The 461,373-nt window shown below is 49.7% G+C and carries 432 protein-coding genes, 5 tRNA genes and 14 pseudogenes (2 of these 451 cut by a window edge); 264 read left to right on the forward strand and 187 right to left on the reverse strand.

The window, feature by feature from the left end; all coding sequences use genetic code 11:
* A protein-coding gene (locus JVX88_RS06815; protein ID WP_211626580.1) for a serine/threonine-protein kinase crosses the window boundary here: on the forward strand, positions 1 to 1,618 show its 3' portion. It extends 713 nt beyond the left edge of the window; only the last 1,618 of its 2,331 coding nucleotides appear in the window; its start codon lies beyond the left edge, outside the window; it ends in the stop codon at positions 1,616 to 1,618.
* Positions 1,619 to 1,633: 15 nt separating this feature from the next.
* Here JVX88_RS06815 and JVX88_RS06820 read toward each other — a convergent pair whose 3' ends face one another.
* Complete coding sequence (locus tag JVX88_RS06820) at positions 1,634 to 2,785, reverse strand: hypothetical protein (protein ID WP_211626581.1); 1,152 nt, start codon at positions 2,783 to 2,785, stop codon at positions 1,634 to 1,636.
* A 441-nt stretch (positions 2,786 to 3,226) separates the two neighbouring features.
* On the opposite strand from JVX88_RS06820, the gene JVX88_RS06825 reads away from it, so the two are divergent.
* Positions 3,227 to 3,529 (forward strand): anti-sigma factor family protein, encoded by a 303-nt coding sequence (locus JVX88_RS06825; protein ID WP_211626582.1) that lies wholly within the window; start codon positions 3,227 to 3,229, stop codon positions 3,527 to 3,529.
* Positions 3,530 to 3,531: 2 nt separating this feature from the next.
* Here JVX88_RS06825 and JVX88_RS06830 read toward each other — a convergent pair whose 3' ends face one another.
* Positions 3,532 to 5,355 (reverse strand): AMP-dependent synthetase/ligase, encoded by a 1,824-nt coding sequence (locus JVX88_RS06830; protein WP_211626583.1) that lies wholly within the window; start codon positions 5,353 to 5,355, stop codon positions 3,532 to 3,534.
* 157 nt (positions 5,356 to 5,512) lie between these two features.
* Between JVX88_RS06830 and JVX88_RS06835 the strand changes: the two genes are divergently transcribed.
* Genes JVX88_RS06835 through rfbD form a run of 3 tightly spaced genes read left to right on the forward strand, consistent with a single transcriptional unit; the run spans position 5,513 to position 7,832 of the window.
* Positions 5,513 to 6,106, forward strand: a complete 594-nt coding sequence (locus JVX88_RS06835; RefSeq protein WP_211626584.1) for a PH domain-containing protein — start codon at positions 5,513 to 5,515, stop codon at positions 6,104 to 6,106.
* Complete coding sequence (rfbB, locus tag JVX88_RS06840) at positions 6,103 to 7,131, forward strand: dTDP-glucose 4,6-dehydratase (protein WP_211626585.1); 1,029 nt, start codon at positions 6,103 to 6,105, stop codon at positions 7,129 to 7,131. The genes JVX88_RS06835 and rfbB overlap by 4 nt, the downstream gene beginning before the upstream one ends.
* An 11-nt stretch (positions 7,132 to 7,142) precedes the next feature.
* The gene (gene rfbD / locus JVX88_RS06845; RefSeq protein ID WP_211626586.1) at positions 7,143 to 7,832 is read left to right on the forward strand and encodes a dTDP-4-dehydrorhamnose reductase; all 690 of its coding nucleotides are present in this window, start codon (positions 7,143 to 7,145) and stop codon (positions 7,830 to 7,832) included.
* Here rfbD and JVX88_RS06850 read toward each other — a convergent pair.
* From JVX88_RS06850 to JVX88_RS06860, 3 genes are read right to left on the reverse strand one after another with little or no spacing between them, the layout of a single operon-like run.
* Positions 7,729 to 8,226, reverse strand: coding sequence for an NAD-dependent epimerase/dehydratase family protein (locus JVX88_RS06850; protein WP_211626587.1), 498 nt, complete (start codon positions 8,224 to 8,226; stop codon positions 7,729 to 7,731). The two genes, rfbD and JVX88_RS06850, sit on opposite strands and share 104 nt — an antisense overlap.
* Before the next feature lie 14 nt (positions 8,227 to 8,240).
* A complete protein-coding gene (locus JVX88_RS06855) occupies positions 8,241 to 10,727 on the reverse strand; it encodes a GumC family protein (protein ID WP_211626588.1) in 2,487 nt (828 codons plus the stop codon).
* A 24-nt stretch (positions 10,728 to 10,751) separates the two neighbouring features.
* Positions 10,752 to 11,735 carry a polysaccharide biosynthesis/export family protein gene (locus JVX88_RS06860; protein WP_211626589.1) on the reverse strand — a complete coding sequence of 328 codons (984 nt, stop codon included), beginning with the start codon at positions 11,733 to 11,735 and terminating at the stop codon, positions 10,752 to 10,754.
* Between the two features lie 217 nt (positions 11,736 to 11,952).
* On the opposite strand from JVX88_RS06860, the gene mutS reads away from it, so the two are divergent.
* From mutS to JVX88_RS06875, 3 genes are all read left to right on the forward strand, one after another.
* On the forward strand, positions 11,953 to 14,616 hold the full coding sequence (gene mutS, locus JVX88_RS06865; protein WP_211626590.1) for a DNA mismatch repair protein MutS: 2,664 nt from the start codon (positions 11,953 to 11,955) through the stop codon (positions 14,614 to 14,616).
* Between the two features lie 86 nt (positions 14,617 to 14,702).
* Complete coding sequence (locus tag JVX88_RS06870; protein ID WP_211626591.1) at positions 14,703 to 15,812, forward strand: glycoside hydrolase family 3 protein; 1,110 nt, start codon at positions 14,703 to 14,705, stop codon at positions 15,810 to 15,812.
* 19 nt (positions 15,813 to 15,831) lie between these two features.
* Positions 15,832 to 16,194 (forward strand): ABC transporter substrate-binding protein, encoded by a 363-nt coding sequence (locus JVX88_RS06875; RefSeq protein ID WP_211626592.1) that lies wholly within the window; start codon positions 15,832 to 15,834, stop codon positions 16,192 to 16,194.
* A gap of 217 nt (positions 16,195 to 16,411) precedes the next feature.
* On the opposite strand, the gene JVX88_RS06880 is transcribed toward JVX88_RS06875, so the two are convergent.
* Together JVX88_RS06880 and JVX88_RS06885 are read right to left on the reverse strand one after the other, a co-directional pair.
* A complete protein-coding gene (locus tag JVX88_RS06880) occupies positions 16,412 to 16,759 on the reverse strand; it encodes an STAS domain-containing protein (protein ID WP_211626593.1) in 348 nt (115 codons plus the stop codon).
* 89 nt (positions 16,760 to 16,848) lie between these two features.
* Positions 16,849 to 17,259: an ATP-binding protein gene (locus tag JVX88_RS06885; RefSeq protein WP_211626594.1), complete on the reverse strand. Its 411-nt coding sequence runs from the start codon at positions 17,257 to 17,259 to the stop codon at positions 16,849 to 16,851.
* Between the two features lie 78 nt (positions 17,260 to 17,337).
* On the opposite strand from JVX88_RS06885, the gene aroA reads away from it, so the two are divergent.
* The 5 genes from aroA to JVX88_RS06910 all read left to right on the forward strand — a co-directional run bounded on the left by aroA (position 17,338) and on the right by JVX88_RS06910 (position 21,399).
* Positions 17,338 to 18,639 carry a 3-phosphoshikimate 1-carboxyvinyltransferase gene (aroA, locus tag JVX88_RS06890; RefSeq protein WP_211626595.1) on the forward strand — a complete coding sequence of 434 codons (1,302 nt, stop codon included), beginning with the start codon at positions 17,338 to 17,340 and terminating at the stop codon, positions 18,637 to 18,639.
* Between the two features lie 4 nt (positions 18,640 to 18,643).
* On the forward strand, positions 18,644 to 19,159 hold the full coding sequence (locus JVX88_RS06895) for a shikimate kinase (protein ID WP_211626596.1): 516 nt from the start codon (positions 18,644 to 18,646) through the stop codon (positions 19,157 to 19,159).
* A gap of 174 nt (positions 19,160 to 19,333) precedes the next feature.
* Entirely contained in the window at positions 19,334 to 19,816 is a 483-nt protein-coding gene (locus tag JVX88_RS06900) for a BON domain-containing protein (RefSeq protein WP_211626597.1), read from the forward strand.
* Positions 19,817 to 19,833: 17 nt separating this feature from the next.
* Entirely contained in the window at positions 19,834 to 20,214 is a 381-nt protein-coding gene (locus JVX88_RS06905) for a LysM peptidoglycan-binding domain-containing protein (RefSeq protein WP_211626598.1), read from the forward strand.
* A gap of 87 nt (positions 20,215 to 20,301) precedes the next feature.
* Positions 20,302 to 21,399 (forward strand): Gfo/Idh/MocA family protein, encoded by a 1,098-nt coding sequence (locus JVX88_RS06910; RefSeq protein WP_211626599.1) that lies wholly within the window; start codon positions 20,302 to 20,304, stop codon positions 21,397 to 21,399.
* A gap of 66 nt (positions 21,400 to 21,465) precedes the next feature.
* Here JVX88_RS06910 and JVX88_RS06915 read toward each other — a convergent pair whose 3' ends face one another.
* Together JVX88_RS06915 and JVX88_RS06920 are read right to left on the reverse strand one after the other, a co-directional pair.
* The gene (locus JVX88_RS06915) at positions 21,466 to 23,430 is read right to left on the reverse strand and encodes an alpha/beta hydrolase family protein (protein ID WP_211626600.1); all 1,965 of its coding nucleotides are present in this window, start codon (positions 23,428 to 23,430) and stop codon (positions 21,466 to 21,468) included.
* A gap of 114 nt (positions 23,431 to 23,544) precedes the next feature.
* On the reverse strand, positions 23,545 to 24,297 hold the full coding sequence (locus JVX88_RS06920; RefSeq protein WP_211626601.1) for a hypothetical protein: 753 nt from the start codon (positions 24,295 to 24,297) through the stop codon (positions 23,545 to 23,547).
* Positions 24,298 to 24,641: 344 nt separating this feature from the next.
* Here JVX88_RS06920 and JVX88_RS06925 point away from each other — a divergent pair, with 344 nt between their 5' ends.
* The 8 genes from JVX88_RS06925 to JVX88_RS06960 all read left to right on the forward strand — a co-directional run bounded on the left by JVX88_RS06925 (position 24,642) and on the right by JVX88_RS06960 (position 29,120).
* On the forward strand, positions 24,642 to 25,049 hold the full coding sequence (locus tag JVX88_RS06925) for a DUF1801 domain-containing protein (RefSeq protein ID WP_211626602.1): 408 nt from the start codon (positions 24,642 to 24,644) through the stop codon (positions 25,047 to 25,049).
* Positions 25,050 to 25,448, forward strand: a complete 399-nt coding sequence (locus JVX88_RS06930; protein WP_211626603.1) for a hypothetical protein — start codon at positions 25,050 to 25,052, stop codon at positions 25,446 to 25,448.
* A complete protein-coding gene (locus JVX88_RS06935) occupies positions 25,445 to 25,963 on the forward strand; it encodes an SRPBCC domain-containing protein (RefSeq protein WP_211626604.1) in 519 nt (172 codons plus the stop codon). Before JVX88_RS06930 ends, JVX88_RS06935 begins: the two co-directional genes overlap by 4 nt.
* Positions 25,956 to 26,348, forward strand: coding sequence for a DoxX family protein (locus tag JVX88_RS06940; protein WP_211626605.1), 393 nt, complete (start codon positions 25,956 to 25,958; stop codon positions 26,346 to 26,348). Before JVX88_RS06935 ends, JVX88_RS06940 begins: the two co-directional genes overlap by 8 nt.
* A 9-nt stretch (positions 26,349 to 26,357) precedes the next feature.
* Positions 26,358 to 26,822: an SRPBCC domain-containing protein gene (locus JVX88_RS06945; RefSeq protein WP_211626606.1), complete on the forward strand. Its 465-nt coding sequence runs from the start codon at positions 26,358 to 26,360 to the stop codon at positions 26,820 to 26,822.
* A gap of 19 nt (positions 26,823 to 26,841) precedes the next feature.
* On the forward strand, positions 26,842 to 27,234 hold the full coding sequence (locus JVX88_RS06950; protein WP_211626607.1) for a DoxX family protein: 393 nt from the start codon (positions 26,842 to 26,844) through the stop codon (positions 27,232 to 27,234).
* Between the two features lie 11 nt (positions 27,235 to 27,245).
* Positions 27,246 to 27,599 carry a DUF1428 domain-containing protein gene (locus JVX88_RS06955; protein ID WP_211626608.1) on the forward strand — a complete coding sequence of 118 codons (354 nt, stop codon included), beginning with the start codon at positions 27,246 to 27,248 and terminating at the stop codon, positions 27,597 to 27,599.
* 63 nt (positions 27,600 to 27,662) lie between these two features.
* A complete protein-coding gene (locus JVX88_RS06960) occupies positions 27,663 to 29,120 on the forward strand; it encodes an MATE family efflux transporter (RefSeq protein ID WP_211626609.1) in 1,458 nt (485 codons plus the stop codon).
* Here the strand turns inward: JVX88_RS06960 and JVX88_RS06965 are convergent.
* Positions 29,117 to 29,293: a hypothetical protein gene (locus tag JVX88_RS06965; RefSeq protein ID WP_211626610.1), complete on the reverse strand. Its 177-nt coding sequence runs from the start codon at positions 29,291 to 29,293 to the stop codon at positions 29,117 to 29,119. The two genes, JVX88_RS06960 and JVX88_RS06965, sit on opposite strands and share 4 nt — an antisense overlap.
* A gap of 69 nt (positions 29,294 to 29,362) precedes the next feature.
* Between JVX88_RS06965 and JVX88_RS06970 the strand changes: the two genes are divergently transcribed.
* Positions 29,363 to 31,684, forward strand: a complete 2,322-nt coding sequence (locus JVX88_RS06970) for an alpha/beta fold hydrolase (protein WP_211626611.1) — start codon at positions 29,363 to 29,365, stop codon at positions 31,682 to 31,684.
* 193 nt (positions 31,685 to 31,877) lie between these two features.
* Here the strand turns inward: JVX88_RS06970 and JVX88_RS06975 are convergent, their stop codons facing one another.
* Both JVX88_RS06975 and JVX88_RS06980 read right to left on the reverse strand, forming a co-directional pair.
* Positions 31,878 to 32,906, reverse strand: a complete 1,029-nt coding sequence (locus JVX88_RS06975) for a hypothetical protein (RefSeq protein WP_211626612.1) — start codon at positions 32,904 to 32,906, stop codon at positions 31,878 to 31,880.
* A complete protein-coding gene (locus JVX88_RS06980) occupies positions 32,903 to 33,334 on the reverse strand; it encodes an ABC transporter transmembrane domain-containing protein (RefSeq protein WP_211626613.1) in 432 nt (143 codons plus the stop codon). The genes JVX88_RS06975 and JVX88_RS06980 overlap by 4 nt, the downstream gene beginning before the upstream one ends.
* A gap of 127 nt (positions 33,335 to 33,461) precedes the next feature.
* Here JVX88_RS06980 and JVX88_RS06985 point away from each other — a divergent pair, with 127 nt between their 5' ends.
* A complete protein-coding gene (locus JVX88_RS06985; protein WP_211626614.1) occupies positions 33,462 to 35,012 on the forward strand; it encodes an OmpA family protein in 1,551 nt (516 codons plus the stop codon).
* A gap of 150 nt (positions 35,013 to 35,162) precedes the next feature.
* Positions 35,163 to 38,354: a S8 family serine peptidase gene (locus JVX88_RS06990; RefSeq protein ID WP_211626615.1), complete on the forward strand. Its 3,192-nt coding sequence runs from the start codon at positions 35,163 to 35,165 to the stop codon at positions 38,352 to 38,354.
* Between the two features lie 55 nt (positions 38,355 to 38,409).
* On the opposite strand, the gene JVX88_RS06995 is transcribed toward JVX88_RS06990, so the two are convergent.
* The gene (locus JVX88_RS06995; RefSeq protein WP_211626616.1) at positions 38,410 to 39,348 is read right to left on the reverse strand and encodes a TOBE domain-containing protein; all 939 of its coding nucleotides are present in this window, start codon (positions 39,346 to 39,348) and stop codon (positions 38,410 to 38,412) included.
* A gap of 95 nt (positions 39,349 to 39,443) precedes the next feature.
* On the opposite strand from JVX88_RS06995, the gene JVX88_RS07000 reads away from it, so the two are divergent.
* Together JVX88_RS07000 and JVX88_RS07005 are read left to right on the forward strand one after the other, a co-directional pair.
* Positions 39,444 to 39,722, forward strand: coding sequence for a hypothetical protein (locus tag JVX88_RS07000; protein WP_211626617.1), 279 nt, complete (start codon positions 39,444 to 39,446; stop codon positions 39,720 to 39,722).
* The gene (locus JVX88_RS07005; protein WP_211626618.1) at positions 39,719 to 40,453 is read left to right on the forward strand and encodes a hypothetical protein; all 735 of its coding nucleotides are present in this window, start codon (positions 39,719 to 39,721) and stop codon (positions 40,451 to 40,453) included. Before JVX88_RS07000 ends, JVX88_RS07005 begins: the two co-directional genes overlap by 4 nt.
* Here the strand turns inward: JVX88_RS07005 and JVX88_RS07010 are convergent.
* Positions 40,450 to 41,247, reverse strand: coding sequence for a hypothetical protein (locus tag JVX88_RS07010; RefSeq protein ID WP_211626619.1), 798 nt, complete (start codon positions 41,245 to 41,247; stop codon positions 40,450 to 40,452). The two genes, JVX88_RS07005 and JVX88_RS07010, sit on opposite strands and share 4 nt — an antisense overlap.
* Before the next feature lie 125 nt (positions 41,248 to 41,372).
* Entirely contained in the window at positions 41,373 to 42,146 is a 774-nt protein-coding gene (locus tag JVX88_RS07015) for a glucose 1-dehydrogenase (protein WP_211626620.1), read from the reverse strand.
* Positions 42,147 to 42,235: 89 nt separating this feature from the next.
* Between JVX88_RS07015 and JVX88_RS07020 the strand changes: the two genes are divergently transcribed.
* On the forward strand, positions 42,236 to 43,039 hold the full coding sequence (locus JVX88_RS07020; RefSeq protein ID WP_211626621.1) for a class I SAM-dependent methyltransferase: 804 nt from the start codon (positions 42,236 to 42,238) through the stop codon (positions 43,037 to 43,039).
* Positions 43,040 to 43,084: 45 nt separating this feature from the next.
* Here the strand turns inward: JVX88_RS07020 and JVX88_RS40485 are convergent, their stop codons facing one another.
* The 3 genes from JVX88_RS40485 to JVX88_RS07035 are packed head-to-tail and all read right to left on the reverse strand — an operon-like array spanning position 43,085 to position 46,166.
* Positions 43,085 to 43,321: a twin-arginine translocase TatA/TatE family subunit gene (locus JVX88_RS40485; protein ID WP_211626622.1), complete on the reverse strand. Its 237-nt coding sequence runs from the start codon at positions 43,319 to 43,321 to the stop codon at positions 43,085 to 43,087.
* Between the two features lie 32 nt (positions 43,322 to 43,353).
* The gene (pip, locus tag JVX88_RS07030; RefSeq protein WP_211626623.1) at positions 43,354 to 44,307 is read right to left on the reverse strand and encodes a prolyl aminopeptidase; all 954 of its coding nucleotides are present in this window, start codon (positions 44,305 to 44,307) and stop codon (positions 43,354 to 43,356) included.
* 29 nt (positions 44,308 to 44,336) lie between these two features.
* A complete protein-coding gene (locus tag JVX88_RS07035) occupies positions 44,337 to 46,166 on the reverse strand; it encodes an FAD-binding protein (protein ID WP_211626624.1) in 1,830 nt (609 codons plus the stop codon).
* Between the two features lie 542 nt (positions 46,167 to 46,708).
* Here JVX88_RS07035 and JVX88_RS07040 point away from each other — a divergent pair.
* A complete protein-coding gene (locus JVX88_RS07040; protein ID WP_211626625.1) occupies positions 46,709 to 48,118 on the forward strand; it encodes an NAD(P)/FAD-dependent oxidoreductase in 1,410 nt (469 codons plus the stop codon).
* Between the two features lie 10 nt (positions 48,119 to 48,128).
* Here the strand turns inward: JVX88_RS07040 and JVX88_RS07045 are convergent, their stop codons facing one another.
* Both JVX88_RS07045 and JVX88_RS07050 read right to left on the reverse strand, forming a co-directional pair.
* The gene (locus JVX88_RS07045; protein WP_211626626.1) at positions 48,129 to 48,884 is read right to left on the reverse strand and encodes a tetratricopeptide repeat protein; all 756 of its coding nucleotides are present in this window, start codon (positions 48,882 to 48,884) and stop codon (positions 48,129 to 48,131) included.
* On the reverse strand, positions 48,842 to 49,753 hold the full coding sequence (locus tag JVX88_RS07050; RefSeq protein WP_211626627.1) for a 4-alpha-glucanotransferase: 912 nt from the start codon (positions 49,751 to 49,753) through the stop codon (positions 48,842 to 48,844). Before JVX88_RS07050 ends, JVX88_RS07045 begins: the two co-directional genes overlap by 43 nt.
* A gap of 124 nt (positions 49,754 to 49,877) precedes the next feature.
* On the opposite strand from JVX88_RS07050, the gene JVX88_RS07055 reads away from it, so the two are divergent.
* From JVX88_RS07055 to asnB (JVX88_RS07090), 8 genes are all read left to right on the forward strand, one after another.
* Entirely contained in the window at positions 49,878 to 50,819 is a 942-nt protein-coding gene (locus tag JVX88_RS07055) for a hypothetical protein (protein WP_211626628.1), read from the forward strand.
* A 20-nt stretch (positions 50,820 to 50,839) separates the two neighbouring features.
* Complete coding sequence (locus JVX88_RS07060) at positions 50,840 to 52,651, forward strand: fumarate reductase/succinate dehydrogenase flavoprotein subunit (protein ID WP_211626629.1); 1,812 nt, start codon at positions 50,840 to 50,842, stop codon at positions 52,649 to 52,651.
* A 99-nt stretch (positions 52,652 to 52,750) separates the two neighbouring features.
* Entirely contained in the window at positions 52,751 to 53,494 is a 744-nt protein-coding gene (locus JVX88_RS07065) for a succinate dehydrogenase/fumarate reductase iron-sulfur subunit (protein ID WP_211626630.1), read from the forward strand.
* Entirely contained in the window at positions 53,494 to 53,982 is a 489-nt protein-coding gene (locus tag JVX88_RS07070) for a hypothetical protein (RefSeq protein ID WP_211626631.1), read from the forward strand. The genes JVX88_RS07065 and JVX88_RS07070 overlap by 1 nt, the downstream gene beginning before the upstream one ends.
* 100 nt (positions 53,983 to 54,082) lie before the next feature.
* A complete protein-coding gene (locus tag JVX88_RS07075) occupies positions 54,083 to 54,412 on the forward strand; it encodes a YegP family protein (protein ID WP_211626632.1) in 330 nt (109 codons plus the stop codon).
* Positions 54,413 to 54,489: 77 nt separating this feature from the next.
* Entirely contained in the window at positions 54,490 to 55,668 is a 1,179-nt protein-coding gene (locus JVX88_RS07080; RefSeq protein ID WP_211626633.1) for an exo-beta-N-acetylmuramidase NamZ domain-containing protein, read from the forward strand.
* 103 nt (positions 55,669 to 55,771) lie between these two features.
* Positions 55,772 to 56,773 carry a glycosyltransferase family 2 protein gene (locus JVX88_RS07085; protein WP_225931354.1) on the forward strand — a complete coding sequence of 334 codons (1,002 nt, stop codon included), beginning with the start codon at positions 55,772 to 55,774 and terminating at the stop codon, positions 56,771 to 56,773.
* Between the two features lie 68 nt (positions 56,774 to 56,841).
* A complete protein-coding gene (gene asnB / locus JVX88_RS07090) occupies positions 56,842 to 57,942 on the forward strand; it encodes an asparagine synthase (glutamine-hydrolyzing) (protein WP_211626635.1) in 1,101 nt (366 codons plus the stop codon).
* Here the strand turns inward: asnB (JVX88_RS07090) and JVX88_RS43900 are convergent.
* A pseudogene (locus JVX88_RS43900) lies at positions 57,924 to 58,244 on the reverse strand (redox-sensing transcriptional repressor Rex); the annotation flags it as partial. The gene asnB (JVX88_RS07090) and the pseudogene JVX88_RS43900 sit on opposite strands and share 19 nt — an antisense overlap.
* Before the next feature lie 150 nt (positions 58,245 to 58,394).
* Between JVX88_RS43900 and ruvA the strand changes: the two are divergent.
* The 3 genes from ruvA to ruvB all read left to right on the forward strand — a co-directional run bounded on the left by ruvA (position 58,395) and on the right by ruvB (position 61,244).
* Entirely contained in the window at positions 58,395 to 59,006 is a 612-nt protein-coding gene (gene ruvA / locus JVX88_RS07100; RefSeq protein ID WP_211626636.1) for a Holliday junction branch migration protein RuvA, read from the forward strand.
* Positions 59,003 to 59,788: a CPBP family intramembrane glutamic endopeptidase gene (locus JVX88_RS07105; RefSeq protein WP_211626637.1), complete on the forward strand. Its 786-nt coding sequence runs from the start codon at positions 59,003 to 59,005 to the stop codon at positions 59,786 to 59,788. Before ruvA ends, JVX88_RS07105 begins: the two co-directional genes overlap by 4 nt.
* Positions 59,789 to 60,200: 412 nt before the next feature.
* A complete protein-coding gene (gene ruvB, locus JVX88_RS07110; RefSeq protein WP_211626638.1) occupies positions 60,201 to 61,244 on the forward strand; it encodes a Holliday junction branch migration DNA helicase RuvB in 1,044 nt (347 codons plus the stop codon).
* Between the two features lie 9 nt (positions 61,245 to 61,253).
* On the opposite strand, the gene JVX88_RS07115 is transcribed toward ruvB, so the two are convergent.
* Together JVX88_RS07115 and JVX88_RS07120 are read right to left on the reverse strand one after the other, a co-directional pair.
* On the reverse strand, positions 61,254 to 62,081 hold the full coding sequence (locus tag JVX88_RS07115) for a hypothetical protein (protein ID WP_211626639.1): 828 nt from the start codon (positions 62,079 to 62,081) through the stop codon (positions 61,254 to 61,256).
* Positions 62,082 to 62,303: 222 nt separating this feature from the next.
* Positions 62,304 to 63,065 carry a biosynthetic peptidoglycan transglycosylase gene (locus JVX88_RS07120; protein WP_211626640.1) on the reverse strand — a complete coding sequence of 254 codons (762 nt, stop codon included), beginning with the start codon at positions 63,063 to 63,065 and terminating at the stop codon, positions 62,304 to 62,306.
* A 92-nt stretch (positions 63,066 to 63,157) separates the two neighbouring features.
* Between JVX88_RS07120 and JVX88_RS07125 the strand changes: the two genes are divergently transcribed.
* Positions 63,158 to 64,453, forward strand: a complete 1,296-nt coding sequence (locus JVX88_RS07125) for a glucose-1-phosphate adenylyltransferase (protein WP_211626641.1) — start codon at positions 63,158 to 63,160, stop codon at positions 64,451 to 64,453.
* An 8-nt stretch (positions 64,454 to 64,461) separates the two neighbouring features.
* Here JVX88_RS07125 and JVX88_RS07130 read toward each other — a convergent pair whose 3' ends face one another.
* Entirely contained in the window at positions 64,462 to 65,622 is a 1,161-nt protein-coding gene (locus tag JVX88_RS07130) for a VWA domain-containing protein (RefSeq protein WP_211626642.1), read from the reverse strand.
* A 92-nt stretch (positions 65,623 to 65,714) separates the two neighbouring features.
* Positions 65,715 to 66,044, reverse strand: a complete 330-nt coding sequence (locus tag JVX88_RS07135) for a hypothetical protein (protein ID WP_211626643.1) — start codon at positions 66,042 to 66,044, stop codon at positions 65,715 to 65,717.
* Positions 66,045 to 66,065: 21 nt separating this feature from the next.
* On the opposite strand from JVX88_RS07135, the gene JVX88_RS07140 reads away from it, so the two are divergent.
* The gene (locus tag JVX88_RS07140; RefSeq protein ID WP_211626644.1) at positions 66,066 to 66,869 is read left to right on the forward strand and encodes an anti-sigma factor family protein; all 804 of its coding nucleotides are present in this window, start codon (positions 66,066 to 66,068) and stop codon (positions 66,867 to 66,869) included.
* Positions 66,870 to 66,893: 24 nt separating this feature from the next.
* Here JVX88_RS07140 and JVX88_RS07145 read toward each other — a convergent pair whose 3' ends face one another.
* Both JVX88_RS07145 and JVX88_RS07150 read right to left on the reverse strand, forming a co-directional pair.
* Positions 66,894 to 68,288 carry a tetratricopeptide repeat protein gene (locus JVX88_RS07145; protein ID WP_211626645.1) on the reverse strand — a complete coding sequence of 465 codons (1,395 nt, stop codon included), beginning with the start codon at positions 68,286 to 68,288 and terminating at the stop codon, positions 66,894 to 66,896.
* A 17-nt stretch (positions 68,289 to 68,305) separates the two neighbouring features.
* On the reverse strand, positions 68,306 to 70,150 hold the full coding sequence (locus JVX88_RS07150) for a serine/threonine protein kinase (RefSeq protein WP_211626646.1): 1,845 nt from the start codon (positions 70,148 to 70,150) through the stop codon (positions 68,306 to 68,308).
* 814 nt (positions 70,151 to 70,964) lie between these two features.
* Between JVX88_RS07150 and JVX88_RS07155 the strand changes: the two genes are divergently transcribed.
* The 4 genes from JVX88_RS07155 to JVX88_RS07170 all read left to right on the forward strand — a co-directional run bounded on the left by JVX88_RS07155 (position 70,965) and on the right by JVX88_RS07170 (position 75,404).
* Positions 70,965 to 71,954, forward strand: coding sequence for a VWA domain-containing protein (locus tag JVX88_RS07155; RefSeq protein ID WP_211626647.1), 990 nt, complete (start codon positions 70,965 to 70,967; stop codon positions 71,952 to 71,954).
* Between the two features lie 114 nt (positions 71,955 to 72,068).
* Positions 72,069 to 72,145, forward strand: a tRNA-Arg gene (locus JVX88_RS07160).
* Positions 72,146 to 72,240: 95 nt separating this feature from the next.
* Positions 72,241 to 74,124: a M3 family metallopeptidase gene (locus tag JVX88_RS07165; RefSeq protein WP_211626648.1), complete on the forward strand. Its 1,884-nt coding sequence runs from the start codon at positions 72,241 to 72,243 to the stop codon at positions 74,122 to 74,124.
* Between the two features lie 164 nt (positions 74,125 to 74,288).
* Entirely contained in the window at positions 74,289 to 75,404 is a 1,116-nt protein-coding gene (locus tag JVX88_RS07170; protein ID WP_211626649.1) for a tetratricopeptide repeat protein, read from the forward strand.
* Positions 75,405 to 75,413: 9 nt separating this feature from the next.
* Here JVX88_RS07170 and JVX88_RS07175 read toward each other — a convergent pair whose 3' ends face one another.
* Positions 75,414 to 76,661 (reverse strand): magnesium transporter MgtE N-terminal domain-containing protein, encoded by a 1,248-nt coding sequence (locus tag JVX88_RS07175; protein WP_211626650.1) that lies wholly within the window; start codon positions 76,659 to 76,661, stop codon positions 75,414 to 75,416.
* A gap of 231 nt (positions 76,662 to 76,892) precedes the next feature.
* Here JVX88_RS07175 and JVX88_RS07180 point away from each other — a divergent pair, with 231 nt between their 5' ends.
* Positions 76,893 to 77,765, forward strand: a complete 873-nt coding sequence (locus JVX88_RS07180; RefSeq protein WP_211626651.1) for a lytic transglycosylase domain-containing protein — start codon at positions 76,893 to 76,895, stop codon at positions 77,763 to 77,765.
* Between the two features lie 16 nt (positions 77,766 to 77,781).
* Here JVX88_RS07180 and JVX88_RS07185 read toward each other — a convergent pair whose 3' ends face one another.
* Positions 77,782 to 79,347, reverse strand: a complete 1,566-nt coding sequence (locus JVX88_RS07185; RefSeq protein WP_211626652.1) for a YifB family Mg chelatase-like AAA ATPase — start codon at positions 79,345 to 79,347, stop codon at positions 77,782 to 77,784.
* Between the two features lie 197 nt (positions 79,348 to 79,544).
* Between JVX88_RS07185 and JVX88_RS07190 the strand changes: the two genes are divergently transcribed.
* From JVX88_RS07190 to JVX88_RS07200, 3 genes are all read left to right on the forward strand, one after another.
* Positions 79,545 to 82,103: a M16 family metallopeptidase gene (locus JVX88_RS07190; RefSeq protein ID WP_211626653.1), complete on the forward strand. Its 2,559-nt coding sequence runs from the start codon at positions 79,545 to 79,547 to the stop codon at positions 82,101 to 82,103.
* On the forward strand, positions 82,100 to 83,599 hold the full coding sequence (locus tag JVX88_RS07195) for a transketolase C-terminal domain-containing protein (protein WP_211626654.1): 1,500 nt from the start codon (positions 82,100 to 82,102) through the stop codon (positions 83,597 to 83,599). The genes JVX88_RS07190 and JVX88_RS07195 overlap by 4 nt, the downstream gene beginning before the upstream one ends.
* Before the next feature lie 195 nt (positions 83,600 to 83,794).
* A complete protein-coding gene (locus tag JVX88_RS07200) occupies positions 83,795 to 84,001 on the forward strand; it encodes a hypothetical protein (RefSeq protein WP_211626655.1) in 207 nt (68 codons plus the stop codon).
* Positions 84,002 to 84,345: 344 nt separating this feature from the next.
* On the opposite strand, the gene JVX88_RS07205 is transcribed toward JVX88_RS07200, so the two are convergent.
* Both JVX88_RS07205 and JVX88_RS07210 read right to left on the reverse strand, forming a co-directional pair.
* Complete coding sequence (locus JVX88_RS07205) at positions 84,346 to 85,149, reverse strand: hypothetical protein (protein ID WP_211626656.1); 804 nt, start codon at positions 85,147 to 85,149, stop codon at positions 84,346 to 84,348.
* Positions 85,150 to 85,249: 100 nt separating this feature from the next.
* Entirely contained in the window at positions 85,250 to 86,857 is a 1,608-nt protein-coding gene (locus JVX88_RS07210) for a hypothetical protein (RefSeq protein ID WP_211626657.1), read from the reverse strand.
* Between the two features lie 159 nt (positions 86,858 to 87,016).
* On the opposite strand from JVX88_RS07210, the gene JVX88_RS07215 reads away from it, so the two are divergent.
* The 3 genes from JVX88_RS07215 to JVX88_RS07225 all read left to right on the forward strand — a co-directional run bounded on the left by JVX88_RS07215 (position 87,017) and on the right by JVX88_RS07225 (position 89,700).
* A complete protein-coding gene (locus tag JVX88_RS07215; RefSeq protein ID WP_211626658.1) occupies positions 87,017 to 87,442 on the forward strand; it encodes an OsmC family protein in 426 nt (141 codons plus the stop codon).
* Positions 87,443 to 87,975: 533 nt separating this feature from the next.
* Complete coding sequence (gene nhaA / locus JVX88_RS07220) at positions 87,976 to 89,238, forward strand: Na+/H+ antiporter NhaA (protein WP_211626659.1); 1,263 nt, start codon at positions 87,976 to 87,978, stop codon at positions 89,236 to 89,238.
* 6 nt (positions 89,239 to 89,244) lie between these two features.
* Entirely contained in the window at positions 89,245 to 89,700 is a 456-nt protein-coding gene (locus tag JVX88_RS07225) for a hypothetical protein (RefSeq protein ID WP_211626660.1), read from the forward strand.
* Between the two features lie 53 nt (positions 89,701 to 89,753).
* Here the strand turns inward: JVX88_RS07225 and JVX88_RS07230 are convergent.
* Positions 89,754 to 90,047, reverse strand: a pseudogene (locus JVX88_RS07230) (alpha/beta hydrolase family protein); the annotation flags it as partial.
* Between the two features lie 125 nt (positions 90,048 to 90,172).
* Here JVX88_RS07230 and ctaD point away from each other — a divergent pair.
* From ctaD to JVX88_RS07270, 8 genes are all read left to right on the forward strand, one after another.
* Positions 90,173 to 91,849: a cytochrome c oxidase subunit I gene (ctaD, locus tag JVX88_RS07235; protein WP_211626662.1), complete on the forward strand. Its 1,677-nt coding sequence runs from the start codon at positions 90,173 to 90,175 to the stop codon at positions 91,847 to 91,849.
* A 70-nt stretch (positions 91,850 to 91,919) separates the two neighbouring features.
* Positions 91,920 to 92,855, forward strand: a complete 936-nt coding sequence (locus JVX88_RS07240; protein WP_211626663.1) for a cytochrome c oxidase subunit 3 — start codon at positions 91,920 to 91,922, stop codon at positions 92,853 to 92,855.
* 11 nt (positions 92,856 to 92,866) lie between these two features.
* Entirely contained in the window at positions 92,867 to 93,190 is a 324-nt protein-coding gene (locus JVX88_RS07245) for a cytochrome C oxidase subunit IV family protein (protein WP_211626664.1), read from the forward strand.
* 200 nt (positions 93,191 to 93,390) lie between these two features.
* Positions 93,391 to 94,464 (forward strand): hypothetical protein, encoded by a 1,074-nt coding sequence (locus JVX88_RS07250; protein WP_211626665.1) that lies wholly within the window; start codon positions 93,391 to 93,393, stop codon positions 94,462 to 94,464.
* 2 nt (positions 94,465 to 94,466) lie between these two features.
* Complete coding sequence (locus JVX88_RS07255) at positions 94,467 to 95,141, forward strand: ABC transporter ATP-binding protein (protein WP_211626666.1); 675 nt, start codon at positions 94,467 to 94,469, stop codon at positions 95,139 to 95,141.
* 1 nt (position 95,142) lies between these two features.
* Positions 95,143 to 95,310, forward strand: a complete 168-nt coding sequence (locus JVX88_RS07260; RefSeq protein ID WP_211626667.1) for a hypothetical protein — start codon at positions 95,143 to 95,145, stop codon at positions 95,308 to 95,310.
* Positions 95,311 to 95,413: 103 nt separating this feature from the next.
* On the forward strand, positions 95,414 to 96,100 hold the full coding sequence (locus JVX88_RS07265) for a LolA family protein (RefSeq protein ID WP_211626668.1): 687 nt from the start codon (positions 95,414 to 95,416) through the stop codon (positions 96,098 to 96,100).
* A 163-nt stretch (positions 96,101 to 96,263) separates the two neighbouring features.
* Positions 96,264 to 97,289: a radical SAM protein gene (locus tag JVX88_RS07270; protein ID WP_211626669.1), complete on the forward strand. Its 1,026-nt coding sequence runs from the start codon at positions 96,264 to 96,266 to the stop codon at positions 97,287 to 97,289.
* A gap of 457 nt (positions 97,290 to 97,746) precedes the next feature.
* Here the strand turns inward: JVX88_RS07270 and JVX88_RS43905 are convergent, their stop codons facing one another.
* A complete protein-coding gene (locus JVX88_RS43905; protein ID WP_211626670.1) occupies positions 97,747 to 97,926 on the reverse strand; it encodes a hypothetical protein in 180 nt (59 codons plus the stop codon).
* 7 nt (positions 97,927 to 97,933) lie between these two features.
* A complete protein-coding gene (locus tag JVX88_RS43910; RefSeq protein WP_211626671.1) occupies positions 97,934 to 98,392 on the reverse strand; it encodes a phosphotransferase family protein in 459 nt (152 codons plus the stop codon).
* 54 nt (positions 98,393 to 98,446) lie between these two features.
* Here JVX88_RS43910 and JVX88_RS07285 point away from each other — a divergent pair, with 54 nt between their 5' ends.
* The 6 genes from JVX88_RS07285 to pilQ all read left to right on the forward strand — a co-directional run bounded on the left by JVX88_RS07285 (position 98,447) and on the right by pilQ (position 105,070).
* Complete coding sequence (locus JVX88_RS07285; RefSeq protein WP_211626672.1) at positions 98,447 to 99,631, forward strand: acyl-CoA dehydrogenase family protein; 1,185 nt, start codon at positions 98,447 to 98,449, stop codon at positions 99,629 to 99,631.
* Between the two features lie 409 nt (positions 99,632 to 100,040).
* On the forward strand, positions 100,041 to 101,093 hold the full coding sequence (pilM, locus tag JVX88_RS07290; RefSeq protein ID WP_211626673.1) for a type IV pilus assembly protein PilM: 1,053 nt from the start codon (positions 100,041 to 100,043) through the stop codon (positions 101,091 to 101,093).
* A gap of 2 nt (positions 101,094 to 101,095) precedes the next feature.
* Positions 101,096 to 101,803 carry a PilN domain-containing protein gene (locus tag JVX88_RS07295; RefSeq protein WP_211626674.1) on the forward strand — a complete coding sequence of 236 codons (708 nt, stop codon included), beginning with the start codon at positions 101,096 to 101,098 and terminating at the stop codon, positions 101,801 to 101,803.
* 57 nt (positions 101,804 to 101,860) lie between these two features.
* Positions 101,861 to 102,502, forward strand: a complete 642-nt coding sequence (locus tag JVX88_RS07300; RefSeq protein ID WP_211626675.1) for a type 4a pilus biogenesis protein PilO — start codon at positions 101,861 to 101,863, stop codon at positions 102,500 to 102,502.
* A gap of 42 nt (positions 102,503 to 102,544) precedes the next feature.
* Complete coding sequence (locus JVX88_RS07305; protein WP_211626676.1) at positions 102,545 to 103,282, forward strand: hypothetical protein; 738 nt, start codon at positions 102,545 to 102,547, stop codon at positions 103,280 to 103,282.
* 96 nt (positions 103,283 to 103,378) lie between these two features.
* Positions 103,379 to 105,070 carry a type IV pilus secretin PilQ gene (gene pilQ / locus JVX88_RS07310; RefSeq protein WP_211626677.1) on the forward strand — a complete coding sequence of 564 codons (1,692 nt, stop codon included), beginning with the start codon at positions 103,379 to 103,381 and terminating at the stop codon, positions 105,068 to 105,070.
* Positions 105,071 to 105,168: 98 nt separating this feature from the next.
* Here the strand turns inward: pilQ and JVX88_RS07315 are convergent, their stop codons facing one another.
* The gene (locus tag JVX88_RS07315) at positions 105,169 to 105,900 is read right to left on the reverse strand and encodes an FG-GAP repeat domain-containing protein (RefSeq protein ID WP_211626678.1); all 732 of its coding nucleotides are present in this window, start codon (positions 105,898 to 105,900) and stop codon (positions 105,169 to 105,171) included.
* A 117-nt stretch (positions 105,901 to 106,017) separates the two neighbouring features.
* Here JVX88_RS07315 and JVX88_RS07320 point away from each other — a divergent pair, with 117 nt between their 5' ends.
* Together JVX88_RS07320 and JVX88_RS07325 are read left to right on the forward strand one after the other, a co-directional pair.
* Positions 106,018 to 106,878, forward strand: coding sequence for an AAA family ATPase (locus tag JVX88_RS07320; protein ID WP_211626679.1), 861 nt, complete (start codon positions 106,018 to 106,020; stop codon positions 106,876 to 106,878).
* Between the two features lie 111 nt (positions 106,879 to 106,989).
* Complete coding sequence (locus JVX88_RS07325) at positions 106,990 to 107,802, forward strand: hypothetical protein (RefSeq protein ID WP_211626680.1); 813 nt, start codon at positions 106,990 to 106,992, stop codon at positions 107,800 to 107,802.
* Positions 107,803 to 107,804: 2 nt separating this feature from the next.
* On the opposite strand, the gene JVX88_RS07330 is transcribed toward JVX88_RS07325, so the two are convergent.
* Positions 107,805 to 108,950, reverse strand: coding sequence for a CapA family protein (locus tag JVX88_RS07330; RefSeq protein ID WP_211626681.1), 1,146 nt, complete (start codon positions 108,948 to 108,950; stop codon positions 107,805 to 107,807).
* A 196-nt stretch (positions 108,951 to 109,146) separates the two neighbouring features.
* Here JVX88_RS07330 and JVX88_RS07335 point away from each other — a divergent pair, with 196 nt between their 5' ends.
* Positions 109,147 to 110,928, forward strand: coding sequence for a DNA polymerase (locus tag JVX88_RS07335; RefSeq protein WP_211626682.1), 1,782 nt, complete (start codon positions 109,147 to 109,149; stop codon positions 110,926 to 110,928).
* Between the two features lie 27 nt (positions 110,929 to 110,955).
* Here JVX88_RS07335 and JVX88_RS07340 read toward each other — a convergent pair whose 3' ends face one another.
* Together JVX88_RS07340 and JVX88_RS07345 are read right to left on the reverse strand one after the other, a co-directional pair.
* The gene (locus tag JVX88_RS07340) at positions 110,956 to 111,699 is read right to left on the reverse strand and encodes a zinc ribbon domain-containing protein (RefSeq protein ID WP_211626683.1); all 744 of its coding nucleotides are present in this window, start codon (positions 111,697 to 111,699) and stop codon (positions 110,956 to 110,958) included.
* A 59-nt stretch (positions 111,700 to 111,758) separates the two neighbouring features.
* Positions 111,759 to 112,286 (reverse strand): hypothetical protein, encoded by a 528-nt coding sequence (locus JVX88_RS07345; RefSeq protein ID WP_211626684.1) that lies wholly within the window; start codon positions 112,284 to 112,286, stop codon positions 111,759 to 111,761.
* Positions 112,287 to 112,399: 113 nt separating this feature from the next.
* On the opposite strand from JVX88_RS07345, the gene JVX88_RS07350 reads away from it, so the two are divergent.
* The 4 genes from JVX88_RS07350 to JVX88_RS07365 are packed head-to-tail and all read left to right on the forward strand — an operon-like array spanning position 112,400 to position 118,088.
* Positions 112,400 to 113,929 (forward strand): tetratricopeptide repeat protein, encoded by a 1,530-nt coding sequence (locus JVX88_RS07350; RefSeq protein ID WP_211626685.1) that lies wholly within the window; start codon positions 112,400 to 112,402, stop codon positions 113,927 to 113,929.
* Positions 113,930 to 113,937: 8 nt separating this feature from the next.
* Positions 113,938 to 115,017, forward strand: a complete 1,080-nt coding sequence (locus JVX88_RS07355) for a DNA translocase FtsK (RefSeq protein ID WP_211626686.1) — start codon at positions 113,938 to 113,940, stop codon at positions 115,015 to 115,017.
* A 39-nt stretch (positions 115,018 to 115,056) separates the two neighbouring features.
* Positions 115,057 to 115,377, forward strand: coding sequence for a ComEA family DNA-binding protein (locus JVX88_RS07360; protein WP_211626687.1), 321 nt, complete (start codon positions 115,057 to 115,059; stop codon positions 115,375 to 115,377).
* A complete protein-coding gene (locus JVX88_RS07365; RefSeq protein WP_211626688.1) occupies positions 115,374 to 118,088 on the forward strand; it encodes a ComEC/Rec2 family competence protein in 2,715 nt (904 codons plus the stop codon). The genes JVX88_RS07360 and JVX88_RS07365 overlap by 4 nt, the downstream gene beginning before the upstream one ends.
* 102 nt (positions 118,089 to 118,190) lie before the next feature.
* On the opposite strand, the gene JVX88_RS07370 is transcribed toward JVX88_RS07365, so the two are convergent.
* From JVX88_RS07370 to JVX88_RS07400, 7 genes are all read right to left on the reverse strand, one after another.
* Complete coding sequence (locus tag JVX88_RS07370; RefSeq protein WP_211626689.1) at positions 118,191 to 119,207, reverse strand: nuclear transport factor 2 family protein; 1,017 nt, start codon at positions 119,205 to 119,207, stop codon at positions 118,191 to 118,193.
* A 343-nt stretch (positions 119,208 to 119,550) separates the two neighbouring features.
* On the reverse strand, positions 119,551 to 121,224 hold the full coding sequence (gene purH / locus JVX88_RS07375) for a bifunctional phosphoribosylaminoimidazolecarboxamide formyltransferase/IMP cyclohydrolase (RefSeq protein WP_211626690.1): 1,674 nt from the start codon (positions 121,222 to 121,224) through the stop codon (positions 119,551 to 119,553).
* Between the two features lie 393 nt (positions 121,225 to 121,617).
* Positions 121,618 to 122,100, reverse strand: a complete 483-nt coding sequence (locus tag JVX88_RS07380; protein ID WP_211626691.1) for a hypothetical protein — start codon at positions 122,098 to 122,100, stop codon at positions 121,618 to 121,620.
* A 243-nt stretch (positions 122,101 to 122,343) separates the two neighbouring features.
* Positions 122,344 to 123,738, reverse strand: coding sequence for an Asp-tRNA(Asn)/Glu-tRNA(Gln) amidotransferase subunit GatA (gatA, locus tag JVX88_RS07385; protein WP_211626692.1), 1,395 nt, complete (start codon positions 123,736 to 123,738; stop codon positions 122,344 to 122,346).
* A 7-nt stretch (positions 123,739 to 123,745) separates the two neighbouring features.
* Positions 123,746 to 124,198, reverse strand: coding sequence for a hypothetical protein (locus JVX88_RS07390; protein WP_211626693.1), 453 nt, complete (start codon positions 124,196 to 124,198; stop codon positions 123,746 to 123,748).
* Complete coding sequence (gene gatC, locus JVX88_RS07395; protein WP_211626694.1) at positions 124,195 to 124,479, reverse strand: Asp-tRNA(Asn)/Glu-tRNA(Gln) amidotransferase subunit GatC; 285 nt, start codon at positions 124,477 to 124,479, stop codon at positions 124,195 to 124,197. The genes JVX88_RS07390 and gatC overlap by 4 nt, the downstream gene beginning before the upstream one ends.
* Positions 124,457 to 124,933 (reverse strand): DciA family protein, encoded by a 477-nt coding sequence (locus JVX88_RS07400; RefSeq protein WP_211626695.1) that lies wholly within the window; start codon positions 124,931 to 124,933, stop codon positions 124,457 to 124,459. The genes gatC and JVX88_RS07400 overlap by 23 nt, the downstream gene beginning before the upstream one ends.
* Between JVX88_RS07400 and JVX88_RS07405 the strand changes: the two genes are divergently transcribed.
* On the forward strand, positions 124,912 to 125,592 hold the full coding sequence (locus JVX88_RS07405; protein ID WP_211626696.1) for a Maf family protein: 681 nt from the start codon (positions 124,912 to 124,914) through the stop codon (positions 125,590 to 125,592). The genes JVX88_RS07400 and JVX88_RS07405 overlap by 22 nt on opposite strands.
* An 81-nt stretch (positions 125,593 to 125,673) precedes the next feature.
* Here JVX88_RS07405 and JVX88_RS07410 read toward each other — a convergent pair whose 3' ends face one another.
* The 5 genes from JVX88_RS07410 to JVX88_RS07430 all read right to left on the reverse strand — a co-directional run bounded on the left by JVX88_RS07410 (position 125,674) and on the right by JVX88_RS07430 (position 129,719).
* Positions 125,674 to 126,174 carry a TlpA disulfide reductase family protein gene (locus tag JVX88_RS07410; RefSeq protein WP_211626697.1) on the reverse strand — a complete coding sequence of 167 codons (501 nt, stop codon included), beginning with the start codon at positions 126,172 to 126,174 and terminating at the stop codon, positions 125,674 to 125,676.
* A 68-nt stretch (positions 126,175 to 126,242) separates the two neighbouring features.
* Positions 126,243 to 127,097 (reverse strand): pantoate--beta-alanine ligase, encoded by an 855-nt coding sequence (panC, locus tag JVX88_RS07415; protein ID WP_211626698.1) that lies wholly within the window; start codon positions 127,095 to 127,097, stop codon positions 126,243 to 126,245.
* A gap of 4 nt (positions 127,098 to 127,101) precedes the next feature.
* A complete protein-coding gene (panB, locus tag JVX88_RS07420) occupies positions 127,102 to 127,974 on the reverse strand; it encodes a 3-methyl-2-oxobutanoate hydroxymethyltransferase (protein ID WP_211626699.1) in 873 nt (290 codons plus the stop codon).
* A 38-nt stretch (positions 127,975 to 128,012) separates the two neighbouring features.
* Positions 128,013 to 128,558 carry a 2-amino-4-hydroxy-6-hydroxymethyldihydropteridine diphosphokinase gene (folK, locus tag JVX88_RS07425; protein WP_211626700.1) on the reverse strand — a complete coding sequence of 182 codons (546 nt, stop codon included), beginning with the start codon at positions 128,556 to 128,558 and terminating at the stop codon, positions 128,013 to 128,015.
* Between the two features lie 168 nt (positions 128,559 to 128,726).
* Complete coding sequence (locus JVX88_RS07430; protein WP_211626701.1) at positions 128,727 to 129,719, reverse strand: UDP-N-acetylmuramate--L-alanine ligase; 993 nt, start codon at positions 129,717 to 129,719, stop codon at positions 128,727 to 128,729.
* 26 nt (positions 129,720 to 129,745) lie between these two features.
* Here JVX88_RS07430 and JVX88_RS07435 point away from each other — a divergent pair.
* Positions 129,746 to 131,437: pseudogene (locus JVX88_RS07435) on the forward strand (PP2C family protein-serine/threonine phosphatase); the annotation flags it as partial.
* A gap of 4 nt (positions 131,438 to 131,441) precedes the next feature.
* Here JVX88_RS07435 and JVX88_RS07440 read toward each other — a convergent pair.
* Positions 131,442 to 132,245: a TrmH family RNA methyltransferase gene (locus tag JVX88_RS07440; protein WP_211626703.1), complete on the reverse strand. Its 804-nt coding sequence runs from the start codon at positions 132,243 to 132,245 to the stop codon at positions 131,442 to 131,444.
* 133 nt (positions 132,246 to 132,378) lie between these two features.
* On the opposite strand from JVX88_RS07440, the gene JVX88_RS07445 reads away from it, so the two are divergent.
* The 4 genes from JVX88_RS07445 (at position 132,379) to JVX88_RS07460 (ending at position 137,186) form a co-directional block, all read left to right on the forward strand.
* Positions 132,379 to 133,920 carry an acyl-CoA carboxylase subunit beta gene (locus tag JVX88_RS07445; RefSeq protein ID WP_211626704.1) on the forward strand — a complete coding sequence of 514 codons (1,542 nt, stop codon included), beginning with the start codon at positions 132,379 to 132,381 and terminating at the stop codon, positions 133,918 to 133,920.
* 138 nt (positions 133,921 to 134,058) lie between these two features.
* Positions 134,059 to 135,204: an alanine racemase gene (gene alr, locus JVX88_RS07450; RefSeq protein WP_211626705.1), complete on the forward strand. Its 1,146-nt coding sequence runs from the start codon at positions 134,059 to 134,061 to the stop codon at positions 135,202 to 135,204.
* A gap of 30 nt (positions 135,205 to 135,234) precedes the next feature.
* A complete protein-coding gene (locus tag JVX88_RS07455; RefSeq protein WP_211626706.1) occupies positions 135,235 to 136,119 on the forward strand; it encodes a YihY/virulence factor BrkB family protein in 885 nt (294 codons plus the stop codon).
* 47 nt (positions 136,120 to 136,166) lie between these two features.
* Entirely contained in the window at positions 136,167 to 137,186 is a 1,020-nt protein-coding gene (locus JVX88_RS07460; RefSeq protein ID WP_211626707.1) for an SIS domain-containing protein, read from the forward strand.
* Positions 137,187 to 137,560: 374 nt separating this feature from the next.
* Here the strand turns inward: JVX88_RS07460 and JVX88_RS07465 are convergent, their stop codons facing one another.
* A complete protein-coding gene (locus tag JVX88_RS07465) occupies positions 137,561 to 138,004 on the reverse strand; it encodes a TolB family protein (protein ID WP_211626708.1) in 444 nt (147 codons plus the stop codon).
* A gap of 72 nt (positions 138,005 to 138,076) precedes the next feature.
* The gene (locus JVX88_RS07470) at positions 138,077 to 138,478 is read right to left on the reverse strand and encodes a hypothetical protein (protein ID WP_211626709.1); all 402 of its coding nucleotides are present in this window, start codon (positions 138,476 to 138,478) and stop codon (positions 138,077 to 138,079) included.
* A 51-nt stretch (positions 138,479 to 138,529) separates the two neighbouring features.
* Between JVX88_RS07470 and JVX88_RS07475 the strand changes: the two genes are divergently transcribed.
* Both JVX88_RS07475 and JVX88_RS07480 read left to right on the forward strand, forming a co-directional pair.
* Positions 138,530 to 139,003, forward strand: coding sequence for an NUDIX hydrolase (locus tag JVX88_RS07475; protein WP_211626710.1), 474 nt, complete (start codon positions 138,530 to 138,532; stop codon positions 139,001 to 139,003).
* A gap of 72 nt (positions 139,004 to 139,075) precedes the next feature.
* Complete coding sequence (locus JVX88_RS07480) at positions 139,076 to 139,690, forward strand: phosphoribosyltransferase family protein (RefSeq protein WP_211626711.1); 615 nt, start codon at positions 139,076 to 139,078, stop codon at positions 139,688 to 139,690.
* 48 nt (positions 139,691 to 139,738) lie between these two features.
* Here JVX88_RS07480 and JVX88_RS07485 read toward each other — a convergent pair whose 3' ends face one another.
* From JVX88_RS07485 to JVX88_RS07495, 3 genes are all read right to left on the reverse strand, one after another.
* The gene (locus JVX88_RS07485; RefSeq protein WP_211626712.1) at positions 139,739 to 141,115 is read right to left on the reverse strand and encodes a lysophospholipid acyltransferase family protein; all 1,377 of its coding nucleotides are present in this window, start codon (positions 141,113 to 141,115) and stop codon (positions 139,739 to 139,741) included.
* Positions 141,116 to 141,127: 12 nt separating this feature from the next.
* Positions 141,128 to 141,739, reverse strand: coding sequence for a recombination mediator RecR (gene recR / locus JVX88_RS07490; RefSeq protein ID WP_211628627.1), 612 nt, complete (start codon positions 141,737 to 141,739; stop codon positions 141,128 to 141,130).
* A gap of 106 nt (positions 141,740 to 141,845) precedes the next feature.
* Positions 141,846 to 142,151: a YbaB/EbfC family nucleoid-associated protein gene (locus JVX88_RS07495; RefSeq protein WP_211626713.1), complete on the reverse strand. Its 306-nt coding sequence runs from the start codon at positions 142,149 to 142,151 to the stop codon at positions 141,846 to 141,848.
* 61 nt (positions 142,152 to 142,212) lie between these two features.
* On the opposite strand from JVX88_RS07495, the gene JVX88_RS07500 reads away from it, so the two are divergent.
* Entirely contained in the window at positions 142,213 to 142,908 is a 696-nt protein-coding gene (locus JVX88_RS07500) for a hypothetical protein (RefSeq protein WP_211626714.1), read from the forward strand.
* Between the two features lie 380 nt (positions 142,909 to 143,288).
* On the opposite strand, the gene queC is transcribed toward JVX88_RS07500, so the two are convergent.
* Genes queC through JVX88_RS07515 form a run of 3 tightly spaced genes read right to left on the reverse strand, consistent with a single transcriptional unit; the run spans position 143,289 to position 145,237 of the window.
* On the reverse strand, positions 143,289 to 143,957 hold the full coding sequence (gene queC / locus JVX88_RS07505) for a 7-cyano-7-deazaguanine synthase QueC (protein WP_211626715.1): 669 nt from the start codon (positions 143,955 to 143,957) through the stop codon (positions 143,289 to 143,291).
* Positions 143,954 to 144,853, reverse strand: coding sequence for a serine hydrolase (locus JVX88_RS07510; protein ID WP_211626716.1), 900 nt, complete (start codon positions 144,851 to 144,853; stop codon positions 143,954 to 143,956). The genes queC and JVX88_RS07510 overlap by 4 nt, the downstream gene beginning before the upstream one ends.
* Before the next feature lie 18 nt (positions 144,854 to 144,871).
* Positions 144,872 to 145,237, reverse strand: a complete 366-nt coding sequence (locus tag JVX88_RS07515; protein ID WP_211626717.1) for a hypothetical protein — start codon at positions 145,235 to 145,237, stop codon at positions 144,872 to 144,874.
* A 50-nt stretch (positions 145,238 to 145,287) separates the two neighbouring features.
* Here JVX88_RS07515 and JVX88_RS07520 point away from each other — a divergent pair, with 50 nt between their 5' ends.
* A complete protein-coding gene (locus JVX88_RS07520) occupies positions 145,288 to 146,934 on the forward strand; it encodes a glycosyltransferase family 2 protein (protein WP_211626718.1) in 1,647 nt (548 codons plus the stop codon).
* A gap of 12 nt (positions 146,935 to 146,946) precedes the next feature.
* On the opposite strand, the gene JVX88_RS07525 is transcribed toward JVX88_RS07520, so the two are convergent.
* The 3 genes from JVX88_RS07525 to JVX88_RS07535 all read right to left on the reverse strand — a co-directional run bounded on the left by JVX88_RS07525 (position 146,947) and on the right by JVX88_RS07535 (position 150,257).
* Positions 146,947 to 147,936 carry a methyltransferase domain-containing protein gene (locus JVX88_RS07525; protein WP_410503775.1) on the reverse strand — a complete coding sequence of 330 codons (990 nt, stop codon included), beginning with the start codon at positions 147,934 to 147,936 and terminating at the stop codon, positions 146,947 to 146,949.
* A 12-nt stretch (positions 147,937 to 147,948) separates the two neighbouring features.
* Positions 147,949 to 148,656, reverse strand: a complete 708-nt coding sequence (locus JVX88_RS07530) for a rhomboid family intramembrane serine protease (RefSeq protein WP_211626720.1) — start codon at positions 148,654 to 148,656, stop codon at positions 147,949 to 147,951.
* Positions 148,657 to 148,844: 188 nt separating this feature from the next.
* Positions 148,845 to 150,257: a dicarboxylate/amino acid:cation symporter gene (locus JVX88_RS07535; protein WP_211626721.1), complete on the reverse strand. Its 1,413-nt coding sequence runs from the start codon at positions 150,255 to 150,257 to the stop codon at positions 148,845 to 148,847.
* A 176-nt stretch (positions 150,258 to 150,433) separates the two neighbouring features.
* Here JVX88_RS07535 and JVX88_RS07540 point away from each other — a divergent pair, with 176 nt between their 5' ends.
* The 6 genes from JVX88_RS07540 (at position 150,434) to nadC (ending at position 160,037) form a co-directional block, all read left to right on the forward strand.
* Entirely contained in the window at positions 150,434 to 151,756 is a 1,323-nt protein-coding gene (locus JVX88_RS07540; protein WP_211626722.1) for a dicarboxylate/amino acid:cation symporter, read from the forward strand.
* A 25-nt stretch (positions 151,757 to 151,781) separates the two neighbouring features.
* Entirely contained in the window at positions 151,782 to 153,851 is a 2,070-nt protein-coding gene (ftsZ, locus tag JVX88_RS07545; protein WP_211626723.1) for a cell division protein FtsZ, read from the forward strand.
* Positions 153,852 to 153,978: 127 nt separating this feature from the next.
* A complete protein-coding gene (pdxA, locus tag JVX88_RS07550) occupies positions 153,979 to 154,998 on the forward strand; it encodes a 4-hydroxythreonine-4-phosphate dehydrogenase PdxA (protein ID WP_211626724.1) in 1,020 nt (339 codons plus the stop codon).
* A gap of 222 nt (positions 154,999 to 155,220) precedes the next feature.
* Complete coding sequence (locus JVX88_RS07555) at positions 155,221 to 156,339, forward strand: PleD family two-component system response regulator (protein WP_211626725.1); 1,119 nt, start codon at positions 155,221 to 155,223, stop codon at positions 156,337 to 156,339.
* Between the two features lie 85 nt (positions 156,340 to 156,424).
* Positions 156,425 to 159,178, forward strand: coding sequence for a valine--tRNA ligase (locus JVX88_RS07560; RefSeq protein WP_211626726.1), 2,754 nt, complete (start codon positions 156,425 to 156,427; stop codon positions 159,176 to 159,178).
* Position 159,179: 1 nt separating this feature from the next.
* Complete coding sequence (nadC, locus tag JVX88_RS07565) at positions 159,180 to 160,037, forward strand: carboxylating nicotinate-nucleotide diphosphorylase (RefSeq protein ID WP_211626727.1); 858 nt, start codon at positions 159,180 to 159,182, stop codon at positions 160,035 to 160,037.
* A 471-nt stretch (positions 160,038 to 160,508) separates the two neighbouring features.
* Here nadC and JVX88_RS07570 read toward each other — a convergent pair.
* Positions 160,509 to 160,868, reverse strand: a pseudogene (locus tag JVX88_RS07570) (ATPase domain-containing protein); the annotation flags it as partial.
* A 537-nt stretch (positions 160,869 to 161,405) separates the two neighbouring features.
* On the opposite strand from JVX88_RS07570, the gene JVX88_RS07575 reads away from it, so the two are divergent.
* From JVX88_RS07575 to JVX88_RS07585, 3 genes are all read left to right on the forward strand, one after another.
* Entirely contained in the window at positions 161,406 to 163,670 is a 2,265-nt protein-coding gene (locus JVX88_RS07575) for a serine/threonine protein kinase (RefSeq protein ID WP_211626729.1), read from the forward strand.
* 78 nt (positions 163,671 to 163,748) lie between these two features.
* On the forward strand, positions 163,749 to 165,437 hold the full coding sequence (locus JVX88_RS07580; RefSeq protein ID WP_211626730.1) for a VWA domain-containing protein: 1,689 nt from the start codon (positions 163,749 to 163,751) through the stop codon (positions 165,435 to 165,437).
* Between the two features lie 279 nt (positions 165,438 to 165,716).
* The gene (locus JVX88_RS07585; protein ID WP_211626731.1) at positions 165,717 to 167,606 is read left to right on the forward strand and encodes a phosphoenolpyruvate carboxykinase (GTP); all 1,890 of its coding nucleotides are present in this window, start codon (positions 165,717 to 165,719) and stop codon (positions 167,604 to 167,606) included.
* 59 nt (positions 167,607 to 167,665) lie between these two features.
* Here the strand turns inward: JVX88_RS07585 and JVX88_RS07590 are convergent, their stop codons facing one another.
* Complete coding sequence (locus tag JVX88_RS07590) at positions 167,666 to 168,043, reverse strand: isoaspartyl peptidase/L-asparaginase (protein ID WP_263975476.1); 378 nt, start codon at positions 168,041 to 168,043, stop codon at positions 167,666 to 167,668.
* On the opposite strand from JVX88_RS07590, the gene coaBC reads away from it, so the two are divergent.
* The 4 genes from coaBC to JVX88_RS07610 all read left to right on the forward strand — a co-directional run bounded on the left by coaBC (position 168,016) and on the right by JVX88_RS07610 (position 172,649).
* Positions 168,016 to 169,179 (forward strand): bifunctional phosphopantothenoylcysteine decarboxylase/phosphopantothenate--cysteine ligase CoaBC, encoded by a 1,164-nt coding sequence (gene coaBC / locus JVX88_RS07595; RefSeq protein ID WP_211626732.1) that lies wholly within the window; start codon positions 168,016 to 168,018, stop codon positions 169,177 to 169,179. The genes JVX88_RS07590 and coaBC overlap by 28 nt on opposite strands.
* Complete coding sequence (locus tag JVX88_RS07600; RefSeq protein WP_211626733.1) at positions 169,179 to 170,147, forward strand: uracil-DNA glycosylase family protein; 969 nt, start codon at positions 169,179 to 169,181, stop codon at positions 170,145 to 170,147. Before coaBC ends, JVX88_RS07600 begins: the two co-directional genes overlap by 1 nt.
* A 101-nt stretch (positions 170,148 to 170,248) precedes the next feature.
* Positions 170,249 to 171,154: a phytoene/squalene synthase family protein gene (locus JVX88_RS07605; RefSeq protein WP_211626734.1), complete on the forward strand. Its 906-nt coding sequence runs from the start codon at positions 170,249 to 170,251 to the stop codon at positions 171,152 to 171,154.
* Positions 171,147 to 172,649: a phytoene desaturase family protein gene (locus tag JVX88_RS07610; RefSeq protein ID WP_211626735.1), complete on the forward strand. Its 1,503-nt coding sequence runs from the start codon at positions 171,147 to 171,149 to the stop codon at positions 172,647 to 172,649. The genes JVX88_RS07605 and JVX88_RS07610 overlap by 8 nt, the downstream gene beginning before the upstream one ends.
* Here JVX88_RS07610 and JVX88_RS07615 read toward each other — a convergent pair.
* Complete coding sequence (locus tag JVX88_RS07615) at positions 172,646 to 173,491, reverse strand: prenyltransferase (protein ID WP_211626736.1); 846 nt, start codon at positions 173,489 to 173,491, stop codon at positions 172,646 to 172,648. The two genes, JVX88_RS07610 and JVX88_RS07615, sit on opposite strands and share 4 nt — an antisense overlap.
* A gap of 38 nt (positions 173,492 to 173,529) precedes the next feature.
* Here JVX88_RS07615 and idi point away from each other — a divergent pair, with 38 nt between their 5' ends.
* The 12 genes from idi to rpsR all read left to right on the forward strand — a co-directional run bounded on the left by idi (position 173,530) and on the right by rpsR (position 183,158).
* Positions 173,530 to 174,837 carry an isopentenyl-diphosphate Delta-isomerase gene (gene idi / locus JVX88_RS07620; RefSeq protein WP_211626737.1) on the forward strand — a complete coding sequence of 436 codons (1,308 nt, stop codon included), beginning with the start codon at positions 173,530 to 173,532 and terminating at the stop codon, positions 174,835 to 174,837.
* Between the two features lie 56 nt (positions 174,838 to 174,893).
* Positions 174,894 to 176,120, forward strand: a complete 1,227-nt coding sequence (locus tag JVX88_RS07625) for an isoaspartyl peptidase/L-asparaginase family protein (RefSeq protein WP_211626738.1) — start codon at positions 174,894 to 174,896, stop codon at positions 176,118 to 176,120.
* On the forward strand, positions 176,121 to 177,308 hold the full coding sequence (locus tag JVX88_RS07630; protein ID WP_211626739.1) for an MGDG synthase family glycosyltransferase: 1,188 nt from the start codon (positions 176,121 to 176,123) through the stop codon (positions 177,306 to 177,308).
* Positions 177,309 to 177,411: 103 nt separating this feature from the next.
* On the forward strand, positions 177,412 to 178,161 hold the full coding sequence (locus JVX88_RS07635) for a 3-oxoacyl-ACP reductase family protein (protein WP_211626740.1): 750 nt from the start codon (positions 177,412 to 177,414) through the stop codon (positions 178,159 to 178,161).
* Positions 178,162 to 178,358: 197 nt separating this feature from the next.
* Complete coding sequence (locus tag JVX88_RS07640; protein WP_211626741.1) at positions 178,359 to 178,820, forward strand: bacterioferritin; 462 nt, start codon at positions 178,359 to 178,361, stop codon at positions 178,818 to 178,820.
* 203 nt (positions 178,821 to 179,023) lie between these two features.
* Entirely contained in the window at positions 179,024 to 179,917 is an 894-nt protein-coding gene (ispE, locus tag JVX88_RS07645; protein WP_211626742.1) for a 4-(cytidine 5'-diphospho)-2-C-methyl-D-erythritol kinase, read from the forward strand.
* Positions 179,918 to 179,959: 42 nt separating this feature from the next.
* Positions 179,960 to 180,034: transfer RNA gene (locus JVX88_RS07650), tRNA-Gln, on the forward strand.
* Positions 180,035 to 180,147: 113 nt separating this feature from the next.
* A complete protein-coding gene (locus JVX88_RS07655) occupies positions 180,148 to 181,104 on the forward strand; it encodes a ribose-phosphate diphosphokinase (RefSeq protein ID WP_211626743.1) in 957 nt (318 codons plus the stop codon).
* 37 nt (positions 181,105 to 181,141) lie between these two features.
* Positions 181,142 to 181,807, forward strand: a complete 666-nt coding sequence (locus tag JVX88_RS07660; protein WP_211626744.1) for a 50S ribosomal protein L25 — start codon at positions 181,142 to 181,144, stop codon at positions 181,805 to 181,807.
* 39 nt (positions 181,808 to 181,846) lie between these two features.
* A complete protein-coding gene (gene pth, locus JVX88_RS07665) occupies positions 181,847 to 182,446 on the forward strand; it encodes an aminoacyl-tRNA hydrolase (RefSeq protein ID WP_211626745.1) in 600 nt (199 codons plus the stop codon).
* 56 nt (positions 182,447 to 182,502) lie between these two features.
* Positions 182,503 to 182,910: a 30S ribosomal protein S6 gene (gene rpsF, locus JVX88_RS07670; RefSeq protein ID WP_211626746.1), complete on the forward strand. Its 408-nt coding sequence runs from the start codon at positions 182,503 to 182,505 to the stop codon at positions 182,908 to 182,910.
* A gap of 8 nt (positions 182,911 to 182,918) precedes the next feature.
* Complete coding sequence (gene rpsR, locus JVX88_RS43915; RefSeq protein WP_410503754.1) at positions 182,919 to 183,158, forward strand: 30S ribosomal protein S18; 240 nt, start codon at positions 182,919 to 182,921, stop codon at positions 183,156 to 183,158.
* A 96-nt stretch (positions 183,159 to 183,254) separates the two neighbouring features.
* Here the strand turns inward: rpsR and JVX88_RS07680 are convergent, their stop codons facing one another.
* Complete coding sequence (locus JVX88_RS07680) at positions 183,255 to 186,029, reverse strand: response regulator (RefSeq protein WP_211626747.1); 2,775 nt, start codon at positions 186,027 to 186,029, stop codon at positions 183,255 to 183,257.
* 289 nt (positions 186,030 to 186,318) lie between these two features.
* Here JVX88_RS07680 and JVX88_RS07685 point away from each other — a divergent pair, with 289 nt between their 5' ends.
* Positions 186,319 to 187,248, forward strand: coding sequence for an NAD(P)/FAD-dependent oxidoreductase (locus JVX88_RS07685; RefSeq protein WP_211626748.1), 930 nt, complete (start codon positions 186,319 to 186,321; stop codon positions 187,246 to 187,248).
* 244 nt (positions 187,249 to 187,492) lie between these two features.
* Positions 187,493 to 190,666 (forward strand): TonB-dependent receptor, encoded by a 3,174-nt coding sequence (locus tag JVX88_RS07690; RefSeq protein ID WP_211626749.1) that lies wholly within the window; start codon positions 187,493 to 187,495, stop codon positions 190,664 to 190,666.
* A gap of 69 nt (positions 190,667 to 190,735) precedes the next feature.
* On the opposite strand, the gene JVX88_RS07695 is transcribed toward JVX88_RS07690, so the two are convergent.
* Positions 190,736 to 193,246 carry a polysaccharide biosynthesis tyrosine autokinase gene (locus JVX88_RS07695; protein WP_211626750.1) on the reverse strand — a complete coding sequence of 837 codons (2,511 nt, stop codon included), beginning with the start codon at positions 193,244 to 193,246 and terminating at the stop codon, positions 190,736 to 190,738.
* 222 nt (positions 193,247 to 193,468) lie between these two features.
* On the opposite strand from JVX88_RS07695, the gene JVX88_RS07700 reads away from it, so the two are divergent.
* From JVX88_RS07700 to JVX88_RS07715, 4 genes are all read left to right on the forward strand, one after another.
* On the forward strand, positions 193,469 to 197,212 hold the full coding sequence (locus JVX88_RS07700; protein ID WP_211626751.1) for an FAD-dependent oxidoreductase: 3,744 nt from the start codon (positions 193,469 to 193,471) through the stop codon (positions 197,210 to 197,212).
* A gap of 74 nt (positions 197,213 to 197,286) precedes the next feature.
* Positions 197,287 to 197,535 (forward strand): hypothetical protein, encoded by a 249-nt coding sequence (locus tag JVX88_RS07705; protein ID WP_211626752.1) that lies wholly within the window; start codon positions 197,287 to 197,289, stop codon positions 197,533 to 197,535.
* Positions 197,536 to 197,705: 170 nt separating this feature from the next.
* The gene (locus tag JVX88_RS07710; protein ID WP_211626753.1) at positions 197,706 to 197,960 is read left to right on the forward strand and encodes a hypothetical protein; all 255 of its coding nucleotides are present in this window, start codon (positions 197,706 to 197,708) and stop codon (positions 197,958 to 197,960) included.
* 97 nt (positions 197,961 to 198,057) lie between these two features.
* A complete protein-coding gene (locus JVX88_RS07715) occupies positions 198,058 to 199,380 on the forward strand; it encodes a WD40 repeat domain-containing protein (protein WP_225931505.1) in 1,323 nt (440 codons plus the stop codon).
* 11 nt (positions 199,381 to 199,391) lie between these two features.
* Here JVX88_RS07715 and JVX88_RS07720 read toward each other — a convergent pair whose 3' ends face one another.
* Both JVX88_RS07720 and JVX88_RS07725 read right to left on the reverse strand, forming a co-directional pair.
* Positions 199,392 to 199,874, reverse strand: a complete 483-nt coding sequence (locus tag JVX88_RS07720) for a cupin domain-containing protein (RefSeq protein WP_211626755.1) — start codon at positions 199,872 to 199,874, stop codon at positions 199,392 to 199,394.
* Between the two features lie 199 nt (positions 199,875 to 200,073).
* Complete coding sequence (locus JVX88_RS07725) at positions 200,074 to 200,271, reverse strand: hypothetical protein (RefSeq protein WP_211626756.1); 198 nt, start codon at positions 200,269 to 200,271, stop codon at positions 200,074 to 200,076.
* A gap of 635 nt (positions 200,272 to 200,906) precedes the next feature.
* Between JVX88_RS07725 and JVX88_RS07730 the strand changes: the two genes are divergently transcribed.
* The 9 genes from JVX88_RS07730 to JVX88_RS07770 all read left to right on the forward strand — a co-directional run bounded on the left by JVX88_RS07730 (position 200,907) and on the right by JVX88_RS07770 (position 205,406).
* Complete coding sequence (locus JVX88_RS07730; protein ID WP_211626757.1) at positions 200,907 to 201,479, forward strand: dihydrofolate reductase family protein; 573 nt, start codon at positions 200,907 to 200,909, stop codon at positions 201,477 to 201,479.
* A gap of 329 nt (positions 201,480 to 201,808) precedes the next feature.
* Positions 201,809 to 202,780: a hypothetical protein gene (locus JVX88_RS07735; RefSeq protein ID WP_211626758.1), complete on the forward strand. Its 972-nt coding sequence runs from the start codon at positions 201,809 to 201,811 to the stop codon at positions 202,778 to 202,780.
* 108 nt (positions 202,781 to 202,888) lie between these two features.
* Complete coding sequence (locus JVX88_RS07740; RefSeq protein WP_211626759.1) at positions 202,889 to 203,182, forward strand: DUF433 domain-containing protein; 294 nt, start codon at positions 202,889 to 202,891, stop codon at positions 203,180 to 203,182.
* Positions 203,179 to 203,523 carry a DUF5615 family PIN-like protein gene (locus JVX88_RS07745; RefSeq protein WP_211626760.1) on the forward strand — a complete coding sequence of 115 codons (345 nt, stop codon included), beginning with the start codon at positions 203,179 to 203,181 and terminating at the stop codon, positions 203,521 to 203,523. The genes JVX88_RS07740 and JVX88_RS07745 overlap by 4 nt, the downstream gene beginning before the upstream one ends.
* 290 nt (positions 203,524 to 203,813) lie before the next feature.
* Positions 203,814 to 204,080, forward strand: a complete 267-nt coding sequence (locus tag JVX88_RS07750) for a BrnT family toxin (protein WP_211626761.1) — start codon at positions 203,814 to 203,816, stop codon at positions 204,078 to 204,080.
* Between the two features lie 2 nt (positions 204,081 to 204,082).
* Entirely contained in the window at positions 204,083 to 204,340 is a 258-nt protein-coding gene (locus JVX88_RS07755; protein ID WP_211626762.1) for a BrnA antitoxin family protein, read from the forward strand.
* A 161-nt stretch (positions 204,341 to 204,501) separates the two neighbouring features.
* Complete coding sequence (locus tag JVX88_RS07760) at positions 204,502 to 204,783, forward strand: hypothetical protein (protein ID WP_211626763.1); 282 nt, start codon at positions 204,502 to 204,504, stop codon at positions 204,781 to 204,783.
* A 163-nt stretch (positions 204,784 to 204,946) separates the two neighbouring features.
* Positions 204,947 to 205,171 carry a hypothetical protein gene (locus JVX88_RS07765; RefSeq protein WP_211626764.1) on the forward strand — a complete coding sequence of 75 codons (225 nt, stop codon included), beginning with the start codon at positions 204,947 to 204,949 and terminating at the stop codon, positions 205,169 to 205,171.
* A complete protein-coding gene (locus tag JVX88_RS07770) occupies positions 205,149 to 205,406 on the forward strand; it encodes a hypothetical protein (protein ID WP_211626765.1) in 258 nt (85 codons plus the stop codon). Before JVX88_RS07765 ends, JVX88_RS07770 begins: the two co-directional genes overlap by 23 nt.
* 57 nt (positions 205,407 to 205,463) lie before the next feature.
* On the opposite strand, the gene JVX88_RS07775 is transcribed toward JVX88_RS07770, so the two are convergent.
* Positions 205,464 to 205,943 (reverse strand): ECF-type sigma factor, encoded by a 480-nt coding sequence (locus tag JVX88_RS07775; protein ID WP_211626766.1) that lies wholly within the window; start codon positions 205,941 to 205,943, stop codon positions 205,464 to 205,466.
* A 295-nt stretch (positions 205,944 to 206,238) separates the two neighbouring features.
* Here JVX88_RS07775 and JVX88_RS07780 point away from each other — a divergent pair, with 295 nt between their 5' ends.
* The 9 genes from JVX88_RS07780 to JVX88_RS07820 all read left to right on the forward strand — a co-directional run bounded on the left by JVX88_RS07780 (position 206,239) and on the right by JVX88_RS07820 (position 212,809).
* Positions 206,239 to 207,045 carry a tetratricopeptide repeat protein gene (locus JVX88_RS07780; protein WP_211626767.1) on the forward strand — a complete coding sequence of 269 codons (807 nt, stop codon included), beginning with the start codon at positions 206,239 to 206,241 and terminating at the stop codon, positions 207,043 to 207,045.
* 216 nt (positions 207,046 to 207,261) lie between these two features.
* Positions 207,262 to 207,645: a hypothetical protein gene (locus JVX88_RS07785; RefSeq protein WP_211626768.1), complete on the forward strand. Its 384-nt coding sequence runs from the start codon at positions 207,262 to 207,264 to the stop codon at positions 207,643 to 207,645.
* Between the two features lie 62 nt (positions 207,646 to 207,707).
* Entirely contained in the window at positions 207,708 to 208,235 is a 528-nt protein-coding gene (locus JVX88_RS07790; RefSeq protein ID WP_211626769.1) for a hypothetical protein, read from the forward strand.
* A gap of 74 nt (positions 208,236 to 208,309) precedes the next feature.
* Entirely contained in the window at positions 208,310 to 208,762 is a 453-nt protein-coding gene (locus tag JVX88_RS07795; protein ID WP_211626770.1) for a hypothetical protein, read from the forward strand.
* A gap of 70 nt (positions 208,763 to 208,832) precedes the next feature.
* On the forward strand, positions 208,833 to 209,483 hold the full coding sequence (locus JVX88_RS07800) for a hypothetical protein (protein ID WP_211626771.1): 651 nt from the start codon (positions 208,833 to 208,835) through the stop codon (positions 209,481 to 209,483).
* Positions 209,480 to 209,845, forward strand: coding sequence for a hypothetical protein (locus JVX88_RS07805; protein WP_211626772.1), 366 nt, complete (start codon positions 209,480 to 209,482; stop codon positions 209,843 to 209,845). The genes JVX88_RS07800 and JVX88_RS07805 overlap by 4 nt, the downstream gene beginning before the upstream one ends.
* A 167-nt stretch (positions 209,846 to 210,012) precedes the next feature.
* The gene (locus tag JVX88_RS07810; protein ID WP_211626773.1) at positions 210,013 to 210,954 is read left to right on the forward strand and encodes a WG repeat-containing protein; all 942 of its coding nucleotides are present in this window, start codon (positions 210,013 to 210,015) and stop codon (positions 210,952 to 210,954) included.
* A 354-nt stretch (positions 210,955 to 211,308) separates the two neighbouring features.
* Complete coding sequence (locus JVX88_RS07815) at positions 211,309 to 212,535, forward strand: acyl-CoA dehydrogenase family protein (RefSeq protein WP_211626774.1); 1,227 nt, start codon at positions 211,309 to 211,311, stop codon at positions 212,533 to 212,535.
* Between the two features lie 67 nt (positions 212,536 to 212,602).
* On the forward strand, positions 212,603 to 212,809 hold the full coding sequence (locus JVX88_RS07820; protein WP_211626775.1) for a hypothetical protein: 207 nt from the start codon (positions 212,603 to 212,605) through the stop codon (positions 212,807 to 212,809).
* Here the strand turns inward: JVX88_RS07820 and JVX88_RS07825 are convergent.
* The 3 genes from JVX88_RS07825 to JVX88_RS07835 all read right to left on the reverse strand — a co-directional run bounded on the left by JVX88_RS07825 (position 212,806) and on the right by JVX88_RS07835 (position 217,422).
* The gene (locus JVX88_RS07825; protein ID WP_211626776.1) at positions 212,806 to 214,236 is read right to left on the reverse strand and encodes a hypothetical protein; all 1,431 of its coding nucleotides are present in this window, start codon (positions 214,234 to 214,236) and stop codon (positions 212,806 to 212,808) included. The two genes, JVX88_RS07820 and JVX88_RS07825, sit on opposite strands and share 4 nt — an antisense overlap.
* An 88-nt stretch (positions 214,237 to 214,324) precedes the next feature.
* Complete coding sequence (gene mobL / locus JVX88_RS07830; RefSeq protein ID WP_211626777.1) at positions 214,325 to 216,757, reverse strand: relaxase MobL; 2,433 nt, start codon at positions 216,755 to 216,757, stop codon at positions 214,325 to 214,327.
* The gene (locus tag JVX88_RS07835; protein ID WP_211626778.1) at positions 216,754 to 217,422 is read right to left on the reverse strand and encodes a hypothetical protein; all 669 of its coding nucleotides are present in this window, start codon (positions 217,420 to 217,422) and stop codon (positions 216,754 to 216,756) included. Before JVX88_RS07835 ends, mobL begins: the two co-directional genes overlap by 4 nt.
* A gap of 374 nt (positions 217,423 to 217,796) precedes the next feature.
* On the opposite strand from JVX88_RS07835, the gene JVX88_RS07840 reads away from it, so the two are divergent.
* Positions 217,797 to 218,054 carry a hypothetical protein gene (locus JVX88_RS07840; RefSeq protein ID WP_211626779.1) on the forward strand — a complete coding sequence of 86 codons (258 nt, stop codon included), beginning with the start codon at positions 217,797 to 217,799 and terminating at the stop codon, positions 218,052 to 218,054.
* A gap of 9 nt (positions 218,055 to 218,063) precedes the next feature.
* On the opposite strand, the gene JVX88_RS07845 is transcribed toward JVX88_RS07840, so the two are convergent.
* From JVX88_RS07845 to JVX88_RS07855, 3 genes are all read right to left on the reverse strand, one after another.
* Complete coding sequence (locus tag JVX88_RS07845; RefSeq protein ID WP_211626780.1) at positions 218,064 to 218,717, reverse strand: RNase H family protein; 654 nt, start codon at positions 218,715 to 218,717, stop codon at positions 218,064 to 218,066.
* 92 nt (positions 218,718 to 218,809) lie between these two features.
* A complete protein-coding gene (locus tag JVX88_RS07850; RefSeq protein WP_211626781.1) occupies positions 218,810 to 219,277 on the reverse strand; it encodes a single-stranded DNA-binding protein in 468 nt (155 codons plus the stop codon).
* A 124-nt stretch (positions 219,278 to 219,401) separates the two neighbouring features.
* Positions 219,402 to 220,202 carry a hypothetical protein gene (locus tag JVX88_RS07855; protein WP_211626782.1) on the reverse strand — a complete coding sequence of 267 codons (801 nt, stop codon included), beginning with the start codon at positions 220,200 to 220,202 and terminating at the stop codon, positions 219,402 to 219,404.
* A 37-nt stretch (positions 220,203 to 220,239) separates the two neighbouring features.
* On the opposite strand from JVX88_RS07855, the gene JVX88_RS07860 reads away from it, so the two are divergent.
* The 4 genes from JVX88_RS07860 (at position 220,240) to dps (ending at position 223,523) form a co-directional block, all read left to right on the forward strand.
* The gene (locus JVX88_RS07860; protein ID WP_211626783.1) at positions 220,240 to 221,133 is read left to right on the forward strand and encodes a hypothetical protein; all 894 of its coding nucleotides are present in this window, start codon (positions 220,240 to 220,242) and stop codon (positions 221,131 to 221,133) included.
* A 21-nt stretch (positions 221,134 to 221,154) separates the two neighbouring features.
* Positions 221,155 to 222,276, forward strand: a complete 1,122-nt coding sequence (locus tag JVX88_RS07865; protein ID WP_211626784.1) for a hypothetical protein — start codon at positions 221,155 to 221,157, stop codon at positions 222,274 to 222,276.
* Positions 222,248 to 222,937, forward strand: coding sequence for a type II secretion system protein (locus JVX88_RS07870; RefSeq protein ID WP_211626785.1), 690 nt, complete (start codon positions 222,248 to 222,250; stop codon positions 222,935 to 222,937). The genes JVX88_RS07865 and JVX88_RS07870 overlap by 29 nt, the downstream gene beginning before the upstream one ends.
* Before the next feature lie 103 nt (positions 222,938 to 223,040).
* Positions 223,041 to 223,523 carry a DNA starvation/stationary phase protection protein Dps gene (dps, locus tag JVX88_RS07875; RefSeq protein WP_211626786.1) on the forward strand — a complete coding sequence of 161 codons (483 nt, stop codon included), beginning with the start codon at positions 223,041 to 223,043 and terminating at the stop codon, positions 223,521 to 223,523.
* Between the two features lie 84 nt (positions 223,524 to 223,607).
* Here the strand turns inward: dps and JVX88_RS07880 are convergent, their stop codons facing one another.
* The 3 genes from JVX88_RS07880 to JVX88_RS07890 form a co-directional block, all read right to left on the reverse strand.
* Complete coding sequence (locus JVX88_RS07880) at positions 223,608 to 224,894, reverse strand: amidohydrolase (protein ID WP_211626787.1); 1,287 nt, start codon at positions 224,892 to 224,894, stop codon at positions 223,608 to 223,610.
* A 220-nt stretch (positions 224,895 to 225,114) separates the two neighbouring features.
* Complete coding sequence (locus JVX88_RS07885; protein ID WP_211626788.1) at positions 225,115 to 225,645, reverse strand: hypothetical protein; 531 nt, start codon at positions 225,643 to 225,645, stop codon at positions 225,115 to 225,117.
* Positions 225,646 to 226,070: 425 nt separating this feature from the next.
* Positions 226,071 to 227,069 (reverse strand): YncE family protein, encoded by a 999-nt coding sequence (locus JVX88_RS07890; RefSeq protein ID WP_211626789.1) that lies wholly within the window; start codon positions 227,067 to 227,069, stop codon positions 226,071 to 226,073.
* Positions 227,070 to 227,223: 154 nt separating this feature from the next.
* Between JVX88_RS07890 and JVX88_RS07895 the strand changes: the two genes are divergently transcribed.
* Positions 227,224 to 227,505: a hypothetical protein gene (locus tag JVX88_RS07895; RefSeq protein ID WP_211626790.1), complete on the forward strand. Its 282-nt coding sequence runs from the start codon at positions 227,224 to 227,226 to the stop codon at positions 227,503 to 227,505.
* On the opposite strand, the gene JVX88_RS07900 is transcribed toward JVX88_RS07895, so the two are convergent.
* Genes JVX88_RS07900 through JVX88_RS07925 form a run of 6 tightly spaced genes read right to left on the reverse strand, consistent with a single transcriptional unit; the run spans position 227,462 to position 234,605 of the window.
* The gene (locus JVX88_RS07900) at positions 227,462 to 229,255 is read right to left on the reverse strand and encodes a hypothetical protein (protein ID WP_211626791.1); all 1,794 of its coding nucleotides are present in this window, start codon (positions 229,253 to 229,255) and stop codon (positions 227,462 to 227,464) included. The two genes, JVX88_RS07895 and JVX88_RS07900, sit on opposite strands and share 44 nt — an antisense overlap.
* Before the next feature lie 29 nt (positions 229,256 to 229,284).
* On the reverse strand, positions 229,285 to 230,517 hold the full coding sequence (locus tag JVX88_RS07905) for a glycosyltransferase (protein WP_211626792.1): 1,233 nt from the start codon (positions 230,515 to 230,517) through the stop codon (positions 229,285 to 229,287).
* A 29-nt stretch (positions 230,518 to 230,546) separates the two neighbouring features.
* Entirely contained in the window at positions 230,547 to 231,023 is a 477-nt protein-coding gene (locus tag JVX88_RS07910) for a dTDP-4-dehydrorhamnose 3,5-epimerase family protein (RefSeq protein WP_211626793.1), read from the reverse strand.
* A gap of 59 nt (positions 231,024 to 231,082) precedes the next feature.
* Entirely contained in the window at positions 231,083 to 231,811 is a 729-nt protein-coding gene (locus JVX88_RS07915; RefSeq protein ID WP_211626794.1) for a sugar phosphate nucleotidyltransferase, read from the reverse strand.
* Between the two features lie 33 nt (positions 231,812 to 231,844).
* A complete protein-coding gene (gene asnB / locus JVX88_RS07920) occupies positions 231,845 to 233,728 on the reverse strand; it encodes an asparagine synthase (glutamine-hydrolyzing) (RefSeq protein ID WP_211626795.1) in 1,884 nt (627 codons plus the stop codon).
* Positions 233,729 to 233,738: 10 nt separating this feature from the next.
* Positions 233,739 to 234,605 carry a hypothetical protein gene (locus JVX88_RS07925; protein WP_211626796.1) on the reverse strand — a complete coding sequence of 289 codons (867 nt, stop codon included), beginning with the start codon at positions 234,603 to 234,605 and terminating at the stop codon, positions 233,739 to 233,741.
* A gap of 41 nt (positions 234,606 to 234,646) precedes the next feature.
* Here JVX88_RS07925 and JVX88_RS07930 point away from each other — a divergent pair, with 41 nt between their 5' ends.
* From JVX88_RS07930 to JVX88_RS07955, 6 genes are all read left to right on the forward strand, one after another.
* Positions 234,647 to 234,949 carry a hypothetical protein gene (locus JVX88_RS07930; RefSeq protein WP_211626797.1) on the forward strand — a complete coding sequence of 101 codons (303 nt, stop codon included), beginning with the start codon at positions 234,647 to 234,649 and terminating at the stop codon, positions 234,947 to 234,949.
* 200 nt (positions 234,950 to 235,149) lie between these two features.
* Entirely contained in the window at positions 235,150 to 236,898 is a 1,749-nt protein-coding gene (murJ, locus tag JVX88_RS07935) for a murein biosynthesis integral membrane protein MurJ (RefSeq protein ID WP_211626798.1), read from the forward strand.
* Positions 236,895 to 237,401 carry a gamma carbonic anhydrase family protein gene (locus tag JVX88_RS07940; protein ID WP_211626799.1) on the forward strand — a complete coding sequence of 169 codons (507 nt, stop codon included), beginning with the start codon at positions 236,895 to 236,897 and terminating at the stop codon, positions 237,399 to 237,401. Before murJ ends, JVX88_RS07940 begins: the two co-directional genes overlap by 4 nt.
* A gap of 125 nt (positions 237,402 to 237,526) precedes the next feature.
* Complete coding sequence (gene hisS / locus JVX88_RS07945; RefSeq protein ID WP_211626800.1) at positions 237,527 to 238,798, forward strand: histidine--tRNA ligase; 1,272 nt, start codon at positions 237,527 to 237,529, stop codon at positions 238,796 to 238,798.
* 29 nt (positions 238,799 to 238,827) lie between these two features.
* Positions 238,828 to 238,974: a four helix bundle protein gene (locus JVX88_RS07950; protein WP_211626801.1), complete on the forward strand. Its 147-nt coding sequence runs from the start codon at positions 238,828 to 238,830 to the stop codon at positions 238,972 to 238,974.
* Between the two features lie 89 nt (positions 238,975 to 239,063).
* Positions 239,064 to 239,705 carry a DUF1572 family protein gene (locus JVX88_RS07955; protein WP_211626802.1) on the forward strand — a complete coding sequence of 214 codons (642 nt, stop codon included), beginning with the start codon at positions 239,064 to 239,066 and terminating at the stop codon, positions 239,703 to 239,705.
* Between the two features lie 14 nt (positions 239,706 to 239,719).
* Here the strand turns inward: JVX88_RS07955 and JVX88_RS07960 are convergent, their stop codons facing one another.
* Positions 239,720 to 240,022, reverse strand: a complete 303-nt coding sequence (locus JVX88_RS07960) for a hypothetical protein (RefSeq protein ID WP_211626803.1) — start codon at positions 240,020 to 240,022, stop codon at positions 239,720 to 239,722.
* Between the two features lie 210 nt (positions 240,023 to 240,232).
* On the opposite strand from JVX88_RS07960, the gene JVX88_RS07965 reads away from it, so the two are divergent.
* Together JVX88_RS07965 and JVX88_RS07970 are read left to right on the forward strand one after the other, a co-directional pair.
* Entirely contained in the window at positions 240,233 to 241,405 is a 1,173-nt protein-coding gene (locus JVX88_RS07965) for a 1-deoxy-D-xylulose-5-phosphate reductoisomerase (protein ID WP_211626804.1), read from the forward strand.
* 60 nt (positions 241,406 to 241,465) lie between these two features.
* Positions 241,466 to 241,819: a site-2 protease family protein gene (locus JVX88_RS07970; RefSeq protein WP_211626805.1), complete on the forward strand. Its 354-nt coding sequence runs from the start codon at positions 241,466 to 241,468 to the stop codon at positions 241,817 to 241,819.
* Here JVX88_RS07970 and JVX88_RS07975 read toward each other — a convergent pair.
* Positions 241,753 to 242,283: an MFS transporter gene (locus JVX88_RS07975; protein WP_211626806.1), complete on the reverse strand. Its 531-nt coding sequence runs from the start codon at positions 242,281 to 242,283 to the stop codon at positions 241,753 to 241,755. The genes JVX88_RS07970 and JVX88_RS07975 overlap by 67 nt on opposite strands.
* A 409-nt stretch (positions 242,284 to 242,692) precedes the next feature.
* Between JVX88_RS07975 and JVX88_RS07980 the strand changes: the two genes are divergently transcribed.
* From JVX88_RS07980 to JVX88_RS07990, 3 genes are all read left to right on the forward strand, one after another.
* Positions 242,693 to 244,465 carry an FG-GAP repeat domain-containing protein gene (locus JVX88_RS07980; protein WP_211626807.1) on the forward strand — a complete coding sequence of 591 codons (1,773 nt, stop codon included), beginning with the start codon at positions 242,693 to 242,695 and terminating at the stop codon, positions 244,463 to 244,465.
* 119 nt (positions 244,466 to 244,584) lie between these two features.
* On the forward strand, positions 244,585 to 245,583 hold the full coding sequence (locus tag JVX88_RS07985; protein ID WP_211626808.1) for a sugar phosphate nucleotidyltransferase: 999 nt from the start codon (positions 244,585 to 244,587) through the stop codon (positions 245,581 to 245,583).
* Positions 245,584 to 245,596: 13 nt separating this feature from the next.
* Positions 245,597 to 246,595 carry an aminoglycoside phosphotransferase family protein gene (locus JVX88_RS07990; RefSeq protein ID WP_211626809.1) on the forward strand — a complete coding sequence of 333 codons (999 nt, stop codon included), beginning with the start codon at positions 245,597 to 245,599 and terminating at the stop codon, positions 246,593 to 246,595.
* 43 nt (positions 246,596 to 246,638) lie between these two features.
* On the opposite strand, the gene JVX88_RS07995 is transcribed toward JVX88_RS07990, so the two are convergent.
* A complete protein-coding gene (locus JVX88_RS07995; RefSeq protein WP_211626810.1) occupies positions 246,639 to 247,085 on the reverse strand; it encodes a single-stranded DNA-binding protein in 447 nt (148 codons plus the stop codon).
* 50 nt (positions 247,086 to 247,135) lie between these two features.
* On the opposite strand from JVX88_RS07995, the gene JVX88_RS08000 reads away from it, so the two are divergent.
* Positions 247,136 to 248,359 (forward strand): PQQ-binding-like beta-propeller repeat protein, encoded by a 1,224-nt coding sequence (locus tag JVX88_RS08000; RefSeq protein ID WP_211626811.1) that lies wholly within the window; start codon positions 247,136 to 247,138, stop codon positions 248,357 to 248,359.
* A gap of 52 nt (positions 248,360 to 248,411) precedes the next feature.
* On the opposite strand, the gene JVX88_RS08005 is transcribed toward JVX88_RS08000, so the two are convergent.
* The 6 genes from JVX88_RS08005 to JVX88_RS08025 all read right to left on the reverse strand — a co-directional run bounded on the left by JVX88_RS08005 (position 248,412) and on the right by JVX88_RS08025 (position 251,784).
* Positions 248,412 to 248,642 carry a YdcH family protein gene (locus tag JVX88_RS08005; protein WP_211626812.1) on the reverse strand — a complete coding sequence of 77 codons (231 nt, stop codon included), beginning with the start codon at positions 248,640 to 248,642 and terminating at the stop codon, positions 248,412 to 248,414.
* A gap of 99 nt (positions 248,643 to 248,741) precedes the next feature.
* Positions 248,742 to 248,948, reverse strand: coding sequence for a GNAT family N-acetyltransferase (locus tag JVX88_RS43920; protein WP_410503755.1), 207 nt, complete (start codon positions 248,946 to 248,948; stop codon positions 248,742 to 248,744).
* A complete protein-coding gene (locus JVX88_RS08010) occupies positions 248,906 to 249,613 on the reverse strand; it encodes a histone deacetylase family protein (protein ID WP_211626813.1) in 708 nt (235 codons plus the stop codon). The genes JVX88_RS43920 and JVX88_RS08010 overlap by 43 nt, the downstream gene beginning before the upstream one ends.
* 64 nt (positions 249,614 to 249,677) lie before the next feature.
* Positions 249,678 to 250,850, reverse strand: coding sequence for an NAD(P)/FAD-dependent oxidoreductase (locus JVX88_RS08015; RefSeq protein WP_211626814.1), 1,173 nt, complete (start codon positions 250,848 to 250,850; stop codon positions 249,678 to 249,680).
* Complete coding sequence (locus tag JVX88_RS08020) at positions 250,847 to 251,269, reverse strand: VOC family protein (RefSeq protein WP_211626815.1); 423 nt, start codon at positions 251,267 to 251,269, stop codon at positions 250,847 to 250,849. Before JVX88_RS08020 ends, JVX88_RS08015 begins: the two co-directional genes overlap by 4 nt.
* A 278-nt stretch (positions 251,270 to 251,547) precedes the next feature.
* Positions 251,548 to 251,784, reverse strand: coding sequence for a thioredoxin family protein (locus JVX88_RS08025; RefSeq protein WP_211626816.1), 237 nt, complete (start codon positions 251,782 to 251,784; stop codon positions 251,548 to 251,550).
* 149 nt (positions 251,785 to 251,933) lie between these two features.
* Here JVX88_RS08025 and JVX88_RS08030 point away from each other — a divergent pair, with 149 nt between their 5' ends.
* Positions 251,934 to 252,257, forward strand: coding sequence for a winged helix-turn-helix transcriptional regulator (locus tag JVX88_RS08030; RefSeq protein WP_211626817.1), 324 nt, complete (start codon positions 251,934 to 251,936; stop codon positions 252,255 to 252,257).
* A 103-nt stretch (positions 252,258 to 252,360) separates the two neighbouring features.
* On the opposite strand, the gene JVX88_RS08035 is transcribed toward JVX88_RS08030, so the two are convergent.
* Complete coding sequence (locus tag JVX88_RS08035) at positions 252,361 to 252,714, reverse strand: YqjD family protein (protein WP_211626818.1); 354 nt, start codon at positions 252,712 to 252,714, stop codon at positions 252,361 to 252,363.
* A gap of 285 nt (positions 252,715 to 252,999) precedes the next feature.
* Between JVX88_RS08035 and JVX88_RS08040 the strand changes: the two genes are divergently transcribed.
* The 7 genes from JVX88_RS08040 (at position 253,000) to JVX88_RS08070 (ending at position 259,594) form a co-directional block, all read left to right on the forward strand.
* Entirely contained in the window at positions 253,000 to 253,662 is a 663-nt protein-coding gene (locus JVX88_RS08040; RefSeq protein ID WP_211626819.1) for a TetR/AcrR family transcriptional regulator, read from the forward strand.
* A gap of 34 nt (positions 253,663 to 253,696) precedes the next feature.
* Positions 253,697 to 255,025, forward strand: a complete 1,329-nt coding sequence (locus tag JVX88_RS08045; RefSeq protein ID WP_211626820.1) for an efflux RND transporter periplasmic adaptor subunit — start codon at positions 253,697 to 253,699, stop codon at positions 255,023 to 255,025.
* 73 nt (positions 255,026 to 255,098) lie between these two features.
* Entirely contained in the window at positions 255,099 to 256,022 is a 924-nt protein-coding gene (locus JVX88_RS08050; RefSeq protein ID WP_211626821.1) for an efflux RND transporter permease subunit, read from the forward strand.
* Positions 256,019 to 256,426, forward strand: a complete 408-nt coding sequence (locus JVX88_RS08055) for a kelch repeat-containing protein (protein ID WP_211626822.1) — start codon at positions 256,019 to 256,021, stop codon at positions 256,424 to 256,426. The genes JVX88_RS08050 and JVX88_RS08055 overlap by 4 nt, the downstream gene beginning before the upstream one ends.
* 330 nt (positions 256,427 to 256,756) lie before the next feature.
* Positions 256,757 to 258,481, forward strand: a complete 1,725-nt coding sequence (locus JVX88_RS08060) for a DUF885 family protein (protein ID WP_211626823.1) — start codon at positions 256,757 to 256,759, stop codon at positions 258,479 to 258,481.
* A gap of 20 nt (positions 258,482 to 258,501) precedes the next feature.
* Positions 258,502 to 259,155 (forward strand): DUF305 domain-containing protein, encoded by a 654-nt coding sequence (locus tag JVX88_RS08065; RefSeq protein ID WP_211626824.1) that lies wholly within the window; start codon positions 258,502 to 258,504, stop codon positions 259,153 to 259,155.
* A gap of 226 nt (positions 259,156 to 259,381) precedes the next feature.
* Positions 259,382 to 259,594, forward strand: a complete 213-nt coding sequence (locus JVX88_RS08070; RefSeq protein ID WP_211626825.1) for a hypothetical protein — start codon at positions 259,382 to 259,384, stop codon at positions 259,592 to 259,594.
* 183 nt (positions 259,595 to 259,777) lie between these two features.
* Here JVX88_RS08070 and JVX88_RS08075 read toward each other — a convergent pair whose 3' ends face one another.
* The 7 genes from JVX88_RS08075 to era form a co-directional block, all read right to left on the reverse strand.
* Positions 259,778 to 260,791 carry a zinc-dependent alcohol dehydrogenase family protein gene (locus JVX88_RS08075; RefSeq protein WP_211626826.1) on the reverse strand — a complete coding sequence of 338 codons (1,014 nt, stop codon included), beginning with the start codon at positions 260,789 to 260,791 and terminating at the stop codon, positions 259,778 to 259,780.
* Between the two features lie 87 nt (positions 260,792 to 260,878).
* Complete coding sequence (locus JVX88_RS08080; protein WP_211626827.1) at positions 260,879 to 261,541, reverse strand: YceI family protein; 663 nt, start codon at positions 261,539 to 261,541, stop codon at positions 260,879 to 260,881.
* Between the two features lie 37 nt (positions 261,542 to 261,578).
* Complete coding sequence (locus JVX88_RS08085; RefSeq protein ID WP_211626828.1) at positions 261,579 to 261,716, reverse strand: hypothetical protein; 138 nt, start codon at positions 261,714 to 261,716, stop codon at positions 261,579 to 261,581.
* An 84-nt stretch (positions 261,717 to 261,800) separates the two neighbouring features.
* Complete coding sequence (locus JVX88_RS08090; RefSeq protein ID WP_211626829.1) at positions 261,801 to 262,226, reverse strand: Rrf2 family transcriptional regulator; 426 nt, start codon at positions 262,224 to 262,226, stop codon at positions 261,801 to 261,803.
* 84 nt (positions 262,227 to 262,310) lie between these two features.
* On the reverse strand, positions 262,311 to 263,006 hold the full coding sequence (locus JVX88_RS08095; RefSeq protein WP_225931358.1) for an FAD-dependent oxidoreductase: 696 nt from the start codon (positions 263,004 to 263,006) through the stop codon (positions 262,311 to 262,313).
* Positions 262,979 to 263,929, reverse strand: a complete 951-nt coding sequence (locus JVX88_RS08100; RefSeq protein ID WP_211626831.1) for a 50S ribosomal protein L11 methyltransferase — start codon at positions 263,927 to 263,929, stop codon at positions 262,979 to 262,981. Before JVX88_RS08100 ends, JVX88_RS08095 begins: the two co-directional genes overlap by 28 nt.
* Entirely contained in the window at positions 263,926 to 264,837 is a 912-nt protein-coding gene (era, locus tag JVX88_RS08105) for a GTPase Era (RefSeq protein WP_211626832.1), read from the reverse strand. Before era ends, JVX88_RS08100 begins: the two co-directional genes overlap by 4 nt.
* 97 nt (positions 264,838 to 264,934) lie before the next feature.
* Between era and JVX88_RS08110 the strand changes: the two genes are divergently transcribed.
* Positions 264,935 to 265,858 (forward strand): hypothetical protein, encoded by a 924-nt coding sequence (locus JVX88_RS08110; RefSeq protein WP_211626833.1) that lies wholly within the window; start codon positions 264,935 to 264,937, stop codon positions 265,856 to 265,858.
* Between the two features lie 92 nt (positions 265,859 to 265,950).
* Here JVX88_RS08110 and JVX88_RS08115 read toward each other — a convergent pair whose 3' ends face one another.
* On the reverse strand, positions 265,951 to 267,795 hold the full coding sequence (locus tag JVX88_RS08115; protein ID WP_211626834.1) for a M20/M25/M40 family metallo-hydrolase: 1,845 nt from the start codon (positions 267,793 to 267,795) through the stop codon (positions 265,951 to 265,953).
* 233 nt (positions 267,796 to 268,028) lie between these two features.
* On the opposite strand from JVX88_RS08115, the gene JVX88_RS08120 reads away from it, so the two are divergent.
* Genes JVX88_RS08120 through JVX88_RS08130 form a run of 3 tightly spaced genes read left to right on the forward strand, consistent with a single transcriptional unit; the run spans position 268,029 to position 270,165 of the window.
* Positions 268,029 to 268,979, forward strand: a complete 951-nt coding sequence (locus tag JVX88_RS08120; RefSeq protein ID WP_211626835.1) for a UDP-glucuronic acid decarboxylase family protein — start codon at positions 268,029 to 268,031, stop codon at positions 268,977 to 268,979.
* Between the two features lie 9 nt (positions 268,980 to 268,988).
* Positions 268,989 to 269,882, forward strand: a complete 894-nt coding sequence (locus tag JVX88_RS08125; RefSeq protein ID WP_211626836.1) for an NAD-dependent epimerase/dehydratase family protein — start codon at positions 268,989 to 268,991, stop codon at positions 269,880 to 269,882.
* Entirely contained in the window at positions 269,860 to 270,165 is a 306-nt protein-coding gene (locus JVX88_RS08130; protein WP_211626837.1) for a hypothetical protein, read from the forward strand. Before JVX88_RS08125 ends, JVX88_RS08130 begins: the two co-directional genes overlap by 23 nt.
* 213 nt (positions 270,166 to 270,378) lie before the next feature.
* On the opposite strand, the gene JVX88_RS42960 is transcribed toward JVX88_RS08130, so the two are convergent.
* The 4 genes from JVX88_RS42960 to JVX88_RS08150 all read right to left on the reverse strand — a co-directional run bounded on the left by JVX88_RS42960 (position 270,379) and on the right by JVX88_RS08150 (position 272,934).
* Positions 270,379 to 270,831, reverse strand: a complete 453-nt coding sequence (locus JVX88_RS42960) for a hypothetical protein (protein ID WP_263975477.1) — start codon at positions 270,829 to 270,831, stop codon at positions 270,379 to 270,381.
* Positions 270,832 to 271,505: 674 nt separating this feature from the next.
* Complete coding sequence (locus JVX88_RS08140) at positions 271,506 to 271,769, reverse strand: hypothetical protein (protein WP_211626838.1); 264 nt, start codon at positions 271,767 to 271,769, stop codon at positions 271,506 to 271,508.
* A gap of 133 nt (positions 271,770 to 271,902) precedes the next feature.
* Positions 271,903 to 272,694 (reverse strand): Arm DNA-binding domain-containing protein, encoded by a 792-nt coding sequence (locus JVX88_RS08145; RefSeq protein ID WP_211626839.1) that lies wholly within the window; start codon positions 272,692 to 272,694, stop codon positions 271,903 to 271,905.
* A gap of 167 nt (positions 272,695 to 272,861) precedes the next feature.
* Positions 272,862 to 272,934 (reverse strand) — tRNA-Met (locus JVX88_RS08150).
* A 281-nt stretch (positions 272,935 to 273,215) separates the two neighbouring features.
* Here JVX88_RS08150 and JVX88_RS08155 point away from each other — a divergent pair.
* Complete coding sequence (locus JVX88_RS08155) at positions 273,216 to 274,352, forward strand: IS481 family transposase (RefSeq protein WP_225931359.1); 1,137 nt, start codon at positions 273,216 to 273,218, stop codon at positions 274,350 to 274,352.
* Positions 274,353 to 274,362: 10 nt separating this feature from the next.
* On the opposite strand, the gene JVX88_RS08160 is transcribed toward JVX88_RS08155, so the two are convergent.
* Positions 274,363 to 275,052: an IS256 family transposase gene (locus tag JVX88_RS08160; RefSeq protein WP_211626840.1), complete on the reverse strand. Its 690-nt coding sequence runs from the start codon at positions 275,050 to 275,052 to the stop codon at positions 274,363 to 274,365.
* Positions 275,053 to 275,246: 194 nt separating this feature from the next.
* Positions 275,247 to 276,419 (reverse strand): RNA-guided endonuclease InsQ/TnpB family protein, encoded by a 1,173-nt coding sequence (locus JVX88_RS08165; RefSeq protein WP_211626841.1) that lies wholly within the window; start codon positions 276,417 to 276,419, stop codon positions 275,247 to 275,249.
* 120 nt (positions 276,420 to 276,539) lie between these two features.
* Between JVX88_RS08165 and JVX88_RS08170 the strand changes: the two genes are divergently transcribed.
* Both JVX88_RS08170 and JVX88_RS08175 read left to right on the forward strand, forming a co-directional pair.
* The gene (locus JVX88_RS08170; protein WP_211626842.1) at positions 276,540 to 276,839 is read left to right on the forward strand and encodes a hypothetical protein; all 300 of its coding nucleotides are present in this window, start codon (positions 276,540 to 276,542) and stop codon (positions 276,837 to 276,839) included.
* Positions 276,840 to 276,844: 5 nt separating this feature from the next.
* Positions 276,845 to 277,309, forward strand: a complete 465-nt coding sequence (locus tag JVX88_RS08175; RefSeq protein ID WP_211626843.1) for a hypothetical protein — start codon at positions 276,845 to 276,847, stop codon at positions 277,307 to 277,309.
* A gap of 36 nt (positions 277,310 to 277,345) precedes the next feature.
* On the opposite strand, the gene JVX88_RS08180 is transcribed toward JVX88_RS08175, so the two are convergent.
* A complete protein-coding gene (locus JVX88_RS08180) occupies positions 277,346 to 278,605 on the reverse strand; it encodes an IS110 family transposase (RefSeq protein ID WP_225931360.1) in 1,260 nt (419 codons plus the stop codon).
* Here JVX88_RS08180 and JVX88_RS08185 point away from each other — a divergent pair.
* Complete coding sequence (locus tag JVX88_RS08185; protein WP_211626845.1) at positions 278,593 to 278,925, forward strand: hypothetical protein; 333 nt, start codon at positions 278,593 to 278,595, stop codon at positions 278,923 to 278,925. The genes JVX88_RS08180 and JVX88_RS08185 overlap by 13 nt on opposite strands.
* Before the next feature lie 103 nt (positions 278,926 to 279,028).
* Positions 279,029 to 279,772, forward strand: a complete 744-nt coding sequence (locus JVX88_RS08190; RefSeq protein WP_211626846.1) for a hypothetical protein — start codon at positions 279,029 to 279,031, stop codon at positions 279,770 to 279,772.
* A 225-nt stretch (positions 279,773 to 279,997) separates the two neighbouring features.
* Here JVX88_RS08190 and JVX88_RS08195 read toward each other — a convergent pair whose 3' ends face one another.
* Entirely contained in the window at positions 279,998 to 281,251 is a 1,254-nt protein-coding gene (locus tag JVX88_RS08195) for an IS110 family transposase (RefSeq protein ID WP_211626847.1), read from the reverse strand.
* Between the two features lie 410 nt (positions 281,252 to 281,661).
* Between JVX88_RS08195 and JVX88_RS08200 the strand changes: the two genes are divergently transcribed.
* Entirely contained in the window at positions 281,662 to 283,743 is a 2,082-nt protein-coding gene (locus tag JVX88_RS08200) for a hypothetical protein (protein WP_211626848.1), read from the forward strand.
* On the opposite strand, the gene JVX88_RS43925 is transcribed toward JVX88_RS08200, so the two are convergent.
* On the reverse strand, positions 283,655 to 283,918 hold the full coding sequence (locus tag JVX88_RS43925) for an Hsp33 family molecular chaperone HslO (protein ID WP_225931507.1): 264 nt from the start codon (positions 283,916 to 283,918) through the stop codon (positions 283,655 to 283,657). The genes JVX88_RS08200 and JVX88_RS43925 overlap by 89 nt on opposite strands.
* Between JVX88_RS43925 and JVX88_RS38120 the strand changes: the two genes are divergently transcribed.
* Both JVX88_RS38120 and JVX88_RS08210 read left to right on the forward strand, forming a co-directional pair.
* Positions 283,832 to 284,011, forward strand: a complete 180-nt coding sequence (locus JVX88_RS38120; protein WP_225931876.1) for a hypothetical protein — start codon at positions 283,832 to 283,834, stop codon at positions 284,009 to 284,011. The genes JVX88_RS43925 and JVX88_RS38120 overlap by 87 nt on opposite strands.
* 23 nt (positions 284,012 to 284,034) lie before the next feature.
* On the forward strand, positions 284,035 to 286,536 hold the full coding sequence (locus tag JVX88_RS08210) for an adenosylcobalamin-dependent ribonucleoside-diphosphate reductase (protein WP_211626850.1): 2,502 nt from the start codon (positions 284,035 to 284,037) through the stop codon (positions 286,534 to 286,536).
* Between the two features lie 106 nt (positions 286,537 to 286,642).
* Here JVX88_RS08210 and JVX88_RS08215 read toward each other — a convergent pair whose 3' ends face one another.
* From JVX88_RS08215 to JVX88_RS08255, 9 genes are all read right to left on the reverse strand, one after another.
* Positions 286,643 to 289,450 (reverse strand): cytochrome c peroxidase, encoded by a 2,808-nt coding sequence (locus tag JVX88_RS08215; protein ID WP_211626851.1) that lies wholly within the window; start codon positions 289,448 to 289,450, stop codon positions 286,643 to 286,645.
* 187 nt (positions 289,451 to 289,637) lie between these two features.
* A complete protein-coding gene (locus JVX88_RS08220; protein WP_211626852.1) occupies positions 289,638 to 290,471 on the reverse strand; it encodes a tetratricopeptide repeat protein in 834 nt (277 codons plus the stop codon).
* The gene (locus JVX88_RS41775; RefSeq protein ID WP_211626853.1) at positions 290,449 to 292,212 is read right to left on the reverse strand and encodes a sigma 54-interacting transcriptional regulator; all 1,764 of its coding nucleotides are present in this window, start codon (positions 292,210 to 292,212) and stop codon (positions 290,449 to 290,451) included. The genes JVX88_RS08220 and JVX88_RS41775 overlap by 23 nt, the downstream gene beginning before the upstream one ends.
* A gap of 100 nt (positions 292,213 to 292,312) precedes the next feature.
* Positions 292,313 to 293,176 (reverse strand): tetratricopeptide repeat protein, encoded by an 864-nt coding sequence (locus JVX88_RS08230; protein ID WP_211626854.1) that lies wholly within the window; start codon positions 293,174 to 293,176, stop codon positions 292,313 to 292,315.
* Between the two features lie 9 nt (positions 293,177 to 293,185).
* Positions 293,186 to 293,536: a histidine triad nucleotide-binding protein gene (locus JVX88_RS08235; protein ID WP_211626855.1), complete on the reverse strand. Its 351-nt coding sequence runs from the start codon at positions 293,534 to 293,536 to the stop codon at positions 293,186 to 293,188.
* Positions 293,537 to 293,574: 38 nt separating this feature from the next.
* Complete coding sequence (gene murA / locus JVX88_RS08240; RefSeq protein ID WP_211626856.1) at positions 293,575 to 294,867, reverse strand: UDP-N-acetylglucosamine 1-carboxyvinyltransferase; 1,293 nt, start codon at positions 294,865 to 294,867, stop codon at positions 293,575 to 293,577.
* Positions 294,868 to 295,166: 299 nt separating this feature from the next.
* The gene (locus tag JVX88_RS08245; protein ID WP_211626857.1) at positions 295,167 to 295,709 is read right to left on the reverse strand and encodes a DinB family protein; all 543 of its coding nucleotides are present in this window, start codon (positions 295,707 to 295,709) and stop codon (positions 295,167 to 295,169) included.
* Between the two features lie 6 nt (positions 295,710 to 295,715).
* On the reverse strand, positions 295,716 to 297,008 hold the full coding sequence (locus tag JVX88_RS08250) for a TolB family protein (RefSeq protein ID WP_211626858.1): 1,293 nt from the start codon (positions 297,006 to 297,008) through the stop codon (positions 295,716 to 295,718).
* A 32-nt stretch (positions 297,009 to 297,040) separates the two neighbouring features.
* A complete protein-coding gene (locus JVX88_RS08255) occupies positions 297,041 to 297,502 on the reverse strand; it encodes a PDZ domain-containing protein (protein WP_211626859.1) in 462 nt (153 codons plus the stop codon).
* A 30-nt stretch (positions 297,503 to 297,532) separates the two neighbouring features.
* On the opposite strand from JVX88_RS08255, the pseudogene rplK reads away from it, so the two are divergent.
* From rplK to JVX88_RS08300, 10 genes and pseudogenes are all read left to right on the forward strand, one after another.
* Positions 297,533 to 297,847, forward strand: a pseudogene (rplK, locus tag JVX88_RS08260) (50S ribosomal protein L11); the annotation flags it as partial.
* A 75-nt stretch (positions 297,848 to 297,922) separates the two neighbouring features.
* Positions 297,923 to 298,615: a 50S ribosomal protein L1 gene (gene rplA / locus JVX88_RS08265; protein ID WP_211626861.1), complete on the forward strand. Its 693-nt coding sequence runs from the start codon at positions 297,923 to 297,925 to the stop codon at positions 298,613 to 298,615.
* 18 nt (positions 298,616 to 298,633) lie between these two features.
* Entirely contained in the window at positions 298,634 to 299,392 is a 759-nt protein-coding gene (gene rplJ, locus JVX88_RS08270; RefSeq protein ID WP_211626862.1) for a 50S ribosomal protein L10, read from the forward strand.
* Between the two features lie 291 nt (positions 299,393 to 299,683).
* Positions 299,684 to 300,073, forward strand: coding sequence for a 50S ribosomal protein L7/L12 (gene rplL, locus JVX88_RS08275; RefSeq protein ID WP_410503776.1), 390 nt, complete (start codon positions 299,684 to 299,686; stop codon positions 300,071 to 300,073).
* 545 nt (positions 300,074 to 300,618) lie between these two features.
* Positions 300,619 to 302,502 (forward strand): annotated as a pseudogene (locus tag JVX88_RS43930) (hypothetical protein); the annotation flags it as partial.
* Positions 302,503 to 302,709: 207 nt separating this feature from the next.
* Positions 302,710 to 304,407 (forward strand): annotated as a pseudogene (rpoB, locus tag JVX88_RS43935) (DNA-directed RNA polymerase subunit beta); the annotation flags it as partial.
* Positions 304,408 to 304,442: 35 nt separating this feature from the next.
* Positions 304,443 to 305,399, forward strand: coding sequence for an imidazolonepropionase (gene hutI, locus JVX88_RS08285; protein ID WP_263975574.1), 957 nt, complete (start codon positions 304,443 to 304,445; stop codon positions 305,397 to 305,399).
* Positions 305,399 to 306,937, forward strand: coding sequence for a histidine ammonia-lyase (gene hutH, locus JVX88_RS08290; RefSeq protein ID WP_211626865.1), 1,539 nt, complete (start codon positions 305,399 to 305,401; stop codon positions 306,935 to 306,937). Before hutI ends, hutH begins: the two co-directional genes overlap by 1 nt.
* A 16-nt stretch (positions 306,938 to 306,953) precedes the next feature.
* Entirely contained in the window at positions 306,954 to 307,352 is a 399-nt protein-coding gene (locus JVX88_RS08295; protein ID WP_211626866.1) for a low affinity iron permease family protein, read from the forward strand.
* Positions 307,349 to 308,221, forward strand: coding sequence for a hypothetical protein (locus JVX88_RS08300; protein WP_211626867.1), 873 nt, complete (start codon positions 307,349 to 307,351; stop codon positions 308,219 to 308,221). The genes JVX88_RS08295 and JVX88_RS08300 overlap by 4 nt, the downstream gene beginning before the upstream one ends.
* Here JVX88_RS08300 and JVX88_RS08305 read toward each other — a convergent pair.
* On the reverse strand, positions 308,158 to 309,159 hold the full coding sequence (locus tag JVX88_RS08305; protein ID WP_211626868.1) for a tetratricopeptide repeat protein: 1,002 nt from the start codon (positions 309,157 to 309,159) through the stop codon (positions 308,158 to 308,160). The genes JVX88_RS08300 and JVX88_RS08305 overlap by 64 nt on opposite strands.
* Positions 309,160 to 309,760: 601 nt before the next feature.
* A tRNA-Arg gene (locus JVX88_RS08310) sits at positions 309,761 to 309,837 on the reverse strand.
* Positions 309,838 to 310,163: 326 nt separating this feature from the next.
* Here JVX88_RS08310 and JVX88_RS08315 point away from each other — a divergent pair.
* The gene (locus JVX88_RS08315) at positions 310,164 to 311,132 is read left to right on the forward strand and encodes an SIS domain-containing protein (protein WP_263975478.1); all 969 of its coding nucleotides are present in this window, start codon (positions 310,164 to 310,166) and stop codon (positions 311,130 to 311,132) included.
* A 92-nt stretch (positions 311,133 to 311,224) separates the two neighbouring features.
* Here JVX88_RS08315 and JVX88_RS08320 read toward each other — a convergent pair whose 3' ends face one another.
* On the reverse strand, positions 311,225 to 312,067 hold the full coding sequence (locus tag JVX88_RS08320) for a hypothetical protein (RefSeq protein WP_211626869.1): 843 nt from the start codon (positions 312,065 to 312,067) through the stop codon (positions 311,225 to 311,227).
* A 127-nt stretch (positions 312,068 to 312,194) separates the two neighbouring features.
* Here JVX88_RS08320 and JVX88_RS08325 point away from each other — a divergent pair, with 127 nt between their 5' ends.
* The 4 genes from JVX88_RS08325 (at position 312,195) to JVX88_RS08340 (ending at position 314,335) form a co-directional block, all read left to right on the forward strand.
* Positions 312,195 to 312,836 carry an alpha/beta hydrolase gene (locus JVX88_RS08325; RefSeq protein ID WP_211626870.1) on the forward strand — a complete coding sequence of 214 codons (642 nt, stop codon included), beginning with the start codon at positions 312,195 to 312,197 and terminating at the stop codon, positions 312,834 to 312,836.
* Positions 312,837 to 313,238 (forward strand): acyl-CoA thioesterase, encoded by a 402-nt coding sequence (locus JVX88_RS08330; RefSeq protein WP_211626871.1) that lies wholly within the window; start codon positions 312,837 to 312,839, stop codon positions 313,236 to 313,238.
* 74 nt (positions 313,239 to 313,312) lie between these two features.
* Positions 313,313 to 313,645, forward strand: coding sequence for a 2Fe-2S iron-sulfur cluster-binding protein (locus JVX88_RS08335; RefSeq protein ID WP_211626872.1), 333 nt, complete (start codon positions 313,313 to 313,315; stop codon positions 313,643 to 313,645).
* A gap of 60 nt (positions 313,646 to 313,705) precedes the next feature.
* Entirely contained in the window at positions 313,706 to 314,335 is a 630-nt protein-coding gene (locus tag JVX88_RS08340; protein ID WP_211626873.1) for a superoxide dismutase, read from the forward strand.
* 80 nt (positions 314,336 to 314,415) lie between these two features.
* Here the strand turns inward: JVX88_RS08340 and moeB are convergent, their stop codons facing one another.
* The 4 genes and pseudogenes from moeB to JVX88_RS08355 all read right to left on the reverse strand — a co-directional run bounded on the left by moeB (position 314,416) and on the right by JVX88_RS08355 (position 317,710).
* A complete protein-coding gene (moeB, locus tag JVX88_RS08345; protein ID WP_317134657.1) occupies positions 314,416 to 315,561 on the reverse strand; it encodes a molybdopterin-synthase adenylyltransferase MoeB in 1,146 nt (381 codons plus the stop codon).
* 45 nt (positions 315,562 to 315,606) lie between these two features.
* Positions 315,607 to 315,867 (reverse strand): annotated as a pseudogene (locus JVX88_RS42965) (MoaD/ThiS family protein); the annotation flags it as partial.
* Between the two features lie 74 nt (positions 315,868 to 315,941).
* On the reverse strand, positions 315,942 to 316,400 hold the full coding sequence (locus tag JVX88_RS08350; protein WP_211626875.1) for a Mov34/MPN/PAD-1 family protein: 459 nt from the start codon (positions 316,398 to 316,400) through the stop codon (positions 315,942 to 315,944).
* A 44-nt stretch (positions 316,401 to 316,444) separates the two neighbouring features.
* Positions 316,445 to 317,710, reverse strand: a complete 1,266-nt coding sequence (locus tag JVX88_RS08355; RefSeq protein ID WP_211626876.1) for a trans-sulfuration enzyme family protein — start codon at positions 317,708 to 317,710, stop codon at positions 316,445 to 316,447.
* A 286-nt stretch (positions 317,711 to 317,996) separates the two neighbouring features.
* Between JVX88_RS08355 and uvrA the strand changes: the two genes are divergently transcribed.
* The 8 genes from uvrA (at position 317,997) to JVX88_RS38135 (ending at position 324,996) form a co-directional block, all read left to right on the forward strand.
* The gene (uvrA, locus tag JVX88_RS08360; protein ID WP_317134615.1) at positions 317,997 to 320,153 is read left to right on the forward strand and encodes an excinuclease ABC subunit UvrA; all 2,157 of its coding nucleotides are present in this window, start codon (positions 317,997 to 317,999) and stop codon (positions 320,151 to 320,153) included.
* A gap of 125 nt (positions 320,154 to 320,278) precedes the next feature.
* Entirely contained in the window at positions 320,279 to 322,090 is a 1,812-nt protein-coding gene (typA, locus tag JVX88_RS08365; RefSeq protein WP_211626877.1) for a translational GTPase TypA, read from the forward strand.
* A gap of 142 nt (positions 322,091 to 322,232) precedes the next feature.
* Complete coding sequence (locus JVX88_RS08370) at positions 322,233 to 322,667, forward strand: VOC family protein (RefSeq protein WP_211626878.1); 435 nt, start codon at positions 322,233 to 322,235, stop codon at positions 322,665 to 322,667.
* 23 nt (positions 322,668 to 322,690) lie between these two features.
* Positions 322,691 to 323,077, forward strand: a complete 387-nt coding sequence (locus JVX88_RS08375; protein ID WP_211626879.1) for a nuclear transport factor 2 family protein — start codon at positions 322,691 to 322,693, stop codon at positions 323,075 to 323,077.
* Between the two features lie 35 nt (positions 323,078 to 323,112).
* A complete protein-coding gene (locus tag JVX88_RS08380; RefSeq protein WP_211626880.1) occupies positions 323,113 to 323,514 on the forward strand; it encodes an ArsR/SmtB family transcription factor in 402 nt (133 codons plus the stop codon).
* Entirely contained in the window at positions 323,486 to 323,956 is a 471-nt protein-coding gene (locus JVX88_RS08385; protein WP_211626881.1) for an SRPBCC family protein, read from the forward strand. The genes JVX88_RS08380 and JVX88_RS08385 overlap by 29 nt, the downstream gene beginning before the upstream one ends.
* Positions 323,957 to 324,022: 66 nt before the next feature.
* Entirely contained in the window at positions 324,023 to 324,526 is a 504-nt protein-coding gene (locus JVX88_RS08390) for an SRPBCC domain-containing protein (protein WP_211626882.1), read from the forward strand.
* 8 nt (positions 324,527 to 324,534) lie between these two features.
* On the forward strand, positions 324,535 to 324,996 hold the full coding sequence (locus JVX88_RS38135; protein WP_315875325.1) for a VOC family protein: 462 nt from the start codon (positions 324,535 to 324,537) through the stop codon (positions 324,994 to 324,996).
* Here JVX88_RS38135 and JVX88_RS41780 read toward each other — a convergent pair.
* Positions 324,907 to 325,137 (reverse strand): annotated as a pseudogene (locus JVX88_RS41780) (hypothetical protein); the annotation flags it as partial. The gene JVX88_RS38135 and the pseudogene JVX88_RS41780 overlap by 90 nt on opposite strands.
* A gap of 59 nt (positions 325,138 to 325,196) precedes the next feature.
* Here JVX88_RS41780 and JVX88_RS08400 point away from each other — a divergent pair.
* On the forward strand, positions 325,197 to 326,597 hold the full coding sequence (locus JVX88_RS08400; protein ID WP_211626884.1) for an NRAMP family divalent metal transporter: 1,401 nt from the start codon (positions 325,197 to 325,199) through the stop codon (positions 326,595 to 326,597).
* Between the two features lie 4 nt (positions 326,598 to 326,601).
* Positions 326,602 to 328,113, forward strand: coding sequence for a mechanosensitive ion channel family protein (locus tag JVX88_RS08405; protein WP_211626885.1), 1,512 nt, complete (start codon positions 326,602 to 326,604; stop codon positions 328,111 to 328,113).
* A gap of 9 nt (positions 328,114 to 328,122) precedes the next feature.
* Here the strand turns inward: JVX88_RS08405 and JVX88_RS08410 are convergent, their stop codons facing one another.
* The 7 genes from JVX88_RS08410 to atpD form a co-directional block, all read right to left on the reverse strand.
* Positions 328,123 to 328,977 (reverse strand): hypothetical protein, encoded by an 855-nt coding sequence (locus JVX88_RS08410; protein WP_211626886.1) that lies wholly within the window; start codon positions 328,975 to 328,977, stop codon positions 328,123 to 328,125.
* 21 nt (positions 328,978 to 328,998) lie between these two features.
* Positions 328,999 to 329,523: a hypothetical protein gene (locus JVX88_RS08415; protein WP_211626887.1), complete on the reverse strand. Its 525-nt coding sequence runs from the start codon at positions 329,521 to 329,523 to the stop codon at positions 328,999 to 329,001.
* A 134-nt stretch (positions 329,524 to 329,657) separates the two neighbouring features.
* Positions 329,658 to 330,179, reverse strand: coding sequence for a Fur family transcriptional regulator (locus JVX88_RS08420; RefSeq protein ID WP_211626888.1), 522 nt, complete (start codon positions 330,177 to 330,179; stop codon positions 329,658 to 329,660).
* A gap of 27 nt (positions 330,180 to 330,206) precedes the next feature.
* Positions 330,207 to 331,094 (reverse strand): Rossmann-like and DUF2520 domain-containing protein, encoded by an 888-nt coding sequence (locus JVX88_RS08425; RefSeq protein ID WP_211626889.1) that lies wholly within the window; start codon positions 331,092 to 331,094, stop codon positions 330,207 to 330,209.
* 81 nt (positions 331,095 to 331,175) lie between these two features.
* Positions 331,176 to 333,575 carry a fibronectin type III domain-containing protein gene (locus JVX88_RS08430; RefSeq protein WP_211626890.1) on the reverse strand — a complete coding sequence of 800 codons (2,400 nt, stop codon included), beginning with the start codon at positions 333,573 to 333,575 and terminating at the stop codon, positions 331,176 to 331,178.
* A gap of 261 nt (positions 333,576 to 333,836) precedes the next feature.
* A complete protein-coding gene (gene atpC / locus JVX88_RS08435) occupies positions 333,837 to 334,235 on the reverse strand; it encodes an ATP synthase F1 subunit epsilon (protein ID WP_211626891.1) in 399 nt (132 codons plus the stop codon).
* 63 nt (positions 334,236 to 334,298) lie between these two features.
* Positions 334,299 to 335,810, reverse strand: a complete 1,512-nt coding sequence (atpD, locus tag JVX88_RS08440) for a F0F1 ATP synthase subunit beta (RefSeq protein WP_211626892.1) — start codon at positions 335,808 to 335,810, stop codon at positions 334,299 to 334,301.
* A gap of 482 nt (positions 335,811 to 336,292) precedes the next feature.
* Between atpD and JVX88_RS08445 the strand changes: the two genes are divergently transcribed.
* On the forward strand, positions 336,293 to 336,646 hold the full coding sequence (locus tag JVX88_RS08445) for a hypothetical protein (protein WP_211626893.1): 354 nt from the start codon (positions 336,293 to 336,295) through the stop codon (positions 336,644 to 336,646).
* 40 nt (positions 336,647 to 336,686) lie between these two features.
* Here JVX88_RS08445 and JVX88_RS08450 read toward each other — a convergent pair whose 3' ends face one another.
* Complete coding sequence (locus JVX88_RS08450; protein WP_211626894.1) at positions 336,687 to 337,661, reverse strand: electron transfer flavoprotein subunit alpha/FixB family protein; 975 nt, start codon at positions 337,659 to 337,661, stop codon at positions 336,687 to 336,689.
* Between the two features lie 252 nt (positions 337,662 to 337,913).
* On the opposite strand from JVX88_RS08450, the gene JVX88_RS08455 reads away from it, so the two are divergent.
* Complete coding sequence (locus tag JVX88_RS08455) at positions 337,914 to 338,207, forward strand: hypothetical protein (RefSeq protein WP_211626895.1); 294 nt, start codon at positions 337,914 to 337,916, stop codon at positions 338,205 to 338,207.
* Here JVX88_RS08455 and JVX88_RS08460 read toward each other — a convergent pair.
* The 3 genes from JVX88_RS08460 to JVX88_RS08470 are packed head-to-tail and all read right to left on the reverse strand — an operon-like array spanning position 338,139 to position 341,544.
* Positions 338,139 to 339,440, reverse strand: a complete 1,302-nt coding sequence (locus JVX88_RS08460) for an E2/UBC family protein (protein ID WP_211626896.1) — start codon at positions 339,438 to 339,440, stop codon at positions 338,139 to 338,141. The genes JVX88_RS08455 and JVX88_RS08460 overlap by 69 nt on opposite strands.
* Positions 339,433 to 340,479 carry a cyclic GMP-AMP synthase DncV-like nucleotidyltransferase gene (locus tag JVX88_RS08465; protein ID WP_211626897.1) on the reverse strand — a complete coding sequence of 349 codons (1,047 nt, stop codon included), beginning with the start codon at positions 340,477 to 340,479 and terminating at the stop codon, positions 339,433 to 339,435. Before JVX88_RS08465 ends, JVX88_RS08460 begins: the two co-directional genes overlap by 8 nt.
* 15 nt (positions 340,480 to 340,494) lie before the next feature.
* Positions 340,495 to 341,544 carry a CBASS cGAMP-activated phospholipase gene (locus JVX88_RS08470; protein WP_211626898.1) on the reverse strand — a complete coding sequence of 350 codons (1,050 nt, stop codon included), beginning with the start codon at positions 341,542 to 341,544 and terminating at the stop codon, positions 340,495 to 340,497.
* A 106-nt stretch (positions 341,545 to 341,650) separates the two neighbouring features.
* On the opposite strand from JVX88_RS08470, the gene JVX88_RS08475 reads away from it, so the two are divergent.
* From JVX88_RS08475 to JVX88_RS08485, 3 genes are read left to right on the forward strand one after another with little or no spacing between them, the layout of a single operon-like run.
* The gene (locus JVX88_RS08475; protein ID WP_211626899.1) at positions 341,651 to 342,034 is read left to right on the forward strand and encodes a helix-turn-helix domain-containing protein; all 384 of its coding nucleotides are present in this window, start codon (positions 341,651 to 341,653) and stop codon (positions 342,032 to 342,034) included.
* Between the two features lie 21 nt (positions 342,035 to 342,055).
* The gene (locus JVX88_RS08480; protein WP_211626900.1) at positions 342,056 to 342,856 is read left to right on the forward strand and encodes an ImmA/IrrE family metallo-endopeptidase; all 801 of its coding nucleotides are present in this window, start codon (positions 342,056 to 342,058) and stop codon (positions 342,854 to 342,856) included.
* 48 nt (positions 342,857 to 342,904) lie between these two features.
* Positions 342,905 to 344,935, forward strand: coding sequence for a UvrD-helicase domain-containing protein (locus JVX88_RS08485; protein WP_211626901.1), 2,031 nt, complete (start codon positions 342,905 to 342,907; stop codon positions 344,933 to 344,935).
* Between the two features lie 469 nt (positions 344,936 to 345,404).
* Here JVX88_RS08485 and lipB read toward each other — a convergent pair whose 3' ends face one another.
* A complete protein-coding gene (gene lipB / locus JVX88_RS08490; RefSeq protein ID WP_211626902.1) occupies positions 345,405 to 346,085 on the reverse strand; it encodes a lipoyl(octanoyl) transferase LipB in 681 nt (226 codons plus the stop codon).
* Between the two features lie 49 nt (positions 346,086 to 346,134).
* Here lipB and JVX88_RS08495 point away from each other — a divergent pair, with 49 nt between their 5' ends.
* A complete protein-coding gene (locus tag JVX88_RS08495; protein WP_211626903.1) occupies positions 346,135 to 346,656 on the forward strand; it encodes a hypothetical protein in 522 nt (173 codons plus the stop codon).
* Here JVX88_RS08495 and JVX88_RS08500 read toward each other — a convergent pair.
* Together JVX88_RS08500 and JVX88_RS08505 are read right to left on the reverse strand one after the other, a co-directional pair.
* The gene (locus JVX88_RS08500; RefSeq protein WP_211626904.1) at positions 346,653 to 347,303 is read right to left on the reverse strand and encodes a redoxin family protein; all 651 of its coding nucleotides are present in this window, start codon (positions 347,301 to 347,303) and stop codon (positions 346,653 to 346,655) included. The two genes, JVX88_RS08495 and JVX88_RS08500, sit on opposite strands and share 4 nt — an antisense overlap.
* 212 nt (positions 347,304 to 347,515) lie before the next feature.
* Positions 347,516 to 349,552, reverse strand: coding sequence for a radical SAM protein (locus JVX88_RS08505; protein ID WP_211626905.1), 2,037 nt, complete (start codon positions 349,550 to 349,552; stop codon positions 347,516 to 347,518).
* Between the two features lie 578 nt (positions 349,553 to 350,130).
* Between JVX88_RS08505 and JVX88_RS08510 the strand changes: the two genes are divergently transcribed.
* From JVX88_RS08510 to JVX88_RS08535, 6 genes are all read left to right on the forward strand, one after another.
* A complete protein-coding gene (locus tag JVX88_RS08510) occupies positions 350,131 to 351,504 on the forward strand; it encodes a phosphoglucomutase/phosphomannomutase family protein (RefSeq protein ID WP_211626906.1) in 1,374 nt (457 codons plus the stop codon).
* Positions 351,405 to 354,458: a strawberry notch family protein gene (locus tag JVX88_RS08515; RefSeq protein ID WP_211626907.1), complete on the forward strand. Its 3,054-nt coding sequence runs from the start codon at positions 351,405 to 351,407 to the stop codon at positions 354,456 to 354,458. The genes JVX88_RS08510 and JVX88_RS08515 overlap by 100 nt, the downstream gene beginning before the upstream one ends.
* A gap of 224 nt (positions 354,459 to 354,682) precedes the next feature.
* Positions 354,683 to 355,795, forward strand: a complete 1,113-nt coding sequence (locus tag JVX88_RS08520) for a sigma 54-interacting transcriptional regulator (protein WP_211626908.1) — start codon at positions 354,683 to 354,685, stop codon at positions 355,793 to 355,795.
* A gap of 160 nt (positions 355,796 to 355,955) precedes the next feature.
* Positions 355,956 to 357,161 (forward strand): hypothetical protein, encoded by a 1,206-nt coding sequence (locus JVX88_RS08525; RefSeq protein ID WP_211626909.1) that lies wholly within the window; start codon positions 355,956 to 355,958, stop codon positions 357,159 to 357,161.
* 5 nt (positions 357,162 to 357,166) lie between these two features.
* Positions 357,167 to 357,481, forward strand: a complete 315-nt coding sequence (locus JVX88_RS08530; RefSeq protein ID WP_211626910.1) for a hypothetical protein — start codon at positions 357,167 to 357,169, stop codon at positions 357,479 to 357,481.
* Positions 357,478 to 357,720, forward strand: a complete 243-nt coding sequence (locus tag JVX88_RS08535) for a hypothetical protein (protein WP_211626911.1) — start codon at positions 357,478 to 357,480, stop codon at positions 357,718 to 357,720. Before JVX88_RS08530 ends, JVX88_RS08535 begins: the two co-directional genes overlap by 4 nt.
* Before the next feature lie 223 nt (positions 357,721 to 357,943).
* On the opposite strand, the gene JVX88_RS08540 is transcribed toward JVX88_RS08535, so the two are convergent.
* A complete protein-coding gene (locus JVX88_RS08540) occupies positions 357,944 to 359,008 on the reverse strand; it encodes a site-2 protease family protein (protein WP_211626912.1) in 1,065 nt (354 codons plus the stop codon).
* A gap of 211 nt (positions 359,009 to 359,219) precedes the next feature.
* On the opposite strand from JVX88_RS08540, the gene JVX88_RS08545 reads away from it, so the two are divergent.
* From JVX88_RS08545 to JVX88_RS08565, 5 genes are all read left to right on the forward strand, one after another.
* Positions 359,220 to 360,005, forward strand: a complete 786-nt coding sequence (locus JVX88_RS08545) for an MBL fold metallo-hydrolase (protein WP_225931361.1) — start codon at positions 359,220 to 359,222, stop codon at positions 360,003 to 360,005.
* Between the two features lie 563 nt (positions 360,006 to 360,568).
* On the forward strand, positions 360,569 to 360,847 hold the full coding sequence (locus JVX88_RS08550; RefSeq protein WP_211626913.1) for a hypothetical protein: 279 nt from the start codon (positions 360,569 to 360,571) through the stop codon (positions 360,845 to 360,847).
* A gap of 71 nt (positions 360,848 to 360,918) precedes the next feature.
* Positions 360,919 to 361,461, forward strand: coding sequence for a photosystem II reaction center PsbP (psbP, locus tag JVX88_RS08555; protein ID WP_211626914.1), 543 nt, complete (start codon positions 360,919 to 360,921; stop codon positions 361,459 to 361,461).
* 64 nt (positions 361,462 to 361,525) lie between these two features.
* The gene (locus JVX88_RS08560; protein ID WP_211626915.1) at positions 361,526 to 362,125 is read left to right on the forward strand and encodes a Maf family protein; all 600 of its coding nucleotides are present in this window, start codon (positions 361,526 to 361,528) and stop codon (positions 362,123 to 362,125) included.
* 569 nt (positions 362,126 to 362,694) lie between these two features.
* Positions 362,695 to 363,798, forward strand: coding sequence for a serine/threonine-protein kinase (locus JVX88_RS08565; protein ID WP_211626916.1), 1,104 nt, complete (start codon positions 362,695 to 362,697; stop codon positions 363,796 to 363,798).
* A 6-nt stretch (positions 363,799 to 363,804) separates the two neighbouring features.
* Here the strand turns inward: JVX88_RS08565 and fabG are convergent, their stop codons facing one another.
* Complete coding sequence (gene fabG / locus JVX88_RS42970) at positions 363,805 to 365,145, reverse strand: 3-oxoacyl-ACP reductase FabG (RefSeq protein ID WP_211626917.1); 1,341 nt, start codon at positions 365,143 to 365,145, stop codon at positions 363,805 to 363,807.
* A gap of 167 nt (positions 365,146 to 365,312) precedes the next feature.
* Here fabG and JVX88_RS08575 point away from each other — a divergent pair, with 167 nt between their 5' ends.
* Complete coding sequence (locus JVX88_RS08575) at positions 365,313 to 366,497, forward strand: cysteine desulfurase family protein (RefSeq protein WP_211626918.1); 1,185 nt, start codon at positions 365,313 to 365,315, stop codon at positions 366,495 to 366,497.
* A 94-nt stretch (positions 366,498 to 366,591) separates the two neighbouring features.
* Here the strand turns inward: JVX88_RS08575 and JVX88_RS08580 are convergent, their stop codons facing one another.
* Positions 366,592 to 366,870, reverse strand: coding sequence for a hypothetical protein (locus tag JVX88_RS08580; protein WP_211626919.1), 279 nt, complete (start codon positions 366,868 to 366,870; stop codon positions 366,592 to 366,594).
* 422 nt (positions 366,871 to 367,292) lie between these two features.
* Between JVX88_RS08580 and JVX88_RS08585 the strand changes: the two genes are divergently transcribed.
* Both JVX88_RS08585 and JVX88_RS08590 read left to right on the forward strand, forming a co-directional pair.
* On the forward strand, positions 367,293 to 369,527 hold the full coding sequence (locus JVX88_RS08585) for a putative bifunctional diguanylate cyclase/phosphodiesterase (RefSeq protein ID WP_211626920.1): 2,235 nt from the start codon (positions 367,293 to 367,295) through the stop codon (positions 369,525 to 369,527).
* A gap of 124 nt (positions 369,528 to 369,651) precedes the next feature.
* A pseudogene (locus JVX88_RS08590) lies at positions 369,652 to 370,932 on the forward strand (S9 family peptidase); the annotation flags it as partial.
* A gap of 149 nt (positions 370,933 to 371,081) precedes the next feature.
* Here JVX88_RS08590 and JVX88_RS43940 read toward each other — a convergent pair.
* The 5 genes from JVX88_RS43940 to der all read right to left on the reverse strand — a co-directional run bounded on the left by JVX88_RS43940 (position 371,082) and on the right by der (position 376,786).
* The gene (locus tag JVX88_RS43940; RefSeq protein WP_410503757.1) at positions 371,082 to 372,305 is read right to left on the reverse strand and encodes a SecDF P1 head subdomain-containing protein; all 1,224 of its coding nucleotides are present in this window, start codon (positions 372,303 to 372,305) and stop codon (positions 371,082 to 371,084) included.
* Between the two features lie 62 nt (positions 372,306 to 372,367).
* Entirely contained in the window at positions 372,368 to 372,673 is a 306-nt protein-coding gene (gene yajC, locus JVX88_RS08595) for a preprotein translocase subunit YajC (protein WP_211626922.1), read from the reverse strand.
* Positions 372,674 to 372,736: 63 nt separating this feature from the next.
* A complete protein-coding gene (tgt, locus tag JVX88_RS08600) occupies positions 372,737 to 373,915 on the reverse strand; it encodes a tRNA guanosine(34) transglycosylase Tgt (protein ID WP_211626923.1) in 1,179 nt (392 codons plus the stop codon).
* Positions 373,912 to 375,396, reverse strand: a complete 1,485-nt coding sequence (locus JVX88_RS08605) for a MauE/DoxX family redox-associated membrane protein (RefSeq protein ID WP_211626924.1) — start codon at positions 375,394 to 375,396, stop codon at positions 373,912 to 373,914. Before JVX88_RS08605 ends, tgt begins: the two co-directional genes overlap by 4 nt.
* A 37-nt stretch (positions 375,397 to 375,433) precedes the next feature.
* The gene (der, locus tag JVX88_RS08610) at positions 375,434 to 376,786 is read right to left on the reverse strand and encodes a ribosome biogenesis GTPase Der (protein WP_211626925.1); all 1,353 of its coding nucleotides are present in this window, start codon (positions 376,784 to 376,786) and stop codon (positions 375,434 to 375,436) included.
* A gap of 189 nt (positions 376,787 to 376,975) precedes the next feature.
* Between der and JVX88_RS08615 the strand changes: the two genes are divergently transcribed.
* The 4 genes from JVX88_RS08615 (at position 376,976) to JVX88_RS08630 (ending at position 380,387) form a co-directional block, all read left to right on the forward strand.
* A complete protein-coding gene (locus tag JVX88_RS08615) occupies positions 376,976 to 377,554 on the forward strand; it encodes a hypothetical protein (RefSeq protein WP_211626926.1) in 579 nt (192 codons plus the stop codon).
* A 34-nt stretch (positions 377,555 to 377,588) separates the two neighbouring features.
* Complete coding sequence (gene aroE / locus JVX88_RS08620) at positions 377,589 to 378,545, forward strand: shikimate dehydrogenase (RefSeq protein WP_211626927.1); 957 nt, start codon at positions 377,589 to 377,591, stop codon at positions 378,543 to 378,545.
* Positions 378,546 to 378,598: 53 nt separating this feature from the next.
* Positions 378,599 to 379,294 (forward strand): zf-TFIIB domain-containing protein, encoded by a 696-nt coding sequence (locus JVX88_RS08625; protein ID WP_211626928.1) that lies wholly within the window; start codon positions 378,599 to 378,601, stop codon positions 379,292 to 379,294.
* Between the two features lie 73 nt (positions 379,295 to 379,367).
* Positions 379,368 to 380,387 carry a ThiF family adenylyltransferase gene (locus tag JVX88_RS08630; protein WP_211626929.1) on the forward strand — a complete coding sequence of 340 codons (1,020 nt, stop codon included), beginning with the start codon at positions 379,368 to 379,370 and terminating at the stop codon, positions 380,385 to 380,387.
* On the opposite strand, the gene JVX88_RS08635 is transcribed toward JVX88_RS08630, so the two are convergent.
* Positions 380,372 to 380,545: a hypothetical protein gene (locus JVX88_RS08635; RefSeq protein WP_211626930.1), complete on the reverse strand. Its 174-nt coding sequence runs from the start codon at positions 380,543 to 380,545 to the stop codon at positions 380,372 to 380,374. The genes JVX88_RS08630 and JVX88_RS08635 overlap by 16 nt on opposite strands.
* Before the next feature lie 385 nt (positions 380,546 to 380,930).
* On the opposite strand from JVX88_RS08635, the gene JVX88_RS08640 reads away from it, so the two are divergent.
* Entirely contained in the window at positions 380,931 to 381,227 is a 297-nt protein-coding gene (locus tag JVX88_RS08640; RefSeq protein WP_211626931.1) for an RNA recognition motif domain-containing protein, read from the forward strand.
* A gap of 88 nt (positions 381,228 to 381,315) precedes the next feature.
* Here the strand turns inward: JVX88_RS08640 and dacB are convergent, their stop codons facing one another.
* Entirely contained in the window at positions 381,316 to 382,905 is a 1,590-nt protein-coding gene (dacB, locus tag JVX88_RS08645) for a D-alanyl-D-alanine carboxypeptidase/D-alanyl-D-alanine-endopeptidase (RefSeq protein WP_211626932.1), read from the reverse strand.
* Between the two features lie 53 nt (positions 382,906 to 382,958).
* Complete coding sequence (locus JVX88_RS40505; RefSeq protein WP_263975479.1) at positions 382,959 to 384,173, reverse strand: carboxypeptidase-like regulatory domain-containing protein; 1,215 nt, start codon at positions 384,171 to 384,173, stop codon at positions 382,959 to 382,961.
* A gap of 82 nt (positions 384,174 to 384,255) precedes the next feature.
* On the opposite strand from JVX88_RS40505, the gene JVX88_RS08655 reads away from it, so the two are divergent.
* Positions 384,256 to 384,672, forward strand: coding sequence for a hypothetical protein (locus tag JVX88_RS08655; RefSeq protein ID WP_263975480.1), 417 nt, complete (start codon positions 384,256 to 384,258; stop codon positions 384,670 to 384,672).
* Here JVX88_RS08655 and JVX88_RS08660 read toward each other — a convergent pair.
* On the reverse strand, positions 384,669 to 386,249 hold the full coding sequence (locus JVX88_RS08660) for an aldehyde dehydrogenase family protein (protein WP_211626935.1): 1,581 nt from the start codon (positions 386,247 to 386,249) through the stop codon (positions 384,669 to 384,671). The two genes, JVX88_RS08655 and JVX88_RS08660, sit on opposite strands and share 4 nt — an antisense overlap.
* Before the next feature lie 158 nt (positions 386,250 to 386,407).
* Here JVX88_RS08660 and JVX88_RS08665 point away from each other — a divergent pair, with 158 nt between their 5' ends.
* Together JVX88_RS08665 and JVX88_RS08670 are read left to right on the forward strand one after the other, a co-directional pair.
* Positions 386,408 to 386,887, forward strand: coding sequence for an Lrp/AsnC family transcriptional regulator (locus tag JVX88_RS08665; protein WP_211626936.1), 480 nt, complete (start codon positions 386,408 to 386,410; stop codon positions 386,885 to 386,887).
* Between the two features lie 22 nt (positions 386,888 to 386,909).
* Positions 386,910 to 387,911, forward strand: a complete 1,002-nt coding sequence (locus JVX88_RS08670) for an EamA family transporter (protein WP_211626937.1) — start codon at positions 386,910 to 386,912, stop codon at positions 387,909 to 387,911.
* Positions 387,912 to 387,925: 14 nt separating this feature from the next.
* Here JVX88_RS08670 and JVX88_RS08675 read toward each other — a convergent pair whose 3' ends face one another.
* The gene (locus JVX88_RS08675) at positions 387,926 to 390,997 is read right to left on the reverse strand and encodes a protein kinase domain-containing protein (protein WP_211626938.1); all 3,072 of its coding nucleotides are present in this window, start codon (positions 390,995 to 390,997) and stop codon (positions 387,926 to 387,928) included.
* Positions 390,998 to 391,266: 269 nt separating this feature from the next.
* Between JVX88_RS08675 and hfq the strand changes: the two genes are divergently transcribed.
* From hfq to JVX88_RS08700, 5 genes are all read left to right on the forward strand, one after another.
* Positions 391,267 to 391,494 (forward strand): RNA chaperone Hfq, encoded by a 228-nt coding sequence (gene hfq, locus JVX88_RS08680; RefSeq protein WP_211626939.1) that lies wholly within the window; start codon positions 391,267 to 391,269, stop codon positions 391,492 to 391,494.
* A 10-nt stretch (positions 391,495 to 391,504) separates the two neighbouring features.
* Positions 391,505 to 392,146, forward strand: coding sequence for a dTMP kinase (gene tmk / locus JVX88_RS08685; protein ID WP_211626940.1), 642 nt, complete (start codon positions 391,505 to 391,507; stop codon positions 392,144 to 392,146).
* A complete protein-coding gene (locus JVX88_RS08690; protein WP_211626941.1) occupies positions 392,139 to 393,173 on the forward strand; it encodes an ATP-binding protein in 1,035 nt (344 codons plus the stop codon). The genes tmk and JVX88_RS08690 overlap by 8 nt, the downstream gene beginning before the upstream one ends.
* Before the next feature lie 82 nt (positions 393,174 to 393,255).
* Positions 393,256 to 394,581, forward strand: a complete 1,326-nt coding sequence (locus JVX88_RS08695; protein WP_211626942.1) for an energy transducer TonB — start codon at positions 393,256 to 393,258, stop codon at positions 394,579 to 394,581.
* The gene (locus tag JVX88_RS08700) at positions 394,581 to 395,015 is read left to right on the forward strand and encodes a DUF2752 domain-containing protein (RefSeq protein WP_211626943.1); all 435 of its coding nucleotides are present in this window, start codon (positions 394,581 to 394,583) and stop codon (positions 395,013 to 395,015) included. The genes JVX88_RS08695 and JVX88_RS08700 overlap by 1 nt, the downstream gene beginning before the upstream one ends.
* 64 nt (positions 395,016 to 395,079) lie before the next feature.
* Here JVX88_RS08700 and ispG read toward each other — a convergent pair whose 3' ends face one another.
* From ispG to JVX88_RS08715, 3 genes are all read right to left on the reverse strand, one after another.
* Entirely contained in the window at positions 395,080 to 396,189 is a 1,110-nt protein-coding gene (gene ispG, locus JVX88_RS08705; RefSeq protein ID WP_211626944.1) for a flavodoxin-dependent (E)-4-hydroxy-3-methylbut-2-enyl-diphosphate synthase, read from the reverse strand.
* 15 nt (positions 396,190 to 396,204) lie between these two features.
* On the reverse strand, positions 396,205 to 397,776 hold the full coding sequence (locus JVX88_RS08710; RefSeq protein WP_211626945.1) for a site-2 protease family protein: 1,572 nt from the start codon (positions 397,774 to 397,776) through the stop codon (positions 396,205 to 396,207).
* A gap of 393 nt (positions 397,777 to 398,169) precedes the next feature.
* Positions 398,170 to 399,504: a response regulator transcription factor gene (locus JVX88_RS08715; RefSeq protein WP_211626946.1), complete on the reverse strand. Its 1,335-nt coding sequence runs from the start codon at positions 399,502 to 399,504 to the stop codon at positions 398,170 to 398,172.
* Between the two features lie 181 nt (positions 399,505 to 399,685).
* On the opposite strand from JVX88_RS08715, the gene JVX88_RS08720 reads away from it, so the two are divergent.
* The 5 genes and pseudogenes from JVX88_RS08720 to JVX88_RS08740 all read left to right on the forward strand — a co-directional run bounded on the left by JVX88_RS08720 (position 399,686) and on the right by JVX88_RS08740 (position 403,471).
* Entirely contained in the window at positions 399,686 to 400,657 is a 972-nt protein-coding gene (locus tag JVX88_RS08720) for a sulfurtransferase (protein ID WP_211626947.1), read from the forward strand.
* A gap of 27 nt (positions 400,658 to 400,684) precedes the next feature.
* A complete protein-coding gene (locus tag JVX88_RS08725) occupies positions 400,685 to 401,320 on the forward strand; it encodes a peroxiredoxin (RefSeq protein WP_211626948.1) in 636 nt (211 codons plus the stop codon).
* Positions 401,321 to 401,751: 431 nt separating this feature from the next.
* Positions 401,752 to 402,483 carry an MBL fold metallo-hydrolase gene (locus tag JVX88_RS08730; RefSeq protein ID WP_317134616.1) on the forward strand — a complete coding sequence of 244 codons (732 nt, stop codon included), beginning with the start codon at positions 401,752 to 401,754 and terminating at the stop codon, positions 402,481 to 402,483.
* A 167-nt stretch (positions 402,484 to 402,650) separates the two neighbouring features.
* Positions 402,651 to 403,061: pseudogene (locus tag JVX88_RS08735) on the forward strand (IS3 family transposase); the annotation flags it as partial.
* A gap of 143 nt (positions 403,062 to 403,204) precedes the next feature.
* Positions 403,205 to 403,471 (forward strand): DUF4351 domain-containing protein, encoded by a 267-nt coding sequence (locus JVX88_RS08740; protein ID WP_263975576.1) that lies wholly within the window; start codon positions 403,205 to 403,207, stop codon positions 403,469 to 403,471.
* A 16-nt stretch (positions 403,472 to 403,487) separates the two neighbouring features.
* On the opposite strand, the gene JVX88_RS08745 is transcribed toward JVX88_RS08740, so the two are convergent.
* A complete protein-coding gene (locus tag JVX88_RS08745) occupies positions 403,488 to 404,678 on the reverse strand; it encodes an alanine--tRNA ligase-related protein (RefSeq protein ID WP_211626951.1) in 1,191 nt (396 codons plus the stop codon).
* Positions 404,679 to 404,866: 188 nt separating this feature from the next.
* On the opposite strand from JVX88_RS08745, the gene JVX88_RS08750 reads away from it, so the two are divergent.
* The gene (locus tag JVX88_RS08750; RefSeq protein ID WP_211626952.1) at positions 404,867 to 406,033 is read left to right on the forward strand and encodes a serine hydrolase domain-containing protein; all 1,167 of its coding nucleotides are present in this window, start codon (positions 404,867 to 404,869) and stop codon (positions 406,031 to 406,033) included.
* A 39-nt stretch (positions 406,034 to 406,072) separates the two neighbouring features.
* On the opposite strand, the gene JVX88_RS08755 is transcribed toward JVX88_RS08750, so the two are convergent.
* From JVX88_RS08755 to JVX88_RS08775, 5 genes are all read right to left on the reverse strand, one after another.
* A complete protein-coding gene (locus tag JVX88_RS08755; protein ID WP_211626953.1) occupies positions 406,073 to 407,605 on the reverse strand; it encodes a tetratricopeptide repeat protein in 1,533 nt (510 codons plus the stop codon).
* A 46-nt stretch (positions 407,606 to 407,651) separates the two neighbouring features.
* The gene (gene tkt / locus JVX88_RS08760; RefSeq protein ID WP_211626954.1) at positions 407,652 to 409,685 is read right to left on the reverse strand and encodes a transketolase; all 2,034 of its coding nucleotides are present in this window, start codon (positions 409,683 to 409,685) and stop codon (positions 407,652 to 407,654) included.
* 229 nt (positions 409,686 to 409,914) lie between these two features.
* Positions 409,915 to 410,112, reverse strand: coding sequence for a cyclic nucleotide-binding domain-containing protein (locus JVX88_RS08765; RefSeq protein ID WP_211626955.1), 198 nt, complete (start codon positions 410,110 to 410,112; stop codon positions 409,915 to 409,917).
* Between the two features lie 60 nt (positions 410,113 to 410,172).
* Complete coding sequence (locus tag JVX88_RS08770; RefSeq protein ID WP_211626956.1) at positions 410,173 to 410,976, reverse strand: MinD/ParA family protein; 804 nt, start codon at positions 410,974 to 410,976, stop codon at positions 410,173 to 410,175.
* A 52-nt stretch (positions 410,977 to 411,028) separates the two neighbouring features.
* Complete coding sequence (locus JVX88_RS08775) at positions 411,029 to 412,096, reverse strand: DUF3365 domain-containing protein (protein WP_211626957.1); 1,068 nt, start codon at positions 412,094 to 412,096, stop codon at positions 411,029 to 411,031.
* A 540-nt stretch (positions 412,097 to 412,636) separates the two neighbouring features.
* On the opposite strand from JVX88_RS08775, the gene JVX88_RS08780 reads away from it, so the two are divergent.
* The 3 genes from JVX88_RS08780 (at position 412,637) to JVX88_RS08790 (ending at position 415,426) form a co-directional block, all read left to right on the forward strand.
* Complete coding sequence (locus JVX88_RS08780) at positions 412,637 to 412,984, forward strand: Nif11-like leader peptide family RiPP precursor (protein WP_211626958.1); 348 nt, start codon at positions 412,637 to 412,639, stop codon at positions 412,982 to 412,984.
* A 177-nt stretch (positions 412,985 to 413,161) separates the two neighbouring features.
* Positions 413,162 to 414,352 (forward strand): radical SAM protein, encoded by a 1,191-nt coding sequence (locus tag JVX88_RS08785; RefSeq protein WP_211626959.1) that lies wholly within the window; start codon positions 413,162 to 413,164, stop codon positions 414,350 to 414,352.
* 87 nt (positions 414,353 to 414,439) lie between these two features.
* Positions 414,440 to 415,426, forward strand: coding sequence for a hypothetical protein (locus JVX88_RS08790; RefSeq protein ID WP_211626960.1), 987 nt, complete (start codon positions 414,440 to 414,442; stop codon positions 415,424 to 415,426).
* Positions 415,427 to 415,672: 246 nt separating this feature from the next.
* Here JVX88_RS08790 and JVX88_RS08795 read toward each other — a convergent pair whose 3' ends face one another.
* Entirely contained in the window at positions 415,673 to 415,981 is a 309-nt protein-coding gene (locus tag JVX88_RS08795; protein ID WP_315875335.1) for a DUF4058 family protein, read from the reverse strand.
* A 279-nt stretch (positions 415,982 to 416,260) separates the two neighbouring features.
* Here JVX88_RS08795 and JVX88_RS08800 point away from each other — a divergent pair, with 279 nt between their 5' ends.
* The 4 genes and pseudogenes from JVX88_RS08800 to JVX88_RS43950 all read left to right on the forward strand — a co-directional run bounded on the left by JVX88_RS08800 (position 416,261) and on the right by JVX88_RS43950 (position 417,514).
* The gene (locus JVX88_RS08800) at positions 416,261 to 416,374 is read left to right on the forward strand and encodes a 23S rRNA (pseudouridine(1915)-N(3))-methyltransferase RlmH (protein ID WP_263975578.1); all 114 of its coding nucleotides are present in this window, start codon (positions 416,261 to 416,263) and stop codon (positions 416,372 to 416,374) included.
* Entirely contained in the window at positions 416,371 to 416,724 is a 354-nt protein-coding gene (locus tag JVX88_RS08805) for a TraR/DksA family transcriptional regulator (RefSeq protein ID WP_211626962.1), read from the forward strand. Before JVX88_RS08800 ends, JVX88_RS08805 begins: the two co-directional genes overlap by 4 nt.
* A 76-nt stretch (positions 416,725 to 416,800) precedes the next feature.
* A pseudogene (locus JVX88_RS43945) lies at positions 416,801 to 417,001 on the forward strand (double zinc ribbon domain-containing protein); the annotation flags it as partial.
* A gap of 171 nt (positions 417,002 to 417,172) precedes the next feature.
* Entirely contained in the window at positions 417,173 to 417,514 is a 342-nt protein-coding gene (locus JVX88_RS43950) for a phosphoribosyltransferase family protein (protein WP_211626963.1), read from the forward strand.
* On the opposite strand, the gene JVX88_RS08815 is transcribed toward JVX88_RS43950, so the two are convergent.
* Together JVX88_RS08815 and tsaD are read right to left on the reverse strand one after the other, a co-directional pair.
* On the reverse strand, positions 417,511 to 419,496 hold the full coding sequence (locus tag JVX88_RS08815) for a PQQ-dependent sugar dehydrogenase (protein ID WP_211626964.1): 1,986 nt from the start codon (positions 419,494 to 419,496) through the stop codon (positions 417,511 to 417,513). The genes JVX88_RS43950 and JVX88_RS08815 overlap by 4 nt on opposite strands.
* Positions 419,497 to 419,714: 218 nt before the next feature.
* Positions 419,715 to 420,788, reverse strand: a complete 1,074-nt coding sequence (tsaD, locus tag JVX88_RS08820; RefSeq protein WP_211626965.1) for a tRNA (adenosine(37)-N6)-threonylcarbamoyltransferase complex transferase subunit TsaD — start codon at positions 420,786 to 420,788, stop codon at positions 419,715 to 419,717.
* 198 nt (positions 420,789 to 420,986) lie between these two features.
* Here tsaD and trxA point away from each other — a divergent pair, with 198 nt between their 5' ends.
* On the forward strand, positions 420,987 to 421,313 hold the full coding sequence (trxA, locus tag JVX88_RS08825; protein WP_211626966.1) for a thioredoxin: 327 nt from the start codon (positions 420,987 to 420,989) through the stop codon (positions 421,311 to 421,313).
* 118 nt (positions 421,314 to 421,431) lie between these two features.
* On the opposite strand, the gene dapB is transcribed toward trxA, so the two are convergent.
* Positions 421,432 to 422,172, reverse strand: a complete 741-nt coding sequence (gene dapB, locus JVX88_RS08830) for a 4-hydroxy-tetrahydrodipicolinate reductase (protein ID WP_211626967.1) — start codon at positions 422,170 to 422,172, stop codon at positions 421,432 to 421,434.
* Positions 422,173 to 422,213: 41 nt separating this feature from the next.
* Entirely contained in the window at positions 422,214 to 422,621 is a 408-nt protein-coding gene (locus JVX88_RS08835; RefSeq protein ID WP_211626968.1) for a hypothetical protein, read from the reverse strand.
* Here JVX88_RS08835 and JVX88_RS08840 point away from each other — a divergent pair.
* The 4 genes from JVX88_RS08840 to JVX88_RS08855 all read left to right on the forward strand — a co-directional run bounded on the left by JVX88_RS08840 (position 422,591) and on the right by JVX88_RS08855 (position 426,433).
* Positions 422,591 to 423,277, forward strand: coding sequence for a hypothetical protein (locus JVX88_RS08840; protein WP_225931516.1), 687 nt, complete (start codon positions 422,591 to 422,593; stop codon positions 423,275 to 423,277). The genes JVX88_RS08835 and JVX88_RS08840 overlap by 31 nt on opposite strands.
* A gap of 24 nt (positions 423,278 to 423,301) precedes the next feature.
* A complete protein-coding gene (locus tag JVX88_RS08845; RefSeq protein WP_211626969.1) occupies positions 423,302 to 424,048 on the forward strand; it encodes a LamB/YcsF family protein in 747 nt (248 codons plus the stop codon).
* The gene (locus JVX88_RS08850; RefSeq protein WP_211626970.1) at positions 424,045 to 425,220 is read left to right on the forward strand and encodes an NRAMP family divalent metal transporter; all 1,176 of its coding nucleotides are present in this window, start codon (positions 424,045 to 424,047) and stop codon (positions 425,218 to 425,220) included. Before JVX88_RS08845 ends, JVX88_RS08850 begins: the two co-directional genes overlap by 4 nt.
* 70 nt (positions 425,221 to 425,290) lie before the next feature.
* Positions 425,291 to 426,433 (forward strand): VWA domain-containing protein, encoded by a 1,143-nt coding sequence (locus JVX88_RS08855; protein ID WP_211626971.1) that lies wholly within the window; start codon positions 425,291 to 425,293, stop codon positions 426,431 to 426,433.
* Between the two features lie 47 nt (positions 426,434 to 426,480).
* Here JVX88_RS08855 and ilvA read toward each other — a convergent pair whose 3' ends face one another.
* Entirely contained in the window at positions 426,481 to 427,707 is a 1,227-nt protein-coding gene (gene ilvA, locus JVX88_RS08860) for a threonine ammonia-lyase (protein WP_211626972.1), read from the reverse strand.
* A 491-nt stretch (positions 427,708 to 428,198) separates the two neighbouring features.
* Here ilvA and JVX88_RS43955 point away from each other — a divergent pair, with 491 nt between their 5' ends.
* Positions 428,199 to 428,789: a paraslipin gene (locus JVX88_RS43955; RefSeq protein WP_225931363.1), complete on the forward strand. Its 591-nt coding sequence runs from the start codon at positions 428,199 to 428,201 to the stop codon at positions 428,787 to 428,789.
* On the opposite strand, the pseudogene JVX88_RS08870 reads toward JVX88_RS43955, so the two are convergent.
* Together JVX88_RS08870 and JVX88_RS08875 are read right to left on the reverse strand one after the other, a co-directional pair.
* A pseudogene (locus JVX88_RS08870) lies at positions 428,786 to 429,541 on the reverse strand (VWA domain-containing protein); the annotation flags it as partial. The gene JVX88_RS43955 and the pseudogene JVX88_RS08870 sit on opposite strands and share 4 nt — an antisense overlap.
* A gap of 82 nt (positions 429,542 to 429,623) precedes the next feature.
* The gene (locus JVX88_RS08875; RefSeq protein ID WP_211626975.1) at positions 429,624 to 430,754 is read right to left on the reverse strand and encodes a serine hydrolase domain-containing protein; all 1,131 of its coding nucleotides are present in this window, start codon (positions 430,752 to 430,754) and stop codon (positions 429,624 to 429,626) included.
* A gap of 96 nt (positions 430,755 to 430,850) precedes the next feature.
* Between JVX88_RS08875 and JVX88_RS08880 the strand changes: the two genes are divergently transcribed.
* A complete protein-coding gene (locus tag JVX88_RS08880) occupies positions 430,851 to 431,306 on the forward strand; it encodes a hypothetical protein (protein WP_211626976.1) in 456 nt (151 codons plus the stop codon).
* A gap of 54 nt (positions 431,307 to 431,360) precedes the next feature.
* On the opposite strand, the gene JVX88_RS08885 is transcribed toward JVX88_RS08880, so the two are convergent.
* Positions 431,361 to 432,362 carry a Gfo/Idh/MocA family protein gene (locus JVX88_RS08885; protein WP_211626977.1) on the reverse strand — a complete coding sequence of 334 codons (1,002 nt, stop codon included), beginning with the start codon at positions 432,360 to 432,362 and terminating at the stop codon, positions 431,361 to 431,363.
* 66 nt (positions 432,363 to 432,428) lie between these two features.
* Here JVX88_RS08885 and JVX88_RS08890 point away from each other — a divergent pair, with 66 nt between their 5' ends.
* The gene (locus tag JVX88_RS08890) at positions 432,429 to 433,967 is read left to right on the forward strand and encodes an ArnT family glycosyltransferase (RefSeq protein ID WP_211626978.1); all 1,539 of its coding nucleotides are present in this window, start codon (positions 432,429 to 432,431) and stop codon (positions 433,965 to 433,967) included.
* Between the two features lie 3 nt (positions 433,968 to 433,970).
* On the opposite strand, the gene JVX88_RS08895 is transcribed toward JVX88_RS08890, so the two are convergent.
* The gene (locus tag JVX88_RS08895) at positions 433,971 to 434,909 is read right to left on the reverse strand and encodes an L-threonylcarbamoyladenylate synthase (protein ID WP_211626979.1); all 939 of its coding nucleotides are present in this window, start codon (positions 434,907 to 434,909) and stop codon (positions 433,971 to 433,973) included.
* Positions 434,910 to 435,071: 162 nt separating this feature from the next.
* Between JVX88_RS08895 and ybaK the strand changes: the two genes are divergently transcribed.
* The 7 genes from ybaK (at position 435,072) to JVX88_RS08930 (ending at position 442,633) form a co-directional block, all read left to right on the forward strand.
* Entirely contained in the window at positions 435,072 to 435,551 is a 480-nt protein-coding gene (ybaK, locus tag JVX88_RS08900; RefSeq protein ID WP_211626980.1) for a Cys-tRNA(Pro) deacylase, read from the forward strand.
* 7 nt (positions 435,552 to 435,558) lie between these two features.
* Entirely contained in the window at positions 435,559 to 436,737 is a 1,179-nt protein-coding gene (locus JVX88_RS08905) for a thiolase family protein (RefSeq protein WP_211626981.1), read from the forward strand.
* Positions 436,738 to 436,743: 6 nt separating this feature from the next.
* Positions 436,744 to 438,525 (forward strand): acyl-CoA dehydrogenase family protein, encoded by a 1,782-nt coding sequence (locus JVX88_RS08910; protein WP_225931364.1) that lies wholly within the window; start codon positions 436,744 to 436,746, stop codon positions 438,523 to 438,525.
* Positions 438,526 to 438,672: 147 nt separating this feature from the next.
* Positions 438,673 to 439,572 carry a DUF4537 domain-containing protein gene (locus tag JVX88_RS08915; RefSeq protein WP_211626982.1) on the forward strand — a complete coding sequence of 300 codons (900 nt, stop codon included), beginning with the start codon at positions 438,673 to 438,675 and terminating at the stop codon, positions 439,570 to 439,572.
* A gap of 164 nt (positions 439,573 to 439,736) precedes the next feature.
* Entirely contained in the window at positions 439,737 to 440,009 is a 273-nt protein-coding gene (locus JVX88_RS08920; protein WP_211626983.1) for a hypothetical protein, read from the forward strand.
* 67 nt (positions 440,010 to 440,076) lie between these two features.
* On the forward strand, positions 440,077 to 441,135 hold the full coding sequence (locus tag JVX88_RS08925; protein ID WP_211626984.1) for a hypothetical protein: 1,059 nt from the start codon (positions 440,077 to 440,079) through the stop codon (positions 441,133 to 441,135).
* A 118-nt stretch (positions 441,136 to 441,253) separates the two neighbouring features.
* Positions 441,254 to 442,633, forward strand: a complete 1,380-nt coding sequence (locus JVX88_RS08930; protein ID WP_211626985.1) for an O-antigen ligase family protein — start codon at positions 441,254 to 441,256, stop codon at positions 442,631 to 442,633.
* A 24-nt stretch (positions 442,634 to 442,657) separates the two neighbouring features.
* Here JVX88_RS08930 and JVX88_RS08935 read toward each other — a convergent pair whose 3' ends face one another.
* The 7 genes from JVX88_RS08935 to JVX88_RS08965 all read right to left on the reverse strand — a co-directional run bounded on the left by JVX88_RS08935 (position 442,658) and on the right by JVX88_RS08965 (position 449,448).
* A complete protein-coding gene (locus tag JVX88_RS08935; RefSeq protein ID WP_211626986.1) occupies positions 442,658 to 444,427 on the reverse strand; it encodes an ATP-binding protein in 1,770 nt (589 codons plus the stop codon).
* Positions 444,428 to 444,477: 50 nt separating this feature from the next.
* Positions 444,478 to 445,050, reverse strand: coding sequence for a DUF2490 domain-containing protein (locus JVX88_RS08940; RefSeq protein WP_211626987.1), 573 nt, complete (start codon positions 445,048 to 445,050; stop codon positions 444,478 to 444,480).
* Between the two features lie 243 nt (positions 445,051 to 445,293).
* The gene (locus tag JVX88_RS08945) at positions 445,294 to 445,926 is read right to left on the reverse strand and encodes a hypothetical protein (RefSeq protein WP_211626988.1); all 633 of its coding nucleotides are present in this window, start codon (positions 445,924 to 445,926) and stop codon (positions 445,294 to 445,296) included.
* A complete protein-coding gene (locus tag JVX88_RS08950; RefSeq protein ID WP_211626989.1) occupies positions 445,907 to 446,602 on the reverse strand; it encodes a hypothetical protein in 696 nt (231 codons plus the stop codon). Before JVX88_RS08950 ends, JVX88_RS08945 begins: the two co-directional genes overlap by 20 nt.
* A 468-nt stretch (positions 446,603 to 447,070) precedes the next feature.
* Positions 447,071 to 447,805, reverse strand: a complete 735-nt coding sequence (locus JVX88_RS08955) for a FecR domain-containing protein (RefSeq protein ID WP_211626990.1) — start codon at positions 447,803 to 447,805, stop codon at positions 447,071 to 447,073.
* A 16-nt stretch (positions 447,806 to 447,821) separates the two neighbouring features.
* Positions 447,822 to 448,871 carry a TerC family protein gene (locus JVX88_RS08960; RefSeq protein ID WP_211626991.1) on the reverse strand — a complete coding sequence of 350 codons (1,050 nt, stop codon included), beginning with the start codon at positions 448,869 to 448,871 and terminating at the stop codon, positions 447,822 to 447,824.
* A 97-nt stretch (positions 448,872 to 448,968) separates the two neighbouring features.
* Positions 448,969 to 449,448 carry a GAF domain-containing protein gene (locus JVX88_RS08965; protein WP_211626992.1) on the reverse strand — a complete coding sequence of 160 codons (480 nt, stop codon included), beginning with the start codon at positions 449,446 to 449,448 and terminating at the stop codon, positions 448,969 to 448,971.
* A 61-nt stretch (positions 449,449 to 449,509) separates the two neighbouring features.
* Between JVX88_RS08965 and crcB the strand changes: the two genes are divergently transcribed.
* The 5 genes from crcB (at position 449,510) to JVX88_RS08990 (ending at position 454,230) form a co-directional block, all read left to right on the forward strand.
* Positions 449,510 to 449,893: a fluoride efflux transporter CrcB gene (gene crcB, locus JVX88_RS08970; RefSeq protein WP_211626993.1), complete on the forward strand. Its 384-nt coding sequence runs from the start codon at positions 449,510 to 449,512 to the stop codon at positions 449,891 to 449,893.
* Between the two features lie 29 nt (positions 449,894 to 449,922).
* On the forward strand, positions 449,923 to 451,269 hold the full coding sequence (locus JVX88_RS08975; RefSeq protein ID WP_211626994.1) for a M20/M25/M40 family metallo-hydrolase: 1,347 nt from the start codon (positions 449,923 to 449,925) through the stop codon (positions 451,267 to 451,269).
* Positions 451,270 to 451,328: 59 nt separating this feature from the next.
* Positions 451,329 to 452,792 carry a tetratricopeptide repeat protein gene (locus tag JVX88_RS08980; RefSeq protein WP_211626995.1) on the forward strand — a complete coding sequence of 488 codons (1,464 nt, stop codon included), beginning with the start codon at positions 451,329 to 451,331 and terminating at the stop codon, positions 452,790 to 452,792.
* Positions 452,793 to 452,999: 207 nt separating this feature from the next.
* Positions 453,000 to 453,437, forward strand: a complete 438-nt coding sequence (locus tag JVX88_RS08985; protein WP_211626996.1) for a lamin tail domain-containing protein — start codon at positions 453,000 to 453,002, stop codon at positions 453,435 to 453,437.
* Complete coding sequence (locus JVX88_RS08990) at positions 453,379 to 454,230, forward strand: SLBB domain-containing protein (protein ID WP_211626997.1); 852 nt, start codon at positions 453,379 to 453,381, stop codon at positions 454,228 to 454,230. Before JVX88_RS08985 ends, JVX88_RS08990 begins: the two co-directional genes overlap by 59 nt.
* A 32-nt stretch (positions 454,231 to 454,262) precedes the next feature.
* On the opposite strand, the gene JVX88_RS08995 is transcribed toward JVX88_RS08990, so the two are convergent.
* The 4 genes from JVX88_RS08995 to JVX88_RS09010 form a co-directional block, all read right to left on the reverse strand.
* Positions 454,263 to 456,155, reverse strand: a complete 1,893-nt coding sequence (locus JVX88_RS08995; protein WP_211626998.1) for an AMP-dependent synthetase/ligase — start codon at positions 456,153 to 456,155, stop codon at positions 454,263 to 454,265.
* Positions 456,152 to 456,769, reverse strand: a complete 618-nt coding sequence (locus tag JVX88_RS09000; protein WP_211626999.1) for a TetR/AcrR family transcriptional regulator — start codon at positions 456,767 to 456,769, stop codon at positions 456,152 to 456,154. Before JVX88_RS09000 ends, JVX88_RS08995 begins: the two co-directional genes overlap by 4 nt.
* A gap of 178 nt (positions 456,770 to 456,947) precedes the next feature.
* Positions 456,948 to 457,033: transfer RNA gene (locus JVX88_RS09005), tRNA-Ser, on the reverse strand.
* 159 nt (positions 457,034 to 457,192) lie between these two features.
* Complete coding sequence (locus JVX88_RS09010; protein ID WP_211627000.1) at positions 457,193 to 457,702, reverse strand: TlpA family protein disulfide reductase; 510 nt, start codon at positions 457,700 to 457,702, stop codon at positions 457,193 to 457,195.
* 159 nt (positions 457,703 to 457,861) lie between these two features.
* On the opposite strand from JVX88_RS09010, the gene recF reads away from it, so the two are divergent.
* The 3 genes and pseudogenes from recF (at position 457,862) to JVX88_RS09025 (ending at position 461,048) form a co-directional block, all read left to right on the forward strand.
* Positions 457,862 to 458,998 (forward strand): DNA replication/repair protein RecF, encoded by a 1,137-nt coding sequence (gene recF / locus JVX88_RS09015; RefSeq protein ID WP_211627001.1) that lies wholly within the window; start codon positions 457,862 to 457,864, stop codon positions 458,996 to 458,998.
* 251 nt (positions 458,999 to 459,249) lie between these two features.
* A pseudogene (locus tag JVX88_RS09020) lies at positions 459,250 to 459,516 on the forward strand (ATP-binding protein); the annotation flags it as partial.
* 17 nt (positions 459,517 to 459,533) lie between these two features.
* Positions 459,534 to 461,048 (forward strand): tetratricopeptide repeat protein, encoded by a 1,515-nt coding sequence (locus JVX88_RS09025; protein WP_211627002.1) that lies wholly within the window; start codon positions 459,534 to 459,536, stop codon positions 461,046 to 461,048.
* A gap of 38 nt (positions 461,049 to 461,086) precedes the next feature.
* Here JVX88_RS09025 and JVX88_RS09030 read toward each other — a convergent pair whose 3' ends face one another.
* Positions 461,087 to 461,373: the end of a CHAT domain-containing protein gene (locus JVX88_RS09030; RefSeq protein WP_211627003.1), read on the reverse strand. The gene runs 1,345 nt beyond the window's last position; 287 of the gene's 1,632 nt are visible here — the last part of the coding sequence; the start codon falls outside the window, past its right edge; the stop codon is at positions 461,087 to 461,089.

Raw genomic sequence — 461,373 nt, forward strand, 5'->3', positions numbered from 1 at the left:
GATGCGCGATGAACTGCGTGCGGTTCTTCAAGGCATAAGCGGAGCCCAGCTAATGCCCGGAGATACTTTTGCTCCGAGCCATGTCGGTAGCGGCGTTTTCAAGCGGGCGCTAAATTGGTTCACCGGAAAATCGACGCCGGAATCGTCTTCATCGAATGCTCCTTCCAATCCGCCTTCGTTCATACCGGAACTTAGCCTGACCGCAACATCGACCGGAACCGAAAAGAAATCGGTGGCGATACTCCCGTTCAAGAATCTTAGCCAGGACGCCGGATCGAATTTCTATGAGTTCGCCTTGGCGGACGCCGTCATAACAGAGCTTGCCCAGCTTCGTTCGCTTGTGGTCCGGCCAAGCTCAGTGATCGCGAAATATCAGGGCACGGAGCTTGATCCGCGGGAGATAGGAAAAGAACTGCGCGTACATGCAGTGCTCTCAGCAAGTTTTATCCGAGGCGGAGATAAATTGCGCGTGACAGCTCAGTTGCTGGATGTGATAAGCGGCGAGATCTTGTGGAGCGACCGCATAGATGCTGAAGGGTCCGACATCTTATCGCTTCAGGACGGGATAGCCCAGCGTATCTTAGAGGGTTTACGATTGGAGCTTTCAGATAATGAGCAGGAAAAGCTGGGACGGCGGATGACCGATAATCACGAGGCTTGGGAAGAATATCTCCGCGGCCGCGACAATTTCGGCAGGTTCATTTTCAGAACGCTTCTCGCCGAGGATTGCGATGCGGCGATACAGAACTTCAAGAAAGCGATCGAGCTGGATCCACAGTTTGCCCTAGCGTATAGCGGACTCGGCGCATGCTACGCAAACCGGGTATTCAAGGGAATGGGTGAGCCGGACGATTACACGCTGGCCGAGACCGCGTTCACAAAAGCGTTTACATATGATCCTAATGTCGTGGAAGCCCGTGTGCTGATGGTAATGATCTATATGGCACGCGGCGAAAAGCGAAAAGCACGTGCCGAGATAGAACTTCTCCAGAAACAGTTCCCGAATGAAGCCCCGTTATTCTTTGTGAAGGGCGTCATCAATCGGCTGGATGGTGACTATGAGGGATCTCTGAGAGCGTTTGATAAACTTTCCAGGCTTGATCCCGCCGCACGCGCCGTTTCCGCGTACAATAGATCACGGATATTCATCTACAAAAGGGAATATGACACAGCGCTGGAAGAGATCGAGAAGGGTGAACGAGTAGAGCCGGATCACCCGATGCTTAAGATCTTTCGTTCTGCCGTCTATTATTATCGCGGTAATGCCGAGATGGCCATCGAAATGATGCAGAAGGTTCTTGAACAAAATCCCCGAATGGACGGCATACGTCCGCTTTACGCGATCTATTTGGCCGGAAGCGGGCGGTACGATGAGGCACGGCAGCAGCTGACTGATGAAGTGTTGGCGGTTTCGAAGACCGATCATGATTCAGCCTATTGGGTAACGTCAACCTACGCATTGCTTGGCGACAAGGAAAATGCGTTCAAGTGGTTCAATAAGGCAATAAAGCTCGGGAATGAGAACCGTCCGCACTTTGAAAAGGACCGCAGCCTGGATAGCCTCCGAGACGACCCGAGATTCGAGGAAGCAATGGCAAAGGTCGGAGCAGATCTTTAGAGTCCAAAGCCGTTATTATTGACTTACCACCGCTTCGACAGAGCCTATCAATTCCTTTACGTGATTCTTAAGAGCTTTTTCAAACTGGCGGGCTTCGTTCACGCCGGCGAATGCAAGCTGCTGCAGATTTGATTCGATCCTTTTCCTGTAATCCGATACAAGCGAATCGGAAACGCCAAGCATTTCCGCGACCTCAAGCTGGGTGCCACCGTCCGAGGTCAAATAGCAGTGCCATAAGATGCTCAGCATCCTGTCATATTGTTTCTGCTTTCCGCGAACGGATCTATGCAAGTTGGCAAGAAAATCTGAGACGTAGCCGATCGCGGCAGCTTCGCCTTCTACACGCAGAAGATCCTGTTCCGGTGTTTCACGATTGTCAGCGATCTCAAAGGGAACGCGTTCATCATCATCGCTTTCGCCTGATCCGCCGACCGGCACTAAATGAATGTCCATTATCGGCAAACGAGACATCACGAATGAACGCAGCGAACGGACATCAACCGGTGAATCTATTGCTTTGAAGACGCGGACGATCAGCTTTTCGAGTTCAAGATTGCTGATAACTATTTGAGCGTCTCCCGTACAGCCGACCATTCGCGTATCGCGGCCAAAGAATGCGACGGAGCGCACTCGTTCATCCATTTCCTGTCCGTCGCGTGTCGGTTTTTCATTCGGCCATGCCGAAAGGCCGTAGAGGCGATCGGCCAGACGGCGATGGGCTTCGGGGTTACCCTGATTATCAAAACGTTTGAAGCGATGACTTGTTTGGACAAGCGTCGATATGCGCCGGGCAAGACGATAGGATTCGGGATATCTCTTCCTGAGCTCAGACGTGAGCATATTTGTTAGCTCGATCTGGCTGATCTCAGCCTCGACCTCAACGTCCGTCATCCCTGTTTCTAGGTAATGCTGAAAGCGGTCCTTTGCCAAGAGAGCGACGAAAAGTTCCTGCGTAAGATCCGTATATGCGTTATATTTTCCTTCTTCAACCAGGAAACCGGCTCGCCGTGAGGCGCGGACCAGCGGATGTGAGGAGACTATTCGGTGCAGTTCGGTCCAGATCTGATTGACGTCAGAATTCTTTAGACTTTCAGTCCATTTACCAACCTTTATCGGCTTTCCACTGCTCGACCTTGGCTGGGCGTCTTTCTCTTTGGGTGAGTGCATAGATCGGTCTTTACTATCAGGATGGGGCCGCATCAGGCGGCTAGTACGTTCAGATCATCAAGAATACACTCCGTCCAAGTGCTTATGGGAGGTCATGGTCCAGGGAGAAAATTCTTTTTTCTCAATTGTTATGGAAGACTCGGGAATCTGAGCGTGTATCTTCGCCAAAGTTGACCTTCGAGAATTTCGAACGCCGAGTGGCAACTATGATAATAGCAAGAAAGATGCGAATCGGCAACAAGTTTTTCCATTGCAAAATCATATTTAACGCTAATTTTGCGATAGGATCTTTATTCTAGGTTTTAACTTCCGTCAACGCCGGCAAATTGGAAGTGGTGTAAAATTAACGGTTTATAGTGGATAACGGTTCTTGAGCCTTGTTTGAGTGCGGGAAAATGGTTCCCGGCGGGCAGCTCTGCAACAACAAGGACGAAAAGTGAGATGTCAGATTTTGTAAAAACTGAGAATTGTCCATCATCACATCTTCTAAACGCTTTCCAGCTTGGAGAATGTGAAGCGAAAGAAGGACTTGAGATTCGGCTTCACCTTCGTGGGTGCGAGTTCTGTCGTGCAGAATCGGAGTTTTACGCGCGCTTTCCGCAACAGCTCGAAAATTACGAGAGGTCAGATGAACCGGCAATGCCACCGCACCTTCGCGAACTTGCCGAAACACTTTTGAACAAGAATAGAGGAGCAAGCGCTTTGGCAGGGTTGATCAGTGAGGGTGGATCAGGCCGTGAGTGATATTAGGTTCCGCAGATCTCATCGATCGCTTCAGAGTATTTCTCGTCTATAACGCTTCTCTTTATCTTCAGTGTCGGCGTCATTTCCCCTTTATCTATTGAGAATTCCCTTGGCAAGAGATAGACCCGCTTGACCCTTTCGTATTCGTTCAGTTCGCGGGTAAGCTCAACAGCATCGCGCTGAACGCGTTTTACTACGAGCGGGTTGTCGCAAAGTTCCTCGCGGGAACCCTCCGTTGAAAGTCCTTCTTCCTGCAAAACTTCCTTCAGCGTGTCCCAATCAGGCACTACAAGTGCTCCGACCTGCTTTCGACCCGAACCGACGACCACGGTTTGCGAGATCAGAGGACTCTGTTTCAAAAGGCTTTCTACCTGCAGCGGAGCGACGTATTTACCATTGGAGAGCTTGAAAAGATCTTTGATACGGTCAGTAACGTAGAAATGACCATCCTCATCAACGTACCCAACATCACCTGTATGATAGAAGCCCTCATCGTCAATAACCTTTGCTGTTTCAGCAGGTTTATTAAAGTAGCCCTTCATCACGTTCCTACCGCGGATGAGTATCTCACCATTCGATCCGTCAATTTTCATTTCGATGCCTTCGAAAGGAGTTCCGATGGATCCGACCTTATTGTCATCCGGCCGGTTTGCGCTGACGATGCAGGCCTCGGTCATCCCATAGCCTTGCAGTATCGGGATGCCGGCTGCCCAAAAGGCGTAAGATAGTTTCTTTGAAAGCGGTGCTCCGCCCGAAACGAAGAAACGCAAATGTCCCCCGACGCCATCGCGCCATTTTGAAAAGACCAATTTGCTTGCAAGGGTGTGCTTTGCTTTTAAGATCGGCGAGACGGAAAGGTGCATATCCTTTGCGGTCCAATATTGCTGGCCAATCTCAAGCGACCAATCAAAAAGCTTTGTTTTGAACCCGCCGGCGGCTTTCCCTTTTTTAACGATCTTGTGATAGACCTGCTCAAAGAGGCGAGGAACCGCGGTCATTATCGTCGGCTTTACTTCCTGCAGATGCGATGCAATCTGATCAAACGCTGCACAATAATGTATGGCCACGCCGTTTGAGCAAAGCACGTAAAACACCGCTCGTTCGAAGATGTGTGATAGCGGCAGCACCGCAAGCGAACGGTCAGTGTTCTTGATTGGAAGCCCTTTTGAGATGGCGACGACGTTAGAAACAAAGTTTTCGTGATCGAGCATCACGCCCTTTGGCTCGCCTGTGGTGCCCGAAGTATAAATGATGGTGGCTAGATCGTCGGATCTGACCTCGGCTAGAAGTTCCTCAAAATTGTCTATCTCATTGCGGTCGGTACCAGCGGATTCGATATCATCGAGCGTGGCCATTCGGCCATTCGCCTCCGGAACTGCATCACGGTCGAAGAAGATAACCTTCTCCAAGCGCTCAACCGATCTGATCGCTTCTTCGGCGTGTTTCCAGAGCTTAGTGCCGGACACAAAGAGCATTCTTGCTCCGGAATCTTCGAGTATGTAACGTATCTGTTCAACGGCCTGCGTAGTATAGATAGGCACGTTTACCGCTCGAAGGCTGAGAATTGCAAGGTCCGTAAGAGACCATTCCGGGCGATTCTCTGAGATAATGGCTATACGGTCGCCCGCCTTCACGCCCATCCGGGAGAGGCCGAGCGCGATACGTTTGATGCGCTCGATGGCATCGCGTCCTGATAGCCTGTGCCAGACGTCATCGATCTTGAATGAAAGTGCGTCGGAGCGGTCATTTCGGCGAAATGATTCAATGCAAAAATGCGGTATCGTCTGCGGAATAGAGTCGAATCCAATGATGTTTTGTGCTGGCATCTGGTCGATAGGGTGTAAAGATTAACTTTTCTGTTACTTTTATAACCAAATATAGTCTCAAATAAGCTCGTGCAAGTCCAACAAAAGACATTAGATGCAGGGGCTCGGTTCACCGTAAAGAGCGTGTCTGGTAAGCTGTTTACAACTATCTAAGCATATGTTTTGCAACAAGTGCGGGCAGGTAAATCCCGATGACGCAATCTACTGTAAACGATGTGGGCAGGCGATGGAGCCGGAGGATGAGACGCGCGTAGCGATTCGGCAAGGTAATAATGTCGTGCCAGATATGTCTGCAGATAAGCCGGAACAGCGCATCTTTTCCGTAACTCCGACCGTCAAGTTCGTGATGCTGGGATATGTGTTGGCGGTCTTTGGCGCGTTTATTATAGTTGCTTTGATGAGCTTGTTCCTGCCGTTCATTGGACCTGTGCCGGCAGTCATCATCGGACTCGCATTATTGTTGGTTCCTGCCTTTTACCATTTAAGGAAGAAGCTGGTCAGATACACGCTTACCGATATGACCATCGAGATAGATCGCGGACTTATCTCAAGGACAACACAGAACATCCCGCTTCGTCGCATTCAGGATGTAACCGTAACGAGCTCGTTGCTTCAGAGACTGCTTGGCTATGGTGATATCGAGATAGATAACGCTTCGGAGACGAACAACCGCATTGTGCTCGATGATATCGATTCACCAAAGCGATATGCTGAGATGATATTGAAACAGATCAGACGTTTAGAAAGATGAGAACTATTTTTGTAACGGGCGGGGCCGGATTTATAGGTTCTGCATTTATTAGATATGTTCTGGCCGAGCGCACGGATGTTGAGATCGTTGATCTTGACGCCCTGACGTATGCAGGTAATTTGGAGAATCTTGCCGAACTCGATCCGGTGCGGCACAGGTTCATCAAAGGCGACATCTGCGATCGAGAGGCCGTTATGGCGGCAATGCCGGAGAGATGTGACGCCGTGTTCAATTTCGCGGCCGAATCACACGTAGATCGGAGTATAAATTCGGCGGACGAATTTTTGAGGACGAACGTGATCGGAACACAAGTTCTTCTGGATGTTGCCCGAATGAAAGGCGTTCGCCGTTTTGTACAGATATCGACTGATGAGGTGATGGGGAGTCTCCCAGAAGACAGCGATGAATTCTTTACGGAACGGTCAGAGCTCCGGCCAAATTCACCGTACGCTGCATCGAAGGCGGCAGCGGAATTCGTTGTCCGTGCGGCGCGGGAAACCCACGGCGTCGATACCGTGATAACGCGTTGCGGGAATAACTACGGGCCGCGGCAGTTCCCTGAAAAGCTGATACCTTTGATGATCGCAAATGCGATGAATGATGAGCCGCTGCCCGTTTACGGCGATGGCAAGAACGTTCGTGATTGGATCTATGTGGATGATCACGTCCGGGCGGTCTGTTTAGCCTACGAAAGAGGAAGAAGCGGTGAGGTCTATAATATCGGGGCGAGAAATGAGCGGCAGAATATAGATGTGGTCACGTCGCTTTTGGATGCGCTCGGCAAGCCTCACAGCCTGATCCGTTTTGTCGAGGATCGGCCCGGACACGACCGAAGATATGCCATCGACCCGACAAAAGCTGAGACTGAGCTTGGCTGGAACACCAGGACCTCATGGGAAGATGGGCTGCGAAAAACCATAGATTGGTATCGCGATAACCAGGATTGGGTCAGCCATATTAGAAACGGCCAGTATCGTGATTATTACAAAACTATGTATGCCGCCCGTTTGGAGAGTGCTCTTTGATCGATCGGAAAATGAAGATCTTGATAACGGGAGCTCGGGGAATGGTTGCCCGAGCTGCGGCGGCATATGCTTCGTCAATCGGTGATGAGGTCATCGCCCTAGACCGCGGCAGGCTTGATATTTCTGACCGCGAAAACGTTCGTGCTGTTATAAATTCGATGCGCCCGGACGCAGTAGTTAACTGCGCGGCTTTTACGAATGTTGACGGGGCGGAGTCCGATCGGGCGACGTGTTATGCCGCGAATGCGGAAGGCGCTGAGAATCTTGCGTTGGCGTGTCGTGAAATAGGTGCGAAGTTTTTGACCATATCGACCGATTACGTATTTGATGGTAAAAAGAAAGGCTTTTATGTTGAATCTGATACACCCAACCCTCTCAGTATTTACGCAAGCTCTAAATATGAGGGTGAACTTCGGACACGGGCAGCAGATCCGAATGCGATCGTTCTTCGCTCGGGTTGGATATACGGCCCGGGAGGGACGAATTTTTTAAGCGTAATGCCGGAGCTTCTTGCAAAGGACACGGCCATAAAAGTGGTCAGCGATTCGCGCGGTACCCCAACTTACGCGGGCGACCTGGTCCGGCGGATCCGCGAACTTATAGATAAGGACGCAAGCGGAATATTTCACGCGCAAGTTTTTCCCAACCATAAGCATCCTGCGGCATTGCGGGGTAAGCGTCTTCCTCTTTTAGCGGTGTAACATTTTCGTTTTCCTGAAGATATTCGGGATAAATACAGGCAGAACTTGTGTACAAATACCTCCCGACCCCATTCACCCTCGATGCTTCAAGAGTATGGAGATTGATCAGCGAGTTGTTATACAAAATCTGGGCATGATGTGCGGAGATAAATCCCATCCCTCCCATATCGGCTGCGAGGGCGTAAACCTCTTCGACGTTCCGCGTTGCCTGAAGGCACGAATCCCAGCGACGGAGGTCAAGTATCTCAAATTCATCAGCATATGTTTCTCCGAATTCGGGGTATTTGAGGTCAACTCCTCTGACCCAAAATCCAAGACCCTTCAAGTACGTCACCAAGTGACTTCCGATAAACCCGCCTGCACCGGTCACAAGGACCCGCTTATTCTCCGACATATGGTTATTCTTCTTTATCCCCGATCGTCTGAGTGAAAGTAATTATCTCTGTGGTAGTAGCTTTGGTAGTAGTAATAATTATCCTGCGAACGCAGGTTGACATTATTGAGAACGACCCCAACGATCCTCGCTCCAACATCAACCAACAATTGCCGAGCCCTTCGTACGACCTGACGCGAACTCTTACCGGAATGAACTACCAGCACCACTCCATCTACCATCGACGCAATGAGCACGCCGTCCGTAAACGAGGTTATCGGCGGCGAATCTATAACGACGTGCGTGAAGTGTTCCTGCAGCATACTCATCAGCTTGACCATTTGCTCCGAACCGATAAGCTCCGCCGGGTTCGGCGGGATCGGACCCGACGTCAACAGATTAAGCTTTGAGCCTTCGTCCTGCTTTATCAGCGAAAGGATCTCTTTGTCGGTCATCTCGCTAGAGAGAACAGTGCTGAGCCCGTCGCCATTCTCAATACCGAATACAGAATGAAGTCTTGGACGGCGCATGTCGCCATCGATGATCAGCACTTTGGCACCAGTTTGGGCCAAGCTGATAGCCGTATTCGTCGCAGTAGTAGTTTTTCCTTCAGACGGCAAACTGGATGTTACCAACAGCGATTTTGGTGCGTGACCGGCGGTGGACAACAATATCGAGGTTCGCAACTGTCTATAAGCTTCTGCCAACGACGACCGAGGATCGGCGTTGATGAGAAGCTCGGAACTAAGGTCATCAGCAGCCTCATCACCTTCATTCTTCCCAACCAGCAAGAGTTTCCGGCGCGGCATCGAATCGATAGTGGGAATTGCCGCAAGAGCTGGAAGCTGCAAATAGTTCTCTATCTCTTCGGTGGTTTTGATAGTGTCGTCAAGATATTCAAGGAACAACGCCAGCCCCATTCCAAAAAGAGTTGAAAGAAATAATACGCCAAGAACGGTAGTCAGCCGCTGCGGTCCGATCGGTTTCTCCGGAGGAATGGCAAAGGCAGCGACGCTAATGTTGTTATCCGAACCCTTTGAGGCAACGTCATTTGAACTTTGCTGTTTCCTAAGATTGTCGAGAAAGCCTTTGTTTGTCTCAATATTCTGCTCAAGAAGTCTTATCTGAACAGCACCGATATTCTGCCCTTGTGCTTCATTATACTTCTGATTATATGTTGCGCGGATCTTATCCTCTGCCTCACGGGCTCGAGCCAAGTTAGTCCTCAAAGTTTCAGTCAACACTGAAGATGAACGCTTCCTAAATTCTTCAAGTTCTGCCCGATTTTTCGCCAGCGCTTGAGCAAGGGAGCGTTCGAGGCTTTCGATCTGGCGGTCTATTTCCTTTATCTCAGGTGCAGACTCTTGAAAAACGACAAGTTTTTGGTCACGAAGTGCTCGAAGCTCTGCTGTTTTCTTCTCAACATCAGTACGGAGCTCTCGAACCGAATTTTCCTGCTCGGTGATATAGCGTGCAAGCTTATCTTCGACGAGAGAGCGACTGCTTTCCGGTGATCTTACTGCAGCATTATATTCGGCTTCGGCAAGCTTTCTTGCGTTCTCTGCTTCCAGAAGCTGACGATTCAAAAGCGAAAGTTGCGAAAGTACAAGAGTGTTCTCGCCTTCGGTCTTTAGGATACCTTCACTCTTTTTTAGTTCGACCAGCCTGATCTCATCATTCTTGATGTCCGTCTGGAGATCAGCGATGCGCTGCTGAAGAAAATCGCTGGTTTTCCTACTCGTCCCAGACCGCTTTTCCTGATTATAGGTTGTAAACGATTCGCCGATCCCGTTCACAACAAAGGCCGCAAGCTCCGGATCGGTGTGACGAAAGGAAACCTCGATCAAACGCGTATCCTTAAAAGTGGTGCGCGGGTCTCTGATTGGTTCAACGCCTAAATTTTGCTGAATAAGGGTTACATACGGAGCCAACCGAACAGCTTCAGCGATCTCGTCAGCAGAGGCAAGAGTAGATGCTCCAACGGCTGCAGAATTGGAATTTGCATCCTTCTTCTCTCCACTTGCCAAGCCAACAGCACGCAGGATCGAACGCCAAGCCGAGATGCCGCTTTCGTTCCGAGCTTCTAAAAACTCTTTATTTACATCAAGGTTATGATCCTTGATAACTCTGCGAAGAAGTGTATCGCTGCTCAGTAACTGAAGCTGTGTATTAAAATACGCCGGATCGGGAGCAGACATTGGACGCTGTCGGTCAGACGTTACGAGATCCGGGTTGGCTTGCTCCAGGTCAACCTGTATTACCGCTTTTGCCTGATATACATCCGGCTTTCGGGCAACGTAGATCGCAGCAGCAGTCGTCGCCAACACGGCAAGTCCGATCACCAACCATAGACGTTTTCGGATGGCCCGCCAGTAATCAAGAAATGTAATTCCTTCCTGCGCGTTGAGTTCGCGATAAGCAGGATATCTCTCCGAACCGGCCACTAGATGCGGCGTAAATGGCCGTTCGATCTCGACCGTCTCGCCGATGGGCCGCTGAATTATTTCACGACTTTCTTTCATCAGATACGAATATGGTCAAATCCGTCAGGGAGTGACTCGGTAAAAGATCGTACCAACACCCTGAGTAAGTGACCTCCCTATCGCGTTCAAAATACTTTTCGCTTTGTCTTCGCTTACGGCAACAATGTCGTTCGGTTCAAGGAATGGATCACGCACCTTACCCGAATCAATATCTTTTAAATTGAACGTCATCTCAATCCGTTCAGCCTCACCCGGTTTTTGCCTGAAAACTCGCACCTCGTCCTTCTTCGTTGCTGGCTTAAGTCCCTCTGCAGAAGCTAAGGCCTGTGTTAGGGTAATAGGCTCGCGCATGGTTACCTGGCCTTGTTTGTTAACGTTCCCGTAAACGAACACAACGTCTGCCGGAAGAACGGATACTGTATCACCAGCCCGCATTACCAGATCAACTCTGTTCTCCAAGATATCGCGGAGCTTGTAGCTCATCAGGGTTAGGCCTTCATCATCATCATCATCATTAGCATTTCTGGGATCACATACGGACGCGTTAGCTCTTCTTGCCACGAGAACACCCGAGCCAGCCTCTTTCGATGGCCCGCCGGCAATGGCCAACAATTCCAATAATCTAAGTCTTCTGGTGATAAAATATGCCGCCGGTTTTTCAACAGCTCCAATCACCGAATACGATTGAGAAAATTGTTCGACCGTCGTTACGTTGACCTCAGGATTTCGCAGATAATCCTTTCGGTAAGCATCGGCGATATCATTAGCTAATTCGCGTTCAGTCTTGCAGACAGCAATTAAAGGCTCCGGAAGTCTAAATAGATTGATCGTGCCATTGGCATTAACCCTAACCCGTTGTGAAAGCTGCGGCTGTCCAAACACCTGGACCTCAATCGTGTCCTGTAAGCCGATCCTATATCTGTCGCTTTCAAATGGAACCGGAGTGGGCACTGCAGAACCGTTTAATGTCCCGTCTTGACCGAGAGAACTAACAGTCAAGGTGATCAAAGAGAGCACCCCTAACAAGATCGATCTTAAGTAAAGCATTTAGACCTCCATGCGACATCAATATGACAAAGATATTAGTTACCAATCATTCTGATTGCTATCTTTCTCTGCCGGTTGTTCGCATTATTGTCGCGTCCGAAACCCTTAGTTTCAAAATAATTAGATTAACAGATGCAACAACCTTTGAAAACCGCGAAGTTTAAATCCGTTTATGATTTCGGTAAACTCACAATCGCCTGACAGGCAACTCTCTGTTATGGAAAAAGTCACTCCGATGCTCCGGCAGTACTTGGAGATCAAAAAAAGCTATCCGGGCACTTTGCTATTCTTTCGTCTAGGCGATTTTTACGAGATGTTCAACGAGGACGCGGTGATAGGTGCACGTGAACTCCAAATAACCTTGACTGCCCGCCAGAAAGACTCTCCTAACCCAATCCCAATGTGTGGAGTCCCTCACCACGCTGCTGCTAGTTACATCTCTAAACTTGTTCGAAAAGGTTATCGGGTTGCGATCTGCGAACAGGCCGAACCTGCCGGAAAAGGAACAAAGCTTGTAAGACGCGAAGTGGTGAGGGTCATTACGCCTGGCACTTCAATCGACGAACAACTAGTTGAACCAACCGAATCCATTTTCCTAGCTGCGATCGCATTTGTCGCAGATCGCATCGGAGCAGCGTTTCTTGATATTTCCAGCGGAGAGATATTAACAACGGAGACAGAAGAAAAGGACGGCTGGGAAGCGATAATCCAACATATAGAACGCTTTTCTCCCCGTGAGATTCTTGTTGAGACGCAACATAAGCATCTTATCTCTAACAAATTGGGGTATCTAGACTTAGCTGCCTCGTTTGTTAACGAGAATAGAGAAGTTACGCCATCACCTAACGGAACATCTGTCACCGAGATCGAAGGGTTCGCTGACCTAAAGGAATCGGCAGAAAACTTAAAGAGACACTTCAACGTCCGCGAGCTTTCGGGTTTCGGCCTTGACGAACATCCGGCCGCGGTCGTAGCCGCGTCAGAGTGTTTGAGGTACGCAAAGAATACGCAGAAAACGTCAGCAATCCATATATCTGAGCTTAGATTCATTGACAACTCAGATTTTCTGGTACTTGACGCGGTAACCTTAGCCAACCTTGAGATTTTGAAACCGCGGACGGATGGCCCCAGACGTACATTGATCTCAATAATTGATGAAACAATAACCGCAATGGGTGGACGTTTGCTCAGATCGTGGCTGCTACGTCCATTGGTCAAGCGCTCGGAAATAATGACCCGTCAGGAAGCTGTTGCTGAGCTTTTCCAACCGATCCTTCGAGAGGAGTTAAGGTTTTACCTTAAGAATGTCACCGATCTTGAACGTATTATTGGACGTTTACACGTGGGAACAATGCCGGCGCGCGACCTGCTTGCCCTTGAACGTTCGCTGGCACAAGTTCCTTCCATCATCGACCTACTTCAGGATACAAGGTCTCCCTTGCTGCAGGTATTAGTCGAGAACATGTTCGAGTTGCCGGAAATTAGGGAGATAATCTCTACAGCTATTGTCGATGAGCCCCCAGCCAATCTATCGGATGGAGGGATCATTAGAGATGGTTTCAATCCAGAGCTTGATGAACTACGCTCAATCTCCTTATCAGTAAAATCTGCGATCGCTAGCTTTGAACAAAATGAACGGGAAAGGTCTGGAATATCAACTCTCAAGGTGCGATACAACAATGTATTCGGTTACTACATCGAGGTTTCGAAGGCCCAACTTTCGCGTGCTCCCGATGACTACGAGCGAAGACAGACACTTGCCAATGCAGAGCGCTTCACGACGCCCCAACTGAAAGAATGGGAAGCAAAAGTTCTCGGAGCTGAGGAAAAGATAGCGGCCATCGAATCCCGTATCTATTCTGAAATACTTGAAACAGTCCGAAACGAGACGACCCGACTCAGATCTACTGCTCGGGCATTTGCAACGCTTGATGCTCTGGCTTCCCTTGCCGAGACCGCAGCTCGTAGAAACTTTGTGGCTCCCTCGATCCATGAAAGCGACGAGATCGAGATCGTGAAAGGAAGGCATCCAGTGGTTGAGGCCAATATTCGTGACGAATTCGTTCCAAACGATGTCTACTTGAATAATTCGACCTACCGCCTTCTTGTGATAACTGGGCCGAATATGGGCGGCAAATCTACTCTCCTGAGACAGGTCGCGCTGATACAGATACTTGCACAAATTGGTTCTTTTGTTCCTGCGGCTTCTGCCCGGCTTCCTATCGTTGATAGGATCTGGACACGCGTTGGAGCCTCCGACGACCTCGCCTCAGGACGTTCTACGTTTATGGTAGAAATGACCGAAACGGCAGCGATACTCCATAATGCGACCCCGCGTAGCTTGATCTTACTTGATGAGATCGGGCGCGGAACTTCTACGTTCGACGGGCTTTCGATCGCTTGGGCAGTTGCCGAATATCTCCATAATTCGGTTGATCGAGCTGCAAAGACTATCTTCGCAACACATTATCATGAGCTGACCGAACTTGCGGAGAATTTGCCGGGAGCCAAGAATTATCAGATGGCGGCGACAGAGGACAGAGGTGATGTCGTCTTTCTACATCGACTTGAAAAAGGAAAAGCGTCAAAATCATATGGGATCGCCGTAGCTAAACTCGCTGGACTCCCTCAGCCGGTAATTGATCGGGCTAGAAGTGTGCTCCAGAAGCTTGAAAAATATGAGCTTGCTATATTTGCCGATGAGCATGAGAAGGATCGCGGCATCGCGACTGCGGCGGGCCGATCAGCAACAATACAAAATTCATTGTTTGCCATCGCGAATGAGGCAGTTATTGAAGAGCTAAGACACGCGGAGATAGAAAATCTGTCCCCTAATGAGATCAAACAATTGGTCGAAGATATTAAGCGAAAAATTGTTTGACAGGCTCCGCCACGAAACTCGTTACTTATCCAAGCACTTTAACTGTTGGAGCGCCTACACCTAAACCGATACTTTAATTAAATTAGATGCGAATTAACGCTAAATATCCTCAGTCGCTGAGTATTGCCGAGAAAATTGGTCAGCTTTTCTTTATTGGCTTGCCGGGACCAGAACTTGATGATGTAACGTTTGAACTGATCAAGACTGTTAAACCGGGAGGGGTGTGTCTATTCGCTCGCAATATAAAGTCCGCTTCCCAGACTCGTGAATTGCTTGACGGCATACGATCAGCTTCGACTATTGAACCTTTTTTGAGCATCGACCAAGAGGGCGGCGCGGTTGACCGACTTCGCAGGATCATCGAACCTATGCCGGCCGCCTCACAGATAAGGACCGGAGACCAAGCAGCCAAACTTGGGCGAATAATCGGTGAAACACTTCGCAGGCTAGGATTCAACACAGACTTTGCTCCTGTTGTCGATGTTATCAATGAAGAGCGCTCTTCTTATGTTAACGGACTCCGATCGCGAAATTTTGGTGATTCAGTTCGGTCTGTGACTGAAATGTCCGGTGCCTTTCTTCGCGAGCTTCGCTCAGCTGGCATTCTTGGTTGTTTGAAACATTTTCCGGGACTTGGGGCCTCTCAGCTTGACTCTCATGAAGATCTACCGGTTATTGAAATAGAACGTTCTGAGCTAGACGATATTGACCTCGCTCCTTATCGGGAACTTTTGCCCAAATTCCATGAGGTTTTTGTTATGGTCGCACACGCCGCATACCCAAAGGCCGCATTCCAGTCTTCTGATCAGGCTGGCCGGGTTTTACCTTCCTCATTAGATCCAAAGGTAATTAACGTGTTACTTCGAAACGAATTGGGGTTCAATGGTGTCGTTTTAACAGACGACCTAGAGATGGGAGCGATCATTAAAAATTATGGCATCGACGAGGCAGCTAGAATGGCAATTTCCGCTGGAAACGATATGCTAGCCATATGTGCAGGACAAGATAACATCCGGCGAGCTCATGAATCCATTGCAGAAATGCTGAATAATGAAATCATATCTGAAAAGAGTATCGACCTATCTATCGGGCGCATACTTGATTTGAAGTCGCATATTATGCAACCCTTGCCATTTGATGTATCCCGCATTGAAGCCCTTTCGCAGGAGATCGTCGAGCTTAAAAACGCGTTGTAAAATTCGGAGGAGTTTATCTTTGAATAGAGTTATTATTATTTTAGTCACGCTTTCCCTATTGTTGTTCGCTTCATGCAGACGAAACAGTTCTGAACACGTTACGATCGCACTTCCGGAACCGTTTTCTACTTTTGATACCTTAACGTCCGCAACTTCTGATGCAGCGGCAGAACGGGTCCGGAACTTGATGTTCAACTCGTTGGTCAAGAAGAATGATAATTTCGAGTATGTTGGCGAGATGGCCGAACAGATAACTTCTTCAGAAGATGGAAAGACTATTACTTTCACACTTCGCGACAATGTTAAGTTCCACAATGGAAAGGTCCTCACTTCCGCCGATGTCAAATATACATTTGATACACTTTTCGCGAGTAAAGGATAAATCCGACCGGAAGCTGGCCAAACGAGTCGGTCGAAAAAATTGCCAATGCAATCAATGCAAGAACTGCTTTCATAAAACTATGAATAAATAGCAAATTATAGTTTACCATCAAAGGTTAATGAATATGGATGTGTCGCCGAAGTTTCAGGATGCCCTTCATACGAAAAAGGGCAAAGGCTTTCGCCTTTACCCAGATCCGGCTGAACAGGTTCGATCTTTAATTGAACGATGCGAGAGCGTCTTCTTCGCTGTCGTAAACATCGAATACGGTCAAAAGCTTTGTGATGGCGAGAAGGTCCTGTATCTTTTGGGTAAGTTTGAGCAGCTTCAGCGATCCTCCTTCTTTGTTCACAGCTGTGAAGCTAGAAACGAGCTCGCCGATACCGCTGGAGTCGATATAACCAACGCCGGCAAGGTTCAAAAGGATCTTGTTTTTCCCTTCGCCGAGCATACGGCGAATGGCATTCCTCAATGCGACGCTTCCTTCGCCGATCGTCACCTTTCCTTCTAGGTCAAGGATCGAAACATCGCCCGCTTGGCGTTCAGAAATTGTGATATCAGACATTTTCTTCTCCTAAGTTTGATTAATTGAAATGAAAGCGAAAGCCGATTGTAGAACATATATATCTTAAAAGTCCAAGAACAAGCTGACATTCAGACCTTTTTTAACATTCTAACCATCATTCCGCCGCCTACGGCCGAAGACCATTCAACCTCGTCCATGAAAGAACGCATGAACAATATGCCTCGGCCGTTGGCCTTCAAAAGGTTTTCCGGATCGGTCGGGTCCGGTATCTCGTCAACTTCAAAGCCTGCGCCAAAATCGCGGACACATATTTCAAGGCCCTCGGAGACACATGCAAAACGCAGTTCGACGACCTTCGTCTCATCGAATTTGTTCCCATGCTTTACCGCATTTGCCACCGATTCGCGTACCGCAAGGTCTATGGCCGAAAGAACTTCATCACCAAAGCCGTTCTCGCGCGCAAAACGCTCTGCACTTACCGCGGCTTCATCGACCGATTCTATGCGTGTCGGAAGTTTGTATTCCTGAGTATTGTTCACGTTATTTATTGTAAGTTATCGGCTTAAAGATGCCTGTGTCAAGACAAATCCCGCAGAAACAAAGTAAAATCTTTGTGTATGAGAATAAGTGGAGCCAGCTCTGTCGTTGGTAATGTAAAACTTCCGGGCGACAAATCCATTTCTCATCGTGCCGCCTTAATAGGTGCACTCGCGAATGGCGAAACGGTAATAGGCAACTTTGCCGATAGCGACGATTGTCACTCGACCTTGCGATGTCTAGAGGCATTGGGCATCGGGGTTCAGAGAAACGGCGGCGTGGTGATGATCGCCGGAAAGGGTAAATTTGGCTTTCGCCGGCCTCAAGCTCCTTTGGATTGCGGAAATAGCGGCACAACGATGCGTTTGCTCGCCGGCGTCTTGGCAGGACAGCCTTTCCAAACGGAATTGACCGGTGATGCATCGCTAGGTCGGCGTCCGATGGAGCGTGTCGCAGAGCCGCTCAGACAAATGGGGGCCGCTATTGAAACAAGTGAAGGACACGCACCTATTAGGATCAGCGGCCACAAGCCCTTGAAGGCTATTGAATACGAAGCGCCCGTAGCTTCCGCCCAGCTGAAATCTTGTGTTCTATTAGCGGGTCTTTATGCCGAGGGACGAACGATAGTTTCGGAGACCACGGAAACCCGGGATCATACCGAGCGTATGCTCGCAGCATTCGGAGCAGACCTTCGTGAGTTTGATGCCGAAGGAGCGACAGGCATTGCCGTCTCCGGCGGAAGTGAACTGAATGGTCAAAATATCCAGATCCCCGCAGATCCGTCGGGTGCCGCATTCTTTGCCGTAGCGGCCGCCTGTCTTCCGGGGTCAAGAATAACGTTCCAAAAAGTCGGTACGAATCCCTCCAGGGTCGCGTTCCTTGACCTTCTATCGGAACTTGGGGTAAAAGCGGATCACTCGAGTCCCGGAGTCTCCGCCGGTGAGCCTTTTGCAGATATTCATATCAGCAATTCGAAGAATGTCCTGTCCCTGCCTTCGATACTTGTTATAGACGGCGAGCGTATAGCTGGGTTAATCGATGAATTGCCGATCATTGCAGTTCTGGGAACCAAGGTTGCTCCGGGTATTGAGGTTCGCGATGCCTCAGAGCTGCGGGTAAAGGAATCTGACCGGATCGCAGGAATGGTTGAGAATCTCAGGAAAATGGGTGCGGACATCGAAGAATTTCCCGACGGTTTCCGTGTAAAACATTCGCGGCTTTTCGGAGCGCGCGTCGATTCATTTGGTGATCATCGTATCGCGATGGCGTGCTCCGTAGCGGCGCTTTTTGCGGAAGGTGAGACCAAGATCGGAGGAGCCGAATGTGCTTCAGTCTCCTTTCCGAATTTTTATCGAGAGCTGGAATCGGTTACAGTTCGTTAGTCCGATGAAAGCAAAAAACAGCATCGCATTAACAGGTTTTATGGGTGTTGGCAAATCCAGCGTTGCGCGCCACCTGTCTGCGATAACTGGGTTTAAACAGGTAGATCTTGACCGCTACATAGAAAAATGCAGCGGAAGAAAGATCGCCGAGATCTTTGATCACGATGGGGAAGCGGCCTATCGCGATCTTGAGACTGAGCATCTAAAGACTTTACTGGCTGATACAGACGCAGCGATCGTCTCGCTCGGCGGCGGTACATGGACCATTGAACGTAACCGAGCGATCATTCGATCACATGGACTTATCAGCGTCTGGCTCGAATCAACCTTTGAACACTGCTGGCAAAATATACGCAAATCCAGAAAGGAGCGGCCGCTTGCACGAAACAAGAAAGCCGCGCAGGAGCTTTTTGATTCGCGGCAGTCTGTGTATTGCCTCGCGGATTGGCATTTTATAGTCCGGCCTGAATTTAACTCCTATGAGATAGCCCAACAGATCGCCGAACAGGTGCTATCATGAATATCCAAAATTTTAGTTGAAATTTGACGTGCGATGAATCAAGATATTAGCCATTGATTCAGTTGGTTAGCTCGGTCGTTTTAGCCGAGCGTGTTTTCGGGATCGCTGCTGGCAAGTAGGGTTTGCGATCATGGGAATTTGATATTAGAAACGTCTCGAAAATCTGGAGGAACAATGAAAATAAAGTTTCTGACGATATTAAGTATAGCAGCGGTTGCTTTTTTGGCTGCATGTGGAAAAAGTGATGCCGACCTTCAAAAGGCGGTTCAGGACAAGCTGGCAGCGGATAAGGTTACCGGCGTCTCGGTGGCGGTCAGTAATGGCGTGGCGACACTTTCGGGGGAAGTCGCGGATATTACTGTCAAGAATAAAGCGGAAGCCTCGGCTCGTGCTGTTGAAGGCATCAAATCCGTTACGAACAATGTAACAACGCGTCCGCTTCCCGTAGCAACTCCGGCAGCATCTGATCAGGCACAGACCGGTAAGATAACCGAGGACCTAAAGAAGGCCGGATGTACCGGAGCGACGGTAGAGGCCAAAGACGGTGCAGTGACCGTTTCCGGCGAAGTCCCGGATGCCAAATATGCCGAATGTGTTCAGGTTGTGATGCAGTCCGGGATTACGGGGATAAAGAACGAACTTAAGAAGGGTAAATAAGCAGGGAGGAACCAGAAATGTCAGTACAGGAAAAATATCAGACACTTCTCGATCTTGCCAATCAGAATGGTACGACCTACGAGTTGACCGAAGGCGAGAATGGGACACTTATCATTACCGGCGTGGCGCCCTCAGCGGAAGCCAAACAGCAGCTTTGGGATGAATATGAACGGCTCGACCCTGAATTCAGGTCGGGCGACCTGATCCTTAACATCCAAACTGCTGAAGCTGCCGCCGGCGGCGGAATGCATACCTATACAGTAGTTTCGGGTGACAATCTGTCAAAGATCGCCAGCAAGTACGGCATCCAGTGGAAAGCCATTTGGGACCACAATCGTGATATCCTCAATCATCCGGATAAGATCTATCCGGGACAGGAACTGAAGATCCCGATGTAATCCGCGGATATCTTGGAATAACTGGCCGAGCGATTTTGTACAGCTCGGCCTTTTGCATTTTGCGGTAATATTTTTTGAAATTGAACCATGGGGAAAAAGGTTGGCATAGGCTTTATCGGAACCGGTTTTGCCCGGCGTGTTCAAATACCCGGTTTCTCTTTCTGCAGCGAAGCCAGATTGGTGTCAGTTGCGAGCGGCAGCAAGGAAAACGCTGAGGCAACGGCCAGGGAGTTTGGCATCGGGCATTTTACCGCAGATTGGCGTGAAACGGCTTCGCATCCGGAGGTTGATCTCGTTTGCATCACCACGCCGCCGGTGATGCACCGCGAGATGACGCTGTTCGCTCTAGAGCACAAGAAACATATCCTTGCCGAAAAGCCAATGGCGATGAACATTACTGAAGCATTGGAAATGGTAGCCGCAGCAGAAGGCTCGGGCACGCTTGCTCTTATCGATCACGAACTCCGTTTTCTGCCGGGGCGGCAAAAGGCGTATGCGATGCTGCGCGACGGAGCGATCGGGCGGATTCGGCACGCGAAGTACAATTTCCGGGCACCACATCGCGGCGACCCGAAGCAGCCGTGGGACTGGTGGTCTGATATCAATTCAGGTGGCGGTGCTCTCGGTGCGATCAGCTCTCACATAATCGATTCCTTCAATTGGTTTCTCGGCACCGAAGCATCAACTGTTTGTTGTCAGCTTCAATCCCACATAAAGGAAAGGCCTTACGGGTACGAGATGCGACGCGTTACTACTGATGATGAAGCACTGATGATATTTAGATTTCGCGAAAGTGAGCTAACCGAAGACGCTACCGGTATGGTTTCCATCTCGATGCTCGAAGGGCCGGGTTATACAAACAGGATCGAGTTTTTCGGGACAGAAGGTTCTATCAGGATAGAACACCGCGGCCACATTTATATCTCAAAGAATGGTGATGAAGATTGGTCACCCGTGGAGGTTGACATCCCGCCGGGCATTGAAGGCGTGCTGGATTCCGGATTCCCTAGCGGCTTCCGGGCATTTGCGCCAAAGATTATCGAGGCTATCGCCGAAGGAAGAACGGATATCGAAAACGCAGCAACATTCAGCGATGGCGTGAAAGTTCAAAGGGTGCTCGATGCCGCTCGGGAATCGGATGCCACCGGCCGGCGTGTTGATATCGCCGTTGCAAAGGCAGCTTGATCGGCATTCGCAGCTAGAAGGAATACTCCGCCTGATTCTCAGATGGAAGTAATACCTTCCATCTGACTACTTCAAATACCTATCCAAAAAATCTGCCACCAGCGGATACAGTTCCAGCCTGTTCTTCAGTTTTGAGATGCCATGGCCCTCGTCGTCATATAGCTTGTATTCAACGATGGCGTTACGTTCGCGAAGAGCCTTGACGACCTGTTCGGCCTCGGTGTAAGGCACCCGCGGGTCGTTCTTCCCGTGAATTACGAACAAAGGTGTCTTGATCCGGTCGATCTTTCGTATCGGCGAGATCCTTCGAAGGAATTCGATGTCTCGGTCAAGCCTCCCATATTCGACCTCGCGCTGGCGGCGCCGATAGCCAGAAGTGTTTTGCAAGAATGTTTCCCAGTTCACGATCCCGACGGTATTTACAGCTGCGGCCCAGAGATCAGGATAGAGCGTTATCGCCGCCATCGTCATATAACCGCCATAACTGCCGCCCATAACGGCAATGCGGCGCGGATCAGCTCCGCCTTTTGTCGTAAGCCATTGGTGAGCTGCGGCGATATCTTTTACTGAATCCTCACGTTTTTCAACGTCGTCCAAATGCGTATACGTCTTTCCATATCCGGTCGAGCCGCGAACATTCGGATCGAGCACTGCATATCCCCGCGAAAGATAGTACTGAAAAAGCGGATTGAATCCGGGACGCGATTGTCCTTCGGGCCCGCCGTGGATAGAAACGATCACCGAGTAGGCGGTTGCTGTGTTGCCCCTCTGACGCGGGCCGTCGTCCGATGGGTTTCGCGGCCGGTTTTCATTAAGTTTTGGCCGGTAGAACCACGCCGGGATCTCGCGCCCGTCAAAGGTCTTGAATTTTATGAGTTCCGGAACGATAAAGGTCGCTGGGTCAATTCCGGCCCGGTCGCTTTGCGTTACCTGTGTTAGCTTTTTCGACTCGATGTGATAGATCCAAATATCGCCGTTGTGTTTTGATGAACTGAAAGAAAAAGCAAGCTTGTCCTGATCCTTTGAAAAAGCAAGCCCGCCGATAATTCCTTGAGCCGGAAGCTCAACCTTTGTCTTGCGGTTTAGGAAGGTCGTTAGCAGCGGTTTCCCATCGGTTTCAATTTCTTTGATATACAGCTCCGAAAACCCCTCGCGGTTTATGACATATGCGAACCTGCTTGCGTAGTCGGGCAGCTCGATCCCGCTTATGTCCCATTGAGTATCGTCAAGAATTCGAACTTCGCGGTTTGCATCGCTCCAATCATCAGGACGTGCCGGATTGCGAAGCCGCATATGCGACAAGCTATAAAATTCCCGATTGTCGTTTTGCGCAAAAACCAGCGACTTGCCATCCGGCAAGAAGCCTGCATCGCCGAACTGAGCTGAGCCCGTATGCGGCGTGATCAAAGTCTCTTTCTTGCTTGCCACATCAACGAGGAAAAGGTTGTTGTCGAGAGACAATTCCCCACCAGACCGAGATACGACAAGCTTTTTACCGAATTGATCGACGGCCGCAACACTGTTATTGCTGTCGAACTGATAAATGAGTTCTTCTTTGCCCGAAGCGATATCCATCCTGTAAATATCAAAGTAATTCCGGTCACGCTTATTGGAGCCGTAATAGATCGTCTTGCCGTCAAACGAGATCTGGCCGAAATTGTGGCGGACCCGAGGATCGTCGGTGAGCGCACGGACACCGCTTCCATCCGGCTTCATATAGAAGAACTGAGTGTTCTCATCACCGCCGCGCGCCTTTCCGAAGATCAATCCGCTTCCGTCCGGAAGCCAGCGGACGAAGCTGACATTGTCTTCGTAGTTGGTCAACTGGCGCGGTTTGCCCTGCGGGAGGTCGATCAACCAAACCTGCGATGTGCCCGTCGTATTTGTCGTATAAGCGAGCTGTTTCCCGTCAGGCGAAAATGTTGGCCCGCCGGCGGACTTTATACTCAAATATTGCTGGATGGTGTAAGGCTGTGCGAATGCGGCCGCAGCAAAAAGTAAAAGCGCGGCCAGGACGTTTGTTCTTCTCATAGGTTTAATTCAGGCTAACAGGATCTGAGGGAATTATATATCCAAGCCGCCCGACTGCGAAGTCTTACATCGTCTGAGTGAACGATCGCGGATCGCGAGTTGCCGGCGAATTCGTTAATTGACGTTTTTGCCTAGTATGAAGAACTGAGGAAAACTTACCGGCTCCGCGGCCGCGGGAAGATACTTTATGATCTTCTCGGCGTTACCGTCCGCGACCTTTAACTCTACTTGTTTCGTAGGGTCCTTCAGGGCAACCGACAAACCACCGATAAGCTTTTGTCCGTTGCGTAATCCTGCCCGATATGCGGCGGTATCGGGCTTCACGCCGGAAAACTCTTTGGTCTTTGAAAGGTTTTCAAGATCAAATCCAAGTTCGAATGTCTTCAGGGATTCCATTCTGAGTCCTACATCGCTTCCCAAAGCGTCTGCTGCAGGGACAATTGTTTCGCCGCGCTCGATCTGCCGTTCGAAGTCTCCGGCCACATCCCTGCCTACTATTTGTGAGGCCCTTTCAGCGAACAACGACGGGGAAAGTTCACGTTTACCGCTATCTGATGTCTTCATCAGATCGAACATAAGATCGTCAAGAGATCTTTTCTCGCCGCTCGCCCTTTGGATGGCGGCGTTCCAGTTCAATGCGAGCATAAAGCCTCGAAGATACGGCAGCCGCTGCACTCTTGGATCTGACCAGAAATCTCGGATAATACGTTCATTGGACTCATTCCGAACCGGCGAAAGACAATATTCGCGGATGAGATCGTTATATTCCGCCACCAAGGTTTCCTGCGAGATCAGGCCGGCGCGAAACATCGTCAGATACGTGTAATACTCGGTGAACCAGTACATCGAACGATCGTCTTTCGGCATTCGGCCCAGCCTTCCGGGGACCCAGTTGTGAGCATATTCGTGTGCGATTATCGACCGAAGCCGAGCGATGCTGACGTTCTGCGTGGAAAACAGGGCGAATGAATCGTGAAGTCCCGTGCAGCCGAATGAAAGCGCGTTCGGTGCTTCAAGTATCGGGACTAGAGTGACTAGGAAATGCTCCTGCCAATCGTCTTTCCAAAAGGAACGCTGTGCCGCGATGATGCGTGCTATGGCTTCGGTAAGTTCTTCATCGCTGAATTTCCAGTCGCCGCGGATCGCAAGAAATACCGGTATGAAGAAAATAGACTTGAGGATAGTTCTCGAAGCAGCGCAAAGTTAATGATATGGCAAAGGCAACGACTACGATCAAAGAGAATGAGACCAATCTTGTTTCCGAACTCATTTCCGGTCTCGAACACCCGTTCAAGTCCGAGATCGATGAAATGAGACATTTGATACTAGGACTCGATACCTTGGTAACCGAAAAGATCAAGTGGAACGCGCCAAGTTTCTGTTGGAACGGAGAGGATCGCATCACATTCAAACTACAGCCTAGAAACTGTTTCCAGATAGTTTTTCATCGAGGAGCGAACCCCTCCGGGCAGGGGAGTGTTACCGTTTCCGATCCAAAAGGCCTTTTGAAGTGGGCGGCCGCAGACCGGGCAGTTGCGACCATTCCGGATGCCGCTTACTTCCAAGAACACAAGCAAGCTCTTTTGGACATTTCATTGAGTTGGATGAGGCCAGCGTAAATGATGCAGCAAGTGATCAAGAGTTTCGGAGCTGTCGTCGCGGGTTTGGCATTTATCGTCATATCACACAACGCGGCGGACAAGATCTTAGAGGCAATGGGCGTATTCCCACCACCAGAGGAGGGGTTGCACGTTACATGGATGCTTTTGCTTGCAACCGCATATCGGACCGTTCTCTCGATAGCGGGGTGCTACTTGACCGCATTTCTTGCGCCGGGCCGGCCAATGCTCCATGCTTTGATCCTTGGACTCATTGGCTTGGTCGGAGCCTCAGCAGCGGCGATAGTGGTGATTCCGATGGATCTTTCACCTGCTTGGTATCCGGTTGCGCTTGCGGCGTTGGCTCTGCCCTGCGCCTGGATCGGCGGAAAATTAAGACAAAAACAACTGCCACTATGAACATTTCACCTGAACAGAACGTCTCCGGAGAACTCAAGGGCGACCGCGAGATCGTCATTTCTCGAATATTCGACGCGCCCCGACAATTGGTCTGGAAGGCGTGGACCGATCCGAACCACATCTCCTCGTGGTGGGGGCCGCGTGGATTCGACGCACCTCCTTGCGAGGTCGATCTCCGGCCCGGAGGAACCTTTCTTATCAACCTGAATGGCCCCGACGGCAACATATATCCCTGCAAGGGCACATTTCGCGAGGTGGTTGAGCCCGAACGAATTGTTTACGACGGCCCGCCAAATGAACCGGCCGGCTGCGGTGCCGGCATCCCCCCGGACGCCACGGTTACGGTAATTTTTGCTGATATCGGTAAACAGACCAAGCTCACTATCCACACTCTTTTGGCGTCGGAAGATCATCGTATAGCCGCACGTAATGAAGGATTTATCGAAGGCTGGCAGCAGAGCCTGAACCGGCTGGCAGAGGAGATCGAAAAAGGAGCGATCAAACAAAATGACTGAATCAAACACCGATAAGCGGCCCTGGGCAGGATACATCATTACCGCGCTTCCGGCGCTGTTTCTCTTGATGGATGCGGTTATGAAGTTTGTTAAGCCTGAACCCGTCGTTGAGACGACAGTCGGGCTCGGTTATCCCGAACATCTCATCGGGCCTATCGGTGCGATCCTGTTGATAAGTCTGGTACTTTATCTGATCCCGAAGACCGCAGTGCTGGGGGCTATTTTGCTTGCCGGCTATCTCGGAGGTGCAGTCGCTACACATGTCCGCGTCGAAAGCCCTCTTTTCACACACACGCTTTTCCCGGTCTATATAGGCATACTTATCTGGCTGGGACTGTATCTTAGGGAGGCAAGGCTTCGGGCTCTTCTACCGCTTAGGAGCTAGAAAAGAAGTATGAATGAAGTTGCAGCAGCTATAAGGACTGAAGGGGCGAATCTATCACTGGAACGAATTTTTGACGCTCCAATAGACCTACTTTTCGAGGTCTGGACAGAGCCTAAGCATCTCGTTAACTGGTGGGGCCCGAACGATTTTACCTTGCCGCATTGCGATGTAGATTTCCGCGTTGGTGGAAAGTATCGTTTTTGTATGCGTTCGCCCGAGGGCGAAGATCATTGGGTGACCGGTGAATACAAGATCATTGATGAACCATCCTCGTTGGCATTCACGTGGATACGGGAGGACACAAGCGGAAACGCTTTGTGCGACACTTTAGTAAGCATTTCGCTTGAGCAGTATAATGGTGGAACGCGGCTTATACTCGAGCACACGGGATTTGATTCTGTGCCGTACCGAGATGAACATATTAGCGGCTGGGGCGCATGTCTTGATCGGCTTATTGAATACGTCACAGTTTGATCAATTAAAGGAGATTAACATGGAAAATGAAATGAGGCATACGGGCTCAAAACCACTTATTTATATTGGCTGGGCCATCAGTATTTTGGTCGGGCTTGCTCTTCTGGCGAGTAGCATCTTTAAGTTTATGCCCCCGAATGCCGAGGCGGAACAGGGGTTACAGCACATTGGCTGGCGTGCCGATCAAATGGCAACTCTGGGCGTGCTTGAGATCTTATCGGCGATATTGTTTCTGATACCACAAACGGCGGTCGTTGGAGCTATCCTCGTAACCGGATATATGGGCGGTGCGATCGCAACCCATCTGCGCGTTGGCGATCCGGTCATCGTCCAGATCATTATTCCGATGCTGGCATGGCTAGGTATTTGGTTGCGCGACTATCGGCTTCGCTCAATATTGCCATTAAGATAACGAGAATTATTATGTCAAAATACGCTGATCTTTACTTACTACCGATCGCCGAAGCTAACGTTCCTGATTATAAGAAGGTCGCGACCAAGGCCGGAAAAATATTTGTTAAGAATGGAGCAATACGCTATCGCGAATACGTTGCTTCGGATCTTGAAGCTGAAGGGGTCGCAAGGTTTGACAAACTTCTCAAACTCAAGCCCGGCGAAACCGTCATCTTCGCGACCATCGAATTCAAATCTGAAGCTCATCGAAAGGCAACAATGAAGAAAATAATGTCCGATCCCGAACTTACAGGACCGGATAAAGTGCTTTTCGATTATAAGCGAATGGTATATGCTGGCTTCAAAATTCTAGTTGACCTTTAGCCGGTCGGCCACGCGAGGCGTATAATTTTGTCCTATAGTTCGTGATGTCCGAATGACGAAATTATGGCCGAAGCCTCAGAAAAACAGTCGATGCCGGAAACGAATAATTCAAAGACCTCCGAACCGACTACCGTAAAATACGACCGTTCTATAATTGAGGGCTCATTGGCTCGTGCGGTATGGAAGATCGCATGGCCCACGATGCTGACGAATGCGTTCAGCGGACTTCAAGGAATCATAGACCATGTTCTGGTCGGAAATTTTGTCGGTGGTAAGGCAAATGCTGCAATAGGCGTCAGCGTTCAGCTATGGATCGTTGTTATCGTTTTTATTTCATCGATCTTTATTGGAATGAATGTGCTTGTTGCCAGGTTTGTGGGTGCCGGCGACGAAGAAAAGGTCAATCGCACGGTATATCAAGCCTTTCTAACAGCAGCCTTTCTTGCCTTTGTGGTCCTCGCACCTATAGGATATTTGGCCGCACCATACCTGCTTGATCTGGTAAATGCGGCACCTGAGGTGCAGTCTGAAGCCCTTCCATATCTCAGGATAATGTATGTTTTCAGCGGTGGGATGCTGATCTTCTTCATGCTTGGCGGAGCCCTTCGCTCGGCCGGAGATGCAAGGACACCGATGGTCCTCGGCATTGTTATGACCTTGTTGAACCTGGTTTTAAGCTTTGTTCTGATCATTGGAGTAGGTCCGGTACCGGCATTCGGAACGATAGGTTCGGCGATGGGGACGGTCATTGCTGCAGGACTTGTTGCTATTTACTCGATATGGAAACTTGTATCGGGTGGTTGGGTGGTATCGTTCCCTCAGCGCGGATACGCACCTGATTGGGATGTGATAAAAAAGCTTTTCAAATTTGGTCTGCCCGCTGGCTTCCAGGGTATTGCGATGAACATCGGCGGTGTCGCAATGCTTGCCTTTATCGGTTCGCTCGCACAAAGCGCTGCGGCTCAGGCGGCATATGCCGTAGCATATATGCAGGTCTTTTCGCTGATTACTTGGACATCGATGGGATTGATGGGAGCGGCAGCGACGGTCGCCGGACAGAATCTCGGGGCAAGACAGCCTGATCGAGCATTAAAGGCGGTACATACCGCTGCGAGGTTCGGATTGGCCGGAGCAACATTTTTAGGGATATTCTTTTTTTTCTTTCCAGAAAAGATATTGGGGCTGTTTGGTTTGACCGATCCAGTAATAACTTCGATCGGCACCCAACTTTTAAGAACGCTTAGTCTTTCCGGTCTATTCATTGCGATGGCTCTAACCTATACGGGCGGACTGCAGGGAACCGGCGACACTAAAAGCCCTATGTACATTTCGATAATTTCTCAGCTTGTTCTGCCGTTGACGATCTGTTTTGTTGTTCAGCAGACGGTGGGCCTTGAAGCCATTCATATCTGGCTTGCTATTTTGGCAGGTCATTTTACGAGGTTCTTACTTAGCTTTATACGATTCAACCAGGGGGGCTGGAGAAACATTGCGGTTGATATAACAGCAAGCCCGAATTAACAGGCCGATTCGTCGTTGCTATAGGCAATATCGTCATCAAGGTTCTCACCTTCGTAGTCGGCCTCATAATCTTCGTAACCGTGAGCATCATCGTAGTAATAGCTTCTTTCTTCTATAGGTAATTTCTCTGTACCCTTTTTGTTCGGTCGTTTTGGTTTCGGCAAATCACCCATATAATGTTTATAATCATTCCATTCCATTGTAAAAAAGTGCGCCCAACGGTTTTATCTTCGCATATAAGTATGAAAAAAACATCGTTTTCTTCACTACCGCTCGCATTACTCTTACTGATATTCGTCGTTTCAAGTGCTGTCGCCCAAAGTCTGACCGTTCGTCAGATAATGGCCGAGCCATCAATAGCTGGGCAGCGCGTTTCCGGCGAGAAATTATCTCCGGACGGAACCAAGGTGATCTTTTTGTGGAATGCCGAAGGCCAGCCAAAGCGAGATCTTTACCTAGTGTCCACAAGCGGCGGTGCACGGGAAAAGATACTTAGCTCTAGCCAGCTTCCGGAGCCTCAGCGTCCGCCGGAACGTCCGAACCCTTTGAATTATGGTGTGGATATGCGGGACCAGTTTGTCCGCGACCGTGAGAATCAGCTTGGCAACTTTGAATGGTCGCCCGATTCAAAACGGCTTGTTTTTACGCATTCCGGCGATATTTTCTTGATGACTCTTGCGGATCGATCAATCAAACGTTATACGCAGACGCAAGCCCCGGAATTCGGCGCCCGTTTTCTTGACAACGATCGAATAATATTTTCGCAGGGTGGAAATGCTTTTGTTCTGAATATCTCGGATGCAACTATCACACAGATTACACATGAGGCTAACCAGCAACAGTTCATTTCCATCGGTAATGTCGCAACAAGCAAGAACGGTAAAATGGCCGCTTATGTGGTTACGGATAGCTCGAAACAGCGGCAATTGATCGTTCCGAATTTTTTGCCGGAATATGTTACAGGTGGCGGGCCGCGAAGAGGCTGGTCTGAGCAGAGACTTATGTTCATGCCGACGGACGGCAGCCGTCAGGCACCACACGAAATAAAACTGCCAAAGCATGAGGGCGTTTCCAGCTTTCGCCGGATGGTGTGGGCATCGGACGACCGTTCGCTCATCGTAGATCGTCTGGATAAAGACACAAAACGCCGTCAGCTTTTCTATATTTACAACGTTGGGGCAAAGGACGAGAAGATAATCCTCATCACGGAAGAGACTGACGATAAGTGGCAGGCCCCGCTTTCTACTATTTTTGAACCGCATCCAAACAATCCCGCACAGCTCTTCTTTGGTTCCGAGCGCGATGGCTACAACCATCTTTATCTCGCAACCCTCCAGGCTGAGATACGATCGTCAGGAAGCGTGACTAACGAGAATGATCGGGTTGCCGAAGGCTCGCCTGGCTTCACTTCAAACGTAAAGATCGAGCAACTAACGAAAGGAAGCTGGCAGGTAGAATGGGCTAGATGGATGACTGACGGGCAGATCGTCTACATTTCTACGGAAAATTCTTATTTGGAACGCGAGTTCTATACTGTTGACCCAAGGAATGCTTCCAGAGTTAAACTTGCCACTCACGGCGTAGGAATGAAGGGAAGTCCGCAGCTCTCAGATAGCGGTGAACAGGTACTTATTTATGATTATTCAAGATGGAACCAGCCCTCGGATCTTTACGCTGTAAAGCTATGTAAAGGATGCGACTTTACTTCTAACACGAGCCAACTGACCGAAACTGTTCCAAAGACATTCTCAGAGCGAACGTGGACCGTTCCCCAGTTTATTGAGATAACTTCCCGAGACGGAAAAAGGATACCGGCAAAGATCTATCTTCCACCCGGACATAACAAAAATTCGCGAACAAAGTATCCGATGGCGATCTTCGTCCATGGAGCCGGCTATCTTCAGAACGTGATCAATGGCTGGAACAACTATTATCGCGAATTTATGTTCAATGACATGCTCGCGAAAAAAGGCTATGTGGTTCTGGACATCGATTATCGCGGTTCAGCGGGTTACGGCCGCGATTGGAGAACGGATGTTTACGATTTTCTGGGCGGAAAGGATTTTGACGACCACATTGATTCTATTGACCATATGGTCAAAAATTATGCCGTGGATCAAAAACGCATAGGGGTTTACGGCGGCAGTTATGGAGGATTTATGGCCGGCATGCTAGTAATGCGTGCCCCCGAACGCATAGCGGCCGCGGCTGCTCTCCGTTCTGTCTTCGATTGGAAGAATTACTACGCTGCGAATCCATTTTATACCGCTCAGCGTCTGGGTTTCCCAGATAAAAATCCTGAAGCCTACAAGCGGAGCTCGCCGATCGCGTACGCCGATAAACTTGAACGGCCTTTGCTGATACTGCACGGAATGGTTGACGACAACGTTCATGTTCAGGACAGCATTCAGCTAATCGAGAAGCTCATTCGATTACAAAAGACTCAATACTTTGAGGCGATGCTTTATCCATCGGAGAATCATGCATTTGTCCGGCCTGAGAGTTGGGCCGATGAATATGAGCGTATTCTCTGGTTTTTTGAGAAGCATCTTGCCGTGAAATAGAGACCAAGCAAATCATGTCGACGGACGGATCTGATCAAGGATCTTCTCTAGATCAACAGATCGTTAATCGCCAAAATAACGGGAGAACGCCCATAAAAGCATCACCACCAAGAAGGTCGTAGCTACAACGCTTGCATAAACGCAGTTCCAAAAGCGGGCAGGTTTTTCGTCGAGGGGTTCTTTTTCCATTACATTATGTTCGGTGAAATCCTCGTTCGATGTCTTTCATCGAAAGACGGAGTATTACGGGACGTCCGTGGGGGCAAGTTGTCGGCGACGAGGTCAAAAGCAGCCGATCGATCAACCATTGCATTTTCTCCGGTGTAAGCTTCATATTGATCTTTACCGCTGCCTTGCATGCAAGACTTGCGGCGATGTCATCACGAAATGACGATTTCGCCGAGCCGCGTTTTCCAGGATCTATGTTATCAAGTATTTCAGCGAAAAGGTTTCTTGCCTCCGCCGGAGGAAGGTCAGTAGGAATAGATCTTATTGCTACAGTGCGGCCTGAAAGCCTCATCAGGCCAAATCCAAGCATGGTGAGTTCATCTTCGATCAACGAGAAGGCCTCTGATTGGGCAGGCGTCAGATCAACGGTCTCAGGTATAAGCAGATTCTGCGATTCGATCGCTCTTTCGCTTTCGCGGCGTCGGTATTTATCGAAAAGGATGCGTTCGTGAGCAACATGCTGGTCGATCAGAAGAAGACCTTCGTCATCAGCAGCGATTATGAAACTATCGTGAAGCTGCGCGATCGGTTTTATTTTTTCCTTAACAACATCACTTATTTCGGTTTCCTTAACGAGTCGTACCGCGGAATCTACCGGAGGCATCTCGGCAAATGCGGCAACCTCAACTGAAACATTCTCTTCGCTGAAAACATAGCGTTCATTCGCAGCTTGTTCAAATGCTTCTGCAATGTTTTCTAATTGAGTATGATCGTTTGGCTGATCAGATACTGATAGGTATTCGCTCTCGATCTCAGAAGAATCAAGTGCAGCAGACCGGACAGGAAGTTCAGATCGAATTTCCGTCACGGCAGCTTCGGTCGCAAGGGAAAGCGTTGCTTGTTCAAGTATGGGTCCGAAAGGGTTTCCCGTCTGTGAAAGAGGCTCGCTCTTGTCGTTCAGATCCATTTCATCTGAGGTTGACTCATTCGATCGGAACTGGATTCCTGCTCCCGCGAGCGATGCACGGACCGCCTCTGCTATCACATCTTTCACCGCTTCGCTGCGCCGGAAGCGCACTTCAGTTTTTGCGGGATCCGGTGTTTCTCAAAGAACGAGGCGGGTTGCTTCAACAGATGATCATAAAGTTCGCGTCTGAGATCGAGAACCGCCGATTGTCCTATCTTTGCCATCAAAAAAGATGAGAAGTATTCTGACAGGCCTTTTCCGATCGTGATCGTGATAAGAATGGCGGCGATCGCCGTCCACGCAGCAAACCAATCATCCTGCGGTATCATTCGATGCAGGTTTAATAAAATGTCGGAATGGATCGACTTTTGCGGGACGAATTGATTGAAGATCGGTATAAGCAAAGCCCCTGTCGCCATTTCAAAAAAAGCGACAAGCCCCATCGCGATGAACGCAAAAAGAAAAGAGACCCAGTGCGGCCGAACATATCTCAACAGGAGTCTCAGGTCGTTCATCGCAATTATCAGGAATACAAGACTATACGTTATTCAGTTCTCGGTTGTCCAAATCGCCATTGTTTGCAACGAACAAAGAGGATATGGCATCTTTCAATCTAGGCCATTCTTTCGGAGTAAATAAGTTATGATCAATTCCAGGACCAAATTCGGCACTCTATTCACATTTTTTATCCTCATTGTGTCCGGAACGACATTTGCCCAATTGGACATCGGCCGCCGCACCACTGCGATCACTTATCCACTTGATGAACAGGTGACTGTAGCCTTCCGCGGCACTACCCGATTTCCAAGAATGAAGGGCGAGGCTCGCATCCGACGTACAAGTCGAAACGGCACACAAATAGATCTTTCGGTCTCGAAAATGCCGCGCCCATTCGAACTTGGGAAAGGTTACGCGACCTACGTTCTCTGGGCGATCTCGCCCGAAGGGCAGATCGATAATCTCGGCGAGATAAAACGTCGCGGGTTCTTCGAATTCGATTCCAAGATAAGCGTAACTACTCGCTTGCAAACCTTTGCGCTGATAATCACCGCCGAGCCGCATTTTCTGGTCAGGCGCCCAAGTCAGGAAATAATGCTGGAGAATTTGAATCCTGTAGCGCGAAGCGGACGGGTAATCGCCACGATCCCAGCGGTGCAGTATTTTGGTAATGCAAGTGATTATTTCCGCGATGCGCGGACGCCAGAGATAGCAGAGGTAGATTATTCGAAAACTCCGTCAACAATTCTACAGGCAAAGCAGGCAATTGCTCTTGCCCGCTTTGCCGGCGCGGATCGCGATGCAACCGAAGAGCTTGAGTCTGCCGAGGCCCTGCTTCAAACGGCGGAAGAGGCGTGGCGTGCAGGCCGTCCGGAAGAAACGGTTGATGTTACGGCCCGAAGCTCTATCGCAACCGCTGTGAAAGCGGAATCGGTGGCGATGACCCGTCGTGAAGCACGAGAGGCACGGAACGAAAAGACTAGAACAGATGCGGAGATGCGGGCACTCGAAGATAAGCTCACAGACGCGATGAATCAGATAGAGGACCTCCGTGCCGAACTCTCTGCTGAAACTCGTGATAAGGAACTTTCTCAGCGTGATGTGCAGAATTTTCAGAATCAGATCCGCGACCTCCGGGCCGAGAATGGGCGTTTGCGTGAAGAAGTTGGAAGGCTTCAGCTAGAATCGTCGAATTTGAAGGCACGGATATCAGCCTACGAGAACCGTGAACGCGAGGCGGAAACACAAAGACAGCGGGAGGAGCGGATTGCCGCCATCGAGGCCAATCAACCTGCTCTGATGACCGCCCTTCGCCGCTTTGGAGCGGTAACGAAAAACGAACGCGGAATCGTTTTGACGCTTCCCGAAAATTTCTGGTCCGCCATCCGTTCGACATCGTTTGCGGCCGGTTCGGATTCAAAACTTCTTGCGATCAGCGAACTGCTTGCCAATAATCCCGATTATCGGATCACGATCGAATCGCATACTGACAACAGCGGAGACTTAGTGGAGCTAGAAATATTGACTCAGCAACGGTCACAGGCACTTGCAAATCGAATGTCGGAATTCGGGGTTGCTGGAGACCGTATCCAACCGCGCGGAATGGGTTCACATACGCCGATAGCTCCGAACACCACAAATGCAAACCGAGCGAGGAACCGCCGTGTGCATATGATCCTTGTTCCAACGATCTGAGCTGACCTCTGTAAAACAGGCATTCCAAACCCGGCGTTTCTGTTGAGAGAGGCCGGGTTTTGCATTCGAAAACCATAGCACTTCGGGAAACAACGTGGTATCCTCAAATTACTTTATCGAAACAACACTCCGGAGGATTCCAGTAAGATCATGAGACCTGTTTCTTCGCGTATAGGAGCATTGGCCTTCTTTGCGCTTGCCGCATTTATTGCGTGGATAGTTTCCGGTTCAGAACAGCCGTTAGCCCAACATCGAACCGAGCCGCAATTCAAAGGAGCCTTCGCACGTTTTGCATCGGCAGATAGTCTGACCGAAGCGATACGAAACAAGGACTTCGAATTGGTGAGGGTAAATTTCAGATCATTGGAAGAACGCGACCGCCATGCGAAAGACTTAGTGTTTGTTCAGGACTTCGGGAATTCAGCCATCGTCGCAACAAAAGACCGGCGAAAGCTTGAGCAAGGCGGGGCCGACATAACGCGTCTGGAAACTACCGTCCATCTTCCGGGTAGCTCCTTCGATCCAGTGAAAACGCCGCCGGCCAGTTCGATCGCGGCGTCGGTTGGATCATCTGACACAGAAGGGTACTTCGTGGTTCAGTTCGGTGCGGCGACGGATGATCAGCTTCTAAATAGCCTTCGTGATATTGGGCTCGAGGTCATCCAGTATGTTCCGCACCAGGCATTCATAGTTTACGGTTCCTTTAATTCAGCGGGTCTCGCCGCGGAGCACTCCAGGGTTCGCTGGGTCGGTGAGTATTTGCCAGATCATAAGATGCCAGCAGAATTGAAGTCATTTGTGGATACTGTCAAAGATAATGTCGCCACATTCGACATAGCATATTTCTCAAGGGCAGATGTGGGTCTTGTCGCTAACGAATTTCGTTCATCGATCCGTGGGCGCGTGATCAGCGAGAATCGGCTGCCGAACAATTTCTTTAACGTAGTTCGGGTTGAAATGCCGGTTTCAGAGCTGGAAAGTGTGATCCGGCTTCCGCACGTTTTCCGCATCGATCCATACATCAGGCCTCAGATCGAGGACGAACGAGCTGCTCAGATAGTTGCCGGGAATTACGTTAACGTAACCACATTGAACCCGCCGGGATATGATCCGTTGGCACAGTTTGGAGCCGACGGCACGGGTGTTACCGTTATGGTCTCAGACGACGGCATAAGCATTCCCGGAAATGGCGGATTTTACGTAACTGCCTCTAATACAATTGATGGCCCGCTTCGCGGCGCTACGGCCGGTGCGGCGGGCGGCCATGGGCATATCAACGCAAGCATCATTGCCGGCTGGACGCCATTCGGTATCCTCGACCCTACCGGTTACAACTATGGTATCGGTGTCGCACCGAGAGCAAATATTATCAACATTCCATTCTTAAAGAGCGGGAATACAACGACCGATGCTCAGGCTGTTGACGATGCTTTGAACACGCTCGGCCCGAACGGCGTGCGCGGTACCATTTCAAACAATAGCTGGGGCTCAGGTACGAACGGAAACAGCTACGATTCATTTGCAGCGACGTATGACGGTCTTGTGCGCGATGGTTCGTTCGCAGCGAGCATTGATCCATTCTCGATCATCTTCTCGGCAGGTAACTCCGGAACGTCTGGGCTCACTCGTCCAAAGATGTCAAAGAACACGATCGCCGTTGCAAATTCGGAGAATATCCGAACAGAGCTTGGCGGTACTGGTGCGGACAATATGGACGATCTCAGAAGCACATCCAGCCGCGGCCCTGCAGCGGATGGCAGGATCAAGCCCGACATCACTGCTCCGGGAACTGTGATCACCGGCAGCCGGGCCGGTACTTGCGGATCAGTTACCTCCTGTTTTGATGCAAATCATGCTTACAGCTCTGGCACCTCACATGCCGCACCGCAGGTCGCGGGTGCGGCGGCCCTTTTCACCCAGTATTGGAGGGATAGAAATGCCGGAGCAATGCCGCGACCTTCTCTGATCAAGGCCGCGATCATAAGCACTGGCCAAGAAATGAACGGCAGCATCACAAATACGTCCACTATCCCGAACGGCAACGAGGGCTGGGGGCGAATGAATATGAAGTTTATGATGAACACCGGCGTTCCGATGAAATACGTGAACGAAACGCAGGAGTTCTTCAGTCCTGGCCAAAACGTCGTTTATTCAGGCACGGTCGGAGACCCCTCAAAACCTTTTAGGGTAACGTTGGTCTGGACCGATCCGCCAGGTGTTTCCAATCCGGCATTGGTAAATAATCTCGATCTTTCTGTACAGGTCGGGGCGAATCTATATCGTGGCAATGTGTTTTCAAACGGACATTCAGCTACGGGCGGAGCTTTTAGCACGGTCGATAATGTTGAGAACGTATTTCTTCCTGCCGGGATCGCTGCCGGAACGCCGATAACTATCACGGTCAATGCAACAGCTTTGAACGGCGACGGCATTCTGGGCAATGCAGATGCGACAGACCAGCATTTTTCGCTAGTTGCGTATAATTTTGCCGAAGCTCCAGAGACGCAGTCCGCGCCGTTCGACTTTACAGGTGATGGACGTTCCGATCTTTCGATTTACCGCAGCTCGCTCGGCGAATGGTGGTATAGCGCGCTCGCCGGCGGTGGGGGCGCTCTTCAGTTCGGAGCTACGACTGATGTGATCGTGCCCGGCGACAATACAGGTGATGGCAAGACCGACTTTACACTGTTTCGTCCGTCAACCGGTCAATGGTTCGTCCTAAGAAGCGAGGATTATTCCTACTTCTCTTTCCCGTTCGGATCGGCAGGCGATATCCCGGCAGCCGGTGACCTTAATGGTGACGGCCGCGATGATTTCGCTCTGTTCCGCCCGTCGGTTGGTATCTGGTACATCCAGTTTGCGGCTGGCGGCACTCAGGTAACCCAATTCGGACAATCCGGAGACCTTCCCGCAGTAGGTGATTATGACGGCGATGGCATCGCGGATCTTGCCATCTACAGGCCGAACGGGGGGGCCGGCGGTGAATGGTGGATCTCACGAAGCTCCGCCGGAGTTGTTGCATTCCCGTTTGGTACGGCGACCGATCGTGTGATCCCGGGCGATTTTACAGGAGACGGTAAGACCGATGCGGCAATTTGGCGTCCGTCTAACGGATTTTGGTACATCCTACGCAGTGAGGACAATTCGTTCTATGGATTCCCGTTCGGTTCGGCTGGAGATATTCCGGTCCCTGGCGATTACGATGGTGATGGACGGTTCGACCCCGCAATATTCCGAACGTCGAATTCAAATTGGTTCATCGACAGGACCACCGCGGGCATGTTGATAACGCAGTTCGGCTTGGCCGGAGATACACCTGTTCCGTCGGCATTCGTTCGCTAGTCGTTTAATACTTATGGTCAAAAGCCCCGATGGACTGTTCCGTCGGGGCTTTTAGTCAATTAGCAAGTACGGCAATGCGGTCAGGAGGCAAGCCGACCATACATTCATCTCCGATCTCAAGACCAACCACGCGGAGGACGAGAGCTTCAAGCACTAATCCAGAGCAATCAAGCAAAACCCGCGTCGTCGGACCCATAGGATGAATTGCAGTTACGCTTGCTTTCAATAGGTTATCTTCCGGGAATGAGGCGCCGAAGGAGATCGATATCTGCTCGGGCCGGATGGCAAGAGTAACGTTCTTGTTTATTGCTCCAAGTTTAGCTTTCTCGGTAGGCCTTGCGAACAAACGATGCTCACCTTCTATCGTAACGAATTCCGGCACATCGTTTTTTGATGAGGTCAGTCGCCTTGCCTCGATAAGATTATGTCGGCCAACTGCTTTCGCTACAGCGACGGTTGATGGCTCGTCATAGACTGTTTGCGGGAGGGCATCCTGTTCAAGCTCTCCATGCAAGATGACCAGAACACGGTCTGCGTATTCAAGTGCGTCTTTGAAATCTTCGGTGGAGAAGATCACGATGCTGCCAGATTCCGCAACCGACGTTATCTGATCGCCTATTCTGGATCTTTCGGTCTTAAATCTCGCAGCAAAAGGCGAGTCGATCAACAGAATTCCGGCGTCCTTTGCATTCTTAATGGCTTCGAGAGGTGAAAACGATCCCGAGCGTTTCGAACTCCTCCGTATCGTAAGGCCGAAAAAGTCGAATCCTGCGTCACTCTGCTTTGATATCAAAACAGGCGGACTGGTCTCAGGGTCAGCATTTCCCCCGTTCGCCCGTTCGCTTCCCGCGATGATCCTGAGCAGAGAATCTGAGCTTCGAGCATCATCAGAATAAACAGCAATAATTTCTCCTGAAACCGCTGAGAACGAGACATTCCGTAAGATCCAATCATTACCGAGCCGTTTTGAGATCGAATTGACACGAAGGGACATAATTGCAGGAAAAAGGGAACTTTCAGACCAACTGAGCGTGCAAACAAAATTATCCTGTTGTCATCGGAATAAAGCAAGTTTAGACTTTATCGCTGATGGAAAAGGAAAAAAGGACTATCGGGCGAAAGATTCTCCACGCGGGAGGCTGGCAATTGGTAAAACGCGGAGCAAAGATGCTCCCGTTCGGCGGCACGCTGGTGGTGGTGGCATTGGTCGGACACGATATTAGACGAAAAGGTGTTGTAAAGGGTGTGATAAACTCGGGACTGGACGCTTTGCCGATCATCGGATTAGCGAAGAACGGCATTGAGTTGGTCGCGGGCGATTTTTTCCCCGATAAAGAAGTTCCCGTAAACGGCAAGGAGAAGAAATGAATTTTGATCGAAGATCCTTGAATGGTGTTTTCTCGGTATTTCTTTTAACTATCTTGGTCGTTGGTGCAGGCGACGTATTTGGCCAGACCGCCCGTCGCCCGACGAATTCCACGCGGCCGGCCGCGTCGCCAACTCCCGACCGTCTCCCTGTTGAAGTGATCAGCCGGGCTGATCAATACATTGACCAAAATGGGCGTGTCGTAACTCCTGAAAGCAGTGATCTCGCGGCGGGAGCGGAAGGTTCGTCAGGTAACGACCCGAAGCTTGCTGAGCTTGAGCTTCGGATCCGTCAATTAGAGGCGGCCGGCAAAGATGCAAAGGATGAAAAGAAGGATGTCCGGCAAAGCCTTGCATTGAATCTGGATATTTTGACAAAGGCCGAACAACGCGTTGAGTCGCTCAGAAAACAGTACTTTGAAATGGTTGAAAAAGAGGGCGAGATCCAACGCCGACTTGACACGCTTGAGGTTGAACTGCGTCCCGAATCGATAGAAAAGAACGTAGCGTTTGCAGGGTCGCTTCGACCCGAGGCACTCCGCGAGGCTCGGCAAAAAAACCTTGCCGCCGAAAGAACAAAGCTGCAGAATCTGCTAACTGAGATCCAGCGTAATAAAGCGGCAATTGAAGCAAACATCATGCGTGCTGATCAGCTTGTTGAGCGTTTACGGGTGCGGCTCGAAAAAGAAATAGACTCAGCGCTGGGCGATGGGACTCAGAACTATCCTCTTTAGTTCTTTGGTGTTTCTGTTGCTTCTTTTCTTGCCTTTTCTCTACAATTCTTGGCTACCGCAAGCACGGCGATCGTTCTAAGGAAACGGTCGTCGAGTGCACGGGCATTCGAAAGCGCAAGTTCAAAATCGTTGCGGCTGATCTCAAGAAATGTCTTTTCAAGGTCGTAACCCGGCGTTCCGTAACTGGCTGTAAACCCAAAATTCTTGCCGATTATCTGCCGATAGGCGGCGGCAGACAACAGGTCCGGATCTTTCAAACGATTTATGACACGAACCGCTTCGGCCAGTTCTTCTAAAGCAAAACCGTGATCGAATTTCTCATATTGAAATGCCAGGCCTAGAAGGACCTTGGCCTTTGTTACCGAAGTTTCAGATGTACGGGCCAACTTTGCGATCTCGTTCAAGGTTTGATAAGCAAATGCCCGGTCATTTATATTCTGCAGCTGTTTTTCCGCTTGCTTGAAGGCGAGTATGGTACGATGTTCCAGTTCCGGGACCTTCTTTGCGTAACGCTCCGCGTCAGAAAATCGTTCCTCCTCGATCGCGAGTTCAGACCGGAGGAACCAAAAATAATTAGTTAGATCGGTGCGAACGCGATCTTCCTTTATCTTATCAAGCCACGACTCGGCGGTCTTGAATTGTTCCTCGGTTTTGCTCGCCCGAACAAGCCCAAGGATCATAAAGTCCGTTAAGGCCCCTTTTTCGTCCGCTTCCTCAAGTTCCTTGAGCCGGGCGTCGAAACCGCTTTCGACGGACGCGTTCGATCTTTCCCGTTCGCCTAGCCTGCGGTTCATATCCTCGCTAATGAGCGACGTTGCCCGAGCTTTCGCCTTTCCACGTCCCTGAGGCGTTCGGTGAATTTGTCTTCTGTTGAAGTTCAGAATTACACGTCAGGCATTGTCCTGTATAAAACATAACTCTAAACAGTCATGCCGCCGTCAACGGCGATCGTCTGGCCGGTGATGTAGCTGGATGCGTCAGAGGCGAGGAAAACGATAATACCTTTTAGCTCGCCTTCCTCCCCGATGCGTGGTATGACGTTGTTTTCTTGAATTGAACGCTCGTAGATGTCGATCACCGCGTCAGCAAGGCGTGAATGAAAAAAGCCGGGAGCGATTGCATTTACCCGAATTCCGCGCCGTCCCCAACTTGCGGCAAGTTCGCGAGTCAGTCCGATCAATCCTGCTTTGCTGGCGACGTATCCCGAGTAAAAAGGTCCGTTCGCCGATGAGGTCATTCCCGCGATCGACGCAATGTTGATGATCGAGCCGCTGTTGTTCTTGAGCATTTCGCGGCCCGCGGCCTGTGCCATCAGGAAACAGCCGGTCAGGTTAACATCGATCACTTTTTGCCACTGTTCGACAGTCATATCTTCCGGCATTGCGCCCCAGGATATACCCGCATTATTGACCAGAATATCTAGTCCACCAAACTTCTCGACCGTCGTATTCACTAGTCCCCCAACTTGGTCAGGTTGTGAAACATCGCAAATCATTCCGGCCACATTGAATCCGCGTTCGGAAAATTCAGCGATCGTTTCGTCCAGCCATTCCGGCCGACGAGCACATAGCATCAAACTTGCTCCGGCTTCTGCAAGAGCCTCGGCCATTTCCTTGCCGATGCCACGAGACCCGCCAGTTACGATAGCGACCTTTCCTGTCAGATCGAATAATTCAGAGATGTGTTTTGTCATTGGAAGAAAAAAAATCAGACTAGCATAAAGCGCTGCTTTTCTGTTATCTGCGGCTTTCATTTCATTCTTCGCTGGGATTTAATAAAGCTATGCCAAAGACCGAGAGGGAACTCGCTTTTCTGCGAGATCTTTACATCACCGAAGATTTTACGCGGCGCTTCACAGAGCTTGCTGATAAACATTTAAGTTTGGCTTCAGCAGAGAGTGTCCTTTATCTTAACGCAGGCACTGGAACGCATTGTATCGCATTGGCTGAGGCGGCGGGCAGTGAAACTGCGATATTTGCAAAATGCGAGAATCAGGAATTACTTAACATCGTTCGCGATAAGGCTGCTGCACTTCGCGCGGAGATCGATATTTCGACGGGCGATTTCAACGATGACTCGTTTGATATGGTGATCGCTGATGGAAGTCTTGTTCCGTCAGAGAATATAGCTGAATTTGTGAATGAAGCGGCTCGCGTAACCTCGCCGGGGGGGACGGTCTTCGTTATGCTTCCGACGGCGGGAAGCTACGGAGAGATCTTCTCACTGCTTTGGGAAGTGCTGCTTGATCAGTCGTCAGGCTCTACAGAGAATGCCGCGAATGAGTTGATAGGCGCGATACCGAGCAGGTCGAAGTTAGAGGAGATCGCAAAAGCCACTGGCTTGGAGAAGATAGAGATTCATATCGCCAACGAGATCTTCGAATATGAGGATGGGGCGGCGTTCGCGGCAGCTCCGCTGGTAACCGATCATCTTATGCCGGAGTGGTTCAAAGGCTCCTCGGACGAACGGCAGTCGGACATAATGTCGAAGCTTTCCGCACTGATTGATTCGGAAGATGGGGATCTGGCCTTTAGATTTTCAGTTAAGGCAACTCTATTAAAAGCGCGAAAGGCTTATGTTAATTGATCTGTTGAAGGAAGAAGCGAGCTATCGGGAAAATACAACAGGTCCCTATCTTTCATTGGGTGCATCAGCCGAACGAAGACGCTTTTCTTCGGCTTCCTCGAGTTCTGCCTCGCGCATTCCTTCTTTAAAGGCCTTGCGAGATTGACCGAGAGCTTTGGCAAGCTGTGGCAGTCGTGTCGCGCCGAATAAGAGAAAAAGAACCGCGACGATCAAAATTATTTCCGTTGTGCCTAATGCGATAGCAAACATAATTACCTCATAAAAGAGAACGCTTTCGGACATTTCTGAACGTTAGCCGATCCTATGCGAGTATATCATAAGCCTGCCGTGCGAAACCTATCCATCGCATCAACTAGAGCCGAAGTGATGCCTTTTTCAGAGACCGAATGTCCGGCATCCGCAACCACAATGAATTCGGCTTCGGGCAAAGCTCGGTGTAGTTCCCATGCAGAGGTCATAGGACAGACTACGTCATAGCGGCCTTGAACGATCACGGTAGGAATGTCCCGGATCTTGTCCACGTTATTCAAAAGATAGTTATCATCAGGAAAGAACGATCCGTTCATAAAATAATGACATTCGATACGGGCTAAACTGAGAGCTTCATGCTCGCCTTCCCAATGATCGACCAACTCTTGATCGGGGAAAAGTTTAGATGTTGCTCCTTCCCAGGTGCTCCACGCACGAGCGGCCGAAAGGCGAACTGCCTCATCGTCGCTGGTCAGGCGCTTATGATAAGCGGTCATAAAGTCATCGCGCTCTTCTTCCGGTATCTCATCACGATACCGTTCCCAAAAATCGGGAAAGATCTCCGACGCTCCGTATTGATAGAACCATTGAAGCTCCTTCTTGCGCGTCAGGAAAATACCACGGAGTATCAATCCTAAACAACGATCCGGGTGATTTATGCCGTATGCCAGGCTAAGTGTGCTGCCCCAGGATCCACCGAAAACATACCACTTATCTATACCAAATTTTTCCCGCAATGCTTCGATGTCATTGATCAGATCCCATGTAGTGTTCTCCCGTAGTTCTGCATGCGGGGTCGAGCGCCCAGAGCCGCGCTGATCGAAAAGCACAACGTGGAAGGCTTCAGGGTCAAAGAATTGCCGATACATTGGTATCAATCCTCCGCCGGGCCCACCGTGAAGAAAGACCACCGGAATGCCGTCAGGATTCCCGACGCGTTCCCAATAGATCTCGTGTATATCAGAGACCTTTAACATTCCCGAATCAAAGGGCTCGATCTCCGGATAGAGTGTTTTCATATGTGTTGATGATATCTGATGAACTGACCTCAAACCAAGCGGTGGGGATTCTTTGATCGCTCAAAGCCATCCGCACTCCAGTATTCGCTACCAACCCCGTGGTGTACAAAGAAAAGCCCTTCGGGATCATATTCTCTCTTGACGGCAGCTAGGCGCGGATAGTTAGCTCCCCAAAAAGAATCCTGCCAGTCATTCTCAAAGAAATCGCCTTCTGAAACATATGATCCGGAAGACGGAGCTAGTCTTAGGATCTCATTCATTGCTCGGTCCACCATTTGCCTCTTCTTACGAGAATCTTCAATGTTCGGCTTCTTGCCGGGGATCCCAGTAAACGCCGGCTCATCGTCGCTTGCACAGATCGCAAGAGCGAAGGCATCCAATACTTTCGGATTTGTTGCGGTATCGCGAGCGGCCGCTATATCTTCTTCGGAAGCACCAGCGAGTCCCTTGTTGAAATGCAGCGAGATGCTCCAATTTCGCGAGCTTTCGAACAGTGCGTTTACAAGCTTTTCCCGTTCGTCTCTTTTCAACAGAGATGCGGGCAGCCATGCGGACTTATAGGCATTGAGAACCTGGCCGACCTCGCCGCGGTCTCCCACCCAAAAGATATTACCGTCAGGCGCTCCGGGGCGGTCGTCCGACAGAACGAATTCCGGATGGTTCTTTTTCCAATATTGCGGGTCCCAAAAACTTCTTGCCGGAACGGCCTGCGTAATAACTGGTTGTTCAATTGTATAGTCATCGGGCGAGGAGTTCAGCCACTCAATGAGTGGCCGCCATACTTCACGGGCCTGATCTGCGTCCAGACCCGCAAATACCATACGGACACTGATACGGTTACCGTGTCCAAAAACAATTTGCTCGCCCCAGTGGCGGTTAAAAAGAACTTCCGCGTAATGATCGACCACCTTTGCCACCAATTGCTTGAATGCCTCATCAGACGAGGCCTTGACGGAAAGGAAGACGGCTCCGAAACGCTCGGGAAGTTCACGGGTACGGAGAGTAAGCCGAGTAATGATGCCAAGACTTCCGCCTCCGCCGCCTTTTAGCCCCCAGAACAGTTCCGGTTCGCTGCAGGCATTGGCTATTCTGATCTTACCGTCTGCGGTTACTACTTCCGCTTCGATCAGTCCTGCGGCCGCCATGCCGTAGTATTTCGAGAAGCTTCCGAAACCCCCGCTTTGTATCAATCCGGCAACGCCGACTGTTGCACAGCCACCACCTTGGACATACCGCCCGCCGTTTGTTACCACTTCATGATAGGTATGCATCCAGATCGCACCGGACCCAACTGAGACCGCCGGCTGGGGTGTTTGCTTTCCTTTGCAGCCTTTGCCGACAAATGAATCGTGTATTGTTATTTGATTCATTGCACGTGTCCAGACCAAAAGCGAATCAGGAGCGCATGAAGTGCCTTGATAACTATGACCTCCGCCTTTTACAACTAACCTAAGCTTATTCTTGCGCGCAAACTTAACTGCCGCAGCGATATCACGAGAGTTCTCTGCTGCAACCGCATAAACACTCGGTTTAGATTCCCAGGCCCCGACCCAACCTGAGGTTTGGGTCAGAGCCGGATCGTCACCAATGAAGTATGGATTCTTAAGTGATCGAAAGAGTTCTGAGCATTCCTTGCTGCCGGCATCGTTTTTGCAAACCAATAGTGGAGATTCAAGTTTAATCAACCGTCCTCGGAGCTGTTTGCGAAGGGTTTCCCACTTTGCTGCGGACGGCCATTCCCTGTCACTCGGCCTTACTCGCCGAAATGGTGAGGGTGTCGAGCCCGTTTTCTGCCCATCCGAAGCGATAGGAAATAATGGGATCGATGACAGATATTTTAGGAAATCTCTTCTAAACATCTTATGCCTCCAATGTTGATAGTTGTTTTAAGTTTTAACGTAGAATACATAACTTGGAAAGAGAGGAGGTATAAAATATCATTCATCAGATGGAGAAAGGTGCTTTTATCGGAATGATCATATCCGGGATCTTGGCTTTGGTCTTCAGTGTCTTTACCGGATTATTCGGATGGATGATATGGGGGGTTGCTCTTAATGGGTTCATGGGCCAATCAAGAGCAGTAAATGGCTCTATGTACACTTATGGGATCACATCTTTTCTTGTGATGGCTCTAGCAACAGCCTTTTGCATTGGTGCAATTTACTTTCTTGCCCGAGGCCGCAGATGGAATGCTTGGCTTGCCTCAGTGCTCTCCTTAACATTATCCGCTCTATTTTCGATCGTGGGTCATCTAGTTTGTCTGATAATTGCGATCCTGGTTGCAAATGCAATGCGGATCTGATCTAGCTGCAGATCATCTCTGCGAACGGCCCTGCCCTGATGGTGGGATGTATATCTCCACTGTTAGGAGTTATGAGTTATGATTTATCTTTAGGTCAAGATGAGTGGTCGACCAAAAGTTGTGATCATCGGCGGAGGCTTCGGTGGGCTTTGGGCTGCGAAGGCTTTAGCTAATAAGCCAGTACACGTAACACTTATCGATCGCAAGAATCATCACGTTTTCCAGCCGCTCTTATATCAGGTTGCGACCGCCGTGCTTTCGCCGGGCGAGATCGCAACACCGATCCGACGCATACTACATTATGCAAGGAATATCGAGGTAATACTGGGAGAGGCCGTCGATTTCGACACCAACGGCAACACCGTTACGCTCGATGACGGAACGATCGTCCCGTTTGACTACCTGATCGTCGCGGCCGGAGCCCGACATGCATATTTTGGCAATGATCATTGGGAAACTTCCGCTCCGGGATTAAAGACTATTGAAGACGCGGTCGAGATCCGCCGCCGCGTACTGCTTGCGTTCGAACTTGCTGAAAGAAAAGCGGCACTTTCAGGAAGTATTGAGCCTCTGAACTTCGTCGTGGTCGGTGGCGGCCCCACAGGAGTAGAGCTTGCCGGAGCGATAGCCGGCATCGCCAGACAGGCGCTAGCAAAAGATTTCAAAGCGATCGATACTCGCAAAGCGAACGTTATTCTTTTTGAAGGTTCTGACCGAGTGCTGGGCACGTTTGCGGCAGATCTCTCCGACAGCGCCAAGATACAGCTTGAAGAACTTGGCGTCGATGTACGTTTGAATAGTTTTGTGACTGACATAGAGCCGGGATGCGTAAAGGTTGGCGATGAATGGATCGAGTGCGACGTTGTTCTCTGGGCTACGGGGGTTGCAGCATCTCCGCTCGGCAAACGACTAGGAGCCGAAACCGATAAAGCCGGTCGTGTGTTGGTCGAGCCCGACCTTTCACTTCCCGGGCACAAAAAAATTCTTGTTATAGGCGATATGGCGTCCATTAAACAGAAGAATGGTGAGCCAGTTCCGGGAGTTTCGCCTGCCGCGATGCAAATGGGTGCCTTTGCGGCTAAGAGTATCCTTGCAGATCTGAAAGGTCGGGAAAGAACTGCTTTCGTTTATGTAGATAAAGGCTCAATGGCAACAATTGGCCGGAGCCGTGCGATCGCTCAAGTAGCCGGACTAAAGTTAAAAGGCTTCATCGCCTGGTTATTCTGGCTTTTCCTTCACGTTTTCTTTCTTATTGGTTTTCGCAATCGGGTCCTGGTGATGCTCGAATGGTTCTGGGCATATCTTACCCGTGAACGTTCTGCCCGTCTGATCACGGGCGATGCCGCGGAACTCCGGAATGCGCTCCTGTTCCTCGAGGGCGCATCGGCTGTGGAAGCACTGGAAAATTTGAAACAGAACGACTATAGGAGGCAAGCTGAAGATACGCTGGTGGGAGCCGCCGCCCGCAGCGGAAACAGAGAGAAGGTTGACCGGGACAGAGTTCGTTAATCGAGCAAGGTCAGAAATTCGCACTTCGCAGGATCTTAACGAATCGCGGATCGTCACGAACTACATCAAAGTTCAATCCTACGTTCATAACGATCACATTGTTATCGTGTTCGCTCACTGCTTTTTCAAGAAGTTCAAATGCCTTTTCTTTTTCTCCCAAGCCTATGTGCACAAGGGCGATATGATACGGCGATACGTGCTTTTGTTTGGCTGTTTCAGTAAGTTCGCTTAGGATCTGCCGTGCGGCCTCAACATTTCCAACCATTCCGTGAAAAAATCCGAGATCGGCTTTGAAGTGAATGATCCCGTTCGAATCTTCGACAACTCTTTGGGATTCAGCCAGCCCGGCTTTACGATCTCCTGAAAAGAAAAGCGCACGTGCACGGTAGTGGCGAGCGATCAGAAAATTCGCATCCATCTGCAATACCTTATCGGTGGTCTCAAGTGCCCTCGTAAATTGCCGAGAAGCGTTATAAGCCAATGCCGGCGCCGTGTGCGCCGAAAGCGAGGTCGGATCAAGTTCGATCGCTTTTTGCATTTGCACCAAACTCTCATCGTATCTGGCCTGGAAAACCAAAAATTCACCGTACCATTGGCGAGTATTGGCGTGATTCGGATTCAATTCGATGGCCCGAAGATACGAACTTTCCGCTGCTTTCCAGTCAAAATCGTATTGCGCTTGAACGTATGCCAAAACCGTGTGGGCCTCGGCAAGTTCACCGTCTATCTCAAGTGCACGCGTGGCGGCGATGCGGGCTTTAGGCAAAAATTCTTTATCCTGATCGACCGCATAAAAAGGTAGATAGCATAGGTTTCGGCAAGTCCGGCGTGGGCGAGTGCGAAACTTCCATCAAGTTCGATAGAACGGCTGAAATGTTCGATCGCGCGGTCAAGGTCTTTGGCAGTGCGTTTGTTCCAGAAATATCTACCGAGCAGGTATCCCTGATAAGCCTGGATATTTTCCGTCCCTTTTCGCCCAAATCTCTCGCGCTCCCTTTCGTCGATCTGTATTGCCAACGACCGTGCGATCTGTTGGCTGATAGAATCCTGAACCGCAAAGAAGTTGGTAAACTGGTCGTCAAAGTTGCCTGTCCATATCGTGATGTTATCAGCAACACGAATAAGCTGTACGCTTACACGGACACGTTCCCCTACTCGCTGTATCCTGCCATCGAGGATCGCTTCGACCTGCAATTCGCGGCCGATCCCTGCAGGGTCTTCCCGGCTGTCTGCATATTTCAGAACACTGCGGGTTGGTCGGACGGTGAGCTGTTTAAGTGAGCTGAACCTATTGGTCAAAGCATCTGCAAGACTAACTCCCAGGTATGTATCTTTTTGTTCAACGCTAAGGTCTTCGAATGGCAATATTGCTATGGTTCTGATCTCGGTCAATCCGGCGGGAGGAGCCTTTTGGGAAAACCAAAAGGCTCCAAGCACCATTATCGCGATCAAAGGCACGTACGGAGAATCACCATACCCGGTCGGCCCGAGCGGCAGAACCTGCCAATATGTTTGTCCCGCCGCGGCCAGATGATCGGCAAATGAACGCGCCGAAGATCCAAGATCCCCTATGCCGAATCGACCCGGAAGGGATGTTATGTGTAGCAAAATACCGGAACCTCTAGGAAATCTCATCTCATTGACGTAAGGCTTTTGTGTTGAACGACCTCGATTATCGGCGACCGAGCCCTATTGAACAAGTTAGCGGTAAGGACACCTTTACCGCATAACCTTGACTTGGAAACATACATCAATCAAAATGCCAAGTAATTTTCTGCCCATTTACGCCGGATCGGGCAATGCTCTTATCGAAAATTTTGTTTCGGTTCATTCCTCACTAAACGAGGGTTTAGTTCCGGCGATGTTCTCTCATCACTTAATTGCAGGGATCTGGGATTCTATGGCAGCCAACCTTGTTCAAATAACACGCCGCGGATTTGGTGAGACGATGCGACGGGATACGTGGTGGCTTCAGTCGCTGCTAACGTTCCTCGGTTTTTCTGCGTTCATTGTTTATTCTACCTGGGCCGCATTTCAGGGTGAGCATTATACATACGGGCCATACCTTTCACCATTTTACTCACCGTTGATCTGGGAGGCCGCAGGGCAGCCGCTTTCAACCCATTCATGGCTCGGTACATGGCCTTCGTGGATGCCAACGTGGCTGCCGATGACGCCGGCGCTCTTGATACTTTGGGCACCCGGCGGCTTCAGATTTACTTGTTACTATTATCGCGGCGCATATTACAAGGCGTTTTGGGCGGATCCGCCGGGCTGTGCCGTAGGTGAGCCTCGTTCAGGCTATCGCGGAGAGAATTGGCTTCCGCTGATCTTGCAGAACCTGCACCGATATTTTCTTTACTTAGCCCTGATCTTCATCGTAATCCTGACGTATGACGCGATCGCGGCCACACAGTTTTCCGACGGCTTTGGCATCGGTATCGGGACGATCGTGCTGACGATAAACGTTGTACTCCTTGCAGGTTATACCTTTGGCTGCCATTCGCTTCGCCACCTAGTAGGCGGCGGCTGCGACGTGCTTTCGAACAAGCCGGTCCGTCAGGGTTTGTGGGGTTGGGTAAGCAAGCTCAACCGCAAACATATGCTGTTCGCGTGGCTATCGTTATTCTGGGTGGGTTTTAGCGACCTTTATGTTCGTATGTGCTCGATGGGAGTGATAACAGATTGGCGTCTTTTGTAGATCGGTTCTGCGTAGAGTAAATGACTGAATACACAACATTCGAACATGACGTTCTCGTTATCGGTGCTGGCGGCGCGGGGCTTCGTGCCGCTATCGAGGCAAGCGCGGCCGGCGTCAACGTCGGGCTGATCTGTAAATCGCTGCTCGGCAAGGCTCATACGGTCATGGCCGAAGGCGGAATGGCTGCGGCGATGGGCAACGTAGATGACCGCGACAATTGGAAGGTGCATTTTTCCGACACGATGCGCGGCGGGCAGTATGTGAATAACTGGCGTATGGCCGAGCTACACGCCAAGGAAGCCCCTGACCGCGTCCGCGAACTCGAAGCATGGGGAGCCGTTTTCGACCGCACTAAGGACGGCCGCATCCTGCAGCGAAATTTTGGCGGGCATCGCTATCCGCGGCTTGCCCACGTCGGTGATCGGACCGGACTAGAACTTATAAGAACGCTTCAAGATCACGGTATCCATCAAGGGATCGACGTCCATATGGAAGTTACGGTAATCTCTCTGCTGAAAGACGGAGACCGGGTCGTCGGCGTATTTGCCTATGAACGCGAGCACGGGCGCTTTCGAGTGTTCAAGGCGAAGGCAGTCATCCTGGCAACAGGCGGCGTTGGCCGCGCATACAAGATCACCTCGAACAGCTGGGAAGGAACAGGCGACGGCCACGCCTTGGCATATCACGCGGGCGCAGAGCTGATCGATATGGAGTTCATACAATTCCATCCCACCGGAATGGTCTGGCCGCCATCCGTGCGCGGCATCTTAGTAACGGAAGGTGTTCGCGGAGAGGGCGGGATACTGAAGAACAGCGAAGGCCGCCGCTTTATGTTCGATGATATCCCCGATAACTATAGGAATCAGACCGCAAAGGATCCCGAAGAAGGTTGGCGATATACTCAGGGAGATAAGACCGCGAACCGGCCTCCGGAGCTGCTGACCCGCGACCACGTGGCACGGTGCATTAACCGTGAAGTAAAAGCCGGGCGCGGCTCTCCGCATGGCGGTGTTTATCTCGATATCGCGTGGATCAAAGAGAAGCTGCCGAACGCGGCTGAGCACATCAAGAAAAAGCTGCCGTCGATGTATCACCAGTTCATGCAGCTCGCGAATTTGGACATCACTACCACCCCGATGGAGGTCGGGCCGACAACCCATTACATAATGGGCGGTATTCGCGTCGATGCAGATACGCAGGCTTCGACGCTGCCCGGACTTTTTGCGGCAGGCGAATGCGCGAGCGGCATAAACGGCGCGAATCGGCTTGGCGGCAATTCCCTTTCTGACCTTATCGTTTTTGGCAAGCGTGCAGGTGAGTATGCCGCGAATTTCGCGAAAGAGAACGGCCATGGAAACATTGACAGAGCCCAGATAGAAGCGGAAGCGAAACGCGCACTCGAACCCTTTGAACGCGACGGCGGCGAGAATCCATTTTCCATTCAGCACGATCTTCAGGATATGATGCAGCGGCTGGTCGGGATCGTCCGCAATGAGGGCGAGATGGAAGAGGCACTTGAAGGACTTAGCTCCTTAAAGGAACGAGCGGCGAGATGTTCTGTTTCGGGCAATATAGATTTCAATCCCGGTTGGCACACTGCACTTGATCTAAGGAATCTGCTTACAGTCTCCGAAGCTATCACACGCTCGGCGATCGAAAGAAAAGAAAGCCGCGGCGGGCAGTTCCGTGAAGACTTTCCTGACAAGGATCCCGAATGGGGCAAAAAGAACATCGCGGTAAAGCGCGACTCGGACGGGCATATGCAGATCTCGCACATCCCGATCCCGGAAATGCCGGCCGAATTGAAACAGGTGATCGAAGAGATGGGATGACAAGAGCTTTGAACGCAAAGACGCGAAGCTACAGAGACGTAAGTGTTTTTAAATGAGTTTTGGTCTCTGCCAACTGGCCAATTTGCGTTGAAGAAACTTATGACGCAAGCAACATTCAGCATACGACGCGGAGGCCGCGAGGACGGCGAAATGGTCGATTACACAACTGATGTGACCGAGGGAATGGTCGTCCTTGATGCTGTGCATCAGATCCAAGCCGAATCTGCGCCGGACCTTGCATGCCGATGGAACTGTAAAGCCGGTAAGTGCGGATCGTGCTCGGCTGAGATAAATGGGATGCCGAAATTGATGTGTATGACACGGCTGGACACGATCGACACAACACAAAAAGTAACCATTGAACCGATGCGCGCGTTCCCTCCGATAAAAGACCTTATCAGCGACGTAAGCTGGAATTACGAGGTCAAAAAACGCATCAAGAAGTTCAAACCTCGCGAACCCGATGCCGAGGATGGCACTTGGCGAATGCAGCAATCGGACATTGATCGCGTGCAGGAATTCCGCAAATGCATAGAATGTTATCTTTGCCAAGACGTCTGCCATGTGCTTCGCGACCACAACAAGCATTCTGAGTTTATTGGCCCTCGGTTTCTTGTCTATACGGCCGCGCTTGAGATGCATCCGCTCGATACGGAGGACAGGGTTGACGAACTGAAGGATCTTTTCGGCGTCGGCTATTGCAACATCACAAAATGCTGCACCAAAGTCTGCCCTGAGCACATCACTATCACTGATAATGCGATCATTCCGCTAAAGGAGCGCGTCGTTGACCGGCATTATGATCCTGTAAAGAAACTAGTAAGATTGTTCAGGAAGAAGTGATGAAGATGTTTGAATTGAAGCCACTATCACCCGAAGCCATCCCTGCCGCGTTAGAGAAGGCAAACCGATATCGCCTGCTCAACGAACCCGGAGCGGCAGAAAGCATTTGTTTGGATATTCTGGCCGTTGAGCCGGCCAATCAGGAGGCCCTGAAGACGATCGTTCTCGCGATGAGTGATCGGTTCTCAAAAGATTATGCCGTCGGCGATACGCATTATAACGAATACCTTGCGCGTTTGACGGACGACTATGAGCGTGCATACTACACGGGTATCATTTATAAGCGGCGGGCAAAGGCAACGCTTGCAAAGGGTGGGCTTCAGGCATACGAGCTTTTTGCTCAGGCGATGGAGTGGTTCGAAAAGGCCGAGGCCATCCGCCCAGCGGGTAATGACGATGCAATATTGATGTGGAACGGCTGTGCGCGGATCGTTGACAGAAACCGCCTTCGTCCGCACGAAGTTTCAGCCACAGACACTTTGGAATAGTTCGCGAGATTCGATTTGCCCGCGGTTTGTGTTATCCTTTCGGCGAACGGTTTTCCAATTTCGTTATCAATTAACCTTTTCAGAAACAAGGAGCGATCAAATGGCAGGAAAATTTGAGATAAAGACCGGCAAGGATGGAAGGGCTCACTTCAATCTAAAAGCCTCGAATGGACAGGTCATTCTGACAAGCGAGAAGTATGAATCGCGAAAGGCGTGCGAGAACGGCATAGCCTCTGTTAGAAAAAATGCTGGCAATGACGCCCGATTTGAGCGGAAAACGGCGAAGGACGGATCGCCATATTTCGTCCTCAAAGCGGCTAATGGCGAACCGATCGGAAAAAGCGAGATGTATAAGACCAAGCGATCTATGGAGAATGGCATCGCCTCGGTAGCAAAGAATGCTCCTGACGCCGTGGTAACGGACGCCTAATAGTTTTTTGTAAGAAAATTTGGACATCAGCCCGAGCGGTATGCTTGGGCTTTTTGCTTGCCCTTCATATCAAAAGAATGTCAGAAAGAACAAGAATCGGACTTGAGCGGCTGATTACGGACCGCATCGAACTATTGAAAGGACAGCGCGTTGGACTTGTCTGCAATCAAGCCTCCGTGCTTCCCGACCTCAGCCATGCGGCCGACGTGTTCCACGAACATCCATCCATCCGGCTGACCGCACTTTTTGGACCGCAGCACGGCATTCGCGGCGATGTTCAGGATAATATGATCGAGACCGACCATACCATCGATGCCCGGACCGGGCTGCCGATCTATTCTCTTTACAGCGAAACACGTGAGCCTACCGAAGAGATGCTATCAGATCTTGATACTATCGTTTTTGATCTGCAGGATGTCGGATGCCGGATCTACACTTTTGTTTACACAATGGCGAATTGTATGCGAGCGGCAAAGCGTTTTGGTAAACGCGTGATCGTCTGCGACCGTCCTAATCCGATCAACGGCCGTGACATTGAGGGAAATATCACCGAGCACGAATTCAAATCATTCGTTGGACAGTTCGAACTGCCGACCCGGCACGGTATGACGATCGGCGAACTCGCCAGGATGTTCAATGAGCATTTCGGCATCGGGTGTGATCTCGAGGTAGTACCGATGACGGGTTGGCGCCGGGATATGTGGTTTGAGGAGACCGGCCTGCCGTTCGTAATGCCAAGCCCGAATATCCCGACCGTTGATACCTGCGTAGTGTTTCCGGCGACGGTACACATTGAAGGAACAGAGCTTTCCGAAGGCCGCGGGACAACAAAACCCTTTGAACTGAACGGAGCTCCTTACATCGATCCGTGGGAATGGGTGGCGGCTCTCGAAGACTATGAATTCGAAGGTGTCGCATTTCGCCAATGCTATTTTCAACCCACGTTTCAAAAACACGCGCGCATTACCTGCGGCGGACTTCAGATCCACGTCTTCAATCGCGATGTTTTCCGTCCGGTCGCGCTCGGTATCGCGATGATAAAAACGGCCTACGACCTCTACACTGAGAAATTCGAATGGAAGCGGGACGCGTACGAATACGAGTTCGATAAGAATCCGTTTGATGTTGTCTGCGGCACGGACAAAATAAGGCAGGCAATTGAATCGGGGAGGTCATTTGAAGAAATCGTAAGTTCGTGGTCGGAAGCATTACGACAATTTGCGAGCACACGGCGACCCTTTCTGCTTTATGGCTAGAACAAAATATATTACAAGCCGCTATACTTGGGGTGTTGAATTGTATTTTCTATTGTCAAAGTTCTACATTAGATAATTTGTCGTCTTGATCACAATGGGTCCGATGAACTCGAACGAAAATTACGACCGGCCGGAGCTTTCGCTGTTCCTTCCCGTTTTGAACGAGGAAGACAACCTAAGACCGATGCAGGCAAAGATCAGGGCTGCTCTTGAAGAACTAGGAAAGACGGCAGAGATCATATACGTGGATGATGGCTCGACAGATCGTTCATTAGAGATCCTTCGTGAGATCGCCGTCGAAGATAGACATGTTCGTGTTATCTCGCTCCGTCGCAACTATGGACAAACGGCTGCGATGTCTGCCGGGATCGACGCAGCACGCGGAGAGATCCTTATTCCGATGGATGCTGACCTGCAGAACGACCCGGCTGATATAAAGCGCCTGCTTGAAAAGCTTGACGAAGGTTACGACGTTGTCTCCGGCTGGCGAAAGAATCGGCAGGACAAGATGATCTCGCGGAAGATACCATCGATGATCGCGAACAAGATCATCTCCTGGATCGGCGATGTGCCCCTGCACGACTACGGCTGTTCGCTGAAGGCGTATCGTCGGGACGTCCTGAAAGACGTAAAGCTTTACGGCGAGATGCACCGCTTTATCCCGATCTATGCTTCTTGGGCCGGGGCACGCGTTGCTGAAATTCCCGTGGACCACCACGCCCGCACCGCAGGCAAATCTAAGTACGGGATCTCCCGGACGATCAAGGTGATCTTCGATCTGATGACGATCAAGTTCATGGCAGAGTATCACACAAAACCGATCTACGTTTTTGGGACGTTTGGGATGTTGGCTCTTGCAGCATCGGTCCTGTCGGGACTCTACGCAGTGTTTCTCAAATTTGCTGGCAAACTTGGTATGCCGCAATACCAGGCGGATTTCGTTGAAACGCCGCTGCCTATTCTTTGCATTGTGATGTTCGCCATATCGATACAGTTCTTCCTGATGGGCCTACTCGCTGAACTCCTTGTCCGCACCTACCACGAATCGCAGGACAAGGCGATCTATGCTGTGCGCGAAAGGATAGGATTTCAAACAATGGAATAGATCGTATCTGCAGGTAATGTTTTCATTTTGACCTGCGAGGGGCCTCGTGAATCCGTCGTTAGAAGTTTATGTGCGGTATCACCGGTTGGATAAACCTCGACACTACTAAAGCTGAACAAAACGCCGAGGCGGCGCTGCACTCGATGTGTGACCGGATCGTGCATCGCGGACCGGACAGCGAGGGGCTCTGGCTGGATGAGACCGTTGCTCTCGGCATGCGGCGGCTTTCGATCATCGACCTCAAGACCGGCGATCAGCCGGTTTTCAATTGCGACAAGTCCGTCATCGTGATGATGAACGGCGAGCTTTACAACTATCGGGAGATTCGTGCCGAACTTGAGAAGAAGGGACACAGATTTACAACCAATTCTGATACAGAAATACTCCCGCATCTTTATGAAGAATACGGCGATGGCCTGCTTGAATGCGTAAACGGAATGTTCGCCTTTTCGTTGTGGGATACGCGAAAGAAAAGACTCATCATCGCGCGCGACCGTTTCGGAGAAAAACCGCTTTATTACGGCGTTTTCGAAGGCAAGCTGATCTGGGGCTCTGAACCAAAGGCCATACTCGCCCATCCGGCAGTCAAGCCGGAACTCGATCTTAACGCGCTCCGCCACTACGTTTCGTTCGACTATGTTCCGGCACCGATGTCGATCTACAAAGGCATCCACAAACTTCCTGCCGCAAATGTTTTGACGGTCGAAAACGGCGAAGTTAAAACTAGACGATATTGGGACGTGAAGTGGTCAGAACCGTCTTCGTCAGTGGTCGGCGAGTTCGGTAATGGCTCATCTCACGAAAAGTCGCTAAACCGCAAAGCGGAGGAATTAAGAGAACTTTTGTCCGATGCCGTAAGGATGCGGCTTGTTTCGGACGTCCCGCTCGGCATCTTACTTTCAGGCGGGATCGATTCATCGACCGTCGCGGCCCTTGCCGTTCGGCATGCCACCGAGCGAGTAAAGACCTTTTCGATTGGCTTCGAAGAAGATAGCTTTGACGAATCGAGATACGCCCGACATGTAGCAAAGCATTTAGGCACAGAGCATTACGAGGACAAACTTTCCGCGACTACTGCCGGCTCACTGATCGTGATCTTTTTTCCGATCTTCGAAGGATCCGAATCGAAAAGGGCGACAACTTGGAAATTCGTTCGGTTTATCGCGTAGTAATCTGCTATGGCTGTTCCGATCCGTCCGGCTCCGATGATCCCGATACGATAATCGCGGCCAAGTCCAAGTATCTTTTTGAGATGTTCCCGGAGTTCATCGACAGAGTATCCAACCCCGCGCGTCCCGAATTCACCGAAACACGCCAGGTCTTTTCGAATTTGTGCGGAATTTAGATTGAATTTACGTGCAAGTGCCGCAGAGGAGATCGTACTTTGGCCCTTTTCAGCCAGTTCGTTCAAACAACGAAGGTAAACGCTAAGTCTATTCGTGGTGAGCTCTGAGACCTTTTCTACCTTCATCAAATTTCTACTTAATCAGAACAGACGGTGTTGTGCAAGGCAAAAAGTTAAGGTGGCCCTGGTTTATCTCGCCATCCGGCTGCACACCAAACCCTGCTAGCTCGATTGCGTTCTTCGCTGCTTTGCGTGAAACTTCTTTATTAAATCGAGATGATCGCATTTCTTTCAGGTACACTTATCGAAAAACACGCCAATTCAGTCATCATTGACGTAAACGGCGTCGGATATGAAGTAAATATACCGCTTTCGACCTTTTACGAACTAGGCGATGTTGGCGGCGAGGTTTCGCTTCGCATCTATACCTATGTTCGCGAAGATGCTATCCAGCTTTTCGGATTCATGACCATCCGCGAACGAGATCTGTATCTAAGGTTGATCTCTGTCCAGGGTGTGGGGGCAAAAAGCGGCATAGCCATGCTTTCGGGAATGAGCGCTGATGAGATGATCGCAGCTATCCGATCAGAGAATATTGCCAAACTCACGGCAATTCCCGGCGTTGGCCGAAAGACGGCTGAGCGCTTGGTGGTAGAGCTTCGCGATAAGGTCGGCGAGCTTGCCTCAAGCCTTAAAGCGGACGTCTCATCCTCAGCTGGCGCCGCAGCGGACGGGGAAGGTACGTTCGACGATGCGCTCTCAGCTCTTGTCAATCTTGGCTATAAGAAAGATGCCGCCGAGAAGGCTCTCCAGCAGGCGATCAAGGACGGGACCGAGATGAATGTGCAGAAACTCCTGCGGGCCGCCCTGCAAAGACTAGCAAGATGAAGGAGACCATTGTCCGTCTAAAAGCGGATATTTCAGCTTTAGACCGGCGCGCAGTTATAGCGCTTATCTATACAGCAGTCGGACTAACGTGCATTTACTATTTCAAAAATGTAGAAGCTGTCCGACTTTTCTTGGCAGGAAGTTCGCTAGAAGATTTCGGACATTTCATTGCGAATTCACACGATAACAACCTGCCGGCACTCGGTTGGTGGGTTCTGATCGTAACTATCTTTTACCTTCTATTGCCCGCATTGTTGATCAAGTTCGTATGGCAGGCAAAATTGAAAGACTTTGGATTAAGATCGGCGATCGAACCCGGATTCTGGAAGCTTTTGGCGATCTGCGTGATAGTAATGCTGCCGCTTGTTTACCTTATGTCGCTGACAGAAGGTTTCGCCGCCAAGTATCCCTTTCTTCAGATCTATAATGGCGATCCATACATTGGCAAAACATTGCTGATCTGGGAGTTGATATACTTCCTACAGTTTTTCGGACTGGAGTTCTTCTTTCGGGGATTTCTGGTACATAGCCTGAAGCCCGCTCTAGGACTTTATTCTATCGTTGTAATGACAGTCCCATATTGCATGATCCATTTCGGCAAGCCGATGCCGGAAACTCTTTCGGCTGTTTTAGCGGGGATATTTCTGGGTTGGTTAAGCTACAGAAACGGTAGTATCTGGCTCGGGCTTATTCTTCACTGTGTAGTTGCTTTTTCAATGGATATTTTCGCTCTGCTGCATAAGGGCATCCTATTTCCGATGAATGCTGGGCTTGCGAACTAAGCTCCCGTGAAGATATTACTACAAGAATGGGTATGACAAATGTCAGCAAAAGCTCGGGCGAGGCGGTCTGAGATATTTCGCAGAGCTTTTGTTATCAGGCCTAAGACAAAGATTCTGATCCCAGGTCTGAAGATGATTCAATAGATTTGGGATCAAGGCCGCCGACCCTGACTTCAGTTTGTTGGATGAGGAGGAGATGGCCGCTCTCCTCCGCGAAGCAATGCTGTTTAGAGAGCGGAAATTTGGACTGACAAAATCACTAATGGCGATGTACCCGGAGAATATGTCGGCACTCTGATTCGGATTTCAAAAGAGCTTTCGTATAATCGGCCTAGAGAATTATCAAAGCATTTGCTTAATTGGTGCCCGCTTTCGTTGTAGTTAGCGCAATTCTGATCATTAACGGTATCTAATGATAAATACGCCAGCCATAAATATTCGAGACGAAGTGCTTGCGTCGGAAGATGCCAGCTTCGAGGCAAGTTTAAGGCCTGCCAAGCTTGCCGATTACGTTGGTCAGCAAAAGGTCAAGGACAACCTTCGTGTGTTTATGAAGGCGGCTCTTAAGCGACGCGAGGCTCTCGATCACATCTTGCTCACAGGTCCGCCGGGGGTCGGAAAGACAACACTCTCTAATATTGTCGCCAATGAAATGGGCTCTGCTCTTAAATCGACCGCAGGCCCGATAATAGAAAAGGCAGGCGATCTGGCAGCGATCCTAACCAATCTTGAAGAAGGTGATGTTCTCTTCATCGATGAGATACATAGACTGAACCCGGCGATCGAAGAGATACTCTATCCCGCAATGGAAGATTATTCTCTTGATCTTATGATCGGCCAGGGAACAGCCGCAAGGTCTATAAAACTGGAACTTCCAAAATTCACGTTGGTCGGTGCTACAACGCGGCCCGGCCTGATAACGGCTCCGCTGCGTGGCAGATTCGGGATAATCTTTCACCTTGATTTTTATGGTGTTGATGAATTGAAAAAGATAGTGGATCGCTCGGCTGGAATACTCGATGTTGTCATTGAGAGTTCCGGATCGAATGAGATCGCAAGGCGTTCACGCGGAACACCGCGTATTGCTAATCGCCTCCTACGACGCGTTCGCGATTATGCTGAGGTAGATCACGACGGGAAAATAACCGATCACGTCGCAAATGACGCCCTTAACCGTATGGAAGTCGATACTTTCGGCCTGGATGAGATGGACCGCAAGCTTCTGCTGACGATCATCGAAAAATTTGACGGCGGCCCGGTAGGGCTTGGGACGATCTGTGCTTCGCTCCACGAAGAAAAGGATTCTATCGAAGAGATCATCGAACCATATCTGCTTCAGATCGGTTTTCTGAACCGAACCCCTCGCGGTCGAATGGCAACACGGCTGGCATATGAACACTTTGGTTTGAATATGCCAAGTGCAGCAGCCACCAACATACCGACCCTGTTTGAATAGGCTTAAGGATCAATTGTCCTGAAACTGAAAAACGTAGGTCGTGTCTCCGATATTTAGGGTCGCAAGTCTGAAACTTGAACCGGGTGCAGAGCGAAAATAAAAGCTCCCAGAAACGGTCTTTTTCCCATTAACATTCTTCGCCGAGAACTGTTTCGAATTAAAGATGGACTTAGTTGATCTGGTATTTTTTGCCGATACGGTCCCCACTCCGCCAGTTGGCCCGCCATCACTTGCAGATGTGGTCGTAGCCGTTGGGTCCGACTTAGACATTCCCGGAGCCTGAGGGATCACCGTATTTCTAGGATCGGGCTTCGGAGGAGGGTTTATACCTGGTATCGGCTCGGTCCTTGAGCTTTGCCGAACCAGGTCCGCATTGCGAAACTCACCCGGACGCCAAATATCGACCATTCCGATAGCTGCCGGCCCCTGATCGGTAGCTATAGGAGTATTTCGCTCGACAACAATGAAAGCATTCCCTGTTGCCAGCGGTTCAGCTCGGGCAAGAAATTCGTTCTCATTGGAATAGTGAACAAGTTTCCAGGCGTTTAAGTCCAACTCGATCTTCTCCGCTGAATTGTTGGCAATATGTATAGAAGCCACCCACCGCGTTCTCTCATCTATGAGCTTGAGTGAGACCGCTATCTGCCCATTTTCAATTACCTTTACGATACTTCCGTTCTCATCAAACTCTCTGCACACGACCGTTCGCTCAATAACAAGCTTCTTGCTTCCGCATTCCGCCTCGGATGTCCAGAAAATGATGTTCGGCTGATATTGGGCAAGAGCAGAGACCGCGGACAAGAACAACGCGATGATAAAAGTAAAGAAGATCTTCACTGTACGAGCCTCCTTGCGCCCGATGTTGGGGTTACGACTGAAGGATGACCTAGCTTACTCCTACTGAGGCATCACCGTCAATATTTTTATCATTTTTATCGCAAATACGGTGCTACTCTTGGCTGTATCAGGCAAATGGACACCGAATGCGTGCAAAAGCAGAGATCGAAGACGGCATTACCACGTGAAGAACTAGCATCAAGCGCCCGCCTTGCAGGGCGATCAATATTGAAGCTTTATCGAGTTCATATACTTTAGCAACACACGCTGTCGTCGCACCACACGCTTTCGATTCTTTTCCGGATTGAAGACATTTAGCGGACTCGGTATCATCGCCGCAAGAAAAGCTGCCTCTTCACGAGTGAGATTCGATGCGTTCTTGTTGAAGTAGTGTCGGGATGCAGCCTCGGCTCCGTAAATGCCGTCACCCCATTCGATCACATTCAAATAAACCTCAAGGATACGTTTTTTTGAAAGATTTCTCTCAAGAAAATAAGTATAAACGGCCTCGCGTCCCTTTCGTAGAAAGTTTCGGTCCTCGGAAAGATAAAGATTCTTGGCAAGCTGTTGCGTTACAGTGGAAGCTCCTCGCTTGAACTGAGGCATCGGCGGGATCCAGGCATTCGGATCGAAATCGCCTGATTCCTTTGCTTCACGCTCGCCTTCTTTGACCGCGTCGTCCCAGGCTTTTTGGATCGCTTCCCAGTCGAACCCGTTATGCTCAAAAAAACGTGCATCTTCGCCCGCGAGTACAGCTCTGTGGAGATGGGGTGAGATCTGGTCAATAGGCGTCCAGATCATATATTTGCGCGGTTCACGTCCTTCAGATACGGCTTCCGAAATGCGATATTCGATCATTGATGTGCTCGCAGGATTCTCCGTTCGCAGCTTCGCAATGCTTGGAAAGGTGATAAGTTCATACGTCAACCAGACGGCGATCGCACCGATCAGTGTCAGAAACAGAACTTTTGTCCAATACCACATGCCAGATCACAGTAGCTGAAACTATTGCAAATGTCGCAATAATAACATCATCTCAGCTTTCAATTTTACAATTTCCCAATACAATACTCGATATGGCATCGAACGAAAATGTCGTCGCGGTGATCCTAGGTGGTGGTGCTGGAACACGTCTTTTCCCTCTTACACGCGACCGCTCAAAACCGGCAGTGCCCCTTGGCGGAAAGTATCGTTTGATAGATGTCCCGGTCTCCAACTGCATAAATTCGAACGTAACGCAGATCTTTGTCGTAACGCAGTATAATTCCGCCTCGCTTAACAGGCATATATCTCAGACGTACCGTTTCTCGAATTTTTCGACCGGCTTCGTTGAGATACTTGCTGCAGAACAACGAAAAGATAGCCCTGGGTGGTTTCAGGGAACAGCTGATGCCGTCCGCCAGATAATGCCGCACCTTCGCGATTGGAGAGTGAAAACGCTTCTGATCTTATCAGGCGATCACCTTTATCGGATGGATTACCGAAGATTTCTCGCTCGCCACTATGACACCAATGCCGACGTTACCATCTCCGTCATCCCTGCGAAGCCAGAAGATGCAGAGGGATTCGGACTGCTGAAAACCACCCCCGAAGGCAAGATAACGGAATTCCGGGAAAAGCCAAAAGGCGACGAACTCCTTTCAATGAAGGTCGATACCACCAGCTTCGGCCTTTCTATTGAAGAAGCAGCTCGGCGCCCTTATCTTGCCTCGATGGGCATTTACGTATTTAACTACGAACGGCTTGTCGAACTCCTAAATGAGGACGAGTCGCGGGTTGATTTCGGCGGAGAAGTCATCCCAGCCGCCATACGCTCCTGCAATGTACAGGCTCATCTTTTCAACGATTACTGGGAAGACATTGGGACGATCCGAGCATTTTATGAGGCCAATCTTGATCTTGCGTCTCCGTTGCCTAAGTTCAATTTTTTCGACACATCAGCACCGATATACTCGAGGAGCCGTTACCTGCCACCTTCGAAGTTGCAGGATTCGGACATCGATCGGTCATTGGTCAGCGAAGGCTGCATCATTAATGGCATCTATGCCCGGAATTCTATAATAGGGCTGCGGAGCAGGATCGACACCGGTGTCAGGATAGAGAATTCCATTCTGATGGGTTCTGATTTCTATGAATCCATATCTGAATTGCAGTGGAATCTAGATGGTTCTGTTCCTAACATCGGCATCGGGCGAAATTCTCATATCCGCAAGGCGATCATCGATAAGAACGTACGTATCGGCAAGAACGTAAAGCTCTTGAATTCGCGCGGTGTTGAGAACGAAGATTGCCCGAACGGCTCATACTATGTCCGGGAAGGCATAATCATTATCCCGAAAAACTCCTTGATACCGGACGATACGGAGATCTAGCTTTTCATCTAGCGCTCCGGGATCGAATATGTCGTTCGTGCTTTTACCGCGACATTCTCACGATCCACGCGTATCCGGATCCTGCGTTGGGAGCCAGGACGGGCGTCTTCGCTAGGATAATATCCGATCCTATAGTATTCCCTTAATTCGCTTGCAATGGTCTTGAATGCGTTCGCCAAGTTCCCAAAGGTGTTCGCCACAAAGACTCGTCCGCCCGACCTTTCTGCCAATCGATCAAGGAATTCCTCAGCAAATCTATAATCCTCGGGCCGTGTCCCAGTCTCGCTCGGACGCGAAATAACCGGACCCGGTAATGGAAACGGAAGTCCGCTTCCTTCACTGGGAACTGTCGGCGGCGTTTTAGTATCGCGGATGTCTGGCCTATTGACGATAGGCTTGTTCCGCATTGATTGGACATCTGCAAAAGTGTCGTACCGTATCGGGTATATCAGGACATCTGACTCGGATACGTCGCGCAAATTTGAAAGATCATTGGATTCGCGACTTGTGGTATCCACGCCGTCCGTAAATAGAACGACCGCCTTCCTTCCATCAATTCCAACCAGCTGTCGATTTATGACCAGGTCGATCGCCTCGTAAAGGCTAGTGCCGGTGGATATCCTGGTTCGGCGGATCGCGGAATAAATGACGGAACGATCATTTGTCGCATCACACAAGAAGTGGACGTCGCCGTCAAAAGAAACTATTGCAACGCGGTCATCGGGCCGAAGCTGGTCGATAAAAGCGATCGCGGCTGATTGGATTTCCTCTATCTTGAAAACTGTCGAATAGCTGACATCAAGCATAAGAACCACCGTAAATGGTATAGCCTCTGATTGAAAATACTCGATCGTCTGTTCGACATTATCCTCGAACACCTTGAAATTTTCGCTGGTCAGTCCTCCGACAAAACGGCCACTTCGATCAACCACTCTCACCGGGAACGAAACAAGACGCGTCTCAACACGGATCACTTTGCCTGCTTCTTCAGCTCCCGGATCAGTCTTTTCGTCAATTGAGGGTGTAGGAGTAGGTTCAGGCGGTACTGGACGCTTATTAATACGCTCAGGAGTCGGGCTTGGTAAAGGGCGGCGAGACTGCCCGACGGAAACATCCGTAAGCAAAAATAGAGAAATCAGGCAAAGAAGAAATAAACGCTTATCCTGCATCGGTTATGACAGCATATTCGATGCCTTAGCTAACTACAACGGATGCCTCAGCACAAATTCGCCGAGACATCCGAGACGCGAGTTAGTTGAATTTATTTTGATGCGAACCGATTCTCACTCTGGCCCACTATATAGCTTGTTTTTGCTCTCACCACGACATTCGGCCGCATAACACGGATGCGTATCTGCCGTCGTTCGCCCGGCTGGCCGACAACCTCCGGATAATAGCCGACCGAATACTGTCGCCTTAGCTCTTCAGCTATTCCAGAGAATGCAGCATTCAGATTAGCGGTCGTGTCTGCCTCGAACTTTCGGCCTCCGCTCTTCTGGGCCAATTCTTCAAGGTACCGATTACCCGTTTCATACTCTTCTCGCGAAGAACCCGCAGGACCGCGACCCACGGTCGGGATTCGGTCCTCCAAAGATAAGTTAAGGAGCAGGCTATGAAATGTCAGGATATCCAACTCGATCTGGCGGTTTATTTCGATGATGTTCTGGCTCAGGATGCGACCGAAGCGATAGACGCACACCTTGCAGCCTGTCCATTATGCCGCGACCGGCTCGCCCATTATCAGGAAAATCGAAATGCACTTCGCCGTGCTCGGCCAATCGTGGCAAATGATAGGCTGATCGAAAATATTCGTGCTGCGGTTCGAAATGCCATTGCTCCGGAAACAGTTTCGCCGGCATTTAGGCTGATCGGGGACACGCGAAGCTGGTATCAGCGATGGATGATGCCCTCGCTTGTTGGCTCTTTTGCATCGGTAGTATTTGCCCTCTCGCTTATTTGGCTCGTACTTTCACCGGTAAATCGTCCGATGATCGCCTCTGAGCCGGTCTCCGGAACGTCCACCCTTTATCTTGCAAGCACGAATACTGACTTTGTCGATGGCATCGATCTTTCCCCGCTGGAATTCGCCAGCACCAGACTTTCGGTAGCCTATGAATCTCCTAGCGTTAATCCGCAGGGTGCTCTTGTCGCTCTTTCGCGCTCATTGGTGCGCGGAGAGATGAAGGATGAGGAAGTGGTAGTAGTCGCTGACGTATTTGGGAATGGACTTGCAAGAATAGCCGAAGTAGTTGAACCCAGGCGCGACGATAATGCGATATATGAGCTTCGCAAAGCTCTGCAGGCACCGGGATCAGCTCCTTTTGTTCCGGCGTCGATGGACAAGCGTTCGGAATCCGTTCGAGTTGTGCTGAAGTTCCAGAGTGTCGACGTCCCTGTGAACAGCTCGGGTTTATAATTCAACACCCCGAAACTTTGCAGACTACATCTTGTCTATCTCAGCCTTTAGCATATCTGCGTATTTAGTGCTGATAGCAGCCAAACGGCGATGCTGTTCGAGAGCTTCAGCTTTCCTGCCCGCAACGATGTGAATTATGCCAACATTGAACAGGGCCTTGACGAAATTCGGGCTCAACTCAAGTGTTCGCATATACGAGCTAAGAGCTTTATCGATCTTTCCGTCGTCGTAGTAGGCTCCGGCAAGAAGATAATGCATATCGGAATATGCCGGATTAAGCCGAACAAGTTCCTCTAATCCCGCAACAGCACGCTTCGTCAAGCGATTTGCCTCCGCCGTCCTTCCAAGTGCCCTGTTCGCCCTTGAAAGATAGAACAGAGCTTCGCCGTCATCAGGCTTTATCCGCAATGCATTGTTGCAGGCAGTAATGGCAAGGTCGTATCGACGAAGGTCATTGTATGCCCTACAAAGGTTTGTATACGGCATATGAGTGCCCGGGCTGAAACGGATCGCAGCCTGAGCCGCATCAACCGCGTCCTGATGCCGGTCGGCAAGACTGTAATACCAGCTAATGTCAGTATAAATATCGCCATTGGTCGGGAAGATCCTGAGAGCTCGCCGCGAAGCCTCGATAGCCTTTTCGAACTGGGCCATCGCACGATAACCTTCGGCAAGTTTCTGATAGGTTTGATAGACATCAGGTCTTGCGGTTACCGCTTTCTCATAAGCGGCTACGGCATCATTGAACTTCATCTGGGCGGTGTATCCATCGCCGATCAAAAGATAGGCATCGGCCACATTACGCGTACCTCGCCTTATCGCCTCTTCGGCTGAGGCAACCTGCGACGCTGCATCGCCCGTTCGAGCATAAAGCTGGGCCATTCGGAAGTGCACCTCAGCGTTTGCCTGATTTCTTTGAGCAAACCGCTGATATGCGGAGAGTGCTTCATCATAATCCTCCTGAGCGAACGCAATATCCGCAGATGCAAGGAGAAGGTCCTGATTGTTCGGATCAAGCTGCAGACCGCTGCGGACATCATTCAATGCCTTCGCGTAATCATTCTTGGCAAAATAGATCCGCCAACGCACAAGGTAAACATCGCCAGGCCGGTTGTATCCGCGCTGCAGCGCGGCGTCAAATTCCGGAAGGGCCATATCGAAATCATCAAGATAGTAATGGGCCATTCCCTTCCAGAAGCGAGGATGGGGGTTCTCCGGTCCCAGCACGATCGCCTGTGCATATTGGTCTATCGACCCACGATAATTCTTCTGGCGAAAAAGCTTATCGCCTTCGGTAATTAGCTGTTGGAAACGACGTTGGTTCTGGCGATTCTGTGCATCTACAGTCTCTGCCGACAGCATAAGCAGGCAGCCGATCCATAATATGCCGATCGGAGAAATTAACGTTTTTTTAATCATAATGGCCTCATCACATCTTATTGCAAAATTGTCGGCCGCGGGCGTGGAGTCGGCGCTCGCGTCGGGGCCGGGGTCGGACGCTGAGTTGTCGGCGTCGGTCTTGGGATCGCGGGCGTAGGTCGTGGACCTGATGGCGTCGGACGCGGATCCGTGCTTACCGGCGTTGATGTCGGCTCCGGACTCGGGGACGGCTCGGGTGAAGGCGAAGGTGACGGCGATGAGTCAGGCGTCGGCGTCTCCGTAGGCACGGCAATATCTTCATCCGGTGTCGGTGATGGCGTCTCGACAGGCGTAGGGGTTGGGGTCGGGTCTGCATCGACCGCTACATAATTGAAATAAGCCCAAATACCACCGGCAATTCCTCCGCCCAAAAGCAACAGGAGTAGTAACCCCCCAAGCAAAGCAATGATCTTCCCGGCTCCGCCTTTTTTCTTCGGTGCAGATGCAGCGGCAGCGTATTGCTGAGCCTGATCGCCCTGCGACGCTCCCCATTGCTGATCTCCGGTCTCTCCAACGGCAGCCGCAGTTTGAAAACCCTCCGTCCCTTGCCTCGCATCATAGTCGCTACGGGAAGAAGTGTCTCCTGCCCCTTCAAAGGCGATGATCGGCACCGTCGCATTCGGTTCAAAATCCGAACCGGTGTCTTCGGATGCTGAGTTTTCGAACCCGCTCAGCCCCGAATAAGCATTGGTCATCGCAAAGTCCGGAATATCCTCTTCGGCGGAGGCTAGAGGCACGTCAGACTCTGGCTGGTCCGAAGTTTCGGGTATAAAAGAAGCAGCTCCGGGAATAAAAACCTCGGTCTTTATCCCTGACTGTTGCGGCTCAGACGGAGCATCGACAGGAACGCCGTCATAAACAAGCGTTGCCCCGAAATCGGGCTCAGGTTCGTTCATCGGCGCTGGCACAAGCACATCTGCCGCATCTCCCGTAGGCGAAGCTCCTGCCTGATCAGAAATGTTTGTCCCTCCCGGAATGACAACAGTTTTTGCAGACATCGCATTCTGAACGTCGCTATATGCGCGGCGAAGCGTCTTCTGCATTTCCCGAGCGCTCTCAAAACGCTTCTCTTGGCTAACCGCCATTCCGCGTAGGATTACGTCAGATATCTCTCGAGCGACCTCCGGATTGACCTCATCGATCGGGCGAACGGGATCAGGCGACCCATTGAGCATATCGTCCGCACGTGTTAGCGCATCGACCGGGACTGTATTTGTAAGTAGTTGATAGAGCGTCGCAGAAAGCGAATAGATATCGCTTCGCGGGCTTGTTCCGATACCTCTGATCTGCTCCATCGGGGCGTAATGCGGCGTATATCCGACCACGCTTCCGGTGCTCCCGCCGCTGGTCGGGCCGAGATTCGTTTGCCCGGTCGAACTTTTTGACAATCCGAAGTCGAGGAGCACTATGTGATTCTCATCAGTAAGCTTAAGGTTCTGCGGTTTTATATCCCGATGGATTATTGGCGGCTCGTGCGAATGAAGATATGAGAGCGCATCCAAAAGCTGATCTGCCCAAAACATCACCCAACTGACCGGGAATGGTTTTCCGGCGATCTCGATCCTTTTAGCCAGATCATCACCCGAAATGTGTTCCATAACAAGGAATTGTTGGTCGCCCTCTGTGAAATGATCGCTAACTTTCGGCAAGACCGGATGACGAAGCCTTGCTAATACACGAGCTTCCCGCTCAAATGCATTGTCTAAGGCTTCATCTCCGTAATGAAGCGTTCGCTTTAACGCAACCGCGCTTCCCAACCGCTGATCGACCGCGAGATAGACTTCGCCCATGCCGCCTTTGCCGATGAGCTGAACTATAAGATAGCGGTTTTGGATAAGTGTGTTCTGTGCAAGGGACTTCATTTGGTGTTGTTAATCACAAAGCGAACGTGAGTAATTGAGTACTATTGAGTACTTCGGACAGACAAAGGGTTATTTTCCAACAATTCATCCTAAACTTCAATAGTAAGTGTGGAAAGGCCAACTAGATCTAAATAGTTAAATTGGAGCAAATACGGCGGTCAATGTCTCGAAGATCACTCCCTATGCTGCCAGCAGGGGCCGGGCGTTTTCACCCGTCTAGTGCAGGGTGTGCCCTTTTTGGTCGGAGCCCCGCATTTGAAGATCTTTTCATCATCGGCCAAATTAGGACGTTGTTTAGTATCCGACGCCCTAGAGGAATTGGTATCTTGTTCCTGCGCACGTTCGGTTCCCGAAACAGGCTCCCTAGTATCCGTTAAGCTCTTTTCTGCGATCGATCTAGTTTCAGGCACAGCAACTGATGTGCTTTTCAAGGTTCTCGGGGCATTCTGCACACCGGCGGGCGCAGGCTCCGCCCTTTGCGAGCGGAAAGATACGAATGCACTGCCTACTATCAGGATCGGTATCAATAAGACAGACCACTTATTCCAAAGTTCACTTATTTGATGGTCCGTACTGCAAAGGTCGCAATACTGCCGGCTGTGCCGAAACGACCATTCCTCACGGATTATCCGCTGGCCGCACTCAGAGCAGAACTTTGGCTTATAGAACATCAAACTGTGCAATTAATTAATGGGACGATCTAAAGGCCTAAATATTATAGCCGAGCATGCTCTCAGAGCGAAGCCTTATCGCGTAAGGGTAAACAAAGCAACGCTCTTTCTATGCTTTTCGTCTCATTGATATCATTTACCCTATGTTGTTTTATCGTTTCTTCATATCTACTGTTCTTATCTCTATTTGCTGTATTGGTGTTCTTGCACAGGATGACGATCCGATCCGTGTTGATACGGCAATTGTCAGGCTCAATGTTGGTGTGGTCGATCAGCGGGGACGTCCGGCACTTGATCTTATTCGCGGCAACTTTACCGTTTATGAAGATGGAAAAAAACAGGAGATAACAACCTTTGAGACCTCGACCGCACCGTTCAGCGTCGTAATGCTTTTGGATATGAGCGGCTCCACGAAGAGCTTTCGCCAGAACATAAAACTCTCTGCCGCTCGATTCCTGGACGCTTTGGGACCGGAAGACCGGATATCCGTTATCGAGTTTTATACAAAGTTACGGGTATTGAATGATTTTACGACTGATAGGCGCCGGGCTGCCCACTCTATTTCCGTTGCGAACGGCAGCGGTGATACCGATCTTTACAAAGCGATAGATTTCGCAATGGATACGCTTGCAAAAGAAAAAACCAGGCGAAAGGCGATCGTTGTTCTTACCGACGGAGTTGACACTGCGGCCCAGGCCCTAGACCGCGCACTTCTTTCAGAAACCCCAGATGATCAGGTGGAAACGATCATAAAGCCGGATGCTAACGCGACGCTTGACCGGCTTCTGAATCGTGCCCATTTACAAGGTGTTACTATTTATCCGCTCGCCTTGCCGACCGGTGATCCGGCACGGCTTGCGGACCCGACTCCGCGACAGGTAGCTATGTTCACGGCGGCCAGACAGCGGCTGCAACTGATCGCAGACCGTACCGGCGGCACTATGAACACAATACGGAGGCTCGAAGAAATGGGCGCGTTGTATGCACTGGTTGCCGCAGACCTCAGGACGCTTTATACGATTGAGTATCAACCGTTAAACGCTCAACGCGACGGAAAATGGCGCACTATCTCCGTCGAGGTCAACGATCCGTCGTTGATCGCAAGAACACGACAGGGTTATTTCGCTCGTTAACTCCACCGATACCGGAACGCGTCCGAAAGACCAACATTGCCAGATCGCGGCCGCCGCCGTGCGCAACTTGCTTGACATATTCACGGCACGGTTTGTATCCTTTAGGTTCGCTTTGCACCCGTAGCTCAGCTGGATAGAGTGCTTGACTACGAATCAAGAGGTCGCATGTTCGAATCATGCCGGGTGTACCACAATCTCTGCAACAAAAGCCCTTTATCCTACGAAATATCAAGATAATGGGCTTTTTTGCCATCCGCAGACAATTTATGTGAATCTAAGGAGTGTTATGAAGAACGCGATCTTTACACGACTCTTGCTGACGACCTCGGGCCTTGCCCTCGCCCTCGCTGCTTTTTTCTTTATGAAAGATACAAATGTTCAGGCCGCAACGGACATTGATACTGCGGCAAACCCGCTGCTTGCCGAATGGGTCGGCCCATACGGCGGCGTCCCGCCTTTCGATAAGGTAAAGGTCGCCGACTTCAAACCTGCGATCGAAGCCGGAATGGCAGAATCGCTTGCCGAGATAGACAAGATCGCTGGCAACACCGCCGCCCCGACGTTTGATAACACGATTGCCGCGTTGGAGCGGGCCGGGCATAAACTTGACCGTGTTCTGACCATTTATTACATCTGGGGTGCGAATATGGCAACGCCTGACTATCAGGTTGTCCAACGCGAAATGGCTCCAAAGCTTGCCGCCTTCAACGACAAGATCAATCAGAACGAAGCTCTCTTCAAACGCATTGAGGCAGTCTATAACTCTCCGGAAAAAGCAAAATTAAATGCTGAGCAGCAAAGGCTAGTCTGGGTTCATTACACAAACTTTGTGCGTTCGGGCGCGAAACTGAGCGCAGAGAAAAAGGCGCGGTTGGCTGAGATAAATCAACAGCTCGCCGGTTTATTCACAAAATTTGGCCAGAATCTCCTCGCCGAAGAGAATGGCCAGTGGGTGGTCCTAAAAGATGGATCCGATATGGCGGGGCTTTCACAATCTCTCAGAGACGCCGCAGCCGCAGCTGCTGTAGCAAAGAAGGTCGAGGGGGCCGCCGGAATAATCATCAACACGCGCTCTTCCGTCGATCCGTTCCTTACTTATTCTGACCGCCGTGACCTCCGCGAAAAGGTCTGGAAGATGTTCATCAATCGCGGCGATAATCCTAACGAATTTAATAACAATGCGACTATAACCGAGATCCTTCAGCTCCGCGCCGAACGCGCAAAATTGCTCGGTTATGAAACTCACGCGCATTGGCGGCTTGAGAACGCGATGGCGAAAACGCCCGAACGCACTATGGAACTGATGGAAACCGTCTGGCCTGCTGCTATCGCTCGCGTCAAAGAAGAGGTCGCCGATATGCAGGCTTTTGCGGACAAGGAGGGAGCAAATATCACCATAGAACCTTGGGATTATCGCTACTATATGGAAAAGGTTCGAAAGCAAAAATTTGATCTTGACCAAAACGAAGTAAAGCCATATCTACAGCTCGACAAGATCCGGGATGCGATGTTCTTTGTCGCAGGTGAATTATTCAACTTCACATTTTCACCTGTTACAAACGCCCCTGTCTTCCATCCGGACGTTACAGTTTGGGGGGTCAAGAATAAGATCACCGGAAAACACGTCGGCCTTTGGTATTTCGATCCTTACGCTCGCGATGGCAAGCGGTCCGGCGCCTGGATGAATGCCTATCGCAGCCAGCAGCGAATGGACGGAAAAGACATCACGACGATCGTTTCAAATAATTCGAACTTCGTTAAGGGCAAGCCCGGCGAACCGGTGCTTATCTCTTGGGACGACGCTTCTACTATGTTCCACGAATTCGGCCACGCGCTTCACGGACTTTCCTCGAATGTAACCTATCCTACGCTTTCCGGAACTGCGGTCGCACGCGATTATGTCGAGTTCCCATCGCAGCTTCTTGAGCATTGGCTTTCCACACCCGAAGTGCTTCAAAAATATGCTGTGCATTATCAGACCGGCAAGCCGATCCCGCAGGAACTGGTGGACAAAATCGAACGAGCCTCGACATTCAACCAGGGCTTTGCCACGACCGAATATCTATCGTCGGCTTTGATCGATATGAAGCTGCACCTTGCCGGCGATAAGAAGATCGACCCGGTCAAGTTTGAAAAAGAAACACTTGCAAGATCCTCTTTAGGCGTCTAGCTGTTTTTTCGGGAACATTTACAGTTGATCTCGCAGAAGCTATTTGCGGTGCGGCAATTTCAAATGCTGAAGCAGATCTGAATGTTCTTGATTCGGTCGCGGCACTTGCCGAACACAACCTTATTTCTGAACGATCGCAAAAAACACACGAGACACGATTTAGGATGCTTGGGGTCGTTCGCGACCATGCTATCTCTCTTCTTAGAGAGGCGGGTGAGTATGACATTTTGTTCGCCCGATTGGCGGAGCATTATGCGAACAATGTCGAAAAGGCTGAGCCGCTGATCCAAACAGCGAGTCCCGGTGAGATATTTAGGGTCTTTGAGATAGAGCACGACAATATTCGTGCCGCATTGAAGTGGTCATTCGATAAAGATAAAAAGAGCGCGTTGCGCATCGTGGTAGCTCTTCGCAACTTCTGGCTTCTCCATGGCCATTTGACCGAAGGATTCAATTGGCTTATCACAGCAGCGGACCACCTGGCAGATGCGACTCCAGAACATCGGTTAAAGATCTATAGCGGCCTTGGACTAACGGCTAGGTTTCGTGGACAACATGATGTATCCCGAAAAGCATATGAAAACGGTCTCGAAAGTTGTATCGAGGCAGGCGATAAACAAGGTATTGCAGCGATGAATCGGGGGTTAGGTCTTGTTGCCATGCAACAAAATGTCTTGGAATCAGCCCGTCAGCATTTTGAAACGGGCCTGAGATTGAGCCGTGAACTTGAGGACGATTACGGTATTGCGATGTCATTAAGTTTCCTAGGAGATCTTGCTCGCGTTGAAAAAGACCACACTCAGGCCCGCAAGTTGTTCGAAGAAGCATCCCAGCTTTTCCGCACCATGGACCGAAAGGTCGCTCTTGGCGATTCATTAAATAATCTTGGGACAAGCCGTTTTCTTACAAACGATCCGATAGCTGCAAACGAAAGTTTTGCAGAAGCCGCCCGGATCGCCATCGACATCGGCAACAAGATAACGCTTTCGCATTCGCTTGATGGATTCGGAGCTTTAAGAACTGCTGAATCGAATTTTCACGAAGCAGCAAAGTTGGCGGGTGCTGCTGAAAGCCTTCGCGAGTCACTTGGTTACAAGAATGAACCGGCTGAATTAGCATTTCGTGAAAGCTATCTTGAGAAGGTCAGGCATCGCCTGTCACGCGAAGACTTCGAATCCGCCTATGCCGAAGGTGTTTCTTCAGATCCTGTTCAACTTGCTCAGCATTCAGCGAATATTTCCGGGGAGGCTAAAGGAGCCGGCGAACTTCAGTATAGCTGATCCTGCCTACTAGCCGAATAGTCGCGGCAGACGCGATGTAAGGTCTCTAGCAAGCAATATCTCCATAGCATCATCTACGGTAACGATGCCGGCAATATCGCCTTCATCATCGACTACGGGCAGTGCAAGCAGATTATATTCTGAAATTGTTTGGGCCACTTTTTCTGCGGGATCTGAGGGGTGAGCAAACCTGAATTCGGTACGCATTACCTCTTCTATTTGTTTTTCCGGATCTGCGAGTATCAAACTTCTAAGACTTATAAGACCACAAAGCTTCCACGAACCCTCTTCCTCTACAATATAGAGGTAATAGATCATATTTGGCGTCTCTGCCATTTCGCGAAGTCGGGTTATCGTTTCTCCGACGCTCAGCTTTCTCGGGACGGTAACGAACTCGGTTGTCATCAGGCCGCCGGCTGTATCGTTGTCAAAAGCCATTAGCTCAGCAACGTCCGCACGTTCCTCATCTTCCATTAGATTGAAGAGTTCCTGGGCTTTGTCGTCATCCATTTCTTCCAGAACATCTACGGCGTCATCCGGAGACATCTCTTCCAAAATGTCCGCTGCCCGTTCTTCATCCATCTCCTGAAGGATCCTTGCTTGGGCCTCTGTTGACATCTCTTCGAGAGTGTCTGCCGCGATCTCGTTGTCAAGGCTTTCCACAACCTCCGTGCGATGGATCGGCGAAAGAGATTCCGCAAGCTGTGCTATCTCAACAGGGTGAAGACGAGAAAGCTTATCGCTTGATGATTTTAGCTGGACAGTAGCGGTTGCCGTATCTGTAGCCAGATAACCGACGTCCGCCCAGTCGATCACTTCTACCGGCTTGTCATAACCATAAAACCCCTTTGGTAAAAGCCGACGGAGGAAACCCTGAAAACTTATATCTGCTCCAGAAATACGCCACTCGTTGCCGGCTTCGATAAGTTGAACGTCGTTTACACGAACCACGCGCTTTCCGTCCACATCGATCAGCTGTTTATCCAAAACATCCCTGCCCAGCAGAACTTCGCCCTCACGTCGTTCAAAGGGGGTGAGGTTCAGCTTTGCAGAACTCATCCTTGCCCCAGACTCTCCAAAATCTGCAATATTGCGTTGCGGAATGAAAAAATTTCTACGCCGAAATCGCGCAACAAGCCCGATGACTGGCGGATGATCATCATCGCCGTACCGAACGAGCACGTCATTGACAGATGCTATCCGCTCACCGCGAGAATCAAATATCGGGCCGCCAAGCACCTGAGAAAGGTAGAGCATATCGCTAAAGATACTCCAAACAGGAGTTGGAAAAAAACTTCAAAACTCCAAAATAGTTTGCTTTTTCACCTGATTGTGCTATCCTACCAATCCGAATATGCCCAACATTGTTGGTCATTGTTTAGATTTTTAGCAAACGTTGACTTCGCGATATCCTTTTGTTTGGCTCCTGCCGAAACACCATACTTGGTCCACTTACACCTTTCACTTTTATCATTTTAATTTCAAGAAATGAGAATCATCGGAACTTCATTGACCCTACTATTTGTCTCTAGTCTCCAAATTTCAGGACAGGCTGTAAGGGTTTTCGATAATTTCGATCGTTCGCAAGGAGTTACTGTTTACAAGCCGCCTCCGCCGCCTGACCCCAATACTGGTAAGGTGGCAAAAAGGGTTAAGCGAAACGGAAAATGGGTAACCATCTATGAGGATCCGCTTGTTAAAAAAACGGCAAGCACGAAGCCGAGTGTCGTAGTAACGGACGGCCTGGCGACGCGCGAAGGTGGCTTTTCCCCAAATCCGGTTCGTCTCGTTATGGGATCGAACACCACGTTAAAGGGTTTCACGACCGGAAATCCGGTCTATGACCAGCACATTCTCGATTCAAGCCGCAAGTACCGCATCGATCCGCTGCTGATCTATGCTCAAATGCATCAGGAATCTGCATTCAAACTTCACGCTCGCTCGCACAAAGGAGCCAGCGGATTGATGCAGTTAATGCCCGCGACGGCACGCCGGTTCGGCGTAACCTCCATCTACGACCCAAAACAAAACATTGAAGCCGGCGTTCGGTATATGCGATGGCTACTAGATCATTTCAATCAAGATGTTGTACTTGCACTTGCCGGCTACAATGCCGGTGAAGGAGCAGTAATGAAACATGGATGGCGAATTCCGCCATATCGAGAGACCCAGGAATATGTTCGGAGGATAAGCGCTCGCTACAATTCCATTTCAGATCCGAGCTACATCAAGAACGTTCGCACGACTGATCAGCAACTTGCCAAGGTAGAGCAGAAAGAAGCCCCGCCGCTGACCGTTATCGAAGCAATGCCGATGACTATCCGAACCGCTGACGGCAAGATGATGTTGGTCAATCAATAAGACCTTTCTATCTTACTCAGACCCAATAATCTCTATCGAGCGAACGATAGTTTATCGCTTCGCTCAAATGTCCCGGGCCTATATCGTCGCTTTGATCTAGGTCGGCGATGGTGCGTGCAACTTTAAGTATCCGGTCGTGAGCCCGTGCGGAAAGACCCTGTCTGTTCATTGCCCTTTCAAGAAGCTGCTCGCTTTCCGCATCCAGAGAGCAATACTTTCTTATATGCGACGGAGACATCGCTGAGTTTGAGAAGATTCCGTCGGCGGCTAAACGCTCGATCTGCTTCTCTCTCGCATTTATCACGCGCCGGCGGATGACATCGGAGCTGTCCCCATCGGATGTTCCTTTTCCGCGGAGCTCGTTGAACTTCACCGCCGGTACATCGATATGTATATCGATCCGATCCATCAGCGGCCCGGATATCTTGCTTACATACCGTTGGATCATTGCGGGCGAGCAGTTGCACTCGCGTGACGAACCAAAATAGCCGCACGGACACGGATTCATTGAGGCTACTAGCGTAAAATTAGCCGGAAAGGTCAGCGACGAAGCGGCCCGTGAGATGGTTACCTGCTTGTCTTCCATCGGTTGACGCAGCACCTCAAGAACACTGCGATCGAATTCAGGAAGTTCGTCAAGAAATAGAACTCCAAGATGGGCAAGCGATACCTCACCCGGCCGCGGGACGGAACCGCCACCGATCAATCCCGCCTGCGAAACGGTATGATGCGGCGATTTGAAGGGTCGCTCGGTTATCAATCCGGAGCGGCCCGTCAAGCCAGCGACGGAATGGATCTTTGTGATCTCCAGAGCTTCTTCAAACTCAAGCGGAGGCAAGATCGTTGGCAAGCGTTTTGCAAGCATCGTCTTGCCGGATCCCGGTGGGCCGATGAAAAGAATGTTGTGCCCGCCGGCGGAGGCAACTTCCAGAGCGCGCTTTGCCGTCTGTTGGCCGCGCACCTCCGCCAGGTCGAACCGGTAGTGTTCTCGATCTCCGTTGAGTTCATCGGCACTAAGCTCCAGTGGTTTGATCCTTGGGGTAGTGGAAGCAATAAGATCCTCGGCAAGGCCGGCCGCCTCGCGAAGCGAAGAAACAGGGTAAACATCGATCCCAGTAACTACCGCGGCTTCTTTGGCGTTTTCTTCAGGGACGATAAGATTCTTTATACCGTTATCCCTTGCGGAAAGCGAGATCGATAGAGCTCCGCGCACAGGCCGGACACGACCATCGAGCGAGAGTTCGCCGACGCTTAATGTGCTTTCCAGCAATTCACCGTTGCCCAGATCACCGCTCGCACCTAGAATGCCCAAGGCTATGGGCAGATCGAAACTAGCACCTTCCTTCTTCACGTCGGCTGGTGCAAGGTTTACTGTTGCCCTCTGAACCGGGAAAAAGAAACCGCTGTTGCCGATCGCGGCGCGTATGCGTTCGCGGGATTCACGCACCGCGGTATCGGGAAGTCCGACGATCGTTACTGCAGGTGACATATCGTTCTGCAATGCGGGACGGAGATTTACCTCTATATCGACAATAAGCGCATCAATGCCATAAACGGCGGCTGAACGGGTTAGGAAGACCATAGATTTTCGGGAAGTCAGGACTCACGGCATTCTAGCCGAACTTCCGTGCGTTAACAAAGCGGGTGCGATCGGGAGCCATTACATGCGAGCGCGTCCGCAATGCGGAAACAAATTCGTTATCATTGACGTAGGTAAGAACAGAGATTTCCGTATAATCGAATCATACATATAAACTTACGTTTCCACAGGAGCAACATATGTCCAAGGTTTTTCGTGCCCAGATCGCGCTGTTCATAGTTCTTTCGCTGGTATTTGTGCCGCTTTCATCGGTTGCCGTCAATGCACAGACCGCCTCATCAGTTCCAAAGATCGAATTTGAAAAATTTACGCTTCCGAACGGTCTGCAAGTGATCCTCCACGTGGACCGGAAATTGCCGGTAGTGCATGTGAATCAGTGGTTCTTCGTCGGATCAGCAAATGAACGGCTTGGCCGGAGCGGCTTCGCCCATCTTTTTGAGCATATGATGTTCCAGGGATCGAAGAATGCAACAAAGGAATATTTTGACTATGTTGAGGCGGCGGGGGCTAACCTGCTTGAAGGCGGTGTGAACGGCACGACGAACCAGGACCGCACAAATTATTTTGCAACCGTCCCATCGGGAAATCTGGAAAATCTTCTATGGCTGGAAGCTGATCGTCTTGCAACGCTTCCTGAGGCCCTGACCAAGGAATCGCTTGATAACCAAATAATGGTCGTGCGAAATGAACGCCGCCAAGGCCTTGAGAATCAGCCCTACGGTCGCTCATTCAAGCTGCTCGGCGAGGCATTATTCCCCGCCGGGCATCCCTATCAATCTGATGTCATCGGGGTTCACGAAGACTTGGCGGCAGCCACGCTGGACGATGTCAAGGATTTCTTTCGTAGGTTTTACACGCCGAACAATCTTTCGCTGGTGATCTCGGGTGATTTCGACCCTGCCGAAGCAAAACGGCTTGTCGAGAAATATTTTGGCACCATCCCGCCCGGGCCGGCGCTTGAGCGGCCCGCAAAAGGAAAGGTATCTATTGGTTCTGAAAAGATCGTCGAGGTTCGCGACCGCGTGCCCCAGGAGCGGACATATTTCGGTTGGCACTCACCGGCATATTTCGATGCAGGCGATGCAGAAATGAATCTTGCCGCTTCTATTCTAACAACAGGACTCTCATCCAGGCTTCAGCGTTCATTGGTGTATGAAAAGCAGCTCGCGACAAACGTTGCCGCATTTCAGAGCGGCCAACCGCTCGCGGGCTGGTTCGGATTGTTGGCGACAGCCCGGCCCGGCGTAAAACTTGAGGATGTGGAAAAGGCAGTTATTGAAGAGATCGCAAAACTTGCGCAGCAAGGTCCAACCGAAGCCGAACTCGCGAGGGCGAAAACACGTTGGGAATATCAGTTCGTTTCGGGACTCGAGAGCATCGGTGGTTTTGGCGGAAAGTCTGACAGGCTCAACCAATACAATACCTTTTTGGGCGATCCCGGAATGTTTGATGAGGATGTTGCCCGACATCGAGCAGTAACGCGTGAAAGCCTTCAGAGGGCCGTCGCTGAGTATCTGAACACGAACAAAAGGGTGCTTGTAAGATTCCGTCCGGAGCCATCCAGCCGAGCGCTTGATATTGCTGTAGATCGTTCACAAATGCCTCCGCTCGGCGGTGACCGTCCGTTCACGGCTCCTTCGGTAAAGACGGCGAAGTTAGAGAATGGACTGGAGGTTTTTGTTGTTGAAAAGCCTGAGCTTCCGAAGGTATTGGTCGGGATGGCAACTCGTGCGGGGACCATCGCAGACGCGAGCGGAAAAGAAGGAATTGCCGCGATGACCGCGCGTATGCTCCGCCGCGGCACAAAAACCAAGCAGGCATTGCAGATAGACGAGGCTTTAGGTGATCTTGGCACCAATATTTCAGGTCAGGCAAACCGCGAATATGCAACGCTTGGCAGTGAGGTGTTGACCCGCGATCTTGATTCGCTATTGGCCGTGATGTCAGATGTTGTGCTGAACCCTTCGTTTCCGGCCGACGAATTCGAAAAGGAAAAGCAATTGACGCTTGATGGACTTAAGCAGGCGGCAAATAATCCGAATTCGGTCGCTAATCGGGTTGCTGCAATGATCGCATATGGTGCGGATCATCCATACGGAAGGCCGGCAGGCGGTTTGCCGGGGTCTGTCGCTACGATCACCCGCGATGATCTCGTCCGGTTTCATCAAGAGCGTTGGAAGCCGGGATCATCGGCAATGATATTTGTCGGTGATGTTACTTTGAACGATGCGGTTGCAGCGGCCAGGAAACATTTCGGCTCTTGGTCTGGCGGTTCTGCTCCGGCGATGAATATCCCGGCAAAACGGCCGATGTCTAGCGGGAAAGTTTATCTGGTTGACCGCCCCGGGGCAGCCCAGACGGTCGTTTCGCACATTCTTAACGCACCCGAACGTAAGTCGCAGGATTATTATGCTTTGTCGCTTGCCAACGCTGTTTACGGTGGCGGATTCGGAACCCGGCTGAATCTGAATCTTCGTGAGGAAAAGGGATATTCATATGGTGTTTTTGCATTCCCGCAGCATTACTCAACCGCAGGTGCATGGATAGCGAACGGTGGCGTGCAGACCGACAAGACGAAGGAATCTATCGTCGAGTTTATGAAGGAGCTTCGATACATCGCCGGTGAGAAGCCGATCACACAGGCCGAATTCGAAAAGGCAAAGCTCGCCCGGATCCGCGGTTACGCTCAGCAGTTCGAGGCCTATCAGCGTATCGGCCATCGGTCCCCGTCGAGGTGAACACGGCGGGCGGCGATATCTCTAAACTCGTTTCCGGCTTCCCGAACCTCTTCATTCAAAAATGCGACGGAACCGATCCGCTCGATTCTTACGCTGCGTTCAAACGCGCGGTCGAATACTGCCGCGAACGCAAAGGCCCCGCATTTGTCCATGGCAAGGTCATTCGTCCGTATTCGCACTCGCTGTCAGATGATGAAAAGCTCTATCGCCCCGACGAAGAGCGCGATGCCGACGCCGCGATCGACCCGATACGCACATTCGCCGAGTTTCTGATGACTGAGGGCATCATTACGTCGGAAAAGCTTGAAGAGCTTCGCAAAGAGGTCGATGCCGAGGTCAACAAGGCCGCAGACATCGCGGTCGAAACGCCGCAGCCGCCGCCCGAATCCGCGCTTCGCAACGTCTTTTCTCCCGATGTCGATCCGACCGACCGTAAGTTGTTTGATACAGAGAACGGAGCGGAATTATCAGGCAATCCGGGCACGATGGTTGATCTGATCAATCGCTGCATGCACGAGGAAATGGAACGCGATCCGCGCATTGTCGTTTTCGGTGAAGATGTTGCCGATTGCTCGCGCGAGGAATATCTCGACATCGTGAAAGGCAAAGGCGGCGTGTTCAAGGTAACGGCCAACCTGCAAAGAAAATTCGGCTCGGCACGCGTTTTCAATTCGCCGCTCGCCGAAGCGAACATCATCGGCCGTGCCGTCGGCATGGCAATCCGCGGCCTGAAGCCGGTCGTCGAGATACAGTTCTTTGACTACATCTTCCCGGCGATGATGCAGATCCGCAACGAGGTCGCGCTGACCAGATGGCGAAGCGACGGCGACACCAAATGCCCGATGGTAATTCGTGTACCCGTCGGCGGCTACCTGAAAGGCGGTGCAGTTTACCACTCGCAATCTGGCACCACGCTTTTTGCTCATACGCCCGGGCTTCGCATCGTTTATCCGGCTACGGCGCTCGATGCCAACGGCCTGCTACGCACGTCGATCCGCTGCGACGATCCGGTATTGTTCCTCGAACACAAGCACCTTTATCGTCAGGTTTACAACAAGTCGGCCTATCCCGGCAGCGAGTTCCTGATCCCGTTCGGCAAAGCAAAGACCGTCCGCGAAGGAACCGACGTTACCATTGTTACGTTCGGCGCACTGGTCGAACGTTCGAATCAGGCCGCGAAACGGCTCGAACAGCAAGGTATTTCTGTTGAGCTGATCGATCTTCGCACGCTTGTTCCTTACGATTGGGAAGCCATCGCTGAGTCCGTTAAAAAGACCAGCCGCGTACTCGTGGCACACGAAGACCCGATCTCGTACGGCTACGGGGCCGAGATCGCCGCACGCATCTCGAACGAGCTTTTCGAATACCTCGATGCTCCGGTGCGCCGCGTCGGGGCTACTGATACCTTTGTCGCATATGCCCCGCAGGTCGAGGATTTCATCCTGCCGCAAAGCGAGGACGTCGAGACCGCGGTGCAGGAACTGATGAAATATTAGATTTAGTAATCTGTTTGTTTAACATCAAAAGCACAGATGAGCACGTAAACATTATGCCGGCCGGCAAGAATTTATATTGATGTTTCTGTGTTGTCTATGTAAAATTCTTATTACCCTATGGTAGCGTCGCGGAAGGGGTGCCCGCGGCGCCGTTTTTCCGCTTTCGGCACCCGCACCAAAAGAGGAGTCAAGTTGATGAAAAAACGAATCGCATCATTGATGCTCCTTCTTTCGATTATCTCTGTTTCGGCCGGTGCGGCGTATGCGGTTATCTTTAACGAGAAATCGTATCAACGCTGTCATGACGACAAAGGTGTCCGGATCGATTCGAAAGAATGCGACCCGAATGCCTGTGGTTGTTTTTTCCACTGGCTGGAAGAGTACATCAAAGGAATGTTTTGATATCCGTTTGGCCCCTTTGTAGCAAGCAGTAAAAGGACTTCCCGAAAATCAGAGATCCTTGGCTGTTTTATTCAGCTAAGGATCTTTTTACGTCTCCAAATAAAGGGAAACCGCTTCCCGGCGGCTTCCCCTCCCTTTGTAGCTTAAAGGAATGGGCTGAATCGTATTCAAGCCCAGGGTACATTAGCGGAGAAGCGAGCCCCTGACCACAAGTTTTAAATAAAGTTGGTACTGTAAGGAATGAACGGGTATTGGTCGGCAATCGGCTACATTGGTTTTTATAAAGGCACCGTCTCATCTTCGATCTCTATCGCTGACGATGCGGTCGCTGCTAGCGTTCATATTTACAGTTTAGCAAGTTTATAAACCCCCTTCGCTATCCGTTCGGAGAAACCCTCGTCAACAAGTTGATGATTTGCCTTCCCTGACTCCCAGCGATAGAATCCGAACTTGCCGGAAAGTTCGCCCACGAGGGTCATCCCACACATTTGAAGATAACAACGTGCCAGCTCGCGAACCGCATCTTCCCTTGCCATTTTGATGCTCATTTCCTTCGGGAATCTGGCTTCGGCGAGTGTCCAGATGTATGTGAACTTAGGCACGTAAACCACTTCTTGCGGAATTACCTTCATCCGCTTTTGAAGCTCATCCAAGGCCTTTGTTAGATCTTTCTTGTCACTAAATCCACACGCTTCGCGCAGATCGGCAGTTGCCATCTCCCATTCTTTTCGCAGGATCTGCAGCACCTTCTGAGCATTTTTAGACAAAACTCCGCTCTCACCCTTTTTCGAACAGCCCCAGATAGCATTGAATACAGGTATCATTCGCGGAGCCAGGAACATCGAATGCCCCTTGTAGATCTTCCCGTAATACATCTTACCGTGCGCAATGACCTCATCTTTTAACACCCACGCTCGGCTTGCCTCCGGATCCTTCTGAACGTTCCTAGGCATATGTGCGTCGCGCCGTCCACAAACGGCAATATAAACAGATGGCATTCCTTTTCTATGATCGGTAAGTCCCAAACACATTCCCAGGTCATTGATCATATCTTCAACCTGTCCAACGGTCTCAATGCGGTATGCATCTTCTCTGCGCCATTTTCTGTCGCGGTATTGTTCTATATCTTCTGGAAGCTGCTGCGGCATAAGAAAATTAAACCATAGACTCTTTCTATCTTGGTATCTGGAAGCAAAAAGCGAGGCGTTTAAAACGCCTCGCCCATAAAGATACCGAAGATATACGTCTTTATCTGGGACCATCCTGTCGGATAGGTGATGATGATTGAATCGTTACGGTCGAACCCGGCATTAGACGTATGTCGTCCCGGCCGCCAATGATAACCGAGCCAGCACCGGCACCGCCTCCGATAACTGCACCAATAACCGCTCCTTTGGCTCCGCCCGCTATCGCGCCGATCAATGCTCCAAGGCCGGCACCAATACCACCGCGCTTCGCAGTCTCATTCGTCTGGCTATCACTCTTAGCCGTACCCTCGTTATCAACCTTTATCTCTTTGCCTTGTGTGTCTCTGACGGACTGCACAAAGCCTCCGAAATCGTACGCTTTACCGTCGCGCAAGGTTATGCGTTCGAAGTTGAACGTAACATTCGCCCGCCCGGAGATCTGGCCTGAGCGTCCGACACCAGAAATATAGCCTTCGATCACCGCACCTCGATACTCTATCGGCGATTGGACAGTCATCCGAAATCTATCATTGTTCTGTGAGACCTTCGTGTTTACCTCGTTCTCAAGCACACCTGTGATGATTGTTCCATTCGGAACCACAAACTCACCGATCCGTGGTTTGCTAAGCGTCGGATTGGGGCTGTTTGAACCTACGCGGTCATCTGGATCATTCGAAGAATAGCCGTCAGCACCGTCGTAATAGCCGTCGTCTGAATCATTATTCTCGATACCGAGTTTCGCGACCTGATCTGTCTTTAAATATATGCTGTCTGCAAATATCGTCTCATTAAGATATTCGGTCGTGATGCGGCGCGTTACCTTTAATCCGCGTCCACTATTTTCGGAAACAAAGGTAACTGTGTAATCCGTTTCCCCGCCAATGCTTGATATGGTCAATTCGTCACCGCGGAGCGTTGCGCGGACGCGGATAGTACGGCCATTTGACTGTTCCGTCATCTCGCGCCCATCGGCCGTTAACGTGATCGGCGAGCCTTTTGAGGATGCCAACGTAACGCGTTCACCGCGAACACTTATCGCGATCTGCTCAGGTGCTTCAAGTTTTGATTCAAGATCTCTTCGCTGCTCGCCCGATACGCGTATTGAACCGATCACATCTGCAATCCGTTCGCTTCGGGAACGGTCAAGATCGTACGTACCGTTCAAATTAGAATTTGATAAGAAACGGTCATCCCCATAATCTCCGGTTTGCGAAGCATTTGAGATCCTGCCTGACCAATCCGGCGTGATGCCGTAGTAAGAAGCGAGTCGCCCGATCGAGGCCTTTACTTCAGACCAAGAAACCTCGACCCTAGGCCCCTGAGGATTTCCGCGAAGAAAACCCTCGATATCGTTAGCTGCGGAAATTATGTCTTCCATATCGCTGCGGTTCTCGCGGCGTTGATCAAGATTAGAAGAAAATGTTCTGAGCGCTTCGCTCATCGCATCAAGCGATGACTGTGCATCCTGCTGCACTTGTCGCGAAGCAGAAGAGCTTCTAAGCCGAAACCGAAGGTTAACGGCCATATCGTCAAATTGAGCGTTAAGGCTGCGAAATGTGTCGCGTATCTGCCTCTCATTACGCCGCTGGGCATCAGCATTTGCCGCAAAGAATGTAAAAGTAAACCCTGCCACTACAAATGCCGAGATCAGGCTTCGAAAACGTTTCATGGTCATGTCTCCAAATTATAATTGCCGGCGGCACACGTCCGCATCTGCTTTGAAGCATTTTGCGTGCCTTGCGTTGTCGGGTGTATTCGTTAGCCCGATTGGCACACGGCCTATGTTAGAATCTCGGTAAGTTTCATAGAACGAATTCGGGAGGATCTAATGGCAGAAGGCGGCTACAAAGCGACGGTACGATTTGCGGGCGACGAGCTTTTCATCGGCACCACACCGAGCGGGAATTCGGTAGCCATTGATACCAAAGGAGATAGGCGATCCGCCCCATCACCGCTTGAGATGCTACTGGTGTCGGTAGCTGCCTGTACGGCTGCGGACGTTATCTCCATAATGCAGAAAAAACGCCAAGACGTCCGCGAATATCTGGTTGAGATCACAGGCACCCGTGTTGACGAACACCCCCGGAAATTCACAGCCTTTCACCTGAACCATATCGTGCGCGGACGCGGCATTTCGGAAAAGGCTTTAGCCGATGCGATTCAGCTATCGGACACCAAATACTGCTCAGTCGCCGCAACGGTCCGCCCGACCGCCATGATCACCACAAGCTACGAAATAAATGAACTGGAATAAATAACCACTTAACGATCATTCATAAAGTCAACCTGTAAAACAATTTGCAGGATATTTTCGTTTGCCTTGATATTTCTTAGCATCACGGAGGACAAATTCACATACTAGTTTTCCAGACCCATTAACTAAATGTGGGCCGATCTGTTCAGCTCTCTGACCTCAGTGAAATATCTAGGAGCTTCCCAAAATATTGCCTTTCAGTATGAGCCATGAGCTTAATAGCTCCGATCTAGGCTCTTAAGCTGCGTGAGATCACAACTGGCTGGGTTTGGAACACTGCCGTTATTTTTACTCTATCCCAGATAAGAAGGCATTATTAGCCATTATCGCGGATTGCTCCTGCTAGCCATCAACTTGCTTACCCGTTTACCATTTTCCAGTTTTCGGCACTTTAGAAATTGAAATTTCTGCCGATTCTATTAGTCTATTTAATAGGAACACATTAACCATTTTGGGAATAACCGGTCGGCAAGATCCGGCCTTCACATTATTTTGTTGTTTAGAGACTCTGTCCAAGACCACATCGACCACCAATGAAACCAATACTTAGGATAAGGAATGAAAAGCTCACTAAGGCCTTTAAGGAGTTTTTTGACAGTGAGAAGTCCGGTGCGATAATCCTTGTTGCTTGCACCGTCATTTCGCTTACGCTGGCAAATGTTATAGGCAAAGCATATCCGGACTTTTATTTGAAAACCTACTTAGGCATAGAAGGCTTCCTAAAGCTAAGCATTGAGCATTGGGTCAATGATGGCCTGATGGTTATTTTCTTTTTCCTGATCGGGCTTGAGCTGGAGCGCGAGCTTTACGCAGGTGAACTTTCAAATTTTAAGAATGCTCTCTTACCGATATTTGGAGCTATCGGCGGCCTTGCTCTCCCCGCGCTTATGCACTTTGGCTTCAATGCCGGCACGCCGACCCAAGCAGGCATCGGCATTCCGATGGCAACGGACATTGCATTTGCTATAGGTGTCCTTGCTCTACTTGGCAGCAAGGTTCCTGCATCGCTGAAGGTTTTCCTTGTCGCGCTGGCTGTAATGGATGACCTTGGAGCGATCATAATCATTGCCGTGTTCTATACGGCCGAACTTTCCTACATTTATCTGGCGTCTGCCCTCGCGGTTTTCGCTCTCCTCATCGCTCTTAACCGACTTGGAGTGATGAGCCTTGTTCCATACCTGATCGGCGGCGTATTCATGTGGTTCTTTATGCTGAAATCGGGTGTTCATGCGACCATTGCCGGTGTGCTGTTAGCTTTTGCGATACCATTCACACACAAGCGCGACGACGAAAAGTCTCCGTCTTACCGGCTTGAACATATGCTTCACAAGCCTGTAGCATTTGTTATCTTGCCGATCTTCGCCTTGGCCAACACGGGTATAGTTATCGGAGGCGATTGGGCTTCGGACCTCACGACAAGTAATAGTCTTGGGATCATATTAGGTCTTTTCCTTGGCAAGCCGATCGGCATAACGTTGCTCGCTTTCATTGCCGTAATGTTAGGAATCTCCAGGCTCCCGTTGGATCTTAAGTGGAAACACATCTTCGGTGCCGGGATGCTCGGCGGGATCGGTTTCACCATGTCGATCTTCATCTCGAACCTTGCATTTGTCGGAGCAGATGCCGACTTTGTGCTTAAAACGGTCAATTCGTCTAAAATGGCAATTCTGGTCGCCTCTCTCGCTGCCGGAACGGCCGGATTCCTATGGCTTAGTATTCTAAGTAAGCGGGCAGCGGCAGGCACAGATGAGGATCTTATCAATTATGCTGATGATGAGGACGAGGCTTTAGCCTAAGATAAAATGAACACGGGTTTCACAAGTGTACCGTTCAAAGCTGAAAAGCATCAGGGCTTTTCCACAGTAAACGGTGTCGCAAAATTTTCATCTGCCGGTATCGTCTTTGAATTTGAATCGAAGCTATTGGGTATGATCGGCAGCGGTGTTCAAGAGATCCGATTGCCGATCGCAGAATTGCTCGATGTGAAGTTCAAGAAAGGCGTCTTCAAACGGGGAGCTAAGATAGAGATCCGCACAAGATCATTTGCGGCTGTGGCCGAACTTCCCCACCAAGATGGAAAGGTCACATTAAAGATCTCTCGCGAAGATTTCGAACGCGGGCAAACTGCGGTAGAGCAGCTTAGAAAGGATATGCAGTCTTATAATGCTGAGCTTCCTCCTGTTCACACACCGGTCAGCCAACTTTTCACGGACGAAAGCGAAGCAGAGACCCAGTTATTGGAAAAAGATGGCGAATAGCGAGCCCTGTCAAAAAAGATATGGCGAAGGCTCGCTATTGTTCAGACTCGTCGTTATCTTTGCGGAGTTAGTCGCGGATCCTGTTTTGGCGTCAGTTTGTACTCCCTAGGCGGTTCAGCTCCCATTAAGTGTCTAACAAAGTAATCCCAACGCCGACGCATCATATACCAGTTGTCAGCAGCAAAACCATGCCGTGCGTTCGGATAAATGATCAAATCAAAATCCTTATTCGCTTTTATCAAGGCATCTACAACGAGCAATGTATTGTACGGAGGTACATTGTCATCCATTCCACCGTGTGCCAGCATCAATTTACCCTTTAGGTCCTTGGCAAAATTTTGATTGGCCTGATCTGTGTAATCATCAAGTCACTTAGCGGAGTAACTTCATCCACACCGGCTTCGCAAATGACTTCGGCTCCTGCTCAGGGCTCTAATGCCACCAATAGCAATACGGGAGGTGGTAATTGATTATGCAAAACGCTGATGCATTGAATGCAGGAATGACTGCCGAACCAAAACTGAATTATCTGACCAACGGTACGACGCTCAAATCCTGGCTGCTGACCAAGGACCATAAGCGGATCGCGATAATGTATTTGATCACGGTCTCGCTTTTCTTCCTGGCTGGCGGTATGTATGCCGCGGTAATTCGGCTTGAATTGCTGACACCGGCAACCGATCTTATCGAGTCGGCAACGTACAATAAAGTCTTCACTCAGCACGGGATCTTGATGATCTTCTTCTTCCTGATCCCGTCGATCCCGGCCATTTTGGGTAACTTTTTGCTTCCGATAATGATAGGAGCAAAAGATCTTGCACTTCCGCGGATCAACCTTTTAAGCCTTTATATCTACTGGGTGGGCGGACTGTTGACCATCTATGCTCTACTTCAGGGCGGTGTTGATACGGGTTGGACATTCTACACGCCTTACAGCACCACGTTTTCGAACAGCTATGTGATGGCGGTCGGACTCGGGATCTTTATCAATGGCTTTTCGTCGATATTGACCGGCCTGAACTTCATCGTAACCATACATACTATGCGGGCTCCGGGAATGACGTGGTTCCGAATGCCGCTATTTGTTTGGGCAAACTATGCAACTAGCCTGGTGATGATACTGGGAACACCGGTCGTTGCTATCACGATCCTTTTGCTCGCGATCGAACGTGCGGCGGGAGTTGGTATATTCGATCCGGCAATAGGCGGGGACCCGATCCTGTTTCAGCACCTTTTCTGGTTCTATTCGCATCCGGCTGTTTACATAATGATCTTGCCGGGAATGGGCGTCGTTTCCGAGCTCATATCGAACTTTTCGCGTAAAAAGATCTTCGGATATGAATTTATTGCATTTTCGTCGATCGCGATCGCGGTTTTTGGTTTCCTTGTCTGGGGACACCATATGTTCGTTTCGGGACAATCGATTTATGCCGGATTGGTATTTTCGTTCTTGACGATGGTGGTCGCAGTCCCTTCGGCGATCAAGATGTTCAATTGGACGGCCACAATGTACAAGGGGTCGATCTCCTATGACACGCCTATGCTGTATGCGATAGGTTTCCTTGGGTTGTTCCTTGTTGGCGGTTTGACCGGATTATTCTTGGGTTCCATCGGTCTAACAGTACATCTGACTGATACTTATTTTGTAGTTGCCCACTTCCACTACGTGATGGTTGGCGGACAGGTGATCGCATATCTCGGCGGCATCCACTATTGGTGGCCGAAGATGACCGGAAGGATGTACTCGGAATTCTGGGGAAAGATTTCGGCTATGTTGGTTTTTGTCGGGTTTAACCTTACATTCTTTCCGCAATTCATTCTTGGGTATCAGGGGATGCCGAGACGGTATGCATCTTATCCGCCTGAATTTCAGGTACTTAATATCTTTTCTACGGCCGGAGCTTCAGTGCTTGGCGTCGGACTCTTGATGCCGGTCGTATATCTGACTCATTCCCTGATCTACGGAAAGAAGGCAGGGGACAATCCATGGTTGCTTCCGGGGTTAGAATGGCGCACAAGTTCGCCGCCGCCGACCGAAAATTTTGAGAAGATGCCGGTAGTAACATGGGAAGCCTACGATTTCAGTGAAGAAAACGGGCTGGATATTGAAGAAGCCCGACGAAGACAAAGGGAAGTAGTAACAGCTTAGGATCGAGTAAATACCGGCAAAGGTTTATTTGTATTTGGAACAGCCGGGTTACGGTGAGTAAAAAAAGAAGATGGCGTCACACGCAGATACACATGACCACGCACCCGGGCTGCAGCACCAGTTCGAGGACATGAAGCAGCAAGAAGAGTCGGTATCCATTGGGATGTGGATGTTCCTTGTGCAGGAGATCATGTTCTTCGGCGGGCTGTTTACGGCCTATCTTGTTTTTCGGTCCAGATTCCCTTTAGCGTTTGCGGAAGCAAGTAATCATCTGGACGCGTTCTGGGGCGGATTGAATACACTTGTGCTGATCGTCAGCAGTCTTACGATGGCCCTTACGGTGTTTTACGCACAGCGGGGAAATCGCAATATGCAGGTGATAATGATCCTGCTGACAATGTTCTTCGGGTCAGTGTTCCTTGGTGTAAAGGTCATTGAATATACGGACAAGTACAATAGTGGCCTCGTGCCCGTTACGGGTTGGAACAAAAAGACCAAGGGAGGTGATGTTCAACACGCGGCCGAACCCGTTAAAAGGGATTCAGCTTTTGCAATTCCTCTGATCGAAACGAAGGTTGAGGCAGCAGCCGCAAGTGAAGGCAAGCCCAAACCGCCAAACCCTCGTGGGGAATTTCAGTGGAATTACGGTACGCATGTCGTTGACTATGGGCTCGCCAAGGAAAAGGAGACCGGAAAGCGATATCTTACTGACGCGGAACGCGTTGGGTACTTCACCAACGGAGTATTTGACCCGGACAAGTATCGCGACAAGATCCGTATCTTCTATTACATATATTTTGTAATGACGGGGCTTCATGCTCTTCATATGATCGTCGGCCTTGGGATAATGACTTGGCTGTTGGTCATGGCGTGGCGAAATACTTACAGCGCCGAATATTATGCTCCGGTCGAAATGTCTGGGCTTTATTGGCACTTTGTAGATATTGTTTGGATATTCTTGTTCCCGCTCCTTTATTTGCTGGGACGGCATTTCTTGCATAGTTAGGTGGAAGTCTTATGTCTGATGATCACAACGAGAGCCATATTGGCTTTCCAGGGTATTTAGGGGTTTTTGCCGTGCTGGTGATCGGCACCCTTTTCACGTATTGGTCGTCCTTTTGGGATCTGGACGGAACCCTTTTTCCGGGCGCGAACACATTGTTGGCTCTAGCGATCGCATTTACGAAGATGACCTTCGTTATGCTTTTCTTTATGCATGTTTACTGGAGCCCTAAGCTGATCTGGCTTTCGGCGGTGGCGAGCTTCTTTTGGCTAGCTATAATGTTCGCATACACGATGCAGGATTATTTGACCCGGGGACAGGGAGTTTTTGGGGGCTGATCTTAGTATCGGAGTCGTTTTCTTGCGCGAAAGGTGAGGCATTCCTGCTCTCCCTTTCGCGTATTTCATTGGTTGGGAAATACCAGTTTTGGGTGTTAGAATTTTAAGTTTAACGGGCGAGGGCCCAAGCTCGACCATTTATAGGGACAACAGCAGTTGAGGCAATCGCATCTTTTAGGAGAGGCTCGCCTAATAAAGTTTTGAGAAAGCTTTTATTCATTTTGATCGTAGCTTCAATGTTCGGGTCGGGTTGTATCTCGATCAAGAGTGAGCAGCGCACTCCGACATTGCTTGGCACAGTTCAGGCCTCTCAGGAACAACTGATGGCCGAGGTCAACCGCTATGCCCGAGTCGGTTCAATGAGTGCGAAGATGGACCTCAAATTTGAGGATAATTCATTCGCCCAGTTCGGCAGTAAAGAGGTCTATCGTTCGGCAGACGGCCAAGTAGTTGTTCAACGGCCGGCAAGCATTCTCTTAAAGGTGCAGGTTCCGTTCATTAAATCAGACGTCGCTCAGATGACTTCCGATGGCGAAAGGTTTCGCGTTGCGGTGCTGCAGGCCGGCAACTGCAGCAATTGTAAGAAGTTCGTGATGGGAACTAACAAGGCAGACTACACGGCCCTGCAGAAGAACTTGGATGCGGTGGATGGTGCGATCTCCGGCGACATCAAACAGAACGTCAATGCCTTTTCAAACCTTCGTCCGCAGCATTTCACGGATGCGATGCTTGTTCGTCCTACGAGTGATGAATATCTCTATGCGGTAAGCACCATATTTCAGGAAGAGGAAGACATTCGCGAACCAAAACGATCACAGCTCCGCAAGGTTACGCGTGGCTATTATCTTCTAGACGAATATGCTCGTGCTGCCGAGGGACAGTTGGTGATCGTAAGGCGCTTTTGGTTTGACCGGAATGTAAAGATCCGTCTTGCCCGCCAGCAGATCTTTGATGCACGCGGCGAACTCGAATCTGATATTACTTATGGAATTGAAGGAAAGCTTGGGCCGTCCTCAGACTATGATCGGTTACCTCTGCAGATCCTTGTTACACGTCCGCAGGAACGTTATTCTATGCGGTTGACCTATCAAACCCCGTCAGAGGTCAAGATAGGCAATACTTATCCGGAATCGGCCTTCGTCCTGGAGAATAGTTGGGGCTTGGAGGTTTTGGACCTTGACGCGAAGCTGGCAGAGGTATTGGCAAATCGGCCGCCGTCCGCCAAGCCGGCAGACCGCCCGAATGCAAATAGCTCGACACGATTTCAGCGTTAGATATGGCCGCGATACTTCAGACAGAGGACCTCACAAAGTCCTACAGGATCGGTAAGATCGATGTCCCCGCACTCCGCGGGGTTTCTCTTGCTGTTGAGCGTGGAGAATTTGTTGCGATCATGGGGCCGTCCGGCTGCGGCAAATCCACACTTCTTCATTTGCTGGGCGGGTTGTTGAGTCCTACGAGCGGCTCAATAGTGATCGATGGCGAAGACATTTCGAAGTTATCTGATGCAAAACGCACCGAGATACGCCGACGTAAGATAGGCTTTGTATTCCAACGCTTCAATCTGTTTCCAACGTTGACCGCAGAAGGCAATCTTAAGTTGGCCGAACGTATCCATAGCGGCAATGGTGGGGGCGATGCCGCGGGCAGGCGTGAGGTTTTGCGGCTCTTGAAACTTGAAGATAAAATGCACCACAAGCCGCTCGAAATGTCCGGAGGCGAACAGCAGCGGGTGGCTCTGGCGCGGGCCGTGATAAATAGTCCGGCGATAATATTAGCTGATGAGCCAACCGGCAATTTGGATACGGAGAATTCAGCTATTGTGTTGGATATGTTCAGAAAGCTGAACAAAGAATTCAGCCAGACAATAATAATGATCACGCATAATCCGGAGGCAGCGGCCGTCTGCTCACGAACGATCAGAATGCGGGACGGACGAGTGGACGAATAACGTGAATCTGATCAAGAAATTCATTCTCTGGGAATACAGCCGCGAAACTTCGGTTTACGTTATTTTTTGCCTTGTGATTGTCGCGTTCATCTTTCTGACCCCGAAATCGTGGTTTGAAAAACGAGATCGGCCTGCAACCCGGACAGACGCTATTGCCGTCAAAGAATAGGCGGCTGCTTTGATCTTATTATTAAGTTAAGTGGGGTCAATACCATCGGGACAATTGGGCCTGGCAAATGAAGGAAAGACATTAAAATTCTATTACGATAGATATGGGCATTTATAAATTCGCATACAAGTTCCTATTAATACTCTTAGTCACGACCGTCTTCGGGGCCATAAATGCCGAAGCACAAATAATCCGTGAGATCCTGAACAGGATGGACCGCCACTACAAGGCGCTCAGCTCGCTGCAATCTAACGTTACCCGAACGCAATACAATGCTCAACTGAGGGAGACGGATAACTGGAGCGGAAAGCTTGTAATGGTGCCGGGAAAAGGCAGGGACGTATCCTTTCGTTTGGACTGGACAAGACCGCGCGAAGAGATATTGTCGGTCGCAAAAGGCAAATATCAGCTTTATATTCCGGGGCGTAAGATGGCCTATCGTGGTTCTACGAATTCGCAACGGTCGCGCCAAAGCGGTGGCGGGGCATTGAATATGCTTACGATGTCAGAGGCCGACCTCCGTGCGAATTATGAGGTCAAGTATATTGGGCAGGTCACGCTTGCCGGGACCGAGGTCTGGCACTTACAACTTGATCCGAAAACAAAGCAAGATTTTAAGTTCGCGGAACTTTGGGTAAATTCCGACGGTATGCCGATCCAAGCCCGTATAACAGCACAGAATAATGATACGGATACATTCCAGTTCAGCGCGATACGACGCAACGAAAGGATCAATGCGTCAGTATTTAGCGTCAAGGTTGAAAAGGACACGCAGATCATAGCGCAGTAGGTTTTTTCGAGCTTTCCGGGTAGGCTCCGAGGTGCTGCCTCGGGGCCATTTTCTTGGGTTTGATTATGGCTGGTGCTGGAAATATAATTTTATATTTGTGCAGAAACCTAAAAGACCGGATCTAGCCGTCTGATGGGTTTCGATCGATATTGTAGGTTGTTAAATGCCAAAAGCTAGTTCATTCAGCAGGTTCACTCGCGGTGTTCGCCATACGGTAAGGGCGTTCGCCTCGACAAAACATCCCGTCTTGGTACATATCGTGCCAATGCGGCGGTGTAATTTGTCGTGTACGTACTGCAATGAATACGATAAAACGAGCGATCCGGTACCGATCGATACGATGCTGCAGCGTATTGACAAGCTTGCTGAATTTGGGACTTCGGTCGTTACGATCTCCGGCGGCGAACCGATGATGCACCCGGAGATATACGACGTCATCGCCCGCATTCGCCATCACGGAATGATCGCCGGACTAATATCGAATGGTTACTATTTCCAGGTGGATAAGATCAGGAAACTGAACGAAGCAGGACTTGATTATTTACAGATATCCATCGACAACGTAACTCCCGATGATGTTTCAAAGAAAAGCCTGAAAGTGCTTGACGCAAAGCTTGTAAACTTACGCGACCATGCAAAATTCAAGGTTAATATCAATTCGGTTGTTGGCGGCGGTGTGGCAAATCCGGAAGAGGCTTTGATCATTGCGAATCGCGCGCGAGAACTTGGTTTTTCCTCTACCGTAGGTGTGATACATGATGAGATGGGGCTGAATAAGGGCCTAACCGATCGCGAAAAGGAAGTTTACAGGGAGATCAAGGCAAAGGGAACCCGGTCGTACGCTCGTTGGAATTGGTTTCAGGATGCACTTGTTGATGGCAAGGAATACCAGTGGCGTTGTCGCGCCGGAGCAAGGTATTTGTATGTCGATGAGAATGGAATAGTCAGCTGGTGTTCACAGCAGCGAGGGACACCTGGCATTCCGCTGCTTGAGTACACCCGCGAGGATATGGAACGTGAGTACATCACCGAAAAATGGTGTGCGCCGACGTGTACAATTCAATGTGTTCACCAGGTTGGCCACCTTGACGCATGGCGTGATCCGCAGATATCAATCGGTGATTACAATGACCGTAAGGGAAAACGTCTCAAGAAGGAGACCGTGGCTCAGGTCTTGAGCGTTGATTAACCTTTCCGTCGCCGAATTCGGCCCTATCATCTTTTTCCTGTCTGCCCATCTTCGGTTATTCTTGAAATATGAAATTCAATAGGAACCAGGCTAAAGCCCTGACAAACGCGAAAGAACTGGAATTGTATGATGCTGCTCGTCCGCCGAAGCTTACAAAGCATTCTGCGAAAGACCTCCGTAACCTGGTCAAGCGCAGCCGGACGCTGCGGGATAAGCTAGTTGACGCAAAACGCAAACAAGTTAGATCGAGTGTGTCGAATACCAAAACACGAGGTGCGGCACCGGCAGATCGAAGCCGTGAGAAGGCAGAACTTTTTGCCGAGGTGCACAGTATTTTTGTTGAGAGGCTTGCAAAGGTCGAATCCGGTGAGGCTATGGGAAAAGCAAAGCCGGGAAAGAAGAAGCCTACAAAAACGGATAAGAATATAGAAACAAGGGCTGACCGGACAGGTGTTCGTCAGAAACTTAAAGCGGTAAAGAAGACGGTGAATAAAAATCCAGCATCGCAGAGTTCCGCTTCCGCAACAGCAACCAAACCTGCAAAGGCCAAAGAGAAGAGACCTCTTGCCTCAGCAGCCCGGGTAAGCAAAGCTGCGAAAGCAAATAAAAATACGGCTGGAAGGTCCGCAAAGGCCACATTTGCGTCAAAGGCAGCGACCGATCCGGAGCGAACGGTAATTGAATCGCCACAGGCGGCGGCCCGCAAACCAGATCCGATCGGAAAGGTAGAGCAGGCGCCCCCGGATGATCACGCCATTCTTCTTTTCCATCAAGTAAAATTCTGCGCCAATTACGGATTCATCGTCGCAGAACAGGACCGGCTCCGGAGCAGGCGGATAGGCGAAGGCAAGCCGTGACAACACTTCATACTCACGTTTCATATCGTGGGCAGTCTTTACCGTGTTGCCGAAGGGAGGTCGGCGGAGAACATACTGCGTTGAACCGAGCTGAATCAGATAAGTAAGATTCGAACTGCCGGCAGGGAATTGCAATATATCAAGTTTCGTGAAAGGCGTAGGGATCCTGCTGCGAAGGAATTCTTCCAACGAGCGTGCGTCAAGCTCTTCTCCCGGGCGGGGTATCGTCGCGCTGTCCTTATTCATGATTCATCAAATGTTCGTTCCAATATCCGCGGCCTGTGGTAATCTTTGGCAAATATGGACTTCAATTATTCTGCAAAGTCTGTCGGACTGCAAAAACGTATCGCCGAGTTCATGGATGAGTATGTTTATCCTAACGAACAGAACTTTCAGGGCGAGATAAGCTCTGGGGACCGTTGGCAGCCGGTCGAACTTATCGAGCAACTGAAAGTGAAGGCGAAAGCGGCGGATCTGTGGAATCTCTTCCTGCCAGAAATTTCCGGCTTGTCGAATGTAGATTACGCGCCGCTTGCGGAGATAATGGGTCGCGTAGTTTGGGCAAGTGAGGTCTTTAATTGTTCGGCTCCCGACACGGGAAACATGGAAGTCCTGCACCTCTACGGGACCGAAGAACAGAAGGCGCAATGGCTCGAGCCGCTACTTGCGGGTGAGATACGTTCGTGTTTTGCGATGACGGAGCCTAACGTAGCATCAAGCGATGCGACCAATATTCAGGCGTCTATCATCGCTGATGGCGACGACTATGTTCTAAATGGCCGAAAATGGTGGTCAACGGGCGCTGGCGACCGCCGATGCAAGCTTGTCATATTTATGGGAAAGACCGACCCGGAGGCGCCAAAGCACCAGCAGCAATCGATGGTGCTCGTGCCGATGGATTCCCCCGGCGTCAAGGTCGAACGGCTGTTGAACGTATTCGGTTTTGACGACGCACCAAATGGCCACGCCGAGATCTCATTCACCGATGTTCGCGTTCCGAAGAAGAACATCCTTCTTGGCGAAGGAAAAGGGTTCGAGATCGCGCAGGGACGGCTAGGCCCGGGCCGCGTCCATCACTGCATGCGGCTTATTGGTGCTGCTGAGCGTTCGCTCGAATTGATGAAAGGGCGTGCAAAGGCACGTACCGCATTCGGAAAGCCGATCTCCGAGCAAGGAATTATCCGACAATGGATAGCGCAAGCAAGATGTGAGATAGATCAGGCGCGTCTCCTCGTTTTACGAACCGCATGGCTGATGGATATCGCTGGGAATAAAGCTGCAAAGAAGGAGATCGCAATGATAAAGGCAATAGTTCCCCGAATGGCCCTAAATGTGATTGACCGCACAATTCAGGTATACGGAGGTGCTGGCGTTTCGCAGGAACTTCCGCTTGCTCAGTTTTGGATTTACTCTCGCAGCCTTCGAATCGCAGATGGACCTGACGAAGTCCACATTGAAAGCATCGCCAAGAGCGAACTAGCCTGAACCGCCTTTGTTTAGGGCCCGCAAAGGCTATTGATCAAATTGACAACATTTCTTTCACAAATCGTTCAACATTGTAAAAAAGTGTTGACAGATGTAAATCATTCCTGTAGTTTATTCACTTGACGGTAATAACCGTCTCCCTTCGCCACCCGATGCGAATAAGTTCACTTGAATACAAAAAATGCCGAAACCGATCTTAAGACCGGTTTGTTTTTCGAAACATAGCGGGTGCCTGGCACCTCATTCAGTTGACCTGTCCTGAAAACCCTTCTCGATGCTGTCGGTCAAAAGGTGGCAAGCGAACTTCAAAAGTCCCGGTATCCGCAAACGTTTCGAAAAATAAAAAGGCAGAGAGAATAAAGAGAAGATCATTTCTTGGCGATCCCGCCTCAAGGAGCAAAAAAAGACAATGCTGTTCGGTAAAAAGAAAAGCGTGGCTGGTTTGGATATCGGATCCAGTTCGATAAAGATGGTCGAGCTAAACGGTAAGGCCGACAATCTCAATTTGGTCAGTTTGGGCATTCAGAATCTACCTGCTGACACCATCATTGATGGTCAGATAATGGAGCTGAACACAGTTTCAGATGCGATCCAAAGCGTCTGTAATTCCAGTTCGGTCTCATCAAGCAGCGTCGTTACCGGTGTTAGCGGACATTCCGTGATTATTAAGAATATCGTGCTTCCTCCGATGAGTGCCGAAGAGCTTGAGGAATCGATCGATTGGCACGCAGAGGAGCATATCCCGTACGACCTTGCTGACGTCAGTCTGGATTACCAGATCACTGCGCAGTCTTCGGACGCCACCAACGTGCTTATCGCAGCGTGTAAGCGTGAGCGGATCGAGAATGTTCGCCAGGCCATCCAGTTGGCGGGAAAGGAGCCGGTCGTTATCGATGTCGATACCTTTGCCCTTCAGAATTGCTATGAGCTGAACTATCAGCCGGACGATTCTACGGTGGTCACACTGTTGAACATCGGTGCCTCCACGATGAATGTAAACATCGTAAAAGGCACGCGTTCGCTCTTTACCCGCGATATAACCGTCGGCGGCAGCCAGTTCACGGATGCCATACAGCGCAATCTTGGTTTGAGTTATCAAGATGCCGAGGCCATTAAGCGTGGTGTGCCGGTAGGATCGGACGCGGTCGATGAAAAGGCGATCGAACCGTTGATGAACAACGTTACGGAGATCGTCGCGATGGAAATACAGAAAACATTCGACTTCTATCGTGCCACATCGGAAGACAATCAGACGGTGGTCCAGAAGATCCTGATCTCCGGCGGCGGATCAAAGCTTCAGGGCTTTGCTCAAGACCTTTCAGCCCGATTGGAGCTTCCTGTCGAAGTCTTGAACCCGTTCCGGAACATCACGGTCGATAATCGTAAATTCGATTACGAATACATTAACGACATCATGCCCGAAATGGCCGTAGCCGTCGGTTTGGCAATGAGGGGAGTGTAAAGATGATTAAGGTAAATCTATTAAATTCTGTTACCGAGCGTCAGGGAAGCGCTGTAGCCGCTGTTGACCGAAAGGTTTCAAGCCCGGCGTCACGGCTGTTGTTGCTAACCTTGGCAGTTGGGTTCCTGTTGGCTGCCGTCGTCGGATGGGACGTTATAAGTTCTCATATGGCAAGGAATCGGGCCGAACAAGAAAAGGCTGAACAGCAACAAATACAGAAAGAGCTCGAGGTCGTAATGAAAGAACAGCAGGAGCTGGAACAAAAGATCAAGAACATCGATATGCGTATCGAGGCGATCAAAAAGCTCCGTGCAAATCAGGCCGGTCCGAGTGCTGTTCTCGAAGCAATGCGCGAACGTATCGCGATGGTCCCGGGTCTCTATCTTAAGAGCATTGAACAGTCGGGTGATGTAGTTACTATAACCGGCAACTCACCAGATGAGTCCGTTGTAACTCAATTCGGACGCAGTCTTGAATTTTCGAACGGCCTGTTCTCGAATCTGAATATCGAAACTCGGCGTGAGGAGATGACGAATCAGATGGCTTCCGCACCTGCCTCTGGCGGCGAAGCACCCAAGGTAAATGTCATTAACTTCACGATAAAGACAAACTACACGCCATCAAAGGCACCGAGCCCGGACGCAAATCCCACAACTGCATCTGCTGCACCTAACCAAGGCGGATCCGCGGTCCAGGTAGCAAAGAACTAATCAAGATGCCGCGCATCGCGGCGGACAACGAATTCCCGATACAAGAAGGACACCGAAATGTTAGAGAAACTGAAAAATCTTACGTGGTACTTCCAACTCCTGATCCTTGTCGGCATAGCCTCAGTGCTCTACTTTGCCGTTTGGTACTTCATAACCAGCGAAACGCGCGCGGAGGTAGCAAGGCTAGAGGAAGAGGTGGCTGCACTGAAAGCCAAGAACGAAGCAGCACGCATCGCCACCCAACGCATCAGTGAGTTTCGAGCGATCTATGCCAGCAAGGCCCTTGAATACGAGGAGCTGAAGGTTTTGCTGCCGGAGCAGCGTGAGATAACCAATGTCCTTCAGGGTCTGCAGGATAACGCTAAGGATTCGCGCCTGATCGTTATGAGGTTTTCGCCCCGTGATGATACCCAGCAGGAATCGATAATGGCAAAGCCAGTAGAGGTTGAGGTTGACAGCAATTTTACCAACCTCAGAGCCTTTTTCGACAAGATGGCGAAGCTGCCGCGTATAGTGTCAATATCGGACTTCAAGATCAATCAGCTGGACAAGCAGACAGCGGAAAAGACGCTTCACGCACAATTCCTTCTGACGGCTTATTACGCCGATCCTGAAGCCCTGAATCCTAAGCCGGCCCCTGGAGCACCGGGAGCACCGGGAGCAAAGCCTGCCCCCAATGCGCCGGCCCCTGCAAAGTAAATCTTCTTTTCCAGCGTTCAACTTGACCAAGAGAGAAAGACCATGATCAACATAGCCATGCTACTCAAGAAATCTTCGATCGCTTTCATGACCGCAGGTCTGCTTCTGATTCTCGGGGGCGTCGCGGAAACGGCCGCACAACGCGATCCGTTCATGAAACCCGGCTGGGCAAGGACCAAAGAACCCGGCAAAGTCGGTACTAGAACAGGACCGGCGGGTGAAAAGGCTCCGGAATTTGTTCCCGGCATCCCGTCGATCGAACAACGGATCGAATACTTCAAACGGATCCGCGAAGATGCTGCCGCTAACGGTCAGCCGCTACCGAAAGTAACTAGTGTACTCGCTCTGAATGAGATGCAGGTTACCGGAATCTTTCGAACACCGCGCGGCTATGCGGCAATGGTCGAAGCCACACCTATAAGGCTGACTTACACGATCTATCCGGGCGAACGTTTCTTTGACGGCCAATTGGTCGCCGTGGAGGAGAATCGATTGGTCTTTAGAAAGGTAACAAAGGTCGGGAAGGATAAATTCACGACCACTGTGGAAAACAAACCTCTCAGAAAGTATACGCAGCGTGAACAGATCCAAGGCACTGCACCCGCAGGTTCAGAAACGGCTACGAAGGGCAGCGAACAGCCCGCAGCACCAACCGCCGCTGCTCTTCTTCCTTCAATAGTATCTCCGCTTGATGAGATGAATCGTCAGGCAGGGTCTTCGCCGACGAAGGCCAGCGAGCCGGCAAAGCGTCCCACACGGGTCGCCCGCCGCAAGAACTAGTATCTTTAGCGCGGTGGCACATGCCGGCCGCAATAATGATGAAGCCCATACGTACGGCTAGATGATCAGAGCCGCACATTTTGTAACGGAGGAAACATGAATTCTCTTGAAATATTCAGCGTTAGCGTCCGCAGGACGATGATCGCAGTATTTTTTGTCGCAACATTGGCCGTGGCGGGTATCGGACAGCAGATACAGCCTCGTGACCAGGGCAAACGCTACGGCGACGCCGGGTTTGTCGGTGAACCGATCAACCTGAATGTGGTCGATGCAGATGTACGAGACATACTTAACTACATCACCGAGCAGTACGGGGTGAATTTTGTGATCGACAAGTCGGTCAAGGCAACACCGGTAACGGTGAATGTAAGTGATGTTCCGTGGAATATCGCACTTGATTCGATCCTTCAGGCACAAGAACTCGGCGTGCAAGTAAATGGCACCATCCTTCGCGTGGCAGATTCCAAGATCTTGGCGTCCGAAGGAGAGCTTTATAGGCTTCGCCGCGACAACCAGCTTGACACGGCTCCGCTATATACAGAGTTTGTAAGGCTGAATTACGCACGTGCTAAAGGAGCTTTAGCTCGGGGATTTGCCTCATCCGGAACTCCCTCCGATGCGGGTGCACGCAATGTTGATGCGTCTTTTTCGGCTCCGCGTGCAGGGTTGCCGAACTTTGGCGGAACCGGAGCTCAAGCATCCGGCGGGCAAACCGATGCCGGCATTCTCCCCATAATCCAGCGCAGACTTTCACGCCGTGGATCGGTCGAAGTAGATGAGCGAAGCAATTCGTTGATCATCACAGATGTACGAGAGAATGTTGCTGCTATAAAGGAACTCATCGCGATACTCGACCAGCCTGAACCGCAGGTCGAGATCGAGGCACGCATCGTAGTCGCGACCCGCAATTTTAGCCGCGATATCGGTGTTCAGTTGAACGGAATGGTATTTGGCCCCCGCGGTAGCGGTGCCCAGGGCGGCACCCTCGATAGCGCACCATCTGCCCAGCCTTTCCCACCAAGTCTCCCGACACAGGGCCCGGACGGCAGTCTTCTTTCAAGCATTCCGAATACCGTCATAGGCTTAACGACCGGCGTATTTGGTACAGCTCAGATAAATATGCTTATCTCTGCCGGTGAACAAAAAGGCCAGGCAAAGATAATCGCCACGCCGCGAGTAACTGCCCTGAACAATCAGAAGGCAAAGATCGAAAGCAAGACCCAGATACCGATCCAAACTATTCAGCCCAGCCAGGGCGGTGGTGATCCGATCGTAACAACTACATACGTTGACGTTCCGTTAAAGCTCGAGATAACACCGCAGATAACTGATGTTGGCACGGTCGTTCTTGAGGTTCTTGCAGAGAATGCGTCAACGGCGGCGATCGTTTCAGGTGCTCCGCCGGCGATCAATTCCCAGGTTATGGAATCGCAAGTTACGGTGCCCGATGGTGGAACGACGGTCGTAGGCGGCGTACTTTTTGACGATGAAAGGGAGAACCAAAACCGGACGCCAGGACTTTCAAAGATCCCGATCCTTGGTAATCTTTTCAAGAGGAAAGGAGTTCAGCGTAATACGAACGAGATCCTTTTCTTCATCACACCAAGGATATATCGTCCGGATTATGCGACTACAACGGGTTCTTCAGGGCGTCCCGCGTCAGGTACGGTGATACAACCGGTTCCGATGGGCAATCCGCCATCGAATTCAGTACCGAATCCGGCGCCGCCCCCAACACAGCCGATGCCTGTGGTTCAACCGAGCAGTGCTGCTCCGGTCAAACCGTAAGTCAATGGTGAAGTGTTAGATCAGATGTTTCCTTTGTTTTTAGTAACTGCCACAGATCTTTTCGGTCTGTGGCAGTTTTGTTCCTAGTGAAGAGATGATCAGGGCAAACTGGGAATATATCCGGACGCAACCGGCTTGTCTCCTGAAAGCCCGAAGTTAGCGATCGCTACGTTGCCATCGGAACTTCTCAGGATAAACCAAGTTCCATCACGAAATATCGCAACGTCAGTTCTGCCGTCACCGTCGTAGTCAGCAGGTGCTGGTGTGTCGGTCGCGATCCCGAAAGGTCCGCCCGTATATCCGTCGGTTGATCTAAGCAGATACCAAAAGCCTTCCGATGGACGATAAAGAGCGGGGTCTGCTTTTCCGTCACCGTCATAATCGCCCTGAACGGGCTTGTCTCCGGCGAGGCCGAACGGAAAGATCGTGAAGCCGCCGTCGGTGCTTCGCCAAATGAACCAAACACCTTCGGAAGGCCGATAGATCGCAACGTCCGTTTTTCCATCTGCATCATAATCAGCCTGGACTGGAATATCACCGGCGAGCCCGAAGCTCCGAATATCATATCCGCTGTCCGAGCTGCGATAGATATACCAAGTTCGGTCCGATGGCCGCCACACCGCAAAGTCGGCCTTCAGATCACCATCAAAATCGCCCGGAACCGGCACATCGCCGACAGATCCCCAAGGAGCAGCAATAAAACCGCCCGACGACCTTGCTACATACCAAAAGCCCACCGATGGCCGAAAAACCGCAAGATCGGTCTTGCCGTCGCCGTCATAATCACCCGGTACCATTATGTCGCCTGCCTGGCCGAATTGGTTCGACACAAAAACACCATCACTCGAATTCTGCGAGACCCAAACACCGTTTGATGGGCGAAATATAGCAAAATCGCTTTTGTCGTCGGTATCAAACAGGCGGAACTAGAGGCAGCGATCTCTGCGGTGGCCATAGCGCGCCAAACAGCTGACACGGCCGCGGCTGATTTGTCAGAGTTAAATCGCAAAGCTGCAGAGGCGATGAATGAACGGTCAAGCGTAGACGTGCAAAAGACCGAAGCCGTAACCGAATATAAGAATTTAGCTGAGAATTGTGAGCACGAGCTTGGAATTACTCTAAACGAGCTATCTGCAGACACGCAGTTAGCAGACGATTTTGTGCTGGATGAGGCTCGCGTCCGTGTAAATGAACTCAGGGAGCGTCTTGAGAACTTCGGTGCGATAAATATGCTCGCCGTAGAAGAGCTTGCCGAGGCTGAAGAACGCCTTCTTTTCCTTTCTTCACAGCGACAGGACATCATTGACAGCATCGCATCAGCGGAAGAGGCTCTGCGTGAGATCAAAGACCGCTCACGCGAACGATTTAGGACAGCGTTCGAGGCGATCAATGAAAACTTCCGGATGTTCTTTAGTGAGCTTTTCGGCGGCGGAAATGGTGAGATGTCACTACTGGAAGCTGACGATCTTCTTGAAGCAGGCATTGAAGTGATCGCTCAACCGCCCGGCAAACGGCTCCAGAATATTCAACTCTTATCAGGCGGTGAAAAGGCGATGACGGCCATTGCATTGGTACTCGCGATCTTTAAGTACCGTCCGTCGCCGTTTTGCTTGTTGGACGAAGTCGATGCTCCTCTTGACGATGCGAATGTAGGCCGGTTTGTTACAAAGATCGCCGATATGTCAGAAAAGACACAATTCATCGTCATTACCCACAATAAACGAACTATGGAAGCTGCGCGTGCCCTTTATGGGGTAACAATGCAGGAAGCAGGCGTATCGAAAGTTGTTTCGGTCCGCTTTGAGTAGCTCATATTTCTTTGGAACTCGTCGTCAAACCGAGGGCTCTACTAAAGCATCTGAGTTCTTCAGGGCTGTATGTTATATTTTGTATTTCGCCCTTTTTGTATTTCATACACAATGAGCAGGTCACTTTTAATTACATTTTTTCTCGCAACGGTAATAGCCACAAGCCCTAATTCGGTCGTGGCCCAGCGCAAAAACAGTAAGCCTGGTGTCGAGGCAAAAACGGTAGTACAAAACACCCCCGAGCCTACTCAATCCGAAAGTAAAGACAGAACTTCGGAGTCTCCAGTTAAGAAGAATGATCGGATCCAGAGTTCAACCAGCAATCCGCCGACCGTGGTTCAGCAGAGATTTACTCATATTTATGAATTCTCACAACCTGACTTTGTTGTTTCAAAGATCTATATTCGCCACGATGACAATGGAAAAGGGGAAATAGAGTTCAGAAGAAAAGGAAATGATGAATCGTTTACCGACCCGGTAGAGCTCACACCAGTTACGCTCTCAAAGATATCGGCCGCGCTTGCCGAACTAAACTTTCTTGATTCGAAAGAGGATTATCAATACAACAAGGACTTTTCTCATCTGGGAACGATGAAGTTCACCCTCAGCCGAGACGAGCGTACCCGCACGGTCGAATTCAATTGGACATCAAACAAGAATGCCAAAGCCCTGATGGACGAATACCGAAGGATCGGATTTCAGTACATCTGGATATTCGACGTTACCGTTGCCTGTGAGAATCAACCTCTTGATACGCCACGCCTAATGAATACCCTTGAAAGCTATTTACGCCGAGGAGAGATCTCCGATCCGCCCCAGATGGTCCCAGTCCTGACAAAACTCTCTGAAAACGAACGCCTTCCGCTGATCGCAAGAAATCACGCCGAAAGGCTGATCAAGCAGATAAACAAACAGGCAAAATAGTGCTATCGCTTTGTGATCTTCCCATCATCGGCGATCTTTGGAGCATTTGGACCAAAATCGGCGACAGAAAGCGAGCGTATTTTTTTGATCGCTTCTCCACTTGGGTCAAGAATAGGTATGCCGCGGCCTTCCTGACGGCCTGCATGGATCTTTCCACCAAGAAAACTACCGTCGCGGGCAAGTTCCACCTCAAGTATCGCAGTAAGAGCAGTTTCGGCCTCAAGCCTGAACCAGCCATAAGTTGCGAAATTACCGAGACTATATGCAATTAGGCGATCCTTGTAGATCTCCATTCCGCGAAGAACGTGGGGGCCGTGGCCCAGCACAAGATCGGCTCCGGCATCGATCACGGTTCGAGAGAATAAGGGAAGATTGCCGCGTAACTCTCCAAAATATGTCTCGACTCGATTTGGAACGTTCTGGCTATCGGTGCCTTCCGCACCGCCGTGAAACGACACAACAACTATATCGGCATTCTTATCGGCCTCCAATACCAACCGTCTTGCCCCGGCAAGATCGTTCACGTTCGGCACAACATTATTGTGTGCAAATCCTATAAAGGCAATCTTCAAACCATTTACTTCCAAATAAGCCGTAGAGAATCGAATTTTGTCACTTCCGGCATGTTTAATACCCAATTCATCCAGTGTGCGTCGCGTACTTTCTGCACCCGCTGCACCAAAATCCAGCGCATGATTGTTAGCAAGACTCAATATATCGAAACCTGCATCTTTGAGATATTTTCCATACCTCGTTGGCATCCTGAATGCGAAACATCTTATAGGCTGACCCGGCTTTGGCTCGCGGCATTTTGTAGAAGTTCCGCCATCTGTCATCGGGCCCTCGAGGTTGCCGAAGGCAATGTCCGCCGATCGCAGTATCGGAGCTACCTCTTTTAGGAGGTCAGCCCCGTCATTGGGAGGCATTCGGGAATCGTTCGGGAACGGCGAACCAAGCATTATGTCGCCAACAGCCGCGATGGTGATAGTTTCCTTATTTGACGGGGAGGGCATAGGCGAGGCTGCGGTTTCCACGAAATGAATTGGCTCGATCGGGCGTTTGCCGAGAGCCTGGCAGCCCGAGAACGACAAAAGCAAGGGCACGAAAAGAACAGATCCAAATGATATATATTGGGCAAAACGTTTCATGATCAGATTTCAATAGCCATCAGATATGATGCCTGATAAGGGGTTTTTGATGACCGATCCGCGTAACATCGGGAAATCGCTACGCGTTTTGATTATATCGCGAACACCAAATTACTGGAATGATCAATCTCCAGTGTGGCGACGTGACTTGGGCAATCGTAATACAACCCTTACAATCTAAATCCTGCGTTGAGATATGGAAGTCTATTACCAGCTTATTAGATCGGACCAGGAACTTTCCCGTGCATGTGAAGAACTGTCTCAATCAAATGTTCTAGGCCTCGACACGGAGACCTCGGAACTCGACCCCAGAGATGGCATTTTGAGGCTTTTGCAGCTAAGTAATGGCGAACAGACCTACGTATTCGACCTGTTAGCTTTTGCCGAAATGGGTGATCTTCGGTCAAACAAAGCACTAGCTCCGCTTCGTGACCTTCTAGCGAACGATAGGCAGATAAAGGTCTTACACAATGCAAAATTTGATGCTAAATGGATCTCCCATCATCTCGGATGCGAGCTGGGCAAATGTTTCGATACTTACCTTGCAAGTATTTTGATAGCCGCCGGCGGTTCGGACCGCCGACATTCGCTCGCTGACGTGGCCCAATTCTTCACCGGTATTGAACTTGATAAAACTGAACAGGTGAGCGATTGGACTCAGAGGGATTTGAGCGCCTCTCAGATAGAGTATGCGGCGCGCGATGCCAAGATCCTTTTGCCGCTTTATGAGCAGATGGCCGAACGGCTGAGGAACGATGGACTGGAAAAAGCGGCGGAGATCGAATTCAGTTGTGTCACTCCCATAGCAGAGATGGAACTTGCAGGCTTTTTCCTTGATCGCGAGCGCTGGCTGGGCCAATTGGAGCGCGTTCAATTATCCCGAAATGCCGTTTCAGAGGATCTACAGGAAATGCTCTCTGCAGGGGTTTCACAGAATAGCCTTTTCGGTAGGGCAGAGATCAATCTTGACTCTCAACCTCAGGTGGCAACAGCGTTAGCGAATATCGGTGTTCCGATCCAGGACACAACAAAAGCATGGCAGCTTCAGCCTTTAGCAGAGAAATACCCTGTTATTGATAAGCTGCTTCAATACCGAGCGATCCAGAAAGCGATCACAAGTTATGGGGAGAACATTCTTGAATATGTTAATGATGAGACGGGGCGGATCCACGCAGATTTTCGGCAGATCGGAGCTCCGACCGGAAGATTCTCCTGCTCCAATCCGAACTTGCAGCAGATCCCGCATGACGATGCGTATCGAAGATGTTTTCGTGCCGAGCCCGGAAACAAATTGATCGTTGCAGATTATTCGCAAATTGAACTGCGGATACTTGCGGAATTTTCTGGTGATCCTCAGTTCATCGATTCATTCGTTTCGGGGAAGGACCTTCACAGCATGACTGCTGCACAGGTTTTTGGCGTAGAACAAGACGCCGTAACTCCGGATCAGCGCTCCTTTGCAAAGCGCTTGAACTTCGGTATTGTTTATGGCGTCGGTGCTTCCCGCTTCGGTATGATGACCGGACTTTCCACTTCGGAAGCAGAGAACATGATGCGGCGCTACTTCGGAACATTCCGTATGCTCGACGCCTATCTCCGCGAATCAGGCTCGACAGTGATCAAAGATCGGATCGCCAGGACCGCCAGCGGCCGGATGTTGAAATTGACGTTTGATGAGAACGACAAGCAGCAGGTTGGAGCGGCCCGTCGATACGGAGTCAATATGCCGATTCAAGGCACGTCTGCAGATATCTTGAAGCGCGCTCTGAGGCTGTTCCACGACCAGATCGCCGGAACCTCGGCGAAAATAGTCAATACTGTTCATGATGAGATCGTTGCAGAATGCCGTGTAGATGAAGCAAAAACAGTAAGCGAAATACTGCGGAACACGATGGTGCAAGCAGGCACGGAATTCATAAAGAAAACCCCGATCGCTGTAGAGATCAGGGTTTCAGACGACTGGTCAAAATCAAATTAGCTTGCAGCATTCATCAGCAGGAGTTCTCTATGCCACGCTCTCATTGCTAGCAGCCATTGACCCCTCCACGGGAACGTAAAGTATTCGCGTACAGCTCTCGCAATTAACGATCGAATTCATTCGTCTAACTTCCAACATCATTTGCGGCCGCAGGGACATAAAGCATGCAGAACATGATTCGTTCACCACTGCAGCTACTGCGATACCGTCCCGACTTCGCTGAACAAGTCTGTTATAGACAGCCGCAAGTTGCGGCCCGATGGTAGCAAACATCTGCTCACGCTTTGCAGACTCGCTCTCAAACTCCCCGCGGGCTGATTCAACCTCGGAATCGAAACTCGAGAGAGCATCATCGCGGTTCAGATCGTGGCTGTTTATTTCATCGGCACGTTCTTCAAGTTCTTTTTCAACTGCCTCAATGGCCTCCATTTTATCGACCAGCTGGGTTTCGAGTTGAGAGATCTGTTTTTGAAGGGTGTCTATTTCCCGCATTGAGGTCTCATACTCTTTCTGATTCTGCGCGTGCTTTAGGTTACGTTCTGCCCTTTCACGATGGACGTTATGATCTGAGATTTGCCGTTCAAGCGAAACACGCTCGGCCTTCAACGATTCAAAACGGTCTTTGACCTCTCTAATTGAAGAAGCGTGCTGGTCAAACTCCCGTTCGATCTCAGCACGCCTGTCGGTTGCGGTATCAATTATTCGTTTTAGCCGCCGTAAATTGGAATCGGTAACTTGTAATTCGATTAGTTTCTCAAGATCCTCTCGCACTTTGATAACTCTCCTCGCAAATAAGGTCAAACTTTTATTGTATTACGCTTATACCTTGATTACAATCCTTCGGCCCTTCGCATTTGCGGATCGAGGATACGAAATTGTTCTTCAATGGCTACCTCATCGAATGGTTCGCTCGGTCTCTCATCCTCGAACACGAACCAGATCGGCTCCGCCTGTGCCTTTATCAGTCCCAACTCAACCCCTGCATTTGGGATCCCAAAGTGTCTAATTCGCCCAAATGCCAGGGCACCGCCACGCATAAAACCATCATTTGGTGTTCGCGTCCAACCGGCCTCCAGCGAGAGACATCTAACCCCTTGTCGAAAGTTGAAAAGAACACCGGTCAGTGACGCACGAAAGAGGTCAAATTTATGTGGATCCACGCGCTCTATATCCACACCCACGCAGCGAACAGAGATCGCGATCATTTTCTTTGCAAGGATATCGATCGCCAAATCACGGATACTGTCGTTGCGCATCCTGAGTTCAAGGTAATCTGCAACGTCGGTGCGCCCTTCGGCGATCGCCTGCAGACGGGCTTTTTCGATCTGCAGGGACCAAAATCTCTCCAAGTCTTTCATTCACTTCGAGGATAGACCTTGTGCCCACAGGAACGCAACAATATGCTAAGATTCACTGGATAACTAAACCAGAGGGATCATCGGCCGATAAGGTCAATTTCCGCAGTTTGTGTATGAGACCAATTTTGATCATATTGATCGTTATAATTTCGGCCGTGCCGACCATTTCTCAAAGAGCAACCAGTTCGCCAAGACCAAAACCGGTAGTAGCGAAACCACCCGCGACGCCAACTCCTGCGCCGACGCCTGACGAAAACACCGAGTTTGAAGCAGCCCGGAAAATTGAAGATGCTTCGGAACGAGCAGCGCGCTTGAAGCAGTTTCTTGAGAACTTTCCGGATACAAATAAAAGAACTGCCGCCCTCGAACTTCTCACCGTTGCCTTAGCTGATTCAGCAGATCTGGCATTGCGCGGAGGAAATGCTGCCCGTGCGGTGGAGTTGTTAGAAGAAGCCGTCGACAGGGCACCTGACCCGATCAGCAGCAGATTGTTCTCTGAAGTCCTAGTGAAGTTCCCTGACCTACTCTTCGTAAACAATGAGCGGACGGCAGCATTGAAGCTGGCAACATCGATCGAAAGGCGCGCGGCAGACAACCCTCGTTACCTCTTACAGATAACGTCGTTTTATGTTTCCATCGAGGATTCCGAAGGGGCGTTGCGAACAGCGAGAGCAGCGAGTGAGATGGACCCCGCTTCGCCTCTTGCCCACCAGATGCTGGGGCTGGCCCATCGTCTGAACTTTGATCTTGATTCGGCCGCGGCTTCGTATGCTAAAGCGCTTGAGCTTGCCCCGGACTCACGGTCCTCTTCTCAGAATCTTGCGGATATCAAACGGGCTCTCGGTAAGCCAATTGAAGCGTTGGAGATTTACGATAGGCTCATCGCTTCTGACAAAAACGACGCTGCGGCACGTGCGGGCCGAGTGCTCGCCCTATTCGATCTTGGCAGAAAGGGAGAGGCTGAGGCCGCATTTGATGAGACTCTAAAGCTTGCTCCAGGAAACATCGCCCTGATCGGAAATGTTGCCTATTGGTATGCCGCTAATGGTGATGCCGCAAATGCGATCCTCCACGCAGAGGAAGCGATAGATCTCGAACCCAGATACGTTTGGTCACATCTCGCACTCGGACGCGCGCTTATGATGCAAGGCAGGTTTGCCGATGCCGAAAAGGTATTGACCGCGACCAGAAGGTTTGGACGTTTCCCGACACTTGAGTACGAGATCGCAAAGGCTCGCATCGCACTAGGATTCTATCGCGATGCGTTGGAGGATGTCCGGAATGTTTTCGACATTGACAACGGTAATATCTCCGCCGCTCTAGGCGGTCGTGTGAGGCGAACCGACCGTAGCTTCGCACAGCTTCTTGCAGACGAACGCCGTGCAAGCATATTCGAACCTAAAAGCTCCACTGAAGATGACCTAGATGCCCAACTAGCACGTTTGCTTGCATTTGATAAAGCATTAAAAGTCGGCGACGCCAAGTCTGTCGAATCCACCGGACGCGAATTAGCCGCCGGTACCGACCCAATGCGTCTCTACCGAGTGCTTTTTACGGCAAATGTCTTATTGGATAAAAGGCTCCTCCCCGAAGTAGCCCTAGACATAGTGCAAACCGCGTCTTCGATTCTGAATCTAAATTAACGCTCGCATTGGGCAAGACCATTGATGGATTGAATTACGTTACCGATCTTGCAAAGATGCCGCATCTGCTTATTGCCGGTGCGACCGGTGCCGGAAAATCCGTGGGCGTAAATTCCCTTGTCGTTTCGATCCTGTACAAGGCAAAACCCGAAGAGGTCAAATTCATTATGGTCGATCCAAAACGGCTTGAACTTGGGCTCTATGCGGACATTCCTCATCTCGCAACACCGATAATAACCGATCCGAAGCGTGCTGCAATTTCCTTAAAGTGGGCTGTCAGCGAAATGGAGCGGCGTTATAGAGATCTTGCCGGATACGGTGTTAGAAATATCGACGGCTATAACCAGAAAGCTCGCCAGATGAACCGTGACGAAAGATGGGATGAGAACGGTGAACCCCACCGGATATTGCCATACATCGTTATCATTATCGATGAGCTTGCCGATCTAATGATGGTCAGCGGTAAAGAAGTTGAGGATTCGATCACGCGACTTGCTCAAATGGCTCGTGCGGTCGGCATTCATCTGGTACTGGCAACTCAGAGGCCCTCCGTTGATGTTATTACAGGATTGATAAAAGCCAATTTTCCGGCTCGCATTTCATTCAGAGTTTCCTCAAAGGTAGATTCGCGAACCATTATTGATTCCAACGGCGCAGAGAATCTTCTTGGCCGCGGTGATATGCTCTTCCTGCCTCCGGCGAGTTCTAAAGTTATTCGGGTCCATGGAGCCTTTGTGGATGAACAGGAGATCGGCCGGGTCGTCGAGCATGTAAAGTCACAGGGACGCCCGGAATACGATGTTTCGATAACCCAGAACGACGAAGAAACCGCCGGTGATGATGATCTGCCGGGACGCCGCGACCCGCTATTCTGGGACGCTTTGAAATGTGTGGTACACGCGAAGCGGGGCTCGACGTCGCTCCTGCAAAGACACCTCAGGATAGGTTATGGACGTGCCGCCGCGATACTGGATGCAATGGTCAAGGAAGGCTACATCGGTGAAATGGACGGATCTACGCGGGCCCGTCCGGTGCTTCAAAAGGCATACGAAGACCTCCAGGACATTTCAGAGATGGGCAGCCAATGATCCCATTCTTGGTGGTTGTTCTTAAATTATTGCAGGTTAATGAGAACTCTTTTTCCCACGATTCGGTTGTTCGTAATGTGTGCGGTCTGCGCTGTATTCGCCTGCAGCTCAGAACCTGGTCAGTTTGCGGATATCGAAGCTCTTGAGAAAGCTGAATCATCGCGCCCACTGATAAATATCAATGCGGCTGATGCCGATGAGCTGATGCGGCTGCCGAACGTCGGAACCGCGATGGCAAAAAGAATAATCGAACATCGCGAACAGTACGGGCCCTTTCGACGTCCCGAGGACCTGATGCAGGTACGCGGCATTAGCGACGAGCGTTTCCGCCGGATCCGTCATCTGATCCGCACTGAATGACCCAAATCCGCCAGCCATTTTTACAAACTTCGTATCCGGCCGCCTGGCTGGCATTGGCTTTTGCGGCGGGCATCGCCATCGCAGGGGCTTTCGCTCCGGAAAGATACTTTAGTTTTTTTGACGCCGGAGAAAAGATGATCCCGGTTTCTCTCTTTCCGGCGATCTTGACGGTTCTTGCGGCCTACTTCATTCACCGCAGATCTTGGCTATTGTTATTGTTCATGCCTATGTTCTTGTTCGTCGGGATGTGGTGTTTCTTTTACGGGGAAACATCCATCGCCGAACATCGAATAAAGCGTATATATGATGAGGGGCGTATAACTTCCGGCGACCCCGTAAAAATAGAAGGAAGGTTGATCGGAGGTGAGGAGCCGGCCCCGAACGGGTTTTTCTTCTTGATGAGCACGAGTGCTCTAACGTACAAGAATGAGGCGTTCCCAGTAACAGGAAACGTACGACTTTTTGTGCCGCTGAACAGTGCTGAGGCAGCTGCGGATCTCGATCAACTAAGATTAAGACACGGAACATCCATCCGCGTGGCTTCATCATTGGATCGTGAAGAACGCTATCTAAATCCCGGCATTATACGGCGCACCGAAATTCTCGATCGTCAAGGTATTGATGCCACGGGAGTTGTGAAAAGCCCTTTGTTGATCGAGGTGATCCGTGAATCTTCCGCATGGGAGCCGCTTCAGTATTTTTACAGTTTTCGCAGATACGCGATCGCAACCGCACAACAACATTTTTCTCCTCGTGTTACCGGCGTATTGATCGCGGTAATGCTCGGCGACAAGTATTTCCTTGACCGCGATACATCTGAGGCATTTCGTCGCGGCGGCACATTTCATATCTTGGTGATCTCTGGGCTACACATTACATTCATCGCCGGAATAGTGCTTCTTATCGTTACACGGTTTACGAGCAGTAGATGGCTTCAATTCATTTTGGCCACCGTCATCATTTGGAGCTACACGCTTGCGGTCGGAGCGGAACCGCCGGCCGTAAGAGCAAGCCTGATGTTCACATTGCTTCTTTTGGGATTTGCATTATATCGGACTGCGAATCCGGTGAATATTCTCGGTGCTTGTGTGTTGATCCTGCTCGCATGGAAGCCGGCAAGTCTCTTCGATCCTTCATTCCAATTAACAGTTGTCAGCATTTCGGCGATCATAGTTATGGGCCTTCCTCTTATCTATAAGCTTCGATCGATCGGGAGATGGATGCCGAGTCCAAGCCGGCCTTTTCCTCCGAACTTGCCAGTCTGGCTCAAAAGGCTTTGTGAAACGATCTACTGGCAGGACGCAGCTTGGGAGATCGAAAGCCGAAGAAATCTCTGGTCTGCAAACTTGTTCAAATCACCGTTGATAAGAATCAAAGGACTATTCATTCGTCGGATGATCTCGATCATATTCGATGGAATGATCGTCTCGGCGTCGGTGCAAATATGGATGCTTCCTTTACTTGCATATTATTTTCATCGTGTCCCGATCGGGTCGGTTCTCTTGAATCTGTTGGTCGGACCGCTGGTAGCGTTGATGTCACTGACCTCCTTGAGCTCGATGTTTATTACTCAACTAAGTCCCCATCTCGCATCACCTTTAGTCGGTTTTACAGAATTCACCGGTTGGGTGTTGTTCGGTTCGATGGATCTTGTTTCAAGTTGGGGCTCTGGCAGTACAAGGCTCTCACTTCTTTCTCCGGATCTTAGATGGATTTATCCACTTTACCTATTTTTGATAGTTCTGGGCTCAGTATTGATCTATAGATGGGAACCATTCAAGACCGGTCAACGGAACATCGTTTTTCGAAGCTCAACTTTCATCAGCCTGACGATATGTATGTTGGTGATAGGCTCTTTGATAATTTTGCATCCGTTCAGTGCACCTCGGCCAGATGGAAAACTGAGTATCGATATTCTTGATGTTGGCCAAGGCGATTCTGCATTCATAATTTTTCCGAACGGAGAAACGATGCTCATCGATGGCGGCGGTCGAATCAATTACTCCGATGAAGATAGCGGCGAGTTCGTTCCTGACCTGGCACGTGTGGGCGAGATGGTCGTCTCTGAATTTCTCTGGGAACGAGGGCTTTCGCGGATAGATCATATCGTTGCTTCGCATGCTGATGCGGACCACATCCAGGGACTGGCCGATGTTGCCCGCAACTTTAGACTCGGTAGGGCATACTTTGCGTCAGTTCAGGGCGAAAGCGCTGATTTTGCTGCACTGAGAAACACTCTTTCAGGTACTTCAGTTCCGATCGAGTATCTTCAGGCCGGAGATAGTTTTACGATCGGAGGTGTACGTATCGATGTGCTCTATCCAGGCTCGACCGACTCCGAACTCAGCGAAAATGATCGTTCTTTGGTATTACTTCTTAGCTATGGCGATCGGAAGATCCTGTTCACCGGCGACATTGAGGCTGAAGCAGAAAGAAGGCTTCTCAGCCGTAACATTCTAGGCAAGGCGGATATCGTAAAGGTCGCACATCACGGAAGCCGGACCTCCTCGCTCCAGAAATTCGTTGATGTAACAAACCCGGAATATGCGATCATCCCGGTCGGAAGGCGATCGCAATTTGGTCATCCTCATGAAGAGGTCATCTCACGCTGGCAGAACGCCGGAGCGCACGTGTTGACCACGGGGCGAAAAGGAACGGTCACCATTCAAACTGACGGTGAAACGATCGCCGTATCAACATTCATTGAATAGAAATGCCGCGGCAATCGAGGGTTTTGCGTCACATGACGCTAACCTTTTCCGATCAGCCGCAGCATACTTCCGGCATCGACTGCCTGACTAAGAATAACTTGACTACATCGCAGGCGATTCGAGCATGAACGCAAGTTTCCATGCGTCGCCTTGCTTGACATAGACGCTGGTCTGGTAAAGAGCTCCGTTCTTTTGACCGTCGCACGTTCCATCGGCCGATCCCTTCGAGGTCAGTATCTCAACCGTTGGAGAAATTGCAGTGGAGAATCCATCGGTAAGGCCGACCTTTGTAATGCCTTCGCATTTCATCGTTTCCGTCCATAGCCGAACGATGTTTGCTTTCCCGCTATGCCATTTACCCATAGGATCAACGAGTGCGACATTCTCGGTCAAATTATTGTTGAACCACGTCGCATCTTTTGATTTGAAGGCTTCCCATCCGCCGGTATGGAGCTTTACAAGGGCGTCAGTGTTAGAGCTCGGCTGCGGCTTAGCAGCCGGAGCTGCGGCAGTATTCGATGCTCCCTTGTCGTCGGATCTGGCTTCCTCTTTCTTTGGTTCCTCTTTCTTGCTGTCGTCTGCTTTGGCTGCCGCTGGAGGAGGTGCACTCGGATCAATGATCGGAGTTTCACCGTGATATGCGGCTTGCCAAAGGTCACCGGCCTTTGTCCATATTGTTGCCGCTCTTGCAGGGCTCGGGATCTTCATCTTCTTCCCGTCAACTTCGCATTCGCCGTCGTAAGTTCCCTTGTACGAAACAACGTAGGTGCTGTCATCGATCTTCGCCATTTGCGGGTCATCTAGATTCCATTCCTTGACCTCGCACTTTGCTGAGCCGATCATCTTGATCTCTTCGTTACGGTCAAAACGCTGTCCCTGATGATATGCGACGAACTTTGCAGAGAGGATGTTTTCAAAGTGTTTTGTATCACCCTTGGTCCAGGCCTCGACAGCTTTCTTCTCCATTTCGAGGAACGATTCGGCCGTCGGTACGGCAGGTGCGGGCTTTGCTGCGTTGCCTGCATTCGTAGAATTTGGCGCAGTATTTGTCGCACCGCCATCACATGAGGTCCCGAGCAACATCGCTGCGGCCAAAAAAAGTAACAATTTCAGTTTCATTGGAGTTCTCCCGGTTTTTTTTGATCTATATTCACCCATTGCCGGTTTTGGCCCACGTCCATTGAGGAGTGGATAAACACAAAACACCATTAGCAAGCTTGATCGTTCTTGAATTCGCACAAAATATCTCACAAAAGCGTCAGAACTCAAACTGGCCAGAGGAATATGATTGGGGTAAGCCTGTCTTTTTCTTAAGCCACCGATCTCAAATAAAATGCCCGGAGGTTTGCTTAAAACAAACCCTCCGGGCGCTTCTTCAGTTGTCCTGTATGCGGAAAGATTATCTCATTCGGCGCCTAATGTCAAGACATTTAATGTTTTACTTTAAGAAACAGTGTTTAACTTAATGTTTGAAATGGCGGATACCGGTAAATGCCATCACTATGCCGTGTTCGTTCGCTGCCGCTATCGAATCTTCGTCCTTTACGGAGCCGCCGGGCTGGATTATCGCTGAAACCCCCATTTTTGCTGCCTCATCCACATTATCACGAAATGGGAAGAACGCATCTGACGCAAGAGCAGAGCCTTCTAGCTTAAGTCCGAACCTTTCTGCACGGATACCAGCGATGCGGACAGAATCGACCCGATTCATTTGTCCCGATCCCACACCAAGCGTCTGGAAACGGTCTGCTAGCACGATCGCATTGGACTTAACGTGTTTACAAACACGCCAGGCCATCAACATAGCTGCTATTTGGTCCTCGTCAGGCCGCTTTTTACTGACGATCCTCAGATCGCCAGTTTTGACCAACATTGTGTCTTTATCCTGCACAAGAAATCCGCCCGATATTTGACGATATTCGCGGCCAGTTTCAATTCTGTCTTCGAACGGCAGCTTTAGCACTCTAAGATTCTTCTTGGACCTCAAGAGGCCGAGAGCTTCCTCGTCATAATCCGGTGCGATCACAACCTCAGTAAACACCTCATTTACGGACGCCGCGACGACAGGGTCAACCGTCGTGTTAAAAGCAACTATCCCACCAAATGCTGAGACCGGATCGGTGGATAGTGCTCGTCGGTAAGCTAATTCATTTGTTTCGCCGACCCCAACTCCTGAAGGATTGGTGTGCTTTATTATCGCAACGGCACGCTCCTCAAAATCTTGAACAAGGTTAAACGCAGCTTCAGCATCAAGATAGTTGTTGAATGACATCTCCTTGCCATGAAGTTGCTCGGCTGCGGCAATACCGCCATTATCACTGGTCCGATAGAGTGCGGCCCTTTGGTGGGGATTCTCTCCATAACGAAGATCGGCGACCTTTGCTAACTGGAGAAACAGCTCATTAGAGAGATCTGATCCGTGTACATTCCCACTCAGTTGATGGGAGCTCGAGATTTCAAGATCATCCTCCGCATCAATAAAATAGAGCCCGCCGAGCGGGTTGAAGGGCTCCAGCTTTTCTAACTCGTTCTCAGATAGCAGTCCTGCAAGGTAGGACGAGATCGCCAAGTCATAGCTTGCTGTTCGGGTATATGCAAGAGTGGCCAACATTCGTCGGGTTTGAACAGAAAGTGAACCGTCATTTTGGTCCAGCTCATCTATGACCGAGGCATAAAGTCCGGGGTCTGTAACGACAGCCACATCTCGCCAGTTTTTCGATGCAGAACGGATCATGGCCGGGCCGCCAATGTCGATGTTCTCTATTGCCTCTTCAAGAGAGACACCCTCTTGCGCGATCGTTTGCTCAAAGGGATATAGATTCACAACGACCAGATCGATAGGCTCGATCCCGTGTTCATTCATCGCCGCAAGATGATCTTTATTATCCCTAAGAGCAAGAAACGCTCCATGTATCTTTGGGTGAAGCGTCTTTACACGGCCATCCATCATTTCCGGAAATCCGGTTACGTCCGCGACGTCCGTTACCGCGATGCCAGCTTCACGAAGTGTTTTTGCCGTACCGCCTGTTGAAATTATCTCCACGCCGAGAGCGGCAAGCTTCCTCGCAAATTCAACCGCTCCGGTCTTATCTGAAAGGCTGAACAATGCCTTCTTTATCTTTCTAGCTCCATCCATACGAAACTTTCTGCTCTGCTACTCCATAAAAACAAAACGAGCGGCCCACAAGACCGCTCATCAAAATGTATGATATCTTAATTTTTCGGCGAAACAAACCGTTGGACAATTCCTTCGGACAGACGTGATGCTTTAATTACGCATCAAATAAAAAAACGTCCAAGGAAGAGTAGGCTTAGGAGCAAAGCCACTACATAAACCACGATCTTTATGAAACTCATAACGTGACCACCAAGATCAAAAGAACTTCGAACCGAAAGAACTACAGCTACAGTTGATAACTCAATTATACAAAATAATTCTAGTTTTATTCGCTGTTTTACAAAACTTTACAATAGCGTTTAGTTCTGACCTTATCGTTTCGGTCAAACTCGACCCGACGCTCTGTAAAGCTCAGGTTTCGGGCCGATTTTCTGACGATTCGCGAGTAGGAAATAGGAAGAATCTTGGGTTTTTGACACCAAGAACTGGACGGCCAAGAGAAGTTTCCCGGATCGAAGGGCTAATTGCACTTGATCGTAGCGGAAAACGCGTGGACTTACGCCAACTCATTGATAGTGAATATCTTGCCGAGTCTGAATTCCATTCATGGACATCGGGGTCACGCCTTCTGCGATCTGCCTCCTCCAAGGCTCTTCGCACTTCATCGTCATTCCTGCTTTTTGTCCGCGTCAAAGAACGCAGGCCGTCGGTCAAAACGAATTGTATGCCCCGTTCGCGTAAGGCTGTAACAAGTGCAGGTTTGGACGAAGGTTCTCGTTCGAGCGTGTAGAGAAGTGATACGAATTCCTGCTGCGTCAGAGCTGTAGGCTGTCCACTAACGATTCCCACCAACAGCAGGAAAAGAAAGCAAACCTTAATATTTAAAAGTTGCATAAAATTTTGATGATTCGCACTGACAAACAGTTTACCGATCACTAATTCATATGCTCTTCTCAAAAGACATATCTCAAATTAAGATCTTGAGTTACGACAATGAAATTAAAATGCTCTGCCATTTTAGAAACTTTATCTTAGAATTATCATAAACACACTGTAATCCACTTTCCTGCTGCTTTGCCTATATAAAATAGACCACGCTTAAGTAGTTTATAGGTGATTTTCTCACATAAGCTATTTTCACTCAGCACTGATCATTGGTTTTTGGGATAACGGATAATTGGTGCTATAGATGTTGGCTGCGTTAAGGAGGTCGCCTTCTGTCCAGTAGTTTCCAATAAGTTGAACGCCTATCGGCAGTCGCTCCGATGAAAGTCCGCAAGGAATGCTGATGGCCGGCAGACCGGCAAGATTTGCAGAGACCGTATATATATCGCTAAGGTACATCGCTAATGGGTCATCAGAGCGTTCACCAAGTCGGAAAGCGGTGGTCGGGGAGGTTGGCGTCAGGACAAAGTCGCAGCCCGCAAACGCCGCCCTATAATCGTCGCGGACAAGAGCCCTTACCTTCTGTGCTTTCGAATAATATGCGTCATAATATCCGCTAGAAAGAACATAGGTCCCGAGCATTATGCGTCGTTTTACCTCCGGTCCGAAGCCCTCTTCGCGGGTCTTCATATACATTTCACGCAAAGCGGTGGCGTTTTCAGCACGATACCCGTAGCGAACGCCATCGTAACGTGCAAGGTTAGATGAGGCCTCGGCCGTCGCGATTATATAATAGACCGCTATTCCGTATTTGGCATGCGGAAGTTCGATATCGATGATCTCACAACCTAACCCACGAAAACTTTCGATAGCCGTCTCGACGGAATCCCGCACCTCCTCATCGAGCCCCTCGCCAAAGAACGCCCGCGGAACTCCGATCCGTTTTCCCTTTAATTCATGTTCAAGCATTGAATGATAGTCAGGTACTGGAACATCTGCTGAGGTAGAATCCAATGGATCACGACCAGCGATCACACCGATAACATCTGCCACACTTCCTGCCGAACTTCCGAATATACCGATGGCGTCAAGAGATGATGCAAATGCCACAAGCCCATACCGCGAAATTCGCCCATAAGTTGGTTTCAGTCCGAAGATGCCGCAAAGCGACGCTGGTTGCCGAACAGATCCGCCAGTCTCCGAACCAAGAGCCACATCAACAACCCCAGAAGCAACAGCGACCGCCGAACCGCCCGAGGAACCACCCGGCACCCGTTCGATATCCCAAGGATTCCGTGCTGGACCAAATGCGGAATTTTCATTGGACGAACCCATCGCGAATTCGTCCATATTGGTTTTTCCTATAATTACGCCTCCGGCATCTTTCAATCGTTTGACCGCAGTCGCATCATATTGGGCCTTGTAATTGCCAAGAATACGCGAGCCGCAGGACGTCCGGAGCCCTTTCGTGCAGATATTATCCTTAATCGCGATCGGAATACCACCGAGAGGATGTTGTCGCGGAGACACTTCCAAAGCTCCTGCTGTCTCCAACGCGACATCCGAATCGATAGATAAAAAGCTATTCAGAGTAGGGTTTAGCCGTTCGGCGTTCGCTATTACTCGTTTGATCTCGTCTTTGATCATCTTTTTTCTAGTTATTTACCCTTTCGACGAACCATTGCCCGTCCTCTTTTATTAATTCAACTTTGATGGGCCGCTGTTCAGTGGTCGCCTCTTCCTTCCAAAAGAACAAGACGTCAAATTCCACCCGACTTTCCGACGTTTGCCGGCAACTCCCCACACGAAATGCCCTTGGCAATGATCCTGAACCGACCGTAAAAGGGTCCGAGCCTTCAGGCGCTTGAGCCGCCAAGGTCTTCATCTGAGGTGATAAAAACCGTTCACGCTGCCGGATCCCTTCCGGTGTTATTTCCATCTCATTGCCAAAATGAAAGGAGTAAAACTCCCGGATCAATGGCCGGGCATCATTACAAGCTGGTTGTTCAAGGCTTGGGATCGAACAGGACAAGATCGGCATTAATGCCGTCATAAAGACAACGATAGTGTTGAACGATCGATTCCGAATTTGTTCTTGTTCCCTCATCCGAGGACCTTTGGCACCTGAAAATGACCAGCAATTGAGGAGGGGGCTTCTGAAAGAGCATCTTCCTGAGCAAAAGAAGCGTTCGGAACGTCTTCTCGGACCGTCACCGTCGCCGCCCCCTCCGTAGTCAGTCCGCCGATCATCGGTTCGACGTTCGTGGTGTCCAATTCATTCAGTTGCTCTACGTAACTGACTATGCTGGCCATTTGCGGAGTGTAAACCGCGACCTCTTCATCGGTTATTTCGAGATGTGCCAGTTTAGCGATCTTTCTTACATCCATCTTTGATCTTCCCAAATCTTACTGAATAAGCGCGGGCGACCGAACTAATTTGCGCTCGCAGAACCGGATCCGCGATCTTTTCTAATTTTTCGGCTAATTCATCGGAAAGCTCGTTAGAGACGACTTTCGTTTCCTTGGTATTTCTGAGAATACGGTTGTTCGCGAAAAGATCAGGTTGTTCGACAAATTCAATGTCGTTGATGAGCTTCTCACCTAGAAGAGTGTTCATCTTGAAAAGAAGCTCTGTTCTGTGCTCAAGCAAATTTCGTTGCCAGACCTTGCTTTCAACGGCCACCCTGAGCATATCCCTTTCTAGGCCGACGACTTTGGTTCGGTCTGCCAGCAGATCGCCGGCAACCGAATGCCAAGCTGCTTTTGCCAAACTTAGGTCAGCGTCAGGCGAGCGTCCGATTATTGCTCGGATCGCCGGTAATGAATTCTCAAGTCCAAACATTTGCTATCCGTCGATCGATAAAGGAATATCTTAATCGAGAAATCAAGCAAATGCTAAATCTGGACAAAAGAGCTTTAGAGCTTCCTCAATTAATACTTGCCTCGGGCAGTCCGCGGCGTGCCGAGATACTTACTTCTGTTGGTTGGCCATTCCAGGTCCGCATCCCTGACGTAGATGAAACAGAAAATGCCGGTGAATCTCCGGATGAATACGTTATCCGTTTAGCGGAAGAGAAAGCGGCTACTATAGCTAATGCATTCCAAGAAAGCCTGATCCTAGCGGCAGACACTACAGTGGTCATTGAAGACCAGATACTGGGAAAACCGCGCGACCGTGAGGACGCAGTCCGTATGATAAGTACGCTTTCAGGAGCTACCCATCAAGTTCTTACAGGTATCGCGATCTTAAAAAATGGAACTTGCCGTACAGGCCTACAGAAGACCTCGGTCAGGTTTAGAAAGATGACAGATAATGAAGTAGATTTTTTGGTCGATAAAGGAGATCCATATGATAAGGCCGGTGGATATGCTGTACAGGCACAGGCGGCACTTTTTATCGAGGGTATCGAAGGTGATTATTGGAACGTGGTCGGCCTACCCATAAATCTTGTTTATACTTTAGTAAACGAACTTTGCCATCAATTTGGACGATCTGCTTAAGGTCCGCAAGCATCCCGACTGCATTAATCAAAAAAGCGAGACCTTATCCGGCCTCGCTTCTTTAGTAAGCAAAGAAAAAGATCAAAGAAGTGAATCGATCTTCTTTGAGATCGGGATCGTAATGTCGTAGTTAGGATCAACACCACCAAAAGGCTCACCTGAGCGGTTTCCATTCTTGTCTAAAACAACAAACGATGGAAGTTGGTCAACACCGAATTTTCGAAGCGTTGAGGCCCCGTCCGGATCACGTAAGACCTTCACGGTCAGCTTATTTCGACTCGCCCAGGAACGCAATTCCTCATCGGTTGCATGGTTCTTCGATCTCGGATTGGTCGAATCTGTTAGGACGAAATAGATAACAACATTCCTACCAGAATATTTGCGGGCAAGCGCGTTGGTATATTCAGCCTGCTTCGCGGAAAGAGGAAGCCAGCTTGCACCTATCGCCAAGACTACGACCTTACCGCTCTGGCCCTGAACGTCGACGTTATCACCGTCGAGTGAACGCAAAGAAGTCTGTGCGTACGAAAGGGTCGCTAAAAGACCTATGGTGATCGACGCGATAATTGATCTGGTGAACATTCTCATTTTAAGTTGAGTCTGAGAGTACACTCCCTCCTCGCCGATTTAGATGCAAACTATATGCCAACTTACTGTCCGGGGTGAAGTAAAACGTTATCTATCAATCTAACGGAACCGAACTTTACAGCAACGGCTATGATTGCCGGCATATCTCTAATCTTTTCAATGGGTTCCAGGGATTCCGCATCAACGACGGCAACATAGTCCAGGGAAGCTGCTGGTTCCTCAGAAATTGCGTTTTCAACTATTTGAGCCAGTTTCGCACCATTTCGCTCTCCCTTGCTGAATTCCGATTCGGCCAGCTGAAGAGCCCGGTAAATTACCGCCGCCTTTTCGCGGTCTTCAGGCGTCAAGAGTTCATTTCTTGATGACATGGCGAGACCTGAGGCCTCACGGACCGTCGGCACCGCGATCAGTTCCGTTTCAAAACCGAGATCCCGCGTGAGTCTTTTAATGACCGCAAACTGCTGAGCGTCTTTTCGCCCGAAAAATGCCAGATCAGGTCTGACAATGTTGAACAGAAGGGTAACGATGGTGGCAACGCCACGAAAGTGCCCGGGTCGGGAGGCACCCTCCAATGATTCAGAGAGTCCTTCGACATAGACGTAGGTCGAGAACCCATCCGGGTAGATTTCCGAAGCCTCAGGAGCAAAGATGTAATCAACGTCAAAGTCACGAAGCATCGCGGCATCGGACGTTAGATCACGAGGGTATCGCTCAAGATCATTTTTATCGTTGAACTGGGTCGGATTTACAAATATCGAAACGATGACGACGTCCGACATTTGCCTAGCCTCTTTTACCAAGGTCAGATGCCCCTCGTGAAGAGCTCCCATCGTGGGGACAAATCCTACAGTCTTGTTTTCGCGACGCAGCTTGCGCGCGATAGAGGCCATCCTGTGCCGGCGGTTTATGATCTCCATTTGGTCAGCTCGTGACTGCTTTTTTAGGTTCCGAGAGATGCTCCCCCTTCGGCATTCCGTAGGATTCGCTTTCGTTAGGATAGTCCCCTGACCTTACGTCTTCCATCCATTGGGTGATCGCATTTGTTATGACCTCGCTAACATTCGCATATTGGCGAACGAAGCGGGGCTGTCGGCCGAAGGTAAAACCGATAAGATCGTGAAGGACCAGAACCTGGACATCACAAGCACTGCCGGCTCCGATCCCGATGGTGGAGATACTGAGTTCATTGGTAACTATCTCCGCAACCTCACGCGGCACGAGCTCCAAAACGATTGCAAAGGCTCCGGCCTCTTCAAGCATCTGTGCATCTTCGATCAGAATTTTCGCTGCATCGGCGGTTTTTGCCTGAACTCTGTATCCGCCAAGCTTATGTACCGATTGTGGTGTAAGCCCAACGTGAGCCATTACCGGAATTTCTTCATCAACAAGGCGTTTGACCAGGTTTACACGATTGCGTCCGCCTTCGAGCTTGACGGCCTCTGCTCCACCGTCTTTCATTAAACGAAGCGCATTCCGAACGGCTTTGTTATCGCCTGTATGGAACGAGCCATACGGCATATCCGCAATGATAAGGGCCCTGCTGGCTCCACGCTTAACGGCTTTAGTCGCTGAGAGCATTTCCTCAAGCGTTACGGGAATCGTATTTCCATAGCCGTGGATAACATTCCCCATACTGTCACCGACCAGGATCATATCGACTCCGGCCTCGTCAACAATTCGTGCGGTCGGATAGTCGTAAGCCGTTAGGCAGACGAGCTTTTCACCTTTTTCCTTTGCTTCACGGAGTGCCGGCACGAAAACCTTTTCCGGTTTATCCGGTTTAAGATAGGCCATAAATTGCCCTTAGAATAGAACTTTTCCTTACTGTAAGTCTAGCTTGCCCGAATAAGTTCAGACCCCGTCAGAATAAGCGGATCCCAACGCTTTACATTCGCGGTATCCGTAGATTCGTCAAGCAGCTCGACCATATTCTTCTTGAGCACCGGATGGACGAAGCGGGGAGCGATCTCCACCATTGGAACGAGCACGAAATTACGAAGATGCATCCTGGGATGCGGGACGGTAAGAAATGGGCTGGTGATCCTATGATTCCCAAAAAAAACAAGGTCAAGATCGATGGTCCGAGGCCTTTTCAGATTCTTGTCCTTACGCCCTAGTACATACTCGATCCTAAGCATTCGGGCCATCATCTGGGTCGCGGTGATACTTGTGCATCTGAGCTCCACCGCCATATTCAGAAAATCATCTGCGTCGCCATCTATACCAACGGGCTCTGTCTCATATATCGCCGAAAGTTTTACGACATCAAAACTCGCCTCAAGCAGTCCGCGCACCGCGAGTAGAAGATTTCCTGCGCGGTCGCCAAGGTTCGATCCAAGACTGACATACGCAGTAGTATGGTTCGAATCGAAGAGCATAAATATAAATGGTTGTAAGGATTACTGATTATCTTGTCAAATCATCGGATAAAGGAACCTTATATTGTTTTACGGGCGGTGCCTGAGGCATCGGATCTGAAAACGATAGGCTTTTGCGGGGAACCAGCCAAGGGGCTGTTATTGACAAGGCCGCGAATCCGAATGAATTCAACCTGCACGCAAAACGCCAAGCAATTTTTCGTGGATACCACCGAATCCGCCGTTGGACATAATTGCAACAACGTCCCCTTCTTCCAATTCCGGCCTTAACCGATCTATTATCGCATCGGCATCGGGTAATGTTTCCGCCGGCTTGCCGGTCGCAGCGATATTTGCGACCAGTCTTTCGACATTCATTACATCGCCATAATTCTTCGCATCCTCCGGATTGAAAACGCCGGCAATGATCACCTGATCGGCGTGTACGAATGCGTCCTTATACCGATCTTCAAAAGTGGACAACCGAGATGTACGTGAACGCGGCTCAAAAATAGCGATAAGGCGATTATTTGCATATCTTTGCCGCAAGGCACGCAATGTCTCATCCACTGCAGTCGGATGGTGAGCAAAATCGTCAATAACGGTTACTCCGCGTTCGATGCCACGAACTTCCATTCGTCGTTTTACCGACTTGAAAGTGTCAAAGGCCTCCTGCATCTTCTCCCGTGAAATACCCCAAGCATCAGCAGCAATTATTACCGCAAGGCAGTTTCGAATATTAAAATCCCCTATCAGCTTTGTCTGGAATTCTCCCCATAGAGAATTTTCACGATAAACGCTAAACCTGGTAACATCGGTCTCTAGTGAGATATCCCTGGCCTGCCACTTAGCGTCCGGGCCTACTCCGAACGTTTCGATCGTCGTGAATAGCTTACCCTTCATTTGGTCTAGCACTTCGACGACCACCGGCGAATCAACACCGCAGATCAGGCGGCCATTGCCCGGAACTAGGTTCATCAACCGCGAAAATTGCCATTTGATCGCGTCGAGATCTTTGTAGATGTCCGCATGATCGAACTCTATGTTATTGACTATTGCGATCTCCGGCAGATAAGACATAAACTTCGGCTTTTTGTCGAAAAATGCCGTGTCGTATTCATCACCTTCTATAACGAAATGATCACTATTCGTTACGCGAAAACTTTGACCGAAATTCTGCACCAGGGCTCAGTGAAAAACGCCTCCAGAACGAAGATTCATATCTGTCATTGCCCCAATACGGGATATTCGCCGTTGCTGACGGCGTTGGCGGTGCGTTATCTGGTGATGTCGCATCCCAGATGGTTGTCGAAATGCTAGGCGAAGCATTTGCCAACTTCAGCGGCGAAGTGTCTCCAGAAGAAATGATCACCGTTGCCATCGATAGAGCAAACCTCGCGATCAATCAGATGGCAAGTGAGATGCCGCAAATGGCAGCTATGGCTACAACCGTAGTTGTACTTCATCTTACTGGATCGACTGCCACCATCGCTCATGTTGGTGACTCCCGCTTATATCGCCTAACTCCTGACGGCACCCTTTATCGTGAGACAGCCGATCACTCAGTTGTTGAGGAAGCTGTTCGGGCAGGTCAAATGACGCCAGAACAAGCTGCTATGCACCCGAGCAGGAATGTCATTAGTAGAGCCGTTGGGGCCGAGATGTCAGTTGATATCGACATCAAGAAGATTGACGTTCAGCCGGGAACGATCTTTTTGCTTTGCTCTGACGGTATAACCCGGCACATCGGAGATCAAGAACTTGAATCTCTTCTAACGACCGGAATGAGCCTTGAAATGCTTTGCGAGCAAATGAAAGAGATGTGCTATGACCGCGGAGCGGAGGATAATCTTACTGCCGTTCTCGTAAAAGTTCCTGGCTCTCCAGTTCGCGCGGATTCGGCAACTGACATTCATTCTGGTTCGATAGCGACAGAAGGTCTTTACCTAGATGAAGAAGAAACCATCGCCACTGCCCGTTCCCCTTTTGATAACGTAGCAGAACGATTTGGAGAGACACCTAACGTATCAGCAGATATCCTTGAGGGATCTGGTGAAATAGCTGCATCACCAAACTATGGTTCGATCGTCGATGAGATCGAACAGCCGCCGATCGCAATAACGAAAGATATTCCTAGCGATGATGAGTCCTATCTGATGGACATACCCCAACCGGAGCCGGTCTTCGATCCGGAGGACCAGCCTGAACTCGAAAAGATCGAACACGAAACTGTATCCAGCGATTATGCCTCATCTCGCGTAATAGTTCCTGCGGGGAGCCAGGCCACTACTTCAGAGACCGAAAAGGAGTTCTCAATATTCGGTCAGACTTCCTCGACAGTCGTAAAGCAAAATGTTGCCCCATCAAAGTTCGGAAGTTTTCTTAGGTCGCTAATTTACCTTCTGCTTGGTGCGGCACTTGGAGCCGCAGGACTTTATTTCTGGCAACAATCAAATCCCGAACCGCAGCCTGTTTCTATTCCTGTCAGTGAGCTTACACCCCGAACCAATAATGTTCCCGCATCATCATTCGAAGAACTCAGGTGGCGCGTAGATCAGGATCCGAATGCATATATCAAATCCAACGTCGCCGCGACAAAAGATGCCGAGGACCACTACATTCTCGGTCGCGCCTTGTTCTTGACAGGAGAACATTTTGCGGCTCGGCGTCAGTTTATTCTTGCACTGAGCAAGATATCTGAAGCCGAACCAGGTGTGGCAGCAACCATTCGCGCCGATATCGCAATGATGAATTCGATAATGGGGGATCCACAAGCGGCTGAGGCATTTAAGTCATCATTTGCTGAAGTCATGAAGCAGAATTCCAACACTGCTCCAGCATCAAATACAGTCGATGCCGCCAATAGTTCGAATTTGGGGAATATGAACGCAAGTCCTTGATAACTTACGTTACTCGACGCTTTGCTTCAAAAAGCGTTATACCTACGGAAACTGCCAAATTCAAACTTTCGACGGTGCTCTCCATTGGAATCACCAGTCCTTTCACCGCTTGTGAAAGTTCGTTTTCGGCAATTCCGTGAGCTTCGGATCCTACAACCAAGATCACAGGTTGCGTCCAGTCATACTCATAAATTGAAATATCACCTCGCGGATCTAGACCCACCATCTGCAATTGATATTCTGCCGCGAGATCAAACAATATCTTGGGATCCATATTTTCTACTATCGGTACTCGAAACACCGATCCCATCGAACCTCTGATCGATTTAGCAGAAAAGGGATCAGCTGACCCTGGAGAAGTAATGACTCCAGCTATGCCCGCAGCTTCCGCAGCTCGGATCGCCGCTCCTAGGTTCGATGGATTGTTGATCTGAGAAAGATAGAGGATGATCTTGACGACTATACCAGAGTCTTCAAGGCGTAGTTTAATTCGATCGAGCGACCACTTAGGACGTTCAGCAAGTGCAATGACTCCTTGAGGATTTTTTGTTTCGGCGATACCATCAAACAACTTTCGCGACACTGAATAGACCCCGTTACGGTCTTCTATTCTGCTTTCGATAAAAGGACGGATCTCTTCTGCGGGGAGCTCCTCAAAGAAAATTATTGAGCGAATGAGTATTCCGGATTGAATAGCATCCTTCACCAATCGCTTTCCTTCTAGAAAAACTAACTCGCGATGGTTTCCATCCCGTACCTTCCGAGCAAGTTTTAGTATCTGGTTATCACGACTACTGATGCGCTTCATAAAATAGGATAGCCTTACTTCCCTGTCTGCCTAAACCGGCCTGTCAATATTAAACTGATGTCCTATCTTCCAGAATTTGCTACAAATATCAAACAGGATAAACTTTATCTTAATGAGACCCGAATCAAAATCTTTGACCAAGTTAGACGATCTGCGTGAACGCGAACTAACTGCAGCCCTCGGCGGCGGCATTGAACGGCTCGAAAAACAACGTGCCGGTGGCAAAATGACAGCCCGCGAACGTATCGAGTTCTTCCTTGATGATGGCACTTTTGAGGAATTCGACAAGTTTGTAGTTCATCGTGCGACCGGTTTCGGACTTGAGCGGCAGAAATTCCCGGGCGATGGAGTTGTTACCGGCCATGGTCTTGTCAATGGACGTGAGGTTTTTGTCTTTGCACAGGATTTCACGGTTTTTGGCGGCTCGCTTTCTGAAACCCATGCCGAAAAGATATGTAAGGTTATGGATCTCGCGATGAAGGTTGGTGCGCCGATCATCGGACTGAACGATTCGGGTGGTGCGAGGATACAGGAAGGAGTTGTCAGTCTCGCGGGATATGCAGACATCTTCCTTCGAAATACTTTGGCAAGCGGAGTCATACCCCAGATCAGTTGTATAATGGGGCCTTGCGCAGGCGGTGCGGTGTATTCTCCCGCCATCACTGATTTCAACGTGATGGTCAAGAACACCTCCTATATGTTCATCACAGGTCCGGATGTCATTAAAACCGTTACTCATGAAGAAGTTACAAAGGAAGAACTCGGCGGAGCATTGACGCACAATTCAAAGTCCGGGGTCGCACACTTCGCCTCCGATTCTGACGAACACGCATTACAGCTGACGCGGGAACTCCTTTCATTCCTACCATCGAACAATATGGAAGATCCGCCGATCGAACCAAATGATGACCCGATAGATCGCGCGGATCTAACCCTCAACAGCCTTGTCCCGGAATCATCAGACCAACCTTATGACATCAGAGAGGTCATCTCACGGGTGGTGGACGAAGGATATTTTTTCGAGGTCCAAGAGCACTTCGCACAAAATATTGTTATTGGATTTGCACGGCTCGGTGGACGCTCCGTGGGCATCGTAGCAAACCAGCCTGCATTTCTCGCGGGCGTTCTTGACATAGATGCTTCTACAAAAGCAGCTAGATTTGTGCGATTCTGCGATTGCTTCAATATTCCTCTGGTTACTTTTGAAGATGTTCCTGGCTTTTTACCGGGAGTGAATCAGGAGCATTACGGCATAATTCGCCACGGAGCCAAACTCCTTTATGCCTTCGCTGAAGCGACCGTACCAAAGATCACTGTAATTACCCGAAAAGCCTACGGCGGAGCTTATTGTGTAATGGCCTCAAAACATATCCGAACTGACGTGAATTATGCATATCCAACAGCCGAAATAGCGGTTATGGGGGCGGAAGGCGCCGTGGGAATTCTCTATAGAAAAGAACTTATGGATACTACTAACCCGGAGATAACCCGAAGCCGAATAATCCGTGAGTACAATGAAAAATTTGCCAATCCTTACGTCGCGGCTGAACGAGGCTTTATCGATGAGGTGATCGAACCCGCTCAAACTCGGCAAAAACTGATCCGTTCTTTAGAACTTCTGAAAAACAAGAGGGACAGAAATCCACCGAAGAAACACGGAAATATCCCTCTTTAATTGTTATTATCGAATGGTTTAGATCTTATTAAATAATCTAACACATGAGGTATTTATTTTCTTGAGCTTCACCTCAACTGTTGAATAGTGACAGTTGAACTAGGCTCATAACTCCTGTTGATTCTTTCGCTATCGACCATGAATGAAAATTCAGCTGAAAGACCCACCAAAGCAATAGTTGATCTTGATCACCTACGCTTCAATTATACCTCAATAAAGCGATTTATTGGGCCTGAGCCTCAAGTGATGGCTATAGTAAAAGCCGATGCTTACGGGCACGGGGCAAACGAGTGTTCTAAAACCTTACAACAGGTGGGCGTCAAACATTTCGGGGTTGCTCTTCCTGAAGAAGGAGTTGAACTGAGGAAAGGCGGCATCGCCGGCAGGATCGTTTGTTTCGGCAATTGGCCCGGCCAGGAACAAATGATCATCGCGGATCGCCTCACCCCTGTATTTTTTCAGATCGACCGGCTAAAGGCCTTTGATGAATCGGCCGGAGCTCAAGGGATTGTCTATCCTGTGGTCATCAAAATAGACACTGGAATGGGAAGAGTGGGGGTTCCATTTGGTTCGGTTGGGGAGTTTGCCTCCGAAGCGGCTAAATTTAAGAACATCAAGATCGAGGGTTTAATGACGCATTTCTCTACCGCAGACCAACCGCAGAACAATCTAACCGATACTCAGATCAGACGTTTCAATAAAGCAGCTGAGATCTTTCAGGCTAAGGGGGTTCAACCCAAATATTTGGACATGGCCAATTCGCCCGGAGCCATTGTGTTTCCGAATTCACGTTCTTCGCTTGTACGGATTGGTGGCTTGCTTTATGGACTCGGCGGTGACGTTCTTCCCAAGGGATTCCCTGGGCCGGAATTGAAAGCAGTGATGTCTCTGTATTCAAAGGTATCATTTATCAAAAGGGTCCCCGCCGGAACAACTATTGGCTATGGAGCCAGTTTTGTTACCAAACGAGATTCGGTCATCGGCACTATTCCCATAGGTTATAACGACGGCTATAGACGAGGTCTTTCGAATAGTTCAAATGTTCTAATTAGAGGCAAATTTGCTCCGGTCATCGGTCGTGTGTCGATGGACTGGACAACCATAGACCTGACCGATATACCAGAAGTAAATGTCGGTGATCGAGTTACAGTGATCGGAAATGATCAGGGACACCGGATCTTGGCTGAAGACATTGCAGAATCATTAAACACGATCTCGTACGAGGTTACGTGCGGTATTAGCCGTAGAGTTCCGCGAGTATATGTTTCGGACCAAGATAGGTGACCTATTCGAGGTTAAGGGGAGGTTCAACTAATGGCTTCAATAAGGGATCTGCAATGGAAAGAATTCTTTCTAAAGCTCTATGAAGAATCCTTCGAAGTCGATATATTCAGCCGCGCTGCCCAAGTTGCTTTTTATTTCTCGTTCTCCTTATTTCCACTCCTTTTCTTTCTTGTTTCGCTATTTGGACTGATATTGGAATCTACAGGCGAGCTAAAGCAGGAGTTATTCGAATACCTGCGACAACTTCTTCCCTGGTCTGCTTTTGTGTTAGTTCGTGACACCGTAAACGAGATCACAGAAGGTAGTACTACCGGAAAACTCACGCTTGGTCTCGCAATAATGTTATGGTCAGCCTCCGCCGGAATAGACAGTGTAAGGAATGCGCTGAACTCGATATTTCATCTCACGGAAACACGAACGTGGTTTAGGACAAAGGGGGAATCACTTCTTCTGACGCTGGTATTGATAATTCTCATCGCGCTTATCCTTGGCATCGTTTTTTACGGGTGGCAACTCGTGAGGATCAGCTTGGGAGGCATCGGATTGGATGTTAATTCACCTTGGATCTTGGTAGCCATACAATGGATATCTGTTTTGCTTCTGCTTCTTCTTGCTTGTGAGATCTTTTACAATTTACTCCCAAACTTTAAGAAGCGGCGTTGGCTTTGGATCACGCCCGGAACAGTGGTCGCTATAATACTGTGGCTTTTGCTTACAAATGGCTTCAAACTGTATTTGCAGTATTTCAACACCTATAATCGAGCATACGGCTCGCTTGGAGCTGTTATTATCTTGATGCTTTGGCTCTATTTGACCGCAGTCGCTCTTCTGGTTGGCGGAACGATCAACTCGGTGCTTATTGCTATGAGAGAAGGATCACGATCAGATGAAGCTAAGCCTAACAAAATTGTTTAGAGTAGGCACTTAATACATCACTTCATACATTGCTTGCTATGTCATTGATGCTAAATGAGATATATGAACAGCCGGAAGTGCTTGAACGCACCATCTTGGCAGAATCTTCAAAGGTGCGCAGACTTGCCGACCATCTGAAACGTCGCGAAATAAACCTTATCATACTCGTTGCCCGAGGAAGTTCGGATAACGCTGCACAATTTGGACGCTATCTGATCGAAACCACGACCGGAATCCCAGTCTCTTTAGCCGCGCCGTCAGTTTTCACCATCTACAAAGCCGATCTAAAATTGGAGCGTGCTCTAGTAGTTGGGATCTCACAGTCTGGAGAGGGATCAGACATCAATATTGTGCTCGAACGAGCTAAAGAATGTGGTGCGTTCTCCATTGCAATCACAAATAACGCTAATTCCACGATGGCACAGATCGCGGATGAAAGTCTGTTGGTGCACGCAGGACCGGAACGCTCAGTAGCTGCGACGAAGACATATACAGGGCAAATGATGTGTTTTTATTTGCTCGCGTCAGCGCTAGCCCCAAACAACATTGCTATCAATAAGATACCAACGTTTGTTAATAACACACTTGAACTCCGCAGCAATATTCAAAACCTTGTCGACCGATACGTGTTTATGGAGAATTGTGTTGTGGTTGGTCGGGGTCTTAATTACGGAAATGCGTATGAGCTTGCGCTAAAACTAATGGAAACGTGTTATGTGGTGGCTGAGAGATTTTCTTCGGCAGATCTTTTTCATGGCCCGCTTGCCGTGATCGAGAGGCGCTTTCCTGTTATTTTCTTTGCTCCAAATGGCCCTACGTCAAAAAGTAATTTGTTGCTTTCGGAACGATTGAATGAGCTTCACGCAGATACCCTAGCGATAACTAATGACCCAAGGATAGGCTCCATTTCAACATGTTCAATACTCCTTTCTGATGAGATAGACGAAATTCTTTCGCCAATCCCATTCATCGTTCCGGGACAGATCCTGGCGGCACTACTATCTGAAGCAAAAGGACTTGACCCGGATAAACCGCGTTCGCTTACAAAGGTAACAAAAACGATCTGACCCGATCGGCGATTCAAGATGGAGGAATCTCATAAATCTTTCGCCTATCTAATTGACCGAACGGCATTTCTGTTCTTTTTGCTCTACATCATCTCGCTCGCATTCCCATTTATCCGATTTCAGGCAATGGGGGTGACGATTGAAATTTCAGACCTTATATTCATTGCTTTCGCCGCCACATTGTTTGTCAGACTGCTTTTCCTATGGAAGATAGTCTTATCCGGACGTGATTTTCTGCCCGTTGGTTTCTACTTCTTTGTCTTGTCTCTTGCCGTGCTGTTCTCAGCCGACCTTGCTGACAGTCTTAAAAAATTGGTCGGAGAGATCTATCTTTTCTGTGTATTCCTTTCAACAACGATAGTTGTCACTTCTTTTCAAAGAATCAACCACTCGAAATTACCGACCCCGGACTTTCCGTCCGTTATCTGTTCTGCCTCGCCCCCTTCTGCGTTCAAAACATATATCTGATTCCGGTTATCTTTCCTGTTCGAGGTGAACGCGATGAATTTACCGTCTGGCGACCATTTCGGATTTGCAGACGAGCGCTCGCCGAACGTTATCTGTCGGTTGTTTGTTCCATCGGTGTTCGCTATCCAGATCTGCGTTATAAATTCGCTTTTGTCCGCGGTCATTACGGCCTCGTTCACCGTGTAAACGACGCGGCGGCCATCCGGTGATATTTTCGGAGTCCCGGGAACCTTCAACTTAACTTGCGTCTCCGGTGTCCAGATCGATGGAATCGTTTGCCCGTCAATATCAGATACTGAAAAAAGAAAAAATATGATTGCGGCCGCAAGGCTAAGGGCGCGAGCTTTCATCTAATTCTCTCCTGCTAGTAGTTTTGAGTGTTTGGGTATTGTGCAACAACTCGAGGCATCTGGCAATGCGGATCATACTGATCTTTGCAATGTGAATTTCCAAACCATACGCTCCCTCACCTCATCGAGCACGTATGCACTATCGATCACGATCCACTCGCCCAGAAACTCCCATCTATTCACGCCGAGCTTATTGAATAGCGGGACCGAATGGCCGGACTTAATTGCATCAAGCAATGCCTGATTTGCTGCATCTAGTTTCTGATCACCGCGGCGTCCCGAACCGGTGTAATGAATTATGTGCTCTGTTTCACCATGGAAATCCGGATAGCAGGGATTGATGCGGCCGAAATCAGTAAGAAGAGATATGAGCCTTCCGTTCTTCTGATAGATCCCGTTTCGCGATCGATGGATCTGTGAAACCTCGCTCCAAGTGAGAGGTGCAGTTAAACTATCGGCGCGCTCTATGGACATCGATCGAAGGTTCTAGCGTATTATCATAGTTAGGTCAAACGGAACATCAAAATGCCGATCAAGGGGAGATCCTTAAAGAAGGTCGCACGAAAATTCTGGAGAGCTTTGCCTGCAGGAGCAAGGAAGAGATTGGTCCGGGTCTGGCAAGACCGCTTCACCGCGTCGGTAGCGGCGATAGTCAGGAACGGTGACGGAAAGATTTTACTCCTGAACCATGTGCTTCGGCCTTATTCGGGTTGGGGTTTCCCTGGTGGCTTTATCGATCACGGAGAACAGGCCGAAGATGCAATACGAAGGGAACTCGATGAGGAAACCGGGGTGATGCTTTATGATCTCGAGCTTTTCCGGGTACGAATTGTAGGTACACACGTTGAGATTCTCTACACGGCCAGGACAAAAGATACGGCGTATGTTAATAGCGGGGAGATAATCGAGCTCGGATGGTTCGCGGCAGATGAGCTTCCAAAAGACCTAAGCAAAGCACAAGCAGCATTGATCCGAGAAATTCTGGAAACGGACGGTTGAAAATGCCAGGTGCGGTCATTAAGATACTTTTTTATCCATTTTGCTGAAGTTTAATTTAATCAGGAGAAAATAATGATCGATCTTATCCCTTCGCCCGAAGAGGTAATGAAGATATTGCAGGAAACAGGAGCCTATAGGCGGGGACATTTTATTTATCCTAACGGTAAGCACGCATCCCACTACTTCCAGATGCCGCTCGCCTTCCGTTATTACGATAATGCCCGAATACTTTCGGTCGGGCTCAGCCGCCATTTCAGAATGGAAAAATCCATCGCCCGCAGCCTTCCTAAGGTCTCTGTTATTAGCCCCAGCCCGGGCGGGATCATGGTCGCCTTCGGTGTTCGCGAAGCGTTGAGCGCGGAGCAAATATATTGGGCCGAAACGGAAGATGGAAAGCGCCAATTTCGTCAGTACATGGCTGAAACCGATGTCCATCCGGCGATCATCGTCGATGACATTATCCGTTCCGGAAAGGCGATCAGGGAAACCATCGAATTGATACGTGAGATCGGGTCAGAAGTCATCGGAATAGGTGCTATCGCCCGCTTTGAAGACGGACCTGAGGAATTTGACGGGATCCCCGTAAAGAGTCTCCTTACATTTGATGTGAACTTCTATGAAACCGAGGAAGAATGGAGACGTTCACGGAGCGCGTCGGATGCCATAGAGGAAAAGGTTAGATTTTAGGTTGGCTTTTAATCTAGAGTTTGGGCAGGTGCGTAACGGCCTGCCTTTTTATTGTCGATCATAACCGATCAGCTTTCGCTGCATTTCCCGCCGCTCAACAAATAATCTTAAGAACACCTCTTTCTTTGTAAGAAATAGTGCGACTGCGTTGGCCCAGCCGCGCAGATCTTCAAACTGCTCGATCGTATAAAGTGCGACGAGACCAAAAAGAGCAGAAATAGGAATAGAGAAAATGCCGGATTCCCAACCGAGAAAATATCCAACCACCAAAGCCGTGATCAGCCATGTCGCCGGCATAAAAACAACGCCGGCGAGCACTTTTGCCGTTGAGGCAACGTCATCCGCTCCATGCCGCGAATACCATTCGGAGAAAAGACGACAAAGTTGATAAGCGGGAGAATGCAGGATAATTCCGATCACGGCGAAGGGAAGTAGCAGCAATAGCCACCAAGAGCGGGAGATCGCTTCCCTGACAACGAACGAACGGTCAAACTGAGCGAGTGACAGATGTTCCGGTCCGATACCATATCGATTTAGCTCTTGATCAAATCGATGGATCTCCGAGCGTAGCTTTTCATCTTCGGGATCGTCCTCGGTCTCAAGGTCGTCAATATATGCCTGAAGAAATTCCAGCTTTTCACCAAGGTTCTCGTTATCACCCGATGAAGAGAATATCGCTTCGGCTATCCGAGCCGTATTCATAGCGGCATCTGTTTCAGCATTTAGCGTAACCTTTCGAAGCTCTTCTTCGATCAGAGCTGTTAGCTCTTTTACTGCGTCCCGCGGCGGCTGGCCATCAGTGTCGAGTGCGGTCGGGTGTACACGGAACGGCTCACCAAAATGCAACAACGCCTCGCTCCGAAAAGCTTTCTTGCTTGTGTAAAAAAGCCCAACGGGAACTATCCGAAGATCGAAGTTGTCATCACCAACCGAGACCGCCCCAAGGGCAATGCGCGCCGCACCAGTCTTTGCAGGCAACAATTTTGGTGAATTATGCGAGACACCTTCAGGGAAAAGGGCGATCGAGCCTCCTCCCCGAAGCATTTGGCTTGCCAACCGAAACGTTTCTTGATTCTTCGCAATATCCTCTCCCGCATCTATGCGGCGGTAAACGGGAAGTGCTCCGACCGTGCGAAGCAGAAACGATATGACCGGCATTTTGAACAGTGTCGATTTGGCAAGAAAGGATATCCGCCGGGGCATCGCAACGAAGACGAGAGCTGGATCTATGAGCCCATTGGGATGATTCATTACAAAGATGACACCCGTTCCCGAAGGGACTGTATCGGCATTCACTGTTTCGATCCGGCGAAAAAAGAGTTTTAGGGCGATGCCAAATACAGCGAGAACAAGACGAAATGTCAATGTGCCTTTTCTGTTTCGAAAAAGATCGATGAGCCGAAGCTTTTTGATCGAGAGTCTCATCGAAGCAACCCCTTAGATCTCGTGACGATTTGCAAGGGCCCTGTCCATCGTAACTTCATCGACGTATTCAAGGTCGCTTCCAACGGGCATTCCCATCGCGATGCGGGTTACTTTTACGCCAAGTGGTTTCAGCAGACGAGCGATGTAATTGGCGGTAGCTTCACCTTCAGTAGTCGGGTTCGTGGCGACGATTATCTCTTTCACCTCTGTCCCCTCGTTATTCTCGGGCAACAGCCGCGGCAAAAGGTTGTTGAGCATAAGCTCGTCCGGACCGATGCCGCGTATCGGCGAAAGTGATCCATGAATGATGTGATATAAGCCCTTGAATGAACGCGTTTTTTCGATAGCTACAAGATTATACGGTTCTTCGACAATGCAGATAATCGATCGGTCGCGTTTAGGATTCGCACAATAAAGACAAGGATCTACGTCGGTCAGATTGTTACACACCGAACAGAAAACTATCTTTTCCTTTACCTCGCGAAGTGCATCGATGAACGCGTCAACTTCTGCACGTGGACGACGCAAAACGAAGAAGGCAAGCCGTTGAGCAGATTTTCCGCCTATCCCCGGCAGCCGTTTGAATTCATCGATCAGTTTAGCGACCGGTTCTGAATAATCCAGCATTGATAATATCTTCTAATGCAGGATCGCCAAGACAGAAAGTTGAAAGACAACAACTTGCGTCTTGGCAACCATGCGGATCTGAACTAGCTTGTTTTGAGCAGCTCTATATCAAGCCGGGCGGCAACATTCCGCCAAGCTTGCCCTTGAGCGATTCCTCGACCTTTCGGTGAGCCTCGTTCAGTGCAGCAACGGTTAGATCCTGGATCATTTCAACATCCCCATCCTTGACAAGGTCGGGTGAAATCTTAAGTTCGACCACCTCGAAATCGCCGCGCATCTTCACGGAAACGGCACCGCCGCCGGCTGAAGCCTCAACGACCGTTTCCTTCATCTCCTTGCCCATTTTTTCCTGCATCTGCTGGGCCTGCTGCATCATTTGGCTCAAGTCGAACCCGCCGGGTAGTTTCATAGATCTTGTACAAACCTCAAAATAGACTAAGTTTTACTGAGTATATCACCCAGCATAGGAATTGTCTCAAAACGCATTTACTGATGTAGAATGCGAAGCGATGTTGAACGGAGACCTGAGGAGCATCTTTTTAAAGCTTCTAATAACCTCGGTAGCGGTTAGTGCGGCATTTGGCATCATAGTCATCTTGCTTGGCAACTTTGGAAGTTTTGAGGTCCGGGTGCTGATGACGACCCTTACGGTCACGGTAACAAGCATTTTGGGACTGGCCTGCGGCGCAGCGATCGAGGCGGGTCGGGGAAATGTCCTCCCGAAGGCAGGTATCGTATTTACATTGATCTCAGCAGCACTTCTGATGCTGATAATCTGGGACGTTGCCGACGATTCGGAGCTTTATGTAAAAACGACGATGACGTTTGTTATTGGAGCGGTCGTCGCATCGCATCTTTCACTGATTTCGATCGCACGTCTTGATAAACGGTTTCAATGGTCTTTGGGTTTCGCTTGGGTTTGTGATCTGCTCCTTGCCGGAATAATTCTTTTTGTTATGTGGTCAGAGATCGAGCCTCAAGGAGATCTCGTTTCGCGGGTGATGGGTGTTCTCTCGATACTGATAGCAGCCGTTACGGTCGTTACGCCGGTTTTTCATAAGCTCAGTTCCGGAACGGCTATAACGATTCAAACAATTGATGAAGAGATCGCCAGATTGCGGGGAGAGATCACTCGCTTGGAAGCAGAAAAGGCAGAACTTCAGTAATGGATCAAAAAGCTTTACGATAAAACTCTTGACCTGATCAAATGCTATAAAGCCCAAACAGCTCTTGAACTCGGCCTAGAGAACATTGAACGAAGGATCTGCAGGCTTTACTGAAATTTATGATCAAGAAGCAGGAAATATAGGCCACCGACTAGATCGATAGTTTTATTAGCTATACTCAACGATTCGCCAACGGATCATTCAGTTTCAAGTCATAATAAAGTCAACCTCTTGTCAGTTTTAGTGGCCGGCATCGATGCTTTTCCTTTTCTCGAACATTGCTTTAAGACTCATCTTTAACACGTCGCCAACCGACTTGATGCCATTTTCACAATGGTCCAACTAAATGAGATAGACGTGATGATGTCTATCAAAAAGAATCAACTAGGTTGATATGTGATGGGGTCAAGTGTGCCTGCTTGTTCAAAGCCTCTTAGCCGGAGAGCGCATGAATCGCAAGTGCCGCAGGCAAAGTCGTTTGAACGATAACATGACCAGGTCAGATGTAGCGGAGCATCTAATTCCAGGCCTTTTTTGACGATCGCGGCCTTTGTAAGATGAATGATAGGCGTGCGGATCTCGATATATGTATTGGGCTTTGTACCGGTGTTAATTGTTTGTTGGAAAGCTTCGTAGAATTCGGGACGGCAATCCGGATAACCGCTTGAATCTTCGGCGACGGCGCCGATATAGATCACGTGTGCACCCAAAACCTCAGCCCAACTCGTCGCTATCGCAAGCATATTCGCATTGCGAAACGGGACGTAGCTGGTCGGTATCTTTTTTGACGAGAGGTCGGCTTTCGAAACTGCAATACTTTCATCCGTTAGTGAAGAGCCGCCTATTTTTGCGAGATATTCGATCGAAACATCAAGCCGTTGCTTTACTTTGTAATGATCGGCAATGTCATTGAATGCTTTCCGCTCGCGAGCTTCTGTTCGCTGTCCGTAAGATATATGCAGAAATGCGAGTTCTTCATTTTCACCTGAAGCTATGGCTGCTGTTACACAGCTGTCCATTCCGCCGGAGACGAGAACAACCGCTGTCATTTGGCCAAGCCTTCCTGCAATATTTGGGAGAGCCTCCAAATTAGCAAACTGCCGATGTCGTCTGTGGTGTAATGAACAACGTGCATATCGTCAACGGTTATTGCAATTGCGATGCGTCCGCGGCGAGTATAAACAATACCGACGTCGCTTCTTAGCCGATCAAGAGCTCCGGATTTGGAGGCAACCGGAATTGTGTCCAGCACGTTTCTGCCAATGCCGTCCTTGTACTGCTGGCGGCGGAGAATAGCGATCATCTCCGCAGATGCTTCCTTTGAAACGACTTGGCCATTTTCCAGCATTTCCAGCAGCCGCACCATATCTTTCGGCGACGAACGCCCAATACCAAAAAGCTTGTTTAATGGTTCATCCCAAGCCTTTGCGTCACCGCCTCCGCCGATCTTGCGTAGTGACAGCGTGTCGTTCAGCCCCAGCTTGGCCATAAATTCGTTGACGGAATTGCTGGAGACCTTGTCGAGTATGAGATTAGTGGCTGTATTGTCCGATAGTACTATCATCAAAACCGTCGCGGTTTTCAGGTCGATCTTGTGCCCCGGAGTGAATTCTTTCAGTATCCCCGATCCGCCTGCGATCTTTCCGGCCTCTATGGTAAATTCATCCGTCCACGCGATCTTTCCTTCGGCCACCTGACGAAACACTTCGGTCATTATCGGGAGTTTTATCGTGCTGGCGGTTCTCACCTGTTCATCCCCGCGAAGGCTATATTCTTTGCCGGTGTCCAAATTCTTCGCATAGATCCAGACCTTACCTTTGAAGTTACTGATCTCTGTCTTAATAAGTTGGTCTAACTTAGGATCAGCTGAAGCTACAGCGGGAATCTGGGCGGCGGCCGCGAACGTAAAACCAAGAACGATGAGAGTAAAGAGGGTGGATCTCATAATATTTCAGTCACTAAACTAAACACCCCGGACATCTGGTCCCCAGATGTATTTGTGCATCTGCAGATTCAATCTGACGCTCAACCCGCTCTGCGAAACCGCATCGGCGATCGGACGCATATCAATTCCGTGGACTGGCGAGATAAGCACTTCCTTTGCCCGTTCGGGGAGATGATACTTTGCAATGATCTCCTTCGCAAACTCCCAATCATCAAGGTCCGCAACAACAAACTTCACCTCATCTTTATCAGACCGCACGCGTTCAAGATTCGGCCAATGGTTGCGCTCAACTTCTCCCGACGCCGGGCATTTAACATCCAGAATGATAGCGGCACGCGAATCAACATTCTCCGTTGGGACATAACCGCCGGTCTCAATGAGCACTTCGTAGCCTCTATCGCAAAGTTCAGCAATGAAGGGGAAAACATTCTTTTATGCGTTTGGTGAATCGAGTATTCGAGATATACCAGAAATTCGGGGTGGCCGGATTATTTATGGCCTTAAGACTCCGTGTAGATAGGCTAGTAGAACAGTGGCGGTTTCAACGTATAGTTGAAAGAGAATATCTAAACTTGCCGACAAAGGCCGAAGCCGAGTTCAAAGGCCCGCTGATCTCCGTACTATTGCCTGTTTACAACCTTGATGCTGTTTGGTTAAGAAAATGTATCGATTCGGTGCGTTCACAGATCTACGAGAACTGGGAACTCTGCATTGCCGACGACGCATCTACAAAATCTCACATCAGGCCTTTGCTTGACGAGTATCGCCGCAAAGATGCACGAATAAGGGTTACCTATCGCGAGATCAACGGGCATATCTCCGCAGCGTCGAATTCGGCTCTCGAACTTGCCTCGGGTGAATTCTGCGTCTTGCTCGATCATGATGATGAGCTACGCAAAGACGCTCTCTTTTGGGTCGCGAAAACGCTGGTGGAAGCACCGGATACAGCAATGATATACAGCGACGATAATCTGATAGACGAAAAGGGCCGACGGTCGCGGCCGCTTTTCAAGCCTGACTTTAGCCGAGATCTGATGTACTCGCTAAATCTTGTAACGCATCTTTCAGCTTATCGAACATCGATCCTTCGCGAGATCGGCGGCTTCCGCACCGGCTTTGAAGGCAGCCAGGATTATGACCTTGCTCTTCGCGTTATCGAACGCATAAACGAAACTCAGATCCGCCACATTCCACGCATTCTCTATCATTGGCGAACCATTCCGGGATCTGTTGCCCATAGTTCTGAGGCAAAGCCTTACGCGCACGAGAACGCGCGTCGTGCGCTTAGAGAGCATCTGATTCGTGTTGGGGCCGAAGCCGAGGTCGAGCCAAGCGCCTATAATCTACATCGCGTTCGTTATCTATTGCCCGATCGAAAAGTGGCAACTGTGATCTTGTGGGGCGACGGCGCGCCCGCATTCGATCCAATGACCTCGGACAATAAAGTCTCTGAAGTGATCGAGTGCGCAACAGCCAGCCCGCTCGCTGTTCAGCTCAATGAAGCCGCTGAACGCGCCCGTGGAGAAATTCTTGTCTTCATTCGGCGGAATACTCACCCGAATACTGAAAACCCTGTAAGCGAACTTTGTAGGTTTGCATTACAAGAAGCGATCGGTGCGGCAGGCGGTCTTTTAACCGATCGCAGCGGCGCGGTGCGGTCAGGAGGCATTGTCCTCGGCGGACCTGCAGCCGCGGCCATCGCCCATTTCGGGCTGCCGAACCACCAGCCGGGCAACTTGATACGAAATCAGGTGATATCGAATTACTCCGCCGTCGCTCTAGATGCGTTCGCGATCAGAAGACAGCTTTTTTCAACATTTGGAGGTTTCAGCGATGCTTTCGATTCGCCTTTGTTTCTTGCCGCAGATCTGTGCGTGCGGCTTCGCGAGGCCGGTTATCGTATCGTCTCAACACCTCACGCTCAGTTTATCTTTCCAGATCGGAAAGCTGTGGGCGGCATGTCCGCCTCGATCAAAGAAATAAAGGCGTTCAAAGAACGTTGGCCTAAGTTCGCATTCTCCGATCCGTTCTGCAATCCGAACCTCACGAACAACGGAAAGTTCCGCATTAAAATCAGATAGGGTATCCTTCTGTTAGAATGTGCCGCGATAGTTTGAGATGATCTCGCGGCCCTCGACCGGCTCCGCCTGTTTGCGCCCAAGAAAGAAATAGCACGAGGCAGCATCATAACTGCCAGGCCTATCGCAAAGTATGTGGTCAAAATACTTCAGCCATGATCCTGTCATCATTCCTGCGGCAAAAGCCGCCTTTTGCATCGTTCGGTTGCGGAAAAAACTGCGAAGGAAATATGCCCAGCTCCAGGCCAATGCCATTCCGGGCCCGCCGATCGGACCGCTTGATGTCTCTTCAAAATTACGGAACAGGTAACGGTGTCCGAGATGTGTGAACCTAGTAAAATCATAACGCCCCATATGCACCTGCTGCATAAATGGAGTTTCGGCGTAAACTAAACCGTCACCTTTCAGCACGCGTTCAATTTCCGAGACGCAACGAAATGGATCGATAACATGCTCAAGCACTGCCTGGGCAATGACACCATCAAACACACCAGACCTGAACGGCAGATCGTGAGCGTCTGAGATCAGCTCGGTCCGTGCCCCAAATGCAACATCGGTCTCCACGATAAGAAGATCTTCTTTTAGATCATCAAGATGAAGCCCTTGTCCTTCTACCGCACCGCCGATAATCAGCACTTTCGGTTTTTCATCCCCGCCGCGAAGGTTTTTGAAAAAAAATTCGAAGTTCTTATCAGAACCTAGATTCAAATTGAACGACGGAATGATCGCGCCAACCGCCCGCTTCCAGCCCTTTTGTGGCGGCCCGTAGGTTGTCTCGCGTCCTGCGACAAGATCCGAGGTTTTGAAAACGCTTCGCTCGTCGGCAAGAAGTATCGGGATGCTGTTAACTACCGGATAGGTCGAACCACATTCGATACAAGCCAAACTCTCAAGCTCCTCGAGAAGTCCCTTGCACCGAGGGCAAGCAAGCAGTTTCAGTAGTTCTGCATTTGGCATATGTCCAAAAGGATGGCCAGGTGTATGCTCGGCCCCGGACAGACTGATCTTGGTAACGTCTCATATCCTGCGGCCTATTGCGAACACCTTGATCAATGCGAGACCCGCAATGAATCCGCCGATATGCGCCGCGTATGCCACGCCGCCTGTTCCCGCCGGCGTCATAAGCCCTAGCAATATCTGATAACCGATCCAGATGCCAAGTGCGACAAAAGCCGGCACCGTTGTCAGGAAATTAAAGATGATCGCACGAACCTTCCTTTGCGGGAAAAGAAGAAGGTAACCGCCCATCACGCCGGAAATGGCCCCGGAAGCCCCAAGCATAGGTATAACGGAAGTTGTGTCCATCACTATCTGCGATATTGCCGCAATAAGACCGCAGGCGATATAGAAGCCCGCGAACCGTATATGCCCAAGAAGATTTTCAAGGTTATCTCCGAAAATAAAAAGGAAAAGCATATTTCCGAAGATGTGTGCGATGCTGCCATGCATGAACATCGAACTCAGGAAATTAAAATAGACAGGCAATGGCGTTGAATAATGCTGCACCTGAGCGGTATTTCCGAACGAATCACGGACCACCTGTACACCGGTAATGTCAACGCCGGTAGTTATCTCCTTGGGCACAAGTGAGAATGCATATGAGAATGCATCGTTCCCGCCAAGCCCTTGCAGGAGAACGAACACCAACACATTGATGCCGATAAAAAGGTAATTTACGATCGGTGTGATCGTTACATCGGTATTATCATCGCCTATTGGGAACATAAGATCCTGTGAATTGAGCTGTCTTTTGTGTCAAAACCACCTCGATGTAGATCTAAAGCAGAATATATTACTTCGCTCGCTTTGATCGTCGGCTAAGAACGCCCCCGAAAGACACACAGGCCAAGACAGAAGTGCTGCCGAGGAGGTCGGTAATTCTTTATCATTATTAGAGCATCTTACATTTAATTCTAATTGACACCAACATTTTCCTGCGGTTTCAGCAGCTCGTAACCCTCGCTTCGGGCAACGAATGTCGCCGCAGTTATGTCACCAACAACGTTAAGCGTTGTCCGGCACATATCAAGTATGCGATCGACGCCGAGGATGATCGCGATCAATGCCGGATCGATCCCGATGTAGAAAAGTATCCCGATGATAAACGGTATCGAGCCCGAAGGCACACCGGCTGTGCCGATGCCTCCAAGGATCGCAAGGTAAACCACCATTAACTGCAGCGACAGCGTCAGCTCGACACCGGCCAATTGTGCCAGAAAAAGTACCGTAACGCCCTCATAAAGCGCCGTGCCGTTCTGGTTCGCGGTCGCTCCAACGGTCAGCACAAAGCTATTGATAGCTTTCGGAACACCTAGATTCTCGTGTGTTACGCGTAGCGCCGTCGGAAGCGTCGCATTCGAGGAAGATGTTGAGAATGCGGTGATAATAACGGTCCTTATCCGTTTGAAAAATTCGATCGGATTGATCCTTGAAAGAAAATAGATCGAAAGCGAATAGATCCCGAAGAAGTGTATAGAAAGACCCAGTAGGACGGCAACGACGAACCAGCCTAGCGACCTGAGCAGTTCAAACCCGAACTGGGCAATATTGCTGAACAAAAGGCAGGCGACAGCATAGGGAGCCAACTTCATCACGATATCTATTATCTTTGCCGTGATGCTGAACAAAGAACTCATTACATTGACGAATGGTTCCGACGCCGCGGCGGGCAAAAGCGTTACGGCGATCCCGATCATCAATGCAAAGAACATTATATGAAGCATATTCGCGCTTGTTCCTGAGATGGAATTGAATATGTTGCTCGGAACGATCGTCTTGACCACCTGCATCAAAGGTGTTTCTGCTTTTGCGGCCTCGGCAGCCCGTCTCTGGGCCTCCGTGGCCGCGCTACCCTGTGATGAGAATTCCTCCTTAAGCTCGGTCGCTATCTCTTCGCTTATCCGTTCACCTGGACGTATAGTGTTCGCAACGCCGAGCCCTATCGCAACCGAAATAGCTGAGATCACCAGCGTGTATGCGAACGACTTCAGCCCGATGCGTCCAAGCTTTCTAATATCTCCGATGCCCGCGACCCCCACCACTAGTGATGAAAACACCAATGGCACCACGATCATTAAGAGCAAATTAAGGAAAAGCTGGCCTATTGGTCGCGTAAAATTATCAATGAACCAATTCAGGTCTGCGTTCTTTCCGCCGAGGAACCAGTTTGCCGCAAGTCCACCAAGTACACCCACCAGCAACCCAAGAAAGATCTTTGTATGCAGGGGCATTCCCTTCGGCTTGTCCGGCGTCTTGTCGTCAAGATCGGTAGTTAGTTCATTCTCGTAAGAATTCTCTGATGTCTCGCTGAGTTCCTCTTTGCTCATCGCTTTTTCCTGCCTTTATCTGTGCTTTTGTTACCGGCATAAGTTCTGATATTAAAACGGTTACGCGGGTAAAATTCGGCAAGAGTATGAACCTCTTATCGTAAATTGGCAAGCCGGGAAGCACAGGAGAACAAAACACCTTTACGGGCCAGTATTTGATTTGAGAATAAAAAAAGGTGAAACTTCCGAGCATGACAAAACTGGCACTCCATTGGCGAATATTGCTTGGTATGGCGGCAGGTGTTGTGTTTGCGGCCCTGCTTATACAGTTTGAATGGGGAAAGGATTTTATTGTCAATTGGATAAAGCCTTTCGGGACGATATTTATCAATCTGCTCAAGCTGATAGCGATACCGCTGATCCTTGGATCGCTGATAACCGGCATCGCCGATCTTAATAACATAACTCAGCTTTCGAAGATGGGCTTGCGAACGATCCTGATCTATATCGGGACAACCGTTATCGCCGTCAGCGTCGGGCTTGCTATCGTCAACGTCATCCGGCCGGGCACCGCCGTCACCGAAGAAACACGGACCAAACTGATAACCAGCTATGAAAAACAGGCGGGCGATCGCATCGTCGCGGCTGAAAAGCAGCGACAGTCAGGGCCGTTGAAGCCTTTAGAAGACCTAGTTCCCGAAAACATTATCGGTGCTGCCAGTTCGAATGCGAATATGCTTCAGGTCATCGTATTCGCTATCTTTTTCGGCATCGGATTGATCCTGATCCCGCCCGAGAAGGCTGCACCTGTAAAGGGGTTCTTTTCGGGATTGAACGAGGTAGTACTAAAGATGATCGATCTGATAATGCTGGCGGCGCCGTTCGGCGTTTTTGCGCTTCTTGCCGCCATTATTGCCGAAGCTCCGGGAACGGATCTTTTTATTGCCTTGCTCTGGTATGCTCTTTCCGTAGTTTCGGGACTTGCGCTGATATATTTCTTTTACGTATTCCTCGTCTGGACCTTTACCGGGAAATCACCATCCTTTTTTCTGAAGGGTATCGCACCGGCGCAGCTTCTTGCGTTTTCCACAAGCTCCAGTGCAGCAACACTTCCGGTAACTATGGAGCGCGTTACCGAACATCTGGGTGTTGATGATGACGTAGCAAGCTTTGTCCTTCCCATCGGCGCGACCGTAAATATGGACGGCACAAGTCTTTATCAGGCAGTCGCTGCGGTCTTTATAGCTCAGACCTTCGGAATGGATCTGAGTTTTGGAGTCCAGCTCGGCATTATAGTTACGGCTACGCTAGCCTCGATCGGAAGCGCGGCCGTGCCCGGAGCCGGAATGGTAATGCTTGTTATCGTTCTTGCACAGGCCGGCATTCCGGAGGTTGGGCTTGCACTTATCTTTGCCATTGACCGTCCGCTTGATATGTGCCGAACGACCATTAACGTTACCGGCGATGCAACGGTTTCTATGATCATTGCCAAAATGCTCGGCCGGCTGGGTGAGCCTGTTGAACAAAAATGGGATGATCGTTTGGATGAGGTCATCTAGTATTTTCCAAGGAATTCGGTTGTTTATGAAATTTCGTTCTGGGCTTGCGCTCTTGTGTCTGGTCTTTATCGCATCTTTTTCGGATGTTTTCCCACAGCAGCGTTTTAACGCCGCGCTTTCCCGCTTGCAGGCAGTTCCGATAAGTTCGTCGTCCGGAACTGCTATTTGCACTGCGATACTGAATGCCCAGGAAACCGGATTTGCACTTGATTGCAGTTATACTGGCATCGCCGCTGACAGTTCATTCACGATCCATCGGAATGCTTTCGTGGGGCAAACCTCTCCGCCGCTTACAACGCTTCCGCTTGCAGGTACAAGCGGCTCTTTTGGTCTTGGCGTATCCGGCACGGGAGATGTTGTGGGCGAACTGCGATCAAACCGCTGGTACGTTCAAATAAGCTCCGCGGCATTTCCGCAGGGCGAGATACGCGGTCAACTTAAACTTGCCAACGGGACCTACAATGACTATGACGGCGACGGACGGACCGATCTTCAAGTCTATCGCAATTCGATCAACACATTCTTCGGACTCAGAAGCACTGACGGCAGCTTCATTCAGCAGCCGCTCGGCCAGCCGGGCGATTCCGTTTCGCTGACCGTTGATTGGGACGGCGACGGCAAATCAGATTTTTCAACGGCCCGCTACAATGCAGAGGTTCTGTGGCGGATTCTCCCATCTACGAGCGGCGTTTTGCAGGAAACACGCTGGGGAAGCTCGACGCTCGGCGACTTCTTCGCCGCTGCTGACTATGATGGCGACGGCAAATTTGATATAGCCGTTTTCCGAGGGGGCGTTTGGCATATCATCGAAAGCTCGACCGGCAATTTCCGCTATGAATTCTTCGGTCAGAGCGGTGATGTTCCCGCGGCGAATGATTTTGATGGCGACAGTAAAGCTGACATCGCCATAGCGCGGAGCGAAGGCGGGCTTAGATATTGGTGGATAAGAAATAGCTCGAATGGTGAGGTCAGCGTTATCCAGTGGGGACTTAGCAGCGACGCATTCTTCACAGGTCGCGCTGATATAGATGGCGATGGGCGAGCAGACCTTCTAGTAATTAGGAATCAGGGCGGGCAGCGATTCTTTTATTTCAGGCGCAGCTCTGATGGAGCGTTGCAGGTAATGCAATGGGGTCTTTCATCCGACCTTGTGAAACCAAAAGCCCCAATGAAGATACAGCTTGGAACGAAATCGACGCGTGGGCTCGGTGCAGGTTCGAATCCGGAGGTCGGACGAGAGGCGGCTCTTGAAGACCACCAAAAGCTGCTCGACGTCTTGGAAGGCTCGGACATGGTATTCGTTACTGCAGGAATGGGTGGCGGAACAGGGACAGGAGCGGCACCGGTGGTTGCGTCGCTTGCCATCGAGCTTGGAGCACTTACTGTTGCGGTCGTAACAAAACCCTTTGCTGTAGAAGGGCGAAAACGAATGGCTCAGGCGGAGATGGGACTCGCAGAACTCCGAGGCTGTGTCGATACGATGATAACAATTCCGAACTCAAAGCTCCGCGAGGTTGAAGAGAACATCACAGTGATGGAAGCCTTTCGCAAAGCCGACGAGATCCTGCTTCAGGCTGTCAAAGGGATAACTGACCTCATAACAACGCCGGGTATCATCAATCTTGATTTTGCTGATGTTACCACGGTGATGAAAGATGGCGGGGTTGCTTTGATGGGTATTGGTACGGCAAGCGGCGAGGATGCCGCGTCAAAAGCGATGCGCTCTGCACTTGATTACAAGCTACTTGAGGAAACCTCGATCGCCGGAGCCAAAGCGGCTCTGATCAATGTAACGGGAAGCGCTAATATGCCGCTCGGCGAGATCGAAGATGCGATCGGAATGATCGAGGCAGAGGCAGACGAGAATGCGGATATTATCTGGGGTAGCGTTATCCGTGAGAATTCCGATGACGAGATAATGGTTACAGTTATCGCGACCGGATTTGATTCGGCAGCCGCCGCTGCGACACCAAGGCCCAGAGCTCTTGAAGCACACGCCGCCAATGGGCACTCAGGTCCCGTTTCGCCGCAAATAGAGGCGTTTCACGAGGAAGATCTGAATGTCCCGACATTTATCAGACGTCAGGCAGACTGATACAAATCTTTTTAGTGGTCAAGAAAACTCCGTTCTCAAATGTGGGAACGGGGTTTTTTCTTTACTTTCTTTGATGGTGATTCGCTGACGCTGATGCGGTATTATTCTGATCGGTGGCAGACTTTAGATGAGTAATACCGAAAACAAAGAAAGGATCGGTATCACGATTGGCGATCCGGCGGGCATCGGGCCGGAGATAACGCTCCGCGCGTTAAGTGAGATCAAGGCTGGGCATCTTTCCCAGTATCTGGTTATCGGGGACCTAGACTTTCTTCGGAAGTTGAATGAAAACCTGGAAACTGGGCTTGAATTGGCTGAATTCTCAGATGATCTCGGGTCATCGGCAGTGCAAGTCGTCGATCTGAAGAATCTTCGTGAACCTTTTAGGATAGGTGAGAATAGCGTGATCGCAGGACAGGCGGCGGGACAATATATTCATAAAGCTGTTGAGCTGTGGCGGCTTGGGAGGATCGATGCGGTCGCGACCGCGCCGATAAGTAAAAGGTCGCTTGCTCTCGGAGGCTATGATTTTCCCGGTCACACGGAATTTTTGGCATCGCTTACCAACACTGAGCGTTTCGCAATGAGTTTTTTCGCTGATAATTTGCGAGTCGTACTAAATTCGACACACGTCTCATTGTCGGACGCGATAGGGTTGGTAACGAAAGAGCGGCTTGTTGACCTTATAAACTTCACTGATCACAGCTTGTCCAAGCTTCTTGGAGGTAATATGAAGATAGCTGTTGCCGGCTTGAATCCGCATGCTTCAGAGAATGGTATGTTCGGTTCTGAGGAATCGAAGATCATATTACCGGCTATCGACGAATGCAGGAAAAACGGCGTTAATGTTTCTGGGCCGTTTTCCCCTGATACAGTGTTTCTGAGAGGTTTTCGCGGAGAGTTTGATGCTGTCGTTGCACTTTATCACGACCAGGCGACGATCGCGGTCAAATCCCTATCATTCGGTTCGGGTGTAAATGTAACTCTTGGACTTCCGCTCATCCGCACATCGGTTGATCACGGCACGGCTTTTGACATTGCAGGAAAATATTGTGCAGATGCTTCGAGTATGGTGGCTGCGATCCGGCTTGCAAGGGAGTTATCTGCAAGAAAGCGTGCACGTGCTGTGAAAAAGCTCATTCGATAAGTCGAGATCTCAATTAGACATCAATGGGACTTATGTTAAGACTTTCAGGGAGTTTCTTTCATCATTAGTTTATGGCATTAAGTCGTGGGATGTGATCGTATATGCGAGATCGATTTGGTAACAAGCTAAGATATCGGAACATTTCTTGACCATCGCGCCGCAAGGTGTTAACTTTTTGGGGACATCCACTGTCCGAATTCTAGGTACTCAAGGAGCGTAAACGTGTCGAAACGCAGTCTCTTGCTCGCAGATGATTCCATAACAATACAAAAGGTCATCAGCCTTACTTTTACCGATGAGGGGTACGATGTTAGAACCTTTGGTGATGGTGACAGCGCGATGGAATCTATTCGCAGCGCTCCGCCGGACATCGTTCTGGCAGATGTAAATATGCCGGGTTCGGATGGTTACGAGATATGTCAATCGCTTCGATCGGATGATGCCACCAGACATATTCCGACGATCTTGCTTGTTGGATCATTCGAGCCGTTTGATAGAGATCGGGCGGAGAGTGTGGGGGCAAATTCATTTCTAACGAAGCCCTTCCAATCGATCAGACAGCTGGTGGACCAGGTCAACGAGTTGGTCATGAATTCACAATCTGCGGTCGCGATGTCAGAGAATTTTGAGGCGATTGCAGAACCCACACCCGCCAAGAATGACATCGAGTCACTTTATGACCAGAGTTTAGCTCATGATCAGGCCGGAACGGTATCGGGATTTCAAGCATTTGAAGAGCCGGCACTTGATGACGAAATGATCGAAACGAGCTACGTTGCCGGACTAGACACCACGGACACGCTCGATTTCGAACTTGTGAATACAGATGATGGCACCACGTCAGTCTCGTCTGAGGCCGCTCCGGCACCTGGTAGCCAGTATCCCGCAGAAGAGACCACATCGTTTGATGCATCGGGATTTGCCGAATCAGATCAGCGGCCGACAGAAAGCCTTGTGGATCCTTTCGGCACGCAGCCTCTAGGCGAGATCGCTGGTTTTTCCAGAGGCTCTGAGTTTGATGAGCGAACATTTGATATCTCGACAGACTTGACTCAGGATATCCCTAATTCTCAACCGTCCGACGCCTATCCCGAAACCGAACCATTACCTCAAATGGGGATTGAAACGGTAAGTTTTGATGCTCCAGAACCCGCTGTGAGGGACATTGAGGAGACCGATTTGCTCGAGCTCCCGCCTGTAGGACCTAATCAGACCATTGAGCTCACAACTGCCGAACGTGCCGAGCTTATGGGCAGCGGGAAACAGATAGTCAGCCTTTCACCGGAATTGATAGATACCATTGTTGAAAAGGTGGTCCAGCGTCTTTCGCACAAATATTGATATTAAAGTAGTTCAAATACTGCGGCTGGTTTCTTCTTAAGATGAAAACCGGCCCTTTTTGTTTTAGAATTGCAGTTTTACCAATATGGAGATCGCAAAAGCTTACGAGCCGAAGTCAGCCGAGACACACTATGAACGCTGGGAGAAGAATGGTTACTTCGCCCCAGAAATAAATCGGGACCCGAACGCTCCTAAATTCTCGATCGTTATTCCGCCGCCAAACGTAACGGGTTCGCTTCACATGGGCCATGCGCTTCAGCATACGATAATGGACGTGTTGACGCGATGGAAACGAATGCAGGGCTATCGGACGCTATGGCTCCCGGGAACGGATCACGCCGGTATATCGGTTCAACGAAAGGTTGTCGAACAGCTCAGAAATGAAGAGGGAAAGACGCCGCTTGATATAGGCCGTGAAGAGTTCGTACGTCGAGCTTGGGCTTGGAAGGAAAAATACGGGAACACGATCACAGAACAAATGCGTCGTGAAGGCGTTTCTGTTGATTGGTCGCGCGAGCGGTTTACGATGGATCCCGATATCTCCAAAGCTGTTCGAAATGTCTTCTGTGAGCTTTACGAGGAAGGCTGGATCTATCGTGGTTTACGTATAGTGAATTGGTGCCCGAAGGACAAGACCGTTCTATCTGATCTTGAGGTAAAAGAAGAGGCGAAGAAAGACGGAAAACTGGTTTATCTTCAATATCCGGTCATCACTACAGATAGGAAGATAACGGTTGCGACAACACGTCCTGAGACAATGTTCGGAGATACGGCGGTAGCGGTGAATCCAAAAGATGATCGGTACAAGGATCTGATCGGAAAGATTATCGCCTTGCCTCTTACGGACCGCAAAATTCCTATAATTGCCGATGAATATGTCGATGCCGAATTCGGGACCGGTGCCGTAAAGATAACGCCGGCACACGATCCAAACGACTATCTTGTCGGAGAACGACATAACCTTCCGCGGCTTCTGGTGATGAATGAAGACGGCACTATGAATGCGGCAGCAGGAGCGGATTTTGAAGGGATTGACCGGTTTGAAGCTCGAAAAAAAGTCGTCGAAAGATTTGAAGAGCTGGGGCTTCTCGAAAAGATCGAGGATTACGAAGTATCTTTGCCGATTTGCGAACGCTGTAAGACCGTCATCGAGCCGATACTTTCCGAACAGTGGTTTGTGAAGATGGAGGAGATGCGCGATATAGCGCTCGATCTTATGCAGACCGAGGGTGTGCCTCATTTTTCGCCGCAGATCCCGCACGAAAAGGTCTATACGAATTGGCTAGAGAATCTGAAAGATTGGACGGTATCCCGCCAGCTTTGGTGGGGACATCAGATACCGGCTTGGTATGACGGTGAAGGAAACGTATACGTTGCCCGCAACGAGGCAGAAGCAAAAGAGAAAGCCGGCGGCAAAGAACTTAGACAGGATCAGGACGTTTTGGATACGTGGTTCTCGGCCGGTCTTTGGGCGTTCTCTACCCTTGGTTGGACAGGTGAGGTTGACGAACAGCCATCAGATGACAGCTCAGAGCTAAAAACTAAAACATCTACTGACTTGGAGGTGTTCCTTCCGACAGATGTATTGGTAACGGGCCGCGACATTATCTTTCTGTGGGTTTCACGGATGATAATGCTCACGAAAAAATTCACTGGCAAGAAAGCCTTTGAGGATGTCGTTGTTACAGGAACTGTATTGGGCAAGGATGGCAAGCCGATGTCCAAGTCGCGGAACAACGGCGTTGATCCGCTTGAGATGTTCGATAAGTTTGGCGTCGACGCGACACGTATCTATCTTGCAAGTATCGCGACCGGTGCGGACATTAAATGGAATGACGTTGGCGTCGAAACCTATCGCAATTTTGCCAACAAGATATGGAACGCAACGCGGTTTTGTTTGATGAATTCGGATGGGGCGCGTGTCGGAAACATTGAACCACAGATAAACACAGATGAACATCGATCTTTGGCAGACAAATGGATACTTTCCCGATTGAACGCGACATCGATAAGCGTAAACAAAGCTCTTGCGAAGTATGAATTTCACACTGCTGTCTCTTTGCTTTACCACTTTTTCTGGGACGATTTTTGTGACTGGTATATCGAACTGAAAAAAGACGAGATAAACGCGGGCGACATTGCGGCGAGCTCGTTCATTCTTTCGATCCTCGAACAAGCCTTGCGGCTTTTGCATCCGTTTATGCCGTATTTAACCGAGGAACTCTGGCAAAAGCTTCCGGGCGTTTCCAACGATCTGCATAACGCTGCGTACCGAAACCCAGTCGCTATCGCTCCCGGTTCTGACACGGACGCGACGATAATGCTCGCAGATTTCCCAAAAGGTGATGAGGCGATGATCGACGAACGTGCTGAACTCGAAATGGGTACGGTGATCGACCTAATTCGTCGAGTTAGAAACATCCGCACGGAAATGAACATCAGGCCATCGGACAAGGTCGCGGTTCACGTCGCGGCCAAGGCTGCAATGCAGACGATCTTCGTGACTAACGAGGCTCAGATCCTAAAACTTGCACGGGCTGACAAGCTTGTTGTGAGTGAAGCTTTAGAGGTTCCTAAGGCTTCCGCGAAAGCTGTCATTACAAACGCGGAGATCGCCGTGCCTCTCGAAGGGCTGATCGATTTCGATAAGGAACGTGAAAGATTGGCGAACCAGATCAACAAACTTGATGTAGAATTACAGCGGTTGAACGGACAGCTCTCAAATGCCGAATTTGTCAACAAAGCCCCGGCCGAAAAGGTCGAGGCATTGAGAGCTCGAAGATCGGAGATAGAACAACAAAAAGGGACTCTAAGATCAAATTTGGATGCACTCCAATAATATGAATTGGCTTGAGAACGGAGAGGTCCTGTCTTCGATAGGGCAATTTTTGGCGGAAGACATTGGCCGTGGCGATATCACCACGTCGGCGACTGTGAATCCTGAGGTTCGCGGGCAGGGGCGGTTTCTGGCAAAGGAATATCTGGTGATCTGCGGACTTGAGATCGCTGAATCTGTTTTTGCACATCTAGATCCTGAAAGTTCCGAGATCGAGACCAGTTATGCGGACGGTGACGAGGTTGAAGAAGGTACGGTTTTTGGGACTTTGAAAGGCTACGCTGATGTACTTTTGACTGGCGAGCGTGTCGCCCTGAACCTGATACAGAGAATGAGCGGAGTGGCAACGCTTACGCGCCAATTTGTGCGGGCCATCGAAGGTACCGGAGCGGCTATCGTAGATACGCGAAAAACCACGCCTGGCCTGAGATTGCTTGAAAAATACGCGGTAACAGTCGGCGGCGGAAAGAATCACCGAATGGGCTTGGACGATGGCGTCCTCATCAAGGATAACCACATCTCACTGGCCGGCGGCGTCACAGAAGCGGTTCAAGCTGCAAAGAACAAGGTCGGGCATCTGCATAAGATCGAGGTCGAGGTTACGAATTGGGCACAGCTTCGCGAGGCGATCGACGCCGGAGCCGATATCGTTATGCTAGACAATCAAACGCCTGAAGAATGCGCGAAGCTTGTCCAAATGTCGCGTGACCTGAACCCCAACGTATTGATCGAAGCCTCCGGAGGAATGGACCTGAATCGAGTTCGTTCATTTGCAGAGGCAGGCGTCGATCTTATATCCGTAGGCCGGCTAACGCATTCAGCACGAGCGGTGGATATATCGTTCAAGATCCAGACGGCTTGATCTTTTTTATTTCACTTTGGCTTTAGTGTCAGACGTAAAGTTCACTCGAAAGTCTGCTATAATAAGGTTTCGGAGGCTTTTTTATTCGAAACGTAACGGGCCATACCCACGGGCTTAAACATAATCAGATCCGCAGAATAGAGCGACTCTATACTCGTCGCGTCCGGCCCGACCAGATAATCTCACAGGAATTAGCAAGGCAGATGGCTGAGCTCTCAAATGAGACCGGCCGCCAGATCGGTGTGCTCCTAGACCGCAAGGGCCATGTCGAGTACGTGATGGTTGGAACGGCAAAGGGAATTGAGATGCCGGATTTTGGCCGTACGCGTGCTGCAAGCGAACGCTTTCGCGGGCTCCGTTGCGTTCACACGAATCTTCTCGGAGAAAAACTGACGCAGGATGACCTAACTGACCTTGCCCTTCTTCGGCTCGACCTTATGTCCACGATCCAGGTCGAGCGGGACTCAGGGCTGAATCCGGCTGTGATATCAAAAGATCATCGATATTTACACCTAATTTTTCGGCATAGTCCGGATCCATTGCGTGCTCTGCATCGATGTAAGCACAAATACCGCCGTTACTCTGTGCCGATGCCACAACCTGCAAGGCAAGAGTTGTTTTTCCGGAACTTTCCGGTCCATAGATCTCGACGATCCTGCCGCGCGGCATCCCGCCTACGCCTATCGCAGCATCAAGGCTGAGGCAGTTTGTGGATATAGCCCCAATATCTTCGTGGGGACGCTCGCCAAGACGCATTATTGAACCTTTGCCAAATTTTTTCTCTATTTGTAGAAGGGCTGACTCTATTGCCTTGCTTTTTTCAACGCTCATAATTGATCATCTTGCTCCAGTGAGAGATAAAAGTGAAAAATCTTTAGAAAACTTTGTTATGTCAATTATACTCAACGAGGATTGTGTGTGCAATTGCGTTTTATCTATGCAACTGTTGATATAACAAATTGGGACTAAGCTAACCGATACAACACCTCAAATCAAATGCCCACATTTTTTGTGATCAATATTTTTACTGCAGTGCTTGAAAAGATTCTTGAAATTGCTAATATATAGCTCTCAACATCAAAGCCCCCGAATTGATTTTTAGATTTAGGTAGCATTTTGGACCATCAAGGTTCAATAGCTTTCGGTGTATGGGTCTCCACGGTTCATACTTCGAAAAAGGGAAAGGTTGGCTTTTGCGGTGTGGGAGACGTAACAGTCGCCTTTCCCCCTCCAGAGGGTTTATCTCTACCCACCCAGACGCGTCAGCTTTCCTGAATTCCTCTTTGCTGCATATTCTTATTGCCCTATACTTGTAAAACTGCGGGAATGTAGGCAGGAAGCTCCTGAGCGGGGCTTGCCGTACATTTTATGGAGAAGGTGACATTGATCGGGCAAGTGCTCGATGGAAAATACAAAATAGAGCGCCAGCTTGGAAAAGGCGGGATGGGAACCGTCTATCTTGCCACGCACCTTGGCACGGAACGTCCGGTCGCTGTAAAGGTCGTCGCTCCGCAGTTCATGGAACGGCCTGAGTTCGTAGAGCGTTTTCGCCGCGAGGCGAGGGCTGCCGGTCGACTGCGGCACCCCAACGTTGTTGATGTTACTGATTTCGGTTCTTGTGAGACGTGCATCGGGAAAGTCGCATATTTGGCGATGGAGTATCTTGATGGATGTACATTGGGAGAGATTCTTGACGAAGAGAAGAACCTTCCAGTTGGGTGGACGCTGGATATCATGGAACAGGTTTGTTCGGCCGTTCACGAAGCCCACCGTCAAGGGATAATTCATCGTGACCTTAAACCTGACAATATCTGGCTCGAACCAAATCAACGAGGAGGATATACAGTAAAGGTTCTCGACTTTGGCATCGCAAAGCTCGAAACCCCAAATCCAGATACTGGGGAATTCGTCGCCGATAATGAAATACCGAATGAGCTAGTAAATCGAACCTCTTCTGGCGCCGCTGTCGCTACTCTTATTCACGATAGTATTTCTCCTACGCTTATATCTGAACCAGTAACAGCTGTTCACGCTTCCGCAAGTGCGGTTTCAATAGTTTCGGACGAAAGAGAGACGGCGATAATGGAAACCGACATAGTCGGAGATCATATAGATGATAATAGCAGGGCTCGTTCTATCGAAAGCATTGGCACGTATAAAACCTCTCTGGATTCTAAAGGCTTAGGTTCGGGCAGTACGTTGGCCACACGAGACCTTACGCGAGTAGGGGCCGTATTGGGTACGCCGCTCTATATGTCACCCGAACAGTGTCGAGGTGAAAAACTTGACGCCAGATCTGATATTTACAGCCTAGGGGTCATAGCCTATCAGATGTTATCGGGTCGGACACCGTTCAGCGGGGACTTTACCTCCGTAATGGAGGCGCACAAGGAAAAGGAGGTTCCGCCGCTCACTGCACGGAAAGTAAGAAGGAAGCTGAAGGCCGTGATAATGGCTGCGCTTGCTAAGGACCCGGCAAATCGTCCGCAGAGTGCCGAAGCATTCGCTACTAAACTGCGCTCCCGATCGGAGGGTATTTTCGGCTTGCTTAGACGGGCTGGAATGATCTATACGGAGCATATTGCAAAGTTCTTGACCCTTTCGGCATTTTTTCACGTGCCGATGATCGTGCTTACGGCACTCATAGTTGCGTTGTCCATACTTCGTGTTACTGGGCAAATAACCGAAACGACGCAAAATATTCTTTCTGCTCCGTTGGGTGTCTTGTTGTTTTTTGTCACTGCACTCGGTGCGTATCTGATAATCGGGACGACGACGTGGATCGTATCGCAATCGCTCGCGGTTCCACTGCGTCCGATCCGGCTTCGAACGGCACTTCGTGCATCAGCTCGCAAATGGAAGCGTTTTCTCGGCACAGGTGTTTTGACAACTATCGCACAGTTCAGTGTAGGCGGAATTCTTGCGGTAGTTCTCGCAGGCATATTTATCTTGGTTGCGGTATTGATATTTGGTGGTACCACAGTCGCGATCTCTGTAGCAGGAGCTATAGGCGTATTACTTGGTCTTCTTGGTTTTCTACTGACAAACGTGCTTACAACACTTGTCGGACCAGTAGTTATGATGGAAAACCTTAAAGGTATCGCCGCCATCAAACGTTCGATCCAGCTTGTTCGTCGTTCACTAGTTACGTCGATCGCGGCCGTGCTGATAATGTTTTTGATCCCGGCAGTAGTGGCCGGTGTGCTTTCAGCGGCGATCAATTTATCAGTAAGGGCGATCGATAATTCAGCACAAAATGTTACCGTTCAGCAGAATGAGAATGGAACCAAGGTTTCAGTTGGCGACGGGGAGAGTGACAGGGCCGTCGAATTTAGCATTAGCAGCGGCCGAGGCGTAAGATTTACTGATATGGACCCAGATACGCGAAAGCGGGTGCGTAGTGTGGTTTCGGAGACGATCTTACAGGCGTTCCTGCTTCCGATGCAGATTCTTATGACATCATTTACATCGATAATCGTCGCTCTTTTATACCTAAAAACAAGGCAATCGGGCGGCGAACCACTTCAGGAACTTTTAAGCAATTTTGAAGATTCCGAACAGCCGCGTAAAAAGTGGCAAGAGCGAGTTAGGCAGCGATTGCTTGAATCAGGAAGGATCTCTGCAAATACCTGAGAGGTGATTTTTTGCTTGCGAACAATTTGTTTGGTTAATTTCACGCTACTTGTCTTTGTGGTTGGAGGCACTGCCGTTGTGGCGCAACCATATAGGACAGAAATAGCGATACAAAGCAATGTGCTGCTCGAGGTTATAAATACGAGCGGCAGGATAAGTGTTTCGGCCAGCGGGGAAGAAGGCCGAGCCGAACTTACAGCAGCTTCTTCGATCCCCGTAACCTCCGAGGAAATTGTTGTTGAGGACGCCAAAGGGAAGAAGCGAATTGTTGTCCGACCCGCAGCCCTCTCTAAACGGATAGATGTCGCGATCATTCTTCCTGCGCGTTCTAACGCTCGGTTAGTTGCGCGTGACGGAGAGATAACCATTGCTGGAAACTTTGGCGATATTTCCGCAGAGACCGAAACCGGTACGATCGCTACAAGTCTTCCAACAGATGACCTTAGGTACTATCTACTATGGACCGCTTCACGACCGAGGGTAGTTTCAGACTTTGATGTTGAAAAGCCCCGCGAGCGGTCTGCGGGGAGGTTTGAAATAAAGGGCGTTTACAAGGCTTCCGAGCCAGGTATTCGACGAGTCGTCAACAGTGAGGGCACAACGGAGAATGAAGGAAACGGCGTTTTCGTGCCGGAAAAAGAAACTCCACAGCCAATAAACATACGCTTTACGACAGCGCGCGGTATCATTCTTCTAAATGTGCCTCCGAACGAAGTAGCAAGTGATCTTCGTGAAAGGCCGCTTACGGAAGCCGCCAAGGCGATAGTGCGGAGTGGGGACTCTGTGCTTATGAACGCCATCCGGCGCGCCGCACCAAAATATTTCGGAGAATACGAGCGAACACTTCCCCCGGTGGACAGAATGCCGGAACTCTCGGTACGCGAACGGCCAAATGCATCAGGCCCGTCAACGGCGACAGCCTTAGTGCGCGTGACCGACAACAATAATCGAGCCATCTCCGGTTTGGATGCTGGCGACTTCGAATTTTTGGATAGTGGTCGCCCCGTCGATATTATTTCCGTTCAGCCGGTTACCTCACATGTGAATCTTGTTCTTTTGCTAGACGTCTCCGGAAGTGTGGAGAATTACATAAATTTCATCCGAAAAGCTGCGAGGAGTTTTGTTGATACGGTCGATCCCCGTGATCGTGTCTCCATCGTGCTTTTTGCCGATGATGTAAAGGTTCTTTCAGGTTTTACAAGGGACAAAACAAGCCTGTCTGACAGTCTTGACACGTTCGATGCAGGCGGGGCTACTGCATATTATGACGCTCTTGCCTATACGCTTGCTGATACACTTCGCCCGTTGCGGGGAGAACGTACCGCCATCGTTGTGTTAACCGATGGCGACGATAATCGTTCGTTTCTCTCCTTTGATTCACTTGCCGGAGCTATAGAGGAAAGTGGAGCCCTCATCTATCCTTTATACGTGCCCACAGGCTTGATCGCCGCCTCTGAGTCGCGAACTATGGCCGAAAATATTGATCCATTACGCAACCGTCATCTTACGCTTTCATCAAAGGCTGCCGAAGAGGGACCGAAACTAGCAAAAATGTCCGGCGGCGTTTATTATCCGATAACCCGACTTTCCCAGATCCAGGAGGCCTACGAGGATATCGCGATACAACTTCGCACCGCATATGAAATAAGATTTCGCTCTACACGTAACTTAGCTGACGGAACCGCGTCGCCGGGCATTCGAGTAAGAGTCAAACGCTCCGGCCTTTTTGCGACTATAGAATCGATATCGCCCAGCCCTGGCCCTTAGCCGGCCAATCTATGATCCTGATCAAATAGTAGAAAACTAGTATCTGAAATAACGAGTTTGTATCCACACGAGGATTCAAGCCTCTTTAGTTACCGGCCTACTCAACTCAGCATCTCAACGAATCACCAAACACCTCTAAACAGGTCAGAAAATGTAACCAATAATTAACTTTTTCACCATTCCTGTGATAATCTCTCTAAATACTTGCCAAAAATGGCGGCGATTGGAAATATAGTCAAATAAAGCAATTGACCGGAAAAATTATCAAATAAAAAGATCATGGCCAAATACACTATTCCCGAGAACATCAAGAACGAAGAACTGAAACGCTGGGTCACTGATATGGCCGAGCTTTGCGAACCGGATAACGTTTATCTGTGTGACGGCTCTCAAGAAGAATATGACAGGCTCTGCCAGGAAATGGTAGATGCCGGCACTTTTATTAAGCTTAATCCGGAGAAACGCCCAAACAGCTTCCTTGCCCGCTCGCACCCATCGGATGTCGCTCGCGTTGAAGACCGCACCTATATCTGTTCGCTTTCAAAAGGCGACGCCGGACCGACCAATAACTGGATGGCTCCCAAGGAAATGAAGGCCATTCTTACACCGAAGTTTCGGGGTTCGATGCGTGGCCGAACGATGTATGTCATTCCATTTTGTATGGGCCCGCTCGGTTCGCCGATATCGCAATTTGGTGTGCAGCTTTCTGATTCGCCATACGTGGTCGTGAATATGAGAATAATGACCCGAATGGGTCAAAAGGCTCTTGATGCTTTGGGTGACGGTGAATTTGTTCATTGCTTACATTCGGTCGGTATGCCTTTGACCCAAGGACAAGCCGATGTTCCATGGCCCTGTTCGCCTGATCCGAAAGATAAGTACATAGTCCATTTTCCGGAAGAACGTTCGATAATTTCATACGGTTCGGGCTATGGAGGAAACGCTTTGTTAGGCAAAAAATGCCTAGCTCTTCGGATCGCGTCAACTCTTGGGAGAGAGCAAGGTTGGCTGGCTGAACATATGCTGATCGTAGGTGTAAAGGCTCCGGATGGGCATAAAGACTATGTATGTGCAGCCTTTCCATCAGCCTGTGGAAAGACAAACTTTGCAATGCTTATCCCGCCAAAAGAATTCCGCGATGAGGGGTGGGAAGTTACAACAGTTGGTGACGACATTGCATGGATCAAACCCGATGAACACGGCAAACTTCACGCCATCAATCCGGAAGCCGGTTTCTTTGGTGTTGCTCCAGGAACGAATTATGCGACGAATCCCAATGCGATGGACTCCATCAAGGAGAACACAATCTTTACTAACGTTGCTTTGACTGATGACGGAGATGTTTGGTGGGAGGGCATGGATGGCGAACCACCCGCACACGCTATTGACTGGCAAGGTAATGATTGGACACCGTCAAGCGAAAAACCCGCCGCCCATCCAAATGCTCGGTTCACTGCACCGATAACCCAATGTCCGGTAGTTGACGAAAGGTTTGATGACCCGAACGGTGTACCTGTTTCGGCATTCATCTTTGGCGGACGGCGCAATTCGGTGGTTCCGCTTATTCAGCAATCTTTCAATTGGGCATTCGGAGTGTACATGGCAGCAACAATGGGCTCTGAGATGACCGCCGCTGCTTTTGGCAACATTGGTGAGGTTCGCCGTGATCCCTTTGCGATGCTTCCATTTGCGGGATACCATATGGGCGATTATTTCTCTCACTGGCTTGATCTTGGGCGCAACATACCGGAGCCGCCGCGTATTTTTTCCGTCAACTGGTTCCGCAAAGACGAAAACGGCAAGTTTCTTTGGCCCGGATTCGGGGAGAATATGCGTATCCTAAAATGGGTCGTGGAACGTGCGCGCGGCAAATCCAAGGGTTTTGAGACCCCGCTTGGCTGGATGCCTCGTTACGATGATATGGACTGGCGCGGGCTTGATTTCTCTCGCGAACAGTGGGACGCAGTAATGAAACTTGACCGCGATATGTGGATCAAGGAGATATCCACTCACGATGATCTTTTCTTCAAACTATATGACCGACTCCCCAAAGAGATGACATTCATCCGTGAATTGCTTGTCTCAAACTTATGGCGTTCTCCGGAGCTCGGGCTCGCAGCCCCACGTCCGGAAGAAGAAGACATTAAAGCAGTTGCTAAAGGTGAATAGGTTGAACTGAAACTTTTTGGAAATCAAAGGCGGGCGGAAGGCCCGCCTTTTTGCTAGGACTAACTATAGATCGCAGTATGTATCTTTCCTGTTTCGGGATCTATCCAGCCACGATACATCCCCTCGGAATTGAATTTTAATGTAATATTCCCTTCAGCATCGACGGCGATCAATCCTCCTTCGCCTCCGATATTGGACAGTCGTCGAACTGTTTCTTCTGTTGCTTTATCTAGCGAAAGAGCCTTATATCTCATGCGCGCCGCTACATCGAAAGCGGTCGCTCCGAGCATAAAATATTCTCCGTGGCCGGTACAAGAAACCGCGCAAAGATCATCGGAGTACGTACCTGAGCCGATGATCGGCGTATCGCCAACACGCCCAAAATGCTTGTTGGTCATTCCGCCCGTAGATGTCGCAGCTGCTAGTCCGCCGCTCACATCGCGTGCAACCGCACCGACCGTACCAAGTGTTTTCGCTTCCTGATGATCAAGAATACGATTACGATCCGGCGAATCCCGACCCGATCGCTCATATCAATTTCTCGCAAGATATCGACCTGCTGCTGATAGTTCCGGCGACGGCGAATATTATCGCCAAGTTCGCGAACGGAGTCGCGGACGATTTTCTTTCATCTACATATCTCGCTTCTACAGCGCCGGTGATGATCGCCCCGGCGATGAACACGACAATGTGGGAACAGCCCGCGACGCAGCGAAACATTCAACGGCTGAAGGCCGACGGCGTGCATTTTGTTGAACCGGTCGCTGGGGAACTAGCTTGCAAAACGGTCGGAACAGGGAAGCTTGAGGATGTTGAGAATATTGTTTCCCAAGCGTTGAAGGTGCTAAGCGAAAAGACGAAGAAGGTTATAAAAGAAAACATTGAAGCAGGGCGGAATGGTGACTTTGCGTTGAAGAATGATCTAAGCGGCGAGCGGTTGCTCATTACAGTTGGCGGGACGCGCGAAGCCATCGATCCGGTTCGGTTCATTTCAAATCATTCGTCCGGGAAAATGGGATTCGCTGTAGCGGAAGCGGCGCGGGACCGCGGTGCTGAGGTTACGGTAGTATGCGGCGTTACAGCGGTCGAACCCCCGAACGGTGTGGCCGTGATCAATGCAGTTTCGGCACGCGAGATGTTCGATGCGGTGATGAAGGAGTTGGCCAATGCCACGGTTTTTGTCGGTGCCGCAGCGGTCGCCGATTACGCGCCGACAAATGCGGCAGATGCCAAGATCAAGAAAGAAAACCAAGACAAACTAATACTTGAACTCAAGAAAACTCCCGATATTCTCTCCGAAGTTTCGAAGCGCCGAAAGAAAGGTCAGCTCGTTATTGGTTTTGCCGCAGAGACAAACGAAGTCGTTACCTACGCGAAGATCAAGATGGGCAAGAAGGATCTTGATATGGTGATCGCGAACGACATCACAAAAGAAGGAGCCGGATTCAATACCGATACGAATATCGCGACCATCCTTACGCGGGTCGGCAGCGAGATCGAGCTGCCGCTTATGTCAAAACGTGCATTGGCTGATAGAATACTTGATGAGATCCTAAAAATTCGTGCGGCATAATGCGTGAAGCTGAGTTTTCTGAACTGGTCAAGGATATTCGTGAACAGGTTCGTTATTTGAAGGAGCTTGGGGTTGACGCCATTTCGGTTGACCTCCCGGAAGAGGTTTTTAGTGTTAAAACACCAAGACCATCCGATCGCGATCTTGATCAAATTGTTAAGGCCCCAAACTATAGTGGATCAACCGAACCGGAAAGAACAATTGCATTTCCAAAGCTGATCCGTTCTGATTCCGCTCCAAAACGGCCAGGCTCACGACTTTCCGCGTTACCTTCCCTAAAGCGTCGCAATGTCGCAAATCCCGAAGTGACACTCCACCGGCTTGAGTCTGTTGGATCCGCGAGGGACGTTGAGATGAAAACAACATCAGCGACTATTGAAACATCATCGCGAGCGTTACCGATAATGGATGAAACGACCGACACCATCACGTCTATCCGTGAGGAGATCGGTGAGTGTAAACGTTGTCCACTTCACGCCCTAGGAAGGAAACAGATCGTGCACACTACCGGTAATTTTAATGCCGACCTAATGTTCATCGGTGAAGCTCCGGGGGCAGATGAGGACGAGCAGGGTTTTCCTTTTGTTGGCCGCGCCGGGCAGCTCTTGACGAAAATAATCGAAAGCATTGGCCTGAAAAGGGAAGAGGTTTGCATTGGAAACATCAACCGTTGCCGGCCGCCGGGAAATCGAAAGCCGGAACCTGTGGAAACTGCAGCCTGTCGGCCTTTTATTCTCCGTGAGATCGCCGTTGTGAAGCCGAGAGTGGTCGTAGTGCTTGGTGCTACCGCGGCGCACAATCTGTTACAGGTGAAAACGCCAATAACTAAGCTCCGCGGGGAGTTTCACGACTATTTCGGTGTTAAAGTAATGCCCACCTTTCATCCCGCATATCTGCTTCGGGATCCGCATAAAAAACGCGAAGTTTGGGAAGATATGAAAAAAGTACGCGAGCTGCTAAACAGTTGAGTAGGCATAATGATGAATCCGAAATATTGCCGATGTCGAATCGGTCAAAAGGAGACGATCTGCTGCATCGACCTCACCTTGATGCGCTTTAGTACTATTGAATGCTCGGACTTCATAATGATCTTCAACGGAATAGACCAGTTGACAAGCGTCTATTGGAGGGAATTGAACTCTGTCGCCAGATAACGCAGCGATACGGGACCAGTTTTTATTTTGCTACCCAGTTTTTTCCTCGTGAAGCGCGTGAGGGTATTTACGCGGTGTACGCATTTGCCCGGATCCCCGACGAAATAGTTGATGATCCAAATTGCAACGATCACCAAGAAGCAATAAGAAAATTGCAGCAATGGAGGGATTCCTGGAACAAAGCATTCGCAGCGGGTGAAAGCAGCGATCCCGTTCTTCACGCGATCGTCAAACAGTTCATCAAGTACGGTATACCTAGTGAAGAATGCGACGCTTTTCTGCGTTCGATGTTCATGGACGAAGAGAAGTTCGCGTATGCCAACTATGCTGAACTAGAAGAGTATATGTACGGGTCGGCGGGAGTTATCGGCTTAATGGTTACGCGGGTTGTTGGATATTCCAGCGATGACGCGTTCGAATATGCAAAGAAACTTGGCTATGCGTTCCAGCTAACTAATTTTCTGCGAGATATTCGGGAGGACCATGACGAACTCGGCCGCGTATATATGCCGCAGGACGAATTGAAACGATATGGACTTTCTAATTCAGACATAGCTTCAAAGAATCGCGACGAACGCTTTGTAAAATTTATGAAATTCCAGATCGAGCGAAACCGGCAGATCTATCGTGAAGCATTGCCCGGAATAAAGATGCTACATTGGCGCGGGAGGCTGGCCGTGCGGATATCATATGTTCTTTATAAGGCTATTTTAGGCGAGATCGAGCGGGCGAACTATAATGTCTTTGCAGGCCGAATACGTACTAACAAGCAACAAAAGATATATCTTTCATTGAAGGCTCTTGCTGGTGTTTATGAGTAAAAAGGTCGTTGTTATCGGTGCCGGTATCGGCGGTCTGGGCACGGCAGGGCTATTCGCAAAAAAAGGTTACGAGGTCACACTTCTTGAAAAAAATGCGAACCTAGGCGGACGTGCCAATATCTTTGAGGCCGAAGGGTTCAGGTTTGATATGGGGCCGTCCTGGTACTTAGCGCCCGATCTTTTTGAGCATTTCTTCGATCTAATGGGCGAACGTCTAGAAGATCACCTTGACCTTGTTCGTCTTTCGCCTTCTTACAGGATCTTCTTCACCGGTGATCCAACCCCGCTGGATATTCATTCAGATATTTCCATCGATTCTGCGACATTCGAGCGGATCGAGTCCGGCTCATCAGAAAAGCTTCAAGCCTATCTAAGACAATCTGAATATCAATATGAAGTAGCGACGCAGCACTTCATGTATAAGAACTACGATACGGTGTTTGATTTTTTTAATCGTCGTGTGATGACCGAAGGGCAAAAGCTTTCGGTGTTTTCGAAGATGCACTCGTTTGTTTCGAAATTCTTTAAGACTAAGAAGCTGCAGCAGGTGATGGAATACACGATGGTGTTCCTCGGTACTTCGCCTTATGAAGCTCCAGCATTGTACAACCTGATGTCGCATATGGATTTCAATCAGGGCGTATTCTATCCGCAGGGAGGATTTTATGAGCTGATAAGAGCTCTTGCTCGGGTTGCTGAGAAGAATGGTGCAAAGTTGCGAACGAATTCGCCGGTGGCTCAGATATTGGTAGAGAATGGGGTAACACGCGGCGTAAGGCTTGTTGGTGATGAGATAGTTCCTGCAGACATTGTCATCTCAAATGCAGACATTCAGTTCACGGAAACGCGATTGTTGGAACCTAAGTGGCAGACTTACAAGCAGAAATATTGGGACAAACGTGTAATGGCTCCCTCGGCATTCATAATGTATTTGGGCGTCAATAAAAAGATGCCATGCCTGATCCACCACAATCTGTTATTTAGCGAAGACTGGCGGAAAAATTTTGACAATATTTATAAGGATCCTCGGTTGCCGGATGAGCCTTCGCTTTATGTTTGTGCTCCGTCAGTGACCGATCCGAGTGTCGCTCCTGAAGGTAAAGAGAATCTTTTCGTGCTCGTGCCTATCGCATCTGATCTACGAATTACCGAAGAAGAAAAAGACGCGTATTCGGAAAAAGTGCTCGCGATAATGGAGGAGCAAATGAATTTGCCCGGACTTCGCGAAAAGATCGAATACAAACGAATTTATACGGTCGATGATTTTGCCGCGGATTACAATGCATTCAAGGGCACAGCTTTAGGCCTGGCCCATACGATTTGGCAAACTGCAATTTTCCGGCCGAATAACAAATCGAAGAAAGTGAAGAATTTGTTCTATGTCGGTGCCGGTACTAATCCCGGCATCGGAACTCAGATCTGCCTGATAAGTGCAGAACTCGTTTATAAACGCGTTCACGGGATCAAGAGTGCCGGACCGATGGAAAGTCTCTAAAAGATCTTAGGCCATGCGATGTACCAGAAAAGAGCGAAACCTATCAAGGAATTAAGCCAAGGAAATGATTTGTAGTAAATGAACTGATGTTTTTTGGACGAGAGTTCAGAGAAACGCATAATTAACAAATATAAGAACCCTAAGAGTGCCACTGGGCCAATATAGGTAATACTAAGTATCGTCGCACCCGTATAGCATAGTTGACAAAAGGTATGTGTCCAGCTAGAGCCCAAGAGAGTTGCGATCGTGCTAACGCCGGCTTCCCGATCTGCCTCTATGTCCGGTATCGCTGAATAGGCATGCATTGCCATGGTCCACATACTTGCTGCTGCAATAACAATGAGTGGTGGAAAATTTCCGGTAATGAGTTGGTACGCGAACGCTCCGGGGAAGACATACAGAATGTTGAAAGCAGAATCTATTATCGGGATCGCCTTTGCACGGATCGGTGGTGCGGAATAGAAAACTGAAAAGAATATAAAGCCGCCCATTGAAGGTATTGCTTGCGGAGCGATGAAATATGCGGCAATTATAAACGGTATATTGAGGAACGCGATCCAGCGCAAGAGAGGACGATGAGATTCGGGCCGAACGAGCAATTCATACTCAGATTTTTTCGGATTCCGGCGGTCGGTCTCAAAATCGAAAATGTCGTTGATCCCATAGATAAGAAGATTCGCGGGAAACAGAAAATAGAGCGCAAAGATGAGCATGTCCCAGCGAACAAGGTCTTCTGCCGTGTCCGCCCCGGCAGCTATTCCTACCAGATAAGGTCCAAGGACATAGAGCCAGAACCGTGGTCTGCTAACATTTAGTAGAAATTTCAGGTAAGAGTCTTGCACTAGTCGTAAGCCGCAGTTCCGAGTTTCAGTTTAGCTTAATGGCAGCGAACCAAAATAAACAAGCGGTGATCGTCGCGGCAGTATTGATCTTTTTGGCGATCGGGGCGTTCTTCATGGTGAACGTAGAACTCCCTACTTGGTCGCATTATGTTTCGGCTATAAATATTGCATTGTTCGCTTTACCGTCGTTCTGGGCCGTTCGGCGATGGCTTGGATGGCGCGACGGTTCTGTCTTGGTCCTGGTGCTGGGCGTTTACGCACTTGCAATTGAAACCTCAGCCATCGTTACTGGATTTCCATACGGACATTTCGGATATTCAGATCTTTTGGGTTATCGGATCTTTGGACTCGTTCCCTGGAACGTTGCATTCGCTTGGACACCGCTGATGCTTGGTGCTTATGCGATCGCGGCAAATCTTTTCGGCGGAGGCGTTCTTCGGGTGATCACGGCTACGTTGATCATCACATTGTTCGACATCGTTCTTGATCCGGGAGCCGTCTATTTGGGCTTTTGGCAGTACGAAGGCGGCGGTTGGTTCTATAATGTTCCGATCTCGAATTTCGCGGGCTGGTTGGTTTCTGGTGCGGTCGGTGCGGTGATAATTGAGATAATAGTTTGGATATTTCAACCGTTATTGCCGACACCGATGCAGCTTGCGTCAAGCGTTATCTTTATTGTTTTCTTCTGGTCGATGATCGCGGCTTTTGGCGGGCTTGTATGGCCGGCACTGATAGGGCTAGTTGTGTGCGCGGTTATGATCTTGCTTTACCGAAGATACAGCTATGCCTTCGATGACAAGATAGTTTTCGTGGACGAAGAGAACAAGCCGATCGCGACTGGAGATAAATTTCCATCACACAATGAGGATACAAAGCTACATCGGGCATTTTCTGTTTTCCTGTTCAATGGGAAAGGAGAGTTCTTAATGCAGAAGCGGGCGCTTTCCAAGAGAACATGGCCTGGGATTTGGTCAAATTCATGCTGTGGACATGTGATGCTGCATGAATCGGTCGTAAATGCTGCACGGCGACGATTGAAATTCGAACTCGGGATCAGCGGCGTGGATCTGAAAGTTGCTTTGCCGGATTTTCGTTATCGAGCCGAAAAAGACGGTGTTGTAGAAAACGAGATCTGTCCTGTACTGATCGGAAAGATATCGGGTGGACCTATTCCGAACCCTGATGAGGTTGCAGCGGTTAAATGGGTGAATTGGAAGAAGTTCGTAGCTTCGCTTGATGAATCGGAAACAGAAATTTCTCCGTGGGCGGTCCTAGAGGTTCGCGAACTAATCCGATCGCGGGAATTTGAGCACTTCATTTCGCAATTCGATCAAAAGCGAAGTTGAGAACCTCCCTAGGTCGTATGCAATAATTCGATAGAAACATTTTCTGGAGCTTTGAAATGAAAAAACATATTTCCATTCTGCTTTTGTCTTCATTGGTTTTTGTATCCATTCCCGGATTTGGCCAAAAATCTGCTGGGGCGGAAGTCAAACAGCTTCATGGTCCGCAGGATCCGCGGCTCGGATTCATAATTCACGGTGGGGCCGGAGTGATTCGTCGCGGTTCGCTTACACCGGAACGGGAAAAAGAATATCGAGCAAAGCTGGAAGAAGCTGTCCTCGCCGGATATAAAGCGCTTCAAGCTGGCAGGTCGGGTCTTGATGCGATCGAGATCGCGATCCGAATAATGGAGGATTCTCCTCTATTTAATGCCGGCAAAGGTGCGGTATTCACGAACGACGGTAAGAATGAGCTTGATGCTTCGATAATGGATGGAAAGACATTGAATGCTGGGGCAGTTGCCGGACTTCATCGTGTAAAGAACCCGATAACGCTTGCACGTGCCGTAATGGAAAAAAGCGAACACGTGATGATGATCGGCGCCGGGGCTGAAAAGTTTGCAGAACTAAATAAGATAGAGCTGGTCGATCCTAAGTATTTTTGGACTCAGTCGCGCTGGGACGCACTTCAAAGGATCCTGAAAGAGGAGAAGGAGAAAAAGGACGGCAGTAAAGATCATGGAATGCTTTCGGAAGACGAGAGAAAAGCCAGTAGATACGGGACAGTAGGTGCGGTAGCTCTTGATAAAGACGGCAATCTTGCTGCCGGAACCTCGACCGGTGGAATGACAAACATCGAGTTTGACCACAATCGCTATGCCCAGTTGTCGCAGATGATCTTGGACGATACCCGTAACGCCGCGCTCAAAAATAACTATGGCGGATCTTCCGGGTTCTTTAAGGCGGCGGTCGATATCTATATGCACGATGTCATCGCAAAAACGAAAGAGGAGAACCGGGCTCAGCTAAAATGTTTTGCGGGAAGCGCCGGAGCTGTCATTTATGACAACGGCGTGCTTTCATCCTGTGAGAACAAGCCGGATGTGCTAAATCTTCGAGATTATGATTGGGATTTCCAGGCTGCGTGGAACACGGACCTTATGAAGGCCCGCCGGAAAGAAGCCGGCAATGGTTGCTTTTGCACGCACGAATCTAATTGCTATTACCCGTCGTTGCCTTTTAATCCGAGCCATTTGGTAAAGATCAAAAAGCTCGAAAGGGATATGAAAAAAGCTGCAAAGGAAATGAGTTTCGCAGCAGGGCGGGAAGTTGCACTAAAAGCTTAAATGCACCGGAATACACCAAAAATACTGATCATCTCTTCCGACACTGGCGGAGGACACCGCTCTGCCGCTAAGGCGATCGCGGATGGTGTGCAGCGTTTTTGGCATGGTGAGAGTGCGGCGGTCCGCGTTATCAGGGCCGTAGAAGAATCGCACCATATTACGGAGAAACTAGTACGGCTTTATAATTGGCTTCTGCGCCATAAACAAGGCTGGATGAAGTACCTTTACTGGGCCGTAAATCACATTCGGCCAGAAACAAGGGAATTTTTTCATCGCAGATGCATAGTGTTTTTGCGTGATGTGTTTGAGAAATGGTGTCCGCATATAGTTGTTAGTGTTCATCCGCTCACCCAGCACATATTTGCACGGATACTTAAAGAACTCGACCTGTTGGGCAAGATACCGCTTGTTACGGTGGTTACAGATCCATGCTATGGGTTTTGGAAGGGCTGGGCCTGTGATGATGTCTCGCTCTATCTTGTCGCCAACGAAGAAGCTCGGCAGCAACTCATCGATTACGGCATTTCTGAAGAAAAGATCAAAATCTCCGGATTGCCGCTTCATCCCAAGTTTAGAGAAGTTAGCGAGAGTGATGCACAGTCCGCGAGAATGGCTTACGGTCTGGATGCTGATAAGTTCACGGTATTTGTAAATGCAGGTTGGATCGGCGGCGGAAATATACCGAAGATATTCAAAGAGCTAGTACGAGGCGAACTGGATATTCAGGCGATCTTCCTTGCCGGTAAGAATGAAGAATTAAGGCTTGAAGCAGAGCGGATCGCGAGTACCGCAAAATTCCCGGTTAAGGTCATCGGTTATTCTGACGAGATCGAAAAACTTATGCAGTCAGCCAATGTAATGATTTCTAAGCTAGGCGGACTGACCACTTTCGAAGCACTTGCCTGCCGATTACCGATCATTGCTGACATAACTACGCCACCGATGCCGCAGGAAGCCGGCACAGTAAAGCTTATAGAAAGCCGCGGCGCAGGAATAATGCTTGAACGTACCGCCGACATCGTTCCGACTATAAGGGCTTTGGCGAACGATCCTGCTCGGTACTCCGCATTAAAGGCTGCAACGGCGGATCTGGCCGTCCCCAATTCAACTGAATTGATAGTTCGTGAGATCGCTGCCCTTCTTCAGGCACCTACACGGGAAACCGAACTTACAGCGATTGCGGCATAGGACAAAGACACTGAATTATCATTCGCTAACTTGTCAGTTATAACCTATTTCATTAACCTTTTCTTTTGATTTTTCATACCGCAATAATTCGGGGAAGACTATTTTGAATCTATTGTTAGAAGGGAAGCGTGCGTTCGTGTCCGGCGGGACACGGGGTATCGGTGCGGCAATTTGCGAAGTGTTCGCTCGCGAAGGCGCAGACGTTGCGTTCAACTACAATACCAGTGACGATCTTGCCGCGAAGATCAAAGCGACAATTGAAGGTTATGGCCGAAAAGCACTTGCTTTCAAGGTTTCCGTAACCGATAGATACGGAATGAAGCATATTGCCCGCGAAATACGAGATGCTTGGGGAGCGGTGGATATCCTTGTAAATAATGCTGCAGTCAATAAGGCTGATAATTTTGCCACAACGACAGACAAAAGCTGGGATTGGGTCGTGGATACAAACGTGAACAGCCTGTTTGCAGTAACAAAACCATTCTATAAGCAGATGATCCGTGAGCGTGCCGGAACCATTCTCAATATAACCAGTATCGGAGCGATCAGGGCGCTGCCGACATCTGTCCACTACGCCACATCAAAAGCAGCGATGATAGGCTTTACGAAATGTCTCTCGCGCGAGGCCGCAAATTTTGGGATCACTGTTAATGCGATCGCGGCCGGGATTTTCGATACAGATCTTGGTAATACGCTTCCCGAACATCTCCACGCCGCTCACGAGAACTGGGTTTCTCTCCGCAGACTTGGCCAGCCAAAGGAACTCGCCGAATTTGCCGCCTTTATCGTCAGCCCGCGCAATTCGTATATGAATGGCGAGGTTATTACCGTTGATGGCGGCACGATAACATAACCAAAACGGCCAGTTTCGTTCAAGATTCCCTTGGATCCAGGTCCAATTCTACCGTACGGTTTTGGTTTTTGAATAGAAACTGAAATTGGAATTCAATATTAACTAGTTGAAAACAAAGGACTTAACTTGACATATCTAGTTCGTGGAGCTATTCTCATAAAAGAAGAACCATCTCAGGGATGGATTTTGGGGGAATTATGGGAAGAGCAGAATTAGTCGAAAATCTGAACAAGGCGCTTTCGTATGAGCTAGCCGGTATTATTCAGTATTCGCAGCACAGCTATTTGGTAACGGGTAAGGACCGTGAGGTATTCAAGGATTTCTTTCGCGACATGGCGGAGGAAGCGCAGAAGCACGCTGAGGTTGTTGGCGACAAGGTCGTCGCTCTTGGAGGGATCCCAACTGTAGAGCCTGCGATGATCCGTCAGTCTGTGAACATCGATGAGATGCTGAAACAAGGCCTCGAACTTGAAAGAGAAGCCATTACCGCTTACATGGCTGCGTGGGCGGCTTGTGATGACAATGACCTGCCTCAAAAATTCTGGCTTGAAGGCCAGATCGCTGACGAGCAGATGCACATCGAAGAACTCGAAAAGCTAACATCAGAACGAACGGCAAAAGCCGGCGCGGAGAAGATCGTCCTTCGGGAGATCAGTTAGCATATCTTTGTTTAGGATCAAACTTAATAGAGACCGGTTACCTGCTCCAACCGGTCTCTTGCTGTTTATGGAAGTGTACGGTTATATGACCTTAATATGGTCTGTCCGTTTGAGCTAGAGGCAGGGGTCATCAAATACTTTTTGATTTATAGTCGGATCGATCTCTCCAGCTTCGATTATTATGGGTGTATTATGCGTATGTTATGAATTCGCTTGCCGTTTCGTCGTTTGCGAAGATAAATTTCGGGTTGCGCGTTCTAGGCAGGCGGAACGATGGATTTCACGACATTGTTACCGTGTTTCAGACCGTCTCGTTAGCCGATCAGCTTATATTTACTCTGGATGATGATCTGCGGCTTGAATGTTCAGACAAATCGCTTCCGACGGATCGTGGAAATCTGATCATTAAAGCAGCCGAGAGTTTGCAAAAAATGGCAGGCCTTAAGGTCGGGGCGTCCATCCGGCTTCAGAAGAACATTCCATCGCCGGGGGGCTTGGGCGGCGGTTCGTCAAATGCTGCCGTTACACTGTTGGCCCTTAACAAGATTTGGAAGCTAGGTTGCGTTTATGAAGACCTGTACAAGGTCGCTGCATCGCTAGGCTCGGATGTTCCATTCTTTCTGATCGGTGGGACGGCGATAGGCACGGGCCGAGGAACTGAAATAGAGCCTTTGCCGGATATACGATCCACACCAATGGTATTGGTCACTCCTAATATTTCAGTTTCGACCGCTGCAGCGTTCAGAGCTTTGAATCATATTGGCTTGACAACTGATTCAGCGGAAAGTATTCTTCTCAATTGTCGTTTTGAGGCAGCTAATGCTGATCTTGAACGGATCAGCTTAGAAAACGACTTTGAAAAACCGGTGTTCAAGGCACATCCGGAGATAGAGCGGGTAAAGCAAAGGTTGCTTGAACTCGGAGCCTCCGAGGCCGCCCTTAGCGGCAGCGGTGCGACGGTTTACGGTTCTTTTGAAAACGAAGAGACACGGCAAACAGCGATGAAAGCCCTCGGAAATGAATCCGACTGGCGAAGTTTTGCCGTAGCGGCTATCTCGCGAAGAGAATATCGCGAGGCACTTAAAGAAGTGTTCTAGCCTGCTTCCGATCAGTTTCTTTATAGATACGTCTGTATTTGTTGGGGCGTAGCCAAGTGGTAAGGCACCGGTCTTTGGATCCGGCATTCGTAGGTTCGAATCCTCCCGCCCCAGCCACTTGATCGTGATCGAAGCGGGTGATCTGTAGCCGGATCGCCCGCTTTTACTTTGTCCGGAACCTTTTACAGGGAATGTTCGATCGTGGCTTTTTTGACGATCAAGACAGATAGATGAGCGTAACTGGGAACATAAAGATCTTTTCTGGCAACGCACACCGAGCATTGGCCGAAGAGATCGCAGGGCATCTTTCACTGGATCTCGGAAAGGCCTCTACCGACAGGTTCTCCGATGGCGAATTCAATTTCCAGATCGGAGAGAATGTCCGCGGTAGCGATGTTTTTATAGTTCAACCGACATGCCCGCCGACGGATCGCAACCTGATGGAGCTGTTGATAATGATCGACACATTCGTCAGGGCATCGGCGGAGCGTGTTACGGCCGTGATCCCGTACTTCGGTTATGCGCGTTCGGATAAGAAGGATCGTCCGCGTGTTCCGATAGCCGCTAAGCTGGTCGCAAATCTAATTACTAAGGCCGGTGCGGGGCGGATCCTGACGATGGATCTGCATGCGGCGCAAATTCAAGGTTTCTTTGATATTCCGGTCGATCATTTGTATGCGGCGCCGATAGTTGTCGAATACTTTCGCAACAATCCGATCGATAATCTTATTGTCGTTGCACCCGATACCGGCGGTGCCGAACGGGCTCGGGCTTATGCGAAACGCTTGGATGCCGGGTTGGCATTATGCGACAAGCGTCGCGAGCGGGCGAATGAGGCTGACGTGATGAATATAGTCGGTGACGTTGATGGTAAGAATTGCCTGATCGTTGACGATATGTGTGATACCGGCGGCACTATATGTAAGGTCGCGGAAGCACTTCACGAAGCCGGAGCGAATGAGGTTTATGCCTGTTTTACCCATGCAGTTCTGTCAGGAAATGCGGTGGATAACATTACGAACTCTTACTTGAAGAAGGTGATCGTTACGAATACGATACCGGTCGAACAGAATGGAAGGCCGCTGGTTGAAGGCGGGAAGATAGAGATACTAAGCGTAGGTAAGCTGCTTGCGTCTGCTATCAAGTCTATTCACGATGAAACCAGCGTCTCGTCATTGTTCATATGATTAATGGCCGTTCGTTTGCGGCTGAAAAAGAAAAGTTATGGCTGAAAAATTTGTTGTAAAGGCACAGAAAAAAGAGCACGGCGGAAAAGGCGTGAATCGCCGGCTTCGCGCCGAGGGCCGCATACCGGTCGTTGTTTATGGCGGAGGGACCGAAAGCGTCGCTGTCTCTGCCCAGCTCAGCGATCTGGCCGCGATCATCCGGTCTGATACAGGCGTGAACACAGTATTTTCGATAGACATCGAAGGCGATGGCATTCACGACGTGATCTTTCAGGACCGCCAGGTGGATCCGATCAAAGGGCGATTGATCCATGCGGATCTTCGCCGCTTCGCAAAAGGGGAAAAGATCGAGATGACCGTCCCGCTGCACTTTATAGGTGAGCCGGAATCAGAATTACCCGAAGGAGCGGTAGTGTCGCATGCGATGCGTGAAGTAAAGGTTCTATGTGAGCCGACCAAGACGCCAGAGTTTATCGAGGTAGACGTTGTCGGTCTTACGCCCGAACACGCAGTGCATGTATCGGATCTAAAAGTTGGCGATGGGATCGAGGTCGTAGATGCTCCGGAAACGGTTGTCGCGTCGATCGTGATCGTCAAGGAGGCCGAACTTGAACCGCAGATCGAAGAAGGAGCTGAGCCTGAGGTGGTCGGTGAAACACCTGCTGAGTCTGAAGCCCCTGCTTCAGAGGAAGGCGGAGAGTAGTTCTTTGAATCCCGTTCTGCCGCGAGCCATTGATGGTATATGCCTGAGGTAACCGCTGGTTTCAGTAATTGGCTTGTTGTAGGGCTTGGCAATCCGGGAACGGAGTATGCGAGAACGCGGCACAATCTCGGGTTCATGGTCCTTGACCTAATGGCTCTCGAGATGGGCACGACAATAAAGCGTGAGGAGTGCCGATCGCTTGTCGGACGGGGAAATATTTCGGGTTTGACCGTGGAGTTCGCGAAACCGCAAACGTTCATGAACCTTAGCGGTGAAGCGGTTAAATGTTTATTGCGGAAGTCTGAACGTTCGCTCGAAAAGTTGATCGTGATCTCGGACGACCTGGCACTTCCGTTCGGAAAGATAAGGCTGCGGCCAAAAGGTTCGCACGGCGGACACAACGGTCTTCGATCGATCATCGATCAGGCCGGCACAAGCGATTTTGTCAGGCTCAGGATAGGCATAATGCCCGATCATCCGGTAGCGAACGCAAGGGAGTTTGTTCTTCAGGGGTTTTCCAATAGTGAATCTGGAGAACTTGAGGAGATCTTGAAAAGAAGTGCCAGCGCGATCCGAGCCGTGATCACTTTAGGTATCGAAACTGCGATGGCGGAGTTTAATAGACAGGAAAAGGAGTAACCTTCTTGCTTCGGTAGAGAATTCCGAGGCTCGAAAGCCAAAAGGAGGAGATTAAATTGGCTAACAGAACTTACGAAGTAATGTACATAGTTGATCCTGATACGCCCACAGAGAGGATCGGAAAACTGAATGAAGCGGTGGGCAAGCTCGTCGAAAAAGAAGGCGGCACCGTGATAAGAATGGACGATATGGGTATCCGTACCTTGGCGTATCCGATAAACAAGAAGTCCGAAGGATATTATGTTCTCTATGAGATCGAGGGGACCGGACAGGAGATCGCCGAGCTTGAGCGGAGAATGCGTGTGAACGACATGATCATTCGCTACATTACCGTTCGGGTCGATGAAGACCGGAAGACCGCAGAAAAACTGCGCTCTCGGCGTGAGAAACGTGCTGAGAATAGAGCACGATTTAGACCCACGGAAGAACAGGTCGCTGCGTCAGAAGAGGCGGTAGCTCAGTAGGAGGATCTATGGCAGAGAAAGAATTTGACACAACACCAAACGCAGATTTTGGCGATGAGACATTCGGCGACAAGATGCCGCGTCGATACCACAGACGCCGTCCGCGTCAGATCGTTCCGGATTATGTGGACTGGAAGGATGTGGACTTTTTGAAACAGTTCATCCCGGAGCGCGGAAAGATAATGCCACGCCGTATCTCCGGCATCACCGCAAAGGTTTGGAGAGGCCGTGAGGAAATCACTTACTAATAGACTGGTGGGAGAAATTGGGCGGAAATAAGAATGAAAGACAATGTCTCATTAAGCTGCGGCGCCTCAGGTAGGCGTCTTTCTTAAGGAACACTGTTAGCGATCAAGATCCGGATCCATGCTCGGCCCATCTTGATCGTCTTCAAAACTGACAGCTTTTCCGGCGAGGTGTTCTTCTACGATCCGCATAAGTGTCTCAGGGCCGAAGGGCTTGCTGATGTATCCCGAGCACCCCGCCATCTTACCCCGGATCTTATCAAAGAAGCCATCCTTCCCGGAGATCATTACGATCGGAACATTAGCCGTTGCAGGAGTGTTTCGCATAGACTTACACGCCTGATATCCGTCCATTCTAGGCATATTTATATCAAGCAACACGAGATCCGGATTCGAGTCTTTAGCCAAGGCGATCGCTTCAACACCGTCGGATGCGCAACTCACGATGTGTCCGCATTTCTCGAGCTTTCCAGCGATCAGCTTGCGAACGGTAGGACTATCATCAACTACGAGTATCCGTTTACTCTTCGGCATCGCCCCGTGTGCCTCATCTTGTTTTTTGAGGTCCTCGATGCGGATCAGCAATGCATTGGCTTGAGATTCCAGGATGACGTTATCTGGATTAAGTCTTGCGGCAGCGTGCAAATAGTTGTAGGCGGCATCAAGATTTTGCAGATTCAAATGCCCGATGGCCAACATTGTCAGCTCGGTCTCGTTGAACGGCCGCATCTTTGATTCAAGTTCCATTTTTTCTACCGCATTCCGGATGACCCATCTGTCAGCATTTCGATTGTTGATCACTAGATCGAGGTCAGATACGGTCAAGACCGCGAGACATGAGCGACAGGATATCGAGCTGGCGTCATTTGTCGATCGGCAAAAAGCACACGACCGTTCAGAGTTTTCAACAGGTAGCGGGATAGCGTGATCGAACTCTTCAGTTGCGTCTTTTGCCAATTCTTCTTTTTCCGGCACGAGCAAAGTCGATTCCTTTTCGTTGCTCTCAAACGACACAGCAACTTCTTCACCATCAAGATTTGCAATGGTTTTAAAGGGGTCGGTCGCGTCTGATTCAGCTGCCTTTATCACGATCTGCTCTGATAGTTGGCTACTATTGAACTCTTCAGCTATGGGCTCAAAGGTGCTTTCAGGCTTGCTATCAGGATCATCCTGGTAAGCTGAAGGGAATTCCAAAGTTACAGGATCGAGAGAAAGTTCTTCATTCGACTCTTGATACCTGGGTACATCCACATCTGCAGCGATATGTTCCGATCCCTCGGATCCATGGCCGTGTGCGTCGGCTTCATCGTTTCCGTTGAATACATACGCGCCAGATTGTTGATCTTCATATGTTTCATCTGCTGCCTGAGCAAAAGGGTCGTCTATCGATTCGACATACTCCTCAGCGTTGAACTCAACCGTTTCCGATGTGGGGGAAGCATAATGTTCGGCACCTACGACCCGGATCACATCATCGTCAGTGAGGGCTTCAACTTCCTCGTTAAGTTCGGTCGTCGAATCTTGCGGCGGGCTGAACAGATCGGCTTTCTGGCTAGGTAAGATCTCATCGCTGAGATAAAAGATGGCCGGTTCTGTGGAAGGTACTTCCGTCGAATCTCCCGATTCTGCTACGGCATCCGCGACCAAATCCGCATCGACGACATACTCCGTATCATCAACAATGTCTGCGACAACATCGGGCTCCATATCCGCGGTGTCCATCGCAAGCATTTCCGCTTGATAAACTCTCAGTTCCTCATTGATCGCTTCGGCCGATCCTGGTTCTGCCACGAGCTCGCTAGTATTTTCGTCGGCAAGAGCGGCAATCTCCGAAACATCTTCGGTTACGAGCGAATCAGATAGATCGGAACAGTCCTCGACCTGTTCCTCTTTCTCGGTATTTGCTCCAGATCTCAGCTCTAGATCTGCCACTTCCTCACGGATAGCTTCAGGTATCTCTAGCTCCTGGGTCGGAGCACGGTCATTGTCCGGTTCGTAGGAGAAGAACGACCCCGAACTCTCGCTACCGGCGTTATCGCTTGTTGTCTCAGATTCATGCGGCCTGGACAGTCCCAACAGACTGTAAATTGAACGAAGCGTAATGAGTGCGGCCTCGTTTCCCGGATTGATCTCGACGACACGCTCAAGTGCTGCCGTTTTTTCTGTAAAAGAATCAACAAGATGTGATCGCAGGAACCAAGCGTCTTCACAATCGTCGTTCTCTTTGATGATCTCGTCTATGATCGCCAATGCGTCTTGATTATTTCCGGCGGCCGCAGCGGATCTTGCATTTTGCAGTCTTGAACCAGTTAATTCATCCTTTGTCCTGGACATTATCTTAAGAGCCGAGGCGTTTGATGGATTGATCTCAAGGACCATCTCAAGAAAATTGATTCGCGATTCCGAAGTTTCGGCAAGTGATGCCATCCAAAGCCAGGCCGTCTCATTCTCACTGTCAAATTCAAGCGCGCGATTGAAGCATTCGATCGCTACATCTCTTTTTTCAGCTTCAGCAGCTTCGATACCACGTTGCACAAATGTCTTTGAAAGCAGAGCATTCGTCGCCGATTTCCATTCGATCGCCCGCTGATTCTCCGGATTGATCTCGAGGACGTTGTTAAGAAAGATCAAGAGCTCCTCGGGATACTCGCTTATCGACGCGAGCCAAAGCCAAGCGTTCTCATTCTTCGGATCAGCTTCCGTAACTCGAAAAAGAGCGGCGCGAGCTTCCGGGCGTTCGCCTGACTGTGCTTTCCTTATGGCAAAAGAGAGCAATTCATCTATACTTTGGTCAGTTGCTTTGTGCTCATTTATTGCGTTTACTGCGACAGGTGAGGCGAAAGAGGGCGACAACGTTTCTACTTCGATCTTCATAGGTTTATGTTTGAAGTGCTCGGGCGAGCAGTTTGGTCTCCGAACGGCATGCGTAACGGGCAAAAGTTACACTTCGCCCGGGGCAGATCTCCAGAACAGCAATTCAAGTGCCAACGAATTCTTATGAGCAGATGTTAAATGAATGGCGGTAAGTGTAGTAGATACAATAAATCGAGGATTTTTGCGCAAAGCAATCCACTCCTTATCTGTGACAGAAAAAGGTAACTGTGTGCCAATTTTTGGCAGAAATGGTGATCATCGGTCAATCTGAGAGACCGTCAATCGGATCATGGGGAAGACACAAAAGATCATAGTTGTTGGTGGAGGTGTCGCAGGACTTTCAGCAGCGATCTGGCTCCGTGATCTGGGTCTTGAATGCATTGTGGTTGAGCGTGCATCGGAAACAGGCGGGCAATTGCATCGTATCTATAATGACATAACAAACTATCCCGGAATCAAAGGCATCTCCGGAGCTGAATTCGCTAAGATTCTTCATGAACAGGCCAGTTCTTTTGGAGTTTCATTCGAGAAAGATGAGGTCAGATCGATCTCAATCGAAAGATCACAAGTAGATCTAAGGTCAGGAAATGTCGTTGAGTATGATGCACTTGTGATCGCAACCGGCGTTAGGCGACGGAAACTTGGAGTTGAGGGGGAGATAGAGTTTGAAGGCAAGGGTATTCTCGAGTCGGGTGCAAAGGATCCGGCGGCGGTTGTAGGCAAAACCGTCGTAATAGTAGGGGGAGGCGATGCAGCGGTAGAAAATGCAGCAATTCTGGCTGGTTTTGCTCAGAAGGTCGTTATTATCCATCGCGGCTCTGAGCTTCGTGCGCGTAGTCCGATCATCAAAACCGCTTTGAATTGCGAGAACGTTGAAGTGCGCATAAACACTACCGTCACAAGGTTTGTTGGCGATGAATCTTTGAGAGGCGTTCTAATACGAGATGTCGAAGATGGATCAGAAGCTTTGATCGGAGCCCAAAATGCGTTGATTCGCATAGGTGTTGCACCTAATACCGAACCCTTTTCCGAATTTGTCAAACTTGATATGGATGGTTACGTTGAGGTCGATCGCGAGTGCAAAACAAGTACTGAAGGAATATATGCTGTTGGGGATGTTGCATTCAAAGTTTCGCCGACGATCGCGACGGCTGTAGGAACAGGCTCGACTGCGGCAAAATCGATCCATGCTTGGATTCAAAGCAAAAAAAGTCTATAATGCCTTCACTATTTCCACAGAATTTTGAATTTTTTCCAAAAATTGCATATTTACACAATCCCACGCTTACGTGGTCAGCGTGTTTATTGCGTAAAATCAGCCTTTTTGCCAGTGTTCCGGTATGGAACGGAAAATGCCTAGCTTCAGGCTGAGGCGCAACGTCCTGCAATTTTTCTACACTCAGTTAGGAGGAACTATGAGGTTTAGGAATCTACGAACAAATGTCGTATCCGGTCTCTCAGCAATGTTTGCGGTAATTCTTTTTGCTTCCACAACATTTGCTCAGTCCGGCACCACCTCCGTAAGCGGAACCGTTACAGACCAGAATGGTGCGGTTGTTGCAGGTGCAACGGTGGTGATGACAAATGCCGCAACCGGGCTTTCTCGTACGGTCGTAACGAATGAGGTCGGGCGATACAGTTTTGCGTCCGTGCAGCCGGCGACATACCGTATCGAGGTGACTGCGAGTGGCTTTAAGAAAGCACAGAATAATAATGTTCAGGCCCTGGTTGACACCCCAAACACGGCAAATTTTTCGCTTGAACCAGGCGATGTTTCAGTTACTGTTGATGTTACTACCAGCACCATTGAATCACTTGTAAACACGCAAGATGCTTCGATCGGAAATACATTCGTTCCGGAACAGATCACTCAGTTGCCGACCGACCTTCGGCGTGTTAACGACCTGCTTAATCTTCAGCCGGGCGTGACCCGGGACGGATACGTTGCTGGTGGTAGAAGCGATCAGGCGAACATCACTCTCGACGGCGTGGATATTAATGACCAGCAGACGGGTGGTCGTTCCGGCTCATTTGATCTTACCCTAGATTCGGCTCTTCGAGCGACCTCAGAGTCGGTCCAGGAATTTAGGATTACCACCGTGGGTGCGAACGCAAATCAGGGACGTTCATCAGGTGCCCAGATATCGCTGATCACCAGAAGTGGTACGAATGATTTCCGCGGAGCTGTTTTTTACTTTTATCGACCGACCGCATTTTCGGCGAATACTTTCTTCAATAACCTTGCGGGCGTAGAACGGCCCAGCATCGCTCGTTCAGTTTATGGTGGAAGAATAGGCGGACCCATCGTTCGTAACAAATTCTTTTTCTTTTACTCCTATGAGGGGCAGTATCAGAAACAGGATGCCTCTGTGAACCGAACAGTGCCGCTGGCTCATTTGGGGCAAGGGGTCATCCGTTTCAATGGCTCAGGTCCAAGCTGTTCAGGCCCTCAAAGGCCTGGTGGGAACTGTGCGATCGGCTTGGCTGAGTTGAATTCGATATATTCAGCAGCTGGCATCAACCCGATTGCCGTCGCCACGTTAAATGCGGCAGCAACGCGTTATGCGTCAAACAATACGATCGTTGGTGACGGATTCAACACAGGGGGGTTTCTTTTCAATTCGCCAACCACCGACAAGGAAAACACCCACATTGCCCGCCTCGATTACAATGTGAACAGTAAGCACCAGTTGTTTTTCCGGGGGAACTATCAATGGGATACTACCGCTGGTATCTCGGCATTTCCAGACACCCCGGCTACGAGCCTGTGGAGCCATCCTTATGGATTTGTTGTAGGCCACAACTGGACCATCAGTACAAATCGTTTCAACAATTTGCGCTATGGTCTGACCAGACAGGCGTTTAGTAGCCAGGGTGATTCATCGGCGAACAACATTAGTTTTCGATTTATTTTTTCCCCGCTTCTTTTTGCGAGGACTCTTGACCGGATAACGCCGGTGCAGAATATTACCAATGATTTTACCTGGATAAAGGGAAATCATACGGTTCAGATCGGCGGTAATGTCCGTATTATTAGGAATCAGCGACGAAGTTTTGCTTTGGCATATGATGCCGCTGTGACCAATCCTTCGTTCTATGCATCTTCGGGCGCCGTTGTTAACCAGCAGATCACGAATGCAGGTTATACGATCGCCTCAGGCAGCGTGCCGACCGTTCAAGCGGCTGCGACCGCCCTGATAGGACGTTACTCGCAGTATTCGGGCAACTTCACGTTTGACATTGACGGCAGTGTTTTGCCATCCGGCACTCCTTCAGCAAGGACCTTTGCGACCGAAGAATATGATGGTTATATACAGGATGCCTGGAAGGTCCATCGTACTCTAACACTAACCATGGGGCTTCGTTACGGTGTTAGCCGTCCGGTTTATGAGCAGAACGGCTTCCAGGTGGTTCCGACAACTCGACTGGGTGAGATCTTCGAAAGAAGAAAAGCCAGTGCTGCGGTCGGCATACCGCTAAACGAACTTGTTTTCTTCCAGCTCGGCGGACCTAAGAATAGTGCCCGCGGGTTCTACAGTATGGATTGGAACAATCTTCAGCCGAGCATCGCTGCTGCCTGGACGCCAAACATCGGCGGAAAAGTCGGTAGGTTCTTCTTCGGTAACGAAGGAGATTCTGTTCTCCGCGGTGGATTCCGTATGCTCAACGATTACTTTGGCGGCCAGCTGGCGGTTAGCTTTGATGGACTGTCAGCGATCGGATTTACGAGTAGCACAACAATCTCGGCTAACACTTACAATGTAACGACCAATTTGGCTCCATTATTCACAGGCTTTAACCAAGATATTCGGGCCCTTCCGGGTATTCCTGCTCCTCTGCAACGTTTTTCACAGCCCGCCGATGAGCAGCAGAGAATAGAGTCTTCGCTTGATGGCACCATCGTTTCGCCGACCCATTACACCTGGAATGCCTCATTCGGACGCAGCCTTCCGAAAGGAATGTATATCGAGGCCTCATATCTTGGCCGCTCGGGACGAAAATTGTTTGGTGCTCGGGACATCTTTGCATTGAACAATCTAGTCGATCCAGTCTCAGGGATGGACTATTACACCGCGATGGGACTACTTGTTGATGCTCGCAGATCAGATCGTCCAATCAACAGTCTTGCCCCAATTCCATTCTGGGAAAATCTGTTCCCAGGGGCTAGAACGGCATTCAATATCTTTGGCATCGGCGCACAGAACAACACACAAGCCATCTATGCGCTGATTGCGAGGACTGGATTTGACATTGATGACTACACATTTGTGCAGTTGCTGATCGATGATATCGAGGGCTTCCGCTCACAAACAGGTATCACTTTGCCGAACAATCCAGGCATACTTCCGAATATGTTCTACCACCCACAATATGCGGCATTGTCTGCATTCGGCACGTTTGCTAATTCCGATTATCACGGTGGTACGGTGTCATTCCGTCAGAGACTTGGTGAAACACTCACCTATGACTTCAACTACACTTTCTCGAAGTCAATGGACGATGTTTCGGGTCTTCAGACGGATGGATCGTATGGCGGACAATTCTTGTTGAATCCTCTACGCCAACGCGATAGCTACGGGTTGTCGGATTTCTGCCCGTCCTGCCAGAAGGCCTCCGCATTCAATGCTCGGTTCTGAGCGGGAGAATGAATTCGGCCTTACCCCGTTGCCAGAGTGGACCGTATCTCTAAGAAAATATATTGATGGTTAACCGTTCGGTCTGTTGAAGGTTCCGGCATCTTCCATAACGGGAGTCGTCGGATCATCTTCGGCCTTACGATAATAATCGTAATATCCCGAGCCGTAGTATTCGTATTCCATAGAGCCAGCCTTGATACCGTTCAGTACAACGCCGTAGATACGTGCTCCCATGTTTGCCAGCCGCTGTTTGAACCGGCGGATAAGATGCATTGAACTCTTGCCCGCCATCGCGACCAAGACAACACCATCAACGACGGTTGCAAGAATTGCGGCATCCGTGAATGAGATGGCGGGCGGCGAATCGATGATTATGTGCTTGTACTTGCCGCGGAGGAATTGCAGCAAATTCTTCATCTCATTGGAGCTCAGGAGTTCCGCAGGGTTTGGCGGGATCGGTCCACTGGTGATCACCTTAAGCCGCGGAAGGCCGGGATAAGCCTTTATCAGATTTTCAGTCTTTCGTTCTCCGGAAAGATAATTAGTCAGTCCTTGAGTATTATCAAGCCCGAAATGCGAATGGATTCGCGGCCGGCGAAGGTCGCAATCAACGATTATTACGTCTGCGTCCGATTGGGCAAGCGTAATGGCGGTATTTATTGCGGTCGTCGTTTTGCCCTCACTTGGCTGTGATGACGTGATAAGTATGGTTTGCGGCGGTTTGCCGGCAGACGAGAAAAGAAGCGATGTTCTTAAGTGTCTATAGGCTTCGGCCATGGGAGAATGGCGCTCTTCTAGCGTAACCAGACCCGTTCCTGCTCCATTTCCGTTACCATTTCCGGACGAAAGCCGCAGCCGTCGTTTTTCATTCCCAAAGTAATGTGGGATAAGAGCGAGCGTCGGCAGGCCGAGATGGCGGCCGACATCTTCAGACGTCTTCACAGAGTCATCAAGGTAATCAAGTAAAAACGCCAGTCCTATGCCCGCAGCAAAAGCCACTATCATTGCAACAATGATATTGCGTCCACGGGCCGGACCGATCGCGCCGGCTCCCTCGGCCTCTCTTACTGTCTTGATGTTGTTCGGGGCCTCGGTATTGATCGCGAGAAGACCTTCCTGAAGCCGTTGTGAAAGTGTTCCGAGAAGATTTCGGTTCGTTTCGATGCGCTGTCGCAGCGAGGTCAATTGGGTTTGATTCTGGCCCTGAATGTTTGCGAGAGCTGCCTCGCGATCATAGGCCGCCTGAGCCTGAGCCTCTTCGCGGCGCTTGGCTTCAAGCTGCGAACGGAGCGCAACGAGGGCACCCGAGACCGCATCTTTCTTTATCTTTGCCTCATCACGTGCAATGGTTTCGGAGACCTCTTTCTCGGTTCTTGCCCGCGTTTCGCGGATGGATTCGATCTGGGCGATCAGGGCCTTCATTACTGGATGCTCGTCCGTGTATTTGGTCGAATCAGCCTGCCGTTTGGCTTCAAGTTCTTGTAACTGTTTATCAAGATTTCTTATGTCGTCCTGCAGCTTTGCCCTTCGTTCCGTGTTCAGCCGGACAGTATCCTGATATATCTTGTTTTCATAAAGGTCCGGCATATTAGCGCCTTCCCCACGAGCGTTTGCGGCAACAGCAGCGTTGTAACGGCTTTCAAGCTGGCGTCGGGACTCCATCGCCTTTAGCCAGGTCTCACTTAAGCTGCCCAGCCTGCTTGCAGCAAGGTCCTGCCCCTTTTCCGCTAACGGAAGGTTGAATTCCTTCTGTTTCTGTATGAGTTCGGCCTCGTCATTGTTTATAGCGGCCTGAAGTTCTTCGATAGATGCCTGAAGATCAGCAACCGCGCGGCGTGCGCCTTCCTGTTCGCGGTCTGCATCTTTGCGTTGGAAAAGCTCTGCAGCTTTGTTCGCAACTATAGGATTCAGATCACGATGTATTGACCTAACGTTGACTATAACCAGATTTGTGCGGTCTTTCTGACTTGCGGCCAGCGAGAATTGTGAGGCGTAATTTGAAGCGCGCGCTTCTTCCTCCGGCGTAAGAGGTTTGTGTTTCTCGTCTTTAGCGGTTATCGGCTGCTCGGAAATTATCGGTAATGTAGCCGCCGATGCCTCCGATTCATTAGAGGAACCGAAGAGCGAGCCGAAAAGGGAACCGACACGTCCGCTCCGATTTCCAAAGAGATCAGGCTGACGATGGAGACCGAGTTCGACTATCACGTCGCGCATCAGGCCCGGATTAGAGAGTAGCTGTATCTGCGTATTGTAATAGTTGAGGTCGTTGCCGAAATTGATGTTTATCGAATCCTTCGAAGTTACACGCGGCTTTCGGGGTTCTATAAGTAGTTCCAGCGTGGACTGGTACTGTGTCGGCTGGCGATACATATAGAATGCGGTCGCGGCCGTTGCCAGCACCACGATCGCAAGAATGATCGGCAGCCGCTTATAAACTACGCTGATGTATTGCTGCAGCGTCCGCTTGCCTTCCGACCCATCTTCGTCGAAATACGATGAATAAGCCGGCGGATACTCAGCAGGTGTAGCTCTTATCTCACCGGATCTCGGTAATGCGGTCAGGCGTTGATCTTGCTCCATACTCCAATTCGTGAACAGCCGGGTCGTGCCGGAAAATACTGCGTAAACTTGATTTATAGCACAACTGGCGGCAAATCGCCTATAAATATCTTTGAATTGGCTGAGGTTAGCCGGATGCCGCGGCGTTTGCGGGCCGCGCGCTCCATTGTTCGCCGCTGTGTTCGGGTGCTATATTGAAAGTTTGGTCATAACGCAGTTTTTTAAGCAATTATAAAGTTAGATATGCCAGCAAATTCCGAAATAAGTGCCCTAGCGAACGGTTTTGATATGGAACTGGGCATAGCAGGTTTCAAATATTCAGACCTTTTTGATCCATTGCGGCTAAAAGAGCTTGCAGATGTCTTCTATGCCGAAGTTAGTGAAAAAGAGCCGCTTCTCGGCGATGCTCTCAGTAAATATATAGCGTCAAAGGGGCAGGGATATGAGCGCAAGGTCGAATCGAAGATATTGACCGACGCCGCTCCCTTTCTTTCGGATTTTGTTGCCCGTCTTTTTAAGATAAGTCGTGAGCGTGAAGAGCTTGAACGCACGATCCTTGAACAGGATCCGATCTGGCGATACAAATTTTTTGTCCAGCGCAGGGCCATCAAGAAATACCGATCGGTCGAAGATCTTTCAACGGTCGAGAATTTTAACGAGGCGGAACTAGAAGAGGCGGTACGGGAGTTTAGAAATAAGGTCTTTGACGACACGCTTGTTTTTGATGAAGAGCTCGCGATGGCAACGATAGCGATGTCGCTGATCGACGCCGAAGAGAATCTCTCTAAGACCGAGGATGTTTCAGACAAGACCGCTAAGACTTTGGAGCTTATAACGAGGGGCTACGAAAAGCTCAAAGACCGACCGTTTGAGAAACTTTTCAACGAAGCCGTTCTCAAGCTTGAGGACACAGGCGATCTGCTGCAGATAAGGGCCGCTCTCGACATAATAGAAAGGTGGTCGGCACTGCATTTTCACAAGAAAGATAAAAAGTTTGTAGCATTTCGAACTCCGCATCCGCTCGATTACCAGAATCTGGTCCATCTCATACACCCTGAACCAAAGCTTCATAACATAATGCGCGGGCGCGATGAGGATCTTCGCCGACGCGTCGGATTTAAGCTGACCGATGACCGCGGAACGATGCGCGACGCCCTTTATGAGATCGATTACTGCATGATCTGTCACGAGCGCGAAAAGGATGCGTGCTCAACGGGGCTCCGTGAGCCGGACGGTACGGCGAAACGCAATCCGCTTGGGATCAAGACGGAGGGCTGCCCGCTGGATGAGCGCATCTCAGAGATGCATCTGCTCAAAAAACAGGGCGACCCGATCGGCTCGTTAGCGATCGTAACCATCGACAATCCGATGTGTGCCGGGACCGGGCACCGTATCTGCAACGACTGCATGAAGGGATGCATTTTCCAAAAGCAGGAGCCTGTAAACATTCCGCTTGCGGAGACAGCATCGCTGACGGATGTATTGAACCTGCCATACGGTTTTGAGATCTACAGCCTGTTAACGCGTTGGAATCCTTTGAACGCGAAGCGGCCTTACTCACTTCCGTATAACGGAAAGAATGTCCTTGTGGTGGGGCTGGGCCCGGCAGGCTATACGCTTTCACAGTATCTATTGAACGAAGGTTTTGGCGTTGTCGGCATCGATGGTCTGAAGATAGAGCCGCTGCCATCAGAATGGACAGGAAGTCTTGCCCGCATGTGTCCAAAACCGATCCGCAATATTTCTGAGATCACCGAAGAGCTTGACGAGCGGATACTTTCCGGATTCGGCGGGGTTTCGGAATACGGCATCACGGTCCGTTGGGACAAGAATTTTCTGACAATGGTTCAGTTGATGCTGCAGCGGAGAAAACGTTTCCGTGCTTACGGCGGCGTTCGCTTTGGCGGAACGCTGACGATCGAGGACGCGTGGGACTTCGGCTTTGATCATATAGCGATCGCGACCGGTGCCGGCCGGCCAACGATCGTGCCGATGAAGAACAATCTGATCCGTGGTATTCGTCAGGCGTCGGACTTTTTGATGGCCCTGCAGCTAACTGGAGCATTCAAGAAAGACACTCTTTCAAATCTTCAGGTCCGGCTTCCGGCCGTGGTGATCGGCGGCGGACTGACGGGCATCGATACCGCAACGGAGCTGTTCGCATATTATCCGATCCAGGTCGAGAAGATGCTTCAAAAGTATGAGGACGTGGTTGCAGAATTCGGTGAGACGCACGTGATGAAGCAGTTCGATCCGGAAGAACTTATGACCATTCGTGAATTCCTTGAACACGGACGCGCGATCCGCGCCGAACGAGCACGTGCCGAGGCAGCAGGTGAGGAGCCGAATTTCATCCCGCTTGTGCGGTCGTGGGGAGGCGTTTCACTGGTTTACAGGAAACGGCTTCAGGACTCGCCGGCCTATCGGCTGAATCATGAAGAGGTTCAAAAGGCTCTCGAAGAGGGCATCGATTTCGTCGAATGTATGTCGCCGACAGAGGCCGTGCCGGATGAGTTCAATGCGGTAAAAGCACTGAAATTTGAACGTCTAGAATATGTCGCAGAAACGGGCAAATTTGAAAAGACCGGTGAGATACATGAATTTCCCGCACGCACGGTCTGCGTTGCCGCGGGCACTTCGCCGAACGTGATCTACGAAAAGGAAAAACCGGGCACATTCAAGCTGGATGAATGGCGGCAATTCTTTCAGCCGTTCAAGATAGAACGGAATGGCGACGGCAAGCTGCACGTTGCCGAAGCCGCAAAAGGTGAAGCGGCGTTCTTCACGTCGTATGAACACGACGGCAAGTTCATCTCATACTATGGAGACAATCATCCAAAATATGCTGGCAATGTCGTAAAGGCAATGGCTTCGGCGAAGCATGGGTATTCAAAAGTGGTGGAGCTTTTTGCCGATGAAATGGCAGAACGCGGAGCACTGCCGCAGGCCGAGAAAGATGCGATCTTTGACATACTTGTTGCCGCTTTGGATGACCAGCTTCGGGCATATGTTGTAAAGGTAGAGAGATTGACGCCGACGATAGTGGACGTTGTAGTAAAGGCTCCGCTTCAGGCTCGGAAATTCGAGCCCGGACAGTTCTATCGCTTGCAGAATTTTGAGACGCAGGCGCCAGTGGTTGACGGCACGCGGCTGATGATGGAAGGCCTCGCCCTGACAGGGGCATGGGTGGATGAGGAAAAAGGCCTGCTTTCGATGATAGTCCTGGAAATGGGAACCTCGTCCCGCCTTTGTTCGCTTTTGAAGGAAGGTGAAGAAGTTCTTGTAATGGGTCCGACCGGAACGCCAACCGAGATACCGAAGAATGAGACGATAATGCTCGCCGGCGGCGGACTTGGCAATGCCGTGCTTTTCTCGATCGCCAAAGCGCTTCGGGAGAACAATAACCGCGTTATATATTTTGCCGGTTATAAGAATGGTGCTGATCTGTTCAAACGCGAAGAGATCGAGAAAGCAACGGACCAAGTGATCTGGGCGACCGATTTCGGCGATGAGATCCTGCCGCAGCGTCCGCAAGACGCGCATTTCCGCGGGAACATCGTGCAGGCGATGGTCGCTTATGCCGAGGGAAAGCTCGGTGAGCAGAGCGTTCATTTCCACGATATCGACCGCATCATCGCCATAGGCTCCGACCGTATGATGAACGGTGTTAGGGAGGCACGGCATGGCGTATTGAAGCCGTTTTTAAGGCACGATCACGTTGCGATCGGGTCAATAAATTCGCCGATGCAATGCATGATGAAAGAGGTCTGTGCACAGTGTCTTCAGCGGCACGTTAACCCGCATACCGGCGAGGAATTTTTTGTGTTCTCGTGCTTTAACCAGGACCAGCATCTCGACTTCGTTGATTTCAAAAACCTGAACGATCGCCTAAAAGCCAACAGCGTCCAGGAAAAACTAACGAACCTTTGGCTGGACCGTGTCTTCGGAAAAGAAGATTTTCAAACCCGATATAGGCAAGCAAATTAGAGACATCAAGGCATCACTTTAATGATGTCTTGATGTTGGCGTTCTCCCCAATTTCGGGAATCGTACTCGCAATTATGAGAACGACTCTGACAATCGATGATGATATTGCATACGGTCTTAAGAAGGAGCTAGAGAAAGACCCGAGTAAGACTTTCAAGCAGTTAGTGAATGAACACCTCCGCCGCAGTTTGAAAACTGCTTCTTTAACCCCGAAGAAGAAACGATTCAAGGTAAAAGCCTATTCGCTGGGACTGCGCGAAGGGCTTGATCTCGATAACATTGAAGAACTCCTCGATCAGATCGAAGTTCCTTTTCGCAGATGATCAAACCCGACATCAACATACTTGTTTATGCCCATGATGACTCCAGCCGATTCTTTTAGGATGCATCGGCGAGGCTTGAGAATGTTTTGTCAGATGAAGTGGTATTTTTTTGGCAAACAATCTCTGGTTTCTTGCGAATTGTAACTAATCCCAGGATCTAGAAACATCCCATGAATCTGATCGATGCGGTTAACATTGTCGAATCATGGTTGGATTTGGAAAACGCACATCTGGTCTCACTTGGGAAAAATAACTGGCCCCTTTTCAAGGAAATGCTGATTGACGGACAAGCAAAAGGCGATCTTGTTATGGATGCTCACCTCGCCGCAATGGCAGCATCTTGTGGTGCAAGGGTTGCGAGCACGGATAGGGACTTCACACGTTTTCCTGGCTTGCGTTATGAAAATCCGATAGCAGAGCTTTGAGGAAAGCTCTGCTCATTAATTTCGCCCATTCAGTGAGACTACTCCTATTGGTTCTAGAGCTCTGAGATACGCTCGGACAACATCGATCGGCACAGGGCTGGCCTTTAGCCCCGATGGGCAGATCTTGGCCAGTGGAGGAGCCGACGGCGATCTGAAGCTGTGGAATCCCAAAACAGGTCGGTGTCTACGTTCATTAGAGGGCCACAATCAACCAATCCGCACGATTGCCTTTAGCCGCGATGGTCGCACTTTAGCCAGCGGCAGCGAAGATCGCACGGTTCGCCTCTGGAACTACCGCACCGGAGACAGTCTGCGCATTCTATCCGGGCATAGCAGTTGGGTGGCGGCGGTGGCCTTTAGCCCAGAAAACGATTGGCTCGCTAGCGGCAGTGAGGATCAGTCAGTGCGGCTATGGGACAGCCAGACGGGCCTTTGTTTGCGCACACTTCAGGGCTACAGCAATGGCGTTTGGTCAGTGGCCTTTAGCCCGGACGGTACCAGCCTCGCCAGCGGCAGCCAGGATCGGCAAATTCGCTTGTGGAATGCCCAGACCGGAACGCTGTTGGGCAGTCTAGCAGGCCATACAAGCTGGATCTGGTCGGTGACCTTTTGTCCGACCCAAACGCGACTCGCCAGTGGCAGTGAAGATCAAACCATCTGCATCTGGGATCGGCGTACTCAGCAGTTGCTGCGCAGGTTAATCGGCCATCAGGATGCGATTCTTGCGGTGCTCTATAGTCCCGACGGCACTACGCTCTGGAGCGCCAGCTTGGACGGCAGCCTCAAACAATGGGACAGTCAGACCGGTGAATGTTATCAAACTCTACAGGGTCATGCCGGCGGCGTCTGGTGTGCAGCCCTCAGCCTGGACGGAACCCTGTTGGTCAGCGGCAGTCAGGATCAGACCCTGAAGCTCTGGGATGCGGCCAGCGGTCAGTTGCGGCAAACGTTAGTCGGCCATCAGGGCTGGATCCGCAGCGTTGCTCTCAGTCCAGATGGCACTACTCTAGTCAGCGGCAGTGCGGATGGGGTGATCAAACTCTGGAACCTGAAACAGGCTGTTTGTGAACAAACAATTGCAGCTCATCAAGGCCCGGTGCTCTCCTTGGCGTTTCACCCCGATGGCCAAACTGTTGCCAGCAGCAGTACCGATACTACAATCAAACTCTGGAATTTAGACGGCACCTGCCGCCACAGTATTCCAGCTCACGACCGCTGGGTGAAATGCCTCATCTACAGCCCAGACGGCACCAAGCTGGCGAGCTGTAGCCAGGATGAAACGATTAAACTATGGCAGCAAGACCAGTTCAGCGCTACCTTCCGCATTCCCCGCCCCTATGAGGGCATGAATATTAGCAACGCAACTGGCCTCACCGTGGCGCAACAGCTTAACCTGAAATTGCTGGGAGCGGTTGAGTAGGGTTGACCCTGTTATGCATCCAGCGGACCAAACGGTTTGGCATCAGCAATATCGTAAATTTCCACGCTATCTTTCTGTCGCAGCATTCGCTTGCCTAAGTGTGGAAAGTCGGCAATTTCGACGTCTAAATTCTCTCCTCCCATCAGATACACTAGGTCTTCATCACCCGTATTCCTGAGATGGTGAGCAACTGAAGGCGTCGGAAATCCGATAAAATCTCCTGCACCCACTACAAATTCCTCTCCGTTAATTTCTGCCGTACCATAACCAGACAGAATGTAAATCCATTCTTCTTCGCAGTAATGCGAATGGTAAATAAACGATTCCTTACCGGGAGCGAGCTTCGCAAAGTTGACGCCAGTACGCTTCAGCCCTACAGTTCGTCCCAAATAGGTGCCCGAAATCTCTGATTGGGGATTCCAGGGATGCGAGAAGGTTTGCATACTGTTAGCAATTTGCTCAGCTCGCAGAATCAACGATGGTTTGTCGTTCATAATTGCATTCGGGTTGTTAACGATTAGTTCTCTCTTGATGCTAAGCGGCAACCCCCGACTCGACAACTGAACTCGACAACTGAACTCGACAACTAAAAAGGTGAGGACCATCTTGAGCGAATTGGCCGTTCAGCAACAGGTGAATGGACCCGTCGCTAGATCGATTGCTGCAACGGGTCGGTTTTCTGTTTTGTGAGTTTTACCTCACCAATACAGTCATGTACTTGCCTTCAAACGGAGCCGGAATCAGAGGCGTGAACCGGGCACGGTCGGTGGCAATCCGCTTGACGGTGAAGTCGTTCATTTGGTGGATCACCTGGTCTCGCGTGCCAATAATCCAGATTTGCACTCGGTCGTCACATGGTGTATTCAACAATTCGTTGAACTCGGTGGTCATAGTCATGTAGCCTCGCTGATGAATTTGAGAGGAAAGGCTTAAGGCAGATTGCCCTAACTACTGGGGACATCAGCAAGGCTGCTAATTGATCTTGTACAATCAACACAGCCTTACCTCCTGCCTACTACAGGAAGTTAGGTTAGCTGGTCCACGGGTGCGGTAACACTCTGGATCAGCGCCCTGAGCCTTAAGCCAGGGTTCTGATTCTCTAGGGCTGAGAAACCAGTATCGGACAGAATAGACCAAAAGCTAGCCAAATACAAGCGTATGGCAGCAAGTTGTCATCAATTGTTGAACTTGGCTGAAGATATGTTTGCTTAGTACAAAAGGAGGTTGGAGTCGAAGGATTTCACGCATTTGCTCCAGCCATTTTCTTGGCTTTCATAGCGCTTTGCATTACTTATAGCAAATGGTACAAGACCTACCTAAAAGGGAAAGGGAAAATATGCTAAAAATTTCCGGATAATCACCTGAATCAGGAGTAATATGCGGAAAAGTTTCAGTCTAATCTGCTGATATAGGCAGATATACTGAAACTTTTCTGTATATCTAGCTTATCAGGGTGATTAGGCAGAAAAATTCAGTCTAATTAGTAGTTAGGCGCTTGAAGTCACGCTTAGGAGTTGCATACAAGAATGAAAACTCAGTACTTCACAGCGACAAGTCTTGATGGCTTCATTGCTACTGAGAATGACTCACTAGATTGGCTGTTTCCACTTGGCGACCTGAATGACTCCAGCTATCCAGAGTTCATTTCAGATGTGGGTGCGTTGGCAATGGGATCAGCAACTTACGAATGGATGGTACGCAACACAGAAAAGGTTGCCGCTGAGACTGGCTCAGCGTGGCCATACACTCAGCCAAGCTGGATATTCTCTAGTCGCAAACTTCCAATAATCGAAGGTGCGAACATCCAATTCGTCAATGGAGATGTGCATCATGTCCACGCTGAAATGCGAGCTGCTGCTGGCACCAAAAATATCTGGATAGTTGGAGGCGGAGATCTGGCTGGTCAGTTCTACGATGCTGGTTTACTGGATGAGCTTATCATTCAGGTTGGCTCGGCTCCCCTCGGCAAGGGTAAGCCGCTATTCCCTCGCAGAGTGCTACACCCAGTTCTGCGCCTAGTGTCTGTTCATCAGATGGGTGCTGGCATGGTTGAGTTGCGCTATGAAGTACACAAAGGCGGTGTGGGTGGAGCAGCCTAACAATTCAAATGCAGCGGACAGCCAAAAGCCGCTGGTGCTGAGTTCGAGATTGCTTGCCGTCGCTGATTTGAGCCGTTAGCCTGCAAGTTCCTTTGAGAGGCTATCGTTTCACGGACAGTTCGTTGCAACTAAATCTATATAAATCAATGAGGCGAAGAAGAGAGGCAAGTCGGCCAAATTCTGCTGGAAGAAGTCTAGGAGGGAAAGGGTGGAGATATCTAATTCTGTTAGGTTGTCTAATAGCCGCCTTGAGCATAGGCTCTTGTCGTTCTGAAGATTTAACCAGTCTGCTGGGAAAATCACAATTAACACCACAACAGCAGCAGGATTTGACAACACGTATTGAGCGATTGATTCGTGATTACATGCCTGGGACAAAATTTACAACGAGCGATGAGGAAAAAATTCTTCTTCCAGGAGAGACAATGCCTGAACCACCTGGAGAACCTTCTATTCCATCTCCGAGAGACAATAATAAAGAACCTAGACTTATGTCTGTTCAGCCAATAGGCTTCCAATTTCCAGACTTTCTTTCACAGGGGAGGAGTGGAGCGACTAGGGCATACAAACTTTTCCCAAACTACCAGATCTTTTCTCCTTATGATTTGGAAAGGTTAGATGCTTATCTATTCCCAATTGAACAATATGTTACTCCTCTTCTACATGAGAAGTTAGAAAAAGCTGACAGAATTTGTAATAAGGTTCGTACATATAGTAATGCAGTGATGAAGAAGAGATACAACTATGATGTATGGTCTAATCTCCTAGGTGACATTGAGATTGAACTCAGCGCTTTTAAGAAGCTTCCAGTAGGAATCTCAATACCAATAAGAACGAGTCTTCTGGATGATATGGTTGCCTCTTTTGTCATACTTAATTTGATTCCCAAGGAAACCAAGTTTTTTGTCCAGGGATTTGCAGATGCTTGTAAAAGAGGAGGGAAAAATTGTTGGATAGGAAGATTAGACGACCAATATTCTAAACGCTATAAATATCAACAAGTATCAATCTATCCCTATATAGGCGCAGATCCAAACAACAACTATGAAGTAAACGGAGTTAATCGACCTGGCAATTGGGAATCTACCCCCGTCATTAGAAACACTGCAATGAATGGATGGTATAACAACTTACACTTACCTGAATTACGGGCAAGATTTTTCAAAGAAGATGTTTTAGACGAGCGTATGAAGTATTGTATTCCCAATGTTCAAGTAGATATTCTACAGGGTTGGGCATATGGATATGACGACCCCAACATGAGAAGGGTGGAAATTCGCGTAGGAGTTTATTCACCCTGACAATCTATAGAAGAGCATGATGTAGTACCGCTCTAACCTTCTGTCCCTGGTTATCCTCACTTCTTGGTAAACTAGAGGTAAAGCTGGTTCTGCTGAGTGATTGAGCTTATGTTTGCTGAAACCCTCTCACGCTATGTTACGCGCAATTCTGAGATTTTAGGTGGAGAGCCTATCATTGTAGGCTCTCGTACATCTGTTCGTGCCATTGTTAGCCTATGGCGACTGGGTGTTATGCCAGAGGAGATCTTGAGTCATTTGCCGCACTTGACTTTGGCGCAAGTATTCGATGCTTTGAGTTTCTATCTTGATCATCAAGCAGAGATTAATGACTATATTGAGCGCAACCAAGTACCCGATGAATTGGTGCATCCATCTGTAAAGGCTGTACTGGGCACGTTATGACAGTTTTTGCTGCCCTTTACACTGACGAAGATATGTCAGCTTTAGTCGCTACGCTGTTGCGATCGCGTGGTCTTGATGTCACAACTGTCCCTGAACAAGCAAGCCTTGGCAAAACCGATCGTGAACAGCTTGAATTAGCAGCTTCTTTGGGTAGATGTATTCTGACACACAATCGCGTTGATTTTGAGCGGTTGCATCTTCAGTACATAGAGGAGGGCAAACAGCACTCTGGGATTATCGTTGTACCTCAGAAAAATGCCTATGAAGTCGCACGGCGGATTGGCATTTTAGTGAGTGCATTGATGGCTGATGAAATAATGAATCAACTGCTATATGCTTAGATTCTCGTACAGTAAGGTTGTCTACAATCTGCTGTTGCCAGCAGGCTAACGCTGCGCTGCAACGGACGGAGCTAAGACATTGGTGGTGACGCCAAGATTGCCTGCCACCGTTGAGCTTTGCCGTTAGCCCTCTAGTCCTCGGTTGGGACTGTACATGAAGCTTACCTGTTAGCAGCAAAGCAAATTGCGCTCAAAGCTTTAAGGATAGCTGTTTTGGGTAATTGCAGAGCAAATAGAGGTAACAGGGCTTGCTCCTGGTAGTATGTACAGGTGTGCATACTATAATTGAGATGGCTTACCAATGGAATAGGGACAAAGCAATAGCCAATCTTCGCAAGCATGGTATTGACTTCGCTGATGCAGTATCCGTTTTCTCCGATGATCTGGCAATTACGATTCCAGACGAGCGGTTTGATGAGGAACGATTTATCACGATTGGGGTCGATGCATTTGGCAGAGTTTTGGTGGTTGTCTACACATTGCGGGACGAAGATATCCGGATTATCTCCGCTCGCAAAGCGACTCGGCAGGAACGACAGCAGTACGAAGAGGAATAGTCATGGAAGCAGAATATGATTTTAGCCAAGGGAAACGAGGAGCGATCGACCCTACACCAGCAGGCAAAACTCGGATCACGATTCGATTAGATGACGAGATTTTGGAATGGTTTCGTGAACAAGCTCATCGTACAGGTGGAGGTAATTATCAAACGATGATTAACGAAGCTTTGCGTCAGCATATTCGGCAGAGCCACGAACCTTTAGAGGAGACGTTACGCAGAGTTGTTCGTGAGGAACTTGAACGTATTGAGCGATGAGGTGCTTGCTGAGGGCTAACACTTCAAGGCAGCGGACGGTCGAAAGCTGATTGTGCTGAGTTCAAGGTTGTCTGCCGCCGCTGCTTTTTGCCGTTAGCTGGCTCCGCAACCATCCGTAACGACAGCACACAAGATATACTCTGTTGATAAGGAGAAAATAAGTGGCTAATTCTGACCAGAATTCAACCGAGGCAGCTATGAATGCATATATGAGACAGGTCGAGCAATTTAAGGAGGGTGGAGGAGAACGGTCTAATCGTGTGTTAGAAGGATTGAGAAATCAGTCTGGGTTATCTGAAGAGAGAGCAAAATTAATCGAAAATCATGTGTTTTCTAGAGAACGTAACCCATTCACCACTGATGGCAGAAGCCCTTCTTCGCAAGATGGCGGCTTCGACGCGCCTCTCGGTATTGACTGGAATGAAGGTCCTGATGGTTTTTAAGTATTCCAGCTTTCCAAATACGTTTTAGCGAGTCACGATGGTTTGATTTAATCGATTCGATGTCGAGCAAAACTGATTCAAAAAACAGCGAAGTTAGCACCGCTGACCTCTAAGCTATAATTGGCGTGCATACAAGTCTGCTCTTACTCATGTGGAGTGCCCTATGAACACCACCCGCCTAGAAGTTGAATCAGCAATCAAGCAATTGCCAGAGAGGGAGGTTCGCGATCTGGCAAAGTGGCTTCAAGCATATCTCGATGAGAGGTGGGATCGGCAAATTGAAGCAGATTTGGCATCGGGCAAATTAGATCGCCTCATCGCTCAGGCAGAAGAAGATATTGCAGCAGGCAACGTGAGGGATCTGGATGAAGTCCTTCGCGACGGCTGAATTCTGGAAAGCGTATGCTGAGCTGTCACCTGAGATGCAAGAGCAGGCGCGGAAAGCTTATCAACTTTGGCAGGAAAACTCACTTCATCCATCGTTGCATTTCAAAAAAGTTGGTAAGAACCTTTGGTCTGCCCGTATCAGTGGTGGGTATCGAGCATTAGCCCTGAAGAAGGGAGACGATTATTACTGGATCTGGATCGGTGATCACGATGAATATGAGAGTTTTTTGAATTAGCTCGTTGTGATCAGCCAGCTACATGTAATAGATGAAACTTAATCTGACAGAAGGGAGTTAGCGGACACTGACAAAGGGTGTCAGATTCAATATCTCCGCTATCTCGTCGAAGGTAAATCCGCCGAAATAGTGATATTCGACTATCTTCATCTGTCGCGGGTCATACTTTGCAAGCCGAATAAGGGCTTCGTCAAGAGCGATCAGATCGGTATTCGTATCGCCGAACTTCACCTGAAGATTTTCCGAGGTCTCGTCGAACGCGATGTGGTCGATACCATCGCCGCGTTTCTGCCGTTTGCGGCGGACCGCGTAATTTACAAGAATTCGCCGCATCATCGTCGAGGCAAGGGCGATGATCTGCTTTCGGTCGAGCCCGTCAAACGAACGCTGTTCCTGCAGCCGCAAATAGACCTCATGTACCAGATCCGTCGGCCGCAGCGTATGATGCGCCCTCTCAAACCGCAGATGATACGCCGCCAAGCGACGCAGATCTGCATAAATAGATCCGATGCCGTCACCTTGCTCGTTCAGTTGCATACAGAAAAACAAATTAATTATGACACCTATCAGTAAATCAGTAAAGTTTGTTGCGATATGTTGTAGGCACCGAGTTCAAAGCATCAGTTGGGAACGGTGTCATCTAGTAGTAGCGAATGTTTTGGCAAATATTAACCGTATAACTATCTAATTTCAAGGATTATTTTTGATCAAGATAAGTTTGGCTGGCTGCGTTCGGCGACTTTAGCCGAAGGCTTGCCTCAGATCCGGGAGCGGTTTTTCTGATTGCCCATCGGACTGTTTCCCGGGTCTTTTTTAGTACAGGAAAGATCATATGCCCACACATCGAATCACCCTAAGGATAACTTTTATTGTGATGCTTGCTGTATGCGTCAACGGTCAGCACTTAAGCGGGTCTTGCCCTCCCGTTTCGGTCCAAAGCAGTGAAGAAAAGGCTGACGCGGATCTATTCAATACCCCGGGGGTGGAATTAACAAAGAAAGGCGATGTGGAGGGAGCACTTGAAATATTTCGGGAGGCGACTGCACGTTTTCCAAATGACGCGGTCAGCTGGAATAATGTTGGCGTAATATTGAGCGCAAAGCTTGGTAAACACAAAGAATCGCTGCATTATTTCGAACGTGCTATATGTCTCGATCCAAAATTTGCATTTGCTTTTTACTCACTAGGCACCGCGTATCTAAAGCTCAGTGAATACGGCTTGTCCGAATCACATTTGGCTCAGGCAATTGAACTGCAACCCGGATATGTTGAAGCCCTAAATAACCTAGGCAGCGTATATTTGAGGACCGGAAGGTTCAAACAGGCAGAAAAGCTTTTCGAACAAATGCACAAAGAACGCCCCGATGACTTTTTTGCGGCGAATAATTTGGCTGCTGCCTTCTTCTACAACAAGAAATTCAAACAGGCCGAAAATATTTATCGAAGGTTGATCGGCGCAGAACCGGACCGGCAGGTGCTCCATTTCAACCTGGCCGCCGCATTGCTAAGACGCGGAGAGCGCAGCGAGGCGATCAGGATATATTCGTTTTTAAATAACCAATCTTCACCATTTGCCCAAGAACTTTACAACGGCCTCTTTGCGGGCAAGATCATAAACCTCAACCCGATCGACAAGTGAATAGATGAGAAGGTTCATGATGATAAGCACTTTTGGGATAGTGCCGCCGCTCGAGGTAGACACTGGGAAATTCAGTTCTCATACAAAAGATCGAGCGATATGACGAACGGACTTTGAAAAAAATCTCAAAAAGTTTGACACAAATTAGTAACCTATGTTGCGTATCTAGTCAAACCTTCTACTTTCATTCTAAATACTAAATTCGAGGAGTGCATTATGAAGCTCAAACTAATTTTCCTGACGTTTTCGGCCCTCTGCTTTTTTGCCGTTCCCTTTTCAGTTTTAGCTCAGAACAGCCAAATTTGGACACCGCCACCTAGAAAGGGAACTGTATATGTGATAGTTCAGTTTACGAAAGGCATGGGGATCACGCCGATTGACACAAATGTGAGCATTGAATGGGGAAACTGGCGAAAAAGCGGGCGCTTCAACCCTTCTGGTGGAAGAACACCGAAATCCGGTGTGGTTATTAAACTCCAGCATACCAAAGATGATTCTGTACCTATGACGGTTCGAACCGATGGTCGGATTCTGAGGATTTTTCAGGGCGATCCACCATCTGAATGGTCGAACGGGAACTGGCATACGGCGAGTTGGTAGCCGAGCGTTAAAAATGAGTGATGTCAAATGGCCTCGGGCCCCGGCCGCTTTCGAATCGAAGTATGAAACCATGCCCCGACTGCTGGATGCGCGAAACGGTTCTACCTTGGCCGGAGCCAAACGGCAATGGCAAGTGTTCTGACTGTTATGGCGAAGGATATACCGGCCCGTTTGGCAAAGACCTAGATCACAGATGCTTGAATTGTGAGGGTAGCGGGCTTTGTCCGACGTGTGACGGAGAGGGTGAGATTGAGGGCGAGCGGCCAGGCTTGTTCGACAATAGCGATGATCCCGTACATTCGACTTCGCCATTTAATTTGGGCGATGGATTGCTTGGGACAAGCAGAGGTTACGAAACAAGTGGTGAGCGAACCACTTCATCGAGCAACGGACCGGGCTGTATATCGATATTTGGACCGCCTCTAGGGATAGGGCTAATGGCCTACTCTTTCTGGTTCGCAGCTACCGGAAAGATGGGGCCGAAGTTTGACGAAGCAGCGGTATGTGCACTGGCAATTTGGAATATCCTTTGCTTCGTTTTTCTTGTTCTGCCGGGGATTCTTGCAATCTCCAAAGCTTTCCAAAGATAGATCGTTCAGGGCGTTTGGCCTGATGTCAGTTGTAGTAATTTGGCAGGCAGTCGATTAAAAATACAGGAGAATTTATGAGAATAAGCCTCATCTACTTGTTTGCGATTTTTTCAATGCTAGTTTCTTCGGGCTGTGGCTCCAAACCGCAGGTTATCACGACATCGCAACCGACGAGTTCTCAGTCGGCTCAATCATCGAGCGTCGTTTTGTCAAAAGAGAGTGTGCAGCGTGTCGTAGATAGGTTCATTTCGAATAATAAGGGAAGTGGTTGTTCGAATGAGCCTTGCAAAGCCGAAGTAACTAATGTTCGCGAGATTCCGTCTCAGAATCAGGCAGTAGCAACGGTCAATTTTACAAGCTTTGTGTTTAAGCCGGGCGATAAGCCACAAGAATATATCTATTCTGGCGAAGGGCGGGCAACATTCGACAAAGGTACTGATGGAGTTTGGTCGATGTCGCGTATGTCATTTACCAAGTACGGTTACGAACGGAGTTGGACGGAAATGAGGGGTTATGACGTTAGATAGATACAAAAGTTCTCGATTTCTCTTCTGGAAACGAGAAATTCGGATAGGAGATGGGAAACAACTTCGCTTGATGAAGGCAGGTCTTTTGGTTCTTTCAATTCCATTTGTTATTTTTGCGTCGAGCTGTGCGTCTTCAGATTCTTTTTCTAGCAAGACAATGTCACCCATCGCAAACCGATCTATTGATCTTCCTGCAAGAACCGCAAACATCAACAACGAGCCGGCAATTGAGAATTCGCATGAAGAGTCTGACCACGAATATGAACCGTCGTGGGAAGATAGGGCTTATGATTTCGTTGTAAACGAATACATGAAGCCAAGAATGGCTGAATGTGGTGATAGCTATTTCGTTTTAAGGGGAAAAACGGCTCTTTATGCTAGCAAAAAACCAATTCAGATTACGGTAAGGGGAAATATTATCCCAGCAGACGAACTGTCCGAGGCTGACAAATTGAATAATAAAATTGCTTTGCCTGAGCGATGGAAAGGACATTTTTCTGTAAAGGTTTTGGGGCCTTGGAGCAAGTATGACAATGGGTCGTGGTGGCCATGGAGGGATCATTCGGCAGACACTCAATCCGCAGGTCTAGAGTTCAAACCCGGGAAAGGTTGGCAAGTGTACGAAGGCTATTATGGGAATGAGCCTATTTATTCAATACTTGTTCCGTATAAATGTGTTGGGAATGACATAAACGTAGCTTCGATTCCAGGCGGACCGTGACATATCGCCGAGAATGGGCAGCGACGATCAACAATGTTAAGGAGTCTGAGGTTGCTAGTTTTGTTCGAATCGAGCATTTATGGGCGATAGTTGATATGGAGTGTGAGAGCGATGAGTGGTGTTCTCAACTTTTTTATGCTCTGAGGAAGAATTCGGCCGGGTTCAACGGATCTGGATACTTTTTGTCGATTCGCGAAATTGAAGAATCATTCTATGTGCTTCTAAATCGGACAAACATAATCCTTAACACTTGGCCCGATAACGATGTTCAGGGTGTTCTTGAGTTATGTTTTTCGGACTTGGCTAATTGCCTCGCGCTAGTTGATCGAGACCTTACAATCTTTAAGCGTATCGCAAACTGAGCCAAAGAAATCTATCAGTAGGGAGTTCAAAAATGAATTATCTATTCGCGCGATTATCTATACTGTTGACAATAATCACTTTTACCCTCTCATCTTGCGGATCTGGCCAAATCGAAAATGACTCAAGGTCGCTTTTCCCGGTCTATCAAAACAATAAATGTGGCTATATGGATAGAACTGGAAAATTAGTTATTCAACCCCAATTTGAAATCTGCCGAGATTTTGAAGAAGGTATAGCAAGTGTTGGCACTGGCAGCGTTGATGGTTACTTGAAGGAAGGTTTCATTGATTCGAAAGGCCAATACGTCGTTAACCCAATTTACTTTTCTACTGGACCCTTCGCAGAGGGGCTTGCTCGCGTCTGTACGGGTGACGGCAGTTCTCAGGGAATCACGATTCAAGGATGTGGTTTCGTGGATAGGAATGGAAAGCTAACCATCGAGACAAAATTTCAGGCATCTTACGATTTTTCAGATGGACTTGCAAAGGTTGATATTCGAGGTCGAGGCGAATATTGCGAATATATTGACAAGGCCGGGAGTATTGTTCTGAGCAAAAATATTGGCGGCACATGCCAAAGTTTTAAGGACGGTCTCGCACCAATAGAAGTCAATGGTAAGTGGGGTTATATGGATAAAACTGGAAATGTTGCAATAGCTCCTCAATTTGAGGGAGCGTTTCAGTTTGAAGAAGGGCTTGCCGCGGTTCGAAAAGACGCTCGCTTTGGATTTATCGACAAAACCGGGAACGTTGTGATTCCTTTTAAGTTTACCGGCGCCCGTTCTTTCTCGGATGGAATGGCCCTCGTGTATCTAGATAATGTGCCGAAGGCTGGTTTTATAGACCGGGCAGGTAACACGGTTATCGTGCCCCAATTCGACGCTGCTGAAAGCTTTAGCGAGGGATTGGCTGTGGTTAGGCTGGGAAGTAAATATGGATTCATCGACAAATCGGGGAAGGTCGTTGTGAGTCCGCAGTTTTCTAAAGCTATGTCTTTCAATGGGGGGCTAGCAGAAGTCGAGGTCGACGGAGATGGTTCATTTAAAAAGGGTAATAAGAAAGGGTATATTGATAGAATCGGTAAAATCGTGTGGCAGCCATCGAGTTAGGTGGGTATTGTGTCAGCTAAACGTACGTCATTGCAGGGAGGGTACAAATGAAGCAAAAAGAAAAACAACCAACCTCACAACCAGCATCTGCGGAGAAGTCTTGGAAATGTTGTAAGTGTCGTGTTGAGAATTATAACGATCCAGTTCAATGTAGTTATTGCGGCCATGATAGATGTGGTAGCTGCCGAGATTTGTTGGGTGCTAAATAGTAGCCGACTATCTTGTTCTAATGGCCTTCGGGACAATACGGCTTTAAGGGCCTCTTTTTGTTTGGTGAAATGGAATCTGCGGTGGCTGGGTGATACGATAAATCCGGTAAGATAAAGCTATTTATTTGAACTTGGAGAATCACCTGTGATCGATCTTGAATTAACAGAAGAACATATTGCACTGCGTAAGACCGTCAAGGAATTTTGCGACGGGGAAGTGGCGCCGTACATCAAGGAGTGGGATGAGAAGGCCCATTTTGAACGCAGCGTTTTTGACAAGATGGCCGAGATTGGTTTGCTCGGTGTTTGTATTCCGGAGCAATACGGCGGTGCAGGATTTGATTACATCTCGCTTGGGCTTGTCTGCGAAGAGCTTGAAGCTTGCGACACGTTCCTGCGTGTGGCGATGTCGGTCCACGTAGGTCTGAACAGCATGAGCCTTCTAACGTGGGGAACCGAAGAGCAAAAGCAAAAGTATCTTGTGCCGCAGGCGAAAGGCGAGAAGCTGGCGACGTTTGGTCTGACCGAGCCGAATGCAGGATCGGACGTCGTCGGAATGCGAAGTTACGCAAAGCGCGACGGCGATGACTGGATCCTCAATGGCGAAAAGATGTGGATCTCGCTCGGTGATGTTGCCGATCATTTCTTGTTCTTCTGTTGGACCGATCAGGAAAAGCAAAAGGTTCGCGACCATAGCGGCATCTCGTGCTTTATCGTTGAACGATCGATGCCCGGTTTTTCCAGCGGCACACTTCACGGAAAGCTGGGAATCAAAGCAGGGAACACAGGTTACTTCTCGCTCCAGGACGTTCGCGTACCGGCGGCGAATATGCTCGGTGAAGAAGGCGAAGGCTTTAAGATCGCGATGTTCTCGCTTGAGAATGGGCGATACACTGTTGCCGCCGGTGCGACCGGTGTGATCCGTGCTTGCCGTGATGCCTCAGTGGCTTATGCAAACACGCGAGAGGTGCAGGGCCAGACGATCGCGAATTTCCAGCTTGTAAAGCAAAAGATCGCAACGATGGAAGCCGATTATGAAATGTCGCACCTGCTTTGGCTGAAATGCGGATATCTCAAGAATATCGGGAAGCCGTCCGCAAAGGCCGCCTCAATGGCGAAATGGCAGGCGACGACACGATCCGAAAAGGCCGCTTCGATGGCGATCGAGGTTCACGGCGCGAACGGCTATACGAATGACTATCCGGTCGAGCGTTACCTGAGAAACTGTAAGGCGGCGGTCATTTACGAAGGCACCCGGGACATACATACCCTGATGCAGGCCGACTGGGCTTTGGGACTCAAGAAAGAAAAGCCAGCGAGGAGAATATTACCGCCGTATCAGCCGGCTGAAGCTAAGAGCACTTCGAACTAATGCAAAAGGCGGCCGTCAAGCCGCCTTTTTAGCGTTTACTTTCTGTTTTTTATTTTCCGTCAACCTTTTGTATATCTTTGCTTTCGCCGGAAAGTTTCCATTTGCCGTTCTCTTTGCGGAGTCCGAACGACGTCCAGTTGACCCAGACACCGCCTTTTACTTCAACAAATGCACGGTCGCCACTTATTTCCTCATTGCGGACATCAATGGTCGCGTCAAGGTTTTCAGTCTCAGCGAGAAATGCTGCGAGGTCGGTGCGGTTCCGTTCTTTTAGGTCCTGACGTATCTGGCGAACGTGTTCTTCCGTAAGTAGATCAACCGCCGCAGCCTCGATTCAGGCTGTTTTAGTTGGTGCTCAATGTAGCGGGACGCAAATCTGAGATCGTCGATCGCAGCCTGTTTATTGGCCGGGTCTTCTTTTGCTGTTTGATAGATATCATTTTGAAACGGATTCAGGATCGCATCGACCGGAGTTCCGCTCTCCAGCAACTCGTCAAGAACTGGTAGCCGGACATTGATCCATCTGTCGATCTCTTCCTCTGACATCTCGGCCGCGAGCCGTGAAAGGGTCAAGGCCTCTAGTTCGATCCGCTCGAAGTCCTGAATCCCAGCGAAGGTATGTTCGGATTCTATCTGCGGTGCATGTTCGTCGCGGACAATTGCATCCTCATAGACGTTTTCGAGCGACAGATCGTCATTAGTTCTTTCGACAGCGACATCCTGGTGCTCATTGAGAGGCTCCATCGGAATAAGCTTGTCCGAGGGTTCCAGCCTGTCCATTTCCTCGGCAAGCCCGGCGATCACGTTCAATGTTCTATCGAATCGCTGCTCCTTTGTCTCGCTTGCGCCAACTCGCTCATCCGTTGTCAAAAGGTCGTTCCTTCCTTCCAGTGCCCCATAGATCCAGTTGAAGACCTTTATCTTTGTGTCCCGGTCGGTTGTGCTTCCGGCGATACTTTTCCCGTATTCGACTATTTGAGGTGCGATATCCCTCGCTCTGGATTCGTTTGTGATCGGTTCGAGTCTCTTTACGGCATACTCAACAGACGCGATCGCGAGCGGTGCGGAAAGCGTAGCATTGTCTTTTGGCGAGATCAGAACACCGTCACGTACAACCGCCCCACGCTCGTAGAGGTCTCTGACGAACTGCGAATGTCGGTTGAGGTGCGAAGCGTGTTCGCTCCTGTTTCTTCCTTCCGTGTCTTCAAGCTTCGAAAGAATGAGGTCCGATCTGCTGACCGAGAGTATTTCGTTTATTGCACGCACGGTTCGAGGATTTGATCGGACGGAACTGGTGGTCTGCTCGGTTAGTTCCCGGGCCTTCTGACGCTCTGCTTCTCGAACGAGCGAGTTCCCGACCTTCTCGATCGCCAGTTTTACAACGTCAGCGTGACAGACCTGACCGGCACGGCAGAAACAGGAAACGGCTATCGTCTGGCCGTCGCGGTATGCTTCGCCGAGTTTGAGCATTCCGTCGCGGATTCCGGCTTCATTCGTTTTGTAGCTCTGGCGGAGCCGCTCGGAGTAGGCGATCAGTGCGGCGTCACGTCCGCGGCCGCGTGGTGCGATTTCGCTCCGCTGGGGCGAAAGCAAACCAAGTTCCGGTGTGAAAATATTTTCGAGGTCGAGCGTACGACGCGGTAGCGGTCGCTCGTCATTGTCGATTCGTACAATTACCTCGTTACTGAGATCTGTTTGCATCCGCCAGCGTGTCGGTGAACCACTTGGACACCACCTCCATCCATGCCCTGGTGCAAGCGGCATGCCCTTTGCGGATGCGTTCGCCGGGTTATCGCGAATGACCTTGATTCCCCGGGCCCCGCCTTTCCTGCGGCTCGCGCGTCGGATCGTTAAACGCTGGAGTCTCAGCCGGAGATGCTTTTTCCAGTGTAGCCGGGATGTGTTCCTTTTCTCTTGCAGGGATCATCTCGGGATTCTCAAAATCTCGAAGGATCTGTTTGAGCGAACGGGCGGGTTGATCGGATGCAGATTCAAGAACAGCTCGGAGCCGGGCCGCTTCTTTAAGATCGCGTGTATTCGCGGCCCGCGACTCCAGTAACCTGATCTCCGAGGATGTGAATATGGGTTGATACGAAGTCTCGCTCGCGAGGCCAAAGAACGAAAACTGCTTGAACTCAGAAGCGTTTTGAGAAGCGGAAGCCATTATATCTTTTGCCGCAGCTACCTCCTGTTTTAGTCCCTGTTCTTTATCCTTCACAAGCGAGGTAACAGTTCGGCGAAGCGAACGGTGCTGTTTGCCCTCGAATATTTCGTCCAGCGCACGGTCGAGCAGGGAACCGCGTGACGGAAGATCAACATCGTGCAGGCACACAAATTCGACAGATCCTGTGTCTTTGTCGGCAATCGCAAACTTGTGAAATCTCTTTGATTCGGTGAATGTCTTCAGACCATCTTTGGCCCTTTTGAACTCCGCTTTAGCGACGATCTCCCGTGCGAGTGCTCGTCCGGCGATAATGTTTGTTTTGTGATCACTTAAACTTGCTTCTGCGCTCGATCTTAGAAGCTTCCGGGCCGCCGGTGAATTGCTTGTTGCCGACTCGATGAGTGTTCGCTGTTTATCCCAGTTCTTTTCGTAAACGGGACTCTGCTTTAGCCGGAGCGAGAGAGCATCGATATCCGCCAGCTGCTCTGTGGAATAGAGTGGTTCCTCAGCTGTTTTTTCGGGATCAGCCTTCAGTATCTTCTCAATGACCTTTGTCTTGTTCCGTTCCGCTTTCAACTCCTTTTCGATGCCAGTTTTCTGCTCGTCCAACGCTCTTACGATGCTATTCCGCAACCGGTCCGAGTCGGTTATTTGCGTCGAATCTCGTTCCTTTTCGGACGATCGCGAAGCCATATTTTTAAGATTCTCAAAAAGAGATCGAATCGGATTTCGGGGATCTCTTTCCTCACGGTCAAGCTGTGCAAGTGATACATGCCTATCGCCGGCATCGACGGGCCTATAGTATCGCCGGTCGTCGAACTCGTATCGATCCTTTTCGAGACGCTTGATCGTCAGATCCGAGATCGTTTTCTGTGCCGCTATCCGGCGAAGATCATCCCTGCTTCTCGGTTCGATCTCGCGTGATCTTTCAAGCTCAGATCTGACACCCTCAAGATACGAGGATCTCCGGATGTCGGCGGCATCCATACAGTATTCCTGAAGCTTGTCGAGTTCATCCTTTGTAAATGAGGGAACCGGCAGTTTCCGGCCCATCTTTCGATACCGGCTTCGAACACGGTCCGCTTCGCGGATCGTGTCGCGCGCATTGCTTTGAATCCGCTCCTTTTCGGCCTCTTCTTTACCGAGCATTTTGAGCAGGATCGTTCTTATCTGGCGTTCGGGTGACGTCATTGCATCTGGCTCGGCACCGGTCCCGCCCTGCTCCAGATCCCGCAGCGAAAACCGCCCCTTTCGGCCGCTCACAGAATCGGAGACGAGGAACCGCATCTTGTCGCCATGATCGGTCAATGCGGTGATCCTTGACTCAATTCGGCGAAGCTCGTACTCCGCGATTATCCCGCGCCGCAAAGTGTCGCGTTCATCCGTCAATTTTTGGCGGGCTTTGTTATCTCTTTCCCGTTCGCTAACAATTTGTAAGGCCGATATGGATTCGCGCGATATTGGGTCTTTTTCACGGGCCTGTGTCTGCTGAAGATTGCGATCGATCAGATGATCCATCTTTTCGGTCGCGGCCTCGATCAGAATGCCCGGAATAAGTACCTTTTCGCGGCCGCGAACCTCAAAGTGAGGCAGTGCTTCACGCGGGATCTTTGTCAGGGTTTCCCTTTCGAGATCCGTGGTGAAATATTGCTTCTGCAGTGCAATGTGGACGTGTGGATTATTGGTGTTGAGATGCAAGGCTGCCGCCCAGGAAAGCCGATCGGCGGAAAGAGCGGTTTTGAGGCGCTTCATAGCTTCTCGCGTAACTTCCTTAAGGCAGTGACCCCTCTGCTTTTCGCCCTTTCCTAACTTGCGATAGTCATCGGGACGAAACGAGAGTACCAGATGGTGCAGTTCGTCGTTCGAGGGCCGCCCTTTCGCAATACCGATCCTCATCGAGTTGTTTGAGCTCGTCACCGACATGCTGTCCGCAAAGGCATTGAAAAGCTCACGTACATTTTCCGGTTCACGCTCAGCATCCAGTTTGCTGTGGGCAATATAATGAACCAGGCCGCGTGAACTGCCGCGTTTTGCCTGAACGCTTGCGACGACCCTCATTTCGATCTTTGCCCGGATTCTGAAGTTGACGGCTGAGAGTTTGCAAGATTTGCTTGAAGAGCCTTTATCCTCTTTGCGAAATACAGATTGTCCGCAACCTCGTCGTCAGATCCGATACCGTGAAACACCGCACATCTCTCAAGATCGCGAATGGCGTAAGCGATCAGTTCCACCATCGTGCCGTCCGCGATAAGAACACTTTGTTTCTTGTCTCCGCCCGGCGTTGAGAGTTGGATCACTCTCGACAGGAGAATATTCATTGTCGAGACCGAGACACTCGACATCGTGTAGAGTTCCCGCAGGAATATCGAGGTTTCCTGCGTGACGATCTTCAGATCGCCCTCTAGTATTGCAAAGCGTTCAAAGAGTTCCTCGAAGCGTTTATCTATAGCGTCTGATTCGCTGACATTTTGACGCTCATTTTCGATCAGCCAATCCAGTCTTTCACGGCATCGATTCGCTCCGAAACGCTCCTGCTTGTCCGACAAAGCAAAGCGGATCATCCGCCGCACTATCGCGGCCTTTCCTTCGCCGGTCTCCTGTGCTATTTCCTCAAGCTCTTTTTCGTCCGTTTTGTAGGGCCTTACAGAAAGCGGTCCGCCGTGCTTTGTGTCCTGGACCTTAGCTATTCTACCGACTACGTGATCTCTTTCGCGTTTTCTCATTCTTGCTCCGTATTGCTGCTCTTGAGGCCCCAACTCGCTCTCGTCGTAATCGACCGCCTGGGAGCAAACAATGGCAAAACACGTGCCGAGACTCAGTGATTACAGTTTGTAATCGGTTTGTAATTTTGATTACAGATATATAAATCCTTTATTTTCTTTGCATTGTGAAGATTACATGGGCCAGATCCCGGTTTATCCTGTCATACACCTTTTGAAGCGATCGTTCGATTTTTTAGCCGCCTTCTTCCAGCGGCTTATTTATTCACCAAAACGGCTTGTTTTTGCACCTCCTACTAACAAAAATAACGCTGGCACGGCGATTGAATTACTCCTTAAGGCACAAACCAAATCCATAAGGAGTCGATCAAAGAACTATGACAACGATCCCGGAAAATAACCCCACAGCGAGACGATCTTCGGAACGTCCGATGCTCCAGATAAACCGTCTCAACCATGTCAGGATCAACGCAAAGATCCTCGACGGAACAGACCACAAGCTAAAGAAATATCTACAGTTCGCCAGCCAGAAAATGGACACCGAGATCACGAGCGATGATGTGGTCGAGTATGCTCTGAACCTGCTTTTTGACCGGGACCCGGCCTTTAAATCCTGGCTTAGGCAAAAGGTGTAGTCCTACTATTCATGACGAAAACGCCGATGGAAATGCAGTCATACCGTCAAGCTTCGCGACCGTATGTTCGGAATAATCGAATACCTCGTACCGACTGACGATCTTGTCAAGCTCGATCTCAAACGAGCGGATATTCAGCTGGTTGTTTTCTTGTGAAAGATGCTTGGCCAGAAAGTCCAGATCATCGGACAGCAGATCACGTCTGGCCGTCGATGCCGCACGTGCGAGCCTGTCGGCGGCGTCCTGAAAGGTCACTCCATCGTGGCCTTTCACCCATCGCCAGGTGATATGGTGGCCTAGACTTGCTTCGACCAGAATGCCCCAAAAAGGCCTGTTGGTTTTTATCCGATTGCGGCCGGTCATCGTGTCGATCACGTACATCGAATCCGAGAAGATCTCAACACGGCACGGACGGCGAAGGCCTTCAAGAGCCTTTACGCACGCGAGGATTTCGGCCTGCTGATTCGTTATCGGGCCGAGATACTTCGCGACAAGTTTTATCTCCATCCTGTTGCGGTCGATGATCACCGCTCCGCAGCCGGCTGATGCGTTTGGATCTCCGTTTCGCAGGCAAGAAGCATCGGCATAGATCGTCACAAGCGGAGAATAGTTTTCGGCTGTCTTAAAACAGCTCTTCTCCGTTTCACGCTTTGGTGCGTGCATATATCTTGCCCTCCAAAACCACTCCGAAAATAGCCAGGGCACCGATATTCTCGATGCCCTGACATCCTCTCAAATCCGTTTCGGACCCACGATCAAAACTGGTCTACATACGGCTCTTCGGCAGCCACGCTTGTACTCACCGGCGTCACGCCATTCGCAGCCGGTTGTGCATTAACGGGATCTGTATAGTTCGGCTCCTGGGCTACCGCCTCGACAGTCGCGTTCGACTCGCCGTTTCGATTGCCGCCCGCGAATTCAAAAGACTGAAGAATGACCTCCGCTCCGGCGCGTGGCTCTCCGTTGTTAGCAATCCACGGGTTGAAGGTCAGCCTCCCGAGCACAAAGAGGTGCGTGCCTTTTTTTACGTGGGCTGCGATGGTCTCGGCGACCTTACCGAAAGCTGTAACATTGAACCACTCAGTGATCTGTGCCTTCCCATCCGGTGTGTTCTTAAATGAGTTGGACGCGATTGAAAACGAAGCGATGGGCGACCCCTGGTTTGAGTATCGAAGCTCCGGATCGCTTCCCGCATTTCCAAGAATAGAAATTGATGCTGCCATGATATTTTAAGTCTCCTTTTTTTATTTGCTCGCTCTGAACCGACAGCCGGACCCGTGTGTTTCTGACATAAGGTCAGTACCGTCACTGGATCCGGCCGCCGCCTAATTATTCTTTCACTTGTGCTCAAGCTGCGTGGACAACCCGGACGTGTCTTCGCTCCACTGCGTTCTGCTGAACCCGCTCGCCGGGCGTTCTCGCCTCGATCTTTAGTTCCGCTTCGCGGCTGCGAACCGCGTCCCAAAGACACTGTTTTTCCTGCCGCTTCATTGCCTTTGCATCCGCGTCGTTATAGAGCGAGAACTTCAGAAATCGCAGCCTTCCCGACGACGCATTTGCGATCATCCGGAGCCATTTTCGGGTTAGGGGAGAGATACGATCCCGCAGCCGGATCTCCTGGGACTTTGCCACTGTGTTGAGGGCGGTGAACTCCTTCAACGAGAGCTTTTGATGCTCCTTGAACGCCGCATATGCCTGCTTCTTTAGATCAGCTACGTCCGCTGTATCGATCGTATCTCTAAGTGCAACATAAAGCTCCTGATACGCCTGATGACGCAAGCTTCTCAAATGAAAGTCCTCGTACTGGCGATTCCAGATGATCCGGCAAACGGCTGCGACATACTGCATCTCTTCATGATCGGGATTCACTTCCTGCCCGACCATGTATTCAAATGTTTGTCCCTGCCCGTAAGAGCAGATCCGCCGAACCGAACGGGTCACCCGCTGTCCGTAAAGCTGGTCTAGTTTGACCCCAAGCCAATTTTCAAACTCATGGTCGGAAAACGGACGCTGCGAATGTTTTTCTATGCGCGTTCCCGCCGTCGTCATTTGTATTTGGCCTGCATGAAACGCCGCCCACTCGTTCCGCTCAGCTTCCGCAGCAGCGATCAGATCTCGTGCTTCCCGTACTGCCGTACCACCGAGCAAAATAAATGATTACGGACCGACAAAAGACGGGGCCGTTGTGGTCGAAGAAACGGATCGGACGGTGGTGGTTACTCCTGAAGAGACTATAGTTATAGAAAAAGACCCGCAATTCGATATTCCACCAGCGAACCGGCCACGCAAGGTATACAAAGGAATGTGGGGACCCGCAGAACTTGCTGCGTTTGCGGTGGCGTTGCTCGCAATGCTTTCTGTTTTGGCTCTTTACCTTTTTTATGTGATCCCATCCAATCGTGAACTCGAATTTGCAAAGGCGGAACGTGACCGTCTTGAAAGAGAACGAAGTGACGCGCAATCAAAATACGGGAACATTACCAGCACACAGCAGCGCGTCGCAGAATTGATACAAAGTGTCGATCAGTTTGAGACAAATTATCTGCCGCTTGCGGTTACCGGACGGACATCACTTTACCAGCGCCTCAACAGCCTTATTGTCGGCTACGGCCTAACCAATACAAGTGGACCCGATTACTCTCCACTGGAGATAGGCTCCGAACAGGAACGCTCGACTAATTCTGAGGAACAGAGAGGGCGCGACCGATTCCTGAGTATTTTTCCCGGCGTTTATGTAACAATGACAGTTGAAGGGCCGTATGCGAACATCCGGCGTTTCATCCGAGAGATCGAAACTGGCCGGGAGTTCGTATTGATAAGCTCGGTTGAGCTGGAACCTTCGGAAACAAGGCGTAGGCCGAATGCTGAGCAACAACCACAGGAAGAAACACCAGTAGCGCCGCAAGATCCGACGCGTGGGGGATTTCCCGGAATGGGCCGTTTTCCCCAGCCCCAGCAGGCACCGGCTGCCCGGCCGCCACAGGGCAGAACCATGGGTGACGTGGTAAGTTTGCGGCTCGAAATGGCGGCATATTTCCGAAGGAATAATGCGGCCCCGGTTTTGGCCGGGTCGGAGTGATGAATTTAAGCAAAGCTAAATATGGCAGCAGTTGACGTCAAAAATGATTCTGAGCGAATGAAGATGATCTTGGCGATCGTGCTTGGCGTCTTGGCATTGCTCTCCTTGCTCTACGCATTTGGCGGAAGTTTCTTTAGCAGCAGCACCCGCGTTGCAGTAACGACCGCGACACCGACTCCCTCGCCATCGCCGGGCCGAAGACAGCAAGAAAATTTCAGATTACCCGAACAAAATGAGGTTGATCTCGTCTATCAATCAACGCCGATAAATTATTATCCTGGCGTTTTCTCAGCTCCAGATCCGGGCCGCAACGTGTTTGCCTTTTACGAGCCGCCGCCGCCATGCACGCCGGGACTGAATTGCCCGACGCCAATGCCTTATGTGCCTACGCCGGCACCGCCGCCGCCGACACCTCCGGTGTTCGTCGCTTACGTAACACCGCAATCGGTATATGCCGGTTCAAAGTCGTTCCGGCTTGACGTTTACGGCGACCGCTTTGATCCCGCGACACGGATCTACTTCAACGGAATGGAAATGCCCACAAGCTTTGTAAACGCTCAACGGCTTTCTACCGATATTCCGGCAAATCTAGTTTCAAATGCGGGCCCGGGAATGATCCTTGTTCGTACTCCGGACGGACGGCTTTTCTCTAATCAGGTGAATTTGAATATCCAGCCGCCACCGACGCCTAATTTCCAATACATTGGAATGATCGCTCGACAGCACGCGAACAATGATACGGCCTATTTCACCGAACCGGGTAAACAGACACCGACGACCGCGCGGTTAAACGACGTTCTCGGTGGTCGATTTAGATTGGTAAGCATCTCTGCAGAACGCACGATCTTTGAGGACACTCAGCTTGGATTCAGACATACTGTAAACATCCAACAGCCGCAGCGTGGAGCTCCACAATTCGGCTCCGGGCCGATAGGTCCTGGCGGACGTGGGGAGTTGCCTGCAGGATTCCCTGCCAATCCGACATTGCCTGATCAGGATAATTTCAATGCTAATCCTCCGGTGCCGATCCCCGGAATCCCCGCAAATATTCCAAGAGTTAACGCTCCGGGCGTGAATGCACGGCCAAATCCACAAAATCCGCAAAAGGATAAGAATGATGAGGATGGCACCGACGGAAGATAGATACCGCGAACACGGCATGACACTTTATGCCGTTATGGCCGTCATGGCCGTAACGGCCATCATGGTCATGGCTGCCGCCCCGCTCGTTCAGCAAGAGGTTCAAAGGGAACTAGAGCTTGAATCTATTCGCCGCGGTGAAGAAGTTGCCGAGGCAATAAAGGAATATGTGAATTTTTATAACGGCGCCCGGCTCCCAAACTCGATCGACGATCTGCTTGAAGGCTTGCCGCAGGGGACTAAGAAAAGAATGATATTGAGGCCTTCGGCGGCGGTCGATCCGCTAAGCGAGGACGGGAAATGGCTGCTCGTTCCCGCCGAACCGCAAACGATCGCAAGATTCGCTAAGCGGGTTCAGGCTTTCAATAATGGCCTCTTACCTCCGAACCCATCGCGCCATTTTGATCGCTTTTCTGTGATGATCGTCAATGTTCTGAATACAGAGGACGAAAGCGACGCAACTGCTCCCGAAGATGGCACGACCATTGCTACCGACAATCAGCCATTCATCGGGGTTGTCAGTCAAAGCAAAAGTCGCTCGGTTCTTGCATATTACGGCACTGAGAACCATTCGAAGTGGGTTTTCACACCTCTTTTTCGCGGGGGAGGGACTACCAGCCCAACCCAGGTTACAGGTCCGCCGCGTCCGGTCCCGCAACGATAGACTCTTTTCAGTTTGTTATTCAACCGCCGCACACTGCGAGAACGATCCTGTCTTGACCAATACTCAATTTAGATTTAGAATAATTCTAATATTAGGAGGCAATATGGAACTGCATAATTCCAAGATCGATATTTCAAAAGACAAAAGAGAAAAGCTTGTTGAGATACTCAACCAGTCCCTTTCAGACGCGCTCGATCTTCGCTCACAAGCGAAACAGGCGCATTGGAACGTAAAGGGACCGAATTTCATTGCTCTGCACGAGCTATTCGACCAGGTCGCTACAGAGATAGATACGCATGCAGATGATCTGGCCGAACGAGTAACAACGCTTGGAGGTACGGCAATGGGAACCGTTCGCGTTGCTGCAGAATGTTCGTCGCTTTCCCAATACCCGCTTGAGATAACAGATGGTTCAGCTCACGTTGATGCGCTTTCTACCGCACTTGCTGATTTTGGAAAGAAGGTCCGGAAGAATATCGATGCAACGGATGAATTGGGTGATGCGGATACAGCCGATCTTTATACGGAAATTTCGCGCGGCGTCGATAAGCTGCTGTGGTTTGTTGAAGCACACAACCAGGGTTGATCCAAGGAAAATTGACACAAAATGATGAACGTGGGTTCTCAGCTTGATCCCACGTTCTGTCTATTGACCCGTCGGATGGCGGCCTTACTTCGAAAAATCGAAAACTATGTTCGCGAACGCCTTTACCCCAACGTCGAGCCTGCTGTCATCTATGTAGAAATCAGGCGTGTGGTGCGGCGGAGCCTTTTCCGGATCCATTCCCTTTGGCATCCCGCCAACCGTGAAATAGAATGAGGGCACACTTTGGAAAAAAGAGAAATCCTCTGCCCCTGTTACCCATTCGCCGAGAAGAACATTCTCTTTTCCTGCGGCTTTGTAAAGCGAAGGAAGCATCTTTTCAACAAGTTCCGGTGTATTGTGTGTAACCGGTGCTTTTGTATCTATTGACACCTCGGCGGTCGCTCCCATACTTTCCGAGATGTTCTTCACAACCTGACGTATCTTTGAGTGAACGTCCTTTTGCATCTCAGCATCGAGGGTTCGGATGGTTCCGGCCATCGTAAGCTCTTCGGGAATGATATTCTCACGAACACCTCCATTGATCCTTCCTACTGTTATGACTACCGGAGCCTTCGGCAGATCTGAACGACGAGCGACTATCATCTGTAGTCCGGTATAGATCTGCGCAGCAACCGCTATCGGATCGGTCCCCAGCCATGGATAAGCTCCGTGCGTCTGTCGGCCGCGTATCTTTATTTCGAACCAGTCGCTGGCGGCCATTATTGAGCCGGGTTTGTACTTTATGGTGCCAACTTCAGTGCGCGAGTTTATATGGAGCCCGAATATGGCATCGATCTTGGGATCGTTCATCACGCCTTCTTTTACCATCAGCTCTGCACCGCCTTCTTCACCGGCCGGCGGGCCTTCCTCGGCGGGTTGAAAGATGAAGACCACGGTTCCTTTTAATTTGTTCCTTAACCCTGCTATCACCTCCGCCGCCCCCATCAACATTGCGACATGCGTATCATGACCGCAGGCATGCATTACACCTACCGTTTGGCCGTTGTATTCCGCGGTCTCTCGGGATCGGAACGGCAGATCATTACGTTCTGTAACCGGAAGCCCGTCCATATCGGCTCGCAAACCGATAACGGGGCCTGGTTGCGATCCTTTAAGTATCCCGACGACGCCAGTCTTGGCGATCCCGGTTCGGACCTCAATTCCGAGACGCCTAAGGTGATCTTCAACATACCTCGCAGTTTTGAGTTCCCGATTTCCGAGTTCAGGATGCTGATGAATATGACGTCGCCATTCGATGATCTTCGGCATAAGCCTGGATGTCGCAACGTCTATTTCCGCCGAGATATCGTTGGAATGTGCCGGAAGAATTGCCGAAATTATGATCGGTACGATAAGTAGGATCTTTTTCATTCTGGATGTTCTCCGAAATTACTGGGGTCCTTCTATTGTATTCGGCAATGTCGTCGATGCAAGCCCCGACCACACTCGACCGGTTTTGGTACCATCAAGCTAACGTCATCCCCGTCCCCCGAGACGCAAGGTGCAAAACATCAGCTCGAACGGATCGACATCCCACAAAAAGCCGGTGCCGCCAACCAGCGACACCGGTAAGAGGAGGAATATTCAGAATCTACTCTGCGTCAGAGAAACGAAGATTCGGATTGACTTTCAGTACCTCAGATTTGCCGCTTTCGGTAACGCGCGAATCAGCTACAGAAACATCACGAAGCGTGGAGATCTTGCCGAGTATCTGAAGACCGGCATCGGTAACCGTCGTCTGTGCAATGCTGATAGATTTCAAATTCTTCAATCCGCGAAGCTTTATGAGCGCATTGTCATCGACCTTTGTTCCGGAAACATCGAGCGTTTCAAGCTTTTTCATAAATCCGATGTATTGTGTGCCATCCGAAATGGCGGCGCCGCTCAGGTCAAGATCACGGAGTTCTTTAAGACCGATAAGATGACGAAGGTCGCCATTGGTTACGTTGGTGCCGCTGAGATCGACCTTGACGACCTTGCGCGATTGTGAGCCCTGCCCATATTCGATCTTTCCGCCAAGAGCTTTAACGATGTCAACTGCTTTTGCTTCTGCCTTATCGTTCGCAAATGCTGCGACGACGCCAAGGCATAAAACAAGCGATGTAAGAATGAATGATTTCATATTTAGGTACCTCTTTAATTTATGAATTTTGGCTGAATGGAACAGCCGCAAGTGACAAAAGACGTCGCTGGTTCCATAAACTGCTGGCCCGCGACAACCGAGAAAAGTGCGTTCAAGTATGAATGTATGCGAACGCCCTTAACTAAATCAGACGCTGCAAAGGAGCATCCGGTTACGAAATACAATGCAAACTTCAATGATGCTGTATTCCATATATTATTACGAAACAACAAGCGGTTATGTTCCCTGATACGTATCCCGACCTATTGCAATGCTTGATCGAAATATTCTTTTGCGACACATTTAAGCAACGCATCTCAACGCAAATGGGAACACGGATAGGACATATTTGCGGAGGTTAAAAGGAAAATTTTTATTATCGACGTTATTAGCTCCGGCTAACCGATCACGCATGAGCAGCGCGGTCAAATGCCAGTTATTGCAACGCCATCCGGTGAGCGTCCTGTTTCAACTCGACCGGTTATCTCTCCGGTTTCAAGATCCACTCGGAGCACAACGTCCGGCTGTGCGGCAGTAATAAAAGCAGTTTTGCCGTCTTTTGAGAACGCGACGCCGAATGGCGTGCTTTCAAGCTTGATACGGCGCGTCTCTTTACGAGAAACGACATCTATCAAAACTATCTCCTTGGTCTGGAAGATAGTGTTCAGTACTGTTTTCCCGTCGGGCGTGAACCGCACGCGATATGGACGTCCTCCGAGCGGCAACTTCATAACAGACTTGGCCGAAGCTGTATCAATTATCTCCACCGCATTTTCAGCATTTAGCCCAACCCACACTTCTTTTCCGTCGGGGGAAAGATCTATGGCCTCAGGCTGTTTGCCGACTGGTATTTGCGTAATTGTCGAACTGGCAGGTGGAATATTTTGAAGCCGAAACATCGTAACTGTATCCGAACCTATGTTAGCGGTATAGAAACTTTTTTGGTCAGAACTTCCTGCTATCATATGCGAAACATTTTGGCCGGTTCCCATTATCCAATCAACCTTATCAGTATCGGGATTGTATCGCGCTATTGCTCGGTTCACCTCCGCAGTGAAATAAAGCTTTCCGCTGATCAACTGGATCCCGTGCGGCCGTAGGAGCGGGCCCAGATCGACGCGGCGAAGCTCTTTTGCGGCGGCTATATCGATGATAGAAAAAGTATTTCCCGGTGTCTGAGCACCATAATTAGCAACAAATGCCGTCTTGCCGTCCGCAGAAATGACTACTTCGTGAGGACCGTCGCCGACTGCTACTCGGCCAGTAATTTTCATGGTTTCCGGATCGACTATTGCAAGATCGTTATCTGCTTTGTTTAAGACTATCAAGGCAGGTCTTGCCTGAGCATATGAAACTTCTCTCACTCCAAACCCTACAACCCCGACCACAAGAAAAAAAGTTATAAGCTGCCCGATTCTTAACATATTTCACCTTTGGAACTACTTACGGAAGCTCCGAACGTAAGGTTTCGCTTTCGGATCGATTGCCTATTTTCCCCGGCGTAGTCATCATGGTTGATGTTTGACCGGTCTGATATACTCCTTTTCGATCCGTTACTGTCACGGTATTTCAATTCTTATGCCCGATATAGATCTTCTGCTGGGCACGGTAAAAGGACCGGGCCAATTGCCGCAAGAATACACCTTCATCACGCGCGATGGTAAACGCGTCCGCATAGGCGAATTCGTTTACTATCAAACGGAGGATGGATCAGGGACGAGGCAGATCATAGGAACTGTTAAGGCAAGAAAACTTGTCCGTGGATTTCCTGATCCATTTCTTGCCGACGCGCCAAATATTCTTGTTATTAAGATAACTATTCAAATTCAAGAGGTTCGATGCGCAGCTCGGCACGTTTAAGTGAAATATCGTTATTCCGGCAGAGCTCTTTTAGCTCACTTATTCTATCGGCTGATAGTTTCTTAGTCGAGATAAGTATTTCTTGTATGTCCGCTTTCGCACACAATTCGGACAGCGACCCATTGCCGTCGTAAACTTTTAATCCGTTGATGAGCTTTTCACGTTTATGAGGGTCATCATCGACAAATGCTACCGGACGGTAATTTAACTTGCTGTTATTACGCAATTCCCGAAGAACCATCTCCCCTCCATCGCCGGCTCCGTATATTAGAACGCGGCGGGCTTCAGGCGTGTGCGGCAGCGGCAGGAGTTCACGGATCATTCGAAATGCCAGTCTGCTTCCGACCATTGCCAAAAAGAACAATACCGCATCAACAAAAAATACCGTTCTTGAAAAATTCTCAAAACGATAGAATAACAGTATCGCAAGTGTGCTTAACGCGCTTCCCGCCAGAACAGCCTTAAGATATATGAAAAGATCACCGATGGTCGTATACCGCCATACGCCTCGATACACGCCGAAAAAAAGAAAAGCAAAAAGCTTGAAGACTATAAGCACCGGAAGTGAGCGAATGAATATCTCCCAATTGCCGCTTTGTTCGAATGAGCCAAATAGCAGTGTGTACGCGGTATAATATGCAAGCGTTATAAGCGCTACATCTAGGAGCACCTCAAATATTCGCCGTTTGTAAGAAACATCCACAATGAATGCAAAAACAGCATTATTCCGGGAGGCGAGATCCTCTTCGCGTTCGTCGTAAACCTTTACTTTTGATAGATATACACCGATGAGCGTGAGAACTATGATAAAGAACGCGATCAAGGCAATGCTTTGTGTTGTCTCGAGTCGGCTAACAATGAGAGAAAGCACACCCGCAGCTGCGGCAAATCCGTAGATCATAAGCACGGCAGATCTTTCAGATAATCCAAGCGCTACGAGGCGATGTGAGGTGTGATCACGTCCACCCTGCGAAGCCTTTCGGCCCCAAAGCTTGCGAATTATGGTAACGAATGTTGTATCAAAGATCGGCACGAATAGGATCAAAACAGGAACCGCAATTATTGAAAATACCCCGCGCGAGCGACCACCCGTGTCCGAAAGAAGCACCGAACTTGCCAGCAGGAAGCCAACGAACATTGACCCCGAATCGCCCATGAATATCGACGCAGGGTTGAAATTAAAAACAAGAAAACCGGCAAGTGCTCCAACAAAGATCGCAATAAGAACCGCCTCGTCGATCTGTCCGTTTGAAAAGAATCCGACCGTAAGAGATAAGCCGGCGATCGCCGCAATACCTGCAGCTAGGCCGTCCATATTGTCAAGAAGGTTGACCGCATTCGTGATGCCGACTAGCCAAAAGACCGTAATGAATATATTCGCTAGGTCGCTTTCGGTAAGCGGCAGAACCAGCCCGACTCCAACCACAATAGCTGCACCGAACATCTGCCCGATCAATTTTTGATACGGTTTTATGTTCAAAACATCATCGACAAGACCGACCAGAAAAAGCAACGAACTGGCGCCGATGATCGTCAGGACCTCCCGGTTGATCGGGACAAAGAGCAATACCAAGAAAATCGTTGCCAAATATATCCCGATACCGCCCATCATAGCCGTCGGTTTCTTATGCCATCGGTCTGACCTCGGTTTAGCAACGAAGCCCTGCTTCCTAGCAAAGCCTCGTACAAATAAGGTCAAAATGGTTGCGAGGACGAACGCCACCGCACCAGCTATTACCGGTTTTGCCAAAAATTGCTCCATCAAGCAGGTTAAAAGGGTCAAGGTGTCTCGGTCATTAAATGCCGATACAGTTCCTTTATATCACTCACAAGCCGATCTTTCGAGTAATTTTTTTTCACAAATTGTCGGCCAGCTTCAGCGGTCTTCGTGCGCAAACCTTCATCGCAGACAAGCCTATTGATCGCGTTTGACAGCGCGGCGGGATCTCCCGGGGCAACCGAGACCCCCCGTTCACAAACACTATATCCATCTGTTAGCTCCCGCTTTGTGCCGAGGAGATCGACCACCCCGCCAACCTCTGTTGATACGATCGGCTTGCCAAAACTCATTCCCTCGATAACACTGAGCGGAGTTCCTTCGTTGAGAGATGTAAGGACAACAGCATCCAGCCCACAGTAGGCCGATGCAATATCCGCCAAATTACCCGTAAATGTTACAATGTTGGAGATTTTGAGCTCATCTGATCTTTTTTCCAGTTGACCGCGTAAATGCCCATCACCAACAATAACGAATCTCACGTTCCCGGCCATTATGTGGCAGCGTTCGTATATTGATATGGCCTCAAGAAATGTTGGAAGATCTTTTATCTCTGTAAGCCTTCCGACAAATCCGAAAAGAAATGTGTTATTTGGAATGCCGAACCTCGAACGAAACTCCGTCCTTTTTTCTGCGATATCTTTGGGGACGTTCACATCAATCCCCAGCGGGATCACGCTGAACTGTTCCGCACGTCCGACCCGGAATTCCTCGTTTATCTCTAGTCGCTGTTGTTCGCTTATTGTGATAATGCGGTGCGTGGCAAAACGTGCGAGAGTCCGTTCAATATTCACGAAAAGGCTTGTCTTCAAACGGCCGTAATAACTATGGAATACGTGTCCATGAAACGTATGAACGACCTTCACATTTCGAGGCCGGCCTAGAAAGATCGCCGGTGTCAGCCAGCGATAGATAAAAGTCGCTATCCGGCCGACGGTGCCTGCTTTTGCTGTATGCGTGTGAACGATATCTGGTTGATACGTTAGAAGTTGGCGCAAGATCTTTAGAACCGAGACCGCATCCTTAAAAGACAGTTCCCGGCTCATCTCTTTAAGAAAAACGGGGGTAACGCCGTGTTCGTCTGCGAAATACGCCATGTCCTCTTCGCCTTGTGGAACGGTGCCGGCAATAAGAAGTGTTTCAAACTCTCCGTCATTTAGAGCTTCCGTCAGCCAAACAACATGCCGGGCGGGCCCTCCGACGTTCAATCGGGCGATTATTCTAAGGATCTTCATTGTCGATAGGCTGAAGGCGTGAAACGTTCCTACTCCATCAGAAACGGCGTATTGGGGTCATCCTCATGGCGTATCTCATCTATAGGCTCACTTTTGCCGTGTCCCATATAGAGCCTGTTCGGGCAATTTATCACCATTCCGTCTGTTTCTCCGATATTTCTATAACCGTGAACAACGCCCTTCGGTACGATCACCGCAAGGGGCAAACTCTCGCCGGCGTTAAAGGACATCATACGTCTAAACGTCGGTGAATCCGTCCGATTATCCCACATACGCATATTGAACGTTGAGGGTCCAATAAAGCAGAAAAGATCCGCCTGATCTACGTGTTCATGAGGTCCGCGGGCAATACCGGGTTTGGTAAAGGATATGTAGGCCATCGCAGGGTAAAATTCTTCAGGTATCTCATCGTGTCGGAAAAGTTCCGCGAGCCAGCCACGCTCATCGTGAAACTTTTTGAGTTCATAGACTACAACGTCGTGAATCTTACCTTCTATAAATGACATAACCAGAAATGCTGTCGGATAGAGAGATCATTATCAGATAAACTGCCAAAGTAGAATAACTAAAGCTTATTCGCGCCGGTCTCTGCGACAAGATTTGATGCACGAAGCAGGCTTTCAAATGTTCCGGCATCAGTCCACCAGCCATCAAGCTCATTCCATGTCATCTCGCCGCGCTCGATGTAGTGGTTATTTACGTCGGTTATCTCAAGCTCACCGCGGTCCGAAGGCACAAGTGTTTTGATAACATCGAAGACTGTATTGTCATAGAAATAGATACCGATCACTGCATAATTCGAACGCGGTTCCTTCGGCTTTTCCTCAATACGCAAAACCTTGTCGCCATCGAGCTCCGGCACGCCGAATCGCTGCGGGTCGTGGACCTCTTTAAGCATTATCTTGGCACCTTTGCCTTGGGCCCGATACTCATCGGCAGCGGCTCTTATATTTCGCTCGATGATATTATCGCCCAACACCACGCAGACCGGCTCGTCATCCGCAAAATGCTCTACAAGCGAAAGGGCATCGGCTATACCGCCTTCGCCTTCCTGATAGGTGTAATTCAAATGCTTTAATCCGAAATCTTTGCCGTTCCCGAGCAACTTTAGGAAATCACCCGCTGAATTCCCTCCGGTCACGATCATTATGTCGTCGATCCCGGCATTTATCAGCGTTCTGATAGGATAATAGATCATCGGCTGGTCGTGTACGGGCAACAGATGCTTATTAGTTATTTTAGTAAGCGGAAAAAGCCTCGAACCAAGGCCGCCCGCGAGTATAACACCTTTCATAAATACAATGCCGAATGGATCTCGACCAGGTTATCAGTCAATAAACCTTTGATACCAAAGTTCTAACATCATCAATGTCCAAACTCGATATGAATGATCGGATCTGCCGTCGGTGTGTTCATCAACATACTTTCGGATCATCTCCGCACGAACAATGCCGCGGTTCAATGCTTTTTCCGAGAGCATCAGATCGCGAACAAAATCTTTCATCTCATGACGAAACCATTTTCCCACCGGAACGCCAAAGCCCATCTTTTGGCGATAGATGACCTCTTTCGGAACCAGGCGAGCCGCCACCTTTTTTAACAAGGACTTCGTTTCAAAACGGCGTGCCTTGATCCGTTCGGGCAGGCTCGCAGCAAATTCAATAAGATGATGATCAAGAAACGGCGAACGGCCCTCCAGCGAATTTGCCATCGTCGCGATATCGACCTTGACCAGGAGATCGTTAGGCAGATACGTCATCTGATCGGTTAACATCGTTGCATCCAGAAGACCGGAACCATTCGCAGCACTGAACCAACGACCGATCACATTGACGGGATCATTCCCCGCGATGGCGTTACGGAATGAGTCAGTGTATAACCTGTCAAGTTCATCGATATCGAAGGAGGACACCCATCGAAAATAACGTTCTTTGCGCGGACGCTCCGCGGCAGCGATGAAACGCTTAACGTCACGCACCCGAGATCTTTTGAGCTCAGACGTCGGCAGCATACTGATCGGAAAACCAATAAAAGACTTTCGTAAGAACGCGGGTATCCGCAAATAGCTTTCCGCAAGGTTCATTGCGGTATAGCGTTCATAACCAGCAAAACTCTCATCGCCGCCATCACCATTAAGCGCGACGGTTACGTGTTTTCGGGTTTCTTTTGCAACGTAATACGTCGGTATCGCAGATGAATCCGCATATGGTTCGCCGTAGTGTTCAACAAGCGTCGGGAGAACCTCTAAAGCATTCGGACGAACTATGAATTCGTTATGATCTGCTCCGATATGTTCGGCAACACGTCGTGCATACTTCAGTTCGCTGAAATCCTCTTCCTCAAATCCAATGGAGAATGTCTTGACCGGCTGTGAACTTTCTTCGGCCATCAAGGCAACGACCGTTGAGGAATCAACTCCGCCGGAGAGGAAAGCACCGAGCGGTACCTCCGAGATCATCCTAAGGCTCGTCGATTCACGAAGAATACGGGTCGTTTCCTCGATCGCCTCGTCCTCAGTGATCTTGATCTTTTTTGAAAAATCAGGTAGCCAGTAACGCTTGGTCTCGATCTTTCCCGCTTTCCATTTCAGCCAATGGCCGGGTTCGAGCTTTCTGATCTCTTTGAACGCGGTCATCGGTGCAGGAACGCAAAGATATGCAAGATAAGCATTTATGGCAGCGTGGTCAACCTCCCGCGATATTTCGGGATGTTCGAGCATTGCCGTGAATTCCGACGCAAAAACGAGATCACCATTTGGTCGGTAAGAGTAAAGCAATGGCTTCTTACCAACACGGTCACGGGCGACGAACAGTTCCTGTTCGCGTTCGTCCCATATCGCGAGAGCAAACATCCCTCGGAGATGCTGCAAACAATCTACGCCGAATTCGTCGTAAAGGTGAATGATCGCTTCAGTATCAGAATTCGTGTAAAACCGGTGTCCGCGTTTTTCTAGGTCTTTGCGTAGATCCTGATAGTTATAGATCTCGCCATTGAAAACGATCCATTTTGTCTTATCAGCATTGTGGATCGGCTGTTTGCCGCTTGCCAGATCTATGATCGAGAGCCGCCGCATCGCAAGCCCAACATTACCTTTCAAATAAAATCCGTCGTCATCCGGCCCGCGGTGCACTATCGCGCGATTCATCCGCTCAAGTACGCTCTGCTCGACCTCCCGGCCTTTATTATTTACTATTCCTACAATGCCGCACACAGTCTTAAAATTACCCCGCCTTTATTACTGACAGTCGCCGATCTGCCTTACGATCACGGCCTGAAATAAGCTCGAACCCAGCACGTCGATGAGAGATCGCCACAGCGACAAGCAGAAAGAACAGTGGCATTATGGTTTGCTTATGGCGCCACGCAAGCCCCACGTTCGATAGCCCCCAAATATGCATTCCGGCGTAAAGGGCGCAAAATATCAGTATCGGCGCAACCTCGACAAATTTATCCTTGAAGAAGATCCGCCAAGCCGGAAACCCTATTACCAGCATTGAAATGATGAAAATATTCTCGACCGCTCCGAATGCATTTCTCGGCGAGCCGCTGAAAACCTCCCATGGAAACGGCGCAAAGAAAAAATATACGGTCGCTACCGGGATCGCCACCTGAGCTGATTCATACTCCGAATAGATCTCAACGCCGGAGCCCGTCGTTTGTGCCATTCCCTCGCGCCACGTATCGATCCTGCTGCTTAGCCTGTCGATCCGGTCAAAGTCCCTTTGGATCGCACCGCCAGCGGTAAGAAAAAGAAACAATGCTCCGATTATCATCGAGCCGAAGACTGCATTTCTAACGAGATTGCGACGGCTTGCGACGATAAATCTAAAAAATGCGGCAGCCGCAAGCATATAGACCGCGTAGAACCGCATTATGAACACGGCAAGAAAGCCGGGTATCGCGGCTATTCCGTCCTTGAGCAAAAGCCCCTTCGGACTCCGGATCAGAAGGAAAAGCACCATCCATTCGAAAAAAATCACAAGCATCTCTTTCGACGTCGTGGCGGAAAGAAGTATGTGTGAGAGCCAGAACGCGACCAGGATCGATGCGTTTCGGGCGGTAGCCGGGTCAAATATACTTCGGGCCATCCGGAATACCACGATCACAAGGAGAGCACCAGCAAAACAGTTTGCCTGATTTTTCACGCGGCAGTGTTATTGGAAAGACCGGTACGCTTGGAAACACGGACGGCGGTGTATCAGCTCTTGCCGGTGAGATAAGCACGCGTAATGGCAAGTTTCTCTTCGTTATTTTCAATCAGCGCGGCAGCGTTCCGCGGTTTCGTGCGTTCCAGAACTATTATGTTTCGGTCATTCAAGGGCAGCTTGGAGGCGCGGCCCCAATTTCCTACACGGGGACGTCATTAGATGCAAGGCTTGCCAAATCGCGCATAACTTATCCCGAAACACGAGTGCGCGGCAACGACGATTGATCCGATCAATATCATCGAATTAAATAACGCGGAGAAATTGCTTAAGTTCCTCCGTGTTTTGCATTTCTCCGGGCTGAACCAAGCGCGCCGCCAGATCGATCGCCCCCGCCAACCTTTCTTAATTAGTATCTAAATAATCTTCTGTTGTTCTGTGGCTTATTTTCGCAGGATATTGCAAACTTCTTCTTTGGAATTGCGAAATGAGCGATCTAGAAAAAGACCCGCCGGAATCTGAACAGCCTGAGGCACTAGCCGATCCTGTTATTGAAGAAAAATCTGTACCGGAGACTGGATCTGTGCAGCCGCGGAGCGTCGCCCGATCTGCCGGTATTGTCTCGATCGCCGTGATGTTTTCCCGCGTTCTAGGACTTGTCCGCGAAACGGTCTTCGCACGCTTTTTTGGTGCCGGCTACCTTTACGACGCGTTTGTCGTCGCCTTCAAGATACCCAACATTCTGCGGGACCTATTTGCTGAGGGAGCCCTTTCGGCAGCCTTCGTAAAGGTCTTTACCGATTACCAGATCCGCAGGACGGAGATCGAAGCGTGGCAGCTTGCATCACTCGTCTTCAATGTCCTCGCGGTTGTAATGAGCGCCATTACGATCATCGGGATCCTCATCGCCCCGTGGGTCGTGCCGCTTCTTGCCCGCGGTTTTGAGCCGGAAAAAGCAGCGCTCGCCGTAACGCTGACCCAGATAATGTTCCCGTTCATTTTGCTGGTCGCACTGGCAGCATTGGCGATGGGCGTTTTGAACACGAAAGCCCGGTTCGGCATTCCGGCTTCGGCATCGACCGCTTTCAACATCTTTTCGATCACGACCGGCATATTCTTCGCTTATTGGCTGAGCGGCGGAACCTGGGAGATCTCGAACGACAAGACGGTGATCCCAAGCGTTGCGGCCCAATGGGCGATCATCGGAATGGCCATCGGCACTCTAGTCGGTGGTGCGGCCCAGCTGCTTATTCAGGTGCCCTCGCTCCTAAAGGTCGGTTTTCGCTTTTCGCCGGTACTGAAGTTCTCGGATCCCGGAGTGAAACGGGTAATGCGATTGATGGGCCCGGCTTTGATCGGCACCTCGGCGGTTCAGATAAAGGTTCTGGTAGACGTCTTCATAGTTTCGGGCATCGAGGGTGCGCAATCGTGGCTCAGTTATTCGTTCAGGCTAATGCAATTCCCGATCGGCGTTTTCGGGGTTGCCATCGGGACCGCTGCGATACCGACGCTATCGCGGCTTGCCTCTGAAGATAACATCGCTAAGTTTCGCGATACTCTTGCGGACGCGATGAAATTGGTATTCCTTATGACGATCCCGGCAGCATCCGGCCTGATAGTTCTTGGGGAGCCGATAGTTGCATTGATATATCAAGGCGGAGCTTTCCGAGCATTTGATACGAATATGGTGGCGTGGGCATTGGCTGCTTATTCTGTCGGGTTGGCAGGCTATGCGGCGATCAAGGTTCTTTCGCCCTCGTTCTATGCTTTGGACGACGCTCGAACGCCAATGTATGTAAGTCTTGCCTCGGTCCTGGTTCACGCGCCGACCAGCTATGGAATGATGACCCTGCTATCAAATATTGGAGTAACTCCGGAGAGGTCGAACGGCTTCGGCCACGTTGGAGTGGCACTGGCGACTTCCGTGGTCGCGTTGGTTAATTTTACGGCACTGACGATCTTTATGCGTCGAAGGATAAGACGACTGAATGGACGCGAGATATTTGAAGGATTCCTTCGGGTAGCGGCAGCCTCGGCCGTTATGTCGGCGGTTTGTTTTTTCAGCTATCGCTTACTGCACAGTTATTTTGCCGAGCATAATTTAATGGTTCGTTTTATCGAAGCCTTCATTCCGATCGCGCTTGGCGGGATAACATTTCTTATAATGGCAAAGCTGCTGCATATTTCGGAGATCGAACAGCTCTCAGCTATCATTAGACGGAAGTTTGCTAGATGATCAAAGAATTCAATGGCAAGACGCCAAAGGTCGATGCTTCCGCATTTATCGCGGAAGATGCGATCATTATCGGCGACGTTGAGATCGGCGAGAATGCGAGCGTCTGGTTTGGATCGATAGTTCGCGGCGACGTTAATTTTATACGCATCGGGGCACGGACGAATATCCAGGATGCGACCGTAATTCATGTTAGTTCAAAAACACATTCGACTATACTCGAACATGAGGTAACCGTTGGCCATCGCGTGACGCTTCACGGATGCTATATAGAAACGGGCTGCCTGATCGGTATCGGAGCCATCGTGATGGACGGGGTTCGCGTCGGTGCAAATTCGCTCGTTGCCGCCGGATCCCTGCTAACGCCCGGAACTCAGATCCCGCCCGGCTCTATGGTGATGGGAGCACCCGCAAAGGTGAAGCGTCCGCTCACCAAGGAGGAGCTCGCCGACCTTCCACGCTTCTGGCAAAACTACGTTGAACTCAAGAAGCACTATCAGACATAAACGGACCAAATTGGAGCGGCTTACATCTTTCAATGTTTGAGTTTATCCGTCAAGATCGTACCTAGTTCATAATAAACGCCGCATTGTGTCTCCGCGACTTTGCGTATTTGCGTTAAAATCAAGTTATGTCCAAGACAAACCCTGCCCGGGGTATGCGAGACTTTTTGCCCTCCGACGTCCGGAAACGCGAATACGTTATCGGCATAATCAGAGAGGTTTACGAATCCTACGGCTTTGAGCCGCTTGAAACGCCGGCCGTCGAAAACCTTGAGACCCTGATGGGTAAATATGGGGAAGAAGGCAATCAGCTTATCTTCAAGATCCTAAAACGTGGTGAAAAGCTTGATATTACAAATGTATCCGGGACATCGGATATTGCGGATCTTGCTCTGCGATATGACCTGACAGTTCCTCTTGCCCGTGTAGTTGCACATCACAAGAATAACCTTCCGAAGTTCTTCAAGCGATATCAGATCCAGCCCGTCTGGCGCGCTGACCGCCCTGCCCGCGGACGCTTCCGCGAATTCTATCAGTGCGATGTGGACGCCATTGGCTCGAAATCGGTAGTCGTTGAAGCTGAATTGATCTCTGCAGTATGTGAGATCCTGAAGCGGCTAGGATTTTCGGATTTCGTGGTCCGGATGAATCACAGGCAGCTGCTTGCAAGGCTGGTATCTGACGCGGGCATCTCTAATGAATCGGATGCGCTGGTCGCTCTGGACAAGCTCGATAAAATCGGCTCCGAAGGCGTACGAAAGGAACTGCTTGAACGCGGCATCTCCCCAACTGCGGCCGATAGCTTCCTTGCGGCGGTTACCAGCAATGTTTCGAATGACGATCTCGGCGGGATCCTCGCTTTGTGCGAAAACCTGCCTGTGAAGCTTGATCCGACGCTTGCTCGCGGGCTTTCTTATTACACCGGTGCGATCTTTGAGATCAACGTTCCAGATCTTGCAGGTTCCCTTGGTGGCGGCGGACGTTATGACGGTCTGATCGGGATGTTTGGCAAGGAGAAGATACCCGCGTGCGGGTTCTCGCTGGGGCTTGAGCGCATTCTTGTCGTGATGGAAGAACGCCAAATGTTCCCGCCGGAGATCGCCAAATCGGCTCCCGCTGACGTAATGGTAACTATCTGGAATGAGGAAACGATTACCGAATCGCTGAATCTAGCCAGCGAACTACGCAAGGTCGGCATCCGTGTCACCGTTTATCCCGAACCGGACAAATTCAGCAAACAAATGAAATACGCCGATCTGATAAAAGTGCCTTTCGTTTGCGTACTCGGCGAAAGCGAGATCACCGAAGGCAAGGTCACGCTTAAGGATATGAAGACTGGAAACCAAGATCCCATAGGGCGAAACGAACTGGGAAGTCATCTTCGTTCAATTTTAGTTTAAGACGTTAGCTGTTAGTTTGAGGGAAACAAATGCAGGATCGTAAGAGTCTGAACGTATGGCAGCACGAACAAGACCTTACACTTATTAACTACAAGCTGACCGGTGATCTCCCGCAGGAAGAGGCCTTCGTTATTCGGCATTCGCTGCAAAGGAACGCTGTTGATATTCCTGCGTAGATCACTGAGGGTGCGCAAAGACGAATGACGCAGAATTCGCTTGGAACGTAAACAATGCATTGTCGCCTTCCAGCGGGGGAGGGTGCAAGATGCCGGCGGGTTTCCAGTGCAGCTTAATGGAGTTCAAAGGCAAGAGGGCTATAAACTTGATCGAGAATTATTTAAGTGATGTTGTTGGGTCTTTTCGGAGCTATAAGCGGCTTGCCGAGCGCGCTTTGGAACAGATCAACGATGAAGAGTTTTTTGCTCAGATCGACGAGGAATCAAACTCTATTGCCATTATTGTGAAGCACATTGCCGGCAATCAGCGGTCCCGCTGGCGCGATTTCTTGACGAGCGATGGCGAGAAGCCGGACCGTGATCGCGATACAGAATTCGAGTTGATCGGAGACACTAGAGCATCTCTGATGGACCATTGGGAGCTGGGTTGGCAAACGCTTTTTCATGCGCTTGAGATATTGTCGCCCGAAGACCTGGAACGAACGGTTATGATCCGTGGCGAACCGCACACCGTCGTTGAAGCGATAAATCGACAGCTTACGCATTATTCGTATCACATTGGACAGATCGTTTTTCTGGCAAAGCATCTAAAGGCAAGCGAATGGAAGTCGCTGAGTGTGCCTCGAAATAGTTCGGCGGCATTCAATCGGTTCATTGCAGAAAGAGCAGGAACCGGAGGCGAGCGAAAACGCCAGATGGATTCTGCGATGGAATTTGGGGAGAGTACCTGATAACAGGTGAGTATCTAGCGAATACGGACTCGACTTACCACTTTTGTCTGCACTCGGCCATTCGGCAATCGTGTAACGCGGATGGTCTCACGGTAGGTTCGGCCCCACCTTCGGACTATACGCGTTTGGTAATAAGTTATCGGACGACGGTTGTTCCAACGGCGGTCGTTGCCCCGTCCTCTGCCGCGACGCTGCTGTCCTTCCCAAAACTGGGTTGATTCGGACACCGCTGTCGCTGATGACGAATTTGCTTTGGCAACCGGCGTGAGCACAAATGCTGTTATCAGCATTAAAGGAAAAATGACCAATTTTTTCATAAACTAACCTCCAGCAAAAATTTTTACCGCACCATCTGGTGCGTTCCACTGTGTGTATCAACCCAAAACGAATCTACAAATTCACGAATTGCGAAGACATCGATAGTAGATCGCAATGTTTTAATACACTCCATATGGAGAGCACAGAATGAAACCGCAAGTCTTGTGCCGTTATGAGCGGCCGTGTGCTAATCTAAAGAACGTTTTCGTATGAGATCTATTTCCATTCTGGGCTCGACGGGCTCTATCGGCCGCAGCACGCTGGAGGTTGTCGAACATCTAGGCGACTTTCGGATAGTAGCTATGGCAGCCGGGCGAAATATGCAAACCTTCGCCGAACAGATCGCCCGTTTTCGCCCAGAACTCGTAGCATGTGATGATTCTGCATGTTTGGAAGTTCTAAAGCAGGAGCTTGATCGTCTTGGCTCCCCGCTTCCCAATGTTGAATTGAATTCTGAGGGTTTGGTCGCAGTCGCCACCCATCCTGATGTTGAAACCGTTGTTTCGGCTACGGTTGGAGCGGTCGGCTTCGTCCCGACGCTTCGAGCAATCGAGGCCGGAAAGCGAATCGCCCTTGCTAACAAAGAGACGCTTGTAATGGCCGGCGAGCTAATGACCGCGGCAGCCGCTAAGAGCGGAGCGGAGATATTGCCGGTCGATAGCGAACACAACGCTATCCATCAATGCCTTCGTGGTGAGCGGCCAAAGGAGGTTCGGCGGCTGATCCTGACGGCATCTGGCGGGCCGTTTCGAACGAAGACCAAAGAAGAGATGGCGAATGCTACGCGGGAAGAAGCATTGAATCATCCCAACTGGTCGATGGGGGAAAAGATCACCATCGATTCGGCAACGCTGATGAATAAGGGCCTTGAGGTGATCGAGGCAAAGTGGCTCTTCGGATTTGATGCCGATCAGATCTCCGTTATCGTTCATCCGCAGTCGGTCATTCATTCGATGGTAGAAATGATCGATGGTTCGATCATTGCCCAACTTGGCGTGACGGATATGAAGCATCCGATACAATATGCTCTTACTTATCCGGACCGAATGCAGAACTGTCTCGAACCGCTAGATCTGGCTGGATTAAGGACGCTGACCTTCGAAGAACCAGACCTTGACCGTTTCCCGTGCCTAGGGCTTGCGTACGACGCTTTAACACGCGGCGGAACTATGCCTGCGGTCCTTAATGCGGCTAACGAAGTGGCGGTGCGGGCGTTCCTTGACGGTAAGATCCGTCTCGATACTATCGCCGAATTGAACCGTGCGGTGATGGCGGAACACGATCCGGTCGATGCATCTTCGCTTAACTCAGTTCTTTCAGCAGATGAATGGGCTCGCGAACGCGCTATAATAAAGATCGAAAAGCAAGCCGCAGCGAATTGATTACAACGTGCTTCGGCCATAAAGTTTCTAAACTATTCGCTTTGAAAGCGAGCTATTAATATGCCTGAGATCGTAATACTTATTCTGGCCGTCATTTTCGTGCTGGGTGTTGCCATCAATATACACGAATTTGGCCACTTCATCGTCGCAAAGCTCTTTGGGATGAGGGTCGAGGCCTATTCATTCTTCGGCTTGGGCCCACGCGTTTGGGGTTTTAAGAAGGGGCATACTGACTACCGTATCTCCGCAATACCGCTCGGCGCGTATGTGAAGCTTTACGGAGATGATGTAACGGCACCGCTTGAGGGTGGTTCATCAGACGAGGAGCGCGTGCCGGAATCGGAGCTTTATGAGCTGCGGCCCCGCTGGCAGAAATTTCTTGTGATGTTGGGCGGGCCCTTTATGAACCCATAACTGGAAACACGATCGCGATTGTCTTCAGTGGTCAGATCAACAAGGAATGCGTTGTAGAAAACGTTTGCCGCCGCAAAGCACATATTCGAGACGATCAGGATCAAGCTCACGGCAATATAAGATTCAGTGACAAAAAACAATAGTGCGCTCACGATGACACCCGTATAACTAAAGAACGCCATCATTCTTTTTTTCAGATGCGTGTAATCCGCTATTGCTCCGAGGATCGGAAGCATAAGCACCATTGAGATAACAGAGATAGCTAAACAGAACGCCGGAAGTCCCTTTGATGTAATGTTTACAACACCGAGGTTTAGAACTGTCCCATCTTCGCCTACTGCCTTTGTTGCGAGAGCGATAAGATAGGGGCCGATCAAGACACTTATGGTCGTGGTGTAAAAGGCCGAGTTAGCCCAGTCATACACCATCCAGCCGAATATCTGACGGCGATCGTTTTTCTTCATAATTAAGTTCTACGCTTTCGGTTGTGTGTTTAAAATGCTGCTCTACTACTATGCGGTTCTCCCTTTTAAGGGATCTGGAAAAAGATCCTGCTTTTGGAGCTATGGCAACGTTAAGTTGATAGCAGCCGACTGTCAAGAGAACAGGAACTGCCGGACGAAGGGGCGGGTTCAAGTCAGATTTATATTCGGACTTTGATTCTTCGATCGCATCCGGAACCAGGTCTCGCTCGCCTCCCCTATTCGTAAAATGGCTTCCACAAAACCTTGACAATCCGCCGAAAATAGATATAAATTCATACAGCAGTTCCTGTAAGTAATTTATTTGTCGCATTTCGCATTAAACGATAATCAGATCTTGAGGTTTTAAGATCGTGAATCGTAGATTTTCAATATAGTTTAGGAGGGGAAAATGTCTCTGTCAGATTCGTTTGCTAAATTTCGTTTCTTAATCATAGGTTTCGCCGTGATAACATTTGCCGCGGCGGTGTTGCTGTTTGGAGTGGAGTGGGAAACGGTTGAAGCCCAAACCAAATCCGGAACGGACAAGGGAAGGCCAACATCATTGTTAGCAACATTCCCAGGCTCTAACACCGGGGCAATTCCAGATGGCCCGGCGGGCTGTGGCTCAGCCGGCCCAGTAAGAGACGTTACATTCAACGTAACCGGTATTTCCGGAGCACCTTCATTAGTTGAGGTAAATATGACTTTCGGGTCACCTAACCACACATGGATGGGTGATGTTTCAGCGGTCCTGATTGCGCCGAACGGTGCTTCACACACAGTTTTCGCGAGGACTGGAGCAACAACGGCTACCTCATGCGGTTTTAGTTCCGATCTCGGCGGGACTTATAATTTTGCCGATTCTGCTTCCTCCCCTCCATCGGGTGGATGGTGGCAGGCCGCAGCGTTGCCAGGAGTCGTGCCGGCTGGCACCTATCGCACCACAAATAGCGGCGGTGCCGGAGCAACAAATCCGATGCCGCCGACAAATATGACCCCAGCGTTTGCCTCAGTGGCCAACCCAAATGGAACATGGACGCTTCGTTTTACGGATTTCGGTGGCGGTGATACAGGTGCCGTTACGGCTGCGAATCTCACTATTCAAGGTGCTTCGGTCCCGTCTGGGCCAACCAATGTGGATTTCGATGGTGATGGCAAAACCGACTATTCGATCGCTCGTGCCGTAGCTGCGGCTGCTATCAATGAAGGTCCGACTTACTATCCTGATGGTGCGGGTACGATACGCGAAAAGCTTCGCCGCCAGGCAGAACGGGGTGAGATCCCGGTTGAATCAGATCTCGGTCCGGGAACTAGCATCGAGTGGTACACAAGCAATAGCGGAAACGGTTCGGTCAGCATAGCCGCATTTGGTAATGCTTCAACGGACTTCATTGTGCCTAATGACTACGATGGCGACGGAAAGACGGATATTGCTGTATGGCGTCCCGCAGCTCCGACCGTTGCGGCTTTCTATATCTTTGAAAGTTCAACCCAAACCGTTAGGACGGAATTATTTGGACAAACCGGAGACGATCCAGCCATCACCGGTGACTATGATGGAGACGGTAAAGCCGACGTTGCAACGTATCGTTGCCCAGCATTTGGTAGTGGCGATGGACAATGTTATTTCTTCTATCGCGGAAGCAACAACAATCCGGGCGGAAACATAACATATGTCCCATGGGGATTTGGTGAAACTGGTGACTTTTATGTCAATCCTGGTGATTTCGATGGGGATGGTAAATATGATTTCTGCATTCAGCGGGCAAATCCAAGCGCCCCCTCCCAGGGACAGTTCGTTTTGCTGCGATCCTCGGACTTCTCAGTAAGATGGCTCGATTTTGGAACCTCGAGCGATTTCATTCTGCCGGGCGATTACAACGGTGATGGGAAGGCTGACCTAATGGTTCGTAGGACTATAAGCTCACAGCGCTTCCATTTCCTTTGGGTCACGGATACTCCTATTACATCCAGCACGACGACCATATTCGGTACTGTTGGTGACCAGAGCGCTCCGGGTGATTATGATGGAGACGGCAAGACGGATATTGCTGTACGCAGACCAAATGCCAATCCGGATGCTAACTTCTTCTGGGTATTGAGGTCGAGTGATGGAGCGGTGGTCAATTTTGAGTGGGGGATCCAGCCGGACATCGCTGTCGCTGGTTGGAACGTCCACTGATCTATGAGGCTCTGTTCCTGTCGGAACGGGGTATAATCCTCTCCTTTTGCAGGGGCCGCAGTTGCGGCCTCTACATTTTTGTGCTCAATTAGCTAATATCGCCTGTCGGCGTTTATCAGATGAAAGCAATGATACTTGCCGCAGGATTTGGCACGCGGCTTTTCCCATTAACTATTGACAGGACTAAACCGGCCATCCCGTTCCTTGGCAAACCCCTTGTCGGTTATGTCGCAGAATATATCGCTCGCTTTGGATTCAAAGAAATAGTTGTAAATCTGCACCATCAGCCGGATTCCGTTATTCGGGCTCTGGGCGACGGCAGTGCTTTTGGCGTCCATATTGAATATTCGCTGGAAGAACCGGAGATACTCGGGACAGCCGGAGCCTTGGACAATGCCCGACATTTGCTTGGTGATGAGGCCTTCTTGATCGTGAATGGAAAGATCATTTCAGACATTGACATCACTGCAGCTGTAGAAACACACAGGCGGTCAAACGCAATAGCAACAATGGTACTTAAGCCGAATATCAAACGGGAACGATTTACCGTTGTCGAGACCGCTGAAGGTTATGTAACAGCTTTTGGCGGGATGGCCGAGCCGCTTACGGAAGTGGAGATCCGCGATACAGATCAACTCCCAAGATCGCCGCTAATGTTTACCGGAATTCATATTCTGGAGCCGCGTGTGTTTGATTACATACCAAAGGGACAGTTCTCCGACATTGTGTCTAATATCTATCGTCCCGCTCTTGCTGATGGCGAAAAGATAGCTGCCCACATAACCGATGGAAACTGGTATGAACTTTCCACCATTCCTCGATATTTGGATATATCACTTGCGATGATGGTTGATCAGAGCGTATTTACTGGAAAAGGTTGTAGTATCTCGTCTGAATCGTCCGTTCGTGATTCCGTCATTTGGGACGATGTTACGATCGAAGCAGGTTCGGCTCTTTATCGTACTATCGTTGCAGACGGAGTTGTGATCAGAAAAGGTGAGCATTTTGAGAACTCTGCTATTGTCCGAGCAGATATGGTGCGGAACTGTGACGAGATTCCTGAGAAGTCATTGAAAGGCTATTTTCAAGGCGAGAATTTCATTGTGCCATTCGGCTAAACTCCTATTTGATATGTTGGATCACACCTCGCGATTGCGCCAATTTCTGAGTTCTCGTCAGCTCCAGCCAAATTTTAAGCAACTTACTGCCGACGCATCGACCCGCGAATATTTTCGCATTCTCGATAATGACCACAGTGTAATCGCTTGTGTATATCCAGAACCATTTAAGATCCGTGAGCAGACATACATTGAAGTTACAGAGCTTTTTTTAGCCGCAGGATTGCCCGTAGCCAAGATATTAGATGTTGACGAGTTGCAAGGAATTATACTTATCGAGGATCTGGGTGATCGAATCCTACGTGAGGAATTGGAATGCTCCGACGAGACGCGGCGAAATGAGCTAATTGACAGTTCGATCAGACTTATTGCAAGGATACAAGCAGCTTCCCAACTTGCGATCGAGCGTCAATCTGTCGTGTCAAGACTTAAATTTGATGTGGAAAAGCTTTTGTGGGAACTGAACTTTTTCCGCGAACATTATTTTACAACTTATCGCAAAAGGCCTCTACCAGCTGACGTGGACGATGCCCTGATAGATGAATTTACAAAGATCGCGGGGTGGCTTGCCTCAAGAGCCGACGTTCTGTGCCATCGTGATTTCCACGCTGCAAATCTGATGCTTCGGGGCAATGATGAGCTTTTCATCATCGACCATCAGGATGCCCGGTTCGGTTCGGCCTCTTATGATCTTGTTTCCCTCCTGTTGGATAGAATAACCGAATTACCGAGCTCCGAATGGCTTATCGAAAAGCAGCGACTTCTGCTTGAATTAAGAACTGGTCTGGGTCTTCCCGAGATAGATGAAGCCGCGTTCGCGGAAGAATTCCGTGTCCAGAGCATTCAACGCTGCTTGAAAGCTGTCGGAACCTTTTCCTTCCAAGCCACTCTGCGGGGAAAAACCTATTTCATCCCTTACATTGGACCTATGCTCTATATTGTTCTTCGCTCCCTGAAAAACACGGATGATCTCCCCGCCTTACGATCGGTATTAGAGGCTGAAACAAGATAGAAGCTAGAGCCACGGGCCGCCTGTTCATTTTGAAAGGTAAGATCTAAAAGGGAATATCATCATCTATGTTTGATGGTGTGCTCGCGGGTGGCGCGGCAGATGAGGAATGGGACGAGGCTGGACCAGCAAACTCTGGAGCATCATCGGAGCGTGGAGCGTCCCCGCGGGATCCGATGAATCGCATATCCGTCGCCTGCACTTGTAATGTTTGGCGAGTATTTCCATCACGATCCGTCCATTCTTCGAGCCCAAGGCGGCCTTCAATATACACCTGACTTCCCTTCTTAAGATACTTTGCGGCATTCTCCGCAAGATTCCTCCACAGGGTAACCCGAAACCAAGTGGTAACATCCTGGTATTCACCTGATCTATCACGCTTCCGCTCATTGGTTGCGATAGATACATCACAAACCGCGTCGCCGGACGGGGTGTAACGAAGCTCAGGATCGCGGCCCAGGTTTCCAACTATGATTATCTTGTTAAATGACATTTTGTAGAGAGTTCTCCATTGTTAGAATAATTTCAGGCAAACTTTAGGGGATGTTACATTCATCAATCAATCACGGTCAAGTACGGCTTCAAAAACTATTGAAATATGCCGTGATCGTTACTGTTCCTGAAATTAAGACCTTGCTGATAAACCTCACGATTCTTGGTCCACATGCCGCCTTCATCCTGCGATGGTCGCTCGCGGCGGCCTGTATCTTTGCATTCTTCCAAACAAATACGATCGCGCAGGAAAACGACTCAAAGGCGATAACAACGGAAAAATGCTGGGAATATATACCAGATGATCCCGATACTGTAACGAGTTCTCTCGCAGGCTCCTTACTACTTCTAAAAGGACAAAGCGGACGTTTAGAAGCCGTCAATTCGCACGACGGTACGAAAGAATGGTCTGTAGAGATAGGGGGAGAGATCATCTCACGTCCCGTTTACTACAACGAACGGATCTATCTTGTTTCCGCCGCGTCATCCCCCAACGGCACCGGGAAAAAATCTGTACACCTTCGGTCAATAAGTTCAATGACCGGTCTTCCGATCGCGATGACTGAGCTGCCTGCCTCTGATTCTTATGTGCTCCAAACCGGCGATGGCCGAATAATGGCTATTGGCTCAAGCGGGAATCTGAACGCATTTGATCTGGACCTCAAACGCGAATGGAATATCTTGATCGGGGGAGCCGTAACTGCTGGTCCCATCAAGTTCAAAGACGGTGCAACATTCGCGTCCGATGATAGTGTGATCCGGCACGTGTCATTAATCACAGGCGAAATACTAGACAGGTTTCCCGGCGACAGCCTTCCAACATCCATTGCCCGCGATGCGAATGGAACGATATATCTCGGTGATGATAGAGGAAGGCTTTATCGCATTGATCCGGCAGCAGGAAAGGTTATCTGGACATTCAAAAGCGGCGGACGTTTTGAGAGCATCATTTCTGCAAACGGGCACATTCTTGCTGCCTCGGTTGATAATTTTCTCTATAAGGTCTCCGCTTCCCGCGGCAGCGTTGTATGGAAACGAAGGCTTCCGGGACGAATCCTTGGAGATCCATTAACAGGATCTGATTTTCTTATAGTTAGTGTTGTTGGTGAGGGCTCGGCTTATATAATCGAATCCGATAAGGGAAAGATCGTTGGGAAAATAAATTTTGACGATAACTTAACACCGATCACCGCGCCAGTCGCCTCAGACAATGGAATAATGATATTCAACCTGCCTGGAAAGGTCACAGCTTATCGCTTAGGTACGTGCAAATAAAATGAAAGGCGGCACAGAAGCGCCGCCATATGGAAAATGGTCAAAAAAACCTCTAGTGAGACGTTTGATAATCATGCATCATCGCATATATCTCGTCTTTAACCATCAATTTCTTTTTCTTAAGTGTGGATTCTTCTAGCTGTTCGTCTTCGCTGGGATAGGTTAGGCCGGACAATTGGGCGAGCCTCTCTTCGTAACTCTGATGCCGGTTTACAAGGTCGCGAAATGTTGGATTTGTTTTCAGCAATTCGTCCCTTACCGGATCAGAAATCGACATGTCCATAGCGCAATGTTCCTCACTTTTCAAAGTTTTTCACAAGCAGTCCGGCGACTGCCTGATCCGCCTGTGTAAATCCCATCTTATCCGAATACGTTGCCGGATTCAAGAGATATTAACTTCCCGTAACAAAAAATATCGGTCCAACACCAGACACATTATCAGCGAATCATCGATAGGGTCATTGTAGAAACCGCGTCTCGTACCTACGGTTTCAAAACCGAAACTCGCGTAAAATGCCTGAGCCGTTAGATTTGCTTTTCGGACATCTAGCCATATGTTGCAAACACCTTCTCTGCGGCACTTTTCCAAAAAACGGAAGTATGGGCTCGAAGCGGCAGGTTCATCGTTGTGCCAAGGCCTTTACCCTGTCCGGTCTCACCACGAGAACCAGTTCCGGGATACCAAGGATATTGATGCATTGAGAAAAAGTGTACTTTCGGATCGGAGTAGAAGATGCCCTGAGTCCCGTTTCCGTGGTGCACATCCCAATCGATTATCGCCACGCGTTCGATCTCCTGATATTTGTTCTGCGCATAGCGAGCCGCAACGGCAACATTATTAAAAAGGCAGAATCCCATTGCTCGTTCAGCGGTCGCGTGATGCCCAGGCGGGCGAACGGCAACAAAAGCATTTCGTGTCCGGCCTAACACAACTTCATCAACCGCGGCGATAGCTCCACCTGCGGCGAAAAGCGCGGCATCAAATGACTGCAATGAGATCACTGTGTCGGCATCCAGCCGATCGTTGCCTTCAGCAAATGCGGACTCCACCTTCTTGAAATGCTCCTTCGTGTGGGCCGCCTGGACATAGCCTTGCGATGCCTTTGCTGGCGTGACCTCTTTTAGTGAAAACCAGAACTCGCGATCGCGTTTTAGCGCGTCGATCACAACTCGATATCGCTCGGGCATTTCGGGATGCCCCGGTCCCGTATCATGCGTTTCGTAGATCGGATGATGAATAATAGCGGTGACCATATTTAGAATTTAACGCAAAAGAGCAACTCAACTAAGTCGATCTGCCCGGTCATCAGAATGCAGTTCAGATGAATGCGGCTTCTCGAAGCAATTCACCTTTGTTAAACCGATCCAGTGAAAGACAGGAAACATCAATAAATCTGGCGCGGCCATCGCAGATGATCTCAGCCAACGCACGTCCCGTCGCCGGAGAATGCATAACGCCGTGTCCCGAGAAACCGACCGCAAGATATAGACCATCGACATCGCACCCGCCGAGGATCGCATGATGATCCGGCGTATTTTCATAGAGTCCTGCTCGGCATTTCTCTCGCAAAACAATGCTATCTGCTAAAAAAGGAGCTCTATGTCTTGCATGTGCATAAACCTTGTCAATAAACCCTTCGTTAAAATCGGTATCGAACCCTGACCTCTCATCAGGATCGGGGTATGCGAATAGTACTTCGCGTTCAGTATCGAATGTCCCGCCGCGAAAATCCCTTGCCGGCCGAAAGTGAAATCCCGAGCCAATATCTATGACCATTGGCAAGTGCGGATCGATCGGTTCTTCTGTCCTTGCCCAAACGATCTGCCGCCGCTGTGGTTCGACCGGGACATTGATCCCCGCGGTCGCCGCGATCTCACGTGCCCACGCACCGCTGCAAACAACGACGCCTGCACAATCAATGCGGCCTTTTGATGTTTCGACACCAATGATCTTTCCCTGCTGCGAGATCAAGGATGTAACATCACAGTTAAACTCGATCTTCGCACCGTTTCTTAACGCAGCCTCAGTGAATCCGCGCATTATCGCAAGCGGGTTGACAAAACCGTCCTGCTTTCCGAATACACCACCGACAATATCTTCACAATGCAATCCGGGAACGATCTCTTTTATCGCATCAACATCGACCGGAGAAACCCCGCGAACGCCGAGTTCTCTCTGACGCTCTGTATTTGCCTTTAGATATTCGAGCTGGTCTTTAGTCGTAGCAAAGAAAAGATATCCTTTCGGTTCGTACTCGCAATCAAACTCCCAATTCTTTAGAAAATCTAGCGAATAAAGCGACATCCTGATGTTGATGTCGGTCTCGAATTGAGCACGGACGCCGCCGGTAGCAGCACCGGTAGAGCCAGTTCCCTGCACGTTTGCCCGTTCAAGAATAAGTACATCGCGGTATCCCCGTTCAGTCAAATGAAAAGCGACGGATGCCCCAACTACACCGCCGCCGATAATCACTATTTCAGCTTTGTTCACTTTGCGAAAACCGTCGAAAGATCTGCAAATCCTTTGAACTCAAGGGCGTTGCCGCTTGGATCGAGAAAGAACATCGTTGCCTGTTCACCGATCTCACCCTCGAATCGGATCTTCGGCTCGATGACGAACTCGACGCCTTTCGCCTTTAACCTGTCAGCCAACGCCTTCCATTCGGCCATCGGAAGAACGATCCCAAAATGCGGTACAGGAACGTGATCGGCATCTACGTTGTTGCTTGCTTTGACGCCGGCGCCACTTTCTGCAAGATGGGTAACGATCTGATGGCCGTAAAGGTTGAAATTTATCCAGCATTCAGAGCTGCGACCTTCTTCACATTCAAGAACCCCGCCATAAAATTCCCGTGCCTTCTGAAGATCGTCAACGGGAAAAGCAAGATGAAATAGGTTGTTCTCTGGCATATAAACTAGGTACTTTGTTCCGAAACGGCGTTTTTTTCTATTCCTGATGATACCTTATCTTGGCTAATAAACGGAGCCCCCTCCCCTGATTTGAGATGTCGGAATTAGCCCAATATTAATTTACTAATCGGCCAAAAATAACGATTTATCAGAGCGGAACCAATGAGGATCTTTATGGGTAGAGAAAGGTAAACGAGCGCATTTCACCTAGCTTTTCTCCTAGGTGACAGTCGGCAACAGCAAGAACGGTGACGCTATTTTTATTAATAGATTAATAGCTATTTCAGATCGGCGATAGAAGCTCCGAAGTTTATGTGATACGGTTTGCCGGCGATGACCATTGCCGGGACCGACTTTACGCCGTGTGCTTCGGCCTCTTCGATCCGGTCTTTTAACTCACCTAGATGAACTATCTCTACGTCAAAACGTGCAGGGTCGATCGACTCGGCGAGCGCCTGTTCGGCATCGACACAAACGGGACATCCGGCATGATAAAAAAGTGCTTTCACCTTCATTTGATATACTACTCCTTCTCAAGCTAATTTTTATGTGCGCTGTACGCAGTGATCTGAAGATAGCATCGCCGGAAAACCCTGAAAAGAGGGCACTTTTTGGTAACCCGGTTACTTTTTGGTGTTAATTTATGGAGCCAAAGCGTGAAAAAATGACAGAACGGCCACAGGTTCACCGGATGGTGGAGAACATCATCCGCTGCAAGTGGTCGCTTTCGGTTCTTGATCTCGTAAAAAATGGCGTAAATCGCCCGGGTGCGATGGAACGTGCGGTTGACGGACTAACAACAAAGGTTCTAAATGAAAGGCTCCGAAAACTTGTCAGATTCGGGATACTCGAGAAGACCACATTTCCGGAAGTGCCACTGCGTGTTGAGTATGAATTCACCGATTTCGGGCAAAGGTTCATCCGCCTGCTCGAAGCGATCGATGAATTGGAAGAAGAGATATCGAATACGATGGATCAAGCCTCATAGCCGGTGGAAAACAGGTAAGGCCGGTCCGGACCTATCGCGGATAAAAGCAAAAAGGGTTCTTGCGAAAGTTTCGCAAGAACCCTTTTTTCATTCGTGTGCAAGACTACTTTCGGCCTTTCAAAAGCCAGCCGATAACCAATCCGACCGCTGCAGAGATAAGAATCGTCTGCCCCGGCTTCTGCCGAGCATATTCCTTCGCATCTTCGATCAATTCCTTCGGGTCCTTATTTTGAAGCTCTTTGAACTTCTCTTCTGCGTACGCCAGTTTTTCGCTTGCATAGTCTTTGGCCCGAGCGGCCGCATCCTGAACCTTCTGCCCGTATTCCTGTGCCTGCATCTTTATATCTCCTAAAAATTCATCACGCTGAGCATCCCCGAACGGATCATTCTCGATCGGCACAAGGCTTTGCTCAAGCTCCTTTTCCGCCTTTTTTACCTCTTCTTCAAATTCTGACATCTCTCTCTTGAAACCTCCGCTCCAAAAATTCGCTCTGTTCAAACAAAAATGCATCTTGCGAACCCGTTTCTGATGATACAGCGAACTATAAAGGTTGTAACGATATTTGGATAAAAAAAGTTCGGTAATGGTTCAGCATCGGACCATTGCTTGCGAAATTTTGAGTCATTCGCTCGGCTTTTTTATGTCTTAGTTTACCAAGCGCTTGACAAGCGGTTCATGCATTTGCAAGTCTATGTTTTCTTATGTAAGTAAGCACTTACTTTACGGATCGGGGAGAGTTTTTTGATCAGCGAATTATTCAATTGTGACAAGACCAGCCGAATGAGCGGTGATGAGCGGCGCGAACAGATAATCGAGACCGCGGTAGAACTATTTTCAAAGAACGGTTTCAGCGGCACAACGACAAAAAAGATCGCCGAGGCCGCTGGCATCTCTGAAGCGATAATCTTCCGGCATTTTTCTTCAAAGGACGAACTGTATCAGGCGATACTTCATAGCAAAGTTTGCGAAGGCGGCGAGCACCAATTTCCTTGGGAAGGAAATTCGGAACTGCTCGCAGCGATGGAGCGTAATGACGATCTGGAAGTCTTCTACCAGCTTGCGGTCCGAGCGCTTGAAAAACATCAGGCAGATCAGGATTTTATGCGACTTGTCTTTTATTCGGCGCTTGAGGACCACAAGATGGCGCGTGATTTCGTCCGCGATTTCATCTCACGTCTTTACGATTTTATCGGCAGCTACATCGAAAAACGTCAAAAGGCGGGCGCGATGCGGAGGCTAAATCCGCGCATAGCAGTAAGAGCATTTATGGGAATGCTGATCCATCATTCACTGAACAATATTTTATGGGATCCGGAGCGAGCGCTTCTGGATATCACCACCGAAACCGCTGCACGGAATTTTGCGGAGATACTGGTCAATGGAATAAGTACCCGAGCGGCTTAAGGTATTTACCGGCCACTTAGGAAACGCAATAAAAATGAGATCAACAATTATACAAACTGGAATTTTTGCGGTACTGGTTTCAGCTTTTGCGTCGGGATGCGGTTCGCGCGTTGAGAAAAACACGAACACTGACGCGGCCGCAACATCGGTCGAAGTTACGACGGCACAGGCCACGCTTGTAAACATCCCAACCTATGTCGAAGCGACTGGCAATCTGGCGAGCGACGCACAGAGCGACGTTGCCCCCGCGGTCGGCGGAAAAATCGTTGAGGTAAATTTTGACATCGGAAGCTACGTTCAGCAGGGGGCGGTGCTTGTTCGGCTTGATCCGCGCGATGCGAACATTAGGCTTGAGCAGGCACGTGCACAGCTTGAACAGCAGCGGCAAGCGGTTCAGCAGGCAGAAGCAAACGTCGAACAGGCGATCGCGAACCTTCGGCAGACACAGGCACGGCTTGGGATAGCGGATGGGCAAACATTTCAGATAAAAGATTTTTCGCAGGTCAAGTCGATCACAGCACAACTCGAACTTGCGGAAAAAGAATTGCGAAGGGCAGAACGGCTTTTGGCAACGGGTGATATCTCACGTGCGCTATACGATCAAAGGAGATCGCAGCGCGACAGCCTGCTAGGTCAGCTGGATGAAGCACGCTCTAATGCCGCGGTCGCGATCAAAGCGATCGACACCGCTCGTGCCGCGGTAGATACGGCTCGCGCGGCGGTCGGACCGCTTCGTGCCGGAGTTGCCACGGCTCAAACTCAAGTTAACCAGGCGCAGAAGTCTGTATCAGACACCATAGTAACCGCTCCGATCAGCGGCTATGTTTCAGAACGAAATGCGGACGTTGGCGAATATATCTCACCGAACACGCCGAATGCGAAGCTCGCGACTATCGTCCGAACATCGACGCTTCGAGTAAAGATCGACATTCCTGAAGCCAACGTGGGCAAGGTAGCGACCGGACAAGGCGTTTCGGTCCAGGTAACGGCGTATCCTGACCGGAAGTTTGCAGGCTCGGTGGTCCGGATCGCTCCGAGCCTCAACCCGACCACGCGCGTTCTAAACGTTGAGGCAGAAGTTCAGAACGTTGACGGGCTACTAAAACCGGGCCAATTCGCCACGGTACGCATCACGCAATCCAAGCCGGAACCGGCCGTGATGATCCCCGTGACCGCGGTCCGTACGGTCGGCGATACGAATAGCGTATTCGTTATTAAGGACGGTGCCGCCCGCGAGGTGATCGTCCAGCTTGGGCTGCTCGAGAATGACATGATCCAGGTAAAGCGCGGGCTTGTCGAAGGCGACACGGTCGCGGTATCAAACATCGCTCAATTGACGGACGGTGTTTTTGTTAGGCAATGAAGGTTGCAGTTCAAGAGGCAGGGTTTCTAGTTTTACGCTTGGGGTTTCGCGGGATCTTAGCAAGTGAGAAGTTATGCAGTGGTTAGCCGAAATTTGTGTTAAAAGGCCGGTATTCGCGACGATGCTTATTCTCTCGCTCGTCGTGGTCGGGGTGTTCTCATTCTTCAGCTTAGGTGTGGATCTTTTCCCAAAGATCGATTTTCCGACACTGACAGTTACGGTGGTGAATCCGGGAGCATCGCCTGAAGAGATCGAGACCGAGATCACCGAAAAGATAGAAGAGGCCGTTAACACGGTCAGCGGGATCGATGAACTGCGCTCGTCGTCGATAGAAGGTATTTCGCAGGTGTTTGTCCAGTTCATTCTGGAGAAGGATGTGGAGGTAGCTTTTAACGAGGTCCAGCAAAAGGTTCAGCAGGTGATCCCAAATCTGCCTGAAACCGCAGAGCAACCGACGGTTCTTAAGCTAGATACGGACGCGGCACCCGTTTTGCGCGTAACCGTGTCCGGACCGACGGCTCTTCGCGAAGTTACCGAGGTCGCAAAGGAACGAATTAAGGAAAGGATCGAATCGATAAATGGCGTCGGGCAGATAACAATGATCGGCGGCCAGGAACGGCAGATAAATGTCTGGGTCGATCCGGACAAGATGCGTTCATATAACGTAACGCCGGCCGAGGTTTCGGCAGCTCTGCGGCTTCAGAACATTGAATTCCCTGCCGGTCGCTTGGACGAAGGTCAAAAGGAGACGGCCGTCCGCACGCTTGGAAAGATCCGCAAACCGGAAGAGTTTAATGAGGTAGTCGTTGCGACTCGCGGCGATTATCAAGTAAAGGTCAAGGATATTGGCTACGTTGAGGATGGTGCCGAAGAGATCCGCTCCGAAGCCCGTTTGAATGGCCGGCCGGCCGTCACGCTGATCGTTTCAAAGCAATCCGGACAGAACACGGTGGCCGTGATCCAAAGTCCGGCCGCTTCTCTGCCGCAGGAGAGATGACAATCAAACGTCACAAGCACGATGCCGTCCTTATTAAAGACGGTCGTGTTCTGATCATAGGCGGTTCAAATGAACGCGACAGCGCAGGGAAGTATCGCTCGGTCGAGGCGTTCGATCCCGCAAAAAATAAGTTCTCTGGTGTTGGCGAAATGAAAATGGAGCGGTTCAAACACATAGGAACATCCATACTTCTGCCGAATGGAAAGATATTGATCGCCGGCGGCGCGGATCGTGCCGAATTGTTTGATCCGGAAACCGGCAGATCCGAACTGGCAGAAGGTAAGCTTTCGGGCTATTCATCATTTTCAACCGCCACTCTTATGAAGGAGGGAGGCGTTCTTATCACCGGCGGCTACAACGACCAGATCGCCGTTGGCGCAACCGCCTATGTATTTGTACCGTAAGCTCGAAAAGCTGTACAAAATGGATTGATACGTAACTATATTTAAAAAGTTGAAATAAGTACTGAAAGTCACCCGCAAAAAACGGTCCGAGACATCCAGTCCTGAGCCTAATACTTTACGTCCAGAGTGATGCATTGGCGACAAGGCAGGAGTTCTTGCTATGTATGGCGGCAGTGCTCAGAGCTTCGACGTTGGCTTACCAAGGATGAGAGTTTGTTGTAGCAGACGTTAACATATCATATTTGGACACAGTGGATTTTGAGTTTAAGCCAATAGCTATTAGGTTATAGCTGTTGGCTTTTCCATACCTTTTACCTGGAATTGAATTCTATGACCAAATATCTCACGATCTTTTTCGTCTTCGTGTTTGCTTCCTCGTCCAATGGGTTTGGACAAAGCATCGTTACCGAAGCCCCCTCTCGGCTTCGGCAGATCATCGAAAACTTCGAGCAGGACCGCGGAGCATTCAATAGATGGTATTCGGCGGAAACATCTGAGGCGCGTCGCGAACGCTTTCGGCGTCTTTATTCTGACCGACTGGCTGACCTGCAGCGTTTGGATTTTGCCCGGTTAGAATATCACGAACAAGTTGACTACATTCTGTTTCAGAATCACCTCCGGCGCGAACTTGCAGAGCTTGACCGCAGTCTGGAGCAGTTCAATGAGATGCTGATGATCGTACAATTCGCACAGGTGATCAGCGATCTGGAAGACCAGCGGCGGCGCCTGGAAACGATCGATGCCGAAAAGACCGCAGAGACGCTCGACGCTTTAGCGGCCAAGATCCGGGATACACAGCGGTCATTTGAGAATGGGACATACGCGAAACCGAAGCAAACTGTCGCGTATCGGGCGGTTCGCACGCTTCAATCGCTAAGGACAACTCTTCGGAACTGGTACAACTTTCATAACGGTTACGACCCAACATTTTCCTGGTGGAACAAGAAACCTTATGAGGCCGCGGACCAGGCACTGCAGCGATATACAGAATTTGTATCAAATCGCCTGGTCGGCATCTCACCGGACGACAGGACGACCATCATCGGCGACCCGATCGGACGTGAAGCTCTTATCCGCGAGCTGGAATATGAGATGATCCCGTATTCCCCCGAAGAACTTGTCGAGATCGCCAACAAAGAATTCGAATGGTGCGTGGCTGAGTTCAAGAAAGCCTCACGTGAGATGGGCTTTGGCGACGATTATATGAAGGCGATCGAGGCCGTCAAGCGAAAATATGTTGAGCCGGGCAAACAGCCAGCACTCATTCGCGATCAGGCTCGTGAAGCGATCGAGTATGTAAAAAAGAACGACCTTGTTACCGTAACGCCTGAAATGGAAGAGACATGGCGAATGGAGATGATGTCGCCGGAAAGACAATTGGTCGCGCCATTCTTTCTCGGCGGCGAAACTATAATCGTTGCGTATCCGACCGACACGATGACGCACGAGCAAAAGATGATGTCGCTCCGCGGCAATAACCCACATTTTGCCCGGGCCGTTACGCATCACGAGCTTATCCCTGGCCATCATATGCAGCAGTTTATGAATCGCCGCTACCGAACGTATCGAGGGCCATTTCGCACGCCCTTTTGGGGAGAAGGTTGGGCGTTGTATTGGGAATTCATTCTTTGGGATCGAGGTTTCGTCAAAACGCCTGAGGATAAGATTGGAGCTCTCTTCTGGCGCTCACATCGTGCGGCAAGGATAATCTTCTCGCTTAACTTTCACCTTGGCAAATGGACGCCGCAGGAATGTGTAGATCTGCTTGTTAACAAGGTTGGCCATGAACGCGAGAACGCTCTGGCTGAAGTTCGGCGCTCATTTTCTGGCGATTACGGCCCGCTTTATCAGATGGCCTATATGATGGGCGGACTGCAATTTTATCAGCTACATAAAGACCTTGTCGGATCGAAGAAGATGACAGACCGGCAGTTTCACGACGCGATCTTGAAAGAAGGATCTATACCGGTAGAAATGGTACGAGCCATATTGACCAAACAGCCGCTAACACGAGATTTTAAGACGAACTGGCGATTCTATCCTGTAGGCAAATAGATCAAACAGCTTTCTGATATATGAGATACACAGCATTGATTCTTTTCTTTTTGTTTTCCATCGGCTGCAGTGGACACGGGGAAAATGACGGCCATGACCATTCAGCACATCTTGATCCGAAAAGCTCCAATTCTGCAGTCGATCACGGCTCAATGGACCATTCATCTATGGATCATTCAAAGATGGAAAGTTCTCCGGGTGCTGCCGATGCCCCCCAGGAACTGCAGTTCATTGATACAATGATCGCTCACCATCAGGGAGCAATAGATATGGCCCGCCTTGCAAAGGAACGTACCGATAACAAACAAATGCTCACCTTTGCCGAGGGCATCATTAATGCACAGGAGCGCGAGATAGCTGAGATGCGTCGCTGGCGTGCAAATTGGTTTGATGGTAAGCCGCCGGCAGTGAACATGGATCTTCCCGGAATGCGGGAAGGAATGGACGACATGGATCTTAAGAAACTCGGCGGACTAAAGGGCAGTGAATTTGATCTTGAGTTCATTCGGCAGATGATCCCGCATCACGAAGGCGCCGTAAAGATGGCAGCAGCCCTGAAAGCCAGGAAAGAGTTCGGCGATCTAAAGAAACTTGCTGAAACGATCAAAAAGGATCAGACCGGCGAGATAACCCAAATGCGCAAATGGCAGGCCGAATGGGAAAAGAAGCCGTGATAATCCATTTCTCTTAGCTGCGAACGTAATCTTCTCACAAAGAGATCAGTCTTATCTTTAGAGTGTATTAAAGTGGTACGCAATGTTACCGAGCATTCCACCGTGCGCGACATAATCACTCGCTAACTTACTGCATTTACAACCTTTACGTGGAATGGCACGCCCATTGCCCGTTATTCTGCAGGCCAGCGGCCTTGGTATTTGACACGAGATCGAGGAGGGAGTTATGGCAAAAGATGTTATTTCGATCAATGGTGAAGAACGGGTAGTTCGTGAAGATACTGCAAAAGCATATCGCGGCGTTAACTGGGCACTTATAAGCATTGCTGCATTCATACTTATCGCCGCTCTCATGTTTTTTTCAGGAGTTCTGACGAACATCATTTGGGACCCCCAGCCGGGGACAGCACCACCCGCTGAGCGTCACGAAGGACCTTGATACCACCATGATCCGAAAGGAAGTTTCGCTTTTCACATCATATCAAGGGGCAACAAGGGGGAGATGTGAAAAGCTGGTCGCTCTGAAAGGGGCGACGTTGGGCGTTCGCGGTTTGAACGCCCGTTTTGTATTTTTCGGATAGTGACGTGTAGGCCATCCGATGCTTTCCGGCATCTACTGTATCTACTGTATCCGGATCACTAACTTTCCGAAATGCGATCCACCTTTCAGATACTCCAAAGCATCGCCTATCTCTTCCATATTGAACATTCGATCGATGACTGGATGAAATTCATTTGCCGCGATCGCCTTATTCATTTCCAAAAACATCTTTTTCGAACCGATAAAAATGCCCTGAAGTCGAACAGCTTTCATAAATGCCTGGATCGGGTCAAATGATTGTCCTTCACTTAATGCTCCGATCATCGCGATATGTCCTCCGAACGCCGCGGCATTGACCGAACGTGGGAGCGTCCCAGCACCGCCCACCTCTACAACATGATCAACACCGCTCCCGCCGGTAAGCTCAATTACCTTTTTGTCCCATGTCACTTCCGCACGATAGTTGATGACCTCATCAGCGCCAAGTTGCTTTAACCGTGCGAGCTTTTCATCATCACTTGACGTCGATATCACGAAAGCTCCGGCAAGCTTAGCGAATTGAAGGGCGAAGATCGATACGCCGCCGCTTCCTAACGTAAGGACGCTCTGTCCCGGCCGGATCTTTCCGCTGACCAATAAAGCGTTCCAAGCAGTTAGTGCAGCACAAGGAAGTGTTGAGGCTTCTTCGAACGAGAGGTGGTCGGGAATACTGAGAACCGAATCCGCATCGAAACAAGCGAATTCCCTCAACACGCCATCCCAGTCCGCGCCGGCGCCTAATGACGTCCGTCGCTTCTCGGCCGATGGAGGACCATCGAACCACTTCTGTACAAGCAACGGCATCACGCGGTCGCCCGGTTTCCACTCGGTGATCTCACTTCCCACCTCAACGATCTCGCCGGCACCGTCAGAAAGCGGAACTGCCGGAAGCTTCATTCGCGGGTTATAGGTTCCGCTAACGACCATATAGTCGCGGTAGTTCAGCGAAGCCGCTCTTAGCCGGACCAATACGTCCCGCGGCCCCGGCTTCGGAACCTCACGATCGACCAAGGCAAGCTTTTCGATCCCGAACTCTCTTATCTCAAATGCTTTCATCTGGTGGATACCGCAACGGAACAGCTTGCTGCGTGTTGAGAAGACAGAAGACAATACAGCATCCCACCGTTCCGTTGCGGCAAGCCTCTAGTTTTTGCGAGGTGTTTTCAGATCGAGCTTGATAACAACTAGATCGCGAATAAGGTCATTCGCCATTCCGGCATAGTTGATACCGAAATCTTTCCTGTTGACCGAAAACTCGGCATTAACCATTACTTCATGCTCGCTGATCTTGATCGTGGCAGGAAAACTTATCGATCTTGTAACACCATGAAGCGTGAGATCGCCGGCTACGTTGAAGCTGTCGGCTCCCTTTGCCGTATCAGCTACGATCTTGGTCGAACGGAAGGACGACTTTGGGAATTTCTCAACATCGAAGAAATCGGCCTTTTTTAAGTGCTCTGTAAGTCCGTCAGCATCTGTGAAGACCGAAGCCATATCGATCTCGACAAAAACGCTGCTATCTTCAGCCTTGCCGTTCACAAGATCGATAGTGCCGGTAAACTGATTGAAACCACCATCGTGCTTTCCGGTAACTTTCGAACCGACAAACTCTATCTTGGAGTTGTCCGGCGCAACCGCAAGAGCATCGCCGCGGATCTCCGGTTTAGGTGCCGTGTTGACAGGTTGAGCTGTTGGTTGTGAGTTGACCGATTCAGAAACGGTCGCGGCCGGCTTGTTCGCGGCCGGATCCTCACAGGCCGCGACAAAAAGTGAAAGGGCAATAACAATCAATGAGGTATATTTCATCAAACTACTCCTTGTCATCTGTATTCTTATCAAAATATCACTGAACCAAGCGCTGTAGAAACAGGCTGATCCTAAGTATCACCGGATAAAGACGCATCAACTCCGAGGACAGATTCAAGAGAACCGTCGCCGGTCCGTGCGGATTTGCTGCGCATTCTGCATATGTTCTGCACATATGACCTCCCTTGCTCGAAAACTTCCCAGGCTCGAAAATCTGATCTGTTTGTAACTGTGTCTGCTACAGATCAGGGTAAAATTTTTATGCCGCCTTCGTCGCAACCTCATCAAAAATGCTTTGAAGCGTATATCCGGCAAGCTTTTGATCTATGCTCTTGTCTATCTCCTTCTGCAGATTGCAAAGGACAGCTTCGATATTCCGGCCAACAGGACAATCCTTGTTTGGAGATGTGGGCCGGAGTGCAAAAACCTCTCCGCAGGAAACCGCCTTATAGATCTCCGAGAGCGTGATCTCGTTCGGGCAACGGGCCAATCGCGTTCCGCCTGTGGCACCTGTCTGTGATACGACCAGCTTCGCCTGACTTAACTGGCTAAGCAGCCTGCGTATGACCACTGGATTGGTGTTTACGCTTGTTGCGATGCGATCAGATTTGACATTCTCGTCGCGCGAACCGGCCAGCATCGCCAATACGTGCACCGCCATCGAGAACTGACTATTCGCCGCCATAACTGTAACGAGTATAGTTACAAATTCTTTTATTGTCAACTATCTGATTATGATGTCGACCTTCACAGGACAGCTACCCTGACCCTACATATGAATCGTGAGGTCGTGGACGCCTTCGGCGGCTTCCATAACGGATTCGCTGACGGTTGGGTGTGCGTGGATGACGCGGCCGAGCTCGTCTGCGGTCGTTTCCAGAGTCATGGCGACGCAGGCTTCGGCGAGCAGTTCGGTCGCGTGCGGGCCGATGATGTGGACGCCGAGCACCTCATCGTATTTTTTCTCTGAGACGATCTTAACAAAGCCGTCGGTCTCGCCGAGGATGCGTGCCTTGCCCGAGGCTGAGAATGGAAACTTGCCGACCTTCACGTCATAGCCGGCTTCTTTCGCCTTTTCTTCGGTCAGGCCGACGCTTGCGACTTCGGGGTCGCAATAGGTGCAGTTCGGGACGAGGTTCTGTTTGATCGGCTCAACCTTTTTGCCGGCAATCTTTTCGACAACGAGGATGCCTTCCTTCGAGGCGAGGTGCGCGAGCCAGGCGGTGTCGATGACGTCGCCGATGGCGTAAACGTTAGGCTCGTCGGTTTCGCAAAACTCATTTACCTTTACGGTGCCGCGAGGATTTACGACGACCTTCGTCTTTTCGAGTCCGAGACCTTCGAGATACGGCATACGGCCGACGGCGACTAGCAACATTTCGGCTTCGAATGAGATCCCTATCGCGGTGCCAAAGCCGGAAAAGTAATGGAAACCGCCTACATCATTACTGTTACGGATATCCACTCACCTAATTGTTTTGACCTTACAGATGTGACCGAGCGTCGTTCCAGCTCCATCAGTATCTGATCTTCCTGCTCCGCCAGAATGCCGGAAAGTATAAGTATGCGTAATGTCGTCGCGAGCAGATCATCCAACAGCGGGATGATGACGTCGATCGTCAAATTCGCGATCACAACGTCAAACCTTCTTTTCGTTTCGATGCGGGAACTGCCAATAAACTCAATATCGGCTGCAACATCATTTAGGTCGGCGTTGTCGCGAGCGATCTTCAATGAAGCCGCATCTGCCTCAATGGCAACGATCGTGTGAGAGGATCCTGGCTGAGCTTGCGGTTGAAGTTCACTGGTTTTTCTGTTTCCTGTTTGACTCAAAAAGCTTTTTGACTCATCACGCTTAAGCAATGCCGCCGCTATCGCGAGTATGCCCGTGCCGGTGCCGACATCGAGCACGTGGTCATCCGGCATAAGCAACCTTTCGATCTCAAGCAAACAAAGCTGCGTGGTCGGGTGAGTGCCGGTCCCGAATGCCATATTCGGTTCGATGCGAATGAGAATGCTGCCGTCCGGTTCGACATCTTCCCAAGGCGGACAAACCAAAAAGCGTCCGATCTGCGTCGGTTTCCAATACTTTTTCCATTCCGCAAGCCAGTCCCTCTCTTCCTGTATGCCAGCTTCGATATCAAGTATCGCATCAAACGACACACCCAATTCATTTAGTGTTGTTTCAAGCAAGGTGCGGAACTCTGAAACATCCGTCACTTCATCAAAGTAACCGATCGTTATCATTGATCGGGCATCCTTTTTGCCCAAACGGTCGGAACTGCTTCCAATTGAGCCATGCATATCAAGTGCATGTTCAACGGCCTCCGCGGCCTCTGGCCTAGACAAGACCGATATGTACGACCATGTGCCTTTTACCTCGTTCATTTGCCCGACCTCGAACGAACTCCTATCTCGTCAAGACGACTCTCACTATTTCGCCAGTCCTCGACAACTTTCACAAAAAGCTGCAAATTCACCTGGCGGCCGAGCAATGATTCGATGTCTGCCCTTGCTTCTGTACCTATCTTTTTCAGCTTAACCCCGCCTTTTCCGATAATGATGCCTTTTTGAGATTCCCGTTCAACATAGATCGCGCAGTAGATGTTTGGCCGTTCGGGATCGGTCTCATCCCATCTTTCGGTAACAACCGCCGTTACATACGGGATCTCCTCACCGGTGTTCTGCAGTATCTTCTCGCGGACCATTTCGGCTGCGATGGTACGCATTGATTGGTCCGTTAATTCATCTCCTTCAAATAGCGGCGAGCCAGACGGTAAATGTTCAATTATCAAATCGAGTAAAACATCAACAGCCTCATCCTTGAGAGCAGAGACGGGAATGACTTCTTGAAATTCATACTCAGTTCTGTAAAGCTCGATCAGCGGAAGCAGCTCCGCCTTTTTCTTGATCTTATCTATCTTGTTGAGAACAAGGATCGCGGGTTTTGCTGATCGTTTTACCATCTCAAGGACGAAACGGTCGCCATTGCCGGTCGAAACGCTTGCATCGCGCATCAATACAACAAGATCCACAGATAAAAGGGCATCGTTAACGGCTGCCATCATTCGCCGATTTAAAAGATGTCCGGGTTTGTGTACACCCGGAGTGTCGATAAAGACCGCCTGCCCTCTTTCGGACGTGTAAATACCTTTTATCTCGTGGCGTGTGGTCTGGGGCTTGTTCGATACGGCTGCTATTTTTTCTCCCACGATACGGTTGAGAAGCGTTGATTTTCCGGCGTTAGGCCGTCCGATCAATGCAACATAGCCGCTATGGGATACAATATCAGTCATTTAATAAAAACTAACAGATTTATCACATCCAGCGAAGTTGCGGCTATCGACGTCATCACAATTGCATTTATCCGCGAACGATCACAGAATTAAGATAATGGAGATATATTCGGCACCAAAGGGGTGGCTTGGGTTTGAGCAAAATGTCCTCGCACGGCTGGAGTTCAAGTCAGTTGCTATCCCGTTCACTTCCGATCCGGCCATCGCGGTAGCGCTAAAACGGCGCGGTGCCCGGGTTTCGACTAACGATATGCTTCAGTCCGCCTACACGCGATCGGTTGCATATGTTCAGAACGGTTCCGAGGTCCTTAGCGAGGAGGACGTCAATGAGATCCTGAATGACGTATATGTTCCTGGACACAAACTTCGCAATCCGGCATTGAAAAACTGGTTCGCGGAGATAGATTGCTGGTGGTTCGACAATATTCGAACAAATCTGGACCGTCTTGGTTCACCGTTCAAATTTGCCCTTGGCGCCGATCTGGTCTTCCAGGTCGGTGAGTATGTGCGGTCATTTGACGAGGAAACGCGCGAGCTTCGGCAGCCGCTTTCATCTGTATTTCGACGGTTGTGGCTGGCTATGCCGTCACCTGTCAACAATGGCCAGAATAATTCCTGCCATAATGTAAACACGGATGATTTTATTGCGGAAGCCACAGGTGACCTAATGTTCTTAAGATTACCTGTCTCTGGGATTGGCGGCGGCGGTTTTACTCCAGATGCGGTCTGGCGTGAAGAATGGCTTCGCGGAGGAAATTCGTTTTGGGCCGATCTGAATGCTCAACGGGCAGGAAAGCTGGGCTCACAGGTCGAGACCAAATCGCAGTATCTGAATATGCTCGCGGAAACGCTAACGAGAGCCGGGCATCTAAAGACCTGGGCGATCGCGCACGTCGAGAACACATTCGTTTCTACACAGGAACTTGTCGAATCGATAGGCAAACTGCGGAAGGTCGAGGCGATCTATTCCAAAGATTTCTCAGAGTTAACGGGAACGAAAGCAGTGATGATAACTGCCTGACCTTGGGATCGGACATTATCACCGCAACCATTTGATAGAAAAAAGACCACCTTTTTGAGGGTGGCCTTTTGGATATTGTGTGCGGGCTATTGTCATTCCGCGTGATCGGAATGATCATGCACCGAACGCGACAATGCAAAGATCGAAGGGAAGCCATCCGGCAACTCATTACGATGAATATCGTGGCCACATATCTGGTAACCGAATCCCAAGTTCCTAAAGGCTGCCTCGTCTGTAAGTGCCAAAAGGTCAAAATTGGGAAGCAGTGAGGCGATACCTGCCATTCCTGGTTCCGGTTTTCGCGGTAGCTTCGTGTCCATCATAGCTGTGTTGTAAGCAAACGCCGCCATAATAACTGCCGAGCGTTTCAGGTCCTCTTCAAGCGTTCGGTCGGCAACATCCTGTGTTGTATGCCAAGTACGGCCAAAGTACTCGATCGGATCCTGAATGAACTGAAATCCGGGCAGTCCGATCCCGTCGAATGCAAGGTGGTCTGTTCCTCCGACCGAATTAACGCTTACGGTCGAGGCCCCGATGTCATTGAAAGGCCCGAACCATTCGCGGAAGATCGGACGCAGATTCTCATTTCCCTGCATATTTATGCCGCGGATCTGGCCGGTTCCGTTATCCAAGTTGTAGTATGCGGAGAATTTATCGTAAGCCGGTTTCTTGATAACCTTTCGCTGCGCCGCGGGAACGCCCGGCGTTGGCGGTTCAAGTTCGCCGAAGTTCTTGGCAACATAACCACGAGAACCAAGAAGTCCCTGCTCTTCACCCGTCCAGAGCCCGACACGGATCGTCCGTCGCGGTTTCACACCCGATGCCGCCAGGATGCGCATCGCCTCCATCGCAACGGTTACGCCCGCCCCGTTATCGGTAGAGCCATTGCCGCTGTGCCATGAATCAAGATGCCCGCCGATCATCACGACCTCGTCGGCAAGGTCGGTTCCGGGTATCTCGGCGATCGTGTTGTATCCTTGTAGATCGTCCTCGTAGAATTCTACCTGCAGATCCACGGTCATCTTAACCGGTGTGCCCGCCCTTAGAAGCCGGTAGATACGGTTATACTGTTCCGTCTCGGCGACAAGCTGTGGGATCGTCGGAGCGGCACCTTTGGAATAAACACGCATTCCGCCAAAACCGCCCGGGCCCGGTTGCGGAGTTGCATTTGGTGCCTGCGGGGCAGGAGTTGCTCCCATCACACGAATGGTTCCGGAATCGGTGCCATTGCTGGGCTCAACAAGGACCGCTGCTCCTTCTTCAAAGTAAAACCGGTACTTCCGCTGTGCAAATTGCTGAGCAGCGGCCGCATTTGCCGGAGGAGCCTGTGCGGGACGGCCTCGATTCTGTTGGAGATTATCTTCAACAGAAGCAGCTTCAAGCCGGGCGAGTTCTTCATTAGAAACCCGTGACGCAATAGGACGAAAACCCGGTTCCACTTCGCGTGCAGGCGTCATCCAAACGATCGCGCCTTTCAGTTTGCCCTTGTATTTTTCGAGCCCGGCTTCGTCTGTTGCATCAACGTAAACTACATCACCAGTGATCGCGCCGTTCGTTGAGGGCGACCAAGCCTTCGGATAAGCACGGAATGCAACAAACTCATCGCCTGCCATCACGCTTGAAGTGTAGCGCTTCAATTCCCAGCCGCGGCCGAATTCGCCCCACGGGTCGATCATCGCATTCTTCATTCCCCACTTTTCAAGCTGCTCTTTGGTCCATTTGTTAGCGAGCCGCTGCTTCGGAGAATTGGTAAGCCGTGCTCCGATTACATCGCTGAGGTATTTCATGGTCGCCATCGCCTGTGAACGATTCATTCCCTCGTCACGGATCTTATCGATGGTTGCCGGATCGAACGAAGATGTTGCGTTTGCTACCGACAGCGCCGGGGCAAACATACTCAAAATTACTGAGAATACAAGTAACTGCTTTTTGAACATAAGATAAGATCTCCTGATGAACATTTTCGGTATTTGATTATTTTCGAGCAAGGTAATGGCGCGTGCAAGACCCACCTATGTAAAGATTTGTAATGAACTGGTCTAACCACACCATATCCAACCCTTCGTGACCGTTAGCGGCTCGAAACATCGGAATTGATTAAAAAATTCGCTTCGGTGATAATACGCATAACCTGCGGAAAGGTTTTCTTCGTGGCCCAGATAAGTTAAACATGCGAATCTTAGTAACCGGCGGTGCCGGATTCATCGGCTCACATCTTTGCGAGCGGCTTTTGAATGAAGGAAACGAGGTTATCTGCCTCGACAATTTCTTTACTGGCAGAAAGGCAAACGTTATTCATTTGATGGATAACAAGAGTTTTGAGCTAGTTCGCCATGACGTTACCGAACCGATATTGCTTGAGGTCGATCAGATCTATAACCTGGCATGCCCTGCGTCCCCGGTCCACTACCAATACAACCCTGTAAAGACAGTCAAGACCAGCGTGATGGGAATGATCAATATGCTTGGCATGGCAAAACGCGTTAAGGCAAGGATACTCCAAGCATCGACAAGCGAGGTGTATGGTGACCCGCTGATCCATCCGCAAACAGAGGATTATTGGGGAAATGTGAATCCCATTGGCCTCCGTTCTTGTTATGACGAGGGCAAGCGCGTCGCCGAAACACTGATGATGGATTACAACCGACAAAACGGGGTGGATACCCGCATAGTTCGTATTTTCAATACTTACGGTGAGCGAATGCTCGAAAATGACGGGCGCGTGGTCTCGAATTTCGTTGTACAGGCCTTGCGGGGCGATGAATTGACCATTTATGGCGATGGTTCGCAGACGCGCTCTTTTTGTTATGTCAGCGATCTTGTTGAAGGAATAATTCGGTTAATGAATGCCGAAGGTCAGGATATCCACCTTCCCGTAAACCTTGGAAACCCCGGCGAATTCACTATGAACGAGCTCGCGAAAGAGGTCGGAAAAGCCACGGCTAAAAACATAAAAATAAAGTACTTGCCGCTTCCCCAAGATGACCCAAAGCAACGGAGACCAAATATTGAACGAGCACGGGATCTGCTCGGATGGGAACCGAAAGTGGGTCTGGCAGAAGGGCTCAAGAGAACTGTTGCCTACTTCAGCGGCGTGCTAGCAAGAACAGCAGCAAAATAATAAATAATTATGAAGATCCTTATCACAGGCGGTGCCGGCTTTGTCGGCAGCCATCTTGCAGACAAACTTATTGAACAAGGACACGAGATCACGGTGCTCGATGATCTTTCGACAGGGCGTTATTCGAATGTCGAACATCTAGAAGGCCACGAACGCTTCCGACTGATCATAGATACGGTTCTTAATCAGGAGTTGATGGAAGAGCTTGTCCGGGAAACCGACCGGGTATTTCATATGGCCAGTGCGGTCGGCGTCCGGCTGATAATGGAACAGCCCGTAAAAACCATCGAAACTATATTTCACGGCACCGACGTTGTTCTAAAGTTCTGTTCGCGATATCGAAAGCGTGTATTGATCCCAAGCACCTCCGAGGTTTACGGGAAAGGTGCGAAGGTTCCCTTCAGCGAGGAAGATGATCTTTTGACCGGTGCGACAGATAAGCATCGCTGGGCATACGCCTGTGCCAAAACGCTCGACGAATTCCTTGCCCTTGCACACTTTAAGGAAACCCGGCTTCCAGTCGTCGTAGTTCGTCTTTTCAATACTGTCGGGCCACGGCAGACCGGCCAATACGGTATGGTCGTTCCGAGGTTTGTACATTCTGCGATCAAGAATGAGCCGCTAACGGTCTTTGGAGACGGAACGCAGTCGCGTTGTTTCGGCCACGTTCATGACGTTGTAGAGGGGCTGGCAAAGATGCTGGAAACACCGCAATGTTTCGGACAAGTGATCAATCTCGGTAACAGCGAAGAAACAACTATATTGGGCCTTGCGGAAAAAGCGATCGAGTTGACGGGCAGCCGAAGCGAGATCCGGTATATTAGTTACGATGAAGCTTACGGAGATGGATTTGAGGATATGCGCCGACGCGTTCCAAGCCTTGAAAAGGCAGGACGCGCTTGAAAACCCAGACGGCATGCAGTTTGCCCCCGATGGCTCTCTAATCCTGACCGAAGGGGCAATGACCAGCGGCAAGGGTCAGCTTCTACGCATCAATATCTTTGCGCCTGGAACGAATCCCAAACCAATCGAGACATTGGCCTCTGATCTCCAATCACCCGTCAATCTGACGCTAGTTGGGACAGAAATTTGGGTGACAGAATCCCAGATTCGTCATCGTCTCATCCCCGGAGAAGAAGGTAACATTCCCGATCGCTTTTTCATTCGTCGATTTGGACTAGGCTAACCGTCTCTACAGAATCCATTCAAGATCAAGAATCTATCTAAGATACAGACGTGCAGATTCGTAGAAAAGCATCATAATCCTTCTCACGGAAAGCTCGATACAACTCCTGAATAATTTCAAGGTTGGTCATACGCTGCCCTCAAAAACTTTGACCATTTGGTGCAGAAACTGGCTGAACTCTTGAATGAAGGGGCAGGCGTTATCTTAAACGCATCAGCCGTCCATGAGAAGGGGGCAGCAATGGGAAGCGTGTACTTTGCCACAAAAGCAGCGGTGCGATCGTTGGCGCGAGAGCAGTGATGTCATGTAAGCTTCAATAGCGCGTTGGTGTGCCTGTGGATCATGAATGTTTTGCAGCCAATCGAGCATCAGAGGCAGATTGTAAAGGACAACTTTGGAGTTAATGCGAATCCAGTGAATGTCTTCACACAATAATCCTGAAAGGCGATACTTCTTGAGGGTATCGCCAGAGAGACCCGTCAATTTTGAAATCTCTCGCTTCTTGACAAAGCGAAATGGCTCATGGTTATGCAGGGATATGCCTGCCGAGCTGTTAGATGGACTCATAGAGCCTCCATGAAGTTGCTCGATTTTCGTCAGTCGAGAGGCAGCAAAAGCATGATGTAATTTCAATTCGCGTTGCCAGCCATTACTAGCAGAACTCATCTGCCTCTATTTGTAGCGGTGTACTGATGGGATGCAACCTGTTTAATTTCCAGCATCAGATCAATGCTCATTACTCTTTCGATGCAAGAATATTCATGGCAAAAGCAAGATCTTGCTTCTTGAAAAGATTGATGGATTTTGGTTAGTATTCAGTTGATATGGTTATATTAGGATGGTAGCAAGCCATCAAAGTACGGTCAACTCATTAAAGGTTAAGTTTCTACAATTAGGATTCCGTATAGTCTTGAGAAAAGCTTTGGCATCAAGCTATCTCGCCTGTTTTGAGGTGGGTAATCAGATTGATCAAACCTCAATTAAGTATAGTTCAATTTCTAACCAATAATATCCATTAATGATGGCTTTGGGGTATTAGATGATGTAAACCTGGCAACTCGAATGCACTAGAGCGATTAAAATTCAAGCGGTGATTGAAACTTCTTGTTGTTACAGATGAAGCAAAGCACGAATGCGTAGTTTACCTGGTATTAAGTGCTGAGAGGTGGCAGTCTATTGATGCTTCGCCATTTTTAGGAATCACACGTTGGGTTTAGTCCATCACCTCAAACCTGTTGGACAAATATTCAATAGCCTTAGGAACAGAAGCCAAGGGAGCAAAGAGTAGGGAATACAGGAAGAGGGAAAGCACCCTGATCCTACAAAGTAACTGATGTTGGCTAGACCTCTGGCACTGACAAATCCCGAATATTCCCTGCATAGTGCTTGTAGATAATCTCTGGGCTATTGCCCACCCACCTTGCTACATCTTTGGCATCCACACCGGCATCCAGCATTAATGTGATGAAGGTGTGACGAGCATTGTACTGAGGTAAGTACTGCTGCACCTTTCCAGCTTCTACCAATGCGTTCACTACGGGCTGCCAAACCCGGTTGAGAAAATTGTGAGTATCCAGCACTCCACCTTTAGGGGCAGGAAACACCAAACTATCCCGCGAAATAATCTCTGGCTTTCTTGAAATCTAGAAAGCTTGAAGGCTCTGGTTACAAGGAAATGTCCGAATCTTGTGGGTCTTCGTTTCTCCCTGAATTCGGGTGTCACTAGGAATCGACTCTTCAAATCGGATGCGCTCGCAATCTCCCTGAATGTGTTTTCCACTTGAGGGCAGCCGCTTCTTCCGGTCTACAGCCCGTCATGAACAAAAATTTGACGTAGGGTAAATAGTACGAGTGACAGGTCGGTGCGTATTTTGGCGAGTAGGTATTTTGCTCAAACGCTGCGAGAATGGCATCTCGTTCCTCAACTCGAAAAGGAGTGCGATCGGTCTCTCGTTTGCTGCGCTTAATGTCTCGTTGCATCCCAGCAAAAGGATTTTGGGCGATGAGACCTGACTTCACTGCCCAACTACAGCAAGCATTGAGCTGCACCAACGTTCGTCGCACGACCTCACTGCTATATTGCTTGAGTAACCAATCCCTCACACCGACTGCATTGTCAACAGAGTAAGGGACTTGCTTGAGTTGTTTAGCGACCTTGCCATAATCTCGCACTAACGTGCTGGCAGAAATTTGGGTGGATCGGTATTGAGTATACTGTTCCCATAGTTCAGCCAACGTTGGGACAGGAGCGATCGGAGTAACGGTTGGCGTAGGTACAGTGAGCGACGATCGTACTCTATATTTCTCTAGGGTCGGGTCAAATCGCTCGTAAATCATGTCTGCCTCAATCAGCTTAGCTTTCGCTTCTGCGACTTTCCAATTTGCAGGGGAATCCCACAACCCTAGAGATAAATATTTTCGCTTGCCTGCATAGGTAAACACCAGTTGCAGGCGTTCATTAGAGATCTTGATCTGGACGGAACCACTTGGAGCTTTACTCTGAGAGGGTTTTGAGCTTTGAGAGTACATGGCAATTCTCCGTGTGAGGATGAACGATACATCTGTACTTATAGCCCACTTTCCACCAAATTTTTACCCCAATCCTACCCCAATGTTTGCCCTAAATCGCTCCAAAAATACCCAATAAAAAAGCTACAAGCCCCTGCTTGAGAGGCTTGTAAGTCTTGAAATTTCGATGGCTCAGGCGGGATTTGAACCTGCGACCTTGGGCTTATGAGTCCCCTGCTCTAACCACTGAGCTACTGAGCCTTGTATCTTTTACTTCAAACTACTAATTTCGAACCACTAATCTCAAGCTGCTTAATCTCGGATTATGCTATCGGCGAGCATCAACCAGATTTAAGGGCGTGCAAAATTTCCAGCTTTATCAAAATAGCACAAAATGAGAGTTGTTGACCAGGCTTGGCAAATGGATTTCTCGAATTGAAGCTTGCAGTTGACTCAAGGTAGAGGCTGAAACGAATAAACTGTAATAGACAAGACTTAATCTGACACTTCTAGTAAACTTAGCATAGAACAGAGGTGTCACAATGAACACACAAGACAAAATTATCCAAAACAAACTGGGTGTGCTTAATCTCGCCAAGATGCTGGGCAATGTCTCTCAAGCTTGCAAAGTGATGGGCGTCTCTAGAGACAGCTTCTATCGCTTCAAACAACTCTATGACACGGGCGGTGAAACCGCACTCCAAGAAATCAGCCGCAAGAAGCCCTGTCTGAAGAACCGAGTTGAGGCACCCATCGAACAAGCGGTGGTGGACTTTGCCATTGAGCAACCCGCTTATGGGCAAGTGCGCGTCTCGAACGCGTTGAAGAAGCAAGGCATTCTGGTTTCGCCGGGGGGAGTGCGCTCCATCTGGCTACGTCATGACCTCGAAACGTTTCAAAAACGACTCAAAGCGCTAGAAGCTAAGTCAGCCCAGGACAATTTGATTCTCACAGAAGCCCAACTCAAAGCCCTGGAGAAGGCAAAACAGGAGAAGGAAGCCCACGGTGAAATCGAGACAGAACACCCTGGCTATCTTGGTTCCCAAGACACCTTCTCTGTGGGCACGCTCAAAGGAGTGGGACGCATCTACCAGCAAACCTTCATTGATACCTACTCACGAGTGGCGATAGTCAAACTCTACGAGAGCAAAACGGCACTGACTGCGGCAGACCTGCTCAACGACCGAGTGCTGCCCTTCTTTGAGTCGCAGGATGTGCCCCTGCTGAGAATTTTGACTGACCGAGGCTCTGAGTATTGTGGCAATGTGGAACACCACGAATATCAGTTGTACTTAGCCATTGAGGACATTGACCACACCCGCACCAAGGCAAAGTCACCCCAAACCAATGGCATTTGTGAGCGGTTTCACCGCACGATCTTAGAGGAGTTCTATCAGATTGCGTTTCGCAAAAAGATCTACACAAGCGTCGAGCAGTTGCAGCAAGATGTCGATGATTGGCTAGATTCATACAACTGTACCCGTCCTCATTCAGGGCGCTACTGCTATGGCAAGACGCCGATGCAGACATTCCTTGATAGCAAGCAGATTGTGCAGCAGAAGATGATAGAGCGGCAATATGAGGATAAGATAGAGGATGAAGCAAAGAACAAGAGAGAGTACGGAGAGAAAAAGGCAGTAAGTGAGACACATCTGACACCCTTTGTCAGTGTCCGCTAACTCCCCTCTGTCAGATTAAGTTTGATCTATTACACTTTAAGTCCGTCAGTCCCTGCATCCAGAATTTGGCTCCCTCGCTTTGGGTGATCCACATCCCCAGCAATTCCTTCTCACCCTTGAGATTGACTGCCAACACTAAGTGAATTGCTTTGTTGATCACCCGTCCATTCTCTCTGACCTTGACGACTATCGCATCCAGCCACATCAGGGGATACACCGCTGCTAGGGAGCGAGCCTGCCAGGTCTTAACCGCATCAATCACCGCATCAGTCACTTCGCTAATTAGCGTGGCTGAGACTTCTACGCCATACATGTCTTTGAGCTGGGCTTGGATGTCACGGGTGGTCATACCACGCCCGTACAGGGAGAGAATCTTGCCATCAAAGCCATCAAAGCGCGTCTGTCCCTTTTTAATGATGACTGGCTCGAATTCGCCGTTGCGGCCGCGGGGCATCTCAAGCGTGGCTTGTCCAAACTCACCTTTGATTGTCTTCTGAGAATGTCCGTTACGACGGTCGCCTCTAGCTTTTTTCTCTGTCTTGTATTTTGGGTCGTCCAGATGAACATCCATCTCTGTTTCCAGGCAGCGTTCTACCAGCGCTTTAGTAAGCTGTTTGAGCAGTCCGCCTTCGCCAACTAGGTCTTCAGGTTTAGCGTAGTCTTTGAGCAGTTCATCAAGCAATTCGGGTCGAATAGTCATTCGGGTGTCCTCGTTAGGATAATCAACATTACTGGTCTTTTCAGACTGTTTTACCCTTTGACACAAAATATTTTACAGACTCACTTAGGAGGGTGTTTGAGTACGTCGAGTTTTGGGCGTATAGTAGCCGATAAGATTACTGAATTGACATCCTCCCTACACCGCCTACGGCTGAGTGTAGGGATTCCTAAGACTCACGACTTAGGTTTCTGCTTCATAGCACCAGCCTTTCGAGATTTACTCTCTTCGGGTCTTACGGTCGCTCCACAGACTAACACTGCCTGTCCAGCAGCTAAGTGATTCTTCGCAGCATTCACATCCCGGTCATGGTGAGCATTGCACTTAGGACAATCCCACTCGCGAATATTCAACGGCAGCGAATCTACTTTATGCCCACACTTCGAGCACGTTTTAGAACCAGGGAACCAGCGGTCAAGCTGAACAAAGGTGCGCCCATACCATCTGGATTTATAGTCCAGTTGACGAGTCAGCTCACCCCATCCAGCATCAGAAATCGACTTAGCCAACTTTCGATTCTTGACCATGTTTTTCACTGCCAACGACTCAGCGACGATGGTTTGGTTTTCTCTCACCAATCGCGTTGTCAACTTGTGCAGGAAATCTTGACGGCTATCTCGAATCTGGGCATGGACACGGGCAACTTTGCGCCGCGCTTTATCCTGGTTGCGAGAGCCTTTTTGTTTACGGCTCAGGGATTTTTGAGCCTTCTTCAGCTTTCGATAGAGGTTGGCAAAGTGCTTAGGATTGGCAACCTTTTCAGCGTCGCTGGTCGTAACCAAGCGGGTGATACCGGCATCTACCCCAATTGCTTTGTCAACCTTGGGCAGCGGCTGAATGGTCAGGTCATCGACCCGCAAAGAAATAGTCCATCTACCCGACGGTTCAAGCTTCACGGTGATAGTGGATGGCTCAGCCCCTTTGGGAAGCTGCCTGCTCCAACGAATTGGCAAAGCTTCAGAGCATTTAGCCAGAAACACTTGCCCATCCTTGAATTTGAAAGCCGACTTGGTGAACTCAGCAGAGCCACCATTCCGCTTCTTCTTGAAGTTGGGGTATTGTGCTCTACCAGCCCAGAAGTTGCTGAATGCGGTTTGCAAGTGTCTCAATCCTTGCTGGAGTGGAACACAGCTAACTTGATTGAGGAACTTCAAGCTTTCATCCCGCTTCCACTGGGTCAGCATGGCCGAGGACTGGTTGTACCCAATCCGCTCTTGATGCCGATACCAAGCTTCCGTCCGAGCTGCAAGGGCACGGTTATAGACCAGCCGCACACAGCCAAGCGTTCTCCGCAGCAAGGCTTCTTGCTCTGGAGTTGGATAGATTCGGTACTTGAACGCTCTTTCCATGCCTCACATCATAGCGTTTATTTTGTGAGATGGCACGGATTAATTGGGGAACGCAGTTCCCCGCTCCTATCCCTCCCTACTCCGCTTGCGCTCTCGAGTAGGGTCTCTCGGAGGTCAACGATGAGTAGTGAGCAGCAGTTTAGACGCTATATCGACACCATTCGGCAGCAGATTGCTTCAGAGAGCAAACTAGCAAACTCCTGGGAGGAACTAGCAGCAGCACTGGAAGGCTTAGAGCACTGGATGAAGTTGGTAAGGAAAGGAGAGATGAAAGTCTGGGAGAAACTAGCAGCAGCACTGGAAGGCTTAGAGCTGACCTACGAGGAGATGCAGACCCAGCTAGAAGCCGCCGAGGCAATCGAGGAACGCCTTGTTGAGCAGAATCAGCAGAACAGGAGGAATTTGTTCAAAAAATATTAGAACGCTTGGAATACGTTGAGCGAAATTTAGATTGGTATAAAACCGAAGAAGGAGATCGTTTTGCAAGGAAAGTTATCGCTACAGCGTTGAATGCTGAATATGTTGATAAACTTGACTTCATTGCTAATATATTTGTTAACGGCGCGACGTTGGAGAATGGTGAAGCTGAACGCTTCAAATATGTTGAAATGATTCGCTTGTTGTCTCGACCAGCTTTGCAAGTTTTAGTGAAAATAGTACAAATTCTTCCAGAGCATAAAGGTATCTCAGTTCGTAATCTCGCAGCGGAAATAGGTTGGGAGCCTGCACTCGTAGATGCCTGTATACTAGAGTTACATGCAGTTGGGGCAATTTCTCAGAAATGGTTTGGGGATGCTGAAAATCCAGAACGCCGCACCTTAAATAACACACCAGTCATAACAGAATTTACAAAGAGTTTTGCAAAGGTCGTGTCATTGCCAGCAGGCTAACATAAGCCCTGAGGTTGACAGAGGTCAAGAAACTGTCTAGAGCGCTAGTTGTGCAACCAATGGCGACCCCTTCTTCTTGAGCGCCAGCAAGTATTTTGCCTCGTCATAAGGCTTCCTATCCTGCCAGCAACGCCAGATAATGCGTATCCACTTGAACGCCAATGCCCGAATCGCCTCTTGGTGGGTCTTGCCCTTGCGCTTTTGAGCTTCATAGAACGCCTTTGCCCAAAACGAATGCTGCCTTGACTGCTCTGCCCACTCCACAAAGCTCTGCCTCAAAAACTTAGGACATGACCATCGCCAGTGGACCCAGTCTTTTTTGCCGCTACGCTCGGTTACTGGAGCAATGCCTGCATATTGCAACAGCTCTTGAGCACTGCTGAAACGAGAACGCTCCTCTCCAAATGCTAACAGTAACCGAGGGGCAAGATGCTCTCCTGCTCCTGGTAATGCAGCGAACAAATCAGCCTCTGGCATTTGGGCAAACAATTGCTCAATCCTTTCGTTGAACTGTTCAATGCTCAGTAACAATGTTCGTAACTGAAATGCTAATGCTTTGACAATCATTTTCGATGGTTCAATTACACCAACATCGTTTGTCAGTGGTGTCGCTGCTTTGATCTGTTCAATTCGCTTGGCATTCGTTTTCTTGTATCGACAGTGATGCGCTAGAAAAAACTGATTCAGTTGGTCTGACGCTTCCTGCTGAGCGGCTTCCAGGGTTGGATATTGCGTGAGAAAATCGCAAAACACCAGGGTGTTCTTGTCTGTGAACCAGTCGAGCGCTTGAGGATAGTAGCCCTTGAGTATGTCGGTGATGCGGTTGGTTAAACGCACTCCATCATCAACAAACTTGCGCCGCCACTCTACGAGTTTTTGGAGTTCTCGAATTTGCGAACTACCGGGTTGCCAGGCTGTGAGTTTGTCTCGGTGCTTGAGCAGCAACTCTAGTAGAATGCAGGCATCCGTTGGGTCATCTTTCGCGCGAGAGGGTGTGAAAGCACGACGGTACTTTGCCACAGTTTGCGGATTGACCGGATACAAAACAATGAAGTCGTATTGGCAGAGGGCATAGATCAAAGCCCCTTGTTTCTGCTCTGTACAAAGTGCTACTGGTTGACCCTCAAATCGGTCTCTGAGTTGGGCAACCCAAGCATGGATCGCTTCTGGAGTGTGAGGGAGCACACTCAGCTCGACGACATCACTGTTGGATGGTTGCAATGCGACATCGTGTTTCTTGCTGGCCCAGTCTAGTCCAATGCAGGCCGCAAAGGTATCCGTTGATGAAGCAGGCATCGGCATTCTCCTGGTGCTATGGCACAATGGGGAGGAAGTTGAAGCTTGAAGTCGAGCGAAGCCATTATGGAGGACATGAGCGGTCGTTCCCTAAGTATTCGTCGATTGACTTCAATCGGTTAGGGTGGGTGCGGCATTATGTTATGAGGCATCTGAGTGCCATCGGTTGGAGAGTCGTCACCCACTTCTCTATCATCACTGTTTCTGAGTCCATTACTCATCCAACAGTGCTGTCACCCCATAATTCGCTTGGAGCGGACTGTCGAGAGATCTTGGTATTGAGTTCAAGGTTATTCGCAGCCGCTCAAGCGAACCGTTAGACCGCCTGAGTTATCTGATAGAACGTAGTAAGATGTTATCGGTAAGACGCAATTTTCAAGTGTCTACATTCCATTTCTGAGCCTGTACAAGAAGGATGAAGTTATGTCGAGTTGGGCAGGATGGAAAAGGTGGTTTACCCCAAGTCGTTTAGTTCCGTTACTAACCATTGCAGGTGCAGGAACAGCAATTGTTCTCTCACTCATCAAGGTTGTACAACTTAGCACCGCAGAAGAAATCATTATTGCATTGCTTGCTCTGGTTTCTGTTGATGCTTTGAATGAGCGACTTAGCCTTCTTGAGAAGATTGAGGCTAGATTAGGTAGTCTTTCAACAGAGCAAGTTCTCAAGGGTAGACACAGCCTTAAAAGCCCTGTGGAAGAAGCGAAATATGCTTCGGAAATCTGTATTTGTGTAATTCACGGAACTTCAATTATTTTTCCTTACTTCGGATTCTATGAAAGTAAGATTAAAGATGGTTGTCATATTAGGATTATTCTTCTCAACCCCGATAGTCCATCTATCGAAGTACTAAATCTACTGAACAGACATTCACAGACGAAACAGCATATTTTATCTGCACTAGAAGGTGTAAAAGGATTATTAGCAGTAAATGCAAGGGGAAAATGTGAAATCAGACTTACCAATACATTTATCCCATTCAGCATGTTTGCTATTGACATTAAAAAAGAATCCGGTTCAATGAATGTTGAATACAATGCTTATAAAGTCTCGATTGATGATAAACCTCATGTTTTATTGACGGCATCAAACTGTCCCTATTGGTTTAACTATTATAGGCAACAGTTTGAGCAGATTTGGTCGGACGCAGTTACTTGGACACCATAAGGGTTGCTGCGTCGGTCTAACATAGCCTCTGAGGAAGACGGAAGCAAGTAGTTGTCTGAAACTTCCTCAATAGATATCCCTGGTTCTTGAATTTTGAACGAACAATTCCAGCTTGATTCTGAATACTTTATCGTATTTTTCAGAATCAACTTTTTGTGATTATTTTCATGTATTTTCTATTTCATCAATCTCCTCTTCATTAGCAACAGACAAACATTCATCAACTCATGTCTTGAGGTGTTCTACAATGGGAGAACCCTCGCGCTGTAATGCCGCAATGTACTTCGCTTCATCATACGCCTCTCGGTTCTTCCAACAGCGAAACAAAATGCGTATCCACTTGAACGCTAATGCCCGCATCGCAGCAGGATGAGAATTGCCCTTGGCTCGCTGCATTCGATAATACGTCCGTGCCCAAGCACAATGATGCCGACTCTGGTTTGCCCACTCTACGAATGTCTGTCGCAAAAAGATGGGGCATGACCACCGCCAATGTACCCAATTCTTCTTGCCACTACTCTCCCTAACGGGTGCAATCCCACAATAGCTCTGCATTGCTTGAGCACTCCCGAAACGATTGCGGTCTTGCCCAAATGCTACTCGTAACCTCGGTGCTAGATGAGGTCCTGCTCCTGGTAAAGCTGAAAATAACGCTGCATCCGCTAGCGAGCTAAACAACGCTTCAATTTTTGCTTCTAGCTCCAGCAGCCTCACCAACAACAGTTTGAGTTGTCCTATCAATGTTGCTACCAACCATTGCATCGGTTCGACAATGGCTGGGTCTTCTGTCAACGCTATGCCTGCTGTGGCAATCTGCTTCAGCCTACGTGTGATGGCACTGCGACGGGCAGCATGATGAGTACGGAAAAACTGGGTCAAATCCTCGGCTGTCGCTGCTTGAGCGGCTTGCAGAGTAGGATAGCACTCAACAAAGTTGCAAAACACTCGCGTGTCTTTGTCCTCGAACCAATCAAGCACTTGTGGATAGTAGTTCTTTAGGGCTGCCGTAATTCGATTCGTTAAGCGTACCTTTTCACCCACCAGCATCCGACGTGATTCAACCCACTGCCGCAAGGCTCGCAGCTCGGCACTCTCTGGCTTCCAAACAGGCAACTTATCGCCATGTTTGAGCAGGAGTTCGACCAGGATACGGGCATCTACCCGGTCAGACTTGGCACGAGAAGGTTGAAAGGCTTTGCGATAGTTGGCAACGGTGCGGGGGGTGATTGGGTAGAGGACTAAATTCTCGGATTGGCAGAGGGCATAGATGAGTGGACCCCGTTTCTGTTCTGTGCAAACGGCAACTATGGCATTGCCATAGCGTTGCTGCAAGCGCGTTACCCAGTTTTGGATATCCTGAGGCTGAGCCCCAATGCAATAGTTCTCAGTTTGACCAGTCGCAGGGTCATAAAGGTGGATATCGTGCTTGCGATCTGCCCAGTCAATGCCAATATAGGCAACGTACTGTTTTTTGCTCATGATGTTATGCTCAGATTGTCATCAGTCCAACTGACTGGGATGCTTCTGCTCAAAGCGAAAGGATTATGGGAAGTGTGGCTGCACTGACCTCTAGAGGATTCGTTAACGAGAGAAGCGCAGGGTGGGGCGAGTCGATATGTTAGTGGACATCAAGTGTCGCGCGCTGCATGGTCGTCTCCCACCCTGCTTCCCAGTTCTGAAGTTGAGTCTATCGCCTTTGCTTCAGTCCTGTCCCCCCATAAAGTCGCTGCAGCGGACGGTATCAAGATCTTGGTTGGGATGCAAAGGAAACTAGCTGCCGCTCAAGCGAGCCGTTAGCTGGCTCCGCACACAACCCTTGCACTCGTCTTTTAAGGTTATCGGTGAGTCCAGTTCCTACATAAAAACGTGCAAGTAAGGAGGGCAACAAGGTGGCTGACATTCGTATTGACACCAGCAGTCTGACCTACAAAAACTTCTTGATTTTAGGTCAGACTGCTACGCCTGTTGACGGATCTACTGGTGCTGTATTAACTCTTTTGCCTGGAACATACACTTTTCAGCAACCTGACATTGATGCTGATTTTTTGTTCGATATCACTTCAGAAGGGCTTGTAAATTACACTCTAGCACATGATAGTTTTCTGAGTGGTCGGGGAACCAGCACCTTGGTTGTTCGGGGTTTATCGATTACCCTCGATGCTACATTACTCTCTCACAATCTCTTGCCAACAGTAAGGGAGTCTAGCTCCTTGCTTCGGGATCGTACCCATGAGATGCATCTTCTCCCAGCCTCCAGATATGGATTCTATGTAGAAAGAGGAATTCTGGCGGATTTTCTATTTGGCGTGGATACAAACGGTCAGGTTATCGTTGACTCACGTTTTGCCGGTTTTGCTCAAGCCGATGGTCGAACTTTGAGAATTTTGGGGTATCGCTTAACACTCGATGGAAGGGAACTCTCACACGACCTTAAACCAGTCGTCGTTGAATCCTTTTTGCCGCGAGACCGTACTCATGAACTAACTCTCATACCTGCCTTTGGGTATACCTTCCAACCCGCAGCAGGGATTGTGGCGGATTTCTTCTTCGATGTGGATCTTAGTGGTCAGATAGTGATTGATCCACGTTATGGAGGTTTTGCTACAGCGAATGGGCGATCGCTGACCATTAGTGGGTATCAGATTACAATCGATGGACAGCAGTTGTCGCATGACCTCGCGGTGTCTATATCGGCTGCTAACCAGAATGCCCTGTCGCGAGACCGCACCCATGAGTTAATGCTAATACCAGCAGTTGGATATAGCTTTGTATCAGCACCGGGAATTGCGGCAGATTTCCAGTTTGCCCTGAGTGTGGATGGGCAAGTGGTTGTTGATTCACGCTATGGGGGCTTTGCTACAGCGAGTGGGCGAATGTTGACCATTAGTGGGTATAAGGTCATGATTGATGGACGAGAGTTGCTGCATGATCTGAGTCCATCTCTGTTGGGCAACCAGAATGTTCTGTCGCAAGATCGAGTCCATGAGTTAACTCTAATACCAGCATCAGCCTCAGCCTATGTGCTTACAGCATTTGGGAATCCGGAAATTCAGTTCCGAATAACCTTAGATACAAATGGAGGGGTAAGCATACTAGACGTACCAGGCGGGCTGATTCTCACACGTCCTGTGCCGCCACCCGCCACTCTTAGAGCATTCTACGCTGGATTTTTCCTACCAAATCGCGGTTCGCTGAGGGAGTTCTGTAAGCCTACGCAGGAGATTTTTGTTCGGCAGGCGATTCATGATCACCGTAAATTATTCTTCAACAATTTCTCACCCTTACGCGATATCGATAATCTGTTTAGTGGAGGCACTTCTGAGGAGGATGAGGATAAAGCTCTCAACCTTTTGCTTGGTTGTAGTCGCGCAGATGATCTCATCGACCTCGTTAACAAGCTGACCTGGGATCGGCTTGATGACGAACTGGATGAAAGCGATCTGACTCAGATCATGGATCGATTGAAGGTTCTCCTTGATCGACGAGATTACTTGATTGGCTTCTTGCTGCGCTGGTTTTTCCTCGTTGAGAACGAACGCTTGCCAAATATGGATTCCGATGTTCTAAGATCTTTCGCATCCAGCCGGACCTTAGAGGTGCGACACTCCATCGCAGATCAGAGTCTGAACCAGCGTGATGCTATTCTCGGTGGCATTGACATCATGGGTGGTATTGGTCACATGGCTCTACGGCAACTACCTACCTACGCTCTTGAGTTTAGACTGATCTTAAACACTGTGGCAGGACCCGAACTGTACCGCGTGGCTGAACTTCAACGCTTGTCTTGGGATGTGTTCTACACAGATCTGATCTGCACCCAACTGGCACGCGGAGAATATCGCTTGTTACAGGAGAGGCTTAAAGATCTATTTACAACTAACATCAACAACCCACAGTTCCAGTTTCCTGTGCAAAATATTGCACTTTACAACGTGCTACGACGATGGGATCGCTACTTCGTTGCAAGGTGAGCCGATCGAAATCTTTCTGGGTCGCTCCTAAAAGCAGTGCTCCGGTCAGCGTTCTGCCGAGAGCCGCAGAAACGGTTGGAGACGTTTCATGGCGGCGTACGGATTCAGCGGTAGTATTGGTGGTCGTCGCAGCCAAAACGCGTATCGTGCCGTCAGCGGCGATCCCGTGGATCAAGTGGTCCATATATTAAAAGTGTCGGCGTTCTGGGCAAACAAAGTCAATCGGACCGCGGCAAAGGTTGTTGTTTCAAGGACGGCACGAGGGTGATAGAATAGAATTTGAGGTAAAGAATGAGCACGCCTGCTAAGACCATTACAAAAGAGATAGACGCTAAAATTTCCGGGTCTGAAAACCGTAAGCAACTGCACGGAGTACATCTGCTGGGCATAAATGCCGAGCGCGTTGTTGCGATGCGGTACTCACGAAAGGATGAAAAAGGCCAGCCCGTGGAAGATTGGGAAGACATCGTAAAGCGCGTGGTCGGCCACGTTGCGACCGCAGAATCAGATCCCGCAAAAGCAAAAGCTTTCTACGATGAGATTTTTCCTGTAATGCTTGGCCGAGAGTTTATCCCGAATACGCCATGCCTGGTGAATGCGGGCAAGCCGAAAGGTCAATTGGCAGCATGTTTTGTTCTTTCGGTCCCGGATTCGATTGACGGGATAATGGAACACGCCCGGAACGTTGCGATCATTCATCAAACCGGCGGCGGCACAGGAATGACATACGAATTCCTGCGTCCCGCGGGCGCAATGGTAAATTCAACCCGCGGCGTAGCGAGCGGCCCCGTAAGCTTTATGAACATCGTCAACCAGACGACCGAGGTTGTAAAGCAGGGCGGTGTGAGACGAGGGGCGAACATGGGCGTTCTATCAGTATCTCACCCGGACATATTGCGTTTCATTCATTCAAAGAACGACCAAACAAGCCTGACCAATTTCAATATCTCTGTAACAGTTACTGACCGATTCATGGACGCGGTCGACAACGGAAGATGGTTTCAGACCGAATTTGACGGAGAGCCCTGGCAATCTCCTGTTTTTGATCCTGTAACAGATTCAGATTATCGCATTTATCGCCGCAGCGACGGAAGCACCATAACATTTGAGGACCGGGCTGCGTTTGAGAATATCGGCCTTGCGGACTGCACTGTCGAGGAACCGCCGATACCGGGAATGGTCTATGCTCCAGATATCTGGAACCGCATAATCGCATCGGCACATAAATACGCTGAACCAGGCATCGTGTTCATTGACGAGGTCAACCGTCATAACCATATGATGGCAACGATGGGACCGATCTTTTCCTGCAATCCCTGCGGCGAACAGTTTCTGCACGCGAACAATTCCTGCAATCTTGGTTCGATAGATGTCGCTAAATTCGTTACTTCCGACAGAGAGATCGAATGGGAGCGGCTTGCCAAGACTGTCAGAATATCGACGCGTTTTCTCGACAATGTGATCGATGCTTGCTATTTCCCGTTGCCGGAGATCGAGGACGTAGTAAAAAGAACTCGCCCGGTCGGACTTGGAATAATGGGCTTTGCAGACCTATGTCTGAAACTTGAGATAACATACGGTAGCGACGATTCATTGAAACTGATCGAGCGCCTGCTCGGCTTCATTCGCCGTGAAGCATGGCATGCCTCTCTCGAACTCGGTGCCGAGAAAGGCGTGTTCCCGGAGCTTGAAGGAAATCGGGTGGCTTATGAAGAATTTCTATTTGACGAGATCGGGATAGAACGGAGCGTTCCGATCACCCCGAGAAATTATGAAGTAACGACGATCGCCCCGACCGGCACGATATCGCTGGTCGCAGAGACATCTTCCGGCATCGAGCCGAACTTCTCTTGGGCTTATATCCGACAAGACACGCTTGGCACGCGCACATACGTTCATACGCTGGCAGCGAATGCTCTCGGGATCGATGTCGATCAAACCAATGCAGAATCTATAAAGGAAGCCGCCGAATTCGTGGTTGCTCATCAGGATAAGCTCCCGCCATATTTTGTTTCGGCGATGGAGATCTCTTCCATCCAGCACGTAAAAGTACTAGCCGCTGCTCAGAAGCACGTTGACAATTCGATCTCTAAGACGTGCAACGGAGCTCGTGAAGACACCGTCAAGTCGGTTGATGAGCTCTATCATCTGGCACGGGAGCTCGGCTGCAAGGCAGTCAGCTATTATCGAGACGGAAGCCGCGAGGGACAGGTGCTGACAACGATGCCGTCCGGAAATAAGGCCGGTGAGCAGACATCAACCGGATACGATGGGAGGGGATCACAAAATGCTAACTCATCACGATCAATCGGCTCGGGTTCTCAAAGGGTCGAGCGGCCACGCGAGCTTCAGGGGTCAACGTGGCGAATACCTTTCGACAATCAGTACCTCTATGTAACGGTAAATCACGACGGAAATCGAATTCTTGAGGTCTTCGTCGCCGGGCCGATAAGTGCGGGCGTCGGGCTTCTCGCTTCAAAGATGCTTCGCGGCGGCTTTGAGGTAAAAGAGGTTGCTCGAAGCCTGAATAAAGTATCCGGCACGCACGCAGTATGGTTCAATGAACGGTTACTGACCTCGCCCGAACAGGCAGTAGCCGAATGCCTCCTGCTTGTCGATCGGCGACTAAATGATCTGCCTTCATCCGGGCGACAGAACGGAACGTCAGCGACGGGAGGAATAAAGAATATTATGTCAGAACTGATAGGTGAGTGTCCGGAATGTCGCGGACAGCTTGAGCATGCTTCTGGCTGCGATTCTTGTCGGGACTGCGGCTATTCAAAATGTAAATAGGCCGCTCGGTAAAGATCGGCAAACCGAAGAGTAAGAGACCGCCCGAAGACCTTTCCAAATTATTGGAGAAAGATAGTCGGGCGGTCTTTTAGATCACGGCCGCGGGTTACGGGATATATGCCGCCGGTAATGGTGCGTCTCCCGAAAGTCCGAACGGGACCACGCCCAGTCCGCCGCTCGAGCGGTTGATATACCAGATAGATTGCGACGTCCTAAAGACCGCCGGATCTGCTTTTCCGTCTCCGTCGTAATCGCCTGCTACAGGAATATCCCCATTTAGACCGAACGGGAAAGCATAGTAACTAAAGTCCTCGCTTCTGAGCACATACCAGAATCCATTGCTTGGCCGCCAGAGTGCGATGTCCGCTTTTCCGTCTCCTGTGTAGTCGGCAGGCACGGCCTTATCCGTGGAAAGGCCGAACTGGAACGCTATAACGCCTGATGATGACCGGTTGATCCACCATTCTGCTCCGAATGGCCCATTTGCTCTGAAGATAGCTATGTCTGAACTGCCGTCATTGTCATAGTCCGCAACGATCGGCTTGTCGCCCGGCAACCCGAAATTCTCTGTCCTGAAGCCGCCTGAAGATAGCTGAATGAACCAAAGCCCAGCGGACGGCCTGAACAATGCAGGATCGGCCTTTCCGTCGCCGTCAAAATCGCCGGGAGCCGGGATGTCTCCTGCCGTGCCGAACGGAAACGCATAGAAGCTCAGGTCCTCGCTCCGTAGAATGAACCATTGTCCGGTCGATTCGCGCCAAAGCCCTACGTCAGTCTTCCCGTCGCCGGTGAAATCAGCTGGAACCAATTTGTCAGTTCCCTGCCCAAACTGGAAAGCAACCGTGCTTTCATTAGAACTTCGCTGGATCCACCATTCGCCAAGTCCGGGACGGAAGATAGAGACATCAGTTCGACGATCTCCGTCAAAATCCATAAAGGCTGGTTTTGCCTGGGCCTCGCCAAAAATGGTGAACGTAAACAAACGAGAAACGGCAAAACCGTTCGCGGCCACCGGATCGACAACATACCAGCGTCCGTAAAATGTGCGTCCGATCAAGGAAGGAGTATTGGGTATCGCAATACTAACTGAGCCCTGACCCGCCGGGTTCAGCGTAACCGTGCTGCGATGAAAATCACCGGAAGCCGGAATACTGCTCCCGACACCTGGATCCGCTGAGGCAATGACCAACGTTGCCGATGATGAGGCCAAAGACTGGCCGACCGCAACAGTAAAGCTCGGGTTTCCTAAAAGCGGCGGTTCAATGGCAACGGCATTTGGTGTAAGTCCGCCTGTTCCGGCTCGGCCTGTTCCGCTGATGACCGGCACGCGATTCGATTCAGTATAAAGTTTCGGCCGGTCGAATGGTGGAAGCTCATCCCTTACCCTAACATCGGTCAGCGGGCGCTTCAGAAATGCGACCAGATCAGCCTGTTGTTGGGGCGAAAGCCCGAGCGGACGTATCAATTGACGGTCGATGTTCGGGGCATTATGATCACCGCCACGGTTGTAAAATGCCACGACATCTTCAAGTGTAGCGAATCTTCCGTTGTGCATATACGGCCCGCGCAGCTCAACGTTTCGCAAGATCGGGGTTCTAAATTTCCCGTTGTCCTCCGGATTTTGTGTTACTGCACCGCGGCCCGGATCATCGGCCGTTGGCCTAACGCCGATATTGTGAAAGATATGATCGGTCATCAAGGCACCGTCGTGACATGCGGCACATTGGTTATTTATGAAAACCTGGCGTCCGCTCTCTTCCTGCGGCGTCAATGGTTCGATCTGCGCGGCCCAACGATCAAAAGGTGTCCGATCGGAAAAAAGCGTTCTTTCATGGGTCGCTATCGCTAAAGCGATGCGGGCAGGGGTTACCTCCGGCGTACCGAACGCTTCCTCGAAAAGCTCCGGATAGGTTCGCCCTCCGATCCATTCCTGCAGCGATTGCGGAATGTTCCACGCAAGAGCGAGCGGTTTTACACCATTCATTCGCGCAGCGGCATCGACCCAATCGCGCCCATTATGAGCCATTTCGACCGGCGAAAGCGGCGGTCCTACCGATTGGCTTTCAAGCGAACCGCGGTCATTCAAGATCACTGCGTTCGAAAGCGGGTCACGGAAAATATTCTCTGCCCGTCCGTCCCAGAAAAGCCCGATCGGTTCGTATGCTGTGTTCAAGTATGTAGGCGATTTCCTATTTGTAACTTGCGGACGAAGACCAAAGATCGGGGCTCCGATATAATTACCGCTTGCATTGCTGCGAGGAACACCGGGCGAACCAAAAATATCATCATCCGTGTTGAGTATCCCATCGGGACCGGGGTTACGGGCCATTATATCCCCGATCACGGTTCGTGGATCTGAACCACCTTCTGCCGGACGATGACACGTACCGCAGGAAACCGTTCGTGTGGATGAAAGCTGTTCATCCCAAAATAGAACCTTGCCAAGAGTGGCTTTTGCTGCGGTCACAGGATTCGCGGTTGGAGAGACCGGTGGTTCCAGCGGCACCTGCGGCCCTGGCACTATAACTCCATTTGCCCGGAGGCCTTGGTCCGCAGAGCTCAACTCGCTGTTTCCCGAGGAATTCTCAGCGCGTACCCAATAAAAGTAGTTCGTACTGGTAGCGGCCGTCGTATCGAAGAAATAGTTTGCCGCCGTCGAGCCAATTTCAGTTGCCGTATTCGGATCGTTAGATGTGCTGCGGAATACTCGGTACGTGGTCGCCCCGCGCACCGCATTCCACATTACGCCTATCTTATTCACATAATCACCATCAGAGGCGTTAACGCCGGTCGGTGAAGACGGAACCGCAGCGAAAGATCGCCCTTTCACAGTAACCGGACTATGATCAAACGCAAGAAATACCAATCCGAACAAGCCGAACGCGGCCAGTACGACGAATTTTGATCTGGACATTAAAAGTGACTCCAATAACTCTGACGAAGAATCGAATTCCCGACCGTAACTGAAAGAAACACAGCGGGAAAAACCGTAAAAGTTTATCAAAGCACGGAAAACGATACAATCCGAAATTTGAAGAGTCCTGTGCTCTAATTTCTCGGCCCTGCTTGACAGCTCGGACTACTCGGCGTTTCCCGTTTACCTATTGCTTAAGCCCAGTATCCAATTTGCGAGCCTCTGAGAATTGTTTCTCAGCAATTCGATCCATTCCAAGATTCTTCAGCCGCGTACCAAGCATCCATCTGAAGCGAGCGTCTCGGGGGGTGAACTGTTCTGCTCGCCGTTCGAAAGTTGCCGCGGTATCCATTGCGCTTCGTACCTCTGCGGCCCCCGCAAGAAAATTATTCGCAAGCGGCAGGCCCGATCCTTTCTTTACCGCCGCCTGCCATGCCGCTTCAGCCTCTTCCACCCGACCCAACCGCCAGAGTGCTTCACCCAATTCCTCATATCCGGCCGCGAGATCGGAGCTTGTCTCGAGGGCGCTTTTCAAACTCACCAAAGCTTCTTCCGCTCTGCCCGATCTGCTTAGGATGGCCCCGCGATAATACAATGAAAGCGTTCTTTGCCTTCCCGTGCTCAAGGCTGCGGCTTTATCAAGAAGCTCTGCGGCGGTCTCTTTATTTCCGGCAAGATATTCTAACCAAGCTAGCTTTGGCATTGCATCGACGTTTGTAAAGAGTCCCGATCTCATCGCCCGATGGAGATGGTCTTTACCTATCTGGACATTGCCACGGTCGGCTTGCGTCAGCCACCGTGATGGATCGGAAGTAGCAAGTGCCAATTCATCCGGTATTGTTATGTTCTCAAAGGCCCTTGCACCAGCCGATTCGTGATAACGGATATATCCGCTATGTGCAACGAGAGCCAGCCAGAGCATTGCGAAGGCAGCAAATATCCCGCCGCGTAAGGTGAAACGTCCGCCAGTGCGAAGGCTCTTGCCGTAAAATGTCTGATCAGCTGACCGGAAAAGTTTCAAGAGTTTCAAACCTAAGAACGTACTTACGATCGCGATGCCTATCGCCATCAGCATCGGGACAAGCTGGTAAACATTCCAGACAGCAAAAAGCGAAGCAAAGAAAATGATAATGCCCAGAATCTCTTCGCTCCACGTAAGCGAATACCCGGTACCAGAAAGATCCTTCGGTTTTTTCAAGGTCAACGTTGCTTGCTGCGATGACCCTAACGTCGGTCTTCATTACTTTGTTGCCGCCAACGCGTGTGAACTCGCCGTCCTGAAGTACCCGCAAAAGTTTGACCTGTGCCTGCATAGGCATCTCGCCGATCTCGTCAAGGAAAAGGGTCCCGCCGTCTGCTTCTTCGAATTTCCCCCTGCGCAGATTCCGCGCGTCCGTGAATGCCCCTTTCTCGTGTCCGAACAGCTCTGATTCTAGAAGCGTTTCCGGGATGGCCCCGCAGTTGATCTTTATGTATGGCTTTCCGTCCCGCCCTGAATTGAAGTGGATCAGATTTGCAAGAAGCTCCTTTCCGGTTCCCGATTCGCCTTGTATCAACACTGTTGTGTTCGTGTTCGCAACGCTAAGTGCTAACTCAACGGCCCGCTGTATTCCCTTCGCTTGCCCAATTATCTCGCTGCTCCGCTGATACAGTTCTGCCTTTAGACGCATTACCTCGGCAGAGAGCCGGTCACGTTGCAAAGCTGTCCCTATCTGATCCGCAATACCTTCGACAAGAGCTATGTCATGGTCTTCGAACGTTATTGGATCGCCCCAGACGAAACCCAGCAAGCCGAATGTCCTTCCTTCGACCCGCACCGGCGAAAGTAGTGCAGCCTTTCCGCCTAGTGACCTATTGAATATCAGCCGAAGAGCAAATGGCAGCTCCGCATCTGTTACGGAGCGTGTCCGTCCATCACGAATAAGCCCTGCCACGGCCGGGAAAGTATTAATATCAAGTGCTCGTCCGTGGGATTCAACGATCTTCAACACTCTACTCGGTGTTTTGCCTTCAGCGGCTTTGAATGACGCAAGCGAGATCCGCTTTTCTGTCTGATCTATGACGCCCAGTGCTCCATAATCTGCTCCGACGAGACCTATGGCTCGCTCAAGTGCCCGTGCTGAGACCTCATTGAAATCTGAATGAGAATTCAAAGTATTTGCGATCTCCAGCAATGCGTTCGTTCGTCGTGTTTCTTGCTCTTGTGCCACGTAAAGCCGTGTGTATTGATAACCGATCGCCATCTGACGAGCTATCGATTCGAGAAATTGGACCTCTTCGTCAAGCCAGATACGGGGCTTATTGGTATCGTGTAGCCCGAGCAGACCGATCACATTTCCGCTCAAGCTGATGGGTATTATCAAAAGTGAGCGTGTCTCAAGGGCTTTTGCGAAGAACTTAAGCGTCGGGTCTTTCGCTTTGGCAACGTCGTTAATGCGAATCGGAACAGAGATATCAAATTGTTCGGAAAGGCGTTTTCTATCTATCGGAATAACGGTTCCCTTACTCGACGGTATCCCTTTCTCCCGCCGCCATTCGTGGCTTATGCGAAGCTCTTTATTGTCGACAAGCTGGAGGACATCACACCTGTCTGCCTCCAGCATCCGTCCGATCTCCGAGACTACAACATTCAAAAAACGCTCGATCTGTATGGTTTCAGGAAGGTCGCGGGCGAGGCGTTCGATGATCGCCTCACGAGCCTCATGCATTTTAAGCTTCCGATCAAAAGGGAGTTTGTCAGTTTCGTCTATCTCGATCTTCATTTAGCCACGCATAGACCGCATCGCATAAATTGCGGGTCAACTTGATACAAATATGCCAACCTGATACACAATACGATCCCGCGTTACATTTTAACACAGATCAACGAGGTCGGTTGGCAGCCGCAGGAGTTCGGAGCTGTCGAGGCTCTGGAGATGATTGAGTCGCTCGCGGTGATGGCTTTTCAGTAGGTTTTGTGTCCGGTCTTGATGTGTTCGAATTTGAGGTGTCAGACTGGGGCTCAGAGCGGGTGTTCGAACTTGAGGAACTATCTGTGTCTTTCTTTGCGGAAACGTAATCGATCCTGCTGCGTCCGGCTTCTGCATCTGAAAGCAATTCTTCTGCGTCAACATTTTCCGGATCCAGTTCCAAAGCTTTTTTTAGCGGAGCGATCGCTTCTCGGTACTGAGCGAGTTTTATCAAGATCTTGCCCAATTCTATCTGATACTGAGCATCCTCAGGATTAAGCTTTACTGCTTGCCTAAATGCCTTTGCAGCCTGCTCATCACGATTAAGTTTGTTGTAAGCAAGTCCAAGGCTGAAATATGCCTGATGATTTTCAGGATGCTCATCGACCACTTTTTTGAACGCATCGGCAGCCTTTTCAAACGCTATCTGTGAATTAGATTTCTTTTTCGGATCAGTATCTCCGGGGATCGGCTGATTCTCAAGATTCATCTGATCACGCATTTCAACCAAGGCATATGCTACGCCTAGATTGAAATAGGCGTCCGCAAGGCCGGGATCTAGCTTTACAGCTTGATTCAGTGCTGCGATTGCCTTCTCAACCTCGTCCTGATCGAGAAACTTTGTGCCCTCTGCCAAAGCTGTCTGAGCATCTGAGTACTCCGGAACTACTGAGACGTCGGTATTCGAGTTATCAGCCGTCTCCGATGTAGTACCGCCGCAGCCGATGAAAAGAAGAACCGCAAGGTATATAGATGGTAACAAAGCTCGTCGCAACATACGAAGAAATCAACCCGGTGGGAAAATGAACTGCCGGCCCGCAAGCAAATGGACGTGCAGGTGAAAAACGGTCTGGCCGCCATCCTCATTCGTGTTTATAACAACCCGATAACCGCGCTCGGAAAACCCGAGATCGCGAGCGATCCTTGCTCCAGTGACCAAAAGATGGCCTAGCATTTCCTTTCGCCCTTCATCCACACGATCAAGCGAATCGAAATGTTCCCTAGGAATGATCAGAATATGTCTCGGGGCTTGCGGATGCAGGTCGTTGAACGCGATACATATGTCGTCCTCGTAAACTCGAGTTGACGGTATCTCACCTTTTATTATCTTGCAAAATATGCAATCAGAATTTGCCATCAGCCTATGGGTAAATTAAATCATACCGCGTTAGGAAATTAAACTGCCTCTGCCACAGCGGAGTCTTCCGTAACCCTCTCAATATCAGCACCGATCGAGCGGAGTTTTCTAACGATCCGTTCATAGCCTCGGTCAATGTGATAAACGCGATCGATCAACGTTTCACCTTCGGCACACAAAGCAGCAAGAACCAACGAGGCAGATGCTCGCAGATCTGAAGCGATCACAGGAGCGCCGGTAAGCTTTCTGGGCCCCCTTACTATTGCCGTGTTCCCGTTGATATGGATATCGGCACCCATTCGGATCATTTCAGAAGCGTGCATGAACCGGTTCTCAAAGATAGTTTCGACAATTTTCGATGTTCCCTCAGATCGTGTCATCAGCGCCATATACTGGGCCTGCATATCCGTCGGAAATTTCGGGTGCGGTTCGGTTATCACGTCAGCAGCTTTCAACCCGTTACCAGAAACTCTTACCTTTAGCGTGGAGTCGTTCTTTTTTTCTATCTCAACGCCTACGTCCGAAAGCTTCGATATCACTGCCGCTAGGTGATCTGGACGACAGTGTGCTATCTCAAGCTCCCCGCCCGTTATCGCAGCAGCAACGATGAACGTGCCAGTCTCAATGCGGTCGGGGATAATCGTGTGTTCAGCCCCGCCCAATTCATCGACACCTATGATCTCGATCTCCGGGGTGCCTGCGCCGCTTATTTGAGCTCCCATTTTCTTTAATAACTCCGCAAGGTCCTCGATCTCCGGTTCCATTGCTGCGTTCCTGATGATCGTTCTGCCCCGCGCCAGCGATGCGGCCATCATCACATTCTCAGTTCCAGTTACCGTAACCTTTTCGAAATCTATTTGTGAGCCCTCAAGCCTACCCTTAGGAGCCCGAGCAACCACATCTCCGGATTCCAGCGAAACAGTTGCTCCAAGGCGTTCGAACGCCATCAGATGAAGATCGATAGGACGGGTACCGATCGCGCATCCGCCAGGCAAACTTACCTTCGCCTTCCCAAAACGGGCTAGCAAAGGCCCAAGAGCGAGCACGCTCGCACGCATCGTTTTTACAAGTTCGTAGGGTGCCTCAAATGTATCGATGTTCGCCGCGGTCACTCTGTGCGTGCGAAGCTCAGGTGTCAGTACCGTGGCTCCGAGGTCTTCAAGAAGGCGTCGTTGTGTGATCAGGTCCTTGACATATGGGACATTGTGAAGCGTGACCGTTTCAGCAGTTAAAAGCGTAGCCGCAAGGCAAGGCAGGGCAGAGTTCTTTGCACCGCCGATCTCTATCGTGCCTTTTAGCGGATTCCCGCCGCGGATGAGAAATTTATCCATACGTGGTCAATGATTTCGAATAATTAATAGTTATGGAAAGCAACACTTAATGTTATCATAAAAGGGCTGACGCAGCATTTGGTATTGAGGATCAAAGGGGCCGATTAGTTACACCAAAAGGGAACTTCTGCGGTGATCAATATTAGTTTGGTGTGGTTGTTTCTTTCTGATGAAAGTATTGCAACCTATCTTACGAAGAGATTCATCTCACCTTCAGCTTCGATCTATTTTGGATAGTTAAGAAGCATTTGTTTGGACAAATTGCCCCGGATGACAGCCCTCCGATCATCCGGGGCTGTTTATGTTGTTTGTTGGGTGGATAATGCGCGTCGGATCTGCCGCAAATGCCGCATCTGATGCCCTCCGCGAAGTACAAGCCATTCCGCGGCCGACAGCGGCCCGAAATACGGATGCGGGAATTTGTTCTCCGAATCATTGAACTGCAGGAATTTATCTTTTAGTTCGGCGAAAGCCTTGTCATTCTCGGCGATGAGATCAAGAGAATCGGTGATAGAGACATTTCCCGTGGGGCGAACCATGTCCGGTGCATCTAACTTCATTTTTCGAGCTTTATCAAAAAACTTCTCGACATCTTCAGAAACTAGAGGCCCTGCATTCTTGGTTGCCCCTCGTGACTCAGACTTTTCGAGAAGTTTAGTGCAGATCTTCACAATGCCCGCATCGACCACTGCAATGTGTTCGACGATCTCCCGGACAGACCATTCATCTGCCGATGCTTTGAATGTTGCGGCCTGATCATCTAGGCCCAAAACGGCCTGAGTAAGTTTCTCGCTCGCCAACGTGTTGGCTGTATATGCATCCTCGATGGTTTGAAGTTTCATAATCGCTCAGTTGTCTGCGGCTTGCGGAGCAAATACGAGCCGATGCCAGCGCGGAAAGCTGGAAACGCTGTCGGCCTCATTCAGCATCCGCTTTATAAAAGCCGTCTGGAAATATAAGAGTTCATCGGATGCCCAATGAAGGGCAACAATTGGATTGAATGATGCAAGCGTGTTCGGATCGGGAAGCGTCTCGGTGGACACATTCGCCTGGTTGCTGTTTGCAGGAGGAGCTTCAGATCCCTCAGGTGCATTCAATGATCGTGCCTGTTCACGGTCGTACGCCTGTGAGGAAAGCAGAAGGCTGTTTCGAAGTGGGATCGCAGCCTGCGTCGGCACTGTACCGCCCGCATCGTATATACGGACCTGATCATTATAAGCACAAGCGATCTTTTTAGAATCCGGCGACCAAACAGGATGTACCGAGGTTAATGAATCGTCAAGGAGACGTTCTCTACCGTTTCGCTCGACCACACGAGGTCTTCCGGCAGGTACGAAAACCTCTCCGCGAGACTTGGCCCCACGCTCGCGATATCCCCATTCGACTACCGTAGAGGCAAGAGTTACAAGCATTGAGCTGTCCGGCGACCATTCGTAGTAGTAGTAGATCAGACTCTCATTTTGCGTCAGTGGTCTGGTACCTCCGCCGTCGCTGTCCGCAAGATAAAGTTGGTCAGAGCGGAATGTAAGTATTCCGGTCGGCGGTTGCGGTGTCGAAACCGGAGCGGGTTCGTTCGTGTTCGAAGCTGTTTCCCTGTTCGCATTTTCATCTGCATCTTCCACCGGCACCACGGGCCCTGAATTTGATTCGCGTTCTGCCGGATTTTCTGGTACCGCAGTTGCAGTCCGAAGCATTGCAACAAATGCTACCGCACGCGAATCGGGCGACCAGCGAATGGTATCCGGAAAGTGAACGGCCATCAGGTCAGAGGTAAGTTTTCTAAGAAGTGTTCCGCCTGAGTCGTATAGATCTAAGCGATAATCACCTGGTTGATCTCCCGGTCGGCTATAAACCACGGCAGCCTTTTTCCCATCGGGCGAAGGAAATACGCGGTCTAAAGTTTCGGCGCTCCGATTCAGCTCAAAATCCCTCTGTATGCCTACATTTATCGCACCGTCCTGTTCTTTCGCAGCAACCGTCGGCGGAGGCACATCGGCCTCGTAACGGTAGCTTAATCTTACTGCAGGCACGTCAGAAAGCGATGACGGCCCGGTCCCGCTACCTGCCTTATCAGGCGGTGTGCATCCGGAAATAACAATAGCCGCAATAAGGAATAGGCCAAATTTATTGGATCTGATCATTTCTCTTGAAAGTGGTCGCCCGCAAAATGGGATCAAAGTGGAGAATTCAAATACTCCTGATACAACCGCTTCTGCAGTTCTGTCGCATTCGCCAACGGGGCGAATGTAAATGATTCTCGCAGATTCTCTCCAAGCACGAACTCGATGTCCCGAAGGCGATCGAACCTAAAGATCGTAAGTCTCACAGTATCTCCAGGTTTTCTTTCACCGATATACGTTTGCAGGAATGAAAGGTTCGCACGGTGCCCATCTACCGCGACGATCTGATCACCTATATTAAGGCCCTGTTCAAATGCCGGAGTTCCCGCACGTACTGTTCTTATGGTAAGGCGGCCCTGTTCCTCTGCAAGGTCAGCCCCGATGTATGATTTCCCTGCATCGTTCTTCGAGGCATTAAGCGAAAGTCCTATGCCATGAACGATAGAATTATAGTCAATCTCCTGTCTTCCGCGGACATAACCGCTGAAGAGATCCTCAAGGCTTTGGCCTGCCATCAATTCGGAGACCTTCTGAATATCTTGCGGTGCAAGGCATTCAACGCCAAGACGCAGAATGACGATCCGGATATGAAGATCCCGGTCGTGATAACCGTTTATGCCGATCGTTCGTTTACATTTGAGACCAAAACGCCGCCAGCTGGCGATCTGCTCAGAAAAGCTGCTGGTATCCCGAAAGGTTCGGGTAAACCGAATCGCGAAAAGGTAGGCACCATCTCGCGTGACAAGATCCGCGAGATCGCTGAAAAGAAAATGCCGGACCTTAATACGACGAACATCGAAGCAGCGATGCGAACTATCGAAGGCACGGCAAGATCGATGGGATTGACCGTTGAAGGATAGATCTCGAACAACAGATCTATTCGAAAGTAAATATTAGGGAGGAAGTGAAAGCTTCCGTTAATACCTGGAGGTAAAATGAAACGAGGCAAGAAATACCTTGCCGCTCTCGAAAAGATCGAGGCGGGCAAGAAACACACCCTTGACGAAGCGATCGCGAAACTTAAAGAGATCGCCTTCGCAAAATTCGACGAAACAGTTGAGTTGACGATGTGGCTCGGTGTTGACCCGCGAAAAGCGGATCAGCTTGTTCGCGGCACCGTTGTCCTGCCCCATGGGCTTGGCGGCGCAGCGAAACGCGTGGTCGTGATAGCTCAGGGAGACAAGATCAAAGAGGCAGAAGCTGCGGGAGCGGATATTGCCGGCGGTGACGATATCGTCGAAAAGATCAAAGGCGGCTGGCTTGATTTTGATGCATTGATCGCAACGCCCGATATGATGGGCAAGGTCGGACAGCTTGGTAAGCTTCTTGGGCCGCGCGGACTTATGCCGAATCCGAAAACGGGAACGGTAACGATGGACGTCAAGACCGCTGTCGAAGAGACAAAGGCAGGTAAGGTGGAATATCGCGTTGATAAAACGGGCGTTATTCACTCGCCTGTCGGAAAGGTCTCTTTTGATGAGGAGAAGTTGAAAGAGAACGCCCGCGTTCTAATCACGGCCGTGATGAAGGCAAAACCAAGCACGGCAAAGGGGCGCTATCTGAAAAAGATAAATTTAGCCGCAACGATGAGCCCGGGCGTCTTGCTCGATGAGCTGGCATACGTTTAGTGAGGAGCGATTGTAGAAATGAAAACAAGAGAAATAAAAGCAAAGGATCTGGCCGCCCTCACGGAATCGCTGAAGACGGCAAAATCTGCGATGGTCGTTAGTTTTAATAATCTGACCGTCGCTAAGGACCAGGAATTCAGGAACAATCTTCGAGCGGCTGGTGCGCAGTACAAAGTGGTCAAGAATACGCTTGCGCGACTGGCTGTCAAAGGAACTGATTACGAACAAGCGACCGATTCATTCAAGGGTGTAACCGCAATAGCTTGGACGGACAATGATCCGGTGGTGCTCTCAAAGGCGATCTCCAAGTTCATGAAGGACAACGCCGACCATTACACATTCAAAACAGGCGTTGTTGATGGAAAATTGGTCGATCTGAAACAGGTTACCGAGATCGCAAGTCTGCCTTCGAAAGAAGAGCTTATTTCAAAGCTGCTCTTCGTGCTTAATGCACAGGCACAGCGGATCGTTACCGTAATCAATGCTGTTCCGCGTGATCTGGCAGTTGTGATCAAGCAGATCGGTGAACAGGAAGGCCGCGCGGCTGGTTCGCCAGCTGAGGCAAAGGCTGAGGAGTCGGCTGCGGAAGCTGCGCCGGAAGCTCCATCTGAAGAAGCCGCTCCATCTGCTGATACCACTGACGAGAATGGTGGCGATCAGCCTGAAGCTCCGACAGAGGCGGCAGAAGAAGCTCAGAAAAAGAAGGAAGAAGAGCAGGACGCGTCTTCGCCGGAGGCGGAACAGGCTGCTGAAGCGGAAGAAGAGAGATCAGAATAGTTTAGAGGCCTTAAGTTCGATCCAGACCGAACACTAAGGCTTCATTTGAGATCGCGGGAAACGTCCCGCACAGAGGCCGTACTCAAGGAAAACGAGCCGGGTGATATGTCAGGTCACCTGTGCTGCTCGGACAAAAAGGAAAAGGAGATGCAACCTTGCCCTTAAGTCCCGTGGGTTCTATCGGCTGACAACAAAGCCGCGGATCGAGAATGGAATGTCGGACACCGATGGCCCATGAAGATTCGCGAATGGAAATAAGAACCCTATTAGGAGAAAGTAAAGAAAATGGCAATCACAAAAGACGACGTAGTCGAATATTTGAAGGGAATGACGCTTCTTGAGGCGTCTGAGTTAGTAAAGGAGCTTGAAGAGGTATTTGGCGTTTCAGCCGCAGCCGCAGCTGCTCCGGTGATGGTTGCTGCCGCGGGTGCGGGAGCAGGTGACGGCGCTGCCGCTGCTGAAGAAAAGGATTCGTTCGATGTTATCCTTTCGGCCGCAGGCGGCAACAAGATCGCCGTGATCAAGGTTGTCCGCGAGATCGTTGCGGGTCTTGGGCTTAAAGAAGCGAAAGATCTAGTTGACGGGGCACCGAAACCGCTCAAGGAAGGCGTTTCGAAGGAAGAGGCTGAGGAGATCAAGGCCAAGCTTACGGAAGCCGGAGCAACCGTCGAGGTTAAATAGATCGTCCCGAATTCATTTGGTCAGCCCGCTGCACAAGCCGCAGCGGGTTGATTTCAGCAAGTCTCGCTGATATTCTAACAGGGAGACTTTTCTCGGTTCCATTTGCCTGCTTTAATGGGTGTTGGGCTATGCTCAATTAAGTCCTTTGTGTAGAGCAGGTTAGAGCAGGATCGCTATAGACAGTGGGGAGTAAGTGTCCGGTTCAGACACACTCATAAAACCAGAATAAGACAGCAAACTGCTGAAAAGCGGTCGGGGCATACTATACCCTTGACCGCCTTTGCCGTCTTTTTTGAAAAACTTTTATCGGCGGAACCCGTCGAATATTTGAGCATCGTAACAGTATTCGACCGATAAATCAATAGGTATTTTCCTTGGCCAAATTCAACAATATGATCAACAATCCGCTTCAAAATAATTCGGCCGGGCTGGGCCGCAGGACCAGTCAGGCACCCGAACGCGTTGATTTTTCAAAGATCTACACATCAGCTCAGATACCGAACCTGATCGAGGTCCAGCGCGAATCTTATAACCGATTTCTTCAGATGGACCTTATCCCTGAAGAGAGGGACAATATCGGGCTTCACTCCGTTTTTAGATCTACGTTCCCTGTGTCGGATTTTCGTGAGACAGCAACGCTGGAATACGTTGAGTATCAGATCGGCAATTGGCAGTGTAAATGCGGAAACCTGGAAGGTTTGGAGCATCTCCGGGCAAACTGTAAAAGCTGCGGTTCAAAAATAAAGGTTGACCCGTTCAATCCGGCAGAAGTTCTTTGTAACAACTGCGGGACGTTCAATGCGGTTCGCCCGAATCTTTGCAACAACTGCGGCGAACCGGTCGGACTAAAGCATAAGCACGACCAGCAGGAATGTCAGGAGCGCGGTATGTCATACAGCGTTCCTCTAAAGGTCAAGATACGTCTGACGGTTTACGACAAGGACCCGGAAACCGGCACCTCGACCATCCGCGATATCAAGGAAGAAGATGTTTTCTTCGGCGAGATACCGCTGATGACCGACAACGGAACCTTTATCATAAACGGTACCGAACGCGTCATCGTGTCACAGCTTCATCGCAGTCCGGGTGTTTTCTTTAAGGGCGATCGCGATGAATATCTTGCGAAGATAATTCCCTACCGCGGTTCGTGGGTGGAATTCGAATACGACCAAAAGGGATTGCTGCACGCACGGCTCGGCAAGCGAAAGCTTCTGGCGACGATCTTTTTGCGTGCCCTTGGCCTGTGGCTTTCGCCGCAGATCGATATGAAGACCGTTTCTGACAGCATTTTAGAAGAAGTGGTCAAAAATGCTGAATACACGGATTCAGATATTTTGAAACTTTTTTATACGGTTGATGAGGCCGTCGTAGAAAAGGGCAAGCTTTTCATACGCGTTCCTCAAGAAGGCAACACGAACCTTGTCGGTATGCGTGCCGAAGAGGACATCAAAGACAAGAAAGAAGAGGTAACGCGGGTCGGGAAAAAGGTAACAAAAATGGCTCTCGGCGAACTTCGTCGGATGGGCCGTGAACGTGTTCAGGTAAACCCCAGCGATCTTGAAGGGGCCGTAGCTCTTGAGGATATCATCAACACAGAGACCGGTGAGGTCATAATTGAGGCGAACACGGAGATCGCCGCCGCGAAACTTCAGCAGATAATCGAAGAAGGCATTGAGAGCTTTTCAGTCTTTTTCCCGAAGAACGACATCATCGGCGATATCATTGCCAATACGCTCAAGAAGGATTCTATCTCGAAGCCGGTCGATGCCTTGCTTGAGATCTACCGCAAAATGCGTCCCGGCGATCCGCCAACTGTACCGACGGCTTATCACCTGCTCGAGGGAATGTTCTTCGATGCGCGCAGGTTCGATCTTTCACGCGTCGGACGTCTGAAGTTCAACATCAAGATGGGCCGCCCGGAACGCGATAAGATAGATGATCCGCTGCTTGAGGCAAAGGACTTTATCGATGTTGTTAACTACCTTCTTCGAATGAAGAAGGACAGCGAAAATTATACCCAGGATGACATCGACCATCTCGGCAACCGACGCGTTCGTGCCGTAGGCGAACTGCTTGAGAATCAGTTCCGCATTGGACTTGAAAGAATGGAGCGCGCGATCAAGGAGAAGATGTCCATTCAGCAGGATATGTTCACGACAATGCCGCGCGATCTGGTGAATGCAAAGCCGGTAACGGCAGCCGTCCGCGAATTCTTTGGTTCGTCGCAGCTTTCGCAGTTCATGGACCAGACAAACCCGCTTTCTGAGATCACGCACAAGCGGCGGCTTTCAGCGCTCGGGCCCGGCGGACTTTCGCGTGAGCGTGCGGGTTTTGAGGTTCGGGACGTTCACCCGACTCACTACGGACGCATCTGCCCGATCGAGACGCCTGAAGGCCCGAACATCGGGTTGATCTCCTCGCTTTCGTGCTTTGCGCGTATAAACCAGTACGGGTTTATCGAGTCACCATACAGGAAGGTCGAGGATGGACGGGTGGTCGAGTATGTCCTTGTTTCCAACGGCGGCGATACAAAGTTCAAGCCGCACGAGCATGTTCCATATGAGGACGTTGTAAAGGCGAACAAGAAGGTTGCTAAGGAAGGCGGAAAACAGGCCGAATTCGAACCATATCCCTTCTATCTAACAGCTTGGGAAGAGGACAAATATGTCATTGGGCAGGCGAACATCGAGCTTGATGATAAAGGCAACATAGTCCGCGATAGGGTTGCGGCGCGTAAACGGGGTGAGTTCATCACTGCCGATCGCGCCGATATTCAATATATGGACGTTTCCCCGAAACAGCTTGTTTCGGTTGCGGCATCGCTGATCCCATTTCTGGAGAATGACGACGCGAACCGTGCACTTATGGGTTCGAACATGCAGCGTCAGTCCGTCCCACTGCTGCGTGCGGAATCGCCATATGTCGGAACCGGTATGGAACGGATCGCCGCACGCGATTCGGGTGCGGTCGTTGTCGCCAAGCGAAACGGCGTGGTTGATTATGTGGACTCCGAACGCATCATTGTAAAGGCTGACCACAATGTGGACGGGACCATCTCCCGTGAGGTTACGGCGGATATCTATTCGCTCGTAAAGTTCAAGCGATCAAACCAGAACACCTGTATCAACCAACGGCCGATAGTTCAGGTCGGCGAACGTGTTCGTAAAGGACAGGTTATCGCTGACGGACCGTGTACCGACCGCGGCGAACTCGCCCTCGGACGGAACGTGTTGGTGGCGTTCATGCCTTGGCGGGGCTACAACTTTGAGGACGCGATCCTGGTTTCGGAAAGCCTTGTTAAGGACGATTATTACACGTCGATCCATATCGAGGAGCTCGAGATCGAGGCGCGAGATACGAAGCTTGGGCCGGAGGAAATAACGCGCGATATCCCAAATATAGGTGAGAATATGCTCCGCGACCTGGATGAATCGGGGATCATCCGCATCGGCGCGACCGTAAAACCGGGTTCTATCCTTGTCGGAAAGGTAACGCCGAAAGGTGAAACGCAACTTACTGCCGAGGAGAAACTGCTGCGTGCCATCTTTGGTGAGAAGGCCGGCGATGTGAAAGATGCCTCGCTTACGTGTCCGCCGGGTATCGACGGAACGGTCGTCGATGTTCAGGTATTTACGCGCAAGGGACAAGACAAGGATGCACGTTCTCTTGATATCGAGGCGATGGAAGAAGAAAGCCTTCGCCGGGACCTTGAGGACGAGATACGTATCCTTCAGGAACAGCGCGACGAACGCATCATTGAGCTTTTCGATGGACGTAAACTGCAAGCTGACCTGATGGACGGCAAAGAGCTTGTCGCAAAGAAGGGCACGACGCTGAATCGTGAGCTTTTGAGCGGTATCGACAAGCGGCTTCTGCAAAAAGCCCAAGTCTCCGCAGGCTCGATAGACATAGCCGCAGAGGTGAAGGAATATCATCAGCGAACCGAACGCCAGATCAACATCTTGTCCGATATCTATGACGAGAAGATAACGAAGCTAAAGCAGGGAGACGAGCTTCCGCCCGGCGTAATCAAGATGGTAAAAGTTTTCGTCGCTATGAAGCGAAAACTTTCCGTTGGAGATAAGATGGCCGGCCGCCACGGTAATAAAGGCGTTATCGCCCGAATTCTTCCGGAAGAGGATATGCCTTATTTGCCTGATGGAACGCCGGTCGAGATCGTTCTTAACCCGCTCGGCGTGCCTTCGCGTATGAACGTTGGGCAGATCCTTGAAACACATCTCGGCTGGGCCGCACGCGTTCTTGGACTTCACTTCGCGACGCCTGTATTTGACGGTGCCAGCGAAGAAGAGATCAAGGAATACATCCGCAAGGCGAATGGCTCGATATTCTTGCGGCGGGGGGCGGTATAATCTCTACTGTCAGAAACACACGTGAGGCTTCGGAAACGGAATTGGTAGAGGCCGCTCTTGCTCGGCTCGACAAGATGCTTGGCTGCGGCACGACCGTTTGCGAGATAAAGACCGGTTACGGACTCGACACTCAGGTGGAGCTGAGGATGCTTCGGGTGATCGAAGCCATGGATAAGCGGCACGCCATCAAAATAGTGCCGACATTTCTTGCGGCTCATACTATTCCGCTGGAATTCAAAAACGATACAGAGGGCTACGTCGAGTTAATATGTCGCGAAATGCTTCCGCAAGCGTGGGAGTGGTATTCGGGTTCGCATTTCATTTCCGACGAGACGCCGTTTTTCGTTGATATTTTTTGCGAGAGGAATGCGTTTGATTTAGAACATACAAAGCGAATATTTCAAATGGCTACTGGATTAGGTTTCCGGCTAAAAGCACACGTCGATCAATTCACTAATCTCGGCGGGGCACAGTTAGGTATAGAGAGTAGAGCGGTTTCGATAGACCACCTAGACGAGATCTCCGAGGACGAGATCGCATTGCTCGCCTCGAGTGAAACTATAGGAGTTGTTATTCCAACGGAGAATTTTAACAGCGGCAAGACTCAGTTCGCCCCTGCGAGGAAGATGATCGATGCAGGATGTGCCATAGCCCTGACGACCGACTATAATCCCGGCTCGGCGCCGTGTCCCTCTCAGCCGATGACGATGGCGATATCCTGCCGTTACCAGAAGCTTTTGCCTGCAGAAGCACTGAATGCAGCAACTATTAATGCCGCGTATGCAATTGGGCTCGGGGGATCTTATGGGTCCATTGATGTGGGGAAACGGGCGGACCTTAACATCATAGATGCCCATGATTGGCGAATGCTCGCATATGAATTCGGCGGAGATCTGATCGCTGAGACCATTATTGATGGATGGCCAGCCACTCGAGACAAGGAACGACCTATATAGTGACGCGTGAGATAGCAATTGATGGTGCAAGCCTGACCTTTGAACAGGTACTCGCGGTTGCCTACGGGCTACCGGGCGAACCTCGGGTCTCGTTAGACGAACAGGCAAAGGTTAAAGTTAATCGAGCCGCTGCCGCCGTCGATGCTCTGCTCGATCGCGGAGAGATCGCATACGGTATAACCACTGGATTTGGTGCGTTCAAGGACAAGATAATAAGTCGAGAACAAGTAGAAGAACTCCAAAGAAATATCGTGTTGAGCCATGCGGTCGGAGTCGGAGAGCCATTCGATACACCGACCGTTCGAGCGATAATGCTGATCCGGGCAAATACGCTGGCTCGTGGGTTTTCGGGAATTCGTCTTGAAACGCTCGAGCTTATTCTTGCTTGTCTCAATTATGGCGTTCATCCGATCATTCCGGAAAAGGGAAGTCTTGGAGCGAGCGGCGACCTTGCTCCATTGGCACATTTTGCATGTGTGCTGATCGGTGAGGGCAAAGCGGAATTCAGAGGTGAGGTGCTCCCGGGTGCGGAAGCTCTTGCCAAGGCGGGGTTGTCTCCACAAGTTCTCCGAGCCAAAGAAGGGCTCGCCCTCACAAACGGTACTACTATAATGACCGCCGTCGGTCTTTTGGAGACTGCAAAGGCGATCCGGCTCGCTGATCTCGCAGATATTTCTGGATGTTTAAGTCTTGAAGCACTTAATGGAACATTGATGGCGTTTGATGAACGCATCCACGAGATCCGTCCGCATCCACGTCAGGTTGATACAGCAAAGAATTTACGGAGCATTTTAGAAGGCAGCGAATTTGTACGCTCCTTTGATCCAACAAATGTTCAGGATGCCTATACGCTCCGGTGCATGCCACAGGTTCACGGTGCATGCAGAGACGCGGTCGCATATGCGGAATGGCTATTAAAGATCGAATTAAATTCAGTTACTGACAATCCTCTGATATTTCAGGATGATGATGGAGATATTGAGGTGGTATCAGGCGGGAATTTTCATGGAGAACCGCTTGCCCTAGCTTTTGATTACTTAACGATCGCCCTTACAGACTTGGGAAACATATCCGAACGCCGAATAATGCGTTTAACTGACGAAGCGTCTAACGCTCACGTTCTTCCGGCTTTCTTGACCGAATGCGGCGGGTTGAACTCCGGCTTCATGATCGTCCAATACACAGCGGCCGCGCTTTGTACCGAGAACAAGATCTTGGCACACCCGGCCAGCGTCGATACGATCCCAAGCTCCGCGAACGTGGAAGATCATGTTTCCATGGGAGTTACAGGCGTTCTCAAACTGCGCCAGGTTGTTAAGAATCTGACAACCATCCTCTCATTGGAATTATTATGCGCCTCACAAGGTATTGATCTGAGAAAGAAAAAGATCGGACCGGACAAGAGGTTGGGTAAGGGAACCTCTCGAATTTATGCGGCGATCCGTGAGTTGGTTCCATTCATCGAAAGTGATGAGTATATGAAACCTCACCTAGATGCGGTATTGGCAGTAGCAAACGAATTTGTAGAAGGTAAATAGAAATAGGAGAAGAAAGATGTCTTCACATAAAAGCTCGCCATTTTCGCGTTTCGCAAAATCTGTCGCGATCGTTTCCGGTAAGCCTTCAACCTTCATTGTTGCGATATGTGCCCTTTTTGTGTGGGCTGTTACAGGACCTTTATTCGCTTTCAGCGATACTTGGCAACTGGTCATCAATACCGGAACAACTATAGTTACATTCCTGATGGTATTTCTGATCCAAAATACTCAGAATAGGGACACTGAGGCAATTCAAATAAAGCTTGATGAGCTTATAAGGGCAGTCGCTGGTACTCGTGAGGAGATAATGGATCTTGAGGAGCTTGATGAGAAAGAGCTGGATAAGATCAGAAATGAATATCTTAGTCTTGCTGAGCAGGCCAGGGCCGAACTGGAATCGAGGCGACGCGGATGAATGAACGAAAGCTTAGAATGATGAAAAAAGTCTTTTTTTTGTTTCCAATTATCGTGATTGCAGCTCTAAGCTCGAGCGCACAAGAAAAGTCCGTCGAATTTCGCCAGCTCGTTGAAAAACGGCTTCGTGACGAGAATAAAACTCTGGCCGAAGTGTGTCCGATAGATAGGAATATTGTCGCACGTCGTGTATTCAAAGATTACGGGGCAATGTTCATTGCGAATAGATCGGTTAAGTCGCCGTGGAAGTGTGTTTTTTCAGATGAGAAAGAGGTAAATAGTTTTCAGGCGAGTGTGAAGTCTTCAACAAAGTCGATTAGTGGAGTTTCTGTCACTCTGCAACAAGCGGCGATGAGAACTCTTGACGAGGCGATTGCGGAAGCAGCCCGAGCCGGTCTTAAAATCACTCCGCGTGGCGGAAGTGCGTCAAAGCGATCATTTGCCGATACCGCTCGCATCTGGAATTCTCGATTTGAGCCGGCATTAAAGCACTGGACCTCTCGCGGGCGGATCACAACGGACGAAGCTGAGATGGTGCGAAGAATGAATGTCATTGATCAGGTTACGCAGGTGATTCGCTGGGAGGAGCAGTCCATTTGGTTTTCAACGGGTTTCAATCGTTCGATCTTCTCGTCAGTTGCGGCGCCCGGTACATCTCAGCATCTTTCGATGGTCGCTCTCGATGTTACAGAGTTTGGAAATGCAAAAGTTCGGGCGATCCTGAACAAACACGGTTGGTTTCAGACGATCATTGACGACACTCCGCACTTTACTTATTTGGGGCACGATGAAAAGGACCTTCCTCGCTACGGCTTAACGCCGGTAGAACGAGACGGTTTCAAGTTTTGGATCCCGAATTTTGAACGATAAGAGTGCAAAGCGGGCCAATTCTGAGCCCAGAGTGATGATCGTGAACGTACTTGTAGAAGTTTGTCCGATACTGCAGCCAAATCCTTTTCGAATGCCGGATCAAGCGTTTGTCTGGCTTTTAGTTCGGAAAAGATAGAATGCGCTTTTTCCAGGTCGGCCATGGCGCTCTTCTGATCTGTCTGTTTTCGGCCCGCAGCCATACTTTCCGACCGTCTGAGGAAAAAGTTGGCACGGCTAAAATACATTAACGCTACCTGAGCCCTTTCTATTGAAGACAACGACTCCACCGGCGATCCTGATAGTAATTGGAATGACTTTTGATAGAGGCTTTCGGCTTCGCTAAGTTTATTTAGATCTCTCAGACTTTCTGCTAAAGAAGCATATGATCTAATCAACCTATTCAAGACAAACATATTCTTAGGGTCTTGGTTATGTAGTCGCTCCTGGATCTTAACGGCTTTGCTAAATTCCTCAAAAGCTTTGGTTGTGTCATTCAGTTTAGAATACGCTCTTGCGATCGAAATATGTGAAAACGAAAGATCCATTTGAGCAGATACATCATTTTCAGCAGAAGCAGCAAGTTCAGCATCTGCAACCAATGCCTTCTTATAACTTTCAAGGGCAGCGGCAAAATTGGTTTGAAGAAAATATACGCTCCCAAGGTTCTTCCAAGTAAGGGCCTGATTTCGTCTATATTTAGGCTCACCAGGATATTCTGTAAGCAACTCGTCATAGATCTGGATCGTGCGGCTGAATAACTCAATCGCGCCGTCGTTATCTCCTTTGCCCCTTATAAATGTAGCTTTGAACCACAAAGCTCTGGCCATATCAGCTCGAGCCTGCCGGCGATCAGGAAGAAGTTTATCGAGTGTCTCGGCTTGCTCGTCGCCCGCTTCACGGCGGATATTGTCGAGAAGCCTAGTTACTTCCGTTGGCATAGTTCTCACGGGTTTTGGCCGATTATGACAGAAATCTAGCGTAGTTGGTTGAAGAAACAGAGTTCTTGCAGGAATCCTGGAGGAAAGAAGAAAAGAAGATGCGAGTAATATCGATTATTATATACGTTGTGTCGATAATTTCCTTGGTGGTTACAAACTTTGCACAGTCGACCAGTTTTACCTATCAAGGCCAACTGAATTTTAACAATAACCCGGCGTCTGGGAAATATGACTTCGAGTTTGCATTGTTCAACTCAGCAAGCGGCGGGAGCCAGGTCGGATCTCCACTAACGCGCAGTTCCGTGGCTGTAGCGAATGGAAATTTTACCGTTACGCTGGATTTTGGCAACGTTTTCCCCGGCGATCCGAGGTTTTTGGAGATACGCGTTCGGCAGGCGGGTGCAGGCGGATATACAACGCTGTCCCCAAGACAAAATATCGGCAGCTCTCCTTATTCCCTACGCAGCTTGAGCTCCGATACTGCAAATGTCGCAACTAATGCCATGAATGCGGTGGCACTTGGCGGCGTAATAGCTTCCTTGCGTGACAGGAGAGGAAGAAAAAGGGCGTCACGCACGTTGCGAGACGCCCTAAACTTATCTGGTACACCCTGCAGGACTCAAACCTGCGACCTTCTGATCCGAAGTCAGACGCTCTATTCAACTGAGCTAAGGGTGCACACTAACAAGGATTTTAAACTTTCCACAGTGTGGCTAGCAAATGGCGAAAATAATAATAGTATTACCTACTCACCATCAATTACAGTTTCGAATAGATTTGGCATTTTTACTGATTTGGACAATGTTATCATCAAATCCCTAAATCCCTGCAAATTTAGATATTTTTGAAAGAGCCCGTCTTCAACTGCACACATTGAAAAATTGTCCGGAGAAGTCCTTGATTGATAATTGATGAAAGATTGTTATCTACTAAGGGTTGGAATGGAATAGCTTCTTTCTCCTTGTTTCTTGATTAAAGTAAAAAGAAATCGCAAAATTCGAAACGTGGGAAGCCATTTCGAAAAGGTTTCGGACTTACTTAGGCTTGAAGCGGCATCGGTCGTTCGAGCGGCAGACAGACTCGTCGCTGAAGATATCGAACGAAGTATTGATCTTATATTGAACTGTAACGGAAAGGTTATAGTTCTTGGGGTCGGCAAGTCCGGAGTTATCGCTCAAAAGATCGCGCAGACGATGACGTCAACCGGTACGGTCGCCATTTACCTCCATCCTTCTGATGCTCTGCACGGAAGTCTCGGCATTGTCGCCAAAGGCGATGTCGTCATCGCGTTGAGCAATTCCGGAGAAACGGACGAGATCAACTCACTACTTCCGCCATTGCGAGCCCGCGGGGTGAAAATATTAGCGATCGTTGGCGATCTTAACTCGACGCTCGCTCGCAATGCTGATATTGCGCTGGATGCCTCCGTAGATAAGGAAGCCTGCCCCCTGAACCTAGCTCCAACAACATCCACTACGGTTGCCCTATCCATTGGTGATGCTTTGGCGATGACACTAATGGAAGCAAAAGGTCTTACCGCCGAAGATTTTGCAATGAATCATCCTGCGGGAAGGCTTGGGAAGCGTCTTACAATGCGCGTGGGTTCATTGATGCAGCCAAGTCCCAATGTATCTCCAGAAACCGGATGGCTTGGCGTAGTAAAGGCGATCTCGGACGGCGCACTCGGAGCTGTTAATGTTGTTGGTGGGGATGATCATCTGGTCGGTATTGTTACGGATGGTGACCTGCGAAGAACCATTGAGCGGACACCTGCAGATGAACTTTTGACGTTAACTGCTGAACAAATGATGACCGCAGAACCGATTACCGTTACCGACGAGATGCTTGCCTATGACGCGCTTAGGATAATGGAGGACCGACCTTCGCAAATATCGGTATTGCCAGTTCTCAATATATCCCGAAAATGTGTTGGCATGCTGCGGCTGCACGATATCGTTAAGGCTGGGATTTAAGATCCAGAAACCGCACAACTTCGCACCGATTTAGAACGTCTTAAGTAGTTAGGGCCTGTGGTTTTGGAGTTTCGTCATGACACTAAGATCGATCATTTCCGCAACGTTGTTCTTCTTGATGTTTGGGGGCCCGTCCTATGCTCAGCGGAAAAATAAGGGTTTATTATATTGCCTGCGATCATTCCAAGGCCAGTATAAGCGATCGGCTGCCATTCGAATTTCCGTTCGTTCCAGCCGATTATCGCCGCCCAGATCACGGCCGCAATGAATAAAAGAGGGAACAGGCTATAAGTCCAGACGAACGCAAACATCAGCGGCAGGAGCCACACATACTTACGTTCGAACAGCATATAGATCCCCGCGATAGTGAAAATGATGGTCAGTGGAGGAGCCTTTGCCATGTTCATTCGGTAATAGAACATATTGGCGCAGGTAAGGATGCCGCCGAGCCATAGCAACTGATGATCGACCTTGTAATGGTGCAACAGCCAATAGACCGAGAATATCGCGAGCGTGGCAAAAACTACTGCCGCGACCTTAGCCGCCATCACTGGCTCAAAGAACCAAAGAAACGGTATTTGAAGCAAATGGAAAAGAAAGTGATGATCGTTGTAATCCGCGGGATTCAAGACCGTTAGCGGAAGCCAGACAAAATCCGGAAGCCATTTTCCGCTTGAAAGGCTTTCCCAGAGCAGTGCTGACCAGCGAATGTGGTAGTAGCCGTCCCAATCTCCGCAGCAAATGGCCGATGTCCGAAACTGCAAGAAAGACATCGTCATGGCGATGGCCACAAGTCCGAAGATAAGATAGACCATTCGAGTGGCCTCCTCGGTCTCCAGATATGCCTGCCACTTGGGCTTGGGCATATGTTTGTCCTCGATCGGCAGGCTTTGTGTCTCCCCCAACTCTGCGATTTCAGCGTGTTTATCTTCCATTTATAGACTAGAAAATTAACTCAATTCCCCCATTGATCAAATGAAAAAAGTAACACGAAGGTAAAGGAATTATCTAATTACCCGATTGCGGAAACCAACATCAAAATTTAGAATCAGAAGTTTACTGATGTATCCGAAAGGGAATCTTTTTATACCCGCACCTCACGGGCGCTTGGAAGCGATCATCAAGGAACCGGCAGATGCAACAAGAGGGGTTGGCATCGTCTGCCACCCGCATCCGCTTGGCGGCGGCACTATGCATAACAAGGTCGTATTCAGGGCAGCCGCAGGATTGTCCGATGCTGGTTTGAAAACGATCCGGTTTAACTTTCGCGGTGTCGGGGCTTCAACAGGGGTTCATTCTGAGATCGAGGGGGGAATGGAGGATGTGCGTACAGTTGTCGATTTTGTGATGGACGAAGATCCCGATGCCGATCTTACGCTTGCCGGATTCTCGTTCGGTTCCCGGACGGGAATGGCCGCGGGAATGAACGACGACAGAGTAAAGCGATTGATAAGCATCGGAACGCCGGTCGATAAGTATGGTGATTATGAATTCTTGACCGGAGTTAGAAAACCCATCCTTTTTGTCCACGGCGACAGCGATGAATTTGGTGCAGAAAACAGTCTTAGAGAATTATATGAGAAGGTCTCGGACAATACTGACGCGGAATTGATAGTATTCAAAAGCTGCGGCCACTTTTTCGACGATCACTTGAACGAACTTAGGGAAGCTATTCGCGAATGGACTGTTCGCAAGATGAACTAAATGGAAAAAGACACATTGAACACTTCTATGACCGAGCGTGATGCCGCGATCAGACTAACAATGATGCCGCGTGACACGAATGCTCATGGTACGGTCTTCGGCGGGATAATTCTAAGCTATATCGACGTTGCTGGCGGCGTTGAAGCTGTTCGCCACACAAAACATGATCGTTTCGTTACCGTTGCAATGAAGGAGGTCATCTTCCACGAACCTGTATTTATGGGCGACCTTGTGAGCTTTTACGCCGAGACGCTTAAGGTCGGGAATACCTCTATAACTGTTCATGTCGTTGTCGAGGCGGAACGATTCGGCAGTCAGGGACAGAAAGTGAAAGTCACCGAAGCCGAGGTGGTTTATGTCGCGATCAACCAGTTTCGTGAAAAGGTCAAGATCGGAGGATGATCCTTTGACCCTTAACATCTCAACTATATTTATCTACTGACAATACAGTAAACTAGGAGATCAACCAACAAATTATGTCAACAATAACTGCGGAAATAGCAACCGGAAGCACTACATTCGAATGCGAGGATGGCCGCAAGCTTGTTTTGTGCCTTGAAGATAACGGCGTTGACATTCTGCACCGCTGCGGCGGAAACGCACGTTGTACAACGTGCCGCGTAGAGGTCATTTCCGGGGAAGCGGGCGAAATGGGCGAGGCGGAACGAAATATCTTGGCAACAAAAGGTGATCTGGCCCCAAATACACGTCTTTCATGCCAGATCCGCATCGCCAGTGATATGCATATAAAGGTGCTTAACCAGGCTAGCACGACCGGTATGGATCCCGGAACTCGGCCCGAGGAGTAGAGTTTTTGGTCATCTGCTATAATGGTCTTACAGCACTGATCTTAGACGAGGAGAAATACTATGGGACTCAATACTGTTTATAAAGCAAGGTCTTTCGACCTCAGCGACCTGACGGGCATTTCTAATGAAACGCTCGCAATGCATTTTAAGCTCTACGAGGGATACGTTACCAATACCAACGTACTCAACGAAAAAATCGCGGAGATGATCAAGGACGGGGAGCTGGATGCGACCAAGACCGCTGCGTTCAGTGAGCTGAAGCGCCGCTTCGGTTTTGAATACAACGGAATGGTGCTTCATGAATACTACTTCGATAATATGGTGAAGAACGGTACCGGCGACCCTTCGAAGGATTCGGCATTCATCAAAGCCGCTGAGGAAAGCTTTGGCAGCTATGAGGTCTGGAAGGCAGATTTCGTGAATACCGGCAAGATGCGAGGCGTGGGCTGGGCTGCGACATACCAAGATCCATCAAACGGCTCGATATCAAATCACTGGATCAATCTCCATGAGACCGGCAACGTCGCGGGCTATAAACCGATACTGATAATGGATGTCTGGGAGCACGCCTTTATCAAGGACTATGCTCCTGCCGATCGACCCAAGTATATTGAAGCGTTTTTCGCCAATATTAACTGGGATACAGTTAATTCGCGGCTATCAGATGCCGCAGGCAAAGCTTCAGCTTGATCTCCGTTTTGAATTGAGAGGCCGATAATTGCTCGGATGATGACCCGGCAATCATCGGTCTTTCAGTTCGTTATTAGATCTCAGTATTTGGGAACTGATGCATCGACTTCGTTCGACCAAGCTGTAATGCCGCCACGAAGATTTATCAAACGCCCTTCGAATCCTGCGGCTTTCAATAACTCGATCGCTCGTGCGCTCCTCACACCGCCTTTGCAATGCACTACGGTCGTCTTGTCCTTCTCGATCTCACAAATGCGGTTAACTACCTCACCAAGCGGGATAAGCTTTGTATTAGGTATACGGGCAATGTCGTATTCAAATTGTTCACGAACATCGATTATCTGGATACCATCCTTGCCGTCAATAAGGGCTTTTAATTCGGTTGCAGTGATCTCTTCCAATTTTGGTGTCTCCTCTATAGCGGGTTTTAGGCCGCAGAATTCCTCGTAATCGATCAATGCGTTAATGGTCGCATTTTTACTGCATAAAGAGCAATTCGGATCTTTTCTGAGTTTCAGCTCGCGGAAAGCCATTTTCCACGCATCAAATAGAAGCAATCTATTAAGAAGGATACCTTCCGCTCCGAGAATGATCTTGATTACCTCTGCTGCCTGGATCGTTCCAACAATTCCGGGCAAAACACCAAGAACGCCGCCTTCTGCGCACGAAGGAACCAATCCCGGCGGCGGCGGCTCAGGATACAAGCAACGATAACAGGCTCCGCGCTCAGCCCAAAACACGCTTGCCTGCCCCTCGAACCGAAAGATCGAACCATATACATTTGGTTTGCCCGCGAGAACGCAAGCATCATTTACGAGATACCGCGTCGGGAAATTGTCGGTCCCATCAACGATCAGATCAAAATCGCGAAACAGTTCGAGTGCATTCTCGCTTGTAAGCCGCGTCTCAAATTTCTCGATCTTCGTGTTGGGATTTATGTCCTGAAGGCGATCAGCTGCAGATTCGATCTTTGCTCGACCGACATCCTTTGTGCCGTGAATTATCTGCCGCTGCAGATTTGATTCATCAACGACATCAAAATCGATTATTCCGATCGTCCCGACACCTGCCGCTGCCAAATACAATCCAAGCGGTGAACCCAATCCGCCCGTTCCTACTGTAAGTACACGAGCGGCTTTCAGCTTTCGTTGACCATCAAGCCCGACCTCCGGCAATATCAAATGTCGAGAGTAGCGAGCTATCTCAGAATTTGAAAGTTCCGGCAGTGACTCAGCGACGCGGGCCTGAGCTACCGAACTCCCTCCGGCGATCGACGGAACTATTGTGATCGACTCTCCATCCTTGATCAGGGTATCTATGCCGTTCAAATGGCGAATATCTTCATCGCCGACGTAGATGTTTATAAAATTTCGCAGTTTGTTCTGATCGTTGTAAAGATGCTTCCTAAGCTCGGAATAGGTCGCGGTAAGCTCCAGCAGAGCATCCCCGGCCGTTGCTGCCTGGACCGCCACTTCTGAATTGCCGCCGGCAAAGGGCCTCAGCGGCGTTGGTATATTGATCTTTATTGACATATTCAAATGCTCCTTGTCTTTTCTAAATAATTGAAAACTTTTAACTGAGAACCGGACCCATTAGCTGATTCTTCTCACCAAGCTCCCAATAGCTGAATCTCCCGCCTGGAGCCCACATTCTTTAGCTCTTCCTCATTGAATTTCGACCGGTCGTCTTCCATTTCCCACGAACGCAGGTCCGCAGCCTTTCCTGAGAGGACAGACACGATGACGTAGGACCAAACCGGAAGGGCATGGTCAAGATCGTATTGTGAAGGTTCGGCTGTGTCGTCGGGGTGCGAATGGTAATAACCGACAATATCAAGCCCTTTCGTGCGCGCGTATTTATCGGCTCGCATCACGTCAGAAGGCAGGATGAGAATTCGGTCGTGTCTGTCGGCTGCCTCGCGGGCGTTTGCTAGCGGGAAGATCTCCGCTACGGTCTTATTGCCATCGACAAATTTCCCAAGCAACATACCGCCACACTCATATGGATAATCACGCTCGGTATGTGCACGTATCTCTGAGATCGAATTTTCGTCTAGATAGATCATATTGTCCTTATTTTTTTGCTGAACGATCAACAATCTTCCTAGAATTAGAAAACATTCATCGCAGGAAAATGTGGTGAGGCAACGGGAGAAGAGAATTTACCACTTCGACAACATATCGATGTATTGAGAGCCTGCTCAATATCTGCGTAAATATCCTCGATGTCTTCGATACCTACTGAGATCCTTATCAGTCCTTCGGTGATGCCGATCTCTTCTCTTTTTCTTGGCGAAAGCTCGCGATGGGTTGCCGTTGCAGGGTGAACGATTCCCGTGAAAAGATCACCGACGCTTGCAGCTCGTGTACAGAGGTTCAGAGAGTTCAAAAATCCATATGCAGCTTCTCGTGTGTCGTCGAGCAAACGGATGGTAATAATCGCTCCAAATCCTTGCTCGCCGAAGGTGCTCGCCAGCGTGCCTTTCTGATCGGAGTTAAAGAATTTTGGATAGATCACCTCCGATATCTGCGGAAGCGAACGAAGCCTTGTTGCAAGGCGCTCGGCATTGCCACACTGTCTCTCCATTCGCAAGCCGAGGGTTTTTATGCCTCGTAGCAGCGAATGGGCCTCCCATGGGCTGAGCACGCCGCCAGCAAGTGTTAATGCTCCGAGCAAAGCAGGTTTATCGAACTCCTCCTTTCCGATCACTATACCGCCGGTGGCGTCCGCGTGACCGCCGAGATATTTGGTCGCGCTGTGAACAACGAAGTCGGCCCCGTGTTGGAGAGGCCGGCAAAGATACGGCGTGGCGAAGGTATTATCAACGATCAGGCGTGCACTGATCTCTTGAGCGATCTCCGCGATCTCAGCAATATCACAAACTTTAAGAAGCGGGTTCGAAAGCGTCTCACAAAGCATGACCGATGGCCGCACCTCATATGCTTTTGCACGCAATGCTGCGATATTATTGAAATCCTCTGTCAATGTCTTGACGTCAAATGTACCGAAGACCGTTTGAAGCAGTTCAAAAGTGGAACCATACAGATCTTTTGAGGCCAATATCACTGAACCCGGCGATAGCTCGCACGCAAGTAGGGAGGCATGAATTGCAGCCATTCCCGAACCAAACGCATAGGCAAAGCTGCCGCCTTCAAGCTCGGCCATTGCCGATTCAAACGCTGCAACGGTTGGGTTACCATATCGGCTGTAAACAAAGCCGCTGGTCTCTCCCTCTACTATGCGGTCGATGTCCTCGACTCGCTCGTAAACGAAAGACGAAGATGCGTATATCGGCGTCGCAGCCGGCACACCTGCAGGTGCCGAAAGACGTTCGCCTGCGTGCACAAATTTGGTCGATAATGATGTTTCTGCCATCCTGCCTGTTCTCACAATATTTAACGTCAAAAATCAAAAAGCCCTCGTGCCAAATACGGCACGAGAGCTTTTAAAATTCCCTTGCGGTGTTTAGCAGTTTTTTTAGTGGAGCAAGTTACCTTAAATCGCCACTTTCTATGCTTTCCAAAGAAAGCTTACAAAGAACTTTTGTTAAATTACCTGAAGGCACAAAAGCTGTCAAGCGCAAATTCCTATCGTCCAGTATTAGGGTGATCAAAGTGAACGACATCTGCCGTCCCAAAGTGCTAAGATATTTACAAAGGCTTTGAGAGAGTATGATCGAAGAGAAGGTATTGGTTCAGAAATTCTTGAACCGAAAACAGCGCGAACGGCTAAGGAAACCCGACTGGCTGAAGATAAAGGGATCGGGACGGTAATGGAGATCGACGTGAACAAAATTGTGCCGGATCCGGATCAACCAGCTGGAAAGATCGAATTTCTCGGAGGTGCAGATCGTTCCGGAGCGGCTTTTTTGAGGTCAGCATTGATGGCAATAATTGAGCGTTACGTTGATGGTGACAAGCTCGAACCGCCCGCTGCAAACGCCAAGCCACGGAAGAGAGGAAAGAAAAAGAAAACCCCTGATGATACTGCTCTAACGGCCGGAAAGGCTTTAATAGAAATGTCATTTGCTGGTCTGCCGGAAGAGATCCGTAATGCATTCCTCTTCGGAACAAAGAAGCGTCTTACTTTTCGGCAAGGAAACTATAAATACGAGAGCGATTGGAAAGGAGCTCTTCGGGCTATGAAAGAACGACTCGAAACTCCGCCCTCAGAGAAGACACGAGAGGCTTTGACGGAGCTTGTTGCCCCTGTCCCGTGCCCGGTGTGCAATGGGGCTCGGCTAAATGCCGCAAGCCTCGCGGTAAAGGTCAACGGCCACGGAATAGCTGAGTATACCTCTTTGCCGATCTTAGAAGCTGTTGAGAAATTCAAGGCGATCAAGCTAAATTCACGCGAAGAGAAGATCGCGGGACTTGTGCTAAAAGAGATCCGTAATCGGCTTGAATTTCTCAATGCTGTCGGACTTGGCTATCTTACCTTAGACCGAGCCTCGGCAACCCTTTCCGGAGGCGAGGGGCAGCGGATCAGACTTGCCACACAGATAGGTACACAGCTTCGTGGAGTTCTATACGTATTGGACGAACCAAGCATTGGACTTCACCCGCGTGATAACAAACGCCTCTTGGAAACCCTCCATCACCTGAGAGATCTGGGCAATACTGTTCTGGTTGTCGAACATGACGAGGAGACTATTGAACACGCCGATCACGTAATTGACCTCGGCCCATTGGCCGGATCTCATGGAGGAGAATTGGTTGGCGAGGGGTCGCCAAAGGAACTTGCGAGGAATGAACGATCTTTGACCGGCCGCTATCTAAAAGGTGAAATAAAGATCGAAGTGCCTGAGTTTCGGCGTCTGCCAAATGGTCAAAGGCTAGTTGTTAAAGGAGCAAGGGCCCATAACCTTAAGAATATCGACGTAGAGTTTCCTTTGGGCTTGTTTACCGTTGTAACTGGCGTATCGGGCTCAGGCAAATCTACCTTGGTCGAAGAAATACTCTACCCCGCCCTTTATCGACACGTGTATAGATCGAGCATCCAGCCGCTCGAACATGATTCGATCGAGGGCCTAGAGCTGGTTGATAAGGTGATTGAAATAGATCAATCACCGATCGGCCGCACTCCGCGTTCGAATCCGGCGACGTATACAGGGCTTTTCTCGCCAATACGCGATCTTTACGCGATGCTGCCGGAATCGCGTCAACGCGGGTACAAGGCTGGGAGATTTTCGTTCAACGTGAAAGGCGGCCGGTGCGAAGCGTGCGAGGGCGGCGGGCTGAAACGCATCGAGATGAACTTCCTGCCGGACGTTTACGTTACGTGTGACGTCTGCCGCGGACACCGCTACAACCGCGAAACTCTCGCCGTGAAGTACAAAGGATTGTCGATCGCCGAACTGCTAGATACGACCATCGAAGACGCTCTGCCGCTACTGGAGAACATTCCCGCGATCCGCCAAAAACTCGAAACACTCTTGGACGTGGGGCTCGGCTACATCAAGATCGGCCAATCTTCAACAACACTTTCCGGCGGCGAGGCTCAGCGTATCAAGCTTGCCAAAGAGCTTTCTAAGCGAGCGACCGGCAAGACCATCTACATCCTCGACGAGCCGACCACAGGGCTTCATTTCGCCGACGTTCATAAACTGCTCGACGTCCTGCAAAAGCTCGTCGATACCGGCAACACCGTCATCGTCATCGAACACCACCTCGACGTCATCAAATCCGCCGACTATATTATTGACCTCGGCCCCGAAGGTGGCTCCGCCGGCGGCCGAGTCGTCGCCACCGGCACTCCCGAAGACATCGCTCGCGTAAAGAAGAGTCATACAGGACGAGCCCTTGAGTCTGTTTTATGATTTTTTATCCCCATTACCACTTTCCCGCTCTAAGGCTATACGACCACGATAAGTTGTGTGTTAGTTGCGTTTTTGCAGCCAATCAGTCATCATTTCCGTTTGTCTTTTAGAAGTGAATACAGACAATGGCCACGACCGAATATATCAGAAATATCGCTATCATCGCCCACGTTGATCATGGCAAGACCACGCTGGTCGATGCAATGTTGCAGCAATCCGGAACCTATCGCGAAAATCAGGAAGTTGTTGACCGCGTAATGGACTCAATGGACCTGGAGCGCGAACGCGGCATTACCATAATGGCCAAGAACACATCGGTCCGGTATGGCAGTTACAAGATCAATATCGTGGACACTCCGGGACACGCCGATTTCGGCGGCGAGGTCGAGCGCGTCCTGAAAATGGTAGATGGCATCGTGCTGCTCGTTGACGCCGCTGAAGGCTGCTTGCCGCAAACCCGCTTTGTTCTCCGAAAGGCACTCGAGTTAAAGCTTCCGGCGATCGCTCTTGTAAACAAGATAGACCGTCAGGATGCTCGTCCCGAAGAGGTCGTAAATGAGATATACGATCTTTTTATCGATCTTGGGGCGAACGATGAACAGATCGAGTTTCCAATACTCTATTCGATCTCTCGAGACGGCATTGCTAAAAAAGAGCTGGCCGATGATTCAAGATCACTAAAGCCTCTATTTGAGCAAGTAATTGAAACGATTCCCGCTCCGGCCGCAATCCGTGATGATTCGCTTCAATTACTGGTTGCAAATATTGACTATAATCAGTTCGTCGGGCGTCTTGCTATTGGCAGGATCTTCAGCGGGGAGATAGCTAAGAATCAGGAAGTTGCCGTTTCAAAACGCGACGGCTCGATCCAGAAAACACGCGTCAAAGAACTCTTTGTTTTCGAAGGTCTCGAACGTTCAAGTACAGACAACGCAGGCGTTGGCGAAATAGTAGCACTTGCCGGCTTTGAGGATGTTGAGATCGGCGAGACGATCACCTCTCCAGAGAACCCACGGCCGCTACCGGTGATCGCCGTTGATGAGCCTACCATCTCAATGATATTCGGCGTTAACACCTCGCCGTTTTCCGGTGTGGATGGCAAATTCGTAACTTCCCGCCAATTAAAGGAAAGGCTTGATCGTGAACTTCTGGGAAATGTTGCTCTTCGTGTGTCAGAGACCGATTCTGCAGATCAGTTCAAGGTGTCGGGCCGCGGTGAACTTCAGCTTGCGATCCTTATTGAAATGATGCGTCGTGAAGGATATGAGCTGCAGGTTTCAAAGCCCGAAGTCATAACCAAGAAAGATGAGGTAACAGGCGAAATGCTCGAACCTGTCGAACTTGTGGTCATAGACGTGCCGGAGGAGTTCATCGGTGTTGTTACAGAAGCTCTTGGCCGCCGGAAAGGCCAAATGACTAAGATGATAAACAATGGCTCTGGACGCGTAAGGCTTGAGTTCGAAGTGCCTTCCCGCGGGCTTATCGGGTTTAGAGGGGAATTCCTTACTGAAACAAAAGGTACCGGTCTCTTAAACACACTCTTCCTGAGATTTGATAAGTGGCAGGGTGAGATGCGTTCACGGGCGACCGGTTCTTTGGTCTCGGACCGGATGGGTGAGGCCACAACTTACGCACTCTACAACCTGCAAGAGCGCGGCACTCTTTTCATAAAACCCCAGACGAAGGTCTATGAGGGAATGATCATCGGTGAGAACGCGCGGGCGGTCGATCTGGATGTAAATGCCGTAAAAGAGAAAAAGCTTACAAATATGCGTGCATCGACTGCCGAAGAGGCGATGCGGCTTGTACCGGTTCGTGAAATGTCGCTCGAACGCGCTCTTGAATTTATCGCCGATGACGAACTCATCGAGGTCACGCCAAAAGCAATAAGGCTTCGCAAACGCGTACTTAAAGCAAACGAACGTCCGAAGAAATAACTATCTTCAAAAAGTAAATAAAAAGGCTACTTCGGCGGCCTTTTGTTTTTTTGAATAAAGGAATGTTTGACATTTTGTTGCCGCCCTGTTATTTTACCATTTAGTTACTTAACCATTCGCTTAAATACAAAGGAGATATGAAATGCCACGATTAGATCCCTACCTGAATTTTGCGGGAAACACGGAAGAGGCGTTCGAATTTTATCGCTCGGTTTTTGGCGGAGAATTTACCGCCGTGATGCGATTCGGCGAGATGCCAGGCTGCGATGAAATGCAACTCAAGGAAGAGGAGAAGGGAAAGATAATGCACATTTCCCTGCCGGTCGGCAACGCTATCCTGATGGCGACCGATTCGCTTGAATCAATGGGCCAAAAACTTGAAGTAGGAAATAATACTCACCTCAGTTTTAGCCCCGATAGCCGAGAAGAAGCCGACCGCGTATTCGCAGCACTGGCCGATGGCGGGAAGGTAAATATGCCGCTGCAGGATATGTTCTGGGGCGATTACTGGGGTTCGCTGACAGACAAGTTTGGCGTTAACTGGATGGTGAATGTAGGACAACCCCCGACAAACTAAACAACAAACGAGGTAAAGAAAATATGTCAAAAGAAAACATCGAGATCGTAAAGAAGATCAACGACGCATTTGCGGCAAATAACGTTGAAGGCTTTTTGGAGAATTGCTCGGAGTCGGTTTCGTGGACGATGGTCGGCGACCGGACCGTCCAGGGCAAGGATGCCATTCGCGGATTTATGTCCGAGATGGCGGGCTCCGAGCCGCCCGTTTTCGGGGTTGATCGAATGATCGCAAACGACGATTCGGTCGTCTGCTACGGTGACATGACCATGAAGGACGGTGACGGCAAAACCAGCGACTGGAGCTATTGCGATATCTATCACTTTACGGATGGCAAGGTCGTAGAGATGGCTTCTTACGTTATCAAAAAGAAAGGTGCTGGTGATACGACGGAGTCCGCCGCTGCTTGATCGCACACGGCTCAAAAGCGGCAACTGGTCCTATTATGCAAACACAAACAGACAGGCTAAGTGCTACGTTTTCTGCCCTCGCCGACCCGACCCGCCGGGCCATCTTGGCTCGGCTGGCGTCCGGCGAGGCTTCTGTAACAGAACTTGCGAGGCCGTTGAAGATGACTATGCCGGCCGTCACAAAGCATCTGAAAGTGCTGGAACGCGCCAATCTTATTCGTCGTGGGCGGCAGGCACAATGGCGGCCGTGTTATCTGGTTGCCGAACCGCTCAAAGAAGCGGCCGATTGGGTCGAGCAATACAGGATCTTCTGGGAACAAAGCCTGGATCGGCTAGATGCATATCTGAAAGTTCTCCAAGCACAGACGATAAAAGGATCGGATAAGTCCAAAGTGAGTAGAAAGAAAGATGGCAGACGAACAAGAAAACAAAAGTAAGGAGATCGCCTTGACCCGCGTATTTGATTTCCCGCGTGAGGTTGTATGGGAGGCCTGGACAGATCCGGATGGTATCTCGAATTGGTGGGGGCCAAATGGCTTTACGACCACGACGAAATCGATGGACCTGCGGCCCGGCGGTAAATGGATTCATGTGATGCATGGTCCTGACGGCGTTGACTATCCGAACTTTACTGAATACATCGAGGTAGATCCGCCTAACCGACTTGTTTACCGAAATTCGGGCGGTGAGGGCGAACTGGCCGATGTGAGTTTTATTTCAACTGTCGAGTTTCGCGACATCGATGGGAAAACTGAACTCAGTCTGACAACTGTAATGGATTCGGCCGAGATGCTTGAATTGGTCGTTAAAAAATATGGCGCGATCGAGGGGCTCGAGAATACATTTAGCCGACTGGCAGACTATCTGGATCGTAAATGATTTTTTACCTGAAAGGTAATTGGATCCTCGGTTTGAAAAAGATTAGATCCGAAAAAAAGGAGACAAATGACAACAGCGACTAATACAAAACAGAATGCCATCGTGATCGTGCGTGAGTTCGACGCACCGCGCGATCTGGTCTGGCAAGTGTGGACTGAAAAAGAGCATATTGAAAAATGGTTCGGTCCAAAGGGATTTGATACACGGGTCGACCATCTCGATCTTCTTGAGGGCGGCGAAATGCGCCTCGTGATGATAGGGCCGGACGGTACGGAATACCCATCAAAGGGTGTTTTCCTTGAGATCGATCCGCCTAGAAAGCTAGTTTCTACTGACGAATTTGGCGAGGGGATCGACAAGATCGAAGCATTAAAGGATCTAAAGCTGCCTGAAGGAATGGTAACGACGGCCGAATTCGAAGATCTGGGCGACCGATGTCGACTAACTTTGACCATCGGCCATCCGACTGAAGAGGATCGCAAACGTCACGAAGATATGGGCGTTGTTGAGGGATGGAATTCGAGCTTCGACAAGATGGATGAATATCTTGCCGGGATCAATAAGAATTAGGAGGATTTATGCAAAAGATAACACCATTCCTTTGGTTCGATGGCGAGGCTGAAGAGGCTGCGAACTTTTACGTCGCGATCTTTCCGAATTCTACTATCGGCACCGTAACAAGATATGACGAGGCGACCGCAGTAAACGCGGGCCGCCCTGTTGGGTCCGCTCTTACAGTTGATTTCATTTTGAACGGCCAACAATTTGTTGGTCTCAACGGCGGGCCGCTTTTCAAATTCACCGAAGCTGTATCGTTCGCGATCCAGTGCAAAGATCAGGCAGAGATCGATCATTATTGGGAGAAACTGACCGCAGACGGCGGCGAGGAATCGATGTGCGGCCGCCTTTCGAATGACCATAAAACCACCGCCGCCAATATTTCCCGCCTCCGGATAAACAACAGCAAGGGCAAGTCCAACAGCGATAGCTGCGTCAACGGCGTTACCGCCCTTTCTAAAAATATCGAGGCCTATTTGTGAAGCAAGAGGATGCTGAGACGCGACCATAGCATTCTTTGCCTTGGCGGGAATACGTGCTTCAATGCTGACTGGGAGAAGGACGGCGGAGATTACAAGAGATACAAGAACGAACAAAGCGTAAGTGAACCGCGATCTTTTCATAAGCGAATTTTATCATTCGATGTTTTGTCATCAAAATTCTGTGAAACTGCACGGAATTGATGGAAAGGATTCCCGTTCCCCTTTCCAATCGGCCAATTTCGTTCTATAGTCGAACATTCGTATCCAAATGGACGGCGATAGTAGTTACAATGTTGGGTATCCTCAGCATCGGGAATTATTCCGAACGTGTCCGGCGCTATGGCGCCAGGCTGCGTCGTCGTCTCCTCGAACATAGAACATTCGCATATCTCGCCGTTCTCGGGCCCGGAATAATCGCCGCAAATTCTGGCAACGACGCAAGCGGCATCGCCACGTATTCTACCGTCGGCGCAGCTTTCGGCTATTCGATGCTCTGGACCTTGATACCGGTCGGGATCAGCCTTGCGATAGTTCAGGAAATGTGTGTAAGAATGGGCATCGTTACCGGGCAGGGACTAGCGGATCTCATCCGGGAGCATTTCGGTGTACGGCTTACAGCGATCGTAATGCTGGCTTTGCTTATAGCGAATACGGGAGTTGTAATCTCCGAGTTCGTCGGTATCGCCCAGGCGTCAGAACTTTTTGGAATTTCCCGTTATATTTCCGTTCCGGTTGTAACTGCGCTTATCTGGTGGCTCGTGGTCCGAGGAACACAAAAAGGTGTCGAAAGAGTGTTTCTTCTTATGTCCCTTGTGTTCCTTTGCTACTTCGTATCAGCATTTCTTGCCGAGCCTGATTGGGGGGAAGTTGGACGGCATTTCATTACTCCAAGCTTCAGCACTGATACCTTTTATCTCTTCACGATGGTCGCATTGATAGGAACCACGATAACGCCCTTTATGCAGGTTTTCGTGCAGTCTTCCGTTGTCGAAAAAGGAATGGATACGGACGATCTCACCATCGCCCGAATCGATGTTGTTGGCGGCACTGTTTTCGCGTGTCTTATCGCAGCATTCATTGTTATAACAGCGTCGGCAACTCTCCATGTAAACGGCATAACGGAGATCGATTCCGCTGCGACTGCTGCCGAGGCATTCGCTCCAATAGCCGGAGCCTACGCGAAGTATCTTTTTGGAATTGGGCTCTTTGGCGCTGCGATGCTTGCAATGGGTGTGCTTCCGCTCGCGACCGCCTACTCGATCAGCGAAGCGTTGGGTTTTGAAAAGGGCATCTCGCGATCGTTTCGTGAGGCCCCGATCTTTCTTGGAATATTTACTGCGTTAATGGTGCTTGGATGTGTTGTGGCTCTGATACCCGGCATCCCGCAGATCAAGCTCCTCGTGCTTACCCAGTGCATAAATGGTCTATTGCTTCCTTTCATTCTTGTAGCTATCGTCAATTTGTCCAGCAATAAGGAAATAATGGGTGAATATGCGAACAGCCGGCTTTTTCGCTGGATCGCATGGATGGTAACGATCATCGTCTCTGCTCTATCTTTGCTATTGCTTGGCAACACGATTGCTGATATTTTTGGCGGTTGAGCCTATGGAGCAAAACCTCAGAAAACGCATAATTTTCCACATTCTCGCCGCCTTCGTCGTTGGACTACTTCTTTTTGTTCTTCCTCTGATCGAAGAGTATGTCCGGAATTATCTCGCAACTGAGATCGGAATTTTGATCGATAAAGACGGGACCATCAGCCGTAGCGATGGGGCTCTCCCCAGAATGTTGACAAGCACTTCTATAGCTCTAGCCGTCAACATTTTTCATCTGATTAAAGTAATTCTCGGAATGGCGATGGTGATCATCATCGTTCGAATGATCATTATCCTGCTTTTCCGCACAGTACTCAGAAGGTCAAGCCAATCAGAGATCGCATCGCTTCTCAAGACGGTTTTGTCGATCGTAATTTACATCGTCGCATTCTTCATTATATTCCAGTCCGAGTATCCGAATGTGAACCTTGGAGCTCTATTTACAGGATCCACCATACTCGGCATCGTGGTCGGACTTGCGCTCCAGGACACGCTAGGCAATCTATTTGCCGGTATTGCAATACAGGCAGACCAGCCCTTTCAAGTAGGCGATGTTGTAACTATCTCCAATCGGGGCAGTGGCGTCGTAGAAAGCGTTTCGTGGCGTGGGATAAAGATCAGGACCTTCCAAAATAAACTGATCATCATAAGCAACGCCGTAATGAGCCGTGAGACCATTGAGGTGGCTCCAAAGAACAATCTGAACGCGCGCCTGGTAAGATTCAATACTGTTTACACAGCTTCGCCATCCCGAACCGCGCAGCTTGTCCGTGAGGCAGTAAGACACGTTGATAATGTCTCACAAAAGATGCGCCCAGTCGTTCGCATCCGCGATCTGGGCGATAACGGCATCGACTGGGAAGTCAAATACTGGTGCGACAATTATGTTCGGTACAATGATACTGATGCCCAGATACGCCAGCGTATCTGGTATGTGTTCAACCGCGAAGGTATCGATTTTGCGTTTCCAACACGCACAGTCCACATAGAAGAAAAACCCGTTGAGCAGTCGATCGAGGAATTGACCGATACAAGGCATGATCAACTTGCCGCTGTTCCGCTTTTTGCTCCGTTATCTGACGATGAATTACATCAGCTTGCGCGGTCGGCGGTTGCAAGAATCTTTGCTCCGGGCGAATCGATAGTCAGAAAGGGCCAACATGGTAATTCTATGTTTGTCATCATCCGCGGCTCCGTAAAGGTCCAGATACCCCAAGGAAGCAGCATTAGGACTGTCGGTGAACTCAGCAAAGGTGATTTTTTCGGAGAGATGGGTCTTTTGACCGGTGAACCCAGAACTGCAAATGTGATCGCAGAGGACGAAACAGAAGTGCTTCAGATCCGCAAAGAACACCTTCAACCGATAGTGAAGGCGAATCCGAAATTGGCTGAACTTATAAGTGATATTGTTGAAGAACGAAGGTCTGCACTCGAGTCGGCGCCCGATGAATCAATCCAATCAAAGCCAGAACGGGAAAAGGGAGTGCTCCGCTCTTTACGTAAATTTTTTGGAATGGAATAGAGGTGGCGTTCAGACCCTTTTTGAATCGTAGATATCGTGCAGTACCTCAGATATTGGTTTACGATCCTTGAAAATATCTTCGCTCTCAGATTCTCTCCCGCGCCCGCCCTCACTGGTACTGTTGTGCGGACGAACAACAGACCTTGCGTTCTGCCCAAATGAGGCTTCGTGGACATTACCATTAAACCTTTCAACTGGCGCCTGTTCAGGATCTTCATCACTAACACCTTCAAAAGGCCGCAGAACGGCAGGATTCGGGACCTCATTCGCAAAGGCTGTACGGCTTTCTTCTAACAAGATCGCGCCGCGGATGCGTCTTGCTCGTTCGAGTGATCGCACGGCGGCCGAGGTCAGTGGTGCGTCCGCGGGGTCACGTTCGATCTTTCGGAGTATCTTTACGTAGTTCTTAAGCTCCGGGGTAGGGTAGACGAATGCTCTTTCGTCCGCACTCTGGTCCTCAATTACGTGGGCCAAATGCTTGACGGCCGACTTATGATCGCCCACCTTGTTGTAGAGTGCGCCTAAGGAAAAATGAACTAAAGGCGGCACCGCCGACATTCTATGGATCAAACTCTCGCCGCGGTCGATCGCCTCGCGCATTTCAAAGCCATACCATCGGCGGTCGTCCTCCCTCAACATCTCGTTGGCTGTGAGATAGAATTCAAAGATCTCGCGTGCCTCGCTCCGTTGGCCTGTCGAGAACATCTTATAAAGAAAAAACGCGAATACACCAAAGAAAAAGACCACGAAAACCGGGATATTGGCGACTACAAGCATCGAAGCCACCACGCCGAAGGCGATCAGATACTGGCCTTTCTCCTTAAGGCCGCTGGCGGGCCGTTTTTGTAATGCTTGCTTGTTCACTCTTACAATGTCCTAGTTATACTATACTGAAGCTTCTTCGCTCTTATCCTTCTTATTCCTTCCAGTCTTTCGAGCGCTCGCTGAGCCATCAGGCTTTGATTTCTGCTTACTCGAAGAAACTTTGGAAACATTAGGCCGTGCAGCTTTGCGCTCATCTTCTTCCTTTCGAAAACCGAATTCAGCAAGAACATCTAGTGCTTTATCTGCAACTTTGAATGGTGAATTGAAGATGAAAGAGAGCGTTTCATTCATCGCCATTGCCTCAAGTTCGACGAGGTTTGCGATCTTTTTCTCAAGAGGCATTTCAGCAAATTTCTTCTTATAATCATCTGCTTCCTCTTGAACCTCCTCATTTGCGACATTCTCTTCTTGAAGCTTTTCCATAACAACTATCTCCCCTCCCCTCTCAATAACAGAGAAACAAGCAAGCCGATCCCCTTGTTCGATCGCTTCGTCACCAAGAAATTCTCTTTCGTATTCGGAAACTGAAGACAGAAGCTCCGGTCCGGTACTGACGATCACCGAACAATCATGCTCGCCCGACATCGGATCACACGTGAACCCACGAATTCCGATTCGTTTTGCCGCAGCCGAAAGATATGTCCCGATCGGGACCATACCCTCGACTCCTGATGGCTCAAACCTGATACTGCAATCTTCCATTACCCGTTTATAAAACCTCAACTGCCTGTAACAGATCTGACACGAACACGCGGCTGTGCCCCGGATGGTGCGATACCAAGTGTTGCCGAAGCCTCTCTGCAATCAGAACAGAAACCCCACATCCGCAGACTATGATGCGTCGGTTTGAAGCCGAATTTGTCCGCCATTTGATCTTGAAGAGACTCGATCTCAGGCGAAAAGAACTCTATCACCTTACCGCATGCGGTACAGATCATATGATCATGGTGTTCGTGGTCATAGTGATGCTCATAATAAGTCTTGTTATCCCCGAACCTAACCTCGCGTGCCAAGCCTGCCTCTGTAAGAAGTTTCATTGTCCGGTAAACCGTTGTGTGACCGACGCTAGGATCCTTCTTGTGAACCAGCCAATATAGGTCTTCGCTGGTCAAATGTTCTTCAGTGCTCAAAAATATCTCAAGGATCAGATCACGCTGAGCAGTCCTTCTCAAACCTGACTTTTGAATATGCTCAAGAAAAATGGCCTTTTCCTCTGCAAATTTTTCCTTTCTCTTGCCCATTATCGCTTTCCCTGATATCGATGATTGTTATTCTACCACATCATCGTTGGCTGCATTATGCAGAAGTTCTTGGATGTCCGTTTCCACTTTCGGCGGAAGCCCGCTCTCCCCGGCAAGCTGTAAAGATCGTTTTCCAAGAGATATATATGCCTGAAAAGCGTCCTCTAAACCAGTTGCATCGATCATCTCTAAATGACTTTTGATGGTATCAATATCGCCACGCGCAAAACTTCCGGTCAGCGCTTTTGCAGTACCAGACCTTTTAATGTTCTCCAAGGTGCTTTCGACAAGAGGGAGAAGTATTCGAAGAGCGAGATCCTCCGATATACCGGCGGTGCGATTCAATTCTCGTGATATGTCAAGAAGCGCAGTCAAGTGGCCGCAAGCCATTACCGCCGCGGCATGATAAAGCGGCTTCATTCTTGTATCGATATTGAATGGCAGGCCTTCTAGAGCTTCGACGATCGATCGAGCTGCTTCAACGGCTGGAGCCGTTCCCTCCAGGCAAAAATAAGAACGCCTGAACGAGTCTTTTCCGGCAAAAGGTTCGCTGATCGAGATCAGAGGATGCATCGATCCGGTCTCATGCCCTATGGCGGCGAGCAGGCTGAATACCTCTGAACCTCGTGCCCCGCTCGTGTGTAAAACCACCGACGCCGGCTGCAAACTTCTCGAAAGCCAACTAGCAGAAAGTTCAAGGTCATCATCGGCAGTTGATACTATAAAAACATCTGCCCGCTCCAGAAGATCTAATTGACCCGCTGGAACAACCTCTGCTTGAACGACCGGGCCTATCCGCCCGGCGATCGCTGACGACCTATGGATGAGTTGAACGATACGAAAACCGGCTGAGTGAAGCGCAAGCGCCAGTGCCCCGCCCATTCGTCCGACGCCGATAATGGAGATCGATCTCATCTATATGAACTATAGAAGAATGAATCCAAACTCCGAAATTCGGATGAGTAAACTTCCGTTGGCGGCAGGCAATTATTCTGACTACGAAACTTCTATCAACTCCACACCTTCTGCCTCTACCGGAATCGTTGCCCCTTCGGCGACTTTGGTGTTGAATACATCTTTGTTCCGTTCTGGCAGGTAACCTGCTTGTCCCTTTAATAATCGTTTAAGGACGGCGACCTCTACTAAATGAAAATAGCGGCCGTTCCAACCCGATTCAAGTTCGCTAGCTAAACTGCCTGCCATTGCCGCGATATCTGCATCAGAGATGCGCTTTGCAGAGGAAAGATCTTTTGCGATCAAGTCAGCATTGCTATTGAATGCCGTATTAAACGCGGTAAGCGATCTCGTAACTGCATCCGTCAGAACATCCGGCAATCTTTCCCATTCAGCAAGCGTTTCAAGCGAAAAGCTGCATTTGATCGTCCCCCCCGTCTGGGTGTAGGTAATTGCATTGGTCGCCGCACCAACTCCAAACCTACCGGTTGCGTTAACCGTACCGCCTTCAATGATAATGATACTTCCAGTTGAAAAGCCCATCGAATTTCCGGTAGCTGTTCCGATATTGAATGTTCCTTGCGTCATCCGGAGCAGACCTAATAAAGTCGGCGAACCGTTTTGACCGTTAATCGTGAAATTCGGATTATTAACCCAAAGACCGGCAGTCGAAGGAATTGAGTAACCCGCCGTTTGGAATACAGTATTCGAAAAGATGTTGGTTCCAGAGAATTTAACAATTCCGTTAAAGGTTGCCGTATTGATGAAACCTATGGAGCCGCCAGTAGCTAAACCGCGAACGCTCATATTTGATAAATTAACCTCGAGCGTCGGGCTTGTCGGGGCGATCGTTCCTGTTCCCTTACTTATCGTCAAAAGCCGTAAATCGGTCGTTGGGCCCGTGCCGCTAAAGCTGTTATTGGAAGTTCCGGTAAATCGAAGTTCCGCACCTGCCGTGTCACTGTTCGTGCTCAGATCCAATATTCCATCATTTGTCAAATTACCGCCGACAGACAAAAGATGGGTAGTCGTGGTACCAGTTGCTGCCGATTGCACTGTTCCACCGCTGTTAATTGATAAATTAAGCCCTATTGTCAAAGTGCTTACCGGAGTATCAATAAATTGAAGAGTCCCCCCGTTTTGAACCGTAACATTCAAAGCTGTCGCTGTCGTTACATCGACGGTCACGGTGCAACCTGAACCGATGGTTACGTTATCGACAACGGTTGGAACCGTTCCGTCCACCCAAGTTGCCGTATTGCTCCAGTTTCCGCCAGTTCCCGCACAACTGTCCGAACCGGGAGCAGCGGTTGCCTGACTTCCTGATACAAAGCTGCTCAGAGCTCCCTCTGTAACTGCATAGACTCTGTATGTGTAGGTTGTTCCGGGAATTAAGCCTGTATCTGTAAAAGTTGTAACATCCGCCAGTGTTTGCGTTACAAGACTGAAATTACTCCCATCAGGAGAACGGTAAATGACAAAACCGAACTCATTGGATGAATTGTCTGTCCAATTAACGGTCATTCCTGTTTGTGTAACACTCGTAAAATTCAATCCGCTTGGAGCGATCGGAACATTCGGAGTAAATGCATAACTTTTTGGAGCAGTTATCGCATTAGTTTGAGCATTAGCCGAAGTTACGTAGGAAACCGAATCAGTTGCCGTTGTAACACTTCCGAACGAGGTCGAAGATGAGCCGATACCGGCCCCATAACCGCCGTTTGCTGTTGAATTTGCACCTAAGTTTCCATATACAAAATGTATAGAGCCGGGTGTCATCGAACTCGAAGATTCATCGATCCAAACTTGAAATGTTCCGATAGTTAATCCGGTCGTGCAGCTTGTCCCAAACGTAACCATATTCTGCCACTCCACGATCAATCGTCGTGAACCGGGCGACCCTATCACCTTGGAATGCACCCTGCCGGTTGCCGAGGTGCAAAGATCATCCCAATATGCAGAGATCTTCGGATTATCGGTCAGTGTTGCAAAATCATTTATTCGTCCGCTTGCACCGTTACTTACAACTACCGGCCCAAATCGCATTAGACCGTTTGCATTAACTGAGAATTGCGTATAACGAACCCCATCAAACCAAAAATCGAACCCTATATTTGTTACTGCGGAAGCCGTGTCATCAGCACTTGCTCCTACAAGCAGGGTCGTGCCGGTGGACATATCTTCAAGCGCGACACTTGTTTGAAAACTGAACGGATACGTCGATGCGGTTATCAAACTGTTGGAAAAGAAGGTCTGTGCGAATTTGCTGAATTCGACTATTTCCTCCATCTGTTCAACTTTTGGGCCCAAAACTTGCCGGTCAGAAATTTCTGCCCGCTCCATTTGTGCGGGTTGGAACTGCGCCAACGCAGAAGTTAAAAACAAAAAGATAAATCCAAAGCCAAAGGTAATTTGTCCCGTAAAAGTTTTGAGTCTTGTCATTTTCTTTTCCTTGTTATTTGGTCGGAACCCTTAACCGCGAAACTTCTGCACAGGCGATACACACTCGTAGCCGCTGCGCATCGAAGCCATCAGGGATAGTTCGTTAATTATTCGAGATGAACTCTATTACTTCTTGAGTGATGTGAGGCGATTATACGGAATTTCAATAATTTAGCAAGTGAAAACGCACAAAATTCAAAACCGCCGACTCAAACGATGAGCGGCGGTCTTTCAATAGAGAATTTCGATCTCTGTCAGATCTCAGCCACGCGCAACCGTGATCTTAGCATTAGCATGATCGATCTTTTCCCGAATCGACTCAGTCTCTTCAACAGCAGATGAGGCAACAGATGCCAGTTCGCGTTCGGCTTCTTCCTTCTCCAAACGTGCCGACTGAAGATCTATATCGTCGGCGGAATCAGCAAAATCCGTTAATACGGAGACCAGATCTTTCGAGACCTCTACAAAACCGGTAGAGATCGCGAGACGTTCGACATTTCCTTTTTGTGAATAAGAAAGAACTCCCGGCTTCAACGCAGAGATCAAAGGGGCGTGAGCAGCCATGATGCCAACCTCTCCGGACAAGGTCGGCACGGTTACTGAGTCCACTTCGGCATCAACAACCTTTTTCTCAGGTGTTACTATTTCGAGTCTTAACATATAAATGAGCAGAGGGGCGGAAATAGTCCGCCCATCATTCTTAAGAGCCAATTATCTAATTATCTAGGCAGCGGCAGCCATCTTCTTGGCCTTTTCACGAGCCTGCTCGATAGTACCGACCATGTAGAATGCCTGTTCGGGCATATCGTCACACTTACCCTCAAGGATCTCTTTGAAGCCCTTGATCGTATCTTCTACCTTAACGTATTCGCCCTTGAGACCAGTGAATTGCTCACCAACAGTAAATGGCTGCGAGAAGAAGCGTTGGATCTTACGAGCTCGGGCGACCGTCAATTTATCATCCTCGCTCAATTCATCCAGACCCAGAATTGCTATTATATCTTGCAGGTCTTTGTAACGCTGCAAAATGCGCTTTACTTCCTGCGCCGTATTGTAATGCTCATCGCCGACGATCTGAGGATCGAGTATTCGCGAGTTAGAGGCGAGCGGGTCAACTGCCGGATAGATACCAAGTTCAACGATCTGACGCGACAGAGCCGTAACAGCGTCAAGGTGTGCGAACGTCGTTGCGGGTGCAGGATCAGTATAGTCGTCCGCAGGGACGTAAACAGCCTGGATAGACGTAATAGCCCCTGTCTTCGTCGAAGTGATGCGTTCCTGCATCTCTCCCATCTCGGTAGCGAGGTTGGGCTGATATCCCACCGCCGAAGGCATTCGACCAAGCAAAGCAGAAACTTCAGACCCGGCCTGCGTGAACCTAAAGATATTATCGACAAAGAAGAGTACGTCGTTTCCTTGATCACGGAAATATTCAGCCACGGTCAGACCAGAAAGGGCAACACGCAATCGTGCTCCGGGAGGCTCAGTCATCTGACCATAAACAAGCGAAACCTTTGAATTCTTGATCGCTTCACGATCAACCTTTGTCAGATCAAACGCGCCGGTCTCTTCGAAGCTGTGCATGAAATCATCGCCGTAGGTGATGACCTTCGATTCGACCATTTCACGCAGAAGGTCGTTACCTTCACGAGTTCGTTCTCCAACGCCGGCAAACACTGAGAATCCGTCGCGACCCTTAGCGACGTTGTTGATCAATTCCATGATCAATACCGTCTTGCCTACGCCGGCACCGCCAAAGAGTCCGATCTTACCACCGCGAAGGAATGGCTGGATAAGATCGATGACCTTGATGCCGGTCTCGAACATCTCAAGCTGCGTCGATTGTTCGTCGAACGTCGGAGCGTGGCGATGGATGGGATAGCGCGTGTCTGAAACGACCTCACCTAGTTCATCTACGGGCTCGCCAACGACGTTCATTACGCGTCCAAGTGTTGCATTACCAACCGGTACGGTTATAGGCCCGCCAAGGTCCTCGACCTTCATTCCACGGATCATTCCGTCAGTCGGAAGCATTGAGATCGCACGCACGCGGCCCTCGCCCAAATGCTGCTGAACCTCTGCTATCACGTCCACTTTTTGTTCGACATCAAAGCCGTCTGAAGTTATACGAAGCGCCTGATGGATCGGCGGAAGATGGTCTTCGAATTCGACGTCCACGACCGGCCCAATGATCTGCACCACCTTGCCGATCTTCACGTCCCCGTTGTTTGCCATTATATTAAATTGCTCCTGTAATAGATGGAAAATCTAACTTTTTACAAAGGTGTAAGAATATCACAGCAAAAAGCCTCTCCGCAAAGGCGGTCATAGGGTTGGTAAAAATCGACAAATGTTAGGATATGAGCATCCGGCTCTCCCAAATCGGATCAAAAGATCAGGTATTGCAGAGGGGTCGGCTTACTTATGGGAATTAAAATCCCAGCATTTTGGTGTCCATGCAACCGTTTGTGTAATCGCGAGAGTTTGTCCGAAATCATTTAATATCATCTGAAAAGAGGATTGAGAGAGTTTCTCTCGATACCCTTTAGTTTGGTTATATGTGATGGGATTTTTTTCTTTCCGTTTGAGATACATTCTTGATATTTAATTCGCTTGTCGATTCATTGAGATCGGAGCTTCAAGCATCACCTGCTGAAAAATTGTCCGAAATCTTTCGTTTTGCCTAAGATCTAAAAAAAGCGGATCCACCAGTGCAAATGGCACCTAAAGGATCTCTTCTTTACAGCGATCTCAAGCTGGTCAATGGCATTTTCCGCCTGCCCGAGTTTTGCAAACATTCTTGCGCAGTCATATGGACCAAAGCACCGAACCGAACAACCCAACAAGCCTCAACGAATTTCAACATCTCCGGCAATGGAACAGTTGGCGGCACATTGTCCGGTAACATCGTGAATGCCACAACACAATTCAACATTGGAGGAAATCGCGTCTTCAGTATCGGAGGAACGGACAATACTTTTATCGGACGGGCGGCTGGCCTAAACAAGATTAGTGGGGGTGAGAACTGTTCTTTGGCCGCAATGCAAGCGGCAGCAAACAAAAAGGCCTGAAGAGCGGAGCTCCGGGCCTGTTCATTTTTATCACTAGACGTTAACTCTTTGCTTTACTTATCTCTTCGATCATCACGGGAACCGCCTCGAAGAGGTCGCCGACAATGCCGTAATCGGCTATGTCGAATATCGGGGCTTCACCATCTTTGTTTATTGCAACAATAGTGCCCGAATTCTTCATTCCGACAATATGTTGGATGGCACCCGATATGCCTAACGCAATATATACCTTCGGTGCAACGGTCTGTCCAGATGAACCGATCTGACGGTCGATCGGAAGCCATTCGCTGTCGCAGATCGGTCGAGAAGCTGCAAGATCGGCACCAAGGGCGTCGGCGAGTTGCTGCGCAAGCGCGAGATTTTCCTGCGATTTGATCCCGCGGCCGACCGCAACGATGACCTCACTTTTAGTAAGATCCACCGACGCTTTTGCTTCCTGAAATGGAGGTTCAGGAGACATCCGCAGATCGCCGACAGAAACATCCATCGCTTCGACTGCCGCACTTCCCTTCTCAGCGTTATCGCCGCGAAACGCTCCGGATTGGAACGTGATGAAATAAGGAGCTTCGCCGCCGAGAGTTACATCGGCATCGAGTTTTCCTAGAAATATACGGCGCGTAAGTACTAGCTGTCCACTGCTCGCAGAATAACGGATGCAGTCGCCGACAACTTCCCTACCTAGCCTTGCCGCCACTTTTGGGGCAAAGTCGCGGACTTGATAGGTATGCGACATTACAATGTATGTCGGGTTGATGGTTTTTATGACCTGCTCCCATGCATCAGCATAGCCATCGGGAGTGTAAGTGCCGAGCTTTTCATTCTTTGCAACGATCACTTTTTCGAGCCCGTAACCCGCTATCTCCTGCGCCAGTGAACAATCCTTGTCACACGGCAACACAGCCGAAACCTTGAGACCCAAGTCCTTACCAATGGATTGAGCTGCTGCGATCGCTTCAAGCGAGATCTTGTTCAGTAAACAATCCTTGTGTTCGATAAATACCAATATTTCACTCATGGTAGTGGTTAAAAGGGAAATTATCTCAGAAGTGAGGTCCGCTCGCAAATTAATTGGGGTTCACGATCGCATTAGTTCAGACGTTCGGCATCTTTGGAATTGAGACAAGAGAAGTCTGTTGAAATATCCCTTAGATAGGTGTACCGTGCATTCATCGTTTCACATACACCACACAAGACCGCGGACCCCGATTATTTGGTTTTCTCTCGGTGCCTCAGCCTCTCGTAGATCTATTCTGAAAAGGAGAACCAAATGAAGAAAGAACCCAGCAAATGCCGGATGCTCTACATCCTCACGGTGTTCACGATGATCGTATTGATCAGCCAATCTGTGATCGGGCAATACGTTTGTCAATTGTCGGGCACTCCGATAGTTCAATCAGGCTCGCTAACAGCCGGCGACCCGACCGAGACAGGACGCGTCGTCCGCGGCGGCACTCCCTCTACGTGTGTTGGTAAAGCGAACACGTTGCAGAATTCAACGCCGGTCAATTATGACTCCTATACATATACATCGCCCATTACCAACCCGATGGTCGAAGCGTAGATGCGGAAAGTTCATCTGAAGCTCATCTGACATCCCTTTCGCCTTGTCTATACCAACGTACTTCGCGCCAAGAAAATGCCTGCCAGTGTTTGGCCAGCCGAGCTTCTGGTGATCGATAAACGTCGTTGTGCCGACGCCGGCGGTCGCGAGAGTTTTCGCAACCAAGCTTCCGATAGACCCGCAGCCGATAATAACCACGCGCTTCGAAGCCAGACTAAATTGCCCTGCGTCAACATCACGGCCGTGAATCCATGCATGGTCCGCCCTCTCGACCTCGTGACGGGTTACGGGTTCGGCAGCGTTAAGGTACCTGGTCGCAAGGATGTCTTTCGGAACGTGACCCGGCCGAAAGCCTTTGGTCAGCGGCGAACCCTCCTTCGAATAAGGACTGCTTGAACCCTTTGGTTTACTAACGCTGACGCCGGCAAAACATATTCCGGTCGATGCGCGAGCGCCGATAAGCAAGTCGAACCCGTCTTCAGCGGCAACTGCAAGCGATCGGAGCACTCGCAGTGCGTTCTCGTCGCCTAACGCCCGCACGGCCTCCAACACACCTGCATTTCTCTTCGGATACTGATCGGGAAGCATCGGGCGCTTCAGCCAGATCAGGCCCGCAGGATAGGTCGCAAACTGCTTTTTGTCGCCCAGGTTTCCAAGCCACTTGATCAATGCTTTTTCATCTTCGGCAAATGTGTAAGAGCTTGCCCCGTGCCAGACACGGATAATTCGGCTCGGTCCGATCGGGTCAAGAAGGCTCCGGAAATGCTTTGCGGACGGCGTGTCGACTCTGCCCCAATAGGAAAGAAACTCATCGCGAAAATCCTCATGGTTCTCGCCCGCGTAAGATTTCTCAAGCAGCCCTACGGCATCGGAAAGCAGCTGCTTTACAACTTCGACGGGCTGGGCGGGGTCGACAAGCGCCCCATCGAACAACAGACACAGCGTTCCGTCTTCTTCGATATGCGGATAGGTAAGGATCGTTGGAGGCGGCACCAAGCCGAATGACGGAGGGGCATATGGAAAATCGAAAGGAAGAAGCAGGTTCAACGTTGTCTTCTTTCCGCCGATCACCCCTTCGAACCGCCAACCTTCCCTAAAGGATTTTTTCGTGTACTGGGCCGTAAGCTCGACAGACGAAAGCGGTCGGGCCGCCAGCTGCGTGAGAATCGGATCCTCCAACTCGCTGACAGCCCGAACAAATTGTTCGTCGTCGATCGAAATCAACCTAGGCATATCTCCCGCCGCCATCCTTCTTGACCGGGTTCGATGGAGAGCTATAGCCGCTCGAAAGAAGCCCGCCAGCAGCGGCCGCACCAGACTTATTGCCCTCGTCACCTTCCTTTTCAAGTTTGTCGGTGAAATAGGTTGTGTTGAAGACCTTGTCCCACGCTTTCATCGCTTGCTTACGGGTGCAGTCGGATGCGAACAGGACGTCGAGATCGGCGATCGCTTCGGAGAGTTTTTCCTTGAGGAATTTCGCCTTCGAATCCGCATCACCCGAAGTGATCGTCGAATCAGGCGTAACGGGGTGCTTGACGACCAGGTCCGCTTCGAGGCGATCGCGGATCGCTTTCATCGTGTCATATAGGGAGGTGTCTTCCCGGTTCAGATTCGCAGCAAACTTCTCGGTTACGAGCTTTGTGATCATGAAGCCGCTGCCGATCTTGCCTTTCCAACTGTCGCGGCTCTGCGAGAATTTTTTAATGAAACGGGTAACGCGGCGGAGCTGGCGGCCGTTATTCGTGTCAGGGCTCTTAGTTTGATTCTCTTCGTTGAACCAAGCGGTTACGTCGCGAGCGTCTGACCGTTTCCAATCGGAGGCGGCGAGCTCATAAAAGTCGATGACGTTTCCAATCGAATCATACTCTTCGACCCGCCGATAAACGGGAAGGTCCACGTGATAACCCTTCTCGTAATAGACACGAACGCAGTTCTTTCGAACCTCGGGCGGAGTGTTGAACTTTCCATCATCGACGGCGTCACGAACCATCTGACGAGCCTGGAGCGAGGTTTTCCCGCCAAGATCGTCCTTCGCGAAATAGACGCCGTCGTCGATGTCGTAGTCCTTGGCCTTGTGCTTCACCATCGTCTTCATGGCATAGGAACCCTGCGAGACGAACTCCTCTGCCGCGGGCTTGCCGTTATCCTTCAAGCCCTTCTTAACGCGATCCCGGTTGCTGTTGCGACGGTCGCGCATCTCGGTCCGCTCGGTCTGCGGAAGTGTAACTTCATCGTTGTGGTAGTTGGTTACTTCTTTTGAACAATTGAACATAGATTTCCTCACTTCTCATTTACCTTGATCTGCACCATCAGCCGGCACCCTACGGAATACCGGAGAGGCCGCCCGTTCACGAAAGAACCCAAGAATCTCGGGCTTTCTCCACCAATCATGCGCAACCGTCTCGCCATAAAACCTTAAGGTCTTCAGGCTGGTTGCGGCTGCATTGTCGAGATCGATGATTGCGCTATGTTCGGCGGAGAGAGCCGGGGACGGAATTCGGGTGTACTCGACCGGGAAATTGAGTGCCGGGACCAGAAGCTCCACGGCCCGCTCGGTGGCTCGCTGCTGGCTTTCAAGCGTGGCGTTAAATATTCTCGCCGGTGCCGCTGAGACGAGACGCAGTTTTCGCTTACCTTTCGGCGGGTGCCCGATCGTCGGCGACAGCGTCGACACAGACAATAGCTGCAACTTGTCGTACAGTCTATTTCTTCCTACAAAGAACCGGGCGGCCTCAATGAGGCCTACTAGCGAAGGGTTGTTCGCCCACAGTCCACCGTCAACGAACTCGGCTCCCTCATTTCCATCCGCCATGGCGACCGGAAAGTAGAACGGCGCGGCCGCGGTGGCGAGAGCTGCATCCAGCATTGAAACTTCGGCGTCGCGACTGAGAGTATCGTGATCAGTCTTAAAAATGTATGGCGAAGCATTCGAAAAGCTAAGCGTCGGAATGCAGAGGTAGGAATTGGAATCCTGCATTTGCTTCTTACCGACGATCGACAAGACGGATCTGCGCAACACCTTATCCGTATTCCGACTGTTTGGAAACAACAGTCCCTTCTTCTTAAAGTACCGAACTGCGAAGTTTCGTTCGGGAAAGATTTGCGGACCCCACTCGATGTAGAATTTTACGATCTCCTCGGCCGTCTTTCCCGCGGCGAGAGCGAGCGCGATCAAACCGCCCGTCGAGGTTCCGCACAACAGGTCGAAGTGCTCGGCGATCGATCCGTGCTTTTTCTCAAACTCGGCCAGAATGGTGGCTGTAAACAAACCTTTGATCCCGCCTCCATCAAGCGACAACACCTTGAATGATCTCTCACTGTTCCGATCTAGATCCATGCGAACTATTCCTTGCGTACAATTTCCACATCCACTACTATGGACATGGACTGTCCACAACCATATATCAGTGGAGATGGACTGTCAACCTCCATACTCGGAAATCATGACTTTTGGCAAAACATTGCAAGAGATTCGAAGAAGGAAAGGCAAAACTCAGCGAGAAGTAGCCAACCTGATTTCGATGGATTATAGCTACTACTCCAAGTTGGAAAACGATCGTCTCGGATCAAAGCCAACTCGCGAAACGGTTGAAAAAATCTCAGATGCGCTGGAGTGTGACGATCTGGAAAAAAATGAACTGTTGCTTTCCGCTGGGAGGACAACGGAGGAGTTCGAACAGGTCGCGAAAGCCGTAAGTGAGGAGCCTGAGAAGAGTGCGTCCTTCAACAGGTTATTCAAGGCCGCATTGGATCTGAGTCCCGACAAACTGGAGGAAATTGTAAAGGACGTCGAAGAGGAGGTGCGGAGACTAAAGTCCAAAAAATAGCGCTCTAGTTTTACACGTCGAATGAATTTTCACGGTGTCCAAATCCCTGTCCCGTCTCGCTTCATTAGTTTCGATGAAGTGGATTCGATTGCTCAGAATTTCGACCGATTGTATCGAGAACAAACCGCCGAGAAAGGCTTGCAATTGGATATCGAAAGATTTCTTGATTGGCTTGAGATCTCCTACTTCTGGGATGACTTGAAGGAGTTGGAGGGTGCGACGTGCTTTGCCCGTATCGACGTCGACAACGGGAATACCGTGGAAATCAACGAGCATTACAGGGACCTCTTCGAGGATCGTCCTGACGTATATCGAGTATGTTTAGGGCACGAGGCAGGGCATCTTGCATTAAATCACCCCGCGTTCTTTTCGACGGGCGACGCGCCGACTTTTTTTGGTGGAAAAGCTGATAGCCGGTTTTTGCATAAGGAATCTTGGAGCCAGTATGGCTTAACGAGCACCGAAGTAAGGGAACGAATAGCCGCAACAAATGCTGCCCGGCAAATCCTAGTAAAGAATGCCGTAATAAGTCCGGGGGCGTACGATGCAATCAAGCTGATCGATGACAAATGTGAGCCTGACTGGATGTTCCGGCAAGCCGAACATTTCTCAAGGTGCATCGCAATTCCGAGAGCTAAACTCTTTGAAATTCTTGAACAAGATCCACTCCGGCATGGATGGGGGCCCGTCTACTCCTTGGCAAAAAGCTTTGGAGTGCCTCCGAGTTCTATGAAAGTACGACTCGAGAAGCTGAACCTTATTCAAATCGGCGCCGACGGCAAGCCGATGCCGGTAGTTAGTCCGCAAGGCTCATTGTTTTGAGCGGGTTTAAATGCAGACGGAAAGATGAATCGAACATGCTGAACAACTATGTCCATAACCCTTGAGCAGTTATGGGAGGAATCCAGATTTTCGCCGAACCCCTCCCAATTTGAAGCAATAAACCATGTTGATGGACCATTATTCCTTCCGGCTGGGCCGGGTTCGGGAAAGACGCGCGTGCTCTTGTGGCGCACTGTAAATTTGATCGTCTTTCACGGAGTTGATCCGAACGAGATCTTCCTAAGCACCTTTACCGAAAAGGCTGCATTTCAATTGAAGCAAGGACTGCAATCGCTTCTAGGATTAGTCACAAACCACACGAACCAGCCCTACGATCTATCCGGAATGTTCATCGGCACGGTCCATTCTCTGTGCCAGAGATTGATCACCGATCGCAAATATTCGCCCGACAAGACGAGGCCTCGGAGACCTCATGTCCTTGATGCTCTTAGCCAGTATTTTCACGTCAGCCGATTCCTGCGGGAAGCACTCCCGAAGTACGAATTTGACCACACCACCATCAATCGACTCTTTTCACGTGGTGATTTTGTTAGCGAATCGAGAAATAACGCAATCAACAATGCAATCAATGTCTTTAACCGCTTCTCGGAGGATTGTCTTCAATCCGACGACCATATAGTCAGTGCAGATGACTTGATCGTTCCGATGCTGACACTCTACAAAGACTATCGTTCGAGCCTAGTCACGAACGGTGGAGTGATGACCGATTTCTCATTGCTGCAGGCGGAGGCTCTCGACCTTCTAGAGTGCCATCCCGAATCGGGATCGTTTTTCAAGCACGTGATCGTCGACGAGTACCAGGACACTAATACGATCCAGGAGCGCATCTTCTTTAAGCTGGCTGCTCAAAACAAGAATCTTTGCGTTGTTGGTGATGATGAGCAGGCTCTTTACCGCTTCCGAGGCGCGACCGTCGAGAACTTCGTCGAATTTCCGCAGCGATGCCTCACATACTTCGATCTCGCCCCACGTGAGATTCCGCTCAACGTCAACTACCGATCCCGAAGACGCATCGTCGATTTCTACAGTCAGTTCATGGACTGTGAGAATTGGGCAAAGCCTCAGGGTGGCGCGTATCGACTCGAAGGTAAGAACATCCAGTCTCACTCAACCGACTCAGCAGTTTCTGTGGTCGCGACGACTCCGGGCGAACGAACATTGGTCAATTCCGAGATCACATCTCTCGTCACCAGTCTTGTCAACGAGGGGAAGGTTCAGGACCCCAACCAGATCGCGTTTCTCTTCCCGTCACTCAAGACTGAGGCGGTTAGGTCGATGAAGGCGTCGCTCGAAGCAGCGGGCCACTTGGTTTACGCACCTCGTGCGGGACGTTTCCTGGAAGTCGACGAATCGATCGATGTCTTCGGATTGTTTGTCGAGATCCTTGATCCTCCGGAGAAGAATGGAGACTTTGGTGGCAAGGACTACGACGAGTTTCACGAGTGGCTAGATACAAGCGCGGCTCGGGCGCGTGTATTGATGCGAGAGGATCCGAATCTCAAGCGTTTTGTTGCCGATCGACGGGCCGAGGTAGAAACGGCAACCAAGGATTATGAACTTCTCTTAAATCGAGTCGAAAAAGAAGGATGGAACACTGATGACATCTTCGTTCCCGAGACAATGAAGAAGGTTCTTCTTCAGACAGCAGGCATTTCTGAGAAGGCACGAAAGTCACTCGGAAACGCTTACTTCGAGCGTATCATTCGCAAGCGAATCGAAGAAGGTAACCCATTCAAGCTTGGCTACGTCATGAACGCTGCTTCGTCGCTCGACTGGAATGTTCTCGATCTCTTCTATCGTCTGATCGGATTCGATCATTTCAAACGAATGCTCGACCTCGCAGAAAGCGGCGAAGACGAAGGCCCGACGTGCAATCTTGCTCTTATCTCTGGATACATCGCACGATATCTCGATGAGTTCACGTCAATTCTGGTTCGACATCTGCTGGCCGCTATTGGTCGTCGCAGGAAGATCAAGGTTTGCACCGCCGTTCTTCACCGTGAATTTGACCACATCGAAGGCAGCCTCATTCTTGTAACTTTCATGCCAAGGCCGTGAGGCAAAAACGCGAAGGGTGTGTTCGCCGTCCGGCACATTGCGCAACTCGAACGGCTCGTCAATATTGTAATATGCCTCGTACGCCTGATTATCCAGGATCACGTGGATGTGATTCCCCATTTTTGTGGTCTCGTCCATTCCTGGCTTGTAACCTTTCAGGTTTCCGCCCAGCACTAACCCCACACGAACGGTCGATGATTCGATGGTCGATCCATCGGCGGGGAAGGTGATCTCTACCTCCGGTTCCGCCGAATCCTGTTCACCGCGGGCGGCTATCATATCTTTTATGCGCTGCGGAACTTCCGCTTCCGTCAAACTAACAGGACCGGCAAGCGCCGCATTCGTATTCGCATGTGACGTATGGTTGGAATGATCCTCCGCACCGCCACCGCATCCCGCGAACGCGATCGAGACAACTAGCAAAAATGACAACGTTACATTCTTCATATTTCCCCCTTTATTAGGCAATTCATACTGCGGCAAACTCTGTCGCAGCCATTTCATCAATAACTTGATCGAAGCCGAACACTTCCTTGAAATTTCTAATGATCCGCGATCCGACCTCGGCCATATCAAGTTCGTATCCTAGTAATTTCTCCATTGAGATGACTGGTTCGCCTTCGCACGCGATTATCCAGTTAAAGTAGCTGAGGTCCGTGTTTACATTCAGTGCGAATCCGTGAGTGGTAACCCATCGCTTTATATGAATGCCGATCGCGGCGATCTTCCCCTCTGACGTGTGAACTCCGGTCAGGCCCTCGATGGGGAATGCCTCGATGCCATATTCAGCCATCGTGCGTATCAGTACCGTTTCCAGATCACGAACGTATCGATGCACATCCTCGCGATCAGGTGAAAGGCTGATTATAGGATAAGCGACTATCTGACCGAGCCCGTGATAAGTAACCTTTCCCCCACGGTCGGTCTCGAATACCTCCGCACCGATGCTTCTTAGGATCTCCGCCGTTGCAAGCACTCCATTCTCGCTTGATCGGCGCCCGACAGTAAATGTATGCGGATGCTCAAGCAAAAGCAGATAGCCCTTTTCTCGGTCTGCGATCACCTCGCTTTCAAGCTGCTTCTGCAGCTCGAATGCCTCGCCATAACCGACGCGTCCAAGCCGTCGAACCTCAAGCACACGTTCTTGCATCTACCGATATGATAGAATTTTCTCGAGAGTTTTCACAGGCAGGCGATCTATGAAGTTTCTAAAGACGATAGTATTTAGTGCGATTTTGCTCACGTTTTTTGCCGTCGCGGCCGAGGCACAAAGGCGTCCGGCACGAACGACCACGCCGCGTGTTGTAACCACGAATCCTACGACGCCCACGCAATCGGCGGCAGAGATCAAAGCTGTATCAGAAAAGGTCGCGATCCAGATAAAGAACACCACAAAATTTCTTTACATACTGGGCGGAGCGGCAAGCGGGATCGAACAGATAGACAAGGACCGGAATGCTAATCGCGCCGCTCGTGATGCGAACGCAAAGAATAAAGCCGACCTGATCCGCTCGATCCAAAATCTTCGGGCGGGCATTCTCGCGCTCGAGGTCGAGTTCAGAACAAAAGACCCACTCAAAAAACATTTACCGCTGGTCCAGGGCATTACCGAACTTACGGCACAGTGTGAAGATCTGGCCTCGGCCGGAAGGTTTGCGGAATCGGGCAGACCGCTTTTAACGCTCGTTGAAAAGCTTTCGGATGTGTTGGTCGCTCTTTAGTTGTTCGGCCTGACAAGCAATAAGGAAGGTTTAGCCGGGTCGCATTCGTCAGCCATCGCCTTTGCGTTTTGGTCAAGACCGAGCTTTTTGCGGATGAACCGTTCGGCCTCATCTTGAATTAGCTGTCCATTGACGATCGGGGGGGTCGCGGCAAGCACGTTCGTCGAGGATCCGGCCGCAGAACCATCCAGAAATACGTACCAAGGCGTTCCCCACTTGCGCGTATCGCCTGCGGCAGAACGATATTTATAGTGCTGGCTCGTGAGCCGGGCGTTGCGGTCCTGCGTCTCATAAACAGAGGTAAACGGCAGCTTATAAAAATTGATGTGGTTCTTCATACTGGAGAGCGGGTCGTAGGCGGCCACACCGATAACATCAAACCCGTCGCCTTTATACTTCGAATGAAGCGACTTTACGAACTCGATGTCATCACGCCAAGTGAGACACCAAGGTGCCCAATACACCACCATCACCAGCTTTTTACCCTGAGTGAATTTTCGCAGATTCACATCCTCGCCGGTCATAACGTTGGGAAAGGTCCAGTCTTCATAACTGATCGCCTTTTCCGTGATCGGGGCCTGCTCGCTCTGCGCCAAAGTGAAAACCTGGGTAAAAAGAACTACCGCGATGATCAATAAGTACCGCATATATAAAACCTGAAGAAAGCGTATATTCTCAGACGGCGAAACACAAGCAAAAGTTGCCCTCCTGCTGTCGATAGCCGTTTCCATAGAAAATCAAACTTTCTTCGAACTTTTGAACGAATGAGACGCGCAATAACTCTGTGACGAAAAAGCCCGCGAGAACTCGCGGGCTTCTTTTGAGTGTTGCTATTTGCAACTGGTTTGCAACTAGCTGACTACTCCGCCACTGCCAGCTCTTTTTCTTCGTTCTTCTTCTTTATCCCGCCGATCTGCACCAGCTTTTCGCCCTTGATCTGGTTCTTTTCGAGGACCATCTGGTTATAGAGCTTCCGCATCATCTGCATTTCCTCAGCGGCGGTCTTCGGACCTTCCATCTGCGGCTTGTTCGGACGCTGCAGGTCGATCTCGTTCAGCACAAGGTTGTGCGAAGTATCGCCGAGCTCGACATGCTTGCCGCGTGCGAACACCTCGTGGCGGCCGTGCTCCTTATACCATTGAGCGACGGTTGCATTCTGGTGCATATGCTCGATGATGTTGCGCCAACCGATGCCGGTGTTGTATGCACAGAAGCTGATCTCGCCTTCCTGCGTACCGTAAGGGATGATGCACATCTCCGTCCGGCGGAAATCGTAGTTGAACAGATCCTGGAACCACATCCCGGCAATGAAGAGAAAGTTCCATGGGTCCTGACGCCGCTTCTCGATGTCCTCCATCGTGCGGTCCGGCCCCACCTTTCCGTAATCTTTTCCAGTCAAACCGAACGACTTGTCGAATTTCTTCAATATGCCGCCGAGCGTCAGCGAGTTCGGAGCGCCATACGGGTTGTAGTTCTTTAAAAGGGCAAGGCCCATCATAAAGTTTGAGAACCACTTGCCGCGGTTCGTGTCCGTGATGTGCTGCATATCCTTTACCAGCCCCTGTATGTTCAGGAACTGCGGAACCGGAGCCATCTCCTTCGTTTCCTTATTTACCATCACCGCCGTGCCAACGCCGCAATTCGGGTGGCACCCACATGAAACCTGGCCCCATTCTGCTTCCGGCCCGTGCACCACGTCGGCAAAATCTGCAAACGCCCCCATCAGCGAAAGTGGGAACCAATCGCGGGTCGGTTCAGTAATGCCAACCTGATCCTTGACGTCGTGTGCAAGGTGAGCAAGCGTGTAGCGCTGCTGGAGCCGACGCTGTTCGGTGATCATCTCATCGCGGCCCGTGAAGGACACCGGCTGAAACGCGATGAAGGAGATCTTCTTCGGATTCTCAAGAGCGAAGCGGATGATCGAACCAACCTGATCGTTATTGATGTTGTTGACGAGCGTTGTAACAAGGATGATATCAACGCCCGCTTCATGCAGGTTGTTGATCGCACGCAGCTTTACATCAAAAAGGTTGCCGATCTGGCGGTGCGAGTTTGCATCGTTGCCGATACCGTCAAACTGGAGATATACAAATCGGAGACCGGCTTCGGCCGCCTCGCGGCAAAATTCTTTTGACTTCGCAAACTCGATTCCGTTCGTCGCCGCCTGCACGGAGTTGTAACCGACCTTACGTGCATATCGAACTGCCTCGATGAAGTGCGGGCTCAGCGTCGGCTCACCGCCTGAATATTGGACGGACATCTGCCGACGCGGTTTGATGGAGATGGCGTTATCCAGGATCTCTTTAACGTCCTCCATTGAGAGCTCGTGAACGAACCCAACCTGGTTTGCGTCCATAAAGCACGGATCGCACATCATGTTGCAGCGATTCGTAAGATCGACCGTCAGCACCGCTCCGCGGCCGTATTTAATGGTCGAGCTGCCATGGTTGTGAAGCTTTTCGTCATTATGAGCCTGCATATCGCGGCCCGGGAAAAGCGATTCGATGTGCGTCAAAAACTTTGAATCAACGGCCATCAGATCTTCGAAATGCCCGTGCTCGGGACAATCTTTGATCATCCAAACCTGTCCGTCTCGCTCGATTATCTGCGCTTTGATCTCACCTACCTTCTCATTGATCAGCGTAGATACATCGCGCTTTCCGGCGATGATCTCTTCACGCGCCTCAATGACACAGTTCGGACAAAGCGAATCGGTCTGCCGCGGGAAACCGAGCGTCGGTTTTGATTTCTGCCAAGATTTAAGTATCGGCTTATCTGCCCATTTCGGCGTGAACGAAGGATTCGGCTTGAACTGGTTAACCGAACGGATGGCATTGAAAAGGCCACTAGCGACATAGGTAAGGCCCTTCTCAAAGTGTTTTACAGGTCGTGTCATAAAAATATCTCTCCCAACTCTAGATCAGCGTCTGGGTCAAGCTTTGCAGTATTAAGTGATTATTGCTTTGCAAAGACGCGAAAGTTCCCTGCTGGTTCAGGCAATTTCCGTGCCATCAGCCTCCAGATCACCGCATTTATAAGTTATTGACACAGAGCAGTTTAGATGCTCAGTTCTATTTACAATTCGAGCAGCAATGGTGCCTTTTGACACAGTCCCAGCACTATGCTCCAGTAGCGCGACCAAATGACACACATATCTAACGTTATCAAAAGAAATGAAGCTGGTCGGGAATGGCAATTTTGCAGGCCCGATCTTCCGTTTCACAGAAAAATGCTTAACATTGCAAGCACTCATCTAAATAGCTTAAGCACAAGATTTAACTGATACTTTAGACATTTACCGCTAAATATCTCAAAAAAAAGTTCTTATGAAGTAAAAAAGTGCTTTACATTCATAAGCGCTTATGCTATCGTTTTTCCCACTTCAAGGATTTTTCGTTTTATTTCGGACATTTAGAGGAACGCTCGGAAGCCTAATAATGGGTGTGATCGACCCACAAAATAGTTGAACCGAATATGCAGATCAAATTCGGCACATCCGGCTGGCGGGCGATAATTGCTAAAGAATTCACATTTTCCGGCGTTGAGCAGGTAACAAATGCGATCTGCAGCTATTTGAAAAGCGTTGATGAGATGAAGGGGCGTCCCCTGATCATCGGCCACGATTCACGTTTTATGGGTGAAAGCTTTGCGGCAGCAGCGGCTGAAACTGCTGCAAGCAAGGGCTTTAAGGTGCTTAAGTGCATAGGCCCGACGCCAACACCGACCATTTCGCATGCGATCCGGTACTTAGGAGCCGCAGGAGCGATGAATTTTACTGCATCGCATAATCCGCCGGAGTATCAAGGGATCAAATTTTCGACATCGGACGGGGCACCTGCCCTTCCGGAGATCACTTCACAGATAGAGGAAGCCGTTGGACAAGATATAAGGGTTAACAATGCTGATGGCGGCTTTATAGAGGATCTTGATCCAAAGCCCGATTATTTTGCTGATCTGCGGTCAAAGATCGATCTTGGTCTGATCTCAGATTCCGGAGCATCTTTTGCATATGATCCACTTTGGGGAACCGGACGAGGGTATCTTGACCAGATCCTGAGGGAAAGCAGAATAGATGTCGAAACGATACACGATTGGCGGGATGTTACATTTGGAGGGCGATCCCCTGAGCCGGCGGCCGATCATTTGGAAGGGCTAAGGAGTCTTGTAGTTGATAAAGGCCTGACGCTCGGACTCGCAACAGATGGAGACGGTGACCGCTTTGGGGTGTTGGATAGCGACGGCACCTATATCGAGCCAAATAAGCTGATCGCTTTGCTGGCTGACTATCTGATCGAGAGCCGGGATTGGAAAAAAGGTATTGCCAGAAGCGTTGCTACATCGCATCTTGTTGACAGGGTCGCCGCAGATCGGGGGGTAGAGTTATTTGAAACACCGGTCGGATTCAAGTTTATCGGCGAATTGATAAATAAGGACGAGATCGTTCTTGGCGGCGAGGAATCAGCGGGGCTTTCGATAAGAGGCCATTATCCCGAAAAAGATGGCATTCTCGCCTGCCTGCTTGCGGCGGAGGCTGTGGCATCAAGGAAAGCTAGCCTTTCTGAACAACTTGAAGACCTATTTCAACGGCTTGGCCGGCTCGAATCGGGAAGGATCGGCGTAAAGCTGACCGACGATGTTGCAACAAAACTAAAGGACCGTTTATCCGAAGATCCTAAAGAGATCAGCGGAAACAAAATAAAGAACATAAACCGCTTGGACGGCGTGAAGTTCATATTTGAGAACGATACGTGGATGCTGATGCGTCCAGGCTCGCGGACGGATCTCGGGCAGGCATCAGTATCGGCGACGGTACCGGTACGGGGAAGACCGCTACTTTGGCCGGAGTAATTCTTGACAACTGGTTTCAGGGGAGAAGGCGTGCGGTTTGGTTCTCGGTCAAGGCCGATCTGATCGAGGCGGTATCGGATGAGTTTGCAAGACTAGGGCTGACACCGCCAATAAAGCTCATAAACGACTTTCCAACGGACGGCGAGATCGCATTTGGTGACGGTATCGTGTTCTGTACATACCGGTCGTTGATAGCACGCTCTAAGTCGGGGAATCGTCGTATCGATCAACTGACCCGCTGGCTTGGAAGCGAGGGAGTTGTCATCTTTGATGAGGGGCATAAGGCGAAATACGCTTTCGCGGACGATCGCGGAAAATCGACCCAAACTGGCGCGGCGGTTCTTGAGATACAGGATCCGGTTAAGTTCCCGGACCTAAGAGTTGTTTATTCGTCTGCTACATCGGCGGGTGAGGTGAGGCATCTCGCCTACATGTCGAGGCTTGGTCTTTGGGGCGAAGGAACCAATTTTCCTTTGGGTTTCGAGCAATTCGCCGAGGAGATCGAATCGGGAGGCGTCGGTGCACTTGAAATGGTTTGCCGTGACCTGAAAGCAATGGGCCGATATCTCTGCGGAAACCTGAGCATGGGAACCGATCCTGAATCCGGTCTTGCGGTCGAGTTCCGAGAAGTGACCCATTGGCTCACTCCTGCACAACGGCAGATGTATGACAACATGGCCCAGGGCTGGCAGGAAGTCTTTCGGAATATTCATCGGGCTTTGGACCTGACCAATTCCGGTAAGGCAACTCGGGCAACTGCGGTGAATCAGTTCTGGGCTGAGCATCAGCGATGCTTCAGAAACCTGATCACTTCATTCAAGGTTCCGACGCTTATCCGGGAGATCGAAGATGCACTTGCACGGAAAGAGTCGATCGTTGTCTCCATAACCGGCACAGGCGAAAGCCAGACAAAGAAACAGATCGAACGGGCCGCGGATCAAGACGAAGCGATCGATAGCCTCGACTTTAGCCCGCGCGAAACGCTTACAAGACTTGTCGCCAATTGCTTTCCAACCGCCTGCTTTCAGGAGCGAACTAACCCTTACACAGGTACAACGGAGTATATTCCGGTGCTGGATCAAAACGGGTACCAAGTTGAAAGCCGTGCAGCTTTGCAGCTTCGAACCGAACTGCTTGATAAACTTTCGGTTCTCGAAGTGCCGGAACACCCGCTCGATCAGCTTGTGAACTACTTCGGAGTCGAGAACGTTGCCGAGATGACCGGTCGTAAGAAACGCCTGATCCGAACTGCTTCGGGTACGCTCGAATATCGGCCCCGTCAGCTCCCTGGGGTTCCGTCAAAGCTCATCAACCTACACGAGAAGAATGCATTCCAGAACGGCGATAAAAGGGTCGCGATCATGTCGGAGGTCGCATCGACCGGCGACAGCCTCCATGCGAGTTATACTGCAGGCAACAAACAAAGGCGGCTTCATATTGCCGCTGAGCTAAAATGGTCTGCCGATAAGCAGATACAGGACTTCGGACGGACACATCGGACAGGACAGGTAGCGCCGCCTGTATATCTGCTCGTATTTACTGAACTGGGAGGTGAGAAAAGGTTCTCGGCAACTATCGCCCGCCGGCTCGGGAACATGGGGGCACTAACAAAGGGCGACAGGCGGGCCGAGAAAGCCGGCAACTTAGACAAATACAATCTGGAATCGAAAGAAGGACGCTCTGCACTCAATGTTGTGATCACGGGCATCATGCGCGGCACTGAAGTCCCAGGTCTCGATGATCCAAAGCAGGCGCTGCGGGATATGGGCCTCGTAAGAACCTTGGATGGTCATGAGGAAGTACCCGACCAGGAAAAGACCAATATCCCGCGCTTCTTGAACCGTCTGCTTTCGCTTGAGGTAGATCGGCAGAATGCATCGTTCGATCATTTCTATGAAACCTTCCTTGAAACGATCGAATACCTGAAACAGAAAGGAAAACTGGATGATGGGATGGAAGATTTGAAGGCTATGTCAGTCGAAATCGCCGAAGCTCCGCAGGTTCTGCACGCGGATGCTCTCACCGGAGCCAGGACGGTCTATTACAAACTGAATCTAAAAGTTGCTTCGAATCCGGCGAGGTTCAACGACCTTGCCGGAAGCGATCAGTACCAGTTTTTTCAGCATCGCCGAGATAGTTCGTTTGTCGCGGGCAGGCGGACGCTCTTGCATACCGACCCCGAAACAGGTGAAAGATATCAGATGTTCTCGATCTCAAAACCGAGCGGAAGGAACTTGTCTTATGTTCGAGAAAGCGAATTGAACCAGAAGTATCGCGTTGTGGCGAAAAGTAAAGCCGAGATGTGGTGGCTGAATAAAGAAGCAAAGATCCCGCCATTTGAGCGAAGTACGGTTCATCTTCTCAGCGGGGCTTTGCTGCCGATCTGGAAATATCTGAAAACGCTTAGCCATGACGCATTGAACATTGTCCGGACGACGACCGACAATGGGACGCGTCTTGTCGGCGTCAGTATCGCATCTGAATGGATCGGCGATATAAGGCGTCATTTCGGGCTGCGAGCCGAGGTTCCGACGACTGCGTCCGAGATCCTGCGTATCGTTGACTTCGAGAACAACACGGTGAATCTGACCGGCGGCATCAGGATAAAAACGACACGATTTCAGGGACAACTCCTTACCGAAGTCTGTCCCTCGACATTTGAACAGATCCGCGAGCTTCGCGGGATCGGCCTTGTCAATATCGTTCAGCACGGGAAGCAGCGATTCTTTCTTCCCGAATGGTCTCCCCAGATCTATCTTGAACCGATCCTCGCCTTTTATCCGCCGGAGTCCACCGATATAAGTTTTCAACCGGAATTGCAGGCCGCGTTCACCGCCTTTGTCAAAGAGAAACCGGCAGAGCTTCCCCGATGGCTGCTCGAACCTGATGAAAATGCGGTTCGCGAGCTATCGGTCGTAGGTGAACTATCCGGAATGAGCACTTTGCGGACATAGGTATTGAAGGTCAAAAGGCATTCCTTCCATTGAATAAGTCGGAAAAAGTTTGTCTTAAAGAGGTAACCTCTACGTCTAATGCGGGTTTTTAGTTATGTAGGTCGAATATTGCAATGGGAGTCAGGTTTTTCCAACGAGGAAGAGCCAACGGAAATTACCGAACCGTTTGTTTAAGCACGGCAATTAAAAAAAAGATCGAAGTTTTTAAACGGAGAATTTACCTTATGCAGAATCAGAACGCCTTTACCAGCCCCGATCCAGGATCGTCGATCCTAGACGAAAAGATAGCCCTATATGCACGAGTTCCGCATTACGTGCTCATAACGGGTGAGAGGGGGACTGGAAAGACGACGATTGCCCGAAAGCTTCACGAGCAAAGCCCGAGATCTAAGCGCGAGTTCGTAAGTGTCAATTGTGCCAGTTTTACCTCAGAACTTCTTGAATCAGAGCTGTTCGGCTATGAAAAAGGGGCTTTTACAGGGGCCACCGCGGCAAAGGCCGGGTTGTTTGAGACATCAGGCGGTGGAACCCTGTTTCTTGACGAGATCGGCGAACTGACGCTTTCTCTTCAAGCAAAGCTTCTAAAGGCGGTGGAAGAAAAACGGATACGGAGAGTTGGCGGCACTTACGAACGGGTGATAGATGTTCGTATCGTAGCCGCCACATCGCGAGATCTGAAGGCGATGGTTTGTGACGGCTTGTTCCGTCCGGATCTCTTCGACCGTCTTAATATCCTCCAGCTTGAGACGATCCCGCTTCGTTGCCAAAAGGAAAAGATCCGCCATTTGTTCCTCCGTCAGATGGAAGTCGAGCGGTCTTCCGTCGGGAGAGTCTTACCATTTGTGATCGACGAGGCCGCATTGTGCGAGATCGAACGGAGCGAGTGGAAAGGCAACTACCGTGAGTTGCGAAACTTCGCTGCTCGTCTCGCAGTCGAGTCGATGGACCTTTCGGCCATTACCCTTGAAATCGTCAAAAAGGCTCTGAGATCTGACTCGTCGCCGGGCGGAGCTGGGGCAGCATTGCCCTTGCCCGAGACAGATTCCGATCGTGAAGCAGATCTGGAGGGCGTCGCAGAACGCAAATTCGTCACCGTTGTGCTTGATCCTGAATCGGACGATCTGGACAGCATTTATGTGAAAGCGGCAGCTACATTCATCGAGCACGCCTTGACAAAGAGCAACGGAAGCCTTCGACTCGCCGCAAGGTCAATGAATACGACCCACTCAACACTTTCCCGGATTCTGAAAAAACACCGAGAGCGGGTCGAAGACTCTCCGAAAAGCCCCCCGCGGAACTCGCAATATCGAGCTATGGCTTATTCGGCAACCGTGTAGGCACATGTCACTCTGTTTTTTTGGTTCGTGATCCGTCACGGACCATTTTTGCGTGTGTAGTGACAAGGCAAGTCGTGGCACGCGACGGTCGTCCGGGTCACGATTGTATTTGCCGGGAAGAAAAAGAAGCGGAAGACATCGAAGTGGAGTGAGAACAAACATGGACATTCTGAACAGCGGCTCCTTTGTACCGCTCGACAATAAAGAAAGAATGGAGCAACTGGCCTTCACCGCCAAAACGCTCGCGATCGAGGTTAGCCGAGCTGAAGGGTTTCAAAGCAGCGGCCCGACAAATCACCAGCTTGGGCTTGAGATGTGGAAGGGGGCCGAGTATGTGTGCCGGGCACACGAGGAAGCTACGATCAGGAATCTCTTTCTGAGCAAGTTTCTCGAAACGCTCCGCGAGATCGAAAGACAAAATGTCGGTCAACGGAAACCGTCTCAAACAGAGTTCGCCAATGTACCAACGGTTCACTCGGCTGATCCGGTCCAACCGCAGATCGAGGAACCGTCTATAACGCGTCCCGATCCTGTACCGTTTAAGGCACAGCCCTCTCCGCCACCGGAAATCCAGGAGCGACAGCCGAAAGAGGCTCGGGACGAATTTCTTGGCGTCATCCCTCAGGAGGACGCACTTGACACCGAACGTCCATCATATGCAGACGAGTGCAAACCGGAATGCGAGGCCGATATCGTCGCGATGACAAATGATAAAGAGATGGCTGAGATCGACGCTGAGCAGGCCGACGAGTTACGAGAAGCTGAATCAATACCGCCAATGACCGCGGAAGGACGCGTACCAAAGGAGGTGCAGCAACCCGCCGCAACCGAGAGTGGGAGCAATGATGCTTCCAAAGTCGAGAGATCAGGCTCGCCGGATGAACCAATAGCCCCAAGAGCCGAGGATACGGATATAGCCGGATCGCCGGTCCCCGACGCCGCTCCCGCAATCGGTTCGATAGTCCTTTCTGATAGGGAGCCGTTCGATTTTAAAGCTTGCACGGTCACAGCGGTGATACAACTTTTGCCCGAAGAGCAGGGTGTCCGCAAATGCGTCGTGAGTGTTCGCTCCCACGACTTCGCACCGCAGATCTCGATCTCGGCTCTGAGCAACGACGGTCTTAACGACGGGTTAAGAGATTGCCTCGAAACCGCAATCGGTCAATATGCGACACATCTTCCCGAACTCGCTGCCGAGAAGGTTAAAAAGCAGAAAGCAGCGATAAAGAAACGTACTTCCAAGACAGACGCCAAAAGCTCTAAGTCCAGCCCAGGTTCCAAAAGCGAGGCCGCCGCCGCTACTACGCCTCCCGCAACCGAGAGCGCTGAAACAGCTAAGGATCAACAGGGTCTCTTTGCATCATAAAAATCATGGAAAACGAAACCAATTCCACCCAGCCAGAGGCAAAAGCTGAAGATGCTGCTACAGCGGCTGCACCGTCAGAGCAGAAGTCGGAGACTCCCGCTAAGGACAGTTCTCAAGTCACCGATCCGAAGGCAACGATAAAGATCGAGGGTCAGAACTTTGACCTCGACGCTGCGCTGGCTCAGGAAGATGTGACGTTGAAAAAGGTCTTGCAACCGCACTTCGCATCAATCGAGAACGCGAATATAACGCGCGAGGTAAAAGACGGAAAGCTTACGGTGACGATCGTAAAACGCGCCCAGCACAAGGGAGTCCGATGAAGCGTGAGTCTCCACTCGAAATACTCGTTGCGGAGAACGAGCAGGTGAATCCGGCGATCCTTCTGGCTGAGGAATTCATGCGGAGGGATATCGCAGACCTCCTAGGCGTCGAGGATATAAAAAGAGCAGAAGAGATCCTGTATATCGGGAGGATGGAGATAGAGACGGTCGAGCGGCACTTGGCCGCGTTTCGCAGGCTTCCGGCGACTCCGTCAGTCAATATTCCGACCGGATTCTGAACATGAGTCTTGATATGTCCGTGACTGCCGGCCCGAGCGTTTTGTTTACCGAACAATTCGCTGAACGGCTGTCAAAGTCGATCGAGTACCTCAACTTTAAGGCTCGAAGCCACAACGCCATCACCTCTCAAGACTATGTTGCAGCCGTCATTTCCGAACAGCAGAAATATGCACTTTATCGCGACCTCTTTCCGTCCGAATGGACAACTTCGAAAGCCAGTTTTTATCGTCGGGGGTACTTCGTCAAGTACAGCGAACGAGCTAACGAACTCTTTCGTCTTGTGAACGATAAGCCCCAGAGCAGAATCGGAATTGTCACCACAAAGCCAGCCAAGGGACCTGCCAGACCGACATCAAATAGCGCCTTGCGGTTCGGCACATGAGAGCGGAGCTGAATAAAGGCCCCAAAGGTGCCAAACGGAAAAATCATCGCTGGCGGCACCGGAATAAAGTAGGGCAGCGTGGCCCGAATCCGATAGCGACGGGCGGCAAGGTAGTGTCCTAACTCGTGGATGCCAAAAATTGCCATCAGGGACAAGCCATAGGGCAAACCCGATCTAAGCATCGTCCAGTCGGGAGGCATGGTTAATTCTGGATTCGCCATCAGCGCACCCGCCAGGGTTGTCGTCAGCAAAGTGGCCAACAGCAAGCCCAAGGCAATCCTTGGACGAGTTAGCTGGGTATCACGAGTCGGAGCCTCTGCTGAGCGAGCCTGCGGGTTGGGCACCAATGCAAAAAATGGCTTACCATTCAAGCCTTCCTGAAACACCACTAAAAACCGATCGGCAAAGTAAGCTTCTACATTTTCTCGCACCGTTTTGTAGGCGACATCCGGTGAGGCCCGCAGTTGGCCCCGACAGATCAACGCCTGTGGTTTGTGCTCAATGGCCTGTAAATAATAAACGGTCCAGGGAAAGCAGTTCTGTAGCTCGGCTTCTTCCTCTTTGTTGATCGGACGCAAGGTTGGACGCTTCTCTAGAGGACTCATCTGAAACTCTGGCTGCACATCGGACTGAGGCGTCGAAGGTTTAGCAGAGGGTTGAGCCGGACGCCCCCACTGCACCAGCAGCAAATACAGCACCGAGCTGATCATAAATGGCACAATCAGCAACAAGAGTGGAATCCGCTGATCGTCCTGATTGAAAATCACCCAGGCTGTCCAGACAAAAGCAGGCATCATCATCACCACCCACAGTAGCCAAACGGGCGTTTTGGTGACATTCGCCACGCTCCGTTGCACAATGAAGTAGGTCAGAAGTCCTAGCAAAACTAGCCAAAACAGAATCATGCTGCGATCTCAAATTCGGTCAGCCTAGGCTTACAATAAATCAGCCCAATTAATTAGCAATTAATTATTAGCAATTAATTAGTCCGATCCATCAGCCATTGATTCCAGGATACCGCTTCCCATCAGTTCGCAGCATTTTTCTGGAAAGTTTTCAGTGAGCGATTGCTGATAAAACGCCCATCATCCGCTGAAATCATTGGCTATTGATGCAATGAACCAACCCTTCCCTTTACCCTCTGAATTCGGGCCTGAACCAACACTGGGCAATCCTTCCAGTACCCAAGCCGAAAACCCAGAAACCAAACCGGATGCCCGCACCGAGCCACCTGCCACGGCAACAACCGGCAAACAACCCAGGACCGTTTTTCCGACGATTTTTGCCTTTCCTCCTAACCGTGACACCATGGGGGGCACCGCCTATCTGCTGCTCGAACCCACCGGCAATGTTTTGATCGACTGTCCAGCCTGGGACGAAATCAATCGCGAATTTATCGAAGCTCAAGGCGGAATTCGCTGGCTATTTCTCACCCATCGCGGCAGCATGGGCAAAGTAAAAGAAATTCAGCAGGCATTTCAGTGCCAAATTCTAGTGCAGGAGCAGGAAGCCTATCTGCTGCCCGGACTGGAGTTAACCAGCTTCCAGCATACCTTTCAGCTCAGTCCCAGCAGCGAGGCCATTTGGACCTGCGGCCATTCTCCCGGTTCTGCTTGTTTATACCACCGCCACTACGGTGGAATTTTGTTTACCGGGCGGCATTTGCTGCCCAATGCGCAAGGTCAACCGGTGCCGTTGCGAATTGCTAAAACCTTCCACTGGCCTAGGCAAATTCAAAACGTAGAAAACCTGCGCCAGCGGTTCACAGCCGCAACCCTCAGCGCCATCTGTCCAGGAGCTAATACTGGCTTCCTACGCGGTCAGCGGGCCATTAGCAACGCCTATGAGCAGCTAGCCCAGCTCGATCTGAATGCCTGTTTGCAGGCAAAGCCAGGTTTGTAGTTCCCCTTTGCAACTGCTAGCTGAACTGTTAGCTGAATTGTGCTAGCCAAATTGCATGCCTTACAACCCCCGTTACAACTAATTGCACTTGATTGCGCTGGAATAAATTGAATTGACAGGGATGTTGAAAGAAAGCTAAAGAGGAAGTAGATCCGTCTTAAGGCACTTGTTGCGAGTTTTGGCTTCGGCTGTAATTGAGATTGCTTGGGCATAATTGCTTAACATCCTTCAGCTCTCTAGCCGCTAGTTTTTGGATCTGCAATAGCTGCAATAGCTGAGCCTGTGGCTTTTCAGTGCAATTTTGTTTTGTTATAAATTTGCTTTGTCATAGAGCCGCTTTAGTTCCTGTCTGAAATTCCTATCTGACCAGGTCCAGACTGCAAAGTTCCCATAATCAAGACCAGCAAGCGTTGCTCATCGCTGATTGACGCTGATTGATTAAGTTCATTGACTTACAGGCTCAGGAGCTTTGGATTTAACTTTCATTAACCATTTCTCTAGCAGATCTGGTTAGCAGATCTTGCAATCGGTGCTAAATATCCTCCTCGCTCCTCCTAAACCCTATGGATGCTACCCCTAACCCGTTCAAAACGGCCAACTATCTATTTAGAAAAGCGAGTCATGCACAGTGGCATCGCACTCAAAGCAAACAGCACATTCTACGCTCCCAACTTGGATTTAAAGACCTAGCCCTCAGTCGTCCCAAAGCTTGTCAGAACTGTGCTAACTACCACGGTATTGCCTACGGCTACAGTCGCGGGAATCGCACCATGCTAGTCTGCGGCTTTCATCCTTACGGTTGGCTAGAAGATAGTCATTGCCCAGATTGGAGTGCGACTTGAAACAGGAAAAGAGCTATCCCATACTGTCCCGGAAAGCAGTAAAATCGACTGGGAACATTTTGGGAAGCGACATGCTGAAGCGAATTGCAATCGTACTGCTGGCCATTGTGGGTTTGAGTTTGCAGAGCTGTACTCCGGCATCGCTAAACCTCAAAAGCTATGTCAATACCTATCAGGGCTATGAGTTTCTCTACCCGAACGGATGGGTGGAAGTGAAGGTCAACAACGGTCCAGATGTGGTCCTCCATGACCTGATCGAGGAGCTAGAGAACGTCAGCGTGGTGATTAACCCCATCTCTGATAACAAAACCCTGGCCGAGCTGGGATCCCCAACCGAAGTAGGCTATCGCCTGTCTAAAAATGCCATTGCACCGCCGGATTCGGGTCGGCAAGCCGAATTGGTCAGTGCTGAGAGCCGTCAAGTTGGCGATGAGCTGTATTACTTGCTGGAGTATGCAATTAAATTGCCCAGTCAGCAGTTGCGCCATACTCTGGCTAGTGTGGTGGTGCGGCGTGGCAAGCTATTCACCTTCAACCTCTCGACCAGCGAGCAGCGTTGGGAAAAAGCTCAGGATCTATTTCGCAAAGTGGTCAACTCTTTTTCGGTCTATTAGTCCAGGTTTATTTGCTGAAGTTTATTTGCTGAAGTTTATTTGCTGAAACAATTAGCAGCTGCTTATGGGCATTCCTTCCTTTGTCCTAGCCTCTGCGTCTCCGGCGCGGCTACGTTTGTTGCGCGAAGCGGGCATTGAACCGATCGTGCATCCCAGTCACTTTGACGAGTCCCAAGTGCAGCTGGCCTCTCCACAGGACTTAGTCCAGTCTTTGGCAGACGGAAAAGCAACAGCAGTGGCGGCTGAATTCAATGGTGCACTGATTTTGGGCTGCGATTCGGTGCTAGCCTTTCAAGGTGAAATTTATGGCAAACCGGCCAATCCCAGAGAAGCAATCGAACGCTGGCAGCAGATGCGGGGACAGACGGGCCAACTTTTTACTGGCCATGTTTTGATTGACCAGGTCCAGCAACGCAAACTAGTGCAATGCCAAGTAACCGAGGTAGAGTTTGCACTGGTAAGCGAACGCCAGATTGAAGCCTATGTGGCAAGTGGCGAACCGTTGCAGTGTGCGGGCGGCTTTGCCCTAGAGGGTCGGGGAGGGCTGTTTATCGAAAAAATTAACGGCTGTCATAGTAACGTGATTGGCCTGAGCTTACCGTTGCTGCGGCAAATGCTGGCCGAACTGAGCTACGATGTGACAGATTTTTGGTTACGCCCTTAACACAACCCTAGACAACCGCCCTGCATCAGTATTTCTGCATTATTTTTGTATCAATGTCACATAACCTTACAAAGCGATTGTTTAGAAACGGTAAAAATTAGAATCCTGCAGTAGAAATTTTAATCACAGGTTTCATGGCTGGAAAACCGCAGTCAAATACCAGGAGAACCTTGGGTCTTGTTGATTTTTACACCATGACTTCAACCACTCTCGAAGCCGGCAATTCCACGGTGAAAGCAATAAACAGCGCTACAGCTGTCGATGGATTTTCTCCGTACTAGAACCTATGCATAAGTCTGGTGCAGACTTCACTGTGTCTTTATGAAGTCACCAGAAGTACTGATGCTATATTGCCAGTTAAGACAGGACAATTTAGATACAGGTTTGTATGCTGGAAGCGGGTGCAAAGTCGCTGACCTCAATTCAAGTCACTGTCTCTCCCACTGTAATTGCCTTAAGATCCTCTGTAATCGATTCTGTAATCGATAACTGGACCCAACAACTGTAATCCAATCGTTAGCATTTACTAGGCAAAGCTCTTTTGACCTAATTTCTACTCTGAGTCGCCAATGGATTCATCCATTCCCAAGTTAGATAAGCTGCGTGCCAACCCTCAACATCAGACCCAACTGGCCCAAATTTGCGGAACGGACCAGCTCTTCCGCAACCGCTACCAAATTCTGCGAACCTTAGGACGGGGCGGGTTTGGTGTCACCTATCTTGCTAAGGACGCATCACTGCCCAACTCACCAGTTTGTGTGATTAAGCTTTTATGTCCCAAGGTGAGTAATCCGGTCGTGCTGCAACGTGCCTGCCAACGGTTTGAGCGAGAAGCGAAGATCCTCAGCCAATTGGGAAGCCACGCCCAAATTCCACGTCTGCTCGATTATTTTCAGGTGGATGGTGAATTTTACCTGGTGCAAGAGTATATCCGTGGCCGCACGCTCGCCAAAGAGATCAAGAGCAAGGGCACCCTTTCAGAGCTAGAAGTGAAACAGTTCCTGCGCGAGATCCTGCCGGTACTGAGCTACATCCACGAGCATCAGGTGATCCACCGCGATATTAAACCCCCCAACATCATTCGCTGTCAAGATGATGGCCGCTTAGTGCTGATCGATTTTGGGGCTGTGAAAGAGCAGTTTGTGCAGGTAAGCCAGAGCACCCAGCGGGGCACCACAACCCACTTTGTTGGGACTTTAGGCTTTGCACCACCCGAACAACTCGCTCTGCGAGCTACCTACTCCAGCGACATCTTTGCCTTGGGCGTTACCTGTTTGTACATGCTGACCGGCAAACCGCCGATGGAGTTTAGCTACGATTCGACCACCGGCGAAGTCAACTGGCAAGACTATGTTACGGTCAGCGAGCATTTCGGCAAAATTCTCGACAAGATGCTGAAGGTATCGGTCCGCGATCGCTACCAATCTGCCGATGAAATTCTGCGTATCCTCAATCTAGAGCCATATTTGGGCAAACTCTCCGACTGTTTGCATATTCAACCGCGCCTCTCAGAATTACCCGACGAAGCTGCGCTATTGGCTCGTAACGGCTATCTGCCGCCGATTGTGCGGGCCGCTATTGCTATTCGTCGCTGGCGAGCACGCATGATGCTCCGCGATCGCAAGCGCAAAGTAGAGCAAGAGGGTGAATTGCTGATCAACGAGGTGAACTAAAGAACGCTAGCTGCTGCCATAGACCGGAACCACCGCTCCTCGCAGATCTTTGGCAGCTTCTGATGCCAAAAAGCAAATCACCTGCCCCAAGGATTCCGGCTTCACCCACCGGTCGGCGTTTTCACTGCCCATCGCGGCTCGGTTAGCGGGTGTATCAATAATGCTCGGCAGGACCACATTGGCTGTGATATTGGTGCCTTTGGTTTCATCAGCAATGGCTTGAGTCAACGCCACAACACCCGCTTTCGAAGCACAATAGGCTGCCAACTGGCCTCCCGGCTGAACCGCTCCCCGCGACCCCACGGTGACAATCCGTCCGTAGTTCTGCTCCAGCATCCGCCGTAGGCTATGTTTGCAGGCCAGAAACGCCGTGTTCAAATTCAGATCAAAATCCCGTTTCCATTGCTCATAGGCATATTCGTGGGTCTTACCCATCGAGAATCCTCCGACCAGATGGATCAGGGCATCCACCCGTTCCATGCCGTTCACCAACTGTTCCACTGCCGTCTCATCCGCTAAGTTCGCCTCCACAAACCGGACTCTGGCCCGATCCGCCGGCGACAAAATCCCCTTCAGTCGCTCCACCTCCTGGGCCTTCACATAGGGAATCGTCACTAAAGCCGCCCCCTGTGCCAAAACCAGTGGCGTCACCCCCAAGCCCAAACCACCCGTACCACCCGTCACCAAAACCTGCTTTCCGTTCATCATCGGCTTCACCCAACTTTTCCTGCATCCTACCCCTATGAGGTTGGCTTCCACACCACTGCAATTCCTCGAATGCATCACGCAAGTACAGGTTTGAATATCCAGCTGTGGGTATTGTTCACGCTTCATCTGCTGAAGCGTTCTGGCAGTATGGATCGCTTTGTCCCAACTTCCCTCTTTTCGACGGATCTTTTCATGAGCCTCTTTCATCCCGTCGATACCGAGAGCGACCGTTACGTTCAGGTTCGGACACTCGTCAAGGATGCGGGTAACATCCGGAAAGATCCTCTGATGGATCTGCCCGTTTGACATAAGATAGACAGAATCCAGCCTGTTGTTCTCGTAAAACGCCTTTACGATCTCCGGAAGGTCTTTTCGCGTGAAAGGCTCTCCGCCAGCAAGTACGAGTACACCGAGATTTCCTCCTAGCGTCTCAGAAATTCGAGCAATCTCATCCGACTTCATCTGCAGCTTCTTTCGCGGTCGATCGTCCAGTTCCTCCGTAAAGAAACAGTGTGTACAGCGCATATCGCAGACACTCGTAACGAGAATGTTGAGAAATATCGGAGAGATCGGACGGCCAACAACTATGCTCGCCCAACGTTTGAATATCTCCTTCGTAGCAAAATCCAAAAATGCCATACATTTATCAGAACGAGATACTTGTGCGAATCGTTCCCGCAATACACCTCGCCAGAATAAATCTATCGAATTTTTGGGGAATATGGAAATATAAACAAGCTATAGCTTGAATTTGTTGCTTGAGGCAAAATTCTATTGCGCAGTAACTGTGCGTTAAAATGGTTTGTATGCTCCGACGCGTTTATCTCGACAATAGTGCGACCACACAATGCGACCCTCTAGTCATCGAGGCAATGATGCCTTATCTGACCGACAAATTCGGAAATGCATCAAGTATCCATCAATTTGGCCAAGAAACCCGTTCGGCGGTCGATAGAGCGCGGCATCAAGTAGCGGCTGCCTTGAATGCCCGGCCGAATGAGATAATTTTCACGTCCGGCGGTACTGAATCAAACAATCTGGCAATTAGAGGGTTGATAGAAAATGTCTTAACAAAAGATCCCGAGAGACCGCCGCATATCATCACTTCAACGATCGAACATCCAGCTGTGAAAGAGGTCTGCAGTGATCTTGAAGCGAAAGAAACACAGGTAACGTATCTGCCGGTATCTGAGAACGGACTGGTTTCTGTCGAAGCCGTTGCTGACGCCGTCCGCGAAAACACTGCGCTCATCTCAATTATGGCCGCGAATAATGAGATCGGCACATTGCAGGCTGTCCCAGAGATCGGCCGTCTTGTAAAGCAAATACGTAGTCAAGGCCGGAAGATCTGGTTTCATACTGATGCCGTTCAGGCTTTCGGAAAAGTTCCTATAGATGTCGAAGAAATCGGCTGCGACCTTCTTTCTATCTCGGCTCACAAGATTCACGCACCGAAAGGTATCGGAGCTCTTTACGTCCGACGGGGCGTGCGTCTGCATCCGCAGAATATCGGCGGTCGCCAGCAACGCGGCGTTAGGGCCGGCACGGAACCGGTAGCCCTGATCGTGTCGATCGGCAAGGCGGCGGAACTGGCAATGGAAAAACTGCACGAAATGGATCAACGCATAAGGCAGCTTCGTGATCGGATGGAAGACCAAATCCTTGAAAACATTAATGGTGCAGTTTTGAATGGCGAACGCACATATCGTCTTCCGAATATCTCAAATATCTCATTTCGCGGGGTCGAAGGTGAGGCTTTGTTAATAAATCTGGACATGAACGGAATTGCCGTTTCAACTGGTGCCGCGTGCTCATCCGGATCATTGGAACCCTCTCCCGTAATTAGGGCTTTGGGTCGGGATGATGAACTCGCCCGGGGAGCGATACGCTTCAGCCTTGGGCGATTCAACGAAGAAACTGACGTGGACAAACTTCTTGAAATACTTCCTAAAGCGGTAAGTAACTTACGTGAGCTCTCCGTCCGAGCGTAACGAAAAGCAAACTGCCCTCTAAAATGAAAAAGCCCGCCGGGGGAGTCGGTCAGGCTTTTACGGTGTGGGATTGCAACCCAAAACTTATGGAAAATTATCCTTGAATAATGATCCCACAGTTTGTCGGAGCTTCCGTGTCGGATACTCCCTGGATAATGATTCCGGTCAAACCTTGAATTATTATCCCTGTAACCCCCTGAATGATAATGCCCCAATCGGTCTTGGTGTCATTCTTATCAGTGCACTGCTGGGTGGTACGGGTCGGTGTGCCCTTAAGATCCCATACGATTATTCCAGCATTTGCGAATGTTGAACCAAACAGAAGCACGAAAGCTAACGTCGTCGTCGGAATGAAGCCTCTAAGTTTTCTCATCTCTTTTTCTCCTCAGTTTTTATTGATCGGGTTGCCCCTCACTGTTAAGTGTTAGTTCAAGCGTTGTGCCAGAACTTATTTCTGTTCATAAGAATAAGCTAACTTATGATTGTTCAGACCTTTACGACACGCATTCTAAGATATTTGTAAAATCAGATTTTTAGATTGCCATCTGGATATTAGATATACACTTTCCTTGCAGCACTATGTAACTTATTGAAAAACCTTGGTTAAAGCACGCGCATACCTTCTATACAGCCAAGGTGTTACGTGAGTATACAATCCAATCTCTATCAAAAACTCTGAGATTCGGCTTGCAAATTTCGAATCAGCTGGTATTATGGAAAAATGGGCTTGTAGGCTCTGCTTTTATAAGAATAAAAAGAGCAGCAATACCCGCCATCCTATCCCAAGACCACTTTATGTCCAATTCGGCATCACTTGTCGCTTTGAAAGTGTTCGTCATTGCTGTCGGCACGATCTGCTTTCTGTGGGCCGCTTCTATATTTCCTCTTACATCCATAGATACTGGATTTGTTGGGCTTTTGGTATTTGCGATTTTAATGTCCCCTCGGCTGAGCCTGACTCTTCCCCGCTCACAGTTCATGGTGAGTTTTTCGGACGCACTCATATTTCTCAGCCTGCTTTTATATGGAGGAAGCTCAGCGATCGTACTTGCCGCGTTTGAAATGCTGGCAAATTGCCTTTACCTTCAGTCGCAAGGTAAGCGATTCGGCCACTTAATGATCAAGACAAACGTTGCGATAAACGTTATCGCAACAACTGTCACAGTACTTTTTTGGTCCTATCTTCTTTCTACCGGGATCGAACCCGGAAAAACACATCACCTGATATCGATTTTAGGGCTTTTGGCAATAACGCAGTTCGTAGTCTCATCAAGCATAGCCGCGATACTTCAATCTCGAACGGACAAAGCCAATGTTTGGGAAACCTGGAAACAGGGCTGTTTTTCCAGCTCAATGTCCCAGATCATTGGTGTCGGCATTGCCGGCATATTTTTCAAGATAATCAATTACGGGGATATCATAGCGGGTTTAGTGGCATTCGTGACCTTTGTGATGCTTTACCTTTATTTCTATCAATCGGTCAATGAGATGAAAAAGGCCATTGATAAGGTTGAGGGGGCGGAACGCGAACGTGCCGAAACAGAAAGGACCCGGCGAAAAGAAGCCGAAGCGCATGCAGAAGAACTAACAAAACTGCTCGAAAAGGAAGAGCGTTCAAATACGGCCCTTCGCCAGAGTGAGAAAGATCTTCAGCATGCAGCTCTCTATGACTCTCTGACCGGATTGGCAAACAGAAAAAACCTAAATCACACGCTTGAGGATTTGATCGCGATTTACAGAAAAGACCCAACAGCCACCTTTCAGGTATTATTTCTCGATATTCGTAAATTCAAAAATATTAACGACACTCTGGGTCATACCATTGGAGACAAAGTACTTTCAATAGCAGCCAAAAGATTTGAGCGTTTCGTAAGTCCCGAGGACACCGTTGCACGAATGGGAGGAGACGAATTCGCTATAGTTCTTAGAAACGTTTCGACAAGCGGCAAGGCATACAAAATAGCTAAAAGGATTTATGACAACATCGGACAACCATTTTCACTCGCCGGACACAAGATCGTGATCGAGCTCAACATCGGCATAGCTTCTTGTGATACGGAATATCGTTATCCGGAAGAGATCCTGCGAGATGCAGACATAGCTATGCATCACGCGAAAGAACGAAATGAGGGCCTGGCGATATTCACGACTGAGATAAGATCAAGATTCCAAGAACGTGTCCGTTTTGAAATGGACCTTAGCAACGCTATTGAAAGAGGCGAACTTTCACTCAACTATCAGCCAATAGTCGATCTTAGTACAGGCGGTTTGGCGGGATTCGAAGCTCTCTGCAGATGGGATCATCCTGAACATGGCCCAGTTCCGCCGAGCAAATTCATTCCCATAGCAGAACAATCCAGACTCATTCAACCAATGACAGTTTGGATACTTCGCGAAAGCTGTAACCAATTGATGGAATGGCGAAGGATAGCTCCGGAATACAGTGACCTAATAATCAGCGTTAACATTTCTGGCAAACACTTGAACAACAACGATCTTATAGATGATGTTGAGAATGCTCTTGCCGAGACCGGCCTTCCGCCTGCCTCACTCAAGCTTGAAATAACTGAAAGCTCGGCAATGGAAAATCCGGAGCACACTACAAACGTACTCAACCGGCTAAAGCACCTGGGCGTGAAATTGAGCATCGATGATTTCGGAACGGGATATTCGAGCCTTAGTTATCTGCAAAAACTTCCATTCGATTCGCTCAAGATCGACCGTTCCTTTGTAAAGAATGTCGGCGAACGCGGCGAGAATTCGGAGATACTTCAAACTATAGCTTCATTAGCAAAGAATCTGCGGCTTCGTTCGATCGCAGAAGGCATAGAAACGGAAGCTCAGCTCTCAGTACTCAGGAATCTTGGCTGCGACCTGGGGCAAGGATATCTGCTTGCCCGTCCAAAGGGACGGGAAGAAACAGAACGCTTGCTTTATTCACGTCATCATCAATGGTTCCCACAATCTATCAGCGGCGAATTTGAGAAGTATGACATCTCTAGGGACCGCGAAGACATTCCAGTTTTCTAATACCGTCTCAATGCAAGCCGTTGATGATAGTGACCTGCCGAACAAAATTCGGCGGGTCAAATTTCTATTGGGGCCGCTTTGAGGTCTATAATCATTAAAAATCCAATGACAATAGGAGTGAGCAATGCTTAGAAGATCGATTTTCTTTCTTGCCGTAGTTTCTCTGTTTGTCTCGGCCATACCGGCGCAGAATGGCGGCGGATATCCGAGAGCAAAAAAGGTAGATCAAGTTGATGACTATCATGGAACCAAGGTGTATGACCCATACCGCTGGCTTGAGGAAACCAACTCTGCAGATACACAGCGCTGGATCGAGGAGCAGGTTGCATTTACACAGGCATATATGGACAAGATCCCCGAACGTGAAAAGATACGCGAACGCCTGACTGAGATATGGAACTACGAACGCATCTCAGCTCCGTCAAAGGTTACGGACGGATTCTACATCTACTCACGCAATGATGGACTTCAGAACCAAAATGTACTTTATCGCACAGACTCAAAAGATAAACCGGGAAAGATCTTCTTTGATCCAAACAAGCTTTCCGAAGACGGAACTGCTGCGTTGAGCGGTTCGGCATTTACGGACGACGGGAAACTCTGGGCATACGGGATCGCCCGTTCAGGATCTGACCGGACCGAATGGCGGATAATGAACACCGAAACGGGAGAGCACCTTTCCGACACGCTTCCCCCAAACCGTCAAGGCGGTATCTCTTGGGCAAGCGACAATTCCGGATTTTACTATCAGCGCTATCCGGCGCCAGAGGCAGGTGCAGAGCTGCGGGCAGCCAATCGCTTTCCGAAGATCTATTTTCATAAGCTTGGGACACCCATCTCGGAAGATAAAGTTATCTACGAGCGTCCAGATGACGGCGAGCTTACATCTGGAGCTCGCGTAACCGAAGACGGGAAATGGCTTGTCATCTCAACATCAAAGGGAACGCAGCGGATGAATGAGGTACACTTCAAAGATCTTTCGCGACCGGATTCACCGATAATCCCGCTGGTCTCAAATCGTGACAGCAGTTGGGCATTTGTTGGTAATGATGGTCCTATCTTCTACTTCCGCACTGACAAAGATGCTGAACGCGGCAAACTTGTGAGCGTAAATGTTCTTGCCAGAGCTCATATCTGGCGCGACGTTATACCGCACAGCAAAGACACTCTTAACGGCGTTCAGATGATCAATAACCAATTCGTTGCGAATTACTTGAAAGACGCATACACGAACATCAAGATCTACGATAAAAATGGTAAGCACGTTCGCGATGTAGAGCTTCCGGGTATAGGCTCAGCCGGCGGCTTTGGCGGAAAGCAGGACGCCACCGAGACCTTCTACAGCTTTTCCAGCTTCAACGCACCGCCGACCATCTATCACTATGATATGAAAACCGGCAAGAGCACGTTATTCAGGACAACGCCGGTAAAATTCGATGGTTCCCAGTATGAAGTGAAGCAGGTCTTCTTCAACAGTAAGGATGGAACTCGTGTCCCGATGTTCATCGCCCACAAGAAAGGCCTTAAGCTGGACGGTAGCAATCCTACGATCCTTTACGGATACGGCGGCTTCAACATCTCGCAAACACCTGCACGGATCGAGTCTGCTCCAAGGCTAGGGCCAACGGTTCGCTCCTCCAGATATTCGATCTTTGCAGGAAGTGCTCCGGAGCGGAGTGTCAGCGCAAGATCTTCGGCATCGCTCTTCAGAAAGCTTCCTGAGATCTCGCCGTTGTCGAATATCTGAGATTTTATATAAGCGATCGACTTCACCTCGTCATTAAGAACAACGCCCATGTAATTGTTAATATTTCTGCCAGTCCAATCCCCAAACTTCTGTGCGCCTGAGGGCTTCAAGCCGAAATTGATCTGGTAGTCGAGGTCGCTTCCGGTTCGTGAAGTTGCGTTCGCGGTGCGAAGTTCTGAGCCGTCAAGTACTGGCGGATATTCAACTATTACCCATTCCTTTACGGGAGCCTCGGTTAAAGAAGTGTCATTTGCCGATTTTCTTTCCGTGTAAGGAAGAACTTGTCTATTCGGCGGTACGGAGCCACCAAGCGATTGAACTGCGGCTTCACGCGTCGGGAATCTGTCAAATGGAGATGGACTTGGCCCGCCTTGTACCTTCATCAGGAAGAGCTTTGATTCAGCATTCAGGATATTCTTGATCCGTTCTGGATCATCAACTCCGGGCATTTGCAGCAGAATTTGTGCGGATGCCTCCGCCCCGTGCCGTTGAAGCGTTGGCTCAGCAACGCCGAATTGATCGATACGGGTCTCAATTATCTTTAGAGCCTGGTCTACTGCCTGATTCTTTAGCACCGTCTGAACGGTCGAGGGGAGAGACCATACGATCGACGAACCATTGTTGGATTCCGTCCAATCAACAAGGTCCACCTTCTGCTTAACTGCGTCAATGACCGCTTGTGCTTGATTAGGATCCGAGAGATTTATGGTTATGGAATAGGTCCCGTCTGCGGCTACAACACTGTAATCTGTAACGGGAAGTTTCGCATCCTGCGCGGCTGTCATAGCGGCTTGTCCATTGTTTTCGGCAAGCGTTTTTAAGTATTCATCGGTTTTCACCCGCATCACAAGATGAGAACCGCCCTTGAGATCTAATCCCAGGTTTATGTTCTGGGCAAGATTCGCCTTTATGCCTTCCCAAGTAAAATCATTCGCCACCGGGGCCCGTCGCGGTCCAAACACCAAATAGATGCCCAGTAAGGTAACCGCAATGATTATCCCCGTTCTGATCCAAAGATTATTCTTCTTCATTCTAATGAATCGGAGACGTTGCCATTCGCAAATTTGCTTACGACACGTACACCACTAACTGCCTATTTACCTTCTTCTGCTCGTTTGCCTACAACAGCGCTCTTCCCGATCTCAAGAAATGATTTATCGGCGCTGTGAATGATAAAGCTGGTTTCCTTGATCTCTTTTATCTTACCGATCACGCCGCCATTGGTTACCACCTCATCATTGATCTTCAAATTTGCGATCATTTCCTGAAGCTGCTGCCTTTGCCGTTTTTGCGGAAGGATCACAAGAAAATAAAAGATCCCAAAAATAAGCAGAAACGGAGCGATCGCCCAAAAGAGACCTCCGCCATCACCCTGGAACAACAATAAGGTAAGATTCACAATGACCATCTCTATAGACAATTAAAGACAAAAGGAAAATGATATAGGCTTGAATCGCGTTAATCAAACTCGTTCGCCGTCATTTTGAATAAGTTTGTTAAGAAACTCCCTTTTGAACTCACTAAATCGGCCATAACGAATTGCTTGCCTGATACGTGCCATCAGACCAAGATAAAAAGCCAAGTTATGATGTGACAATAAAATTGCTGCCGCTATTTCTCCAGCCTGATAAAGATGACGCAGATAGGCTCGCGAATATCTCCGACAAACGGAACACGAGCATTCCAGATCAAGCGGGGCATCATCGGTCGCAAATCTCGCGTTCCGGATATTCAACTTTCCATGAGACGTGAATACACTCCCCGTTCGTCCATTTCGCGTTGGCATCACACAATCGAACATATCGACTCCGTTAGAAACTGCTTCAACAAGATCCTCGGGAGTTCCTACGCCCATCAAATATCTTGGAGAGTGGTCAGGCATTTGAGGAGAAACATGTTCGAGCACGCTATACATTACTTCCTTTTCTTCACCAACACTCAAACCACCGATCGCATATCCGTCAAATCCTATCTCAACTGTCCGTTCCAGACTTTCATCTCGAAGATCTAGGTGCCCCGCCCCCTGAATGATGCCGAACAAGGCCTGTTGTCCACTGATTCCCTCGCAATCGAGATAACCTGAATCCGTTCCTGCGTCTTGCAGGGTTTTGAATCGGCGTTTTGATCTTTCCGCCCAGCGCGTTGTCAGCTCCAAGCTTTTTCTGGTCGCCTCATACCCAGCGTCGCCGGGTGGACATTCATCGAAAACCATTACTATCTCAGAACCCAAAGCGGCTTGTATCTCCATTGATATTTCCGGCGAAAGAAAGCAACGGCTTCCATCCAGATGCGATCTAAATTCGACCCCGTCTTCGCTAAGCTTCCTCAGTTCTGACAAAGAAAACACCTGGAATCCGCCGGAATCTGATAAGTATGCGCGCTTCCAGCCGGTAAATCTATGAAGGCCGCCTAGCTGCCGGATGGTTTCTGCACCAGGCCGAAGAAAAAGATGATACGTATTACCGAGGATTATCCGAGCGTCGAGTTCCTCTTCAAGCCATTCAAAGCGAACGCCCTTTACCGAACCCTGCGTTCCTACAGGCATAAATACTGGCGTCTCGATCGTGGAGCGGCGCGTTATTATCTTGCCCGACCGAGCGTTCCCGTCGCGGGCATCGATCAATAATTCAATTGGCCTCATTTTGGTGAGATACGACGATCTATAAGGGCCCAGATCTTTTCCGAGCCACCTGCCGTGCTGCTGGCGATCACCCCATTTTCATCGATCACCACTGCCGAAGGAGTTCCCTGCATACCGATTTTCTTTGAGATCGAATATTCCCGATCTAAAACGACTGGCGACCTAAACCCCAATTCTTTAACTGCTTCCGGATCGCCATCAGCAAAAACTACAAGATTCGGGTCATCAGTCCCGCGAACGCCTTCCCACTCAAGAATCTCTTCGCGCATTTTAACGCAATGAGGACAGGATAGCCCCCAAAAAACTGCAAGCGTCTTCTTGCCTCTTATCGCGTCGGAGGTCAAACGACCAACATTTACGGTCTCGGCATCAAACTCGGGTATTGGTTCACCGATGAGCATTGGACGGTTCGCTCCGTTCGTGGTCGCAACATAAACATAACCACTTGAAAGATCTCGCTCACTAACGTCATCAACCAATTGACGGATCGCACTATCGCCCGCCGCAACAAAACTTGCAATGGTTCCATTGCGGGAAACAAATAGTGCCGTTGGGGTCCATTGTGCCTTGACCAATTCCGCTACCTCGCGTTTATCTTGAAGCAGGATCATCAGCTCCTTTGCATCCCCAAACTTGTCTGCATTTGCCTTTGCTGTTCCAGAACTGAAAAGAACAAAATTTATCCTCTCACCCAGTTCTCCAAGCCATTCCTTGATCTCCGGATAAAGAGCCCGACACGGCCCACATTCCGGGCTAACAAAAAAGACAAGACTCGGCTTTCCAGAATCAAAAACGCTCGAACGAGTTGCGGTCTCTCCGGAAAGCGTGCGTAAGTTAAATTCAGGAAAGGGCGAGCCAATAGCAAGTCCCTCAGAAGGAGGAACGGCTTCTTCCCTCTCAACATGGCCGCCGTCGCGGGAAATAACTTCTAAGAGATCAATTCGCCGAATTATCTCCTTTTGTTGGTCAAAGATCTGCTTAAGAAAAACTACCGCTGCCACCACCGCGGCAAGCAGCAATAACAACAGGATCGTCGATGTCATATCAGATTCGTTCTCAAGTATCGCAGGCCCCTGTCCAGAGACCCCTTGAGCCACAAGAAATAATGCAAGTAAACCAAAAAGACAGTTACGTATGACGCTTGAGCTTCCAACAGGTTCGCTGTGGATCTGACCAAAACAATGGCAATCCGGAGCATTGCCTTTGGCGATCTGAAATAGCATTCCGCCAATGAACACGAGAATCAATAATAAACCAAAGATCGCGGCGAGCCAGGCTGTTCCTGAAAAAAGGAAAAGTATCGCAACAAAGATCTCAATAACAGGCAGACCGCGACCGACAAGCTTCACAAAACCATCAGGAACCCCGAACGAACGTGCAGCGCTCTCGGAGCCCTCTGCATCCATAAGCTTTCCGATGCCGGCCAGAGCAAAGACACCGAAAAGGAAAAGCCTGATCAGAATTAAAACTACATCCATCATCTATTTACGATCGTTCAATGACTTCTATCTGGTAAGGTCATTTCTTCTTTGGAGCCTTTCTACGTTCCTTCAATCTTATCGGGGTCGCATAGAATTCAAAAGCCTCTCGTAATCTATTTTCGATGTATCGCAAATATGAAAAGTGTAATCCGGCTTTGCTTCCACCCGAAGTGAACAGGACGAACAGCGGCGGCCTTAACCCACCTTGAGTTATGTATTGGACCCTTAAACGCGAAACACCGCCTTTTACCGGAGCAGGAGCAGTTCCGCCTTTCGGCTGCTCGATGTTCTCTTCGAAGAACTTGTTCAGTTGCGATGTTGAAATACGGAGATTGCGTGCCTCATTCGCCCGTACGACCATTGGAAGTATTTTTGGCACACGCTGGCCAGAAAGAGCCGAGATTGATATGATCGGAGCCCAATCAAGAAATTTGATTTGCCGACGGATCTCGCGCTCGAATTCGTAAACAGTGTTGGTCTCCTTTTCGGCAACAGCATCCCACTTGTTAAGTGCTATTATCACGGAACATCCTGCATCGACAGCATAACCGGCAATGCTTGCATCAAGATTAGTAACTCCCTCAACGGCGTCGATCAATAGAATTGCTACATCAGCCCGTTCTAGCGCTTTCGTGGCCATGATAACGGAAAGCTTTTCCGCCATTTCCGTCGTCTTTCCTTTCCGCCTAATACCAGCGGTGTCGATCAATTGGAACCTATGCCCATCAGCAGAGAAACTCGTATCGATAGCGTCGCGAGTAGTACCTGCGACGGGCGATACGATCACGCGTTCTTCCCCTAAGATCGCATTCACCAGCGATGATTTCCCTACGTTTGGCCGTCCGATTATAGCGAGTCGAATTTCTTTCGGATCGGTATTCTCCTCACCTCCGGAGATCTCAAACGCATCAGTTACTTTATCAAGAAGATCGCCGACCGATGTTCCGTGTTCTGCGGAAAGCGGAACTACATCAAATCCGAAACGATAAAACTCCGCTGCCTCATTTTCGACTGTCTTTGATTCTGCCTTGTTTGCAGCTATGTAAACCGGCTTTCCAATATTTCGAAGGTACCTGAAGATCTCTTCATCGAGCGGCGTCGAACCAGCACGTGCATCGACCACCCAAATAATCGCCTGCGCTTTTTCGATCGCAAACGCCGCCTGTTTGAAGATGTTTGCCGGGATAATAGCATCATCATCGGGGACGATACCGCCCGTATCAACAAGTTGGAACTCCTTTCCTGCCCATTCGACATCGCCATAAATGCGATCGCGGGTAATTCCCGGCTCATCACCGACGATCGATCGACGTGAACCGGTCAATCGGTTAAAAAGTGTTGATTTGCCTACATTAGGCCGTCCTACTATTGCCACCAAAGGCTTTTCCATTCATTAAAGAATATCGAATGGTCGGCATACTTGCACGCCTTGAATAGGGACGAATTGGAGACTTACACTCCCAACGCGTCGCTCAATGATCCGCTAATGCAAAAATAAGCATCATTCGCGTCTCCGCAGTGGTACTAATGCAGATGTTAATCACCTCATATGTAAATCTTAATATGGAGATTCTTCAAAATGACAACTCGACAGCGAGTAATTTCCATTCTCCGTAGCCCCGAGGCAATGCGAATCAGATTTTCGTTCGATTCCGGAGGCACAACTCATACGATCCGGCGTCGAACATTTGAACAGGTCGCCCGCGCCGTGGAAAATCGCCGTATCCGGGTTATTGTTTCTACCACATTCGGAGCCGGTGTAGGAGCCCTGTACCATCCCGATTCAAATACTATCGAGACACCACCGGTGATAGGACGGGCAAATCAGGGGCTTCTGCTTCATGAGGCCGTCCATGCAGCTTTTGACCTTCAGAGAACCGCAATTCCTGCGGTTGACGATGAGGCCGCGGCATATGTTGCAGATGCACTTTACTTCCGTATGACAGGATTGGCCAGGCTCCGTTGGAATGCGCAATTACATGCATTCGCAGGGAATATTGCAGATTCGATATTGCGTGATTACCAGGCAGGGAGAGTTTCCATCCCTACTGCCGATCCCCTTTTATGGGGCATTTTGCGGGCCTTCATAATCTCAAATCCAACGTACCTCGCAGGACCTGCCTCAAACGGCGGCAGCTATCTTCACGACGGAGTGTAACGCCATTAAAACTAACTGCGTCCAGGTTCCGGTTTTGAGAACTCGTAAGCGACTTGGAGGAGGAGTACCGATTCTCTTATTTGAAGAAGGCGGAACAGCTCCGGGACAGATAATGGCTGGTGAGTTGGATGAGGTTTACCGTGTCAACGACCTTGATACCGAGACCGAGGTTTTCGGGATCATCGCCGGAGATACAAGCTATTCGATGTCTCCGTATATTCAGAACGCGGCGTTCCGAGAAAGCAAGATGAACCGCGTTTTCGTGCCTTTTCAGGTTTTAGACATTGGTGGGTTCATAAGGCGAATGGTTAGCCCCGTAACTCGCGAGATCGATCTGAACTTCCGCGGTTTTGCTGTTACGAACCCACACAAGCGGTCGCTAATTGACTACCTTGACGCCATCGACGAAACGGCCGAAAAGATCGGTGCGGTGAATACCATAAAGCTAAGCGATAACAAGGTCGTTGGTTTCAATACAGATGCGGACGGGTTTATCAAGCCTCTGTTAAAGATCGTGCCAGACCTTGGCGGGACTCGTGTAACTGTGATAGGCGCCGGCGGTGCGGCTCGCGCGTGCTTGTATGCGCTGAAGAACGTCGGTGCCGATGTTGAACTGCTGGCTCGTGACCCGCGCAAGGCAAAGGCTCTCGCTGAAGAATTCGAGGTTGAATCTGCCATCTTGTCAGATGAGCCGTCAGAGCTGGAAACTGATATCATCGTAAATGCCACGCCGCTCGGAACACGTGGCGAACTTGAGAACCAAATGCCGATCCGGGCGGAGCTTCTTTCCGGCATAAGTATCGTTTATGACCTGATCTACAATCCCCGTGAAACACAACTTCTGCGTGAAGCACGTGCTGCCGGATGCAGAACGATCGACGGGCTTGAAATGCTGCTCGCTCAAGGAGCGAAACAGTTCGAGATATGGACAGGAACGATTCCTGATAAAGCATCAATGCGAAATGCTGCGTTGAAAATACTTGCCAAATGAATTTACCTTTACAACCGAAAGCGCTGAATTGCCCAAATTGCGGCGGTGCGGTGATGAGCGACCGAACACAATGCGAATTCTGCCGTTCGCGTTTGAAAACGGTTGGCTGCCAGGCTTGCCTTGAACTGATGTTCCTTGGCTCAAAATTTTGTTCACACTGCGGCTCCCCGGCGACGGCCGCCGTTGTCGTAGAGGAAAATGCCGGCGGCGACTGCCCGAGATGTAAACGGCCTTTGCAAATGCTCGCGATCGATTCGATCTCGATACGAGAATGTGAAAAATGCGGCGGTTTTTGGTCTGATGTCGCTACGTTTGAGAATATCTGTGCAAATGGCGAGCAGCGATCTGCAGTCCTTGGTTTCATTGGCAGTAATGCTCATCCGCAGGTACATCCTGCCGCGATATCTTATGTACCTTGTCCTGACTGCAAGCAGCTTATGAACCGCAGCAATTTTGCGCGTTCCTCCGGCATTATCATTGATATTTGTAAGCAGCACGGAGTTTGGTTTGATGCAGATGAGCTCCCCAAGATAATCGACTTTATTCTTTCGGGCGGGACCGCTCGCCAGCGCGTAAAGGAACGTATCGAGATAGAGGAAGAACGGCGTAGGCTGCGCGAAGAGCGATACCGACTTTCTAATCTTGAACGCCGCACTGGTAGTTCAAAACCCTTTTTCAGCAATGCGGGTGCCGATCTTGATGCGGTATCTATAGTGCATCATCTCCTGGACCTAAATATCGATATTTGATCCACCAGTCTTTCAATACGTTTAGCTCAACGGTTCGTTTCTTCCTTATCACTCTGATATTCTCGAATCGTCAATGAACGATCGTTACAGCCGACAGGTACTTTTCCGCGAGATAGGCATCGAGGGGCAGGAGCGGCTACACTCATCGCGAGTCCTGATCGTCGGCTGCGGAGCTCTTGGGGCTTCGCATGCTGAGATGTTGGCGCGCGCTGGCGTTGGAAATCTCCGCATCGTCGATCGCGATTTCGTGGAATACTCGAATCTGCATCGGCAAACTCTTTTCAAAGAACAAGATGCAGAGCTTCGTCTTCCAAAGGCCGCCGCGGCGAAACAGCGTATCTCAGAGATAAATTCCGAAATAGATGTAGAAGCAGTAGTGGCGGACGTCAACGCCTCTAATGTTGAGTCGCTGATCAAAGCTTGCGATCTCGTGCTCGATGGCACGGATAATTTTCAGACCCGCTATCTTCTCAACGATGCGTCTGTAAGGAATGGTCTTGCCTGGATCTACGGCGCTGCAGTTTCAAGCTACGGCACGACTATGACCGTTCGTCCCGGCAAGACACCTTGTCTTCGCTGTATTTTTGAAGAGATCCCTGACGCAGTCTCGTCGCCGACCTGTGATACGGCCGGCGTGATAATGCCGATAATATCCAGTATCTCGGCAATTCAGGTTGCAGAGGCATTAAAGATACTAGTTGGTGATACTGCTTCGCTGCATAATTCTCTGTTGCAGATAGACGTGTGGAGCAATGAGTGGCGAAAGATCGCGCTTTCCCGGCCAAATGAGAATTGCATCTGTTGTGGGCACAGGAACTTTGAATTTTTGGATGCTGACTCTGGCGAATTCGCCGCTGTACTCTGCGGGCGTGATGCTGTCCAAATAGCACCGTCGCATCGGGGGAGTTTCGATCTTGACGCGTTGTCGGACAAGATCAAGTTCATTACCTCGGTCGATCAAAACGAATACCTTGTCCGATTCACTGTTAATGGCCACGAGATAACCGTATTTCGTGATGCACGCGCGATCATCAAAGGTACCGACGATATTGGGCTCGCTCGCTCGCTCTACGCTCGTTACATCGGCTTGTAAAAAATATCGAGGAAGCAGAGAAATAGGCGATCATCATAAATATGCCTGTAATAGTGGCCGATGTGTTTCCTCATATAGATATTGGTTTGTAATCCTATATCTTTCTGTTTTCCAGCTAGGTCTAGCTCGGGAGGGCGGATGGGCTCCTTTGTATTCATAGCCGAATCCCGAAAGATCTTGAGTTGAGAACGATCATGACAGACAGTAGCTATTTTGCGATTGTCATCATAAAAGGTGTGCGAACTTCGGGGAAGCATGGTCTACATTTCACAGCCTGCAGCCCTGATGTTCTTGATTGTCAAAAAGAAAAGGGGCATACTTCCTCTTGATCTGCTCTCAGTTGGTATCTCGGAAGATACGGATCGTCCGGTTAAGTTGAGCGACGTTTTTCGGTGCGGTTTGGAGAGTTCGGTTTTTGTCAGTTTAGAAGCGCTTGATTTTTTGGGGTTGGAGGCCGCGTCGCTTTGCTGTTCTCGGAGGTCATTGTTTTCATCTCCGCTATTTCCTGCCTTTTGCTTCACACAGCTTACATCTGAGAGGAAAATGAGTAACAAACTTTATGTCGGGAATCTGTCGTTTCGCGTAACCAGTGAGGATCTGCAAGAGCACTTTGCCGCAGCAGGTGAGGTTGCATCAGCAAACGTCGTTTATGATCGTGAGACGGGCCGGTCGCGCGGTTTCGGTTTCGTTGAGATGGCAAATGAGAGCGATGCAAACAACGCGATCGCCCAATTCAACGGTATGGAATACGACGGCCGCAATATGGTGGTGAATGAGGCTCGTCCGCGCGACGATCGCGGCGGCAATCGACGCGGCAACCACGGCGGCGGACGCTGGTAAAGTGGCTAAACATCACTCCGATCGGAGTGCGGATGTTCCGGGTCGCTCGGCTTCGCATTTGTTTGACTGTATTTGAGGTATTAGACAGTCAATTGATCGGAGCTGGCTCGATCTTATGGTCTAAGTTTGCAAGCATAAGCACTATCTCATCGATCAATCCGACGCGTGTGCGGGTCTCAGGAACACCGTTCACAAGCATCGAGAATACAAGTTCTTCCCCGGCAGCGGTCCTGACATATCCGGAAAGAGCCGAGACCTGATTTATGGTGCCTGTCTTGCCGCGCACATTTGCTTCGCCGCGTGTCCCGCGAAACCGGTTTCGGAGTGTGCCGTCCACGCCGCCGATCGTAAGACTTTCCCTCCACGCCTGAGAATAACGACTCCGTTTCGCCATATAAACATAAAGCGCAGTAACGGCGGATGGCGTAACAAGGTTATGACGCGAGAGGCCGCTTCCATCAAATTGAATGATGCCGTCCTCAGGTATTCCAGCATTCTTGAGAAAATCGGAAACCGCGCGTATGCCAAGTTCCGTGCTGGAGGGGTTTTGGCCCGGACGCAGAAGAGCCTTTTTTCTCTCCTCTTCGCCTAGAGTTCGAAGTAGCACCTCAGTGTACATATTCTGGCTGGGTTTCATCGTTCGCGCGGCAAGCACTGCCATATTTGGAGACTCGATTCGGGCGATCACTTCAGTAGGACGAACCGGTTCTTGGCCAGATGGTATAGCGTATCCGCGACCCGAGACGCTTATGCCTTTTTCTTCGAGACGCTGCTTAAGTAGCGAGGCAAACATATCCGCCGGACGCGAAACCGTTATGTTGTTGTCAAAGCCTTCGTTCCCGACCGGTAGCTCCCCGCTGATCTCTATCAGATTTTCGGCGATCCGTTTTTCTATCTGCAATGTCCGGGGCGAGCCTGCGGCGACAGTCATACACCGGTTGGCTATACGCATCACGAAATTAAACGGTTGTATCCGAGCGGTACATGTCGAACCCACCGAACTTGGCTTTATGCTAAGCGAAACAACATTGTCATTTACGGGAAGAGCCGAAACTTCTGCCCCGTAATACCATTGGAGATCATCCCATTCCCAACCTGGCGGAAAAACAGACCCCTTGAAATACGTATCGTCGCCGATCAGATTACCATCGATCCTTTTAACACCGGCGGCGATCAGAGCATCAACCACACGATCGATGCCTCGGAGCCGGTCGCCATCATGAAACGAATAGGAAATCGAAAAATCGCCTCCGCCGACTATTACAACATCGCCCTTGAGGGTTCCATCTGCATCCGGTTTTGCATGAGCATAAATGGTTGTCGTGAGTTTGTGATTGGGCGTCAGTTTCTCTAAAGCGGCAGCAACCGTAAAATTCTTCATATTCGAGGCTGGCATAAAGTATTTCTCTGCGTTCTGCTCGAATATGACCGTTCCCGAATTCAATGAAACGATCTTTATGCCTATAGAACCGCGCGCGACCGCGGGGTCTGAGATGCGTGCTTGAATACGTTCCCTCAGCTTTTCGATCGCAGATGTTGATCCAGTGACACTACTGGTCGAGGTGGTTTCGGGCCGCTGTGCGATCAAGCTGATCGAAAGCGAACATATCAATGCTGCGGTTGTGAAGTGTCTGAAGATCCCGGATAATTTTCCGCTGGTCATTTCATTCTTACGCATCGGATTTAAAGCAAAAAAGCGGCCCGAAGGCCGCTTCGAAATTTGACAAAATTCTAGTTGGTTGAAGAGGTGAAATCAAGCCCGGTAATGTTTTGATTTACCTGTATCTGCACGGGCTGGAATGTCATTCCCTTGGAAACGGCAGTCACGGTATAGGTTGCACCCGGAACGATGTTCTCTACTATGTAGTAACCAAACGTGCCGGTATAGGCCATTCGCGATGTGCCCTGCGAATCTGTAACCATAACCAAAGCGTTTCGGACGCCCACTCCCGGAGAGGACATAACGCGGCCCGAGATAGAAACGTTGGCCGCAGGTGCACTCGGTGCGAGCACCTGAACCTGGATCGGGTCTCCACGTTTGAAGAATCCGACCGTTGCGTTTGCCAATTCCGGCGGCCTGTTAGAGGTAAAACGGAATGTGTATGCTGTTCCCCAGCGGATGGCATTCGCGTTCTCATTCTGAGCGAATGTTTCTGTATTCCAAGTTATTGAATTCGCCGCCAAAGTATTGGCCCAAGGCGTGCTGCTGTATCCTGCATTTCCGACTGTTCCATCGGCGCTCCAGCCAGGGTGTTGCGGTGGTGCGTGGAAGCCTACAGCGCTGATGTTCGCACCTGCTCCGACCGGCACGCTAAATCTCTGGATCGCTCTATCAAGATTTTGATTATAGATAACGTATTCATACTGCCAAACACCTACAGAGGGGTTTGAGACCTTGTAAGCAACGATACCCACACCGTCTTCTAACGGAGCCGGATGGATCTGGACCAAGGTGGCTCCGGTCCATGCAGCGATAGCCGGCTGCATTCTTACCGTTGCGCCGACCGGCGAGAAACTGAACGGCGAGGCAGTACCGGTAACGTTGTATCTGCGGTAGGACACGTTGTTATACATATTGCACTGCGTCGGATTCGCCTGGCACCAAGCGTATTCGTGCGGAGTTACGTATTGTCCCTCCGCATAATACGTCGCTCCCGGATTGAGGTTGGTATTCAGATCATTTATCTCAGTAAGTATCCTGTGCGATGTGCCTGTGTGATTGTGTCCGGTGTGATTGTTGTTCGGTGTGGCTGAATCATTCCGCGGGAAGAATCCCGTGAACGGATTGATCCACGCCCTTGAACCCAGATTTGGACCCGAATTCAAACTCGCAGAATACGGGTCAGAACAGCCGGAACCAAGCCGGCTGCCGCCGACGCCGTTGCAGCCAAAACCGCAGAGATTCTCGGGCATCTCGGACGATTCGTTCGATCTTACGATAAGCATTTTCGGGGCTATGTTCGCGCCGCGGCCATTTGATGTTGCGAAAGAGATGGTACGCGTAACGAAACCGGGAGGAAGGATCGTTATGGGCAACTGGATACCCGGCGACCCTACGCTTGTAGCACAAATACTGCGGATAAGTTCTGCCTATTCACCGCCTCCGCCCGAAGGATTTGTTTCGCCGATGACATGGGGCGTAGAGGAAAGTGTGGTCGAGCGTTTCATCGCCGTGGGAATTCCCGGAGGAAACGTCTCTTTTGAAAAGGTTCCCTATGTTTTTGACTTTGCCGGAACGCCAACAGAGTTTGTAGAAATGTTTCGCGACTATTACGGACCGACGATGAACGCGTTCGAAGCAGCCCGGCAAAACGGCAAAGAGAACATGCTGTTTGCAGAACTTGCCGAACTTTTTACAGCACAGAACCAAAGCGGTGAACCCGGGAGAACAAGGATCGCCGCAACCTACCTGAGAGTAACCGTGCAAAAACCATCTGAAAGCTAACCGCGCCGAATCTCTCTGATCCGCTTCAATAGCTGCGGAAGCATTTTTGCGGTCTTGAAAAGCGAGCCGCTGGCAAACTTTGTGGCAAATTGCCTGAAGGTCTGAATAGCGGTCGCTGAGTATGGCATCCACCACGCATCGGGCAGTAACGTGATGCGATTAGTGTGGATATGCTGTGGCTGGACGAGCTCCATTAACCCCTCCTGGCCGTGAGTCCGGCCGCGGCCCGAATTCTTGAAGCCTCCCCAAGGCGTTTGCCCGATGCCGTGAGTGTAAAGATGTTCGTTTATGCATACTGTGCCCGCCTCTATCTTTTCGGCAAGTTTTTCGCCCCGACTAATGTCGCGGGTCCATACGCTTGCCGTTAGCCCGAATTCGGTGTCGTTAGCAAGGGCTACGGCTTCTTCATCGGTCGTGAATGTGCAGATCGGGAGCGTCGGGCCGAACGTCTCTTCCTGCATCGGACGTATCTCGTTCCTTGCTCCGGTTATGACGGTCGGTTTGTAGAATAATTCGCCTTTTTCCGGATCCCTTTCGCCGCCGGTCTCGATCACTGCTCCTGCCTCGCGAAAATCGTTAACGTGTTTTTCAACTATCCTTACCTGCCGCTCAGAGGACATCGGTCCGATGGATACGTCCGGATCCGTCCCGCGGCCAAGTTTTAAGCGTTTTGTTTTCTCGATGATCCGACGTGTCAGCTCTTCCGCAATTCGCTCATGAACAAATAGCCGCTCGACCGAGGCACAATTCTGACCGGCATTGGAAAAAGCTCCCCAAACTGCAACATTTGCTGCGGCATCGAGATCGGCATCTTCTAAAACTATCATTGGATCTTTTCCGCCAAGCTCAAGCACGAAAGGTATCAGATCCTTTGCTGCCGCTTCGGCGATCTTCTTGCCAGTTGCGACGGATCCGGTGAAAACGATCTTGTCCGGACGCGCATCGACCAGAGCAGCTCCTGTTTCGCCGGCCCCTGACACAATTTGAACCGCGTTCTTTGGGAAACCGGCTTTCTTAAAGATCTCCCCGATCTTCAGCCCGACAAGAGGAGTAAGCTCCGAAGGCTTGATCACGACCGTGTTGCCTGCCATTAGTGCCATTGCCGCTTCGCCGATCGGGATGGAGAACGGATAGTTCCAGGCAGGAATGATCCCTATCACACCGAGCGGTTGGTAAATTATCTTGGACGACCTGCCCATAAGTGAGAAAAGTCCTATGCCGATCTTTCGAGGTTTCAGCATCTTTTCGGTCTCACGTGCGGCCCATTGCATCAGGTCGAGAGCCGGTGCGATCTCCAACGCAAGAGCTTCTGCGACCGGTTTGCCTGATTCGGCAGAGATAAGGCCAGCGATCTCATCCATTTCTTCAAGTATTACTTCGCGTGCCTTCATCATGAGCCGCTTTCGCTCCGCGAAGCTCGTCCGGCGCCATTGCTGAAAACATTGGCGGGAACGGTCCACCATCTCTACAACTTCTGCGGCTGAATCTATACCTATTCGGCCCAACTCGTTTCCCGTAGCGGGGTCGAAGGAGACTAGAAAGTGATTCTCTTTATGGTCTGTAGCGGCGGAGTTCATGATGAGAGAATACAGCAAAAACTAGTATGGAATCGAATAGAAATGTTCGGATGAACACAAGGCGAATAATATTCGCCAATTTTGTTTATGATGCGATCAAATATTGCATTGACAGATCAATAGCAGATGATTATTCTTGTATTTGAGATAATAAGCGAATGATCGACGAAATAGATAGGGAAATATTGAATATTCTTCAACGTGACGGACGGACGTCAAACGCCGAAGTTGCGAGACAGGTCAATTTGGCCGCTTCGGCGGTTTTGGAGCGTATTAGAAAGCTGGAAGAACGGGGAGTGGTCCGCGGCTATTCAGCTTCGGTCGATCCCAGATCGGTCGGGTTCGGATTGACCGCATTTGTTTCCGTTAGAACGAGCGAATGCAGCTATGAAACGGATGAGTTGCTCGCCAACATACCGGAAGTGCTCGAACTCCACGACGTTGCCGGAGAAGATTCTTATCTATTGAAAGTTCGCGCGTCGGATCCGGAGGATCTTTCGATACTCTTAAAGGAAAAGATCAAATCCATACCGACGGTCGTTTCGACGCGAACGACCGTCGTGCTGCAAACGGTTAAGGAAACAATGGAGTTGCCTTTGGACAGGTGTATAAACGACGAGTCGCGAAAAAAAAGCTAGACACGGATCGGGGATGATCGGAATGAACGGGAACGGGAATAAGCGGAATATTGCGGTGCTTATCGCGGCATTTGCAGCGGTCTATATCTTTTGGGGTTCAACATATCTTGCCATTAAATACACGATCGAAACCTTGCCACCATTCCTTATGGCAGGCGCACGTTTCGCATTTGCCGGTTCGGTGCTGTTCCTTCTCGCCCGGATGTCAAAGGAGTATGAGCCGCCGCGTGCAGAGCATTGGAGAACGAGTTTCATTGTAGGTACGTTCCTTCTGCTTGGAGGTAATGGTGCGGTTGTGCTTGCCCAGCATTACATCTCATCAAGCCTTTCGGCGCTGCTTGTGGCGACCGAACCGCTTTGGATCGTGATACTAAGCTGGCTTTGGCTGAGAAATGGCAGGCCGAACTGGAAGGTTATCGCCGGTCTTCTGATCGGTTTCGTGGGCGTCTGGCTGCTTATAACAGGACAGCCGGAGACGGCGTCCGGCCCGGGCGGCCGTGGACAGTATATCGGTACCTTTGCCGTTATCCTTGGTGCTCTTTCCTGGGCTACGGGTTCGATCTACGGTCTCAAAGCTCCAATGCCGCGTTCTTCGATAATGGCCGCCGGGATGCAGATGATAGCGGGAAGCGTATCGCTGCTGGTGGTGGGGCTGTTGCGGGGTGAGCATAGTACGTTCGATCCAGCGACGGTTTCGGCGAATTCGCTGTTCGCACTCCTCTATCTGATAATCTTCGGGTCGCTGATAGGGTTTACTGCATACAGCTGGCTGTTGAAAAATGCGCAGCCAGCGATGGTCGCAACATATGCGTATGTAAATCCGGTGGTAGCGGTATTGCTCGGATGGGGCATTGCGGGTGAATCGCTAACGGCACAAATGCTGATCGCCGCGTTCATAATCGTAGTTTCAGTGGCACTTATTACCCAAAGCAAGACTGACGGGAAAAATGAGCCGGACCTTAAAAGCGTTAATAAAACAAATGGTTCGGGATGCGACCGGCCGGCGTTCTCAACGAACGCATAAATCGATGACTGGGACTAGGGTAAATTCCCGAAGATATACGAGAAGGGCCAGGCAACGGCCCTTTTTCTTTGCGTGGTTCGAACCGATTCCGTCGTCCGAACGTTCTCTGACGTTTCACGCACAAGAATCAGATCGTTATTTGTGTTGCCGCGGGAAATAAGCAGGCTGCGGCCGTCATTTCCCCAGGCAAAGTTAAATATGCGCCCTGACTTGAAATCTGTTATCGGCGTTGCGGCCGAACCGTCTATCGGCTGTCGCCAGAGATTATGGCTGACGCCGCGGTTCGTAAGGATCGTCAGCGACCGGCTGTCCGGAGACCAGGCAAAGTTGTTGATCAAATTATATTCGATTACGCGCTCGTGTTTTCCAAATCGTCCGTTTTCCAGTGTTGCGATATTAAGCTTCTTTTCCAGCGTGGAAAGGTCATAGCTTCCGTACGCGACCCGTTTGCCATCCGGCGATACCTTTGGGTTAAAGAATCCTTGAGTCTCGTTTTGGTGAAAGATCTCCGCATCGCCGCCGATAAGCGGAATACGCATTATGGAAAACCTGTCCTGTCCGATGATCTGGCGCTGAAAGATGACGTAGTTGCCGTCCGGAGTGATCTGAGGATTAAGGTCGATGATCTCCGCACCACCATTAGTGAGCCGGATGGGGTTCGCTCCGTCCGCGTCCATCCGCCAGATCTGTGAGGTGTTGTCCTTTTGACGATTGAAGACGATATATCTTCCATCGGGCGAGATCGACGGGCTGACCGCAAAACCTTGATCGGCAAAAAGGGCACGTTCGCCTTTACCGTCTTTACCGGCGACCCATAGGTCTGATTCCTTGACCTTGTTTCTGGAATACAGCAGCGACCCATCGGCAAATTGTGCAAGTCCGAACATGCCTTCAACGCCGCGACTGTCCATCGTTAGTTGGGCCGCATTCGCTTTCGGGGATGACAAATTCCAGATGCCGCCGATGGTATCGCCTTTTATGGTTATCAGTCTGCGGCCATCAGCCGAAATACCTACGTCGCCGTAATCATTTATGTCGTTAGTAACCTGAACAAGATCGGCGTCGGGATAAGTTGCACGCCAAACCTGTGTTGGTGCGTTCAAGGTCTCACGTCCGGTAAATACAAATCCAGAACCATCCGAGAACCACACGAAGCTATTTAAGAAATGGAACGAACGGGTGCCGAGCTTTTCCAGATCAAGCTTAGAGATATCGACAGTAACAATGTCCATTCGGGACAGAAAGCCTCCTTCGCGAATGCCGGCGCCGAGCAGAAGGCGTGATCCATCCGGTGACCAAGCAAAACGGTTAGAAAAGCTTTGATACTCAGTATCTTTTGTTGAGATCAGGCGCGTTTGTTCCAAAGTTGTCGCATCGGCAATGAAGATCACGTCCTCATTCGTTTTGCCGATATGGCGGACAAAGGCAAATCGTTTTCCATCCGGCGAGAAGGTTATCGTTCCGTCAACATCCTCGATAAGTTTCTTCGGTGTCCCACCTAGAGTCGGGACCTGATACAGCGTATTTACCGCATAATCGCTTCGGGTTTCGGTGTAATAGACCCAATCCCCATTCGGCGAGAATGAGACAAACAGCAAATTAAGATTCGTCGGCTGGACAAGCGTAACTATGCTGTCCGTCGCAATCTGGCGCACAACAAGGCGACGCTCTCCCATCTCGCCGCTGATGTATGCGATATATTTCCCATCAGGTGAGATAGCAGGCTGCATCACACGCCCATCCGTTATGACCCGAGAGACCTGCGGAGCGGCAAACGCATTCGCCGAGAGCGGCGGTTCGGCCGAAAACCAATTCAAAAGTCCAAGCCCGATCGCGGTGAGTAAAAGAAGAAGAGCTCCGGCTGCGAGAGCGGTCTTTCCAAGACTGCGGCCTGTTCCTCTGAAGTGATCCGGCGACGAAGAGCGCGGACCTACAAAATTTGTTCTCTGTTCGCCTCTAACGGTGCGGTGTACGACGGTCGGATTTTCTGAAAAATTTGGATCAGAGATCACATGAGCGGTTCGGTCGCCGCTGTTTGCGTGTTCGATCGTATATAAAAGATCTTTTATGTCGAGTGCTAGGTCTTTTACGTTCTGATAGCGTTCTTCTCGATCTTTTTGCAGAGCTTTACGTAAGATCCGCTGGAGTTCAAAAGGAACGTTGGGAAGAAGGTGAGCCAAAGGCACAGGTTCTTTATAAACGACCGCAGCGATCGTATCTGCTGTGGTCTCGCCATCGAAGGGCGGATGCCCGGTCAACATTTCGTACAGCACAACGCCAAGACTCCAAATGTCCGTACGCTCGTCAACCTCATGGCCACGAGCCTGTTCCGGCGACATATAGCGCGCTGAGCCCATCACGGTACCTGGTATTGTCTTGTTGCTGGAGGTCTGGTCGACGCTGCCGAGTTCGATGATAGGTTTCGCAAGGCCGAAATCCAGCACCTTAACGATCGCATCATGGCGGACCATTATATTTTCCGGCTTTATATCGCGGTGAATGATCTTTGCAGCGTGCGCTGCGACGAGGGCATTAGCCGCCTGTTCGATAATGCGCAGAACCCTGACAAGCGTGATGGATTCTGTTTTCATTATTTGACGGAGGGTTCTGCCTTCCACAAATTCGGTCGCAAGAAAGCTGCCGTATTCGTTCTCGCCGATCTCGTATATCGTGATTATGTTTGGATATTTTTCTATTGAAAGCCGCTGAGCGATCAGACGTTCGAAGTTTGGGTCGCGAATAGAAGCGAAACCTACAAGCCGCAACCGACGTTCAAACTCTGCTGTTGAACGGAAGGCACGCAATAAGACCGCGATCTCGTCCTGCACCTCTTTCTCAGTAGGCGGGTTACGCGGAAGGCGGTCGGCCTCAAGGGCAAAGATACGTTGCTCGATGACGAGACGAAGTGCGCCTTCAACCTCATCCTGAGAGATCGGTTCAAGGCTACTTCCGGGCTGAAGAGCCAGTTGCCACCTGACGTCCGATAGCGTTATCAATTCGTTGCGTATCCCGTCGCTCACTATCGCCATCGTGCGATCCACCAATTCCTGAGCGGAAACGCACAGCGATAACAATATCGCCGTCAAAAGTACCTTGATTCCTGAACCAATAATGCAGCCTGAGTCCATCAATGTTTAAGATTTTACGTTACTATCGAAAGGTTTGGAAACATTTTTCAGCAGTTTGACCGTATTCTTAAAAAGAGGCGTCACAACCTTCCGGTAGAAGGATTAGCGCGATAAACCGTAAATCTTTGTAAATTTTTGATTTAGCTCCGATTTTTCGTGCTTCTACAGAAAAATCTGCTATACTTTGCGAACTGAGCCCAAATCAAATGAGTTAAACTGGTAATGTTATGGAAAAACAAGCTGCCCAGAACATTCAGGATGCTTTTTTAAATTCCGCTCGGCGTGAACGGATCCCGGTCGTGGTTCATCTGCTTCAGGGAGCGACGCTTGCCGGTAGAATAAAGAGCTTTGATAAGTTCTCGGTCCTGCTTGACGTCGGCGGCCAGGATTTTTTGGTTTTCAAGCACGCGATCTCGACGATCTCGCAAGAAAAAAAATCACCGGACACTCACTGATCTCAACGCATTGCAAGGAAAGCTGATCACGTTTGAGGGGATTGACGGCAGCGGCAAATCTACCCAGCACCGTATGCTCGTGGGCGAACTGCGGTCACGCGGTCGTGATGTCCTTGCTACCCACGAACCCGGCGGGACGCCTTTAGGCCGACGGCTCCGTGAGGTATTTCTTGAGACAGAAGAAATGGTGGCGCCAATGGCCGAGCTGCTACTTTTTGCGGCAGATCGGGCGCAGCATGTTGAGCTTCTGATAAGGCCGGCACTCGCTGACGGGCGCATCGTTATTTCTGATCGCTTTGTTGATGCAACGGTCGCATACCAGGGCGGCGGACGGCTATTTGGCCGCAAGACCGTTGAGAAGGTAATAAAGCTCGCAACCGGCGGACTTTCTCCTGACCTTACATTGTATTTCGATATTCCCGTCGAACAAGCGATTGCTCGTATTTCCGAACGCATATCAAGCACCGCCAAGACTGATAGAATGGATCTGGAGACAGCAGAGTTCTATTCACGAGTTCGTGAGGAGTATCTTGCGATCGCAAAGCGCGAGCCGGAACGATTCGTCGTCATAGACGCGAGCGGCTCTATAGAGGAAACGCATCGAGTTGTTATGGATACGATCGACCGTTTTTTAGAGGATGACAATGTTTGATTTGATAGCTGGAAATACGCTTGTCAAAACAATCCTTTCTAATATGGCGAGATCGGGTCGAGTGCCGAACTCGCTAATTTTTGCAGGTCCGCCTGGGGTCGGGAAGAAGCTTTTTGCGTACCAATTGGCAAAGGCAAGTCTTTGCCTTTCTCAGAATGACGCTACGCCATGCGGGATTTGCCACTCATGTATCCGCGTAGTGAACATCGAGCCACCCAGATCAGAGAAAGGCGAAGATTACGAACGCGTTTTTATCGGCTTCCACTTGGATGTATGTTTGGTGGCTCCCTTCAAACGGAATATTCGTGTCGGATCGATCCGCGCAGTTGAAAGTGAAGCCAATTTCCGGCCCTTCGAGGGGAAGGCACGTTTTTTCATTGTAGATGATGCTGATCTGATGAACGACGCGGCTTCGAACGCTCTCCTCAAAACACTTGAAGAGCCTGTGCCAACATCGCACATAATTTTGATCACCTCACGTCCGGACAGCTTACTGCCAACGATCCGTTCACGGGCACAGCTAATTCGCTTTGCTCCTATCTCATCCGAGGAGATCAGACGGGCTCTGATCCAGATCCACGCCTTCAATGAGGTTGATGCAAGCCTAGCCGCCAGATTTGCCAACGGCAGTTTTGCGCGTGCTCTTGCATTTGACCCGGAAACTTTTAGTTCTGCACGCGAGAGGATGCTTTCGGTGGTGGCGATGGCGGCGAACGGCAATTCGCTCGCCGAGCTACTCCTGCTCGGCGAAAAGCTACACGATCAAAAGAACAAGGACCGTTTTGAAGAAGATCTTGGGATATTGGAAAGCTTGATCAGAGATGCTTGGCTTATGAAGCTCAATGCCGAAACGCAATTTCTGGAAAACAGCGACCTTGAGAAGCGGATATTTGAGGCAACCGCCCGTTCAACCAAAACAGAACTGGCCAGTTGGCTCAATGAGATCGAAGGCCTTCGAAGAAACTTTGCTGTAAATATTAATCGAAAGATCGCAACTGATGCCTTGTTTGTAAAGATGGCCGCGTAAAGACGGGAACTTTTTGATGTTTAATGTGTCAAATTTCGTGGTAAATTGTCTAATTCCTAGTTTGAAGAAAGAAGGAGGGAGAATGCAGCGTGTTGCACCAGTATTTGCTCTGTTAACTATCCTATCCTTGGCCACACTACTCAGCTCGGCTCAGGGCATAAGCGAGGTAAGTGGAGGGATCTTGAATGGAAAGGCAGTAAAAATGCCTAAGCCGCAATACCCTGATGAGCTCCGTGTTTCCGGGATACGTGGGACAGTGAAGATCGCCGTGCTTATAAATGAAGAAGGAAATGTTGTTTCGGCTGAGCCCGTTTACAATGAAGATGTAATGTTTCGGTCGGATGGAAGGACCGTTGAAAAACAGCCTTCAGAACAGCCGCATCCTCTGCTTGTTGATGAAGCTAAAAAGGCCGCGCTTGAAGCAAAGTTTGCTCCGACAATACTTAGCGGCCATCCTGTTAAGGTTAAGGGTGTCCTTGTTTACAATTTTGGAGGGGAAACTGGAGAAACCGCTGCGGCACAGAGCTTACCAGATGTTGAACCGGTTGCTACCCGGGGCAATATGCCGATGCCGATCAGCGGCGGCGTTCTAAACGGGAAAGCTCTTTCGCTTCCGCAGCCCGTATATCCGCCGGCCGCAAGGGCTTTAAAAGCCGACGGAGCGGTAATTGTTCAGGTGGTCGTGGATGAGAATGGCGAGATAATTTCTGCATCGGCCGTTTCCGGGCATCCGCTTTTAAGGATCAGTTCTGAGAAAGCTGCACGACTTGCCCGTTTCAGTCCGACAACCTTGAATGGGCAACCGGTAAAAGTTTCGGGTGTGATCACCTATAATTATGTCCTTACGCTTGGCGAAGATGAGGTTCAGGCACTTTGGGGGTTTGGCTTTATTTTCAAGTTCATCGCATCTGCCGATCAAGAGTTGCTAGGATACTTTGGCACAGAGGCGTTCAACGACATTGTCAAGGAAATGAGCGAAGACATTCCGGAAGGACTCGAGTTCCTGCGGCCAATGCTTGCAAAAATACCCGGATCGGATGAGCCCGTTCGTAGGCGGCTTGCAGAGGATATGCTGAAAGAGTTTGGGAAACGGGTGAAGAATTCTGAATTGCCCTACTTCAACACCGGGATACTTACGGGCGAATTAGCAGCGAATATCTTCTCTATGAAAATGGAGCGTGGACTCGGAAAAGTGCCGGACGATACAAAGGCAAAGGCTTTGATCAGGGAACTCGGCCGCAGTCTTGAAGAGGTCCCTTTCGATCCTTCGGGGACGACCGGATCAAGTCTTCGCCGCCTTGCTTCGATGGCAGGTGCTAACGATCTGACTGGCGACTCCGCGATCGAGGCAATGATAGAGGCTCTTGATTCTATTTTCAAGTCTCACGGGGATTGCGACGATTGTTGATGGATACCGTAGTTGTTCAAGACACTTCTGCTTCATCATTAGAGCGTGCCCTGTCGGCGGCAGGAGTTGCCGTGATGTCTGCAGGTGCTTTTGCGATCTGGTATTTTGAACCCGCAAAGTCAGGATTATTCCCAGCATGTCCTCTCTATACCATCACCGGATTCGCGTGTCCTGGCTGTGGACTGACGCGGGGTTTTCATGCGCTTTTTCATGGTGATATCACGGCCGCTCTGGGTTATAACGCTTTGATTCCACTTTTTCTTTTGATCTTCGGGTTTTTCTTTCTGGCGATGCTTTTGGTTGCGGTTCGCGGACGTGCATTTCCGCGTTGGTCGATCTCGCTCGGCAGTCTTTGGGGACTTCTTTTCCTTCTTATCGGTTTTGGGATATTGCGCAATATTCCCGCTTATCCCTTCACTCTTCTTTTTCCCTAGGATACAACTGGGCCGTATCGGGTCGCTCTTTTTCCGGCTTAGTGAAAGTTCAGGAACAGGTCGTTCAGGTGATCTGCACGAGCGGTTTTTCATCAATGAGCGACTTTGCCGCTGAACCCTCTTTCCTAAGGATCTCGACCTCTTTAACAAATTCTTCGACGATGTCTTCGCCGGCGACGCGGCGCATCGGCACGCCGTCCTTGAATATCATCCCGACGTTGCGGCCGAATGTGATCCCCAGCTGCGAATCGTGAGCCTCGCCAGGGCCGTTTACCGCACAGCCCATGATGGAAAGATGAAGCGGTTCTTCTACGTGAGCCAAACGCCGCTCGACCTCGGTAACTATCTCGACAAAATTGTCGATATCAAGACGCCCGCACGTCGGGCAGGCCACGACCGTAACGCCGCGTTTGCGAAGCTCAAGCGACTTCAGGATCTCCCAACCGACGCGCACTTCCTCATGAGGTTCGGCGGCGAGCGAGACACGTATCGTATCGCCAATACCTTCGTGGAGAAGGATGCCAAGCCCGATCGCAGATTTGATCGTTCCGCCAAAGGGTGTTCCGGCCTCGGTTACACCAAGATGAAGCGGATAATCGACCTTCTGAGCCATTAGCCGATATGCTTCGACCATTCGATTCACGTCAGATGCTTTGAGCGAAATGACGATGTTGCCGAAACCGAGGTCCTCAAGAATACGGACGTGCCGCATACCGCTTTCGACCATCGCTTCGGGCGTCGCGTGACCGTATTTTTTTAGCAGATCCTTTTCGAGCGAGCCACCATTAACACCGATCCGTATCGGAACGTTCTGTGCCTCAGCGGCGCGGACGACCTCGCGCACGCGGTCAATATGGCCGATGTTCCCCGGATTTATACGCAGTTTATCGACCCCCGCTTCGAGTGCCTTTAGAGCTAGCTTGTAGTGGAAATGAATGTCTGCAACAAGCGGCACATCGGTCCGTTTGCGTATCGCTTTAAGCGCTGCCGCCGCATCATCATCCGGAACCGCGACACGAACGATCTCGCAACCGGCCTCGACCATCTCTTCGATCTGACGGACCGTTCCTTCAACATCGGCCGTGTCAGTCTTGGTCATTGATTGGACCGTTACCGGTGCACCGCCGCCGATCTGGATATCACGTATCTTTACCGCTCTAGATACTCGTTTCATACCTGCTAAGCTCGTCTAGAAATACTTTGAAATATCCAGATACATCACAAAGACCATCAGCATCAGTATGACTGCAAGTCCCGCAAGCTGGATCTTTTCTCGGATAGCCACCGACAATGTCATATTGAACCATGACATCACTTTCTCGATACCGAGCATCATTATTTGCCCGCCGTCAAGCAACGGTATCGGCAGCAGATTGAAGATCCCGAGATTCAGGCTAATGATCCCAAGCACGAACATAAGACCGCCAAATCCTGCCTGTGACACTGCATTTGTGATCACACCTACAATGCCCACCGGGCCCGCAAGTCCGGAGTCTCGAACAGAACGCTGGCCGGAGAATAACTGTCCGAAAACCTTCCCGGTCAGCCGCAGAATTTCCCAATTTGTTTTGAATGCATAGGCCGCCGCCCCGCCAAGCCCAACCGCTTCACGCGCCGTCACAGCATCGGACGCAAAAACAGCCCCGATCCGGTAAACGCCTTCATCAGAAAGCTTGGGCATGATGGTGATCTCCTTCCGTTCGCCGTTGCGTTCAATCAGCAAAGTTACGGGATTCTCCTTGTTCTCACGAATTGTGTTGATCACCTCATTCGAATTCGTGATCGTCTTACCGTTGATCGCAAGTGCTTTGTCTCCTTTTTGCAGGCCCGCAGCGGCAGCAGGCATATCTTCCTGAACCGCGCCGACCACAACCGGTTCTGCTCCTGTTTCCGGACGGACTCCGATCTCACCTATCTTATTGCCGTCACGCTCGACGCTTGTCGGGCGAAGCGTCAGCGGGATGCGTTCGCCGCCACGCTGAACCACGATCTGGATATCTTTCTCTGGAGACACGAGAACGTCATTGCTTATTTGTCCCCATGTCAATGCGGCAACGATGACCTCAGCCGTTCTCCGTCCCTCCCCTGGAATGGTTTGTAACAGTTGAACTTGTTCATCTTGCTTAGCCACTTTTTCAAGCTGGTCATCCACTTGTTGCAATGGTTGCCAGAGGGCATCTAGGCTCTGCAACTCCAAGTCAAGTTCACCTCGCCAGAATTCGTTCAGTTGGCACTCTGCCAAAGGTTTACGGTGTTGACTTAAGGTTTCAATACCTGCGGCAGTCCAAGCTTGATGTCCACTGGGAATGCTGATGCCCTGGTGGTCAAATAAAGCGCGAATATGGTTCTGAATGCGATTGATGCGATTGACCAGGGTTTTACGGTACTTCACTCCTAAGCGATATTGACGACGTTCTGCCACCGGAACGTGAACCGCTGATACTTGCTCAAGGGCAGTGAGCTTTGCCAGTTTGAGGGCATCATCTTTATCGGTTTTGCGTTTGACGTTTTTCCATCGCCACGCCTCAGCACTGGGATTGGCAACTAAGACCTGGTACCCCAAGCTTTGGCAAAAGTCATGTACCCAGCCTGTTATTGAACTGGTCTCGATGACGATTTGGTCGGGTTTGGTTTGATTCAGAAGTTGCTCGAAGGCCCACCGTTGGGTGACGATCGTCTCGAACTCGCTTTGGTTAGTGGTAGTGTCAAACAAACAAGCGACTGAATTGTATTTACCCAGGTCTACTGCCAGAATCTTCATGCTATTCTCCAGTTGTGGGAAGGTGGTTTGAGTGATTTCTTCTACTTTCCCACGGCTTACATAGATTCTTTATGCTGCTCAGTCTTTGGTAGGGGCAGTGGTTGAAAGATTATCTGTTGGTGACCAAAGGTAATTTCTCCAAAGTTGCCAGTAGAATAGTAACTTGAGAAGTTTCTGGGTTAGGTTTTGCAAAAAGATACTTAGTGCCGAAGATGCTCACTGCCATGTTTTGCCCTACCAGTTATCATGGATATACTCAACGTAGACGACCCAGTGGCAGCTATCTATAAAAGAAAAGCTTTTTGGACTAACAGAGCAGTATGAACCAAGAGGATGGGCGATCGACCGCTGTTGACCGAGATCGTTAACAACGTAGTGGACGAGCACAGTGCTTTATAAATCGACCATTCCTAATTGTACTAAGGCAGATAACACAGCACCAGTACGAGTCTGAACACTGAATTTGGCGTAAATGTGTTCCAGGTGTTTCTTGATTGTTTTGTCACTACAACCCAGAGTTGTAGCGATCTCTCCATTACTCTTATCCTTCGCAACCCAAAATAGGACTTCTGCTTCTCGCCTGGTTAAACCTAATAACTCCAATGAATCAATTGAAAAAGTGCGCGGTGGGTCTTCTTCAAGTAACAGGAGATACTGCCCCTGTTTCCGATCAAATATAAATCGGATTGTTAGTCGTTTTCCTTCAGACTCCATTTGAAAGGACTGATTAGGTAAGGAGAAGCTGTCAATCTGAGTGAATAATGCAATTTGGTGTTTGATCCACCGTTGCAACACTTCAGGTAGAGGAGAATTGCAATGATGTGAAACTTGAAAATATTGACTTAAAAGCGTCCAGGCATGTTGAGTAATGTGTTGCACCTTGCCATCGTAGTTCAAAATAACTAGACTCAATTGCTCAATCGTTTGATTTAATTGAGCTTGCTTCTGCTGCATTCGAGTAACAGCTTGCGCGTTTTGGTATGCCTGAAAAAAGTGAGGGCGCAGGATATTGAGAACGCTGCGATCGCGCTCAGAGAAGTTCCGTTGCGATCGCAGTACATTAACTGTAAGAAGCTTCTGATTTGATTTCAGTTGCTTACTTTCCGGTGTTGGAGTTGAATCAACCGGCAAAAAGATCATCATCAAGTCTTCTAGTCCTAGTAGGCGCATAGACATCTGATATAACCCTTCCAAGCTATCCACTTGCTGTCTAGAGGAAAAATCAGAAAGCATGAAGGCTCTACCATTGCCCGTTTTCAAATAATGATGAATAATGGGATGTTCTTCGGGAGACCGATTTTTTTTAACGTAATCATCAGCAACTTTTTTAATCCCTAAATCTTCTTCAACATTAGGAATCGATGAAGCCAGAAACTTCACTTCTTGACTTTCCAAATCAATAATTAAGTAGCTAAGGAATTCCCCAGGAAGAACCTCTGGGAGGATTGAGATGACATGGGACGGAAGAGACGCCTGATCGCAGAGGGTGTGCAATCTTTGAAGAAATTTAAAGATACCGTGCAAATCGCTGTTTGTAAGGATTGTCATAGTTTGGGAAATGATGGGGGCAACATTTGTGAGTCCTTGTTCATCACCGGAACTGGCAAAACTTATGCGAATGAGAGCTAGCCATTCCCAAATAATCAGAAATAAAGAATTAGTAGTTTTGAACACAAAATAGTTAAGTATTAATGTGTCATTAAGTAGCCATCCTTTGAAATCACCCATCAGGGTGATTTCAAAGGATTAATAGAAGTACCCCATTTAGAGGTGGATTTGTAACAATTCCGCAACAATTAAGTACGACGATCGGCGTATTGAACGCAAGTTGCCTAAAGGCTATGAAGTTTAGCATACAGAGTGACAGAGTAGTTGCCACTTTTCTCATTGTTTAGGTGAAAGATTTTCCATGAACTTCATTCACTTCAAGCTTAAACGTTTGAAAATGTTTGGTGTTTTGCTTGTGTTTCTAATCGGATTGATTGCTCTTCCAGCATTAGCCAATTCATCTGTTCAAGCTGAGTCCAGAGCAACAATCCAGTTTGTCTCCCCTGACTGGGTTGCTCAACATGCACGCGACTCTAACTTACGTATATTAGATGTTCGCAGTAATTACCTGGAATACTTCACTGGACATATTCCTAATGCAGTTCATATTGCAGAAGGTGCCTTTCGGGGTCCTAATGGAGTGTTACCTGTGCAATATTGGACGACACATCACTTGTCTCAGCTGTTTGCTCAGGCTGGGTTAACCCGCAGTAGCCAAGTGTTGGTCTATTCTGATGGGCGAGATATTTTGGGTGCCACAATGGTGGCATACCTTCTAGAGCGATCGGGCTTACAGAAGCTTGCTGTGTTGGACGGTGGATATAAAGTCTACAAAGACTCAGGTCAACCTGTAGCGAAGGAGTTTCCTCAGTATGACATTCGTCAGTTCACGATTCGAGATAATCCTTCGGTACGAGTCACATTGGCAGATGTGAGACAAGCTATTGGTAACTCAAGCATTACATTCCTTGATCCGCGACCGCCCAACGTGTTTCGAGGTGAAGAACAAATCTGGGTGCGGAATGGACATATTCCTGGAGCCAGAAATATCCCCTGGACTTTGTTTACTGAGGGTGATGCTGCAACCAATGAAGGAAACTTTCATGCGTTGAAACCCCTCAGCGAGATTCGCCAATTACTTAACGATCGCAATATTCAACCAACCAAAGACATTATTGTCACGTGCAGTACGGGGCGAGAAGCCACCCTACAATACATCGTGCTCAAACATCTGTTGGGATACCCCAACGTCCGAGTGTATGAAGGGTCTTGGACTGAATATAGTTCCTACCCAGATTTACCAGTCGAGACAGGTCCAGAACGAGAAGCTTAATTTCTTAAACACACAAGGAGACTAATAATGACTCTTCAACTTGGTGATACCGTACCTAATTTCACTCAACAATCTTCTCAAGGTGAAATTAACTTTTATGATTGGGCAGGTGACAGTTGGGTTGTTCTATTTTCCCACCCCGCAGACTATACCCCCGTTTGCACAACGGAACTGGGTGAGGTTGCCAAACTCAAGCCTCAGTTCGAGAAGCGGGGCGCAAAGGTGATAGCACTGAGCGTGGATGATGTAAACTCGCATCAAGGTTGGATTAGCGATATTAATGAAACTCAAAACACCCAGGTCAATTATCCGATTCTTGCTGATGTGGATCAAGCCGTTTCAAATCTATATGGCATGATTCACCCCAATGCCAATGCAAAACTCACTGTGCGAACTGTTTTTGTGATTGATCCAAACAAGAAATTGCGCCTAACCATTACCTATCCACCCAGCACAGGACGCAACTTTGACGAGATTTTGCGAACAATTGATTCTTTGCAACTAACTGATAATTATGGGGTCGCAACTCCGGTGAACTGGAAAGAAGGAGAGGATGTCGTTGTGGTGCCTTCCATTCCTACCGAGGAAGCAAAGCAGAGATTTCCCAAAGGAGTCATGGAGATTAAACCTTACTTGCGGATGACTCCTCAACCCGATCGCTAGAGTAGAGGCGGGTTTTGCCGTTATCCTGTGAGCCACAAGATTGATGGCTAAATCCGCCCTGGCGTTAACTATCAATGGAAAATTTACAGAAATAATTCATACCCAAACTGGGCATTAGTCAGAAATCAACATGACTGAGAAACAGCATCCGTTATTAAAAGCTTCAGCCATTCGTGCAATGGATGAGTTTGAGTTTCACCATCCACTTAACCCCAATTCAGAAACATATCTACGTGCTCTTGGAGATACTGTTGGATTTGAACGCATCAGCGTGTCCCTTGCTTGCATACGTCCAGGCTAATTCGAGATGGAGAGATGACATACATTGCTGATGATTCATCACTTCAGGTTTTTTGCGAGCAGTCAGGAACCTAGTGGTGGTTAGAAGAGGTTTGAAAACGATCGCTACTTAACAAAGTAGGGAGGCATCAATGGAATCCGTCGAAAGAATACTATTTCGCCAATTATTTGACCCAGAATCTAGCACTTATACTTATTTGATTGCAGATGTGTATATTCAAGAGGCAATTCTAGTTGATCCGGTGTTGGAGCAGGTCGATCGCGACCTTCAAACTCTGGAGGAGTTAGGAGTGACTCTACGGTATTGTCTGGAAACTCACATTCACGCTGATCACATTACTGGAACCGATCAGCTACGCAAATTAACCAGGTGTAGAAGCATCGTTCCTCAAAATCCCCACACTATTTGTGCCGATCGCCAAATTCAGGATGGAGAAATATTGCGACTGGGAGACATTCAGATTCAAGCGATTGCCACGCCAGGGCATACGGACAGCCATTTTGCCTATTTAATCAATGACGATCGTGTTCTGACCGGAGATTCTCTTTTAATTCGCAGTTGCGGACGTACCGACTTCCAAAACGGTGATGCTGGAAAGCTATACGACTCGATAACACAACGGTTATTTACTCTACCGGATACAACACTGGTCTATCCAGGACATGATTATTGGGGGCATGCCATATCCACGATCGGGGAAGAAAAGTGCTGGAATCCTCGATTTGTTGACTCTCCTGGTGATCCTGCTACTCGAAAATCTCGTGCTGCCTTTATCGAATTGATGGCAAATTTAGACTTACCAATTCCCCATAAGATGGTGGAAGCTGTACCCGCGAATGAGTTGTGTGGGAAAACGTTGTGATGAACCTGCGCCCTGCCACCTCTGCTGATTTGGATCTGCTGCGGGTCTACCCAGCGTCGCTTGCCCGTGTCAACGACTTGCTGTAACGGGTCGTTAAAAACCTGCACCGTAAGGCGGCTGAATTTGGGTTTACCCTGCAACCAGTCAGCCAAGACTGTGTTTCTTAGGAAAGCCTGTGCGATCTTAAACATCACGCTGGAGAGGAACAACAGCGACAACAGCGATTGATGAGCGCTGTCGAACAACTGGCTCCGACCCTAGGCGTTGTGCCCGTGTGTGCAGCATTAGGGGTTAGCCGTGCCCGCTATTATCGCAAGCAAAAGCCCAAGCCAGACCCTAAACCCAAGCCGAAACCTCAGCGTGCGCTCAGCCATAAGGAACGACAACAGGTTTTGGACGTGTTGCACAGTGAGCGCTTTGTGGATCAATCGCCCCAGCAAGTGTATGCCACCCTACTCGACGAAGGCACTTATCTGTGTTCGATTCGCACCCTGTACCGCATTCTGGCAGACCATGCCGAAGTGCGGGAACGCCGCAACCAATTACGCCATCCCAACTACACCAAGCCCGAACTGCTTCTCCCTACAGCAAGCCTTTCAGAACTTTTCTGCACCACTAAGGGTAAAGAACATTCAGGCGAGAAAAGCAGGACATAATAGACATTGTGACCTCGATTATGGTGTACAAGTTTTCAACGTTGAGTCAAGCGGAGGTAAGAGCGATGCTGGGACTAAATCTGACCGAGGAGCCACGAGCAATTCGAGAAGCGAAGCAGGAAGGGCGAGAAGAAGGGCGAGAAGAAGGGCGAGAAGAAGCCACCATGAATCTTGTCATTCGGCAGTTAACGAAGCGGTTTGGGGAACTTCCAGAGAACCTGCGATCGACCATTTCTGGCTTATCTTTATCCGCTTTAGAATCGTTGAGTGAAGCACTGTTGGATTTCATCAGTTTGGATGATTTGCAGGCTTGGTTGATGGAGCAGGAATAGCGATTGGACTAGCCATCTATTTCTCCCCAAACATTGCCACGGCGCCTGAGCGCATTGCCTCTTCCAAGGCCATCATATTCGTATTAACGGGCTCATTTTGCAGGATATACCGATTTACAAGGTCTTCGACCTCCTTTATCTCCAGGTCGCTCATCGGCTGATAGTGGGTGAAATCAAAACGAAGATAATTCGGTGCTACGACGGAACCCGCCTGCTTAACATGCGTACCGAGAACCTCTTTCAACGCTGCGTGAACAAGGTGCGTTGCCGTGTGATTCCGCCGCGTCGCGTCCCGTTTGAATTCATCTACCAAGGCAGCAACCTTATCTCCGACCTTTATCGAACCGCTTTCGACCTTTGATTTATGCAGTATCAGACCCGAGAGCGGAGCAAATGTGTCGACGACCTTTAACCTTGCTTCATTATTGAATATTACGCCGACATCCCCGACCTGCCCGCCTGATTCGGCATAGAAAGGGGTGTCTCTCAGCACGACGAGACCATCTTCGCCTTCCTTTAATTCGTCAACGCGGGTATCGGCTTTGACGATCCCGACCACGTCGCTCTCTTCGACCCGAGTAGTTTCGTAACCGTGAAACTTCGAAGGCCCGACCACCTCAAGCAACTCTGCATAGATCGGCGAGATCTCGCTTTTTCGTTCGGTTTTGCCGATGCCGGATTGCTGCTGCAACTGCTGCAAGGCGGCGTCAAACCGTTGATTGAAATCGTCTTCTTCAAAGGTTATGCCTTTCTCTTCAAGGAAAACGCGGATCAGGTCGCGCGGCGTACCGTAAGTGTCATAGAGCTTGGCGATCCGCGGGAAAAGTTCTTCATTAGAAACCCCTTCGGATGTGATAGTGAGTTCACTGAGCTTACCGAGGCCGACGGTCATTGTATTTCCAAACCGTTCTTCCTCAAGCCGAACCATTTTCGTAACGAAATCCCGCTGGACTGCCAGTTCCGGAAAGGCTTCGTGCATTTGATCGATCACGCGATCGCAGACCTTATAGAAAAATGGCTCTTTGAATCCTAGATGTTCGCGGCCATGATAGATAGCGCGCCGCATTATCTTTCGCAGAACATAATTTCGCCCTTCGTTGCCGGGCAATATGCCATCTGCGATCGCGAATGCGGTCGAGCGAGCGTGATCGGCGATAACGCGGCAGGCAAACTGTTGGGTTTCTGACAAACTCTCGTAATTGCTCATTCAATGCTAATTGTATAACAGGAAACCAATGGTAATGAACCGGGAAAATGCTCCGTGCGTTTTGATCTAAACCCGAACGCGGAATTTCACACGACGGCGAAACACGTTACTTTCTTTTCCAACAGTTTTCAGTTTTAAGGTATTAGTTGTAAGTTATTTCGGAACAGGCTTTTCTAATCTTTATCGAAATGAAGATCTTTTTTGCAGCAGCCATCATCCTCTCGTTTATGACAAGTAGCATTGCTCAAATGGATCCATCTAAGAAACTCGCCGAAGAATTTGTGCGACGATCGAAAGAAGCCGGGGTCGTCGGCGGAAGCCTTTTAGTTCTAAAAGGCGGTCGGCTGAGTGCGGAAAGCCATTTCGGACTTGCAAATATAGGAAAAGATCAACAAATAGATTCCGACACCATCTATCATTGGGCATCGAACACGAAGCCTTTTACCGGAATTGCGATAATGCAGCTTCGCGACCGAGGTTTGCTCAGGCTAGATGATCCTGCGACGAAATATCTGCCTGAACTTCGCAAGATATATAACCCATTCGGCTCGATGGATGAAATAACTATCCGCCATCTGCTTACGCACTCTGGCGGCTTTCGAGGCGGCACTTGGCCTTGGAGGAACAATAAGTCGTGGGAACCTTTTGAACCGACAGAATGGTCGCAGCTGGTCGCAATGTTCCCGTTTACCGAAGTACTTTTCGAGCCGGGTACGAAGTTCAGCTATTCGAACCCCGGTATAATCTACCTCGGCCGCATCATCGAGGAGGTTTCGGGCGAGCCTTACGAGGCCTACATCGACAAAAATATCCTTCGACCGCTCGGTATGCACCGCAGCTATTTCGACACTACACCCACACACCTGATGAGACATAGATCACATTCTTATTACATCCGGGATGGTATCCGAACCGAGGGCCGTTTTGACGCGGATACAGGCATCACGGTTTCGAACAGCGGTCTGAACGCCCCCGTTTCGGATATGGTCAAATATTTGAATTTCCTGACAGGCGTTGCAGAACCGGCCTCGCCTGAGGGTGTCAGAAATTATGATCTTATACTGAGACGAAGTTCTCTGGAAGAAATGTTCCAACCGCGGCTCTCCGCCGCTACAGATGCTAACGGCAACGTCGGATTTACGACCGACATAGGGCTGATCTTTTTTATCGACGACCGAAACGGGCGAAAACTCATCGGGCACGGAGGCGACCAGAACGGCTTTATCAGCTATATCGAATTCCAACCCATTGCGAAAACCGCCACTCTTTTTGTGCTTAATACCAACGTAGGCGGGAAGCCGGGCTCAGACCTGATCTTAGGACTGCGGCATTCGCTTAGGATTGTATTTGATTGATCATGTGAAGCCCTAGAACTTCTTTCATTGATCTAAGATCTAACGAGGAGAGCTCTTTAAGGCCTCGAGCTGGCGGACCTTTTGTTCATCCGCGGCGGCGAGGTCGGTACGGCCAAAGCGACGATGGATATTTGCTCTTTCCTTGTATATCTCAGTATAGTTGGGCATCATCGATATGGCTTTTTGAAGTATCGCAAGCGATTCTGAGTAGATCTTCTGCCGGTCGTTCCCGCCGAGTGCTGACTGTACCGCCGTGCCGCCGGCATGCATTATGTGGGCTTGCACCCACAGCTCGCGGACACCTGCCATTGTTACCACAGCCTTTAACGAATCGCTACGCGCATCTGGACGCGTGCGGTCCACTGTCTCGACCCATTCCTTCGCCGTTTCATATCCCGAAGTGCAATAGATAACGGCTTTAGCAGATTCCGCAACGGACCTGATCAAAGCCGCGGCCGAGGAAGCTCCGCTCTGTTCAAGCGCGTCGTTGGACGCTTTCATATATCGAACGGTCGCATCCATTGCCGTCTTCGCGGCACGCTCGTAGTCGGCATCTGACCGGGCGTTATCACCGAGTGCGGAATATGCCTTTGCCCGCATTCCAAGCGTGCCCGTAAAGATGCTTAACATCAGATCATTGCGCGGCTCAGTAGGGCCGGCCATCGGGAGCAATTCTAAAAAGCGTGTTGTATAGGCGATCGTTTGGCGGTGATCGCGAGCTGATTCTGCGGCGCTTGCCAATTGAAAAGCTTCGGCGGTATCGGTTATCTCTGCGGGTGTTTTTGGACCTGAGGCCGAAGGACGCGTTGTCGGAGCAGGTTCCGGACGAATGGGAGCCGGTCGCGAGGGTTGCGGGCTGCGAGCGACAGAACTCGCCTTTCGCTCTTCGCTGTTTATGTAGTCGAGGTATATCTGTGCAACCGAGTAGTTACGGTCCAGGCGGAGCGCTGTTTCGGCATCGCGTCGTGCGGCGGCATAGTTCTTTTGGGCGCCATAGACCTTTGCTCGCGTGTAATGTGCGACGGCGTTCGCAGGATCGAGCCGGATGGCCGTGTTCAGGTCGGCAAGAGCCTCACGGTTACGACCGACCCTTTCGTAAACCACGCCGCGTTCGCGGAACGCCGGCGCATATTTTGGGTCGAGCCGGATAGCCTCCGTAAAGTCAGCAATGGCCTTATCCCGCGAGGCCGCGAGATCGACGACCATCAGCTGTGAATAGATACCGCCGCGAGTATGCCAATAAACAGCCTGCTTGCTGTCCAGCCTGATCGCTTGCGAAACATCGGCCGCCGCTTGCCGATAGCCCGTCTCGTTCGGGCTCGCCTGGGTTTTGTAGTATCGAGCCAAGGCTAGATTGAACCACGCCGCCGGTTCGGCCGGCCTTATCTTCACATACTCGGTGAAATCATTTATCGCCGCGTCATATTGTCCGCGTTCGTAGTTTGCCAATCCCTGGTCGAAAAGCACCTTCGCCCTCGCAAGCTGCTCCGCCGTCTGAGCAAAGGTGAAACTCACAGGCTCCGCGAAGAATGCGAGCAGGAAAAAAATACTGGTGAAAACTCTGGTTCTCATCAATTGTCTTCTGATCTCAATGATCACTTCTATCCGTAGTTATTCCCTAAAGTAGTTTTCTGGCCAGCTTTATGACGTTATCAACTGTGAAGCCATAGTCGCGGAAGACGTCCTCGGCCGGGGCCGAGGTGCCAAATTTGTCTACGCAAAGCGTGTCGCCGGCGTCGCCGACGTACTTTGTCCAGCCCATTGAAACTCCGGCCTCGATGGCAAGCCGTGCCTTCACCTTTGCCGGCAAAACGGTTTCCTTATAATTCGCCGATTGCTCATCAAAAAACTCCCAGCAGGGCATTGAGACGACCCGCGTCGGCGTCCCGGCGGCGTTGAGTTTCTCGCGGGCCTCGAGCGCGAGGCCAACCTCGGAACCGGTCGCGAGCAATATAAGTTTCGGCTCTGCCTTTTTGCCGGCCTTGTCAGTGGCTTCGGCGAGTATATAGCCGCCCTTGTGAAGGCCGTCGGCCTTGGCAAATTTCTTACGGTCGATGAGTGCTATCTTTTGTCGCGAGAATGCGAACGCAGTCGGGGCATTTGTACGTTTCAAGGCCGCACGCCATGCCTCGCGTGTCTCATGCGCGTCGCAAGGGCGGATCAGTGCGAGATTCGGGATCGCCCTAAGAGCCGCGAGGTGTTCAACAGATTGATGCGTCGGGCCGTCCTCGCCAAGTCCGATCGAATCGTGCGTAAAAACGTAAATGACCTGAATGTGTGAGAGCGCCGCCAGGCGGATCGCCGGCCGCATATAGTCCGAAAATGTCTGGAATGTACCGCCGAATGGTATAACCCCTCCGAAGAGCGCCATCCCGTTCATCGTTGAGCCCATCGCGTGCTCACGGACGCCATAGTGTATGTTGCGGTTCTGGTACGAGCCGGCCTGAAAGTCCGCCGAATCCTTTATGACCGTGTTGTTTGAGGGCGAAAGGTCCGCCGAGCCGCCGATCATCGCCGGAATTGTCCCGGCGATCGCGTTGATCACATCACCGCTGTAGGCACGCGTCGCCTTGGCGTCGGTGCCGTCAAACGTCGGTAAAGCCGCTTCCCAGCCTTCCGGCAGCCGGCGCGCGATCCGGCCCGAAAGCTCAGCCGCGAGCGCCGGATGAGCCTTTTCGTATTTCTTGAATGCAGCATTCCAGTCCTTTTCAAGCTTCGCGCCCGTCTTCACCGCCGTGCGGAAATGTGCGAGAGCCTCTTTGGGAACGAAAAAGCTCTTGTTCTCAGGCCAGCCGAGGTTCCGCTTTGTCTCCTTTACTGCGTCGGTGCCGGGCGCATCGGAGTGGGCCTTTGAGGTGCCCTGCTTTGGCATCCCGTAGCCGATAATGGTCTTTACGCGGATCAGCTTAGGCTTCTCTTTTATCTTTTGCGCGGCCTTTATCGCCGCCTCGATCGCCTTTAGGTCGTTGCCGTCCTCGACCGTCGAAACAACCCAACCGCAGGACTCGAATCGCTTCGTTACATCCTCCGAAAATGCCAGGTCGGTCGAACCGTCAATGGTGATGCGATTATCGTCGTAAAGGTAGATGAGGCTGCCGAGCTTCAAATGGCCCGCCATGGAGGCCGCCTCGTAGCTGATGCCCTCCATCAGATCGCCGTCCGAAACGATGCCGTAAATGAAACCGTCGATCAGCTTGTGCCCGGGTTTGTTGAACCGAGCGGCAAGATGGGCCTGTGCCATTGCCATTCCGACGCCGTTCGCAAATCCTTGGCCGAGCGGACCAGTCGTTATCTCGACACCGGGCGTCAATATGTTCTCCGGGTGGCCGGGAGTTTTTGAATGAAGTTGCCTAAAGTTTTTGATCTCGTCGAGCGAAAGGTCGTAGCCAGTTAAATGAAGCAGAGAATAAATGAGCATCGAACCGTGTCCGGCCGAGAGCAGAAAGCGGTCGCGGCCGAACCACTTAGGGTTCTTAGGGTTGTGACGCAAAAACTTGGACCATAACACATATGCTGCAGGAGCCATTCCAAGCGGCAAGCCCGGATGGCCTGAATTCGCTTTCTGGATCGCATCAAGCGAAAGCATGCGGATAGTGTTGATGCAAAGTGTCTCGATGTCGGTCTTCTTGGTCGGTTTAGTTGCGGTTGTCATTAGTTTTCGGGTCTCGCTGAACTCGTGTATCCCGTCTGATGCCGCTTTTTCGCATTAAGGTAAATGTCGCGGCATCTCGGGTCAAACTTTATTGCCTTGTAACTTTGTTTTGAGATCGAATCGGAAAGAGCTATTTTGCCAGTCTTCTCAAGTGCAAGCAAAACCGCTCCGCGCAATGAGGCTTCAGGCTCGGAATTTACCTCGATATCGCGGCCGAGGACGTCGGCGATTATAATAGCGGATCGTCACTAGCTTGCGAAATCGATACGGTCAGTTTTCCGGTCAAAACGACATAGAGCGCATCAACCTTTTCACCTTCCCGGATCAGCACATCACCGGGGGCAATTTGCTCGCACTGACTAGAGGCAATAATCCAGTCAATGTCACTATCACTTAGTTCTCCGAGAAGAAGTAGAACTGCTCTCATAGATCCTCTTATTGATGTTTTGCAAGTAGCGTCGTACCCATTCATTCGATCTATCAGCGTTCAGTCGTACGTAATTTGTCGGGCAATGCCCTGTATTTCTTGAGTCCATCCGTGGTGCGTATGGCACAAGCAAAAAACATCACTACTGGCAAGCCGGATCAGGTCTTCAGAAAGGGGCAGAATTCCCACCAATTGGGTTTTTAACGATGTCTCAACTTGATGATGTAGAGTGGTCAGGTCAAACTCAGGCAACACTTTATTGAGAACGAGCAACATTTTGGGAACAGCTAGCTTGCGGGCGACATCAACAGTAACGGCTGTCCCTTGGAAATCCTGGCGATCGGGACGGAGAATGATCACCAAAATGGTGGAAATGCTAATGGAAAGTAATGTCTCTTCGTTCAGCCCAGGATGGGTGTCAATAAACAAATAGTCAAGCTTCAAGTTCGTGATCAGTTTACGAAATCCCTCATTGAGTCGATTCACGCTATATCCTTCGCGAATGACGCGAGAAATCTCACCGACTTTGATACTAGAGGGAATTAAATAAATCCTGCTATCGCGATGGACTTGCACATCCTGGCGTTGCAAAACCGAACTCACATCATAGGCTGTTTCTTCAATCTTACAGCGACCCCAGAGATAATCATTCAGCGTGTATTTTATTCTGTTCTCGTTCATGCCAAACAGAACATGGATACCAGGAGACTGAATATCAGTATCAATGATGCCAACTCTGACCCCCTGGCAGGCAATGGTCGCGGCTAGGTTACTCGTGATATTCGATTTGCCGGTGCCGCCCCGAAAGGAATGTACGGAGACAATTTTAGGCTTAGGCTTAGGCTTAGCGGTAAATGAAAACATAGAGAAAAATGATTTAAGTCAAGAAAAAATAATCGATTTAAGAACGCTGTAGCTATTCATCATCATATTCAGCAGACTGGTTGCGAAACTCCTGAGCTTGTTTTTGCAACTCCTGGAAATAATCGGTTTCTGTAATTTCTTCAACTTCTTTATGCCGCCGGCTTTCATCAATCTCAAACCGCAATTCCCGGATTTGCTGCCGTAAACGCTGTTCGCGGGCCATTACCTCTTGTACCATCCGCTGAAACACAGCGGCCAATTGCCCCAACTCATCCTGGCGTTTCGCCACAACTGCTAATCGTCGAGTCTCCATTTCATCGATGGCCGGCTCTGATTTAACCGCTCCTTCTCCCAATCTTTTCGATAGTCGGGCAAGTTGCTGTACGGGACGCAATACCGTAGGTTTGAGCACAAAGTTGAGCAGCCAAATGGCAGTAGCAAAGATCCCAATGAATAACCCCATCACTGAGAAAAATGCTCGCTGCGTGCTTTGAAAAACTTCAGTTGCCGGAACATAGACCATCTGTGCTCCAATCAAGGAATTGAGCTGCCAACCAAAGCCGTTTTTCTGACCGTAGGCTTTCACCATGCTTTTGGGAGCAACAGCAGGCGTGCTGTGACACTGAAGGCAGCTTGCCTTGCCAACACGCAGCGGTCGAGCGCTATAAAACATCTTTTCATTCCTAAGTTGACGAAAGCCCGAGATTTGCTTGATTTTCGCATCTTGCTCAAATTGTTGGATTACGCTCGTTTCAAAGGAATCAGCTCGATCCTTGGGATTGGTGGGGTTTAAAACCGCTTCTTTGTAGGCTAGATCAGCGTAGTCTTGGTTTTTATGCAAGATCTCAAAGACTTGTCGAGCCGCATAGGAAGGCACAATTTCAGGCGTAAATTCTTTGGGGTCTAAATTTGCCTGCAACAATGGCACAATATTCAAATTAGTGTAGTCCCTGACAGAACTAATAGTTTGCATCAGGACTAGCCCTCTTTGGGTAATCTGATTTTCGGCTCGTTGTTCTAGAATTCGTTCCAGAACAATTCCACCAAGAGCACTGCCTAAAATAAAAATGGATATCAACAGTAATGAGAGTTTTGTGCCGAGCTTGAATCGATTTAGCATAAGTAGTCAGTAGAGCTAGTTTTATCGGTTGCTGATTTGATGTTTTTTTGATGGACTTTTCTTTAATTGTTTTTGAAATTGAATACAGAAAACCAAAATAATAGATATTACAAGTAAAAGACAATAGCTTAATTTTTTTCTTTTTGTAATCACGAAGATGAAAAGCTCAGTACTTCCGCAGTATTGACCTGTTATTCAACAGTAGTTACCCAAATTTCAAGAGAATTTCTAGGATGCACTTTGAGGTGAAATTTTGGAAGTGGCTCGATCGCCAAACTCTAGCACTACTATGAAATTAGACAGAATTCTAGATCGATTCTCCTGAATAAATCAAAGGTTTAACGCAGAAATTGTGCAAGTTCTGACTTTTTATTACTTTTTCAGACTTTTTCTAGTTTATGCCCATGAAGTAATAATTTTTCACTGTACAAAGTCAGTTTAATTCTTCAGACCTTTTCAGACTTTTTCTAATCGACAAAAAATATTTTTAACCCTAGGATTAATCTGTTCACTTAAAACCTAATGCAGGAGAAATGATTTATGGCTGAAGATACAGTAATCAAATTCTTTGATGCTGCACATAAAAATACTGACATTCAAGGACAGATCTATTACGCTCTTGCCAAAACTGACCCCGACCTGTTGCTTCAAATTGCACAAGAAAACGGTTATCAATTTACCAGTAACGACCTTAAGTCTGTGATGGATAAACAGTCCGAGCTTTCTGCTGAACAGTTAGATGCGATCGCTGGAGGCTCCTTCACTTCAACCATTACTGATGTGATTAATTTAGGCAAAAAATTGTTGGGTTTGGGCGACACACCCTTTAGGCAGTTTGTAGATTTTAGCGATGAGCCAGAATTTGTTCAGGCATCTGCTCCGAAGTAAGGCAGACTGCCGGTTGTCAAGCAGAAAGGCTATCCTCTCTGCTAATCTGCAATCTAGCAGTGTGCCGACTAAGCAGTTCGATACTCGCTAGATACCGGGATTCAGTTTCATAGAGCTTTATCAACATCTGGTAAAGCTCTTTATTTAACTCAAAATTCAACGCCTCTGGAGTAGTCTATGAGAACCTATGAGAAACGAAATGTGCAATTTGTGGTCAAAAGCTCTAAATTTTGCAATCTACGCTGTCGTTATTGTTATGAATATGCTGAACTTGGCAGTAGAGAAGCCATAACATTAGAACAGCTAGAGCAAATGTTCAAAAATATTTTCAGTCATTACTCTCAACTCAACCATGCCACCAATATCGATTTTATCTGGCATGGAGGAGAACCGCTGCTGCAACACCCTGACTACTACTGGCGAGCTTTTGAGCTACAACGCAAAATTTTTCGCTCTTTGAATGGTTCAATCAGAAATTGTGTTCAAACCAATTTAACAACGCTCAACCAAGAGAGACTGAGGTTATTGAAAGAGGGATTCGATGCCATTGGTGTTTCAGTTGACTTGTTTGGCGATCTGCGCGTCACCCAACGAGGCGTCACTTCTCAGCCTGTTGTAATGGCCAATATGGAATGGCTACGGCAAGAAGGTATTTCCTTTGCCTGCTTGACGGTTTTGACAAAGCTGAACCTACCTCATCTGCAAGAGATCTATGATTTTTATGCCACAAGAGAGATTGCCTTCCGCGTGTTGCCTTTATTCGAAGGAGCATTTGACGGACAGCATCAAGGCTATGAAATCAGCCCAGAGGAGGTTCTGGCGGCCTTCTGTACGCTGGCTGAACTGTCTCTAACCAGTCAAAAGCCAGTTCGAGTTAGTCCAATCGATGAATATATTCGTCAGGTGATCTACCACCACTGTCGAGACTCAGCGCCTTCTTTCTATGACAAACGAGAATGGGAGTCGATCTACCTAGTAAATACAAATGGTGATATTTATAGTTATTCAGATGCCTATAATCCTGAATTCAGGCATGGTAATCTATTCACCACGCCGCTAACGGACATTATTCACAGTCCGGCTCACAATAAAGTGATTGCAGCGGCTGAACAGCGAATGGCTTCTGCCTGCTCATCCTGTTCCTATTATGGTGAATGTAGTGGCTACCCAATGGCAGAAGAAAGTGTTGGATACAATCTTGTTGATGAGTATGGCAATGCACGCTGTGTTCAAGTAAAAGGGACATTGGAATATGTCGAAAACCGCTTGAAACAAATAGGATTTATCAACCCTATTACTAGAAAGCTAAGCTTTGCTGCTAGTATCTCTCCGTCCGCATCAGTTGCTGAGCCTTTATCGGTCTTCTAATACAACAATCCTATATTGCTAATAAGATGAGTAGTTGACGGTCATTGTAACAACCACATTTTGCATTGCTTACTTCTCTGTCTGACTATGGTAACTAAGCAATACTCTGAACTGAATTCTGATCACTATTCAGCCCTACATAAGGGAGTTCAGCTTGTTCTGTCTCCAGATCTGGAAGGGCAGGCACAACGGATTTGGATTAGCTCCGGTGTTACCCGAGCAGCCACAATGTCAGGACATCGCTCGTATGCTCCAAATGCATTTATCCCACAACCACCCTGGCGTTTACCCAACTCGTCTGAATATCAGTTGCTCTGTGCTGATAATTCACAGGCCAATCCGCTGGGCTGGCAGCTAGGTTCATTTATCGGAGTCTGTCGCATTCCTGACCCAGTTTTAGCACCCCTGATCACGATTCTGGAAAAGCTTGAACCAGCCACTCTATCTCGTCAGCACTTCCTGGAACGGTTACAATCTCCAGAGAATAAGCAGGCGATTTTGCCAATCATCCAGTTTCTGCATCGTTATTTCCTCTTTCCCCATCAGCCTAAATTGCTGGGATTTTATCTGAAACAGCCGGGTCTTGAAACCTCAACGGCAACATTAGCTCAGTTGCAACCCCCTGGGCAAGCCATTGATCCGGATCAGGTCGTTTATGTTGGGATGCATCTGGATAGTTGGGAACTAGCACCAGTAGAGCAAAGACATCGATCACGTAATCGGCTTTGCATTAATTTGGGTCGTGAAGATCGGTTCTTCTTGTTTATCAATCTAACATTGAAAGATTTATCGGATGCGTTAAATCCTTTGGAGGTGAAAAATGATCCGAATGGAGTGCGATTAGGGGAGTTATTTATGCAGCGCTATCCAAGCTACCCAGTTGTCAAGCTAAAGGTTGCTCCAGGAGAAGCCTACATTGCCCCAACAGATAATCTAATTCATGATGCTTCTTCCATTGATAAGCAGCAAATTGATCTGACAATGACATTACTCGGCTATTTTGGGCTTCCATTTGTGATGAATCGGAGAGTCCTTCTGGATGTCGTTACAGGAAATGTCTGGAGTTCATCCTGACATGTCAGGTGGATAATCTGACCCAAGGGCAGCTGAAAGCCTGATGCAGGCGGAAACTATTTGCTTTTGCTAGAAGCAATACTCTGTATTTAACTTGGAGATTTAACTATGCAAGCTCATCAGTTTAGTCAAGTTATGACGCTCGTTCCATGCCGACAACAATGACGCCCAACAACCGCCCAAAATTTAGGCATACTTGCCATTGGTCAAACTGTATTTTGGCAATAGCATTGACACCAGCTTATCTCAACCTTCATCACCATTCAGATTGACAAAAGGAGCAACGTCCGCCATTTCCCAAGGTACTGGTAGTGGGTTGCGATAGTCGATGAAATAGTCATAGCCTAACTGCTCGTACAGGTCGGTAATAATTGTGCGTAAATCAACGATTACCTCTGGATCTTCTGGTCGTAACGGTAGGGGGAATAGGGGAATTGGATCACTGAGATTAAAAGAATACAGATCGGCTATAGGACGAGTTTGGGAACGACTGACTAAAATTCGATAGTGACTTTGCATCGCCTGTGTAAGCAGCTCTAAGATTTTAATTGTGATGGACTATGGCGATCGTCCTTTCAGAGGAAAGCTAGGATCAACTGTGGGAAGCGAGTTGGCAACAGGCTCGCTGTGGTGATCCGACAGATTCCTCTGACTGGGTCGTAGAATATCCATCCCAGTTGGCAACAGGCTATAAGCGAGAAATTGAATTGCGGAATGGCATTAATCTCACCTTGCACAATTATCGATTTCATGAGAACCTCACCGTCAACAGCGCCCAAACAGATAAAAATGGCTATCTAGAATTTGTGTTCAATCTCTCCTCTGTGAATCGATATTGGGTTATCCTTATCGTTTCTAACTTTTACGCACGAAATGGCTCGTGTCGTTCTGTTAGAACAGCTATATAGGGCATTTACAATAATTAGGGGCTTTCCTTACCAGAAATGAATAAGACCACATTAAAGGCGATCCGTAAGCGGCTTGATGAGGAGCGTGAATTCCTTATAACAAAGCTTAACGGGAATGACCTTTCCATTGACGATTCCGAGACCCCGGACCCCGTCGATCTAGCAGTCAGAAATTACTCAAAGAATGTTCTTTTAGCAGTATCCGAAAACGAAAGCCGTCAGCTGGCTCTCATTGACGAGGCTTTAAGAAGGATGGACGACGATGAATTCGGAAAATGCCAAAACTGTGAAAAGGATATTACTCCAAAACGTCTTGAGGCTATCCCCTGGGCTCGTTATTGTTTGGACTGTCAGGAACTTGTTGAACAAGGACTTTTGGATGACGAATAGTCCGCTCTGCGTTAGTTAACATTTTTAGCGATCGCACTTCTCTGTTCCCTGAATTCTTATTCTGAACTTCTCACAGATGTTTGGTCTTTTCGACGCCCTAACATCATTAGTCTTTCCGCTAACTTGCAGCATATGTAGCAAGATCGTCGAATCAACACACAATGCAGACGTTTGTTTAGCCTGCTGGTCAGAAACTGCGTTTTTCCAAGATGATGCACCCATTTGCCAACGCTGTAGCCGAAGATTCGAAAGGATCGCATTAGGACAAACAGCCTCTTGCTCTGATTGCGTCGGCCACTACTATGACAAAGTGATCTCCTTAGGGCCTTATGAAAAGGGGATAAAAGCCTCAATCATCTACCTAAAAACAAATCCTAAAGTCCCTAAAATACTAAGAAAGTGCATTGAGGAACGTCTGTCATCGATCAAGTTTGAGGCCGATACCATAATGCCGGTACCGCTATCGCGCGAACGCAGATTCGAACGTGGTTTTAATCAGGCAGAGGTAATTGCCAAAGTGGTTGCACGAACGTTGAATATATCAATGGATGCAAAAAGCCTTACTCGGACGGCGCATACGCTGGCACATCGTGCAGGAATGGACAGTAAGGCAAGGGCCAATACGGTCGAAAAAGCTTTTAGGGTCGTGAGGGAGGGGTTTGTCAAAGAGAAAAGGGTGCTGCTCGTCGATGACGTACTCACTACCGGCTCCACCGTTTCTGCATGTGCTCGAGAGCTGAGACGCAGCGGAGCCGGATCGGTAACCGTCTTCACGATCGCCAGAGCCTAGGGCCGGTCATAGAACGGGATCGGAAGATCTCCATTCAGCCCGAACTGAAAATACTGGAGAGACGAGTTCGAGCTTCTGATGATGTACCAAACACCGTTTGATGGCCTGAACACTGCCGCGTCATCAATGCTGTCGCCATCGTAATCCCCGACCACTGGGATATCACCATTCAAGCCCCAACTGAATATTCTGATGTCATTATTGAGGCTCCTAATCATATACCATACACCGTTCGAAGGCCTGAAGACAGCGAGATCGGAACGGGTATCACCATCATAGTCCGCGGCAACAGGAATATCACCGTCAAGGCCGAACTGGCCAGAGAAGAACGTACCATTTGAACTATTCTGCCGATACCACGTGCCGTTTGATGGCCGCCAAAGAGCAATGTCGTATCTTCCGTCACCGTCAAAATCACCGGGGGTTGGCCGATCACCACTCAAACCGAACGGTATCGCAGCAAATCCCTGATCACTGCTGCGGAAAACATACCAAACTCCTGTCGATGGTCTAAAAACAACAAAATCCGCCAATCCGTCGCCGTCATAATCACCCGCAACCGGAATATCTCCATTCGCTCCGAACTGGAAACCGGCAAACGTAGAATCAGAGCTTCTTAGGTAAAGCCAGGTTCCCTCCGACGGTCTAAAAACTCCGATATCTGTTTTAAGGTCACCGTCATAATCCTTCGCAACGGGGATGTCGTTCTCAAGTCCGAACCTGACAGTGCCGATATTCCCGTTCCCACTATTTCTGATGTACCAATTGCCTTCTGACGGACGATAAACGCTGATATCAGTTAGCAGGTCTCCGTCGAAATCAGCAGAGGGCTTGTTCCCAAGTATCTTATCGACCGTACCGCCGAGCCCGATCACGTAAAGTTCGCCGTCCTCATCCTCCCCAAATGATGAAATATTTCGGGTCGTATCTAATAGCATCGTCTGCTGATTGTTGAACCAGGTTAGTATCTCCCCGGAACAATAATCGCCGTAAAGATACTCGCCTTTTCGACGAGCATTCTGAACGCCGCGATAAACGTATCCGCCCGTTATCGAACACCGCGGCGATGTCCGCGGATATTCAAAAACCGGAGGAGTGTGCTGAATGGGGTTACTCCCCGTAGAACAAAGATCAGGATTTAGACCGGTACAAAGCGTGCCTTCATAGACCCGCCAACCGAGATTCGCCCCTAGGGAAATTATGCTGACCTCCTCCCTGGCTGACTGACCCACATCACCAGCCCAAAGCTGCCTATTGCCTCCACGATCGAAGGACCATCGCCAAGGGTTACGAAGCCCAATAGCATAGATCTCGTCAGCGCCGGGCACCCCAACATAAGGATTATCCGGTGGAATCGTGTAGGGCGGGTTCGCGTTGTTGCCCGAGACATCAGGCGTGATCCGCAGAAACTTGCCAAGGAGCTCATTTATATTTTGTGAGCGACTTCCCGGATCGTTTCCCGAACCGCCATCCCCCATTCCGATATAAAGGTTTCCATCCGGACCAAATTCGATCATCCCACCATTGTGGTTTGTGAATGGTTGAGAGATGGTCATTAGGATGCGCTCACTATTTGGATCGCCGACAGTGTTATTCTGAGTCGCGGTAAATCTGGAAATGATAGTGGCCCCATCCCCGGTGCGTGTGTAATTCACGAAAAAGTAGCTGTTCTCCCGGAAATTCGGGTGAAAAGCTAGTCCGAGCAGCCCACGTTCTCCGCCAGAGGTTATTCGCGTTGAAATGTTCATAAAGTCGGTCGTGGTGCGTGATCCGGGTTGCACCACCTTAATTATCCCGCCCTGTTGAACGATGAACATCCTCCGCGTACCATCACGTGCACTTGTCAAAAGCACCGGTGATGTAAGTCCCGTAATATATCCCTGAAACACACGAAATGGCGGTGCGGTCTGCTGAGAATTAACCGCAATAGTGATCGCAAAGATCAAACTAAAGACGCATGATGCGAAACTGATCCTCTTCATAATGTCTATTTTCCTCAAATGGATCGATCTTTCAGGTCGAGTCCTTGGCACTGGGCAGGAACGTGATGATACAGATCGAATTTACTTACTACGGAAATTTCAAAACAGGCCAACGCAGGCATTTGACCGATCAATGGATCACAGGACCGTGGAGGATACGTACGTGATCTGTTGAATGTACTAATTGTAAATCCTCGCCGCCCTCTTACGCAATACCTTTATACGCGATAACGCGGCCTCTTACCTGCACCAGTGGGCTCTGTGATGCCGTCATTTTGCAGCCGGAGCGTTACGTCAGCTGTTATGTTTTCATCAGAGACACGTCCTGATGATAAATGGAAGTAGCCTGCCGCCGCGATCATCGCGGCATTATCGGTCGAAAGATGTTTTGATGGGAAATAGACTGGAATACCCAAACTGTCGGCCATTTTTCGTGACTCGTCCTGCAGCTTTAAATTACAAGCCACGCCACCGGCAACTATCAATGAACGCGGAGTTAGTTCAAGTGCCAATCTCTCCAATGTTGATACAAGAGCGTCCACAACCGAAGCCTGGAAGCTGGCCGCAAGGTCACACAGCTCCTGCGTCGCATGACCACCTCCAACTGGATCGATGGCGTTCTCCTTCATATACTTCGCAACAGCAGTTTTTAGCCCGCTAAAGCTTAGGTCTGGACGCCCGTCCGAGATCTTGGCCTTAGTGAATCTCACGGCTTTCGCATCGCCATCCTGTGCGATCCTTTCAATTATAGGACCGCCGGGATAGCCCAATCCTAGCATCTTTGCGACTTTATCAAATGCCTCTCCGGCAGCATCATCACGCGTCCTCGAAACCAAACGATATCTTCCCGATTCGGGGACAAAAAAGATGTTGGTATGGCCTCCCGAGACGATCAAGGCCAAGGTTGGAAACACTATCTTGGGGTTGTCAAAAACGACTGAAAAGACGTGGCCCTCAATATGATTCACACCGATCAAAGGAATATTCAGGCCGAAAGAAAGAGCCTTTGCATAAGAAACACCAACTAACAAAGCCCCGACCAACCCCGGCCCCTGTGTAACGGCTATGGCGTCAACCTCTTCCAGCGAGATGCTCGCTTCGGACAGCGCCGTTGAAACTACCTGTTCGATCTTTTCAAGATGCTCACGCGACGCCAATTCCGGCACAACACCGCCATACGGCCGATGTAGCCGGATCTGTGAGGAGATTATGGATGAAAGTATCGTCCGACCGTCACGGACCACCGCAGCGGCCGTCTCATCGCAAGACGTCTCAATGCCGAGCACCAGCATATATCAAAGATTAAGCACCTCCGCCAGATCGCGCAAATCAGATTGACGTTTGACATTTGTAATCACCTTTGTTACAGTTCTTCATGGTTCGTTTGTTGGTGTTGTGAAGTGCTTATTTCAGACGAGCTATAACGATCGGTCTTTGCGCCGTCTTCGGACGCTAGGCTATAATTTGGCAATATTTATCAGGAGAATAAAATGGGGAATTTCGCGAAGGAAATAACGGATTCAAACTTTGAGAATGATGTCTTGGGTGCCGATGTGCCCGTACTTGTAGATTTCTGGGCCGAATGGTGCGGCCCGTGCAGGATGATCGCACCAACGGTTGAGGCAGTAGCAGAGGAGTTTAGCGGTAAAGCAGGTGTTTATAAGATGAATGTTGACGAAAACCAAAATGTGCCAAACCGTTTTGGTATAAGAAGCATACCGACGCTTATTGTCTTCAAGGGCGGCCAGGAACAGGAACGCATCGTTGGCGCAGTCGGAAGAGAGCAAATATCGAAAGTGATAAGCAAATATATCTAATAAATTTGGAGGACAAGCGCTGCACTCCGCCATACAGTTTTGGTTCTTCAGAAATACAGGTAAATATCAGAAGCACCATTGTCCTCCTTCCCATTACAATCATTGATTTACGGTTAGGCTATCTTTTCTCGGGTTTTACTGGAGCAGACAACATTTCCCAAATAACGTCCGCAAACTCATAAAATCCCTTTCTATCCTTTATCCACTCTGCCCCCAGCACGGCCCCATGGGCGAAACATTCACGGTTGCGTGCTGTATGTTGTATCAGCACCTGATCTGAAGGACCGTCAAACCCAAGTCTGTGAGTCCCGGGGATGTTTCCCGCTCGTGTTACGGCAATTGGAATGCGAACACGATTCATAGAATCGTCCCGATAAAGTTTTGTTGACACTATATCCTCTAGTTTTATCGCCGTTCCACTAGGAGAATCTTTTTTGCGTGAATGATGTTGCTCCTCAATAAAAGCTTCATATTCGGGGAATTTGCTCAAAAGCTCGGCGGCATAGTCTGCGATTCGGTAAAAAAGATTCACCCCGATCGAGAAATTCGCTCCATAGATCATTGCTCCGTTGTGAGCGGCGACCAATTTCTCAACCTCTTCCCTATCCTTGTGCCAACCGGTCGTCCCCTCGACGATCGGAATACCCGCTAGCATGCACGCCTCAACATTGCGGCTTACTGCATCCGCGGACGAAAAATCGATCCCAACATCTGCGATCTTCAGCGTCTCAGCAAGCTTTTCGGAAGCAAGGCCGGCATGAGATTCATTTACCACGACGACCTTGTCGTGGCCCCGTTCTGCCGCGACCGTCTCGATCAGCCTGCCCATCTTTCCGTATCCGATAAGAGCGATCTTCATAAAAGAGAGTTTGCCACAGAGAATAGAGAAGATGCACTACTTCAGTCAGACGTTTCGGCAACCAAGAGCCGTTTCACGAGCGACGCATACTGCTCGACCGCCATTTCGAGGTCTTTCTTCAGCACAAATTCATCTTTTGTATGTGCCACCAATATAGAGCCCGGGCCAAGAAGTAGCGGTTTGCCCCAATTGGGCATATGCGGGATGTCGGTGGTGAACCGGACTACCTTTTGAGTAAAGCCCTCAACCGGATGAAGCCTTACCGGTTCGCTGCACGAAAGAACTTCTATCTCACCACGACCGCGGACGACGCTTTCGAGAGCCTGCTCGATAGGCTCTCTTTTTGTCGTTAGCCGAATAAGGTGGCGCCGACCTCGATGCTCATCTAAATGGAAGTTCGGTCGCTCGATGGCGATGCATCCGTGCTGAAGACAGATCAGTGCTTTCATTCAAAGATCGAAAGGAAGGCAACCGTTGTTATCTTGCCGTCGATGGCGAACTTGAGGTGCTGAAATGGCTTGGCAGCAGCTCGACCGATCTTCGCTGTGGACTGCCCGGATCTCTGGGGCGAAGATTGCTCGCCGGCGATGAGATACCTCTATGTGCGATGAATTATGGAGTTTACACATCAAACGTTATTATCTCTCGCTCATTGATACCTAAATACTCTCGCTTTCCGACGGTCCGTGTTATTAAAGGGCCCGAGTTTTCGAGATTATCAGAAAATGCCGCACGAGAGCTATTTGATCAGCAATTTACGATCTCACCGGATTCAAATAGGATGGGCTTCCGCCTGAAGGGACAAACAATATCGATTTTGGACACAACTGAGATGCTATCGTCAGGTGTTACATTCGGAACGGTTCAGTTATTGCCAAATGGTCAACTGGTGGTATTGATGGCAGATCATCAAACTACAGGAGGCTATCCGCGTATTTTGCAAGTTTGCTCGGTCGATCTGCCGCTCTTGGCCCAGCTCGGCACCGGAGACAAGATACATTTTCATCCCATAGAACTTGCAGAAGCAGAGCAGCTTGCTATAGATCTGCAACACAACATCAAACGATTGCGGGTCGCCACTGAACTTAGAAAGGCTCTCCACTAAAACCTGTTATAATCTTATCCTTCAATGACACGATCGATCGATCTAAATTGTGATCTCGGTGAAGGTTGTCCCAACGATGCCGAATTGATGCAATACATCTCGTCTGTAAATATCGCCTGTGGAATGCACGCCGGCGATAGGACCACGATGCTAAGTACCGTCGAATTGGCAATAGAATATCAGGTCACTATAGGAGCTCATCCTGGATACCCCGATCGCGAAAATTTTGGCCGCTTCGCATTGGATCTTTCTGAGAAGGAGCTATTTAAAACGATCGAAGACCAGATCTCGGAATTACGCGAGATATGCGATCAAAAAGGAGTGATTCTCCGACACGTCAAACCGCACGGGGCTCTTTACAATCGTTCTGCTGCCGATCCCAACACGGCTGCGCTAATAGCCGAATGTATTAAGGAAATAGACAGCGGACTTATACTTTTCGGGCTCTCTGAAAGTTATTCGATAAAAGAAGCCGAACGGATCGGCCTTCGCACAGCGTCCGAAGTATTCGCCGATCGAACGTATCGTTCCGATCGTTCCTTAACGCCAAGAAGCGAACCGTATGCTTTGATCCAGGATTCGCACTCCGCGGCCGAACAGGCGCTGGATCTGGTGAAGTATGGTCTTGTCCGCTCAACAGATGCGCTGATGCTTTCGGTCAAGGCTGAGACGATCTGCCTTCACGGTGACGGGCCCAATGCTGTGGAATTTGCGAAGACGATCAGAAGTGCTCTTTCAAATTCCGGATTCGCGATCAAAAGCTTCGAATGAGATCAACAAAAGCATCAACGGCAATACTTGGCGCGGCTTTTCTGATGGCCACTTCTGCTGTCGGGCCAGGATTCCTTACCCAAACGACGGTTTTCACGACACAGTTACTCGCAAGTTTCGGATTTGTGATCCTCGTTTCGGTTGTCCTGGATATTTTTGCCCAACTGAACATCTGGCGGGTTCTGACGGTCAGCGGCAAACGCGGTCAGGACGTTGCGAACGAGACCATTCCCGGCAGCGGTTATCTTTTGGCCGGAATGGTCGTCTTCGGAGGCCTTGTGTTCAATATCGGAAATATTGCTGGTACAGGTCTTGGTATGAACGTCCTTTTTGGCATCCCGGTCCAGTTCGGAGCAGCCATTAGCGCGGCGATCGCGATAACGATCTTTCTGATAAGGGATTTTGGACGCGTGATGGACGCATTTGTAAAGGTGCTAGGCCTGATGATGTTGTTGCTTATAGTTTATGTCGTGTTCACCTCACGCCCGCCGATCGCGGAAGCAGCGTATCGAACAATTTTCCCTGCCACTTTAGATGCAGCAGCCATCGTTACTTTGGTCGGTGGCACTGTTGGAGGATACATCACATTTGCCGGGGCTCACCGGCTGATCGATGCCGGCATCTCAGGGGTGGAAGAACTGTCCCGTGTTGATAAAAGCGCAGTGACCGGCATCTTATTGACCACTTTGATCCGTTTTCTTCTGTTTCTGGCGGCTTTTGGTGTGGTCGCGATGGGAGTATCGATAGATACTGCGAATCCGCCGGCTTCGGTGTTTCAGAATGCCGCGGGCGAAATAGGCTACAAACTTTTTGGTGTAGTGATGTGGGCAGCAGCTATCACATCAACAGTAGGGGCGGCGTTTACTTCAGTATCATTTTTCAAAACGTTCAGCAAACGAATTGAAGAGAAGAGCAATCTCATAATAGTAGCGTTTATTCTGTTTTCGACGGGTATTTTTCTCTTGATCGGGCGTCCGGTACAGGTGCTGATCTGGGCGGGAACCATAAACGGTTTTATACTTCCGATCGGGCTTGCCATCATATTATTGGGGGCAAGACGGGTATTAGATAGCATAGATTACGCCCATCCGAAATGGTTGGAGTTAGCAGGTTGGCTTGTAGTGGCTATAATGACCGCATTCTCGATCCTGACGATCTTTGGAAAACTATAATAACGCGGTGATCCAGATCGAACCAGCGCTCGTCAAAGCATAGATACCACATTCGCTCGATAAAGTTAGTATGAAAAGGTTCTTGCATTTATCAGTCTTTTTATTGCTTGCGGCTACTCTCGCCTTTTCGCAATCCGGAAGACGCGTCGAACCGCAACCGACCCCAACGCCCGCTGCTGTCGAACTTTATTCGGAAACCGTTCCTTTGCCAAAGCGCCCACCCCGCGTTTCGCCTCGCTTCCGCTCCGTAGGCGCAGACAATATTCCCAGCACGCGCTCAAACAATTCAGACGGCTCGGTCGGCGATGTGGAAGACATCGAGGACGTGGTCAGGGTCGCGACAAACCTAGTTACCATTCCGGTCTCAGTTTTTGACCGCAATGGCTTTTACATTCCTGGACTTAGAAAAGAGAATTTCAAGATCTTCGATAACGGTGTCGAACAAGAGATCGAATATTTCGCCACCACTGAACAGGCGTTCACCGTCGTGCTGATGATAGATACAAGTCCTTCGACGCAGTACAAGATAGAGGAGATCAGGAACGCAGCACGGGCCTTTGTAGATCAGTTGAAACCGCAGGACCGTGTTGCAGTTATCGAATTCAACGGCAGCATAAAAGTTAGGACCGAGGCGACCACTAATCGTACTGCGATCTATAATGCGATTCGCAAAACGAATTGGGGGGGCGGCACGTCGCTCTATGACGCCGTCGACCTTGCTTTCAGACGACACATCGCAACGATAGAGGGAAGAAAAGCAGTAGTCATATTCACTGACGGTGTTGATACAACATCCCGGCGTGCGACGTACGATTCTACGTTGGACCTTGCGGAGGAACTCGACGCCTTGGTCTTTGCCGTTTATTACAATACCTTTTACGAAACGGCCAGATCGATGCCGCAATCATGGCCATTCCCTGGAAGGACTCAGACCGGTCGCGGCACGACCTCAGGTGAATATGCTGTCGGCAGAAAGTATATTGAAGAACTTACAGCATATACGGGCGGTCGTATGTTCCGCCCGGAAGCAACCCCCGGCGGACTGGAACGAGCCTTTGAAGCCATCGCCGAGGAGCTGCGCCGACAATACGATATTGGCTTTATCCCATCCGAAGATGGCTCTCCCGGCGAACGTCGCCAGATACGCGTACGAGTCGACCGTCCAAATCTTGTTGTCCGCTCTCGTGATAGCTACATTGTGGCTAAAAAATAATTCAATTGCCGATAAAACAGAATAAATATGGCGTCGTGGCAAATCTATTACCAGTCGCCCTGGTGTTCGAATTCAACGTGAAGACCGGCGTTTTCGAGCAAATTCTTAACCTCGGCTGCATGTTCTGCGTCGCGCACCTCTAGAATCGTCTCAATTCCCACGCTTCCTAAAGGAGCGAGCCAGATCGCACGTTGATGATAGACCTCGATCACATTTGCACGTGCTTCGGCTATAATTTTTAACATTCCGGCAAGCGAACCCGGGCGATCCGGCACCAGAACTTTGAAAATAACGTAGCGTCCCTTACGGACCAGAACCTGTTCGATTACGCGCGCGAGTACATTTCCATCAATATTTCCACCGCAAAGAACCGCGCAAACACGTTCATCCGGCGCGATCTTGAATTTACCGGCCATTATCGCCGCAACACCGGCCGCTCCCGCGCCTTCGACGACTAGATGAGCGTTTTGGGCAAGGTGGAATATGGCCTCGGAGATCTCTTCTTCGGTTACCTCCACGAGCTCATCAACATGATCCTTGATGATCGCGAGCGTGCGTTCCGCGGGACGCTTTATCGCAATTCCATCGGCGATCGTAGGCTTATAATCAATGTCAACAGGATGTCCGGCCTCGATAGAGGGCCGCACCGGTGCAACATTTGACGCCTGAACACCAATAACACGGGCACCTGGCACGAGTTCTTTCATCGCTATCGCGATTCCTGAAATAATGCCGCCGCCGCCTATAGGCACGACCACGGTCTTTATATCCGCAGAGGCTTCAGCGATCTCCATACCAATACTCCCCTGCCCTGCAATGATGTTGTCATTGTCGAATGCGTGAACATATGTAAAGCCGTGCTGTTTTTGCAGCTCGCGACTGTGATCGACCGCCTCATCGAATGTCTGGCCGTGCATTATGACTTCCGCCCCGAGAGCTTTTGTCGCGACGACCTTTGTCAGCGGGGCAAATTCGGGCAGAACTATCGTCGCTTTGATCCCGTTCAGCTGTGCCGCGAGAGCAACACCTTGTGCATGATTACCCGCCGATGCCGTTATCACGCCTTTTTCGCGTTCATCCGGCGAAAGCTGCGAGATCATATTGTAAGCACCCCGTATCTTGAACGAACCGGCCCGCTGGAGGTTCTCCGCCTTTAGGTAGATACGCGTGCCGAGCTGAGCTGTAAGCTTTTCGTCCTTAATTATTGGCGTTTTATGAACAACGCCGGTTATGCGCTCGCGTGCGGTGCGAATGTCATCGATCGAAACGGTCATAATGCGTTGAATTATAAGCGATTAGGAGGAAAATGATAATTGAGAAATGGTAAATGAACGAGGCCGAGATCTAAAATCGGCCTGACTTTTGATCAGTCAAATCCATTCCCGATAAATTTCAAATACTTGGGAAAACAGGCAGGACTCAGGATAAAGAAAAGGAACAAACACGAAGGAATGCCCGGAAAGCAATGGTTAGCCAAATGAAGAAGACATGTGGATATTTACTGCAGAATTAGGTATGAAAACTGTGCCTCCCGAGCGTTCCGTTCGTGTTGTCAATGAAACTCGTTATTTCATACGGAAATACCTTGCAAATGTTCCGCATATTTCAACCTATAACGCGAAGCGATCACACGCTTTGTATCATCGCCGCTAATTAAATAGACGCACCAAAAATAAAATTTCGGACGGCAGCTTTCGATCAAGTAATATCGCAATTCCCATTGAATTGGTTTATATTTGTTGCAAATACTTTCGTGGAGGTATCAATGGAAGCACTTTTAGGTGGACTCGGACTTTTCGTACTCTTCTTTCTTGGAATAGTTCTGCTAACTGTTGCCTGGAAAACAATAAAGATCGTCCCACAATCAAGCGTTCTGCTCATTGAAAGATTGGGTCGATTTCATCGTGTCGCCCAAAGTGGTCTTAACATTATTGTACCGTTCTTTGAAGCACCTCGGGCGGTCTATTGGACGAACGTGAGGCCCGGGCTAACCTCCATCGATCTCCGCGAGCAATACATAGATCTGCCTCCGCAGCCCGTTATTACGCGCGATAACGTAACTATCAACGTAGATTCTGTCGTCTATTGGCAGATCACCGATCCGATCAAATCCGTCTATGAGGTTGCCGACCTCGTCGGCGGTATAATTCAGCTTACTATCACGGGTATGCGTTCGGTCATGGGCGAAATGGACCTCGACCATACTCTTTCCTCCCGTGAAGAGATCAATTCCAAGCTGCGAATGATCCTTGATGAAGCTACAGACAAATGGGGCGTAAAAGTAACTCGTGTGGACGTTAAGAACATCAATCCGCCGGAAGACGTCAGGATCACGATGGAAAAACAGATGAGATAGATGAGAGCGTCTCCTTCTTCAGTCTCGTTTAATGTACTTTGATAGCTTGCACGGCGAGACGTTGTATCCACACCATCCGTGAAAAGAACGATCGCCTTGCGTCCTTCTATCCGGGCCAGTTCATTCTTAAGTGTTCTGTCAACAGCCTCATAAAGCGACGTTCCATTTCCCCACTGAGCCTGCCGGATCGCATAACGAAGCTCGTTCCTATTATTTGTAGGCGGCGTTAGGACGCGCATTCTTTCGTCAAATGAAATGACCATAACGCGATCGCTTGGGCGGAGCTGTTCAACGAATAAGATGGCAGCGTTGTGGATCTCATCCATTCGAAAGGCAGTCGATGGGCTTACATCGATAAGAAGAGCGACTGTAAATGGCTGTTCAGTGGATTGAAAATACTCTATCTTTTGCTGCTTGCCATTCTCGAAGATCTGAAAGTCACGTTCGGTAAGTCCGGAAATGAATCTGCCATCTCGGTCAAGAACCGAAACCGGCATCGTAACCAAATTGGTTTCGATCCGGATCACTTCATCATCGTCATTACTAACTGGATCTGGGGTCGAGGTCGGTCTAGTCTGTCCACCGACGAGCACGGGCGGTGCGTCCGGCCTGGAGCCGGAGCCTGGATACCGCTCGACGATCTGAGGCGCAGGTGTTGGAGCAACCCGCGGCCTGGTGGATCGATCGGCTTGTGCGACAGCGAAGAAAGTAAATGACCCCAACAATGCGAGCGCGAGCGCAACTCTTTTCATTTAGCGTAAACTCCGGCCTGAATCTTACTTCGGGGAAAGCGTCGTTAGGACGGCATATGAAGGTGAAAAGTTGCTATGTTTTTTAGCGTTTGCGGGAATCAAGCTCTTCGATCGCAAGGTCATGAAACTTACGCCGAACGGAATTGATATTCACGAAAGGCAATGAATGGCAATGAGTCCGATTTGTAAGCAGTATGAAAATGCGATCGTTGACCGGATCTATCCAAAGCGACGTTCCCGTAAACCCATTATGTCCAAAACTTTCCGGTGACATCCTGGTTCCGGCTGTTGAATCCTTGGTGGATGCGAGCTGAAACGCGAACGAACGCTCTTCGTTCATTCCCTTTGTGAAATTGATTCTGAAAAGCTCACAAGTTTCGGGTTTCAAGAGCTTTGTATATGGCGGCAAAAACTGTAGTGCTATCTTAAAAACCTCTTCCGCGGTCGAGAACAACCCCGCGTGTCCTGCAACCCCGCCCATAAAATAAGCATTCCCATCGTGAACCTCGCCCCAGATCTGATATGGACGAAAATACGCATCCGGATCACGCTCGGGATGTTCCTGACCGAAATAGCCCATCTCAAAACACGTTTTCTTCTCGTATTGATTACCGTTCTCACTTGCGGCGATCCTCGTAAGCAATATCTCCGTAAGTGGATCAAAACGAGTGTCTGAGAGCTCTAAGGTCCGGGAAACGTTCTTATAGAAAACAGAATCGATCTTATCTCCAAAGAGTCGTTCAATGATCGACATCAATAGCGTAAAGTTCAGATCACTATAGTTAACAGCGGGGCCTTCTGGCTCCAGTGGAAGACTTGAAATAAAGTAAACTATCTCATTCGGCTCATCAACTTCGATATAAAATGCTTTCCAAGCGGGCAGATGCGACGTATGCGTTAGAAGGTTTTCGACGATCACCTTTCTCATACTCGGCGATCCAATGCCCGTAATGGATCCAACACTTCCCTTCAGATCCAGCAAACCACGCTCGACCAGCATAGCCGCTAATAGCCCTGTTACCAATGGCTTTGTCAAACTTGCCAGGTCGTAGATAGTCTCCAATTTGGCGGGAATTACTTCAGGTTCGACCACAGCGTTTCCGACCGCATCATGAAAAACGACCTTACCGTTCTCAGCCACCAGATAAACCGCCGACGGAAAATCGTTTGCGGCGATGCATTCATTTAGAAATGCAGAGATGCGTTCATTCATCTTAACAATATCCTAACTTTTCTCATGGGACATTGACACCCTTCGAATACAGGAATACACTGTAACTCCACTTGTTACAAAAGGAGACTTTTTTCTATGAACAAAGCAGAATCTGCAGAACTGATACTTAAACTTTATGACCTGCGCCGCGAGGCGACAATGCGAAAGGCCCGCGATTGGATGTTTATGTTCAATCCGACCAGTGCTGATGACGTCGAGAAAACAATGATGGATCAGGAGGTTGGCGCTTATCTCCGAATGGTCCTATCTTACTGGGACATGGCCGCATCTTTGGTTGTCCACGGAGCGATCGATGCGGATATGTTCAACGATACCAATGGAGAACACATCGGTGTTTTTGCAAAGATCGAACCTTTCCTCGGTGAGCTCCGAGCAAAATGGGAAATGCCGGATGCGTTCAAGAATCTGGAAAAGGTGATTTATGATAAACCGGGCGGAAAAGAGCAGCTTGAAAAGACTCGTGCGTGGATGAAGTCCATACACGAACAAATGTCAGCAGGCGGCACCAGCGAAGCCTCTGCGACCGCATAGATCCCAATAATTCCTTCAAGCGGCGAATAGCTATGAGCTCATGGCTATTCGCCATTATTTTTTAATGACGCGCCTAACGTGCTCATTGATCCGTTCAAGAACGCCGACCGCCAAGGCCAGCGCGCGGCGGCCGTCTTCACCGGTAACCGGCGGCTCATCCTCATTTTCGATCGAATCGAGAAAAGCAACTATCTCGGCACGAAGCGGTTCCACATCATTGATCTCCAGTCGATTGATAGAAATACCAAGGAGCGGATGAGCCGCGTCCGGATCTAGCGAAGTAAGCGAAGCGAACTTCGTTGCATAATCCAGAACGACGTAGGCATTCGTTTGATAAAACCGCGTCTTGCGGATCTTTTCCGTGCCGATCCGCGAGGCCGTTATGTTCGCAACAGCGCCGTTCTCAAATTCGATCCTCGCATTAACCGCATCAACCTTATCCGAGATAACAGGAATTCCCACCGCCCTGATCTCGCTTACTTTCACATCGCTGCCAACCAGCCACTGGACCGCATCAAGATCGTGGATCATAACATCCAAAACCACATCCACATCCAGCGAACGATTTGGAAAGGGTGATACGCGATGAATCTCAAAATAAAGCGGTTTGGTTATATGCGGCCTCAGGGCGACCATTGCCGGATTGAACCTTTCAAGTTGGCCGACCATAAGTTTTGCTCCTGACCTCTTTGCCGAGGCGATCATCCGATCCGCTTCTTCAAGTGATACTGCGATCGGCTTCTCGACCAAGGTATGAACACCATTCTCTAAGAATGCGCAGGCGATCTCACAATGCGTTTCGGTAGGTGTTGCAATTGAGACCAGATCGACATTGTTTAAGAGTTCACGCCAATCGATAAACGCATTCCCGCCGTGTTCGGTTGCTATTGCATGCGCCGTTTCTTTATTCGTGTCGCAAATCCCCACGAATTCAAGCCTGCCTTCGCGTGCAAGCTCTGCGTAATTCCTAGCATGATGGCGTCCCAATGAACCGACGCCGATCGCCGCCGCACGAAGCTTTTTCTTTGAGGCTTGAACGTTATGATTCTCTGTCATTAGATTGAACCGGCCCTCTATTTGGTTATACTTTCATTTTCGGCCACTAGACGATAAATAACAAAGATGGAAACGGTCAACCGATTTTTTTGTTCAACATATTTCTGGTATGCCTTCGCGGCGATTACCGTCTTTGTTTATTTTTTCGGTTTGACCATTCCACTATTAGGCCCGGATGAACCCCGCTATTCACAAGTCGCACGCGAAATGTTCCAACACGGGGATTGGGTAACCACAACGCTCGGCGGATTCAATTGGTTTGAGAAACCGGCGCTTTTGTATTGGCTTCAGATCGCGTCTTACAACCTGTTCGGTGTAAATGAATTTGCGGCACGCTTCGGTTCTGCGATGTTTGGGCTCGGAACGGTAGCATCCCTTTGGATACTCGGCAGGAAGGTAGCGGATCTTACTTCCGGTTGGAAGAACAGGTTTGGTGAATTTTTGGGAATGATCGCTGCCACAACTCTTGGCCTGATCGTTTTTGCCCGCGGCGCCAGCTTCGACATAATTCTTACCTTTCCGATAACCGCTTCGCTGGTTGGGTTCTTCCTGTTCGATGTTTACTCAATGCAAGAACCCGATAACCGCAGAAGATATTTGTGGCTAGCGTGTTTTTATTTTTTTATCGGCATCGCCTTGCTTGCAAAAGGACTTGTCGGAATTGTGTTCCCCATCGCCATCGTCACTTTCTACCACATCTTGCGGCGGCAGCTCCCATCAAAGATGCTTATCATCAGCTCGATCTGGGGGCTGCCTTTATCGGTTTTGGTCGCATCAGCGTGGTATTTGCCTATGTATCTTACGAATGGCTGGCAGTTCATCGATGAGTTCTTTATTCAGCATCACTTTCAGCGTTACACATCAAATAAATACCAGCATCCGCAGCCCTTTCATTTCTTTTTCTGGGTCCTTCCCTTGATGACGATACCTTGGATACCTTTTTTCTTCGCCGGCATCTGGTCTGGAGTTAGAAAGACGTTTTTCAGTCCGAACCCTGAAAATGAACACGAAGATACAACCGCGCCGAAATCATCCCCGAATAGAGATCTTTTTATCTTCGCTATGTCCTGGCTGGCAGTTCCGCTGATCTTTTTCTCGTTTTCTGGTTCCAAGCTTCCGGGCTACATTCTTCCCGCTGTCCCGCCGACGATCATCATCACGGCCCTTTACGTTTATCGGTGGATAGGAGACTCAGAACGTCGTGAAGTCGCGATAAAAGCCCTTGCCGTTTTCTTCTTCGCTCTGATCCTAGGATTATTGATATTCGTTGTACCAAAATATGCTGAGATAGATTCAGTAAAGTCTCTCGTTCGGTCAGCGGATCAAAAGGGTTATGGGAATCTGTTGATCGCCGGAGCCCATACCGTTTCGCATAATGCTGAGTTTTATGCGGCCGGTCGCTTGTTACGCGATACTGATGGAAGGCAAAAACGCCTGACCGGTCCCGCAAGCATTGCAGCCGAAATGGACGCGCGTGGTATATCCGAACTCCTCGTACTTGTTCCGATCGAGTGGCTTCACCAATTCGGATCCCCTAATGAGATAACTGCTGAAGTGCTGGAAAATAATGGCGATCTTGCAATGATTCTGGCCAGGAGAAGATAGAGATCATTCGGCCGCACGGCGTAAACGATCCATTAGCGCCCGTCCAAATCCTTCTTCAGGCACGGTCTGGCAATATATGATCTCGATGCCCGCCCGGTCACACTCACGAAAAAACTCAAAGAGTTCCCTGCCGTATCCCGCAACGTCATTGCAGATCCTGGCAAGTCGAAACACCTGTTCTGGGATGTCGATCCCAATATATGCCTGACCTGGCACGAGATCACCCGTTATATCTGAGCCGACGAGCATTACCTTCGCACGCGGCGAGTAATGAGTATGGCGCATTCCGGGACTTCGGGATGTGATGTTTTCCGAAAGTTCAAATGCACGCATTGCCGGGTATGTATATCGAAGTTGGTCAAGTGAAATGGCGCCGGGGCGAAGCAGGATCGGAACTTCACCCGTACAATCAATAACCGTTGATTCCAGTCCTATCTCCGTCGGATCTCCCCGTAAAATACACTCGATGCGGCCATTCATATCCTCCAAAACAGCCTCCCAGGTAGTAGGACTTGGCCTGCCTGATAGATTTGCCGACGGTGCAGCAACCGGAACTCCGCACTCTTTCAAGAAATCGCGGGCGACGGGATTTCCAGGCATCCTAACGGCAACTGTCCGAAGCCCCGCAGTAACATTGTCAGGCACCTTATCGCTTGCTTCCAGCACTATGGTCAGCGGCCCTGGAAAATACTTTTCAATAAGACTGCGGGCGGTACTGTTCACCTCTTTAACAAGTTCCGACAGCTCCGCGACATCAAAAATATGTATGATAAGGGGGTTATCGGCGGGCCTCATCTTTGCGACAAATATCTTTGAAACTGCCGCCTCATCAAAGGTGTTCGCCCCTAGACCATAAACAGTCTCGGTAGGAAAAGCCACAAGTCCCCCACCACGGATAACATCTGCGGCCTCCTTTATCGATGTGGTTACTTTTGTCTCCACAGAAATTATTTTGGTTCATATACGAAACTTACGCAAAAGGAGCCGCTCGATCCGTGCATTTATGCAGGCCTGCGGATTGGTGAATGACCATGTGGCGACATGTTTCAGGTATAAGGAGTGTCTGGGCCGCAGACGGTAGCAGGTGTTTTAATTTTTTTCGCAATGTCTGAAGGTCTTCCGATCACGCCTGCAGTTCGATATTTGAGAGAGCAGAATGTCGATTTCGTGCCGCATTTTTACAAGTACGTCGAGAAAGGCGGTGCGAGGGAATCGGCAAGGCAGCTCGGCGTAGATGTTCATACGGTGGTTAAAACGCTGGTATTTGAAACCAATGAGAGAAAGCCGCTGATCGTGTTGATGCACGGCGATAAAGAAGTTTCAGCAAAGGCATTGGCACGGCACATTGGAGTCAAAACGATCGAGCCCGTAACACCCGAAAAAGCGACGAAACTGACGGGCTATCTTGTCGGCGGCACGGCGCCGTTCGGCATCAAGACAAAAATGCCGATCTATGTTGAGAAGACGATATTTAGTTTTGAACGTATTTACATAAACGGCGGGAAGCGCGGGTTTTTGATCGAGATAGAAGCGTCAATTCTCAAGAGTTTGCTGGATTTAACGGAAGTGGAAATTGGGGTGTAAGTCAAATATGAAAGATGCAGTAATAGTTTCGGCCGTGCGGACGGCCGTGGGGAAGGCACCGAGGGGAACTTTGAAGAACACCCGTGCGGATGAAATGGGTGCCGCTGCCATCAAGGAAGCGGTGGCGAGAGCGGGCATAGATGCCTCGCTGGTCGAAGACGTGATCATGGGCTGCGCGTTTCCCGAAGCTGAGCAGGGGATGAACGTCGCACGTACGGCATCGGTTCTGGCGGGTATTCCGGTCGAGGCTTCGGCGATGACGGTCAATCGTTATTGCTCATCGGGCTTGCAGACTATCGCACTTGCCGCTGAACGCATAATGACGGGCGGTGCAGATGTGATCGTAGCGGGGGGGTTGGAATCGATGACCGCGATACCAATGGGCGGCAATACTTTTCGCCCGAATCCGCACCTCGCTGACACTTATCCCGATTACTACCTAAACATGGGTTTGACCGCCGAAAATCTCGCAAAGAAGTATGAGATAACGCGCGAACAGGCGGACGAATTCTCTTATAACTCGCATATGAAAGCTCTTGCCGCTATCAGCGAGGGAAAATTCAAGGATGAGATCGTGCCGATGACAGTCCGTATTGATGAACTGGATGAGAAGGGACGTGTGCGCCGCAAAGAGGTCATCTTTGAAACAGATGAAGGCCCGCGGGCTGACACCTCTCTCGAAGGTTTAGCGAAATTGAGGCCGGTCTTCCACGCCTCGGGAACTGTTACGGCCGGTAATTCTTCGCAGATGTCGGACGGTGCGGCAGCGGCGGTCGTGATGTCCGCGGACAAAGCGAAAGAGCTTGGACTTGCGCCGATGGCTCGATTTGTATCCTACGCAACTGCCGGTTGCTTGCCCGAAGAGATGGGCATCGGACCGGTCTATGCGATACCGAAGGCGTTGAAACTTGCCGGCTTAACTTTTGACCAGATCGACGTGATCGAACTCAATGAAGCTTTCGCTGCTCAAGGTTTGTCCGTGATGAAGGTTCTTGAAATGGATCCGTCAAAGGTAAACGTAAATGGTGGCGCAGTCGCCCTCGGCCATCCGCTCGGCTGCACCGGCGCGAAACTTACAGCGACGATTCTGCAGGAAATGAAACGGCGAAATGCCAAATACGGCATGGTCACGATGTGCGTTGGCGGAGGAATGGGAGCCGCAGGGATATTTGAAAGGATCGGATAGAAAATCATGGAAGCACAAATGGAAAAAGAATATTTGAAAGGCGGTGAGTTTTTGATCGCAGAACAGACATCTGCCGAGGTCTTCACACCTGAAGACTTTTCTGATGAACAGAAGATGATCGGCGAGACAAGCCGCGAGTTCATTGACAACGAGGTGCGGCCGAATCTCGAGGCCATGGAGAATCATGCCTGGGAAGTGGCCCGCGAGCTTATCAAAAAGGGCGGTGAACTTGGCCTGCTCGGTGCGACCATTCCGGAAGAATATGGCGGACTTGGGCTGGACCAGACGACCGGCGTCGTCATCGCAGAGATGATGGGGCGTGCTGGCGGCTTTGGGACAACGTTTGGAGCGCAGACCTCCATCGGCCTGCTTCCCATTCTGTATTTCGGCTCTGAAGAATTGAAGCATCAGTGGATACCAAAGATCGTCTCGGGCGAGGTTGTAACCGCGTACTGCCTTTCCGAGGCTGGTTCCGGGTCTGATGCTCTTGGCGCAAAATGCACGGCGAAGCTGACCGAGGACGGACAGCACTATGTACTCAACGGCGAGAAGATGTGGATATCGAATGGCGGTTTTGCGGATGTTTACATAGTCTTTGCAAAGGTCGATGGAGAAAAGGAGAAGTTCTCCGCTTTTGTTGTCGAGCGCAGCGAAAATTGTCGTCCCGGTGCCGAAGAGCACAAGATGGGTATCAAGTCTTCGTCAACGACGCCGCTTATTCTTTCAGATGCCAAGATACCGGTGACGAACCTGATCGGAAACGTTGGCGATGGAGCGAAGATCGCCTTCAATATTCTTAATGTAGGCCGCTTCAAGCTCGGTGCCTCGACGACCGGCGGGGCAAAGCTTGCCATACACGAATCCGTACGCTATGCGAATGAGCGGCACCAGTTCAACAAACCTATTTCGTCCTTTGGTGCGATCAAGCATAAGTTGGCAGAGATGGCGATCCGCACATGGGTGGCCGAATCGATCACATATCGTACTGTCGGAATGATAGACGCGCTGATCGGAGACGGAGCCGACCAGGCGCGAAAGATGCAGTCTATCGAGGAATACGCCGTTGAATCGTCGATAAACAAGGTCGCCTGCAGCGAGGCGCTCGACTATGTTACCGACGAGATGGTACAGATCTATGGCGGGTATGGATATTCGGCCGATTATCCGGCAGAAAAGGCATATCGCGATTCACGCATCAACCGCATTTACGAGGGCACGAACGAGATCAACCGGATGCTAATTCCGGGGCAGCTTCTAAAGCGCGCGATGAAGGGCAAGATCGGCCTTTTGCAGGCGGCAAAGGCTCTTCAGGATGAGATATTAAACCCACAGATGGCGTTTGACGAGGACACAGGGCTGCTTGCCGCAGAGACCAAGCTTGCTCAGAATGCCAAAAAGATCGCGCTTATGGTGCTTGGAACGGCCGCACAGAAATATATGCAGTCGCTACAGGATCAGCAAGAGGTTTTGCTCAATTGTGCGGACATAATAATGGATGCGTATCAGATGGAATCCGCCATACTTCGGGCGAAAAAATCCGCCGAACGGCAGGGCGAGGAAGCGGCGGGCCGCCTTGTGGATATTGCTGCGGTCTTCTGTAACGATGCGATCCAGCGCATTGAGATGAAGGCACGCAACACGCTCGCTGCGATCGCTGAAGGAGACGAGGGCCGAATGCTTCTTGTTGCTCTGAAGCGGTTCACAAAGAATAATTCGCCGATCAATACGATAGCTGCTCGGCGGCGTATCGCAGAGGTTATGATCTCCGCGAATACGTACACATTTTAGTTTCCCATATAATGTCCTCCTCTTTCGCCCCGGTCTTGTAGGATCGGGGCATTTTTATTTTCCTACCTATGTATGTGGTGACAGAAGTGCGGACTTAAGACAGAATACCCGCGGTTTTTCTTATTTTTTGAACATTTAGGAACGAAAATGAAACTCATAGTTATTACGTTATTTACAGGTTTGTTCTTTACAGCGTGCGGTGGTCTCGGTGCAAAAACCGAACCCTCGAACACAGCCGCGAACACTTCGACGGCGAATGCGGCGGCACCCGCTGAGGAAGGAAAAATGAAGACGGGCGACACGGTGGTTGCCCGCTGGATGAAAAATTCATATTACGAAGGCACCATCGAAGATCTTCAGGCAAACAAGGCAAAGATCAAATGGAGCGACGGGTCGAATCCCACAGATGTTGAATTGGTTGATGTTTATCCGCTTCCGAAACCCGGAGCAAAGCCGGATGTAAAGCGGGACGATATGGTGCTTGCAAAGGTGTCTAGCCAGACCTATTGGAGCATTGCACGTGTTACTGAGATCAAAGATGGCGTCTATGTCGTTCGGCTTACCGATGACGGCTCCACGCGCAATATGCCGGCAGAAAAGATCATAAAGCTGAATGCGGCCGCCTCTGCCGATGCGGTAGATAAGGCCGTCTCACCGGACATAATGAAAGAGGTTCAGTCAAAGAAGGCGGTTATCCCGAGCAACTTCACACCAAAGGTCGGCGATAAAGTGCTCGGTGAATGGGCGCCGAACAGCTGGTGGAGCGGAAAAGTTACAAAAGTCGAAGGCGGTAAGACCACTGTTGCCTGGGACGACGGCTCGACGCCGCGTGAGGTCGGCGATGGAAAAGTGATGCCGCTGCCGGAAGCAAATGCGAAACAGCCAAAGATGCCGGCTAAAGGACAATTCCTTCTCGTCAAGCCCGAAACGGGCACGAAATGGGCCTATGCAAAGACCGAAGACGTCTCTGATGGAAGCGTTAAGATTAGGCTTTCGGATGGCAAGGAACGGACCATAAAGCCCGGAGATTTTGTCCTTCTCAATTGATGCCGATGGTTCAGGTAAGAAAGATCTTCGATCTTTCTTGCCAAACATAACGATCAACGGTTACCGCGGCCGGGACGTAATGGCCGCGGCCGACCGACAGAGGAAATGAGCGGGCAGATCAAGACGTTTGTTCAGAACTGATCTGCCCGATCGGAGGCAAATAAATGAGACTGCAAAATGGCACGATGTTTCTTGCTTCGTTGATGGTTCTGATGGCGGTCGTGCTTGGGTGTGGCGGGGCAAACTGCAGATCCGAACTAATCGTTGACGGACAGGTCTATACAGGACTTGATCCCAAGGAGGATCAGGCGGTCACGAATTCCTGTACCAAATATTGCATAGATGGCGATCCGGATTTCGATCTTGAGCACAAGAAGTGGCTTGAAACGCCCGAAGCCCAGAAAGTCTCTGAGCGAGACAACAAATGGGCAGCATAGGCAATGAATAAAGATCTGAGAGCAATGGTTGACCGCTGCACACAGCGATGTAAAGAGTTTATCAAGGATGGCGTTTATAAAGTTCGTGTGGAATGTAAATGATATTTGGGTTATACAGTTTGTCTTTATGCTGAAGATCAAGATGACATCAACGAAGTTCCCGGCCCTACTTGGCCTAATTGCCTTATCTGCATTGGCCGTCGCTGCACAGAGAGTTCTGCCTGCAGTATCGAAAACGTCTATTCCGGTCAATTATCGGGGCAAGATCGCAGTAGGCGACACCATAATCGCTTATGGGACCGGAATGAATACCGGAGTTGATTACATAAAGGCCGGCGATACAAAAGGCCGCGGCATTCCCGGCGGAGAGCGGTTCTCATCAACCAACTTTGTCACTGCCGGCGACAAGATAGTCCTTCTTGACCCGAGCGATCTGCGATACCACATCTTTGATCCAAAGACCGGAAAGGTAACTCCGGTGCCGGATCTCAAGAATCGGGGTGCGACCCAGATAACGGCCAGCGGCACTTTCGTGGCGATGGTAACCATCGACGAGCAGAAAAATCGGAATATGTTCGCCGTAGTTGACGTAAGTGGCCCAACGCCCGAGGTGGTGATCGAACAGCCTCCCTGGCAGGGTGTCATAAGAATAGAACAGGTCGCTATAGATGCGGCCGGCGGGAATCTGATCGTAAGCTCAGGCGACGAGATCGCGCGGGTGCTGTTCAGGGCCGGCGATACGGAGCCGATCCCATTCAAAATCGCAGATAAGGGCGGTGCCGGACAAGAGCCGATGGCCATTTCCGGCAATAATGTGTACTACCTCAGTCGAGAGAGCGGACAACGCAACCTGATGGAGTTGAACTTCACGAACGGCAGCGTTCGAAAGCTGGCTGTTAATCCCGCGACAACACCCGTTGCTGCCGCGGGCGGGACCGTTGCTTATTTCGCGAACCGCGATGCTAACGATAGGAATGCGACCGAGGCTCGTCTTGTTGTAATGAAGCGCGGTGCAGCACCGGCGGTAATTGTCCCGACCAATAAGTTCATCGACGGAAGCACGAAGAATAATGGACTTCACGGATTCGGCAATTCCATAGCAATAACGCCTGATGGCAGACGATAGACTTTACTGCGCCGAATGATGTTCAAGGAATCGCTCTCCGGACCGCTCGTGCATATTGCGGCGAAGGCTGTCCGCTAATCGGTATCATTTGGTACGACGACTTTCGACTCGAACGGTTATGACCATCTGGAACAGGGCTGCATTTGTCATTCTCTGTGCAATGCCGATCCTTACGGTGCTTGCTTACGGCACTGTACATCATCCGATGATCGGTCTTTTTTATATTCTGATCGGTCTGATGGCGGCGCTTTGGACCGCCGACGCCATTCGGTCGGGTGCGGTGCGTTTCAGCAGAGATCTGTTGCAGTTACCTTTTTACCTAGCGTTCGCATACGGCCTTTTTCAGGTGATACCATTCGGATCGCTCGATGGATCGGCCGGTGTTGACGAGATACCACGGACCATCTCATACGATCCCTTTTGGACTCAGGTATCGGCACTGCATTTTTTTTCTCTTGGTCTTTTCTTTTCCCTCTCGCTTGTCTTGCTTGATTCAGCACGTCGATTACTGCGTTTTGCAATGGTGCTGATGGTGTTCGGTTTTGGTTTTGCGTTTTTCTCGATCATCCAATCCGTGTTGAGTCCTGACCGAATTTATGGCATCTACGAGGCGCTTTCACCTTTCGGTTCCTTCGTAAACAGGCATAATTTTGCCGCCGCGATGGTGATGTTGGTCTCGGTACCGATGGGGCGGCTGTTCAGTGGCTCGGTCGAGCCCGACAAGCGGCTTTTGTATCTTACTGCTATTGCATTGATGGGGGCCTCGATCTTGCTCAGCGGTTCACGCGGCGGTCTGGTGGCCTTCGTTGCGATGGCTATCTTTCTTGTCTTCTTAACTGCTCGCGGCAGCGGACGCAAGAAGCTGCTCCTACGCGCGGCGATGGTCATATTGCTGTTCGTTGCAGTTGTTTTTGGTGCTATATTCGTCGGCGGAGACACATCGCTTACACGCATCGCCGATACATCGGTCTCTAAGGACATTACGACCGGCCGGTTTGATATCTGGGACGTTACGCTGAAGATGATCGCGGCGGACCTGCCTTTCGGCGCGGGTCTTGGTGCATATGGCGTGGCTTACACCAGGTTTGACCAAGGAAGCGGGCTTGAGCGCGTTGAGCAGGCCCACAACGATTATCTTCAGGTCGCCTCGGACGCGGGAATTCCGGGTGTAATTATCGGCCTCGCATTCCTATACTTTATTTTCATTGCGGGTCGGCGTGCTGTGGCCGCAGAGAACCTCTTGAGGCGTGGTCTGGGAATCGGCGCCTTGGCCGGTGTCTTCGCTATGCTGGTTCACAGCCTATTTGATTTCGTATTACATACTACCGGCGTAAGCGTTGTTTTTGTCTCGCTTCTCACACTGCTTGTTGCTTCGGGATCAGAGTATGCTGATGATGTTTTGCCAGTTGGACAGCAAGGACGGCACCGAGAGAGAAAGACGTCCGGCCGCATCAGTCAGTTCCGCCGCGAAAACAGATCGATGCCGGTGCGTCGCTGACCTTTATGATATGTTTACGCTATCTTAGACACTTTTCTCCTTGCTACTCAAAACAGGCAATCGAATTGTAAAGGTTGTTCCGTGGGTTTCGTCGCTTTCCAGATCGATAGATCCGCCGTGTGCAGTTACAATGCCGTAACAAACCGCAAGGCCCAATCCTGTTCCTTTTCCGGCAGGTTTGGTCGTGAAGAAAGGGTCGAAGATCTGTTTCTTTTGCTGGAATGAGATCCCTGAACCCGTATCCGAGACGCTGACACGTATAGATTCGTTGGCTGCATCGCTACGGATCTTGATAGTACCCGATCCCGCCATCGCGTCTTTTGCATTCAACAATAGATTCAGAAAAACCTGCTGAAGTTGATCGGCATCAGCAGAAACAGATGGGAGCTCATCGGAAAGTTCCAATTGGAGCTCAAATCGCCGAAAGTCGCTGTCGAAGCTTGCGAGCCTGACGCTGGAACGCACCACCTCGTTAATGTCGATCTCAGTGCGTGCGGCGGGGCGAACTCGTGCAAAGTCGGTCAGGTCTCTGGTAACACGTTTTATGCGCTCGATCTGTTCCAATATAAGACGGTGTTGTTCGATGTCATCACCTTTCGCCCGAGCCTCCCGCTCAAGCATCTGAACCATAGAAGAGACCGAAGCAAGCGGGTTATTTACCTCGTGAGCAACGCCGGCGGCCAATGTTCCAATGGCGGCAAGTCGGTCGCTACGCCGCAAATGCTCGTTCATTCGTTTGAGCTCATCGATGTCCGATGCCATTTTGCGGCTCATTTCGTTAAAGGTTTCGGCCAGCAATCCGATCTCGTCGTTGCTCTTCCTTAGGTCTGCTTCCGTGCCGTATTCGCCATTTGTTACTTTTACGGCTGCGACCGCGATCCGTTGGAGCGGACGGGATATTATTCGCACGACCAGCAACAGCAAGAGGAGATTTGGTACCAATGCCGAGACCACGCTGAAGACTATGTACCTTCGCCAGGCTTCGGCGTCCATGCCCTCGCGAAACGCCCACCAGGCTATCGGTATCTGGAACAGAATGAAGCTGAGTATGGCGACCGATGCGATAGAGAGAGCAACCTTATATGTAAGCGGAAAAAGCCGAAACTGGTCGAGCGCCGTCTGTAGAGAAAAAAGCCGGAAATTTGAGATCGCATACGCGTAGATCAGAACACCTGGAAGTACAAATATTGAGCTGAAAGGAAGCAGCTCGTAAATTCCAAAATAGGGAAGTATTATGTTCGCCGCTGTTTTCAGCACACCGGTTAGTGCAACAGCCCAGATAATCGCCCCCAACTGCTGACCTCTTTGGGTGCCTTTGTATTCTCGGTATTTTCTAAATAGAACATACGAACCGTAAAAGAACAGGAAGTAAACATATACGACGAACGCATAAGCGATCGGTGTAAGTTCAATGAAGAAGTCATCGCCGTTTCGCTCGATCCGCGTCCAAAGAAATCCAAGAAATGCCGCTGGAATGAGAATCAGGCCCGGCGAAAATATCACTGCAGCCTTTTTCCGAGGTGAACGGGCGTTTTCCGGAAAAACCCATGCGAATACGATCAGAGAGCACTGCATCAGGAATGCGATAGTAAAACTGGCCGTTGCCCACAATTCGGAGCCCCAATATTCGTCAAAGAAATTCCAAAAGATCAGGTCCTTTGTGGTCCAAAGAGCAAGGAACGCTATGAATGCCGCGAATGTTTGATTTGCACGGCTTCGGGGATCATTCACAAAAACATAAAAGCCGAGCAATACCAGCAGAAAAAGCGCAAACAAATGAAGCAGGACCAGCATTTTCTAAATACTAATCCTGCATTTGCAAAAAGAGAAAAGCAGGGACAGGTCTAATCGATAACGATCTTCAGGTTTGCTCCGATCCCGTTAATGTGCTTCAAGGTGTTTCCGGTATTGTTTCGATGTAAATAAAAGATCTCTGTAGAGACAGAACTATTCAACTTGGCGGTGATGCCGGCATTGAATTCGTGGCTGGTCCATTTGCGGGCCGAAAAGTCGTAGTAAGGCTCTGAAGAAACAAAGGTTGAGAAAAGTTCTTTTCCTTCACTCTTGATCGGTATCGAAAATGTGAACTTGTTCCTAAACCGGACAATATCGCTTCGTGAATTGCGAATGCGATATTCAATGCGGCCCCGATCCTTTATCGCGAAACTTTTCCATTTCCTGTGATAGGTAAGATCGAACCGGACCCGATGCTCGAATTCTTCCCGATTCCGTACCGGTTCGGCAGCCCGATAAAGGTAGGTTGGTGAGAATGAAAAATTATCGTTTAGCCTAATTTCAAATCCGGCCCCCAGACGCTTATCTACAGGATAGGCGCGCTGCTGCCCAAGTCGAAGCGCCCCGAAGAACAACAGCGACATTCGAACCTTCTTCTCGCCTTTCGGATCTTTATCGCGCACAATTGGAACGACAAGGGTGGTTTCATTCCAGATCTGAAAATCTGTTTCCGGTGGTTGTGAATTAGATCGTTGTGCTAGCGAGTTAATGAGGAGTAATATCGCTGCCAGTCGTAAAGTTGAATTGAAGGAAGTAATCATTCCGCAATGACATCACCCGAAGAGAAATAGCCTTCTTCAAAGTAGTGTTACGGAAATGTTAACGTAATGTTACACCGTTTTCTAATCGGCAGGGCAGTCTTAATACTAGAACCCAAGAAAAAATGCACAAACCGTTAGAACGGTACCCAATGAGATAGGAAGATAATGTCTGATCTGAATCGAATGTCCGCCGGAGAGCAGCCTATAAGCAACGGCGAAAAGCGTGAAGGCGAAAAAACCGGACAGCCCGCCAAAGATCGCCCCTACGATACCGCCGATCAGAAATATGAATACTCCGCCAGCCGCACCTGAAATAATTCCCCAGGCAAGGCCGAGCAGCATCGAGCTTAGAATGAATCTGTTCCAGCCAAATTTTCTAAAGCTGAGTAACCTACGGCCAACCGCATATCCCGTAAACATACCGACCACTGCGGTCATAAATACTGCAAAACAGAGAACTATAATGAAAACGATGTCATTAGGAAGTGCGGACCTGCCAAACAATTCTTTCATCAATGAGAGCGGGCCAAGCGAACCAAGAAGAAGTCCGAAGTATGCAACGGCATCCGGTATCTGAATAGTTCGGTATCCCGTATTTCGCAAGTCTTCATCATCCTGTTGCTGTACAGGAAGTTTCCTTGTCTCCTCAAGCCGATTCATTTCGATGAGCCTCTCAAGCATTGGAGCATCGAAAGCTGGATCGTAAACTGGGTTACTCTCAGCACGCTTGAATGTCATGGTTTGCAACGTTCCCATTTCTTTGGTTCATAACTGCAATGTTCGAACATCTGACGTTATCCAACTCCGCTAACGAAGTTGCAAGCTCGATATCGTTTAACAGCTCGGCGACAGTCTTGGTGCCAACAAGGAGATCCGTTCCAACGAGATCAGTATCGCTAGCCAGCTCAATGAGCTCGCTTCTGGCGTCCATATGATGTCGGTTTCGCTTTGCAAGGTTGCGTCTCGAGAGACATTCTCGGCCTAGGGGGATGTTAGGATGCCCTGCCGCAACGAGAAACTCCGCAAAGTGGCCGCCAATGTTACTTGACCTCGTCTTTCCTGATGAAGAAGGAATATCGGCGGTTGCAAGATAACGATCAAGTGATCCTACAAACCTTTGTTCGTTCTTCTTCCCGGTTGAGAGCGCGTCGCGCCGGAGTCGTTCATACAATGAACGAGCTTCTTCGTTAAGAAATGAATCGGCAGATGATCTTTCGTCGAAGTAAATTTCAGATCTAGTCCTATTCAGAAGGTTATACAAAACGAAAGCTGCCGAGATAGGCCAGAGTATAAAGGCAGCAAGCGATCTGGAAAGACGCTTAGCACCCGGGCCGACCTCCAAACTGACGAAATTGTAAACACCAAATGGTGCTCCGAGTGCGAGATAGATGATCAAAGCGTCTAACATTGCCATCAATTCAGGATGGGCAAGCAGCGTGCCATTTGATGAGGGTTCGTGGTCAGGTGCTTCGACCGGTTTAATTGTTTGCAGGCAGGGAATTTACACGAAAGATTTTTGGAACTTTAATGATCACCGATTCGTTAAATGATTTGCACGATGCGAATTTGGCAAACCCTGATTTGCAATTTGCGAATCTAAATAAATGGTCAGCCAAGTGTTCCGAAACAATACGCAAAATCATTATATCTACCGCGTCTAGGTATTTGGTACGACATTTGCACTAGTCAATTTGCAGATACAAGCGGAATAATTCCGATCAGTTCGTAAACTTGCGTTTTATAGATCATAAACAAGGAGGTTGTGTACTGATGACTGAGAAGCTAAAAATTAAGGTCATAAAGAAAGGGTCAAAAGAGCCTGTAAAGTCGCAGGTAACAGATCGCCCGGCTGCAAAGCGTGCTGCCGCGCGACAGGTAATGTCTAACGTGACAAACTGGGTCTCTGACTTCCAGCAGCGTAAACGTGTTGAGACAAAAGCCGCTCTGGAACAGCTCTTCGGCCAGCAGCCGCGACCGACAGAATCGTAAGATCGAAGGCTTTACCAACGAGCCGCTTTCTGTATCGGCGTGGGAAAAGAAGCAAATGGCGACGCACTTGTGTCGCCTTTTTATTTTTGCTGCTGTCGGCATTAAAGCTTGCATCGGTCTGCGAACGCAGCTTTGTTTCCGAATCAAGCATTTCAACCACGTTCTCTGTATTCTCAGGCTGATCGTCTGTCCTTACATTCAACTGTCCATCATCCAGAGAAACGCGAACATTCCTTCCACCAAAAAGTGAAGAATTGTCTCGTATCACTACCGTGCTGTTCGGTCGTATCGTATAGATCGAGCCATCGATCATTTGAAGTGTTGCACGACCATCCGCAGGTGTTTGGATCGTATCACCTGCGGCAGCAAAAGTTTCTTTTGTAACTACGATCGTCTCACGTGTTGCCGCTCTTATAATGCGCACATCACCTTCAAACGATATTATCTTGGCTGCATCTTTCGGGGCGGTTGCCGTATCCACGGCCGCGAACCAATCCTTTTGTATCGCCCATTTCAATACACCAACAAAGCCTAAAGCGAAAATGACTAGCACGATAAGGTAGTAGATCGTACTACGGCGGATCTTCCACCAATCAATATAGAATTTCCTGTATTTATTCTGTGCCATCAAGTTCCAGGAAGACCTATGCAGAACGTTCATCAACTGCATGTTCTGATGTGCCGGCTGCATTCTTTTGGTTGGGCGGGAACAGGAGCGAAAGGATCACAGAGATCGCGATCGCTGTTACGACCACTCCAAGCGAAATGTTTACAACCTCTTCTTTGAACTCTCCGTTAAGGTAAAGGCGGATAAAGGAGCCGAGCGAGCCCTGCTCACCTGTAACGATTATCAATCCCTTTGCGATGAGTGGCAAGAGCATTTTTACGCCGATAAATGAGAGGATGAACGCCAGTCCGATCTTGAGGTAATGAAAACGGTCTGCGACATCTGCCAAAACAAAGAAGAATGTCCTTAAACCAAGGATCGCAAATATGTTTGATGTATAGACTATATAGCGGTCCGTAGTTATGCCGAATATTGCCGGTATGGAATCTACCGCAAAGATAACATCCGTGAATTCGACTACGATCAAGACCAACAATAGCAGCGTCCCCGTCCTTACACCATCCTTTTTGATTATGAATTTGTCTTCGTGGTATTCCTTGGTTATACGGATGTAGCGGGTTGCGAATTTAACAATGCCGCTTTCGGTTGGGTCAAAGCCTTCGTCCTCGCTTTTGAACATCTTCAAGCCCGTATAGAGAAGGAAGGCACCGAAAACGTAAATGATCCAATGGAAGCGGTCAACAAGTTCCGCACCGGCAAAGATCATTATCATGCGCATTATGAGTGCCCCCATGATGCCCCAGAAAAGAACTCGGTGCTGATACTGTTTCGGTACGCGAAAATATCCAAAGATCAAAAGGAAAACAAAAAGATTATCGACAGACAGCGATAGCTCTATCAAATAACCCGTAAAAAATACCTTTGCATGATTCAGTCCGAATTCGTACCAAAGAAAGGCGTTAAAGCCCAATGCCAAAGACACCCAAACGGCCGCCCAGGCAAAGGTCTCTTTTCGCGAAGGCGCGTGTGACTTTCGGTTGACAATACCGATATCGACAAACAAAGCCGAAAGTACGATCCCAAAGAAAAGAAGCCAGTGCCAAGTCTGATACTCGATAGGGTTCATAAAAAGAGAAAGCGAGCTGAAAATTAGCCGCAAACCTTAAAGTTTACAGGAATCAGGTCAGTCAAGCTATCAGAAATGCAGAAAGGTTTGTGATGAATCAATTGCGGAAGAGTTCAGCAATCGCTTCAAGGCCGGTTTTATCGTCTGGGCCGAAATCATCAAGCTGATCGCTGTCCACGTCAAGCACGCCAAAAGGCGTGCCTCTGCGGGCGAAAAGGGGGACGACGATCTCAGAACGTGAGGCAGAGCTACAGGCGATGTGTCCGGGGAATTCGTCAACGTTCGGGACGATGAGAGTTTCTCTTTTAGCGAAAGCGGTACCGCAAACGCCTTCGCCTATTTTTATACGTGTGCAGGCAAGGGTTCCCTGAAACGGTCCGAGGACGAGTTCTCCGTCTTTCTCAAGGTAAAAACCTACCCAGAAAAAACCGAAAGCTTCTCTCAAAACTGCGGCGGTGTTTGCCAAATTGGCGACAAGGTCAGATTCGGCCCCAATAAGCGCACGAATTTGCGGCAGCAATTCCGCGTAGATGGTGGCTCGGCTGGCTGAAGGGGTGAAGGCTATGCTCTCTGCCATAGTGATGATATTATCGCCGCATAGCCGAATACGGCAATTCCTCTAGGAAAGAGTGTCTGATATGGAAGCGGTTTCAAAGGTACTTGCGGTGGCTGCGGGCGGAGCGTTTGGTTCCGTTGCTCGCTACCTCCTTAATCTTTCACCGCTTTCGTCAGTTTTCGATCGGTTCCCTTTTCCGACCTTCGTAATAAATGTTCTCGGTTCATTTCTGATCGGACTATTCCTGATCCTTTTGACTGACCGTTTCGAGGTATCGGATACATTTCGGTTGGCCGTAACGGTCGGCTTTATCGGAGCCTTCACCACATTCTCTACCTTTGAGATGGAGATATACGGCCTGATCCGCGAGGGCCACAGCTTGGTCGCGACAGGGTATATCATCATAAGCCTGGCTACCGGTTTTCTTGGGCTTTTGTTTGGCATCTGGCTTGGACGGCAGTTTTAAGCTCGATGCACTAGAATTTTGATCTTTCTATGTTCCTCAAATTTATATCAGTTTCGTTGTTGCTTTCAATTGGGGTTGTTAGTGAGGCTCGATCCCAGCGGCCAGACCCTGTGATCACAGAGATGCTCAAGGAAGTTTCGTCTGCCCGGATCGAGGCTGACATTAAAAAGCTTGAATCATTCGGAACGCGAAACACGCTGTCCGCTCAGGACGATCCCAAACGCGGCATAGGTGCCGCCCGTGATTGGATCTACGAGGAGTTCAGGCGAATAAGCGAGGCCTGCGCCGGGTGTCTCACGGTAGAAAAGCAGAGCTTTACTCAGCCGGTGGCGCAGCGCATTCCACAACCAACGGTCATCACTAACGTTTTCGCAACGCTAAAAGGAACAACGGATCCGGAACGATTCTATGTTGTCTCAGGACATTACGATTCTATGTGTACTTCGCCGACTGATGCGGAATGTGACGCTCCCGGAGCGAATGATGACGCATCGGGGACGGCTGCCGTTATTGAGATGGCTAGGGTAATGTCGAAACGAAAGTTCGATGCAAGCATTATCTTTATGGCGGTTGCGGGCGAAGAACAGGGCTTGCTCGGGGCAAGGTATTTTGCAACACAGGCGGCCGAGAGAAAGATGAATATAGAGGCGATGTTCACGAATGATATCGTAGGCGGCGTAACGACAAAAAAGAACTCGCCAGATCGCAACAAGGTGCGTGTATTTGCCGAGGGCGTTCCTTCTAATGAGACCGAACAGCAGGCCGCGACCCGCCGGAGCGTCGGAGGCGAGAACGATTCGCCGGCTCGTCAGCTAGCAAGATATATTTTCGAAACGGCGGAGATGTATTCGCCGGACTTCGGCGTTATGATGATCTATCGGCGTGACCGCTACGGACGCGGCGGAGATCATATCCCGTTCCTTGAGAATGGTTTTGCGGCGGTTCGTTTTACGGAACCGAACGAAGATTATGACCACCAGCACCAGAACGTGCGAACGGTAGATGGGAAATTTTACGGTGATACGAGCGAATACGTAGATTTTGATTATGTTGCCCGGGTTACACGCATAAATGCAGCAAGCCTTGCACGGCTTGCGCTCGCTCCGGCAAAGCCGAGGAATGTTGGCATAGTAACCGCGCGGCTTGGAAATGACACGGAACTAAAATGGGATGCGTCGCAGGATGCGGACATCGCAGGCTACGAGATAGTCTGGCGCGACACTACCGCTGCTACATGGACAAATTCGCGTTTTATCGGGAACGTGACGAGCTATGTAATGAAGGATATGTCGAAAGACAATGTTTTCTTCGGCGTGCGTGCTGTTGACAAGAGCGGCAATAAAAGTCCGGTTGTTTATCCGCGGCCCACGCGGTGAATGGACGCAAGATAGTTTTTCGATAGCGTTCTCCGGATAGATGGAGGTTTCAAGTGAAAATGAGTATCGATGGAAAGAATCTGATATGTTTTGCGTTTGCGATCGGCCTTTTGTTTGGTGACGCCGCGTTTGCCCAGACAGCCGGCGGCGGCCGTGCTGATCCTGAGCCGACACGCGCAGATACGCGGGTTCGGCGTTCAACAAAACCGGTTGTTAGGCGCACACCACCAAAGCGCGTAGTTCCGGCAGCGCGTACGGCAGAATCCTATCAGGCTGAAGGTGACAAGTTCTACGACTCAGGCGATCACGACAGCGCATTGGCTGCATATGAGGCGGCCGTAAAGATCAAACCACTTCTTAAATCGCTCTATCGTATTGGTTGGATCTACAACGAGTTCGAAGAATATCAAAAAGCGCTTCTGGCACTGGACCGGGCTGCCGCTATCGGGCCAAACGAATCTGCTATTTTCCTTGAGATAGGATATGCACATCGAAGATTGAAACAGAATGACAAGGCTGCCGCAGCATTGAAGCGTTCGCTTGCCCTTAACCCGAATTCCGCAATTGCGAATTACGAATTGGGATCTCTCTACAATGACCTCGGGCAGTATCGCGACGCGATACCGCTATTGAATGCCTCGATCGCCAACCGCACTGATCATTCAGACACTTATGAAGAGCTAGGTTTTGCACAGCGGAAGCTTGGGATGAACAACGAGGCCATTGCTTCTTATCGCCGTGCTATCCAGCTTGATCCGCAGAACACCGGAGCCTTGATGGGGCTTGGTGATGCCTATTTTTATGGCACGAAGCAGAACCGCGAGGCGATCGCTGCATATGTTGAAGGGCTGAGGCTTTCGCCAGCGAACTATATCGCTGCGCATAACGTGGCCTATGCGTATAACGAGATCGGGAACTACAACGAAGCCATTAAATGGGCCGCAGAAGCTCTGAAACACAAGCGCGATTATTATCAGGCCCATGCCGAAACCGGCTATGCCTACCTAAAACTCGGCCAGGGCGATAACGCGATTGCCGCGTATCGCAGAGCTTTGCAGATCAAGCCCGACCACGCGGCCTCACATTTTGGTATCGGTGATGTCTATTTTGAATCTCTAAAGGACTATCCGATGGCCTTGGCGAATTATACCCGTGGGCTTCAGTATAACCCTGAAAACCAAGGAGCACTGTATCGCTCCGGTTGGTGTTACAACAATCAGCAACGTTATCAGGAAGCGATAACTACACTGACAAAGCTGCTGGAGATCAACTCACAGCCAGCGCACTATCATCGCGAGATCGCCTATTCCTATTGGAAATCCGGACGGACAGCAGAGGCGATGACAACCCTTAACCGTGCGATCCAGCTGAATCGGGATGAGGGAGTTTCGTATTACTATCTCGGCTTGATCTATGTTGAGCAGCGAAATCGGGACGCCGCTACGCGAATGCACCGAGAGCTTGTAAGGTTGAATTCACCGAACGCGCAGGCATTGCTTGAACAGATAAACAGGCTACGATAAGAATTTCGTTCCGGGGTTTTGATCTTAAAAGACGGACCGTTACACGGTCCAATCTATACCCGCGGCAAGGGCGCAATTGCTCAATGTAATTAGTTGAGATATTAAATCGAAACTAAATATTGCTGCCGCGGGCGCGGAATTTTTGCTGTTCTGTGCTAAAAATAAGGTTTGTCCAACAACGTATCGTTTTTGCATAGGCGGTGGTAGATGCGAACCTTATTTGCGCAGGCATTTCTTGCAGTAACTTTGATCTTTGCGGCGGTCGCGGTCGGTCCTGATGTAGTATCGGCTGCAGACGACGCCCTTGTTTCCCCGAATGTTGTCATAAGCCAGGCATTTGGCGGCGGCGGTTCCGCTAGTGCGCCGTTCACGCACGATTTCGTCGAGCTTTTTAATCGCGGGACTGAACCCGTGAACCTAAGCGGTTGGTCGGTTCAATATGCTTCCGCCTCCGGTTCTAATTGGCTGCCGGCATTTCCGCTTCCGAATTTCAATCTTCAACCCGGCCAATACTTTCTGATCCAGTTTGCCTCAAATGGAACGGTTGGTAACCCGCTTCCGACGCCGGATTTTGTCGCGCCCGTTCTTGATCCGGAAGGTTTTATCCCAAACCTTTCTGCGACGGGATTTTGTCGGCACTATTGATGAGGACGGAAAGCTTGAGGTGCCTTTCTTTGATGGAAAGCCCATAGATGCGAAATGCAAGACCGAGCGTGAACTTCGGGCGGAAATGACAGAGCTTCTGAAGAAATACCTACGGTCGCCGCAAGTAAGCGTTCGAGTAACGAAACGAAACAGCCGTCCGCCGGTAAGTATTTATGGCGAGGTCCGCCAGCAGCAGCAGGTTGACCTTACGCGAAGGGCATATCTGCTTGAGCTGATCTCATTTGCGGGAGGTGAAACAGACAAGGCTGGCGGAATGGTCCAAGTCTTTAGAACCCGCCCGCCGATGTGTACCGAACGCACCGACGACGGAAATTGGGGAGCGAACGGAACAGATGTTCCTTCAAGGATGTACAGCCTTGCAGCGCTTCGTCAGGGTCGCGATGAAGCAAATCCGGAGATATTTCCCGGTGACATCATTGTTGTTCAGAAGGCTTCACCTGTTTATGTTACCGGCGAAGTGATGAAGCCCGGCGAGCTTGACATTCCTGAAGGTGGTCTTCCGCTTACCCAGGCAATCGCGATGGCTGCCGGATTTAGCCGTGAGGCCAAGAAGAAAGATGTTCGCGTACTCAGGCGAAAGACCGGATCTCCGGATTTTGATATTATCATTGCGAATTACGACCTGATCCGAAAGGGCGAGCAGGAAGACCTGATGCTCAGGCCGTTTGATATTGTCGAGGTTGGCAAAGCAAGCAAATCGTTCGGACAAATAATGCTTGAAGCCGTTACGGGAATACCGAGCCGGATACCGATCCCGATAAGGCCGCTATAATATGTTAAGGTAAGTTAATCGAAAACCTGTGTTCATTCGGACACGGGTTTTTCATTCTCTGCATTTTCGTATATGCGATCGATAACGTCCCGATATTTTTCATCTACGATCCTGCGTTTGACCTTTAGTGTTGGGGTAAGCTCTCCGCCTTCGATCGATAATTCTTTTTCAAGCAAGGCGATCCGCTTTACTTTCTCATATTTTGAAAGCCCTTCGGTATATTGTGCGATCTGACGTTCGATCAGGTCGATTATCTTTGGATCCGCGCAAAACTCTTTCTCGGTCAAAAGCTTTAGCCCTTTGTGCTTAGCGTAGGAGCGAAGCATCTCAAAGTTTGGGACTACAAGGGCCGCCGGGAACTTCCGCTCGCTGCCTATCAAAACAACCTGGCTGACGAATCGTGAAGCCTTTATCATTTGCTCTATCGGCGAAGGGGCAATGTACTTGCCGCCTGATGTCTTAAAAAGTTCTTTCTTGCGGTCGGTTATCTTTAGGAATCCGTCCGAATCAAGCGTGCCGATGTCACCGGTCCTGAACCAGCCGTCTTCCGTAAAGGCATCGCGGGTCGCATCGGGTTTATTGTAATAACCGAGCATCACGCCGGGACCCGTTGTCTCGATCTCGCCATCTTCAGCGATACGCACCTGCATATTTCGGATGGGTTTTCCGACCGTTCCAAGCCGCTTGGAGAACGGGTTGTTTGACGTGATCACCGGTGATGTCTCCGTAAGTCCATACCCCTGCATTATCGGTATTCCTGCGCCGGTAAAGATCAAATAGATGTCGTCAGAAAGAGCCGCTCCGCCGGTAATGCACATCCGCAGATTTCCACCAAAGAAATCCCGGAGCTTTGCATAGATCAGCTTGTCCGCAAGGGCGTGCTTCAGCCTGAGTGACATACCCGGTGCGGTTCCAGTCTCGTTTGAAAATGCGTATTTCTTTGCGGTTTCGATGGCCCAGTCAAAAATCTTCTCTTTAAGTCCTGCGGAATGGGCTGCTTTAAGCTTTGCCTTTGCATACACCTTCTCGAATATCCGAGGAACTCCTATCAATATGGTCGGCTTTACCTCCGAAAGATTCTCCGGCACCTTTTCGATAGCCTCCGCGTAATAGACAGACATCCCATTGTGAATGTAAAGATACATCGCAGAACGTTCGAAGATATGAGAAAGCGGCAATACGGAAAGACATACGTCATGCTCCGTAAAATCATATCGTTCGCAGCAATCTATGACATTCGAAACGATGTTCTCGTGCGTTAGCATCACGCCCTTTGGCTCACCCGTCGTGCCGCTGGTGTAAATAAGCGTTGCAACGTCGCTGGGTCGTATGCTGCTTGCCATCTCTGCAAGTTTTCGGCGAACCTCATGTTCCGCTTCAGCTCGGAGATGCAAGAAACGCTCGAATGCGAGCGATTTGGCAATATCCTCTGTTCCTGTCGGGTCAAAGAAAACTATCTTTTCCAGGTGCTTGCATTCGGGAAGGATCGATCCGATCGCGTCATACATACTCCGATCACCAATGAACAGGACGCGTGCACCCGAATCATTTAGGATGTAGGCAACGGATGCAGGAGCAAGAGTTGTATAGATCGGAACATCAATGATCCCAGCGAATTGGCATCCGGCATCGGTCAATGTCCAGCTCGGAGAGTTCGGTGCGAATATAGCGACGCGATCTCCGGGGTCGATGCCGAGCGAAAAAAGTGACAACGCGACCTGTTCGGCAATCTTGATCATCTCGCTCGATGAAATATGATTCCACCGGCCGTCGCTTTTGTAATTAAGGGCATCGGAAAGATCAAACTTTGCGGCGGCCCGTCGGATAAGCTCGGCAAGATTTGCGGGTTCATCAGCGTGCAGCGGTTCACCGCGGCCGATAGGTCGTCGCGGAGAAATAAAACTGTTTCCGGGTATCTTGCTCATAAAGCCCCGATACCTCCAAGAAATACTTTCATTACTTCATCGGCCATCGGACGCAGCTGATAAGATTTTTTCGAAAGTATCCAGTTCGTTACCATTTCATCGAGAGCGCCGTAAAAGATCTTAGCTGCAACTACGGGCTTGATATCATTGCGAAATTCACCCGAAAGTTGGCCTTGCTCGATCGTTGCACGAATTATTCCCAGATATTCTGCAAACCCGGCCGCAGAGAATTCACGCATGAACTTTGTCGAACCTCGCAGTTCAACCTGAAAAACTATTGCAAGTTCGCGGTCGGCCCCGAGCTTTTCCAAATGCAATTCAGCGATCTTATTCAGTTTCGCTTCAGGAGAAGAGATGGTTGAAAGTTCACGACGGCCTTCCTCAATGAACTCTGCCATCGCGCGGTCAAATATCGAGCGGAGTATCTCATCTTTACTTTTGAAGTAAAGATATACCGTGCCATCCGCAATGCCTGCTTGTTTAGCTATGTCCGCTACCTTTGAATTAAAAAAACCCTTTTCTGCGAAGACCTTTATTGCGGCGCGGTGTATCGCTTCGCGCTTATCCGAAATACTTGGCCGGGTGGCAATTGCGTTCTTTGGAACTCGATTCATTCTGCGGAGAAAAAGCAAAGGCTGTCACTAAGATCCCAGGTCCCAGCCAAAAATAGCTATGAATGAACACTCATTCATAATTTATAACATTCTGAATATTTCAGCAAGAAAGACGTTGCAGAGGAGGACATATTGTAACTGCAATAAAAGCGAAGCAACAATTTATCAGTCAAAACAATGGCGGAGGGGACAGGACTCGAACCTGCAAGCGGTTTCCCGCGGTAGTTTTCAAGACTACTGCCTTACCAATTAGGCTACCCCTCCGGGATGGTGGCGGTAAACAGACGCCGTGCGAAACGGCGAAAGGAAACTATATCGTAAAGCCCGCCCGCTCGACAACCCAAAACCGCAAAAGAAAAAGCCCGGCCGTTTTGCGTCCGGCCGGGTTAAAGGAGTAAAGAGAGAAGATCCCCCTTCTGGCGTTCATTCTGATCGAAGAAGTCTAGATATCTGTGAATCGAGCTTGACGGATTTATCCCATCCATCATCGCGAAGCTCGATGCGGCCGCTCTTGCCAATAAGGAAATAGGCCGGAAATCCCATGTTTATCCGTCCACCTGCATCCATATCGGCATATTTCAGCACCACACCGAAGCTGTTCGGCACGATCTCAAAATCAAATCTATTCTTCCTAAGATATGGTTCGAGCCGCGTTTCATTTTCCATTGTCAGGGCGAGGAATACGACGTCCTGGCCTTGATAGCGGGCGGCGATCTGGTTGAGTTTTGGTATCTCGTTATGGCAAATGATGCATTTTGTTGACCAAAACGTTAGTACAACAACTTTTCCCTGCAGCTCAGACAGGCTAACTGCTTTTCCATCAAGAGTTTGAGCATTGAACTCCGGCGCTGGCTGGCCCGGCTTCAGTTGCTGCTGTGCGACTGAGACCACAGATAGCCATACGATAAGAATAGATAGTTGTAGAAGACGCATGCTCGATGCGTGGGAGGAGTTTAGTAATGTTAAAGAGAGTTTAACACCCTCTAATTTAAACATATTGCGAATCAGCAACTACTCCAGAAAATGCGCGGACAATTTTGGTATCCTCCATCACAGATGAGTTCAGTTATGGCAGCGTGATAGAATCAAATCATGCTCTTAGAGCACATCAGCGCCGAAAAACTCCGTAATTTAGGGGGGAGAATTGGTCTCGGGCCGGGGCTTAATATCCTCGTTGGCGAGAATGGACAGGGCAAGACAAATTGGCTTGAGGCCATATTCATCTTAGCAAATGCCCGGTCATTCAAAACCGCAAAACTTAACGAGGCGGTCAGATTCGGCGAAGATCTTGGGGTAGTTCGTGGGCGAGTACGCCGATCTGAAGAGATCCGTCGCGAACTTCAGGTCGCGATAGACAGAAATATAAAGATTTTGTCGGTAAATGGCAAGCGCATTTCATCTTCTGATTACCTTGGCGAGCTGCATGCTGTAATGTTCAATTCGGAAACGCTCCAGATTGTCCGCGGGGGGCCGGAAGAACGCAGAAAGTATTTGGATGAATGCATTGCAGGCGTTCATCCGCCTTATGTTCGCACCCTCGGAGATCATACACGCGTGTTAAAGCAGCGAAACTCTTTGCTTCAGAATGCCCGGGACAAGGAGTTTTCTTTAGAAAGGATCGCGGAACTGCTCGAACCTTGGAATGAACAGCTCACGATACTTTCAGAAAAGATACATCGCGCCCGAATACGAATGGTCGAACGATTGAACCAAAACCTTGAGGATGACCCATTTGGTAGCGAAAAGATCTTTCTTCGATACGCATCTTCCCTGGAAGGGAAAGGTGATCTTGCTGATTATAAAGCACTTATTTCCGAGCGACTCAGGCTCCGAGTGCAGGCCGAACTTGCCGCCGGATACTCCTTGATCGGACCGCACCGTGACGAGCTTGAAATAACTGCGGATGGAAGAGAGCTGCGGAAATTTGGGTCTTCGGGTCAGCAGCGGTCGGCAATGCTTCGGCTACAACTGGCAAATATCGCAGTTTTCCAATCGATTCATAATGAGTTTCCTTTGTTCCTTTTAGACGATATTGATGCAGAGCTCGATTATCGCCGAATAGGTCGGTTGTTCGAATATCTTGAAGGTAAGACCCAGACCGTCATTACCACGTCAAAAGAAAGCATGGTAAGCCAATTTGGTACAAAAGGAGCCGTTATGGATGTGGTTTCCGGACGCTCTGCCGCCCGCCATAAAATGGCCGCTTCAGGCCCTTCCCCATTAACGTAAATAGCAGAACAAATGGTATAATTATTATTTCGGGAAGAGCGCTATTTTTGATCCGTCAAGCCCGCTCAATTCCGGCATCAGAGGTACAAATTCCGCAAGCTTAAAGACGTTTGACCGGTAAAAGATGATGATCAAGGTGTTTATTCGATCCTAAGTTCTTTTCCGGACGGGGCAAAGCGGTGCCCGCACATAAAGGGCTTTTTCGTAAGGGTCGGAGATCTCCCAGTAAAGGCAACAGAGGTTAATTAAAATTGGCTAAAGCAAAAACAGATTACGGGGCAGATGCCATTACAGTATTAGAAGGCCGAGACGCAGTAAGAAAGCGTCCGGCGATGTATATCGGTTCTACCGGCGACCTGGGACTTCACCACTTAGTTTATGAGGTTGTTGATAATTCGGTTGACGAGGCCCTTGCTGGTTACTGTGACACGATCGAGGTTACGATCCATATGGATAATTCGATCACCGTTGTTGATAACGGCCGCGGTATCCCAACAGATATTCACAAACAGGAAGGCCGCTCGGCAGCGGCGAAGTGATTCGCCTGAATCCTGAAGATGCCTCTATCTACAATCGGCGAGGAAATGTCTATTATGCACAAGGAAACTATGATGCAGCAATTGCTGACTATAATGAAGCGATTCGCCTTGCCCCTGAGGATGCTGTGTTCTACTCTAATCGAGCCAACACTCGTTACAAACAGCAAGACTATGCAGGGGCCATCGAAGATTACAGCGAAGCAATTCGTCTTGACCCCAACAATGCAGAATTGTATGTGAAGCGGGCAGATACTTGGACGCTTCGGAAGAACTATGTTGAGGCAATTTCAGATTTAGATGAGGCTCTTCGCCTTGATCCTGAGCAGGCTTATCTTTACCGCACCTATCGGGGCCTAGTTCGCCATCAGCAGCAAGACTATGCTGGAGCAATGGTTGACTTCAACGAAGCCCTGCGCCTTCCTGGTGAACAGACTGAGGATGCCCTAGCCTATAATGGACGGGGAAATGTCTATGATGCTCAGAAAGAGTATGACAAAGCGATTGCTGACTATAATGAAGCGATTCGCCTTGCCCCTGAGAATGCTGTGCTCTACTCTAATCGAGCCAACACTCGTTACAAACAGCAAGACTATGCAGGGGCCATCGAAGATTACAGCGAAGCAATTCGTCGTGTGCCTGAGTCTGCACAATACTACAACGCACGAGGATTAGCGTATCGAGATCAAGGTGATCTAACCGCAGCTATTGCAGACTTTACTAGAGCCATTGAGTTAGAGCCTAGAAATACCTCTTCTTATGGCAACAGAGTTGTAGCTTACTTCAATCAGGAAAACTATGCAGGGGCAGTGAACGATTTAACTGAAATGATTCGTTTATCTCCTGAACTTCCTCCTACTAGCATGGCTCAACTCTACTTTTTCCGAGGAAGAGCATACGCTCTTCAGCAGGATTATCCGAGCGCAATTCAAGATTTTAACCAAGCAATTAGCCTTTACCCTGATTATGCTGATGCTTATAAAGCACGAGGTGATGTTCGCAGAAGTTTGGACGAACATGAGGCTGCTATTGCAGATTATGATCAGGCATTGAGCTATCTAGTTTTCTCTGGTATTGGAGTTCAGTTTGACAGTTCTCCGGATGGAGGCTTGATGGCTACCCAAGTTTTTGCCAATTCTCCAGCATCGAGGGAAGGCGTCCGAGTTGGTGAGCAAATCTTGGCGGTTAATGGTGTTTCTACTCTTGGCATCAATACGCAAGAAGAACAGAATCAGTTAATCAACAGTCAAATTCGCAATCCAGCCATTTCTCAGGTCACTTTACAGATTAGACGTGAAGGCGGGAATGAGTTGGAAATTAAGTTAACTAAGGCACAAATTACTAGCCCTGCTGCCGCTGAAGTCTACAACAGTCGAGGGCTATCTCGTGCTGCCTTAGGAATAACGGACGGAGCCATCGCAGATTTGCAGGAAGCGGCGCGGCTCTTTCAAGAGCAAGATAATATGGAACAGTATCAATTGGCACAAGACAAAATCAGGGAGTTGCAGCAGTAGGTTCAATCAGTTCAGATTAATTTAGATTAATTCAGCAGTCATTCAATTCTGAATGAGCGAATCATTTCCTGTATTACCTGTTCAAGCTCAGCGAGTTTTTCCTTCTTGGCTGTGTAGGTGATGATATAGGCTTGATTGTCTTTTAGGGTCCAAATTTGCGATACCTCTATATCAGGTTGACCTCGCCGTGTGTAAACGATTCGACTCGCTTCGTGATTCGCTAATGTTGTTTTATAAATGCTAACTCCATTACTATCCGCTAACCCCTTGCTAATTTGTGCAACTGTTTGATCGGTATAAGCTTGAAGCGACATATTTGGCAGTT

Source organism: Leptolyngbya sp. 7M (genome assembly GCF_018128485.1).

Coding starts and splice junctions, on each gene's coding strand:
- JVX88_RS06820 (WP_211626581.1), bottom strand. CDS start 2,785: ATGCACTCACCCAAAGAGAAAGACGCCCAGCCAAGGTCGAGCAGTGGA.
- JVX88_RS06825 (WP_211626582.1), top strand. CDS start 3,227: ATGTCAGATTTTGTAAAAACTGAGAATTGTCCATCATCACATCTTCTA.
- JVX88_RS06830 (WP_211626583.1), bottom strand. CDS start 5,355: ATGCCAGCACAAAACATCATTGGATTCGACTCTATTCCGCAGACGATA.
- JVX88_RS06835 (WP_211626584.1), top strand. CDS start 5,513: ATGTTTTGCAACAAGTGCGGGCAGGTAAATCCCGATGACGCAATCTAC.
- rfbB (WP_211626585.1), top strand. CDS start 6,103: ATGAGAACTATTTTTGTAACGGGCGGGGCCGGATTTATAGGTTCTGCA.
- rfbD (WP_211626586.1), top strand. CDS start 7,143: ATGAAGATCTTGATAACGGGAGCTCGGGGAATGGTTGCCCGAGCTGCG.
- JVX88_RS06850 (WP_211626587.1), bottom strand. CDS start 8,226: ATGTCGGAGAATAAGCGGGTCCTTGTGACCGGTGCAGGCGGGTTTATC.
- JVX88_RS06855 (WP_211626588.1), bottom strand. CDS start 10,727: ATGAAAGAAAGTCGTGAAATAATTCAGCGGCCCATCGGCGAGACGGTC.
- JVX88_RS06860 (WP_211626589.1), bottom strand. CDS start 11,735: ATGCTTTACTTAAGATCGATCTTGTTAGGGGTGCTCTCTTTGATCACC.
- mutS (WP_211626590.1), top strand. CDS start 11,953: ATGGAAAAAGTCACTCCGATGCTCCGGCAGTACTTGGAGATCAAAAAA.
- JVX88_RS06870 (WP_211626591.1), top strand. CDS start 14,703: ATGCGAATTAACGCTAAATATCCTCAGTCGCTGAGTATTGCCGAGAAA.
- JVX88_RS06880 (WP_211626593.1), bottom strand. CDS start 16,759: ATGTCTGATATCACAATTTCTGAACGCCAAGCGGGCGATGTTTCGATC.
- aroA (WP_211626595.1), top strand. CDS start 17,338: ATGAGAATAAGTGGAGCCAGCTCTGTCGTTGGTAATGTAAAACTTCCG.
- JVX88_RS06895 (WP_211626596.1), top strand. CDS start 18,644: ATGAAAGCAAAAAACAGCATCGCATTAACAGGTTTTATGGGTGTTGGC.
- JVX88_RS06900 (WP_211626597.1), top strand. CDS start 19,334: ATGAAAATAAAGTTTCTGACGATATTAAGTATAGCAGCGGTTGCTTTT.
- JVX88_RS06905 (WP_211626598.1), top strand. CDS start 19,834: ATGTCAGTACAGGAAAAATATCAGACACTTCTCGATCTTGCCAATCAG.
- JVX88_RS06910 (WP_211626599.1), top strand. CDS start 20,302: ATGGGGAAAAAGGTTGGCATAGGCTTTATCGGAACCGGTTTTGCCCGG.
- JVX88_RS06915 (WP_211626600.1), bottom strand. CDS start 23,430: ATGAGAAGAACAAACGTCCTGGCCGCGCTTTTACTTTTTGCTGCGGCC.
- JVX88_RS06920 (WP_211626601.1), bottom strand. CDS start 24,297: ATGCCGAAAGACGATCGTTCGATGTACTGGTTCACCGAGTATTACACG.
- JVX88_RS06925 (WP_211626602.1), top strand. CDS start 24,642: ATGGCAAAGGCAACGACTACGATCAAAGAGAATGAGACCAATCTTGTT.
- JVX88_RS06930 (WP_211626603.1), top strand. CDS start 25,050: ATGATGCAGCAAGTGATCAAGAGTTTCGGAGCTGTCGTCGCGGGTTTG.
- JVX88_RS06935 (WP_211626604.1), top strand. CDS start 25,445: ATGAACATTTCACCTGAACAGAACGTCTCCGGAGAACTCAAGGGCGAC.
- JVX88_RS06940 (WP_211626605.1), top strand. CDS start 25,956: ATGACTGAATCAAACACCGATAAGCGGCCCTGGGCAGGATACATCATT.
- JVX88_RS06945 (WP_211626606.1), top strand. CDS start 26,358: ATGAATGAAGTTGCAGCAGCTATAAGGACTGAAGGGGCGAATCTATCA.
- JVX88_RS06950 (WP_211626607.1), top strand. CDS start 26,842: ATGGAAAATGAAATGAGGCATACGGGCTCAAAACCACTTATTTATATT.
- JVX88_RS06955 (WP_211626608.1), top strand. CDS start 27,246: ATGTCAAAATACGCTGATCTTTACTTACTACCGATCGCCGAAGCTAAC.
- JVX88_RS06960 (WP_211626609.1), top strand. CDS start 27,663: ATGGCCGAAGCCTCAGAAAAACAGTCGATGCCGGAAACGAATAATTCA.
- JVX88_RS06965 (WP_211626610.1), bottom strand. CDS start 29,293: ATGGGTGATTTGCCGAAACCAAAACGACCGAACAAAAAGGGTACAGAG.
- JVX88_RS06970 (WP_211626611.1), top strand. CDS start 29,363: ATGAAAAAAACATCGTTTTCTTCACTACCGCTCGCATTACTCTTACTG.
- JVX88_RS06980 (WP_211626613.1), bottom strand. CDS start 33,334: ATGAACGACCTGAGACTCCTGTTGAGATATGTTCGGCCGCACTGGGTC.
- JVX88_RS06985 (WP_211626614.1), top strand. CDS start 33,462: ATGATCAATTCCAGGACCAAATTCGGCACTCTATTCACATTTTTTATC.
- JVX88_RS06990 (WP_211626615.1), top strand. CDS start 35,163: ATGAGACCTGTTTCTTCGCGTATAGGAGCATTGGCCTTCTTTGCGCTT.
- JVX88_RS06995 (WP_211626616.1), bottom strand. CDS start 39,348: ATGTCCCTTCGTGTCAATTCGATCTCAAAACGGCTCGGTAATGATTGG.
- JVX88_RS07000 (WP_211626617.1), top strand. CDS start 39,444: ATGGAAAAGGAAAAAAGGACTATCGGGCGAAAGATTCTCCACGCGGGA.
- JVX88_RS07005 (WP_211626618.1), top strand. CDS start 39,719: ATGAATTTTGATCGAAGATCCTTGAATGGTGTTTTCTCGGTATTTCTT.
- JVX88_RS07010 (WP_211626619.1), bottom strand. CDS start 41,247: ATGAACCGCAGGCTAGGCGAACGGGAAAGATCGAACGCGTCCGTCGAA.
- JVX88_RS07015 (WP_211626620.1), bottom strand. CDS start 42,146: ATGACAAAACACATCTCTGAATTATTCGATCTGACAGGAAAGGTCGCT.
- JVX88_RS07020 (WP_211626621.1), top strand. CDS start 42,236: ATGCCAAAGACCGAGAGGGAACTCGCTTTTCTGCGAGATCTTTACATC.
- JVX88_RS40485 (WP_211626622.1), bottom strand. CDS start 43,321: ATGTCCGAAAGCGTTCTCTTTTATGAGGTAATTATGTTTGCTATCGCA.
- pip (WP_211626623.1), bottom strand. CDS start 44,307: ATGAAAACACTCTATCCGGAGATCGAGCCCTTTGATTCGGGAATGTTA.
- JVX88_RS07035 (WP_211626624.1), bottom strand. CDS start 46,166: ATGTTTAGAAGAGATTTCCTAAAATATCTGTCATCGATCCCATTATTT.
- JVX88_RS07040 (WP_211626625.1), top strand. CDS start 46,709: ATGAGTGGTCGACCAAAAGTTGTGATCATCGGCGGAGGCTTCGGTGGG.
- JVX88_RS07050 (WP_211626627.1), bottom strand. CDS start 49,753: ATGAGATTTCCTAGAGGTTCCGGTATTTTGCTACACATAACATCCCTT.
- JVX88_RS07055 (WP_211626628.1), top strand. CDS start 49,878: ATGCCAAGTAATTTTCTGCCCATTTACGCCGGATCGGGCAATGCTCTT.
- JVX88_RS07060 (WP_211626629.1), top strand. CDS start 50,840: ATGACTGAATACACAACATTCGAACATGACGTTCTCGTTATCGGTGCT.
- JVX88_RS07065 (WP_211626630.1), top strand. CDS start 52,751: ATGACGCAAGCAACATTCAGCATACGACGCGGAGGCCGCGAGGACGGC.
- JVX88_RS07070 (WP_211626631.1), top strand. CDS start 53,494: ATGAAGATGTTTGAATTGAAGCCACTATCACCCGAAGCCATCCCTGCC.
- JVX88_RS07075 (WP_211626632.1), top strand. CDS start 54,083: ATGGCAGGAAAATTTGAGATAAAGACCGGCAAGGATGGAAGGGCTCAC.
- JVX88_RS07080 (WP_211626633.1), top strand. CDS start 54,490: ATGTCAGAAAGAACAAGAATCGGACTTGAGCGGCTGATTACGGACCGC.
- JVX88_RS07085 (WP_225931354.1), top strand. CDS start 55,772: ATGAACTCGAACGAAAATTACGACCGGCCGGAGCTTTCGCTGTTCCTT.
- asnB (WP_211626635.1), top strand. CDS start 56,842: ATGTGCGGTATCACCGGTTGGATAAACCTCGACACTACTAAAGCTGAA.
- ruvA (WP_211626636.1), top strand. CDS start 58,395: ATGATCGCATTTCTTTCAGGTACACTTATCGAAAAACACGCCAATTCA.
- JVX88_RS07105 (WP_211626637.1), top strand. CDS start 59,003: ATGAAGGAGACCATTGTCCGTCTAAAAGCGGATATTTCAGCTTTAGAC.
- ruvB (WP_211626638.1), top strand. CDS start 60,201: ATGATAAATACGCCAGCCATAAATATTCGAGACGAAGTGCTTGCGTCG.
- JVX88_RS07120 (WP_211626640.1), bottom strand. CDS start 63,065: ATGTGGTATTGGACAAAAGTTCTGTTTCTGACACTGATCGGTGCGATC.
- JVX88_RS07125 (WP_211626641.1), top strand. CDS start 63,158: ATGGCATCGAACGAAAATGTCGTCGCGGTGATCCTAGGTGGTGGTGCT.
- JVX88_RS07130 (WP_211626642.1), bottom strand. CDS start 65,622: ATGCAGGATAAGCGTTTATTTCTTCTTTGCCTGATTTCTCTATTTTTG.
- JVX88_RS07140 (WP_211626644.1), top strand. CDS start 66,066: ATGAAATGTCAGGATATCCAACTCGATCTGGCGGTTTATTTCGATGAT.
- JVX88_RS07145 (WP_211626645.1), bottom strand. CDS start 68,288: ATGATTAAAAAAACGTTAATTTCTCCGATCGGCATATTATGGATCGGC.
- JVX88_RS07150 (WP_211626646.1), bottom strand. CDS start 70,150: ATGAAGTCCCTTGCACAGAACACACTTATCCAAAACCGCTATCTTATA.
- JVX88_RS07155 (WP_211626647.1), top strand. CDS start 70,965: ATGTTGTTTTATCGTTTCTTCATATCTACTGTTCTTATCTCTATTTGC.
- JVX88_RS07165 (WP_211626648.1), top strand. CDS start 72,241: ATGAAGAACGCGATCTTTACACGACTCTTGCTGACGACCTCGGGCCTT.
- JVX88_RS07170 (WP_211626649.1), top strand. CDS start 74,289: ATGCTTGGGGTCGTTCGCGACCATGCTATCTCTCTTCTTAGAGAGGCG.
- JVX88_RS07175 (WP_211626650.1), bottom strand. CDS start 76,661: ATGCTCTACCTTTCTCAGGTGCTTGGCGGCCCGATATTTGATTCTCGC.
- JVX88_RS07180 (WP_211626651.1), top strand. CDS start 76,893: ATGAGAATCATCGGAACTTCATTGACCCTACTATTTGTCTCTAGTCTC.
- JVX88_RS07185 (WP_211626652.1), bottom strand. CDS start 79,347: ATGGTCTTCCTAACCCGTTCAGCCGCCGTTTATGGCATTGATGCGCTT.
- JVX88_RS07190 (WP_211626653.1), top strand. CDS start 79,545: ATGTCCAAGGTTTTTCGTGCCCAGATCGCGCTGTTCATAGTTCTTTCG.
- JVX88_RS07200 (WP_211626655.1), top strand. CDS start 83,795: ATGAAAAAACGAATCGCATCATTGATGCTCCTTCTTTCGATTATCTCT.
- JVX88_RS07205 (WP_211626656.1), bottom strand. CDS start 85,149: ATGCCGCAGCAGCTTCCAGAAGATATAGAACAATACCGCGACAGAAAA.
- JVX88_RS07210 (WP_211626657.1), bottom strand. CDS start 86,857: ATGAAACGTTTTCGAAGCCTGATCTCGGCATTTGTAGTGGCAGGGTTT.
- JVX88_RS07215 (WP_211626658.1), top strand. CDS start 87,017: ATGGCAGAAGGCGGCTACAAAGCGACGGTACGATTTGCGGGCGACGAG.
- nhaA (WP_211626659.1), top strand. CDS start 87,976: ATGAAACCAATACTTAGGATAAGGAATGAAAAGCTCACTAAGGCCTTT.
- JVX88_RS07225 (WP_211626660.1), top strand. CDS start 89,245: ATGAACACGGGTTTCACAAGTGTACCGTTCAAAGCTGAAAAGCATCAG.
- ctaD (WP_211626662.1), top strand. CDS start 90,173: ATGCAAAACGCTGATGCATTGAATGCAGGAATGACTGCCGAACCAAAA.
- JVX88_RS07240 (WP_211626663.1), top strand. CDS start 91,920: ATGGCGTCACACGCAGATACACATGACCACGCACCCGGGCTGCAGCAC.
- JVX88_RS07245 (WP_211626664.1), top strand. CDS start 92,867: ATGTCTGATGATCACAACGAGAGCCATATTGGCTTTCCAGGGTATTTA.
- JVX88_RS07255 (WP_211626666.1), top strand. CDS start 94,467: ATGGCCGCGATACTTCAGACAGAGGACCTCACAAAGTCCTACAGGATC.
- JVX88_RS07265 (WP_211626668.1), top strand. CDS start 95,414: ATGGGCATTTATAAATTCGCATACAAGTTCCTATTAATACTCTTAGTC.
- JVX88_RS07270 (WP_211626669.1), top strand. CDS start 96,264: ATGCCAAAAGCTAGTTCATTCAGCAGGTTCACTCGCGGTGTTCGCCAT.
- JVX88_RS43910 (WP_211626671.1), bottom strand. CDS start 98,392: ATGAATAAGGACAGCGCGACGATACCCCGCCCGGGAGAAGAGCTTGAC.
- JVX88_RS07285 (WP_211626672.1), top strand. CDS start 98,447: ATGGACTTCAATTATTCTGCAAAGTCTGTCGGACTGCAAAAACGTATC.
- pilM (WP_211626673.1), top strand. CDS start 100,041: ATGCTGTTCGGTAAAAAGAAAAGCGTGGCTGGTTTGGATATCGGATCC.
- JVX88_RS07295 (WP_211626674.1), top strand. CDS start 101,096: ATGATTAAGGTAAATCTATTAAATTCTGTTACCGAGCGTCAGGGAAGC.
- JVX88_RS07300 (WP_211626675.1), top strand. CDS start 101,861: ATGTTAGAGAAACTGAAAAATCTTACGTGGTACTTCCAACTCCTGATC.
- JVX88_RS07305 (WP_211626676.1), top strand. CDS start 102,545: ATGATCAACATAGCCATGCTACTCAAGAAATCTTCGATCGCTTTCATG.
- pilQ (WP_211626677.1), top strand. CDS start 103,379: ATGAATTCTCTTGAAATATTCAGCGTTAGCGTCCGCAGGACGATGATC.
- JVX88_RS07325 (WP_211626680.1), top strand. CDS start 106,990: ATGAGCAGGTCACTTTTAATTACATTTTTTCTCGCAACGGTAATAGCC.
- JVX88_RS07330 (WP_211626681.1), bottom strand. CDS start 108,950: ATGAAACGTTTTGCCCAATATATATCATTTGGATCTGTTCTTTTCGTG.
- JVX88_RS07335 (WP_211626682.1), top strand. CDS start 109,147: ATGGAAGTCTATTACCAGCTTATTAGATCGGACCAGGAACTTTCCCGT.
- JVX88_RS07345 (WP_211626684.1), bottom strand. CDS start 112,286: ATGAAAGACTTGGAGAGATTTTGGTCCCTGCAGATCGAAAAAGCCCGT.
- JVX88_RS07350 (WP_211626685.1), top strand. CDS start 112,400: ATGAGACCAATTTTGATCATATTGATCGTTATAATTTCGGCCGTGCCG.
- JVX88_RS07360 (WP_211626687.1), top strand. CDS start 115,057: ATGAGAACTCTTTTTCCCACGATTCGGTTGTTCGTAATGTGTGCGGTC.
- JVX88_RS07365 (WP_211626688.1), top strand. CDS start 115,374: ATGACCCAAATCCGCCAGCCATTTTTACAAACTTCGTATCCGGCCGCC.
- JVX88_RS07370 (WP_211626689.1), bottom strand. CDS start 119,207: ATGAAACTGAAATTGTTACTTTTTTTGGCCGCAGCGATGTTGCTCGGG.
- purH (WP_211626690.1), bottom strand. CDS start 121,224: ATGGATGGAGCTAGAAAGATAAAGAAGGCATTGTTCAGCCTTTCAGAT.
- JVX88_RS07380 (WP_211626691.1), bottom strand. CDS start 122,100: ATGCAACTTTTAAATATTAAGGTTTGCTTTCTTTTCCTGCTGTTGGTG.
- gatA (WP_211626692.1), bottom strand. CDS start 123,738: ATGATCAAAGACGAGATCAAACGAGTAATAGCGAACGCCGAACGGCTA.
- JVX88_RS07390 (WP_211626693.1), bottom strand. CDS start 124,198: ATGAGGGAACAAGAACAAATTCGGAATCGATCGTTCAACACTATCGTT.
- gatC (WP_211626694.1), bottom strand. CDS start 124,479: ATGGATGTAAGAAAGATCGCTAAACTGGCACATCTCGAAATAACCGAT.
- JVX88_RS07405 (WP_211626696.1), top strand. CDS start 124,912: ATGAATTCTCAAGTCCAAACATTTGCTATCCGTCGATCGATAAAGGAA.
- JVX88_RS07400 (WP_211626695.1), bottom strand. CDS start 124,933: ATGTTTGGACTTGAGAATTCATTACCGGCGATCCGAGCAATAATCGGA.
- JVX88_RS07410 (WP_211626697.1), bottom strand. CDS start 126,174: ATGTTCACCAGATCAATTATCGCGTCGATCACCATAGGTCTTTTAGCG.
- panC (WP_211626698.1), bottom strand. CDS start 127,097: ATGGAGATCATAAACCGCCGGCACAGGATGGCCTCTATCGCGCGCAAG.
- panB (WP_211626699.1), bottom strand. CDS start 127,974: ATGGCCTATCTTAAACCGGATAAACCGGAAAAGGTTTTCGTGCCGGCA.
- folK (WP_211626700.1), bottom strand. CDS start 128,558: ATGCTCTTCGATTCGAACCATACTACTGCGTATGTCAGTCTTGGATCG.
- JVX88_RS07440 (WP_211626703.1), bottom strand. CDS start 132,245: ATGAAGCGCATCAGTAGTCGTGATAACCAGATACTAAAACTTGCTCGG.
- alr (WP_211626705.1), top strand. CDS start 134,059: ATGAATGAAAATTCAGCTGAAAGACCCACCAAAGCAATAGTTGATCTT.
- JVX88_RS07455 (WP_211626706.1), top strand. CDS start 135,235: ATGGCTTCAATAAGGGATCTGCAATGGAAAGAATTCTTTCTAAAGCTC.
- JVX88_RS07460 (WP_211626707.1), top strand. CDS start 136,167: ATGCTAAATGAGATATATGAACAGCCGGAAGTGCTTGAACGCACCATC.
- JVX88_RS07465 (WP_211626708.1), bottom strand. CDS start 138,004: ATGAAAGCTCGCGCCCTTAGCCTTGCGGCCGCAATCATATTTTTTCTT.
- JVX88_RS07470 (WP_211626709.1), bottom strand. CDS start 138,478: ATGTCCATAGAGCGCGCCGATAGTTTAACTGCACCTCTCACTTGGAGC.
- JVX88_RS07475 (WP_211626710.1), top strand. CDS start 138,530: ATGCCGATCAAGGGGAGATCCTTAAAGAAGGTCGCACGAAAATTCTGG.
- JVX88_RS07480 (WP_211626711.1), top strand. CDS start 139,076: ATGATCGATCTTATCCCTTCGCCCGAAGAGGTAATGAAGATATTGCAG.
- JVX88_RS07485 (WP_211626712.1), bottom strand. CDS start 141,115: ATGAGACTCTCGATCAAAAAGCTTCGGCTCATCGATCTTTTTCGAAAC.
- JVX88_RS07495 (WP_211626713.1), bottom strand. CDS start 142,151: ATGAAACTACCCGGCGGGTTCGACTTGAGCCAAATGATGCAGCAGGCC.
- queC (WP_211626715.1), bottom strand. CDS start 143,957: ATGACAGCGGTTGTTCTCGTCTCCGGCGGAATGGACAGCTGTGTAACA.
- JVX88_RS07510 (WP_211626716.1), bottom strand. CDS start 144,853: ATGAGATCCACCCTCTTTACTCTCATCGTTCTTGGTTTTACGTTCGCG.
- JVX88_RS07520 (WP_211626718.1), top strand. CDS start 145,288: ATGCGTTTGGTGAATCGAGTATTCGAGATATACCAGAAATTCGGGGTG.
- JVX88_RS07530 (WP_211626720.1), bottom strand. CDS start 148,656: ATGTTCCCAATAGGCGATGATAATACCGATGTAACGATCACACCGATC.
- JVX88_RS07535 (WP_211626721.1), bottom strand. CDS start 150,257: ATGAGCAAAGAGGAACTCAGCGAGACATCAGAGAATTCTTACGAGAAT.
- ftsZ (WP_211626723.1), top strand. CDS start 151,782: ATGAAATTTCGTTCTGGGCTTGCGCTCTTGTGTCTGGTCTTTATCGCA.
- pdxA (WP_211626724.1), top strand. CDS start 153,979: ATGAGTAATACCGAAAACAAAGAAAGGATCGGTATCACGATTGGCGAT.
- JVX88_RS07560 (WP_211626726.1), top strand. CDS start 156,425: ATGGAGATCGCAAAAGCTTACGAGCCGAAGTCAGCCGAGACACACTAT.
- nadC (WP_211626727.1), top strand. CDS start 159,180: ATGAATTGGCTTGAGAACGGAGAGGTCCTGTCTTCGATAGGGCAATTT.
- JVX88_RS07575 (WP_211626729.1), top strand. CDS start 161,406: ATGGAGAAGGTGACATTGATCGGGCAAGTGCTCGATGGAAAATACAAA.
- JVX88_RS07585 (WP_211626731.1), top strand. CDS start 165,717: ATGGCCAAATACACTATTCCCGAGAACATCAAGAACGAAGAACTGAAA.
- coaBC (WP_211626732.1), top strand. CDS start 168,016: ATGTCGCAGCTGCTAGTCCGCCGCTCACATCGCGTGCAACCGCACCGA.
- JVX88_RS07600 (WP_211626733.1), top strand. CDS start 169,179: ATGCGTGAAGCTGAGTTTTCTGAACTGGTCAAGGATATTCGTGAACAG.
- JVX88_RS07605 (WP_211626734.1), top strand. CDS start 170,249: ATGCTCGGACTTCATAATGATCTTCAACGGAATAGACCAGTTGACAAG.
- JVX88_RS07610 (WP_211626735.1), top strand. CDS start 171,147: ATGAGTAAAAAGGTCGTTGTTATCGGTGCCGGTATCGGCGGTCTGGGC.
- idi (WP_211626737.1), top strand. CDS start 173,530: ATGGCAGCGAACCAAAATAAACAAGCGGTGATCGTCGCGGCAGTATTG.
- JVX88_RS07625 (WP_211626738.1), top strand. CDS start 174,894: ATGAAAAAACATATTTCCATTCTGCTTTTGTCTTCATTGGTTTTTGTA.
- JVX88_RS07630 (WP_211626739.1), top strand. CDS start 176,121: ATGCACCGGAATACACCAAAAATACTGATCATCTCTTCCGACACTGGC.
- JVX88_RS07640 (WP_211626741.1), top strand. CDS start 178,359: ATGGGAAGAGCAGAATTAGTCGAAAATCTGAACAAGGCGCTTTCGTAT.
- ispE (WP_211626742.1), top strand. CDS start 179,024: ATGAATTCGCTTGCCGTTTCGTCGTTTGCGAAGATAAATTTCGGGTTG.
- JVX88_RS07655 (WP_211626743.1), top strand. CDS start 180,148: ATGAGCGTAACTGGGAACATAAAGATCTTTTCTGGCAACGCACACCGA.
- JVX88_RS07660 (WP_211626744.1), top strand. CDS start 181,142: ATGGCTGAAAAATTTGTTGTAAAGGCACAGAAAAAAGAGCACGGCGGA.
- pth (WP_211626745.1), top strand. CDS start 181,847: ATGCCTGAGGTAACCGCTGGTTTCAGTAATTGGCTTGTTGTAGGGCTT.
- rpsR (WP_410503754.1), top strand. CDS start 182,919: ATGGCAGAGAAAGAATTTGACACAACACCAAACGCAGATTTTGGCGAT.
- JVX88_RS07680 (WP_211626747.1), bottom strand. CDS start 186,029: ATGAAGATCGAAGTAGAAACGTTGTCGCCCTCTTTCGCCTCACCTGTC.
- JVX88_RS07685 (WP_211626748.1), top strand. CDS start 186,319: ATGGGGAAGACACAAAAGATCATAGTTGTTGGTGGAGGTGTCGCAGGA.
- JVX88_RS07690 (WP_211626749.1), top strand. CDS start 187,493: ATGTTTGCGGTAATTCTTTTTGCTTCCACAACATTTGCTCAGTCCGGC.
- JVX88_RS07695 (WP_211626750.1), bottom strand. CDS start 193,246: ATGGAGCAAGATCAACGCCTGACCGCATTACCGAGATCCGGTGAGATA.
- JVX88_RS07700 (WP_211626751.1), top strand. CDS start 193,469: ATGCCAGCAAATTCCGAAATAAGTGCCCTAGCGAACGGTTTTGATATG.
- JVX88_RS07705 (WP_211626752.1), top strand. CDS start 197,287: ATGAGAACGACTCTGACAATCGATGATGATATTGCATACGGTCTTAAG.
- JVX88_RS07710 (WP_211626753.1), top strand. CDS start 197,706: ATGAATCTGATCGATGCGGTTAACATTGTCGAATCATGGTTGGATTTG.
- JVX88_RS07720 (WP_211626755.1), bottom strand. CDS start 199,874: ATGAACGACAAACCATCGTTGATTCTGCGAGCTGAGCAAATTGCTAAC.
- JVX88_RS07725 (WP_211626756.1), bottom strand. CDS start 200,271: ATGACCACCGAGTTCAACGAATTGTTGAATACACCATGTGACGACCGA.
- JVX88_RS07730 (WP_211626757.1), top strand. CDS start 200,907: ATGAAAACTCAGTACTTCACAGCGACAAGTCTTGATGGCTTCATTGCT.
- JVX88_RS07740 (WP_211626759.1), top strand. CDS start 202,889: ATGTTTGCTGAAACCCTCTCACGCTATGTTACGCGCAATTCTGAGATT.
- JVX88_RS07745 (WP_211626760.1), top strand. CDS start 203,179: ATGACAGTTTTTGCTGCCCTTTACACTGACGAAGATATGTCAGCTTTA.
- JVX88_RS07750 (WP_211626761.1), top strand. CDS start 203,814: ATGGCTTACCAATGGAATAGGGACAAAGCAATAGCCAATCTTCGCAAG.
- JVX88_RS07755 (WP_211626762.1), top strand. CDS start 204,083: ATGGAAGCAGAATATGATTTTAGCCAAGGGAAACGAGGAGCGATCGAC.
- JVX88_RS07765 (WP_211626764.1), top strand. CDS start 204,947: ATGAACACCACCCGCCTAGAAGTTGAATCAGCAATCAAGCAATTGCCA.
- JVX88_RS07770 (WP_211626765.1), top strand. CDS start 205,149: ATGAAGTCCTTCGCGACGGCTGAATTCTGGAAAGCGTATGCTGAGCTG.
- JVX88_RS07775 (WP_211626766.1), bottom strand. CDS start 205,943: ATGCAACTGAACGAGCAAGGTGACGGCATCGGATCTATTTATGCAGAT.
- JVX88_RS07780 (WP_211626767.1), top strand. CDS start 206,239: ATGCCCACACATCGAATCACCCTAAGGATAACTTTTATTGTGATGCTT.
- JVX88_RS07785 (WP_211626768.1), top strand. CDS start 207,262: ATGAAGCTCAAACTAATTTTCCTGACGTTTTCGGCCCTCTGCTTTTTT.
- JVX88_RS07790 (WP_211626769.1), top strand. CDS start 207,708: ATGAAACCATGCCCCGACTGCTGGATGCGCGAAACGGTTCTACCTTGG.
- JVX88_RS07795 (WP_211626770.1), top strand. CDS start 208,310: ATGAGAATAAGCCTCATCTACTTGTTTGCGATTTTTTCAATGCTAGTT.
- JVX88_RS07800 (WP_211626771.1), top strand. CDS start 208,833: ATGAAGGCAGGTCTTTTGGTTCTTTCAATTCCATTTGTTATTTTTGCG.
- JVX88_RS07810 (WP_211626773.1), top strand. CDS start 210,013: ATGGATAGAACTGGAAAATTAGTTATTCAACCCCAATTTGAAATCTGC.
- JVX88_RS07825 (WP_211626776.1), bottom strand. CDS start 214,236: ATGCAAACAGATCTCAGTAACGAGGTAATTGTACGAATCGACAATGAC.
- mobL (WP_211626777.1), bottom strand. CDS start 216,757: ATGAGGGTCGTCGCAAGCGTTCAGGCAAAACGCGGCAGTTCACGCGGC.
- JVX88_RS07835 (WP_211626778.1), bottom strand. CDS start 217,422: ATGAGAAAACGCGAAAGAGATCACGTAGTCGGTAGAATAGCTAAGGTC.
- JVX88_RS07840 (WP_211626779.1), top strand. CDS start 217,797: ATGACAACGATCCCGGAAAATAACCCCACAGCGAGACGATCTTCGGAA.
- JVX88_RS07845 (WP_211626780.1), bottom strand. CDS start 218,717: ATGCACGCACCAAAGCGTGAAACGGAGAAGAGCTGTTTTAAGACAGCC.
- JVX88_RS07850 (WP_211626781.1), bottom strand. CDS start 219,277: ATGGCAGCATCAATTTCTATTCTTGGAAATGCGGGAAGCGATCCGGAG.
- JVX88_RS07865 (WP_211626784.1), top strand. CDS start 221,155: ATGGCAGCAGTTGACGTCAAAAATGATTCTGAGCGAATGAAGATGATC.
- JVX88_RS07870 (WP_211626785.1), top strand. CDS start 222,248: ATGATGAGGATGGCACCGACGGAAGATAGATACCGCGAACACGGCATG.
- dps (WP_211626786.1), top strand. CDS start 223,041: ATGGAACTGCATAATTCCAAGATCGATATTTCAAAAGACAAAAGAGAA.
- JVX88_RS07880 (WP_211626787.1), bottom strand. CDS start 224,894: ATGAAAAAGATCCTACTTATCGTACCGATCATAATTTCGGCAATTCTT.
- JVX88_RS07885 (WP_211626788.1), bottom strand. CDS start 225,645: ATGAAATCATTCATTCTTACATCGCTTGTTTTATGCCTTGGCGTCGTC.
- JVX88_RS07890 (WP_211626789.1), bottom strand. CDS start 227,069: ATGTTAAGAATCGGGCAGCTTATAACTTTTTTTCTTGTGGTCGGGGTT.
- JVX88_RS07895 (WP_211626790.1), top strand. CDS start 227,224: ATGCCCGATATAGATCTTCTGCTGGGCACGGTAAAAGGACCGGGCCAA.
- JVX88_RS07905 (WP_211626792.1), bottom strand. CDS start 230,517: ATGAAGATCCTTAGAATAATCGCCCGATTGAACGTCGGAGGGCCCGCC.
- JVX88_RS07910 (WP_211626793.1), bottom strand. CDS start 231,023: ATGTCATTTATAGAAGGTAAGATTCACGACGTTGTAGTCTATGAACTC.
- JVX88_RS07915 (WP_211626794.1), bottom strand. CDS start 231,811: ATGAAAGGTGTTATACTCGCGGGCGGCCTTGGTTCGAGGCTTTTTCCG.
- JVX88_RS07925 (WP_211626796.1), bottom strand. CDS start 234,605: ATGGCCCGAAGTATATTTGACCCGGCTACCGCCCGAAACGCATCGATC.
- murJ (WP_211626798.1), top strand. CDS start 235,150: ATGAGCGATCTAGAAAAAGACCCGCCGGAATCTGAACAGCCTGAGGCA.
- JVX88_RS07940 (WP_211626799.1), top strand. CDS start 236,895: ATGATCAAAGAATTCAATGGCAAGACGCCAAAGGTCGATGCTTCCGCA.
- hisS (WP_211626800.1), top strand. CDS start 237,527: ATGTCCAAGACAAACCCTGCCCGGGGTATGCGAGACTTTTTGCCCTCC.
- JVX88_RS07950 (WP_211626801.1), top strand. CDS start 238,828: ATGCAGGATCGTAAGAGTCTGAACGTATGGCAGCACGAACAAGACCTT.
- JVX88_RS07955 (WP_211626802.1), top strand. CDS start 239,064: ATGCCGGCGGGTTTCCAGTGCAGCTTAATGGAGTTCAAAGGCAAGAGG.
- JVX88_RS07960 (WP_211626803.1), bottom strand. CDS start 240,022: ATGAAAAAATTGGTCATTTTTCCTTTAATGCTGATAACAGCATTTGTG.
- JVX88_RS07965 (WP_211626804.1), top strand. CDS start 240,233: ATGAGATCTATTTCCATTCTGGGCTCGACGGGCTCTATCGGCCGCAGC.
- JVX88_RS07970 (WP_211626805.1), top strand. CDS start 241,466: ATGCCTGAGATCGTAATACTTATTCTGGCCGTCATTTTCGTGCTGGGT.
- JVX88_RS07975 (WP_211626806.1), bottom strand. CDS start 242,283: ATGAAGAAAAACGATCGCCGTCAGATATTCGGCTGGATGGTGTATGAC.
- JVX88_RS07980 (WP_211626807.1), top strand. CDS start 242,693: ATGTCTCTGTCAGATTCGTTTGCTAAATTTCGTTTCTTAATCATAGGT.
- JVX88_RS07985 (WP_211626808.1), top strand. CDS start 244,585: ATGAAAGCAATGATACTTGCCGCAGGATTTGGCACGCGGCTTTTCCCA.
- JVX88_RS07990 (WP_211626809.1), top strand. CDS start 245,597: ATGTTGGATCACACCTCGCGATTGCGCCAATTTCTGAGTTCTCGTCAG.
- JVX88_RS07995 (WP_211626810.1), bottom strand. CDS start 247,085: ATGTCATTTAACAAGATAATCATAGTTGGAAACCTGGGCCGCGATCCT.
- JVX88_RS08000 (WP_211626811.1), top strand. CDS start 247,136: ATGTTACATTCATCAATCAATCACGGTCAAGTACGGCTTCAAAAACTA.
- JVX88_RS08005 (WP_211626812.1), bottom strand. CDS start 248,642: ATGGACATGTCGATTTCTGATCCGGTAAGGGACGAATTGCTGAAAACA.
- JVX88_RS08010 (WP_211626813.1), bottom strand. CDS start 249,613: ATGGTCACCGCTATTATTCATCATCCGATCTACGAAACGCATGATACG.
- JVX88_RS08020 (WP_211626815.1), bottom strand. CDS start 251,269: ATGCCAGAGAACAACCTATTTCATCTTGCTTTTCCCGTTGACGATCTT.
- JVX88_RS08025 (WP_211626816.1), bottom strand. CDS start 251,784: ATGAAGGTGAAAGCACTTTTTTATCATGCCGGATGTCCCGTTTGTGTC.
- JVX88_RS08030 (WP_211626817.1), top strand. CDS start 251,934: ATGACAGAACGGCCACAGGTTCACCGGATGGTGGAGAACATCATCCGC.
- JVX88_RS08035 (WP_211626818.1), bottom strand. CDS start 252,714: ATGTCAGAATTTGAAGAAGAGGTAAAAAAGGCGGAAAAGGAGCTTGAG.
- JVX88_RS08045 (WP_211626820.1), top strand. CDS start 253,697: ATGAGATCAACAATTATACAAACTGGAATTTTTGCGGTACTGGTTTCA.
- JVX88_RS08050 (WP_211626821.1), top strand. CDS start 255,099: ATGCAGTGGTTAGCCGAAATTTGTGTTAAAAGGCCGGTATTCGCGACG.
- JVX88_RS08055 (WP_211626822.1), top strand. CDS start 256,019: ATGACAATCAAACGTCACAAGCACGATGCCGTCCTTATTAAAGACGGT.
- JVX88_RS08060 (WP_211626823.1), top strand. CDS start 256,757: ATGACCAAATATCTCACGATCTTTTTCGTCTTCGTGTTTGCTTCCTCG.
- JVX88_RS08065 (WP_211626824.1), top strand. CDS start 258,502: ATGAGATACACAGCATTGATTCTTTTCTTTTTGTTTTCCATCGGCTGC.
- JVX88_RS08070 (WP_211626825.1), top strand. CDS start 259,382: ATGGCAAAAGATGTTATTTCGATCAATGGTGAAGAACGGGTAGTTCGT.
- JVX88_RS08075 (WP_211626826.1), bottom strand. CDS start 260,791: ATGAAAGCATTTGAGATAAGAGAGTTCGGGATCGAAAAGCTTGCCTTG.
- JVX88_RS08080 (WP_211626827.1), bottom strand. CDS start 261,541: ATGAAATATACCTCATTGATTGTTATTGCCCTTTCACTTTTTGTCGCG.
- JVX88_RS08085 (WP_211626828.1), bottom strand. CDS start 261,716: ATGTGCAGAACATATGCAGAATGCGCAGCAAATCCGCACGGACCGGCG.
- JVX88_RS08090 (WP_211626829.1), bottom strand. CDS start 262,226: ATGGCGGCGAATAGTCAGTTCTCGATGGCGGTGCACGTATTGGCGATG.
- JVX88_RS08100 (WP_211626831.1), bottom strand. CDS start 263,929: ATGAACGAGGTAAAAGGCACATGGTCGTACATATCGGTCTTGTCTAGG.
- era (WP_211626832.1), bottom strand. CDS start 264,837: ATGACTGATATTGTATCCCATAGCGGCTATGTTGCATTGATCGGACGG.
- JVX88_RS08110 (WP_211626833.1), top strand. CDS start 264,935: ATGGAGATATATTCGGCACCAAAGGGGTGGCTTGGGTTTGAGCAAAAT.
- JVX88_RS08115 (WP_211626834.1), bottom strand. CDS start 267,795: ATGTTCAAAAAGCAGTTACTTGTATTCTCAGTAATTTTGAGTATGTTT.
- JVX88_RS08120 (WP_211626835.1), top strand. CDS start 268,029: ATGCGAATCTTAGTAACCGGCGGTGCCGGATTCATCGGCTCACATCTT.
- JVX88_RS08125 (WP_211626836.1), top strand. CDS start 268,989: ATGAAGATCCTTATCACAGGCGGTGCCGGCTTTGTCGGCAGCCATCTT.
- JVX88_RS42960 (WP_263975477.1), bottom strand. CDS start 270,831: ATGAGTTCTGCTAGTAATGGCTGGCAACGCGAATTGAAATTACATCAT.
- JVX88_RS08145 (WP_211626839.1), bottom strand. CDS start 272,694: ATGTACTCTCAAAGCTCAAAACCCTCTCAGAGTAAAGCTCCAAGTGGT.
- JVX88_RS08155 (WP_225931359.1), top strand. CDS start 273,216: ATGAACACACAAGACAAAATTATCCAAAACAAACTGGGTGTGCTTAAT.
- JVX88_RS08160 (WP_211626840.1), bottom strand. CDS start 275,052: ATGACTATTCGACCCGAATTGCTTGATGAACTGCTCAAAGACTACGCT.
- JVX88_RS08165 (WP_211626841.1), bottom strand. CDS start 276,419: ATGGAAAGAGCGTTCAAGTACCGAATCTATCCAACTCCAGAGCAAGAA.
- JVX88_RS08170 (WP_211626842.1), top strand. CDS start 276,540: ATGAGTAGTGAGCAGCAGTTTAGACGCTATATCGACACCATTCGGCAG.
- JVX88_RS08185 (WP_211626845.1), top strand. CDS start 278,593: ATGAAGCAGGCATCGGCATTCTCCTGGTGCTATGGCACAATGGGGAGG.
- JVX88_RS08180 (WP_225931360.1), bottom strand. CDS start 278,605: ATGCCTGCTTCATCAACGGATACCTTTGCGGCCTGCATTGGACTAGAC.
- JVX88_RS08190 (WP_211626846.1), top strand. CDS start 279,029: ATGTCGAGTTGGGCAGGATGGAAAAGGTGGTTTACCCCAAGTCGTTTA.
- JVX88_RS08195 (WP_211626847.1), bottom strand. CDS start 281,251: ATGAGCAAAAAACAGTACGTTGCCTATATTGGCATTGACTGGGCAGAT.
- JVX88_RS38120 (WP_225931876.1), top strand. CDS start 283,832: ATGGCGGCGTACGGATTCAGCGGTAGTATTGGTGGTCGTCGCAGCCAA.
- JVX88_RS08210 (WP_211626850.1), top strand. CDS start 284,035: ATGAGCACGCCTGCTAAGACCATTACAAAAGAGATAGACGCTAAAATT.
- JVX88_RS08215 (WP_211626851.1), bottom strand. CDS start 289,450: ATGTCCAGATCAAAATTCGTCGTACTGGCCGCGTTCGGCTTGTTCGGA.
- JVX88_RS41775 (WP_211626853.1), bottom strand. CDS start 292,212: ATGAAGATCGAGATAGACGAAACTGACAAACTCCCTTTTGATCGGAAG.
- JVX88_RS08230 (WP_211626854.1), bottom strand. CDS start 293,176: ATGTTGCGACGAGCTTTGTTACCATCTATATACCTTGCGGTTCTTCTT.
- JVX88_RS08235 (WP_211626855.1), bottom strand. CDS start 293,536: ATGGCAAATTCTGATTGCATATTTTGCAAGATAATAAAAGGTGAGATA.
- murA (WP_211626856.1), bottom strand. CDS start 294,867: ATGGATAAATTTCTCATCCGCGGCGGGAATCCGCTAAAAGGCACGATA.
- JVX88_RS08245 (WP_211626857.1), bottom strand. CDS start 295,709: ATGAAACTTCAAACCATCGAGGATGCATATACAGCCAACACGTTGGCG.
- JVX88_RS08250 (WP_211626858.1), bottom strand. CDS start 297,008: ATGATCAGATCCAATAAATTTGGCCTATTCCTTATTGCGGCTATTGTT.
- JVX88_RS08255 (WP_211626859.1), bottom strand. CDS start 297,502: ATGGCAGGCCAAAGCCTTGAGGATCTCTTCAGCGGTTATGTCCGCGGA.
- rplA (WP_211626861.1), top strand. CDS start 297,923: ATGAAACGAGGCAAGAAATACCTTGCCGCTCTCGAAAAGATCGAGGCG.
- rplJ (WP_211626862.1), top strand. CDS start 298,634: ATGAAAACAAGAGAAATAAAAGCAAAGGATCTGGCCGCCCTCACGGAA.
- JVX88_RS08295 (WP_211626866.1), top strand. CDS start 306,954: ATGTCTTCACATAAAAGCTCGCCATTTTCGCGTTTCGCAAAATCTGTC.
- JVX88_RS08300 (WP_211626867.1), top strand. CDS start 307,349: ATGAATGAACGAAAGCTTAGAATGATGAAAAAAGTCTTTTTTTTGTTT.
- JVX88_RS08305 (WP_211626868.1), bottom strand. CDS start 309,159: ATGCCAACGGAAGTAACTAGGCTTCTCGACAATATCCGCCGTGAAGCG.
- JVX88_RS08320 (WP_211626869.1), bottom strand. CDS start 312,067: ATGGAAGATAAACACGCTGAAATCGCAGAGTTGGGGGAGACACAAAGC.
- JVX88_RS08325 (WP_211626870.1), top strand. CDS start 312,195: ATGTATCCGAAAGGGAATCTTTTTATACCCGCACCTCACGGGCGCTTG.
- JVX88_RS08330 (WP_211626871.1), top strand. CDS start 312,837: ATGGAAAAAGACACATTGAACACTTCTATGACCGAGCGTGATGCCGCG.
- JVX88_RS08335 (WP_211626872.1), top strand. CDS start 313,313: ATGTCAACAATAACTGCGGAAATAGCAACCGGAAGCACTACATTCGAA.
- JVX88_RS08340 (WP_211626873.1), top strand. CDS start 313,706: ATGGGACTCAATACTGTTTATAAAGCAAGGTCTTTCGACCTCAGCGAC.
- JVX88_RS08350 (WP_211626875.1), bottom strand. CDS start 316,400: ATGATCTATCTAGACGAAAATTCGATCTCAGAGATACGTGCACATACC.
- JVX88_RS08355 (WP_211626876.1), bottom strand. CDS start 317,710: ATGGCAGAAACATCATTATCGACCAAATTTGTGCACGCAGGCGAACGT.
- typA (WP_211626877.1), top strand. CDS start 320,279: ATGGCCACGACCGAATATATCAGAAATATCGCTATCATCGCCCACGTT.
- JVX88_RS08370 (WP_211626878.1), top strand. CDS start 322,233: ATGCCACGATTAGATCCCTACCTGAATTTTGCGGGAAACACGGAAGAG.
- JVX88_RS08375 (WP_211626879.1), top strand. CDS start 322,691: ATGTCAAAAGAAAACATCGAGATCGTAAAGAAGATCAACGACGCATTT.
- JVX88_RS08380 (WP_211626880.1), top strand. CDS start 323,113: ATGCAAACACAAACAGACAGGCTAAGTGCTACGTTTTCTGCCCTCGCC.
- JVX88_RS08385 (WP_211626881.1), top strand. CDS start 323,486: ATGGCAGACGAACAAGAAAACAAAAGTAAGGAGATCGCCTTGACCCGC.
- JVX88_RS08390 (WP_211626882.1), top strand. CDS start 324,023: ATGACAACAGCGACTAATACAAAACAGAATGCCATCGTGATCGTGCGT.
- JVX88_RS38135 (WP_315875325.1), top strand. CDS start 324,535: ATGCAAAAGATAACACCATTCCTTTGGTTCGATGGCGAGGCTGAAGAG.
- JVX88_RS08400 (WP_211626884.1), top strand. CDS start 325,197: ATGGAAAGGATTCCCGTTCCCCTTTCCAATCGGCCAATTTCGTTCTAT.
- JVX88_RS08405 (WP_211626885.1), top strand. CDS start 326,602: ATGGAGCAAAACCTCAGAAAACGCATAATTTTCCACATTCTCGCCGCC.
- JVX88_RS08415 (WP_211626887.1), bottom strand. CDS start 329,523: ATGTCGGGCGAGCATGATTGTTCGGTGATCGTCAGTACCGGACCGGAG.
- JVX88_RS08420 (WP_211626888.1), bottom strand. CDS start 330,179: ATGGGCAAGAGAAAGGAAAAATTTGCAGAGGAAAAGGCCATTTTTCTT.
- JVX88_RS08425 (WP_211626889.1), bottom strand. CDS start 331,094: ATGAGATCGATCTCCATTATCGGCGTCGGACGAATGGGCGGGGCACTG.
- JVX88_RS08430 (WP_211626890.1), bottom strand. CDS start 333,575: ATGACAAGACTCAAAACTTTTACGGGACAAATTACCTTTGGCTTTGGA.
- atpC (WP_211626891.1), bottom strand. CDS start 334,235: ATGTTAAGACTCGAAATAGTAACACCTGAGAAAAAGGTTGTTGATGCC.
- atpD (WP_211626892.1), bottom strand. CDS start 335,810: ATGGCAAACAACGGGGACGTGAAGATCGGCAAGGTGGTGCAGATCATT.
- JVX88_RS08445 (WP_211626893.1), top strand. CDS start 336,293: ATGGCACCTAAAGGATCTCTTCTTTACAGCGATCTCAAGCTGGTCAAT.
- JVX88_RS08450 (WP_211626894.1), bottom strand. CDS start 337,661: ATGAGTGAAATATTGGTATTTATCGAACACAAGGATTGTTTACTGAAC.
- JVX88_RS08455 (WP_211626895.1), top strand. CDS start 337,914: ATGAAGAAAGAACCCAGCAAATGCCGGATGCTCTACATCCTCACGGTG.
- JVX88_RS08460 (WP_211626896.1), bottom strand. CDS start 339,440: ATGCCTAGGTTGATTTCGATCGACGACGAACAATTTGTTCGGGCTGTC.
- JVX88_RS08465 (WP_211626897.1), bottom strand. CDS start 340,479: ATGTTCAATTGTTCAAAAGAAGTAACCAACTACCACAACGATGAAGTT.
- JVX88_RS08470 (WP_211626898.1), bottom strand. CDS start 341,544: ATGGATCTAGATCGGAACAGTGAGAGATCATTCAAGGTGTTGTCGCTT.
- JVX88_RS08475 (WP_211626899.1), top strand. CDS start 341,651: ATGACTTTTGGCAAAACATTGCAAGAGATTCGAAGAAGGAAAGGCAAA.
- JVX88_RS08480 (WP_211626900.1), top strand. CDS start 342,056: ATGAATTTTCACGGTGTCCAAATCCCTGTCCCGTCTCGCTTCATTAGT.
- JVX88_RS08485 (WP_211626901.1), top strand. CDS start 342,905: ATGTCCATAACCCTTGAGCAGTTATGGGAGGAATCCAGATTTTCGCCG.
- lipB (WP_211626902.1), bottom strand. CDS start 346,085: ATGCAAGAACGTGTGCTTGAGGTTCGACGGCTTGGACGCGTCGGTTAT.
- JVX88_RS08495 (WP_211626903.1), top strand. CDS start 346,135: ATGAAGTTTCTAAAGACGATAGTATTTAGTGCGATTTTGCTCACGTTT.
- JVX88_RS08500 (WP_211626904.1), bottom strand. CDS start 347,303: ATGCGGTACTTATTGATCATCGCGGTAGTTCTTTTTACCCAGGTTTTC.
- JVX88_RS08505 (WP_211626905.1), bottom strand. CDS start 349,552: ATGACACGACCTGTAAAACACTTTGAGAAGGGCCTTACCTATGTCGCT.
- JVX88_RS08510 (WP_211626906.1), top strand. CDS start 350,131: ATGCAGATCAAATTCGGCACATCCGGCTGGCGGGCGATAATTGCTAAA.
- JVX88_RS08520 (WP_211626908.1), top strand. CDS start 354,683: ATGCAGAATCAGAACGCCTTTACCAGCCCCGATCCAGGATCGTCGATC.
- JVX88_RS08525 (WP_211626909.1), top strand. CDS start 355,956: ATGGACATTCTGAACAGCGGCTCCTTTGTACCGCTCGACAATAAAGAA.
- JVX88_RS08530 (WP_211626910.1), top strand. CDS start 357,167: ATGGAAAACGAAACCAATTCCACCCAGCCAGAGGCAAAAGCTGAAGAT.
- JVX88_RS08535 (WP_211626911.1), top strand. CDS start 357,478: ATGAAGCGTGAGTCTCCACTCGAAATACTCGTTGCGGAGAACGAGCAG.
- JVX88_RS08540 (WP_211626912.1), bottom strand. CDS start 359,008: ATGATTCTGTTTTGGCTAGTTTTGCTAGGACTTCTGACCTACTTCATT.
- JVX88_RS08545 (WP_225931361.1), top strand. CDS start 359,220: ATGAACCAACCCTTCCCTTTACCCTCTGAATTCGGGCCTGAACCAACA.
- JVX88_RS08550 (WP_211626913.1), top strand. CDS start 360,569: ATGGATGCTACCCCTAACCCGTTCAAAACGGCCAACTATCTATTTAGA.
- psbP (WP_211626914.1), top strand. CDS start 360,919: ATGCTGAAGCGAATTGCAATCGTACTGCTGGCCATTGTGGGTTTGAGT.
- JVX88_RS08560 (WP_211626915.1), top strand. CDS start 361,526: ATGGGCATTCCTTCCTTTGTCCTAGCCTCTGCGTCTCCGGCGCGGCTA.
- JVX88_RS08565 (WP_211626916.1), top strand. CDS start 362,695: ATGGATTCATCCATTCCCAAGTTAGATAAGCTGCGTGCCAACCCTCAA.
- fabG (WP_211626917.1), bottom strand. CDS start 365,145: ATGGCATTTTTGGATTTTGCTACGAAGGAGATATTCAAACGTTGGGCG.
- JVX88_RS08575 (WP_211626918.1), top strand. CDS start 365,313: ATGCTCCGACGCGTTTATCTCGACAATAGTGCGACCACACAATGCGAC.
- JVX88_RS08580 (WP_211626919.1), bottom strand. CDS start 366,870: ATGAGAAAACTTAGAGGCTTCATTCCGACGACGACGTTAGCTTTCGTG.
- JVX88_RS08585 (WP_211626920.1), top strand. CDS start 367,293: ATGTCCAATTCGGCATCACTTGTCGCTTTGAAAGTGTTCGTCATTGCT.
- JVX88_RS43940 (WP_410503757.1), bottom strand. CDS start 372,305: ATGAAGAAGAATAATCTTTGGATCAGAACGGGGATAATCATTGCGGTT.
- tgt (WP_211626923.1), bottom strand. CDS start 373,915: ATGAGGCCAATTGAATTATTGATCGATGCCCGCGACGGGAACGCTCGG.
- JVX88_RS08605 (WP_211626924.1), bottom strand. CDS start 375,396: ATGATGGATGTAGTTTTAATTCTGATCAGGCTTTTCCTTTTCGGTGTC.
- der (WP_211626925.1), bottom strand. CDS start 376,786: ATGGAAAAGCCTTTGGTGGCAATAGTAGGACGGCCTAATGTAGGCAAA.
- JVX88_RS08615 (WP_211626926.1), top strand. CDS start 376,976: ATGACAACTCGACAGCGAGTAATTTCCATTCTCCGTAGCCCCGAGGCA.
- JVX88_RS08625 (WP_211626928.1), top strand. CDS start 378,599: ATGAGCGACCGAACACAATGCGAATTCTGCCGTTCGCGTTTGAAAACG.
- JVX88_RS08630 (WP_211626929.1), top strand. CDS start 379,368: ATGAACGATCGTTACAGCCGACAGGTACTTTTCCGCGAGATAGGCATC.
- JVX88_RS08635 (WP_211626930.1), bottom strand. CDS start 380,545: ATGAATACAAAGGAGCCCATCCGCCCTCCCGAGCTAGACCTAGCTGGA.
- JVX88_RS08640 (WP_211626931.1), top strand. CDS start 380,931: ATGAGTAACAAACTTTATGTCGGGAATCTGTCGTTTCGCGTAACCAGT.
- dacB (WP_211626932.1), bottom strand. CDS start 382,905: ATGCGTAAGAATGAAATGACCAGCGGAAAATTATCCGGGATCTTCAGA.
- JVX88_RS40505 (WP_263975479.1), bottom strand. CDS start 384,173: ATGCTTATCGTAAGATCGAACGAATCGTCCGAGATGCCCGAGAATCTC.
- JVX88_RS08655 (WP_263975480.1), top strand. CDS start 384,256: ATGGGCAACTGGATACCCGGCGACCCTACGCTTGTAGCACAAATACTG.
- JVX88_RS08660 (WP_211626935.1), bottom strand. CDS start 386,249: ATGAACTCCGCCGCTACAGACCATAAAGAGAATCACTTTCTAGTCTCC.
- JVX88_RS08665 (WP_211626936.1), top strand. CDS start 386,408: ATGATCGACGAAATAGATAGGGAAATATTGAATATTCTTCAACGTGAC.
- JVX88_RS08670 (WP_211626937.1), top strand. CDS start 386,910: ATGAACGGGAACGGGAATAAGCGGAATATTGCGGTGCTTATCGCGGCA.
- hfq (WP_211626939.1), top strand. CDS start 391,267: ATGGAAAAACAAGCTGCCCAGAACATTCAGGATGCTTTTTTAAATTCC.
- JVX88_RS08690 (WP_211626941.1), top strand. CDS start 392,139: ATGTTTGATTTGATAGCTGGAAATACGCTTGTCAAAACAATCCTTTCT.
- JVX88_RS08695 (WP_211626942.1), top strand. CDS start 393,256: ATGCAGCGTGTTGCACCAGTATTTGCTCTGTTAACTATCCTATCCTTG.
- JVX88_RS08700 (WP_211626943.1), top strand. CDS start 394,581: ATGGATACCGTAGTTGTTCAAGACACTTCTGCTTCATCATTAGAGCGT.
- ispG (WP_211626944.1), bottom strand. CDS start 396,189: ATGAAACGAGTATCTAGAGCGGTAAAGATACGTGATATCCAGATCGGC.
- JVX88_RS08710 (WP_211626945.1), bottom strand. CDS start 397,776: ATGAAGATTCTGGCAGTAGACCTGGGTAAATACAATTCAGTCGCTTGT.
- JVX88_RS08715 (WP_211626946.1), bottom strand. CDS start 399,504: ATGGGTGATTTCAAAGGATGGCTACTTAATGACACATTAATACTTAAC.
- JVX88_RS08720 (WP_211626947.1), top strand. CDS start 399,686: ATGAACTTCATTCACTTCAAGCTTAAACGTTTGAAAATGTTTGGTGTT.
- JVX88_RS08725 (WP_211626948.1), top strand. CDS start 400,685: ATGACTCTTCAACTTGGTGATACCGTACCTAATTTCACTCAACAATCT.
- JVX88_RS08730 (WP_317134616.1), top strand. CDS start 401,752: ATGGAATCCGTCGAAAGAATACTATTTCGCCAATTATTTGACCCAGAA.
- JVX88_RS08740 (WP_263975576.1), top strand. CDS start 403,205: ATGCTGGGACTAAATCTGACCGAGGAGCCACGAGCAATTCGAGAAGCG.
- JVX88_RS08745 (WP_211626951.1), bottom strand. CDS start 404,678: ATGAGCAATTACGAGAGTTTGTCAGAAACCCAACAGTTTGCCTGCCGC.
- JVX88_RS08750 (WP_211626952.1), top strand. CDS start 404,867: ATGAAGATCTTTTTTGCAGCAGCCATCATCCTCTCGTTTATGACAAGT.
- JVX88_RS08755 (WP_211626953.1), bottom strand. CDS start 407,605: ATGAGAACCAGAGTTTTCACCAGTATTTTTTTCCTGCTCGCATTCTTC.
- tkt (WP_211626954.1), bottom strand. CDS start 409,685: ATGACAACCGCAACTAAACCGACCAAGAAGACCGACATCGAGACACTT.
- JVX88_RS08765 (WP_211626955.1), bottom strand. CDS start 410,112: ATGAGAGCAGTTCTACTTCTTCTCGGAGAACTAAGTGATAGTGACATT.
- JVX88_RS08770 (WP_211626956.1), bottom strand. CDS start 410,976: ATGTTTTCATTTACCGCTAAGCCTAAGCCTAAGCCTAAAATTGTCTCC.
- JVX88_RS08775 (WP_211626957.1), bottom strand. CDS start 412,096: ATGCTAAATCGATTCAAGCTCGGCACAAAACTCTCATTACTGTTGATA.
- JVX88_RS08780 (WP_211626958.1), top strand. CDS start 412,637: ATGGCTGAAGATACAGTAATCAAATTCTTTGATGCTGCACATAAAAAT.
- JVX88_RS08785 (WP_211626959.1), top strand. CDS start 413,162: ATGAGAACCTATGAGAAACGAAATGTGCAATTTGTGGTCAAAAGCTCT.
- JVX88_RS08790 (WP_211626960.1), top strand. CDS start 414,440: ATGGTAACTAAGCAATACTCTGAACTGAATTCTGATCACTATTCAGCC.
- JVX88_RS08805 (WP_211626962.1), top strand. CDS start 416,371: ATGAATAAGACCACATTAAAGGCGATCCGTAAGCGGCTTGATGAGGAG.
- JVX88_RS43950 (WP_211626963.1), top strand. CDS start 417,173: ATGCCGGTACCGCTATCGCGCGAACGCAGATTCGAACGTGGTTTTAAT.
- JVX88_RS08815 (WP_211626964.1), bottom strand. CDS start 419,496: ATGAAGAGGATCAGTTTCGCATCATGCGTCTTTAGTTTGATCTTTGCG.
- tsaD (WP_211626965.1), bottom strand. CDS start 420,788: ATGCTGGTGCTCGGCATTGAGACGTCTTGCGATGAGACGGCCGCTGCG.
- trxA (WP_211626966.1), top strand. CDS start 420,987: ATGGGGAATTTCGCGAAGGAAATAACGGATTCAAACTTTGAGAATGAT.
- dapB (WP_211626967.1), bottom strand. CDS start 422,172: ATGAAGATCGCTCTTATCGGATACGGAAAGATGGGCAGGCTGATCGAG.
- JVX88_RS08835 (WP_211626968.1), bottom strand. CDS start 422,621: ATGAAAGCACTGATCTGTCTTCAGCACGGATGCATCGCCATCGAGCGA.
- JVX88_RS08845 (WP_211626969.1), top strand. CDS start 423,302: ATGACACGATCGATCGATCTAAATTGTGATCTCGGTGAAGGTTGTCCC.
- JVX88_RS08850 (WP_211626970.1), top strand. CDS start 424,045: ATGAGATCAACAAAAGCATCAACGGCAATACTTGGCGCGGCTTTTCTG.
- JVX88_RS08855 (WP_211626971.1), top strand. CDS start 425,291: ATGAAAAGGTTCTTGCATTTATCAGTCTTTTTATTGCTTGCGGCTACT.
- ilvA (WP_211626972.1), bottom strand. CDS start 427,707: ATGACCGTTTCGATCGATGACATTCGCACCGCACGCGAGCGCATAACC.
- JVX88_RS43955 (WP_225931363.1), top strand. CDS start 428,199: ATGGAAGCACTTTTAGGTGGACTCGGACTTTTCGTACTCTTCTTTCTT.
- JVX88_RS08875 (WP_211626975.1), bottom strand. CDS start 430,754: ATGAATGAACGCATCTCTGCATTTCTAAATGAATGCATCGCCGCAAAC.
- JVX88_RS08880 (WP_211626976.1), top strand. CDS start 430,851: ATGAACAAAGCAGAATCTGCAGAACTGATACTTAAACTTTATGACCTG.
- JVX88_RS08885 (WP_211626977.1), bottom strand. CDS start 432,362: ATGACAGAGAATCATAACGTTCAAGCCTCAAAGAAAAAGCTTCGTGCG.
- JVX88_RS08890 (WP_211626978.1), top strand. CDS start 432,429: ATGGAAACGGTCAACCGATTTTTTTGTTCAACATATTTCTGGTATGCC.
- ybaK (WP_211626980.1), top strand. CDS start 435,072: ATGTCTGAAGGTCTTCCGATCACGCCTGCAGTTCGATATTTGAGAGAG.
- JVX88_RS08905 (WP_211626981.1), top strand. CDS start 435,559: ATGAAAGATGCAGTAATAGTTTCGGCCGTGCGGACGGCCGTGGGGAAG.
- JVX88_RS08910 (WP_225931364.1), top strand. CDS start 436,744: ATGGAAGCACAAATGGAAAAAGAATATTTGAAAGGCGGTGAGTTTTTG.
- JVX88_RS08915 (WP_211626982.1), top strand. CDS start 438,673: ATGAAACTCATAGTTATTACGTTATTTACAGGTTTGTTCTTTACAGCG.
- JVX88_RS08920 (WP_211626983.1), top strand. CDS start 439,737: ATGAGACTGCAAAATGGCACGATGTTTCTTGCTTCGTTGATGGTTCTG.
- JVX88_RS08925 (WP_211626984.1), top strand. CDS start 440,077: ATGGCGTTTATAAAGTTCGTGTGGAATGTAAATGATATTTGGGTTATA.
- JVX88_RS08930 (WP_211626985.1), top strand. CDS start 441,254: ATGACCATCTGGAACAGGGCTGCATTTGTCATTCTCTGTGCAATGCCG.
- JVX88_RS08935 (WP_211626986.1), bottom strand. CDS start 444,427: ATGCTGGTCCTGCTTCATTTGTTTGCGCTTTTTCTGCTGGTATTGCTC.
- JVX88_RS08945 (WP_211626988.1), bottom strand. CDS start 445,926: ATGACATTCAAGCGTGCTGAGAGTAACCCAGTTTACGATCCAGCTTTC.
- JVX88_RS08950 (WP_211626989.1), bottom strand. CDS start 446,602: ATGGCAATGTTAGACGCTTTGATCATCTATCTCGCACTCGGAGCACCA.
- JVX88_RS08955 (WP_211626990.1), bottom strand. CDS start 447,805: ATGGCACAGAATAAATACAGGAAATTCTATATTGATTGGTGGAAGATC.
- JVX88_RS08960 (WP_211626991.1), bottom strand. CDS start 448,871: ATGAACCCTATCGAGTATCAGACTTGGCACTGGCTTCTTTTCTTTGGG.
- JVX88_RS08965 (WP_211626992.1), bottom strand. CDS start 449,448: ATGGCAGAGAGCATAGCCTTCACCCCTTCAGCCAGCCGAGCCACCATC.
- crcB (WP_211626993.1), top strand. CDS start 449,510: ATGGAAGCGGTTTCAAAGGTACTTGCGGTGGCTGCGGGCGGAGCGTTT.
- JVX88_RS08975 (WP_211626994.1), top strand. CDS start 449,923: ATGTTCCTCAAATTTATATCAGTTTCGTTGTTGCTTTCAATTGGGGTT.
- JVX88_RS08980 (WP_211626995.1), top strand. CDS start 451,329: ATGAGTATCGATGGAAAGAATCTGATATGTTTTGCGTTTGCGATCGGC.
- JVX88_RS08985 (WP_211626996.1), top strand. CDS start 453,000: ATGCGAACCTTATTTGCGCAGGCATTTCTTGCAGTAACTTTGATCTTT.
- JVX88_RS08995 (WP_211626998.1), bottom strand. CDS start 456,155: ATGAGCAAGATACCCGGAAACAGTTTTATTTCTCCGCGACGACCTATC.
- JVX88_RS09000 (WP_211626999.1), bottom strand. CDS start 456,769: ATGAATCGAGTTCCAAAGAACGCAATTGCCACCCGGCCAAGTATTTCG.
- JVX88_RS09010 (WP_211627000.1), bottom strand. CDS start 457,702: ATGCGTCTTCTACAACTATCTATTCTTATCGTATGGCTATCTGTGGTC.
- recF (WP_211627001.1), top strand. CDS start 457,862: ATGCTCTTAGAGCACATCAGCGCCGAAAAACTCCGTAATTTAGGGGGG.